The 461,373-nt window shown below is 71.2% G+C and carries 378 protein-coding genes, 1 tRNA gene, 5 pseudogenes, 3 CRISPR repeat arrays and 1 riboswitch (1 of these 388 running past the window's edge); of the genes and pseudogenes, 204 read left to right on the forward strand and 180 right to left on the reverse strand.

Annotation, left to right across the window (positions count from 1 at the left end; genetic code table 11):
* The first annotated feature begins 432 nt into the window (after nucleotides 1-432).
* From O7632_RS17480 to O7632_RS17530, 11 genes are all read left to right on the forward strand, one after another.
* Nucleotides 433-2,406, forward strand: coding sequence for an AfsR/SARP family transcriptional regulator (locus tag O7632_RS17480; RefSeq protein ID WP_278115661.1), 1,974 nt, complete (start codon nucleotides 433-435; stop codon nucleotides 2,404-2,406).
* A gap of 189 nt (nucleotides 2,407-2,595) precedes the next feature.
* Nucleotides 2,596-4,443, forward strand: a complete 1,848-nt coding sequence (locus O7632_RS17485) for a glycosyltransferase (protein ID WP_278115662.1) — start codon at nucleotides 2,596-2,598, stop codon at nucleotides 4,441-4,443.
* A gap of 76 nt (nucleotides 4,444-4,519) precedes the next feature.
* Nucleotides 4,520-5,830: an aminotransferase class III-fold pyridoxal phosphate-dependent enzyme gene (locus O7632_RS17490; RefSeq protein WP_278120135.1), complete on the forward strand. Its 1,311-nt coding sequence runs from the start codon at nucleotides 4,520-4,522 to the stop codon at nucleotides 5,828-5,830.
* Nucleotides 5,824-6,858 (forward strand): NAD-dependent epimerase/dehydratase family protein, encoded by a 1,035-nt coding sequence (locus tag O7632_RS17495; protein WP_278115664.1) that lies wholly within the window; start codon nucleotides 5,824-5,826, stop codon nucleotides 6,856-6,858. The genes O7632_RS17490 and O7632_RS17495 overlap by 7 nt, the downstream gene beginning before the upstream one ends.
* Nucleotides 6,779-7,714 carry a UbiA prenyltransferase family protein gene (locus tag O7632_RS17500; protein ID WP_278115666.1) on the forward strand — a complete coding sequence of 312 codons (936 nt, stop codon included), beginning with the start codon at nucleotides 6,779-6,781 and terminating at the stop codon, nucleotides 7,712-7,714. Before O7632_RS17495 ends, O7632_RS17500 begins: the two co-directional genes overlap by 80 nt.
* On the forward strand, nucleotides 7,707-8,708 hold the full coding sequence (locus O7632_RS17505; protein ID WP_278115668.1) for a glycosyltransferase family 2 protein: 1,002 nt from the start codon (nucleotides 7,707-7,709) through the stop codon (nucleotides 8,706-8,708). The genes O7632_RS17500 and O7632_RS17505 overlap by 8 nt, the downstream gene beginning before the upstream one ends.
* A complete protein-coding gene (locus tag O7632_RS17510) occupies nucleotides 8,705-9,910 on the forward strand; it encodes an endonuclease/exonuclease/phosphatase family protein (RefSeq protein WP_278115669.1) in 1,206 nt (401 codons plus the stop codon). The genes O7632_RS17505 and O7632_RS17510 overlap by 4 nt, the downstream gene beginning before the upstream one ends.
* Before the next feature lie 118 nt (nucleotides 9,911-10,028).
* The gene (locus O7632_RS17515; RefSeq protein ID WP_278115671.1) at nucleotides 10,029-10,520 is read left to right on the forward strand and encodes a GTPase; all 492 of its coding nucleotides are present in this window, start codon (nucleotides 10,029-10,031) and stop codon (nucleotides 10,518-10,520) included.
* Between the two features lie 112 nt (nucleotides 10,521-10,632).
* Nucleotides 10,633-10,794 (forward strand): hypothetical protein, encoded by a 162-nt coding sequence (locus tag O7632_RS17520; RefSeq protein ID WP_278115673.1) that lies wholly within the window; start codon nucleotides 10,633-10,635, stop codon nucleotides 10,792-10,794.
* Nucleotides 10,791-10,991 carry a hypothetical protein gene (locus O7632_RS17525; protein ID WP_278115675.1) on the forward strand — a complete coding sequence of 67 codons (201 nt, stop codon included), beginning with the start codon at nucleotides 10,791-10,793 and terminating at the stop codon, nucleotides 10,989-10,991. Before O7632_RS17520 ends, O7632_RS17525 begins: the two co-directional genes overlap by 4 nt.
* Nucleotides 10,992-11,021: 30 nt before the next feature.
* Nucleotides 11,022-12,713, forward strand: coding sequence for a CHAT domain-containing protein (locus tag O7632_RS17530; RefSeq protein WP_278115676.1), 1,692 nt, complete (start codon nucleotides 11,022-11,024; stop codon nucleotides 12,711-12,713).
* 125 nt (nucleotides 12,714-12,838) lie between these two features.
* On the opposite strand, the gene O7632_RS17535 is transcribed toward O7632_RS17530, so the two are convergent.
* On the reverse strand, nucleotides 12,839-14,092 hold the full coding sequence (locus O7632_RS17535; protein WP_278115678.1) for a GTPase: 1,254 nt from the start codon (nucleotides 14,090-14,092) through the stop codon (nucleotides 12,839-12,841).
* 710 nt (nucleotides 14,093-14,802) lie between these two features.
* Between O7632_RS17535 and O7632_RS17540 the strand changes: the two genes are divergently transcribed.
* The 4 genes from O7632_RS17540 (at nucleotide 14,803) to O7632_RS17555 (ending at nucleotide 20,863) form a co-directional block, all read left to right on the forward strand.
* The gene (locus O7632_RS17540; protein ID WP_278115680.1) at nucleotides 14,803-15,342 is read left to right on the forward strand and encodes a hypothetical protein; all 540 of its coding nucleotides are present in this window, start codon (nucleotides 14,803-14,805) and stop codon (nucleotides 15,340-15,342) included.
* A 130-nt stretch (nucleotides 15,343-15,472) separates the two neighbouring features.
* Nucleotides 15,473-19,054 (forward strand): choice-of-anchor M domain-containing protein, encoded by a 3,582-nt coding sequence (locus O7632_RS17545; protein WP_278115682.1) that lies wholly within the window; start codon nucleotides 15,473-15,475, stop codon nucleotides 19,052-19,054.
* A gap of 52 nt (nucleotides 19,055-19,106) precedes the next feature.
* Entirely contained in the window at nucleotides 19,107-19,826 is a 720-nt protein-coding gene (locus tag O7632_RS17550) for a class I SAM-dependent methyltransferase (RefSeq protein ID WP_278115683.1), read from the forward strand.
* A 137-nt stretch (nucleotides 19,827-19,963) separates the two neighbouring features.
* Entirely contained in the window at nucleotides 19,964-20,863 is a 900-nt protein-coding gene (locus tag O7632_RS17555; RefSeq protein ID WP_278115684.1) for a class I SAM-dependent methyltransferase, read from the forward strand.
* On the opposite strand, the gene O7632_RS17560 is transcribed toward O7632_RS17555, so the two are convergent.
* Nucleotides 20,836-21,597 carry a class I SAM-dependent methyltransferase gene (locus O7632_RS17560; RefSeq protein WP_278115696.1) on the reverse strand — a complete coding sequence of 254 codons (762 nt, stop codon included), beginning with the start codon at nucleotides 21,595-21,597 and terminating at the stop codon, nucleotides 20,836-20,838. The two genes, O7632_RS17555 and O7632_RS17560, sit on opposite strands and share 28 nt — an antisense overlap.
* Nucleotides 21,598-21,851: 254 nt before the next feature.
* Here O7632_RS17560 and O7632_RS17565 point away from each other — a divergent pair, with 254 nt between their 5' ends.
* Together O7632_RS17565 and O7632_RS17570 are read left to right on the forward strand one after the other, a co-directional pair.
* A complete protein-coding gene (locus O7632_RS17565; protein ID WP_278115698.1) occupies nucleotides 21,852-22,559 on the forward strand; it encodes a class I SAM-dependent methyltransferase in 708 nt (235 codons plus the stop codon).
* A gap of 19 nt (nucleotides 22,560-22,578) precedes the next feature.
* The gene (locus tag O7632_RS17570) at nucleotides 22,579-22,728 is read left to right on the forward strand and encodes a hypothetical protein (RefSeq protein WP_278115700.1); all 150 of its coding nucleotides are present in this window, start codon (nucleotides 22,579-22,581) and stop codon (nucleotides 22,726-22,728) included.
* Here the strand turns inward: O7632_RS17570 and O7632_RS17575 are convergent.
* The gene (locus O7632_RS17575; RefSeq protein WP_278115702.1) at nucleotides 22,712-23,419 is read right to left on the reverse strand and encodes a TetR/AcrR family transcriptional regulator; all 708 of its coding nucleotides are present in this window, start codon (nucleotides 23,417-23,419) and stop codon (nucleotides 22,712-22,714) included. The two genes, O7632_RS17570 and O7632_RS17575, sit on opposite strands and share 17 nt — an antisense overlap.
* Before the next feature lie 152 nt (nucleotides 23,420-23,571).
* Here O7632_RS17575 and O7632_RS17580 point away from each other — a divergent pair, with 152 nt between their 5' ends.
* The 6 genes from O7632_RS17580 to O7632_RS17605 are packed head-to-tail and all read left to right on the forward strand — an operon-like array spanning nucleotide 23,572 to nucleotide 30,597.
* The gene (locus O7632_RS17580; RefSeq protein WP_278115703.1) at nucleotides 23,572-25,359 is read left to right on the forward strand and encodes an ABC transporter ATP-binding protein; all 1,788 of its coding nucleotides are present in this window, start codon (nucleotides 23,572-23,574) and stop codon (nucleotides 25,357-25,359) included.
* Entirely contained in the window at nucleotides 25,356-27,089 is a 1,734-nt protein-coding gene (locus O7632_RS17585; RefSeq protein WP_278115705.1) for an ABC transporter ATP-binding protein, read from the forward strand. The genes O7632_RS17580 and O7632_RS17585 overlap by 4 nt, the downstream gene beginning before the upstream one ends.
* 31 nt (nucleotides 27,090-27,120) lie before the next feature.
* A complete protein-coding gene (locus O7632_RS17590; RefSeq protein ID WP_278115706.1) occupies nucleotides 27,121-27,753 on the forward strand; it encodes an MptD family putative ECF transporter S component in 633 nt (210 codons plus the stop codon).
* 21 nt (nucleotides 27,754-27,774) lie between these two features.
* A complete protein-coding gene (locus tag O7632_RS17595) occupies nucleotides 27,775-28,380 on the forward strand; it encodes an MptD family putative ECF transporter S component (RefSeq protein WP_278115708.1) in 606 nt (201 codons plus the stop codon).
* The gene (locus O7632_RS17600) at nucleotides 28,358-29,110 is read left to right on the forward strand and encodes an energy-coupling factor transporter transmembrane component T (RefSeq protein ID WP_278115710.1); all 753 of its coding nucleotides are present in this window, start codon (nucleotides 28,358-28,360) and stop codon (nucleotides 29,108-29,110) included. The genes O7632_RS17595 and O7632_RS17600 overlap by 23 nt, the downstream gene beginning before the upstream one ends.
* Nucleotides 29,107-30,597: an ABC transporter ATP-binding protein gene (locus tag O7632_RS17605; RefSeq protein ID WP_278115712.1), complete on the forward strand. Its 1,491-nt coding sequence runs from the start codon at nucleotides 29,107-29,109 to the stop codon at nucleotides 30,595-30,597. Before O7632_RS17600 ends, O7632_RS17605 begins: the two co-directional genes overlap by 4 nt.
* Before the next feature lie 125 nt (nucleotides 30,598-30,722).
* Here O7632_RS17605 and O7632_RS17610 read toward each other — a convergent pair whose 3' ends face one another.
* The 4 genes from O7632_RS17610 to O7632_RS17625 all read right to left on the reverse strand — a co-directional run bounded on the left by O7632_RS17610 (nucleotide 30,723) and on the right by O7632_RS17625 (nucleotide 32,949).
* Nucleotides 30,723-30,899, reverse strand: coding sequence for a hypothetical protein (locus tag O7632_RS17610; RefSeq protein ID WP_278115714.1), 177 nt, complete (start codon nucleotides 30,897-30,899; stop codon nucleotides 30,723-30,725).
* A 502-nt stretch (nucleotides 30,900-31,401) separates the two neighbouring features.
* Nucleotides 31,402-31,485 (reverse strand) — tRNA-Leu (locus tag O7632_RS17615).
* A 229-nt stretch (nucleotides 31,486-31,714) separates the two neighbouring features.
* Nucleotides 31,715-31,837 (reverse strand): hypothetical protein, encoded by a 123-nt coding sequence (locus O7632_RS17620; protein WP_278115716.1) that lies wholly within the window; start codon nucleotides 31,835-31,837, stop codon nucleotides 31,715-31,717.
* 119 nt (nucleotides 31,838-31,956) lie between these two features.
* Entirely contained in the window at nucleotides 31,957-32,949 is a 993-nt protein-coding gene (locus O7632_RS17625; protein WP_278115717.1) for a helix-turn-helix domain-containing protein, read from the reverse strand.
* A gap of 262 nt (nucleotides 32,950-33,211) precedes the next feature.
* On the opposite strand from O7632_RS17625, the gene O7632_RS17630 reads away from it, so the two are divergent.
* The 3 genes from O7632_RS17630 (at nucleotide 33,212) to O7632_RS17640 (ending at nucleotide 37,768) form a co-directional block, all read left to right on the forward strand.
* Nucleotides 33,212-35,596 (forward strand): phosphoketolase family protein, encoded by a 2,385-nt coding sequence (locus tag O7632_RS17630; RefSeq protein ID WP_278120137.1) that lies wholly within the window; start codon nucleotides 33,212-33,214, stop codon nucleotides 35,594-35,596.
* Between the two features lie 134 nt (nucleotides 35,597-35,730).
* Nucleotides 35,731-36,108, forward strand: a complete 378-nt coding sequence (locus tag O7632_RS17635; RefSeq protein ID WP_278115719.1) for a CATRA system-associated protein — start codon at nucleotides 35,731-35,733, stop codon at nucleotides 36,106-36,108.
* Nucleotides 36,086-37,768 (forward strand): CATRA conflict system CASPASE/TPR repeat-associated protein, encoded by a 1,683-nt coding sequence (locus tag O7632_RS17640; protein ID WP_278115720.1) that lies wholly within the window; start codon nucleotides 36,086-36,088, stop codon nucleotides 37,766-37,768. Before O7632_RS17635 ends, O7632_RS17640 begins: the two co-directional genes overlap by 23 nt.
* 106 nt (nucleotides 37,769-37,874) lie before the next feature.
* Here the strand turns inward: O7632_RS17640 and O7632_RS17645 are convergent, their stop codons facing one another.
* Nucleotides 37,875-39,206, reverse strand: coding sequence for a macro domain-containing protein (locus O7632_RS17645; protein ID WP_278115721.1), 1,332 nt, complete (start codon nucleotides 39,204-39,206; stop codon nucleotides 37,875-37,877).
* Nucleotides 39,207-39,463: 257 nt separating this feature from the next.
* On the opposite strand from O7632_RS17645, the gene O7632_RS17650 reads away from it, so the two are divergent.
* From O7632_RS17650 to O7632_RS17665, 4 genes are all read left to right on the forward strand, one after another.
* The gene (locus O7632_RS17650) at nucleotides 39,464-42,907 is read left to right on the forward strand and encodes a CHAT domain-containing protein (protein WP_278115723.1); all 3,444 of its coding nucleotides are present in this window, start codon (nucleotides 39,464-39,466) and stop codon (nucleotides 42,905-42,907) included.
* A 10-nt stretch (nucleotides 42,908-42,917) separates the two neighbouring features.
* Nucleotides 42,918-43,244, forward strand: coding sequence for an antibiotic biosynthesis monooxygenase (locus O7632_RS17655; protein ID WP_278115725.1), 327 nt, complete (start codon nucleotides 42,918-42,920; stop codon nucleotides 43,242-43,244).
* A 36-nt stretch (nucleotides 43,245-43,280) separates the two neighbouring features.
* Nucleotides 43,281-44,408: a potassium channel family protein gene (locus O7632_RS17660; protein ID WP_278115727.1), complete on the forward strand. Its 1,128-nt coding sequence runs from the start codon at nucleotides 43,281-43,283 to the stop codon at nucleotides 44,406-44,408.
* A gap of 160 nt (nucleotides 44,409-44,568) precedes the next feature.
* Nucleotides 44,569-45,708 (forward strand): mechanosensitive ion channel family protein, encoded by a 1,140-nt coding sequence (locus O7632_RS17665; RefSeq protein WP_278120139.1) that lies wholly within the window; start codon nucleotides 44,569-44,571, stop codon nucleotides 45,706-45,708.
* A gap of 53 nt (nucleotides 45,709-45,761) precedes the next feature.
* Here the strand turns inward: O7632_RS17665 and O7632_RS32255 are convergent, their stop codons facing one another.
* Together O7632_RS32255 and O7632_RS17675 are read right to left on the reverse strand one after the other, a co-directional pair.
* On the reverse strand, nucleotides 45,762-46,814 hold the full coding sequence (locus O7632_RS32255) for a hypothetical protein (RefSeq protein WP_347403580.1): 1,053 nt from the start codon (nucleotides 46,812-46,814) through the stop codon (nucleotides 45,762-45,764).
* Nucleotides 46,801-47,157 (reverse strand): hypothetical protein, encoded by a 357-nt coding sequence (locus O7632_RS17675; RefSeq protein ID WP_278115729.1) that lies wholly within the window; start codon nucleotides 47,155-47,157, stop codon nucleotides 46,801-46,803. The genes O7632_RS32255 and O7632_RS17675 overlap by 14 nt, the downstream gene beginning before the upstream one ends.
* 248 nt (nucleotides 47,158-47,405) lie before the next feature.
* On the opposite strand from O7632_RS17675, the gene O7632_RS17680 reads away from it, so the two are divergent.
* Nucleotides 47,406-48,752 carry an AbfB domain-containing protein gene (locus tag O7632_RS17680; RefSeq protein WP_278115731.1) on the forward strand — a complete coding sequence of 449 codons (1,347 nt, stop codon included), beginning with the start codon at nucleotides 47,406-47,408 and terminating at the stop codon, nucleotides 48,750-48,752.
* Here O7632_RS17680 and O7632_RS17685 read toward each other — a convergent pair.
* Nucleotides 48,730-49,437, reverse strand: a complete 708-nt coding sequence (locus O7632_RS17685; protein ID WP_278115733.1) for a hypothetical protein — start codon at nucleotides 49,435-49,437, stop codon at nucleotides 48,730-48,732. The two genes, O7632_RS17680 and O7632_RS17685, sit on opposite strands and share 23 nt — an antisense overlap.
* Complete coding sequence (locus O7632_RS17690; protein ID WP_278115735.1) at nucleotides 49,434-49,766, reverse strand: hypothetical protein; 333 nt, start codon at nucleotides 49,764-49,766, stop codon at nucleotides 49,434-49,436. The genes O7632_RS17685 and O7632_RS17690 overlap by 4 nt, the downstream gene beginning before the upstream one ends.
* Before the next feature lie 464 nt (nucleotides 49,767-50,230).
* Between O7632_RS17690 and O7632_RS17695 the strand changes: the two genes are divergently transcribed.
* Both O7632_RS17695 and O7632_RS17700 read left to right on the forward strand, forming a co-directional pair.
* Nucleotides 50,231-51,181 carry a helix-turn-helix transcriptional regulator gene (locus tag O7632_RS17695; RefSeq protein ID WP_278115736.1) on the forward strand — a complete coding sequence of 317 codons (951 nt, stop codon included), beginning with the start codon at nucleotides 50,231-50,233 and terminating at the stop codon, nucleotides 51,179-51,181.
* Entirely contained in the window at nucleotides 51,165-51,353 is a 189-nt protein-coding gene (locus O7632_RS17700) for a DUF397 domain-containing protein (RefSeq protein ID WP_278115738.1), read from the forward strand. The genes O7632_RS17695 and O7632_RS17700 overlap by 17 nt, the downstream gene beginning before the upstream one ends.
* Nucleotides 51,354-51,490: 137 nt before the next feature.
* A CRISPR array of direct repeats spans nucleotides 51,491-58,301; the repeat unit is 29 nt; unit sequence CTGCTCCCCGCGCACGCGGGGATGGTCCC.
* A gap of 39 nt (nucleotides 58,302-58,340) precedes the next feature.
* Here the strand turns inward: O7632_RS17700 and O7632_RS17705 are convergent.
* Nucleotides 58,341-59,015 (reverse strand): hypothetical protein, encoded by a 675-nt coding sequence (locus O7632_RS17705; protein WP_278115740.1) that lies wholly within the window; start codon nucleotides 59,013-59,015, stop codon nucleotides 58,341-58,343.
* Nucleotides 59,016-59,136: 121 nt separating this feature from the next.
* Nucleotides 59,137-61,992, reverse strand: a complete 2,856-nt coding sequence (gene cas3 / locus O7632_RS17710) for a CRISPR-associated helicase Cas3' (RefSeq protein ID WP_278115742.1) — start codon at nucleotides 61,990-61,992, stop codon at nucleotides 59,137-59,139.
* A 302-nt stretch (nucleotides 61,993-62,294) separates the two neighbouring features.
* On the opposite strand from cas3, the gene casA reads away from it, so the two are divergent.
* From casA to cas2e, 7 genes are read left to right on the forward strand one after another with little or no spacing between them, the layout of a single operon-like run.
* Complete coding sequence (gene casA, locus O7632_RS17715) at nucleotides 62,295-63,944, forward strand: type I-E CRISPR-associated protein Cse1/CasA (protein WP_278115744.1); 1,650 nt, start codon at nucleotides 62,295-62,297, stop codon at nucleotides 63,942-63,944.
* Entirely contained in the window at nucleotides 63,941-64,573 is a 633-nt protein-coding gene (gene casB, locus O7632_RS17720; RefSeq protein ID WP_278115746.1) for a type I-E CRISPR-associated protein Cse2/CasB, read from the forward strand. Before casA ends, casB begins: the two co-directional genes overlap by 4 nt.
* Nucleotides 64,570-65,712: a type I-E CRISPR-associated protein Cas7/Cse4/CasC gene (gene cas7e, locus O7632_RS17725; RefSeq protein WP_278115748.1), complete on the forward strand. Its 1,143-nt coding sequence runs from the start codon at nucleotides 64,570-64,572 to the stop codon at nucleotides 65,710-65,712. Before casB ends, cas7e begins: the two co-directional genes overlap by 4 nt.
* Nucleotides 65,712-66,407 (forward strand): type I-E CRISPR-associated protein Cas5/CasD, encoded by a 696-nt coding sequence (cas5e, locus tag O7632_RS17730; protein WP_278115750.1) that lies wholly within the window; start codon nucleotides 65,712-65,714, stop codon nucleotides 66,405-66,407. Before cas7e ends, cas5e begins: the two co-directional genes overlap by 1 nt.
* A gap of 7 nt (nucleotides 66,408-66,414) precedes the next feature.
* Nucleotides 66,415-67,095, forward strand: coding sequence for a type I-E CRISPR-associated protein Cas6/Cse3/CasE (cas6e, locus tag O7632_RS17735; RefSeq protein WP_278115752.1), 681 nt, complete (start codon nucleotides 66,415-66,417; stop codon nucleotides 67,093-67,095).
* The gene (gene cas1e, locus O7632_RS17740; RefSeq protein ID WP_278115753.1) at nucleotides 67,092-68,057 is read left to right on the forward strand and encodes a type I-E CRISPR-associated endonuclease Cas1e; all 966 of its coding nucleotides are present in this window, start codon (nucleotides 67,092-67,094) and stop codon (nucleotides 68,055-68,057) included. The genes cas6e and cas1e overlap by 4 nt, the downstream gene beginning before the upstream one ends.
* On the forward strand, nucleotides 68,057-68,458 hold the full coding sequence (cas2e, locus tag O7632_RS17745; RefSeq protein ID WP_278115755.1) for a type I-E CRISPR-associated endoribonuclease Cas2e: 402 nt from the start codon (nucleotides 68,057-68,059) through the stop codon (nucleotides 68,456-68,458). Before cas1e ends, cas2e begins: the two co-directional genes overlap by 1 nt.
* Before the next feature lie 40 nt (nucleotides 68,459-68,498).
* A CRISPR array of direct repeats spans nucleotides 68,499-69,625; the repeat unit is 29 nt; unit sequence CTGCTCCCCGCGTACGCGGGGATGGTCCC.
* 39 nt (nucleotides 69,626-69,664) lie between these two features.
* On the opposite strand, the gene O7632_RS17750 is transcribed toward cas2e, so the two are convergent.
* The 5 genes from O7632_RS17750 to O7632_RS17770 form a co-directional block, all read right to left on the reverse strand.
* The gene (locus O7632_RS17750) at nucleotides 69,665-70,870 is read right to left on the reverse strand and encodes an IS110 family transposase (protein WP_278115430.1); all 1,206 of its coding nucleotides are present in this window, start codon (nucleotides 70,868-70,870) and stop codon (nucleotides 69,665-69,667) included.
* Nucleotides 70,871-71,142: 272 nt separating this feature from the next.
* Nucleotides 71,143-71,778, reverse strand: coding sequence for a class I SAM-dependent methyltransferase family protein (locus O7632_RS17755; protein ID WP_278111929.1), 636 nt, complete (start codon nucleotides 71,776-71,778; stop codon nucleotides 71,143-71,145).
* 20 nt (nucleotides 71,779-71,798) lie between these two features.
* Complete coding sequence (locus tag O7632_RS17760) at nucleotides 71,799-73,040, reverse strand: IS110 family transposase (protein WP_278111931.1); 1,242 nt, start codon at nucleotides 73,038-73,040, stop codon at nucleotides 71,799-71,801.
* A 433-nt stretch (nucleotides 73,041-73,473) separates the two neighbouring features.
* Nucleotides 73,474-81,617: direct repeats of the CRISPR family, unit length 29 nt; unit sequence CTGCTCCCCGCGTACGCGGGGATGGTCCC.
* A 14-nt stretch (nucleotides 81,618-81,631) separates the two neighbouring features.
* Complete coding sequence (locus O7632_RS17765) at nucleotides 81,632-81,757, reverse strand: hypothetical protein (RefSeq protein WP_278115757.1); 126 nt, start codon at nucleotides 81,755-81,757, stop codon at nucleotides 81,632-81,634.
* A 76-nt stretch (nucleotides 81,758-81,833) separates the two neighbouring features.
* Nucleotides 81,834-82,856 (reverse strand): PaaX family transcriptional regulator C-terminal domain-containing protein, encoded by a 1,023-nt coding sequence (locus O7632_RS17770; protein WP_278115759.1) that lies wholly within the window; start codon nucleotides 82,854-82,856, stop codon nucleotides 81,834-81,836.
* A gap of 330 nt (nucleotides 82,857-83,186) precedes the next feature.
* Here O7632_RS17770 and O7632_RS17775 point away from each other — a divergent pair, with 330 nt between their 5' ends.
* Nucleotides 83,187-84,545 carry a PHB depolymerase family esterase gene (locus O7632_RS17775; protein ID WP_278115761.1) on the forward strand — a complete coding sequence of 453 codons (1,359 nt, stop codon included), beginning with the start codon at nucleotides 83,187-83,189 and terminating at the stop codon, nucleotides 84,543-84,545.
* 90 nt (nucleotides 84,546-84,635) lie between these two features.
* Here O7632_RS17775 and O7632_RS17780 read toward each other — a convergent pair.
* The 6 genes from O7632_RS17780 to O7632_RS17805 all read right to left on the reverse strand — a co-directional run bounded on the left by O7632_RS17780 (nucleotide 84,636) and on the right by O7632_RS17805 (nucleotide 91,808).
* Nucleotides 84,636-85,459, reverse strand: a protein-coding gene (locus O7632_RS17780) for an IS5 family transposase (RefSeq protein WP_278120141.1) whose coding sequence is annotated in 2 segments (ribosomal slippage) — nucleotides 84,636-85,120 and nucleotides 85,120-85,459 — 825 coding nt in all. Because the reading frame shifts where the segments join, the coding sequence is not laid out codon by codon here.
* A gap of 61 nt (nucleotides 85,460-85,520) precedes the next feature.
* Nucleotides 85,521-86,849, reverse strand: coding sequence for a cytochrome P450 (locus tag O7632_RS17785; RefSeq protein WP_278115763.1), 1,329 nt, complete (start codon nucleotides 86,847-86,849; stop codon nucleotides 85,521-85,523).
* A gap of 359 nt (nucleotides 86,850-87,208) precedes the next feature.
* Nucleotides 87,209-88,420, reverse strand: a complete 1,212-nt coding sequence (locus tag O7632_RS17790) for a cytochrome P450 (protein WP_278115765.1) — start codon at nucleotides 88,418-88,420, stop codon at nucleotides 87,209-87,211.
* 3 nt (nucleotides 88,421-88,423) lie between these two features.
* On the reverse strand, nucleotides 88,424-88,990 hold the full coding sequence (locus O7632_RS17795; RefSeq protein ID WP_278115766.1) for a DUF5825 family protein: 567 nt from the start codon (nucleotides 88,988-88,990) through the stop codon (nucleotides 88,424-88,426).
* A 2-nt stretch (nucleotides 88,991-88,992) separates the two neighbouring features.
* Nucleotides 88,993-90,855, reverse strand: coding sequence for a RiPP maturation radical SAM C-methyltransferase (locus O7632_RS17800; protein ID WP_278115768.1), 1,863 nt, complete (start codon nucleotides 90,853-90,855; stop codon nucleotides 88,993-88,995).
* Nucleotides 90,856-91,055: 200 nt separating this feature from the next.
* On the reverse strand, nucleotides 91,056-91,808 hold the full coding sequence (locus O7632_RS17805) for a ferritin-like domain-containing protein (protein WP_278115770.1): 753 nt from the start codon (nucleotides 91,806-91,808) through the stop codon (nucleotides 91,056-91,058).
* A gap of 56 nt (nucleotides 91,809-91,864) precedes the next feature.
* Between O7632_RS17805 and O7632_RS17810 the strand changes: the two genes are divergently transcribed.
* The 5 genes from O7632_RS17810 to O7632_RS17830 all read left to right on the forward strand — a co-directional run bounded on the left by O7632_RS17810 (nucleotide 91,865) and on the right by O7632_RS17830 (nucleotide 97,046).
* Nucleotides 91,865-92,050, forward strand: coding sequence for a hypothetical protein (locus O7632_RS17810; protein WP_278115772.1), 186 nt, complete (start codon nucleotides 91,865-91,867; stop codon nucleotides 92,048-92,050).
* Nucleotides 92,051-92,141: 91 nt separating this feature from the next.
* A complete protein-coding gene (locus O7632_RS17815; protein ID WP_278115774.1) occupies nucleotides 92,142-93,416 on the forward strand; it encodes an MFS transporter in 1,275 nt (424 codons plus the stop codon).
* Nucleotides 93,417-93,589: 173 nt separating this feature from the next.
* On the forward strand, nucleotides 93,590-94,681 hold the full coding sequence (locus tag O7632_RS17820) for a thiamine pyrophosphate-dependent dehydrogenase E1 component subunit alpha (protein ID WP_278115776.1): 1,092 nt from the start codon (nucleotides 93,590-93,592) through the stop codon (nucleotides 94,679-94,681).
* The gene (locus tag O7632_RS17825; protein ID WP_278115777.1) at nucleotides 94,678-95,709 is read left to right on the forward strand and encodes a transketolase C-terminal domain-containing protein; all 1,032 of its coding nucleotides are present in this window, start codon (nucleotides 94,678-94,680) and stop codon (nucleotides 95,707-95,709) included. The genes O7632_RS17820 and O7632_RS17825 overlap by 4 nt, the downstream gene beginning before the upstream one ends.
* Nucleotides 95,706-97,046, forward strand: a complete 1,341-nt coding sequence (locus O7632_RS17830; RefSeq protein ID WP_278115779.1) for an aminotransferase class III-fold pyridoxal phosphate-dependent enzyme — start codon at nucleotides 95,706-95,708, stop codon at nucleotides 97,044-97,046. Before O7632_RS17825 ends, O7632_RS17830 begins: the two co-directional genes overlap by 4 nt.
* Before the next feature lie 44 nt (nucleotides 97,047-97,090).
* On the opposite strand, the gene O7632_RS17835 is transcribed toward O7632_RS17830, so the two are convergent.
* The 3 genes from O7632_RS17835 to O7632_RS17845 all read right to left on the reverse strand — a co-directional run bounded on the left by O7632_RS17835 (nucleotide 97,091) and on the right by O7632_RS17845 (nucleotide 100,010).
* On the reverse strand, nucleotides 97,091-97,780 hold the full coding sequence (locus O7632_RS17835; RefSeq protein ID WP_278115781.1) for a hypothetical protein: 690 nt from the start codon (nucleotides 97,778-97,780) through the stop codon (nucleotides 97,091-97,093).
* Between the two features lie 2 nt (nucleotides 97,781-97,782).
* On the reverse strand, nucleotides 97,783-98,160 hold the full coding sequence (locus O7632_RS17840) for a PadR family transcriptional regulator (RefSeq protein ID WP_278115783.1): 378 nt from the start codon (nucleotides 98,158-98,160) through the stop codon (nucleotides 97,783-97,785).
* Between the two features lie 158 nt (nucleotides 98,161-98,318).
* The gene (locus tag O7632_RS17845; RefSeq protein WP_278115785.1) at nucleotides 98,319-100,010 is read right to left on the reverse strand and encodes a S8 family serine peptidase; all 1,692 of its coding nucleotides are present in this window, start codon (nucleotides 100,008-100,010) and stop codon (nucleotides 98,319-98,321) included.
* 460 nt (nucleotides 100,011-100,470) lie between these two features.
* On the opposite strand from O7632_RS17845, the gene O7632_RS17850 reads away from it, so the two are divergent.
* Nucleotides 100,471-103,284, forward strand: a complete 2,814-nt coding sequence (locus tag O7632_RS17850) for a hypothetical protein (RefSeq protein ID WP_278115787.1) — start codon at nucleotides 100,471-100,473, stop codon at nucleotides 103,282-103,284.
* Between the two features lie 4 nt (nucleotides 103,285-103,288).
* On the opposite strand, the gene O7632_RS17855 is transcribed toward O7632_RS17850, so the two are convergent.
* The 5 genes from O7632_RS17855 to O7632_RS17875 form a co-directional block, all read right to left on the reverse strand.
* A complete protein-coding gene (locus O7632_RS17855) occupies nucleotides 103,289-104,923 on the reverse strand; it encodes a sugar ABC transporter permease (RefSeq protein WP_278115788.1) in 1,635 nt (544 codons plus the stop codon).
* 248 nt (nucleotides 104,924-105,171) lie between these two features.
* Entirely contained in the window at nucleotides 105,172-106,845 is a 1,674-nt protein-coding gene (locus O7632_RS17860; protein ID WP_278115790.1) for an amidase, read from the reverse strand.
* Between the two features lie 11 nt (nucleotides 106,846-106,856).
* Nucleotides 106,857-107,162: a hypothetical protein gene (locus tag O7632_RS17865; RefSeq protein ID WP_278115792.1), complete on the reverse strand. Its 306-nt coding sequence runs from the start codon at nucleotides 107,160-107,162 to the stop codon at nucleotides 106,857-106,859.
* A 115-nt stretch (nucleotides 107,163-107,277) separates the two neighbouring features.
* The gene (locus O7632_RS17870; RefSeq protein WP_278115794.1) at nucleotides 107,278-108,150 is read right to left on the reverse strand and encodes a TetR/AcrR family transcriptional regulator; all 873 of its coding nucleotides are present in this window, start codon (nucleotides 108,148-108,150) and stop codon (nucleotides 107,278-107,280) included.
* A gap of 75 nt (nucleotides 108,151-108,225) precedes the next feature.
* A complete protein-coding gene (locus tag O7632_RS17875; RefSeq protein ID WP_278115796.1) occupies nucleotides 108,226-110,919 on the reverse strand; it encodes a hypothetical protein in 2,694 nt (897 codons plus the stop codon).
* A 165-nt stretch (nucleotides 110,920-111,084) separates the two neighbouring features.
* On the opposite strand from O7632_RS17875, the gene O7632_RS17880 reads away from it, so the two are divergent.
* Nucleotides 111,085-112,179, forward strand: coding sequence for an LCP family protein (locus O7632_RS17880; RefSeq protein ID WP_278115798.1), 1,095 nt, complete (start codon nucleotides 111,085-111,087; stop codon nucleotides 112,177-112,179).
* 93 nt (nucleotides 112,180-112,272) lie between these two features.
* On the forward strand, nucleotides 112,273-113,883 hold the full coding sequence (locus O7632_RS17885) for a sugar transferase (protein WP_278115800.1): 1,611 nt from the start codon (nucleotides 112,273-112,275) through the stop codon (nucleotides 113,881-113,883).
* A 19-nt stretch (nucleotides 113,884-113,902) separates the two neighbouring features.
* Here the strand turns inward: O7632_RS17885 and O7632_RS17890 are convergent, their stop codons facing one another.
* Both O7632_RS17890 and O7632_RS17895 read right to left on the reverse strand, forming a co-directional pair.
* The gene (locus O7632_RS17890) at nucleotides 113,903-115,189 is read right to left on the reverse strand and encodes a DUF1501 domain-containing protein (RefSeq protein ID WP_278115801.1); all 1,287 of its coding nucleotides are present in this window, start codon (nucleotides 115,187-115,189) and stop codon (nucleotides 113,903-113,905) included.
* Nucleotides 115,190-115,192: 3 nt separating this feature from the next.
* Nucleotides 115,193-116,461 carry a DUF1800 domain-containing protein gene (locus O7632_RS17895; protein WP_278115803.1) on the reverse strand — a complete coding sequence of 423 codons (1,269 nt, stop codon included), beginning with the start codon at nucleotides 116,459-116,461 and terminating at the stop codon, nucleotides 115,193-115,195.
* Between the two features lie 162 nt (nucleotides 116,462-116,623).
* Between O7632_RS17895 and O7632_RS17900 the strand changes: the two genes are divergently transcribed.
* The 5 genes from O7632_RS17900 to O7632_RS17920 are packed head-to-tail and all read left to right on the forward strand — an operon-like array spanning nucleotide 116,624 to nucleotide 124,022.
* Nucleotides 116,624-117,712 (forward strand): glycosyltransferase, encoded by a 1,089-nt coding sequence (locus O7632_RS17900; protein WP_278115805.1) that lies wholly within the window; start codon nucleotides 116,624-116,626, stop codon nucleotides 117,710-117,712.
* Nucleotides 117,699-118,898, forward strand: a complete 1,200-nt coding sequence (locus O7632_RS17905) for a glycosyltransferase (protein ID WP_278115807.1) — start codon at nucleotides 117,699-117,701, stop codon at nucleotides 118,896-118,898. The genes O7632_RS17900 and O7632_RS17905 overlap by 14 nt, the downstream gene beginning before the upstream one ends.
* Complete coding sequence (locus O7632_RS17910; protein WP_278115809.1) at nucleotides 118,895-120,091, forward strand: glycosyltransferase; 1,197 nt, start codon at nucleotides 118,895-118,897, stop codon at nucleotides 120,089-120,091. Before O7632_RS17905 ends, O7632_RS17910 begins: the two co-directional genes overlap by 4 nt.
* Nucleotides 120,082-121,290: a glycosyltransferase gene (locus O7632_RS17915; RefSeq protein WP_278115811.1), complete on the forward strand. Its 1,209-nt coding sequence runs from the start codon at nucleotides 120,082-120,084 to the stop codon at nucleotides 121,288-121,290. Before O7632_RS17910 ends, O7632_RS17915 begins: the two co-directional genes overlap by 10 nt.
* Entirely contained in the window at nucleotides 121,290-124,022 is a 2,733-nt protein-coding gene (locus tag O7632_RS17920; RefSeq protein WP_278115812.1) for an O-antigen ligase family protein, read from the forward strand. The genes O7632_RS17915 and O7632_RS17920 overlap by 1 nt, the downstream gene beginning before the upstream one ends.
* On the opposite strand, the gene O7632_RS17925 is transcribed toward O7632_RS17920, so the two are convergent.
* The 5 genes from O7632_RS17925 to O7632_RS17945 all read right to left on the reverse strand — a co-directional run bounded on the left by O7632_RS17925 (nucleotide 123,995) and on the right by O7632_RS17945 (nucleotide 131,067).
* On the reverse strand, nucleotides 123,995-125,488 hold the full coding sequence (locus O7632_RS17925) for a hypothetical protein (RefSeq protein WP_278115813.1): 1,494 nt from the start codon (nucleotides 125,486-125,488) through the stop codon (nucleotides 123,995-123,997). The genes O7632_RS17920 and O7632_RS17925 overlap by 28 nt on opposite strands.
* Nucleotides 125,489-125,626: 138 nt before the next feature.
* Nucleotides 125,627-126,319: a hypothetical protein gene (locus O7632_RS17930; protein ID WP_278115815.1), complete on the reverse strand. Its 693-nt coding sequence runs from the start codon at nucleotides 126,317-126,319 to the stop codon at nucleotides 125,627-125,629.
* Nucleotides 126,309-127,424 (reverse strand): adenosine deaminase, encoded by a 1,116-nt coding sequence (locus O7632_RS17935; protein WP_278115817.1) that lies wholly within the window; start codon nucleotides 127,422-127,424, stop codon nucleotides 126,309-126,311. Before O7632_RS17935 ends, O7632_RS17930 begins: the two co-directional genes overlap by 11 nt.
* Nucleotides 127,425-127,441: 17 nt before the next feature.
* Nucleotides 127,442-130,246 (reverse strand): molybdopterin cofactor-binding domain-containing protein, encoded by a 2,805-nt coding sequence (locus O7632_RS17940; RefSeq protein ID WP_278115819.1) that lies wholly within the window; start codon nucleotides 130,244-130,246, stop codon nucleotides 127,442-127,444.
* Complete coding sequence (locus O7632_RS17945) at nucleotides 130,243-131,067, reverse strand: FAD binding domain-containing protein (RefSeq protein WP_278115821.1); 825 nt, start codon at nucleotides 131,065-131,067, stop codon at nucleotides 130,243-130,245. Before O7632_RS17945 ends, O7632_RS17940 begins: the two co-directional genes overlap by 4 nt.
* A gap of 110 nt (nucleotides 131,068-131,177) precedes the next feature.
* On the opposite strand from O7632_RS17945, the gene O7632_RS17950 reads away from it, so the two are divergent.
* Both O7632_RS17950 and O7632_RS17955 read left to right on the forward strand, forming a co-directional pair.
* Nucleotides 131,178-131,816 carry a nucleotidyltransferase family protein gene (locus O7632_RS17950; RefSeq protein ID WP_278120161.1) on the forward strand — a complete coding sequence of 213 codons (639 nt, stop codon included), beginning with the start codon at nucleotides 131,178-131,180 and terminating at the stop codon, nucleotides 131,814-131,816.
* The gene (locus O7632_RS17955) at nucleotides 131,813-133,141 is read left to right on the forward strand and encodes an XdhC/CoxI family protein (protein WP_278115823.1); all 1,329 of its coding nucleotides are present in this window, start codon (nucleotides 131,813-131,815) and stop codon (nucleotides 133,139-133,141) included. The genes O7632_RS17950 and O7632_RS17955 overlap by 4 nt, the downstream gene beginning before the upstream one ends.
* Here O7632_RS17955 and O7632_RS17960 read toward each other — a convergent pair.
* Nucleotides 133,121-134,674: a PucR family transcriptional regulator gene (locus O7632_RS17960; RefSeq protein WP_278115824.1), complete on the reverse strand. Its 1,554-nt coding sequence runs from the start codon at nucleotides 134,672-134,674 to the stop codon at nucleotides 133,121-133,123. The two genes, O7632_RS17955 and O7632_RS17960, sit on opposite strands and share 21 nt — an antisense overlap.
* 135 nt (nucleotides 134,675-134,809) lie before the next feature.
* Between O7632_RS17960 and uraH the strand changes: the two genes are divergently transcribed.
* From uraH to alc, 7 genes are read left to right on the forward strand one after another with little or no spacing between them, the layout of a single operon-like run.
* A complete protein-coding gene (uraH, locus tag O7632_RS17965) occupies nucleotides 134,810-135,775 on the forward strand; it encodes a hydroxyisourate hydrolase (protein WP_278115826.1) in 966 nt (321 codons plus the stop codon).
* Between the two features lie 3 nt (nucleotides 135,776-135,778).
* A complete protein-coding gene (gene pucL / locus O7632_RS17970) occupies nucleotides 135,779-136,642 on the forward strand; it encodes a factor-independent urate hydroxylase (protein ID WP_278115828.1) in 864 nt (287 codons plus the stop codon).
* Nucleotides 136,642-138,147, forward strand: a complete 1,506-nt coding sequence (locus O7632_RS17975) for an 8-oxoguanine deaminase (protein ID WP_278115830.1) — start codon at nucleotides 136,642-136,644, stop codon at nucleotides 138,145-138,147. The genes pucL and O7632_RS17975 overlap by 1 nt, the downstream gene beginning before the upstream one ends.
* Before the next feature lie 16 nt (nucleotides 138,148-138,163).
* A complete protein-coding gene (gene aceB, locus O7632_RS17980; protein ID WP_278115832.1) occupies nucleotides 138,164-139,756 on the forward strand; it encodes a malate synthase A in 1,593 nt (530 codons plus the stop codon).
* On the forward strand, nucleotides 139,756-140,967 hold the full coding sequence (locus tag O7632_RS17985; protein ID WP_278115834.1) for an aldolase/citrate lyase family protein: 1,212 nt from the start codon (nucleotides 139,756-139,758) through the stop codon (nucleotides 140,965-140,967). Before aceB ends, O7632_RS17985 begins: the two co-directional genes overlap by 1 nt.
* A 1-nt stretch (nucleotide 140,968) precedes the next feature.
* Nucleotides 140,969-142,285, forward strand: coding sequence for an allantoinase AllB (allB, locus tag O7632_RS17990; RefSeq protein ID WP_278115836.1), 1,317 nt, complete (start codon nucleotides 140,969-140,971; stop codon nucleotides 142,283-142,285).
* The gene (alc, locus tag O7632_RS17995) at nucleotides 142,282-143,346 is read left to right on the forward strand and encodes an allantoicase (protein WP_278115838.1); all 1,065 of its coding nucleotides are present in this window, start codon (nucleotides 142,282-142,284) and stop codon (nucleotides 143,344-143,346) included. Before allB ends, alc begins: the two co-directional genes overlap by 4 nt.
* Here alc and O7632_RS18000 read toward each other — a convergent pair.
* The 4 genes from O7632_RS18000 to O7632_RS18015 form a co-directional block, all read right to left on the reverse strand.
* On the reverse strand, nucleotides 143,266-144,345 hold the full coding sequence (locus O7632_RS18000) for a glycosyltransferase family 2 protein (RefSeq protein WP_347403633.1): 1,080 nt from the start codon (nucleotides 144,343-144,345) through the stop codon (nucleotides 143,266-143,268). The two genes, alc and O7632_RS18000, sit on opposite strands and share 81 nt — an antisense overlap.
* Nucleotides 144,346-144,427: 82 nt before the next feature.
* On the reverse strand, nucleotides 144,428-146,176 hold the full coding sequence (locus O7632_RS18005; RefSeq protein ID WP_278115841.1) for a hypothetical protein: 1,749 nt from the start codon (nucleotides 146,174-146,176) through the stop codon (nucleotides 144,428-144,430).
* A 135-nt stretch (nucleotides 146,177-146,311) separates the two neighbouring features.
* On the reverse strand, nucleotides 146,312-146,920 hold the full coding sequence (locus O7632_RS18010; RefSeq protein ID WP_278115842.1) for a DUF3558 family protein: 609 nt from the start codon (nucleotides 146,918-146,920) through the stop codon (nucleotides 146,312-146,314).
* 68 nt (nucleotides 146,921-146,988) lie between these two features.
* Entirely contained in the window at nucleotides 146,989-149,736 is a 2,748-nt protein-coding gene (locus O7632_RS18015) for a LuxR family transcriptional regulator (RefSeq protein WP_278115843.1), read from the reverse strand.
* Nucleotides 149,737-149,920: 184 nt separating this feature from the next.
* Between O7632_RS18015 and O7632_RS18020 the strand changes: the two genes are divergently transcribed.
* Genes O7632_RS18020 through O7632_RS18030 form a run of 3 tightly spaced genes read left to right on the forward strand, consistent with a single transcriptional unit; the run spans nucleotide 149,921 to nucleotide 153,791 of the window.
* Nucleotides 149,921-150,265 (forward strand): hypothetical protein, encoded by a 345-nt coding sequence (locus O7632_RS18020; protein ID WP_278115845.1) that lies wholly within the window; start codon nucleotides 149,921-149,923, stop codon nucleotides 150,263-150,265.
* Nucleotides 150,266-150,289: 24 nt separating this feature from the next.
* The gene (locus tag O7632_RS18025) at nucleotides 150,290-150,697 is read left to right on the forward strand and encodes a hypothetical protein (RefSeq protein ID WP_278115846.1); all 408 of its coding nucleotides are present in this window, start codon (nucleotides 150,290-150,292) and stop codon (nucleotides 150,695-150,697) included.
* Between the two features lie 52 nt (nucleotides 150,698-150,749).
* Nucleotides 150,750-153,791 carry a hypothetical protein gene (locus tag O7632_RS18030; RefSeq protein WP_278115847.1) on the forward strand — a complete coding sequence of 1,014 codons (3,042 nt, stop codon included), beginning with the start codon at nucleotides 150,750-150,752 and terminating at the stop codon, nucleotides 153,789-153,791.
* Between the two features lie 105 nt (nucleotides 153,792-153,896).
* Here the strand turns inward: O7632_RS18030 and eccB are convergent, their stop codons facing one another.
* Both eccB and eccD read right to left on the reverse strand, forming a co-directional pair.
* Nucleotides 153,897-155,336 carry a type VII secretion protein EccB gene (gene eccB, locus O7632_RS18035; RefSeq protein WP_278115849.1) on the reverse strand — a complete coding sequence of 480 codons (1,440 nt, stop codon included), beginning with the start codon at nucleotides 155,334-155,336 and terminating at the stop codon, nucleotides 153,897-153,899.
* A gap of 3 nt (nucleotides 155,337-155,339) precedes the next feature.
* Nucleotides 155,340-156,695: a type VII secretion integral membrane protein EccD gene (eccD, locus tag O7632_RS18040; RefSeq protein ID WP_278115850.1), complete on the reverse strand. Its 1,356-nt coding sequence runs from the start codon at nucleotides 156,693-156,695 to the stop codon at nucleotides 155,340-155,342.
* Between the two features lie 214 nt (nucleotides 156,696-156,909).
* Between eccD and eccCa the strand changes: the two genes are divergently transcribed.
* A complete protein-coding gene (gene eccCa, locus O7632_RS18045) occupies nucleotides 156,910-160,842 on the forward strand; it encodes a type VII secretion protein EccCa (protein ID WP_347403634.1) in 3,933 nt (1,310 codons plus the stop codon).
* A gap of 85 nt (nucleotides 160,843-160,927) precedes the next feature.
* Here the strand turns inward: eccCa and O7632_RS18050 are convergent, their stop codons facing one another.
* Nucleotides 160,928-164,218, reverse strand: coding sequence for a right-handed parallel beta-helix repeat-containing protein (locus tag O7632_RS18050; protein ID WP_278115853.1), 3,291 nt, complete (start codon nucleotides 164,216-164,218; stop codon nucleotides 160,928-160,930).
* A gap of 318 nt (nucleotides 164,219-164,536) precedes the next feature.
* Here O7632_RS18050 and O7632_RS18055 point away from each other — a divergent pair, with 318 nt between their 5' ends.
* The 4 genes from O7632_RS18055 to O7632_RS18070 are packed head-to-tail and all read left to right on the forward strand — an operon-like array spanning nucleotide 164,537 to nucleotide 175,391.
* A complete protein-coding gene (locus O7632_RS18055; protein WP_278115855.1) occupies nucleotides 164,537-164,830 on the forward strand; it encodes a hypothetical protein in 294 nt (97 codons plus the stop codon).
* A complete protein-coding gene (locus O7632_RS18060; protein ID WP_278115857.1) occupies nucleotides 164,830-165,231 on the forward strand; it encodes a YbaB/EbfC family nucleoid-associated protein in 402 nt (133 codons plus the stop codon). Before O7632_RS18055 ends, O7632_RS18060 begins: the two co-directional genes overlap by 1 nt.
* A 56-nt stretch (nucleotides 165,232-165,287) precedes the next feature.
* The gene (locus O7632_RS18065) at nucleotides 165,288-165,599 is read left to right on the forward strand and encodes a hypothetical protein (protein ID WP_278115859.1); all 312 of its coding nucleotides are present in this window, start codon (nucleotides 165,288-165,290) and stop codon (nucleotides 165,597-165,599) included.
* An 18-nt stretch (nucleotides 165,600-165,617) separates the two neighbouring features.
* Nucleotides 165,618-175,391, forward strand: a complete 9,774-nt coding sequence (locus tag O7632_RS18070; RefSeq protein WP_278115861.1) for a hypothetical protein — start codon at nucleotides 165,618-165,620, stop codon at nucleotides 175,389-175,391.
* 14 nt (nucleotides 175,392-175,405) lie between these two features.
* Here the strand turns inward: O7632_RS18070 and O7632_RS18075 are convergent, their stop codons facing one another.
* Nucleotides 175,406-178,039, reverse strand: coding sequence for a hypothetical protein (locus tag O7632_RS18075; RefSeq protein WP_278115862.1), 2,634 nt, complete (start codon nucleotides 178,037-178,039; stop codon nucleotides 175,406-175,408).
* A gap of 188 nt (nucleotides 178,040-178,227) precedes the next feature.
* Nucleotides 178,228-179,436 (reverse strand): transposase, encoded by a 1,209-nt coding sequence (locus O7632_RS18080; protein ID WP_278115863.1) that lies wholly within the window; start codon nucleotides 179,434-179,436, stop codon nucleotides 178,228-178,230.
* A gap of 156 nt (nucleotides 179,437-179,592) precedes the next feature.
* Between O7632_RS18080 and O7632_RS18085 the strand changes: the two genes are divergently transcribed.
* The gene (locus tag O7632_RS18085) at nucleotides 179,593-180,180 is read left to right on the forward strand and encodes a sigma-70 family RNA polymerase sigma factor (protein WP_278115865.1); all 588 of its coding nucleotides are present in this window, start codon (nucleotides 179,593-179,595) and stop codon (nucleotides 180,178-180,180) included.
* On the opposite strand, the gene O7632_RS18090 is transcribed toward O7632_RS18085, so the two are convergent.
* Nucleotides 180,131-181,648 carry a hypothetical protein gene (locus O7632_RS18090; RefSeq protein ID WP_278115866.1) on the reverse strand — a complete coding sequence of 506 codons (1,518 nt, stop codon included), beginning with the start codon at nucleotides 181,646-181,648 and terminating at the stop codon, nucleotides 180,131-180,133. The two genes, O7632_RS18085 and O7632_RS18090, sit on opposite strands and share 50 nt — an antisense overlap.
* A gap of 188 nt (nucleotides 181,649-181,836) precedes the next feature.
* Here O7632_RS18090 and O7632_RS18095 point away from each other — a divergent pair, with 188 nt between their 5' ends.
* Nucleotides 181,837-183,684: a S8 family serine peptidase gene (locus tag O7632_RS18095; protein WP_278115868.1), complete on the forward strand. Its 1,848-nt coding sequence runs from the start codon at nucleotides 181,837-181,839 to the stop codon at nucleotides 183,682-183,684.
* 88 nt (nucleotides 183,685-183,772) lie between these two features.
* Here O7632_RS18095 and O7632_RS18100 read toward each other — a convergent pair whose 3' ends face one another.
* Nucleotides 183,773-185,422 carry a ricin-type beta-trefoil lectin domain protein gene (locus tag O7632_RS18100; protein ID WP_278115870.1) on the reverse strand — a complete coding sequence of 550 codons (1,650 nt, stop codon included), beginning with the start codon at nucleotides 185,420-185,422 and terminating at the stop codon, nucleotides 183,773-183,775.
* A 171-nt stretch (nucleotides 185,423-185,593) separates the two neighbouring features.
* Here O7632_RS18100 and O7632_RS18105 point away from each other — a divergent pair, with 171 nt between their 5' ends.
* Both O7632_RS18105 and O7632_RS18110 read left to right on the forward strand, forming a co-directional pair.
* Nucleotides 185,594-187,084: a S8 family serine peptidase gene (locus O7632_RS18105; RefSeq protein ID WP_347403581.1), complete on the forward strand. Its 1,491-nt coding sequence runs from the start codon at nucleotides 185,594-185,596 to the stop codon at nucleotides 187,082-187,084.
* A 525-nt stretch (nucleotides 187,085-187,609) separates the two neighbouring features.
* Complete coding sequence (locus tag O7632_RS18110; RefSeq protein WP_278115872.1) at nucleotides 187,610-187,855, forward strand: hypothetical protein; 246 nt, start codon at nucleotides 187,610-187,612, stop codon at nucleotides 187,853-187,855.
* A gap of 113 nt (nucleotides 187,856-187,968) precedes the next feature.
* On the opposite strand, the gene O7632_RS18115 is transcribed toward O7632_RS18110, so the two are convergent.
* Nucleotides 187,969-188,154: a DUF397 domain-containing protein gene (locus O7632_RS18115; RefSeq protein ID WP_278115873.1), complete on the reverse strand. Its 186-nt coding sequence runs from the start codon at nucleotides 188,152-188,154 to the stop codon at nucleotides 187,969-187,971.
* Nucleotides 188,145-188,879, reverse strand: a complete 735-nt coding sequence (locus O7632_RS18120; protein WP_278115875.1) for a DUF5753 domain-containing protein — start codon at nucleotides 188,877-188,879, stop codon at nucleotides 188,145-188,147. Before O7632_RS18120 ends, O7632_RS18115 begins: the two co-directional genes overlap by 10 nt.
* 402 nt (nucleotides 188,880-189,281) lie before the next feature.
* Between O7632_RS18120 and O7632_RS18125 the strand changes: the two genes are divergently transcribed.
* The 4 genes from O7632_RS18125 to O7632_RS18140 all read left to right on the forward strand — a co-directional run bounded on the left by O7632_RS18125 (nucleotide 189,282) and on the right by O7632_RS18140 (nucleotide 191,360).
* Nucleotides 189,282-189,608 (forward strand): hypothetical protein, encoded by a 327-nt coding sequence (locus O7632_RS18125; protein ID WP_278115876.1) that lies wholly within the window; start codon nucleotides 189,282-189,284, stop codon nucleotides 189,606-189,608.
* Nucleotides 189,601-189,870: a hypothetical protein gene (locus O7632_RS18130; protein ID WP_278115878.1), complete on the forward strand. Its 270-nt coding sequence runs from the start codon at nucleotides 189,601-189,603 to the stop codon at nucleotides 189,868-189,870. Before O7632_RS18125 ends, O7632_RS18130 begins: the two co-directional genes overlap by 8 nt.
* A gap of 202 nt (nucleotides 189,871-190,072) precedes the next feature.
* Nucleotides 190,073-190,885: a MerR family transcriptional regulator gene (locus O7632_RS18135; protein ID WP_278115880.1), complete on the forward strand. Its 813-nt coding sequence runs from the start codon at nucleotides 190,073-190,075 to the stop codon at nucleotides 190,883-190,885.
* A gap of 109 nt (nucleotides 190,886-190,994) precedes the next feature.
* Complete coding sequence (locus O7632_RS18140; protein ID WP_278115882.1) at nucleotides 190,995-191,360, forward strand: nuclear transport factor 2 family protein; 366 nt, start codon at nucleotides 190,995-190,997, stop codon at nucleotides 191,358-191,360.
* A gap of 118 nt (nucleotides 191,361-191,478) precedes the next feature.
* Here the strand turns inward: O7632_RS18140 and O7632_RS18145 are convergent, their stop codons facing one another.
* The 7 genes from O7632_RS18145 to O7632_RS18175 form a co-directional block, all read right to left on the reverse strand.
* Nucleotides 191,479-192,210, reverse strand: a complete 732-nt coding sequence (locus tag O7632_RS18145; RefSeq protein WP_278115884.1) for a hypothetical protein — start codon at nucleotides 192,208-192,210, stop codon at nucleotides 191,479-191,481.
* 147 nt (nucleotides 192,211-192,357) lie between these two features.
* Complete coding sequence (locus O7632_RS18150) at nucleotides 192,358-192,543, reverse strand: hypothetical protein (RefSeq protein ID WP_278115885.1); 186 nt, start codon at nucleotides 192,541-192,543, stop codon at nucleotides 192,358-192,360.
* 46 nt (nucleotides 192,544-192,589) lie between these two features.
* Nucleotides 192,590-194,023: an Nramp family divalent metal transporter gene (locus tag O7632_RS18155; RefSeq protein WP_278115887.1), complete on the reverse strand. Its 1,434-nt coding sequence runs from the start codon at nucleotides 194,021-194,023 to the stop codon at nucleotides 192,590-192,592.
* Nucleotides 194,024-194,233: 210 nt separating this feature from the next.
* Nucleotides 194,234-195,628 carry an adenylosuccinate synthetase gene (locus O7632_RS18160; protein ID WP_278120163.1) on the reverse strand — a complete coding sequence of 465 codons (1,395 nt, stop codon included), beginning with the start codon at nucleotides 195,626-195,628 and terminating at the stop codon, nucleotides 194,234-194,236.
* Between the two features lie 44 nt (nucleotides 195,629-195,672).
* Entirely contained in the window at nucleotides 195,673-196,641 is a 969-nt protein-coding gene (locus O7632_RS18165; RefSeq protein WP_278115889.1) for a hypothetical protein, read from the reverse strand.
* A 26-nt stretch (nucleotides 196,642-196,667) separates the two neighbouring features.
* A complete protein-coding gene (locus O7632_RS18170) occupies nucleotides 196,668-197,795 on the reverse strand; it encodes a serine/threonine protein kinase (RefSeq protein ID WP_278115890.1) in 1,128 nt (375 codons plus the stop codon).
* A complete protein-coding gene (locus O7632_RS18175; protein ID WP_278115892.1) occupies nucleotides 197,792-198,628 on the reverse strand; it encodes an NUDIX domain-containing protein in 837 nt (278 codons plus the stop codon). Before O7632_RS18175 ends, O7632_RS18170 begins: the two co-directional genes overlap by 4 nt.
* A gap of 281 nt (nucleotides 198,629-198,909) precedes the next feature.
* Here O7632_RS18175 and O7632_RS18180 point away from each other — a divergent pair, with 281 nt between their 5' ends.
* The 8 genes from O7632_RS18180 (at nucleotide 198,910) to O7632_RS18215 (ending at nucleotide 211,914) form a co-directional block, all read left to right on the forward strand.
* A complete protein-coding gene (locus tag O7632_RS18180) occupies nucleotides 198,910-200,721 on the forward strand; it encodes an ABC transporter ATP-binding protein (protein WP_278115894.1) in 1,812 nt (603 codons plus the stop codon).
* The gene (locus O7632_RS18185; RefSeq protein WP_278115896.1) at nucleotides 200,718-202,514 is read left to right on the forward strand and encodes an ABC transporter ATP-binding protein; all 1,797 of its coding nucleotides are present in this window, start codon (nucleotides 200,718-200,720) and stop codon (nucleotides 202,512-202,514) included. The genes O7632_RS18180 and O7632_RS18185 overlap by 4 nt, the downstream gene beginning before the upstream one ends.
* A 102-nt stretch (nucleotides 202,515-202,616) precedes the next feature.
* Nucleotides 202,617-203,993 carry a cellulase family glycosylhydrolase gene (locus O7632_RS18190; protein WP_278120164.1) on the forward strand — a complete coding sequence of 459 codons (1,377 nt, stop codon included), beginning with the start codon at nucleotides 202,617-202,619 and terminating at the stop codon, nucleotides 203,991-203,993.
* A 249-nt stretch (nucleotides 203,994-204,242) separates the two neighbouring features.
* The gene (locus O7632_RS18195; protein ID WP_278115897.1) at nucleotides 204,243-208,010 is read left to right on the forward strand and encodes a non-ribosomal peptide synthetase; all 3,768 of its coding nucleotides are present in this window, start codon (nucleotides 204,243-204,245) and stop codon (nucleotides 208,008-208,010) included.
* An 82-nt stretch (nucleotides 208,011-208,092) separates the two neighbouring features.
* Entirely contained in the window at nucleotides 208,093-209,076 is a 984-nt protein-coding gene (locus O7632_RS18200; RefSeq protein ID WP_278115899.1) for an aldo/keto reductase, read from the forward strand.
* Nucleotides 209,073-209,828 carry a hypothetical protein gene (locus O7632_RS18205; protein WP_278115901.1) on the forward strand — a complete coding sequence of 252 codons (756 nt, stop codon included), beginning with the start codon at nucleotides 209,073-209,075 and terminating at the stop codon, nucleotides 209,826-209,828. The genes O7632_RS18200 and O7632_RS18205 overlap by 4 nt, the downstream gene beginning before the upstream one ends.
* A 20-nt stretch (nucleotides 209,829-209,848) precedes the next feature.
* Nucleotides 209,849-210,733: a family 3 encapsulin nanocompartment shell protein gene (locus O7632_RS18210; RefSeq protein WP_278115902.1), complete on the forward strand. Its 885-nt coding sequence runs from the start codon at nucleotides 209,849-209,851 to the stop codon at nucleotides 210,731-210,733.
* Entirely contained in the window at nucleotides 210,733-211,914 is a 1,182-nt protein-coding gene (locus O7632_RS18215) for an MFS transporter (protein ID WP_278115904.1), read from the forward strand. The genes O7632_RS18210 and O7632_RS18215 overlap by 1 nt, the downstream gene beginning before the upstream one ends.
* Nucleotides 211,915-211,989: 75 nt before the next feature.
* Here the strand turns inward: O7632_RS18215 and O7632_RS18220 are convergent, their stop codons facing one another.
* Nucleotides 211,990-213,123: an FAD-dependent oxidoreductase gene (locus O7632_RS18220; protein ID WP_278115906.1), complete on the reverse strand. Its 1,134-nt coding sequence runs from the start codon at nucleotides 213,121-213,123 to the stop codon at nucleotides 211,990-211,992.
* Between the two features lie 51 nt (nucleotides 213,124-213,174).
* On the opposite strand from O7632_RS18220, the gene O7632_RS18225 reads away from it, so the two are divergent.
* The gene (locus O7632_RS18225) at nucleotides 213,175-214,512 is read left to right on the forward strand and encodes a hypothetical protein (protein ID WP_278115907.1); all 1,338 of its coding nucleotides are present in this window, start codon (nucleotides 213,175-213,177) and stop codon (nucleotides 214,510-214,512) included.
* 28 nt (nucleotides 214,513-214,540) lie between these two features.
* Here O7632_RS18225 and O7632_RS18230 read toward each other — a convergent pair whose 3' ends face one another.
* Nucleotides 214,541-215,572, reverse strand: coding sequence for an XRE family transcriptional regulator (locus O7632_RS18230; protein ID WP_278115908.1), 1,032 nt, complete (start codon nucleotides 215,570-215,572; stop codon nucleotides 214,541-214,543).
* Nucleotides 215,573-216,123: 551 nt separating this feature from the next.
* Here O7632_RS18230 and O7632_RS18235 point away from each other — a divergent pair.
* Complete coding sequence (locus O7632_RS18235) at nucleotides 216,124-216,945, forward strand: metallophosphoesterase (protein ID WP_278120167.1); 822 nt, start codon at nucleotides 216,124-216,126, stop codon at nucleotides 216,943-216,945.
* Here the strand turns inward: O7632_RS18235 and meaB are convergent.
* The 8 genes from meaB to O7632_RS18275 all read right to left on the reverse strand — a co-directional run bounded on the left by meaB (nucleotide 216,942) and on the right by O7632_RS18275 (nucleotide 227,814).
* Nucleotides 216,942-217,961, reverse strand: coding sequence for a methylmalonyl Co-A mutase-associated GTPase MeaB (meaB, locus tag O7632_RS18240; RefSeq protein WP_278115909.1), 1,020 nt, complete (start codon nucleotides 217,959-217,961; stop codon nucleotides 216,942-216,944). The genes O7632_RS18235 and meaB overlap by 4 nt on opposite strands.
* Nucleotides 217,958-220,267, reverse strand: a complete 2,310-nt coding sequence (scpA, locus tag O7632_RS18245) for a methylmalonyl-CoA mutase (protein ID WP_278115911.1) — start codon at nucleotides 220,265-220,267, stop codon at nucleotides 217,958-217,960. Before scpA ends, meaB begins: the two co-directional genes overlap by 4 nt.
* Complete coding sequence (locus O7632_RS18250; protein WP_278115912.1) at nucleotides 220,264-222,186, reverse strand: methylmalonyl-CoA mutase subunit beta; 1,923 nt, start codon at nucleotides 222,184-222,186, stop codon at nucleotides 220,264-220,266. The genes scpA and O7632_RS18250 overlap by 4 nt, the downstream gene beginning before the upstream one ends.
* Nucleotides 222,187-222,318: 132 nt before the next feature.
* On the reverse strand, nucleotides 222,319-223,167 hold the full coding sequence (locus O7632_RS18255) for an oxygenase MpaB family protein (protein ID WP_278115913.1): 849 nt from the start codon (nucleotides 223,165-223,167) through the stop codon (nucleotides 222,319-222,321).
* A gap of 61 nt (nucleotides 223,168-223,228) precedes the next feature.
* On the reverse strand, nucleotides 223,229-224,425 hold the full coding sequence (locus O7632_RS18260) for an MAB_1171c family putative transporter (RefSeq protein ID WP_278115915.1): 1,197 nt from the start codon (nucleotides 224,423-224,425) through the stop codon (nucleotides 223,229-223,231).
* 5 nt (nucleotides 224,426-224,430) lie between these two features.
* A complete protein-coding gene (locus O7632_RS18265; RefSeq protein WP_278115917.1) occupies nucleotides 224,431-225,003 on the reverse strand; it encodes a hypothetical protein in 573 nt (190 codons plus the stop codon).
* Nucleotides 225,004-225,038: 35 nt separating this feature from the next.
* On the reverse strand, nucleotides 225,039-225,515 hold the full coding sequence (locus tag O7632_RS18270; protein ID WP_278115918.1) for a helix-turn-helix domain-containing protein: 477 nt from the start codon (nucleotides 225,513-225,515) through the stop codon (nucleotides 225,039-225,041).
* 472 nt (nucleotides 225,516-225,987) lie between these two features.
* Nucleotides 225,988-227,814, reverse strand: a complete 1,827-nt coding sequence (locus O7632_RS18275; RefSeq protein WP_278115920.1) for a metallophosphoesterase — start codon at nucleotides 227,812-227,814, stop codon at nucleotides 225,988-225,990.
* Between the two features lie 224 nt (nucleotides 227,815-228,038).
* On the opposite strand from O7632_RS18275, the gene yidD reads away from it, so the two are divergent.
* The gene (gene yidD / locus O7632_RS18280) at nucleotides 228,039-228,431 is read left to right on the forward strand and encodes a membrane protein insertion efficiency factor YidD (protein WP_278115921.1); all 393 of its coding nucleotides are present in this window, start codon (nucleotides 228,039-228,041) and stop codon (nucleotides 228,429-228,431) included.
* Between the two features lie 82 nt (nucleotides 228,432-228,513).
* Here the strand turns inward: yidD and ptsP are convergent, their stop codons facing one another.
* From ptsP to O7632_RS18320, 8 genes are all read right to left on the reverse strand, one after another.
* Nucleotides 228,514-230,163: a phosphoenolpyruvate--protein phosphotransferase gene (gene ptsP / locus O7632_RS18285; protein ID WP_278115923.1), complete on the reverse strand. Its 1,650-nt coding sequence runs from the start codon at nucleotides 230,161-230,163 to the stop codon at nucleotides 228,514-228,516.
* Nucleotides 230,156-230,509, reverse strand: coding sequence for an HPr family phosphocarrier protein (locus O7632_RS18290; RefSeq protein ID WP_278115924.1), 354 nt, complete (start codon nucleotides 230,507-230,509; stop codon nucleotides 230,156-230,158). Before O7632_RS18290 ends, ptsP begins: the two co-directional genes overlap by 8 nt.
* 26 nt (nucleotides 230,510-230,535) lie before the next feature.
* Entirely contained in the window at nucleotides 230,536-231,576 is a 1,041-nt protein-coding gene (locus O7632_RS18295) for a zinc-dependent dehydrogenase (RefSeq protein WP_278115926.1), read from the reverse strand.
* On the reverse strand, nucleotides 231,573-232,040 hold the full coding sequence (locus tag O7632_RS18300) for a PTS sugar transporter subunit IIA (protein WP_278115928.1): 468 nt from the start codon (nucleotides 232,038-232,040) through the stop codon (nucleotides 231,573-231,575). The genes O7632_RS18295 and O7632_RS18300 overlap by 4 nt, the downstream gene beginning before the upstream one ends.
* Nucleotides 232,033-232,341, reverse strand: coding sequence for a PTS lactose transporter subunit IIB (locus O7632_RS18305; protein ID WP_278115930.1), 309 nt, complete (start codon nucleotides 232,339-232,341; stop codon nucleotides 232,033-232,035). The genes O7632_RS18300 and O7632_RS18305 overlap by 8 nt, the downstream gene beginning before the upstream one ends.
* Nucleotides 232,342-232,382: 41 nt before the next feature.
* The gene (locus tag O7632_RS18310; protein ID WP_278115932.1) at nucleotides 232,383-233,540 is read right to left on the reverse strand and encodes a PTS mannitol transporter subunit IICB; all 1,158 of its coding nucleotides are present in this window, start codon (nucleotides 233,538-233,540) and stop codon (nucleotides 232,383-232,385) included.
* A gap of 68 nt (nucleotides 233,541-233,608) precedes the next feature.
* Nucleotides 233,609-234,553, reverse strand: a complete 945-nt coding sequence (pfkB, locus tag O7632_RS18315; RefSeq protein WP_278115934.1) for a 1-phosphofructokinase — start codon at nucleotides 234,551-234,553, stop codon at nucleotides 233,609-233,611.
* A complete protein-coding gene (locus O7632_RS18320) occupies nucleotides 234,550-235,311 on the reverse strand; it encodes a DeoR/GlpR family DNA-binding transcription regulator (protein WP_278115936.1) in 762 nt (253 codons plus the stop codon). Before O7632_RS18320 ends, pfkB begins: the two co-directional genes overlap by 4 nt.
* A gap of 514 nt (nucleotides 235,312-235,825) precedes the next feature.
* Here O7632_RS18320 and O7632_RS18325 point away from each other — a divergent pair.
* The gene (locus O7632_RS18325) at nucleotides 235,826-236,626 is read left to right on the forward strand and encodes a sugar transferase (RefSeq protein WP_278115938.1); all 801 of its coding nucleotides are present in this window, start codon (nucleotides 235,826-235,828) and stop codon (nucleotides 236,624-236,626) included.
* On the opposite strand, the gene O7632_RS18330 is transcribed toward O7632_RS18325, so the two are convergent.
* Nucleotides 236,517-237,308 (reverse strand): alpha/beta hydrolase, encoded by a 792-nt coding sequence (locus tag O7632_RS18330; RefSeq protein WP_278115940.1) that lies wholly within the window; start codon nucleotides 237,306-237,308, stop codon nucleotides 236,517-236,519. The genes O7632_RS18325 and O7632_RS18330 overlap by 110 nt on opposite strands.
* A gap of 231 nt (nucleotides 237,309-237,539) precedes the next feature.
* Here O7632_RS18330 and O7632_RS18335 point away from each other — a divergent pair, with 231 nt between their 5' ends.
* The 4 genes from O7632_RS18335 (at nucleotide 237,540) to O7632_RS18350 (ending at nucleotide 243,313) form a co-directional block, all read left to right on the forward strand.
* On the forward strand, nucleotides 237,540-240,020 hold the full coding sequence (locus O7632_RS18335; RefSeq protein ID WP_278115941.1) for a glycogen debranching N-terminal domain-containing protein: 2,481 nt from the start codon (nucleotides 237,540-237,542) through the stop codon (nucleotides 240,018-240,020).
* Nucleotides 240,017-241,339: a D-arabinono-1,4-lactone oxidase gene (locus O7632_RS18340; RefSeq protein WP_278115943.1), complete on the forward strand. Its 1,323-nt coding sequence runs from the start codon at nucleotides 240,017-240,019 to the stop codon at nucleotides 241,337-241,339. Before O7632_RS18335 ends, O7632_RS18340 begins: the two co-directional genes overlap by 4 nt.
* Before the next feature lie 62 nt (nucleotides 241,340-241,401).
* A complete protein-coding gene (locus O7632_RS18345) occupies nucleotides 241,402-242,388 on the forward strand; it encodes an alpha/beta hydrolase (RefSeq protein WP_278115944.1) in 987 nt (328 codons plus the stop codon).
* A 106-nt stretch (nucleotides 242,389-242,494) separates the two neighbouring features.
* Nucleotides 242,495-243,313, forward strand: coding sequence for a hypothetical protein (locus O7632_RS18350; protein ID WP_278115946.1), 819 nt, complete (start codon nucleotides 242,495-242,497; stop codon nucleotides 243,311-243,313).
* Between the two features lie 80 nt (nucleotides 243,314-243,393).
* Here O7632_RS18350 and O7632_RS18355 read toward each other — a convergent pair whose 3' ends face one another.
* A complete protein-coding gene (locus O7632_RS18355) occupies nucleotides 243,394-243,849 on the reverse strand; it encodes a roadblock/LC7 domain-containing protein (protein ID WP_278115948.1) in 456 nt (151 codons plus the stop codon).
* A gap of 60 nt (nucleotides 243,850-243,909) precedes the next feature.
* On the reverse strand, nucleotides 243,910-244,812 hold the full coding sequence (locus tag O7632_RS18360) for an ABC transporter ATP-binding protein (RefSeq protein WP_278115950.1): 903 nt from the start codon (nucleotides 244,810-244,812) through the stop codon (nucleotides 243,910-243,912).
* 328 nt (nucleotides 244,813-245,140) lie between these two features.
* Between O7632_RS18360 and O7632_RS18365 the strand changes: the two genes are divergently transcribed.
* The 8 genes from O7632_RS18365 to O7632_RS18400 all read left to right on the forward strand — a co-directional run bounded on the left by O7632_RS18365 (nucleotide 245,141) and on the right by O7632_RS18400 (nucleotide 255,251).
* A complete protein-coding gene (locus O7632_RS18365; RefSeq protein WP_278115952.1) occupies nucleotides 245,141-246,103 on the forward strand; it encodes an ABC transporter substrate-binding protein in 963 nt (320 codons plus the stop codon).
* Nucleotides 246,100-246,975 carry an ABC transporter ATP-binding protein gene (locus tag O7632_RS18370; RefSeq protein ID WP_278115954.1) on the forward strand — a complete coding sequence of 292 codons (876 nt, stop codon included), beginning with the start codon at nucleotides 246,100-246,102 and terminating at the stop codon, nucleotides 246,973-246,975. Before O7632_RS18365 ends, O7632_RS18370 begins: the two co-directional genes overlap by 4 nt.
* A gap of 1 nt (nucleotide 246,976) precedes the next feature.
* Nucleotides 246,977-247,804 carry an ABC transporter permease gene (locus O7632_RS18375; protein WP_278115955.1) on the forward strand — a complete coding sequence of 276 codons (828 nt, stop codon included), beginning with the start codon at nucleotides 246,977-246,979 and terminating at the stop codon, nucleotides 247,802-247,804.
* Between the two features lie 116 nt (nucleotides 247,805-247,920).
* Complete coding sequence (locus tag O7632_RS18380) at nucleotides 247,921-249,945, forward strand: hydantoinase/oxoprolinase family protein (RefSeq protein WP_278115956.1); 2,025 nt, start codon at nucleotides 247,921-247,923, stop codon at nucleotides 249,943-249,945.
* On the forward strand, nucleotides 249,942-251,498 hold the full coding sequence (locus O7632_RS18385) for a class I adenylate-forming enzyme family protein (protein ID WP_278115957.1): 1,557 nt from the start codon (nucleotides 249,942-249,944) through the stop codon (nucleotides 251,496-251,498). The genes O7632_RS18380 and O7632_RS18385 overlap by 4 nt, the downstream gene beginning before the upstream one ends.
* Nucleotides 251,495-252,856 carry an adenylosuccinate lyase gene (gene purB / locus O7632_RS18390; protein WP_278115959.1) on the forward strand — a complete coding sequence of 454 codons (1,362 nt, stop codon included), beginning with the start codon at nucleotides 251,495-251,497 and terminating at the stop codon, nucleotides 252,854-252,856. The genes O7632_RS18385 and purB overlap by 4 nt, the downstream gene beginning before the upstream one ends.
* Nucleotides 252,853-253,596 carry an enoyl-CoA hydratase/isomerase family protein gene (locus O7632_RS18395; RefSeq protein ID WP_278115960.1) on the forward strand — a complete coding sequence of 248 codons (744 nt, stop codon included), beginning with the start codon at nucleotides 252,853-252,855 and terminating at the stop codon, nucleotides 253,594-253,596. The genes purB and O7632_RS18395 overlap by 4 nt, the downstream gene beginning before the upstream one ends.
* Nucleotides 253,593-255,251 carry a thiamine pyrophosphate-binding protein gene (locus tag O7632_RS18400; protein ID WP_278115962.1) on the forward strand — a complete coding sequence of 553 codons (1,659 nt, stop codon included), beginning with the start codon at nucleotides 253,593-253,595 and terminating at the stop codon, nucleotides 255,249-255,251. Before O7632_RS18395 ends, O7632_RS18400 begins: the two co-directional genes overlap by 4 nt.
* A gap of 52 nt (nucleotides 255,252-255,303) precedes the next feature.
* Here the strand turns inward: O7632_RS18400 and O7632_RS18405 are convergent, their stop codons facing one another.
* Entirely contained in the window at nucleotides 255,304-256,110 is an 807-nt protein-coding gene (locus O7632_RS18405) for an IclR family transcriptional regulator (RefSeq protein ID WP_278115963.1), read from the reverse strand.
* A 108-nt stretch (nucleotides 256,111-256,218) separates the two neighbouring features.
* Here O7632_RS18405 and O7632_RS18410 point away from each other — a divergent pair, with 108 nt between their 5' ends.
* The 14 genes from O7632_RS18410 (at nucleotide 256,219) to O7632_RS18475 (ending at nucleotide 269,024) form a co-directional block, all read left to right on the forward strand.
* Nucleotides 256,219-258,246 (forward strand): hydantoinase B/oxoprolinase family protein, encoded by a 2,028-nt coding sequence (locus O7632_RS18410; protein ID WP_278115964.1) that lies wholly within the window; start codon nucleotides 256,219-256,221, stop codon nucleotides 258,244-258,246.
* Nucleotides 258,243-259,244 (forward strand): tRNA U-34 5-methylaminomethyl-2-thiouridine biosynthesis protein, encoded by a 1,002-nt coding sequence (locus tag O7632_RS18415; protein ID WP_278115965.1) that lies wholly within the window; start codon nucleotides 258,243-258,245, stop codon nucleotides 259,242-259,244. The genes O7632_RS18410 and O7632_RS18415 overlap by 4 nt, the downstream gene beginning before the upstream one ends.
* The gene (locus O7632_RS18420) at nucleotides 259,237-260,064 is read left to right on the forward strand and encodes a 2-amino-5-chlorophenol 1,6-dioxygenase subunit alpha (protein ID WP_278115967.1); all 828 of its coding nucleotides are present in this window, start codon (nucleotides 259,237-259,239) and stop codon (nucleotides 260,062-260,064) included. Before O7632_RS18415 ends, O7632_RS18420 begins: the two co-directional genes overlap by 8 nt.
* 87 nt (nucleotides 260,065-260,151) lie before the next feature.
* Nucleotides 260,152-260,445, forward strand: coding sequence for a BMC domain-containing protein (locus tag O7632_RS18425; protein WP_278115969.1), 294 nt, complete (start codon nucleotides 260,152-260,154; stop codon nucleotides 260,443-260,445).
* A 17-nt stretch (nucleotides 260,446-260,462) separates the two neighbouring features.
* Nucleotides 260,463-260,789, forward strand: a complete 327-nt coding sequence (locus O7632_RS18430) for a BMC domain-containing protein (RefSeq protein ID WP_278115971.1) — start codon at nucleotides 260,463-260,465, stop codon at nucleotides 260,787-260,789.
* Complete coding sequence (locus O7632_RS18435; RefSeq protein WP_278115973.1) at nucleotides 260,789-261,049, forward strand: EutN/CcmL family microcompartment protein; 261 nt, start codon at nucleotides 260,789-260,791, stop codon at nucleotides 261,047-261,049. Before O7632_RS18430 ends, O7632_RS18435 begins: the two co-directional genes overlap by 1 nt.
* 93 nt (nucleotides 261,050-261,142) lie before the next feature.
* Nucleotides 261,143-262,630 carry a 2-hydroxymuconic semialdehyde dehydrogenase gene (locus O7632_RS18440; protein WP_278120169.1) on the forward strand — a complete coding sequence of 496 codons (1,488 nt, stop codon included), beginning with the start codon at nucleotides 261,143-261,145 and terminating at the stop codon, nucleotides 262,628-262,630.
* Entirely contained in the window at nucleotides 262,627-263,460 is an 834-nt protein-coding gene (locus O7632_RS18445; RefSeq protein ID WP_278115975.1) for a fumarylacetoacetate hydrolase family protein, read from the forward strand. Before O7632_RS18440 ends, O7632_RS18445 begins: the two co-directional genes overlap by 4 nt.
* Nucleotides 263,460-264,386 carry an acetaldehyde dehydrogenase (acetylating) gene (locus O7632_RS18450; RefSeq protein WP_278115977.1) on the forward strand — a complete coding sequence of 309 codons (927 nt, stop codon included), beginning with the start codon at nucleotides 263,460-263,462 and terminating at the stop codon, nucleotides 264,384-264,386. Before O7632_RS18445 ends, O7632_RS18450 begins: the two co-directional genes overlap by 1 nt.
* Nucleotides 264,383-265,414: a 4-hydroxy-2-oxovalerate aldolase gene (gene dmpG, locus O7632_RS18455; RefSeq protein ID WP_278115979.1), complete on the forward strand. Its 1,032-nt coding sequence runs from the start codon at nucleotides 264,383-264,385 to the stop codon at nucleotides 265,412-265,414. Before O7632_RS18450 ends, dmpG begins: the two co-directional genes overlap by 4 nt.
* Nucleotides 265,411-266,196, forward strand: a complete 786-nt coding sequence (locus tag O7632_RS18460; RefSeq protein ID WP_278115981.1) for a fumarylacetoacetate hydrolase family protein — start codon at nucleotides 265,411-265,413, stop codon at nucleotides 266,194-266,196. The genes dmpG and O7632_RS18460 overlap by 4 nt, the downstream gene beginning before the upstream one ends.
* Nucleotides 266,193-266,603: a RidA family protein gene (locus O7632_RS18465; RefSeq protein WP_278115982.1), complete on the forward strand. Its 411-nt coding sequence runs from the start codon at nucleotides 266,193-266,195 to the stop codon at nucleotides 266,601-266,603. The genes O7632_RS18460 and O7632_RS18465 overlap by 4 nt, the downstream gene beginning before the upstream one ends.
* A gap of 148 nt (nucleotides 266,604-266,751) precedes the next feature.
* Nucleotides 266,752-267,912: an alanine racemase gene (locus O7632_RS18470; protein WP_278115984.1), complete on the forward strand. Its 1,161-nt coding sequence runs from the start codon at nucleotides 266,752-266,754 to the stop codon at nucleotides 267,910-267,912.
* Nucleotides 267,913-268,196: 284 nt separating this feature from the next.
* Nucleotides 268,197-269,024, forward strand: a complete 828-nt coding sequence (locus tag O7632_RS18475; protein WP_278120171.1) for a DUF72 domain-containing protein — start codon at nucleotides 268,197-268,199, stop codon at nucleotides 269,022-269,024.
* Between the two features lie 75 nt (nucleotides 269,025-269,099).
* On the opposite strand, the gene O7632_RS18480 is transcribed toward O7632_RS18475, so the two are convergent.
* Nucleotides 269,100-271,010: a nucleoside-diphosphate sugar epimerase/dehydratase gene (locus O7632_RS18480; protein ID WP_278115986.1), complete on the reverse strand. Its 1,911-nt coding sequence runs from the start codon at nucleotides 271,008-271,010 to the stop codon at nucleotides 269,100-269,102.
* Between the two features lie 172 nt (nucleotides 271,011-271,182).
* On the opposite strand from O7632_RS18480, the gene O7632_RS18485 reads away from it, so the two are divergent.
* Nucleotides 271,183-272,682 carry a polysaccharide biosynthesis tyrosine autokinase gene (locus O7632_RS18485; RefSeq protein WP_278115988.1) on the forward strand — a complete coding sequence of 500 codons (1,500 nt, stop codon included), beginning with the start codon at nucleotides 271,183-271,185 and terminating at the stop codon, nucleotides 272,680-272,682.
* Here the strand turns inward: O7632_RS18485 and O7632_RS18490 are convergent.
* Complete coding sequence (locus tag O7632_RS18490; protein WP_278115990.1) at nucleotides 272,669-273,310, reverse strand: low molecular weight phosphatase family protein; 642 nt, start codon at nucleotides 273,308-273,310, stop codon at nucleotides 272,669-272,671. The genes O7632_RS18485 and O7632_RS18490 overlap by 14 nt on opposite strands.
* Nucleotides 273,311-273,412: 102 nt before the next feature.
* Between O7632_RS18490 and O7632_RS18495 the strand changes: the two genes are divergently transcribed.
* The 5 genes from O7632_RS18495 to O7632_RS18515 all read left to right on the forward strand — a co-directional run bounded on the left by O7632_RS18495 (nucleotide 273,413) and on the right by O7632_RS18515 (nucleotide 278,949).
* Complete coding sequence (locus tag O7632_RS18495; RefSeq protein ID WP_278115992.1) at nucleotides 273,413-274,567, forward strand: aminotransferase class I/II-fold pyridoxal phosphate-dependent enzyme; 1,155 nt, start codon at nucleotides 273,413-273,415, stop codon at nucleotides 274,565-274,567.
* The gene (locus tag O7632_RS18500; protein WP_278115993.1) at nucleotides 274,564-275,214 is read left to right on the forward strand and encodes a NeuD/PglB/VioB family sugar acetyltransferase; all 651 of its coding nucleotides are present in this window, start codon (nucleotides 274,564-274,566) and stop codon (nucleotides 275,212-275,214) included. The genes O7632_RS18495 and O7632_RS18500 overlap by 4 nt, the downstream gene beginning before the upstream one ends.
* A gap of 7 nt (nucleotides 275,215-275,221) precedes the next feature.
* Nucleotides 275,222-276,448, forward strand: a complete 1,227-nt coding sequence (locus O7632_RS18505) for a glycosyltransferase (RefSeq protein WP_278115995.1) — start codon at nucleotides 275,222-275,224, stop codon at nucleotides 276,446-276,448.
* A 106-nt stretch (nucleotides 276,449-276,554) separates the two neighbouring features.
* On the forward strand, nucleotides 276,555-277,805 hold the full coding sequence (locus O7632_RS18510) for a glycosyltransferase family 4 protein (protein ID WP_278115997.1): 1,251 nt from the start codon (nucleotides 276,555-276,557) through the stop codon (nucleotides 277,803-277,805).
* Between the two features lie 94 nt (nucleotides 277,806-277,899).
* A complete protein-coding gene (locus tag O7632_RS18515; protein WP_278115999.1) occupies nucleotides 277,900-278,949 on the forward strand; it encodes an NAD-dependent epimerase/dehydratase family protein in 1,050 nt (349 codons plus the stop codon).
* Between the two features lie 22 nt (nucleotides 278,950-278,971).
* On the opposite strand, the gene O7632_RS18520 is transcribed toward O7632_RS18515, so the two are convergent.
* Entirely contained in the window at nucleotides 278,972-280,231 is a 1,260-nt protein-coding gene (locus O7632_RS18520; RefSeq protein WP_278116002.1) for a nucleotide sugar dehydrogenase, read from the reverse strand.
* Between the two features lie 146 nt (nucleotides 280,232-280,377).
* Here O7632_RS18520 and O7632_RS18525 point away from each other — a divergent pair, with 146 nt between their 5' ends.
* On the forward strand, nucleotides 280,378-281,406 hold the full coding sequence (locus tag O7632_RS18525) for a GNAT family N-acetyltransferase (protein ID WP_278116003.1): 1,029 nt from the start codon (nucleotides 280,378-280,380) through the stop codon (nucleotides 281,404-281,406).
* On the opposite strand, the gene O7632_RS18530 is transcribed toward O7632_RS18525, so the two are convergent.
* The gene (locus tag O7632_RS18530; protein WP_278116004.1) at nucleotides 281,333-283,126 is read right to left on the reverse strand and encodes a hypothetical protein; all 1,794 of its coding nucleotides are present in this window, start codon (nucleotides 283,124-283,126) and stop codon (nucleotides 281,333-281,335) included. The genes O7632_RS18525 and O7632_RS18530 overlap by 74 nt on opposite strands.
* A gap of 185 nt (nucleotides 283,127-283,311) precedes the next feature.
* Between O7632_RS18530 and O7632_RS18535 the strand changes: the two genes are divergently transcribed.
* Nucleotides 283,312-283,764 (forward strand): DUF1707 domain-containing protein, encoded by a 453-nt coding sequence (locus O7632_RS18535; RefSeq protein ID WP_278116006.1) that lies wholly within the window; start codon nucleotides 283,312-283,314, stop codon nucleotides 283,762-283,764.
* A gap of 115 nt (nucleotides 283,765-283,879) precedes the next feature.
* Nucleotides 283,880-284,236 carry a hypothetical protein gene (locus tag O7632_RS18540; RefSeq protein WP_278116008.1) on the forward strand — a complete coding sequence of 119 codons (357 nt, stop codon included), beginning with the start codon at nucleotides 283,880-283,882 and terminating at the stop codon, nucleotides 284,234-284,236.
* Between the two features lie 2 nt (nucleotides 284,237-284,238).
* Here the strand turns inward: O7632_RS18540 and O7632_RS18545 are convergent, their stop codons facing one another.
* The gene (locus tag O7632_RS18545) at nucleotides 284,239-284,805 is read right to left on the reverse strand and encodes a hypothetical protein (protein WP_278116010.1); all 567 of its coding nucleotides are present in this window, start codon (nucleotides 284,803-284,805) and stop codon (nucleotides 284,239-284,241) included.
* Between the two features lie 1,324 nt (nucleotides 284,806-286,129).
* On the opposite strand from O7632_RS18545, the gene O7632_RS18550 reads away from it, so the two are divergent.
* Nucleotides 286,130-286,336 (forward strand): hypothetical protein, encoded by a 207-nt coding sequence (locus tag O7632_RS18550; RefSeq protein WP_278116011.1) that lies wholly within the window; start codon nucleotides 286,130-286,132, stop codon nucleotides 286,334-286,336.
* A gap of 121 nt (nucleotides 286,337-286,457) precedes the next feature.
* Here O7632_RS18550 and O7632_RS18555 read toward each other — a convergent pair whose 3' ends face one another.
* From O7632_RS18555 to O7632_RS18585, 7 genes are all read right to left on the reverse strand, one after another.
* Nucleotides 286,458-286,613, reverse strand: a complete 156-nt coding sequence (locus O7632_RS18555) for a DUF6131 family protein (RefSeq protein WP_278116013.1) — start codon at nucleotides 286,611-286,613, stop codon at nucleotides 286,458-286,460.
* A 376-nt stretch (nucleotides 286,614-286,989) separates the two neighbouring features.
* Nucleotides 286,990-287,589, reverse strand: coding sequence for a TetR family transcriptional regulator (locus O7632_RS18560; protein ID WP_278116015.1), 600 nt, complete (start codon nucleotides 287,587-287,589; stop codon nucleotides 286,990-286,992).
* A 251-nt stretch (nucleotides 287,590-287,840) separates the two neighbouring features.
* Nucleotides 287,841-288,116, reverse strand: coding sequence for a helix-turn-helix domain-containing protein (locus tag O7632_RS18565; protein WP_278116016.1), 276 nt, complete (start codon nucleotides 288,114-288,116; stop codon nucleotides 287,841-287,843).
* 189 nt (nucleotides 288,117-288,305) lie between these two features.
* On the reverse strand, nucleotides 288,306-289,598 hold the full coding sequence (locus tag O7632_RS18570) for a hypothetical protein (RefSeq protein ID WP_278116017.1): 1,293 nt from the start codon (nucleotides 289,596-289,598) through the stop codon (nucleotides 288,306-288,308).
* A gap of 137 nt (nucleotides 289,599-289,735) precedes the next feature.
* The gene (locus O7632_RS18575; RefSeq protein WP_278116018.1) at nucleotides 289,736-291,376 is read right to left on the reverse strand and encodes an alkaline phosphatase D family protein; all 1,641 of its coding nucleotides are present in this window, start codon (nucleotides 291,374-291,376) and stop codon (nucleotides 289,736-289,738) included.
* Between the two features lie 11 nt (nucleotides 291,377-291,387).
* Nucleotides 291,388-292,041: a copper resistance CopC family protein gene (locus O7632_RS18580; protein ID WP_278116019.1), complete on the reverse strand. Its 654-nt coding sequence runs from the start codon at nucleotides 292,039-292,041 to the stop codon at nucleotides 291,388-291,390.
* Nucleotide 292,042: 1 nt separating this feature from the next.
* Complete coding sequence (locus O7632_RS18585) at nucleotides 292,043-292,639, reverse strand: hypothetical protein (RefSeq protein ID WP_278116020.1); 597 nt, start codon at nucleotides 292,637-292,639, stop codon at nucleotides 292,043-292,045.
* Nucleotides 292,640-292,893: 254 nt separating this feature from the next.
* Between O7632_RS18585 and O7632_RS18590 the strand changes: the two genes are divergently transcribed.
* The 3 genes from O7632_RS18590 to O7632_RS18600 all read left to right on the forward strand — a co-directional run bounded on the left by O7632_RS18590 (nucleotide 292,894) and on the right by O7632_RS18600 (nucleotide 295,754).
* Complete coding sequence (locus tag O7632_RS18590) at nucleotides 292,894-294,213, forward strand: hypothetical protein (RefSeq protein ID WP_278116021.1); 1,320 nt, start codon at nucleotides 292,894-292,896, stop codon at nucleotides 294,211-294,213.
* Nucleotides 294,214-294,388: 175 nt separating this feature from the next.
* On the forward strand, nucleotides 294,389-294,994 hold the full coding sequence (locus tag O7632_RS18595) for a response regulator transcription factor (RefSeq protein ID WP_278116022.1): 606 nt from the start codon (nucleotides 294,389-294,391) through the stop codon (nucleotides 294,992-294,994).
* Nucleotides 294,995-295,148: 154 nt separating this feature from the next.
* Nucleotides 295,149-295,754, forward strand: coding sequence for a response regulator transcription factor (locus O7632_RS18600; protein ID WP_278116023.1), 606 nt, complete (start codon nucleotides 295,149-295,151; stop codon nucleotides 295,752-295,754).
* Here O7632_RS18600 and O7632_RS18605 read toward each other — a convergent pair.
* The 5 genes from O7632_RS18605 to O7632_RS18625 form a co-directional block, all read right to left on the reverse strand.
* Nucleotides 295,747-297,621, reverse strand: coding sequence for an ABC transporter ATP-binding protein (locus O7632_RS18605; RefSeq protein WP_278116024.1), 1,875 nt, complete (start codon nucleotides 297,619-297,621; stop codon nucleotides 295,747-295,749). The two genes, O7632_RS18600 and O7632_RS18605, sit on opposite strands and share 8 nt — an antisense overlap.
* Complete coding sequence (locus O7632_RS18610) at nucleotides 297,618-299,348, reverse strand: ABC transporter ATP-binding protein (protein WP_278116025.1); 1,731 nt, start codon at nucleotides 299,346-299,348, stop codon at nucleotides 297,618-297,620. The genes O7632_RS18605 and O7632_RS18610 overlap by 4 nt, the downstream gene beginning before the upstream one ends.
* Nucleotides 299,349-299,480: 132 nt before the next feature.
* Nucleotides 299,481-299,582 (reverse strand): SapB/AmfS family lanthipeptide, encoded by a 102-nt coding sequence (locus tag O7632_RS18615; protein WP_278116026.1) that lies wholly within the window; start codon nucleotides 299,580-299,582, stop codon nucleotides 299,481-299,483.
* A complete protein-coding gene (lanKC, locus tag O7632_RS18620; protein WP_278116027.1) occupies nucleotides 299,539-302,352 on the reverse strand; it encodes a class III lanthionine synthetase LanKC in 2,814 nt (937 codons plus the stop codon). Before lanKC ends, O7632_RS18615 begins: the two co-directional genes overlap by 44 nt.
* Before the next feature lie 343 nt (nucleotides 302,353-302,695).
* Nucleotides 302,696-303,469 (reverse strand): zf-HC2 domain-containing protein, encoded by a 774-nt coding sequence (locus tag O7632_RS18625; protein WP_278116028.1) that lies wholly within the window; start codon nucleotides 303,467-303,469, stop codon nucleotides 302,696-302,698.
* Nucleotides 303,470-303,553: 84 nt separating this feature from the next.
* Between O7632_RS18625 and O7632_RS18630 the strand changes: the two genes are divergently transcribed.
* Nucleotides 303,554-304,159 carry a sigma-70 family RNA polymerase sigma factor gene (locus O7632_RS18630; protein ID WP_278116029.1) on the forward strand — a complete coding sequence of 202 codons (606 nt, stop codon included), beginning with the start codon at nucleotides 303,554-303,556 and terminating at the stop codon, nucleotides 304,157-304,159.
* Between the two features lie 73 nt (nucleotides 304,160-304,232).
* On the opposite strand, the pseudogene O7632_RS18635 reads toward O7632_RS18630, so the two are convergent.
* Nucleotides 304,233-304,460 (reverse strand): annotated as a pseudogene (locus O7632_RS18635) (MBL fold metallo-hydrolase); the annotation flags it as partial.
* Between the two features lie 86 nt (nucleotides 304,461-304,546).
* Here O7632_RS18635 and O7632_RS18640 point away from each other — a divergent pair.
* Nucleotides 304,547-305,335 carry an enoyl-CoA hydratase gene (locus tag O7632_RS18640; RefSeq protein ID WP_278116030.1) on the forward strand — a complete coding sequence of 263 codons (789 nt, stop codon included), beginning with the start codon at nucleotides 304,547-304,549 and terminating at the stop codon, nucleotides 305,333-305,335.
* A gap of 7 nt (nucleotides 305,336-305,342) precedes the next feature.
* Here O7632_RS18640 and O7632_RS18645 read toward each other — a convergent pair whose 3' ends face one another.
* The 3 genes from O7632_RS18645 to O7632_RS18655 are packed head-to-tail and all read right to left on the reverse strand — an operon-like array spanning nucleotide 305,343 to nucleotide 310,174.
* A complete protein-coding gene (locus tag O7632_RS18645; RefSeq protein ID WP_278116031.1) occupies nucleotides 305,343-306,533 on the reverse strand; it encodes an osmoprotectant NAGGN system M42 family peptidase in 1,191 nt (396 codons plus the stop codon).
* 22 nt (nucleotides 306,534-306,555) lie between these two features.
* Nucleotides 306,556-308,403 carry an N-acetylglutaminylglutamine synthetase gene (gene ngg, locus O7632_RS18650; RefSeq protein ID WP_278116032.1) on the reverse strand — a complete coding sequence of 616 codons (1,848 nt, stop codon included), beginning with the start codon at nucleotides 308,401-308,403 and terminating at the stop codon, nucleotides 306,556-306,558.
* Nucleotides 308,390-310,174, reverse strand: coding sequence for an N-acetylglutaminylglutamine amidotransferase (locus O7632_RS18655; RefSeq protein ID WP_278116033.1), 1,785 nt, complete (start codon nucleotides 310,172-310,174; stop codon nucleotides 308,390-308,392). The genes ngg and O7632_RS18655 overlap by 14 nt, the downstream gene beginning before the upstream one ends.
* A 353-nt stretch (nucleotides 310,175-310,527) precedes the next feature.
* Between O7632_RS18655 and O7632_RS18660 the strand changes: the two genes are divergently transcribed.
* Nucleotides 310,528-311,082 (forward strand): hypothetical protein, encoded by a 555-nt coding sequence (locus O7632_RS18660; protein WP_278116034.1) that lies wholly within the window; start codon nucleotides 310,528-310,530, stop codon nucleotides 311,080-311,082.
* Between the two features lie 27 nt (nucleotides 311,083-311,109).
* Here the strand turns inward: O7632_RS18660 and O7632_RS18665 are convergent, their stop codons facing one another.
* Nucleotides 311,110-311,451, reverse strand: a complete 342-nt coding sequence (locus O7632_RS18665; protein WP_278116035.1) for an STAS domain-containing protein — start codon at nucleotides 311,449-311,451, stop codon at nucleotides 311,110-311,112.
* A 398-nt stretch (nucleotides 311,452-311,849) separates the two neighbouring features.
* A complete protein-coding gene (locus O7632_RS18670) occupies nucleotides 311,850-312,524 on the reverse strand; it encodes a DUF4142 domain-containing protein (RefSeq protein ID WP_278116036.1) in 675 nt (224 codons plus the stop codon).
* Between the two features lie 229 nt (nucleotides 312,525-312,753).
* Here O7632_RS18670 and O7632_RS18675 point away from each other — a divergent pair, with 229 nt between their 5' ends.
* The 3 genes from O7632_RS18675 to O7632_RS18685 all read left to right on the forward strand — a co-directional run bounded on the left by O7632_RS18675 (nucleotide 312,754) and on the right by O7632_RS18685 (nucleotide 314,411).
* On the forward strand, nucleotides 312,754-312,966 hold the full coding sequence (locus tag O7632_RS18675) for a hypothetical protein (RefSeq protein ID WP_278116037.1): 213 nt from the start codon (nucleotides 312,754-312,756) through the stop codon (nucleotides 312,964-312,966).
* Between the two features lie 23 nt (nucleotides 312,967-312,989).
* A complete protein-coding gene (locus tag O7632_RS18680; RefSeq protein WP_278116038.1) occupies nucleotides 312,990-313,493 on the forward strand; it encodes an MSMEG_6728 family protein in 504 nt (167 codons plus the stop codon).
* A 90-nt stretch (nucleotides 313,494-313,583) separates the two neighbouring features.
* The gene (locus O7632_RS18685; RefSeq protein WP_278116039.1) at nucleotides 313,584-314,411 is read left to right on the forward strand and encodes a DUF1775 domain-containing protein; all 828 of its coding nucleotides are present in this window, start codon (nucleotides 313,584-313,586) and stop codon (nucleotides 314,409-314,411) included.
* Between the two features lie 77 nt (nucleotides 314,412-314,488).
* Here the strand turns inward: O7632_RS18685 and O7632_RS18690 are convergent, their stop codons facing one another.
* Together O7632_RS18690 and O7632_RS18695 are read right to left on the reverse strand one after the other, a co-directional pair.
* Nucleotides 314,489-316,099 (reverse strand): copper resistance protein CopC, encoded by a 1,611-nt coding sequence (locus O7632_RS18690; protein WP_347403582.1) that lies wholly within the window; start codon nucleotides 316,097-316,099, stop codon nucleotides 314,489-314,491.
* A 398-nt stretch (nucleotides 316,100-316,497) separates the two neighbouring features.
* Entirely contained in the window at nucleotides 316,498-317,055 is a 558-nt protein-coding gene (locus O7632_RS18695) for a hypothetical protein (protein ID WP_278116040.1), read from the reverse strand.
* 137 nt (nucleotides 317,056-317,192) lie between these two features.
* Between O7632_RS18695 and O7632_RS18700 the strand changes: the two genes are divergently transcribed.
* From O7632_RS18700 to O7632_RS18760, 13 genes are all read left to right on the forward strand, one after another.
* Nucleotides 317,193-317,573, forward strand: a complete 381-nt coding sequence (locus O7632_RS18700) for a hypothetical protein (protein ID WP_278116041.1) — start codon at nucleotides 317,193-317,195, stop codon at nucleotides 317,571-317,573.
* Nucleotides 317,574-317,716: 143 nt separating this feature from the next.
* Nucleotides 317,717-318,343, forward strand: coding sequence for a CDP-alcohol phosphatidyltransferase family protein (locus O7632_RS18705; RefSeq protein WP_278116042.1), 627 nt, complete (start codon nucleotides 317,717-317,719; stop codon nucleotides 318,341-318,343).
* Nucleotides 318,340-319,230: a DUF881 domain-containing protein gene (locus O7632_RS18710; RefSeq protein WP_278116043.1), complete on the forward strand. Its 891-nt coding sequence runs from the start codon at nucleotides 318,340-318,342 to the stop codon at nucleotides 319,228-319,230. Before O7632_RS18705 ends, O7632_RS18710 begins: the two co-directional genes overlap by 4 nt.
* On the forward strand, nucleotides 319,227-319,559 hold the full coding sequence (locus O7632_RS18715) for a small basic family protein (protein WP_278116044.1): 333 nt from the start codon (nucleotides 319,227-319,229) through the stop codon (nucleotides 319,557-319,559). The genes O7632_RS18710 and O7632_RS18715 overlap by 4 nt, the downstream gene beginning before the upstream one ends.
* 14 nt (nucleotides 319,560-319,573) lie before the next feature.
* The gene (locus O7632_RS18720; protein WP_278120174.1) at nucleotides 319,574-320,461 is read left to right on the forward strand and encodes a DUF881 domain-containing protein; all 888 of its coding nucleotides are present in this window, start codon (nucleotides 319,574-319,576) and stop codon (nucleotides 320,459-320,461) included.
* A gap of 75 nt (nucleotides 320,462-320,536) precedes the next feature.
* Nucleotides 320,537-320,917 carry a glycine cleavage system protein GcvH gene (gcvH, locus tag O7632_RS18725; RefSeq protein ID WP_278116045.1) on the forward strand — a complete coding sequence of 127 codons (381 nt, stop codon included), beginning with the start codon at nucleotides 320,537-320,539 and terminating at the stop codon, nucleotides 320,915-320,917.
* Between the two features lie 226 nt (nucleotides 320,918-321,143).
* On the forward strand, nucleotides 321,144-321,596 hold the full coding sequence (locus O7632_RS18730) for an FHA domain-containing protein (protein ID WP_278116046.1): 453 nt from the start codon (nucleotides 321,144-321,146) through the stop codon (nucleotides 321,594-321,596).
* A gap of 123 nt (nucleotides 321,597-321,719) precedes the next feature.
* A complete protein-coding gene (locus O7632_RS18735) occupies nucleotides 321,720-322,403 on the forward strand; it encodes a MerR family transcriptional regulator (protein WP_278120175.1) in 684 nt (227 codons plus the stop codon).
* A 93-nt stretch (nucleotides 322,404-322,496) separates the two neighbouring features.
* On the forward strand, nucleotides 322,497-322,961 hold the full coding sequence (locus tag O7632_RS18740) for a bifunctional nuclease family protein (RefSeq protein WP_278120177.1): 465 nt from the start codon (nucleotides 322,497-322,499) through the stop codon (nucleotides 322,959-322,961).
* 176 nt (nucleotides 322,962-323,137) lie between these two features.
* Nucleotides 323,138-323,731 carry a MerR family transcriptional regulator gene (locus tag O7632_RS18745; protein ID WP_278116047.1) on the forward strand — a complete coding sequence of 198 codons (594 nt, stop codon included), beginning with the start codon at nucleotides 323,138-323,140 and terminating at the stop codon, nucleotides 323,729-323,731.
* Nucleotides 323,732-323,862: 131 nt separating this feature from the next.
* A riboswitch (glycine riboswitch) is annotated at nucleotides 323,863-323,958 on the forward strand.
* 68 nt (nucleotides 323,959-324,026) lie between these two features.
* Nucleotides 324,027-326,843 carry an aminomethyl-transferring glycine dehydrogenase gene (gene gcvP / locus O7632_RS18750; RefSeq protein ID WP_278116048.1) on the forward strand — a complete coding sequence of 939 codons (2,817 nt, stop codon included), beginning with the start codon at nucleotides 324,027-324,029 and terminating at the stop codon, nucleotides 326,841-326,843.
* Complete coding sequence (locus O7632_RS18755) at nucleotides 326,840-327,052, forward strand: NmrA family NAD(P)-binding protein (RefSeq protein ID WP_278116049.1); 213 nt, start codon at nucleotides 326,840-326,842, stop codon at nucleotides 327,050-327,052. Before gcvP ends, O7632_RS18755 begins: the two co-directional genes overlap by 4 nt.
* An 11-nt stretch (nucleotides 327,053-327,063) precedes the next feature.
* Nucleotides 327,064-327,621, forward strand: coding sequence for a dihydrofolate reductase family protein (locus O7632_RS18760; protein ID WP_278116050.1), 558 nt, complete (start codon nucleotides 327,064-327,066; stop codon nucleotides 327,619-327,621).
* 374 nt (nucleotides 327,622-327,995) lie between these two features.
* Here the strand turns inward: O7632_RS18760 and O7632_RS18765 are convergent, their stop codons facing one another.
* Nucleotides 327,996-328,196: a DUF5999 family protein gene (locus tag O7632_RS18765; RefSeq protein ID WP_278116051.1), complete on the reverse strand. Its 201-nt coding sequence runs from the start codon at nucleotides 328,194-328,196 to the stop codon at nucleotides 327,996-327,998.
* A 242-nt stretch (nucleotides 328,197-328,438) separates the two neighbouring features.
* Between O7632_RS18765 and O7632_RS18770 the strand changes: the two genes are divergently transcribed.
* Entirely contained in the window at nucleotides 328,439-328,966 is a 528-nt protein-coding gene (locus tag O7632_RS18770; RefSeq protein WP_278116052.1) for a peptide deformylase, read from the forward strand.
* Nucleotides 328,967-329,018: 52 nt separating this feature from the next.
* Here O7632_RS18770 and O7632_RS18775 read toward each other — a convergent pair whose 3' ends face one another.
* The 3 genes from O7632_RS18775 to O7632_RS18785 are packed head-to-tail and all read right to left on the reverse strand — an operon-like array spanning nucleotide 329,019 to nucleotide 333,579.
* Nucleotides 329,019-330,185 carry an alanine racemase gene (locus O7632_RS18775; RefSeq protein WP_278116053.1) on the reverse strand — a complete coding sequence of 389 codons (1,167 nt, stop codon included), beginning with the start codon at nucleotides 330,183-330,185 and terminating at the stop codon, nucleotides 329,019-329,021.
* 11 nt (nucleotides 330,186-330,196) lie between these two features.
* Nucleotides 330,197-331,957 (reverse strand): IucA/IucC family protein, encoded by a 1,761-nt coding sequence (locus tag O7632_RS18780; RefSeq protein WP_278116054.1) that lies wholly within the window; start codon nucleotides 331,955-331,957, stop codon nucleotides 330,197-330,199.
* On the reverse strand, nucleotides 331,954-333,579 hold the full coding sequence (locus tag O7632_RS18785; RefSeq protein WP_278116055.1) for an IucA/IucC family protein: 1,626 nt from the start codon (nucleotides 333,577-333,579) through the stop codon (nucleotides 331,954-331,956). Before O7632_RS18785 ends, O7632_RS18780 begins: the two co-directional genes overlap by 4 nt.
* A gap of 144 nt (nucleotides 333,580-333,723) precedes the next feature.
* Here O7632_RS18785 and O7632_RS18790 point away from each other — a divergent pair, with 144 nt between their 5' ends.
* Nucleotides 333,724-334,557, forward strand: a complete 834-nt coding sequence (locus tag O7632_RS18790) for an endonuclease/exonuclease/phosphatase family protein (protein ID WP_278116056.1) — start codon at nucleotides 333,724-333,726, stop codon at nucleotides 334,555-334,557.
* Here O7632_RS18790 and O7632_RS18795 read toward each other — a convergent pair.
* Together O7632_RS18795 and O7632_RS18800 are read right to left on the reverse strand one after the other, a co-directional pair.
* Complete coding sequence (locus tag O7632_RS18795; RefSeq protein WP_278116057.1) at nucleotides 334,521-335,507, reverse strand: tyrosine-type recombinase/integrase; 987 nt, start codon at nucleotides 335,505-335,507, stop codon at nucleotides 334,521-334,523. The genes O7632_RS18790 and O7632_RS18795 overlap by 37 nt on opposite strands.
* A 399-nt stretch (nucleotides 335,508-335,906) precedes the next feature.
* The gene (locus O7632_RS18800) at nucleotides 335,907-336,635 is read right to left on the reverse strand and encodes an SDR family oxidoreductase (RefSeq protein WP_278116058.1); all 729 of its coding nucleotides are present in this window, start codon (nucleotides 336,633-336,635) and stop codon (nucleotides 335,907-335,909) included.
* Nucleotides 336,636-336,735: 100 nt separating this feature from the next.
* Here O7632_RS18800 and O7632_RS18805 point away from each other — a divergent pair, with 100 nt between their 5' ends.
* Together O7632_RS18805 and O7632_RS18810 are read left to right on the forward strand one after the other, a co-directional pair.
* Complete coding sequence (locus O7632_RS18805) at nucleotides 336,736-337,599, forward strand: patatin-like phospholipase family protein (RefSeq protein WP_278116060.1); 864 nt, start codon at nucleotides 336,736-336,738, stop codon at nucleotides 337,597-337,599.
* An 87-nt stretch (nucleotides 337,600-337,686) separates the two neighbouring features.
* Entirely contained in the window at nucleotides 337,687-338,433 is a 747-nt protein-coding gene (locus O7632_RS18810) for a hypothetical protein (RefSeq protein WP_278116062.1), read from the forward strand.
* Nucleotides 338,434-338,560: 127 nt separating this feature from the next.
* On the opposite strand, the gene cydB is transcribed toward O7632_RS18810, so the two are convergent.
* Nucleotides 338,561-339,559, reverse strand: coding sequence for a cytochrome d ubiquinol oxidase subunit II (gene cydB, locus O7632_RS18815; RefSeq protein WP_278116065.1), 999 nt, complete (start codon nucleotides 339,557-339,559; stop codon nucleotides 338,561-338,563).
* A 17-nt stretch (nucleotides 339,560-339,576) separates the two neighbouring features.
* Complete coding sequence (locus tag O7632_RS18820) at nucleotides 339,577-341,001, reverse strand: cytochrome ubiquinol oxidase subunit I (protein WP_278116066.1); 1,425 nt, start codon at nucleotides 340,999-341,001, stop codon at nucleotides 339,577-339,579.
* 172 nt (nucleotides 341,002-341,173) lie between these two features.
* Here O7632_RS18820 and O7632_RS18825 point away from each other — a divergent pair, with 172 nt between their 5' ends.
* A complete protein-coding gene (locus tag O7632_RS18825) occupies nucleotides 341,174-342,070 on the forward strand; it encodes a lysophospholipid acyltransferase family protein (protein ID WP_278116068.1) in 897 nt (298 codons plus the stop codon).
* On the opposite strand, the gene O7632_RS18830 is transcribed toward O7632_RS18825, so the two are convergent.
* The gene (locus tag O7632_RS18830) at nucleotides 342,047-342,583 is read right to left on the reverse strand and encodes a LuxR family transcriptional regulator (protein WP_278116070.1); all 537 of its coding nucleotides are present in this window, start codon (nucleotides 342,581-342,583) and stop codon (nucleotides 342,047-342,049) included. The two genes, O7632_RS18825 and O7632_RS18830, sit on opposite strands and share 24 nt — an antisense overlap.
* Nucleotides 342,580-345,315 (reverse strand): LuxR C-terminal-related transcriptional regulator, encoded by a 2,736-nt coding sequence (locus O7632_RS18835; protein WP_278116072.1) that lies wholly within the window; start codon nucleotides 345,313-345,315, stop codon nucleotides 342,580-342,582. Before O7632_RS18835 ends, O7632_RS18830 begins: the two co-directional genes overlap by 4 nt.
* A gap of 204 nt (nucleotides 345,316-345,519) precedes the next feature.
* On the opposite strand from O7632_RS18835, the gene O7632_RS18840 reads away from it, so the two are divergent.
* From O7632_RS18840 to O7632_RS18850, 3 genes are read left to right on the forward strand one after another with little or no spacing between them, the layout of a single operon-like run.
* A complete protein-coding gene (locus tag O7632_RS18840; RefSeq protein ID WP_278116074.1) occupies nucleotides 345,520-347,124 on the forward strand; it encodes a dynamin family protein in 1,605 nt (534 codons plus the stop codon).
* Entirely contained in the window at nucleotides 347,121-348,986 is a 1,866-nt protein-coding gene (locus tag O7632_RS18845) for a dynamin family protein (protein WP_278116076.1), read from the forward strand. The genes O7632_RS18840 and O7632_RS18845 overlap by 4 nt, the downstream gene beginning before the upstream one ends.
* Nucleotides 348,983-349,711, forward strand: coding sequence for a hypothetical protein (locus tag O7632_RS18850; RefSeq protein WP_278116078.1), 729 nt, complete (start codon nucleotides 348,983-348,985; stop codon nucleotides 349,709-349,711). Before O7632_RS18845 ends, O7632_RS18850 begins: the two co-directional genes overlap by 4 nt.
* A 16-nt stretch (nucleotides 349,712-349,727) precedes the next feature.
* Here the strand turns inward: O7632_RS18850 and O7632_RS18855 are convergent, their stop codons facing one another.
* Nucleotides 349,728-350,135 (reverse strand): DCC1-like thiol-disulfide oxidoreductase family protein, encoded by a 408-nt coding sequence (locus O7632_RS18855; protein WP_278116080.1) that lies wholly within the window; start codon nucleotides 350,133-350,135, stop codon nucleotides 349,728-349,730.
* Nucleotides 350,136-350,193: 58 nt separating this feature from the next.
* On the reverse strand, nucleotides 350,194-351,828 hold the full coding sequence (locus O7632_RS18860; protein WP_278116082.1) for a hsp70 family protein: 1,635 nt from the start codon (nucleotides 351,826-351,828) through the stop codon (nucleotides 350,194-350,196).
* A 149-nt stretch (nucleotides 351,829-351,977) separates the two neighbouring features.
* On the opposite strand from O7632_RS18860, the gene O7632_RS18865 reads away from it, so the two are divergent.
* The 3 genes from O7632_RS18865 to O7632_RS18875 all read left to right on the forward strand — a co-directional run bounded on the left by O7632_RS18865 (nucleotide 351,978) and on the right by O7632_RS18875 (nucleotide 355,688).
* On the forward strand, nucleotides 351,978-352,784 hold the full coding sequence (locus O7632_RS18865; RefSeq protein WP_278116084.1) for a glycerophosphodiester phosphodiesterase: 807 nt from the start codon (nucleotides 351,978-351,980) through the stop codon (nucleotides 352,782-352,784).
* Nucleotides 352,785-353,030: 246 nt separating this feature from the next.
* Complete coding sequence (locus O7632_RS18870; protein ID WP_278115430.1) at nucleotides 353,031-354,236, forward strand: IS110 family transposase; 1,206 nt, start codon at nucleotides 353,031-353,033, stop codon at nucleotides 354,234-354,236.
* 45 nt (nucleotides 354,237-354,281) lie between these two features.
* Nucleotides 354,282-355,688: an MFS transporter gene (locus tag O7632_RS18875; RefSeq protein ID WP_278116086.1), complete on the forward strand. Its 1,407-nt coding sequence runs from the start codon at nucleotides 354,282-354,284 to the stop codon at nucleotides 355,686-355,688.
* 49 nt (nucleotides 355,689-355,737) lie between these two features.
* On the opposite strand, the gene O7632_RS18880 is transcribed toward O7632_RS18875, so the two are convergent.
* Together O7632_RS18880 and O7632_RS18885 are read right to left on the reverse strand one after the other, a co-directional pair.
* The gene (locus O7632_RS18880; protein ID WP_278116088.1) at nucleotides 355,738-356,562 is read right to left on the reverse strand and encodes a poly-gamma-glutamate hydrolase family protein; all 825 of its coding nucleotides are present in this window, start codon (nucleotides 356,560-356,562) and stop codon (nucleotides 355,738-355,740) included.
* A gap of 242 nt (nucleotides 356,563-356,804) precedes the next feature.
* Nucleotides 356,805-357,194, reverse strand: a complete 390-nt coding sequence (locus O7632_RS18885) for a DUF1304 domain-containing protein (RefSeq protein ID WP_278116089.1) — start codon at nucleotides 357,192-357,194, stop codon at nucleotides 356,805-356,807.
* Nucleotides 357,195-357,323: 129 nt separating this feature from the next.
* On the opposite strand from O7632_RS18885, the gene O7632_RS18890 reads away from it, so the two are divergent.
* The 3 genes and pseudogenes from O7632_RS18890 to O7632_RS18900 form a co-directional block, all read left to right on the forward strand.
* Nucleotides 357,324-357,722: a hypothetical protein gene (locus tag O7632_RS18890; protein ID WP_278116091.1), complete on the forward strand. Its 399-nt coding sequence runs from the start codon at nucleotides 357,324-357,326 to the stop codon at nucleotides 357,720-357,722.
* Complete coding sequence (locus tag O7632_RS18895; protein WP_278116093.1) at nucleotides 357,710-358,540, forward strand: PP2C family protein-serine/threonine phosphatase; 831 nt, start codon at nucleotides 357,710-357,712, stop codon at nucleotides 358,538-358,540. Before O7632_RS18890 ends, O7632_RS18895 begins: the two co-directional genes overlap by 13 nt.
* Before the next feature lie 758 nt (nucleotides 358,541-359,298).
* A pseudogene (locus O7632_RS18900) lies at nucleotides 359,299-359,685 on the forward strand (pentapeptide repeat-containing protein); the annotation flags it as partial.
* A gap of 27 nt (nucleotides 359,686-359,712) precedes the next feature.
* Here the strand turns inward: O7632_RS18900 and O7632_RS18905 are convergent.
* Nucleotides 359,713-360,541, reverse strand: a protein-coding gene (locus tag O7632_RS18905) for an IS5 family transposase (protein ID WP_278114776.1) whose coding sequence is annotated in 2 segments (ribosomal slippage) — nucleotides 359,713-360,199 and nucleotides 360,198-360,541 — 831 coding nt in all. Because the reading frame shifts where the segments join, the coding sequence is not laid out codon by codon here.
* A gap of 67 nt (nucleotides 360,542-360,608) precedes the next feature.
* Here O7632_RS18905 and O7632_RS18910 point away from each other — a divergent pair.
* From O7632_RS18910 to O7632_RS18920, 3 genes and pseudogenes are all read left to right on the forward strand, one after another.
* Nucleotides 360,609-360,833 (forward strand): annotated as a pseudogene (locus tag O7632_RS18910) (hypothetical protein); the annotation flags it as partial.
* Nucleotides 360,834-360,988: 155 nt separating this feature from the next.
* Entirely contained in the window at nucleotides 360,989-361,414 is a 426-nt protein-coding gene (locus tag O7632_RS18915; RefSeq protein ID WP_278116095.1) for a hypothetical protein, read from the forward strand.
* Complete coding sequence (locus O7632_RS18920) at nucleotides 361,411-364,185, forward strand: tetratricopeptide repeat protein (protein WP_278116097.1); 2,775 nt, start codon at nucleotides 361,411-361,413, stop codon at nucleotides 364,183-364,185. The genes O7632_RS18915 and O7632_RS18920 overlap by 4 nt, the downstream gene beginning before the upstream one ends.
* Before the next feature lie 87 nt (nucleotides 364,186-364,272).
* Here the strand turns inward: O7632_RS18920 and O7632_RS18925 are convergent, their stop codons facing one another.
* Nucleotides 364,273-364,554: a flavin reductase gene (locus tag O7632_RS18925; RefSeq protein ID WP_278116099.1), complete on the reverse strand. Its 282-nt coding sequence runs from the start codon at nucleotides 364,552-364,554 to the stop codon at nucleotides 364,273-364,275.
* A 456-nt stretch (nucleotides 364,555-365,010) separates the two neighbouring features.
* On the opposite strand from O7632_RS18925, the gene O7632_RS18930 reads away from it, so the two are divergent.
* The 6 genes from O7632_RS18930 to O7632_RS18955 all read left to right on the forward strand — a co-directional run bounded on the left by O7632_RS18930 (nucleotide 365,011) and on the right by O7632_RS18955 (nucleotide 369,360).
* The gene (locus O7632_RS18930) at nucleotides 365,011-365,898 is read left to right on the forward strand and encodes a helix-turn-helix transcriptional regulator (RefSeq protein ID WP_278116102.1); all 888 of its coding nucleotides are present in this window, start codon (nucleotides 365,011-365,013) and stop codon (nucleotides 365,896-365,898) included.
* Nucleotides 365,888-366,070, forward strand: a complete 183-nt coding sequence (locus O7632_RS18935) for a DUF397 domain-containing protein (protein ID WP_278116104.1) — start codon at nucleotides 365,888-365,890, stop codon at nucleotides 366,068-366,070. The genes O7632_RS18930 and O7632_RS18935 overlap by 11 nt, the downstream gene beginning before the upstream one ends.
* Nucleotides 366,071-366,208: 138 nt before the next feature.
* Nucleotides 366,209-366,754: an NUDIX hydrolase gene (locus tag O7632_RS18940; protein WP_278116106.1), complete on the forward strand. Its 546-nt coding sequence runs from the start codon at nucleotides 366,209-366,211 to the stop codon at nucleotides 366,752-366,754.
* Nucleotides 366,755-366,855: 101 nt separating this feature from the next.
* Entirely contained in the window at nucleotides 366,856-367,674 is an 819-nt protein-coding gene (locus tag O7632_RS18945) for a phosphotransferase (RefSeq protein ID WP_278116109.1), read from the forward strand.
* A gap of 226 nt (nucleotides 367,675-367,900) precedes the next feature.
* The gene (locus O7632_RS18950) at nucleotides 367,901-368,644 is read left to right on the forward strand and encodes a D-Ala-D-Ala carboxypeptidase family metallohydrolase (RefSeq protein ID WP_278116110.1); all 744 of its coding nucleotides are present in this window, start codon (nucleotides 367,901-367,903) and stop codon (nucleotides 368,642-368,644) included.
* Nucleotides 368,645-368,877: 233 nt separating this feature from the next.
* On the forward strand, nucleotides 368,878-369,360 hold the full coding sequence (locus O7632_RS18955; RefSeq protein WP_278116112.1) for a GNAT family N-acetyltransferase: 483 nt from the start codon (nucleotides 368,878-368,880) through the stop codon (nucleotides 369,358-369,360).
* Between the two features lie 140 nt (nucleotides 369,361-369,500).
* Here O7632_RS18955 and O7632_RS18960 read toward each other — a convergent pair.
* Together O7632_RS18960 and O7632_RS32260 are read right to left on the reverse strand one after the other, a co-directional pair.
* Nucleotides 369,501-370,079: pseudogene (locus O7632_RS18960) on the reverse strand (dihydrofolate reductase family protein); the annotation flags it as partial.
* A 199-nt stretch (nucleotides 370,080-370,278) separates the two neighbouring features.
* Nucleotides 370,279-370,929: pseudogene (locus O7632_RS32260) on the reverse strand (DUF6597 domain-containing transcriptional factor); the annotation flags it as partial.
* A gap of 62 nt (nucleotides 370,930-370,991) precedes the next feature.
* On the opposite strand from O7632_RS32260, the gene pip reads away from it, so the two are divergent.
* From pip to O7632_RS18980, 3 genes are all read left to right on the forward strand, one after another.
* Nucleotides 370,992-371,975, forward strand: coding sequence for a prolyl aminopeptidase (gene pip, locus O7632_RS18970; RefSeq protein ID WP_278116114.1), 984 nt, complete (start codon nucleotides 370,992-370,994; stop codon nucleotides 371,973-371,975).
* A 112-nt stretch (nucleotides 371,976-372,087) separates the two neighbouring features.
* Nucleotides 372,088-372,459, forward strand: coding sequence for a phosphotransferase (locus O7632_RS18975; RefSeq protein ID WP_278116116.1), 372 nt, complete (start codon nucleotides 372,088-372,090; stop codon nucleotides 372,457-372,459).
* 4 nt (nucleotides 372,460-372,463) lie between these two features.
* Complete coding sequence (locus O7632_RS18980) at nucleotides 372,464-373,372, forward strand: MerR family transcriptional regulator (RefSeq protein WP_278116118.1); 909 nt, start codon at nucleotides 372,464-372,466, stop codon at nucleotides 373,370-373,372.
* 106 nt (nucleotides 373,373-373,478) lie between these two features.
* On the opposite strand, the gene O7632_RS18985 is transcribed toward O7632_RS18980, so the two are convergent.
* The 5 genes from O7632_RS18985 to O7632_RS19005 all read right to left on the reverse strand — a co-directional run bounded on the left by O7632_RS18985 (nucleotide 373,479) and on the right by O7632_RS19005 (nucleotide 377,137).
* On the reverse strand, nucleotides 373,479-374,141 hold the full coding sequence (locus tag O7632_RS18985) for a nucleotidyl transferase AbiEii/AbiGii toxin family protein (protein WP_278116120.1): 663 nt from the start codon (nucleotides 374,139-374,141) through the stop codon (nucleotides 373,479-373,481).
* Nucleotides 374,138-374,458, reverse strand: a complete 321-nt coding sequence (locus tag O7632_RS18990; protein WP_278120179.1) for a hypothetical protein — start codon at nucleotides 374,456-374,458, stop codon at nucleotides 374,138-374,140. Before O7632_RS18990 ends, O7632_RS18985 begins: the two co-directional genes overlap by 4 nt.
* 46 nt (nucleotides 374,459-374,504) lie before the next feature.
* A complete protein-coding gene (locus tag O7632_RS18995) occupies nucleotides 374,505-375,959 on the reverse strand; it encodes an ATP-binding protein (RefSeq protein WP_278116122.1) in 1,455 nt (484 codons plus the stop codon).
* Nucleotides 375,960-376,102: 143 nt separating this feature from the next.
* A complete protein-coding gene (locus O7632_RS19000) occupies nucleotides 376,103-376,462 on the reverse strand; it encodes a hypothetical protein (RefSeq protein ID WP_278116124.1) in 360 nt (119 codons plus the stop codon).
* A 195-nt stretch (nucleotides 376,463-376,657) separates the two neighbouring features.
* Nucleotides 376,658-377,137 carry a metalloregulator ArsR/SmtB family transcription factor gene (locus O7632_RS19005; RefSeq protein WP_278116126.1) on the reverse strand — a complete coding sequence of 160 codons (480 nt, stop codon included), beginning with the start codon at nucleotides 377,135-377,137 and terminating at the stop codon, nucleotides 376,658-376,660.
* Nucleotides 377,138-377,176: 39 nt separating this feature from the next.
* Here O7632_RS19005 and O7632_RS19010 point away from each other — a divergent pair, with 39 nt between their 5' ends.
* Complete coding sequence (locus O7632_RS19010) at nucleotides 377,177-378,148, forward strand: cation diffusion facilitator family transporter (protein WP_278116128.1); 972 nt, start codon at nucleotides 377,177-377,179, stop codon at nucleotides 378,146-378,148.
* Between the two features lie 40 nt (nucleotides 378,149-378,188).
* On the opposite strand, the gene O7632_RS19015 is transcribed toward O7632_RS19010, so the two are convergent.
* Nucleotides 378,189-379,559: a threonine/serine dehydratase gene (locus tag O7632_RS19015; protein WP_278116130.1), complete on the reverse strand. Its 1,371-nt coding sequence runs from the start codon at nucleotides 379,557-379,559 to the stop codon at nucleotides 378,189-378,191.
* Nucleotides 379,560-379,840: 281 nt separating this feature from the next.
* Here O7632_RS19015 and O7632_RS19020 point away from each other — a divergent pair, with 281 nt between their 5' ends.
* Complete coding sequence (locus tag O7632_RS19020; RefSeq protein ID WP_278116131.1) at nucleotides 379,841-380,890, forward strand: S1 family peptidase; 1,050 nt, start codon at nucleotides 379,841-379,843, stop codon at nucleotides 380,888-380,890.
* A gap of 13 nt (nucleotides 380,891-380,903) precedes the next feature.
* On the opposite strand, the gene O7632_RS19025 is transcribed toward O7632_RS19020, so the two are convergent.
* Both O7632_RS19025 and O7632_RS19030 read right to left on the reverse strand, forming a co-directional pair.
* Nucleotides 380,904-383,786: an Hsp70 family protein gene (locus O7632_RS19025; protein ID WP_278116133.1), complete on the reverse strand. Its 2,883-nt coding sequence runs from the start codon at nucleotides 383,784-383,786 to the stop codon at nucleotides 380,904-380,906.
* 39 nt (nucleotides 383,787-383,825) lie between these two features.
* On the reverse strand, nucleotides 383,826-384,236 hold the full coding sequence (locus O7632_RS19030) for a hypothetical protein (RefSeq protein ID WP_278116135.1): 411 nt from the start codon (nucleotides 384,234-384,236) through the stop codon (nucleotides 383,826-383,828).
* A gap of 187 nt (nucleotides 384,237-384,423) precedes the next feature.
* Between O7632_RS19030 and O7632_RS19035 the strand changes: the two genes are divergently transcribed.
* Entirely contained in the window at nucleotides 384,424-385,107 is a 684-nt protein-coding gene (locus O7632_RS19035; protein WP_278120181.1) for a thymidine kinase, read from the forward strand.
* Between the two features lie 58 nt (nucleotides 385,108-385,165).
* Here the strand turns inward: O7632_RS19035 and O7632_RS19040 are convergent, their stop codons facing one another.
* Nucleotides 385,166-386,164: an NAD-dependent epimerase/dehydratase family protein gene (locus O7632_RS19040; RefSeq protein ID WP_278116137.1), complete on the reverse strand. Its 999-nt coding sequence runs from the start codon at nucleotides 386,162-386,164 to the stop codon at nucleotides 385,166-385,168.
* A gap of 111 nt (nucleotides 386,165-386,275) precedes the next feature.
* Here O7632_RS19040 and O7632_RS19045 point away from each other — a divergent pair, with 111 nt between their 5' ends.
* Together O7632_RS19045 and O7632_RS19050 are read left to right on the forward strand one after the other, a co-directional pair.
* Nucleotides 386,276-387,991, forward strand: a complete 1,716-nt coding sequence (locus O7632_RS19045) for an acyl-CoA dehydrogenase family protein (RefSeq protein ID WP_278116139.1) — start codon at nucleotides 386,276-386,278, stop codon at nucleotides 387,989-387,991.
* 123 nt (nucleotides 387,992-388,114) lie between these two features.
* Entirely contained in the window at nucleotides 388,115-389,122 is a 1,008-nt protein-coding gene (locus tag O7632_RS19050) for a TerC family protein (protein WP_278116140.1), read from the forward strand.
* Between the two features lie 53 nt (nucleotides 389,123-389,175).
* On the opposite strand, the gene O7632_RS19055 is transcribed toward O7632_RS19050, so the two are convergent.
* The 3 genes from O7632_RS19055 to O7632_RS19065 form a co-directional block, all read right to left on the reverse strand.
* Nucleotides 389,176-390,183 (reverse strand): tyrosine-type recombinase/integrase, encoded by a 1,008-nt coding sequence (locus O7632_RS19055; RefSeq protein WP_278116142.1) that lies wholly within the window; start codon nucleotides 390,181-390,183, stop codon nucleotides 389,176-389,178.
* Nucleotides 390,184-390,282: 99 nt separating this feature from the next.
* The gene (locus O7632_RS19060; protein WP_278116144.1) at nucleotides 390,283-391,107 is read right to left on the reverse strand and encodes an SDR family oxidoreductase; all 825 of its coding nucleotides are present in this window, start codon (nucleotides 391,105-391,107) and stop codon (nucleotides 390,283-390,285) included.
* Between the two features lie 169 nt (nucleotides 391,108-391,276).
* Complete coding sequence (locus O7632_RS19065; protein ID WP_278116147.1) at nucleotides 391,277-391,702, reverse strand: Hsp20/alpha crystallin family protein; 426 nt, start codon at nucleotides 391,700-391,702, stop codon at nucleotides 391,277-391,279.
* 180 nt (nucleotides 391,703-391,882) lie between these two features.
* On the opposite strand from O7632_RS19065, the gene O7632_RS19070 reads away from it, so the two are divergent.
* Nucleotides 391,883-392,701, forward strand: a complete 819-nt coding sequence (locus tag O7632_RS19070) for an aminoglycoside phosphotransferase family protein (protein WP_278116148.1) — start codon at nucleotides 391,883-391,885, stop codon at nucleotides 392,699-392,701.
* Here the strand turns inward: O7632_RS19070 and O7632_RS19075 are convergent.
* The 5 genes from O7632_RS19075 to O7632_RS19095 form a co-directional block, all read right to left on the reverse strand.
* Entirely contained in the window at nucleotides 392,690-393,487 is a 798-nt protein-coding gene (locus tag O7632_RS19075; RefSeq protein WP_278116150.1) for a Clp protease N-terminal domain-containing protein, read from the reverse strand. The genes O7632_RS19070 and O7632_RS19075 overlap by 12 nt on opposite strands.
* A 100-nt stretch (nucleotides 393,488-393,587) precedes the next feature.
* Entirely contained in the window at nucleotides 393,588-394,550 is a 963-nt protein-coding gene (locus O7632_RS19080) for a TerC family protein (RefSeq protein ID WP_278116152.1), read from the reverse strand.
* A gap of 198 nt (nucleotides 394,551-394,748) precedes the next feature.
* Complete coding sequence (locus O7632_RS19085; protein WP_278116155.1) at nucleotides 394,749-395,033, reverse strand: MerR family transcriptional regulator; 285 nt, start codon at nucleotides 395,031-395,033, stop codon at nucleotides 394,749-394,751.
* Between the two features lie 413 nt (nucleotides 395,034-395,446).
* The gene (locus O7632_RS19090; RefSeq protein ID WP_278116156.1) at nucleotides 395,447-396,196 is read right to left on the reverse strand and encodes a methyltransferase domain-containing protein; all 750 of its coding nucleotides are present in this window, start codon (nucleotides 396,194-396,196) and stop codon (nucleotides 395,447-395,449) included.
* Nucleotides 396,193-396,333: a hypothetical protein gene (locus O7632_RS19095; RefSeq protein WP_278116158.1), complete on the reverse strand. Its 141-nt coding sequence runs from the start codon at nucleotides 396,331-396,333 to the stop codon at nucleotides 396,193-396,195. The genes O7632_RS19090 and O7632_RS19095 overlap by 4 nt, the downstream gene beginning before the upstream one ends.
* Before the next feature lie 16 nt (nucleotides 396,334-396,349).
* Between O7632_RS19095 and O7632_RS19100 the strand changes: the two genes are divergently transcribed.
* Nucleotides 396,350-397,645, forward strand: coding sequence for a CehA/McbA family metallohydrolase (locus O7632_RS19100; RefSeq protein ID WP_278116159.1), 1,296 nt, complete (start codon nucleotides 396,350-396,352; stop codon nucleotides 397,643-397,645).
* 88 nt (nucleotides 397,646-397,733) lie between these two features.
* Here O7632_RS19100 and O7632_RS19105 read toward each other — a convergent pair whose 3' ends face one another.
* Complete coding sequence (locus O7632_RS19105) at nucleotides 397,734-398,180, reverse strand: endonuclease domain-containing protein (protein ID WP_278116162.1); 447 nt, start codon at nucleotides 398,178-398,180, stop codon at nucleotides 397,734-397,736.
* Nucleotides 398,181-398,452: 272 nt separating this feature from the next.
* Here O7632_RS19105 and O7632_RS19110 point away from each other — a divergent pair, with 272 nt between their 5' ends.
* Both O7632_RS19110 and O7632_RS19115 read left to right on the forward strand, forming a co-directional pair.
* Nucleotides 398,453-399,616: a hypothetical protein gene (locus O7632_RS19110; protein ID WP_278116163.1), complete on the forward strand. Its 1,164-nt coding sequence runs from the start codon at nucleotides 398,453-398,455 to the stop codon at nucleotides 399,614-399,616.
* Nucleotides 399,617-399,834: 218 nt separating this feature from the next.
* A complete protein-coding gene (locus O7632_RS19115) occupies nucleotides 399,835-400,176 on the forward strand; it encodes an RNA polymerase-binding protein RbpA (RefSeq protein WP_123601539.1) in 342 nt (113 codons plus the stop codon).
* Nucleotides 400,177-400,345: 169 nt separating this feature from the next.
* Here the strand turns inward: O7632_RS19115 and O7632_RS19120 are convergent, their stop codons facing one another.
* From O7632_RS19120 to O7632_RS19160, 9 genes are all read right to left on the reverse strand, one after another.
* A complete protein-coding gene (locus O7632_RS19120) occupies nucleotides 400,346-400,876 on the reverse strand; it encodes an FxsA family protein (RefSeq protein WP_278116165.1) in 531 nt (176 codons plus the stop codon).
* Nucleotides 400,877-400,934: 58 nt separating this feature from the next.
* Nucleotides 400,935-401,735, reverse strand: a complete 801-nt coding sequence (locus O7632_RS19125; protein ID WP_278116167.1) for a polyprenol monophosphomannose synthase — start codon at nucleotides 401,733-401,735, stop codon at nucleotides 400,935-400,937.
* Nucleotides 401,732-403,252 (reverse strand): apolipoprotein N-acyltransferase, encoded by a 1,521-nt coding sequence (gene lnt / locus O7632_RS19130; protein WP_278120183.1) that lies wholly within the window; start codon nucleotides 403,250-403,252, stop codon nucleotides 401,732-401,734. The genes O7632_RS19125 and lnt overlap by 4 nt, the downstream gene beginning before the upstream one ends.
* Before the next feature lie 733 nt (nucleotides 403,253-403,985).
* Entirely contained in the window at nucleotides 403,986-405,344 is a 1,359-nt protein-coding gene (locus O7632_RS19135) for a glutamate mutase L (RefSeq protein WP_278116169.1), read from the reverse strand.
* Entirely contained in the window at nucleotides 405,341-405,739 is a 399-nt protein-coding gene (locus O7632_RS19140; RefSeq protein ID WP_278116171.1) for a hotdog domain-containing protein, read from the reverse strand. The genes O7632_RS19135 and O7632_RS19140 overlap by 4 nt, the downstream gene beginning before the upstream one ends.
* Complete coding sequence (locus tag O7632_RS19145) at nucleotides 405,736-406,494, reverse strand: OAM dimerization domain-containing protein (RefSeq protein WP_278116173.1); 759 nt, start codon at nucleotides 406,492-406,494, stop codon at nucleotides 405,736-405,738. Before O7632_RS19145 ends, O7632_RS19140 begins: the two co-directional genes overlap by 4 nt.
* Entirely contained in the window at nucleotides 406,487-408,079 is a 1,593-nt protein-coding gene (locus O7632_RS19150; RefSeq protein ID WP_278116175.1) for a lysine 5,6-aminomutase subunit alpha, read from the reverse strand. The genes O7632_RS19145 and O7632_RS19150 overlap by 8 nt, the downstream gene beginning before the upstream one ends.
* The gene (locus O7632_RS19155; RefSeq protein WP_278116177.1) at nucleotides 408,079-409,734 is read right to left on the reverse strand and encodes an amidohydrolase family protein; all 1,656 of its coding nucleotides are present in this window, start codon (nucleotides 409,732-409,734) and stop codon (nucleotides 408,079-408,081) included. The genes O7632_RS19150 and O7632_RS19155 overlap by 1 nt, the downstream gene beginning before the upstream one ends.
* A gap of 5 nt (nucleotides 409,735-409,739) precedes the next feature.
* The gene (locus O7632_RS19160) at nucleotides 409,740-410,777 is read right to left on the reverse strand and encodes a zinc-binding alcohol dehydrogenase (RefSeq protein ID WP_278120185.1); all 1,038 of its coding nucleotides are present in this window, start codon (nucleotides 410,775-410,777) and stop codon (nucleotides 409,740-409,742) included.
* Between the two features lie 213 nt (nucleotides 410,778-410,990).
* Between O7632_RS19160 and O7632_RS19165 the strand changes: the two genes are divergently transcribed.
* Complete coding sequence (locus tag O7632_RS19165; protein ID WP_278116179.1) at nucleotides 410,991-412,394, forward strand: lysine 2,3-aminomutase; 1,404 nt, start codon at nucleotides 410,991-410,993, stop codon at nucleotides 412,392-412,394.
* Nucleotides 412,395-412,516: 122 nt separating this feature from the next.
* On the opposite strand, the gene O7632_RS19170 is transcribed toward O7632_RS19165, so the two are convergent.
* The 4 genes from O7632_RS19170 to O7632_RS19185 all read right to left on the reverse strand — a co-directional run bounded on the left by O7632_RS19170 (nucleotide 412,517) and on the right by O7632_RS19185 (nucleotide 415,795).
* A complete protein-coding gene (locus O7632_RS19170; RefSeq protein ID WP_278116181.1) occupies nucleotides 412,517-412,711 on the reverse strand; it encodes a CsbD family protein in 195 nt (64 codons plus the stop codon).
* Between the two features lie 217 nt (nucleotides 412,712-412,928).
* Entirely contained in the window at nucleotides 412,929-413,372 is a 444-nt protein-coding gene (locus tag O7632_RS19175; RefSeq protein WP_278116183.1) for an Lrp/AsnC family transcriptional regulator, read from the reverse strand.
* A 79-nt stretch (nucleotides 413,373-413,451) separates the two neighbouring features.
* The gene (locus O7632_RS19180; protein WP_278116184.1) at nucleotides 413,452-414,594 is read right to left on the reverse strand and encodes an acyl-CoA dehydrogenase family protein; all 1,143 of its coding nucleotides are present in this window, start codon (nucleotides 414,592-414,594) and stop codon (nucleotides 413,452-413,454) included.
* Between the two features lie 97 nt (nucleotides 414,595-414,691).
* Nucleotides 414,692-415,795 carry a DUF4037 domain-containing protein gene (locus tag O7632_RS19185; protein WP_278116186.1) on the reverse strand — a complete coding sequence of 368 codons (1,104 nt, stop codon included), beginning with the start codon at nucleotides 415,793-415,795 and terminating at the stop codon, nucleotides 414,692-414,694.
* Nucleotides 415,796-415,978: 183 nt separating this feature from the next.
* On the opposite strand from O7632_RS19185, the gene O7632_RS19190 reads away from it, so the two are divergent.
* Nucleotides 415,979-416,938 carry a 5'-3' exonuclease gene (locus tag O7632_RS19190; RefSeq protein WP_278116188.1) on the forward strand — a complete coding sequence of 320 codons (960 nt, stop codon included), beginning with the start codon at nucleotides 415,979-415,981 and terminating at the stop codon, nucleotides 416,936-416,938.
* A 64-nt stretch (nucleotides 416,939-417,002) separates the two neighbouring features.
* Here the strand turns inward: O7632_RS19190 and O7632_RS19195 are convergent, their stop codons facing one another.
* Together O7632_RS19195 and O7632_RS19200 are read right to left on the reverse strand one after the other, a co-directional pair.
* Nucleotides 417,003-417,908, reverse strand: coding sequence for an MHYT domain-containing protein (locus O7632_RS19195; RefSeq protein WP_278116190.1), 906 nt, complete (start codon nucleotides 417,906-417,908; stop codon nucleotides 417,003-417,005).
* Between the two features lie 168 nt (nucleotides 417,909-418,076).
* Nucleotides 418,077-420,857: a DEAD/DEAH box helicase gene (locus O7632_RS19200; protein ID WP_278116192.1), complete on the reverse strand. Its 2,781-nt coding sequence runs from the start codon at nucleotides 420,855-420,857 to the stop codon at nucleotides 418,077-418,079.
* 86 nt (nucleotides 420,858-420,943) lie between these two features.
* Between O7632_RS19200 and O7632_RS19205 the strand changes: the two genes are divergently transcribed.
* Nucleotides 420,944-421,723: an HAD-IA family hydrolase gene (locus O7632_RS19205; protein WP_278116194.1), complete on the forward strand. Its 780-nt coding sequence runs from the start codon at nucleotides 420,944-420,946 to the stop codon at nucleotides 421,721-421,723.
* A 49-nt stretch (nucleotides 421,724-421,772) separates the two neighbouring features.
* Here the strand turns inward: O7632_RS19205 and O7632_RS19210 are convergent, their stop codons facing one another.
* The 6 genes from O7632_RS19210 to O7632_RS19235 all read right to left on the reverse strand — a co-directional run bounded on the left by O7632_RS19210 (nucleotide 421,773) and on the right by O7632_RS19235 (nucleotide 426,533).
* Nucleotides 421,773-422,690: a diacylglycerol kinase family protein gene (locus tag O7632_RS19210; protein WP_278116195.1), complete on the reverse strand. Its 918-nt coding sequence runs from the start codon at nucleotides 422,688-422,690 to the stop codon at nucleotides 421,773-421,775.
* Complete coding sequence (gene tatC / locus O7632_RS19215; RefSeq protein WP_278116197.1) at nucleotides 422,687-423,646, reverse strand: twin-arginine translocase subunit TatC; 960 nt, start codon at nucleotides 423,644-423,646, stop codon at nucleotides 422,687-422,689. The genes O7632_RS19210 and tatC overlap by 4 nt, the downstream gene beginning before the upstream one ends.
* Nucleotides 423,647-423,664: 18 nt before the next feature.
* Nucleotides 423,665-423,958, reverse strand: coding sequence for a Sec-independent protein translocase subunit TatA (gene tatA, locus O7632_RS19220; RefSeq protein ID WP_278116199.1), 294 nt, complete (start codon nucleotides 423,956-423,958; stop codon nucleotides 423,665-423,667).
* A 203-nt stretch (nucleotides 423,959-424,161) separates the two neighbouring features.
* On the reverse strand, nucleotides 424,162-424,434 hold the full coding sequence (locus tag O7632_RS19225) for a hypothetical protein (RefSeq protein ID WP_278116201.1): 273 nt from the start codon (nucleotides 424,432-424,434) through the stop codon (nucleotides 424,162-424,164).
* A gap of 9 nt (nucleotides 424,435-424,443) precedes the next feature.
* On the reverse strand, nucleotides 424,444-425,451 hold the full coding sequence (locus O7632_RS19230) for a YafY family protein (RefSeq protein ID WP_278116202.1): 1,008 nt from the start codon (nucleotides 425,449-425,451) through the stop codon (nucleotides 424,444-424,446).
* Nucleotides 425,448-426,533, reverse strand: coding sequence for a WYL domain-containing protein (locus tag O7632_RS19235; RefSeq protein WP_278116204.1), 1,086 nt, complete (start codon nucleotides 426,531-426,533; stop codon nucleotides 425,448-425,450). The genes O7632_RS19230 and O7632_RS19235 overlap by 4 nt, the downstream gene beginning before the upstream one ends.
* A 198-nt stretch (nucleotides 426,534-426,731) precedes the next feature.
* Here O7632_RS19235 and O7632_RS19240 point away from each other — a divergent pair, with 198 nt between their 5' ends.
* Nucleotides 426,732-427,826, forward strand: a complete 1,095-nt coding sequence (locus O7632_RS19240) for a DUF3866 family protein (RefSeq protein ID WP_278116206.1) — start codon at nucleotides 426,732-426,734, stop codon at nucleotides 427,824-427,826.
* An 82-nt stretch (nucleotides 427,827-427,908) separates the two neighbouring features.
* Here O7632_RS19240 and O7632_RS19245 read toward each other — a convergent pair whose 3' ends face one another.
* The 4 genes from O7632_RS19245 to rfbA form a co-directional block, all read right to left on the reverse strand.
* Nucleotides 427,909-428,112, reverse strand: coding sequence for a hypothetical protein (locus O7632_RS19245; protein WP_278120186.1), 204 nt, complete (start codon nucleotides 428,110-428,112; stop codon nucleotides 427,909-427,911).
* Nucleotides 428,113-428,261: 149 nt separating this feature from the next.
* Entirely contained in the window at nucleotides 428,262-429,620 is a 1,359-nt protein-coding gene (gene pafA, locus O7632_RS19250; protein WP_278116208.1) for a Pup--protein ligase, read from the reverse strand.
* A 90-nt stretch (nucleotides 429,621-429,710) separates the two neighbouring features.
* Nucleotides 429,711-430,334, reverse strand: coding sequence for a dTDP-4-dehydrorhamnose 3,5-epimerase family protein (locus O7632_RS19255; RefSeq protein ID WP_278116210.1), 624 nt, complete (start codon nucleotides 430,332-430,334; stop codon nucleotides 429,711-429,713).
* A complete protein-coding gene (gene rfbA, locus O7632_RS19260) occupies nucleotides 430,331-431,242 on the reverse strand; it encodes a glucose-1-phosphate thymidylyltransferase RfbA (RefSeq protein WP_278116212.1) in 912 nt (303 codons plus the stop codon). The genes O7632_RS19255 and rfbA overlap by 4 nt, the downstream gene beginning before the upstream one ends.
* 65 nt (nucleotides 431,243-431,307) lie before the next feature.
* Between rfbA and O7632_RS19265 the strand changes: the two genes are divergently transcribed.
* From O7632_RS19265 to O7632_RS19280, 4 genes are all read left to right on the forward strand, one after another.
* A complete protein-coding gene (locus tag O7632_RS19265) occupies nucleotides 431,308-431,994 on the forward strand; it encodes a class I SAM-dependent methyltransferase (protein WP_278116213.1) in 687 nt (228 codons plus the stop codon).
* A gap of 12 nt (nucleotides 431,995-432,006) precedes the next feature.
* Entirely contained in the window at nucleotides 432,007-432,993 is a 987-nt protein-coding gene (gene rfbB / locus O7632_RS19270) for a dTDP-glucose 4,6-dehydratase (RefSeq protein WP_278116216.1), read from the forward strand.
* A 5-nt stretch (nucleotides 432,994-432,998) separates the two neighbouring features.
* Nucleotides 432,999-433,880, forward strand: a complete 882-nt coding sequence (gene rfbD / locus O7632_RS19275; protein WP_278120188.1) for a dTDP-4-dehydrorhamnose reductase — start codon at nucleotides 432,999-433,001, stop codon at nucleotides 433,878-433,880.
* A 73-nt stretch (nucleotides 433,881-433,953) separates the two neighbouring features.
* Nucleotides 433,954-434,994, forward strand: coding sequence for a glycosyltransferase family 2 protein (locus tag O7632_RS19280; protein WP_278116218.1), 1,041 nt, complete (start codon nucleotides 433,954-433,956; stop codon nucleotides 434,992-434,994).
* An 11-nt stretch (nucleotides 434,995-435,005) separates the two neighbouring features.
* Here the strand turns inward: O7632_RS19280 and prcA are convergent, their stop codons facing one another.
* From prcA to arc, 5 genes are all read right to left on the reverse strand, one after another.
* Entirely contained in the window at nucleotides 435,006-435,857 is an 852-nt protein-coding gene (gene prcA / locus O7632_RS19285; protein WP_278116220.1) for a proteasome subunit alpha, read from the reverse strand.
* A gap of 91 nt (nucleotides 435,858-435,948) precedes the next feature.
* Nucleotides 435,949-436,788 (reverse strand): proteasome subunit beta, encoded by an 840-nt coding sequence (gene prcB / locus O7632_RS19290; RefSeq protein ID WP_278116222.1) that lies wholly within the window; start codon nucleotides 436,786-436,788, stop codon nucleotides 435,949-435,951.
* 139 nt (nucleotides 436,789-436,927) lie between these two features.
* The gene (locus O7632_RS19295) at nucleotides 436,928-437,143 is read right to left on the reverse strand and encodes a ubiquitin-like protein Pup (RefSeq protein WP_278116224.1); all 216 of its coding nucleotides are present in this window, start codon (nucleotides 437,141-437,143) and stop codon (nucleotides 436,928-436,930) included.
* Nucleotides 437,144-437,261: 118 nt separating this feature from the next.
* Nucleotides 437,262-438,779 (reverse strand): depupylase/deamidase Dop, encoded by a 1,518-nt coding sequence (gene dop, locus O7632_RS19300; protein ID WP_347403583.1) that lies wholly within the window; start codon nucleotides 438,777-438,779, stop codon nucleotides 437,262-437,264.
* 260 nt (nucleotides 438,780-439,039) lie between these two features.
* On the reverse strand, nucleotides 439,040-440,821 hold the full coding sequence (arc, locus tag O7632_RS19305) for a proteasome ATPase (RefSeq protein ID WP_278116226.1): 1,782 nt from the start codon (nucleotides 440,819-440,821) through the stop codon (nucleotides 439,040-439,042).
* Between the two features lie 301 nt (nucleotides 440,822-441,122).
* Here arc and O7632_RS19310 point away from each other — a divergent pair, with 301 nt between their 5' ends.
* On the forward strand, nucleotides 441,123-441,455 hold the full coding sequence (locus O7632_RS19310) for a ferredoxin (RefSeq protein WP_278116228.1): 333 nt from the start codon (nucleotides 441,123-441,125) through the stop codon (nucleotides 441,453-441,455).
* 87 nt (nucleotides 441,456-441,542) lie between these two features.
* On the opposite strand, the gene O7632_RS19315 is transcribed toward O7632_RS19310, so the two are convergent.
* The 3 genes from O7632_RS19315 to O7632_RS19325 are packed head-to-tail and all read right to left on the reverse strand — an operon-like array spanning nucleotide 441,543 to nucleotide 444,249.
* On the reverse strand, nucleotides 441,543-442,112 hold the full coding sequence (locus O7632_RS19315; protein ID WP_278116230.1) for a hypothetical protein: 570 nt from the start codon (nucleotides 442,110-442,112) through the stop codon (nucleotides 441,543-441,545).
* Nucleotides 442,109-443,149, reverse strand: a complete 1,041-nt coding sequence (locus tag O7632_RS19320; protein WP_278116232.1) for a tRNA (adenine-N1)-methyltransferase — start codon at nucleotides 443,147-443,149, stop codon at nucleotides 442,109-442,111. Before O7632_RS19320 ends, O7632_RS19315 begins: the two co-directional genes overlap by 4 nt.
* Nucleotides 443,146-444,249, reverse strand: a complete 1,104-nt coding sequence (locus O7632_RS19325) for a site-2 protease family protein (RefSeq protein WP_278120191.1) — start codon at nucleotides 444,247-444,249, stop codon at nucleotides 443,146-443,148. Before O7632_RS19325 ends, O7632_RS19320 begins: the two co-directional genes overlap by 4 nt.
* 183 nt (nucleotides 444,250-444,432) lie before the next feature.
* Here O7632_RS19325 and O7632_RS19330 point away from each other — a divergent pair, with 183 nt between their 5' ends.
* The 7 genes from O7632_RS19330 to O7632_RS19360 all read left to right on the forward strand — a co-directional run bounded on the left by O7632_RS19330 (nucleotide 444,433) and on the right by O7632_RS19360 (nucleotide 454,592).
* Complete coding sequence (locus O7632_RS19330; RefSeq protein ID WP_278116233.1) at nucleotides 444,433-445,434, forward strand: PD-(D/E)XK nuclease family protein; 1,002 nt, start codon at nucleotides 444,433-444,435, stop codon at nucleotides 445,432-445,434.
* Between the two features lie 48 nt (nucleotides 445,435-445,482).
* Nucleotides 445,483-446,754 carry a sensor histidine kinase gene (locus O7632_RS19335; protein WP_278116235.1) on the forward strand — a complete coding sequence of 424 codons (1,272 nt, stop codon included), beginning with the start codon at nucleotides 445,483-445,485 and terminating at the stop codon, nucleotides 446,752-446,754.
* A complete protein-coding gene (locus tag O7632_RS19340; protein WP_278116237.1) occupies nucleotides 446,751-447,449 on the forward strand; it encodes a response regulator transcription factor in 699 nt (232 codons plus the stop codon). The genes O7632_RS19335 and O7632_RS19340 overlap by 4 nt, the downstream gene beginning before the upstream one ends.
* 189 nt (nucleotides 447,450-447,638) lie before the next feature.
* The gene (locus O7632_RS19345; RefSeq protein WP_278120192.1) at nucleotides 447,639-448,424 is read left to right on the forward strand and encodes an ABC transporter ATP-binding protein; all 786 of its coding nucleotides are present in this window, start codon (nucleotides 447,639-447,641) and stop codon (nucleotides 448,422-448,424) included.
* A complete protein-coding gene (locus tag O7632_RS19350) occupies nucleotides 448,424-450,973 on the forward strand; it encodes an ABC transporter permease (RefSeq protein ID WP_278116239.1) in 2,550 nt (849 codons plus the stop codon). Before O7632_RS19345 ends, O7632_RS19350 begins: the two co-directional genes overlap by 1 nt.
* 299 nt (nucleotides 450,974-451,272) lie before the next feature.
* Nucleotides 451,273-452,043 carry an ABC transporter ATP-binding protein gene (locus O7632_RS19355; protein ID WP_278116242.1) on the forward strand — a complete coding sequence of 257 codons (771 nt, stop codon included), beginning with the start codon at nucleotides 451,273-451,275 and terminating at the stop codon, nucleotides 452,041-452,043.
* Nucleotides 452,043-454,592, forward strand: coding sequence for an FtsX-like permease family protein (locus tag O7632_RS19360; protein ID WP_278116244.1), 2,550 nt, complete (start codon nucleotides 452,043-452,045; stop codon nucleotides 454,590-454,592). The genes O7632_RS19355 and O7632_RS19360 overlap by 1 nt, the downstream gene beginning before the upstream one ends.
* 108 nt (nucleotides 454,593-454,700) lie before the next feature.
* On the opposite strand, the gene O7632_RS19365 is transcribed toward O7632_RS19360, so the two are convergent.
* From O7632_RS19365 to O7632_RS19375, 3 genes are all read right to left on the reverse strand, one after another.
* Nucleotides 454,701-455,414 (reverse strand): HAD family phosphatase, encoded by a 714-nt coding sequence (locus O7632_RS19365; RefSeq protein WP_278116246.1) that lies wholly within the window; start codon nucleotides 455,412-455,414, stop codon nucleotides 454,701-454,703.
* Nucleotides 455,415-455,576: 162 nt separating this feature from the next.
* Entirely contained in the window at nucleotides 455,577-456,500 is a 924-nt protein-coding gene (locus tag O7632_RS19370; protein WP_278116248.1) for a hypothetical protein, read from the reverse strand.
* 171 nt (nucleotides 456,501-456,671) lie between these two features.
* Nucleotides 456,672-457,433, reverse strand: coding sequence for a neutral zinc metallopeptidase (locus tag O7632_RS19375; protein WP_278116249.1), 762 nt, complete (start codon nucleotides 457,431-457,433; stop codon nucleotides 456,672-456,674).
* A gap of 302 nt (nucleotides 457,434-457,735) precedes the next feature.
* On the opposite strand from O7632_RS19375, the gene O7632_RS19380 reads away from it, so the two are divergent.
* From O7632_RS19380 to O7632_RS19395, 4 genes are all read left to right on the forward strand, one after another.
* Nucleotides 457,736-458,605 (forward strand): PAC2 family protein, encoded by an 870-nt coding sequence (locus O7632_RS19380; protein ID WP_278116250.1) that lies wholly within the window; start codon nucleotides 457,736-457,738, stop codon nucleotides 458,603-458,605.
* A gap of 84 nt (nucleotides 458,606-458,689) precedes the next feature.
* Nucleotides 458,690-459,712 carry a methyltransferase gene (locus O7632_RS19385; RefSeq protein WP_278116252.1) on the forward strand — a complete coding sequence of 341 codons (1,023 nt, stop codon included), beginning with the start codon at nucleotides 458,690-458,692 and terminating at the stop codon, nucleotides 459,710-459,712.
* A 189-nt stretch (nucleotides 459,713-459,901) separates the two neighbouring features.
* On the forward strand, nucleotides 459,902-460,693 hold the full coding sequence (locus O7632_RS19390; RefSeq protein WP_278116254.1) for a GntR family transcriptional regulator: 792 nt from the start codon (nucleotides 459,902-459,904) through the stop codon (nucleotides 460,691-460,693).
* 207 nt (nucleotides 460,694-460,900) lie between these two features.
* Nucleotides 460,901-461,373, forward strand: partial view of a lytic polysaccharide monooxygenase gene (locus tag O7632_RS19395; RefSeq protein ID WP_278116256.1) — the 5' portion only. The gene runs 664 nt beyond the window's last position; 473 of the gene's 1,137 nt are visible here — the first part of the coding sequence; the start codon lies at nucleotides 460,901-460,903; its stop codon lies beyond the right edge, outside the window.

A 461,373-nucleotide genomic window follows, 5' to 3' on the forward strand; every position in this document is an offset into this window, starting at 1 on the left:
GCTGATTTCTGGTCTTGCTGATTTCTGGTCTTGCAGATTTCGCGAATCCGTGAGGTCGAAAAGATCATTTATCGAGAATTGGCAGCGCTTATCTACCCACTGGTGGTCGTCGCGCGCTGTCGGACGCAGTGCTGGATACCACACTCTCGGTCGCGATCACGCTATGGATGCGCCCAATCGCAGATGATAGACTTCTGTGAATCTGTTAATATTGCTTTCTATCTTCCTTTCGTGATGACAGGCGGGTGATCGTCTGGTGGCCGTCGAGGGTAATCGTCTTGAACCGTACTGATGGATGCCGTGCGAATGACGTCGTCGAACCCCGGAGTGACTACCGGAGGGATTATCGTGCACGTACAGATCCTGGGGCCCCTTCGCGTCGGCTACGGTGGGCAGCAATTCCGCTTACCGGGCCGCCGCAGCCACGTGATCATGGCGCTTCTGGCGCTGGAGGCCAACCGCGTCGTACCGATGGAACGGCTCATCGACGCGGTGTGGGAGGACGCGCCTCCCTCGACCGCGCGCGGACAGGTGCAGATCTGCCTGTCTTCCCTGCGTCGTACCTTCACCGGCCGCGACCTCGACAGCCCGTTCGAAACCCACCACTCCGGATACCTGCTCCGGGTCGCCGACGGTCAACTCGACGTCGACGTGTTCGGCCGGCTCATCGCCGAGGCTCGCTCCATCGCCGCCAGCGGTGACCTGGCTGCCGCCGCCGAGCGGCTGCGCGCGGCCTTGGCATTGTGGGGCGGTCCGGCCCTGGCCGGCTTGCCGGGGCGGATCGTCGACGCGGGCCGCAAGAGGCTGGAGGAGCTCCGGACCGCCGCGATCGAGGAACGGATCCGTCTCGATCTGGCGTTGGGCCATCACGAAGAGGTGATCGGCGAGCTGATCTGGCTCATCGAACGCGATCGGCTCCGCGAGCGGTTGTACGCGCTGCTGATGGTGGCGTTGTACCGCTCGGGTCGGCAGGCGGAGGCACTGGAGATCTACCACGCCGCGCGGACCGCCTTCGTCGACACGCTCGGCATCGAACCGAGCGACGAGCTGCGTCGGCTCGAACAGGGCATCCTCCTCGGCGATCCAGAGCTGGACCTTTCCACGCACCGTGCCCCCACGCACCGTGCCCCCACGCACCGTGTCTACCGGCCGGCGGCGTCGCGCCCCGCGCCGCACCAGCTGCCGTCCGACACGGCCGATTTCATCGGCCGAGCCGACGACGTCGCCGCCGCCTGCGCCGCACTGGCCCCGGGTCGAGTCGACGTACGGGCCGTGCCGGTGGTCTGCGTCACCGGCCGGGCCGGCATCGGCAAGTCCGCCCTGGCCATTCACGTGGCACATCGGATGCTCGCGGGTTATCCGGACGGACAGCTTTACGCGTCGCTCGACGCGACGCCTGGTCTGACGCAACAGGTGCTGCGACGCTTCCTTCGCGACCTCGGTGTCGACCGGGCCGAGATTCCCGGGGGCATCGACGAGCAGGCCCACCTGTACCGGAGTCGACTAGCGGGTCGACGTGTCCTTGTCGTCCTCGACGGCGTCATCGACGAGTCGCAGGTGCAACCGTTGTTGCCGGGCAGCGGCAGCTGCGGAGTGCTCGTCACGAGCCGGTCCGCGTTGGTGGCCCTGCCCGGCGCGCACCATATCCGGCCCCGGCTGCTCGGCTCGGCCGACGGGCTGCGCCTACTCGGCAGGATCATCGGTCGCCAGCGCGTCGACGCCGAGGCAAGCACCGCAGCCGGGCTCGTCGCCCTCTGCGGTGGGCTGCCCCTCGCCCTACGGATCGCCGGTGCCCGGCTGACCGCCCGGGAGCACTGGGGGATAGGTCAGCTCTTGGCGCGCATGCGCGACGACAGACGACTGCTTGACGAACTGGAACACGGCTCGCTCAGTGTTCGGCTGAGTTTGGCCGGTAGCTACCGAGCTCTGCCTGACGGCACCCGACGTCTGCTGCGGCGGCTCGCGCTGCTGGACTGCGTCCAGCTTCCCGCCTGGGTGGCGGCGGCGGTGCTGGACACCGAGCCGGCCGTCGCGGAGGACCTGCTCGAACAGTTGGCCGACGCGCAGCTGGTGGAGGCGGACCGCGCGCCAGGCGGCGGTCAGCCGCTGTACCGGCTGCCGGCGCTGGTGCGCGTGTTCGCCCTGGAACGTGCCGAGGTCGAGGACACCGCCGCGGTGCGCGAGCAGTCACTGCGTCGGGTCTGGGCCACCTGCCTGTACCTGACCGGTACGGCGAGCCGGCACGCGGACGGCGCCGGTGGCGACGTGCCCTCCCCGATGGTGGTCGACGCGGCCGTCGATCGGCTGCGTGCTGATCCGGTCAGCTGGCTGACCGCTGAACTGCCCACCCTGATGGCGGCGGTGCACCAAGCCGCCCGGCTCGGCTGGCCGGACCCGACCGGATAGGTCGCAGCCACCTGGGTCGTGGCGGCGAAGACCGGACGGACGCACGTCGCTTCCTCCGGCGGCGCCTTATGCGATCGCTATCAATTCTGTATCGACCGATTTCGCTGTGTCGTCTGGTGGCCGGGCGTTCTCCGAACCCGACGGTGCGGCGATATCCCATCGAAGCTCCTGACTGCTTCGCTGGATCGCATGGCCCTCACCGTTTCCGTGGTCATCCCCAACCACAACTACGCCAGGACCCTCGACGCCTGCCTGAGTTCGGTATACGGGCAGACGTACCCGCCGCACGAGGTGATCGTCGTCGACGACCACAGCACGGACGGCTCGCCGGAGATCGCCCGGCGGTTCCCGTGCCGGATCGTGGTACACCCGGAAAACCGGGGCGTCTCCGCCGCCCGCAACACCGGAGCCGCCCTCGCCTCCGGTGACGTGCTGTTCTTCCTCGACTCCGACGAGGCGCTGGAGCCGGACGCCATCGCCAACGCGGTAGCGATCCTGCGCGACACCCCGGACGTCGGCTGCGTGCACGGAGTCATCGCGCCAGAGCCGCTCATCGACGACGGGCCGGTCGAGTGGTACCGCACGCTCCACGCGTACTGGTGGCGTCGGCGTCACGTCGGCGTGGTCCAGACCGCCTTCTTCGCGCAGACGGCGATCCGCCGCTCGGTGTTCGAGGAGACCGGCCCCTTCGACGAACAGCTGCGCGACTCCGAGGACCTGGAATACAGCGACCGCCTCGCCCCGCGTACCCGGATCGTGCTCAGCGAGCGCGTCGTCGCCCGGCACGACGAGGTCTCCCGGCTCGGCCCGCTGCTGTCCGAGCAGTTCCGCCGATCCCAGCTGCTCGCCCGAACCGTACTCGCCGCCCGCCGCGAGGGCCGCGCCAGCCTGACCGCGAACCGCCCCGCCGGGATCCTCGCCGTGGCGGGGGCCCTGGGCATGCTTCCGCTAACCCTGATCCATCCGGCGTTCGCCCTCGCCTCCGCGCTGCTGGTCGCCGTCTTCGCGGTCTGCGACATCGGGCTGCTGCGGTTCGTCGCCCGTCACCGGGGTCCCCGGTTCCTGCCCTTCTTCCTCGGCGTGCATCTGCTGCTGCACGTCGCGCTGGTCGCCGGGGCGGTGCTGGGCTGCGTACGGCTGCTGCTCGGTCCCCGGCCGACGCGCTGGCTCACCCCGCTGGTGCTGGTCGCCGCCGTGGTCGCGCTCGGGTTCACCGTACGCGCCGCCGGCACCGCGCCGCTGGTGGCGCTGAGCCGCCCGGCCGGCCTGCCGCTGCTGCTGGCGGCGACCGCCGCCAACCTGACCGGGCTGTTGATCGGGATGGTGGCCTGGCGGGTCCTGGTCCCGGTCCGTGGGCTCGCGGCGGCCCGGATCTTCTTCCTCGGCCAGCTCGGCAAGTACCTGCCCGGGCGGGTGTGGGGAGTGGTCACCCACGTGGACCTGGGCCGGCAGGCCGGCGCGCCCGCCGAACGCATGATCACCGCCTACCTGGTCAGCATCGGACTCACGATCCTCGCCGGGGCCGGGGTGGGACTGCTCGCCGCGCCGGGTCCCTGGATCCTGGTGCCCCTGGTCGGCTTCGTCGCCCTGCTGCGCCGTCCGGCGCTGCTCGACCGACCCATCGCCCTGGTCGCCCGGCTGGTCCGGCGCCCGGCCACCCCGCTGCCCACGAGGGCGGTCCGCGCCGCGCTGGCGTTGGCGCTGCTCTCCTGGGTCGTCTCCGGCCTGCACCTGTGGGCGCTGGTGGTGGCGCTCGGCGCGCCGGCCGACCGTTCGGCGGCGGTCGCCGTCGGCGCGTTCGCACTGGCCACCGTCGCCGGCAGCCTGTCGATCGTCGCACCCGACGGCTGGGGTGTCCGCGAGTTCGCACTCGCCGCCGCCCTGGCCACCGTCCTGCCGTGGGGAGTGGCCGGCACCGCCGCCCTCGCCAGCCGGCTGATCTGCGTCGTCGTCGAGATCGGCACCTCCCTCGCCGTACTCGGCATCTTTCGTTTCCTGCACCGAGGAGAGTCACATGTCCGAATTGCTCACCCTTGACGACGCCGAGCGACTCGGCGTGGGCGAGATCCACGACCTGTACCGACGACACGTCAACGCCTCGCAGGTGTCGCTGATGACTTCATTCGGCTTCGGCCGGGAACTGGTCGACCGTGCCGAAGGCGCCTACCTCTACCAACGGGACGGCCGCCGGATCCTCGACATCACCGGCGGGGTCGGCGTGCTCAACCACGGCCACAACCACCCACGGGTCCTGGCCGCCCGACGGCGCTACGCCGACCGGCACCGGATGGAGGTGCACAAGACCTACTTTTCCCCGTACCTGGCGGCGCTGTCCCACAACCTCGCCCAGGCGCTGCCGGGCGATCTGAACATGTCGTTCCTGCCGAACTCCGGCGCGGAAGCGGTGGAGGGGGCGGTCAAGCTGGCGTACAAGTACCACGACGGGCGGCGCACAACGGTGCTGCGCGCCGACATCAGCTTCCACGGCAAGCTCCTCGGTTCCGGTGGCCTCACCGGGCAGAACCAGTACGCCTTCCCGACCATCCCCGGCATCGACACGTTCACCTACGGCGATCTGGAGTCGGTACGCGCCGCCGTCGCCCGCCACCGCGGCGACGTCTACGCCATCCTCATCGAACCGTTCAGCGCGTCGACGATCCGCTGGTGCTCCGCAGAGTTCCTCTACGGGCTGCGCCGGCTCTGCTCCGAGCAGGACATCGTCCTGATCTTCGACGAGATCTACACCGGCTGGGGCAAGACCGGCAGCCTTTTCTACTTCATGCGCCACGACGGGCTGATCCCCGACGTACTGACCACGTCGAAATCGTTCGGCGGCGGCAAGTCCTCGATCTCCGCGTTCGTGGCCCGGGAACCGCTGTACCGCAAGGCCTACGACAACCTCGGCGACGCCCTGCTGCAGAGTACCAGCACCACCTACTACGGCTTCGGCGAGGAGTGCGCCACCGCTCTGGAAGCGGTCAACGTCGCGATCGGCGATGACTACCCGGCCCTGGCCCGTGACCTGGAACGGGTCCTGCGCCCTGGCCTGAGCCGCATCGCCAAGCAGTACCCGGACATCGTCAGCCATGTGGCGGGTGCCGGTGCGCTCTGGGGGATCTTCATCGACGGAGGACCACGGATTCTCGACCTCGTCGCCAAGCTGGCACCCGGCGGCATGGCCAAGGACCCACGGTTCAAGACCAAGCTCGTCACCTGCGCGGTGATCAACGCGCTTTACCACGACCACGACGTGTTCGCCTACTACACCCTCAACGGACGCAACCCGTTGATCTTCGCACCGAGTCTGGTGACCGTGCCGGCGGACGTCGAACGCGCCGTGGACAGCCTGGACCGCACCCTCGCCCACGGGCTCGGACGGCTGGTCACCCGGTTCGTCCGCGAGAAAGTGAGCACGCTGTGGTGAGCCGGACCATCGTCGTCACCGGAGCCGCCGGCATGCTCGGCTCCCACCTCGCCGCCCGGCTGCGCGCCGACGGCCACCACGTACGCGGCGTCGATCTACGCCCCGGTGTCGACGTCGAGGTCACCGGCGACGTGCGGGACCCGGCCGCCATGTCCCGGGCGGTTGCCGGCGCCGACTCCGTCGTGCACTGCGCGTCGGCGCTGCCCAGCTACCCGGCCGCCGAAATCCGGTCGATCATCGTCGATGGCACGCGAACCGTGCTGACCGCAGCGGTCCGGGCCGGGGTGGCCCGGGTGGTGCACATCTCGTCGACCGCCGTCTACGGCCTGCCTCGCACCGTACCCACCACCGAGGAACACCCCCGGGAGCCGGTCGACCCCTACAGCGCAGCGAAGACAGCCGCCGAGGAGTACGCAGAACGGCTGCGCGCCGACGGTGCCTGTCTGCCGATCGTGCGGCCCAAGACGTTTCTCGGCCCCGGCCGGATGGGGCTGTTCTCCATGCTGTTCGAATGGGCCGAGGAAGGCCGTAACTTCCCGGTCATCGGCCGTGGCGACGTGCGGATCCAGATGCTCGCCCTGTCCGACCTCGCCGACGCGGTGACCACCGTGCTGGACGCACCCGACCCGGTGGCCAACGACACCTACAACATCGGCGCGGCCTCCTTCGGCACCCTGCGCGAGGACTTCCAGGCCGTACTCGACGCCGCCGGCCACGGCGGGCGGGTGGTGTCGGTGCCGAGCCGCCCGGCGCTCGCGCTGCTCGGCACGCTCGAACGGCTGCGACTGTCCCCGGTGTACGGGCGCCTGCTGCACAAACTCACCGCCGACTCGTACGTCTGCATAGACAAGGCCCGGGACCGGCTCGGATTCACCCCGCGTATGTCCAACCAGGACGCCATCCTCGACACCTACGCCTGGTGGCGTGACCAGCGCAAGGAGCCCCGTGATGCTGCCCAGAACACCGGACGTACCAGCCGCGATCCGTGGAGACAGGGCGCTCTCGCCGCCGCCAAGGTCTTCTTCTGATCGTCCGGGCCGCACCGGCCTCGCCCGCGACCTGCTCGTCCTCCTGCGGCCCGGACAGTGGCCGAAGAACCTGGTCGTCCTGCTCGCGCTGCTGGACCCCGCGCTGATGGAGTGGTCTGCCGTCGGCCGGCTCGGCGTCGCGGTCGGTGCGTTCGTCCTCGCCGCCGGTGCCGTCTACGTGCTCAACGACATCGCCGACCGCGAACGGGACCGGGCCAGCCTGACCAAACAACACCGGCCCGTCGCCGCCGGTCGGGTCACACCCAGGGCGGCGGCGCTGCTCGGAGTGCTGCTGCTGGCCGTCCTCGCGGTGATCGTCGGCGACGCGGTGACCACCTGGTGGCCGCTGCTGGTATACCTTCCGCTGAACCTCGCGTACAGCTTCGGGCTCAAGCACGTACCGCTGGTGGACCTGTTCGTCGTCGCCGCCGGCTTCGTGCTGCGGCTGGTGCAGGGCTACACGACGGTCGGGGCACGTCCGCCCGGCTGGCTGGTCCTGTGTGTGCTGTCGGTGTGCCTGCTGCTCGTCCTCGGCAAACGCCGCCACGAGCTGCTCGCCGGCGAGACGGCCCACCGGCCGTCGTTGGCCGGCTACAACCAGCACCTCGTCGATCAACTGCTGGTGCTCACCGCCGCCGCCACCCTCGTCACCTACCTGGCGTACGCCGCGACAGTCAGCACCACCGGGCTGCTGACCGTCCCGTGCGCGTTGTTCGCCCTCTTTCGCTACCTGCAGGTCGTGTTCGTCGACTCGGGTGGCGGCAACCCGGTCTCGGTGCTGCTGCGCGACCGGGTCCTGCTCGTCAACGCCGCACTGTGGCTGTTGCTGCTGGAAGGGAGCCTGTTACATGGATGAGCCGAAGGTGTCGGTCGTCGTCCCGATGTACAACGACAGCCGGACCATCGACCTGTGCCTGGCGTCGGTCGCGACCCAGACCTACCCCGCGCACGAGATCATCGTGGTCGACGACGCCAGTACCGACGACAGCGCCGTACGCGCCGCCCGGCACGCCTGCACCCTCGTCCGGGCCGACCGCAACGGCGGACCCGGCGCCGCCCGCAACCTCGGCGTCCGGCACGCCAAGGGCGACGTCGTCTTCTTCATCGACGCGGACATGATCATGTATCCGGACGCGATCGAGAACGCGGTCGCGCTGCTGTCCGGCCCGCAGGGGTACGGCGCGGTCTTCGGCGTACCGGACAAGGTACCGCTGTTCCCCGAAGGTCCGGTCGGGCAGTACCGCATCCTCCAGTACCACTACTGGCGGGTCAGTGCGCAGGGCGAGGTCAGCGGCGGCTTCTACGCGCTCGGGGCGGTGACCCGCGCGGCGTTCGACGCCGCCGGCTGGTTCAACCCGGCGCTGCGCCAGACCGAGGAGATCGACCACGCGGAGCGGCTGTCCCAGCGGTACCCGATGCTGCTCACCGCCCGCGTCAGCGGCCGGCTCTCCGACGAGAGCCGCCTGGTGCCCCTGCTGCGCAAGGCGTTTCGCCGCAGTCGGCTGCGGGTGCCGTTCTATCTGCGACGCGGCCGGGCCATGCAGGGCATGGAGACCGGTGGCCGGGCCGCCGCCTCGGTCCTGGCACTGCTCACCCTGCTCAGCGCGCCAACGGCGGTGCTTCACCCGCCGGTGCTGGTCGGCACCGCGCTGCTGCTGGCCGCGTTCGTCACCGTCGACGCCGGCCAGTACGCGTTCGTCCGCCGCGAGCGGGGCTGGTCCTTCCTTGCCTTCTTCACCGCGGTACACCTGCTGGTCAACGCCACCGTCGCCAGTGGGCTTGCCGTCGGCGTCCTCACCTGGCTCGCCAGCCCACGGTTTCGTCGCATGTACGAAAGGACCGCGCCGTGACGCTCCACGACATCGCCGCGTCCCCCGCACCGCCCCCGGCCCCGCCGGCCACCGGTCCGACCGGTCCACGATGGCGGCGCGCGGCCCGCGCCCTGCGCCGGTGGTACGGCTGGTTGCTGATCGCGACGGCCGCGCTGTGGCTGGTCTACAACGTCGTACGCCGGGCCACCACCGGCCGATGGCACTGGTCCATCCTGCTCGACGCGGTGCCACCGGTGTTACTCGTCGCCGTGCCGCTGCTGCTGCTCGGGCTCGGCGCCGCCGCGTGCGGCCGGCGCCGTCGGTGGGCCGTTGCCCTGGCCCTGGCCGGCCTGCTGCCCGGCATCGACCAGACCGGCGTCAACCTCCACGCGCTGCGCCCCGGTGACCGGCCCGTCCCCGCCGACGCGATCCACGTGGTGAGCTGGAACACCAACTACTGGGGCATGAGCAACGAGGATCCGCAGGCGCAGATCAGGTTCCTGCGGCGGCAGGACGCCGACGTTTACCTGCTGCAGGAGCACGTCATCTGGGTGCCCGGCACCGGCGAGGTCGGCTACTTCCCGATCCCCGACGACGCCAGGTTGCGGGCCGAGTTCCCCGGCTACCACATCGTGCGCCGCAGCGAACTCGTCACCATCTCCCGCTTCCCGGTCGTGGCCACGCCGATGTTCGGTCCTGCCGCGCACCTGCCCCCGGACGCACCGTTCAACGAGGTGTTCAGCCGGGACAAGGTGCTCCGCACCGACCTGCGCGTGGGCGACACCGTCGTGTCGGTCTACAACGTACACGTCACCGTGCCCACCGCCATCGACCTGAGTGTCCTGCGGCCACAGGTCGACCCGGACTCGTACTTTCGCCGCAAGTTCGACTGGCGCCAGGCCGAGGTGCGGGGCCTCGTCGAGGACCTGAAAACCAATCCCCATCCGTCGATCATCTCCGGTGACTTCAACGCCACGTCGTCGATGGGGACACTCGACCCGCTGCGGGAGGTGGCCGAGGACGCGACCGCGGCGAGTCGCCAACCGCTGCCCATGAGCTGGCGGTTCGACGCCCCGATGACCTTCCGGTGGGACAGCCCACTGGCAGGTCTGCCGCTGCCGTTCTGGCGGATCGACTGGACGTTCACCAGAGGACCGGTCACGGCGCACCGGTACGAACTGGCGTCCGCCGAGCACCTGTCCGACCACCGGCCGCAACACCTGTGGTTCTCGATAGCTTGACGCCCAGGCGGGCAGTGTGGGTGCCCGGCGCGGAGCGCACCTCCGCGCCGGGGCCGAGGTGCCCGTCGGCCACAGGTGGCCGACCTGTCCGTCAGATGTGCGTGTGAGACGAGGAAGGTTGAGTGCCGAAGAGGCAGGGAAGCTGAGGCGGGCGTGGGAATCCGAACTCGCCCGCAAGCCACCGACGATCGGTGTGGTGGGTGTGTCCGGGGTGGGGAAGAGCTCCACGATCAACACGATGTTCCGGACCGGTCTCCCGATCAGTCACACCGCGGCATGCACCAAAGAGTTCACCGAGGTCCCGCTGCGGGTCGCGCCCAGCAGCGGCCCAGGCGCCGGCGACCAGGTGCGGCTCGTCGTCGTCGACGCATCCGGGCTCGGCGAGGACGTACGGCGGGACCCGCACTACCTGGAGATGTACGAGCGTCATCTCCCCGAGTGCGACGTGGTGCTGTGGGTCACCGCGGCCCGTAACCGTGCCGTCGCCCTCGAACAGCAGTATCTACGACGATGTCCCGCCGGAGACGCACAAGCCCGGTGGGCTGTTCGGGCGCTTGCGGCAGCGCCCTGCGGAACAGGCCAGCGCATGCGGAAGCGGCGGACACCGTAGGCAGTTTGGCGGACAAGGCAGCAGGGGCGGGGTCATCCCGGACAGCATCATCGCGCTTCTCTTCGAGCTTCTCCGCGAGTTTCGCGACTGGAGTCGCTCCGCCGCCGGAAGCGTGCGGCAGCACAACGACATCAGCCTGGCGTTGCGCGAGGTCTTCGGCCATGACGAACTCATACTGCGCGACCCCACCGAGCAGGAACTGGACGTCCTGGAGCGGTACCTGAACGACGCGCGCGTCCAACGCAACCGACGTGATCTGGAGAACGACCGGTGACAACGAGCGGCAGCCTCAGCGACGACGACCTCGACCGGATGGAACGGTACGTCCGCGACATGCGCCGCAAGCGCGCCCTTGGCCAGGCGCTCTCGCGGGACGACTTCGTCGAGTGGGCCCGGCATGCAGCCGCGTGGCTGCTGGACCGGATCGACGATGCCTGGAACTGGGTTCGGCGACAGCTCGGCCTGAACTGACCGAGCTCGGACAGAGAACACGACACGGACGTGACCAAGCGCCGCGACAGAGATATGGCCCAAAGCCTGGTACGGGCGGCAATCGACCACAACCAGGCTGGACGGCCGGGGGACGCCCTAGCCGCGTACCGGGAAGCGCTGCGGCTCGACCCGGACAACAGCCTGGCAGCCAACGGCATCGCACTGCTGATGTCGGCGTTCGCCAGCGAGCCCGCGCACCTCGACGAGGCACTGCGGGTGGCCGAGGGTGCCATTCTCGCGGCCAAGGACCCAGTGACGAAGGCGCTGTTGGTGAGCACCCTGGCGGAGGTCCGGCTTCGTCGTGGAGAACTACAGCAGGCGATTCAGGACTCGGTCGCCTGCCTGCGGATGCTCGGGGCGAAGGCGTCGCCGATGACCAAGGCGACCGTGTTTCGGCGGATCGGCACCGCTCACCAGTTCCTGGGCAACACAGATTGGGCGATGCAGGCGTTCCGGCTGGCCGTCGCCGCGAACCCCGCCGACGTCAACTGCCGGATGTCGCTGGCCCGGCTGGCCAACGACCGGCGCGACCACGCCACGGCGATCGCCGAATACACCAGCGCGATCTCGACTGTGGCCGGCGCGCGCGACCAGTTCGCCAAGCCCGATCAGCTGCTCTCAACGCTGCTGAACGACCGAGGATGCGTGTACCTTGCGGTCGGTGACTACGGCAGATCGCAGGCCGACTTCCACCTCGCGGCCCAGGTGGATCCGCAGCAGCCCTACCCGTACGTCAACATCGCGTTCGACGCCGGCCGGCACGGCGACCGCGCGGGGATGCGCCAGCACCTCGACACCGGGCTGCGGCTGGCCGGCCGGGGCGACTTCCACCTCATGAACATGCTCCTGACCGAGGTGGCCGTCGGCCTCAATGGCGACGTGATCCTCGAAGCGCTGTTCGCCAACGGCCGGATCACCGAGCAGCTCTACCAGAAACACCGGGAGGGGCTCCGAATGCGCGGCTGGCAGGCACATCCTCAACCGGTCAACGCGCTGCCGATCGGTACCCCGTGGGCTGCGGGAGCCGACGCCGACCCGATGGCTGGAGGACGGCCGAAGGCCCGCATCGTGGTGTTCGCGGCCAATCCGTTGACCAGCGACCGGCTCGCCCTCGACGAGGAGATCCGGGAGATTGTCGCCGCCCTGCGGGCGACCACGCGACGGGACGCGTTCGAACTGGTGCCCTGCCTGGCCGCCCGCGCCAACGATCTGCTGCAATACCTCAACCAGTACACGCCGCACATCGTCCATTTCAGCGCCCACGGCAGCCAGACAGGGGAGATCGTGTTGGTCGCTGACGGCACCTTCACGCAGAGCCGCGAAATCACTCCGGCGAGCGGATACCCGACCCTGTATCGGGCCGGTGAGCACGCCGTCAGCGCCGCCGCCCTCGGCGAACTGTTCCGGGTCATGAAGGACAACGTCCAGGTCGTCGTCCTCAACGCCTGCTATTCGGTCACACAAGCCAAGGCGATCAGCGAACACATCGACTACGTGGTAGGGATGCGCCGGTCGATCCGCGACGACGCCGCCACCGTCTTCGCCGCCGCGTTCTATTCGGCACTCGGCGAGAACCGCGCCATCGTAGACGCCTTCGACCAAGGGCGCGTGGCGCTGCTCGTCAATGGTATTCCGGAACAGGACGTACCCGAGTTGCTCGTCCGGCCAGGTGCGTCACCGAAACTCGTCTTCGGCGCCTGACGTTGTAAGCAGCAGGGGGTGTCGCAGACCCTCCCATCCCGCTGCGTACGAATTGCCATAGGCCAGCGCTTGGCTACCTGATCAGGTCTTGTACCCAAGCGCTGGACTGACATGGTTGCTGACCGTCACTCGGCTCGCTGTTTGTCGAAGTCACGTTTCACGTCGTCCATCTGCCGTCTTTCGATGTAGAAGGCGGACGCTGCGGTCCCGATCGCGGTTGTGCCTGCGACCGCGATACCAGCTGATACCACGCTGCCAGCCACCGGCAGGAGCTTCACCAGCGCGCGGGCGACCTCGCGCAGAGCCATTCCGCCCACGAAGTTCAGCCCGAGCCCGACAAAGAACTTACCCACCGATTCCTTGGACAGGCGTTCGCCGCTGATATAGGCGATCACCAGAACCAACGTCGCCTGGATGGTCGTGATGATCGGGAGGTCTGCGACGGGGATCGGTTCAGCGGCCACGAGGCCCGATGCGCCAGCGCAGATGAAAGTGACGTTCTTTGCAATATTCCTCTGAACGCGGCGAAACCTCGCAAGTCGGACGAACGCGAGCTGTGCCTCGTTGGGCAGGTTCTCGGAGATCCTCAGAGCGAGCAGTTCGATGTTCCACCGGTAGTCGCGCGAAGGGATGATCTCGCCGCTCTCGCGGTCATAGAACGCGAGCGCGCTGACCGGTATGATCTCGGGGATCAGGTGCTCGCGGAGCGTCGGGCGGGTCGCCAAGTGTCGCGCGAGTACGGCTATGGCGGCGTCGATCGTCTCCTGCTTTTCTGGGTCTTGGTCCGTCTCCGATAGGCGAACATCTATGGGCTGGAGCTTGTCGCACTGGTTGAGTACGGGCAGGATCTTTAGCGTGGTTCCGTAGAGGCGCAGGACTTCGGCCTGGACGGCCTCCAGGGCGAGGAGGTCACCCTCGATCGCCGAGTCGACATCTTCCGCCTTGACGACGAAAACGATCACATCCGGACATGTCTTGCGTATCGCCAACAGCAAGGACTCCTCAGCGGAAGCCGCCGAGTCCTCTTCGGTTGGGCGCGACCCCTCTTGTACTCCGCGGGTGTCGAGTAGATCCATCTTTCGTCCCGCGTAGTTGCACGTCACCCACCGTGCTGCACCGGTCGTGGCGTTGACCGCACCGGTCTTCTGAACGAACGAGCCGAACAGCGCGTTGATCACCGAGGATTTCCCTGAGCCTCGGCGGCCCATGATCATCACGCGGGGGTTGCGACTGTCCTTCACCATGTCGATCAGCGGCTGGATCTTATCTATCAGCTGCGAGCGCAACATCGACGGGATGCGCTCGGTGTGCGCGAGGAGTTCGTCGAGAACTTCCCCGACGCGCCTTATCTCGTCGTCTGGGCTCCGATTGGCTGCCATGTTTTGATCGTATGACCACAGTGTAGCGAGGGCCATCGGCCTAACAGATGACGAGATACCTGGCGCCCATCAAGCGCGAACCCGTCGGCATAGACGCGCTGCGCTTCCGGGGAGGTCGGGTCGTACAAAACCGGCCTGCTTCTATTCGGAGGGTATCTTCGGCAAGCCTACGCCTTCCAAGATCTGCTGATGGGGGTGCTGGCGATTGTCCGGTCGTCGCGCTGCGGCATCGGGGTGCCGAGGGCCTGTTGTCCGTTTGAGCGTCGACGGACCGGTACGAACCCGGGCCGGTGTCGACCTTTCGAGGGCGTCCGCGTGACCCTGCGAGAGGCTCGGGCCGGGGACAAGAGCCTGGCGGTGCGAGGGGCGCGACCGTGGGCCGCTGTGTGGCGGCGCGTGCCCTGACTGATCCTGCGGTTTCGACTAGATGGTCTTGACAGGACGGTGGTTGGTCCCCTTGGATGAAGATGGAACTCATTTTCATCAGGCCCCGGAACGTGGAGCACGGGAAGGGGCGTTCCGCGTCGACCACGTACTCACCAGCGGCTTCAACCCAGCTAGCGAGAGGCGACCGAGACATGACTGCTGTCCAGACACCGAGGAGAGCCCACCTCCTGCGTGGAGCGAGGCGGCGTGTACTCGCCACACTCGCTGCTGGCACCTGCGGATTTCTGCTGGCCGTAGCGGCGGGGTCGCCTGCCCATGCGGGCGTGTACGCCACGAACGACATCGACGCCGGCCACATCGACATCGTCAACATCGAATGCCCGTCCAGCCCGACGCTCGCGCTGACCACGAAGATCGGCTCGGGTACGCCGATCAACCCGGTGGACATGCACAACTACGCGTTCGTCTACGACGATTCCAGCACTGCGGTGACCTGGATGCCCACCACCGGGACCGCCGGCTACTGGAGCATCGACATCGGCTCGGCCACGCAGTCGTCCGCTCCCTGGGTCGGATTCAACTTCGAGGGATCCTGCCCCGGCAGTGGCGCGGTGTGGATGAGCGCGGCTGGCGCGAACGCGGGTGACGTCCGCCTGTTCAACGCGGCCGGCTCGCAGGTGCTGGGTACCGGGTCGGGGACCTATCCGCTCGGCTCGGGGGCACACACCCACTTCGAGTGGCGCTTCTACGCCCCGTCGAAGGCGACTACGCCGCAGATCTACAACCTGTACTTCGGATTCTCCGCCTCCGCGCCGCTGTCTACCCAGAACTGGCTGGCCGCGAAGTTCGTCATCATCCCCTGAGCTGTGGCACGAGCTGGGGCCGCCGCGATCGCGGCGACCCCAGCTCTGGGCGGACAGGGCCGTAGCGTTCGAAGGGAATCCCGTGGAGTCTGGTGGTCGGTGTCGGCGGACACCCAGGTCGAGGTACGCGGTGCTGGCGGCGGCTGTCGTCGTAGCCGCGCTGATCTCTGCTCCGTCACCGGCTGTCGCGACCGCGTCGCCGGAGGTCTCCGCAGGTGAGTACGAGCTGACCTCGTATCCCGTCGAAGGCGGTCGGATGGTCATCGGTGTCGCCGACCGGGGGGAGATCACCGAGGTAACGGGCGGCGTCCTCCGGTTCCGGCTCCCGGAGCAGGCGTCCTATCCGGTGCCTGACGCCGAGGCGTACGCCTGGCTCGGCGCGGCGGGGTCACCTGGCTACGCGACCGAGGGTTGGCTGACCGGCTCGCCAGCGGTCAAGCTGTCGCTGTCCACCCGGGGCGTCGCCGGCTACGACTACTACGACCACCTGCTCGCCGACGGCGGCCGCATCTCCGTCGCCTTCTCGGAGGTGACAGGTCCGGGCGACTTCGCCTTCTACCAGCTTCCCGACCTGCCGTTCCTGTCCCCGGAGCCGAACGCACCGGCCGGCGCGCGGTTCGGCACCGGTGTCCAGCGCGACGGCGCCCCTCAGGGGGCGACCCCGATCGAGCTGGCGCCCCGTACGACGATCAACGACCGCTTTCGCTTCTCAACGGTCGGGATGTACTGCCTGACCGTGACGACGAGCGCGCCGCTGTCGGACGGCACCACCGCGAGTGCCACTGTGCGGCTGCGGGTCGCGGTGGGCGACGAGATCACCTCCGACGCCGGGTGCGGTGACAGCCCTGGCAACACCGACCCTGGTGATCCGACCGATCCGACCGATCCGACGGACCCAGGTGACCCGACCGATCCCGGTGATCCGGGGGTCGCCGACTGGGTGATCCGCGACGGCCACATCGACGCCGTCGCGGCACGGATCGACCCGGTCGACGGTGTCGACAGGTTGTCGCTACAGGCCAGGTACGACGTACCCGGCGAGTTCCGGACCGAATGGATCGAGTACGACGACCTGGTCGTGGTCGTTCCCGACTCCGTCAAACTGACGACTCCAGCCGCGTACGGCCGTGGTGACGACTGGTCCTTCATCGCCCCGCCGGCCACGTCGTACTGGAACCTGCCGCTGGGTCAACAGGCCGGCGCGCCGTGGGCCGGACTCAGCACCGAATCACCGACCCTGGCCGGGCTGGGACAGGACCGGGTGCTGTGGCGGGTCGACGCCGTCACCGGGCCGGGCGACCAGACAGCCCCCGGCGACGTCGTCCTGTGGGAGGGCCATCCCCAGCGGGCCGGCGTCGGAATGGAGCGCATCGACCTGCCGGTGTTCAGCACCAAACTCGGCCTACCCGCGGCGCGCTGGGTTCCGTTGCACACCCACGCCCACTTCAACTGGTCGATCACCCGGCCCGGTGTCTACTGCATCGCGATGACCCTCGAAGCGCAGACCGCGCAGGGACAGCGGGTCTCGGCCGCACGGCAGCTCACCCTCGCCGTCGGCGACGACGTCGACGCGTCCACCGTCACGCCGTGCGGGCGGACCCGGGACTACCCCGAGCGCGGCGCCGCCGCGCCGGCACCGGACCCGGTGTCGACGCCGTTCGTGCTCGGCCCTGCCGCGTCCTCCCTGGTCAGCACGATCGCTGACGGAGACCTGGCGACCCAGCTCGCGGCCCTCGACCCGACGCTGTCAGCGCCCGGCACCGTCCACGACCCGGAAAGCGTGATCTTCCACCGTCCGGCGGCGTTGTTCCGGGCCGGCACCGGGAACGTACCCGGCTTCGACACCGGCGTGTACGGCAACTCCATGCAGGTCATTCGCTGGGACACCACCGGAATCCGGCCCGAGCAACTCCACGGTGACCTGCGATGGTCGCTGCACTCGGTGGCGGGTCCGGGAAACGTGGCGCTGTCGCACGGCCCCACCCAGACCGGGCCGTTCGTGTTCAACACCGCCACCGGCCAGAGCGAGCCCCACCGATTGTGGCCGGGCGCCGGTGGTGGTGAGACGAACAGCGCCGTCCTGTGGTCCTTCAGCCGGCCGGGGAAGTACTGCCTGACTCTGGAGTGGGCGGCAGACCTGCCCAGCGGCCACGAAGCGGTGGATCGTCGGACGCTCACCTTCGTCGTGGACGGCCCACTCGACCCCACCGTCCGCGCCAATCCGGACGGCACCTACCCGGGTACGGCCTTCACCCACGACGCCGAGACGCTGACGAAGACCTGTGCCGACGGGGGACGACCTACCCGACCGGATGAGGTGCCCGTCCCCGGCGGTGAACCTGACCCGGTCGACGACCCGTGGAACGTGCCGAACTGGTCCCGGACCGCATCCGGCGCGGTCATCCTCAACCGGGGGCACGTCGACGTCGCCTCGACCCTCGACGACGGCGGGCTCCGTACCCGGGTGAAGGACACCACCACCGAGGGGATGTCCCAGTCACCCGCCGGCAGCGCCGCGTACTGGCATGAGACGTCGGACGTGGTGCTGCAGTTGCTTCCGGAGTCCGCGACAACCGTGCCGGATGACGCGTACGGCTTCCTCGGGCCGGTCGGAAGCCGGATCTGGAACCTGCCGCAGACCGAGCAGCCAGGACTACTCTGGCCGGGCTGGTCGGCGGAGACGATCCGCCCGGTCGACCTCTTCGGAGGCGGTCTGGACTGGACTCTCACCGCGGCCCGTGGACCCGGCGACGTGTTCGTCCATCAGACCGGCCCGCTCGGTGCTCCGGTGCACGTCTTCGACTCCGCCGACGGGTTGCCGGACACGACCCGGATCGGCGCCGGCTCGCACGTACACGCCAACTGGACGTTCACGGCACAGGGCAGCTACTGCCTCGCGTTCGCCCGTACCGGCAGCCGGCCCGACGGCACCGCGCTGTCGGACGCCTTCACCCTGGCGGTCGTCGTCGGTGAGGTCGACCCGACCGGAGCCGACCCGCAGGCCTGCGCTGACCTGCTACCCGGCACCGATCCGGACCCGGGGAACGAGCCGTGGAACGTGCCGAACTGGTCCCGGACCGCATCTGGTGCGGTCATCCTGAACCGTGGATACGTCGACATCGCCTCGGTCCTCGACGACGACGGCCTGCGCACCACGGTGCGGGACCTGACCGTCGAAGGGCTCGCACACTCCCCGCAGAGCAACGCCGCGTACCCGCACGAGACCTCGGACGTGGTGCTCCAGCTGGTGCCGGCGGCCCGGACGACGGTGCCGAGCGAGACGTACTCCTTCATCGGACCGGTGGGCAGCCACGCCTGGGGTCTGCCGCAGGCCGAACAGGCGGGCTTGCTCTGGCTGGGCTGGTCAGCGAAGACCATCGGCCCGGCCGACCTCGCCGGGCACGGGCTGACCTGGTCGTTGACCGCCGCCGACGGACCCGGCGACGTGTTCGTCCATCAGACCGGCCCGCTCGGTGCTCCGGTGCACGTCTTCGACTCCGCCGACGGGTTGCCGGACACGACCCGGATCGGCGCCGGCTCGCACGTACACGCCAACTGGACGTTCACGGCACAGGGCAGCTACTGCCTCGCGTTCGCCCGTACCGGCAGCCGGCCCGACGGCACCGCGCTGTCGGACGCCTTCACCCTGGCGGTTGTCGTCGGTGAGGTCGACCCGACCGGCGTCGACCCACGCGACTGCTACGGTTCGTAACTATATGGCTCCCATCGCCGATCTCGGCGGCGGGACCGGAAGGGATAGTCCATTGCTCGATCAATATCAGGACTCCGGCGAGTTTCTCGACCTGCTGAGTATCGACGCCTGGCTGGCGCTGCGGGCACCGGTCCAACAGGCCCTCACCGGTGCCCACCCGGATGCGCCCGCTGTGGACCTGGGCGCGGGTAGCGGGCGCGGCGTTCGAATCCTGGCCGAAGCCATACCAGGATGCGACATCATCGCGGTCGAGCCGTCGCCGGTGCAGCGAGCGGCCCTGCACGCGCGGATCGTCGACGATCCTGATCTCGCTTCCCGTACGAGCGTGGTCGCCGCGACCGCGGAGCAGGTCGATCTGCCGGAGACGATCGGTGCGGCGCTGGCGATGAACATGATCGGACATCTGTCGGTAGCGGACCGCCGGGTGCTCTGGCAGCGGCTGGCCGGTCGGCTGCCGGCCGGTGCCCCGCTGGTGGTGAACCTGCAGCCGCCGTCGGAAGCGGTCGCGGTCGCCGAAGCCGAATTCACCACGGTACGAGTCGGCCGGTTGCGCTACCAAGGCAGCGGATCCGCGCAACCGGCCGGACCCGATCAGGTCACGTGGCGGATGCGCTACCGGGTGCTCGACGACGAGGATCGGCCGGTACGTGAGGTCTCGGCCGAGTACCCCTGGCAGGTGATGTCACAGGGTCAGCTGCTCGACGAACTGTCAGCTGCCGGGTTCACCACCGAGATCGGCCAACTCGGCGTCGTACGAGCGGTTCGGGCCTGAACGAAGCCCTCGGCGGCAGTGGTGGTCACCGGCTGGTCGCCGGTCGGCAAGAGGCGCGCCGGAGGCAGGTGGGATGGATGCCGTCGTGAGCGAGGGGCCAACGACCTTTGGAGCGCAGCCACGATGAAGGTCAGCAGATGAGCACCGGAATGCCCGTCGACTGGTCCAGTCTGGCGTCGCAGCTGGTCGACGCGGCCCGGCGGGACCGGCCCTGGTATCTGGCGCGTGCCCGTGAGCTGGTCGGTTCCGCCGACCGGCTCGCCGTCGACATCGGCTGCGGCGCCGGCGGGATGACCCTGGCCATCGCCCGGACCATGACCTGCGGCCGGATCGTCGCCGTGGACGCGAGCCAGGACATCCTCGACGCCGCCCGCGACCACATCAGCGACGAATGGTCCGACCCCCGGGTAAGTGTGGAACTGTCACGGGTCGACATCCCCGCCGGAACCGCGACTTTGCGGCAGACGCTCGGCGGACCAGCCGACCTGGTCTGGGCATCAGCTGCGGTGCACCACGTCGGTGACCAGCAGGCTGCGGTCACCGCTCTCGCCGGGCTGCTCGCACCTGGCGGACGACTCGCTCTTGCCGAGGGTGGTCTGCCGGAGCAACACCTTCCCTGGGACGTCGGCCTGGGTGAACCCGGTCTGGAAGGCCGGCTTCACGCGGCCCAGGACCGCTGGTTCGCCCAGATGCGGGCGGCGCTGCCCGACAGCCGTCGGATGCCGTACGGGTGGACCGAGACGCTTCGGCGTGCCGGGCTGTCGTCAGTGACGACCAGCAGCACCTTGCTCGAACGGCCAGCACCGCTGACCGACGCCGACCGGGGAGTGGTACTTGCCAACCTTGCACATCGGGTCGGCTGGTTGAGGCCCACCGGCCTGGTCGCAACCGACGACCTCGACGCCTGGGACCGCCTTCTCGACCCTGCGGACGAACACTGGCTGGGTCTCCGCCTCGACCTGTTTCGGCTATCCGTCCGCAGCGTGCACCTCGGAGTGCGCCACGCGGGTCAGGCAGGAGCCAACCCGGATCTCTGACGTGGAACCGGGTCTGCCGGCGACGGCCGGAACGCCATCAGGGTTTGGTCTGCCTGCCGGTGGAGCACCGTCGCTTCGCCGAACCCGGCTTGTCGGGCAGTCGCACGGTGCCAGTCGACCGGAGCGACGAACTCGGCGCAGGCGATTCCGCTCATCGCCACCGCTCGCTCGCTCAGCAGCGACGCCATCGCTGGCTCGCGGCCGAGGCTGGTCCACCAGGCGGTCCACGGGGCGTCCCCACCGTTCGAGGGCCGTGTCGGGGCAGTGGCATCCGGCATGACGTCGCCGACGAGAAGCACCCCGCCGGGTCGTAGCAGTTGTCGGGCCTCGGCGTACCAGGTCCGAACCCGGTCCTGGCTGAGGTAATGCACGGTCATCAGGGCCAACACCAGGTCATAGGGCCCGTCTGCGCACGAGATCCAGCCAGGGGAGTTGATGTCGGCGCGGATGGTGTGTAGCTGCGTCACCGCGGTGTCTGCCAGTGCGAGCAGCGCCGGGTCGATGTCCAGCACGGTGACATGCGCGTCGGGCCACCGGCCCAGGATCGCTTCGGCGGTGGTGCCCGGGCCGCCTCCGATGTCGAGAACCCGATCGGGTGTCCGCCCGTGGACCTGTTCGGCGGCGGCGAGGCCGGCGATGAGCTGTTCGGCGCGGCCGGGTTGGTAGCGGTGCATCATCGTCTCCCAGTCGCCGCGCCACCGGGAGACGCGGTCCGGGTCGAGGGCGGCCGCCATCGTCGGTCAGGAATCGGGCCGGGGTTGCCAGATGATCGACCGCGACATCTTCTGCTTCGTCGGGGCCACGGCATCTCCGATCGTGAGACGGCTGAGCGTCAGCTTACCAGTACTGGTTATCGTTTGCATCAGCGTCGTCGTCTGGCCGGTCGTGTCCCCTGGCGGGTGCTGCAGGTGCAGCCTGCACGGCGGGCGCCGAGCCGAAGGTCTTGTCACACTCGGTAACCAATGAAATTCGGAAGGACAAGAACGCGATGACATATTCGGAGGATGCCCAGGCGGTTGTCACGGAGTACTGGAGCAAAGCAGGGGAGGCCTACGACGTACATCCGACCAGCGTGCTGCACGCCGGTGCGGCGGCCGAGCTTTGGCGAGGCCTCTGGGCCTCTCGGCTGCCGAATCCGCCGGCCGATGTGCTCGACGTAGGCACCGGCACCGGGCTGGTGGCGATGGAGCTGTGGCGACTCGGCCATCGTGTGACCGGCGTCGACCTCGCCGAGGGCATGCTCGACTTCGCCCGTGCCAAAGCACGTCAAGTACAGAACGCGCCTGTCTTCGTGGTCGGCGACGCCGTCTCGCCACCCTTCCCGGAGGGCGGCTTCGACGCGATCACGGCGCGTTACGTGCTCTGGACTTTGCGCGAACCCGAACGGGCGCTGAGCAACTGGCGACGTCTCCTGCGCCCCGGCGGTCGCATCGCCATCGTAGATGGTACTTGGGGCGATATGTACACGAGCACCTACGATCAGGACACCGCAGCTGCCCTGACTTTGGCTAGCGCGACCTCCGCCGGGGAATACGCGACCGCGATCGAAGTCGCCGGTTTCCATGATGTCGCTGTACAAGAACTCACCGAACTCTACGAGATCGAGCTTCGGCACAGCGTCGAAAACGAAGACGTCGATTCGTCCAAGGTTCGCTTGCAGTATCTGATCACTGCGGCCAGAGGAGATGCGGCGTAAGTACGAGGTGCTCCTGGACGTGAACGACGTGACCCTCGGCTACGGGGTCCGGATGCGGGTGGACCGACAAGGACTCGATGACGCCGTGGTGCGCTGCACCAGCGAACGCCAGGCGCACCTGGTACGTCAGGCGATCGAGGACAGGTGGGGCACTACCCCGCGGTGCTGACTCCTGCCCGCCCGATGGTGGCGTCAAGTCCGGCGATCGTGATGTCCACCACGAACCGGTAATAGTCCCAGCGCATCTTCATCGCGATTTCGCCACCCTCCGCAAACGGGCGGATGACCTCCTGACCCATCGCTCGTACCCCGGCTGACGAGGTGGGCATCTGCTCGAACTCGGCCATCATCGAGGCGTGGTCGCGTGGGCCGTCACCCTCGTGTTGGAGCCGATCGTCGCCCATCGACACCGTGAGCATGGCGTTGTTGAGCAGCGCTGCGTAGGCCATACCTGACCGGGTGCTGAAGCCCGCGCCGTGGAGAACGGCCATGCCGGCCTCGAGAACGGGCAGTGCCGCAGGAAGCGTCGGGCCGTGCATGAGCATCCACTTCGCCGCCCCGGGATACTCTGCGGCTCGCGGGCCGGCGGTGTAGAGGAGGGCGCGGAACCACTCCTGCCAGGGCAGGTCTGACCCAGGTGGCTCGATCCGTTCAAGCATCCGCTCGACGACCCTCCGGCACAGGAGATCCTTCCCGCCGACGTGGTGGTAGATCACGGACGCGGCTACACCGAGCCGCCCTGCGAGGTCACGGATAGACCAACTCATCAGATGCGTCTCCCGGGTCAGCTCCGTCGCCGCGTCGACGACGCGCTGTGGGGTGAGGCCGACATGGAACCGCTCGGGGTTCGTCGTGGTCACAGTGGCTCCTCCGGCTCGACGCGCGTCGACTCATTATGCGCGACCGGCTGTTGAGGTAAGGCTTGCCTTACTGTACCTTCGCGGCTAGATTAGAACACTGTTCAGTCGGGTATGGTAATCGTTGTCAACACCAGCTGGAGGAGAGTGTGCGCGTGGCCGAGGAGCGGACCGGGACCTTGGGGAGGCAGTCGACGGGGGAGTCGTTCTTCGCGCCGGTGCGCGGCAGTCTCGCCGGGATCGTCTCGTTGAGCGTGCTCGGGGCAGTCAGCGGCGTGATCCCCTTCGTCGCGATCGTCGAGCTGGCACGTGCGCTCCTGCCCGCGCTGTCCGGTGGCGAGATCGACGCCGTCCGGGTGTGGATCATCGTCGCGGTCGCTGTGGCGGCCCTGTTCGTGAGCTTCGGGGCGGCGTTCCTATCAGGGCTGGTGAGTCACTTCGCTGACGCGGAACTGCAGCTGTCACTGCGTAAGCGCATCGTGCGGCATCTGCAGCGGTTGCCGTTGGGCTGGTTCGACCGGCGCACATCCGGTACGGTGCGCAAGCTCGTCGAGAACGACGTCGTCGCGCTACATCAGTTGGTCGCTCACGCGATTCACGACGTCGTCACCGCGGTCACGGTACCCGTGGTCAGTCTCGTCTACCTGTTCGTCGTGCAGTGGCAACTTGCGTTGGCTGCGCTCGTGCCGCTCGTCGCCACGGCGATCATGTATCCGCTGCTGATGCGCGGAGGCGCGGAGAAGTATCGGCAGTACGACGATTCCACCGCCGCGCTGTCAGGGGCGACGGTTGAGTTCGTGCATGGCATCGCGGTGGTGAAGCGGTTCGGGCAGCTCGGACGCAGTCACCGACGGTACCGGGACGAGACGAGGAAGTACGTCCGGTTCGTCGCTGAATGGACCCGCGAGACCGCGGCGATGTTCACCGTCATCGAGATCATCACATCCCCGGTGGTCGTCTTGGTATGGCTTCTCGCCGTCGGCTCCTGGCTCGTGAACGCCGGGGCCGCGGATCCGATCGAGGTGCTGCCCGGCCTGCTGCTCGGGCTCGGCCTGACCAGCCCGCTGATGAAGCTCGGGGCATCGGCGCAGTTTCTGCGCAATGCCACGAAGGCGCGGCAATCACTCGCCGAGTTTCTGGACCTGCCCTCCATTCCGGACCCGGACCTCCCGCGTAGTCCTGAGGGGCACGACGTCGCGTTCGACGGTCTCTCGTTCGGCTACGACCGCGACCACCGGGTGTTGCATGAGATCACCGCAGCGTGTGCACCCGGCACCGTCACCGCACTGGTCGGTGCCTCCGGGTCCGGAAAATCGACGCTCGCCAAGCTCGTGCCCCGCTTCTATGACGCCCAGGAGGGCCGGGTGGCGATCGGCTCCGCCGACGTGCGACATGTCGGCTCGGCCGAGCTGTACAGGTCGGCCGGGTTCGTGTTCCAGGACGTGCAACTGCTGCGGGCGAGCTTGCGCGACAACATTCGGCTCACCCGTCCTGAAGCGACGGACGAGGAGGTGGAGACGGCGGCGCGCGCCGCGCAGATCCACGACCGGATTCTCCGGTTCGAGCGTGGCTATGATGCCGTGGTCGGTGAGGACGCCAACCTCTCTGGAGGCGAGGCGCAGCGCGTGACGATCGCCCGCGCTCTGCTCGCTGATACACCGGTGCTTGTGCTGGATGAGGCGACCGCGTTCGCTGATCCCGACTCTGAATCGGCGATCCAGCGGGCGCTGTCGACGCTCGCCGCGGACAGGACCGTGTTGGTGATCGCACACCGCCTGCACACCATCACCGGTGCCGATCAGATCCTCGTGCTCGACGACGGTCGGATCGTTGAGCGGGGGACGCATGCGCAGCTCGTCACCGACAATGGCCGGTTCGCCCGCATGTGGGCCGACTACCAGGCGAACCATGCCCGCACTCTTCCCGAAGGGGCCCAGCGATGATCCGCCGGCTGCTGCACTATTCGTCCCCTGACGCCCGGCGACTGCTCATCGCCGAGCTGGTGTTCATCGTCACCACCGCCGTTCTGCAGGGCATCGCGTTCCTTCTGCTTGTGCCGCTGCTGCGCGCCCTGTTCGCTGCCGACACCGCTGCGGCGGGGACCTGGCTGATCGCCGTGACCGTCGTCGGGGTCGGATACATGCTGACGACATGGTTCGCCAGTCAGATCGGGATGAAGGCCAGCAGCGCGCTACTCGACTCCCTGCTGACCCGGCTCGGCGACCGGCTGGTCGAACTTCCGGTGGCCTGGTTCGGCGCTGACCGCTCCGGGCTCATCGCCGGTATCGCCACCCAGGGGGCGATGTTCGTTTCCACCCTGCCGTACGCGATCCTGCGGCAGATCATCATCGGGTTCGTCACGCCCGGCACGGTGCTGGTCGGAATGTACTTCTTCGACTGGCGCCTCGCACTGGCGATGACCGTCATGGTGCCCGTCCTGCTCATCGGCTACCGGTGGCTGCGCGCCGCGATCGGCCGCAGCGACGCAGTGCACGCCGAGGCCGTGACGGACGCGTCGAACCGGGTCATCGAGTTCGCCCGGGTCCAGCCTGCGCTGCGGACCGCAGGCGAGGGGTCGGTGGCGGACCGGCTGGTCGAAGACGCACTCCAGAACCAGCACCGCGCATACCGGGGCATGCTCGTCACCGGCGGCGCGGGCATCGCGACCTTCGCAGGCCTCGTACAACTCTCCCTGACGCTGCTGCTCGTCGTCGGCGCGTATCTTGCCGTCGGCGGTACCGTGGACATCGCCACGCTCATCGCGCTGCTCGTGCTCGGCGTGCGCTTCAACGAGCCCATCGTCGCCGCCGGAGACCTCGGGGGCGGCGTCGCCGTCGCCCGCACCACCCTCGACCAGCTCGACCGCCTCGCCGCTGTCGCCGCGCTGCCTGAGCCGGAGACCGCCGCGTCGCCCACAGACTGGAGCATCGAGTTCGACGACGTTACCTTCGGCTACGGACACGCGCCGGTACTGCGGAACATCTCCTTCGTCGCGCCCTCAGGAGCGATGACGGCCATCGTCGGACCGTCCGGCTCCGGCAAGACGACGATCACGAAACTCATCGCCCGCCTCTACGACCCTGAGTCCGGCACCGTCTCCCTCGGCGGCGTGCCCCTGCCCGAACTCGGCACTGCCGTCGTCGAGGCCGCGGTGGCTCCCGTGTTCCAGGACGTGTACCTGTTCGATGACACGATCCTGAACAATGTGTGGATCGGGAACCCCGACCTGCCCCGGGAGGAGGTCATCGCCGCCGCAACGCGCGCGCGGGTCGATGAGATCGCCGACCGACTTCCGGGGGGATGGGACGCCCGGGTCGGCGAAGGCGGAACCAATCTTTCCGGCGGCGAGCGCCAGCGCGTTTCCATCGCCCGCGCTCTGCTGAAAGACGCGCCTGTCGTGCTGCTGGACGAGGCCACCGCGGCTCTGGACATCGGTAATGAGATCGCGATCGGCGAGGCGCTGGACGCCATCCGCGCCGACCGGACTCTGATCGTGGTCGCTCACCGGCTCCAGACGATTGTGACGGCCGATCGGATCATCATGCTCGACGGCGACGGCGGCATCCGCGAAACCGGAAGCCACGCCGAGCTGCTCGCCGTTGGCGGCGTCTACGCGGGTTACTGGCACGAACGTGTCGAGTCTGCCGGCTGGCAGCTGGCCCCACACAACTGACCCGACCCCAATCCTGTGCAGAGGACCCGATATGACCGATGAGACCCTCGCCGCGCCCGCCGTCGAACGGCAGCGCTTCTCGATCAAGCTCAGTGCGCGCGATCTGCTGAACGTGGCGATCTTCGCCGTCATCTACTTCGTGATCATCTTTGCCGTCGCAATGATCGGCATCATCAGTCCAGTCCTGATGCTCATCACGCTGCCGCTGGGGCCGATCGCGGCCGGCATCCCGTACATGCTCTTCCTCACGCGAATCCGTCATCCCGGCATGGTCTCGCTGTTCGGCGTCGTCGTCGCACTCCTCTACCTCATGATGGGACACCCCTGGCAGAGCGCCGTCGTCACCATCATGCTTTCCGTGGTGGCGGAACTAGTGCTCTGGGCCGGAAAGTACCGCTCGAAATGGGCCGCGATCTGGACGTACGTCGTGTTCTCCGCCTGGTTCGTCGGCCCTTGGATTCCGTTCTTCCTGGATCCCGCCGGCTATCTGGAGTCATCCGGGAGCCAGGCGATGGGCGAGGCGTACATGCGCGACTTCGAGCAGGTCGTCACCGTCACCACCGTCAGCATCATGGTCGCGGCCACCCTGGTGTGCGGATTCCTCGGAGCGCTACTGGGCACCGCGTTGCTAGGCAAGCACTTCCGGAGAGCGGGCCTGGCATGAGCATCGACACCAGCCCAACCGGTGCCGACCCAGCCACGGTTCTCGCTGCGGTTCCCAGCACGAGACCTCGTCAACGTAGCGATCTTCGCCAGCGTCTTCATCGTCGCCACCTACGCGATCGGCATGGTCGGCCTCATCTCCCCGCTGACCTGGCTGCTCGTGGTGCCTGCCTCGATCATCGTCAACGGGATCCCGTTCATGCTCTTCCTGACCCGGGTGAAGCATGCCGGTACGGTGGCCCTCTTCGGTGTGATCGTCGGGCTGTTCTATCTCCTCACCGGGAACACACTGGTCAGCACGATGGCCATCGTGCTACTCGGGATGGCCGCCGAACTCATTCTGCTCGCCGCCCACTACCGGTCGAGGTGGGCCGCCATCTGGGCGTACACAGTGTTCAGCCTGGGCTTCTTCTCTCCGTTCCTGCCGTTGTTGTACGACCGCGAGGGCTACTTCGCGACCGCCGGTTGGACCCGGATGGGCGACGACTACGTGCGGGCGTCCGACGAGATGCACTCTGCCCCGGTGCTCGGCCTGCTCGCGCTGGGCATCCTCATCGCTGGATTCCTGGGAGGGCTGCTGGGCTCGGCGGTCCTAGGCAAGCACTTTGTCCGCGCCGGCCTTGCCTGACATCGACGCTCAGGTCGAGGTAGTGAATCGGACCCGGCCGGGCCTCGACCCCCGTACCAAGATCATCCTTGTCGTCCTCGTCAGCGCGGTCGTGATGAGCCCGGGAGGGCTGCGCTTCGTACCGGTCGGGCTGCTGCTGGCCATGGCGCTGGCCGTGTGGGAACGTGCGTGGCTGCGTGCGGTCGGCCTGCCGGTGGCGGCTGGGGCGACGTGGATGCTCGGGTGGCTGCTGCCGCTGGGGTGGGAGAACGCTTTCACCGCGATCGTGTCGATCGCGTGCGTATACCTGATCAGGTTCGTCGTCGCGATCGGCACCGGCATGCACCTGATCGTCACCACCTCGCCCACGCAGCTATCTGCGGCCTGCCGCGCCTGGAGAATCCCGCGCGCCATTTCGGTGACTCTCGCGGTGATGCTCCGATTCTTCCCCGTGGTCGCCTCGGAAGCCGTCGCCGTGCTCGACGCGATGCGGCTGCGTGGCCTGACCGGCCCGACCGGATTCCTACGCCACCCCATCCTGAGCCTCGAGCGTTTCACCGTACCGATGATCGCCGCGAGCCTGAACGCCAGCGACGACCTATCCGCCTCCGCGATCCTCCGCGGCCTAGGCTCCCGTCGCACGCCCACCTCGATGAATCCGCCGCGCTTCGCCATGCCCGACCTGATCCTGCTCCTGACCGTCCTGGTGTTGGCTGCCTGGGCGCTCCGCACACCGTCGCCGCTGACATGATCCGACTCGACAACGTCACCTGGACCTACCCGCACGCCGACGCCCCGAGCCTGCGGAGTGTCGACCTGCACATCACGTCGGGCGAGTTCGTCATCCTGTGCGGCGCGTCGGGATCCGGCAAGTCCACCGCGCTGCGGCTGATGAACGGCCTCATCCCGCACTTCCACGACGAAGGCGCCCTCACCGGCACCGTCACCGTGAACGGGACCATCACCAGGAAAGCAGAGCTGGACGAGATCGGACTGGTTACCGGCACCGTACTGCAGCATCCCCGCCGTCAGTTCTTCACCGACAGTGCCGCCGAGGAGCTCGCGTTCGCGATGGAGAACTTCGGATTCGAACCTCGGCGCATGCTCGCCCGCGTCACCCGTGGCCTGTCCGCCCTCGCCGTCGGCGTCCCCGTCCAACAGCGTCTGTCCGAGCTCTCCGGAGGCCAGCAGCAGCAGGTTGCCATCGCCGCCGCCACGGCACACGACCCCAGGGTGCTGCTGCTCGACGAGCCAAGCTCCAATCTCTCCGCCGACGCCGTCGACCGTCTCGTCCGTACCCTCACTGACCTCAAGGCAAGCGGTATCACCATCGTCGTTGCCGAGCACCGGCTGCGCTACCTGCAGGATCTCGTTGACCGGGTGATCGTCATGCGGGACGGAACGATCGACCTCGAATGGGACGCCGCGACGTTCCGGGCAGTGTCCGACGATGAGCTCGCCCGTGAAGGGCTGCGCGGGAGGATTCGCCCCGCCGCGCTGCCCCCGTTGGCCGCAGCCGGCGGGAGTATCGCCGGTCCCGCCCAGGTCGGCGAGGTACGCCCCGGCTCCCTGGAGCTGTCCGGCATTCGTTGTCGGATCAGCGGGCGCACGATCCTCGACATCGAGCGGGTCGTCTTCACCGCTGGCGAAGTCACCGCGATCCGCGGTGTCAACGGTGCCGGCAAGTCGACCCTCGCCCGCGTCGTCACCGGGCTGCAGCGGTGCGCTGGGAGTGTACGGCTGGACGGGCGCGCGCTGAGCCGCCGGGCCAGGCAGCGGGTGAGTGCGATCGTTATGCAGGACGTACAACGGCAACTGTTCACCGACAGCGTCGAGGCCGAGATCGATCTAGCCGGTGCCGACGCCGCTGATTCCCGCCACACGTCCGCAGTGCTCGATGCGCTGGGCCTCGAAGGGCTCGCCGAACGGCATCCGCTGTCGCTGTCCGGCGGCCAGCAGCAGCGGCTCGTCGTCGCAGCCGTCCGCGTCGCGGGTCGCCGCATCGTGATCTTCGACGAGCCCAGCTCCGGCGTCGACCGGCGCCACCTCAAGTCGATCTCCGACCAGATCCGGCAGGTCGCTGCCGACGGCGCGGTCGTGCTCCTGATCAGCCACGACGACGATCTGCTCAGTCTTGCCGCCGACCGGCAACTCACCCTGGTCCCGATAGGTAGCGGCTCACGCCCGCCCACCCCGGCCGGAACGAATGAAGGAGCCGATGCTCGACAACTTCGGTAGTCGCTTCGGCGTGTCCACAGTGCATGTAGAGCTAGAGACGCGGATGAGCTCCTCGTCGGAGGTGTCGGCCGGGTCGCAGCACAGGTAGTAGGCCACCTTGGTGGGCTCCGTGATGCTGTGACGGCTCAGCAGCCAGCGGCGGTAGCCGTGCTCGGCGGTGCCGGTGTCGGGACGCCATGATCCAGTCGTTGTTGCAGCGCGGGCCGGAAATTGCCGCTCTTGCCGTACGCCTCGTCGGCGGCGGCTCGGGCCTGCCGGGCGGATTCGCCGCCGGTCCAACGGTAGAACCCGGAGCGGGACACCGCCAGGCTCCGGCACAGCCGCTTGACGCCGAAGCGGCGCGGTGGGTGGAGATGAAACCCGGAAGTGGCTCGTCACCGATCCATCTCCTTCGCGAACAGACGGCCGCCTTGCGGAGAATCCTTCTCCTGCCGCAGCTCGGTCACCTCGCGCCGGAGACGGGCGATCTCGGCGTCTTTGTCCGCCACCGCCACCGCCACCGCGTCGCCGGAGGCCGCCGGTCCGTCGCGGCCCGCCGCAGCTGCTTACGGACCCAGTTCCGCAGGGTCTCGTGACTCATCCCCCGCTCAGGGGCGACCTGGTTGATCGGTCGCCCCGACGAGCGGACCAGATCGACCGCGTCGCGCTGGAACTCTTCCGTGTACTTCGAGGGACGCCCCAACGGGACACCCCTTCCTCTGGACCAACGTCCAGTCTCAGGATGTCCACATCTCAGGGGGAGGCCCAGTGTTCAAAGACGCTTGAACATGAGCGCGTGAATCTGTGCGTAGCTGCGGGAACCTGTGTCCGAGGGGGGACTTGAACCCCCACGCCCTATACGGGCACTAGCACCTCAAGCTAGCGCGTCTGCCATTCCGCCACCCGGACTTGCATGGACCACTCTACCGTCCCATCCGGCAGGTCGACACCGCAGGGGCCGGCGGCTGAGGGCCGCACGGGGCAAGACTGTACACGAACGGGTCGGACGGTGCACAACCCTCCTGGCGGTGGTGAACCCGGGTCGGTTCACCTGGCCTTTCATGGGGACTGGCGGCCCCCGTGTGGGTGCGGTTCCGCCGCCGAAACCTGATCCGCGGTCGCACCCGATCGGTCTCGGCTAGCCGGGCAGGAACGCCTGGATGGTCCCGGCCACGGTGGTCACCGCGTCGAGCACGGTTTCCGTCAACCGGCAGACAGCCACGCCCAGCAGCAGCCAGAGGCTCCGGCCGAGTGGCTCCACCCTGACCGTGAGCCGCACCTCAACCGGCCGGCGTGCGTGCGACTCTGGGCCATTCTCGCCGGCTTCGGTGGCTCGGCGGGGCCTGTGTCGCCGCCGCCGATCGGCCGGTGCCGTGCCGCTCACGGTCGTTCCCGATCGCCAGCCGGCCGTCGCCGGACCGACTGACGCGTCTCGGTGGCCGACATGCCGAACAGCTGCCGGAAGTCCCGGGCGAACTGGTCCGGACGCGCGTAGCCGTGCGCGAAGACGATGTCGTTCACGGTGGTCGACAGAAGGGCCGGATTCTGTAGGCTGCGCCGGCATTCCTCCAGCCGTAGCCGTTTGACGAGTTGCATAGGTGTCGTCTCGGCATCTTCGAACACCTTGAACAAATAGCGTGGTGAAATCCCGACGGCCCGAGCGATCCGATCCACGTCGAGGAACGGATCGGCGAGGTGCCGTCGTATCACCGCGCGGACATGGGAGCGGAGTAGAAGCCGACGGGTGCCTGGACTGATCCCGTACCGCTCATCGATGCGCTGCCGAAGAATCCCGGTGACGCACTCCGAGAGCGCCTCGCCGAGCTCTGGGTTCGTCGCCGGGTCCGCGTCTTGGGCGATGCCGGTCAGGAACGCCGCGACGAGATCCCGGCCCGGCATCCGTCTCGGTATCGTCATGCCGACGATCGGCCGTACGGCTGTCTCGCGCAGTGGCACCAGCGTTCGCGGGACGGTGACCATGGCGAGCCGCAGGGGCGTCCGCCCGGGCACATGCCGAGCGTCCCACTCGCGTGACGTGTCGTAGAGCCCGATGTCACGTGGACGCAGCCGTCCCCGACTTCCGTTCTGCTCGACCCACAGCTCCCCGCTGATCGGCACACAGATCCGGTAACATTCGGGATCACTGGTACGGATCATTTTCTTCGTTCGGAGGGCGACTCCTTCGGTGTCACAGATCCAGCTCGTCGCTTCGATCTCGAATCGACCAATCTGAGCGACACTCATCGCGGCGGTGAGGGATACCGACGATCGGCCGCGGATTTCCACCGGCGCGACCTCGGCCGTAGCCCCGGTTCGGTAGTACTCGTAGCGGTCCAGTGCGGGGACATCACCGGTGTCGTAGAGGATATGCACCGCAGATCACTTCCTCCTCGTACCTCTGCTGACAAGAGAAGTGTGCGGCACCGCGGACCGGTCGGAGTTGGCTGTGGACGCACAGGACCGTCGGTCCTGGTCTGTCAAGGGGCGGAGTTCCCCTCCCAGACAGGTACTGGAGCCGCGAAAACCCACGGTCGACGCCACTACGATCGAAGCCGACGGTGTTACCCGATGAGGGAGGAATCCGCTCGTGACTGCCCTGACCGAACCGCGCACGCACGCCGTACCGGGTGAGGAGCTGCTGCGCGTCCTCGCCGCGCCCGACGACGTCGAGCTGGCGCAGCTGGACGCGTGGTGGCGAGCCAACAACTACCTGACCGTGGGGCAGATCTATCTGCGCGGCAACCCGCTGCTGCGCGAGCCGCTGACGCCTGAGCACATCAAGCCCCGGCTGCTCGGCCACTGGGGCACCAGCCCCGGCCTGTCGCTGATCTACGCCCACGTGTCCCGACTGATCCGGCACACCGGACAGCAGACGATCTACCTCACCGGTCCCGGTCACGGCGGCCCGGCGCTGGTCGCCGCCGGCTACCTGGAAGGAACCTACAGCGAGATCTACCCGGACGTCACCCAGGACGAGGCCGGCATGCTGCGGTTGTTCCGCCAGTTTTCCAGCCCGGGTGGCATCCCCAGCCACGTCTCGGTCACCACGCCCGGCTCCATCCATGAGGGCGGCGAACTCGGCTACGTCCTGGTGCACGCCTACGGCGCGGTGATGGACAACCCGGACCTGCTGGCGATCGCCGTGGTCGGTGACGGCGAAGCCGAGACCGGACCGCTGGAAGGCTCCTGGAAAGGCGTGTCGTTCATCAACCCGGCCCACGACGGCGCCGTACTGCCGATCCTGCACCTCAACGGCGCGAAGATCGCCGGCCCGACGGTGCTGGCCCGCAAGGAGCGCGGCGAGGTCCGTTCGCTGCTGGAAGGCCACGGGTACGAGGTCATCGAGGTCGAAGGTGACGACCTGCCCGGGATGCACTACCGGTTCGCCGCCGCCCTCGCCGACGCCTGGGGCAAGATCCGGGCGATCCAGTCGGCGGCCCGCTCCGGCGACTGGGACGGCTCCCGCCCCCGCTGGCCGCTGATCGTCCTGCGGTCGCCGAAGGGCTGGACCGGCCCCGAACAGGTCGACGGCATCACCGTCACCGGCACCTGGCGGTCGCACCAGGTGCCGCTGTCCGGTGTCCGCGACAACGCCGACCACCTGGCGATCCTGGAGACGTGGCTGCGTTCGTACCGGCCGGAGGAGCTGTTCGACGCGAACGGCGCACCGACCGCGACGGTGACCGGCGTCAACCCCGACGGTGGTCTGCGGATGAGCGCCAGCCCGCACGCCAACGGCGGCCTGCTCACCCGCGACCTGGACATGCCCGACTTCCGGGAGTACGCCGTCGACGTGCCGCAGCCGGCCCGGCTGCGCGCCGAGTCGACCCGCAAACTCGGCGAACTGATGCGCGACATCTACACCCGCAACCCGGACCGGTTCCGGCTGTTCTGCCCGGACGAGACCAACAGCAACCGCCTCGGCGCCGTCTTCGAGGTCTCCGACCGGGGCTTCATGGAGCAGGTCTACCCGTCGGACACGGCGATCAGCCGCAACGGCCGGGTGATGGAGGTGCTCTCGGAGCACAACTGCCACGGCTGGCTGGAGGGCTACAACCTGACCGGCCGGTACGGCATGTTCGCCACCTACGAGGCGTTCGCCATGGTCAGTGCTTCGCAGACGGTGCAGCACGGCAAGTGGCTGCAGGAGGCGGCGCACCTGCCGTGGCGGGCCAAGGTGCCCAGCCTCAACATCCTGCTGACGTCGACCGCCTGGCGTAACGACCACAACGGCTTCTCCCACCAGGGTCCCGGTCTGATCCAGGTGGTGCTCAACCAGCGGGGCACCGTCTCCCGGGTCTACCTGCCGCCGGACGCCAACTGCCTGCTGTCGGTCGCCGACCACTGCCTGCGGTCCAAGTCCTACGTCAACCTGGTCGTCATCGACAAGCAGCCGCAGCTGCAGTGGCTGACGATGGAGCAGGCCATCGAGCACTGCGCCAAGGGTGCCGACATCTGGGAGTGGGCCGGCACCGACGACGGCGCGACTGACCCGGACATCGTGCTCGCCTGCGCCGGCGACGTGGTCACGATGGAAACGGTGGCCGCCGCGCAGATCCTGCGGGAACGCCTGCCCGGCCTGAAGGTACGGGTGGTCAACGTCGTCAACCTGATGACGCTGCCCCGGCCCAAGGACCACCCGCACGGGATGACCGAGACGATGTTCACCGAGCTGTTCACCGACTCGGTCGACGTGGTGTTCGCCTTCCACGGCTACCCGGGCGCGATCCACCAGTTGGTGCACGGCCGTCCGGACGCCGACCGGTTCCGGGTGCGCGGCTTCATCGAGCAGGGCACCACGACCACCCCGTTCGACATGACGGTGCGCAACCGGGCGTCGCGGTACCACCTGGTGATGGACGCGATCAACAACGCCCGGCGGCTGCCGCGCGGCGCCGCCGACCTCAAGGCGTGGTGCGAGGCCAAGCTCGCCGAGCACGAGGCGTACGTGGTGGAACACCTGGAGGACATGCCCGAGGTACGGGACTGGTCGCTGGGGGACTGGGCCAAGCAGGGCTGACCGGTCGGTCGCGGCGGGGCCGCCCCGGGGGATGGGTGACATCGCCCCGGCGGTCCCGCCGCGACCGTTCCGTCGGCAGGCCGACAGTCCGCCAGGCGGAGGCCCCTGCTGGCCAGCGACTACCATCGGCGGGCATGGCGACGCACACCGCAGCGGGTACGGACGCGGCCGGCCCGATCCCCGCCGCGCTGACCACGGAGGCGGTCCTGCTCCTGCGGGACGTGTATCGATGGCAGCACGCGGATGCCCAGTGGGCGGAGGTCGACGACCTGCTGGCCACGTTGGACCGCGCGTTCGTCGTCGGCGACGCCGCCGGGTTCCGGCAGGCGCTGGTGGATGTCGAGTTCGTCCAGGACCGTGTCTCGCCGGTCACCGGTCGGCCCCGGACCGCGCCGCCACCTCGGACCAGGGATCGGCTCAACCAGCTGGTGCACGCGTTGGCGCCGCCCGGCACCCACACCGACACCGCCGGCGGGACCGAGGGACGACATGACCGCCCCGGAGATCGTTGACCAGCAGCTGGTGATTCACCAGTATTTCCCGCTCGACGGGCCGGCTGCCGCCGCCGCTGTCGACGAGGTCGAACTGATGTGGGCGTACTGCCGGCAGGTGTTCGGCATGACCGACCCGATCGCCGGCACCGGTCTGTCCGACCACCTACCGACGGGTTGGGCGGATGTGTCCGTGCCGCCGGGGGACGAGTCGGCGCTCGCCGCGCAGCAGCACCCGGTCGGCGGGTTCCAGTCGCTGCTGCGCCGCCATCATGACGTGGTGAACCTGTCGGTGGCGCTCGCACCGGGCATGGCGTTCGCACCGGGCATGGCGTCTGACGCCGACACCGATGCCGACACCGGTGCCGGCGCTGAAGCCGGTACCGGCACCGGCGAGGGTGGCTCGACCTGGCTGACTCTGGAACGACGCTGGCGTGACGTGCTTCGACTCACCGCCGCCGAGGCCGGGTCCGGCACCGGTACGGCGTCCGATGCCACCACCTCCGCCTTTGGCCAGGACCGGCTGTTCGTCGCCCTTCTCGGATCTCCGGAGCCGACCTCGACCGCCCGGCTCGGCCGGCTCCTGGCGCGGGCCCTGCCGGTCGTCGAGACCGCTGACTCCTGGTGGGAGCAGGGCGTCGAGATCGATCCGGCATTCGCGGTCTGGGAGCTGACTCCTCGGCGGGACTCGCGGGCGTACCGGCATCTGGTCGTCGCGGCCGGTTCCCGCCACGACGCGGACCTGAGCGACTGGCTGTGGTCCGACGGAGGCGTGGCGATCCCGCCGCTGGCCCGCTACCTGCTGCACACCGCCAAGCTGCGCTACCAGTTGAGGGTCTGGGAGCGCGATCGATCGGCGAGTATGACGGGCACGTCCGGTACGGCTGCGGCCCGACGAGCCGTGATGTTGCGGATGCGCCGCACGGTGGAGATCGCCCGGTCGAACATGGCCGCTGTCGTTGACGGCGCACCGACCACCGGCGCCGGCCCGTTCGCTGACGACCGTGCGATGGCGGACTGGTTCACCCGGCAGCTCGGCGACGACGCCGCCTACCAGGAGCTGCAGGTCCACGTCGACGACAGTCCGGCACGGTCGCCGGCCGACGACCCGCCGCCGCGCCCGGCGGACCATGACGCCAGCCGGGGCGTCTTCGTGGTACATGGCCGCGATGGAGTGGTCCGGGATCGGATGTTCGACTTCCTGCGTTCCCTGGACCTACGCCCGCTGGAGTGGGAGTCCCTCGTCGCGGCCTCCGGCAGCGCCGCGCCGTACCTCGCAGACGTGGTCGGACGTGCGGTACGGCTGGCCCAGGCAGCCGTGGTCCTGCTGACTCCCGACGACGAGGTGAGTCTGCATCCGAGCTTGCGGACACCGGCGGACTCCGACGCGGAGTTCCACCGGGGCATGCAGGCCCGACCCAACGTGCTGCTGGAGCTGGGGATGGCGCTGGCGACGTACCCGACGCGTACCGTGGTCATCCAGGTCGGTGAGCTGCGACCGGTGGCCGACCTCGGTGGTCTCAACTTCATCCGGCTCGACGACGGACCCGAATGCCGCCGCAAGATCGCCGTACGGCTCAAGGAAGCCGGTTGCCCGGTCGACGACCGGGGCTCGGACTGGCTGGCACCGGGGCGGTTCGCCGACCTCGCCGCCTACCGACGCCGGCCCGGATCGCGCTGACGACGCCGGCCCGGATCGCGCTGACGACGCCGGCCCGGATCGCGCTGACCACTGCGAGAACCGAGCCGACGTCAAGACCATCTGACGGCGGCCGATCTGCCACAGGTCACAACGCTCGTACCGCCGCCGTCACCGCGAGCAGGTCGATCTGTCCGACGTCGCCGGGCCGTAGCACGATCCGCAACTCAGGGGTGACGAACTCGCGACGGGAGTGCGCGACGAACGACCGCGCGATCGTGGTCAGCAGGTCCCCTCGGCTCATCGAGTCGATCCGGGCCAGCCCGGTGCCGATCAGCGGCATGGCCACCACACCCAGTTGACCGTGGCGGCCCACCGCCGACCAGAGTCGATCGAGGCTGCGCCGCAGGTCGTCGGGGGTCGAGCGGGCGATCAGATCGTTGCCCATCTGGCTGTACGCGATGGCGAAGATCCGCCGCCCGTCCTGGTTGAGCACGGCGACCGTGCCGATCGGGTAGCGGGTGAGTTTGCCCCGCCGCTTCGTCGCCCGGGTCTCACCGCCCGCCTTGGGCGCGTGCTGCAGCGCGGTCCGCAGCTCCCGGTCGAGCAACCCCCGGTCGCCGCCGTACCGGCGGTGGAGCAGCTGGCCCTGCACACTGCCGCTGTTGATCACGACATCCTGGCTGGTGGCGGTGTCGAAGGTGTCGGTGAAGCCGACCACCAGGTGGGCGTCGTCCTGCGCGAACAGGTCACCGGTGAGCACGGTGAGCCGTACCCGTGGCGAGCCGACGTCGTGCCGCAGGATGCTGCGGGGCTGCTGGTCGGCCACCTCGCGCAGCGCGCCGACGATCGCGGCCAACTCGGCGTCGTCGGGATGTCGGGCCGTGAGCGTCCGACCCTCGTCGAGCGCCTTGTCGATCATCCCGATATCCCGGTACGCCAGCAGCAGGGCCCGGTTGGCGGCCGCCCGCATCGCGTGCAGCCGCCGGGCGGTCTGCTCGGCGTACGGATGCCCGGCGACGTCGAGCAGGGGCCGGCCACGCCACAGCCGTCGCGCGGTCTCCAGCATCTCGATCGTCTGCGGTGCGTCGGCGAGCTGTGCCCGGCTGACCAGGTCTTGGAACCGCCAGATGTCGACCTGGTCGGGGTCGAGCAGAAGCTGGTACGCCGAGGTGCGGCCACGATCGGTACGCAGCACCTCGGAATTGTCGCCGGGCCGGTCCGGATCGAGGATCCGACGCAGATCCATGATCCGCTTCTGGACGCTAATCCGGTCCTCCCGACGGACCAGGCTGTCGCGGGAGAGCCAGACGTCGCGGAACAACTCGTCCACAGTGACGAGTTCTCCCTCGGCGAGGACCAGCCGGGTCAGCACGGCGGCTGCGGTCGGGGTCATCCGGCTCACCACGCCGTCACGCTCCACCGTGGCGCGACCGAAAAGCTGCACCCGCAGCGCCACCAGCCGACCCCTCCCGGACAACGCACCCTCCGCGTTGTCCGAGCCTACCGACGGCTACCGAGCGCCAGCAATCCGGCAGCAACGCGGAAGCGGTCCGGAAGCGGACAGTCACTGGAAGCGGACAAGTCACGCGGGCCGGGCTCCCTCCCCGAGGGTTCGCGGCGGACGGGTCCGCCGTTCGTACGGCACGACGCTCCGGCCGGCGTGCTCCGGCCAACGTGCTGCGGGTCCGTCAGATCCGACGGACCGAGTGATCAGACGGCCGCGAAAGACCCAGAATGACCACCGACCGCACGGCCGCCCCTGACCGGCACACCGCCACCGGTCACCGCCTCGACACCACCGGAAAGGCCCGCGACATGCTCGACGCCCACCACATCGCGCAACGCTGGGACCAGTGGTGCGAGCTGCCCGACGAGGACCCCGAAGCCGACGGGATCCTCGCCGAACTCGTCGGACACGCCGACGCCTGGGCCACGATGCCACCGGGTGACGACCGCGACATCGTCGCCTACTGCGTCGGGCTCGCACTGGTCGAGACCGGCGGCGACGACAACCTGCGGGCCGCCGTCGCCCCGCTCGCCTCGGTGGTCTGGCTACCCGAAGCCGACCCCGAGTCCCTGGTGCCCGCCGCGATGCGGCTGGTGTACGCGATCGTCGTCACCGGGGAACCGACCGGCGGCCCGGACCTGCGGGCCACCGTGCACCGCGCCGCCGACCTGGTCACGCCCGCCGACCGCTGGCAGGTCTGGCTGACCGCCACCACGATGTGCCAGCAGCAGCACAGCGTCGACGCCCGCCGCGAGCTGCGCGACGCCGCGCTGGAGTTCAGCACCACCGGGCTCGCCGAATCACCACCGGACGAGGACGTCCAGATCGAACTGCAGTTCCGCCGGCTGACGACGGCGCTGTCCGCCGCCGATCACGCCGAACGCGTCCTGGCCCGGCCGGCGATCCTCACCGAGGCGTACCAGCTGTGGCGGACCACGGCACCCGGCCCGGCCCGCGACCAACTCGCTGCCGTTCTCGCGATGGCCGCGCACGTCGTCGCCGACTCCGGATGGCGTCCCATCCCACCGCCGGTGCTGCGCGACCTGCACGACGCCGGCGAGCGGGCACCCGGGCTGCCGCCCTCGGTACGGCTGTACCTGACCGGCACCCGTGGCCTGCTCGAAGCCATGGGCACCATCCCGGCCGGTCCGTCGCCGTACGCCGCACCGCAGGACCTGCGGCGCGCCCTGACCGAAACCGACGCGACCGCGTCCCACGAGGCGGCGGCCGAGGCAGCCGGGGCCGAGACAGCCGGGTCCGACACGGCGAGGGTCGACGCGGCCGGAACCGAGGGAGCCGAAACCGACGCGGCCGACGCGGCCGGTGCCCTCGACGCCAGCACCGCGAGCATGGCCGCCCTCGGCGAGCAGGCGATCCCGGCACTGCTGATGGCCAAGGCGCATCAGACCGGCGACCTCGGCGCGGTCGAGTCCGCCCTGGGAACGCTGGCCACCGGCGGTGCCGACCCCGGGGTCCGCCGACTCGCCGAACTGCTCCGCTCGGTCGATCCGGACGTCGCGGACGCCCGGCACGTCCACGCGCTGATCGACGCGATCGACACGCTCGCCACCAGCACCGACGACCCCCGGACCCGGGAGCTGTTCGGCATGGCGCTGCCGGCGGTGACCGCCCTGCGTACCGGGGACGTGCCGGCACCGGCCAGCGGCGGCAGCGGACCGCTGCCGCCGCCGCTGCGGCTGATGACCCAGCTCATGCCGGCGGTCGCCGCGCAGCGTGACAGCGAAACCGACGAACGGACCCTGCGTCGGCTGATCGCCGACACCGGTCAGGTCGCGGCCGCGCCGGCCGCCGGCACGCAGATCCACGGGTACGCCGCCGAGCTGCTCGCCGAGCTGTGGCGCGCACTGGCCGACGCGACCCACCGACGCGACGACCTGGACCAGGCGGTACAGGCCGCGCGGACAGCCGCCGAAGCGGCTGGCGGACCGGCGAACATCCACTGGCGGGCGGCGACCCGCCGACTCGCCGCGCTGCTGCGGACCCGCGACGGCGGCCGGGGCGCGGATCGGCGGCAGGCACGAGAATTGCACCTGGCCAGCCTGCGCGGCGACGCCTGGCAAGTGATGCTGCAGTCCGGCAGCGCGCACGCCGTACGGGCAGCTGGCTCGGCGGCCGCCGCCGCGACCCGGACCGCCGCGCTGTGCGTCCGGGACCGCGCCTTCGATGACGCCGTACGGGCGTTGGACGCCGGCCGGGGCCTGGTGGTGTACGCCGCGACCGCCGGCCGGTCGGTGCCGGATCAGCTACGCGCCGCCGGCCGAGCCGACCTGGCCGACGAGTGGCAGGCCGCCGGGGGCCCGGCCGCCGGACTCGCCGCCGGTGGCCCGGCTACCGAAACCGCAACGGCCGTCGGCGGCGATGTACCGGCCGGCGACGGCAACGGCTCCGGCGACGACGGACTGTCGTTGGACGACCTGCGACACCGGGTGCTGGACGTACTCTCCGCCCCGGCCGACACCCGGCAGCGGCTGCTGGACCCGCCGAGACCGGCGGAGATCCAGGCCACCCTCGACCACGCCGACCTGGACGCGATCGCCTACCTGCTGCCCGGTGCGCCGACCACCGGCGGCGTGATCCTGCTGGTCGGCGTCGGCCGGCAGACCGAGGTGGTGCGGTGCCCCGGCCTGATCGAGCATCCGCTGATCGCCGCCTACCGGCAGGCGGCGCACCACCGGCAGCGACCCGACCGCGCGGCGGACGCGATCAGACAATGGCGGACCGCGCTCGGCGCACTCTGCGACTGGGCCGGGCCGGCCGGCATGCGGCCACTCGTCCAGCACCTCGCCGGCTGGGACCTGGGCCGGCCGGCGCGGGTCGCGCTCGCCCCGATGGGACCCCTGGGCGTGGTGCCCTGGCACGCCGCCCGCGACCCGGCCACCGGCCGGTACGCCGTACAGGATCTGCAGGTCTCCTACCTGCCGTCGGCGCGGCTGCTGGCCAGCGTCACCCATCCGGACGGTGCCGATCCGGCCACCTCTGCCACCTCTGCCGACCCGGCCACCGGGCCCACCGGTGAGGTGCTGATCGTCGGCGACCCGGACGGTTCACTGTCGGCGGCCGCAGACGAAGCCGCCCTGATCCGCGCCACCTTCTACCCGTACGGCCGGCACCTGGCCGCCGACGCCACCACCGAACGACTACGGCGGTGGCTGACCGCCGACACCGGCCGATCCGTGCTGCATCTGAGCTGCCACGGCTTCGCCCACACCGACCAGCCGTGGCGGTCGCGGGTCGTCCTCGCCGACGGACAGGAGCTGACGGCCGGTGACCTGCTGGACATCGGTCGCCGGCAACGGCAGCTGGTCGACCTGGTGCTGTTGGCGGCCTGCGAGACCGGGGTGCCCGGCGACGACCACGACGAGGTGTTCAGCCTCGCCACCGCGTTCCTCGCCGCCGGTGCGCGATCGGTGATCGCCACGATGTGGCGGGTACCTGACCGGCCGACCGCGATGCTGACCTTCATGGTGCACCACTTCCTGCGTGAGGAAGGCCTGACTCCGGCCGCCGCGTTACGCGCCGCCCAGCTCTGGATGCTCGACCCGCACCGGCTGCCACCGGCCACGATGCCCGCCCCGCTGCGGGACCGGGTGGGCAGCGCCACCCTGGACGACCCGGCGAGCTGGGCGAGCTTCACCCACGCCGGCCGCTAGGCTGACGCACATGGCAGTCGTGAAGATCAACGCGATCGAGGTGCCGGACGGTGCCGGCGAGGAACTCGAACGGCGGTTCGCCGCCCGGCTCGGCGCCGTGGAGAACGCGCCCGGTTTCCTCGGATTCGAACTGCTGCGGCCGGTGTGCGGGGACAACCGCTACTTCGTCTACACCCGGTGGGACAGCGAAGAGGCCTACCAGGCGTGGGCCAACGGTCCGGCCCGGCAGGCGCACGCCGGCACCGGAGGCGGCGACGGCGAACGGCCGCGTCCACCGGTCGCCACCGGGGCCAGTCTGCTGGAGTTCGAGGTGGTGCAGTCCGTCCACCGCGGCTGACCATACGCGCGCCCGCGACGGGGTATAGGCCAGCCCATGACGTACCTGTGGGTGACGCTCGGCGTCGCGCTGATCGCGGCCGTGGTGATCGACATCTGGCTGACGATCCTGCATCCGGATGCCGAAGGAGCCATCGCCGGCGCGGTCCGCCGTCTGGTCTGGCGGGCCTCGTCGATCATCGCCGGCCGGCGTCGCGAACCACACCGTACGCCGTTGGTGTGGGCCGGTCCGGTGCTGGTCACCGGCACCTTCCTGGCCTGGATCGCGCCGCTGGTGCTCGGTGTCGCACTCGTCGTCTGGCCCTACATCGACGGCTATCATCGGATCGCCGGCTACGGCCCGGCCGGCTTCGACGACGCGCTGTACTTCGCCGCCGGCACCCTGACCGTCCTCGGCTTCGGTGACCTCACCCCGGACACCCCGGCGCAGAAGCTGTTCACCGTCTGCGTCGGCGCGCTGGGCTTCGCCCTGTTCGCGGCCCTCGCCACCTACTTGATCGAGCTGATCACCGGCCTGTCCGTCCGCAACGGCTTCGCGCTCGCCGTACACGATCAGGTCCGGGGCACCGACGGCGTCGGCCTGCTGGCGCGCAGCCTGACCGACGAAGGCCTCGACGCGGCCCGGCAGCGCTGCGCCGCATGGGCGGAAAGCCTGCGGGCGATCGACGACACCGTACGCCGGTATCCGCTGGTCGCCCTGACCTACCGGCCGCGTCGACCCGACTACGACATCGAACCGGCCCTGGAACAGGTCACCGAGGCGACCGTCGCGGCGCTGCTCGCCGCCCGCTGTGACGCGTGGCGCGGCCTCGGCCCGCGCGCCGAGGAGTTGGCGTACGCCCTGCTGCGTACCCAGGACACGATCGCCCGCCGCTACCTGGGCGGTACGGTGCCCGACGGCGTGGCCGTTCGCCCCACGGACCTGTCTGCGGACACGTCTGCGGACCTGTCTTCGGACGCCGAGCAGGCGTTGCGGCGCCTGCACCGCCGACTCGCCGACGAGCTGGACAGCCAACCGGGCGACGAGCCGGGCGGCGGATTCGACCAGCCGGTGCCGACCGACGGGCTGGCCATGGAGGTGCTGTCCCGGTCGTTGACCTTCCTTGACGGGTTGCGCGGCTGGTCCGCGCCAGCGGTCCGGTTACGTCACCCCGACCGGTCCTGACGCCCCGGAAGCTGACCGGCCCTGACGCCTCGCCGCCGACCGCCGACCGCCGGGCGTCGCCGCCCCGCCGGACATCGACACCTTGTCGGTCGCCGGTGTCGATGTGGTTAGCTGACCGCTGCCGTGCTGTCGCTGGAAGGAGCGGTCGGACGTGTCCGACATCCTGGTAAGCATCGCGATCATTGTCGGAGCGGCGCTCGGGGCGGCGTTGGCCGTCACCGTCGTCTACCGGATCCTGCGGATCGCCGGACGCAAGTCGACCCTGCTGGCCGAGGCCGCGCGACGGGCCTACTGGCCGAGCGCGATCATCGCCGCGTTGCTCGCCGTCCGGTTCGCCATCCCGGTCGCCACCAGCAACGGCTGGCACGAACCCGTCCTGCACACGATCATGCTGGCCAGCGTCGCCACCGGCGGCTGGCTGGTCGCGACCCTGATCGGCCTGGCTGCCGACACGGCGCTGCGGCGTTACCCCATCGATGTCAACGACAACCTGGCCGCCCGGCGCGTACACACCCAGATCACCGTGATCCGCCGGGTCAGCTTCGCTGTCGTCGCCGTACTCACCGTCGGCGCGATGCTGGTCACCTTCCCGGCGGCCCGGGCCGCCGGCGCCAGCGTGCTCGCCTCCGCCGGTCTGGTCGGCGTGGTCGCCGCGCTGGCCGCGCAGAGCACCCTGGGCAACCTCTTCGCCGGACTGCAGCTGGCCTTCGGTGACGCGTTGCGCCTCGACGACGTGGTGGTCGTCGAGGGGGAGTGGGGTCGTATCGAGGAGATGACCCTCGGGTACGTGGTGGTGAAGATCTGGGACGAGCGGCGGCTGATCCTGCCGTCGTCGTACTTCACCACGACCCCGTTCCAGAACTGGACCCGTACGGGCGCGTCGGTGCTGGGCACCGTCGAGGTCGACGTCGACTGGACCCTGCCGGTCGAGTCGATGCGTGCCGAGTTGCGCCGGCTCGTCGAGTCCGAGGCCGCCGCCGGGCTGTGGGACGGCCGGGTCTGCGTCCTGCAGGTCACTGATGCCACCGGCGGCAACGTCCGTACCCGTTCCCTGGTCAGTGCCGGGAATTCGTCCGCTTTGTGGGATTTGCGGTGTCTGGTGCGGGAGCAGCTCGTCAGTTGGGTCCAGGAACAGCACCCGCAGTCGCGGCCCCGGGTCCGCGCCGAGGTCGGCGAACCGTCCGGCGGTACCCCTGCGCCGCCGCCCAGCCAACGCACCACCGAGACCACCCCCGGAGTCGGGGACAACGACGGCAGCTCGCCCGGCCGCGACAACAACAGCGCGGTGCAGCACCGGTAACAACTGCCCACGCCCGGTAGCGGTAGCGCCTGGATCCCGGCGCCGGCAGAGCCTCAGTCGGTGCCGGACCGGCTACGCAGCAGCGCCACCGCCTCGTCGAGCCGACCCTGCCGGGTCAACAGGGTCAGCAGCAGCCCCACCCCACGCCAGTCGTCGTCGGCGACCCCGGCCTGCAGCAACGCGATCGCCTCGCCGGGCTCGCCCCGCTCGGCGAGCACGGTCGCCAACTCGGTCCGCGCGCTCGGCTCACCCTGATCGGCGGCGATCCGCCAAAAATGCTCGGCCTCGGCGGCCTCGCCCTGCTGGTGCAGCAGCGCCGCCAGCCTCGACGCCGCGTGCCAGTCACCGCGCTGCGCCAACGTCCGCAACTCGTCGACGTGGCCCCGGTCGGCCAGCAGGTCGGCGAGGATCCGCCCGGCGGGGGACTCGCCCGCCTCGGCCAAGCCCCGCAGATAGCCGGTCGGGTCCGGCACCGGAGACATGCCGGCGGACTCCGCGTCAAAGAACCGACTGCCGCCGAACTCCTGCCGCAGCAGGTCGTCGAGGTCGTCGGCCAACTTCTTCATCGCCTTGATGGCGAACAGCAGATGTGTCGGCTGGAAATCGACCCCCAGCACCGGGATCGACGCCCACACCGTGTCACCGGTGCAATAGATCCGACCCGCCGGCATCGTGTTGGTCAACTCCGACAACCGGCGATACAGCATCTCGGTCGGCTGCACCACGGTCAGCAGCGGCGAGAAGACGTCCACCAGCGGCGGATCCTCCTGCGCCCGTACGAGGATGATCGCGGAACCGGCGCGGATGCCGATGTCACCGTCGGAGTCCAGCCGCAGCTGGTCCACAGTAGTGTCCAGCAGCCCGGCGACGACCAGCTTGACCTGCCCGGTCAGCTTGTCGCCGACGACGCCGTGGCCGAGCCTGCGGGTCACCCCGACCACGCCCGATCCGGTGGGGGCGGTCCCCGATCGGGCGACGACCGGGCGGGCCGCCAGGGCTGCGGCCAGCCGGGTCGTGGCCGGCAACGGTACGGACGCGGTGGTGGCGGCCGGTCGGGCGGCCAACGCGGCGATCAGCCGGGAGAAGAGTCCGTCACTGCTCGTCATCGCCCCGCTCCCGTCCGGGCACCGGCTGCTTCGGTGGCTGGTCGACCACCCGGACCTGGTCGAACATCTTGGCGATGAACAGTGGCGCGACGACCCCGAAGGTGAAGGTGGCGAAGGCGGTGGTCGCCAGGCCGCCGGCGGCCGCCGCCGCAGCCAGGCCGGTGCCGGCGATCGCCCGCAACATCACCGCGAAGATGATGATGGGCCGGTCGCGTTTGCTCCGCCAGGGCCACTGCCAGCGACCTTTGGACTCGGTGGTCGGTCGCATCATTCCGTAGAGGTTCAACGCTTCGGCAACGATGCTGCCGACCAGTCCCCACGTCGCTGCGATCCATAGAGACACAGACCTCACTCTACTGATCGTGGTCGCCCGTTCACGTCACGGGGACCGCCCGGCGGAACAACCTCCGCTCGGAGCGGTCGGCCACTTCAGCAACGGTAGCCCAGCGCCGCAATCGCGCTGCCAGGCGAAGTGGTCAACTTCTAGGGTGTGGGGTACTGGCGGAGCCTGGTGCGGGAATGAGAAGGTATGCGCCGCATGGCAATGAGATGTCCGGGGCGCCGTGCGGCCGGCACGCGGGAGGTCCATCGATGTCCGATGAGGACGACGTCCAGCAGCTTCCGCTGCGGATCGGTGGATGGCTGCCCGCCCCGGACGGCACGCTCAAGCCCGCCCCTGACAACCCGGCCAAACCCGACGACCAGGCCAAGCCCGGTAAACGGACCAAACCCGACAGTCGGGGTGCGCCTGCCGGCCGGCACAGCGCGAACCCGCCGCCCAGCCGACCCGGCCAACGCCCGACCACCAGACAGGGCAAAGGAACCCCCGGCCGCCTCGGCAACGTCGCCTGGTCCGTCTCACCCACCCCGGTCAGCGACTCCGCCGGCGACTGGCCCACCGCCGACCAGCCGACCGTCAGCACCTCGACACCCGGCCGGCCGTCCGGCACCACCAACGCCGCCGCGCCCGGCAGCACCGGCAGTCAGAGCAGCCAGGGCGGTCAGACCAGCCCCGGCAAAATGGACGGACCGCCCGCGCCGGACCGTCTCGCCGGCCGTACCCTCCCGCCCCGCCGCACCATGCTCGGCGCCGCCGCGCTCCTCACCCTGACGATCCTCGTCACCGCCAGCCTCACCAACCGGGGCGGCAGCCAGGAACCCATCCGGGGCGAGTTCGTCGCCGGCGCGTCCAGCGGTGCCAGCAACGCACCCGCGTTCCCCGACCCGACCGGCGACCCCGGCTCACCCGCCGCCCGGACACCCGACCCGGACGCCACCCCCACCCCCACCCCCACCCCCACCCCCACCCCCACCCCCGACGCCACGCCCAGCCCGGCCGCCGACCCCACCGTGGACACCCCGGCCGGGCCGCCCGCCGCCGGCGGCGACAACCCCACCAGCCCGGACCCGGCCCCGCCGACCCCCGGCTCCGGCGCGAACCCGCCACCGGCCAACCCCCCGCCGGCGCCGGCACCCACCACCAAGCCCCCCGCGACGCTCACCCCCGGAGCCCGGATCGGCCTGGAAGTCGCCGCCCTGCCCGGCCACCGGATCCGGCACCGCGACGGCATCGCCGTCGTCGAACCCGCCAGCGCCGGCAGCACCACCAGCGTCAAAGCGTCCGCGACGTTCATCGTCCGCGCCGGCCTGGCCAGCAGCGGCTGCGTCTCGTTCGAGTCGGTCAGCCTGCCCGGACAATACCTGCGGCACTACGAGTTCCGGATCTTCCTCGACCGGCCCGACGGCAGCGACCTGTTCCGCGCCGACGCCACCTTCTGCCCGGTCAACGGCATCGGCGGCGCACACACCTCGCTCCGGTCGCACAACTACCCGGACCGCTACCTGCGCCACGACACCCACAAACAGATGCGGATCTCACCGATCGGCGACGGCGCGTCCGCCGCGACCGCCACGTTCATCGTCCGCCACCCGCTCTGACCCGCGCAGTCGGTGACCCCGACGACCCCGGCTGTGGCGACCCCGACGACGCCGGGTCGCGGCGCAGCGACCACAACGCCGGCCCGGCGGGGGAGAGGTGCCGGGGACCGGGCGTACGGTATCCGCGCCGGACCAGCAGATCCCGCACGTACTCCTCGTCGGTGACGGCGTGCCCGACGATCCCGGCGGCGTCCAGCACCCGGTGCCGGTCGTCGAGCAACGCCGCACCGATCGACCGCCGCCGCAACCACGGTGCCGCCGCCAGATAGACCAGCTCCTGACCGACCGGATGCCGGTCCGCCGACCGGTCCAGGCCCGGTGTCGGCAACCGCAACGCGGCGGTACGGTGCTCGTCGCGCGCCGCCCGCAGATCGGCGAAGCGCGGCCAGTGGACGCCGGCCGCGCCGAGCAGCCGACGTTCGTGTTCGGTCACGGCCTCCAACGCCAGCGGGTACGGCTGCCACACGGCGACCCCTTCGCAGTCGCCGGCCACCTGCACGAACCCGTGCGCCAGGGCATGTTCCAGCTCGACGCCGAACACCCGCAGGAACGTCACGTAGCGGCTGGAGACGTCGCTGATCAGCCAGGACGCCACCGGGTTGGTCAGGAACGCCTCGGCCAGCAGCGAGGCCAGCCGGTCGACCTCAGCGGGCCGGGCGGAACGGACGACGATGTCGGGTGTCACGAAGGATCCTCCGCAGGGGTCGACGAGGCAGGGGACAGGCGCTGGTCAGCGGCGCGCCGATGCGCGTCGCGCGCCCAGGTCAGGAAGCGGGGGAACAGCTGCGCGGGCGTCAGTTCGGGCAGGTCGGCGGCGGCGTCGGCGAGCTGCAGCGCGGCGTACAGGCACAGACCGATCCGGTCGAAGTCGGCGACGAGCTGGTCCTTGGCCGGCGGACACGGCCACGGTTCGCCGCACGCCCGGCAGCACCACGACGGACGCCGCGCCACATGCTCGACCCGGCCGCCGACGTCGCCACCGCTGGTCGCGCCGAGCACCTTCGGGGCGGTCATCGGCCCACCGCGCCGGGCAGCCACCGCCGACGCGGCACATTCCTGATCTTGTAGGTCCGGAATTGTCGGGAACCGCATTCCGGACAACGCAGCGTGTGCCCGCAGGACGGGCACCACCGCCGCCGCAGACGGCACAGCAGCAGACCCGGCGGAATCCCCAACACGAAACCGACGACAATGAACGCGAACGCGTCGAGCATTGTTCTTTTCCTCTCGGGCAAAGATCAAGAGCCACGCGAGCAGGAGTACGCCTGGACCGGCCCCGCCGCAGCCGGTTACGGGGGCTCACGGCTGCGGCGGGTGACTATGGACAGCGCCGGCATGAGTTATCTAACGTGGACGCCATGCAAAAGACAAGGCGTCCTGCGCCACCATCCGCATAATATTCGCCAGTTGAGGAGCAACCTATTTATGGAGAGCGCCTTCACGGCTGTGAATGCGCTAGTCAGTTGATTGTTCGCCACGTGGGTGACTACACTCGCCACAAGGATGAAGGGGGCAGCTACTTGTCCGGCTCGATCGGCACAACCCTGCTTCGCCGACACATCGGCCGCTGGCTCACCGTGCTCCGGGAGTCCGCCGGCATCAGCCAGGACGCCGCCGCGCGGGCGCTGCAACGCGGCTCGTCGACCATCTGGCGCATCGAGGCAGGTGACGAACGGGTCCGCTTCCGCGACATCGACGTCACCGCCATGTGCGACCTTTACCAGGTCTCGCCGGAAACCCGGGCACGCCTGCTCGACCTGACCCGCGAGACCCGCGACGCCCCCAAGAAGGCGTGGTGGCACGACTACACCTCGTCCGCCCTGCCCGCCTGGTTCGGCCTCTACGTCTCCCTCGAAGACAGTGCCGACACCATACGCCAGTACGAGTCGGAGCTCGTGCCAGGACTGCTTCAAACCCGCCGGTACGCCGAGGCGGTCAATCGTGTGCTGCTCGGCTATGTCACCGAGGAGGACATCGACCGTCGAGTCACGGTCCGGATGGAGCGACAGGCGTTACTCAGGGCACCCCGACCGCCGCATCTTCGCGTGATCCTCAACGAAGCGGTGCTACGCCGGCAGGTTGGCGGACGTGAAGCGATGGCAGAGCAATTGCGCCACCTGCTGGACGTCATCCAGCGCTACTCGGTCTCCATCAGGATCCTGCCCTACTCTGCGGGGGTTCATGGCGGGATGACCGCCACCTTCACCATCCTGAACTTCCCGAACGCTCCGCTGAGCAGAGATCCAGTGGAGCCGCCACTGGCCTACGTGGATACTCTTACCGGCGCACTCTACCTGAACAAGGCTGATGAGATCCGAGCCTACGAGATGGTCTGGAGTGACATGGAGAGCCGTGTCCTTGACGAGGAATCGTCGAGACACATGATCAGCGACGCATTGGAGGCACTAGCCGGTGACCAGCCTGACTAACGCCGAGTGGCGCACGAGCACCCGCAGTGGTGCAGGGGGCAATTGTGTCGAGGTGGCGACGAACGTGCCCGACGTGGTCGCCGTACGGGACAGCAAGGACACGACCGGCCCGGTCCTCACCTTCGCCCCCGCCCAGTGGGCCACCTTCATCACCAACCCGCCCACACGTTGACATCGGTGGTGGGTGCAGCCAGGTACCCTGCCTGCACCCACCACCCACAGCCGCGCACGTCGACCAAGGGGAGTAGCCTCCAAATGAAAGTGAACGAAAACTGGCTGGTAACCTCCTAAACTCCCTGGTCAGCAAGTCTGCTCCCCGCGCACGCGGGGATGGTCCCTGCTACACCTCCCGCCGCCACTGCTGGAAGAACTGCTCCCCGCGCACGCGGGGATGGTCCCCCGGCCACGACCGCCAGCTGCGCGTCGATGTCCTGCTCCCCGCGCACGCGGGGATGGTCCCGTGGTCGTAAGACAGGACCCGACGCAGGTCCTCTGCTCCCCGCGCACGCGGGGATGGTCCCAACACGAACTCGCGGCCGCCGAGCCGATAGCGCTGCTCCCCGCGCACGCGGGGATGGTCCCACCACCAGCGTGACGATCACCGGAACCGCGTACTGCTCCCCGCGCACGCGGGGATGGTCCCTCCATCCGCCCACCGACAGCCCCGCACTCGTTCTGCTCCCCGCGCACGCGGGGATGGTCCCACAGCGCTCCTCGATGAGGCCGAGGCCCGCTACTGCTCCCCGCGCACGCGGGGATGGTCCCTGTACGGCAGGCGCACCGCGAACCATGCCGCTCTGCTCCCCGCGCACGCGGGGATGGTCCCTCCATCCGCCCACCGACAGCCCCGCACTCGTTCTGCTCCCCGCGCACGCGGGGATGGTCCTGAGGACTCCGGTGATCCGGAGTACACCGCGAACTGCTCCCCGCGCACGCGGGGATGGTCCCTCCCGATTCCCGCCACGGCTGGTCTGCTGCTCCTGCTCCCCGCGCACGCGGGGATGGTCCCAGGAACACGAGCACGGCCATGTAGACCACCAGCTGCTCCCCGCGCACGCGGGGATGGTCCCAGCAGGAACTCAGCGCTGACGCGGTCGTCGGCCTGCTCCCCGCGCACGCGGGGATGGTCCCGGAATCGCAAGACGAATCGATGCCTTGTACGTCTGCTCCCCGCGCACGCGGGGATGGTCCCGAACCCCGCGAGTTCATCGCCCCCGACCCGCCCTGCTCCCCGCGCACGCGGGGATGGTCCCTGGGAAGCCGCGACCGCTCCGGGCCGGTCCATCTGCTCCCCGCGCACGCGGGGATGGTCCCGTCCTGCAGCGAGACAGCGGGTCCGGCTGGCACTGCTCCCCGCGCACGCGGGGATGGTCCCGTGATGCAGACCGCTCCGGACGACGTGGGTCGCTGCTCCCCGCGCACGCGGGGATGGTCCCGCGGCTGCGCTCGCCTCGGCAGACTTGAAGCCCTGCTCCCCGCGCACGCGGGGATGGTCCCCAGAACGCGGCGGCAACTTTCAAGCTCAAGCTCTGCTCCCCGCGCACGCGGGGATGGTCCCGTCTTACTGATCGCTTTGGTGCCCCGTTCGACCTGCTCCCCGCGCACGCGGGGATGGTCCCGGTGGCTCCGGATCGGGCCCGTAGTGCTTCCACTGCTCCCCGCGCACGCGGGGATGGTCCCGAGAATCGACCCGACGAAGGTGAGCCTGACTTCTGCTCCCCGCGCACGCGGGGATGGTCCCGCGACCAGGCCGAGACCTGCCGCAGCGGCGATCTGCTCCCCGCGCACGCGGGGATGGTCCCGCGATCGCGCCGGCCAGGATGCCCAGACCGGTCTGCTCCCCGCGCACGCGGGGATGGTCCCGGGCACGCACTCTGGTGCGACCCGGCTAGTTGCTGCTCCCCGCGCACGCGGGGATGGTCCCGGGCCGCCTCGCTCGTCGCCGCAGCGCGAGCACTGCTCCCCGCGCACGCGGGGATGGTCCCCCAACATGAAAAGCCGTGGGGTTTTGCTCACCCTGCTCCCCGCGCACGCGGGGATGGTCCCGTATCTGACATTGCCCGTTCCGGCCCGTACGGCTGCTCCCCGCGCACGCGGGGATGGTCCCTGGGGAACGTCGTCCTCCAATCTCCTCGGACCCTGCTCCCCGCGCACGCGGGGATGGTCCCGAATGGCAGCCTTGACGAGCGCATGCGGGCCGCTGCTCCCCGCGCACGCGGGGATGGTCCCGCATTGCAGAAACGTAGGCTCGCCTTCGATCCCTGCTCCCCGCGCACGCGGGGATGGTCCCGGCTCGCTGCCACTCATTCGGCTACTCCGTAGCTGCTCCCCGCGCACGCGGGGATGGTCCTCCAGCAACACCTTGCCGAACACGCGCCGGAGGCTGCTCCCCGCGCACGCGGGGATGGTCCCGGCTCATCCTGCGCGGATGTGCCGCGATGGCCCTGCTCCCCGCGCACGCGGGGATGGTCCCAACCCGGCGAGATGAGCCGCCCGTGAGGTGACCTGCTCCCCGCGCACGCGGGGATGGTCCCCGTGTGGGCTCGGACGGCCCGAAGAGAAAGCACTGCTCCCCGCGCACGCGGGGATGGTCCCCGCATCTTTTCGGGCTGCTGTTCTTCGGACACCTGCTCCCCGCGCACGCGGGGATGGTCCCGACCTGGTTCCAGGACCTGTGGGACGTGGTCTCTGCTCCCCGCGCACGCGGGGATGGTCCCGTCGTCGCCTGTCGCGCGGTCATGTCGGGGAACTGCTCCCCGCGCACGCGGGGATGGTCCCCGAGATGTGTTCGGGCTGAAATTCGCCCCGTGCTGCTCCCCGCGCACGCGGGGATGGTCCCTGGTGACCCGCCTCGGTCTGCAGCCGGATCAGCTGCTCCCCGCGCACGCGGGGATGGTCCCGGTGACGTTCGGCGGCGAGCTCGCCTACGAGCCTGCTCCCCGCGCACGCGGGGATGGTCCCAAACAGCTGCAGGCAGACCCGGTCGTCGGCCCCTGCTCCCCGCGCACGCGGGGATGGTCCCGCGCTCTACGAGGGCACCGCGCCGCTGCACTACTGCTCCCCGCGCACGCGGGGATGGTCCCAGTACCACCGAGAGATCACGACGCCTGACGCTCTGCTCCCCGCGCACGCGGGGATGGTCCCTGCAGGCCGCCTACGCCCGGCTCAAGGCCAAGCTGCTCCCCGCGCACGCGGGGATGGTCCCCTGTGGCCGCCGAAGCTGTCACCGGCCGCACCCTGCTCCCCGCGCACGCGGGGATGGTCCCCGGCACCGCCACGCTGGGTGTGGCCCGCCTGGCTGCTCCCCGCGCACGCGGGGATGGTCCCGAGATCAACGGCAAGCACCGAAAGCTGATGAACTGCTCCCCGCGCACGCGGGGATGGTCCTGGTGGTCAGCGCTGTGCTGGCCGCTGTGTTGGCTGCTCCCCGCGCACGCGGGGATGGTCCCTGCGGGCGCAGGTCGCCCGCCTGAGCCGGCAGCTGCTCCCCGCGCACGCGGGGATGGTCCCGTGAGACAACGCCCCTGGCGGCCGTCGTGTGGCTGCTCCCCGCGCACGCGGGGATGGTCCCTCGGCCAGGGCGTCGAGCGACTCGGCGCGGCCCTGCTCCCCGCGCACGCGGGGATGGTCCCTTGGTGGTGCCGCTCGCGGCCCTCAGCTTCTCCTGCTCCCCGCGCACGCGGGGATGGTCCCGCGATCGCGCCGGCCAGGATGCCCAGACCGGTCTGCTCCCCGCGCACGCGGGGATGGTCCCCAGATGGCGACGGTCATGAACGGCCTGCCGGCCTGCTCCCCGCGCACGCGGGGATGGTCCCGGATCCTTGCCCGTCCCCTTGGCGCCCCTCTTCTGCTCCCCGCGCACGCGGGGATGGTCCCCGGGCCGCCGCCACCATGTCCATGGCTCCGGCCTGCTCCCCGCGCACGCGGGGATGGTCCCGCCGGCACGATCCGCTCATAGGCGGCCCGCAACTGCTCCCCGCGCACGCGGGGATGGTCCCCGCGCGTTCAGCCCGGAGGAGCAGGGCCAGTGCTGCTCCCCGCGCACGCGGGGATGGTCCACACACCCCCACCCACGCCGGAGCCGCCGGTGAGCTGCTCCCCGCGCACGCGGGGATGGTCCGGTCCGAACGCGTTCGACTGCTCTGGACTGGTGCAATACGTCTGCTCCCCGCGCACGCGGGGATGGTCCCCCGCCGCCCGTCGTCCCCGGCCCACCCGCACCCTGCTCCCCGCGCACGCGGGGATGGTCCCGAAGCCGAGTTCGATCGGCTGGTGGCGCGGCTCTGCTCCCCGCGCACGCGGGGATGGTCCTACGTCGCCATCGTCGACGACCCGCCCGCCGACCTGCTCCCCGCGCACGCGGGGATGGTCCCCGGCCGACGACCTGCGGGAGGTCCGCAACCGCCTGCTCCCCGCGCACGCGGGGATGGTCCCGGGCAGCCGCCGGCGTGGCACGGGCTGGACGGCTGCTCCCCGCGCACGCGGGGATGGTCCCCGCGAGATCCCGATCGGTCGGGCCGGGCGTGCCTGCTCCCCGCGCACGCGGGGATGGTCCTCCGTACCGCCGTGACGGATTTCGTCAGTCGGTCTGCTCCCCGCGCACGCGGGGATGGTCCCCGCTGATCGACCAGATGCACCCGGCACCGGCACTGCTCCCCGCGCACGCGGGGATGGTCCCTTGATCCGCCCGGCTGCGTGTCGCCGTCTGGGCTGCTCCCCGCGCACGCGGGGATGGTCCCTGTCCCGAAGGGACAGCCACCGAGCGTAGCGACTGCTCCCCGCGTACGCGGGGATGGTCCCTGGGCAGCGCGCGGACTGCCCGGACTACTTGACTGCTCCCCGCGCACGCGGGGATGGTCCCATTTCCGGTGGTCGAGTAGCCGTATCTGACCGCTGCTCCCCGCGCACGCGGGGATGGTCCCCACGGGTGTTCGCGGTTCGGCGCGATGTCGTCCTGCTCCCTGCGCACGCGGGGATGGTCCGTACAAGCTCAAGATCGACGGGATCGTGGGGCCCTGCTCCCCGCGCACGCGGGGATGGTCCCGATCACGACACGCCGAGAGGACACGTCATGACCTGCTCCCCGCGCACGCGGGGATGGTCCCTGGGAGACGGCGTTGCGCAGGTTCAACGGCAGCTGCTCCCCGCGCACGCGGGGATGGTCCCGGATCGGCGCAGCTTGTCGACGTCCACAGTTGCTGCTCCCCGCGCACGCGGGGATGGTCCCGAAGACAAGCCCGGCGCGGCCGCGTTCGTCGGCTGCTCCCTGCGCACGCGGGGATGGTCCCCTGCCAGTTGAGCTCGGACCGGACCGGGTTCACTGCTCCCCGCGTACGCGGGGATGGTCCCGCTTGGCCCGCGCCAGCTGGATGACCCGCTCACTGCTCCCCGCGCACGCGGGGATGGTCCCGTCAAGACCTCGGACCTTCGGAAGTGCGTGCCCTGCTCCCCGCGCACGCGGGGATGGTCCCGCGCGGTCCTGTTCGCCGTGCTGGAACTGGCGCTGCTCCCCGCGCACGCGGGGATGGTCCCTGTCCCTCGAGTGAGGTGCCGTGGAGATCGAGCTGCTCCCCGCGCACGCGGGGATGGTCCCCCGCTCGGCGACCCGCTGGCCGTGTCGATCACCTGCTCCCCGCGCACGCGGGGATGGTCCCATGATGATCCAGTCCCTGTGTCGTCTCATCGACCTGCTCCCCGCGCACGCGGGGATGGTCCCGTTCCGCCGGTTTCGCGGCCCTGTTCGTAGGCCTGCTCCCCGCGCACGCGGGGATGGTCCCGCGAGTGAGGCGTCACGTTAGCGGTAGCGGGCCTGCTCCCCGCGCACGCGGGGATGGTCCCACTGTGCCGACGAGGTACTCCATGTACAGCTCCTGCTCCCCGCGCACGCGGGGATGGCCCCTCGATGTCGGCGCCGCACGTCTGGCAGCGGCCCTGCTCCCCGCGCACGCGGGGATGGTCCCTGGCCGAACTGCTGCCCCGGGGCAACCCTGACCTGCTCCCCGCGCACGCGGGGATGGTCCCACCTCCCGTGGCCGCCGGAGCGTCCAGCGGCCCTGCTCCCCGCGCACGCGGGGATGGTCCCGCTGACCGTCGTCCGCCGCAAAACTCAAGATCCTGCTCCCCGCGCACGCGGGGATGGTCCCGGCCGCGTCCGCGCCCCCGCGACGGCCAGCTCCTGCTCCCCGCGCACGCGAGGATGGTCCCTCCAGGGAGTCACACGTCAGCGTCGGGCTTCCCTGCTCCCCGCGCACGCGGGGATGGTCCCTGATCGCGGAGCTTGACGCGTCGGCAACGATGCTGCTCCCCGCGCACGCGGGGATGGTCCCCCCCGTTGACTCCGGAACTGATCGCGGAGCTTCTGCTCCCCGCGCACGCGGGGATGGTCCCTTCCGGTCCGCCTCGGTCTCTGGCTTCCCGTCCTGCTCCCCGCGCACGCGGGGATGGTCCCGGGCCGCGTACCTGCGCGGCTACGAAACGGGCCTGCTCCTCGCGCACGCGGGGAAGGTCCCGGAGACCCCAATGGACGTAACGATCCCCGCAGCTGCTCCCCGCGCACGCGGGGATGGTCCGCAAGCCGCGTCGGCGACCGGTCAGAGTGTGCTCTGCTCCCCGCGCACGCGGGGATGGTCCCCGCGCTGCGGCACTCGGCGGTGTGGGCATGCCCTGCTCCCCGCGCACGCGGGGATGGTCCCGCCCCTGATCCGATGGACCCTCGCGCAACCCTCTGCTCCCCGCGCACGCGGGGATGGTCCCGCCCTGGCAAAGCCGCGAGCCTCGGCGTCGGCCTGCTCCCCGCGCACGCGGGGATGGTCCCCGCCACCGTCGCCTGTCGTCAATCGGTCACGCCTGCTCCCCGCGCACGCGGGGGTGGTCCCGACCGGGTCCGACGCCTCGTAGGCGTCTCCGGCTGCTCCCCGCGCACGCGGGGATGGTCCCTGATCGAGGGTGCCGGCGAGCAACTGCGCCCCCTGCTCCCCGCGCACGCGGGGGATAGTCCCAGCCAGCCGGTCAGCCGGATGACGCAGCTTGACTGCTCCCCGCGCACGCGGGGATGGTCCCCGCCCGGCGACCTCTCGGTCGTTGTGGACATACTGCTCCCTGCGTACGCGGGGATGTTTCCGCTCGTACCCAGCTGGCCGCCGTCGATGATCGCTTGTACCTACTGCTGCGGTAGCAGTTGCAGGAAGCAGTAGCCATCCGAGTACTGCGTTCCTGCGTACGTGCCGATCACCCGGATGCAGTGGTCGCGCTGCCAGAGGTCCACGTCGCCGGTGCTGAGGACGAAGCGGTGCTTGGCCCAACCTCGGGCCTGATCGCGCACCACGCCGGTGTCCTGAGCCTTGATTCCGTCATGACGCCAGCCCGGCGCGAGGATCTCACTGCCCGAGTCGTACATGCTGACCTCGGTGATGGTCTGTCCCACCGCGCAGTAATAGATCATCGTCCAAAAGGTGTAGAGCGGGTCGCCGGCCGCCGAACTCCGCGAGTCCCAGCCTCTGGCGTACCAGCAGCCGTCAACGAGCGTGCCGAAGCGGTCGGGGCTGCGGCCGGCGTCGGCGTTGGCCCGCGCGACGGCGTCCGCCGCGACGACCTCGACGGAGACGGCGGACTCCGTCGGGAGCATCCGCCGGTCGAACACCGCCCGGTCTGCTGCCGACAAGCTGCGGTACGCCGCCGCCGGGTCTTCGGCGTCCAGCACCCGCGCCACGACGCTGCCGGAGAAACCGCCGGTGGGTGCGCCGGACGCTGGATGTGCGGTGCAAAGTGTCAACGTGACAACGGCAAGAGCCGCGATGACGGAACTTCGACCAGCGGTCAGACTCCTGATGCTCATCGACGCCTCTCCTCTACCGATAGTGGGGGAGCGGCGCATCTGTGAGTCCCGGTAGCGCCAATCCTGCGCCGCAGACCATTCCACGCTACGTCCCATCCGACCCGTCCACAATGGGCCGCACTCAGGGATTCGTCAGCTGATCCACCTTGGTGACGGTCAGGCCGTTGTCGTTGTCGTAGTGCAGGTCGAAGCCGGCGATCCGGGTGCGCCCGGTGTCGTCGATGTCGAGCACGAGCTGTTCCGAAAGCCAGTGCGACTGCTCCCAGGCGCGGAAGTAGTTGCGGGCTTCGAGTTCGTCGATCACCGTGTCGATGCTGCCCGTCATCGCCTTCGGCATGGCCAGGGTGCAGCGGGCGATCGTGCGGGCCAGCCGGCCGTCCGGAACCATCTCGGTCGGCACCTCCCGGCCTTGGTCATCCGGCAGCCAACCCGGGATGTGCAGCCGGCCGTCTCGGCGTACCAGGAGAATCACCTCCAGGCTCTCGGCGGAGTCGGCGCGGACGTGACCACGGCCGCGTGCGTCGTTACCGCCCGCGTCGGCGTCGCCGATGTGCGCGTTGAGCCAGCCGAGCAGGGAATCGCCGTTGGCCGCCACCGGACTGATTCGGAAGGTGTCGGCCTTCGCCTGGTGCTGTTGGCGCTTCTTCTCGGCGGCTTCGTCAGCCTCCCGTAGCGCGGGATGCCACTCGGCCGGCCCGACCAGCGCGGGAGCGTAGGCGGTCTGCACCAGCGTCGGGATGTCCTCCGGCAGACGTACCGGCACGTCACCGTCCAGATGCGGCCACAGCACCCCGGCGGCCCGCCACAACGCGGACCGGCCGTAGACGATCCGGGACCCCTGCACCGGCTCCGGCGGGCTGGTCGACCAGTCGGCACCGGTGACGAAGCAGCGCGCCGCGTTCAGATGCGCCGGACGGGTCCGGTGATGCCGGTGCAGCCGGCCCATCCGCTGCAGCAGCAGGTCGACCGGGGCAAGGTCGGTAACCAAAAGGTCGAAGTCGATGTCCAGGGAGACCTCCACGACCTGGCTGGCGACCACGACGTACCGCTGCGGCCGGTCGGCCGCCCGGCTCGGCGGACCGAACGTGTCCAGCAGCCACCGGTCCTTCGCCGCCCGATCCGGAGCCAGGAAGCGGGAATGCGCCACGAACACCGGAATGTCGCCGCCGAAGCGTTGCCGCAGTGCCGCCGCCGTCTCCTGGACCCGCCGTACGGTGTTGCGGACCACCAGCGCGCAGCCACCCGGCCGGATCTCCGCGTCGAGCAGATCCGCCAGATGATCGACATCGTCGTCGAGTCGGCTCACCCGCACCGACACCGCCCGGCCCGAGGACGCCGTCGTCGTCACCACCGGAACGCGGTCCGCGCCGGACGCGCTGATCACCGGGTAGCCGATGTCACCGGCCAGGCACGCGTACGGATCTGGTCCGGTGGGTTGCGGGGGGCGCGGACGTCCGCGTTTGGTCGGTTGCGCGAGCCGGCCGTCGTCGTAGGCCTGCATCATCTCCCGCCGTCGCTGGGCCGGCAGCGTCGCGGACAGCACGATCACCGGCACCCGGTACGCCGCCAGCCACTGCAACGCCCGGTCCAGGAACTGACTCATGTGCACGTCGTAGGCGTGCGCCTCGTCGATGACGACGACCTTGCCGGCCAGGCCGAGATGGCGCAGCACGATGTAGCGCGCCTTCAACGCCATGAACAGCAGCTGGTCGATGGTGCCGATCACGAAGTCGGACAGCAGGATCTTCTTCCGGGACGCCAACCACCGGTGGACGGCCAGATCGACGCCCGCTTCGTCCATCCCGATCGAGCTGGGACGTCGGTTCATCCGCAGAGCACCGTACTCGTCGTTGAAGCTCGACTTGCCGTGCGCGAGCGCGACTCCGTACGCGCCCCGTCCGGTGTCAACATCCGGTAGCCGCTCCAGCCAGGACAGGCCGCGCGACAGCATCGCGTCGCTGGTCGCCCGGGTCGGCAGGGCGATGAAGCAGCCCGACGCGCCGAACCGGGCGGCGAGGATCTCCACGGCGGCCAGCGCGGCCTCGGTCTTGCCGTCACCCATCGGCGCCTCGACGATCATCAGACCCGGTGTCGTCATCTGCCGGGCCCGCGCGATGACGGCCTGTTGCACCGGGTACGCCGACGCGCCGGCCGGCAGACCGAACCGTGTCGCGATCATCTCGTCGGGGGAGTGGGTGGTCTCGGTGGGACGCCACGGCGACGGCAGATCGAGTTCGTCCCAGGCCCGGCTGACCCGGTCGACGTCGGCGGCGTAGGTCGTCGGGAACCACTCCTGGTTGCTGGCGATCCAGTCGGCGACCACGACGATGCCGGTCAGCAGCGCCTGCACCGGCTGCGGCAGTGCCACGTACCGCCAGGCGGTCAACCGGTCTCGGGCATCGAGCCGGTCGGTCATCCAGTCCAGCAGCTCCCGCTGCACCTGCGGCCACGTCCCGGTGCCGAGCAGGAACGGCCGGCGGCGGGCATCGTCGAGATCACTGTTCGACGGCGGTACGCCGTGATGGCCACCGACGACGATGGCGAAGGTGCTCGCCGCGTTCGGTGCCCAGCCGAAGGTGTCGACGAGCCAGTCCTGCAGCAGGATGTGTCCGGCGAGCGCGTGCGGAGCGCATTGCCGATCCGCCTTGACCCGGGCGTCGAAGGTCAGCCCGTGTCGCTTCATCCGGTCGGCGAGTCGGGGCACCTGGCAGGCGAACGCGGGTGTGCACTTGCCGATGTCATGCAGGCCGGCCAGCCAGGCGACCAGCAGCCGTCCGTCGGTGTCGCCGCCCGGAAGCGCGGAGCTGATCCGCCGCCGTACGGCGTCGTTGAGCCAGTGGTCCCACAACAGTTCGGCTACCGCCGCCGCGTCGGCGAGGTGCCGCCACAGCGGCAGCCACCCCGGACCGTGCTCGCTGGTCTTGCCCCAAGCCGACGACGCGGCGTCGCTCAACTCGACTGTCCGAGATGTAGTCACGGCCGTTCATTAAAGCAGCGGTACGACGACCCGCTGTCGCCGATGTCGACGGGAGAACTCCACCGATCGGCCGACCAGCTGTCGGACAAGCGACCATTTTGTGCGCCCTGCTGTCCTGAATCGCTTTCACGACGAGTGGAGATTAGCAATCTAATCGATGAATGTTCCCTGCTCAGGGGCTTTGGCTGCCTCCAATGCGACGGCGACTCGCATTTAGAAGATCAAGTTCAACTTGTCGGAGGCGGGAAGTATGGTCCCGATCCATGTCGGCACGTGGTGCCGGACGACGATGGGAACCCCCAATGTCCTTTGATCTTGTGCATCGGCCGTGGCTGCTGGTGCAGCAGCTCGACGGTCGGGTAGTGGAAGTGTCGCTGGCCGACGCCTTCCGGCAGGCGCACACCCTGCGGCGGATCGCCGGCGACGTGCCCACACAGGAGTTTGCCCTGCTGCGGCTGCTGCTTGCCGTACTGCACTGTGCCATCGACGGGCCGGACACCGACCGGTGGGCCGAGCTGTGGCAGGCCCCCGAGCTGCCCGCCGACGACATCGTCCGCTACCTCGACACCCGCCGTGACCGGTTCGACCTGCTGCACCCGACGACCCCGTTCTACCAAGTCGCCGACCTGCGAACCAGCAAGGACGAGGTCTTCGGCCTGGAACGGCTGATCGCCGACGTGCCGAGCGGATCACCGCTGTTCACCGCGCGATCCGGTGCCGCGCTACGCCGGATCACCCCCGCCGAAGCCGCCCGCTGGCTGGTGCACGCCCACGCGTACGACGTCTCCGGCATCAAGTCCGGGGCGGCCGGTGACAACCGCGTCAAAGGCGGAAAGGTGTATCCACTCGGGATAGGATTCGCCGGCTCCCTCGGTGGCGTCTTCGTCGAAGGTGACACCCTGCGCGAAACGCTGCTGCTCAACCTGGTGTCGTACGACCTGCCCGCCCTGCGCGTCGACGCCGATGACGCGCCCGCCTGGGAGCTGGACCCACTCGGACCCGCCGAACAGGACGATCTTCGGCCACGGGGACTGCTGCGCCTCTACACCTGGCAGTCCCGGCGCATCCGCCTCTTCGGCGACGCGGACGGCATCACCGGTGTCGTGCTGGCCTACGGCGACCGGCTCAGCCCGCGTGACCTGCACCAACGTGAGCCGCTGACGGCCTGGCGACGCAGCCCCGCCCAAGAAAAGCTGCACAAGACCGTACCCGTGTATCTGCCCAGCACGCACACCCCCGGCCGCGCCATCTGGCGCGGACTCGGCGCGATGCTGCCCGGCACCGCCGGCCGAGGCCGAGGCGGCGAACCGGCGGCCAACCTCGACCCCATGATCCTGGAATGGATCAGCGCCGCCGCCAACCAGCGGCTGCTCGACCGCCGACACATTCGGCTCCGCGCGATCGGAGCCGTCTACGGCACCCAACAGTCAGTCATCGACGACATCGTCGACGACGCGGTAACCATGCCGGTGCGGGCCATCACCGAGCCGGAAGCCGCCGCCGAGGTGCAGGCCGCCGCACACGACGCCGACCAGGGCGTACGGGCGCTCGTCGCACTCGCCCGCGACCTGCTGCGCGCCGCCGGTGTCCGCGACGACAGACGGACCGACGGTGTCCGCGACGAAACGACCGCCGAGGCGTACGGCGCCCTCGACCAGCGGTTCCGCGACTGGCTCCGGGACCTCACCGACGGCGTCGACCTGGCCGCTGCCCGAACCGCCTGGCAGACGCAGGTCGCCACCACGCTGCGGCGACTCGCAGAGCGGATGGTCGCCGACGCCGGACCTGCCGCCTGGGCCGGACGCGACATCGACGGCACCCTGCTCAACAGCTCCCGAGCCGAGGTCTGGTTCCGGATCCAGCTGGCGAAAGCGCTGCCGCTGGCCAACCAGACCCGGCAGAGCACAGCCGGATCCACCAACCCGACGCAGGAGGAAGCGGCCCTGACATGAGCCAGACCAGTACACCCACCCGGGCTTCCGCCCGACTACGCACCCCCTTCGGTAACGACGTTGCCGCGACAGTCGTTCGACTCCAGACCGGTTACCTCAAGGAGTTGCCCGCCGCCATCGCCTCCCTCGCCCGGCTCCGCGCCGCCGCCGGCACCCTCGCCGGATCCCGGCTCGACATCCTCAGCGACACCGCCGTGGACACCAAGTTCTTGTCGCCGCGCGTCGAAGACGACCCGGAGCCGGTCGAGCACGCCAAACACGCCGCCCTCACCCTCTACGCCGTGCACCAGCAGTCCAACCGCGAGCGTGGCATGCACCGCGACGGGTTCGGGTTCGGCCAGGCGGTGGCGCTGCTCGCCAAAGAAAGCAGCAGCCCGGACGCCGTACGTCGCCGATTCGTCGCCGTGGGCACGGCCGTGACGTTCACCGAAGCGCTGCACCACTGCCGAGGCCTGGTGCGGCTGCTGCGCGACAAACGCATCGCCCTCGACTACGGCCTGTTCGCCGACGACCTCCGCACCTTCCAGACGCCCGGCGGGCCGGACACGGTCCGCTCCCGATGGGGCCGCGAATACCACCGCATCCACACCGACAAAGCAGACAGCAACCTCTCGGAGGACCAGCCATGACCCGCACCCTGATCGACATCCACATCCTGCAGACCGTCCCGCCGAGCAACCTCAACCGGGACGACACCGGATCCCCCAAGACCGCCATCTACGGCGGGAAGCGCCGCGCCCGGGTCTCCAGCCAGGCGTGGAAGCGCGCCACCCGCAACGAGTTCGACAAGCTGCTCGACCGCGCCGAACTGGGGGAGCGGACCAAGCGGCTCGGTGAATCACTCGGCGAACTGATCGCCGCACAGGCACCGGACCTCGCCGAGCAAAAGCTCGACCTCGCCACCAAGGCGCTGACCGCGCTCGGACTGGTCAAGGCCGGCAAAGCCAAGGCGGGTAAGAGCAAGAGCGACGACGGCACTATCCCCGCCGCCGAGTCCGACTACCTCGTGTTCCTCAGCCACCGGCAACTCGACGCGATCGCCGCCCACGCTGTCGCCGCCCACCGCGACGGCAAAGAACCAGACGGCAAGACGCTCAAGAAGCTGGCGAACCAAGAGCACTCCATCGACATCGCGCTGTTCGGCCGGATGCTCGCCGACCTGTCCGATGTCAACGTCGACGCCGCCGTCCAGGTCGCCCACGCCATCAGCGTGCACGCCGTCAACAACGAGTTCGACTACTACACGGCGGTCGACGACCGCAAAGACGACGCCAACGAACAGGGTGCCGGCATGATCGGCACCGTCGAATTCAACTCGTCCACCCTCTACCGGTACGCCACCCTCGACGTCGACCGGCTCAACGACAACCTCGGCGACCAGACCGCCACCAGGCGAGCCGTCGACGCCTTCCTCACCGCGTTCGCCAAGAGCATGCCGACCGGCAAACAGAACACCTTCGCCAACCGGACCCTGCCCGACGCCGTGATCGTCCGCCTCCGCGACACCCAGCCGATCAACTTCGTCGGCGCGTACGAGAAGGTTGTCGAGTACGACGCAGCCACCGGACGCGTCAGCGAAGCCGCAGAGCGGCTCGCCGATTACGCCGCAGCCGTCGAAGACACCTACGGCGAGCAGCCGATCCGGGCCTGGGTCAGCCGCGTCGGCGACCACACCAAGGCCCTCGACACCCTCGGCGACGTCGTGCCCTTCGCCGACCTCGTGACCGCCGTCGCCGACGAGGTCGCCGTCCGGCTCGGCAAAGAATGATGGACACGCTACTGCTGCGGCTCGCCGGACCACTGCAAGCGTGGGGAGCCAGCAGCCGATTCGTCCACCGAGGCACCGAGATCGCCCCCACCAAGAGCGGCGTCATCGGCATGCTCGCCGCAGCCAAAGGAATCCGGCGCACCGAACCACTGACCGAACTGCTCGGCCTCAGCTTCGCCGTACGCCTTGACCAGCCCGGCACCGTCGTCCGCGACTTCCAGACCGCACGCCGCCTCGACGGCCAAGCCCTGCCCCTGTCGTACCGCAACTACCTCAGCGACGCCGCCTTCGTCGCGGCCGTCGGCGGCGACGCTGACCTGGTCACCGGGCTGCACGACGCGCTCCGCCGGCCACAGTTCCCGCTTTACCTCGGCCGGCGGTCCTGCCCACCCGTGCTGCCGGTCAGCCTCGGCGTCCACCCCGGCACCCCGGTCGACGTCCTACGGCAACACAGGTGGGAAGCGTCCGACTGGCACCGCAAGTCCCACCGGGCGGCCACCGTACGGCTGGAGATTCTCCGCGACGCCGACCCCGCCGACCCGGTCACCGAGACGCTGCGCGACGAACCGGTCAGCTTCGACCCCACCTACCGCCAGCACGGCTGGCGCCTCGTCGTCCGGGAACACGTCGAGCTGCCGCACCCCGACCTCGGGGCGGCTCGCATCCCCAGCCACGACCCCATTGCAATCCTGTGAGGCTGACATGTACCTGACCCGATTTCGCTTCAACCGGGCACGCCGTGACAGCCGACGACTCCTCGGCTCGCCGCAGGTCATGCACGCGGCAGTCATGGCCAGCTTCCCGCAGCACACCGACCACACCCGCGACCACGCCCGCGCCCTGTGGCGACTCGACACCACCGACAACCAGCCGGTGCTCTACATCGTCAGCCCCGGCCGACCAGACCTCACCCACCTCGTCGAGCAGGCCGGCTGGCCCACCACCGACGAGAAATGGCTGACCCGACCGTACGGTGGCTTCCTCGACCAGCTCGCACCCGGCCAGCAATGGGCGTTCCGCCTCACCGCCAACCCGGTCCACAACGGCCGGCCCAAAGACCCCACGGCCGACACCAAGCGGTACGGGCACGTCACCGTGGCACAGCAGACGCAGTGGCTGCTGCAACGAGCGGAACGTCACGGATTCGCGGTCGTGGCCGGAGCCAGCGGAGAACCCAACCTCATGCTGCACCACCAGAGCACCCACAGCTTCGGCCGACGCGGGGGAGACCGCCCCGTCACCCTGCGGACCGCCACCTACGACGGCGTACTCGAAGTGGTCGACCCCGACGCGCTGCGGCGCATGCTGACCGCCGGAATCGGACACGCCAAGGCGTACGGCTGCGGGTTGATGACCCTCGCCCCCGCCAACGCCGCCCGATGAAGATCCCCGGCGTACCGCCACCGGAGCTGCCCGACCTGGTCCGCGCGCAGGACCGGATCAGCTTCCTCTACCGCGACCGGTGCGTCATCCACCGCGACAGCAACGCGATCACCGCCACCGACGCCAAGGGGACGGTGCACATTCCCGCCGCCAGCCTCGGAGTCCTGCTACTCGGGCCGGGTACCTCGGTCAGTCACCAGGCGATAGCGCTGCTCGCCGACAACGGTGCCACCGTGGTCTGGGTCGGCGAGCACGGCGTCCGCTACTACGCCCACGGCCGGTCGCTGGCCCGATCCAGCCGGCTGCTCATCGCGCAGGCCGCCGCCGTCTCCCACCGGGACCGGCGGCTCGCCGTCGCCCGCGCCATGTACGACATGCGCTTCCCCGACGAGGACACCGGCAAGCTGACCATGCAACAGCTGCGGGGGAGGGAAGGGGCGAGAGTCCGGCGGACCTACCGCGAGCATGCCCGGCGGACCAAGGTGACCTGGACCCACCGGGACTACGACCCGGACAACTTCACCGGCTCCGACCCGATCAATCAGGCGCTGTCCGCCGCGCACGTCTGCCTGTACGGCGTCGTCCACGCCGTCATCGTCGCGCTCGGCGCGGCACCCGGCCTCGGCTTCATCCACACCGGGCACGAGCGATCGTTCGTCTACGACATCGCCGACCTGTACAAAGCCGAGATCACCATCCCGACCGCGTTCGACGTCGTCGCCAATGGATCCGTCGACGTCCCCGGCGACACCCGGCGAGCCGTCCGGGACAAGATCTTCGAACTCGATCTTCTCGACCGGTGCGCGGGAGACATTCGTAGGCTGCTCCTACCCAGATCAGAGGTTGACGGCGACGGTTGGGGACATGACTTCGCCGACGACGTCGTCAACCTGTGGGACGAGTCCGGAGCGGAAATGCCGAGCGGGATCAACTACGCGGACGAGTACGAGGTCGACTTCTGATGGTCGTCATCGTCCTCACCGCCTGCCCTGCCGGTCTACGTGGGCACCTCACACAGTGGCTGCTGGAGATATCGGCCGGGGTGTACGTCGGACACGTCACCGCGCGGGTCCGTGACCGACTCTGGGGCAGAGTCGTCGAACTCGCCGGACCAGGCAGGGCACTGATGGTCTATCAGGTACGTGGCGAGCAGCGGCTCTCCTTCAAGGTGCACGACCATCACTGGCAACCGGTCGACTTCGACGGCATCATGCTCATGCGTCGACCGGCGGACCCAGCTGCCGTGTCCGTCGGGCCGCCGCCCTCAGGCTGGAGCAAGGCGTCCAAGCGGCGACGGTTCGGCCGACGCGGCTCCACCCCGTCGTCGCAACCGACCGGCCAGGAGCAGAACCAAAGTGAATGAAAACCGCGCTGTGAGCCCGTAAATCCGCAGGTCAACAAGTCTGCTCCCCGCGTACGCGGGGATGGTCCCCCGGAACGGACCGCCCGTGAGGACCGTATCGCCTGCTCCCCGCGTACGCGGGGATGGTCCCGGGACCCGGCAGGGTGATGTATCCGAACTCGACTGCTCCCCGCGTACGCGGGGATGGTCCCGCGCGGCTGAGCAGGACCGGCGGGACAAGGTCCTGCTCCCCGCGTACGCGGGGATGGTCCCTCGAACGCGAAGTTCTTCAAGGACGAGGGACACTGCTCCCCGCGTACGCGGGGATGGTCCCAGTCCGCCTGGGCGGACGACCACCTCGTTGTCCTGCTCCCCGCGTACGCGGGGATGGTCCTGGTTCCAACGCCAGGACGTCGTGATCGACGTCCTGCTCCCCGCGTACGCGGGGATGGTCCCAGGGCCATCGCGTCCGCCTCCGACCCGTCGTTCTGCTCCCCGCGTACGCGGGGATGGTCCCTGGTGGCCCGGCGACGACGTCGGGTACGACCTCTGCTCCCCGCGTACGCGGGGATGGTCCCTCGTGAACGACGTACGGTGTGTCGGGGCCGAGCTGCTCCCCGCGTACGCGGGGATGGTCCCTCGTCGACGCCCGGCAGATGCTGGCCGCGACCCTGCTCCCCGCGTACGCGGGGATGGTCCCGAAACGACGCTGGTCGACGGTCTGGACTACACCTGCTCCCCGCGTACGCGGGGATGGTCCCCGGCCGTGCCGGCCGGCGCGATCCGGATCGCGCTGCTCCCCGCGTACGCGGGGATGGTCCCGTGCTGCAGCGGGACACCGGGTCTGTGTGGCACTGCTCCCCGCGTACGCGGGGATGGTCCCTCGTCCTCACGGTCGAACTTGATGTCGAACATCTGCTCCCCGCGTACGCGGGGATGGTCCCTCGTGAACGACGTACGGTGTGTCGGGGCCGAGCTGCTCCCCGCGTACGCGGGGATGGTCCCGCCGTCTCGATCCGGCGTTTGAACTGGTCGACCTGCTCCCCGCGTACGCGGGGATGGTCCCGGCAGCGGGGCGGTCGCCGTGCCGAGGTCCAGCTGCTCCCCGCGTACGCGGGGATGGTCCCAGCGCGGGACAGACCGTCGACCTGGCGACGTTCTGCTCCCCGCGTACGCGGGGATGGTCCCAAGTTGACTTAGGGCCGGGGGGTGTCCCTATGGGTTCTGTCAAGCAGCGAGGCGGGGTTCGTCCGCCGGTTTGGGCTGGTATGGCCGTTGGGTGCGGAGCATGGCGTGGAGGACGTCGACGCGGCGGCGGGCGAGGCAGATGAGGGCGGCGTTGTGTTTCTTGCCCTCAGCGCGTTTGCGGTCGTAGTAGGCGCGGCTGAGCGGGTCGGCGAGAGCGGCGAACGCGGACAGGAAGAACGCGCGTTTCAGCTGCTTGTTGCCGCCCTTGGGTGGGTGTTCGCCACGGATGCTGGTGCCGGAGCGGCGGGTGACCGGGGCCAGGCCGGCGTAGGCGGCCAGGTGGCCGGGGGTGGGGAACGAGGTGCCGTCGCCGACTTCGAGCAGGATGCGGGCCGCGGTCCTGACGCCGATGCCGGGCATCGAGGTCAGGACCGGGGCAAGAGGGTGCGCATCAAGCATCCCTTCGACCTGTTCGGCGACCTGGTCGCGTTGGCGCAGCAGGTCACGCAGGTTGTCGGCGAGTCGGGGAAGGACGGTCTCGGCGGCGGTGGTGCCGGGAACCACGACGGTCTGCGCGTCGAGCGCGGTGAAGATCTGGTCGACCAGGCGGGCGCCCATGCGTGGCGCGCGGGCCTTGACGATCTCGGTGAGTTTCGCCCGGCCTGCCTTGCGGATGCCGGTGGGTCCGCCGCACCGCGAGATGGCTTCCAGGACGGCGGGGTGCTGCAGTTTCGGGCCGAGGACGCGTTCCAGGGGTGGGTGGATCTGGGTGAGCAGGCCCCGGATGCGGTTGGCGACGCGGGTGACCTCGCCGGCGAGGTCGTCGTCGTAGCCGACCATCACCTCCAGCTCGGCCAGGGCGTCGTCGCCGGTGTCGACCCGGCGCAGGGTGTGGGGCAGGGTGCGGGCGGCGTCGGCGATGACGTAGGCGTCGCGGGCGTCGGTCTTCGCGGTGCCGGGGTGCAGGTCGGCCAGGCGGCGCATGACCAGACCGGGCAGGTAGGCGACCTGGTGGCCGCAGGCGCGGGCGACCGCGACGGGCAGCGCGCCGATCGAGGCGGGCTGGTCGACCACGGCCAGGATCTGGCCGTGCCGGGCGAGTTTGTCGAACAGTTTCCGCAGCCCGGTTTCGGTGTTGGGCAGCGTCGCGTCGTGCAGCCGCTTGCCGTCGCGGTTCAACGCGACCGCGTGGTGTCCTTCCTTGCCGACGTCGAGTCCGATGAAGACGCCGAACCCGTCGTGCACAGCTTGCCTCCTCACGGCGATGGCCTGGCTCGGCCGCTGGTCATAGCGTCGGACTGCCGGCATCCACGTTACGGAGAGACCTACCCCACGACGGGGTGGCCGGGTCCCTATCAGCGGTCCGCCGACGCCACCCGGCTCGGCGACAACACCCCCCGGATCATGCGTACGACAGGGGCATTCAGTCATACCGAGCCGGGCGACCGAGCAGTCCCCGGCTGGGGACGATCAAAAAGACCTCCGATCTCCGGAAGCGTCAAGTCGTCGGTTCGCCGTCAGGTGATGAACTGGAAGATCTTGCCGGTCTCCAGCGGCTGTGGGGTGCCGGTGAAGCGGTGAACGCCGACGGAGAACAGCACGTCGTCGGGTGCGGTGAAAGCCTGTTCGGCGAACCCTGCGTCGGCCAGCCACCTTCGGACCGCCGGTGTCAGGTCGGGTGCTCGTCGTGTCCTGGTCCAGATCACTGTGGCGTCGGCAGCGCAGATCTGCGGCAGCGCGTGAATGGTGGTGTGGGCGTCGGCGTCGCTGATGTTGCCCAGGACGCCTGCCATGATGACCAGGTCGGCGGGCACCGCCTGCCGGTATGAGGCGAGGTCACCGGCGTCGGCCTGCCCGACGGTCACCGTGTCGAGGCCTTCGGCGATTGCTCGGGTCCGGGCCGCGGCGACGTTGCGCGGTTCGTACTCGAGCAGCGTGGCGCTGACTCGCACGGCGTCCTGGCGCGACGCCAGCACGGTGAGAATGTCGTGACCTTGGCCGGCGCACATGCTGAGCACGGACACCGGTTCGCCAGGTCGCTCATCGAGCCACGCGGCGATGTGCTGCTGGACCAGCTTCAGTCGGCGTGCCAGGGGCGAGCCGGGGTCGGTGTAAGGGCTGTGCCAGGCGTACCAGTCCTTGCCGTCGTTCATGGGCGCCGAGTTTGCCAGTGTCACTGCGCAGCGGCGGGTGCGGGCATGCCGATCGTGGGGAAGGCCTTGCCGGGGTGGTAGAGCTGTCCTGTTGCGAGGCAGTGGTGCAGGCAGCCGAGGAGCCGGTTGAACAGGTGGCGTAGTGCGGCGGGATGTCGGTCGCCGTGGTCGCGGCGGCGCTGGTAGTGCTGTTTGGCGGGTTCGGCGTGGGTAGCGGCGACGAAGGCCCACAGATATCCGGCGGCGGCGAGCCGATCGTTCTTCACCTTGCGGTGGGTGATGGAGATGCTGCGCCCGGACGCGCGGGTGACCGGGGCCGCGCCGGCGTAGGCCTTCAGAGCGCGGGCATCGGCGAACCGGGCGCGGTCGTCGCCGATCTCGGCCAGAACGCGGGCACCGGTCACGTCGGCCAGACCGGGGAAGCTTGTCACGATCGCGTGGTCCGGGTGCTGGCGGAACGCTTCGCTGGCGGCCTCGGCAAGCGAATCAACACTGGCGCATTCGACGTTCAGCGTCGCGAGCAGTGCCAGCGCCTGGATGCCCATGGCTTCCTCCACGACGTCCGGCTGACGCAGTTGCGGACGGCGCAGCGCCTGCTGCAGCTCGGCGGCCAGGTCCTCGACGCCACGCCGTCGGCCGCCGCGGCGTAGGGCGGCGGCGATCCGAGTTGTGGACAGCTTCGCCGCAGCTGCGGGCGTGGATGCGGCGGCCAGCACCGCACGGGCGTCCGCGCTGGTCAGGTTGCCCTTCCTGCCGTTGAACGCGGCGAGGAACGTGGGGAAGTACTCCCGCAGCAGTGACCGCAGCTCGTTCGAGGCCCGGGTTCGCCGCCAGGTGGCGTCCTGGTGGGCCCGGGCCAGCACCGCGACCGCCTGAACCAGTTCGCTGTCGTGCGGCAGCGGCCGGTGAGCGTGGGCGTCGGTGCGCAGGATGTTGGCCAGCACCACCGCGTCGGCGTGGTCGGACTTCTTGCGTGACACCGAGTGCCGCTCCCGGTAGCGGGCCACCGCCATCGGGTTGATCGAGTACACCCGCCGCCCACTTACGCGCAGCGCCGCGACCAGCAGGCCACGCGGGGTCTCGATCGCCACCGGGATCGGCTCCTCGGCGCTGTCACCGGCGGCGGCCAGCATCTCGACCAGCGTGGTGAATCCGTCCACGTCGTCGCCGATGCGACCCTTGGCAACCAGGCGACCGTGCTCGTCGACCAGGGCAATATCGTGATGCCGTTCTGACCAGTCGATGCCGCAGTACACCGCCAACTCCTACTCCTCCCTCGCCTGCCCATCGGGCATGCAACCCTGGCGGAAACGCGCGGCGCCCTAATGACGAGGCTCTGTGGCCTACCCTCCGATGAGCCGTTCGCGATCCCAGCGACCCGCACGGTCCCGGTCTTCGCAGTAAGAGCTCGTCGGCTCCCGGTATGCGAGGTGTTCGCCGTGCGGGCGGGCTGCAACCACGATCAACATCCTGCCCAAGGTCACGAGGTGGTCCGGCACCGCCGAGATCCGCCGGTCTTGCACGAGACCTGACACGGTCCAGAGGTGTGCAGGCGTGAACTCAGCGAGCCGGACCACCACACGAACGACTCGCCGAGCCCACGCTGCCGATCTTTTTGGAGACCTCAAGGGCCGGGTAACGGGCAGGCATCCCGTGGTCCACGGCGGGCCGTTCGGGATTCATTAGGTAACGGGGCTGCTCCCCGCGTACGCGGGGATGGTCCGACCGGGCGACCGACCAGACCACGGGGGAGTACTGCTCCCCGCGTACGCGGGGATGGTCCCCCCAGGCCGCCGAGCGCCAGACAGGTGAGGTCCTGCTCCCCGCGTACGCGGGGATGGTCCCCGGGCAGCGGCGAACAGCAGGAACGGCGCCACCTGCTCCCCGCGTACGCGGGGATGGTCCCTCGTCGATCGGGTTCGGGTAGCGATGCCACACCTGCTCCCCGCGTACGCGGGGATGGTCCCCGGTCCATGCCGTCGCCGGCCCGGTCCGCCATCTGCTCCCCGCGTACGCGGGGATGGTCCCGCGGCCGTCGAAGACATCTGCGCGAAGTCGCCCTGCTCCCCGCGTACGCGGGGATGGTCCCATGCTGACCGCGCGCGCGACCGCCGAGGTGTGCTGCTCCCCGCGTACGCGGGGATGGTCCCGACCCCGACCCGACAACACGGGCGGTGATCTGCTGCTCCCCGCGTACGCGGGGATGGTCCCCGCCGCTCCAGGCCGCGCTCCAACTCCTCGGCCTGCTCCCCGCGTACGCGGGGATGGTCCCTCGACGTACGCCAGCCGGGGCGCGCCCGCCAACTGCTCCCCGCGTACGCGGGGATGGTCCCGGGCAGCTGCGGGAGACGCGGGCGTGGACGGACTGCTCCCCGCGTACGCGGGGATGGTCCCCGGGACAAGGCCAGCGACGGGACGATCGGCGACTGCTCCCCGCGTACGCGGGGATGGTCCCGGCCGACAGGTCGTCGACCTCGATGTACGGCACTGCTCCCCGCGTACGCGGGGATGGTCCCACGGCCGACGCGGCGGAGGTCCTGACGGTCCGCTGCTCCCCGCGTACGCGGGGATGGTCCCTGGTGCTGGTCGACCGCGACCGCTGGGACACCCTGCTCCCCGCGTACGCGGGGATGGTCCCGGGGGCAGGGTGCGCGTGTGGGATCGGGCCGACTGCTCCCCGCGTACGCGGGGATGGTCCCGAGATCGGCGCCTACTCGGGCAAACGCTGGATCTGCTCCCCGCGTACGCGGGGATGGTCCCCCGAACGGGCGGCGGTCGTCGTCGCCGCGCGGCTGCTCCCCGCGTACGCGGGGATGGTCCCGGGGCGCGACTGATCCTCGCGGATCTGGTCGACTGCTCCCCGCGTACGCGGGGATGGTCCCCGCCCGAGCGGCGCGGCGGTCGGCGCGACGAACTGCTCCCCGCGTACGCGGGGATGGTCCCCTCCATGGCCCGTACTGATGGCCGAGGTGGTACTGCTCCCCGCGTACGCGGGGATGGTCCCATGGCCGCTTCCGGCTCAAGCCGCAATTGGTTCTGCTCCCCGCGTACGCGGGGATGGTCCCACGGCGACCAGGCCGACCAGCGCCAGAATGACCTGCTCCCCGCGTACGCGGGGATGGTCCCGAAGATGACGGTACGTCCCTGGGCTGTGACTCCTGCTCCCCGCGTACGCGGGGATGGTCCCAGCCGGATCTACCTTCCGGTGGCCGGGTTCTGCTGCTCCCCGCGTACGCGGGGATGGTCCCCCGATGCCGGCGCACGTACGCGGCCGCCTCGTCTGCTCCCCGCGTACGCGGGGATGGTCCCGCGAACAGGTCGCCGCCGCGAAGAAGAAGGAACTGCTCCCCGCGTACGCGGGGATGGTCCCCGGTCCCCGCGCGGGGACGGCGAACCTCAGACCTGCTCCCCGCGTACGCGGGGATGGTCCGGCGTCGACGTACCAGTCGACCATGGTCACTCCCTGCTCCCCGCGTACGCGGGGATGGTCCCCGGCAGACCTGCGACCGCTTCGAGACCGTCACCTGCTCCCCGCGTACGCGGGGATGGTCCCATCATCGACGAGGCGCTGTTTTACACGCCTGACTGCTCCCCGCGTACGCGGGGATGGTCCCGGCTGGTTGGCTACCGAGCCGGCCTACCCCGGCTGCTCCCCGCGTACGCGGGGATGGTCCCCAGCATCATCACCACCCCGGCAGCGGCACCGTCTGCTCCCCGCGTACGCGGGGATGGTCCTCCACCAACCGCATCACACTCGCCGATTTCGTTCTGCTCCCCGCGTACGCGGGGATGGTCCCTGGGCGACCGGGTCGGCCCTGTCGAGCAGGGCCTGCTCCCCGCGTACGCGGGGATGGTCCCGATCCACAGGGTGTCGTCGTTGGGCTTCACGCCTGCTCCCCGCGTACGCGGGGATGGTCCCTCGTCGGCCATCCCCAGATGCAGCGTCTTGCCCTGCTCCCCGCGTACGCGGGGATGGTCCCGTGGAGAGCCGCAGCGCGCATCTGCTGGTGTACTGCTCCCCGCGTACGCGGGGATGGTCCCGGGACCCGGTGGCCACCGGTGGCGGCCGCCCCCTGCTCCCCGCGTACGCGGGGATGGTCCCAGGACGTCGACGAGCTGACCATCGACACGAACCTGCTCCCCGCGTACGCGGGGATGGTCCCCCGCTGTACGCGCTGGCGATCAAGGCGCTCGGCTGCTCCCCGCGTACGCGGGGATGGTCCCGGGCTGGCGTCGCCGGTCAGCGACGGCAGGAACTGCTCCCCGCGTACGCGGGGATGGTCCCGACAGGTTGTTCCAGCCGGAGATGACCCGGTTCTGCTCCCCGCGTACGCGGGGATGGTCCCCCAATATCGGGATAACGTCCCGCTGAGCGGGTCTGCTCCCCGCGTACGCGGGGATGGTCCCTGCGACTCCTCCGGAGCCACCTGGATCGTCTTCTGCTCCCCGCGTACGCGGGGATGGTCCCCGGCCGCCGGACATGTCACCAGCGGCGCACGCCTGCTCCCCGCGTACGCGGGGATGGTCCCCCCCAGCCAGGAGGCGACCATGGCGGCAATCCCTGCTCCCCGCGTACGCGGGGATGGTCCCTGGTCGGCGTCTTGGATGCCGTCTCCGCCCTCCTGCTCCCCGCGTACGCGGGGATGGTCCCGTACCGCACCTCCACAGAATCACGCCACACGACTGCTCCCCGCGTACGCGGGGATGGTCCCGATCTCCTTCTGCCTGCCCCGGCGTGTTCGCTCTGCTCCCCGCGTACGCGGGGATGGTCCCCCCGGCCCGGCCGGCCACCCGGCGACCGCCCGCTGCTCCCCGCGTACGCGGGGATGGTCCCTCGCGGGACATCTCCGCGAGGCGCAGGAACCCCTGCTCCCCGCGTACGCGGGGATGGTCCGTCGGCCGGGCAGGCCAAGTGGGACATCGTCGGCTGCTCCCCGCGTACGCGGGGATGGTCCCTCCTCGGGAGCGGGTTCGCCGCCGGCGCCGTCCTGCTCCCCGCGTACGCGGGGATGGTCCCTTCAGCGGGAACGCCAACCGCAGCGAGGCCGCCTGCTCCCCGCGTACGCGGGGATGGTCCCACGGCGGCGATCCTGAGCGCGGGTCGCGGCCGCTGCTCCCCGCGTACGCGGGGATGGTCCCTCTCGGCGGCCAGCACCAAGTGCCGGGCGGGACTGCTCCCCGCGTACGCGGGGATGGTCCCCACCCAAGCGGCGACCACAAGAGACCACGACGCTGCTCCCCGCGTACGCGGGGATGGTCCCACGTGCAATCTGTCAGTGCCGAGGGCGTTCGTCTGCTCCCCGCGTACGCGGGGATGGTCCCCGGAGGACGACATGCCGCTCAGCAGCACCGAGCTGCTCCCCGCGTACGCGGGGATGGTCCCGCGCTCTCCCGGTAGGCGTCGATCCACTGCGACTGCTCCCCGCGTACGCGGGGATGGTCCCGAGCGTTGGAGCAGGCGATCGACGACGCCAAGCTGCTCCCCGCGTACGCGGGGATGGTCCCCAGTAGGTCGTGGCGCTGCTGCGGTTGGGGTACTGCTCCCCGCGTACGCGGGGATGGTCCCCACCGGGCCAGCGTGTACACGCCGAACCGGTACTGCTCCCCGCGTACGCGGGGATGGTCCCGCGGGCAAGATCGGCCTGATGGCGTCGGCGGACTGCTTCCCGCGTACGCGGGGATGGTCCTGCTTCGCCGTGGTCGATCGCGGAGATACGGCCCTGCTCCCCGCGTACGCGGGGATGGTCCCTACAGCAGCAGCCGGCATCGGTTCCCCTGCAGCTGCTCCCCGCGTACGCGGGGATGGTCCCGTCTTGCTGGCGATAAGAACGCCCGTATCGTCCTGCTCCCCGCGTACGCGGGGATGGTCCCAGTTCGGCTGGATGGATCCCAACGACACCGACCTGCTCCCCGCGTAGCGGGGATGGTCCCAGCCGGTGCCGGACCTGCCGATGAGACGAGAGCTGCTCCCCGCGTACGCGGGGATGGTCCTCCAGGACTTCCACATGGACACGCGGGGGTGGTCTGCTCCCCGCGTACGCGGGGATGGTCCCGGTGGCTGCGGCTGTTTCGGGGTCATCACCGACTGCTCCCCGCGTACGCGGGGATGGTCCTCCAGGACTTCCACATGGACACGCGGGGGTGGTCTGCTCCCCGCGTACGCGGGGATGGTCCCGGTGGCTGCGGCTGTTTCGGGGTCATCACCGACTGCTCCCCGCGTACGCGGGGATGGTCCCGTGGGAATGCAGCAGCTTACCGAGTATTGGCACTGCTCCCCGCGTACGCGGGGATGGTCCCTCGCTGGCCCCGGCGGCGGTGCACTCGGTCGGCTGCTCCCCGCGTACGCGGGGATGGTCCCAGGTCGCCATCCCTGACGGACTGGAAGGGCACCTGCTCCCCGCGTACGCGGGGATGGTCCCGCGGGCAGGCCGGTGTCCGCGCCCACGTCGGTCTGCTCCCCGCGTACGCGGGGATGGTCCCGGCGGGTCGTCAATCAAGGACCAGGTCAGCCGCTGCTCCCCGCGTACGCGGGGATGGTCCCGAGCCCGGAGTGGGCCTGTTCCATTGCGTGGGCTGCTCCCCGCGTACGCGGGGATGGTCCCCTGCGCGGGCGGAACCTGGGCGACGTCACCGCCTGCTCCCCGCGTACGCGGGGATGGTCCCTACGCCGGCGGGCGGGCGGGCAGCCGGTACGCCTGCTCCCCGCGTACGCGGGGATGGTCCCCGGGTCGCGAGACTGGCGCACCTTGACGTCGGCTGCTCCCCGCGTACGCGGGGATGGTCCCTGTCGAAGCGGGGCGTCGACCTGGGCGACCACCTGCTCCCCGCGTACGCGGGGATGGTCCCTGGCCCGGCCGTGGGACGCCAGCTCGGGGTTCCTGCTCCCCGCGTACGCGGGGATGGTCCCTCGTCTCGCGCCGGCCGGGCCACCCGGCCGGCCTGCTCCCCGCGTACGCGGGGATGGTCCCGGCGACCCGGTCGGCGGCGATCTCCCACCCGGCTGCTCCCCGCGTACGCGGGGATGGTCCCGTCACCATGGTCCGGCCCGGCTCGACCTGGTGCTGCTCCCCGCGTACGCGGGGATGGTCCCCGTCATCTCCCGAATTGCGCGCTCCAGCGGATCTGCTCCCCGCGTACGCGGGGATGGTCCCTCGACCGCGCCCCGCTTCTTCCCGAAGGAGTGCTGCTCCCCGCGTACGCGGGGATGGTCCGCCGGCCGCCACGAAGGTCGCCGACGAGGTGATCTGCTCCCCGCGTACGCGGGGATGGTCCCCCCAGAGTGGTCTTGCCGCAATCGGTGGGTCCGAGCACTGCTCCCCGCGTACGCGGGGATGGTCCCACAGGAACGCCTGCTGCAGGATCCCGGTGAACCTGCTCCCCGCGTACGCGGGGATGGTCCCACCTGCCGCAGATGCGGATCGTCGATGTCGGGCTGCTCCCCGCGTACGCGGGGATGGTCCCCGGTCCCGCCGATGGTTCCGGAAACGTTGAACCTGCTCCCCGCGTACGCGGGGATGGTCCAGGAGCGATCATTATGAACACGGAACCGCGCGCTGCTCCCCGTGTACGCGGGGATGGTCCCAACCCCTGCGACATGGCGGGCTGCGACCGCACCTGCTCCCCGCGTACGCGGGGATGGTCCCTGGGACAGGTACTGTGTCACGCCATCCGCCGCCTGCTCCCCGCGTACGCGGGGATGGTCCTCGCTGGGTATGCCGGCTCGACAGCCAGCCAGCCTGCTCCCCGCGTACGCGGGGATGGTCCCGTCGGAGCGACTCGCTGCTCCCAGTCGACGAACTGCTCCCCGCGTACGCGGGGATGGTCCCTCGTCTCCGCCCACGCGCCCCACGTGGCTCACCTGCTCCCCGCGTACGCGGGGATGGTCCCAGCCTCCGCCCTGTCGGCACTCGCCGCACCTCCTGCTCCCCGCGTACGCGGGGATGGTCCCTGGCCGCGCGCTCCGGAGTTGTGAAGCAGGTCCTGCTCCCCGCGTACGCGGGGATGGTCCACTCTTGGCCGGCCTGTCCGCCGAACTGGTCGACCTGCTCCCCGCGTACGCGGGGATGGTCCCGCGGCGACGTCTACGGGCACGCCCAGTTCGACCTGCTCCCCGCGTACGCGGGGATGGTCCCGTCAACGGCCGGGTCACGCCGCCCCGCCTGTCCTGCTCCCCGCGTACGCGGGGATGGTCCCGCGCCCGCCTCCGCCTCGCAGCAGCCCGCGAACTGCTCCCCGCGTACGCGGGGATGGTCCCGCGCCCGCCTCCGCCTCGCAGCAGCCCGCGAACTGCTCCCCGCGTACGCGGGGATGGTCCCGTGCCGGGGTCACCCTGCCCGGTCTCGACGTACTGCTCCCCGCGTACGCGGGGATGGTCCCGGAATTCTGGAAGTCGGAAGCAATCGCCATACTGCTCCCCGCGTACGCGGGGATGGTCCCCACACCAGGCCCCGGTCGGGGTCGTAGTCCCGCTGCTCCCCGCGTACGCGGGGATGGTCCCGCAGCTGGTGTGGGACCGGGACCCGGCCACATCTGCTCCCCGCGTACGCGGGGATGGTCCCTGCTGCGCGGCGGCGAGCCGGTCGATTCTGGCCTGCTCCCCGCGTACGCGGGGATGGTCCCTGGGCGGCTCCGACGCGCCCCCGGAGGCGGTGCTGCTCCCCGCGTACGCGGGGATGGTCCCTACGGCGCCGCCACGACCAGCTCGTCGACGACCTGCTCCCCGCGTACGCGGGGATGGTCCCGCACGGCGTAGCGTCGCGTAGGAGCCGCCCGCCTGCTCCCCGCGTACGCGGGGATGGTCCCGCACGGCGTAGCGTCGCGTAGGAGCCGCCCGCCTGCTCCCCGCGTACGCGGGGATGGTCCCAGGTGCGATGCCTGACTGTACGCCCATAGTGGCTGCTCCCCGCGTACGCGGGGATGGTCCCGAGCGGTCGTACCCCGACGTCGACTACCACGTCTGCTCCCCGCGTACGCGGGGATGGTCCCGCCGGCACGGGGTCCGCCGTCACTACGCCGCCCTGCTCCCCGCGTACGCGGGGATGGTCCCTACGGCCGATCGCCGATCGCGGAGGGCTGGCGCTGCTCCCCGCGTACGCGGGGATGGTCCCGCCACCGCCACCAGCCGGGAATCCCGCTCGGTCTGCTCCCCGCGTACGCGGGGATGGTCCCAGGGCGATACGCGCCCCGAGCGGAAGTTGGTCCTGCTCCCCGCGTACGCGGGGATGGTCCCGCATGCGCCTAGCTGACTGGGCGAGGTACGAGCTGCTCCCCGCGTACGCGGGGATGGTCCCGCCACCGCCACCAGCCGGGAATCCCGCTCGGTCTGCTCCCCGCGTACGCGGGGATGGTCCCAACGGCGAGGGTCGTGGGAGTGCAGGGTGGGGCTGCTCCCCGCGTACGCGGGGATGGTCCCCCGGCCACCTGCACCACGACGGTCCCCAACTGCTGCTCCCCGCGTACGCGGGGATGGTCCCGGGATGTCGACCTCGGCGGGCCGACCCGAGCGCTGCTCCCCGCGTACGCGTGGATGGTCCCCGACCACCCCGACCACCCGCCGCTGTCCACTCCTGCTCCCCGCGTACGCGGGGATGGTCCTGAACTGGTCTGGACACAGACAGCGGTGACCAACTGCTTCCCGCGTACGCGGGGATGGTCCCTTGTACGGCGACGTGCTGGACATCGGCCGGGACTGCTCCCCGCGTACGCGGGGATGGTCCCTCGCGGTAGGTGAGGGCGGGGCGGAGCCGGGACTGCTCCCCGCGTAGGCGGGGGTGGTCCGGTTGCGATCCTTACCGGATCCGGGGACCCGGTTTGCTCCCCGCGTACGCGGGGATGTCCCAGGCCGTACGGCTGGTCAGTTGGACCAGGTGAAGCCGGCGACGGTCCAGACAGTCTGGGCCTGGGCGAGGTTGACCACGACTGCCACGGCGACGGCGGCGAGGAGCGCGGTGGCGGCTCTGGCCATGCTTCGCAGGTTCATGACGGACTCCTGTCCGGACGATGATTGCTCTGTAGTGGACAGCGTACGCCGCGTCGTCGGCGCGGTCACCGGTTCGTCACGCGGTCGCCGTACCGATGGTGTCCGGGATGTCGTCGCCGTCCGGTGACGTGCCGGAGCGGGTGGTGTTCCGTACGCCGGCGAGCAGGTCGGCGGTGAGGTGGGCCTGGACGCCGGGTTGCGCGTTGCCGTCGAATCGGGCGATGACCGCTTTGACGTGTTCCTCCGCGATCCGGGCGAGGCCGTCGTAGACGGCGGCGAACACTTGCCGGGCGGGTTCCCGCAGCCAGCCCGCCGGCAGCAGCGACAACGGCAGCTGCGGGTCGAGGGTGGGGAAGCGGCGGTAGGTGTCCATGACCTCGGTGCGGGCCCGGACCGCTTCCGTGCCGCTGACCTGCCCGGACCGAATCCGGTCCAGGAGCGGGCTCCATCGTTGGAGGAAGTCCTCGTACTGTTTGCCGATGGCGGCGATGTCCCAGGCGTCGATCGGGTCGCGGCTGCTGATGGCGTCGAATTCGACCCGGTGGCCACGGAACACGGTGACGGTGCCGAGGGTGAGTTGGGTCAGGTGCGCCCGGACCAGCGGTGCCAGTTCGTACGGTGAGATCCACAGTCCGTCGTACAGCGGTGCGTAGCCGAGCCAGCGGAGTCGGCCGCGTAGCGCGCGGCGCTGGGCGCTGCGTTCCTGCGGCAGGGAGAAGGCGATCAGGGTCCAGCGTTCGTCCCACGACGGTGTCGTGGCGGTCGAGGCGACGATCCAGCTGCCGCCGACGGACAGGCTGTGGGCGGCCTGCTGGCTGAGCCGGTAGGAGCTGTTGCGTCCGTGTCGGCTGCCGTCGAGGATGCCGCGTCGGGCGAGTCGGCTGATCGCCGTACGGGCGCCGGTGGGGCTGACGTCGGCTTCGGCAAGCAGCGCGACGATCGCCGCCGACGGGACCGAGGCGCGGGATCGCAGGGTGTAGTCGGCGAGCAGGGTGACCGCGAGCCCTTGTGGTGAGTTCCCGTTTTGTCGTCGGGGCAGCCGTACGGCGTTCTCCTCGTCGTCGGGGTAGATCTCCTCGATGGTGAACGGGTGTGGCACAAGGGCTCCCGGGCTCGGCTCGGGGGAGGGCGGTACCGACTGTAGACGGCGTCCTCGCGGCCCGGATCGGGTGCGCTCCCGCCACCACCCGCATCATAGAACAATCTCGATTGACACTTGTCGGACCGAGGGGAACACTATGTGCCATACATTGCCGCGCGGGCAGGGCATGGGCACGACGAGCGGACAGCACATCCGGGCCGGGCAGCCCAGACACCGCACCGCAATCCGTAGTGGGCACGGCGTGACCGACGTGGGGATCCGGGCAGCCCCGCGCCGGCACGCACGCGGCCGACTTCGCCCGCGAGGGCGAGTGAAGGAGTCTTCCGGATGAGAATCAGACGCAAACTGCTGGCCGGCATGGCCGTGTCACTGGTGACGGCCGGCCTCGTCATCCCCGCGTTGCAACCGGCGTACGCGGCGTCGTTGGTCGAGGTGACCAACTTCGGCAACAACCCGGGCAACATGAGGATGCACATCTACGTGCCGGACAATCGTCCGGCCAACCCGGCGATCGTGGTGGCCATGCACGGCTGCGGCGGCACCGGTCCCGCCTTCTACTCGGGCAGCGAGTTCGCCTCCCAGGCCGACCGGTACGGGTTCATCGTCATCTACCCGAGCGCGACCCAGCAGGCCGGTTTCGGCAACTGCTTCGACACCTGGTCGGACGCGGCCAAGCGGCGCGGCGGCGGCAGCGACCCGGTCTCGATCGTGTCGATGGTCAACTACGCCCAGCAGCAGTACCGGGGTGACCCCAACCGGGTCTACGCCACCGGCAGTTCGTCCGGCGGCATGATGACCAACCACATGCTGGCCGTCTACCCGGACGTGTTCAAGGCCGGCGCGGCGTTCATGGGTGTGCCCTACAACTGTTTCGCCAACGCCGCCGACTACCCACCGGGCAGCAGCCAGTGCACCGGCGGCAACATGAACCGGATCCCGCAGCAGTGGGGTGACGCGGTCCGTCAGCAGGCGTACCCGGGTTACTCCGGCACCCGGCCCCGGGTGCAGCTGTGGCACGGCACCAACGACACCCTGGTGCCGTACAACCTGCTGCAGGAGAGCATCGAGCAATGGACCAACGTGTTCGGGCTGAGCCAGACACCGACCTCCACCGACACGCCGCAGCCCGGCTGGAACCGCCGCCGCTACGCCGACAACAGCGGCACCGTCCAGGTGGAGGCGTACGCCATCCAGGGTGCGGGGCACAGCCTGCCCAGCGGTGGCATGGCCGCCGCCGCCGTGCAGTTCTTCGGCCTGACCAGCCAGCCCAGCCCGACGACGGCACCGCCGACCACGGCACCGCCCACCACGGCGCCGCCCACGACCGCGCCACCCACGACCGCGCCGCCGACCACACCGCCGCCGTCCGGTGCGTGCCGGGTCTCGGTCGCCCTCGACGCGTGGAACAACGGGCTGGTCACCAACCTCACCGTCACCAACACCGGCTCCAGCACCATCAACGGTTGGTCGCTGGTCTTCACCCTGCCGGGCGGCCAGAACATCATCTCGGGCTGGAACGCCGCCTACTCGCCGTCGTCCGGGCAGGTGACGGCCAGGAACGCTTTCTACAACGGCACCATCCCGCCCGGTGGTACGACGTCGCTCGGCTTCCAGGCCACCCACACCGGCAATTCCGCCAGGCCGACCTCGTACACCCTCAACGGCGCGGCCTGCACGATCGCCTGACCGACAGCGGTCGCCCGATCGGCAGCTGATCCGGTCGACATGCGACCTCGTCGACCATCGTGCGCCCCGGTGGCTGGTTTAGACCGTGTGTCAGTAGGGGTTGTTGCTGGTCAACAGGTTAAGTCGGTCGGCGCGGCGGTAGCAGATCAGAGCGCATGCCAGGTGGAGGAATCCGAGGTAGTGGGAAGCCTTGCGGTCGTAGCGGCGGACCAGCCGTCGGAACCGGGTCATCCATTCGAGGCAGCGTTCGATGACGTAGCGGTGCCGGCCCAGCCGCTTCGACGACTCGATGCCCTTGCGCGCGATCCGTGCGACGATGCCGCGTTCGCGCAGGAGGTCGCGGCATTCGGGGTAGTCGTAGCCCTTGTCGCCGTGGAGTTTGCCCGGTCGTCTACGCGGCCGGCCGACCGGTTGACGCACTGGTGTGACGCCGTCGACCATGTCCTCGAGCATCCGGTGGTCGTTGAGGTTCGCGGCGGAGACGCCCACGTGCAGCGGCAACCCGCCCCGGTCGCTCATGGCGTGGATCTTGGAGCCGGGCTTGCCCCGGTCCACCGGGCTGGGCCCGGTCAGGTCCCCCTTTTCACCGCGCGTACGTGCATGCTGTCGACACTCACCCTCGACCAGTCGATCCGCCCGGCCGCGCCGAGGACATCGAGCGTCGCCCGGTGCAGGGCGGTCATCACCCCGGCCTCGACCCATTCGGCGAACCGGCGGTGCGCGGTTCGCCAGTGGACCGGGAACGAGGCGGGCAGCTTGCGCCACGAGCAGCCGGACTCCAGTACGTACAGGATCGCCGCGAGCATCGCCCGGTCATCGGTCCGCCGCCGGCCGCCGCCCTGGTGCCTTTCCGGGTGCGGCGGCAGCAACGGCAGCGCGAGGTGCCACAACGCGTCGGGGCAGTACTTCTCCACGTCATCCACACCACGTCAACGAATGACCTTGAACTTCAACAACCCCAAACGACACACGGTCTTAGCCGCCGGGGCGCACCCGTCGCTGCACCGGTCGGAACCGGGCGCGCAGGCCGGCGGGGGCGAGCCGGCCGGCGAACACCGGTACGGCCGAGTCGGCGTTCGGCGAGTCGATGGTGAAGCGTTGCGCCAGGCGCGCGGTGACGAGGGTCAGCTGCCGCATCGTCGACGCCGATCCCAGACAGACCCGTGGGCCGGCGCCGAACGGCAGGTACGTCCGGCCCGGTGCCGGCCGCCCGGACAGCCAGCGGTCGGGGTCGAATTCGTCTGGCCGGTCCGGCCACCATCGGGGATCGCGGTGGATCAGATAGACGTTGAGGAGCACCTCGTCACCGGGGTGCACCGTCCACGGGCCGAGAGCGGTGGTGCTCCGGGCGGTGCGGGTCATCAGCCAGGCCGGCGGATGCAGTCGCAGCACCTCCGAGACGACGGCCTCGGCCAACGGCTGCCGGGCCGCCGGACGACCGTCGTCGTCAGCCGCCGCGTCCGCCTCGTCGCGCAGGTCGGAGGCGAGCCGGGGCCGGCGGGCGAGTTCGCGCACCATCGAGGCGAGCGCGGCCGCCGGTACGCCGTGCCCGCCGACCAGGACGGCGCGCAGCGTCGACACCACGGCCCGGTCGGGCATCGCCGGGTCGGCGGCGAGCAGGTGGTCCAGCAGGTCGCCGCCGGGTGTGCGGGGTCCGGCGGCACGTCGCCGTCGGACGAGTTCGGTCAGGGCGTCGACGGTCCGCCGGTGGACGCGGAAGAAGCGGCGGTGGCGGGGCAGCGGCAGCCAGGCGGGCAGCGCGTACGTGGTCGTCTCGAACGCCGCGGTGGCGTCGATGCCGTCGGCGAGCAGCCCCGGCACGTCGGAGTCCGTGGTGTCCTCGGGGCCGAAGCAGTAGTCGGCGATCAGCCGGGCGGTGAACCGGCGCATCGTGTCGAGGACGTCGATCTCGTCGCCGCCGGCGGCGACGAGCACTCGGTCCAGGATTTCGACGGTACGGGTGTCGGCGGCCGCCGCGGCGTGCCGGTTGAGCCCCGGCCACACCGTACGGCGGGCCGTCATCCAGTCGCCGGCCCGCGCGGCGGCCCGGTCGAGGTCAGGGTTGGCGTCGAACGGGGCCTGCTCGGTGAGGAAGTCGTGATCGGTGCGGGTCAGGACGTCGTGGGCCAGGTCGGGGTCGATGACGCACACCGTACGGTCGTCGAAGGAGAACACGTCGCCGTGTTCGTGGTGGCAGCGGCGCAGGAACCCGATCCGGTCGGTTTCGTAGGCGCGGGTGTTGCCGGTCAGCCAGTGTCCGCGCGGACCGGGCGGCCGTCGACCGTTCCCGCCGCGACCCGCCACACCGCGACCCGCCACACCGCGACCCGCCACACCGCGACCTGCCACACCGCCACCCGCCATGCCGTGACCCGCCATCCTGGCCTCCAAACGCATCACAGGATCCCGTGGTCGGGATCCTGTGATCCGAGTCGGTCCACTGTCATCGGTGGACGTCGTCGCTGGTGTCGGTGTCGGTCTACTCGTAGTGGTAGGGCCAGTAGATGTAGCGTCCACTGACGCGCTTCTTGCCCACCAGACGAGCTGCCAGGTGTCGGAGCGTCCGCATGGCGATCACCTCTTTCATCGGTCGAGGCGAATACTTCTCATGATCGTGGCACGTCGTTCATCTTTACGCAATGCCATGAAGTCGGCACTTCTGGTTACAACACTGTGTCGTCCGACCAGTGCACCGGCAATGCCAGTGGGCCGCGCACGATCGTGCCGGTGCGCCACCGCACCCCGTCCGGGTCGAGCAGCCGCAGACCCGGCACCCGCGCCGTCAGCGTGCCGATCACCTCTTCGAGTTCCATCGTGGACAGCCACGCGCCCAGGCAGCGGTGCGGACCGTGGCCGAAGGCCAGATGCCGGGCGGCCGGCCGCCGATCCGGATCGAACGTGTCCGGATCCGGGTACACCGTCGCGTCACGATTGGCCGACACCGCCGAGGTGAACACCGCCTCACCGGCCCGGATGGTGACCCCACCCAGTTCGACGTCCTCGGTCGCCACCCGAGGCAGGCCGCTGCCGCCGTTGAGCGGCACGAACCGCAGCAGCTCCCGCACCACGTCCGGGACACGCTGCGGCGACCGGCACAGCAGATCCCAGAACCGCCGGTGCCGCAGCAGCAGATATGTCGAGCTGGCCAGATGGCTGGCGGTGGTCTCGAACCCGGCCGCGAGCAGGGTCACGCCGAACGAGACCAGTTCCCGTTCGGTCATCGTCGCGCCGTCGTCGGTGGCCCGCACCAGCACACCGAGCAGGTCGTCGGTGGCGCTCCGGCGGCGGTGGGCGATGAGTTCGCCGAGGTAGTCCTCCAGTTGGGCGGCGATCGCCCGGAACCGGTCGGCCGGCATCGCGCCGGGGGCGAGCAGCGCCTCGGTCCACACCCGGAACCGGTCGCGGTCGGCCAGCGGCACCCCGAGCACGTGGCAGAGCACGGTCATCGGCACCGGCAGGGCGACCGTGGTGCACAGGTCCGCCGGGGTCGGCCCGGCGAGCAGCGCGTCGACGCGTTCGGCGGCCACCTGCCGGACGTACGGGCGCAGCAGCTCCACCCGCCACTGGGCGAACGCGGTGGCGGCGATCCGCCGCAGCCGGCTGTGTTCGGGGCGGTCCAAGTCCAGGATGGTGGTGGCGACCGGCGGTGCCTCGGTCTGTCGTGGCACGTCCGGCCGGCAGGCGGCGGCCCGGCTGAACCGGGGATCGGCCAGCACCGTCGTCACGTCGGCGTAGCGGGTGGCCAGCCAGGCGTCGCCGCCGTACGGCAGCCGGACCCGCGACACCGGGCACTGCGCCCGCAGCCGCGCCAGCCGGGGGTCGAGCCCCAGTTCGTCGAAGTCCCGGAACGGGTAGGGCGGCGGCGGGTCGGTCACGGCTCACACCGCCACGTACGGCACCGGCCAGTGCCGCATCCGGTACGGCAGGATCAGGACGGCGTCGCCGGCCGCGACGGCGAGTCCTGCCTCGACCGCGACCGCCGCCGCTTCGGCGTCGCCGGTGACCGGGCCGCTGGTGGAAAGGCCGCCTGCGGGCAGGTCCCCGGCGAGGCGCAGGAACGCGTCGAAGCCGTCGGTGATCACCATCCGGCTCTGCTCCACTCCCGGTCGGACATCCTTGACCACCACCAGAGAAGGTCCGCGCCGGTAGTAGAAGCTGCCGTAGCGGTACGCCAGCCCCCACTCGGCGGCGTACGCCCGGCTGCGCTGGTCGGCCGCGTCCGACGGCGCGACCAGATGGACGTGGGTCTCCAACGGGAACAGCGGCCGGCCGCGCAGCGTCCACCGCAGCCGTACGGCGTGGCTGGTGACCTCGCGCAGGAATCGCAGCTGGGCCAGATCTTGCTCGGGGGATTCGCCGAACTCCAGCGGCTCGGGCAGGGTGACGGTCCGCAGCGACCAGGCGGGCAGGTCGAGGCGGTCGATCGGAGTCGTCGCCGTGGTCATCTTCAGGCCACCTTGATCGGTTCGACGGCGGTCGCCAGGGTGATCCAGCGCCCGTTTTCCTCGAAGACCAGGCCGGCGGCGTCGAGTTCGGCCAGCCACTCGGTGATCCGCCCGGTGAGCCAGGAGGCGCGCCGGTCGGCTGTGCGCGGTGTCGCGTCGTCGGTGAGCCGGCCGACCAGCGCCGACACCGTACGACCGGGTTGCAGCTCGGCGTAGGCGCGGCGCAGCAGCGGGTCGGTGATCCGGTGTTCGCGCTGCGGCCAGCCGACCCGCCGGTCCTCGATCACGATCTCGTCGGCGGTCAGGCCGGTGACCAGCTCCAACGCGCTGGCCGGGTAGCTGTCGGCCCAGCGTTTGAGCAGTTCGTTGAGGGGTTCGGCGTCCTGGTCGCTCAGCCCGGCGGGGTCGGTGTCGAACAGGTAGACCATGTCTTGGACGGCCGCCTCGGGCAGGTCGTAGACGTGCTGGTAGAGCCGGGCCGGCCGGCGCTGCGGGAAGCCGAGCGCCGGGTTCTCGAAGTACGGGCTGAACCGTTCGAGCAGGATCCGGGACGCCCCGGCGGGTGGCTGCAGGTGCGCCAGCCGGGGGAGTTGACGCAGCACCGCCTCGTAGTCGGCGAGGCGTTCACCGGGGAAGCCGTACAGCCAGTTCCAGGACACCGTCAGGCTGGCCGATTCGCAGTCGCGCAGCGTACGGACGTTGTGGATGCCGGAAACGCCTTTGTCCATCAGTTTGAGCACCGGGGAGACCAGCGACTCGATGCCTGGTTGCACGTGGGCGACGCCGGCCGACCGCAGCGCGGTGATCTCGGCGGGCCGCAGGTTGGACTTGACCTCGTAGTGCAGCCGCAGGTCCAGGTCGAGCGCCGCGATCCGGGGCAGGAAGTCGCTGTAGTACCGGTTGTCGATGATGTTGTCCACCATGATCACGTCGAGGGTCTGGTGGCGGCCGATCAGATCGGTCAGCTCGTCGACCACTCGCGCCGGGGACTTGGCCCGGAACGTCATCGCGGTGCCGTTGAGGCCGCAGAAGGTGCAGTGGTGCTTCTCGCCCCACCAGCAGCCCCGGGCGCTCTCCAGGACCAGCTTCGGTTCGATGTAGCCGTCGATGGTGGACTCGGCGAACTGGGCGAACCAGTCGTCGAACAGCGGGGTGGGGATGTGCGCGGGGGCCAGCAGCGAGCCTTGCGGGTTGTGCCGGGCCTCGCCGTCGTGTCGCCAGGACAGCCCGGGGACGCTGGCGAAGTCGGTCCGGCCGTCGAGGGCGTCGAGCAGCCGGGGGAAGGCGACCTCGCCTTCGCCTCGGACGACGAAGTCGACGAACGGGTAGTTGCGGTGCAGGGCTATGCCCATCGCGCCGTCGCAGTTGCCGCCGCCGAAGGCGATCCGTACGTCGGGGGCGAGCTGGCGGATCCGGCGGGCCACCGCGAGGCTCGGCACGTTCTGCATGAACGTGGTGGTGAAGCCGACCAGGGTCGGTCCGGTGGCGAGGATCTCGTCGGCGGCCAGCCGGACGAAGGCGTCGGCGTACCGGCGCATCGCCGTCGGCGTGGCGATGCCGGTGCCGTACTCGGCGGCGTAGCGGCGCAGCGTGTCGACGCCGAACTCGGGGTCGTCGTGCAGCACTCCGGCGAACACCCAGTCACCGAGACCGTCGAAGAGGCCGACCTCGGCGACCTCGGTGTAGTCGGCGGGCGTCAGTTCCCCGTCGCTGTGTTCCATCAGGAACTCCGCCCAGCGCAGGCTGCCGTGGTAGGCCGCCGGTTCGGGGCGGCCGGCCGCGCGGGTGGCGGCCTTGAGCAGCCCGATCGGCAGCGACGGTGACTCGATGGCCTGCCAGGGCATCGCGACCAGACACACCGACATCGGAGGCCTCCAAAGCGGTACGGGTTGTTCCACGCCGGTACGGGTGGTGTGGCGCATCACGGACGCCGGGGAGGAAGCGCCGGATGGGGCTGACACCCCACCCGGCACCTGTCACTTCTCGGCCTTGCGGGTCGGAACCAGGTACTTGCAGGTGCCGTGCGTCGGCTTCTTCAGGCCGACCTTCTTGATCGTCACGTCGTTCACCTCCCTTCCACGTCGACTCCGCCGGCCCGCAGGCGGGCCCGGTGGCGGCGGAGGAACCAGTGCCGGACCCGGTCGGGCTCGCGGCCGGTCAGTTCGGCCAGGGAGACCGAGATCGTGTCCAGGTAGGTCAACCGCATGCCGATCTCGTGCCACTGCGGCCCGTACTCGTGCCACAGCTCGCGCCCCCGGCCCTTGGTGGCCTCCCGGGCCAGGTAGTTGAGTCCGATCGCGACGTGCTGGATCTCGTCGCGGCGGACGTGGTGGTAGAGCCGGCCGAGCGGGTCGCCGGCGAAGACCTCGCGCAGCAGGATGAACTCGTCGGCGGCGAAGCCTTCCAGCATCGTGTGCACCAGCGCCCGACCCATGTGCGGCAGCCTTGTCAGCGCCTGGTCCAGCGGCTCCATCAACTCGGCGGCCTCCGGTTCCGGCTCGCCGCCGACCAGCTTGGCGTACTGGTAGAAGGCGTCGGCGTGGCGGGCCTCATCGGCGGTGGCCAGCGCCAGACTGAACCGCAGCGGGGCGTCCTCGGTCTGCGCGGCGAGGGTGGCCGCCGCGACCAGGCCGGCCTGTTCGGCGTAGTAGCCGCGTGAGGCCATCCGCCAGGCCATCTCGGCCCGGTCCCAGCCCGGGTTCGCCGGCCCACGGCCGATGATGTCCGCAGCGCGCCACGGGGTCTTGTCCCGGGTCACCCCGAAGACGCGGTACGCCAATTCGTCCCGATCAAGATCGTCGGCATCGATGAGAGTCATGGTGAACTCCCCAATGGTGCTCGTCGTCCGCAATCATTCGCGGGGCCGGAGGAGGGGTGAGTGCGGATCGCCTGTTGCTCATCACGGCGATCGTCCGTTGCTCATCCATCGATCGCCCGTTGCTCATCGCAGCGCTGGCCGCGCCGTCGCGCGGTGACAATGTCACGATGGTAAATGACCTCCGGCGGCAGGGCAAGCATTTCCGGTGGTGTTCGATCCCGTGGCCGGCGGCGATGAAGTAGGCCAAGCGCATTTACCGTAGTCGACGTCGCTTCCGTCGAGAGTCGGCCTGTGGGAAGGTGACTCGACCCCGACGAGCCGAGGAGTGATGCCGTGCGCGGCCGTTTCGCCACGTCGATCGCGGTGGACCGGGCGCTGCGTCCGGCCGTGGCCGCCCAGGCGGCCAGCGTCGTCGGCACCCACGTCGCCGCGCTGGCCCTGCCGACCGTGGCCGTACTCGTCCTGCACGCCTCGCCGGTCGCGGCGGCCACCCTGTTCGCCCTGGAGTACGGCGCCCAGGCGATCGCCGCGCCCCTGCTCGGCGTGGTGGTCGACCGGGTCACCGACCGGCGGCGGCTGCTGGTCCTCGCCAGCGCCGGTACGGCTGTCGCGGTGCTCGCCGTACCCGTCGCCCACCTGGCCGGGGTCCTTTCCCTGCCGCTGCTCTACGCCGTCGCCGCCCTGTCCGGGATCCTCGGCGGGCTGGTCACCATCGGGGTGCAGGCGACCGTGCCGCAACTGGTCGCACCCGAGCGCCTCGTCGGCGCCAACGCCGCCCTGGCTGGAGCCCAGTCGGCCGGGCAGATCGCCGGTCCGGCGCTGGCCGGCTGGCTGGTGCAGACCCTCGGCGGGGCCCTGGCGATGTCGGCCAACGCGGTTGGCCAGGCGTTGGCCGCGCTCGGTTTCGCCGCGTTGCGCCCCCGGCCGGTGGCCCCGTCCGCGACGCCGGCGGGGGCGACGCGGCAGCGTCCGTTGCGCGACCTGCGCGACGGTGTCGCTGCCCTGCGCGGCCGGCCCGTGCTGGTCCGGATCGCGGTCACGGCGGCGGCGCTCAACCTCGGCGGCTCGGCGATCGGCGGCCTGTACGTGCTGTACGCGTACCGGATCCTGCAGGTCTCGCCGTGGCTGCTCGGCCTCACGTTCGCGGTCAACAGCGTGGCCGCCGTGGTGGCGGTGCTGACCGCCGGCCGGGTGGTCGCCCGGCTGGGTCACACCCGGGTGGTGCCGGTTTTCGCGCCGGCCGCCGGTGCCGCGCTGATGCTGATCCCGCTGGCGTCGGTGACCCCGCCGGTGGTGACGCTGATCTGCTACGAGGCGGTCTTCGGCTACTGCGCGACGGTCTGGCTGATCGCCTCGGTGTCTCTGCAGCAGTCGCTCGTCCCGGCGCGTCTGCTGGGCCGGGTGCTCGCGCTCAGCCGGTCGTTGGCGGTGATCGCGGTGCCGGTCGGCGCACTCGCGGCCGGTGTCCTGGCGCAGGTCTGGGGGGTGTTGCCGGCGCTGACCGGGTTCGCCGCCGTCGCTTTCCTGGGTACGGTCGCAGCGGTCTCCCGTACAGTGGCGGCACCCCGGGCCGATCAGCCGGAAGCTTCAGATCAAACACTTCCGTAGCATCGATTGACTTCGACGCCAATTTCTGCTATTTCCCGGGGTCTCGTCCTCGGGATCATCCTTTTACTAGCTGTTCACACAACGGCGGTCGGCGTAATTATAATGACGGCATTCGGGTGGCCCGGCCGCCCGGCTAATGGCGACGGCTGCCTGAGGGGGCGGGACCGCGAAGAATGGACCTGTCGAGCGCGTACCGAGAGATGGTCCGGATCAGGATGTTCGAGGAACGGGTCCTGGAGTGCGCCGCCGCCGGGCTGGTCCCGGGTTCGGTGCACCCCTACACCGGGCAGGAGGCGGTCGCCGTCGGGGTGCTGGCCGCCCGGCGGCCCGACGAGTGGGTGGCCAGCTTCTACCGCTGCCACGGACACGCGTTGGCCGCCGGGGTGTCCGCGACCGGTCTGCTGCGCGAGATCCTCGGCCGGGCCGGCGGAGTCTGCGGCGGCAAGGCCGGATCGATGCACATCGCCGACCGTTCCCGGCATCTGCTGGGTGCCAGTTCCATCGTGGCCGCGCAGCTGCCGATCGCGGCCGGCGCGGCGATGGCGGAGAAGGCCGCCGGGGCCGGACGGGCGGTCATCGCGTTCTGCGGCGACGGCGCGTTCGGCGCCGGGGTCACCTACGAGACGCTCACCGTGGCCGCCCTGCACGGACTGCCGCTGCTGCTGGTCTGCGAGGAGAACGGCTGGCAGGACCACACCCGCAGCGACCTGGTCCGACACCGCACGCCCGCGTTGATCGCCCAGGGCCTGGGCCTGGACTGCGCCGAGGTCGACGGCAACGACGTGACCGCCGTGCACGACGCCGCCGACACGGCGCTGCGCCGCTGCCGGGCCGGGGTGCCGCAGGTCGTGGTCGCCCACACCTACCTGCGGCACTTCCACGCCCAACTCGGATCGCAGCCACCGGCGGAGTACCGGCCGGCGGACGAACGGGACCACTGGTTCGCCCGGGATCCGCTGGTCCTGGCCGAGTCGGCGCTGGCTGACTCGGTCCTGGCCGAGTCGGCGCTGGCCGCGTCCGGGCCCGCCGACCCGACTGTGGCCGCGTCCGGGCCCGCCGACCCGACTCGCGGCGCGGCGGCGGCGATCCGCGCCGACGTCGCGCGGGAGATGGCCGACGTGTTCGCCGACGCGCTCGGCGCCGACCCGCCCGACCCGGCGACCGCCACGACAGCCGTCACCACGGTGGCGTGGCCCGAGCACGCCGTCCGGCCGGAACCCGGCGGATCGCCACAGCGGGCCGCGTCGCCGGAGCCGGTCGGATGAGCCGGCGGCACCCCTCGGTCGCGGCCGTACGCGGCGCGCTCGCCGACCAACCCGAGCTCAGCATGTTCTGCACCTACCAGCAGCCCGACCTGATCGAACTCTTCGGTGCCGAGCGGATGGTCCGCCTGCCGATCGCCGAGAACGCGATGCTCGGCATGGCGGTCGGGATGGCGCTGCTCGGCCGGCGGGTCCTGGTCAGCATCGCCCGGGCCGCGTTCCTGTTCAGCGCCTTCGACCAGCTGATCAACGAAGCCACCAAATGGCGGTACATGTCCGACGGACAGTTCACCGTACCGATCGTCATCCGTGGCCTGACCCAGGGCGGCGAACACCTGGGCGCCCAGCACGAACACGCCGCGCACGGCATGCTCAGCCAGATTCCCGGGCTGGTGGTCGCCGTACCCGGGTCACCCAACGCCGCCGCCGGACTGCTGCGTACCGCGCTGGTCCACCCCGACCCGGTCGTCGTGCTGGAATCGCCCCGGCTGTACGGCCCCGACTGGGCGGAGCTGCCCGAGCCGGAGCCGAACGCCGACCCGCTGCCGTTCGGCGTCGCCGGACAGGCCCGACCCGGTGGCGGCCTCACCCTGGTCGGCATCGGCAACACCGTCGCCACCTGCCTGCGGGCCGCCGCCACCCTGGACCGGGACGGGCTGCGCGTCCAGGTGGTGGACCTGCGTACCGCCGCACCGCTGGACCTCGACGGGGTCGCCGGCCTGGTCGACGGCGCGGGCCCGGTCGTGCTGGTCGACGAGGCACCGGCCGGTGCCAGCGTGATGTCCGCGCTCGGCCTGCACCTGGTCCGTGCCGGCGTGGTCGCGCCGGACCGCCTCGACGTCCTCGCCGGCGCGCCGGTACCGGCGCCGGTGAGTCCACCGCTGGTCGCCGCTCTGCTTCCGGACGAGCGGCGGGTCGTCACCGCCGCCCGCGCGCTGCTGGACCGGCACCGACCAGGGCGGGTCGCGGCCGGTGCGGGTGCCGGCACCGCACCGGCCACCGTGAACCCCGCCACCGAGGAGCCGAGATGATCGATCCGTCCACATACCACGCCTGGCACGGCATCGTCCCGATGGGGGAGTTCCTGGCCGAGTCCGACCCGGGCATGTTCCTGGTCGGTGGTGAAGGCAGCCACGTGATCGACCGGGCCGGCCGGCGCTACCTGGACGCCCGGTCCTCGATGTGGAACGTCACGCTCGGCTACTCCTGCGAGCCGGTCAAGGCAGCCATCCGCCGGCAGCTCGGCGACCTGCCCTCCGGCACGGTGATGCGCTACGAACACCCGCCGCAGATCACCGTCGACTACGCGGCCGCGCTCGCCGCCTGGCTCCCGCCGACGCTGCGGCACATCCGGTTCGGCAACACCGGCAGCCAGATGACCGAGGCGGCGGCGATGCTGTCCCGCTTCCACCGCCGGATGACCGGGGAGACCGGCCGCGAGTACGTCGTCGCCGTACACGGCAGCTACCACGGCACCGGGCCGCTGGCGACCGCGCTGACCGGGGAACAGATCCTGCACGAGTGGTCGGCCCCGCTCGACGACCGTACGGTGCACGTCGCGGCGGCACCGGCCGACGGCTGCGACGACAGCTGCGGCGGCCGCCGTGACGACGACTGCGTACGGCCGCTCGCGGAGGTCGTCGACCGGCTCGGACCCCAGCGGGTGACCGCTGTCATCGTCGAGCCGGTGATGGGCAACTACCTCCACGCCGCCAGCACCCACCAGTTGGAGTCGTTGATCCGCTACTGCCGGGGGCACGGCGTCCACGTCATCGTCGACGAGGTCACCACCGGAGCCGGCCGGGTGGCTGCGATGACGGTGAGCGGCCGGCTGGCGCTGGAACCGGACATGATCGTGCTGGGCAAGGGGCTGAGCGCCGGCTACTTCCCGTTGACCGCGCTCGCGGTGGCCGATCCGATCTTCGACGCGTTGGCCACGCCGCCGGTCCGGCTCGGCTTCCCCAACGGCTCCACCACCGACGGCCATCCGCTCGGCGCGGCCGCCGGGCTGGCCGTCCTGGAGATCCTGACCGCCGACGGCTTCCTCGACGGGGTCCGCGAGCGCGGCCGCCAGCTGCGCGACACGCTCCTGGACACCCTCGCCGACGATCCGCACGTCGGCGACGTCCGTGGCGAGGGGATGCTGCTCGGTCTGGAGTTGCGCTACCGCGACGGTACGCCGTGGACGCTGCGCGACGTCTACCGGCTGCGGCTGGCCTGCCGGGACAACGGGCTGCTCGTCAGCTACGCGGACGGGGTGATGCCGTTGCTGCCACCGTTGACGATCAGTGTCGACGAGTGCGCCGAACTGGCCACGGTCCTCGGCAAGACGATCACCGCGTACGCCGCCGAGCATCTGACGAGCTAGCCTGTCGCGCTAGCCTGTCGCGCCGGCCTGTCGCGCCGGCCGGGTCAGCCGTCGCGCCGACCGGTCTTGGTGTCGACAAGCGGCACCCGTGCCGGCTCGTCGATCGCCCAGCGGCGGGCCAGCGCGGTGGCGCCGACGACGGCGGCGACGACGAGTCCGATCTCGACGGCGACGATGGCGGGCACCAGGCTGTACCCGGTCGACCAGGCGAAGGCGATGGTGATCGGGGTGACCCCGACGCCGGCGAGCGGCATGAGGATCAGCATCCGGTTGGCGGTGGTGCGGACCCTCGGCAGGTGGCGTAGCCGGGTCCGTACGGCGATGACCGCGCCGGCGACCAGCAGCGCGGCGGGGATTCCGTAGTACACGACGATCGCCAGGAGCAGTGGCACCGCGAACGTACGCGGCAGGTCGACCAGGTGTACCGCCACGGGGTAGATGACCATCATCGCCAGGTAGCCGGCGACGGCGCCGACCACGGAACCGGCGAGCGCGGTGCGCACGACGCGGCCGTACTCGGCCGGGAGCCGGACGACACCGGCCTCGTCGGCCAGGCGTCGGGCGAATCCGGCGACGTCGGCGCCGAGCAGCTGGGCCGGGGTGATGCCGTCGACGGCCGCCGACTCCAGATCCAGTCGCAGGTCGGCGGCGAGCGTCGCCCGGTCGGCGCGGGTCACGCCGTACGCCCGCCAGGCGGAATCGGCGGCGGCGATCGTGTCGTCGATGGTGTCCACGGTCAACTCCTCGGGCGGTCGTGGGCGGCATCGGTGAGGGTGGCGTCGACGATGCCGACGAACTGGGTCCACTGTCGTCGCCAGGCCAGCAGCCGCTGGTGGCCGGTCTCGGTGAGCGCGTAGACCTTGCGGGCCGGACCGCTGGGGCTGGGCTGCAGCTCGTCGACGACCAGGCCGAGTCGGCGCATCCGGGTCAGCAGGGGATAGATAGTGCCGTAGCCAACGTCGGGGAAGCCGGCGGCGGCGAATCGGCGGACAAGTTCGTACCCGTGGGCGGACTCCTTGGCCAGCAGGGCGAGTAGGCACATGTCGAGAGCGCCACGCAGCAGCTGGGTCCGCCGATCGCTCTCCTCCGCCGGGTCCAGCCCTTTCACTATCATGCGTCACATGATAGTGCGGCAATCAGGTCACGTCAACTACTAGGCGACGCCGAATAGCAGCCTGCCCCGGAGCCACCGGAAACGAACGGGGGTGGCCGGTCGGCCACCCCCGTGACGACGCGCCGCCGGGACCGCAGGCCCCGGCGGCGCGCGATGGTTCAGCGTCGCATCGGCGTGGTGACCGCCGCGTACGCGTCGACGATGCCGAACCCGTAGAAGCCGTTGAATCCGCTACCGCCCACGCAGTAGGCGTCCCACTCGGGGGAGCGGCCCTCGTTGGCGTACGACACCAGCCGTGGCTCCGGGCAGGCCTGCTTGGCGGCCGTCCGGTACAGCTGCGCCTCCACCTTGTTCGGATCCATGGTCAACCCGCCGCGTCGGCGGTCCGGCTTGCCGTACTTGCTGACGATCAGCGCGGCCACCCCGGAGACGTGCGGCGACGCCATCGAGGTGCCCTGGAGATAGGTGTAGTAGGCGCAGACACCGGCCGACGTGCACTCCTTGGCGACGAACGCCTCCGCGCCCGGCACGATGTTGCCGTCGGCGTCGACCGCGCCCTCCTCCTGCAGCACGTGCAGCGGGTACGCCGACAGGATGGTGTTGTCGTAGGTCCGGTGGGTCGGGGTGCCGAACCCGTCGCGGAACCAGCCACCCGGCGCCGCCACCGAGATCTGCTCGGTGCCGTAGTTGGAGTAGTCGGCCTTGGCCTTCGACGGGCCCAGAGCCGACACACCGATCACGTGCGGGCCCTCCACCGGCAGATCCCAGCAGGTGGCGTTGTCGATCGGACGCAGCCGCGGCGTACCGCCGTAGTTGGGGCTCGACGCGTCGTCGCGCGGCGCGCCCAGGTCCTCGTGGTTGTTGCCCAACGAGCCGATCAGGGTGACGTCGCGCCGGTGCGCGTAGCGCAGCGCCCGGTTCATCGCGACGATCGTGGCCCGCTGCGACGCCTGCTCCTCCGCGGAGTCGGCCGGGTTGTTCAGGCAGTTGTAGAGCCACGGGTCGACGTAGAAGGACATGTTGACCACGTCCAGACCGGCGTCACCGGCGTAGACCAGGGCGTTGACGACCGAGTCGAGGAAGAAGTAGCCGGAGTCCTGGCCGCCCTTGAGCGCCACCAGCGTGACCTTGGGGGCGACACCGGACAGTCCGAAACCGTCGGCGGCGGCGGCGATCGTGCCGGCGACGTGCGTGCCGTGTCCGCTGTCGTCGCGGTCCACCGGGTCGAGGCAGCCGGCCACCTCGCACGGACCGTCGATGTCTTCGATGTCGGGGGCGAAGTTGCGCGACAACGAGTAGCTGAAGTTGGCCGCCAGGTCCGGGTGCTGGCCGTCGATGCCGGTGTCCAGCACACCGACGCTGACCCGCCGGTCGCCCGGCTCGACCGAGCGGGACTGGTCGGCCCGCATCATCGTCAGGCCCCACAGTTTGGTGTCGAGCGGATCCATCGCGGTGCCGCGCGCGCCGGCCGCGCCGGCGGACCGACCGCCGACGATCCGGTGTTCCTGCTCGACGGCGTCGAACCGGGCCCGGGGCGCGTAGCCGATGGCCCGCTTCTCGGCGGCACCGAGCAGCTCGGCCGCCTCGGCGACCCGGGCGGCGAAGTCCGCCTGGTCACTGACGACCTGGAACATGCCGACACTGGCGGTGCTGTCGACCACCGTGCCGCCTGCGGCCTCGATCGCGGCGACGGCGGCGACCGTACTGGTGCCCTCCTCGGCGACCACTGTGAACTCGGTGCTGTCGGCGGAGGCGTCGGGGGCGGCCATGGCCGGTCCGGCCGGTACGGCGCCCAACAGGGCCAGCGCCGTCGCGGTCGCGACGGCTCCGGCGGTGAAGCGTCTGCTCACCACATCATCCCTTCAAGGCATGGGTACGTCGTGCGGGGATTCGGCGCCACTGTGCTCAGCGGCGTCCGGGGTAATCTACCGCCGCGAATCCCGGATGTGGGTCCATCGTGAGCGGGGAATTGATCACGCGCGTGGCGGGCGGTCCGCCGAGGTGCCGGTCCCACCGCGTCCCCGTGCTCCTCCCCTCGGGTAAGACATCAAGCAATGGCGATATTTGCTGGTCCCTGCATTTCTCGATGCGGATTCAGTGGCATTGGCTCTGATGGGTACGCTGTCCCGGTAGGTCTCGATGGTGCGAAAAAATACATCGTGGACTTCGTCGTACGTGTGATGTGGCGATCCTGGTCGGACATCGATTCGGCACACATGTGAGGTGGGATCCGGTGGACTCGCTGCGGTGGTTGGCGGGCGCGACGGCGGCTGTCGGCGGCTGCGTCAACTGTGGCAGCAGCACCGCCCGATGAGCGGCGTCCCTCGCGACCCGGTGGAACTGGCGTCGACGTCGCCGACGACCGAGGTACGCGACACCGGGCACGCGACCGCCAACGGTGCGGGATCCAACGCCAACAGCGGTACGCAGATCACTAACACCACCACTAACACCACCACGACCAAGACCACCAAGACCGTCAGTCTGGTGGCGGTCGTACAGGCCTCCGGGCCGGATCATTTCGATCCCCGTGATCCCCTCGACCGGACCGCCGATCGCCTGGCGCGCGCCGTCGACGCCGCGTTGAAAGACGAGCAGCTGACCAATTCGATGCCGGTGTGGCTCCGCGCGGCGCACGACCCGGATGCCGCCACCCATCACCGGTATGTCTACGGATCGGACGATGTCGCGCAACGCTGGGCGCGAGGTTTCAGCTCGGATGACCTCGACGCCCTGTGCGCAGAGTTCGAGCAATTGCCGAAACGCCGGCTCGTGCTGCTCGGCGGGGCGGGAGCGGGCAAGACCTCGGTGCTGGTGAAGCTCGCCTACGTGCTTCTGCGGCGGCGGGCCGAGTCGGGCCAGACCCTGCCGTCGCCACCTGTCCCGGTGCTTTTTCCGCTGAGCGTCCGCGACCTCGACCACGGTGATCTCGCCGAGTGGCTGGCGCGGGACCTGGTCAGGCGCTACGGGTCGGCGCTGGCGCGACGGGGGCGCGACGGCCTACGGATCGCCCGGGACCTGATCCGTTCCGGCCGGGTCCTGCCGATGCTGGACGCTCTGGACGCGCTCGACGAATCCGCGTCAGCCGTGGTGGACCACCTCAACCGCACCAACCTGGCGGTCGTCATCTCGGCACGATCCGAAGAGTTCCGCTCGGCGGTCACCGGGACCAAGGGCGAGGGCTGGAACCGCAAGCCCGTCGACGGCGCGGCGGTGCTCGAACTGGAGCCGGTCTCGCCCGGTACGGCAATCGAGTTCGTCCGCCAGGCCACGCCGAACGCCCAGTACCACAAGTGGGACGCCGTCGCCGCCCACCTGGACGCCTGTCCGGACGGGCCGCTGGCCAGAGCGCTTTCCGCCCCGTACGCGGTCCTGCTGGCCCGGCAGGGCTACGCCGACCGCGACGCCGATCCCGGCGAGTTGCTGGACGTCGACCGGTTCCCTGACGCGGACAGCGTCTTCCAGCACCTGCTCGGTGCCCTGCTGACGCAGAGCCCGTTCGGCCGCTACGACCCGAAGCGGACCGCACGATACTGGTCTCATTTCGAGTTCCTCGCGGCCCACAACGAACGGCTCGGCACCGACCGGCTGGCCTGGTGGACCCTGATCACGACCACGCCGCGCCTGGTCGTCGTCGCCGTGTTCGGCGGTGCCGGATTCCTGGTGACCGTGCTGGCGGTGGTGCTCGGCGCGGCCGTCGCCGGTGCATGGGAAGGGTTCTCGGCGCGCGATTCGCAGCAGTTCCTGGAGCGGGCCGGCTGGGCGGCGGCGGATGTCGTACCGGCGGGGATGACGCTCGGTGTGGTCGTCGGTGCCGTCACGGCGGCCCTGGGCGGGATAGCCGTTCGGAAACCGGCCGTGCCGATGCCGTCCCGGCTCGCTCTGCGCTTTCCGGGGGTGGCGTCGATCCGGTCGATCGCCGCCGGCGCGGGGATCGGAACGGCGGCGGCCACCATCTTCGTCGTCATCGCGGTGATCCTGTTCGGGTACGGCACCGCGCGCGATCTCGCCGCCGCGGTCTATTCCGTGGCGGGAGCCGCGATGCTGGCCCTGTTGCCCCGACTCCACACGGTGACCGACACGACGCAGGCCATCCTTCCGTCCAAGGTGCTCCACACCGACCGTTTGGCTGCCTTGTGGAACATGTCCATCAGCGCTGTGCTGACCGGCGTCGCGGCGGCGCTCACCGTCGATCTCGCGATCCGTCCCGATGACCATCCGCCGACCGTCGCGGTGGCGTTGACCTTCGGGCTCGGCGCCGTCGTCGCCCGGGGCGCCGGCACCGCCTGGCTCCAGTCCCTGGTCGCCCGGACCTGGCTGGTGATCACCGGGCGACTGCCGTGGCGGCTGATGACGTTCCTCGACCGGGCGTACCGGCCGAAGGGGCGAGTGCACCGGGTCGACCCCGCCGACTCGATCGTCCTGCGCAGGGTCGGCGGCGTGTACCGGTTCACGCACACGCTGTTGCAGGACTTCCTCGCCGCTCGCTACCGTGCTCGGTCCGCCTCGGTCCGACCCCGCAGCTGGCTGCCGTGGGGTGCCGCCGCCCTGTTCGTCGCCGGGTGCATCGTCGCCGCCGTACTACCAGGCGTGGTCGCGATGCGCGAGCCGCGTACGGTGGTCTGCGACCCGCCGTCGACGGCAGCGGCGCGGTCGTCACCCCCGGACGTCGGTGCGCCGGCCGAACCGGACCTCGGGGGATCGGTCGAGCTGGCCCGGACCGGTTGCGTGCTGCGGGAGTCGACCGATGTCTTCCGCAACCACCTCGACAAGATCGACCTCGACACGGGTGAACCGGGGCGCGGCGGTAGCGCCATCCTGCTCGGTCCCGCCCGCAGCGGCGGGACGGCCGACACCATCATCGAGTACCAGCGGATCCGTACGGTGGTCGACGGGCAGGCGTTCGTGCACATCGACGCCGGCACTCCCGTCGACCACCGGTACTGCCGGGCCGCGCTCGGGCAGCCGCACCGACGGGTCACCAGCGTCCGACACGAGATGCTGAAGCCGGGGGACACCCTCTGCGTCGTCACCGATCAGGACCGGATCGCGATGATCCGCGTCGTCGATCCGCCCGCCGGATCCCGCCCACGGCTCGTCTTCGACTTCACCCTGTGGCACTGACGTCTCACCCTGTGGCGCTGACGTCGGACTCCTGGCCGACCCGGATGGCGAGGCGGTCCAGGTAGGTCAGTTGCAGTGCGACGAACGCCGCCAGGAACAGCAGCAGGAGCGGCACCGGTAGGAGCAGACCGAAGCCGAGGCCGTCTGCCTCGGCCCGTGCGCCGCTGAACAGCCGGAAGACACTGACCGTGGCCGGCATGCCGCTCGGACCCTGGGCCACCAGCCACGGCCAGAGCAGCTGACCGGCGTTGAACAGCCAGGTCAGCAGACCCGCCAGGGCGAGCATCGGCAGTGCCGGCAGCAGCATCGTGCGGGTGAATCCGCCGCCGGCCTGCCAACGGGCGTGTTGACCGCGACCGAGCAGGGCGAACGCGACAAGCGTCGGAATCGACACCCAGCCCGGCGGGATCAGACTGATCATGCTGTCCAGCAGGCCGAGGTCGCGCGCCCGGACATAGGATTCGATCGCCAGCGGGCCGGTGCCGACGAACAACCACGGTGCGAACGGCAGCAGCAGGAGTTCGCTGTGGCGACCGAGTGGGCGCAGCCCGCCGATGGCGAATCCGGCGAGCGCGGCGATCCCCACCGAGACGACGGACGCCACCAACGTCGGCAGCCATGTCGCGATCACGGTCTCTGCCGGGCTCCCCCCGCCGAACGGGCCGTCGGACTGGAACTGGAAGATCCGGCGCAGCCAGGGGAAGGCGATCCAGACGCCGGCGGCGACCAGGACGGTCAGTGCGACGGCCAGCCCGATGCGGGCCGGTACCCGGCCGGCGGCCCGCTGGGTGGTGTCGACGGCCTGCCGGGTGGGATCGACCTCGATCCGGGCCCGGGTGATCAGCAGCAGCCCGACCGCTGCGACGCCGAGCAGCATCAACGGGGCGAGCAGCAGCACCACGGAAGCCGAGCCCCGGCCGATCTCGAACCGCATCAAGCTGAGCGTGACGATCTCGGTCAACGGAGTCCAGGAGCCGTCCCGGCGGGCGCCCAGGACCACCGCGGCGTCGAAGATCTGCAGTACGGTCGCCAGGATGCCGATCGCCAGCACCCCGGCGACGGTCAGCGCGGCGGACAGTCTGGCCCGCCAGGGCGAGCCGCCCCGCAGCGCGGCCAGGAACAGGGTGGTGGCGACCGCGACGACCAGTCCGGCACTGGTGACCGCCGTCAGCCAGAACATGGTGGCGTACGGGTGCTCGACGACCGTGGCGACGTCGAGTCGGTCCGTCCGCCAGCCGATGAGGAGCCCGACCGGTGCGTAGCAGGCCACCGGTAGCACCAGCAGTACCCGGGTGGCCGACCGGGCGGCCCGGCCGGCCCGGTCGGCGAGCAGGGCCAGCAGCGGGGCGACGACCAGCCCGACCAGCAGCGGCACCAGGGCGAGCAACGCGGTGAGCCACAGCGAGCCGACGAATCCGTCGTCGAACGCGGCCTGGTAGTTGTCGAGACCGACACCCTCGGCCGGCCCGATCAGGTTGTCGCGGGTCGTCGACCGGTACACGGCCAGCGCCGACGGCAGCACATAGGACCCGAGCAGGGCGAGTACGGCGGGCAGGAGCAGTCCGATGCCGAGTCCGATCCGCAGACCTCGATCGAGCCCGGTTCCGGTGGTCGGCGCGGGTGGGATCGTACTGGCCATGGTGGGCTCCTCGGGCATCGACGCCACACGTTGTCGACGCCGACGATAGACCGTGCACTCCACCCGGTCCGCCCCGATGTGTCCGCGCCGCACACCGTGTCGGATCGCGGCGGCGGCCGGCCGGACCGATCGATCCGGCCGCCGACCGGTGACTCGATCCGGCCGACCACCGGTGACGCCGTGGGCCGGCCCGGCCGACCACCGGTGGGGTGGCCGGGCCGGGCCGGCATCGGTACGGCGGGCGACGGCTACTGGGTCAGGTCGGCGACCTCCTCGGCGGTGAGCCTGCCGCGCGAAGCGGTCGCCGTGGCGGCGCGGGCGGCGGCGCTCGGCGCGGCCGTCGGCGGATTCGGCGGCCGCTGCCAGTGCCAGTCGCTGACCGCCTGGTAGGCGGCGACCACCGACAACAGCCGGTCCTCGGCGTACGGCAGGCCACCGAGGATGGTGCCGATCGGTACGCCGCCGCCGGTGAAGCCGATCGGGAAGGCGATCTCCGGCAGTCCGACGATGTCGAACGGCACCGGGCTGGTCTGCACCACCACGTCGCACGAGCCGAAGATCTGGTCGAGGACGCGCTCCAGCAGCAGCAGCTTGGCCCGCTGGCCGGTGACCCAGCCGTTGGCGCCCAGCAGCGCCCCCTGCAGCCAGCTGGTCACCGACACGCCGAAGCCCCGCAGGTCGGAGCGCAGGTACGGCATGAACGGCTCACTGCGTTCGGGCAGCCGTACGTTGTTGAACGAGCCGCCGGTGAGCAGGTTCCACTCCTCGGGGAACGGCACCTCGACGAGCGTGCACTCGGGGATCTCCGCCATCGCGGCGAGGAACGCCCGCCGCGCCACCGCCGTTTCCGAGGAGCCGTCGGCGTAGCCGGGCAGCACGCCGATCCGGGTTTTCCACCGCATCCGCAAGGTGCCGCCGTCGTAACGGGGGGTGGCCGCGTTGATCAGGTTCGGCACCGGGGGCAGGCCCTGGCTGCGGGGGTCGGCCGGGTCGGGGCCGGCCATCGCCATCAGCATGATGGCCGCGTCCTTGGCGTCGCGGGCCAGCGGACCGGGATGGTCCCGGGTGTAGGTGAGCGGGATGATCCCGGCCAGCGACACCCGGCCCATCGTCGGCTTGATCCCGGTGAGGTTCTGCGCGTTGGACGGCGCGGTGATCGATCCGCCGGTCTGGGTGCCGATGCCGGAGGTGGCCATCCGGCCGGCGACCGCGGTGGCCGTACCGGTCGACGATCCGCCCGGGTTGGTAGACGGGTTCGTCGGGGTCCAGGCGTTGACCGTGGTGACCTGCCCGTTGGGCAACGTGGCCCGGGTGGTCGCCAGCGGACCCATCTGGGTCTTGCCGAGCACGATGCCGCCCTGGACGGTGAGCTTGGCGACGGACGTGGCGTCGTACGGCGGGACGAAGTCCTGGAACAGGTACGAGTTGGCGGTGGTCGGCACACCCTCGGTGAAGTAGTTGTCCTTGATCGCCAGCGGGATGCCGTGCAGCGGTCCCCGGTACGGCCGGTTCGCCCACTGCCGGGCGGCCTTGACCGCCTGTTCGGCGAGGACCACGTTGAACGCCTGGTACGTCGAGTCGTAGGCGGCGATCCGGTCCAGGTAGGCCTGGAGCAGTTCGACCGGGGCGATCTTGTTGTGCCGGATCATCCAGGCCGCTTCGGAGATCGTCCACTCCGTCGGGTCGGCCATCGCCGATTCGCGCGGCTTGGTGTAGGCGCCACCCCGGTCGAGTTCCGGGTTGAACTTGACCGCCGGCGCGCTGATCGGGCTGGGTGCGGCCGACGCGGTTCCGGCGAGGCCGGGCAGGGCCATGGTGCCGACGGTGGCGGTCGCGGCGAGTGCGGCCGTACGGGCTAGGAAGGCGCGGCGGTCGATCATCCGGTCCAGCGGCTGCTGGAGGTCGGTGGAGGTGTCTGTCACGGCGTCCTCTGTCATTGGGGCTTGCGCCATTCGGTGCTGATGGACGGGTAGAGGATCGGCGCGGGCTGCTGCGACAGCGCCATCGCGGTCGCCGGGTCGGCCGCCCCAGGGGTGGGCATCTGGTACGCGGCCAGGGCGGGGACGGTGCTGCGCATGAAGGAGCGCAGCGAGGCGAGCACGGAGTCGCGGCCCGGGCTGCCGGTGACCGGGTCGGCGGTGGTGCCCGCCGGTAGTTGATCGAGATCGATGCCGAGTGAGGCGAGCTGCGCGACGATCAACGTGTTCAGCTCGTCGTCGGTCGGGGGAGTGGGGGCCATGAACAACCTCCTGGCTGCGAAGCGATGGCCCACAATTTCCGGTCGGTTCGTGTCGACGGCGTGTCGCGACGATCACGTGATCATGAATCTGCCCAGGTCACAGCCGGTTTTGCGGTCATTCTGTCGGCAGTGATCCGGATTTCCGCTCGGTGGCGTCGCGCAGCGCGTCATGGCTTTGGTCGACGGTGACCTGGATTCCGGCGAGCAACACGTCTAGTCCGTTTTGGAATGTCTCGCGGGCTTCCTGCTCCAGGTACGGCACGGACTCGTCGTCGACCTGGAACGCACCCGCACGTTCCAGCCGGGTGAGCGTCGGGAAGTGGTCGGCGAAGTCCGGAGCGACCTCGGTGAGCATCGCCGACCGGGCGAGCCACCACTCGTCGTCGGTGCTGCCGGTGACCTGCCGGGCGAGTCGGCTCTGCGAGACGGTCAGCGCCACGCCGCGTACGAAGTGGATCACCGTACCGATGGTGCGCCACAGCACCCTCGCCGGCAGGCCGGTCGGACCGAGGATCCGCGCGGCCGTCTCCAGCAGCGCGTACTCGTGCGGACCGAGCACCGGCCGGGCCGACGACACCTGCAACACCCACGGGTGCCGCAGGTAACAAGCCCAGAGGTCATCGGCCCAGGCGGTCAACGCCGCACGCCACCCGTCGACCGTCGGGTAGTCGGTGGGTAGCTCGGCGTGCACCTGGTCGTACATCAGATCGAGCAGTTCGCTCTTGCCCGGCACGTACGTGTACAGCGCCATGCCGCTGCGTCCGAGCCGCTGGCCGACCGCGCGCATCGACAGCGCGCCGATCCCCTCGGCGTCGGCCAGGGCGATCGCCGCCTCCACGATCGCCTCGACGCTCAGACCGGGTCGCGGGCCGGGCCGGTTACCTGACCCTGCGTCGCCCTCGTCCGCCGTGGACCGGCCCGCCGTGGACCGACGCCACAACAGCTCCATCGACCGGCGCGGGTCGCCCTGAGCAGCGAAAACCACCACCTCTGCAGCTCCTCGCGGCGTGCCGTGCCCTGCTTTCCGTCGGGTGAGACTACCTGGTGATCCCGGACATTTCCGCTAGCGGAGCCGGGACTCCACCTGATGACACCCGGGTGGGTCGTCCGGCCGCGCCCGACCGCAGAAGAAGATCTCCTGCGGCTCCTGGTCGACCTCCGGCACGCTCGGCACGTACATCAGGGACAGCCGTTTCTCCACCGGCTCACCGGTGTCGGCCGAAAACCGCACCGGCCCGGTCACCCCGGGGTACGGGGCACCGGCGTTCTGCCGCAGCACCTCGGTGAAGACCGCCACCGGGCTCACCGCGCGCGGATCCCACGGCCGCGCCGCGATGCTCAACCGCGCCGCCAACTGCTCCAGCGCGCCGATCAACATCATCGACGCGTCGTACGCCAGCGCCACCCGCTCGCCGACCGGCGGACCGGACCCGTCGACGCACCGCCGCTCGACGAGCAGATCGGGCTTGCGGACCAGATCCAGGAACCGGCGCCGGGACTCGTCGTCGACCGCGTCGGCCACCAGCCGGGTGCACATCGCCAACGCCGCCTTCGACACGTACGTCACCGGCAGGTTGCCCGGTGCGTTCGCCCGCAACTGGTGATTGGCCAGGTAACGGTTGACCGAGTCGTCGGCGACCAGGTGCAGCGGCGGGTTGTTCTGGCAACCCCGCAACGCCTCCAGAAACTCGTCGAACTCGGAGTAGCGGCCGGCGAAGAAGAGCATCCCGGCGTACCCGCACTCGTGGCTGAGGGAGTCCCCGGCCCGGAACTGACGCGCGGTCGCCCGGTCGCCCAACTGACCGGCCACCCCGGTGACCAGGGTGTTGACATACAGATCGTCGGCGAGCGGACTGTTGTCACCGGTGGTGTAGTAGACGTGCGCCTCGTCGACACCCAACACGTCCGTGGCGTACGACGACACCAGTTTCGCCTGGTCGGCGTTTGGTGCCACCATCTGCAGATACAGCCGCGAGTTGCGGTGCAGCCCGTCGGCCGACAGGGTAGGGGCGATCGCCGGCAGGCCCACCTCGTTGAGTCGTCGCAGCGCCCGCGCCGTGGTGGTCCGACTCTCCACCAGCCCGATCACGCCGACCACCGTCGGATCCCGACGGGCCAGATCGGCCAGCAGTTCGACGGTGTCCTCCGCGCGGTGCATCTGCTTGCCGCCGTTGGCGACCACGATCCGCAGCAGGGCCTGCCCGTCGGTGCTCGCCGACGCCTTCATCCGGGCGTACTGGGCGACCGCCATGCCCTCCAGCTCCTCCCGCTCCGACACGTAGGAGACCTCCCGCGGACCGGTCCGCTGCCCGGTCATGATCCCCAGGTAGACCAGGGTCATCAGCGGTCGACGCCGGTGGCTGCTCTCCCAGACCTGCGTCACCTCGCGGTTCTGCCGGAAGATGCGCTCCTGGACCGCGCGCAGCGCCACCTGACCGGGATCCTGGTTGAACACGTACGCCAGGTCGTCGCTGTAGCCTATGCACTCGCCGCCGATCAGCCGCAGCGCGATCTCGCCCTGCCCGGGGCGTGGCCAACAGCCCGGACCCCAGCGGCCACTGGCCCAGAAGCCGACGCCGGCGAGCAGCGCCAGGACCACCGCGGCGGCGACCGTCCGGCGCGCCCACCACGGCGGGGCCGGCGGCTCCAGATCCGGTACGGCCGGATGCCCGTACCGTTCCTGGTGTTCCGGTCCGGCCTCCAGCGGCAGGAACCAGGCGTCGGCGCGTCGCAGCCGGCGCTGCTCGGGCAGGGCGTCGAGCCACTCGTCGAGCCCGATGCTCGCCTCGGCCAGCCGAAACGTCGGACCTGCCGGATCGGCCGGATCGGCCACCGGGTGAGCGGGCGCGGCGCGGGCCACGACCAGCAGCGGATCCCATCTGCCGGTCTCGTTGCGGACGTCGTTGACCAGCCGCAGCAGCGCGTGGCCGGCGTTGCCTACCCCGACGTTGTCCAGCAGCAGGACCGGGTAGGCGGTCCGGCGCCAGCCGATGGGTGACCAGACGCGCCGGGCGTACGTCGCCCGCAGGTCCTCCAGGAACGCGTGCACCAGCAGCTTGCGGACCTGCTCGGGCTGTTCGCCGGTGCGCCGGTCGGTGGTCAGCCGTTCGGCGAACCCGGTGAACGTGCCGCTTTGCCGGGGCGCCAGGTACTGCTGGCGCATGAACCAGCGGTAGCGGCTGCCGACCACCGGCAGTCGACCCGACAGCGCGACCCGGAACACCACGTCCGGCACGGCGCGCAGCACCAGCCAGAGCACGAAGCGGTACGCCGCGGCGAAGGCTGTCTCCGCGTCCGTGGCACCCCGGCCGCTGTCGGCCGCCGGCCGCCGCCGTTGTTCCCGCAGCATGTCGGTGATCCGGGACCGCCGGTCGGCGACCTCCACGTCGGTCAGCCGTTGATCCATCAGCCAGCGGGCCAGCGGGTAGTGACGGAAGACGAACGGCTGCCCGCCGAAGGCGTCGAGGGCGAGCTGGTGGTGCATCGCGTCGAGCAGCGGCCGGATTCCCTGCTGATCGGGGAAGGCCGCCGCGTCGAGGTCGATGTGCGGGACCCGTCGGCGGGTCGGCCGGCGCAATCGTCGCAGCAGGCCGTCCCGGACGTCGGTGTCGACATCACCGACCGAGATGATCAACGGAAGCTGGTGTTCGCCGCGTCGGGGCCGGCGCAGCAACCGGCCGACGACACCCAGCAGCTCGGCCATCCCTCGGGAGGCGAACCGGTCCCGTGCCCGGTTCGGCCCGGAACCATCCGTCACCGCGTCACCCCGATCGCCATGTCGTACCCCGCTTCCCGCGCCGCCGTCACGATGTCGTCACAGTGTCGTTCATGCTCGCCACAGTGGAGGCCATGATCAGCGACCGGTCCGGTGCCGCTCGGCGCGGGACACGATCCGGAAATGTCTGTCAGTACTATCTCTGGCATGTCACGTCGACCGCAGGTCGCGGAGCACGCGTCCACCCAGGAGATCGACCGTTCAGACCCGAACGGGACTCGCCTCGACGCCGATCAGGGCCCGGCCGCCAGGACCACGGGTCGCCGTCGACGCGCGTTGCGGATCGTACTGGCCGTCGTCGTCGTGTTCGCCGTCCTGGCCGGCGGTGGCCTGCTCGCCGGTGGCTTCTACCTGCGCTCCATCGAGTCGGACATCGAGCGGGTACAGGCGTTCGACGCGGTACCGGAGGAGTCCCGTCCGGAGAAGGTCACCACGGCGACCAACATCCTCATCCTCGGTAGCGATTCCCGGGATCCGGACAGTTCGTCGGGCTCCCGCAGTGACACGATCATCCTGGCGCACCTCGCGGCCGACCGGCAGAGCGCCCAGCTTGTCTCCATCCCCCGGGACACCTGGGTCTTCGTCCCACCGAACCGCGACGGCAGCCTCGGCGGCCGGGAGGCGAAGATCAACGCCGCGTACGCCTGGGGCGGCATCCCGCTGATGGTGCAGACCGTCGAGGAGTTCACCGGCGTACGGATCGACAACGTGGCACTTGTCGACTTCGCCGGCTTCCGGGCGATCATCGACGCGCTGGGCGGCGTCGAGATCGACGTGGAACAGGCGTTCACCTCCACGCACTCGCTCAACCCCGACGGACGACGGTCGTTCGCGGCCGGGCCGCAGACCATGGACGGCGCGGCGGCACTGGACTACGCCCGGGAACGGTACGCGTTCGCCGACGGCGACTTCGCCCGGATCCGCCACCAGCAGCAGGTCATCAAGGCGATCCTGGAAAAGGCCGCGTCCGGTGGGGTGTTGACCAACCCGGCCACCCTCAACTCGTTCATCCGGGCCACCGCCGACGCGGTGGCCGTCGACGAGACGCTGTCCCTGTTCGACACGGGGGCGGAACTGCGCCACCTGCGCGGTGACGACCTCACCTTCGTGACCAGCCCGACCACGGGTACCGGCCGGGTGGGTGACGAAAGCGTCGTCTTCGCCGACACCGAGGCCGCCGCCACCTTCTACGACGCGGTCCGTCGCGACGCCGTGACGGAGATCCTCGCCGCCGCCGGGTGACCTCGGCCACGTGACGACAGTCGAGTGAACGCGGCGGCGGGTACCACGACCACATCCGGATCCAGCTCCGACTCACAAGGCCAGGGAGAGGCCGTGGACACGTCGCCGTCGTCGGCGGCCGGCCGGGAGGCGACCGTCGAGTTACCGCTGCTCGGCCCGGCCGAGCCGGCCGACTCAGCCGGTCCGGGCGCGGTCGATCCGGTGACGTCGTTCGTCCCGCGACCCCGGACGGTGCGCCCGCCGCCTTCCGAGACCGCCACGAGCGCCGACCCGGCGGGACCCCCGCGCGGCGCAGACGTCGCCGTCCCCGAGTTCGACCAGCACACCGGCCCCACCACGGTGTTGCCGTACGCTGGCTCCCGGGCGTCGACCCGTACCCGACCGTTGCGGGCCTGGATGATCACCGCGCCGGCGGACGTGCTGGCCCTGCTCGCCCCGCTGGCGGTGTCGACCGATCAGTGGCCGGGCACCCTGGCCATGGCCGTCCTGACCGTCACCGTGTTCGCCTTCGGCGGCCTCTACCAGCCACGCCGGCACGTCAGCATCCTCGACGAACTGCCGGTTCTGGCCGGTCGGCTGCTCGCCTGCGCCGGCGTCGTGGCGATCGTCGCCGGGGCACGGCACGATTCGGTCGCCCACGTCGCCGACCTGACCCGCGCGATCGCCATCTCGGCCGTATTGCTGATCCTCGGTCGGGCCGTCACCCGCACAGTCGTCGTCTTCGCCCGCCGGCGCCGGTGGGTCGAACACAACGCGGTCGTTCTCGGCAGCGGCCCGGTGGCCGTCGAACTCGGCCGGCTGATGCGCCGCCATCCCAGTTACGGCCTGCGCTTCGCCGGCTGCGTTGACTCTCCGGCCCGGCGGGGCTCCGGCACCTCGGCGCCGTTGCTGGGCACCTTCGACGACCTCGACACGGTGATCGACCTGGTCGACTGCGACGTGCTGATCATCGCCGAACCGGACTGTCCGGAGGCCGAGCTGATGGAACTGCTGCGCCGGCCGGCGTGCGCCAGCCGCGACCTGTGGGCCGTCGCCCGGCTCTGGGGCTCCCGCTCGCCGGGCCGCCCACACGATCACATCGGTGCCATCCCGCTCGTCCACGTGCCGCACGTCAGCCTCTCCGGGCCACGGTGGGCCCTCAAACGTGCCTCCGACGTCGTGTTCGCCTCCGTCGCGTTGCTGCTACTCAGTCCGGTCCTGCTGCTGTGCGCGCTGGCGACTCTCGCCGACGGCGGTCGGGGCGTCTTCTTCCGCCAGGAACGCATCGGCCAGTTCGGCAGACGATTCGACGTCATCAAGTTCCGCACCATGCGGCCCGCCAACGACCAGGAGTCCAGGACGCTCTGGTCCATCGCCGACGACCACCGGGTCAGCCTGATCGGTCGGTTCATGCGGCGGACCTCACTGGACGAACTGCCCCAGCTGTGGAACATCCTGCGAGGCGACATGACGGTGGTCGGGCCCCGCCCGGAACGGCCCTACTTCGTGGAGAAGTTCTCCGCCGAGCACCCCGACTACGCCATGCGGCACCGCGTCCCGGTCGGCCTGACCGGGCTCGCCCAGGTCAGCGGATCGCGCGGCGACACACCGATCTCCGACCGGGCCAGATTCGACAACTACTACATCGAGAACTGGTCGCTGTGGCTCGACGTCAAGGTGGTGCTGCGAACCGTCGCGGAGGTCTTCCGCGGCAGCGGCCGATAGCTGACCGACGCCATCCCCGTCAGGCCGGGCGCAGCAGCGGCAGCATCGTCGGCTGGTAGCCGTCGAGGTAGGCGGCCGGATCCGCGCCCAGCACCTCGCCGAGCAGGGTGCCGAACACGTCACGGAAATCAACAGTGGCCTTCAGGTCACCGTCGTCGAGGTCGGTCAGCGACGGCTGCTCGCCGTACCGGCCGCCGGCGACCCGGTGCCCCAGCAGCAGGACCGGCCCGGCGGTGCCGTGATCGGTGCCGTCCGAGGCGTTTGCCCGGACCCGGCGGCCGAACTCGCTGTAGACCACGACGGTGACCCGGCGACCGGCGGGGGTGCGCGACATCGCGTCGACGAATCCGGTGAGCGCCCGGTCCAGCTGCCGCAGTAGCATCTCCTGCCCGGCGCGTTCCCGCGCGTGGGTGTCGAACCCGCCCAGGCTCACCGAGTAGACCCGCGTCGCGACGCCCAGCGTGACGCACCGCGCGACCAGACTGAGCTGGGTCGCCAACGCACTGGCGCCGCCGGTGCCGGTGGCGGCGAGCACCGCCGGGTCGTCGTCGGTGCCGGCGGCCGCGAGCGGGTCGGTCAACTCCTGGGCCGAACGGACCGTCGCCGCCATGTCGACCAGATCCTGGTACGCCGCCGCCGCCCGGGCCTGCATCGGCGGCTCCCCGGGCTCGCCCGCCCCGAGCGTGGCGACCACCCGGGGATCGATCCAGTCCGGCACGTCGAGGCCCCGGTAGCTGACACAGGCGCCGATCCGGTTGCGCCCGACGAGCAGCGGCGGCAGCACCGGTTCGAAACTGACCGCCGTGTTCACCGGCGCGTCGGTGCCGTCCAACCAGCGACCCACCCAACCGGTGGTGGCCGGCCGCGTCGGCGACGCGGTCTGCCAGATGTCCATCGAGCGGAAATGACTGCGGTCCGGTCGGGGATAGCCCACGCCCAGAACGAGCGCCAGCCGCTGACGACGCCACAGCTGGTGCAGTCCGGTCAGCATCGGGTTGAGGCCGAGCTCGGCGTCGAGCGGTAGCACCGACTCGGGGGAGTAGGCCAGCTCCGGCCGGGCCGAGTGATAGGCCCGATCGGCGTACGGCACCACGGTGTTGAGTCCGTCGTTGCCACCGTAGAGCGTGACCAGCACCAGGACGTCACCGTGGCCGGTGTCGGCGGCGCCACCGCCACCGCCTCCGGGGGCGGGCCCGGCGCCGCGCAGCAGGTCGGCCAGGGCGATCCCGCCGGCACCGGCGGCCAGCGCGCTCGCCCCGGTCACCCCGGAGGCGACCAGGAACCGGCGTCGGGTCAGCGCGTCCATCGCTCAGGTCACCAGGTATTCCGGGCTGGCCAGACCGAGGGTCAGCAGCATTCGGGCGTTGCGGACATCGCGCAGCACCGCGTACGTACGGTCGGTCCACCCGTCGACGCACAGCAGGTAGGCCACATCCGCCGGACTCAGCGGTCCGGGTTCGATCAGGCTGACCATCTTGCCGGCGAGACTCAGCCGGACCTGGGCCGCCGCCGAGGTCAACCAGGCCGCGCCGGCCGGCCAACCGCCGACGCTGGGCGGGTTGAACGGCCGCTGACCGAGCCCGCTGAGGCCGTTGAGGATCTCCGGCAGCATGTCGGGGGGAATCGCCGCCGGCCGGACACCGAGCTGACGCAGCCCGCCGACGAACCACTCGATGGGCTGCTTGACCAGGCTGCCCCGGGTGGCGGTGAACGCCTCGTCGGTGAACAGGGCACCCAGCATCGCCATCGGATCCGGGAAGGCGTCGGCCATCCGTTCCCGGGTCGCCTCCGGGACCGGTTCCTGCGACGACGCGTACCGGAACCACAGCCGGGACGCGACGAACCGAGGGCACGCCGGACGACTCAGCAGCAGATCGACCAGACCGGCCGCGCCGAACGGCCCGGTCACCCCCAGGATCGTCTTGTCGCCGCCGTCGTGGCGCGGCGGGTCGAACGCGGTGGTCCGGGCGGCCAGGTCGATCCGCCACCCGGTCAACGCCCGACCGGCCTGCTTGACGTCGGCCTCGGTGTACTGCCCGATGCCGAGCAGGAACAGCTCGAACAGCTCGCGGGCGAGGTTCTCGTTGGGCGCTTCGCGGGTGTTGAGCTGCCCGTCGAGCCAATGCACCAGCGCCGGGTCGCGCACCATTCGTCGGGACAGGTCGGCGATGTCGCGAGCCGCCCGGATCGTCTGGTGCTGGGTCAGCATCAACTGCGGACTCTTCACCTTGGTCACGGCGGTCGCCCAGTGCCCGTGCCAGAAGAAGATCAGCTTCTCGACGGCCTGATGCCGGGCCACCGCCATCCGGTCCAGCCACCACCGGCTGAGCCGCTCCAGCTGCGCCTGCCGCCGCTGGTCGGCCTCGCGGCGCTGGTCGTCGCTGGGGTTCGACCACTCGGCGTACGGGTCCGAGCCCAGATCCGGCACGGGAGCGCTGGTCGCTCCGATGTCGGGACCGGTCGGTGCCAACACGGTGGACACCGTCGCCTGGTAGCCGGCCTGCCGTGCCGAGGTCAGCTCGGCGGCGGTCGGACCGAACCCGACCCGGCGCAGCAGGAGCGCGACGTCGCCGGTCATGCTCGTCACCCTATCGAACCTGGGCGATCACGTCGGAGTCCGCGATCTCGGCGCAGGTGCGCATCGTCGCCGGCCGCGGTCCACACCGGAAACGACGGTGCGGTAGCATCGCTCGCCGGCAGGCCCGCCGGGCAGGTGAGTTTCGCGGGAGACACACTCCAGATGACACAGCTGGCGGACCGTCGGGTCGCGCTCGTACACGAGTGGGTCGGTGCCACCGGCGGCTCCGAACAGGTGTTCCGGCACATCGCCGCCGCCCTGCCGCACGCCGACCGCTTCGTACTCTGGAAAGACCCTGACGTCACCGACGCGGGCCTCCGGGAGTCGTGGCTGGCCCGGACCCCACTGCGGCACAGCAAGACCCTCGCGCTGCCGGTCATGCCGCTGGTCTGGCGCACCCTGACCCGGCGACGCTACGACGTGGTCGTGTCGTCCAGCCACGCGTTCGCGCACACCGTACGGCTTGGCGCGGCCGGACACACCCGGCATCTCAGCTACGTCCACTCGCCGGCCCGTTACGTCTGGAGCCCCGACTTCGACGGCCGTGGCTCCGGGCCGCTGCTCGCCCTGCCCCGGCGCGCGCTGCGGACCGCCGACGTACGGCTCAGCCGCCACGTGGACAGCTACGCGGCGAACTCTCACGAGGTACGGGCCCGGATCCGGCGGTTCTGGCGGCGCGACGCGGTGGTCATCCACCCGCCGGTCGACGTCGATTATTTCGCGGCGGCCCCACCCGCCGACACCGGGCAGTCCCGTGACTACCTGCTCGGGGTGGGACGGTGGATTCCGTACAAGAGGTTTGATCTGATCATCTCGATCGCCGCCGCCGCCGGACTACCGGTGATCATCGCCGGCTCCGGTCCCGAGGAGCACCACCTGCGCCGCCACGCCGACCGGGTCGGTGCCCGGGTCACCTTCGAGGTCCGCCCCGACCGCGAACGGCTGCGCCAGCTCTACTGGGGAGCGCGGGCCCTGCTCTTCCCGGTGCACGAAGACTTCGGCATCATCCCGGTCGAAGCCCAGGCCTGCGGTACGCCGGTCCTCGGGCTGGCGCGCGGCGGGCTGCTGGAGACGGTCGTCGACACCGAGACCGGCTTCCTCGTCGACTCCACCGGGCCCGAGGACTACCTGCCGGCGCTGCACCGGATCGGCCAGCTCGACCAGGGCCGGATCCAGGCACACGCGAAGGCGTTCTCCGCTGCCGAGTTCACCGCCAAGCTCGGCGCCTGGATCGACGATGCGTGCCCCTGACCGGCCAGCCACCCTGCGGGTGCTGCACGTCGACCACACCGCCCACCCCGGTGGTGCCGAACTCGCCCTGCTCCGGTTGCTGTCGCGGCCCCACGACTGGCAGGCGTCGCTGATCGTGCCACGGCCCGGCGGCGCCTTCGCCGACCTCGACGACCTCGACGATCCCGACCACCAGATACGGGTCGACCGCAGCCTGCCCGGTCTGCCGACCGGCGGCACCCGCAGCCGCAGCCCGCTACTGGTCGCGCGCTACCTGGCGGCGCTCCGCGCCGGAGCACGGCGACTCCGGGACAGCCCGTCGTGGGCCGAAGCCGACGTGGTGCACGCCAACACCGCCGCCGCCGCCATCATGTGCGCGCTCGCCGATCCGCGTCGCCGGATCCCCCTCGTCGTGCACCTGCGGGACCTGGTCACCCCGGACAGCCTGGGCCGGTTCGGCTACACCGCGTTCCGTCCCGTGTTGCGCCGCGCAGACGGCGTCATCGCCAACTCGCGGACCACGCTGCGTTCCGCCGCCGGCCTGTATCCCGGCCAGGCCCTCAGCGCCGTGCTGCAAAGCCCGATCGGCATCACGGCCCGGCGGACCGCACCCCATGTCGCGCCGACCGTCACCACCGTCGGGATGATCGGGCGACTGCAACGCTGGAAGGGCCAACACGTCTTCCTCACCGCATTCGCCCGCGCCTTCGCCGGCACCGGGGTACGGGCGCACCTCGCCGGGGCACCGCTGTTCGACGAGGCCGGGTACGCCGACGAACTCCGTCGACTCGCCCACACCCTGGGCATCGCCGACCAGGTCAGCTTCCTCGGCCACGTCGACGACGTCCCCGGATTCCTCGACTCGGTCGACATCCTGGTCCACGCCTCCACCCGTCCGGAGCCGCTGGGCCAGTCCGTCGTCCAAGCCCTGGCCCACGCCACACCGGTGGTCGCCACCGCCGGCGGCGGCCCCGGGGAATGGATCCGGCCCGGGATCAACGGCGAACTGGTCCCGCCGGGGGACGCCGAAGCGCTCGCCGGAGCACTGCGTACGCTGGCCGAATCGGCCGACCGCCGGCGGACCATCGCCACCGGGGCGGCCCGCACCCCCGGCGTCGCCACCGACGACGAGTGCGTCCACGCTCACGGCGACTTCTTCGCACAGGTACGGCGGGCCCGGTCCGACCGGGGAAGGCGGAACGGATGAGCGAAGCCCCTCGGCCACTACGGGTGGCGTACGTGCTGCTCGCCCCACCCCACTACAGCGAAACCTTCATCACCTGCGAGATCGCCGCGGTACGGGCCGCCGGGGCGCGGGTCGGTGTCTTCGCCGCCCGGCGCGGCGACGGTGGTCGCCGCGCCGACGTCGCCGACGTCGCCGTCACCGCGCTGCGCCGACCGGCCCGGCTGGTTCGGCACACCCACCGGCTCGGACTGTCCTACGGTGCCCGCGCGGTGCTGGCCGCCAGCTACGCCGACCGGCTGCGTCGCGACGTGGCCGCCTTCGCGCCGGACGTCGTGCACGCCCACTTCGTCAACCTGCCGACCGCGGTGGCGACCCTGCTCGCCCGTGACCTGGGCCGGCCGGTGACCGCCACCGCGCACGCCGCCGACTTCCTGCTGGAACGCAACCGGTTGGCGCTGCGCCGCCGCCTGACCCGGCTGGATCACCTCTTCGTCGTCTCCGCCGCCGCCGCCCGGCAGATCGGCGCGCGCGGGGTGAACATGTCGTCGGTCCCGCACAGCGTGGTCCGGGCCGCGTTCGACGGCCAGCTGCTCGACCCGCCACCCCGGCGCACCGAGCCGCCCTTCCGGATCGTGACCGTGGCCCGGCTGGTGGCCAAGAAAGGCATCCGGCTCTGTCTTGACGCCGTGGCCCGGCTGATCGACTCCGGTCTGCCGGTCCGGTACGACATCTACGGCGACGGCCCGCTGCGCGCCGAGCTGACCCAGTACGCCGCGCACCTGCGGCTCACCGACGTGGTCACCTTCCACGGAGCGGTGTCCCACCAGACCGCCACCGGGGCGCTGGCCGGAGCCGACGTCGCCGTACTCGCGTGCCGGCCCGGACCGGACGGCGACCTCGACGGCATCCCGGTGTTCCTGATGGAAGCCGGCAGCCGGGGAGTTCCGGTGGTCAGCACCCTGATCTCCGGTATCCCGGAGCTCGTCGGCGACGACGGTGGCTGGCTGGTGGCCCCGGACGACGCGCATGCTCTCGCCACCGCCGTCCGGCAGGTCGTCGACGACCCGGCCGACGCCGCCCACCGGGTCAAGGCCCTGCGGGACCGGATCGACCGCGAGTTCAGCCCCACGTTGCAGGCCCGACGGCTGCTGACCACCTGGCACCACCTCGCCGGACGGACCGACCGACCGGAGGCCACCGGCCGATGGGACTGACCGTCGTCTCGACCTACTTCCCGCTGCCGGCCGACCGGGGCGACCCGGTCCGGGTCATGATGATCCTGCGGGCGATCGCCCGGGTCCAGCCGTACACGCTGCGGGTGGTCCGCCGCGTCGACACCACCGACGAGCGGGTCGACCAGCTGCGACGACTACTACCCCGGGTACGGGTGATCGACTACCGGGCCACCCCGTACCGGTTCGGCCGGCTCGGCCCGCTCGGCCGCTACCCGGAGGCGTTCGCCGCCGGGCTGCCGCCCTGGATCCGGACCCGCTACAGCCGGCCGCTGCACGACGACCTCGCCGCCGAGCCGGTCGCCGTCCCCGGCTCGGCGATCGCCATCGGCGAGGCCGCCGGCGCCTACCTGGCCGGCACCCGACTGCGCTGGCATTGGGACAAAGCCAACGTGCTGGCCGCCAGCAGCCGGCAGGACGTCACCGAGGCACCCGGGCTCGCGCACCGGCTCCGGGCCCGCTACCTGGCCGACGTCTCCACCCGGTTCGAGGCCCGGGCCCTGGCACGGTGCGCCACCGTCTCGGTCACCAGCGCCGAGGAAGCCGACCGGCTACACCACCACCATCGGCGGTCCGCCGACTTCACTCTGGCCAGCTGCGTACCGCTGCCGGCCGACCACCAGCCGGCGCCGCGACCCCGGCAGCTGGTGTGGCTGAGCAGCTTCGCGTACCGGCCCAACCTGCTCGGTCTGCGCCGGTTCCTGCGCGAGGGCTGGGGGCGGCTGCACCAGGCCGGCTACCGGCTGACCCTGGTCGGCTCGGGCCTGACCGACCAGCTCCGACGCGAACTCGCCGCGTGGCCCGGCATCGAGGTGCTCGGCTACGTCGACGACCTGCGGCCCGTACTCGCCCCGGCCCGGGCGGCGGTGGTCCCGGTGTGGAGCGGCGCCGGGGTCAAACTCAAGACGTTGACCCTGCTGGCCCACGGCCTGCCGGTGTTCAGCACACCGGTCGGCGCCGAGGGGATACCGCCCACCGAGGCGGTACGGCTGGCCCGGACGCCGGCGGAGATCGCCAAAGCGGTGGCGACGACCAGCCCACAGCGGATGGACCGGATGGCCGCCGAGGCCCTCGCCCTGGTGGACCGCCGGTTCTCGGCCCGGCACTTCGAGACCCACCTGATCACGTCGTTGCGCCGTACCGGTCACCTCGACGTGACGGTGCCCGACGGGGCCGGCTGATGTCGACGCGCCGGCTGATGTCGGCGTCCGCCGCCAACCTGGTGATCCCGCTCAGCGGACTGCTGATCAGCCCGTTCCTGTCGCGCGAACTCGGCCCGGACGGTCGTGGGCTGTACGCCGCGTTGACCCTGCCGATCGTGGTCTGCGGCTGGATCGGCACCTTCGGGCTGCAGGACGCCCTCAGCTTCCACCTGCGCAAGAACCTGCTGACCAGCCGGCAGGCGGTCCGGGTCAGCCTGATCGCGGTGCTCCCTCTCGGCCTGCTGGGGGTGGCGCTGCTCGGCGTCCTCGGCGCCGTCGTGTTCGCCGCCGACCCGACCCGTCAGGGACAGTTCCTGACGCTGGCCGTGCTGGCACCGCTGCACATCCTGGCCAATCTGGTCATCGGCGCGCTGACCGGCACCGCCGACGTTCGTGGCGTCAACCTGGTCAAGGTCGTGCCGGCGCTGGTCCGTACCGTGGTGGTGATCTTCGCGTGTGTCGCGTTCGACCTGAGCGCGTTCGTCGCCGGCCTGGTGTTCCTGCTGTCGGTGATCGCCGGCGTGGCGATCGGGCTGGTGCGGATGCGCTCACCCGCCGCTGCGCCCGTGTCGTCGGCATCTGTGTCTGTCGCGTCGGGCGCCGGTCCGGACGCGGCGGAGCCGGTCCGGATACCGTCGCGGTCGCTGGTCGCCTACTCGCTGACCTGCCTGCCCGGGGTGTTGGCGGCGATCTCCAGCGCGCGGCTGGACCAGATCATCGGGCTACCGGTGATCGGGGCCCGCGAGCTCGGCTACTACGCCGTGGCGGTCAGCGTCGCGGAGATCCCGATGGTGATCGCGACCGCCGCCCGTACCGTCCTGATGGGACGGGCGGCGACCACCGATCCCCGGGCGGCGACCCAGGTCGCCCGCCTCGCGGTGCTGGTGTCGGTGGCGGCCTGCGGTCTGCTCGCGGTCATCGCCGGCGTCGCGGTGCCGTTCGTCTTCGGGTCGGCGTTCGCCCCGTCGGTCCTGCCGGCCGTGATCCTCTGCGCCGGCACCGTTCTCTACACCGCGATGACGATCTTCAGCGCGGTGCTGTTGGTCGGCGACCGACCCGGCTGGTCGTCGGCGGCCCTGGTCGGCGGGTCGGTCAGCGGGCTGGTACTCCTGTTCGTCCTGGCCGGGTTCGGGGCCGCCGGTGCCGCAGTCGCCAGTCTCGGCGGCTACGGCGTCTCCGTGCTGGTCGCGGCGATCCTGGTGCGCCGGATCGACGGGCCCTCGCTGAGAATGCTGACCGTGCCCTATCCGGAGGACATTCGCATGATCATCGACCGATCGCGGGAGATCGCCCGGTCCGCCCCGGTGGCCCGGACGGTCGCCCTGGTCCAGCGGATCGGTCCCGGCACGATCGGTGCCGGACTGCTGATCGGGCTGGCCTGGCTCCGGGTGATCGGCACCCACCTGCTGTCCGTCGCGACCGCCGGACGTCCCGAGTTCAACAGCCGGGGCGGGGTGTCCGCGTCCATCGTCGACCTGACCGGTGAACTCCTGGGGCTGGCGTTCCTCGGGGTGGCCGCCACGATGATCGGGTACGGCCTGTGGCGGCGACCGCGACTGGCGAACCCGCGCTGGCTGCTCGCCGTCCTCGCCCCGATCGTCGCGTTGACCGTCGCCGACACCCTCGGCGGGCGCCCGCCGGGTCTGATGGACCTGGCCCTGCCGGTGGCGGCGCTGGCCATCTGGGCCCTGCCGCCGCGCCCGGTGGTGCTGCAGCTGCTGGGTGTCCTCGGTGGGGTCACCGCCGCCGTCTCGATCACGCTCGCCGCGTTCCGGCCCGATCTCGGGATGCTCTCCGGTGATCTGGCCGGAGCCAAGGACGGCTTTCTCGGTGGGCTGCTCGCCGGGCCGTTGTCGCATCCGAACGTCCTGGGCATCAGCCTGGCGCTGAGTGTCCCGTTCGCGCTGACCATCGCCCACCGATGGGTACGGTGGCCGACCCTGGCGGTGACGCTCTTCGCGCTCTACTGGACCGGGTCGCGGACCAGTCAGCTCGCCACCGTCATGGTGGTCGGCGGCTACCTGCTCGTCCGGGTGCTGTCCGCACCGCGTCGCCCGTACCCGCTGCCCTGGCTGCTGTCGGTGCCACGTCGCCGGCACCTGCTGCCTTGGCTGCTGTCGGTGCCGGCGCTGGGCGCGGTCGCGCTGACCGTCGTGGTGCCGTTGGTGACCACCGATCCGGAGGCGTTCACGGCTCGCGGCCGGATCTGGTCGTCGGTTCTAAGCCACTGGAGCGACAAGCCGCTCTGGGGCTGGGGACTTGCCTACTTCGACCGGCCGGAGCTCGCCGACGAGCTGGGCAGCCGCTACACGCACGCCCACAACGTGATGGTGCATCTGCTCGTCGTCGGGGGACTGGTGTCGACCGTCCTGTTCGGGCTGCTCTGCGTGTTGGCCTGGCGACAGGCGCTGCGGCTGGCCGCCCTCGGTGTACCGGCAGCCGGGCTTTTTCTGATCTCGTTCGGCTACCTGGCCTGGCTGGAAGCCTCCCAGCTGCCGACCACCCTGGGCGGCTACGCCGTCTGGCTGCCGCTGATGTTGATCGTGCGACTCGGGTGCGGCTGGCCCGGCGACGCGACGTCGGCCGCCGCCGACCCGGCCGGGGCTGACCCGGCTGCCGCCGACCTAGCCGCCGCCGACCCGTCGTCGGCGTCCGTGGTCGCGTCAGACCTGGTCGCGGCGGATCACAGCAGCAGCGAGTCACGCAGATAGCTGGCGATCCGGCGTAGCTGTCCGGCACCGTCCACCGGCGCGGTCATCCGGAACACCAACTGCCGATCCAGGACGCCGTCCACACCGCTTCGCCAGTAGCCGACGATGACCAGCGCGTACCGGGGCTGGCCGTCGATCTGCAGCCCGCTCGATTCGGCGTACGTGCTGGTCTGGCCCGCCCGTACCCACTGCAGCCCCCATGCCTCCTCGGCTTGACGCATCGCCGTGCGCCGGCTCTCCGAGCACCCGTCGGGACACGGCCGGACCAGCAGCTCGCCGCCGATGCGCTGACCGTCACCCAGGGTGGACCCGCACTGGAAGCTCCCGTCCTGTGCGTTTCGGCTGCCGGTCACACATTCCCAGTCCCGTGGCACCTTGACGGTGAAGCCCAGCTCGGCCAGATCCAGATAGGTCCGTACGGTGTCTGTTGGGAGGAACCGGGGCCATTCGGTCGGCCACGCGCCGTCCGTCGGCGGTTCGAGTCCGGGTTCGAGCGGGATCGCGGTCGGCAGTCCCGGCGGCTCGTCACCCGTCGTCGCCGGCTCGTCTGACGGCCCGGCGACGGGTGGTGCCGGCTCGTCCGAGCCGTTCGGCCACCAGATGATCGCCGCGCTCACGCCGAGAACCACGGCGAGGACGAGCGCGCCAGCCACGATCCACCGGGCTGGCCGCCGTTTCGGCGGCGGGGTCGGGGGGAACCTCGGCACCGGCGGATACTCCGGCTGGTGCGACGCTGGTCCGGCTGGCGGAAACGGGCCGTCCGTCGGTGTCTGGGGCGCGCCGGAGGTCGGGTGGCTGGGCGGCTGCGGCGCGCCGGAGGTCGGATAGGTCGCGTGCGGCTGCGGCACGCCGGAGGTCGGATAGGTCGCGTGCGGCTGCGGCGCGCCGGAGGTCGGATAGGTCGACGGTGTCTGTGCTGCGCCGGACGTCGGCTGGCCGGCGGCCGCCGGCGGGGTCCGCTGTGGGCCGCCGCTCCACGGGTTCCCACCGGGACTGGTCGGTCCGAGCGCGGCGATCCGCTGGGTGGCGTCGGCGTCCACGCCGGATCGGGCCGGCTCGGATGTCAGGCCCGAGGGCTGGACCTGCGTCGCGTCCGGGTCCCGGACTCCCGCCGGATCCGGTGCCGGGTCCGGGCCTGCCCGCAAGTCCGGCGGCAGCGCCTGGTAGTCCTGGCCGAGAGCGGTGAACACCCGCTCCGCGCCCAGTTCGGGCCTGGTGCCGCAGGCCACCCAGGGAGTGGCCGCCGTGAAGTCGGCGTACCGGAAGGCCGGCTCGCCCGGCCGGCCGCCACGCAGCGAGTTCGCCGCTGCCGTGAACGCCTCGCGCCACCGTGGATCCTCGGCGACGGCCGCGTCGAGGATCGCCACCGTCAAGCCCTCACCGCCCGGCTCCACCGCCGACCAGACACTGCCGACCTGGCACGAGCCCAGCATCTCGATGAGCTGGTACGGACCGTCCGGTTGCATGGTGACCTCCCGTGCGTCTGCCGGGGATCATAGCGAGCCGGACGTGACCCTCCCGGCTCACCGGGTGATCGTCGCCGCGTCGCGGTCAGGTCGTGCCGTGATGCCGTCAGGCGGTGCCGCGATCGGGCCGTGCCGTGATCAGGCCGCCTCGCGTACCCAGGCTTCGGCATGTGGTCCCGCGCCGACGATCCGTAGTAGCTGGACCGACTCGGCCGGATCGTCCACTGTCACGAAGTAGGAGTTGCCCCGGCGCAGGTGCTGGCGGACCGACAAACCGAGCGCGTCGCCTGCGGCGGCCAGCGCGGCCAGGGCGCCGGGATCGGGTACGCGTACCCGGATCTGGGTACGCCGCTGCGCGCCGCTGGCCACCAGCAGAGCGGCCCGCCACATCGTCCGGGCGGTGGGGATCCGCTGCTCCGGCCGGGCGTGCGAGCCGACCTGGGTCGTCGCGGCCTGCCAGAGCCGGTCCAGCCAGCCGGCGACCTCGGCGGCCTGGGGCGTGGGCACCAGCACGTCGAAGCGCTGCCGGCCGTCGCGGCCCCGTACGGGTTCGGTGGTGGCCACCCGTACCCCGGTGAACTCGCCGTGGATGACGGTGGCGATCCGTTGCGCCAGCGCGGGGTAGCTGGTGCTGGCCATGCTGACCAGCCCGCTGCGTCGCTGCCACGGCACCGGCCGCAGCAGGTGGGTCACGGTCGCTGTCTCGACTCTCGGTAGCCGGTCGACCGGCACCGCGGCGGCGACGGCGTCCAATAGTCGGCGGTGCGGGATCGCTCCCCAGCGGGGGGCCGACGGCCGCGCGCAGGTACGCGTCGGGGCATCAACCGACATGACCGACCTCCGCTGTGTCGGCGAGCTCGGCGAGCTTCGCGTAGCCCGGCTTGATGACGTCGTCGATGATCTCCAACCGCTCATCGAACGGAATGAACGCACTCTTCATCGCATTAACCGTCAACCACCGCAACTCCGACCACCCCCACCCAAACGCCTCCACCAACAACCACATCTCCCGCGACATCGACGTCCCACTCATCAACCGATTATCCGTATTCACCGTCACCCGAAACCGCAAATCACGCAACAACCCGATCGGATGCTCACCAATCGAACCCACCGCACCCGTCTGCACATTCGACGACGGACACAACTCCAACGGAATCCGCTTATCCCGCACATACGCCGCCAACCGCCCCAACCGCACCCCACCATCCGCACCCACCTCCACATCATCCACAATCCGCACCCCATGCCCCAACCGATCCGCCCCACACCACTGAATCGCCTGCCAAATCGACGGCAACCCAAAAGCCTCACCCGCATGAATCGTAAAATGAAAATTCTCCCGCTGCAAAAACTCAAAAGCATCCAAATGCCGAGTCGGCGGAAAACCCGCCTCCGCCCCCGCGATATCAAACCCCACCACCCCCGCATCCCGATACCGCACCGCCAACTCCGCGATCTCCTGCGACCGCGCCGCATGCCGCATCGCCGTCAACAACGTCCCCACCCGCACCACCCGACCCGCCCCCGCCGCCCGCGCACACCCATCCGCGAACCCCGCCAACACCGCCTCCACCACCGCACCCAACCCCAACCCCCGCTCAAGATGCTGCTCCGGCGCGAACCGCACCTCCGCGTACACCACCCCGTCCGCCGCCAGATCCACCGCACACTCCGACGCCACCCGAAACAACGCCGACTCCGTCTGCATCACCGCCACCGTGTGCGCGAACGTCTCCAGATACCGCTCCAACGACCCCGAATCCGCCGCCGACACGAACCACCGACCCAACCCCACCGGATCCGCCACCGGCAACACATGACCCACCTCATCGGCCAACTCCACCACCGACTCCGGACGCAACCCCCCATCCAGATGGTCATGCAACAACGCCTTCGGCGCCCGGACGATCTCCTCAAACGACAGCACAGTCATGCGACTACTCTTCCTCACTATCGATCAGCGGCAGGCCGGGCCTGCCGTAGGTGTGCCCAGACCCGATCACGGGTGAACGGCAGGTCGGTGAACCGGACACCGGTCGCGTCACGCAGCGCGTTGGCGAGTGCGGCGGCCACCGGATTGAACGGACTCTCGCTCATCGACTTCGCCCCGGCCGGCCCCAGCGGGTCACTGGTGCGGGCGAAAAGGACCTCGGTCGACGGCACGTCGGCGTACGTCGGCAGATGGTAGGAACGCAGGTCGGTCGTGGTCACCCGACCCTGCTCGTCGATGTCGACGTGTTCGGCCAGGGTCGCGCCGAGCGCCTGGGCGACGCCACCCTCGATCTGACCCCGACACTGCATCGGATTGAGAACCGTGCCGGCGTCGGCGCTGTGCACGCTGCGCAGGATCCGGATCTCCCCGCTGTCCGGATCGACGGCGATCCGGAACCAGTGCACGTTGAACGCCACCGAACGATGCACCCCGTCGGCGTGCCCCGTCGCGGCGAGCCCGGCGCCGTCGCCGCTGGTCGCCGCGTACACCTCGGCCAGGGTCACCGTACGTCCGGCGCCCCGGACCGTGACACCGTCGAGCTCGCAGTCCTGCGGGCCGGCGCCGACCAGCCGGGCCGCGACGTCCAGGATCGCCGTACGCAGCGCGACCGCTGCCCGCAGGGCGGCGGTACCGGCCACCACCGTGCCGGTCGAGGCGAAGGCGCCCGTGTCGTGTCCGACCAGGGCGGTGTCCGACTGACGAATGCGGATCCGGTCGATCGTGGTGCCCAGGGCGTCGGCGACGAGTTGCCGGTGCACCGTGGTAGACCCGTTGCCGAACTCGGCCATACCGATGTCGAGGTGATAGTTCCCAGTGGCGCCGAGGGTGATCCGGGCCCGGCCGTGGTGGCCGCCGGGCGGACCGGTGGCGATCATCGCGGCGGCCAGGCCCTCGCCGACGAGCCAACCCGTGTCCCCGCCACCGTCACCCGAGGTCGTCGTGACCTGGGGCGGCTCGTGGGGCGGCTCGACCCGGGGGGCCTCGACCCGGGGGGCCTCGGTCCGGGGGGCCTCGGTCCGGACCTGCCGGACCAGGTCCAGGCACTGGTCCAGACCGTAGCTGCGCACCCCGACGGTCTCGTCGTGCCCCACCGGGGTGACCAGCGGATCGTCGGGTCCGATCACGTTATGGGCGCGGAACTCCAGCGGGTCGTGGCCGAGCCGGCGGGCCAACTCGTCCACCGCCGACTCGACCGCGAACGACACCTGACCGAGCCCGTAGCCGCGAAACGCCCCGGCCGGCACCGTGTTGGTGTAGACCGACCAGCCGTCCACCTGCTTGTTGGGACACCGGTACATCGCCAGGGACTCGCTGCAGCCGTGCGCCAGCACCGCCGGGCCGTGGTTGCCGTACGCGCCGGTGTTCGCCACCACCCGCAGCCGCAACGCGGTCAACGTCCCGTCGCGGCGACCGGCGGCGGTGATCGCCACCTCGAACGGATGCCGGGTGGTGGCCGCGACGAACTGTTCCGACCGGGTGTACTCCAGTTTCACCGGTCGACCGGTCCGCAGCGCGGCCAGCACCACGATGTCCTCGACCAGCATCTCCTGCTTGCCGCCGAAACCGCCGCCGACCCGGCCGGCGACCACCCGGACGCGGTCGGGCGGCAGGTCGAACACGGCCGCCAGGGCCCGCCGGGTCAGAAACGGCGTCTGCGTGCTCGACCGCACCATCAGGCTGCCGTCCGGCTCCGTCCACGCCACCGCCCCGTGGGTCTCCAGATGCGCGTGCTGCACCCGCTGGGTACGGAACGTCTCCTCGTACACCACGTCGGCTTCGGCGATCGCGCGTGCCACGTCACCGACCTCGCCGTGCACCTCGCCGGCCACGTTGGACATCGGGCGGGCGATCCCGCTGCCCGCCGGGTCCTTGTCGTGCAGCACCGGCGCGCCCGGAGCCATCGCCGCCTGCGGGTCGAACACCGCCTCCAGCGGCTCGTACCGCACCCGGACCAGCCCGACGGCGGCCTCCGCCGCCGCCTCCGTCTCGGCAACCACCGCCGCCACCCGCTGACCGACGTAGCGGACCACGTCGTCGAGCACCCGGGTGTCGGCCGGATCCTCCTGCGGATGCTCGTGTTGCGCGGTGGAGAACAACCGGTCGGGCGAGTCGCGGTGGGTGAGCACCGCCAGCACGCCGGGCACCCGCAGCGCGTCGGTGGCGTCGATGTCGACGACCCGGGCGTGCGGTACGGGGGAGCGGACCAGCTTGAGGTGCGTCAACCCGGGTACGGCCACGTCGAAGGTGAACCGGGCGGTGCCGGTGACGATCTGCGGGCCGGCCGGGGCCGGCACGTCGCGGCCGACCGCTGCACCGGCGTCCGGCGCGGCGGCGTGGCAGACGCCGGCGATCGCGTCGCCGATCGCCCGGTAGCCGGTGCACCGGCACAGGTTGCCCTTCAGCGCGCGGGGCAGGTCCGCGCGTTGCTCGTCGTCGAGGGCGGCGACGGTCATCAGCATCCCGGCGGTGCAGAACCCGCACTGGAAGCCCTGCGCGTCGAGGAACCGCTGCTGCACCGGGTGCAGGCGGTCACCGTCGGCGAGCCCTTCGACCGTCGTCACCTGCCGGCCCCGGGCGCGTACGGCCGGATAGACACAGCTGTGCACCGGCACCCCGTCCACGTGGACGGTGCACGCCCCGCAGTCGCCCGCGTCGCAGCCCTTCTTCACGCCGTACCAGCCCTGCTCGCGCAGGTAGCCGCGCAGGCACTGGCCGGCTGCCGGCTCGCCGCCGGCGGCGGTGCCGTTGACGGTGACGCTCACCGGCCGCTCCCGACGGCGGCCAGCTCGGCCCGGACCCGGGCGGCCATCCGCAACGTCCGGTGCCGTCGCCAGGCCGGCAGGCCGTGCACGTCGTCGACCCAGCCGGCCTGCGCGCAGGCCGTGTCGACCAGCTCCAGCAGGTCCTGTTCGGACGGCGGCTGCGGCATCGTCAGCCGTACCGGTCGCCGGGTGGCGGCGGTCACCGACACCGCCCAGGCGTCGGTGTGCGGATCGTGCCGACCGACGACCAGTGCCGCCGAGCGGCCGTGCGGGAACAGCGACGCCCGGCGGACCGCGAACCGCGCGCCGATCGCCGGTGCCGCGAGCCGGACGGCCCGCAGGTACTCCCCGGACCGCAGGGCGTTGACCTCGACGTCGCGGACGAACTCCGCCACCGGCATCCGACGCCGCGTACCCGCCAGATCGGTGATCAGGGCGTCCGCGTCGACCGCAACGGCCAGCGAGGTCATCGGCCCGGCGGGCAGCGCGGCGCAGATGTTGCCGCCGACCGTCGCCACGTTCCAGATCTTGTGCGACGCGAGGAACGCGTCGCAGCATTGGTCGATCAACCCGGCCAGCCCGGCCCACGACCGTGGTGGGCGAAACCGGGCGAGCTCGGCGATCGTGCAGGTCGCGGCGATCTCCACCCCGTCGTCGTCGATCCGCAGCGGCGGCCAGGACATCTGGGTGAGGTCGCGCAGGCGGCGGGTGTCGGGCTGCGGCTGGGAGTAGAGGTAACTCCCACCGGCGAGCCAGCGGTCACCCGGACGCCAGGCGTCGGCGTCGGCGGCGATCACGTCGGAGACGGTGTGCAGATCCACGCTCCGCATCGTCGCGTCGCGGTGAGGTGGGCGACAATGCCGGTGGGACACAATCCGAACCCGCTGATCAGCGCCGTGGTTGGACGAATCTACAAGCCGTCCACCGGCCCATTGACCCGGCGGTCAGCGCCGCGCATGGTGGGCGGGTGCTTGCCGGACTCGTGCTCGCCGCCGGCGCCGGCCGCCGCTTCGGCGGGCCCAAAGCGTTGGTACGCCGCGACGGCGTACTCCTGGTCGACCAGGCCCTCGCGACCCTGCGGGCCGCCGGCTGCCAGCCGTCGCTGGTGGTCCTCGGCGCCCAGGCCGACCAGGTGCGGGCTGCCGCCGACCTCGGTGGCGCCGTGGTGCTGGACAATCCGTCGTGGCCGACCGGGATGGGTTCGTCGCTGCGTCGCGGGCTGGCCGCGCTCGCCACCAGCCGGGCCGACGCGGTGGTCGTCCTGCTCGTCGACATGCCGGGCATCGGGGCGGCGGCGGTACGCCGGGTAGCCGCTGGGGCCGGTCCGGACACCCTGGCGGCGGCCAGCTATCGGCCCGGCCGGCCGGGTCATCCGGTCGTCCTCGGCCGGGCACACTGGCCGGGCGTCGCCGCTTCGGCCGACGGGGACGTGGGGGCGCGGCCCTACCTGCGCCGCCACGGCGACCAGGTGCGGCTGGTGCCCTGCGCGGACGTCGCCGACCCGGCCGACCTCGATCGTCCAGCCGACCTCGATCGCCTGGAACCGGGGACCATCGAGGTGTCGTCGTGATCGATCACCTGCTCGGCGAGGCGTTGCGGTGGTGGTACGCCGGGGAGGCGGTCGCCCTGGCCACCGTCACCGCCACCACGGGCAGCGCGCCCCGGCCCCCGGGGGCCGGCATGCTGCTCGCCCCCGACGGCACGGTGACCGGTAGCGTGTCGGCCGGCTGCGTCGAGGCGAGCGTCCACGCGCTGTGCCAGGAGGTGCTGGCCACCGGCGAGGCGCGGCTCGCCCGGTTCGGCGACACCGGCGACGAGGTGTTCGAACCCAGGCTGACCTGTGGTGGGACCGTCGAGGTCTACGTCGAACGGGTCGACCGCGCGAGCTTCGCCGACCTGGCCCGGGTCGGCTCCGCCGTCGCTGCGGGAACGCCGATCGCGGTGGTGACCGGTGTGGACGGGCCGGTCGGATGGCGTGGCCGGCACCTGCTGGTCGGCGCCGATGGTGTGATCGGCTCCGACGCCGGCCGGGACGCGCCCGGCTCCGGTGCGAACCCCGGTGCGACGGCCGGTGCGACGGCCGACACGGCGACTGACACGGCGGCCGATTCGCCGGCCGTCGCCGCCGCCCGGCGGATGCTCGCCGACGGACGAACCGGCCTGGTCCGGCCGCGTCCCGGGGCGCTCCTGCTGGTCCGGACCTTCCCGCCGCCACCCCGGATGATCATCTGCGGTACGGCGGACTTCGCCGCCGCGCTCGCCCGGCAGGGTCGGTTTCTCGGCTACCGGGTGACCGTCTGCGACGCCCGGGCGGTGTTCACCACCGCCGCTCGGTTTCCGGACGCGGACGACGTGGTCGTCGACTGGCCGCACCGCTACCTCGCGGCCGAGGCCGAGGCCGGCCGGATCGACGGCCGGACCGTGCTCTGCGTCCTCACCCACGACGCCAAGTTCGACGTACCGCTGTTGCGGGTCGCCGTCGACCTGCCGCTGGCCTACATCGGTGCGATGGGGTCGCGGCGCAGCACCGCCGACCGGTCGGCCCGGCTCCGGGCGGCCGGGGTGAGCGAGACGGCGCTGACCCGGATCTGCGCCCCGACCGGCCTCGACATCGGCGCGCGGACCCCGGAGGAGACGGCGGTCAGCATCGCGGCCGAGATCGTCGCGGCACGGGCGGGTCGGCCGGGCGGGCGGTTGACCATGGCCGCCGGCCCGATCCACGACGCACCCGCCGTCGTCGACGGCGCCGACCGTCCGGTGTCGCCGCCGCCGCATCTGCCTCCGCCTCCTCCGCCTCCGCCGCCGCCGCCTCCTCCTCCGACGGGACGGATCAGGCTCGAGCGGCCGCCGGCGGCCCGCGACGCGGTACGGTCGTCAGCGGCTGGCGAGCCGTAGCGCGAGGAAGAAGTCCACCCGGTCCTCGAACCGGCCCAGATCCCGGCCGGTCAACTGCTCGATCCGGCTGATCCGGTACCGCAACGTGTTGACGTGTACGTGCAGCTGCTCGGCGCAGCGACTCCACGACCCGCCGGATTCCAGAAACGCCGACAAGGTGCGCAGCAGATCGGCGTGGTGCGCGCGGTCGTAGTCCTGCACCGGCCCGAGCAGCCGGTCCCGGAAACCCTGCCGGGTGCCGACCGGTACGCCGGCGAGCAGCAGCGAGTGCGAGGCGAGTTCCCCGGCGGCCACCACGCTGACCGGGCCGGGTCCGGTCCCGGTCGCCGCCCGGTGGGCGTGGTGTGCCTCCTCGACGGCGCCGCCGAGCCCGGTGGCACCGGTCGTCGGCGCGCTCACCCCCAGGGTCAGCCGACCACCACGCAGACCGGGAGCCAGCCGGTCCGCTGCCGCCACCAGCGCCGTACCGATCGACGCGGCGACCGGCGGGGGCACCGCCAGCACCGCGAGCGCGCCGGACGGCAGTTCCGGATCGAGCGCGGCGACCGCCCGGTCCGGGGTCAACCGGCTGAGGAACTCGTCCACCACGGCGACGGTGAGCGTCGCTGGTGCCCGCATCCCGTCCAAGGTCGCGACCAGCGCCACGAAGGTGGCTTCCGGATCGAGCCGGGTCGCCAGCAGCGCGGCCCGCAGCCCGGCCAGGTCACCGGGTACGCCGAGCGCGTCGCGCAACTGGCCCGCCAGCCGGGCCTCCACCCGGTTGGCCTCGTCGAGGTGAGCCCGTTCCAGGGCCACCACGCTGGTCAGCTCGTCGATGGTGCCGGGCAGCGTGTCCAGGGCACCCCGGCAGGCCACCAGCCAGGCGGCCAGCCGGTGCTCGGCCCGACCCGGAACGCCGAAGACCGAGAAGTGTTCACTGTCGAAGGTGACGGTGGCCGGTAGTCGCGGTGCGGTCAGAAACGCTCGGCTCAACGCCGCCGCGACCGGGTCGGGCAGGCCCGTCGTGCCGGCCACCACCCGGCCGCTGCTCGACAGCGCCCAGCAGTCCCGGCCGAGCGCCCCGGCGACCGTCGGCAGCAGGTCGGTCAGCCGGGCACCGGCGGCCATCGCCGCGACCAGACCACGTTGGCGTCCCAGCACCGCCGCCAGCGCGCTCGCCCGCTGCGCCCACAGGGCGGGGTGCACGTCGTCGATGATGTCCCGGAACGAGACGTCGGCCGGCACCTCGAACAGCGGCAACCGGTGTCGGCGACAGGCCGCGACCAGGTCCACCGGGACGCTTCCGTGCAGCGCCTCCCCGGCACCCAGCGCGGTCACCCCGGCCGCCGCCAGTGCCGCGACGAACACCTCCGAGTCGGCCGGCCCCCGATGCCACATCAGGCCGGTCAGCACCAGATCGGCGGCGGCCACGTACCGGCCCGGGTCGGGCAGGTCGATCACGTTGACCCGGCCGATCGTGCGATCCCGTCCCTCGTCACCGGTGAGCGGGACGAGCTTGAGGTGGGGCTTGTCGAACACGTCGGCCAGCAACACGGTCGCCTCCGGTGCCAGTGATTGGATGAACCTCCAAAAACCGTACGGTGACCATGTTTCGTCTTTGGTTCCCGTGGCGCTACCGGCCCGCTCACCCGTACTGCTTGACTGCAGCGCAGGGAAAGGGGGCCGGGAGTGGATCGTCGACTCGACGCGTTCAACGGACTGCCGGTCGAGCGGGCTCACGAGCAGCTGCTCAGCTGCTGTGCCGCCGACGGTTGGGTGCGGGCGATGGTCGCCGGGCGGCCCTATCCGGATCGGGCGGCGTTGGCGGCGGCGGCCGAGGCGCGGGTACGGTCCCTGCCCTGGCCGGAGGTCCTCGACGCGGTCGCCGCGCACCCCCGGATCGGTCGACCACCCGCCGGGGACAGCCGGGAGGCGCGCTGGTCGCGTCGGGAACAAGCGGCCGCCACCGGCGACGACGCCGGCACCACGGCGGTCACCTCGACCTCGACCTCGACCTCGACCACGGTGACGGTGACGGCGGCGGCCAGTTCGGCGGCCGGGCCACCGATCGCGGTCGCGGCCACGTCGGCGTCCGCCGCCGCCGCCGAACTCGCGGCACTCAACGACGCCTACGAGCGGCGGTTCGGCTATCGGTTCCTGATCTTCGCCAACGGTCGCGGCGCCGACGAGATCGCCACCGCCGCCCGGGCCCGTCTGCACCACGACGACGACACCGAACAGGCGATCGTGCGTACCGAACTGGGTCGGATCGCCGCCCTGCGCGTCGGACGGCTGGTCGACGACCTGGATCCAGGTCCGGCCGGCCACGCGGCGCTGTCCACCCACGTCCTGGACACCACCACCGGCACCCCCGTGGCCGACCTGCCGGTCCGACTCGACCGGCACGGATCCGACGGATGGCGCACCGTCGCCACCGGGCGTACCGACGCCGACGGCCGGCTGCGCGAATGGGCGCCGGCCGGCGAGTGGGACACCGGGGCGTACCGGCTCACGTTCGACGTGGCGGGGCGACTCGGCACCGACGGCTTCTACACCGAGATTCCGGTCGCCTTCACCGTGCACGACCCCGACCGGCACCACCACGTGCCGCTGCTGCTCAGTCCGTACGGCTACACCACCTATCGAGGGAGCTGATTGATGGGGATCGTTCTCGGGTCGAACCGCTACGGCAAGGCCGAGACCCGGGTGGTCCGCGTCGACCGCGACGGCGACCGGCACACCCTGCGCGACCTCAACGTCAGCGTGGCGCTCGGCGGGGACCTGGCCGCCACCCACCTCACCGGCGACAACGGCACGGTGCTGCCGACCGACACCCAGAAGAACACCGTGTACGCGTTCGCCCGCCGGTACGGCATCGCCACCGCCGAGGAGTTCGGTCTGCTGCTCGCCCGGCACTTCGTCGACAGTCAGCCCAGCATCACCCGGTCCCGGATCGACATCGAGCAGTACGCCTGGCAGCGCCTCGGCGGGCACTCCTTCCAGCGCGACGGTGCCGAGTCCCGTACCGCCACGATCCGCTACGGCGGTACGGGCGTCGAGGTGTGCGCCGGGCTGACCGGCCTGGTGCTGCTCAACTCGACCGACTCGGAGTTCCGTGGCTACCTGACCGACGCCTACACCACGTTGCCGGAGACCGACGACCGGATCCTGGCCACCGCCGTCGACGCCCACTGGCGCTACGCCACCGCCGAGCCGCCCGCCGACGGCTTCGACGCCGCCTACGAGGCGGTCCGCGACGCCCTGGTCGCCGCGTTCGTCGGCACCTACAGCCGATCCCTGCAGCAGACCCTCTACGCGATGGGTCAGCGGGTGCTCACCGTCCGGCCGGACGTGGTCGAGATCCGGCTGGCCCTGCCCAACAAGCACCATCTGCTGGTTGATCTGACACCGTTCGGGCTCGACAACCCCAACTCGGTCTTCGTCGCCGCCGACCGACCGTACGGGCTGATCGAGGGAACCGTCACCCGCGACGACGCCGCGCCGGCCCTCGGACAGTGGTGATGATCGTCGTCACCGGAGCGGCGATCGCCACCGTCGACGCCGCCGGCACCGAACACCGCGACGGTCACCTGGTCATCGGCGACGACGGGCGGATCGCGGCGGTCGGTCCCGGCGACGTGCCCGCCGGCCTGATCGACGCGCTCGCCGCCCGTCCAGCCGGCGGTGCCGAACCCGCCGGTGCCGAACCCGCCGGAGCCGAACCCGCCGGACCCGCCGGACCCGCCGGACCCGGCGGGCCGGGTGCGTCGGTGCGTCACGTCGACGGCCGGGGCTGCCTGGCCACTCCCGGCCTGGTCAACACCCACCACCATCTGTACCAATGGGCCACCCGTGGACTGGCCCAGCAGGACACCCTGTTCGGCTGGTTGACCACGCTCTACCCGATCTGGTCGCGGATCGACGCGGAGATGGTGCAGACCGTGGCCGCCGCCAACCTCGGCTGGCTGGCGCTGTCCGGCTGCACCACCAGCACCGACCACCACTACGTCTTCCCGCGCGACGGCGGCGACCAGTTCGCCGCCGAGATCGCCGCCGCCCGGCGGATCGGACTACGCTTCCACCCCTGCCGGGGATCGATGGACCTGGGCCAGTCCGCCGGTGGCCTGCCACCGGACTCCACCGTGGAAGACACCGACGCGGCGCTGGCCGCCACCGAGGCCGCCATCGACCGCTGGCACGACCCGGCGCCGGAGTCGATGCTGCGGGTCGCGGTCGCCCCCTGCTCGCCCTTCTCGGTCACCCCACGCCTGATGCGCGAGTCAGCGGAGCTGGCCCGCCGCCGGGGCGTACGGCTGCACACCCACCTGGCCGAGACCGTCGAAGAGGAGCAGTACTGCCAGGCCCACCACGGCTGCACGCCGGTGCAGTACGCCGAAGACCTGGGCTGGCTCGGTGACGACGTGTGGCTGGCGCACGGCGTACACCTCGACGACGCCTCGGTGGCCCGGCTGGCCGCGACCGGCACCGGCGTCGCCCACTGTCCCAGCTCCAACGCCCGCCTCGGCGCGGGCACCGCCCGGGTCGCCGACCTGCTCGCCGCCGGTGTCCCGGTCGGCCTCGGCGTCGACGGCGCCGCCAGCCAGGAAGTCGGCCATCTCGGCGCGGAACTGCGCCAGGCCCTGTACGCCGCCCGGCTGCGCGGCGGCCCGGCCGCGCTCACCGCGCGTGACGTCCTGGCGTTGGGCACCATCGGCGGTGCCCGCTGTCTCGGCCGCGACGCCGAGATCGGCTCCCTGGAGGTCGGCAAGCTCGCCGACGTCGCGCTGTGGCGGGTCGACGGGCTCGGCCACGCCGGTATCGACGACCCGGTGGCGGCACTGGTACTCGGCCCGCCGGCCCCGGTGGACCTGCTGCTGGTCGGCGGTCAGGTGGTGGTCGAGCGGGCTGAGTTGCGCACCGCCGACGCCGCCGACCTGGCCCGGCAGGCCGCCCGCACCCACCGCACCCTGCTCGACCGCACCCACCGCACCCTGCTCGACCGCGCCGACCACGCCCCGCCCCACTGAAACAGGAGTGAGTCAGATGCCCCCAACCCAGGCCGAACCGGCGCCGGCCGTGGATCACGTCGGCGAGGTGCTCACCGCCGACGCGATCGCGTTCCTTACCGACCTGCACCAGCGGTTCGCGGCCCGGCGCGCGGACCTGCTCGCCGCCCGGGGCCGCCGCCGGGCGGAGATCGCCCGCACCGGACGGCTGGACTTCCGGGCCGACACCGCCGACATCCGTACCGGCGACTGGACCGTGCCGCCGCCACCGCCGGACCTGACCGACCGGCGGGTCGAGATCACCGGACCGACCGACCGGAAGATGACCATCAACGCGCTCAACTCCGGGGCCAAGGTGTGGCTGGCCGACCTGGAGGACGCCAACACCCCGCACTGGGCGAACGTGATCGGCGGCCAACGCAACCTGTACGAGGCGGTCCGGCGCACCATCGAACTGCCCACCGACGCCAAGACCTACCGGCTCGGCCCGGGACCGTACCCGACCATCGTGGTCCGCCCCCGTGGCTGGCACCTCGACGAACGGCACCTGACCGTCGACGGCCAGCCGGCGGTCGGCGCGCTTGTCGACGCCGGTCTGCACCTGTTCCACAACGCCGCCGAGCTGCTGCGCCGGGGCAGCGGGCCCTACCTCTACCTGCCGAAGCTGGAAAGCCACGAGGAAGCGGCGCTGTGGCACGACGTGTTCGTCCACATCGAGCAGACCCTCGGCCTGCCGACCGGTGCCATCCGGGTCACCGTCCTGATCGAGACGATCACCGCCGCGTTCGAGATGGACGAGATCCTGTGGGCGCTGCGCCCGTACGCCACCGGACTCAACGCCGGCCGCTGGGACTACCTGTTCAGCATCATCAAGAACTTCCGCGACGCCGGCGGGTCGTATGTCCTGCCGGACCGTTCGGCGGTGACCATGACGGCACCGTTCATGCGGGCGTACACCGAACTGCTCGTCGCCACCTGCCACCGGCGCGGCGCGATGGCGATCGGCGGAATGTCGGCCTTCATCCCCAACCGGCGCGACGCCGACGTCACCGCCCGCGCCATCGACCAGGTCCGGGCCGACAAACAGCGGGAAGCCGGCGACGGCTTCGACGGGTCCTGGGTGGCCCACCCCGGCCTGGTGCCGGTCTGCCGCGAGGTGTTCGACGAGGTCCTCGGCGACCGGCCGCACCAACTCGACCGGCGACGCCCGGAGGTGGCCGTCACCAGCGACCAGCTGCTCGACGTCGCCGCCACCGGCGGCACCGTCACCGAAGCCGGGCTCCGTGGCAACGTCTCGGTCGCGCTGCGCTACCTGGAGGCGTGGCTGCGCGGTAACGGCGCGGTCGCGATCGACAACCTGATGGAGGACGCGGCGACCGCCGAGATCTCCCGCTCGCAGATCTGGCAGTGGATCCACAACGGTGTCCGACTGCCCGACGGCACCCCGGTCACCGCCGACCTGGTCCGCCGGATCGGCGAGACCGAGCTGGCCCGGATCCGCGACGGCATGGCGGCGGCACAGTGGCCGGCCAGCCGGTTCCCCGAGGCCCGGGAACTGTTCGAACAGGTCGCCCTCGGCGACGACTTCGTCGACTTCCTCACCCTGCCGGCGTACCGGCTGATCGACTGATGGCCCGCCTGACCTCGGCGGACCACGCGGCGATCGACGCCCGCCTGGCCCCGGTCGACGCCGAACTGCGCGACCGGTACCCCGGCGACCGCCCCGACCGCCAGCCCGTGCACACCGTCTACGTGCCCGCCGACCGGGTCACCGTCGACCTGGTGCCGGCCTGGGGGGCGGCCGCGCTGGCCGCGCTGCGCGATCACCCGCCGGCACCGTACCCGCCGGAGCTGGATCAGCGGGTCCGCGCCAAACTCGCCCGCGAGCCGATCGAGGACCTGCGGATCGACGTCGAGGACGGGTACGGCGTCCGCGACGACGCAGGCGAGGACGCCGACCTGCGGGCAGCGGCGCACGCGGTGACCACCGCCCGGGCCGCCGGCGCGGCCCCGCCCTGGGTGGGCCTGCGGATCAAATGCCTCGAAGCGGCGACCCGCCGCCGCGCCATCCGCAGCCTCGACCTGTTCCTCGACGCCTGCGGCGGACCGCCGGCCGGCTTCGTCGTCACCCTGCCCAAGGTCAGCCACCCGGCCCAGGTCGCCGCGATGGCCGACATCTGCGACCGGCTCGAACAGGCGTACGGGCTGGCCGATCAAACGCTGCGGTTCGAGATCCAGATCGAGACCCCGGCCGCGGTACTCGCCGCCGACGGCAGTGCGACCGTCGCCCGACTCATCGGCGCGTCCGCCGGCCGCTGCACCGGACTGCACTTCGGCACCTACGACTACGGAACCGCGTGCGGGGTCGCCGCCGATTACCTGAGTATGGATCACCCCTCGTCGGATCACGCGAAAGCCGTCATGCAGGTCGCCGCCGCCGGCACCGGCGTACGACTCAGTGACGGCTCCACCAACGTCCTGCCGGTCGGTGCCGCCGACGCCGTACGGGCCGCCTGGCGCCGGCACGCCGACCTGGTACGCCGATCGCTGCGCAACGGCTTCTACCAGGGCTGGGACCTGCACCCCGCGCAGTTGCCGACCCGGTTCGCCGCCACCTACGGCTTCTATCGCGACGGCCGGGAACAGGCCGTCGCCCGGCTCGGGGCCTACCTGGCCCGCCGGGCCGGCGGCATCCTCGACGAACCGGCGACCGCCCGGGCGCTGGCCCGGTTCCTGCTGCGCGGGCTCGACTGCGGCGCCCTCGACCCACCCGAAACCGGCTTCGCCAGGGCCGAACTCGTCGCCCTGGCCAGCCCTTTCCCGGCTCACCAGGAGGCCTGAGATGCCAGTTGACCTGGTGCTGCGCTCCCGACGGACGGTGTTCCCCGACGGTGAACGACCGGCCGCCGTGGCGGTCGCCGACGGGCGGATCATCACGATCGCCGGCTACCGGGACGCTCTGCCGGCCACCGTCGACAACGATCTCGGCGACGTCGCACTGCTGCCGGGCCTGGTCGACACCCACGTGCACGTCAACGAACCCGGCCGCACCGAGTGGGAAGGCTTCCGCACCGCCACCCTGGGGGCCGCCGCCGGGGGCGTCACCACCATCGTCGACATGCCGCTGAACAGCCTGCCGCCGACCGTCGACGTGGCGGCGCTGCGGGCCAAGCAGGCGGCGGCGGCCGGCCAGTGCCACGTCGACGTCGGGTTCTGGGGTGGCGCCGTACCGGGCAACCGTGACCACCAGGCGGAGCTGCACGCGGCCGGGGTGTTCGGGTTCAAGGCGTTCCTGGCCGACTCCGGCGTACCGGAGTTCCCACCGTTGGACCCGGCCGGCCTCGCCGACGCGCTGACGGCGGTCCCCGCGCTGTTCGTGGTGCACGCCGAAGCGCCGGACCGGCTGCGGCCCGCGCCGTCGTCCACCCGCTACCGGGACTTCCTGGCCAGTCGTCCGCCGGCCGCCGAGATCGACGCCATCGCGGCCGCGATCGACGCCGCCCGCCGGACCGGTGCCCGGCTGCACATCCTGCACCTGTCCGCCGCCGGGGCGCTGCCGCTGATCGCCGAAGCCCGCGCCGACGGTCTGCCGGTCACCGCGGAGACCTGTCCGCACTATCTGACCCTCGCCGCCGACGAGGTGCCCGACGGCGCGACCGAGTTCAAGTGCTGCCCGCCGATCCGCGACCGCGACAACCAGGACGCCCTGTGGGCGGGTCTCGCCAACGGCACGATCGCCTGCGTCGTCTCCGACCACTCGCCCTGCCCGCCGGAACTGAAGACCCCGGACACCGGAGACTTCGCCACCGCCTGGGGCGGTATCGCCTCGGTGCAGCTCGGTCTGCCGGCCGTCTGGACCGAAGGCCGGCGACGGGGCGTCACCCTGGCCGACATCGTGCGGTGGATGGCGCAGACCCCGGCCGAGCTGGCCGGACTGCGGGCCAAGGGACGGTTGGCCGTCGGTGCCGACGCCGACCTGGTCGCCTTCGACACCGACGCCAGCTACGACGTCGACCCGGCCCGGCTGCGGCACCGACATCCGGTATCCCCGTACGTCGGACGACGCCTGACCGGCATCGTCCGGGCGACCTGGCTGCGCGGCGCACCGGTGACCCTGGAAACGCCGCGCGGTCGCCTGCTGACCAGAGGAGAAGCGTGAGTACGGCCCAGCAATCGGAGACCACCGCCGGTCCGCCCGACGACGTGGACCTCACCTGGCTGCCCGATCTCGCCTCGCGGGCACTCGGCGGCGGCGTCGTGACCGCCAACGACGAGTTCTTCGCCGCCGCCGACAACCTGCTCAACCCGTTTCCGCCGACGTTCGCGCCGCAGACCTTCGGAGCCAAGGGACAGGTGTACGACGGGTGGGAGACCCGGCGACGTCGCCAACCCGGATCCGACCACGTGATCATCCGGCTGGGCGTGCCCGGAGTGGTCCGCGCGGTGCTGATCGACACCGCGTTCTTCACCGGCAACTATCCGCCGTACGCCCAGGTCGACGGCGCCGACCTGGGCGGACATCCGGGGCCCGAGCAGCTGGCCGAGGCGCGCTGGACGCCGCTGGTGCCCCGGACGGCGCTGGCCGGTGACGCGCGGGTCGTCGTCCCGGTCGACGTGCCGGGCCGGCAGACCCACGTACGGTTGACGATTTTCCCCGACGGCGGGGTCGCGCGGTTGCGGGTGCACGGTGAACCGGTGCCGGATCCGCGGTTGCTGACCGAGGTGCTGGACCTGGCCGCGGTGGAACACGGCGGCCGGATCGAAGCGTGCAGCGACCGGTTCTACGGGTCGCCGCAGCATCTGTTGCTGCCTGGTCCGGCGCGGGTGATGGGGGAGGGCTGGGAGACGGCGCGCCGTCGCGACGACGGCAACGACTGGGTACGGGTGAAGCTCTGCGCCGCCGGGGTGATCGACCTCGTCGAGCTGGACACCAGCCACTTCAAGGGCAACGCGCCGGCGGCGGCCCGGTTGATCGGGGTCGACGCGACGACCGACGACCCGGCCGATCCGGCGCGGTGGCGGGACCTGCTGCCGGTCACCGAACTACGGCCGGACACCCGACACCGGTTCCGCCTCGACCGGCCGTCGACCGTCACCCACGTACGGTTGGACGTCTATCCCGACGGCGGGATGGCCCGGCTACGGCTGTTCGGCCGGCTCACCGAGGCCGGCGCGGCCGATCTGGCCGACCGGTTCCGGCGTACCACGAACCCGGCGTGACGGCCCTGGCCGTCCCGGCTCACCGGGAGGCGGTACGGCTCCGTACTGCCGGGGAACCGGCGACGCGGCGGCCGGCGGCACCGCCTCGGACTCCTTGACCAGGTAGTGCGGGCGGCGTTTCGTCTCGTAGTAGATCCGACCGATGTATTCGCCGATCACGCCGAGGATCATCATCTGGATGCCGCCGAGGCCGATCACGCTGACGATGATGGTGGTGTAACCGGGGGCGTCGATGCCCCGGATCAGCGCCGTCGCCACCACCCACACCGCGTACGCCACGGCGACGAACGTCAACCCCATCCCGGCGTAGATCGCCGACCGCAGCGGCCGGTCGTTGAACGACAGCAGGCCGTCGAGGGCGTAGTTGAGCAGGGACCGCAACGTCCACCGGCTGCCGCCACCGGCCCGGGACTCGTTGGGGTAGGCGAACACGACGGTGTGGAAGCCGATCCACGAGTACAGGCCCTTGGAGAACCGGTTGGACTCCGGCATCGCCCGCAGTGCGTCGACCGCACGGCGCGACAGCAGTCGGAAATCGCCGGCACCGTCGAGTAGCTGCACGTCGACCCACCGGTTCATCACCCGGTAGAAGGCCCGGGAGGCCACCGTACGGACGAACCGGTCACCCCGCCGGTCCCGGCAGGCGATCACCTGGTCGTAGCCCTGACGGAACAGGGCGATCATGTCCGGCAGCAGCCGTGGCGGGTGCTGCAGGTCGGCGTCCATCATGATGATCGCGTCGCCGGTGGCGTGGTCGAGCCCGGCCAGCATGGCCGACTCCTTGCCGAAGTTGCGGCTCAGCGCGACGTACCGGACACCCGGGTGGGCGGCGGCCAGCTGCCGCAACCTCTCCAGCGTGCCGTCCGTGCTGCCGTCGTCGACGTAGACGAACTCGACGTCCACCTCGGGTACGGCCGCGACGGCGGTCACCACCGCCTCGTGCAACCGGGTGACCGAGTCCTCCTCGTTGAAGCAGGGGACGACCACGGACAACCGCAGCGGTACGGGCTCCGACGACTCCGGCTCCCGGGCGGGGTCGGCCGACGGCGTCGGCTCCCGGGCGGGGTCGGCCGTGGAGCGGTCAGTCGAGCCGGTAGACGAGTACACCGGCCACCTCCTCGCGGGTGATGCCCAGACCGTCGACGGGACGTTGGGCCACCCCGTCCCACGGTGTCCCGGCCAGGCGATCCGGCATCACCAGCACGGTCCGGACCCCGAGCTGACGAAGGTAGTCGACACTGCCGGGGTCAGGGAAGGTGGTGGTGATCGACCGGGTGCGCTCCTGGCTGACCGGTACGAATCCGGCCAGTCCATTGGCCACCTCGGGGAAACCCTCGGTCGACCATAGCATCACGTTCAGTTCGAAAGCGCCCGCGTCGCTCGGCAGCACCAGGACCGGGCCGGCGACGTTCTCCCAGGCCGCCGGCGGGGTGGGCACGACCGGGTGCGCCGTCCGGTTGACCCCTTCCACCAGCACCAGGGCCAGCGGGACCAGCAGCACCGCGCGGACCGCCCGACGGGGCCACGGCTGCCAGCCACGGGTGCCCCGGCGCAGCGCGGCGGCGGCGGCGGTCAGCGTACCGGCGGCCAACAGCGCGAGCAGCAGGCTGGTCCAGATCATCATCCGGCCCGGGGTGCGCAGCGCGTCCCAGCCGGGCAGGTGCTTGGACAGGGTCAGGTATCCCGGGTCGCCGTCGGCACCGAGGTTGGAACCCAGCGCCAGCAGCGCGGTGCCGAGCACTCCGATCGCGAGGACCACCCGGTGGCGCACCCGTAGCGTCGAGACGAACAGCCCGGCCACGGCCAGGGCGATCAGGGTCACGCCGGGCAGCAGGGCCATCTCCGGTGGCCAGACCAGTTGCTCGCGGGCCGCCGCGTGGCGGTCGCCCCACAGCCAGGACTCCCCGGGAGCGGTGAACAGCCCCCGGACCGGTGGGGAGAACAGCTCCGTCCAGGCCAGTGACCGTTCGGCCTGCGGGTTGAGGTCGACGACCTGGAAGTACGCCCAGGCGATGCCGAGGGTGACCGCGCCGAAGACCGCCCCGCCGGCGAGGTCGGCGGCGAGCAGCCGGCCGCCGAACGCCGGCCGCTGTCGACGCCGCCACCATGACCAGCCGTACGCCCCGGCACCGACCAGGCCCGCCCCGAGGAGGAAGTACACCAGCGGCAGGCCGATACCGAACCCGAGGCTGATCTGCCAGGCGGCGACCAGCCAGCCGGCAAAGGCCCACCAGGGGCGACGCCGATCGGGGCGGTAACCGTGCCGAAGGGACCAGCCGTGGCCCCGGGCCAGCATGGCCAGGCACAGGGCGATGCCGCCGGTCGACAGGATGTTCATGTGCCCGGAGTGGGCCAGCCGCCACGGGGCGAAGGCCCAGGCCACGCCGGCCACCGTCGCCCCGATCCGGCCCGCGCCCAGCTGGCGGACCAGGGCGTACGCCCCGATGAAGGCCAAGGCGTAGAGCAGGACGTAGAGGATGTTGTACCGCACCAGGGCGGCCTCGAACCCGGATCCGATCATCCCGGCCGGGGCGTACCCGAGCAGCGTGTCGCTGTATGCGTAGGTGAACAGCTCCGGAAAGAAGGTGTTGGAGTGCCAGAGCCGACCGGGTTCGGTCAGTAGGACGTGCCCACCCCAGGCCACCTGCCAGGCCTGCAGGGTGGGGTCGGCGATGTCACCGGGGATGGTGGTCGCCGGGTGCCGCAGGGTCGGCCAGGTGAGGACCACCGCGAGCAGGATCCCGCCGAGGACGGCGAGGGTCCATTCGTGCTGTAGCCAGCGCCAGCGCGTCGACTGTTTGACGGGTTCGGGTTGCTGCTCGCTGTCCACGACGATCGATGATTCCAAATTGGCGCCCGGCCTGTCGAGGCGGGTGGCCTTCCCGCCGGTGTCGTCCGGGAATCCCGACGACCGGAGTGGCTGATCAGGACGGGCTGATCAGGACGGGCTGATCATAAGGGCCGATCAGAGCCGGCCGGCCACCGTACGGGCGACCGTCTCCAACGGGGCTCTGTTCTCCGCCGGATCGTTGAGCCGGACCAGCCGCACCGCGACCCACCTGCCGTCGACGTTGACGAAGACGGTCGACTCGCCGACGTACGTCTCGTCGCCCACTCCGGGCAGGGGATCCAGCTGGTGTTCGAGCTGGCGTTCGATGTCCAGGAACTTCGCGGCGCCGTCACCGACGTAGACCTCCACCTGCGCGGTGGGGCCGGTGACCGGTCCGGTGTACGTGCACGTCTGCTGGACCGCTCGGGCGTCGTCGAGTGGGGTACCGGCCAGGGTCTCGGCTTCGTCCTTGGTCACCAGCGCGCAGGGATCGACGTCCGCAGGCGGGTCGGCCGGTTCGCCGGTCGACGGCTGCCCGGTGTCGTCGCCGGACGCCGGGCCGGGATCGGCCTGGTCGGATCCGGTGGCGGTGCTGGTGGACTCGTCTGGGTCCGTGCCGGTGGCGCATCCGCCCAGCGCCAGCGCCACGACGACGAACGTGGTGGCCACGGCCCGCAGCCGGGCACGGCGCGGTTTCACGGCACGGCGCGGCGACTCGGTGGCGGTGACCGGTGATCGGGACATGCCACGACGGTAGCGACGGGGCGACGGCCGGCAATCAGGCGTTTCCCTATCGATCAGCCGGTTGCGCCCTACCGGTCAGCCGGCTGCGGCCGATCGACCATCGCCGCGCCCAGCTCCGCCCGACTCGATATGCCGAGTTTGCGGTAGACACGTGCCAGATTGGCCTCGACGGTCTTCGGGCTGACGAAGAGCCGGTCGGCGATCACCCGGTTGGTGCATCCCGTCGCGGCCAGTTGCGCCACCTGCTGTTCGGTGCCGGTCAGCTGCCGGGGTGCGGCCGGCCGGCCGCCGACCCGGGCGAGTTCGGTGCCGGCCCGGGCCGCGAACGCCGCCGCGCCCAGCGCGGTGAACTCGCCGAGCGCGGTCTCCAACGCGAGCCGGGCCGGCCGCTTGCGCCGCGTACGGCGCAGCACCGTGCCGGCGACGAGCAGGCAGCGTGCCCGGTCCAGTGGAAGGATCTCGGGTGGCGTCGCGTCTCGGGCGGCGGTCAGCTCGCGCAGCGCCGGATCCGGATCGTCGCCGCGCGCCGCCGCGATCAGCGCTCGGCTGCGGGCCAGCCCCAGCCGGGTCCACGGCCGGGACAGCCGGTGATCGCGTTCGGCCAGTCGATCGAACACCTGCCGGGCACCGATCAGGTCGCCGGCGCCGACGCAGGCCTCGATCCAGTCCGGCTCGAAGCGGGTGGACAACGGCTCCACCAGCCCGACGGCGTCGACGGTGGCGGCCAAGCCGCGATAGTGGGCGGCGGCTTCGGCCATCCGTCCGGCGGACAGGGCCACGAATCCGGCCAGCAGCTGGTGGATCCGCCGGCACCACGGGTCGTCGATCTCGTCGGCCCGCCGCAGCCCGGACCGGGCGACCTCGCCGGCGTCGACGAGTCGGCCACGGTGCGCGTCGAGCAGACCGGCGAGCCAGCTTTCGCCGACCTGGCTGGTGCCGAGCTGCTGACCCAGTTCCCGGGCGGCGGCGATGTGGTCGGCCGCGGCCGACCACCTGCCGGCCAGCAGTTCGGTTTCGCCGAGGTGGGCGAGCAGGTCGTGCTGCAGGGGCTCGTCGCCGCGACCCACCGCCCAGTCGAGCAGTTGCCGGAGCCGGTCGCGGGCCCGGTCGTGCTCGTCGATCGCCGTCCACCACACCGCCGGTACGGTGGCCGCCAGCCACGACGGTTCGTCGCCTTCCAGGTGCAACGCCTCGTCGAGCAGGTCGGTGCGGGGTGGTAGCCCGCCCCGTACCTCGTGGAAGAAGAGCTGCAGCAGCGCCGCCGACCGCAGACCCCGGTCGGTGGCGCTGCCCTCGAGCAGGGTGATCGCGGCGTGGGCGTGCTGCTGGCTGCGCGCCGGCTGGTCGACGAAGAGGCTGAGGTGGGCGTGGACACGCCCGGCGAGCGGGGTGCCGGGCGTGGTCGCCGCCAACCCGCGCGTCGCGGCGGTCACCGCCGCCGCCAGGTCGTCGGCGGACCAACTGATGACCGCGCGCAGCAGCAGCGCCTCGGCCCGGAGGTCACCGGTCGTCAGCGCGGCGGCCGCCTCGGCGGCCTCGGTCGCCGCCGGGTAGTCCCCGGCGGCGAACCGGCACCGGGCGGCGGCCAACCGTTGGGCGTGTCGCCGGGTGGTGAACCGTTCCGGGGTCAGTTCGGCGGCGCGGTCGTAGAGTCCCGCCGCCAGCTCCGGCGCTCCCCGGGCCTGTTGGCGGCCGGCCGCCGCCGTCAGTTCGTCGGCGATCGCGAGGTCGGGTGTGGTGGTCGCTACCGCGAGGTGCCGGGCGCGTTCGTCCGGGTCGGCGACCACCAGCGCCAGGTGCTGACGCAGCCGTGACCGGATTCCGGGCGGGATGCTGGAGCGCACCGCGCTGGCGTACACCGGATGGGGGAAGGTGACCGTGTCCTCGGTCACCGCCACCAGCCCGGCCTCCTCGGCCGGTTCGAAGTCCGTCGCCGACACTCCGGCGGCGGCCAGGGTCGCCACCGTCGGTACGGTCAGCAGCGCGGCCAGCCGGACGGCCTCCCGGCTCGCCGCCGGCAGGGCCGCCAGGGTCCGCGTCACCAGGGGGTGCGTCGAGGCGACGACCGGAAGGTCGGCGCCGGGGGAGGGCAGCCGGGGCAAACGCAGTACGGCGCGGGCGAGCTCGATGGCGAGCAGCGGGTTGCCGCCGCTATCGCGGGCGATCCGGTTGAGCAGGGGGCGGGGCAGGGCGGTGCCGAGTCGGGCCCGCAGCAGCTGACGCAGGTCGGCGACGTCGAGCGGGCCGAGTTCGACCCGGGCCGGTCCCGGCCGGTCCGGGCCGTGGTCGAGCCCGAGTGGCGCCGGCCCGGGGCCGCTGCCGGTGTCCCGGCAGGACACCAGTACGGCCACGGTCGGCGACACCCGTCGGAGGGCGTACCGCAGGGCTCGTTCGCTGGGCGGGTCCAACCAGTGGGCGTCGTCGATCGCGACCAGCACGCGGTGGTCCGCGCACACGCGGTCGATCAGCACCCGGGTGGCCGCCGCGATCGCCCGGTCGTCGACCGGACCGGTCGGGTCGGCGCGCAGCAGCACCACCTCGGCGGCGGCCCGCTGCGGGCCGGGTAGTGCGGACACCTGGTCGGCGAGCGGGCTCAGCAGGTCGGCGAGCGCGGTGTACGCCACCGTCGTCTCGGCTTCGGTCGGCGCGCACCGCAGGACCAGCCAGCCGTCCCGGGCAGCCCACCGCAGCAGAGCGGTCCAGCAGGTGGTCTTGCCGATGCCGGTCGGGCCGTCGAGGATCACCGTCTCGCGCGCGGCCAGGTGTCGGCGTACCTCGTCGAGGATCATGCCCCGGCCGACCACCGTGTCGTCCACGCAAGCGATCGTGGCACGCGGCCGCCACCAGCGGAATCGGCGTTTCTAGGGATTCCGCTATTGCCCCGGCGCGGCGGCTGGGGAACCGTTGGGCCGTGGCGATGCCGGGTCGCCGCGTCGTCGTGTCGCGAGGTGTCGCCGGGGTCAGCGACCACGGTGCCACCGCGGAGAAGGGTGGCTGTCGATGAGCACTGGCTTCTTCAACAAAGAGGACGCTGGCTTCCAGACCGCGATCGCGGCGCTGGACGATCACGTGACCAACATGATCAACGCCGGCCGGACCGCCTACCGGATCCAGAGTGAGATCCGTGGCTCGTACCAGGCCGGGTCCAGCTCGGTCTTCCAGGCGAAGCTCGACGAGTGGATCAACGCGTACAACACTGTGATGATCAAGTTCCAGGACCTGGGGGAGAAGACCGGCTTCGTGGGCCAGGTCATCGACTCGGGTGAGCAGGATGCCGGCGTTACCGGAGCCAGCTGGGACACCAACGACGGGATCTACGACATCCTGGCGCCAGCCGGCCGCTGAGTGGCTGAAACCGGGGGGTGAACCGTGGCTGACGAAACCTTCACCGTCACCGATCGCTATCTGAACGGCACCATCCGTACGCGCTTCGAGGACTTCCTCGCCGAAGCGACGGAGAACCAGTACGTGCGCAAGCTGCTCGCGTACACCGGCGAGCCGCCCGCGCCCGCCGACGACACGCCGTTCACCATCCTGCTCGCCGGCAACGAGGAGGTCATGTCCGAGGTCGGCCAGCTCGAAAGTAACTTCGCCACCATGGCGTTGAGTGCCCAGGGCAACGTCAAGAGCTTGTTCGACCTGATCGAGACCCTGCGGGACGATTTCCTGGACGCGAAGCAGACCCTCGATGTCGGCACGGACGAAGCGCTGACCACCGCGCAACTGCTCGACCTGGTCCGGGACGTGTGGCAACCGACCCCGAACCTCGGGCTGTAGCCGCCGACGTCCGACAGAGCGCGGCCGCCGGCAGGCGAGCGAAGGAGGGTGGGTGGCGCCGTCGAGCGGGCCGGACGGACGTGGCGACTGGGAGCTGGCCAACTGGCTGTTCCTACCGACCGACGCCGACGTGGCCGACCGGTCCGACGTGGCAGGCGAGAAGTCGCCGCCCTGGGTCACCGAAGGCGACGCGATCGTCCTGACCTATCCGCCACCGGATTCGTCGCCGCTGATCCGTTACAAGGACTTCGACGTCTTCGTCGTCTTCTCGGTGGCCGGGACCGGGTACGGCGATCCGTACACCTTCGGACCCCAGCAAGGGGTCTGGCAGTGGTACCGGGACTACGACCCGGACAAGTGGGTCGTCGCCGGGATCAAGGTCGACCGGGGCTTCATGTGGGACAACGACGACCGCCCGCCCAAGCGGTTCGAAGCGCTCAACCCCGCGCTGCAACCACTCGTCCGCTACAACCCGGCGGCCAACGACGTCGCCTCGCGCCGGACGTTCTGGAACGACGAGAGCGTCATCGTGGGGGTCGGCCGGTGGGCCGAGCACTGGGCCAACGAGTTCCGCCGCTACGCCGCCGAACTGAAGACCGACGCCAGCGCATGGGAGGGCTCGGCCGCCGGCCAGTTCGCGGCCCTGTTGCGCGAATTCGAAAAACGGCTGCGTGAAGTCCACCGCGAGATCAACCCGAGTGGGGCGACGTCCGTCCCCCGTGGAATCGGCGACGCCGTCCTGGCAATGGAGAAAGCCCTCAACGAACTGGTCGACGGGCACAACGCATTCTTCGCCGATCCGTACGTGTACTCGCCGCATTACCATCTCTTCACCGCGATGCACAAACACTACGAGGGTGTGTCGAACGTCGTCCGGGTGGAAAGCAGAAACCCGGTCTTCACCGACGAGAAGTACGATCCGCGCAGCGCGGTGATGCGCGACGCGGTCGAGGCGGCGGCGAAGAAGAGCTGGCTCGACCAGGTGGTCAAGGTCCTCGACCCGGTCGGCAAGAAGGTCATCGCCGACATCCGCCGGGAGTATCGCGACTCCGCCGAGGTCTTCGCGAGCGCGAAGTTCACCGAGGAGGTCCGGCTGGTGCCGCCCACCAGCAGAGGCGACGGCTCGGGTGGTGGTGCCAACAGCGAGGTGGAGCGGCTCCGGGAGCAGTACGAGGAGGAGATCGAGAAGCTCAAGGACTCGTACGACGAGGCCATCGACAAGCTGATCGACAAGTACGACAAGATCATCGAAAATCTCGAACAGGATCTCCGTGACCAGCAGGACGAATTCAAGGAGATCCTGGCGCAGAACCGGGACGACAACCGGGACGCCATGAAGTCTATGGAGGACGAATACCAACGGATAATCACCGACCTCCAGGACGACATGCGTGCCCAGAAGGAAAATTACGACGAGGTACTGAAGAATGCCGGCGCGGACAATCGGGACGCCATCACCGACCTCAAAAACGAGTACGAGCGGATCATCGACGGGCTCAAGGACGACCTGACCTCCCAGAAGGAGGATTACGAGAGTCTGCTCCGCGGTGGTGACCCGAACTCCCCGGCGACCTTGCTGCCCGCCAGCCTGCTCCAGACCCAGTTCCGGGGGCTGGGCGACGAACGCGACCCACCGCCGTTGCGCGACCAACTGAACTACCCGCCGGGGACCGTGCTCGATCCGGCCGGCCGGCCGATGCTCCACTCCGACGGCACGCCGGTGGTGCTGCCGCCCGGCTCGCGGATCGCCCCGGACGGCACCGTACTCGGCCCCGACGGACAACCGGTCCGCGACACCGACGGCAGCCCGGTGGTGTTGCCCCCGGGATCGAGCATCTCCGACGGTGGACGCACCACCAACCCGCAGCTCGGACGGTACGAGCCGCCGGCGGGCAGCGACAATCCGCCGTCCGACTGGCAGACCCAGTTCGACCTGGCCCGAGACCGCGACCCGATGTGGCTCACCCCGGACAGCGACGGCGGCCTTGACCTGATCGGCCGGGACGGCACCCGCCAGGACCTGGACGGACTGCGCCTGGAGCCGAACGGCTCCGGTGGCTACGACCTGGTCACCGACGGCGGCACCCGCACCCCGTTGACCGGCTTCGACCTGACCCCCGACAGCACGCAAGGCGTACGTCTGCTGCCCAACGCCGACGGCGGCATCGACCTCGTCGCCCCGGACGGCACCCGACGCACGATCGACGGTGTGCGCCTCGAACCAGACGGCAACGGGGGCTACGACCTGGTCACCGACGGCGGCAGCCGTACGTCGCTGGACGAACTGCGCGGCGTCGACCGGTCGATCCCGGACCTGATCGACCCGAGCCGACCGGGCACCCGTGACGGCGTGGTGCAGCGGCCCGACCTGGTGGGCGGCCGGGACGACTTCGGACTCGACCCACCGGACTCCCGTCCCGGCACCCTGCTCCCGCCGGCGGTCCCAGGTGACCTGGTCGACGGCATCCCCCGGCAGGTCCCGGTCCCGGTCGGCGGCACCTACCAGCCGCCCGACCTGGGTGACCTCGGCGACCGGCGGCTGCCCCCGGGCCAGCTCCTGCCCCGAGGCGGGATCGGCGAGGGCGTCGACCCCGGCGGCGTCGACGTCAGCCGCTCCGTCGACACCCGCGACGCGGCGCTGACCGGTGGCCTCACCCCGCAGTCCACGGGCGAGAGCGGCTACCCGCCGTACGTGCCGCCGCCGGCCGGTGGTGGTGCGGGCGGCGGCGGCCAGGACCAGCCCCGTAACCGGACGCCGTATCCCCTGCGCGAGGAGATCGACCAGGCCCGCAGCCGGGCGGCCCGCCGCAAGCAGGGCGAGCCGCGCGGACTGCCCTGGGACCTCACCGACGGCAACGACGACGAACCGCCGGTCACGCCCGACACCATCCTGGACGTCCTCGCCGGAGCGCCGAACCGCAACCGGCCGACACCCCAACCGGTCCGGGACGCACAGAGCAACCTGCCGGTCGGCGACGCCCGCGAGTCCGGCGTCGCCGCACCCAAGGTGCCCACCGTGGAGGACACCATCCGGGGGGAGGACAACACCTGGGGTGCCGACACCGCGCCGGGCGGAACCGACGGCGGTCGCTGACCCGACGCCGGCCGGACGAGCCCCGGCCGATGGCCCGCCGGTGTCCGGCCTCCTGGTGTCCGGCCTCCTGGTGTCCGGCCCGCTGGTGTCCGGCGGACGGCGGGGTCAGTCGCACTCCGGGCGCGGCGCAGCCGCGCCGCTGCCACCGGGCCGGTAGGCCTCCGGGTCGAGGACCGGGCCAGTCGGCAACAATTCGACCAGCGCCTCCGGCAGCCGGGCCGCCGGCTGGCCACGGTAACCCAGCTCCGGCGCCGGCCCGTCCTCACCCAGCGGATACCGGGCACCGGTGTCGGCCACCAGATACCAGGTGGCGGTCGGCGTGGTCCGCAGCAGCACCCCGGTGTCACCGGCCACCACGACCTGATCGACCTGCCCGCAGCCGGGCACCAGACCGGCGGCGAGCGTCGGCCCGCTGGCGGGCGCACCGGCCAGCGGTGCGCCGACCGGGGCCGCGGTGACCAGGGTCAGCACCGGCTGGTCCTGATCGGCCGAGACGCTGGCGCACAGATCGTCCCCGGCCGGGTCGGTCAGCGGCGGTGGGACCGACGGCAGCGCGTCGACCCGGATTTCCGGCGGCCGGGTCGACCGGTGCTCGGCGACGTCGCGCGCCCCGATCGGCACCAGCTGTGGAGTCGCCCCGCCGTACGCCAGGTCCTGGGTGCGCGGGTCGCCGATCAGCAGCGCCAGCACCGTCGGGGTGATCGACACCAGGCCGTCGCCGGTCAGCAGGTACGCCGCGCCACCCGGGCCGCTGAACACCTGACCGAGCCGGGTCGCCGTACCGGCCAGGATCGGTCCGTTGTCACCGCGCCGAGACACCTCCGGCGGGCTCAGGTCCGGTCCGGCCGGTAACAGCCGCAGGAACTCGGCCGGTACCGGGCGGACCGGCGCGGTGCCGTACCCGAGGGCCTCCCGGGCCCCGCCGTCTGCGTCGAACAGATGCCGGGTCTCGCCCACGAGCAGATGGACGCTGCCGTCCGGGGCGCTGACCAGCGTGCCCTCGGCACCCAGCGGCTGGACCGGGCGGTCGGTGGCGACCTCCAGCACGAACCTCGGCACCGCGTCGGCTCCTCGGCCGGCCACTGCGGCGCACGCCAGCCAGGGCGCCCGGCTCAGCCCGCCCGGGTCCGGGAGCCGTTCCGGCGCGCCGACGACCCCCACCGGGGCACCCCGGGGCGTCCCGACCAGGGCCGCCCGTTCCACCGTGACCACCGATGGTTCGCCACCCAGGATCAGCCGGAGGCTGGTCAGGTTCGCCACCGGATGCAGGACGCCGTCGGCGTACAGGTAGCGGGCTCCGGAGCTGACGTCGACCACGACCGCCCCGTTGACCCGCCAGTTGACCTCGCGGGCCGGCGGGAACAACACGCTGACGATGGTCACCAGCACGGCCACGATGAACGCGAGAGCCAGCCCGCCGAGGATCCCGCGCAGCGACCGGCCGGTCGGCTGGTCGGGGTGGTCCGGTGCCGAGCGCAGCATCGCCGCCGACAACCGGCTCATGGTGAACATGTGCGCCTGGACCTGGTCGCGCCGAGACTGCACCGGCTATCCCATGAATCCGCGAATGAAGCCGTACAGGCCCAGCACCTGCAGCATCAGCGGCACCGCCACGGCCGCCGCGAGGGTGTGCGCGAGATCGGCCGCCCGCCCCCAGTACGGCACGAACCGACGGCCCGGTACGTAGTGGGCCGCCGCGACCAGTCCGGCGACCCCGGCGACCAGTGCCCCGGCGACGACCAGATCGCCGACCGGTCCGAACCGGAGCGTCAGGTGCGCCAGCACCAACACCACACCGACGCTGCCGGGCACCGCCGCCGCCAGCCGCTGCCAGCGGGCCCGCAACACCAGCGCGTGCAGCAGCAGCCGCAGCGTCAACACGACGGTCAACGCGAACGTCCACCAGTCCCGGCTGCCGGCGAGGACCACCAGACATCCGCCTTCGACCACCCCGGCCGCCAGGTAGAGCCAGTTGAGGAACACGTCGGCGCGGGCCACCCGGTCGCGGACCCCGGCGTCCGGCAGCGGGTCGACGTCCTCGGCCAGTTGGCCAGCATGGGTGGGCAGCATCGGCATCCGCAACCCGGCCAGCCGGAACGCCGTGGCCGGCAGCAGCGAGTTGGTCACCACCGTGGTCACCGCCACGATCGCGGCGGCCCCGGCCGCCGCGGTGCCGGCGAGCAGCGCCGCCCCGCCGACGGCGGCCAGCGTTCCACCCAGACAGGCGGCGCTGAACACCGGCGCGGACCGTCCGCCGACCGCCGGGACGGCGATCAGGCTGGCCGCCACCACGGTCAGAGCGGCCAGCAGCACCGCGCCGGCCGGGTCGGGCGCGAACCAGGTCACCCCGGTGCCGGCGGCGGCGCAGCCGGCGACCGCCAGCACCGCGGCGGCCCCCGGGTGCACCGGAGCGCGGGCCACGCCGGCCGCCGCGCCCAGCAACACCACGCCGGTGACCAGCAGTCCGACGCCGCCGGCCGGCCCGGTGCCGGCGAGCATCACCAGCAGGCCGACGAGCGCGACCCCGGCCCAGCTCAGCAGCAGGGCTCTGGTCCACTCCGGCCGCCAAGTGTCGGTGCGGTCGGCCATCGTGGTGACGACGCCGTCGACCATGTCGTCGAAGTGCACCGTCGGGATCTCGGCGTAGTAGGGCCGCAGATGCAGCTGCTCGCCGTCGAGTACTCCGGCGTCGCGCAGGGTCTGCTCACCGTCGAGCCGGGTCCCGTCGAGGCGTTGCAACACCCATCCGCCGTGCGGCAGTCCCGCCTCGGCCAGATCCGCGCCGCCGAGGCGTACGACTGTCGGCAGCAGCTCGGCGATCTCGACGTCGGTCGGTACCGCGAGCTCGATCCGCCCGGCGGGCACCTGTACGGTCAGCCGGCACAGGGTGTCGACGTCTGCCACCAGGGGTACGCCTTTCCATGGACCGTGCCGCCACCACACTGGATAGTGCGCTGCTCGTGGTCCTGTCCACTTCGCGGCAGGGAGACTGGGTGAAACCCCAGACAATCGTCGCTTCCTGGCCCGCCGGCCGCCGGCCGGCCAGGATGGCGCGGTGAGTACGCTGCTGATCCGCCGGCAGCCACGGCCGGCCGGTCCGGAGGCCGTCCAGGGCGACATGACCCTCCAGGAACCGCCGGAGCTGCCCGAACCGGTGAGCGGGCTGGCGCAGATGCTGACGTACCTGCCGATGGCGCTCGCCTCCCTCGGCATGGTGATCATCTTCCTGCGGCCGGTCGGGCACGGCGGCGGTGGCCTCACCGTGTTCGCCATCGGACTGATGCTGATCGCGGCCCTGGCCATGGTCCTCAGCCAGGTGGTGCGCACAGCCGGCGACCGCAAGCGGCAGCTGCGCGGAGAACGCCGTGACTACCTCGGCTACCTGGGCCGGGTCCGACGTCAGGTACGGGCGGCGGTGGCCAGCCACCACCGGGCGCAGGCCTGGCGGCACCCGGACCCGTCGGCGCTGCCCGGCTTCATCGGCACCTCCCGGATGTGGGAACGCCGACCCGGCCACGACGACTTCGCCGAGGTCCGGATCGCCACCGGGGTGCAGGAACTCGGGCTGCGTTTCCACCCGTTGCACACCAAACCGGTGGAGAACCTGGAGCCGTTGTCGGCGCACGCGCTGCGCCGGTTCGTCGAGGCGTACCGCACCGTCCCGGACCAGCCGATCGCCGTACCGCTGAACCGGTACGCGCGGGTCCTGCTGCACGGTGACCGGTCGGTCGCGGTCGGCCTGGTCCGCGCGGTCCTCGCCGAACTCGCGGTGTTCCACGCCCCGGACGAGCTGCGGATCGTCGTGGTCGCCGCCGGTGCCGTGCGACAGCGCTGGGAATGGGTCAAGTGGCTGCCGCACGCCCTGCATCCCACCGACGACGACGGCGCCGGACCGGTTCGGCTGTTCACCGACCACGTCGCCGACCTGGAACGGTTGCTCGGCGACGAACTGGCCACCCGGCCGGGATTCACCCCGGCGGCGACCGCGACGGCCGAGGAGCCGTACACCGTGGTGCTGCTCGACGGTGTCGAGGTTCCCGACACCAGCCGGATCCTGCTGGACGGCTACCGGGGGGTCACCGTGCTGGACCTGGCCGGCGCGCTGCCCTGGCGTACCTCGACGCAGACGCTGTGGCTGCGGATCTCCGCCGACCAGGTGGAGACGGTCACCGCCGCGCCGGACCAGTCGGAACGGGTGACCGTCCTGGGCCGGCCGGTGCGGCTGGGCTCGGTCGTCGCCCGTACGGTGGCGACCGGTTTGGCGCCGCTGCGTCTCGGCGGCGGAGCGGAAGCCGGCGAGGCGCTGACCGCCGACGTCGAACTGACCGCCATGCTCGGCATCGCCGACCTCAACCGGCACGCCCCGGCCGACCTGTGGCACCGCTGGCCGGCGGACCGACAGCTGCGGGTGCCGCTGGGTGTGTCGGCCGACGGGCGCACCGTCGAACTCGACATCAAGGAGTCGGCGCGCGGCGGCATGGGCCCGCACGGGTTGCTGATCGGTGCCACCGGCTCCGGCAAGTCGGAGCTGCTGCGCACCCTGGTGCTGGCGTTGGCGCTGACCCATTCGTCGGAGTCGCTCAACCTGATCCTGGTCGACTTCAAGGGCGGTGCCACCTTCCTCGGCCTGGACCAGCTGCCGCACACCTCGGCGGTGATCACCAACCTGGCCGACGAGGAGGCGCTCGTCGGCCGGATGGAGGACGCGCTCAACGGCGAGATCGTCCGCCGTCAGGAGCTGCTGCGCCGGGTGGGGGTCAGCTCGGCCGCCGAGTACGCCGCCCGCCGGGCCCGGACCGAACCCGACCTGGATCCGCTGCCCAGCCTGTTCGTGGTGGTCGACGAGTTCAGCGAGTTGCTGGCCGCGCACCGCGACTTCATCGACTTGTTCGTGATGATCGGACGGCTGGGCCGCAGCCTCGGGGTGCATCTGCTGCTCGCCTCGCAGCGTCTCGACGAGGGCCGGGTGCACCAACTGGAGTCGCACCTGTCGTACCGGATCGGGTTGCGGACGTTCTCGGCGATGGAGAGTCGTGGCGTGCTGGGCGTGCCGGACGCCTACGAACTGCCGTCGCAGCCCGGCAACGGTTTCCTGAAGACCGACGTGACGACGATGGTGCGGTTCAAGGCCGCGTACGTCTCCGGCCGGTACCGCCCGGCCCGCCGGGCCGGCGTCGGCACCGGACCGACGACCCGGATCGTCGCGTACGGCAGCGGCTGGATCGAGCCCCCGGCTGGCGCCCGGCTGGCGGTGGCCGAGCCGACCGACACCGACACCGATGTCCGCGACGGTGACGCCGACGCGCCGTCGTTGTTGGAGATCGCGCTCGCCCGGCTGCGCGACAGCGGCCCACCGGCGCACCAGGTCTGGCTGCCGCCGCTGGGGGACCCGCCGGACCTCGACGACCTGCTGCCGCCGATCGCCGTCGATCCGCGCCGGGGGCTGACCTGGCGGCACCGGTTCGACCCGGCGCGGCTGGGGGCGCCGATCGGGATGGTGGACCGGCCGTTCGACCAGCGCCGTGACCTGCTCGACGTGGACCTGTCCGGGGCGGGCGGGCACGTCGGGGTCGCCGGTGGCCCGCAGAGCGGCAAAAGCACCCTGCTGCGTACGTTGATCATGAGCATGGCGCTGTCGTACACCCCGGCCGAGGTGCAGTTCTACTGTCTGGACTTCGGCGGTGGTCTGCTGTCCGCGGTGGCCCGGCTGCCGCACGTCGGCGGGGTGGCCGGCCGGCTGGACGGGGAACGGATCACCCGTACGCTCGCCGAGGTGCTGGAGGTGATGAGCCGCCGGGAACGGTTCTTCGCCACCGAAGGCATCGGCTCCATGGTCGACTTCCGCCGCCGCCGGGCCGCCGGGGAGTTCCCCGACGAAGCGCACGGCGACGTGTTCCTGGTCGTCGACGGGTGGGCCACCGTACGGCAGGATCTGATCGACTTGATGCCGGCTTTCAGCAGCATCGTGTCCCGGGGGCTGAGCTACGGCGTGCACCTGGTGGTGGCCGCCACCCGCTGGGGGGAGATCTCCACCAACCTGCGGGACCTGCTCGGCACCCGGTTGGAGCTGCGGCTCGGCGACGCGGTCGACTCGATGATCAACATGCGGATCGCGGAGACCGTCCCGAAGATCCCCGGCCGGGGCATCACCGAGACGAAACTGCATTTTCTGACCGCGCTGCCCCGCCTGTCACACCTGGTCACCGACCGTGCCGATCCCGGCGACGCGGTGTCCGGCACCGTCGACGCGGTGGTGGCGGCCTGGCCCGGCCAACGGGCCCCGACGGTACGGATGCTGCCCGTGGTGCTCGCCGCCGACCGGCTGCCACCCGCCGACGGCACACTGCGGGTGCCGCTGGGCTGGGAGGGGCAGACACTCGGCGTGCAGTGGCACGACTTCGAGGAGACGCCGCACCTGGTCGTCGCCGGCGACGCGGAGACCGGCAAGACCAACCTGCTCAAGCTGGTCATCGCGGCGGTCACCGCCCGCTACACCCCGGACGAGGCGCGGATCATGGCCGTCGACGTACGCCGTGGCCTGTACGACGCGATCCCCACCGACCATCAACTCGGGTACGGGGTCTCCGCCTCGGCGATCAAACAGATGGTCGAGTCGGTGGCCCGGGCGATGCGCCAACGGCTGCCGGACTCCACCATCACCCCGGCCCAGTTGCGCCGCCGCGACTGGTGGCAGGGCCCCGAGCTGTACCTGGTGATCGACGACTACGACATGGTCTCGGGCGCGAGCGGGCCCAGCCCGTTCGCCCCGTTGCTGGAGTTCCTCGCCCAGGGCACCGAACTGGGCCTGCACCTGGTGGTGTCGCGCAGCGCGAACGGGTTGTCCCGGGCGTTGATGGATCCGCTGCTGCGGACCCTGCTGGAGGTGAACAGCCCGGCGCTGCTGCTGTCCTGCCCGCCGTCGGAAGGGGTGCTGTTCAACAACGTCCGGCCCCGGGTGCTGCCCACCGGCCGGGCCCAGCACATCACCCGTCGGCGACTGACGGAGGTACAGACCGCCCTGATCGAGCCGGATACCGCCGCGCTGCCGTAGCGCCGTCGGTCAGCTGCCGTGCGCTGTCCGGCTGCCGTGCGCTGTCCGGCTGCCGTGCGCTGTCCGGCTGCCGTGCGCTGTCCGGTCAGGCGACCCCGACCCGCTGTGGCAGGTCGTCGGGGAGCAGCAGCCGCATCTCGGCGACCCCGGCGGCGGGCTGGCCGAGCAGCCGGCCGGCCTGCCGGGTGACCATCGCCTGCAGCACGGTACGCGCGTACCGGGCGTTGCCGAACGTCTCGGTACGGGGCACGGCGGCGAAGTGCGACCGCAACGCCTCCCGGGTCCGCGGGTGGCATTCGTAGCCGTCCTCGGCCGCCGCCCGCTCCACGATCGTCACCAGTTCGTCGTCGGAATAGCTGTCGAAGGTGATGGTACGGCTGAACCGGGACGCCAGACCCGGGTTGGAGGCCAGGAACAGCCGCATCTGTCCGGTGTAGCCGGCGACGATCACCACGGTGTCGTCGCGGTGGTCCTCCATCAACTTCAGCAGGGTGTCCACCGCCTCCTGCCCGAAGTCGTTGGTGGCACCGCCGGACGGGGTCAACGTGTACGCCTCGTCGACGAACAGCACCCCACCCCGGGCCCGTTCGAACGCCTCCTGGGTCAGCTGCGCGGTCTGCCCGACGTAGCGACCGACGATGTCCGCCCGGGCCACCTCCACCAGCTGACCGGTGCGCAGCAGGCCCAACGACGCCAGCAACTCCCCGTATAGCCGGGCCACGGTCGTCTTGCCGGTGCCCGGCGGCCCGGCGAACACCAGGTGGTTGTCGATCGACATGGCCGGCAGCCCGGCGGCCCGGCGCATCCGCGCGGCGGCCAGCAGGTTGACCAGGTCCTCCACCGCGTCCTTGACGCCCTGCAGGCCGATCATCCCGCGTAGCCGCTCCACCGGCCCCGGCCCGTCGCCCGGCGCACCCGCCCGGTCGCCCGGCCCGCCGACGACTCCGTCCGCGACGTCGGCCGGCAGCAGCGTGGTCAACTCCTCGCCGTCGACGTCGGGCTGGGCGGCGAGCCGGCCGGCCTGCCGGTCCACCATCTCCTCGAAGGTACGCCGGGCGGTCCGCCCGTTGCCGAAGGTCCGGTCCCGGGGCATCCGGTCGAAGTGGCCGGTGAGCGCTTCGGCGGTACCCGGGCCGAGCTGGTAGCGGTGGGCGGCGGCGAGCCGGGCCACGATCGTCACCATCTCCTCGGACGTGTAGTCGTCGAACTCGATTGTCCGGCTGAACCGCGACGCCAGGCCGGGGTTGGACGCCGCGAACCGGCGCATGTCGTCGGAGTAGCCGGCGGCGATCACCACGACGTCGTCGCGGTGGTCCTCCATCAACTTCACCAGGGTGTCCACCGCCTCCCGGCCGAAGTCGTGGCCACCGGACACCTGGGCGGTCAGGGTGTATGCCTCGTCGATGAACAACACCCCGCCGAGCGCCGAGGTGAACACCTCGGTGGTCTTGATGGCCGTCCCGCCGATCACCTGGGCCACCAGGTCACCCCGGCCGACCTCGACCAGGTGCCCGCTGCGCAGCACCCCTAGTTCGGCGAGGATCCCGCCGTACAGCCGGGCCACAGTGGTCTTGCCGGTGCCCGGCGGCCCGGCGAAGATCGCGTGCCGACTCATCGGCGGCACCGGCAGCCCGGCGGCCCGCCGCCGCTGCGCCATCCGGTTGAGGTCGACCAGACTGGTCAACTGCCGCTTCACGGTCGGCAGCCCGACCATCGTCTGGAGCTGCCGCAGCGGGCTGTCGTCCGAAGCCGGGTCGACGTCGGAGCCGACGTCGGCACCGTCGGCCGCCAGCGCCGAATCGTTGTCCCGGTCCACCGTGTTGTCCGACGACACCCGGGCCGCCAGGTCGGACCGCCGCAGCCCGGCACCCCGGTTGCCGGTGAGCTGGCAGTCGGTCAACGTCACCGGTTCGGCGCTGTCCACCCGGATCCCGTCGCCGTGGTTGCCGTCGACCACACAGCCGGTGAGCGAAGCGCGGGCATGGTTGCCGACCTGCACGCCGTGCCGGCGGTTACGCAGCGAACGGGATCGGTCGGCGACCAAGTGCCCGTACTCCTCGGCCAGCAGGCCGTGGCCGCCCGAATCGCTCACCTCGCAGTCGGTGGCGGTCACCCGGGCCCGGCCACCGATCGAGATGCCGTGCTGGGCGGCGTCGCGGACCACCAGCGCGCTGACGCGCGGATGCGCGCCGCCGGCCACCCGTACGCCGTCCGTGCCGCTGCCCACGATCTCGCCCCCTTCGAACCGGCCCTGTCCGCCGCCGTCGACCAGCAGACCGTGCCCGCCGGCGGCGGTGATCCGGCAGTCGCGCAGCAGCGGATTTGCCGAGTCGTCCACCCGTACTCCGACGCCGACGCTGCCGTCGACGGTGAGCCGGTGCAGCTGCGGGTTGGCCCGTTCGGTGAGCGCCACCGCAGCGGCCCCGGCCCGGCGGACCGTCAGGTCGGTCAGCACCGGCCCGGCGGCCCCCTTCACCAGCAGTCCGTCCAGGTGCGGCTCGGTGATCTCGCATCCGCTGAAGGTGCCTCGGGCCTGCTCGACGACGCAGATGCCGTAGCCGCCGGCGCGGTCCACCCGTACCCCGTCGAGGTGCGGATCGGTCACGTCGCCCAGGACGACACCGTGGCTGCGGGTGTCGCTGACCTGGCAGTCGGTCAGGGTCACCCGGGACTTGCTGGTCACGTAGACGCCGACCGTGGTGTCTCGCACGGCGGTACGCCGGATCCGGGTCGTCGCCTGCTGCTCCAGGGCGATCGCCGGTTTGTCGGTGGCGGACACCTCGCAGTCCTCGATCAGCCCGCGTCCCTGGCCGTTGACGCAGACGCCGTTGCCGCGCGCGTCGCGCAGCACGCATCTGCGGACCGTCGGATCGCCGCGCTCGGCGATGACCAGGGCGGAGGTGCCGATGTGCTCGATGACGCAGTCTTCCAGGACACTGCCGGCTCCGGAGGTGTCGACCACGCCGGCGCCTTCGGGGTTGACCACCCGGCAGCCCCGCATGGCCACGGCACCGCGATCGGCGGCGAGTACGGCGGTCCAGCCGGCCCCGGTGACCTCGCAGTCGTCGGTCTCGGCCTGCCCGCGCAGCACCTCCAGGGTCGGGCGGTCCCGGTCCTGGCCGAGCAGGATCAGCCCGGAGAGTTTGACCGCCTCGCCGAGTACCCGGACGACGGACCCGGTCGGGGTGCTGAGCCGCACCGAGCCCCGGCCGTCGGCCGCGACGATGGTGACCACGGTGGTGATGGTGAGGCGCTCGTCGTACTGGCCGGGCGCGACGGTGATCAGGGCACCGGGGCGGGCGGCGCGAAGGGCCTCGGCGATCGTCCGGTGGCTTGCGGGGCGGGACGGGTCGACCGTCAGCACCTGGCGCGTCACGCGGGCATCGTCCATCCCGTCGAATTGTCGTCATGGCCTGCGCGTGGGCCCGCGCGTGGTAGCCCGGCCTCGGGCTGGCCCGAGGGGGGCATGGCCGTCAGCTGAGCCATTGCGAGTTCACAGAGTACCGGCGGCGTCCGTCGGCACCGCCGCCGCGCTGACAAACCTGGGGTAGTCACTAGAATTAGCCGGCACGGCACGGCGTGGCCCTGGTTCTTTCGCGGGACCGGCCGTAGCGTCGCGACGAGGCGGGCTCCGCCCCGCCCGGCTTTCCAACTCACCCCGGCTCGGCGCGGGGTCCTGGGCGAAGGAGCGGCCATGGCTGACATCCACGTCAACCACTCCGGTGTGAGTCAGGCGATCACGGACATGCAACAGGCCACCGTGCAGATGCAGAACGCCATGCAGCAGCTGCTGCAGGGCCTCACCCCGTTCGAGCGCACGTTCGAGGCCGATGGCTCCCGCCCGGAGTGGGACGCCTTCAAGCTCGCCGTGTCGCAGGCCGACGAGCGCATGCAGAGCACCTTTGGCAGAGGTGCTCTCGCGCTGGGTGACATGCAGCAGATCCACATCGACTCGGACCGCCGCAGCACCAACATCCTGGGCGGCTGATGAGCTCCGCCTGGGAGTCGCAGATCCAGCAGGGCCTGGCCGAGGTCCGTCGCTACCAGGAGGATCTCCACCGGATGCAGCGCTCCCTGCAGGAGCGCAGCGCTTCGGTGACCACCCCCGACCGGGCGATGACCGTGGTGGTCGGAGCCCAGGGCGAACTCAACGAGATCGTCTTCCAGGGGCAGGCCTACCGGTCGATGGCCGCCGCCGATCTCGCCAAGGCGATCGTCGGTGCCTACCAGCAGGCCCGCTCCCAGATGGCGGCGGAAACCGAGGAGGCGGTGCAGGCGTTCGTCGAGCGCGGCACCCGGATCCGTACCGGGATGACTGGCGGTAACCCGCTGGAGGACCTGCTCGCACCGATCCGTGACGCGGCCCGCCAGGCCGGCCGCGTCGACTGAGGACAAGACAGGTACCGACCAGACAGGTACCTTCGAGGATCGCCGGGGAGGCATCCATGTCGGAGTTGTCGGTACCGAGCGATCTGCGACTTCGGTTCTCCCGGTTCGGGCAGGCCGAACAGGTGCTCGCACGCCTGGACGACGCGATCGACCAGATCCACGAACTCAACCTGGCCGGTGCCGGCGACACGTCCGACGAGATCGCCCAGGTCTACCGCTCGAAGGTGGACGGCCCGACGGCAAATCTCAAGACCCTGGTCGGTACGGTACGGGCGGTCCTGCTGATGACCGACGACAACGGCCAGCAGGCGGACAACACGTTCGATCAGGGCGAGTCGGACGCGGGTAACCGGGGACGCCGTTGGTGAGCCACTGCGGGGTGAGCCGTGGCGATCATCGTCCCTGACGAGGTCAACAACCTGTTCATGGTGTTGACCGGCTCCAAGATGCCGGACATCGACGAAGACATCCTGCGTACCGTCGAAGACCTTTATCTCGCCGTCTCCGGCGACCTCGCAGAACTTCAGAGCCACGTCGTGTCCCTGGTCGCCGGGGTGCGACGGTCGTTCGAAGGCCAGGCCGCCGAGGCGTTCGCCGCCAAGATGGAACAGTTCGTCTCCGGAGACGTGTCGATCCTCGAAGGCGCGGCCGAACAGGCGGAGGCGCTCGCGGCGTTCGCGGGGGAGGTGGCGACCGAAGCCGAATACATGAAGATGATGATCATCGCCGAGCTGGTCCTGCTCCTGGTGGAGATCGCGATCGCCGTGGCGATGTCGTACTTCAGCTTCGGACTGTCGACTGCCCTGCTGCCGATCAAGTTCGCCATCACCAGGATGCTGATCCGGCTCGCGATGAACCGGCTCGTCATGCGGATCATTTCCTCACCGTTGTTCAAGACGGTGGTTAATTCGCCCTGGTTCAAGACGTTCATGTCGGGGCTGTTCATCCACGGGCCGATCTCCGCCTTCGTGGAAGGAGGAATGTCGGCCGGAGTGCAGAAGTACCAGATCGACAAAGGAAACCGCGACAAGTTCAACGACGACCACATCACCTCGTCGCTGCTGAGCGGCTACTTCTCGGGTCTGTTCCAACATCTCATCACGGACACGTTGCTCCGCAAGTTCCTGCCACCCCCGCGCCTGGGTCCGGACGGGCCGGACGGGCCGGGCGGGTTCGACCTCGGCCCTCCGCCGCCACGCGGTGGATCAGGTTTCGGCGATGGCCCACCCCCGGTCAAACGGGTCGTCGACGGCCCGCCATCGGGCGGCGGACGGCCACCCGGAACCCGGCCGGGCCCCGTGTCCAACCGTCACCTGCCGGTGATCCTCGGGGCGGTGGCTGCCGGTACGGCCGTCGGCGAGACCCTCGGCGAGGTGATCTCCGGGGCCGCCGTGTACGGCAAGGTCGACATCGACAGTGAGATGCCCGGCCTGGCCGCCACGGCGGCGGTGATCCAGACCCTGACCGAGCTCAAGCTGGCCACACCGCTGGGAAACTGGCTGGGCCAGCTCACCTTCGGCCCGCCACCGCCGCTGTCGATGGTCGACGATCCGCCGCAGGTGAGGCGGGATCCGCCGCCGGGTGGCCAAGACCCGAGACCCCAGCCGCCTCCCACGACGAACCGCTCCGGCACCGATTCCGGCGACAGCGGCGACTCCGTCGACCGTACGGTCGACCAGCGTGATGTCACGGTGCCTGATCCGATGGTTCCGCGACCGACCGAGGACCTGTCCACGCGGGACGGGCGCGGTGTGGACCTGAACGGTACGTCACCGCCCCCGATCGCCCGACCGTCGGCGGTCAGCGACGTCCCGGCCCACCTCTCGACACCGGTGACCTTGCCGTCACCGATGAACGCGCCGCCGGTCGTTCCGCCCGTCGTGCCGCCGCCGCAGGCGCTGACCTCACCGGGCAGTCCGGTGCTCAACCCACCGCCGCCGCTCCCTGTCTCGCCGACGTCGCCTCCGGGCACCCAGCACGACGGCTCGGACCCGGGTCCCCGCCACCAACCGGTCCGACCGAACACCGGTGTCGACGGGTCCGGTGTCGAGCGGGTCGGCGGGCCACCACCACTGGGGCGTCCGTCCCTGGAGACCGTCGGCCCGGCGTCCCCGGCCCCACCCGCCGGCACCCCGCCGGCTGCCCCGCCGTCCCGCCCGGCCAGTGACCCGTCGGCGATCGACACCTCGGTCCCCAGGAACCAGCGATCGGAACCCGCGCCGTCGCGCGACGACGCCGAGGCACCGCCGCGCGACGACGTCGGGGTGCCGCAGCCACGCCCGTCGGCCGGTCAACCCGGCGTGGAGTCGGTGGTGTCCCGGGACATCACCGACGTGCTCGGTGGAAACCGGGACTCGACCGACCCCACGTCGGACGGCTCCGCTCGGGACCGGCAACAGATCGACGACCACTCGGCCGTGCCGACGCACTCCGGTCCTCCGGCGGTCGACCCTTCGACGGTCGATCTTCCACCGGTCGATCTTGCCCCGACGGGCCGGACCGGGGACCCGCTGTCCGTACCGCCGGTGCCGACCACCGTCGAGAACCGACTCGACATCGAGACGCTGCCGCCGGTGTCGTCCCCGTCGGCTCCGCCGCCATCGACCCCCGCCGCCCCGCCGGCCGCCGACGACCCGGACTGGGCGGCGGCCCGCCGTGCCGCGACGGTCGGCGTGCGGGAACACGCGTGGGTCGACCCGATCACCCCGTTCGGCCCCGAAGGTCAGGACCGTCTGGTCGTGCGGTCCGGCTTCGACGCGCGCCGGGTCGAGTTCGGCGGCGAGGTCTACACCGACCTGGAGGTACGGGTCTGGATCGACGGCGGCGACGTCGCCGGACCGGCCGACGTCGATCGGATGTACGGCGACCTGACAGCCGGCGTGCACAGCCAGCTGAACCTGCCCGGATACCAGGTCGACGGTAGTCGGCTGCACGTGACGGTCGTCCGGGCGTCGTCACCTGAAGCGGCGCACCTCGCGGTGAACGTGGTCGACCGTGACAAGCCGATGAACCAGTACTCGTGGTGGCCGGACGCGAGCAGCCTGCACTACGTACACGAACTCGCCCACCAGCTCGGCCTGCGCGACGACCGGTCGGGTGACGGTGAGGTGCCGGGCAGTCTGCTGGGCGACTTCACGAAGCCGAAGCCGGACGGATCGGGCGTCGCCACCGCCGAGGACGGGTGGAACACCTGGCTCGAGGCAGGTCTGCGGCCACGCCACCTGAGCTTGCTCAGCAGGGTCATCGGGCCGGTCGACGAGACAGGTGGCTATCGGGGCGCCGACCGGCCGCTCCGGCCGGGCCCGAACGAGTTCGCACCCCGGGCACCGGGTCAGCCGTCCGATGATCCGTCGCACCCGGTGACGACGTCGCAGGACCCGCCCCCGGGCGACCCGCAGGGCGGGATCGAGCTGTCTGACCTGCCGGCCCGTCCCGGACCGGAGCGGGTGACCGGGGAAGGCCCGTCGAGCCTGCCGGGTGTTCTGCCGCCAGCTGTGGTGCCGCCGGTGGTGTCGCCGGCGACACCGGGCCCGGGGCTGACCGATGATGTCGCGGGTGATCTTAGGTTGGGGAGGTTTGGTGAGGTCGCGATCGAGCCTTCTCCGGTGGAGCCCTCTACGGTCGTAACGCCTCCGCCTCCGCCTGGTGCGGTGTCATCTACCGTTGCTCCACCGCAACAGCCACCGCGAGTACCGACCACCAACGATTTCCCGGATGACCTGGGGCTCGAGACTCTTTTCGCTGAGGAGCCGGCGGAGTCTGGTCGAGGGGTTGCGCCTCCACCTCCTCCTCCGCCTCCGCCTCCTCCTCCGCCTCCGCCGCCTCCTCCGGTGGTGCCGCAGCCGGTGGGGTTGTCCGGGTTGCCGGATGATGTGTTGGACGATCTGGGGTTCGGGGAGTTGTTCGATGAGGGGCCGGTGGCTCCGCCGCCTCCGCCTCCGCCTCCGCCGCCTCCGCCTCCGCCGCCTCCTCCGGTGGTGCCGCAGCCGGTGGGGTTGTCCGGGTTGCCGGATGATGTGTTGGACGATCTGGGGTTCGGGGAGTTGTTCGATGAGGGGCCGGTGGCTCCGCCGCCTCCGCCTCCGCCGCCTCCTCCGGTGGTGCCGCAGCCGGTGGGGTTGTCCGGGTTGCCGGATGATGTGTTGGACGATCTGGGGTTCGGGGAGTTGTTCGACGAGGGGCCGGTGGCTCCGCCTCCGCCTCCGCCGCCGCCTCCACCGACCGTCGAAATGCCGTGGTACGTCGGTCACGGCGGCGCGAACGGACAGATGTACGCCTATTCGGCCGGTGGCCGTGGGGCGGGTCTGACACAGATGATCGACCGCCTCATGACGGGACTCACCCTCGTCACCCCACCCGGCGCTACGTCGTCGTCCGGTCCGGCCGGTCTTGTGTTGACCACAGCCGAGCACGACGCCATCCGAGCCGAGATCCGCCGGCAGTTGCGGGAACTCTACGCGGCACCGAACGTGGATCAAAGTGACGACGACAGCACGCCCGACCGGTTCCTGGACCCCGAATACAGCGACTTTCTGGAGAAGTGGGACGCCGTACTGGTCCAGGGAATCACCGTACGGGTCGGCAAGCGCATACTGTGGATCCGACCGACCGTCGGCAGAGGCACCGAACACGTCCGTACCCGGGGTGGCGCCAAGCCGTACAAGGTGGTCTTCGGATCCAGTTCGGGCGGCTCGTCGCACGACACCGAGTCCAAGCGGACCGTACCGCTGCCCCTCGAGTTGATGTTGGTCGGCCTGCCCGGGTTCGCCGGACGGGTCAGCCGTCTCGTCTTCAATTTCCCGTTCAAGATGGAAGGTTCGTTCAGTCAGCCAGGGTCGGAAAGTCGGACCGTGGTGTCCGGTCGGCAGATGTTCGTCAAGGGCACGAAGTTGCTCGACGCAGAGCTCGGGTTCGACATCTTCGTCGACGGGGAACGCTACGGGTCGACGGCGAGCGATCCACCTGGTGCCAGCGGCCTCGTCGTGGTCGTGCCGCAGCAGTACACGAATCCGGCGAACGGCCGGCCGGCACCGGCCGGTCCGTCGGTGCCCAGCCAGAGTGCCCAGCCGGGGCCGTCCGGGACACAGCAGTTGTCCAAGGCACGCCCGGTCGTCAACGCGATCGGCCTGACGCCGCTGATCACCGCGTGGCATCGGCAACTGGCCGCCAGCCGTCTGACCATCGAGCAGAAGGTCGGGATCGCGCAGGCGGGTGTCAAGCAGCTGGTCAACGAGCGGAGTCTGATCAACCGGAGCACCCATTTGTTGACGAACGGTGCCCGTACGGACGCGTTGTCCTTCGGAGACCTCAAGGGCAGCCTGATTCTGAAGGTGAAGCCGGTCCGGGTCGAGTTCATCGGGTCAGCGCCCGACGTCGAGGTCCGCGACGACATGAGTATCGTGGTCAGCGAATCCGAGGGTGAGGCGTCCAGCAGCGGTGCGGGGTTCGATTTTTCCCTCAACGCGATCAGTCTGGTCCACAAGGCGACCGAGCTGATCGGCTCGACCGGCCAGCGGGCCACCGGCTCGCTCGGCTTCGAGCTGAAGCTGGGCTCCACCCAGAGCTACTCGCTCGACCTCTCCGGTGACGTGTCCAACCACACGGTGCTGGTCCGGAAGTCTCCGCAGGCGCGCTATCTCGTCCACTACGCGGCCACCTTGCACACCAAGTTGGAGGGTGGTCCGCGGATCGCCGACGTAACCTCCAACGAGGTGCCTGTCGAGCTCGGGGTCCCGCTGCCGCAGCGATCGGAATTCGAGACGAAGTTGACTGGCGGCGACCTCACTCGTGGCGTACCGCAACCGGCGTTGGCCAAGCGTCCGATGCCGCCGCGGATCGACGGCGGCGCGGTGGGGCACCTCGACCGCCGGCTCCAACCGTTGCCGACCGGTCGCGGTACGTCCGCTCCGCCGCCGGCCCCCCAGCCAGCCCCCCAGCCGGCAGTCCTGCCGGTCGTCCCGCCGGGCATCCTGCCGGCCCCCGCCGCACCGATCGCCGTCCCGCCGGCCCTCCAGCCACAGATGGCCCTCCCACCGGTGGCACCTCCGGTCCCGGCCGGTCGATCGACGGCGACGCCGCAGCACCGAGGGTTCCTCATCACGGCACCCGTCGCCCAGGAGTCGCTGCCGTTGGCCACCCGGCGCGGCACCGGCTGGGGCGTAGCCGTCTCGCTCCCCGATGCCGAACTCATCGCCCCGGTGGCGGAGCAGGGTCTGCGCACCGTCAGCGGCGTCTCGCGCCTCGACAGCGCGACGGAGCAGGTGATCAACGATCGGCTGGGCGAATCGGCGATCAAGGCCGACCCCGAGCGGTTGATCGCCGGTGACCCCTTCACCGTCACGATCAACGGACATGACTACGACGTCCTGGTCACCGCTTATCTGGAGGAGCATCAGGAAAGTGATCAGTACGGGATGTCCGTCAACACCCGGACGATCACCTCGGGCGGCGCGGCGGGTTCCCGCAGTGTCGTGCACAGCGTGGCGTTCGGCCTCAACGGAGGCCCGGCGATTCCGGTGCACAAGCAGGGCCGGCTGGCACCGCTGAGCTTGAGCGGCGAGCGGAAGTGGTCGGGTGGGTCGGGTGACAAAAGTTCCGCGAAGGTGCAGTCGTATCGCCGGACCGAGACCACGACGGACGTGATCGAGCACACCTACGCGGTCGTGTACGAGATCGTCATCCGAGAAGCGGCCGAGTCTGCGCAGCGGCAGACGTGGACACTTGATGCCCAGGGCAGCATCTCCACTTCCATCGAACACGTTCCGCGGAGTCAATTGACAATCGATCAAGCCCGACGCGCCAATTCGATCGTGAGTGGCAAGCGCGTGCAGCGAGAATGGGATGCTCTCGCTACCGATCCGGCATCTCGGGACTTCGTGCGATTCGACCTGTTCGGCGTCAACGCGGTCGAGAGTTCGTTCGTGGTCATGCCGGAGCTCGTGGCGCTCGCTGCCAGCCTCTACCGAGGCGTCAACGGCAAGGGCGAGTCCTGGTTCGACGAGCCACTGAACTGGCCGAAGGAGCTGTGGAAGCTCGGTGTCCCGAGTGAACTGAACGCCAACTTCGGGGCGCTCGGCGACAAGCGCGGTTGGGTCATCATGCTGCCGTCCGGCGTCTTCGCGCACCAGGCATTGATCGTCCGCCAGCGAACGGTGTCGTCGGGTCCCGGTCGCATCGCCTCGGGCGTGGAGATCGAGCACTACCTGAAAGGGCAATCGAACCGCGAACTCGCCAGCGAGTCCGGTACCGACGACAAGTTTGGTTGGACGCTCACCGGGAGCTATCTCGCGATCAACCCGAACGGGGACGACGAAGCAGCCCAGGGCCGGATCGACGTCGAGACGTCGCCGGCCCATGTCTCCTCCGTCGGCCACGATTCGAGCCACGACACCGGTGGTGCCGACATCACCCGAGCGACGTACGGTGGCGACACCAGCATTCACCAGGGCGACGTGCTGTTCGAGATCCGGCTCGTGCAGTGGAACGACATCAAGGACGTCTTCAGCTGGGATCGCCTGTTCGACCCTCAGGCGGAGGTCACCACCGCCTATCTCAAGGTGCCGTCCGGGCTCGAATTCATGATGCCGGTCGAGATCGCCGAGGAGTTCGGCCTGAATCCACCGGACGGTGCCGACGAAACCGCCGACGAGACCCGGGATGAATCCGGTGAACCGTCGACCGGAGACGACATCGGCGAGTCGTCGACGGTTCCGAGGGCCGTCGATCCGCCGGCCGACCCCACGTCGACACCGTCGACGGTGTACGTCGATCCGGATCTTGCCCGTGCGGCCGGTCATCCCGAACGGCTGGAGGCCGACGATGTGCTGGTCGAGATCGAGACGGTACTGACCGACAAGGGCTTGATCGGTAAAGGGGAGCGGCAGAACCTGCTCCGCCGAGCGGTGGCCCTGCAGTTCTCCTCGTCCTCTTTGGAAAGCCAGTGGTTCGCGTTGACCAGTTCCGGGGCGCGCGGCATCTTTCCGGTGTCCAGCCCGTTCGGCAACCTGCGGTTGCTGATGATCAAGGTCAAGGGCAGCATGGCGGGGAGCCCGACGCACGAGCGGGACCGCAGCGACGTGGCGCTGCTGATGAGGAGCGAGGCGCTGGACGGCTCCGCCGAATCGGACAGCAACGGCAGTGAGTGGACCTTCCAGATCTTCAAGATCAAAGGGTACGGAAAACCAGATGTCGAGTCCGACGCGGGCGGGAGCTTCGGGGTTTCCTACTCGACGGGCAAAGACCAGGAGAAAGGCAAGTCGTCCGACGTCAAGGACATCTATCGAGTCGGTGTCAAAGGAGGAGCGGGTCAGTTTCGACAGCCGATGACCTTCGACGTCACGATTCGATTGACCAATGAGAAGCCACAGCTGGGTGTGCTGATGTCGCAGTTCCTACGCGAGACCTTCTTCCTCGCCAGCGCGGCCAGCGGGCACGAGCAATGGGCACACGATCTCTGGTACAATTCCCGCCCGATCAACTGGGACTGGAATCACCAGAGCCCAGCCCCACTTCCGGGAACCGTGAAACTGCTCGTTCCGAAGTACCTGACCGAGTCGTCCACTAAGCCAGGCAGTTGGCAGCCGGCTAGCGCCCCCGTGCCGACCGGGTACCCGCACACCCCCGGCGCTCGGTGGGGCAGCCCGCCGGCAGCTCCGGCGACGCTCAACCAGCGATTGCTCGGCGACCAGACACTGTACCCGTGGTCCATGGTGAAGATCGCCGAACAGGTCGAACAACTGGCGGGATTCACCGTGTTGCCGAAACAGCTCCCACCGACGGCCTGGGTCGATGGACAGGTGCCGGGACTGCTCTGGCACAGCGACACGATGCTCTCGCTGTTCGACAACGCCACCGACCCGAAACTGCGAACCAGAGTCAAGGATCTCCTCCGACACGGCTATAAGATTCCCGGCACCCCGATCACCGTCAGCCTCGATGTCCAGGCCGTGCAGAGGTATCACGACGTCGACAACCAGACGTTGCTGAAGGATCAGAAGGTCCGGGCGTACCAGCAGGCTGAGCAGGCACCGAGTGGTGGGCAGAGTTCGAGCTCCAAGGTGAACATCACCGCCGGCCCATCCGGCCGTCGGGACGTGGCAACCGGCGTCCGCCTGGGGGGCGACGCGCCGTTCGCCGTCGAATTCCCCAGCGAGTCCGGTGGTGAGCGGTCCATCGCCGACGTGTCGGAACGCAACGTCGAGTCCACCCGGGGGATGTTCCAGTACCGCTACGACGTCACCGTCTACATCACCGGACCGGCCGGGACGCTCATCGTCGACGTACCCGCTGGTTTTCTCGCCATGTCGGCGGTCCCGCCACCGGAACCGGTGTACGTTCCCCTGCCCGCCGACGACGCCTCGGTCTGGTTGGTGCAGACCGACCTGTCCGCGCGGTCGTCCACGGCCGAGCCGACCGGAGAGACGACGACCGGAGAGACGACGACCGGACAGACCGCCACGGATCCAGGAGCGTCGACGGGTCCACCGGACCAGTCCTTGTTCCTGATCCAGGACGATGACTCCGAAACGGATTCGATCTACGATCCACCGATCGACCGGTCAGGCCCTCGCCCGGAGCATCCCCTCGCGCTTCCGACACCGCCTGACCAGTCCGAGGCGTCCACCTCCTCGGTCGATGAACCATCTCGTGTCTCGCACACGCCCGAGACCTCGGGGTCCGCGGGGCAGCCGCTGACGAACGATTCGTTCCAGGCGATTCTGCGGTCGGTGCAGCGACGGCGGGCTGCGGCAGCGGCCAAGGCGGCATTGGCCGCGGTGGAAGCCAAGGTCCTGTCGGAGCCGCTGGAAACCCAGGCCGGTCCCGTGCGGACCATGTCCGGCGGGACCGGCGATCCCCTGGACCCGTTGCCACAACTGCCCGCCGAGGACCCCATCTACGCGATCCTCACCCCGACCAGCACAGCCCCGCCACTGGTCCCCCCGCCACTGGTCCCCGCGCCGGTGGAGCCGCCGCCGCTGGTCCCCCCGCCGCTGGTGCCTCCGCCGGTGGTGCCGGAACAGCTTGATCCCGTCGCCGAGACCGGGGACGACGTCACCATCGGGCCACCCCCGCCACCACGGCGGGCCGGCGGTTCCAGGCCGGAGTCCCCGGTCGATCCACGCGGCGCCGAGCGGACCGGCGAGGGCGCCACCGGCAGCTGACCGTCGCCGGCCGTTCAGCCGGTCCGCACCGAACCGTCGGTGCCGGCGCCTGGGTCGGTCCCGATGATCAGCGTCGACAGCGGGAACGCGACCCGCCCCGCCCGCAGCCGCCACCGGCCGTTCTCCGTGCCGTACACCCTGGTGACGGCGACCCGGTCGTACGCGCGAGGAGGCAACAGCACCTCTACACCGGCGGCGTTGAGCTCCACCAACCGGGACCTGACCGCCGCCAGTACGGCCATCCGTGCCGCACTGGCGGTCACGTCGATCGCCTGTCCGGGCTCCACCCGGACCTGCACCAGCCGCGCCGCCGCGTCCGCCGCCGGCCGCTGCGGATGGAGCGCGACGACATCGTCGACCGGCTCGCCGGCCGGCGGCAGCAGCGCGTACGCCGTGACGGCACGCCGGCCGGCCGGCCACCGGACCACCTCGTTGGGCAGACCGGCCGCGCCGTGGCGGGCACCGGCGCAGCGCAGCCGTAGCGCAGCCGTGACCAGATCGGTCTGCGACCGCCATTCACCCGGCCCGGTCGGCGTCCAGTAGCCGGTCACCCGTACCCGGTCGAGCCATCCGGCCGGCAGCAGATAGCTGTCGACGCCACGAAGCAGGTGCCGAACCTCGGCCGGGGCGATGTCGCTGACCTCGGTCGCCGCGACCGCCCCTCCCGGTCCGACGGTCAACCGCACCGCCGGTGTCCCGGGATGGGTGTCCCGTAGCCGGTCGGCGTCGAGCTGACCGACGACGAACAGTTCGGCGGTCGGTAGACCGCTGGCCGTCACCGTGTCGGCGGGTACGGTCGTCGCGACGTACAGGTGGAACGGCTCCGCGTTGACCATCGGCCGGTGCGGCAGCCAACCGACTCCGGGTCCGACGCTGCCGCGTGCCGCCCTGACCGGCAGTGGCCGGCGGCCCGGCGGCGGGACATCGACCGGTTCCGGTCCCGGCCGGTCGTCAGCGTCGGTGTCGGTGTCGGTGTCCGTACGGTCGCCGGGCCACAGGTCCGGACCGTCGGCCGACTCGCCGTCCGGCGGTCCGGCCACCGACGCCGGTCCGGACCCGGTCGAGGCGATCGGCGGCCCAGCCCGGGCGCTCGGGCCGGCCTGCGGCGGTACGACCGACGGCACCAGCCATCCGTCGTGGCTGCGCCACCGCCCCGACACGGTGACCAGATCGTTGGCGTGGGGCGGGGCGGGCACCAGTCGACACCACCGCCCCGGCTCGTCGGTGGCCTTTGACGCCGCGAGTGCTCGGGGCTGGTCCTGGTCGAGAGCGGTCCGGTCACCCGGTGCGGGCGACCAGACCTCGGCGTCGAGCCGGTCGGCCAGGGCCGACACGTGCGCGCGTAATCCGGCGAACCGCTCCGGTGCGACCCGGCCGAGCAGCGTGATGTCGTGCCCGTCCCAACCGGCTCTGCGCAGTAACGCCCGGAACTCGGCCGGGCCGAGAGCGAGCAACTCACCGTCGCCGTGGCGGGCACCGAGCCGGCCGTCGTCGAGGACGGCGAACTCGGCGCGGAACAGGCCTGGTCGTGGCCGTACCGACGCCCACCGTTCGACCACTGACGCTCTGACGTCGGTCGCGACGCTGACCAGTTCGACTCCGGATCCCGCCGCGTCCATCGTGCCGCCTACCGGGGTCAGCCGGCCGTCACGGTCGGACCAGAACCGGTCGGGCCGGTCCGGCCCTGCCGGCCGAAAGGCCCGCCAGCCACGGGACCGGCCGTCCCGGTCGCGTACCACGAGATCCCGTACGCCATCGAGGAGCAGCGCGCGACTGCCCGGCGGTGGAGCCCATACCGTCGCCCCGGTGGCCTCGGCCAGGTCCGACAGGTGCGCTGTTAGCCGGTCGTCGACCTCAGCACCGAGTTCGGCGTGCACGACCCGGTCGGCGGGATCGAGCCGGTGCCGGACCGGGCCGTCGTCGACCGTCAGGTCGCCGATCTGCGGCCAGACTCGCAGGTCACCGCCGTACAGCGGGATGGTGGACAGCGCGGCGGCGAGGTCGGTGCCGCTGGCTTCGACGGCGTCGCCGCCGTAGCCGTACAGGATCGGCACGCCGTCACGTACCGCTATCGCCAGGGTGGCCAGCGCGCGATGATGCGTCCCGAGACTGGCGGCAGCGGCCCGTGCCAAGGGAAAGGCAGACCTGGTGGTGAAGGCCAACCCACGAGGTACCGGCAAGGTGACTCGTCCGGAGCGGGGCAGCACCCGGCCCTCGTCGAGCTCGAACCATCCCGGCAGCGCGGTGGCGAGAGCGGGAGGCTGGATCAGCAGCCAGTCGACCGTACGCCCGGACGTGCGGTCGATCGGCATCGCGTCCGGCCTCGACCCGGCAGGACCCGGCGGGTGAGACAGATCGGCCCCGGCCGGCACGACCAGGACGTCCCGACCCAGTTGGTCGGCGACCGCGCGGAGCAGCGCGGTGTGCTGGGCCCCGTCCGGCACCAGGACCTGAATGTCGCGGCCCCCGCCGCCACGTCGGACGATCAGGTCGGCCAGCTCACGGGCGCTCAACGCGGACCCGGGTGCACCCGGATCTGCTAATCCGCCGCTGGTCGTCGCGACCAGGGCGATCCGGTGTGGTCCCCGCGAATCCGTCGGGCCGGTGGTTCCGGACCGTTGATCGACCGTCGTCGGCGCGGTGTTCATCCGGAACCGCCGATACCATATCGGCCTGTCCTGAGACCGCCGCAGCTCATTAAGGTTTCATGTCTAGATTGGATCCGGACCGCGACGGCTGAGGCGTCCGACACGTTCACTTTGCCATCCACCGACTTGCACCATACCTTCGCCTGGGGTGCTGGATTCGGGGGTGAGGATAGACAATCCTCCCCGCCCTAAAGGACGGGAATTCCCTGGGTCGCCCCAGGGGGTTCCTGCTTCGCCGACGACCGCCCCGTCCGAGAGGAGGACTCCCGGTGAGGTCTTACACCGCCTCCACAGGCAATCACGGAGAGCCCCTCCGCGAGGATGTTGCGGGCCGCGTTGACGTCCCGGTCGTGGGTCCGCCCGCACCGGCAGGTCCACGACCGGACCGCCAACGGCATCCGGTCAGCGATGGTGCCGCAGGCGGAGCACCGTCGGGTCGACGGGAACCAGCGGTCGACGGCCACCAGGTCCCGGCCGTACCAGTCGGTCTTGTAGGCCAGCATGGTGCGGAACTGCCGCCAACCCGCGTCCGAGATCGCGCGGGCCAGCGAGTGATTGGCCACCATGTTGCGGACGGTCAGGTCCTCGATCACGGTCGTTTGGGTGTCACGAACGAGCCGAGTGGTCAGCTTGTGCGGGTGGTCGCGGCGGCGGTCGGTGATCCGGGCATGGACGCGGGCCACCGCCAGTCGGGCTTTGGCCCGGTTCGCCGAACCTCGGGCTTTCCGGGCGAGGTTGCGTTGGGCGCGGGTCAGCCGCTGGCGGTCGCGGCGTTCGTGCCTCGGGTTGGCGATCTTCTCCCCGGTGGACAGGGTGAACAGGCTGTCGAGGCCGGCGTCGACCCCGACCGCACCCGACGCCGGCACGTGCTCGATCCGGTCGTCGCAGAGCAGGGAGACGTACCAGCGGCCCGCCGGGTCCTGCGACACGGTCACCGTCGACGGCGACACACCGGCCGGCAACGGCCGGGACCAGACGATGTCCAACGGTGCGGTCATCTTCGCCAGGGTGAGGCGGCCGTCGCGCCACCGGAACGCGCTGGCGGTGTACTCCGCCGACCGCCGCGACCGTTTCCTCGACTTGAACGTCGGATACCGGGTCCGTTTCGCCCAGAAGTTGGTGGACGCGGTCTGCAGGTGCCGCAGCGTCTGCTGCAACGGCACCGACGACACCTCGCCGAGGAACGCCAGCTCGTCGGTCTTCTTCCACGCGGTGAGCATCGCCGACGTGGCGTGGTAGGTGACCCGTTCCCGACGCAATGTCCAGGCCTCGGTGCGGGCGGCCAGGGCCTTGTTGTAGACCAGCCGGAGACAGCCGAATGTCCGGGCGAGCTCGGCGGCTTGCTCCGGGGTGGGGTGGAAGCGGTACTTGAACGCCCGCTTCACGGTCCTGGACACAGTCCACAGTCTAAGGAACCGGTCGTGAGCCCAGGGGGGTGGCGGGTGAGTGGACGCCGATCCGCCCTGGCGGCGGATCGGCTTTCCCTGTCCTGCTTCGCAGGGGTTCCGTTTCCTCCCCGGCCGCAACGCCGGAGTATCCACGGAAGGAATCCGATGACCGTGGCCGTTCGTGGTGCCGGTACGGATGCGACGCCGGACGACGCCGAACCGGACCTGCGCGCGCTGTACGAAAGCCAGGCTCCAGGTCTGTTGCGCTACCTGATCCGGCTGACCAACGGCGACCGGCATCAGGCCGAGGATCTGTTGCAGGAGACACTGCTGCGAGCCTGGCGGCATCCGGAGGCGCGAACCGACGACGGTGGTTGGCGTCGGCCATGGCTCTACACCGTCGCCCGCAACATCGCCATCGACGACCTGCGGACCACCCGCCCGGTGGAACTCACCGGTGACCTTCTCGACGAGCAGCCCGACGATGAGGATCGCATCGAACGGATGCTCGACGCCGGGGTGGTCCGGTCGGCGTTGGAATCCCTGCCGGAGCGGCTGCGCGTCGTCCTGGTCGAGGTCTACCTGCGGGAACGCTCCGGGCAGGAGACGGCGCAGCTGCTGGGGGTGCCGGTCGGGACGGTGAAGTCGCGTACCTTCTACGCCTTGCAGGCGCTGCGCGAGCGACTCACGTCCATGCCGGAAGCTAGTCATCGCCCATCCGCAGGGTCCACCGCGCCGCTGGACCAGCGCTGACCACGACCGGCACCGTCGGCCAGTCCGGACGGCTGGCCAGCGCGTGGACATCGGCCAGTGCTTCGGGACCCGGGTCAGCGAACACGGTCACCGCAGCGGTCCCGAGGTCGGGCTCGGCCGTGTCGGTGACGGACATCCGACGGCAGCCGGCCGGGAGCGGATCGATCGCGGTGCCGACCACGCTGACACTGGAACCGGCGGCCAACAGCCGATCGAGGAGCAACCGCGCGGCTCGTTCGCGGGGGCCGACGGGTCCGGTGATCACGAGCACGTCGGGTGCCTGCCGCAAGTCGATCCAGAGTCGTCCGTCTGCGCCGTCACCGATGGGGACGAGCGTGCCCGAGGCGGCGCCGACCGGGGGCTGCGGTCCGGCCATCCACCGGTACGGTGGTCCGCCGCGCGCCTGCCGTGCCCCGATCAGCCGCAGCACCGCCGGATCGTCACCGACCCGGATCGCCGCTGTCAGGTGGAGCGGCGTCTGGCCGTCCGACGTGTCCGCCTCGGGAGTCGCGTCGCCGGTCGCCGGTGCGCTGTCGGCCTGAGGCGGCTCGGCGTTGCCGGGGGTGGTCACCACCAGCGGCGCGGCACCGCTCGGGTGCATGATGGTGTCACCCGGGCGCGGCACGGCGTCGCCCGGTCGTACGGCGCCACCCGGGCGCATGATGGTGTCGCGCGGGCGCGTGGCCGTGTCGGCCGGGCGCGCGGCCGCCATGGCAGTGGCTGCCGCCGCCGACGCGGGGCGCGGCGGCACCGCTGGCCGCTGTGCCGCCGCCGGCCGGGGCCGGGACTCGGGCTGAGTCCGGGCCGGTGTCGCCGGCAGCCGGGCCGGGGCGGTGGTCCTGCCACGGCGCAACACCAGTACGGCGAGCGCGAACAGACCGATCGCGGCCATCGCGGCACCACCACGGATCAGCAGCTCCGAGCGTCGGTCTGGTGCGGCGACGGCGGTGTCGCGGGGTTCCCGGGGCGACACGTCGGGCACCGGAGTGGGCAGCGGTCCGTACCGGACGCCCGCGCCCCGCGCGTCGTCTGGCAGCCGCAGCACCCATCCCGGCTCCACCCGCGTCGGGTCGGTCAACTCACCTCCGTCGGGCTGCACCCGGCCCACGTTGAGGTCGAATATCTCCCGATAACGGCGACCGTCACCGAGCGTACGGGCGGCGATGGCGAACAGGAAGTCCCGTTCTCCGCCCGGCAGTTCCTCGACGACGTAGTACCGCACGTTCGCGCCGGATTCCCCGTCGGACGGTGTCGTGGCGTCCGTGGTCGCCGACCGGGCCGGCGTGGGCCCGCTGGGCTCGGTGGGCCCGCCGGGCGCGACCGCCAACGGCTCCACCAGAGACACCAACCGCTCGTACGGTGACTGTGGAGCGGTCCCGGCAGCGCCGGTGATGACGGTCATCGGGCCGAGCAGAGCCAACCCGGCCAGGGCCGGCACCATCTGCCAGGCCCACCAACGCTGCCGCATGTCCACTCCCGCTGCCGCGCGGGACCACCCCGCCGGCCGTACCGATCCTGTCAAGCTGGAACGAAGCAGCATATGCCCAGGTTCACGGCGGACTTCCCTAGCTGTCGTGAACCTAGGGCACCGCGCTGTCGTCCTTGCCGTAGCGGATCGCCGGCTCACCGGCACCCGACACGAGGAGGAACGTGCGCATGAGGACGCGGGTGGGACGTGCGATGGCCGTACTCGGCCTGTTGCTTGTCGTCGTGACCGCCGGTCAGATCGGCGTCGGTTCGCTCAGCCCCGGGGCCGCGACCGCCGGCGCACCGGAGCCCGGCCCGTCGGGCAGCTACCAGCTGTACTACGTGGTCGCCGCCAGCCACGAAGGACGTCCGGAGAACCTGTGGCTGATTGCGAGCCGACTGCTCGGCGACGCTGACCGGGCCACGGAGATTTTCGATCTCAACGCGGGCCGCCCACAGCCGACCGGTGGCGCTCTGGTCGATCCGAGCGTGCTGCGTCCCGGCTGGGAACTCCTGCTGCCCTGGGACGCGGTCGGCGACGGGGTCCGGTACGGCCATCTGTCGCCGGTGGGCCCGCCGTCGACGCCGACGCCTCGGCCGTCCGGCGACCCCTCGGGCGGCCAGCCGACGCCGAGGCCGCCGGCCGCCGACCCGAACGCCGGTCAGCCCGGCGCGGGATCCCCACCCCGGTCACCCGGCGCGGGCTCGTCGCCGTCGGCGTCACCCGGCCCGTCGGCGTCCCTGTCACCGACGCCGTCGGTGGCGGCGGCTCCGACCCGGCCGGCGGGAGGCGGGGTCGCCTCGGGTGCGCTGCCCTGGTCGACGTCGGGATGTCAGGCCAGCCTGGCGGACTGGGGGCAGCCGTGGCCGGCGCTGGACGAGGCGTGGTCGCGCAGTCGTGGCTCCGGGGTCACCGTCGCCGTCGTCGATTCGGGTGTGGACGCCACGCTGCCGGAACTCACCGGCCGGGTCACCGCTGGCGCGGACATCGTGACCGGAGCCGGCCGGGCCGGCACCGACTGCCTGGGCACCGGTACGGCGATCGCGGGCATCGTGGCCGCCGACGCCAGCGCGGGAGCCCGCAGCGGGGTGGCACCGGAGGCCAGTGTGCTGCCGATCCGGTTGGTCGACACCACGCCGCAGGCACGCCTGGTCGACCAGGTCACCGCGATCGAGGTGGCCCTGTCCACCGGAGCCCGGGTGCTGGTGCTCGGCAACTACCTCGACCTGTCCGATCCGCAGGTCAACCAGGCGATCGCCGCTTCGGCCGAGCACGACGTCGTGGTCGTCGTACCGGCCCGTCTCGACGCCGCGGCGGAGTCGGTACCCGGACCGCCGGGATCGGTGCTGCGGGTCGGAGCCGTCGACGAGCAGGGCCGGCCGGTGGCCGAGTATCCGGTCGGTGAGGTGGACGTCGTGGCGGCGTCTGTCACCGGCGCCGATCCGGCGGCCGCCACGATGTACGCGACCGCGTACGTCGCCGGAGTCGCCGCCCTGATCCGCGCCGCGGATCCGGACCTGTCCGCCGAGCAGGTGGTGCAGCAGGTCAGCGAGACGTCGCGGTTGTCCAGTACGGCCGGTCGCGACGATGTGCTCGGCTGGGGGAGTGTCGACCCGGTCGCGGCGGTGAGCACGGTGAGTGGTGCCTCGGCCGGGCGGGAGGCATCGGAGGGGGATCGCGACGGCGACTCGGCGGGGTGGCCCTTGGCTGTCGCGTCGGTCGTTCTGGTGATCCTGGGCGCCCTCTTCTGGGCCCGCCGCAAGCTCGCGGCCGACGCGTCGGCTGACGCGACAGCCGACGAGCCGGCCGACGCGACGGTCCAGCCCGACGACGGTGCGGTGTCCTTCACCAGCGACACCGGGTGGCGCGACGACGATCGGACGCTGCCCGGTGCGGAGACGGACGGTGTCGGCGCTGGCGTGTCGCCGGGGCCAGGACGGCCGGGCGCGTTCGCCGGGCCCACGTCCGGCATGCCCGCCGAGCGGTCAGCAGTGGCCGAACGGCCCTCTGCTCCGGGCGCGGTCGCCGAGAAGTAGGTATCGCTCCGGGCGCGGTTGCCGAATAGACACCACTCCTGGCCGACCGGGGGACGACGATGGCGTCCCCCGGCCGGGGCGCGGTACCTCAGCGGCGGCTCCAGCTCTGGTTGGGCTGGCCCATGCACGGCCAGAGGACCAGCCGGGTGCCGTCGGCGGTCTGTCCGTCGTAGACGTCCACGCACATCAGCTTCCCGTGGCGTTCGGATGCCTTGAGGGAGGTCAGGTCGTCGGCGCCGTTGAGGTAGAAGTGTTGCGCGGTGGTGCCGTTGCACTTCGCGGTGCCGATCCTGATGCCCTCGTCGGTGCGGCCGTTCTCCAGGTCCATGCACATGCCCTGCGCGCGGATCGTCTTGTCCGACTTGAACTCCCACAGCTGGTTGGCCGCCCCGGTGCAGGTGGCGATGGTCAACGCGACGTTGCCGGTGGCGTCGGGCCGGGCGTGCTGGGTCAGGCACTTGTTGGACTTGTGGTTGACGATCAGCCAACTTGTCTTCGGTGCCGGTGTGCTCGGTTTCGGCTTCGCCACAGCGGTGGTCGGCGCCGGGTCGGGGGCCGGGGACTTCGGCGCGGCCGGCGGGCCGGTGGTGGCGGGCGCGGCTGCCGGCGGCGGCGTGCCGGCCGGGCTGACGGTCGGGCTCGGTTCCGGTGATCCGGCGACCGCGAGTCGCCGGTCGTCGGCGTAGAACGTCTCGTGTTCGCGGACCAGTTGGGTGAAGCCGGCCAGGCCGGCGGAGTCCTCGACGTCCCCGGCGGTCTGGATGGTGCCGGCACCCCAGTGGAACGCCGCCAGCGCCAGCGGATACGGGTCGTCGCTGACCGGCGTCAGTTCTTCCACGAGGCGGCACATGGTGCGTCCGAGCGCGGGGATCGCGACCTGCGCGTCCCACGGGGTGGCCGTACCGGCGGCCTGCACGTACTGCACCCACACCTGTGGCAGGAACTGGGCGATGCCCTGGCCGCCGGTCGGGCCGAGCAGGTTGGGGTCGAATCCGGACTGTGCCATGATCTGCGCGGCGATCCGGGCCGGAGTGATGGTGGGGCAGACGTTCCCGGCGGCGAGGACCGCCTCCAGGTAGACGTCGGGCACGGCGATCGCGGCGGTGCGTTCGACCGGCGACGGCGTCGCGACGACCTGGTACGGGGCCCGGCCGGTGGGGTCGACGCGGGCGCCGCCGAAGGCCGGATCGAGGGCGTACCACTGGGCGTATCGTTCGACGGTGGCCACGTAGTCGTCGGCGGCCACCGGGATGCCGGCGGCGGCCTGGACCGCCGGTACGCCCAGCTGGTGTGCGGCGAGTGCGAGTCGCCACGGGTCGCCGGGGACCTGGGCGATCCGGAGCTGTCCGACCAGTTGGCACATGTGTCGGGCGAGGGCGTGGATGCTGGCACCCCGGTCGGTGAGTCTGGCCTGCGGCCAGGGGGCCCAGCGTCGCCACACCGGGTCGGTGAGGCCGGCGACGCCCTTGCCGCCGGTGGCGGTGATCGCCTGCACCGGTTCGGACTTGAACTGCGACGCGGTCATCAGTTGGCCGGCCAGCCGGGCCGGGGTCAACGCCGGGCAGGACCGGGCGGCGGCCACGATGACCTGCTGGTCGGCGGCGGGCACGTCGGAGCCTTGCAGCATGCCGGCTGCTTCGGCGGCGGTGAACTGCACCGACGCGGCCATGGTGCACATCGCGGCGGCGGACAACACCACGCCGGCGATCACCCGGCGGGCACTGGTCGTCAGTCTCACGTCGACTCCTCGTCAGCGGCTGGCATCACCGCAAGGACGATCGACGGTGGGGCGAGGTTCACGCCGTACGCCCGGTCTCGGGTTTTTCCCGACGGCGCTGTCGCCGTTCGCGAGCAGGAGGTGGCGTAGATCCGCCTGACGTCCTGTACAGACGTCCATCGGGGAGGTTTGGTGACACGATCCAGAAGACTGGCGGCGGCCGGCACGGCCGCCGTGCTCGTGCCGGGGCTCGGCCAGCCCGCGGCCGGGCTGGCACCGACCGGCGGGGATTCCGCTGATGGCGGCGGTGTCGCGGCCGGGAGCCGGCAGCCGCTCGGCGAGCGCACCACGGTCACACTGATCACCGGTGACCGGGTCGTCGTGACCGGTGCCGCATCGGCGGCGATCCAGCCGGCTGCCGGCCGCGCAGACATGCAGTTCCGCAGCTACCGCGTCAAGGGGGACCTGCACGTCGTACCCCGGGACGCGATGCCCCTGATCCAGGCCGGCACGCTGGACCGACGGCTGTTCGACCTCACCAAGCTCATCGAGTACGGCTACCACGACGCGGCGCGCGCCGACCTGCCGCTGATCCTGACCCGTCCCGACGGCGCGGCGGCACGCGGCGCGGCCCAGCCGGACGGCGTCGAGGCGCGGCGGGACCTGCCGGCGATCGACGGCGCGGCGGTCACCGCCGACAAGGCGACCATCGCCGACCTGTGGTCCACGGTGGCCGGCGGTGTCGCGGCCCGCGCGCAGGTCACCGGCATCGAACGGATCTGGCTGGACGGCCGGCGGGAGATGCTGATGGACCGCAGCGTCGCGCAGATCGGTGCGCCGGCGGCGTACGACGCCGGGTTCACCGGCGAAGGCGTCACCGTCGGCGTCATGGACAGCGGCGTCGACGTCGAGCACCCTGACCTGGCCGACGTGGTCATCGAGACCCGCAACTTCACCGACGCGCCGGAAGACGGCGACATCGCCGGCCACGGCACCCACGTCGCCTCGATCATCGCCGGCAGCGGAGCTGCCTCCGGGGGTAAGTACCGGGGCGTCGCCCCGGACGCGAAGATCATCTCCGCGAAGGTCTGCCCCGGTTCCTTCTGCGACGACTCCGCCATGATCGACGCGATGCACTGGCTCGCGGTGGAGAAGCAGGCCACGGTCGTCAACATCAGCATCGGCGGCGGCGACGGACCCGAGATCGACCCCCTCGAGGAAGCGGTCAACACCCTCACCGCGCAGACCGGCACCTTGTTCGTCATCTCCGCCGGCAACGCCGGTGCCGACCGTACGATCGGCTCGCCGGGCAGCGCCGACGCCGCGCTGACCGTCGGCGCGGTCGACCGCGACGACTCCCTCGCCGACTTCTCCAGCCGGGGCCCCCGGGTCGGTGACGACGCCGTCAAGCCCGACATCACCGCCCCCGGCGTCGACATCGTCGCCGCCCGCGCACAGGGCACCACACTGGACATCCCGATCGACGAACACTACGTCTCCGCGCCGGGTACGTCGATGTCCGCGCCGCACGTCACCGGCGCCGTCGCGCTGCTCGCCCAGCAGCAGCCGGGCTGGACCGCGCAGCAGTTCAAGTCGACCCTGCGTTCCTGCTTCTCGACATCATCGATACCCGGACTCCGCGCCAAGGTGCTGTCGTCCGCGACAACCTCCTGGGCGGCCTGATCGTCTGCCTCGCGGTCGGAACCAGTGTCGCCACCCTGGTCGGATTTGCCGGATATCCGACGGTTGGACATCCAGGATCGATGATCGCTGGCATCGCTGCGGGAGCCGCCGGGGGTTTCACCCTGGGGTTCACCACTGGGCCCTCGGGGGGCTCGTCGGCTCCCGCTATCTGTTGCTACTGACATTGAGCCGGCGCCGCAGCGGACACTGGCTGCCGTGGCGGTTGAAACGCTTTCTGGATCTCTGTTATAGAGCGGGACTGCTTCGCATCGCCGGGCTGGGCTACCAGTTTCGTCACCGGGAGCTGCAGGACTATCTCGCGGCGAACCCCGCGCCCCGAGCTCCTGACTAGCGCCGGATCAGACGAGGCGTGCACCAGCATCGTGGCGGTGGACACGCACGATCTCGAGGCCAGCGAGATCCTCAGCCTTTGTCGTCGCCGTGGCTGCCGCATCGACGCCACGCTGGCGGCCGTGGTAACGGCTGGATCACCGGGAGCAGGCCTGAGCGCTCGCCACCCTGATCGTGGCCCGTGAGCAGGAGGACGGTTGGGAGGCCGAGCGGCTGGTGCCGCTGGCCGCCGGTCTGCGTGAGGTGCTGCCGCGGGTGAAGCAGTGGCACAGCGAGTTCGACCCTGCGTGGAGTGCGTCGCCGGCTGACATCTACGCCGGCTTCCTCGACGAGACCACCAACCGGCTGCACCTGACCGACGAGGCGTTGACCTCCTGGCGTCCGCCGAAGGCGACCCGGGGCCGCAAAGCGAAGGTGTGACGCTGCGGCGATAGGTAGCGATGGGCTGCCGAAGACTCAGGAGCCCCGCCCGGCGTTGCCGCTAGGCGGGGCTCCGATGTGTCTGGGCCGGTCGGTCGAGGTGGCCGGCGCGTTCAGCGGGTGGTGGTCACCTCGGTGATGAACGACCGCCAGGCGGCCGGCGCGAAAGCGAGAGTGCCGCCGTCGCGGTCCTTGGTGTCCCGGACGAACACCCGACCGGGCAGGTTCTCGGCGACCTCGATGCAGCCCTGGGTGTCGCTGTGCGTGCTCTTGTGCCAGCGTGCGCCGGTCATGTCCATTTTTCAGCCGTCCTCATGATCAGTTCTAGGCTCTGATGGCTCGGCAGAGCGTACCCCCGGATCGCTTCCCAGGTCTGCTCAAGCTCTGCGGTGTCGCCGGGCGCTTCGACCACCTTGCCGCGCAGGTGACCTTCCACGTAGCCGACCGTCCGGCCTTCCACGGTGGCGAGAACGAATCCGCCGTCCACACCAGGGTAGGCACCGGTCGACAGCGGGATCACGTGTATCTGGATGTTGGGGCGTTCGGCCGCCTCAGCGAGCGCGGTGAGCTGCTGGTGCATGACCTCCGGCCCGCCGACACCACGCTGCAACAACGCCTCGTCGATGACGGCGACCAGGTGGCACGGGTTCGACTCGCGGTTGACAATCTCTTGCCGTCCGATCCGAGTGGAGATCGCGGTTTCCATGGCCTCGCCGTGAATGCCGTAGGTCGTGAGGACCGCTCGCGCGTACGCCTCGGTCTGCACCAGTCCGGGAACGACCAGCGGTTGGAAGGCGCGGAGCAGGCTCGCCTGGCGCTCGTACGCGATGAACGGTTTGAACCAGACGGGTGCGTGTTCGCCGATGACGAACTGGCGGTAGAACTTCATGAAGGTGGTGCCGAAGACCTTGTCCACCATGCCCAGGTAGTTGGGGAGGGCGGGGCGTTCGCCGCGTTCGATGGAGCCGACGTGGTTCGCGGAGAAGTGGATACGTTCGCCCCAGGACTCCTGGGTGAGACTCATCGACTCGCGCACTCAGCGGAGTTCGGATATCAGATATTCGCTGCCGCTCACAAGTCCTCGCATCCCTCGGATTCTCGTACGCCGGCGGCCGAGGTGTCGCCGCAGGCGTCCCCGATGTGGGTGGTCGGCGTTCATGTTCCACCACGGCAGACCAGGAGTCCAGGGTGGAATTGTGATGCGTCGGGCGGCTTCATGATCGAGTCGAGGAATTGATCTTCGTGTTTTTATCAGAGGCGCGCATCCGTGCGCAAGACTTTCACATCCCTCAGCTTCTCTCGCGGTGACCGCATCCGTGGAAACAGCCACCCGGCGTACACATGGTCGACGATCAGGGTTACGTCGACCGCGATGATGAGTCCAGGGTGGAGGTATCGACCGAACGGCAATCCGAGGAGGATCTTGGTGTTACCCAGAAACGACGGGATCGGCGGGACGCCCCGACTGGCCCGCAACACGTCGATCGGGCCGCCACGGCGTACCGATGCGACGCCCCACCGGCCGCCGCTGCCGCGCCGGACCCCGGGGGAGACGGACATCGGCCGCGACCCGCGTTTCCGGCTGACCGCCGCCGGTGCGGTCGCCCCCGCTCCCTGCCGGCCGCTCCTGCGGCCGTTGACCATCCTCGACCGCTGGGACCCGGGCAAGGCCCGCCGGATGCGGGCGATGCTGCGGCTGTCCGGCCTGCTGCCGGCCGTCCGCCCACACCGGGAGGACGACGACCATGTCTGACGAGCTGCTGCGGGTCGGCGAGACGTTGCACCTGGGCAAGGCAGACTGGGTGTACGGCGACCGTTCGATGCGGGTACGCGTTTCCGACATCCGCTACGGCCACGACAGCGACGAGTCGCCGGTGATCGGCATCCTCGCCACGATCATCGGCGGTGGACGCGACGGCCGGATGGTGGCGATCTCGATCTACAAGGAGTCGCTGACCCGGCCCGGGGTGCGGGAAGCATCGCGGGCCGTCAACGGGACCGACCCGTACCCGTGAAAGGTCGGCTGCGGCCGGCGCGGCAGGCACCGCCATCGGTGCCTGTCGTACGGGCCGCAGGTTCTGGTCGACGACGTCCGACCTGGCCCGCTGCCGTCGTCCTCCAGCGGGTTGGGCGTCGTCCGAGCCGGAAACGATCGGCGACGCGCCCGCGTGACGACCGCTGCCCGGGCTCCGTGGTGCGGGAAGGGACACTGCGATGATGCGTACGGGTCTGACCATCGGCGAGTTCGCCACCGTGACGCACCTCAGCGTGCGGACCCTGCGGCGCTATCACGAGTCCGGTCTGCTGGTGCCGGCAAAGGTGGACCCGGACACGAACTATCGGTACTACCTGCCCGAACAGATCGCGACCGCGCAGGTCATCCATCGACTCCGCGAGCTCGACGTGCCGTTGACCGAGGTCAAGTCGATCATCGCGACTGACGATCCGCACCACCGCGCCGCGCTCGTAGCGGGTCACCTGCACCGGCTCGAAGCCGCACTCGACCGTACGCGGGCGGCGGTGGTCTCACTGCGGCAACTCCTGCAACCCGACGCTGTGGCACTCGACGTCGAACTGCGGTCCGTCCCCGCCCGGACCGTGGCCGCCATCAGCGCGAAGGTCCGGATCGAGGAATCCGTCGCCTGGTTCAGCCGGGCCATGGACGAGCTGGACGCGGCCTTCGCGCCGGCAGTACGCTGCGGGCCGCCCGGTGGCCGGTACGCGAACGAACTGTTCACCGGCGGGGCCGGTGCCATGACCGTCTTCCGACCGGTACGCGGCCCGCGTGGCGATGGCCGGATCGAGGTCGTCGACCTACCGGCGGCCGAGCTGGCCGTGGCCGTCCATCCGGGCCCACACGACGACATCGACGTCACCTACGGCCGTCTGGGCACCTGGGTGGCGTCGCACGCGCTGGGTGTGGATGGACCCGTTCACGAGACGTACCTGGTGGGTCCCCGCGATACTGGGGACGCCCGGCGGTGGCGGACCGAGATCGGCTGGCCGGTCTTCCGGCTGACCCCGGGCTGAAAGCCAGCGTGGTCGATCCGGCCATGGGTGCGAGGTCGTGGACGGCCGGATCGAGGCGCCGCGTCAGCACACTTGACCCTCTCCCCGGGGGAGGCTCGATCGTTGGGGCATGGACATGAAGCAGCACCACGGAACCGCTGTCAGCTGGGACGAGTTGCCGGCCGCCATCGCGGCGTACCTGCCCGCGCATCAGGCTCACGACGCCGAGACCGCCATCCGTGCGTTCGCCGCGAACGCCGAGGTGACAGACGAAGGCCGGACCTACCGAGGCCTGGACGAGATCAGGACATGGCTGCTCAACGGGGGCAGCGAGTACACGTACACCACGGACTTCGTCAGTGCTCACCGCATCGGTGATACCCACGTCGACGTCGTGCAGCATCTGGAGGGGAACTTCCCCGGCGGCTCAGCGGACCTGCACTACCGGTTCGACCTGGATGGTGCCGTCATCACCCGACTCGTCATCGCACCGTAGCTGCGGCGTCTCCCTCGGGGTCGTCAGGGAACGCGCCGCGAGCTGACCGGGCGCTGCGCCGTGCCGCGCGACGGCCAGCGCGGTGTCCTGCATCGATGGCCGCCGCCGACGCCCGCGATCAGGCCGAGGTGTCCCGCATGACGTCGGCGAGCCGGGCCAGAGTGTGCAGATTCGGCATTGTGACGTCCGGTGCCTGGAACCAGGTCTGCCCGGTGTCGTCCGGGTCGTCCTGGTCGCGCGCCTCGATCACCGCCTGCCCGGTGAAGATCGCGCCGGTGGTCCAGGACTGGCGAGGACGGGCGCTGAGCGGGATCACGTATTCGACGCTGGCGACCTTCGGCCACGGCAGCACCTGCCCGTCCGGTGCGTGCAGGCCGTCGGCGGCGGCGGTCACCGGGCCGAACCGGACCTGCTCGCCGGATCGGGCGGCCTCGACAGCGGCCGGCAGCTGGGTGTCGGCGACGCGTCCGGCGAGGTCCTCGTAGAGCGCGCCCTGGGGTTGTTCGCCCAGGTCGCGCGGTCCGCGACGGAAGAAGTCGCTGGCCAACGTACGGGTCAACGGTGCCCACAGCTGCATGGTGAGTCGGCCGGGCAGCCGAAGCCGCAGTGTCCAGGACATCTGGTGGGCGACGCTGCCCAGTTCGACCTCGTGGTCGTAGCGGAAGGTCAACGCTGTCGACAACTCGCGTACCTGGGACCAGCGGTGTCTGCGGTCGCGTCCCATCCGGCGGGTCACGACGAAACCTGTCTCGTACGCCTCCAGTCGTCGCCAGCGGGTCAGTGGGTAGCGCCAGAGCAGGTCGCCGAACGCGTCATCCGCTGCGGTCGATCCCACACGGTCATCGAGCATGTACTGATCGTAGATGGCGCCTCGCGTTGCCCTCTACTTTGCGTTGACTAACCGCTACAATCCGACACTTTCAGGGTTGTCCCGAACGTCGCTGACAGCCGCCACGTGGCGTGCGGTGAGCCAGGCACCCACCTGCTTGGCCGGCGGTCACGACGGTGCGGGCGGGAACAGCTTGTGCACCTCGGGGTCGACCTTCAACCCCAGGTCGGGCTGGCCGAGCCAATCCAGCCGTACGGCGGCGGCGTGCGCCCGCTGGGTCAGCTCCAGCCGTACGGCGTACGTGGCCAGCAGGATCGCCTGCAGCGAGTCCACCCCGAAAGCGGCGCCGACCACGTCGTCACCCAGCCCGTCGATCTAGCGACGCCGTGACGCCGTGACGTCAAGCGCCGATGGTCACGCCGATCAGACTGAGCAGGTAGACGAGGGCGAAGAGGCCGAAGAAGACACCGGCGGAGCCGAGCCCGACCTGGCTCGCCAGGGACGGCCGTACCTCGGCGGGCAGCCGTCGGTTGACGTACAGGGTCAGTCCGACGACGACCGGGGTGTGCGCGGCGGCGATGATCCCACCGACGGACAGGATGTCCACCGGATCGCGGACCAGCAGGAACAGCCCCAGCGGCGCGATGGTCATCGCCCCGGCGACGTACGCCAGGTAGAGCCTGCGCCGGTTGGCCACCAGCCGACCGAACCAGCCGCCGCTGCCGTCTCGTCCGGCCCGCCGCTGCTCGCCGGACCCGGATCGAGCCTGCTCGCCACCGGCCAACAGTCCAGTGGCGTCGGCATAGGTACGCGCCCAGCCGTCCTGATTGGCGAAGACCGTGCCCCAGAGCGCGACCACCACACACACCAGCAGCAGGATCTCGCCGAAAGTCCCCCACAACTCGGCCAACAGCGCGGTCAGGTCGCGGGCGACGTCGATCCCGTCTGGCACCCGGCCCTCGGGCGCCAGCAGTTCGGCACCGAGGACGAGGAACGAGACGATCACCAGGCCGCCGCCGACGACCCCGACAGCGGCGGTACGGCTCATCAGCGTCGTCCAGGACCGTACCCGCTGGATGCGGTGTGCCCGGTCCCCGCCGTCGCTGTCGCTGGCGTTGCGATCGCCTGACCCGCCGGCTTGCCCGCCGGTCGGGCCACCGAAGCCACGCGCCGCGACCCAGTAGGAGAACCACATGATTCCGACCGCGCCGGCCAGGATGAACCCGATCCACGGCAGGACGAAGTACGGGTCGAGATCGTCGGGCACCGTCGGTACCAGCCCGTCGACGACGTCGGTGCTGACCACGCTGGCCGCCGCCGTGATCGCCGCGCCGACCAGGATCAGCCCCATCACGGTGGTGACGCGTTCGACTCCCCGGTAGCGGCCGGCCAGCACCAGCGCGCCGGAGCCCAGGATGACGACGCTGGCGTAGATCGCCTGCCCGCCGGGCAGTGCCACCATGAGGGCACTGCCGACCAGGGCGGCGATGCCGGCGATGGTGACCACCCCGGCGACGACCTGCGGCGCGAAGATCACCCAGACCGCCCAGCCGGTCGGCCCTGGCACGTCCCGGAAGCCGTCGAGAAGCGTACGTCCGGTAGCGACGCTGTATCGCCCGGCCTCGCGGATCATGATCCACATGAGGCCGGTCACGATCAGCGCCAACCACATGAGTTCGTAGCCGTAGCGGGCGCCGACGCGCGGCGTGAACAGCACCGATCCCGATCCGACCGAGGAGACCATCCATAGCAGACCTGGGCCGTACCAGCGGAGCTGGGCGCGGCCGGACGGGGCGGGACGGGACTGGGTACGCAGCGGTGAGACGGTCGTCACAAGATGCTCCTCCGTCGGCGAGCGGGTCGGCTGTCCTTTGAGTCGCTACCCGGTCCGCGCACCGCTACGCCGTTGATCTGCTCGTCTGTGTCCTGCGCCACCAGCTGCGGTCCGCCGCGCCGCTGGTTCGGAGTCGACGTCCCCGGGTTCTTACCCATCGGCGGGTATGCATGCGGTGATGACGAGATCGCGTGAAGTGTGAGAACGTGGTCACCCGAGACGTGATGGGCTTCGACGACTTCGGCAGCAAGTACTGGGAGTGGGGGGCGCAGGGGATTTCGACAGCGCCACCCCGTTGGCCGTGACGTACTTCGGCACCGTCTCGGTCGACCTGCGGTAACGCGACGGCACGGCCTTGTCGTCGGCGGTCGGGCCGTGCGAGGTGAGCCGTACCGGCACACCGAGCGCGGCCTCGACCGCCGCGACCCAGGCGGCCGGATCCCGTCCCGGCCCGCCGGCCGCGTAGCGCGGCCGGCTGGCCAACAGCCGCTCGGTCAACGCCGCCTGCCGGTCCAGGTCACCGGGCGGGCCGGTCGGCAGCCGGTCGGTCCAGTCGTAGGCCGCGCACAGCCGCAGCGGATGCCGGCCGACCAGGTCCAGATGGGTCAGCGCGAGAGCGTCGACGCCACCGGCGACGTCCAGGGCGTACCGGTGGGCCACGGCGTCGAAGTGGCCGAACCGGAACCGGCCCTGCCACGGGTTGGCGCCGTTGTGCCGCTCCGCCGGCCGCAACGTCGGATCCTCGGTGACCAACGGACCGGGCCCGTGCCGGGGCGTCACCACCCGGAGCACCCCGAGGCGGGTCACCGCGCCCGGCAGCCTCGCCTCGGCGAGCAGCGTGTCGACGTTGCCGAACGTCGTGGTGCTCCAGGTGGTGTACGGGTGGAAGCCGTGCCACTCGTCGAGCAGCACCCCCTGCGCCCCTTCGAAGACGACCGTACCGGCCCGGAGCAGCCGGCTCGTCTCGGAGCCGTCCACGATCGACACCCGACCGGCGAAGGCGACGTAGGCGGCGACCGTGTCGGCCACCGGGGGAGCGTCCAGCGGTCCCAGTTCGCGGGTCAACCGGTCCCGCAGCAGCGTCAGCCGCTGCCGCAGCAGCCCCGGGTCGGCGCAGTCGCCGACCCGGGGCGCCGTGTCGGGGTGGGCGAGCGCGTAGGACATGCTCTCGCCCACCCCCATCCCGCAGGAGCCGTGCCGGTCGGCCCCACGGGCGATCTCCCGGGCCTGGTTGGCGGCCCGGTGGTACGGGGTGGCCAGCAGCGCGTCGCCGTCGACGGTCAACCGGTCCAGCGCGTCGGGTACGCCGAGCGCGGCCAGGTGGGTCGCCTCGCCGGCCAGCGCCAGCGGGTCGACGACCATGAACCGCGACAGGTGGGTGCGCACGCCGGGGTGGAAGGTCCCGGCTCCGAACTGGGCGAACGTGTGCGTCCGACCGTCGGGCAGGACGACGTTGTGCGCCGCCTGCCCGCCCCCGTTGAAGCGGATCACCGCCTCGATCGGTCGGGTCGCGCAGATCCAGTCGACGACCGTGCCCTTGCCGGCGTCGCCGTAGCCGAGGTCGACCACGGCGACGTGACCGCCCGCCGTACCGTCGTCCGGCATTCCGTCGGCGCGATTCCGTTGCGCGTCGCCGCCGGCCACCCTGGTCACAGCCGGGTCACCTGGTCGGCGTGGCCCGAGCCGCCGGGCAGCGATCCGCGTACCGCCGGGCTGCGGTCGGCGCCGATGCGGGCCAGTGCCCGCGACACGGTGCCGGCGGCGTCGCCGGCACCGACGTCGTGCAGGTCGGCCAGGGCGGTGTCGAGGTCGCAGGCCTGCTCACCGAGGGCCACCGTGGTGGCGATGGTTTCGCAGACGGCGGCGAGGTCGTCGAGGGCGACCGCCTGCTGGCCGAGCAGGTCGCGCCAGAAGTCCAGGATGCGGCGGTTGCCGGCGTAGTGGCTGCCGGCCGGCAGCAGGTAGTAGGTGTCCCACCGGCGGCGTACCTCGTCGAGGATGCCCCGCAGCGGGATGTCCTCGTCGAGTCGGTCGCCGATCACGTCGCGGACCTCGCGGGCCTTGACCTTCGGGTACGCCATCTCGTCGCCGATGATGAACAGGTAGCCGCGCTTGCCGCGCCGCTCGTAGCAGTCGATGGTGGTGTGTCGGGCCATGAAGTACATGGCGAGTTCGTACGACTCCATCATCTGCCCGCCGCCACCGCCTTCGAGCAGGATGTTGCCGAGGTGGTCGTCCATCCGGTTGTCCGACTCGAACTGGCCGATCTGCAGCGGCGCCCGGTCGCAGGTGGCGTCGCCGATCGCGCCGAACAGGATCTGCGGGTCTGTGGCGTAGCCCTTGCGTAGCAGCAGGCCGAGCAGCTGCGGCAGCTTCTCCTGCAGGGTCCGGGGCACCGTCCCCATCGAGCCGGTGACGTCGAACAGGACGGTGATGGCCAGCGACTGCGGGTGTTCGGTCGAGTCGCGGCTCTCCCGGGCGGTCACCCCGCGCGGGTCGAGGGTCGGGTGGACCTTACGGGCGCCGCTGTCGCTGTAGGCGAAGGCGCTGGTGCCGCTGGCCTTGCGGTAGGCGCTGGCGGCGCGGTAGACGTCGGTTGACCAGGCTCCACTGCCCATGTCGGGCTCCTTCGTTGATGGTGGATTTATCGGGGACTGGGGTCGGGCATCGTGAACGGCCGGAACCGGCGGGGTCCGTAGAGCCGTTCGAGCAGGTCGTCGAATTCGCCCAGCAGCCGCCAGGCGTCGTCGGGTCGTTGGCGCAGCGCCGCGAGCCGGCACCCGTCGGTGAATCGGCGCATCGGCTCCGGTGCCTGTTCACCGGTGAGCCACGCCAGGCAGTGGGCGGCCATCGCCAGGTCGGTGCCGGGGCCGGGGGAGCGGCGGCGACGGACCTCGTCGGGATACCAGTCGGCGTACGCCGGGACCAGCGCCGGCACCGGTTCGCCGCCGGAACTGGCGTAGCACCAGTCGACCAGCACCACACCGTGGTCGTCGGGCTGGATCAGCACGTGGTCGGGCAGCACCGCGCCGTGCACCACCCCGGCCCGGTGCGCGAAACCGAGCGCGACCAGCAGCCGCCGCCACATCCAGGCGGCGTCGCGGGCGTCGACCCCGTCCGGGTACGCCCGACGTACTTCGGCCAGGCTGCGCAGCCCGGTGGCGGTGCCCAGCACGGTGACCCGCCGGGTGGCTCCGGTGCCGGGTTCGGTGTGCCGGAAGGCGTCCACCAACCGGGGCACGTACGGCAGGTAGCGGGCGTCGCCGTGGTCGGCGAGCTGGCGAAGCGCTCGCGCCTCCCGCGCGATCAGGTCGTTGTTGGCCGGATCCCGGGGTATCTTCACCAGCTGGTCGTCGCCGTGCCGGTAGAGGTCGGCGAGGTCGCCGATATAGCGGGGGCGGCGCGGTACGACGTACCGGTGCCGTCCGGTGTCGATGGTGACGGTGTCGGTGCCGCCGGCACCAGCGGCGGTGTCGTCGGCGGTGCCGGCGGTGTCGTCGGCGGTGGCGGTGTCGTCGGCGGTGGCGGTGTCGTCGGCGGTGCCGGCGGTGGCGGTGGCGCTGTCGCGTCCGGCGTCGAGATGCTGACGCCACAGGTCGGCGAGCCGGACGAAGGCGATCGTGGCCTGGTCGGCCGGTGCGGTGGCGTCGGCGGTGTCCGGGTGCAGCAGCCGGGCCAGTTGGCGGTAACGCCGGGCCGGCGCGGCGGTGTCGAACAGGTCGGCGGGTCCGCGCGCGGTCGTGACCAGCCGGATGGCGTCGTCGACGGTCACCGGATCGCCTCCTCCCGCGCGGGGCGCAGCAGCGCCGGGTGCAGCAGTCGGGCGTCGCCGGCCCGGTAGATCCGGGCGCGCGGTCCGCCGCGCGGTCCGCCGCGTTCGGTGGTCGCGCCGACGCTGTCCAGAAAGCCCGGTACGGACAGCACCTTGCGGTGGAAGTTGCCGGCGTGCAGTTCGACGCCCCACACGGTCTCGTAGACGCCGCGCAGTTCGCTGATGGTGAACTCCTCGCCGACGAAGCGGGTGGCCAGCGGGGTGTATTCGAGCTTGGCGCGGGCCCGGTCGAGTCCGTCGGCGAGGATCGTGGCGTGGTCGAAGGCGAGTCGTCGGCTCGTGCCGGGACGTTGGCGTACCGGCCGGTCGGGTGTCACCGCCTCGGGAAGACCGAGGGCGGCGACCGGTACCCAGGCCGCTGCGGCGGCGTCGCTGCCGGCGGCCGGATCGGGCAGTTCGGGGGCGAACGCCAGGTAGGCCACGGAGACGACCCGCATCCGGGGGTCCCGGTCCGGGCCGCCGTAGCTGGCGAGCTGTTCCAGGTGGACGCGACGCAGCGCGCGTCCGGGGGTGTCCCGGGTGCCGGGTCCGGTCCGGGCGTCCAGGCCGGTCTCCTCGGCGAGTTCGCGGGCGGCGGCGGTGGGCAGGTCCTCGTCGGGCTGGACGAACCCGCCGGGTAGTGCCCAGGCGCCTTCGTACGGTGCCGCGCCTCGCCGGACGAGCAGCACGTGCAGTTGCGCGTCGCGGATGGTCAACGCGACCACGTCGACGGTCACCGCGACCGGCGGGTAGGCCTGTGGGTCGTAGCTGGCCAGGAACTCCGCCTCTGACATGCCGATCCTCTCCGTCCGTCGCCCGGCTCGCGCCGGGATCGCCCCTCCTCGGGGATGTTGCCCCACTAGAACTTCTCTAGCTGAGAAAGACTTTACCTGAGTCCATCTGTACTTGAGAAGTACTCGGTGCGAGAAATTCTCGGCGGCGGGGTGTCCGGTGCCCCTGCGGCCGATGGACCACCCTCGACGAAGTTAGGCTAGCCTCAGTTAAGGCCCGCCAGCGTTCCCGGTGTGGCACCGACGAATCCCGGTCGAGTGGTCGAGTGGTCGATGGAGAGCCCGTGCCCGCACCAGATCCACCCCGGCAGACCGCTGCCCGGTTGTTGCGGCGCGCGGTGTCGCGCCACCGGCGTCGCATCGCCGCCGGCCTGGCGTTGCTCAGCCTGCACCAGGTCGCCGAGGCGGCCGTACCGGTGGCCATCGGCCTCATCGTGGAACACGCCGTGGCGACCGGCGACTGGACCGCGCTGGTCGTCTCGGTCCTCGGGCTGGTCTTGCTCTTCACCGTCCTGACCCTGGCCTGGCGCTTCGGCGCCCGACACACCGAGTCGGCCATCGAACGGGAGGCGCACCTGCTGCGCGTGGAAGTCGCCGCCCGCGCACTCGACCCGCGCGGGCACCGTACCGGGCTACGTTCCGGCGAACTGCTCGCCATCGCGTCGGCCGACACCGAACGCGCCGCGCTGGCGATCCGCGCCGGATCGGTGGCCACCGCCGCGTTCGCCGCGCTCGCCGTCTCCGCGATCGTGCTGCTCGCCATCGACGTTCCGCTGGGGCTCGGGGTGCTGGTCGGCGTGCCGGTGGTGGTGCTCGCCCTGCAGGCGCTCGCGCCGATGGTCACCCGGCGGGTCGGCGCCCAGCAGGCCGCGGCGGCGGCCACCACCGCACTGGCCACCGACCTGGTCGACGGACTCCGCGCCCTGCGTGGCATCGGCGCCCAGCACAACGCCGCCCTGCGCTACCGCGACTCCAGCCAGCGGACCCTCGCGGTGACCCTGCGGGCGACCACCCTCACAGGGGTCTACCAAGGCGTCACCGCCGGTGCCGGCGGGCTGTTCCTGGCGGCGGTCGCCGGGGTCGCCGGCGCGATGGCGGTCGACGGCCGGCTCGGCGTCGGGGAGTTCATCACAGTGGTCGGGCTGGCGCAGTTCCTCGCCGAGCCGGTACGCGCCCTCGGCTTCTGCGGCCAACTCGGGGCCAGCGCGTGGGCCTCCGCCGACCGGGTCGCCACGGTGCTCGCCGCGCCGCCGGTGGTGATCCCCGGACCACGCCGGGCACCGTCGCCTGCCCCGGTCCGGCTCACCCTGGCCGGCGTCTCCTACCGCACCCTGCGCGACGTCGACCTGCGGCTGGCCGCCGGTGAACTACTCGGTGTGGTGGCGCACGATCCCCGGGACGCCGCCGCCCTGCTCGACCTGCTGCGCGGCGCCGTGCCGACCGACCAGTACGCCGGGACGCTGAGTCTCGACGGCGTACCGGCCCAGGAATTCACCCTCGACGCCCGCCGTGAACTGCTGCTGGTCGAGCAGCACGACGTCGACCTGTTCGAAGGGACCCTGCGCGGCAACCTGCTGATCCGCGCCGCAGGCAGGGGCGACGACGGCGCGGTCGCGCCGCTGGCCGAGGCGCTTGCCGCCGCCAGCGCCGACGACATCGTCGCCGGACACCCCGCCGGTCTCGATCATCAGGTCACCGATCGGGGGGCCAGCCTTTCCGGCGGCCAGCGGCAACGGCTCGGCCTCGCCCGGGCGTTGCTGGCGAACCCGCCGATCCTGGTGCTGCACGATCCGACCACCGCCGTCGACGCGGCGACCGAGCAGCGCCTCGCCGTGGGTCTCGCCGCGTCGCGCCGTGCGGCCGCCGCCGGTGCTTCGGCCGCTGACACGTCCGCCGGTGCTTCGGCCGCTGACACGTCCGCCGGTGCTTCGGCCGCCGCTGGCGCGCCGGCCACCCTGATCATCACCAGCAGTCCGGTCCTGCTCGCGCAGGCCGACCGGGTGCTGGTCCTCGACGGCGGCCGGATCGTCAACGAGGGACACCATCGGGACCTCGCCCGCACCGACGCGACCTACCAGGAGGTGGTGCTGCGGTGAGTGGCACGGATCCGGGCCCGGTACGGCTGCCGATCGCCTCGGCGGGGCGTACCTGGGCGGTGCTGGGCACCGAGTTTCGCCGGCTGCCCGGCCTGAGCCTGTCCGCGCTGCTGGTCGTCCTCGCCGCCAGCGCCGCCGGGCTGGTGGCACCCTGGGTCCTCGGTGAACTGGTCGACGACATCCGGGCCGGTGCCGGAACCGATCGGGTGGTCCGCGCGGTGGTGCTGGTCACCGTCGCGGCCACGGTGGGGGCGGTGCTGACCGGGCTGGGCGCGGCGCTGGTCGCCCGCAGCGGCGAAACCGTACTCGCCCGCCTCCGGGAACGGGTGCTGGACCGCGCTCTGCACCTGCCGTCGGGAACGCTGGAGCGGATCGGCACCGGCGACCTGCTCGCCCGGGTCGGCGACGACGTCTCGGTGGTCACCCGGGTCATCACCGAGACCGCCCCGGTGCTGGTGTCCGCGTTGCTGACCGTGGTGCTCACCGTCGGCGGGCTGTTCGCCCTCGACTGGCGGCTCGGGCTGGCCGGCCTGGTGGCGGTGCCGATGTACCTGCTCGCTCTGCGCTGGTACCTGCCCCGATCCGGGCCGTACTACGCCCGGCAACGCGCGGCCAACGGCGACCGCGCCCAAGCGGTGGTCGGGGCGCTGCGGGGAGCCGCCACGGTCCGGGCGTACCGGCTGGAGGACGTGCACACCGAGCTGATCGCGCGCCGGTCGGCGGTGGCCCGGGACCTGGCCATCACGGTGCTGTACCTGTTCACCCGGTTCGGGGCGCGGCTCAACCGGGCCGAGTGTGTCGGCTTGAGCGCCGTACTGGTGGTGGGTTTCCTGCTGGTCCGTGCCGACGCGACCACCGTCGGCGCGACCACCGCCGCCGCGCTGTACTTTCACCGGCTGTTCAACCCGCTGGGTGCCCTGGTCGCCGAGTTCGACCAGGTCCAGCAGGCGGGCGCGAGCCTGGCGCGGCTGGTCGGAGTGGCCGATCTGCCACCGCCGCCGGTGACCGTACCGCCCGCTCCGGTCGACACCTCGATCGAACTCGACGGTGTCGGCCACCGCTACGACGGCGGCCCGGCGGTGCTGCGGGACATCACCCTGCGGATCGACCCGGGTGAGCGGGTGGCGGTCGTCGGCGCCAGCGGCGCGGGCAAGAGCACCCTAGCGGCGGTGGCCGCCGGCCTGATCCGGCCGGTCGTCGGCACGGTCCGGCTCGGTACGGTCGACCTGGCCGCGCCGGCGGCGGCCGGACTGGTCGACCGGATCGCTCTGATCAGTCAGGACGTGCACGTGTTCGCCGGCCCGCTGACCGCCGACGTCCGACTGGCCCGGGCCGACGCCGGCACCGCCGAGATCGTCGACGCGTTGCGGACCGTCGGTGCGCTCGGCTGGGCGCGGGCCCTGCCGGACGGTCTGGACACCGTGGTGGGTGAGGGCGGGCATCCGTTGAGCCCGGCCCAGGCGCAGCAGCTGGCGCTGGCCCGGTTGGTGCTCGCCGATCCGGACGTGGCGATCCTCGACGAGGCCACCGCGGAAGCCGGCAGCGCCGGTGCGCGGGAGCTCGAACGGGCCGCGTTGGCCGCCACCGCCCGGCGGACCACGCTGATCGTCGCGCACCGGCTGACCCAGGCCCGCGCGGCGGACCGGATCGTGGTGCTGGACGCCGGCCGGATCGTGCAGATCGGCACCCACGACGAGCTGGTCGCCGCCGACGGCCCGTACCAACGGTTGTGGGACAGCTGGACCGGCGCGGAGACCGGGCCTCAGGTTGACCTCACTGGAAATCTTGTTTAATGTCGCACGTCGATATGTTGGCCCGGATTCCCGAGGGAGATCGCCGTGCGCAGCTGGAGATTCGTCGTCGCGGGAGGCCTCGCGGCTGTCGTGGTCGGGGTGATGGCGCTCCTGGCTCCAACAGCCAATGCGGCGACCGCCGCATTTGTAAAAGTCAATGACTGGGGGAGCGGCTACGAAGGCCGCTTCACGGTCACCAACGACACCTCTGCCACAATCACCTCCTGGCGGGTCAGCTTCGACCTGCCGGCCGGCTCCCGGATCAGCTCGGCGTGGAACGCGCGGATGAGTGTCGCCGGCAACCGGCACACCTTCGACAACGCCGCCTGGAACGGCACGGTCGCCGCCGGCGCGAGCACGACGTTCGGCTTCATCGTCGCCGGCAGTGGCGTTCCGGGTACCTGCACCGTCAACGGCGTCGCCTGCGCCGGCGGCCCGGCTCCGACCACGCCGCCGGCTCCGACCACGCCGCCGACGACGCCACCGCCGAGCCCCAGTCCGTCGGCCAGTCCGTCGCCGTCGCCGACCGGCCCCCCGGGCACGACGCCGGTCGCCATCAACGGGCAGTTGCGGGTCTGCGGAGTCAACCTGTGCAACCAGTACGGACATCCGATCCAACTGCGCGGCATGAGCACCCACGGCCTGCAGTGGTACGCCCAGTGTGTCAACGACGCCTCGCTCGACGCCCTGGCCACCGACTGGCGGGCCGACGTGCTGCGGATCTCGATGTACGTCCAGGAGGACGGTTACGAGACCGACCCGCGTGGCTTCACCAACCGGGTCCACGACCTGATCGAGAAGGCCACCGCCCGGGGCATGTACGCGATCGTGGACTGGCACATCCTCACCCCGGGCGATCCCCACTACAACCTGGACCGGGCACGGACCTTCTTCGACGAGATCGCCCGCCGGCACGCCGGCAAGCCGAACGTGCTCTACGAGATCGCCAACGAGCCCAACGGCGTCAGCTGGGCGAGTATCAAGAGCTACGCCGAGCAGGTCATTCCGGTGATCCGGGCGGCCGACCCGGACGGCATCGTGCTGGTCGGCACCCGGGCCTGGTCCTCGCTCGGGGTGTCGGAGGGCGGCAACGAGGCTGAGGTGATCAACAACCCGATCGCCGCTGGTAACGTCATGTACGCCTTCCACTTCTACGCCGGCTCGCACCACGAGTCCTACCGCTCGGCGCTCAGCCGGGCCGCCGACCGGCTGCCGATGTTCGTCACCGAGTTCGGGACCCAGACCTACACCGGAGACGGCGCCAACGACTTCGTCAGTGGCCAGCAGTGGCTCGACCTGCTCGGCGCACGCAAGATCAGCTGGGTGAACTGGAACTATTCCGACGACTTCCGGTCCGGGGCGGTGTTCCGCACCGGTGTCTGCGGTGGTGGCTCGTACGCCGGAACGGCACCGTTGAAGGAGGCGGGGGTGTGGATCCGGGAGCGGATCCGTAGTGCGGACAACTTCCCGACGCACTGACGACACCCGACCGTGCGGGCACCGGAGTCACTGACCAGTCAGGACTCCGGTGCCCGTATGTTTTCCGTCTTATACTTTATAAGGCGATGAAAGAGGTTTTTTCGGTTGAGTGTCAAATGCCCGGAAATCTCGGTCACAGAAAGTTAGATATTTCCACTGATCAATTCTTGGCCTAACCTCTCTGGGTAGCGGCATGATCGCTTTCTGTTCTTAGTCGTGGTGGTCGAGATTGCCCTGGGGGACACGGCGATGACATCGGAACTCGTCCGGCCCACCGACGGCCCAGCGTCGCCGCCGGCGGTGTCGACCTACCGCACCGGCCGACCCGCCACCCTGGCGACGCACGGGCCTCGGGCGGTCGTGCTCGCCGCACTCGCCGCCGCCGAGACCGTGACCCGGCTCGGCCGGACGATCGCGATCCACAGTGCCGCCGGTGCGCTGGTGCTCGACCTACCCGAGGCAGCGCCGACCGAATTGCGTGACCTCGCCGGCCCCGCCGCCCGGACCTGGTTGCGCCGGCGAGTTCGACCCGCCGACGCGGTAGTCGAGGACATCGGCGACGCCCTGCGGGTGGTCGGCGCGCCGGGCGTACCGGCGAGGACCGTCACACCGGACACCGTACGGATCGACTGGACCTGCGTCGGGGACCAGCTGATCGTCGTCGTCCGCTGCGTCAGCGACGACCCGTGGCGTCGCTGTTCGACCGCCGTGGCCGAACTCTTTGCCGAGGTGCTGCGGGAACTCGCCGCCGATCCGGCGCAGGCGGCCGGGCGTACCGCCGGACTCGGCACCGCGTCGCGGCGGCTGCTGCTAACCCACCACGCCGGCCGATCCGTCGACGACGGACCGTTCCGCGCGATTCCCCACCTGGTCGAAGACACGGCGGACCGCTGGCCGAACCGCGTCGCAGTCAGCGGGCCCGGCCGGTCGCTGACCTACCGGCAACTCGACGAGGCCGCCAACGGGCTCGCCACGGTGCTGGCCACGGCCAAGGTTCGCCGCGGCGACCTGGTGCCGGTGCTACTCGCCGACGGACTCGAACTGCCGGTTGCCTACCTGGCCGTACTCAAACTCGGCGCGGCCTTCGTGCCGATCGATCCACGCTGGCCCGCCGAGCGGCTGCGGGCGGTGTGCGACCTGGTGACCGACACACCCCTGCTGAGCGCCGACCCGGGACCGATCCCCGCACCCCACACCGCCCGGGCACTGGTCGTGGATTACGACAGCCTCACGCCGACGACCCGTCGCCCCGACGTCGTCATCGGAGCGGACGACCCGATCTACGGCATCTTCACCTCCGGTACGACCGGCGTGCCCCGATGCGCCGTCAACCGCCACGGCGGCCTGACCAACCGCTTCCGGTTCATGACCCGTTTCTTCCAGGCCACCGGTGACGAGGTGGTGCTGCAGAACAGCCGGCACACCTTCGACTCGGCGGTCTGGCAACTGTTCTGGCCGCTGACCACCGGCGCACGGGTGGTGCTGCCGGCGGCCGGGGAGTTCCTCGACCTGTCCGCCACCGCCGCCACCATCGCCGCCGAGCGGGTGACGATGACCGACTTCGTGCCGAGCGTCCTCAACGCCCTGGTACCGATGGCCGAACGGGACCCCGCGTTCGCCGACCAGCTGCGCTCCCTGCGCCACCTGATCGTCGGCGGTGAGGAGATCAACCCGGCCGTCATCGGCCGGCTGCGCCACCAGTTGCCCGCGCTGGAGGTGACCAACGGGTACGGGCCGACGGAAACGTCGATCGGGATGGTCTTCCACCGGGTCACCGACGCCGACGCCGACGCCATCCCGCTGGGACGCCCGATCGACAACTGCTACGCCGTGGTCGTCGACGACCGGCTGCGGCCACTGCCGCCGGGCGCCACCGGCGAGATCCTCATCGGTGGCAGCTGCGTCGGTGCCGGCTACCACCGCGCGCCGACCCGGACGGCCGAGGTCTTCGTCGCCAACCCGCTGCCCGGGATTCCCGGCGACCGGCTGTATCGCAGCGGGGACCTCGGCTGGTTCGACGAGCAGGGCCGGTTGCGGTTCGCCGGCCGGCGAGACTTCCAGGTCAAGGTCAACGGGGTACGGGTCGAACTCGGCGAGGTGGAACAGGCCGCGCAGCGGATGCCGGGCGTGCACCACGCCCTGGCCCTGGTCACCGACGAGCCGACCGCGGCGCTCGCCTTGTTCGTCGCCGCCGACTCCACGGTCACCCAGGCCGCGCTGCGCGACCATCTCCGTCGGCAGTTGCCCCGGACCAGCGTGCCGCGACATCTCATGGTGTTACCGAGCCTGCCCGTCACCGCCCACGGCAAGGTCGACCGGCGCCGACTCGCCGGGCTGCTGCACCAGCGGCTCGCTCGGGTCACCCCCGGCGAGTCCCCGACCGGACCCGCACCGACCGGGCAGGCGGGCACCCCGACGCCGCGCTCCGATTCGCCGTCGCCGTCGCCGTCTCGGCCGACGGTGACCCCGCCGGCCGCCGGCACCACCGCCGACCTCGCCAGCCAGACCCTGACCGTGTTCCGGTCGGTGCTCGGCCAGCCCGACCTGCCGCACGAGGCGGACTTCTTCACCGCCGGCGGTGACTCGCTGCAGGCACTCACCGTGGTCACACAGCTGACCGAGCTGACCGGGCGACCGGTGGACGTCGCCCGGCTGTTCGGCCACCCGAGCGCCGGCGCGCTCGCCGCCGACCTGTCCGCAGCGGACCACCCACGCGACGAGCCGGAGCTCGAGCTGATCCGACGGGACCTGCGGCCAGCCACACCGAGCGATGTCGGACCGGCCGATCCGGGCCGGCGACCCCGGATCGTCCTGCTGACCGGGGCCACCGGATTCGTCGGCAGCCGGCTCGCGTACGAGCTGCTGATCCGGACCGACCTGCAGGTCTGGTGCGCGGTGCGCGCCGCGTCCGACACCGCCGCGACCGCCCGGGTCCGGCAGGCGCTGCGCCAGCGAGGGCTGTGGCAGCCGGCGTTCGCCCAGCGGTGCCGGGGGTACGCCATGGACCTGGCACGGCCCAGACTGGGCCTGTCCGCCGGAACGTGGGCGCGGCTGGCCGCCGACGTGGACCTGATCGTGCACAACGGGGCGCTGGTCAACTTCGTGTTCGACTACCGGGCGCACCGACCCGCCAACGTCGCCGGCACGGCGGCGTTGCTCGAGCTCGCCATGGCGAATCGGCCGAAGCCACTGCACTACATCTCGACGTTGGGGGTGTTGCAGACGGCTGCGGCCTGCGACGCCGCGCCAGTGGCCGAAGACCGTCCGCTCACCGTGGACACCCTGCCGGTCAGCGGCTACAGCCGATCGAAGTGGGTGGCCGAACGCCACCTCGACCACGCCCGCCGACGCGGCGCCACCGTCACCGTGCTGCGGCTCGGCGAGGTGCTGCCGAGCGCCGTCGGTGCCCACCCGCACCGACGGGCACTGACGCACCTGCTGCTCACCGCCTTCCACCGGCTCGGCGTACGCCCGGACGTCGTCGTCCGCTCCGACTACACGCCGGTGGACTACGTCGCGCGCCGGGTCGTCGCCAGCGTCACCGACACCCTGGCCTGGGGCCGTACGCTGCACGTCTTCCATCCACAGAGCGTCTGCCTGGGCGACGTGTTGTCCGCCGCCGGTGATCCGATCCAGCGGGTCGGTTGCGCGCGGTTCCTGGACCGGCTGGAAGCGGCCGCCAGGTCCGGGGATCCGGAACTGGCGTTGCTGCGTCGCCTGCTGCCGCTGGGTGAGGTCGCAGCACCGGTCGCCAGCTGGCCGGCCGGTGACGACCGCCCGACCGACGCGCGCGGGCTCGGTCGATCCGTCGACGCCGCTCCGTTCGACGAGTCCCATCTGGCTCGGGTGTTCAGCTCGCTGCTCAGCGACAATCCGCGACTGTTCCGCAAGGACGTCTGCCAGTGGTTCGAACGCCGCTGGGGGTTGGTCGACCAGCCGTTACGGAAACCGGTCGAGGCGTACCGGAACTGGCTTGGTCACGACCTGCGGCCGCCGGTGCCGGCAGGTGCGACGTGACCCGCCGTCCGCGCCCGCGTGCGCACCCGCCGGCCTCGCCGATGCGACGCCGGGCACGTTCGACGAAAGGAGCACGACGCCGATGAGATATCGCCGGATGGGCCGCCTGGGCTGGCAGGTCAGCGAGGTCGGGTACGGCATGTGGGGGATCGGCGGCGGACCCGGCGGATTCACCGGCTGGGACTACGACACCGCGCCGGCCTGTCTCGACCTCGCCGTCGAGCTGGGCTGCACCTTCTTCGACACCGCCTGGGTGTACGGGCGCGGCGTCAGCGAGCAGATGCTCGGCGCGCTGCTGCGTCGCCACCCCGACCGGCGGCTCTACGTCGCCACCAAGATCCCGCCCAAGAATCGGGCCTGGCCGCCGGGGCCGGCCGACACCCTGGACGACGTGTTCCCCGTCGACCACATCCGTGACTACACCCGACGCAGTCTGGACAACCTCGGGGTCGGGCGGATCGACCTGGTGCAGTTCCACGTCTGGGAGGACCGCTGGGCCAAGGATCCCCGGTGGCAGGAGACGATCACGGCGCTCAAGGAGGAAGGCCTGATCGACGGCGTCGGGATCAGCGTCAACCGCTGGGAGCCGACCAACTGCGTGGCCGCGCTGGACACCGGCCTGGTCGACGTCATCCAGGTCATCTACAACATCTTCGACCAGGCCCCGGAGGACGACCTGTTCGCCCGGGCCCAACGGGACGACATCGGCATCATCGCCCGGGTGCCGTTCGACGAGGGCTCGTTGACCGGCACCCTGACCGCCGACAGTAGTTGGCCCGCCGACGACTGGCGCAGCACCTACTTCGGACCGGAGAACCTGCCGCCTACCGTCTCCCGTACCGAGGCGTTGGCCGCCGACGTACCGGCCGGGATGACCATGCCGGAACTCGCCCTGCGGTTCATCCTCGACCATCCGGCGGTCGCGACCGTCATCCCCGGGATGCGCCGGACGGCTCACGTACGGGCCAACCTGGCGGTCAGCGACGGCACGCCGCTGGACCCGGCGGTGCGCTCCCGGCTGCGCCGGCACCGCTGGGACCGGACCCCGACCTGGTGGTCGCAGTGACGGTGGACGCCGGGCCGGACCGGGGTACGGCCGCGCCGGTGATCGTGATGTGGGCGCACCCTCGGGCCGTGTCCACCGCGTTCCTGCGCATGATGATCGCGCGCGGGGACATCACCGTCGTCCACGAACCGATGGTGACGCTGACCGACCTCGGCGCGGTCGCGGTACCCGACGGTGCCGACGGCACCGTCACCGTCACCTCGGCGGCGCGGCTGTACGCCCACCTGACCGTCCTGGCCCGGCGGCGCCCCGTGTTCGTCAAGGACACCGTCGAGTACCGCTACCGGCATCTGTTCGACCATCCGCGCGACGCCGCCGGCCTGGTGCACACCTTCATCGTGCGGCATCCGGAGCGGACCATCAGCTCACACTTCGCCATGAACCCCAAGGTGACCTGCGCCGAGATCGGCTACGAACACCAGTGGGAACTGTTCTGCCTGGCCCGTGAGGTCACCGGCCGGGTGCCGACGGTGATCTCCGCCGAGCGGCTGGTCCGCGAACCGCACCGGGTCGTCGCCGCCTACTGCGCCGCCGTCGGGCTGCCCTACCTGCCGCACGCCTTGCGCTGGCCGGCGCAGGACCGTACCGAGTGGTCCCGGACCCGTCGCTGGCATCTCGACGTGATCGGCAGCACCGGCTTCGCCGAGCCGGCCCGCGACTATCCGGTGACCGCGTCGAACGACCCCGTTCTCCGGACGTACTTCGACCACCACTATCCGTTCTACCAGCGATTCGCCGAGCACTTCATCTGACGGGAGGCACTGTCTTGACCATGGCCGCCGAATCCCCCCGTACCGCCGCGCAGGCCGGCGCGACCGCCGCGTCCGACGGCGACGTGCCCTCGCCCGGGCAGCTGTTCGCCGCCGCTTACCTGGCCGATCCGCACCACGCCGAGGTCCGCTTCGACTACACCATCACCGAGGCGTTCCAGCCGACGGCGCAGCGCCCCCGGATCACCGTCCGGAACCTGCTGCGCAGCCAGCCGGTCACCACCGACACCGTCCGGATCTGGTCGGAGTCGCGCGGTGAGTATCCGGACCGGGTCCACGAGTCGCGGCTCCGGCGGGAGGCGGCGTTCCGGTTCGGCACCACCGAGGCCCGGGTCCGGCCGATCCGGGCCTGGGTGCAGGTACCCGACGAACTCGCCGCCGATCCGCAGGCACTGGCCGTCTTCATCGATCACCGGCTGCTCGTCCGGCTGGCCACCGCCGAAAACCAGGCCCTCACCATCGGGGAGTACGGCCTGCTGCGCAACCGGCAGATCGCCCGGCTGCCGTACCGGGGCGACTACGTCACCGGCCTGCTCACCGCCTGCGACGAGATCGAACAGACCGGCGCCACCGCGCACGGCATGATCGTCAACCCGCAGGACTACTACTTCCACCTGGTGGGCCGGGGCGTGCTCGCCGATCTGACGAGCAACGGCGTGCGGATCAGTCGGACCCGGATGGTGCCCCCCGGCACGGCGCTGGTCGGTGACTTCGCGATGGCCGCCCGGTTGCTCGACGCCGGACGCTCGGCGATCCGGGTCGACGATCCGCCGCCGGGTACCTTCGCCACCGACGGCCGGGCCGTCTGCGCCGAGGTCCACGAGGGACTCGCGGTGCACCTGCCGACCCACTTCTTCCTGGTCGTACCGGCCGGGCAGGAATCCTGATGGGACGCTGGTCGGACGCCGTCGGCTTCTATCGGCCGATGGTGCCGCTGTTCGGTGCGATCCTGTGCTGCATGCTCGCGGTCGGCGCGTCCCTGGCGGTGCTGCCGTTCCTCGTGCGGGACGAGATCGGCGGCGGAACCGTCGCCGTCGGCGTGGTCGTCGGTGCCATCGCCGTCGCGGCGGTCCTCGCCCGGCCGGTCGCCGGCCGACTCGCCGACCGGTACGGCTACCGCCAGGTGATGCTGGTCGGCGCGGCCGTCAGCGCGCTGGGCGGGGTCGGTTACCTGCTGGCGGACTCAGTGCCGGCACTGGTCGCGGTGCGGATCGTGCACGGGGTGGGGGAGGGCGCGGTCTACACCGCCGGTGCCGCCTGGCTGGTGTCGCTGTCCCCACCGGAGCGTCGGGGCCGGGTGGTCGGCCTGTACGGGATCTACATGTGGATCGGCATCACCGTCGGCGCGCTGCTCGGCACGGTGGCGATGCGTGCCGGTGGGTACCCGGCAGCGTGGATCCTCTGCGTCGTCTCGATCCTGGCCGGTCTGGCGCTGGTCGCCAGCATGCCCCCCGCCGCGCGGGCCACCGCCGCCGGGCGGGCGGCGATCTTCCCGACCAGCGCGCTCACGCCCGGGGTCGCGTTGTCCCTGGCCGCGCTCGGGTACGCGGCCCTCGCCGGCTTCGTCGCGCTACACATGGCCGAGCGGGGGGTGGCCAACGGGATCGCCGCGTTCAACGCCTTCGGCTTCACCTACATCGGGGTCCGGCTGCTCGCCGGGCACTGGCCGGACCGCCTCGGTGCCCGGCGGGTCGCCATCTGGTCGGCGATGGTGGAGGCGGTCGGCCTGTCGCTGGTGGCGGTCGCGCCCAACCTGCTGGTGGCGGTCGTCGGTGGACTCGTGATGGGCGCCGGCCTGTCGCTGCTCTTCCCCGCCCTGGCGTTGTTGGTGATCAACCGGACCGAACCGGCGCACCAGGGCGCCGCGCTCGGGATGTTCACCTCGTTCTGGGATGTCGGCCTGGTCGTCGGTGGCCCGCTCACCGGGCTGATCGTCGGGTTGGCCGGCTACCGGGTGGCGTTTCTGGCGATGCTCGGGTTCGCGGTCGTCTCCGGTGCGGTCGCGGCCGTCGGGATCCGCGCCGCACCCCGATCGGCGGTGGTCGCCGAGCGTCCGGCCGCCGGTTGACCGCTTCCCGGCCGCCGGCTTCCCGGCCGCCGGCTGACTGGCCGGTTGCGGTGGTCTGCCGGCGGGCTCCGGTGGTCAACCAGCCGGTTGCGGTGGTCGGCGGAATCGGGCCGGCGAGAGCGCTGCGGCCACGGTGGCCAGTTCACCGGTGGCCGGCACGCCACCGACCGCCGCCGCGACCAGTTGACCGAGGGCCGGCGCGGTCTGCACGCCGTACCCGCTGAGCCCGGCCAGCCAGACGAACCCGTCAAGACACGGGTCAACGCCGACCACGGGAGTGTCGTCGGCGGTCGCGGTGCGGTGCCCGGCCCAGGCGTGCCGGACCCGCCGGATCGGCACGGTGGTCGCCGCCTCGACCCGGGCGATGCCCAGGGCCACGTCCAGGTCGTCCGGGCGGGCGTCACCCGGCGGATCCGGCTGGGCGTCCATCGGCGAGATCAGCAGCCCACCTGATTCGGGTTTGAGGTAGAACGTCGCGGTCACGTCGGTCACCATCGGCCAGCCCTGCGGCCGCAGGTCGGCCGGGACGTCGACGACGCAGGCGGTACGGCGCAACGGTACGCAACCGACGGGCGCGGCGCCGGCGGCCACCGCGACCTGGTCCGCCCACGCGCCGGCGGCGTCGACCACGACCGGGGCGCGGTGTGACCCGTCGCGCGTGTGGATCCGCCATCCGTCGCCCTCGGGTCGTATCGAGTCGACCCGCGCGTCGCGTAGGACCGTGCCCCCGGCGGCCCGGATGCGGCGCAGCATTCCCTGATGGAGGGAGTCGACGTCGATGTCCCAGGTGTCCGGCTTGAGCATGGCCCGGGTGTACCAGCCGGGTCGGACCGCCGGACAGAGCGCGGCCGCCTCCACCGGGTCGATCTCCCGAGCCGGTACGGTGGCCGTCTGTCCCTCGGCGAGCGTGGCGGTGAACTGCTCCTCGGCTCCCGGCGGGCACAGCGCGAGCACCCCGCGCGGGGTGAGCAGCGGATGCTCGGTGAACCCGGCCGGCGGCCGGGCCAGGAAATCCCGGCTGGCCCGGGTCAGCGCGCGTACCACCGGGTTGCCGTAGTAGGGGGAGTAGAGCGCGGCCGAGCGTCCGGTGGAATGCGTTCCCGGGTGGGCGGCCATCTCGATCACCAGGACGGTGCCCCGCGACGACAGGTGGAACCCGGCGCTGGCACCGGCGATGCCGCCACCGATCACCATGAAATCGACGTCCATGATTCAGTCTAGCCAGTCGGACATCGGCTGCGTACTGCGTACAATGGACCGATGGTTGGCATGGCGTCGCTCGGGCCCGGCCGTCGTCGACGTCGGTCCGCCGCGGCCGCACCCCGGATGGCGTCGCGTCCCGGGCCGCGACGCGCCCTGCCGCTGGTCGCCGTGCTGGTCGCTGTGCTGGTCGTCGGCGCGTGCCAGGCGGAGACCACCTCGGAACCGCCGCCCGGCCCGTCGACCGCGCCGCCGCTGACCGTCCGTTGGGAACCGGTGTCGTTGCCCGACCCGCCGCCGGGCACGGCCAGAGTCGTCGTGCGTGAGCTCACCTGGTGCGCCGGGCACTGGTACGCCGTCGGCGCCGACGTTGCCGCCGACGCGACCACCAGTCCGGCGGCCTGGCACAGCGCCGACTCCTCGCGCTGGCGGCGGGTGCCGACCGAGGCCCGGTCGCACTACGGTCGGCTCAACATCCTGTCCTCCGCCGCCTGCCGGGACGGTCGACTGGCAGCGGTCGGCGCGATGAGCGGCGGAGCGCACGGCAACCCGCGTACCAGCAGTTGGCGGCAGCGACCGGACGGCACCCTGGTGGAGGTCGAGGCCGGCTTCGAACTGTTCGGCGGCCCGGCGGCGGTCAACGTCGGCCGGATCGTCGCCGCGCCGGGTAGCCCCGCCGACCCGGCCGCCACCTCACCACGGCCGCCGGCCCCTACCACCGGTACGGGCGGCGGCGGACCCACCTGGCTGATCGTCGGCAACCGGATCAGCGGAGCGGCGGTCTGGACCTCCGACGACGCCGCCGCGTTCGACATCGTCGAGGCCCGACCCGGCCTGGCCAGCGACGACCAGGGACGGACCTGGGCCTACGACGCGCTCGCCGACGGCGACGGCTGGCTGCTGGCCGGAGCGCTGACCCGACCCGGACGCATCGACCGTGATCCGTTGTTGTGGCATTCCACGGATGGCCAGCGGTGGCAGCGCACGACCGTCGACGGCGGCCCCGACAACGAAGAACTGCAGCGGCTGGTGAACGTCGACGGCGCGCCGGTGGCCGCCGGGCTACACGGGGACTGGTTCGCCGCCTGGCGCGACGACGGCGACGGCTGGCGGACCGTCGGCACCTTCGGCAGCACCGACGGCAGCGGCGTACCTCAGGTCCGATCGCTGACCGCCAGCGGTGCCGCGATGGTCGCGGTGACGACGACCGGTGCCGACCATCGGCTCTGGTTCTCACCGGACGCCGGGCGGACCTGGCGGGAACTGGTACCACCGGCACCCCTGCCGGCCGGTGCCGACCGGGTGGCGGCCGTGGCGGCCGGGGATGGTCACCTGCTGCTCGGTGTGGACGACGGTGTGGCGGTCACCTTCTGGACCTGGCCGATCGGCGCCGGTTGACGACCCCGTCGCGGGGACGGTCGCCGCGTCAGCCGGCACCTTCGCGGACCCGTCCCCGGAAACAAGCCGTCTGAGCACTCGCGCCGTCCGGATTTTCCGGCATGTCGATCCGCACCTCGGCCTGCACACAGTCGCGGGTGCTGTGCAACACGTTGCCGAAGGTCCCGGTACCGGCGTATTCGGCTATGAATTCCGCCCGCGCGCCGTCGGCCGGCCGCACGACGTCGACGTGCAGCCGGGTCCCGTACGGGATGCGCTCGACGGCGTACGGCAGAAACCTCGGCCAGGCCACTCCACACATCGGGGAGTAACGTAGTTCGATCACTCCCAGCGCCTGCCGACCGAGACTGGTTTCGACCTGGTCGACGCTCACCACGTCCGGGTCCAGCGCGCAACCGCTGTCCTTGGGGTCGGCTCCGTCGGCGACCGCGCTGACCGGGGCGACGACGGTCGGTTCCCCGTCTGGGGGTGCCGGGGTCTGCGGTCGGGTCATCGTCGCGCCGAGCAGGGCGATCGCCCCGACGCCGACCGCCACGCTGGCGAGCCAGGACACCGTACGGCGTCGGCGTGTCGGGCGGCGCGCGGTGACGGCCACCTGGCGCTCGGTCGGCTGGTGCCCAGGCGACTGGTCTTCGGCCGGCTGGTGCCCGGCCACCTGGTCTTCGGTCGGCTGGTGTCGGGTCGGCTCGGCCGTGTCGACCTGATCTGTCGCGGTGTCGCCGGCGCCGGTGCCCGTGTCCTCGGTCTGGCGATGGCCGCCGAGCGGTTCCGTACCGGATGGTGCGGTGCTGCCGTTGACCTGGTTCGCGGTCTGCTGCCAGCGGACGCGCCAGTATTCCAGGTCACCGTCGCACCCTTCGACGAACGCGGCGACCGTCTCCCAGGTGGGAAACCTTCGCCCGCCAGCGGCTTCGGACAGTGCCGTCTGCGATCGACCTGTTCGGCGTGACAGCGCCGCGTACTTTGGACGCCCGGCGCAATCGCGCAGTGCCCGCAGTTCCGCCGCGAACGCTGGTATCGGACCGGCGCTGTCATTGAGCTGACGCTCTGGACGCCCCAAGGTGGACCCCTTCCCGACCCGGTTGTTTGTCCAGGTTGATTGTTGCCTCAGTACGTCGACCGGACAACTCCTGTGCCGGGTGGAAATGAGCGGCCGTCCTGATCGTGTGGATCGACGATTCGGATGTCATCAGAATGGGACTATCCAATTGGGTGATGAGCCTCTCGATAGCGGATTTATCGCCCTTTGTCGAGTCTGACGTTCCACGGCACCCAGCGGCATCGCGACGCTGTCAGGGGATGGCGCGCAATATCGTGAAACCCGGTCGTCAGCGGCGGACCACGGTGCAGATGGCGAAGGGCGCACCGGTGTGGTGTCGGGTAGGCGACAGCTCCCGGCCGGCCAAACCGGAGTGATCTCGTCGGTGGATCTACCGGATATGCCCGCAGTGACGCATCATCGGACAGGTGGCGGACGGGACGTGGGACAGCACGACGGCAGGTGGCGGCGATCCGGTCAGCGGTGGGCTGGCCGGTGCGCGGGTATCGGGAGGTCCGCCGGCATCCGGCGTCGGCCGGGACCCGGTCGGGCGCGACGGGCCGCAGCCGACCCTGTGGGGGATCAGCGACCTGCACATCGCGTACGCCGAGAACCGCCAGATCGTGGCCGACCTGCGGGCGCCGTCGCCGCAGGACTGGCTGATCGTCGCCGGCGACGTCGCGGAGACGATCGCCAACGTCGAATGGGCGCTCGGCCTGCTGCGGGAGCGGTTCGCCGAGGTCATCTGGGTGCCCGGTAACCACGAGCTGTGGACCACGGCGCACGATCCGGTCCGGCTGCGGGGGGTGGAACGCTACGCCCACCTGGTGGAGCGTTGCCGGGCGCTCGGGGTCCGTACCCCGGAGGATCCCTATCTGGTGTGGACCGGCGGCGGCGGGCCGGCCACGGTGGCCCCGCTGTTCACTCTGTACGACTACAGCTTTCTGCCACCGGGCACCCGCGACAAGGCCGAAGGGCTGGCGTACGCGCAGGGCACCGGGATCGTCTGCACCGACGAGATGATGCTGCACCCGGACCCGTATCCCAGCCGCGAGCAATGGTGCTGGCAACGCCTGGCGTTCACCGAGCAACGACTGGCCGAGACCGATCCGCAGCTGCCGACCGTACTGATCAACCACTACTCGTTGGTCCGCGATCCGATGAACGTGCTGCGCTACCCGGAATTCGCCATGTGGTGCGGCACCGATCGGACAGCCGACTGGCATCGGCGGTTCCGCGCCACGGTCATGGTCTACGGGCACCTGCACATCCCCCGCACCACGTACTACGACGGGGTACGGTTCGAGGAGGTGTCGGTCGGCTACCCACGGGAGTGGCGGCACCGGTCCGCACCCCCCGGTCAGCTGCGCCGGATCCTTCCCGCCGTCGGCTAGGACCGGGTACGGCCGTCGTGCCCGCCGGTGAAGGCGCCCAGCAACTCGGCTGCCGCCTGCGCCGCCGTGCTGTCGCCGGCGAGCACCCGGGCCTCGACCTGTGGACCGAGCGCGACCACCGCCGGATGAGTCCGCAACCGGTCGAGCAGGGTGTCGTGGACGATCGACCACATCCACCGGATCTGTTGGCGCTGCCGCCGTCGGGCGAGTTCGCCGCTGGTGCGCAGGTGGTCCTGATGGGCGGTGACCCGCTGCCAGACCTCGTCGAGCCCGCTGCCGTCGCGTCCACTGGCGGTCAGCACCGGCGTGGTCCATCCCTCGGCGGCGCCACCGAGCATCCGTAGCGCGGTGGCCAACTCCCGGGCGGCAGACCGGGCCGCGTCGGCATGCGTCCCGTCGGCCTTGTTGACCACGATCACGTCGGCGAGCTCCAGCACCCCTTTCTTGATGCCCTGCAACTGGTCGCCGGTGCGGGCCAGGGTCAGCAGCAGGAAGGTGTCCACCATTTCGGCGACCGCCGTTTCCGACTGTCCGACACCGACGGTCTCCACCAGCACCACGTCGTAGCCGGCGGCCTCGACGACCACCATCGCCTCGCGGGTCGCCCGGGCCACCCCGCCGAGCGTGCCAGCGGTGGGGGAGGGCCGGACGAACGCCGCCGTCGACGCCGCCAACCGCGCCATCCTGGTCTTGTCGCCCAGGATGCTCCCGCCGGTCCGGGTCGATGACGGATCCACCGCGAGGACCGCGACCCGATGACCGGCGGCGATGAGCCGGCTGCCGAGCTCGTCGATAAAGGTCGACTTGCCGACGCCGGGCACGCCGGTCACCCCGACCCGGCTGGCCCGCCCGGCGTCCGGGGCCAGCGCCACCAGCAGCTCCTGCGCCCGGGCGCGGTGGTCGGGCCGGGTCGACTCGACGAGGGTGATCGCCCGGGCGATCCACGCTGGCGTACCGGCCCGTACACCGGCGACGTAGTCGGCGACCGCCGGGGATGGTCGGGGCGATCCGGTCATCCGGCCCCGGCTTCCGTCGGTGCCGGCCCGCCGGGCGGCGGGCCGGCGAGACCCGGATGCCCGAGCCGCCGGGACAGCTCGCCGAGCAGGTCGAGCGCGGCATCGGCCAGCACCGTACCGGGTGGGAAGATCGCCGCCGCTCCGGCGGCGCGCAACGCGTCGAAGTCCTGCGGCGGGACCACACCCCCCACGATGATCATGATGTCGTCGCGGCCCAGCGCGGCGAGCTCGTCGCGCAGCGCCGGTACCAGGGTGAGGTGCCCGGCGGCCAGGGAGTTGACCCCGACCAAGTGCACGTCTGCCTCGACCGCCTGCCGCGCCACCTCCGCCGGGGTCTGGAACAGCGGACCGACGTCAACGTCGAACCCCAGGTCAGCGAAGGCGGACGCGACGACCTTCTGCCCCCGGTCGTGGCCGTCCTGGCCCATCTTGGCGACCAGGATGCGGGGTCGGCGCCCCTCCGCCTCGGCGAAGTCGGCGGCCGCCGTCCGGGCCTGCTCGATCGCGGCCACCGCTCCCGCCTCCCGCCGGTACACCCCGGTGATGGTACGGATCTGCGCGGCGTGCCGGCCGTACACCCGCTCCAGCGCCGTGGAGATCTCGCCGACGGTGGCCCGGGCCCGCGCCGCCCGGACCGCCAGCGTCAGCAGGTTGCCGTCGAGATCGTCGTCGCCCGGCGAGGTCGGTCGGCCGGCGGCCCGGGTCAGCGCGTCGAGCGCGGCGGCACAGTCCGCCTCGTCGCGTTCGGCGCGCAGCTGACGCAACTTCGCCAGCTGCGCCGCCCGTACCGCCGTGTTGTCGACCTTGAGCACCTCGACCGGCTCGTCCGCCTCCGGCCGGAAGCGGTTGACCCCGATCACCGGCTGCCGGCCGGAGTCGATCCGCGCCTGGGTCCGCGCGGCGGCCTCCTCGATCCGCAGCTTGGGCAGCCCGTCGTCGATGGCTCGGGCCATCCCTCCGGCCGCCTCCACCTCCGTGATGTGCTCCCAGGCCCGCCGGGCCAGATCATGGGTGAGCCGTTCCAGGTAGAAGCTGCCGCCCCACGGATCGATCACCCGTGTGGTGCCGGATTCGTGGGCGAGCAACAGCTGGGTGTTGCGGGCGATCCGGGCGGAGAAGTCGGTGGGCAGCGCGAGAGCCTCGTCCAGGGCGTTGGTGTGCAGCGACTGGGTGTGTCCCTGGGTCGCGGCCATCGCCTCGACGCAGGTACGAATGACGTTGGTGTAGACGTCCTGCGCGGTCAGCGACCAGCCGGAGGTCTGGCAGTGGGTCCGCAGACTCAACGACTTGGCGTTGGTCGCGCCAGCCTGGCGGACCAGCTTGGCCCAGAGCAGCCGGGCCGCCCGAAGCTTGGCGACCTCCATGAAGAAGTTCATCCCCATCGCCCAGAAGAACGACAACCGGGGGGCGAACACATCGATGTCCAACCCGGCGGCCCGCCCGGCCCGCAGATACTCCGCACCGTCGGCCAGCGTGTACGCCAGTTCCAGGTCAGCGGTGGCCCCGGCCTCCTGAATGTGGTAACCGGAAATCGAGATCGAGTTGAATTTCGGCATCCGCGCCGACGTGTAGGCGAAGATGTCGGAGATGATCCGCATCGACGGCCCGGGCGGATAGATATAGGTGTTGCGGACCATGAACTCCTTGAGGATGTCGTTCTGGATGGTCCCGGTCAGCCGCTCCGGCGCCACCCCCTGTTCCTCGGCCGCGACGATGTAGAGCGCCAGCACCGGCAGGACCGCGCCGTTCATGGTCATCGACACGCTCATCTTCTCCAGCGGGATCCCGTCGAAGAGCTGCCGCATGTCGAGGATCGAGTCGATCGCCACCCCGGCCATGCCGACGTCGCCGGCCACCCGAGGATGATCGGAGTCGTAGCCGCGATGGGTGGCCAGGTCGAACGCGATCGACAGGCCCTTCTGGCCGGCGGCGAGGTTGCGCCGGTAGAAGGCGTTGGACTCCTCGGCGGTGGAGAATCCGGCGTACTGGCGGATCGTCCACGGCTGGGTGGTGTACATCGTCGGGTACGGCCCCCGCAGGTACGGCGGGATGCCGGGCCAGGTGTCCAGGAACTCCAGCCCCGCCAGGTCCTCGGCGGTGTACAGCGGAGCCACCCGGATCCCCTCCGGGGTGTCCCAGGCCAGCTCCCGTGGGTCCCGGCCGGTGTGCTCCCGCACCGCTGCCGTCCAAGCCCTTGCGCCTGCTTCGTCCAGCTCGGCGGTTGGGTGCGAAGCGGGTGTGGCCGGCTCGGCGTCCGGGTCGGCGTCCGGGTCGACGAGCCGCGCGTCGCGGAAGTCCGGAATCATCGTGCCACCCCCAGGTCGTCCAGCGTGGTCTCCAGTACGGCCAGAGCGTCGCAGCCGGTGTACAGATAGCCGTCGACGTGGTCGATCCCGGCTGGCCGCCCGGCCAGCCACACGCGCTTGGCACCCGCCGCCGTGAGCGCGGCGGCCAGCGGCGCGGCGCGCTCGCCGTACGCCTGGTCGGTGCCGCACACGCAGGCGACAATCGTCGGGTCGGCGGCGAACGCGGCGGCGATGGCGGCCGGGTCGTCGTCCGGTGCCCCGGCCCGGGAGGTGGCGATACCGCCGGCCGCGAAGAGGTTCGTGGCGAAGCCGACCCGGGCGCCGTGCGCCGCCAGCGGACCGAGCGTGGCGAGGAAGACCGATGGTCGGGTGCCGGTGGCGGCCAGGTGGTCGTCGGCGCGGTCCCGGCAGGCTTCGAAGTCCTGCGCGTAGAACCGGCGAGGCAGCGCGCCATTCTGCGCCGGCCGATCCGCTGTGCCGCTCTGCGCCGGCCGGGCCGAGGCGTCGCGCGGCGGGCCCTCGGCCAGGTCGGGAAACTCGCTGACCCCGGTGATCGGATCCCGCCGGTGCGCCAGGTTGGCCGCCCGTTCGGCCCAGGTGGCCTCGATCTCCTCCGCGACGAGGCCCGTGGCCAGGGCCGTGGCGATGCCGCCGGCCCGCTCGATCCGGGTGAACCACTCCCAGGCGACCGTGGCCAGGTCGGCGGTGAGCCGCTCGACGTACCAGGAACCGCCGGCCGGATCGAGCACCCGGCCGAGATGCGCCTCGGCCAGCAGCACCGACTGGGTGTTGCGGGCGATCCGTCGGGCGAAGCCGTCGGGCGGCCCGTACCGCGCGTCGAACGGGGTCACGGTGACCGCGTCGGCCCCGCCGACTCCGGCGGCGAAGCAGGCGACCGTGGTCCGCAGCATGTTGACCCACGGGTCCCGGGCGGTCATCGCCGCCAGAGACGTCACCGCGTGTTGACGTTGCCGACCGGCGTCCGGTACGCCACACAGCTGCGCCACCCGGGACCACATCCGTCGGGCGGCGCGCAGCTTGGCGATGGTCAGGAACTGGTCGGTGGTCGCGGCGTACCGGAACTCCAGCTCGGCGAAGGCGGCCGACACGTCGAGTCCGGCCGCCGTCAGGGCCCGCAGGTACGCCACCCCGGTGGCCAGAGCGCAACCGAGCTCCTGCGCGTCGCTACCGCCGGCCTCGTGATAGCTGGTGGCGTCGACACAGACCGACCGCAGCCGGGGATAGCGGTCGGCGTGGCGGCCCACCAGATCGGTCAGCCCGGACAGGTCGGCCGGCTCGCCGGTCCGGGCCTGCCAGCCCACCGGGTCGAGACCGAGGTTGCCGGTCAGCTCGGCGGGGTCGGTACGGCGACTGGCGGCCAGCGCCAGGAACGCCTCGACCGCCGGGAGCCCGCGTCCGCCGGAGTCGAGGACGACACCGGCCAGATCGAGGTGCACCCCGTCGAGGGCGTCGCCGAGGTCGGCCGGCTCCAGCCCGCCGGAGCTCAGGTCCAGCCAGACGGAGGTGACCCCGTTGGCGAGATCGGTCAGCACCGCCTCCCGGGTGGCCTTCGGATCCGGGTCGGCGTACCGGGCCCGCACGTCCCACCCGGCGACCGTGTCGGCCGGCGTGGTGCCGCCCGCGCCGCCGCCGTCGCGCAGCAGCTGGGCACCACGGACGAACGGTGCCGCCCCGGGTGTCCCGATCGCCGGCGGCGTCGCCGGGCGGGTGTGCAGCGCGGCGACGCGGATCCCGTCGTAGGTCGTCGTGGCGAGGAGATCGTCGACGCCGTCGATGGGCGTGTCCGGGCCGGCGGCACCGGATTTACGCAGTACGCCGAGCACCAGCCGCCGCCACTGCTGCGGCGCGGTCGGTGGGAAGTCCCCGGCCGGGCCCAGGTTCTCGGATGGCACTGTCATGAACGAATGCTAAGGCCTCGCCGGCTGGATCGGGCATGGCCGAGGGCGCTGTGACCACGTCCACCGGCGTGGATAGACCCGACAGTGGTCGATCATTGACCGGCGGGACCGATCATTGACCGGCGGGACCGATCATTGACCGGCGGGACCAAGATCGGAGATCCGATATCCGTCCGGATAGGTCGGGGTACGGATGCCGTCGGCGAACAGCGGCTGGCGGCGGGGTCGGGCGGCCCACCTCAAAAGGCCCGCCCGTAGCCTCAGCCCGACGTGCAGGCCGACACGGACCGCCACCGGTGCGGCGGTGAGCCCGGTGGCGGCTCGTAGTCGATCGTCGTACATGGCGGTGACCAGCGCGTCGCCGACCGGGGCGAGCGGGCGGGGCAGGCGGCCGCGCAACAGTGCCCGGGTGGCTTGTTCGATCCGCGCCGCCTGCGGGCTGAACCGCAACTGGGCCGCGTCGTACGCGTCGAACCAGGCGGCGAACTCGTCGTAGGAGCCGGGAATGTCATCGATCCCCATCCGCCGCCCCAGCTGCCGGTAGTAGTGGTAGGCGGCGGCGCGTTCGTGGCAGCAGGGCGCCCGCCAGCCGTACCGTCCCAGCCAGCGGATCGGCACCACCACCAGGCAGCCGAGGACGTAGCGGTAGTCCTCGTCGGCGATGTCGTACCGGTGGTGGATCTGGTTGATCCGGCGGACCGACTCCCGGCCCCGGGGGTGGTCGAAGCCGTGCAGCAGCATTTCGTACATCAGCAGGCCGGTGTCGTCGACGCGTTTGCGGGTGTGCCGCAGCAGCTCGCCGGTCGCCACGTGCAGCGCGGCGACGCGCGGGAGGGAGAAGGACCGGTTGAACGCCAGGTTGAGCCCGAGCTTGCTGTCCCACGGGAACTCCCGGCGCACCATTGTCTGATAGATCTCCAGGTAGTCCCGCTCGGGGTCCTGGGTGCGGATCCGTCGCAGGTTGGCGTACCGGTCCTTCATCGCCGTGGGTCCTCCATCAGCGTCAGCTTCTCTTTTGTCGCCGCCGTGCCGCCGGTACGGGTCACTCGGCTGGCCGGTCCACGATCCGCGCGCGGTCGACCAGCGCGGAGCGTCCGTACCACCGGGCCACCTGGCTCAGCCAGGCGATCTCGCCCGGATAGCCGTCGGGTGGGTCGTACGGGTCGGACAGGTCGGGCCGCGACACCGGCGCGCCGGCCTCCGCTTGGCGGACACCGGCGGCGATCATGGCGGCCTCGACCAGCGCCGAGCGGCTTTCGTCGTCGAGGCCGGCGTCGTCGGCCAGTCGACCGGCGGCCCGCGCGATCCGCTGGTCGATGTACGGCCGCAGCGCCAACCGGCCATCGCGGATCTCGGTGATCCGCCGGTGTAGCGCGTAGTCGATGTCGCGCAGCGCGACGGTCGTCCGGTGTGCGCGCTCGTCGAGGACGAGTTGAGGTGCGGCGCTGGTCACCGCCCGCCACAACGGGGCGAGTTGCCGCCAGGAGCGTTGCCGCCGCGTCCAGATCCGCCCGGTGTCCACCGCCGGGCCCCAGGTGGGCAGGGTCAGTCCGACGAGCATCGCCAACGCGCCGATGGTCACCAGGACGGCGGCGATCTGCGACTCGCCGGCGGGCGTCGCGCCCAGCCGGTACGCCACCAGATATCCGGCCTTACTGACGCAGTAGATCAGCGCGGCGGCCGCGCCGAACGCGGTGATCCGCAGCCCGCGCCGGAGCCATCGACGCGGCGTGGCCCGGGCGAACCGCCAGCAGAGCCGGGCCAGGTCGCCGGCGTAGACGACGAAGACACCGAGGTAGACGAGCAGGTAGCCGGCGACGGCTGGGTGCGCGGCGTCCTCGACGACCAGCCGGACCGGGGGGTCGGCGGTGAGGGTGACCAGCCACAGCCCGGCGAGCAGGGCGAAGGCGCAGGTCGAGGCGACGATCCGTCGCCGGGCGCGATGGCTGGCGGTGGCTGGCGGCAGGGCCAGGAACAGCAGCAGGATCTCGGAGTTGGCCGCTACTGCCATGACGCCCGCGTGGGCGAGCAGCTTGGCCAGGTTGGGCAGTCCGGTGGCCTGTTCCACGGCCTGGGCGATCGCGGGGATCGCGAAGGTGATCCCGGTGGAGAAGGCGCAGAACGCGTACACCATGGCCCGCAGGACCTGGTTGTCGCGGTCGCGCCGTAAGTCGCGCAGCTTGTAGCCGAAGGCGAGCCAGCCGGCGGCGGCGCACACCGGATAGAGAAGGGTGTCCATCGTGGTCAGCGGGGAGGTGGTTCGAGTCCGTGTCGGAGCCGGGCTTCCAGGTCCGCGTCGGCCGGTCCGGCGAGCCGTACGTCGGCCGGGGCAGGTGCGGCGACCGACGGGTCCCGGCCGGCCAGCTCCAGCAGGATGGTCGCCAACATTTCGGCTTCCTGCTCCTCGCCCCGGCTGTAGACGCCGGTACGGTTGAGCACCCGGTGCACCAGGGTGGGCCGCAGCGCCGGCATCAGTAGCTGGCTCGCCTGCCGGCCGTCGATCGCCAGGGTGCGATGGTCGAGCAGGATGTGGCTGATCTCGTGGGCGATGATGTGGTCGCGGTGCACCCGACTGGTGCGTTGTTCGTAGGCGACGATGTGTCCGGCGTCGGTGAAGAAGGTGAGCCCGAACGGCGCTCCGGTCGGCATGGGGACACCGACCAGGGTGATTCCCTGGCCGAGCACGTCGCCGACCCGTCGGCACAGTTCGTCGGCGTCGAACGGGCTCGGCAGCCGCAGACCCCGCTCCTGGAGCTGGCGCAGCCTGGTCAGGCAGGTCTGTCGCAGCGACCGGGTCGACTTCATGTCCGTGGTCACCTCAGCTTCGTCCGCCCGTTGCCACTGCATGACGATCACGGGGTGGGCCGTTCGTCGGTCGGTGGACCCGCCGTACCGCCTCGTTGGGTCTGCAACGCCTGCATGACCCGGTCGAGGATGTCGCCGACGGCGTCGAGTTGCTCGTCGGGTAGCGCGCTGAGCCGGGTGGCCACCGCGCGTACCTTCAGGTTGCGCATGGCGTGCAGGGCGTGCAGGTCGCGTTCGATCTCGCCGGAGCGCCGTCGGTCGAAGAAGTAGGCCGGGTCGACGTCGAAGAAGTCGGCGAGGGCTTCGAGATGTTCCTTGGTGGGGTTGGTCCGTCGGCCGGTGCGCAGCTGCCAGATGTAGACGTCGGAGATGGAGCCGCCGCGACCGCGGATGGCGTCGGCGACCTCCCGTGAGGTGTACGGGTCCCGGCCCGCCGGGTGCACTGTCTCGAACAGCAGGTTGAGCTTGTCGGCCAGGGTCGACCGATCGGATCCGGCTGGGGGAGCAACGCCGCCGCCCGTCACGGCCACCTCCATCGGATGTGCAGCTAGAGTTAGTGGTGACCGCGATCTCTGTTAATGCTAGTTGACGGCGGTACGCGCGGTCAGTATACGATCACCACCTGGCGTTTGACCAACCCTCGGCACGCCGGATCTCCGCCGGACCTGGCGTACCGATCCGTGGTGGCGCCGGTGGGTTTTCGAGACCGCTGGTGCGGTGCGGGGCGCGGAACGGGGGCGCCCCGCCCCGCACCAGCTCCGAAGCCCGCCGTCAGAGCGTCCCGGCTGGAGACGACGATCCCGGCCCGGCGGAGCACCGCCAGCTACTGGGACAGGTTCGACGCCTCGACGTCGATCTCGGCGAGCAGTTCGCGGATCTGGCGGGGTCGCTCGCCGAGCAGTTCGAGGACCCGGATCCGGACCGCATACGTCTGGGCCGGCAACTGACCTGGCTGGTCCCGCCACCGGAGGTACCCGATGGCGGGACCATGGACGCTCAGCCGCCGAGCGGGAAGCGGTCCAGTACGGTCGGCGTGACCTCCGGGGTCCGCATGTCGTACACGTAGCTGGTCACTTCACCGGTGCCGGTGTCCAAGACACTGAACACCGAATAGTCGTTGCTCTGCACGAACGGCAGCGGCGTACCGGCCGGGTCGGTCAGTGGCGCGACCGTCGGGAGCTGCGGTTCCAGCCCGCCCGGGTTGCCCTGGGCGAGGTAGTTGTCCGGGTTCCACGGCGCTGGCGGAATGGGCCGGGACCGGCCGGACAGCGGGTGGTACGCACCGTACGAGTTGCCCACGTTGGACGTTTCCAGGTAGTGGGTGCCGGCGTCGGCGGTGAACCGGTTCCACAGGTGTGAGTGGCCGTTGAGGACCAGGTCGACCCCGGCGGACTCCAGCAGCGGCGCGACGTCGCGGGTCAGGTAGTTGGCCTCACGCGGGTAGTCGTAGCGGATCGACAGGTTGCCGGCGGCGTCGGTCTGCTCGGTACGGACCGGATCGGTGAACGCCGGAGCGACATTGTCGCCGAGCCCGTGTGGACCCTCGTGCAGCATCACCACGGTGTACCGCGCGTCGCGGAACTTCTTGCTCGACACCTCGCGGCGCAACCACTCGTACTGCTTGCTGCCGACCCCGATCTCCTCGAAGATGTGCGAGCCCCAGCCCTGGGCCAGCGGATTCCCATGGGACGCCGGCGACTCGGTGTAGCGGGTCCGCTGCCAGTTGGCCGGATCGGCGGCGATCCCGGTGCCGCGCCAGATCCGGGTCGCGAACAGCGAGATCAGCCGTACGTCCCCGACGGTCGTCGCGTAGTAGCGTTCGCCGCCGGCACCGCTGGTCGGCAGGCTGAAGATTTCCTCGTACGTCTCGGTGTTGAACGAGTTCTCCAGGATCCAGCGTTCCTTGATCTTGCGGTTGTTGCGCGGGTTGACCTGCTTGGCGACCTTCCGGTACGCGGCCTCGGCCACCTCACGCGGCACCGGCGCGTTGAACGACTCGTTCAGCGTCGGCAGCCCGCTGCGGCCCTGCACCTCGTGGTTGCCGATCGCCGGATAGATCGGTGCGTTCTGCAGGATCTCACCACCGGAGTAGGTGACGCCGTTGACCGTTCGCGCGGCGCGGCCCTGCAACGCCGGGAAGAACGCGCCGCCCCGCTGGTCGTCGAACCACTCCGACGCGCGGTCCGGGATGTTCACCAGGTCACCGGCGAGGAAGACGGCGTCGATCCGGCCGACCGTCTCGACCGCCTTCTGCAGGTTGGCCGGAGTGTTCGGCATCGACTGGTGGTCGCTCGTGAGCAGGATCTTCTGGGCCTGACCGGACGCGGCCGCCGGAGCCAGGGTGTAGGTGTCGGAGGCAACCATCGCGCCGGTGTCGATCGACACCACCCGGTACGGCGTACGGCTGCCGACCCCGAGCCCGCGCACGGTCGCTTCGTGCCGCCAGATGTGCCGGCGGGTGATCTGCGCCGGCGGGTTCGGGATCTGCGAGGCCGCGTCCTCGGCGGTGCGGGACAGTTCCCCGGTACGGGCGGCGAACACCCGTACGCCACGGATCTTGCCGCCGGTGGCGGCGGCCCGCAGTTCGGCCCGGTTGAGCTCGTCGGCGCGCTCGCCGACCACGACGACGTGGTGCCGGCCGTGGAACTCGGTGAGCCAGACGACCCGTACCGAGTTCTTCTCCGGCGACTGCAGGAACGGTTCGGTGAGTAGCGCCAGCGTCGAGCCACCGGCGCCGGCGCTCGCGCCGACCGGTGCGACGGTGCCCAGGAGCAGGGCGAGTATCGAGACCATGACGGTCGTTTGCCAGAGCGGTCTGGTCACAGGTGACCTCCGGGTCGCAAGGATCGGATCAGGCGGAGCATCGCCGTCGCAGGTGAACACCACCGTCGGCCGAGGCTGACCGGCGGGTGAACGCCGGGCATGAGTCGGCTGGTCAGCGGTGGTGTGAGCACCGTCAGGGTCTCGACGGTGGTGGGGCCCGCCCGGGGGCCAGCGGACGGCCCCCCGCGACCATCGGCTTGCGGGCGTCGTCGATCATCGACGCCATGATCAAGAAATCCTGGGTGACCGCGTGGGAGAACCGCCGGCGGCGCCGCCGGACGAGCCGGTCCCGATTCGACGGCTGCTGCGACTGCGACTGCTGCGACCTGGGACTGTTTTCCTCGTTGCTCGCCGTCGGCGCGCCGGCGGCGACCGCGACCCGGGCACCCGCGCTGGACCGGATGGGCGTGGCGGCGATCCGCGGCTACCGGCGCTGGCTGTCGCCGTACTGGCCGGGTCGGTGCCGGTACACCCCCAGCTGCAGCGCCTACGGGCTGGCGGCGGTCCAGGACCACGGGCTCGGCGCGGGTGGCCGGATGGCGGCGACCCGGCTGCGCCGCTGCCGGCCCGACGTGCCGCGCGGCACCCACGACCCGGTCCACCCAAGTTCGACCTGAGCCCCGCGCGGCCATCGGCCGATCAACCGCCCCGCCCGGACGAGGCGATCAGCTCGGCCGTCCCCCCGGCCGCGATGATCGATCAGCCAGCGGCGACGTGCGCGGACCCCGCCGCTCGCGCGCCGACCGCGTCCGGCGCGGCCAGCGCGGCCCGGGCCAGCCGCTGGCAGTCGTCGAGAGTGTGCGCGGCGAGCGCCGCCCGTACCGCCGGCACCGACCGGGCCGACATGGACAGGCTGGACACTCCCAGGCCGACCAGCACCACGGCCAGGGCCGGGTCGGCCGCCGCCTCGCCGCAGACCCCGACCGGTTTGCCGACCGCCGTGCCGGCCCGCGCGCAGGTGGCGATGAGCTCCAGCAGCACAGGCTGCCACGGGTCCAGCAGGTCGGCGAGGTCGCCGCAGAGCCGGTCGGCGGCGAACGCGTACTGGCTCAGGTCGTTGGTGCCGATGCTGAGGAAGTCGACCTGGCGCAGCAGCGCCTCGGCGCGCAGCGCGGCGGCCGGCACCTCCACCATCGCGCCCACGATGGGTAGCCCGACCGCCCTGACCTGTTCGGCGAAGTCGGCCGCCTCGGCCGCGGTGGTCACCATCGGCGCCATCACCCACACGTGGGCGCCGGTCGCACCGGCGGCCTGGGCGATCGCCGTCAACTGGGTGCGGAGCACCTCCGGGCGGCGTCGGGCGGTGCGCAGGCCCCGTACCCCGAGCGCCGGGTTGGGCTCTTCTCCGGCGTGCAGGAACGGCAGCGGCTTGTCCGCGCCGGCGTCGAGCGTGCGCAGCACCACCTTGCGGCCGCCTGCGGCGGCGAAGACCTCGGCGTACGCCGAGACCTGCTCGTCCAACCCCGGCGGCTCGGTACGGTCCAGGTAGAGCAGTTCGGTGCGGAACAGCCCGACCCCTTCGACGTCGTCGACGAGATCGCCCGCCGACCCGACGTTGGCCAGCAGCGCCACCGGATGGCCGTCGGCGGTACGCCCGGGACCGGTGGTGGCGGCCAGCCGCTCGCGGCGGTACCGCTCGCGCCGACGGGTCCCGCTGACGGCCACGGCGTCCACTCCGACGGTGACCTCGCCGGTGGTGCCGTCCACGGTGACCAGGGTGGCGTCCGGCACGTCGAGGATGCCGGGACAGCGCACCACGGCCGGCAGTCCGAGCGACCGGGCCACGATCGTGGTGTGGCTGGTCGGTCCACCGGCGGCGGTGACCAGCGCGAGAACCCGGGAGGGGTCGAGACCGGCGGTGTCCGCCGGGGCCAGGTCGGCGGCCGCGAGGACGAACGGTTCCCCCGGATCCGGGATGCCGGGCATCGGCTGCCCCAGGCAGACCGCTACCGCCCGGTCCCGCAGGTCGTCCAGGTCGGCGACGCGCTCGGCGAGGTAGCCGCCGGCGGCGGCGAACATCGCCCGGTGTTCGGCGAGCGCGTCGGCGATGGCGTGTGGGGCGTCCGTGCCGGCCTTCACCCGTTCGGTGACGGCGTCGTGCAGCACCGGGTCCTCGGCCATCAACACCTGGGCGCGCAGGATCTCGGCGGCGGTCGGGTCGCTGGCGGCCCCGGCCCGGCGGGCCAGCTCGGCGGCGACCGAGGTCAACGCGGCGACGGCCCGTTCGGCCTCGGCCGCCGGATCGTCGACCGGTGCCGTGGCGGGCAGCCGTGGCGCGGCGGCCATCCGGTGGACCGGCCCGGCGGCCAGACCGGCGCTGACCCCGAGTCCGGTCAGCCGCTCAGTCATGGCCGGCGGCGGTCGGTGCGGCACCGGCGTTGGTGTCGGTCGCCGGCCGGTCGGCCGGCTCGGCCGTCGACTGGTCCGGCTCGGCGTCCAGGTCACGGGCCAGCAGGTCGGCCAGTTCGTCGAGCACCGCGTCGGCGCCGTCGCCCTCGGCGGCCAGGGTGACCTCGGTGCCCCGCTTCGCGCCGAGGGACAGCACGGAGAGCATGCTGCGGGCCGGTACGGCCGGCCGGTCGGCGGTGCCGATGGTGACCGGTACGGGCGCGGTGGCGGCGGCCGCGACGAACAGCGCGGCGGGCCGGGCGTGCAGTCCGCTGGCGGAGCCGACGGTGACGGTACGGGTGGGCATGGCTGCCTCCTTTGTCCCTGGTGGGGTCAGGGCTCGATGGTGACTTTGATGGCTTCGCCCCTGGCGACCACGTCGAACGCCTCGAGTGCCCGATCCAGCGGAAGCCGGTGGGTGATCAGGTCGGCGACCGGTACCGCTCCACTGGCGATCAGCGCGAGCGCTTCGGCGTTGTGCGCCGGGCTGGAGCCGTTGGCGCCGACGATCGTCAGCTCCCGGTAGTGCACCAGGTTGGAGTCGCAGGCGATGATCGGCTTGTCCTTCGGCAGGCCGCCGAAGAAGCTGATCCGGCCTTGCCGGGCGGCCATCTGCAGGGCCTGTTCCTGGGCGACGCCGGCGGCGGTGGCGGTGATCACCACGTCCGCGCCGCGCCCGTCGGTGAGCTTGCGGACCTCGTCGATCACGTCGGTCTCGGCCCCGCAGATGGTGGCGTCCGGATGGACCAGAGCGGCGGCGAGGTCGAGCCGCTCCCGGTTGACGTCGACCAGGAACACCCGGGCCGCGCCGCGCGAGCGGGCCAGCCGTACGTGCAGGCAGCCGATCGGGCCGGAACCCATGATCACCACGTCGTCGCCCGTACCGACCTGGGCCAGGTTCTGTCCGTTGAGGACGCAGGCCAGCGGTTCGGCGACCGACGCTTCGGCGTAGCTGACCCCGTCCGGGATCCGGTTGAGCCCGTCGACCGCGAGGACCTTGGCCGGCACCACCATGTGTTCGGCGAATCCGCCGTCGTAGTGGTAGCCCATCGACTCCTGGTTGGGGCAGACCGTCATCCGGCCGCGCCGGCACTCCCCGCAGGTGCCGCAGGGGATCGCGGCGATCACCTGGACCCGGTCGCCGGCCTGCCAGCCGGTGACGTCGGCACCGACCTCGGCGATCTCGCCGGCGATCTCGTGGCCCATCACCCGGGGTGGGGCGATGTGGTGGTGACCGAAGTTGCGGATCTTGACGTCGGTGCCGCAGGTCGAGCAGGCCCGGACGCGGATCAGCACGTCAGCGGGGCCGGGCTGCGGCCGCGGTGCCTCCTCGATGCGGACGTCGCCGGGGGAGTGGAACCGGACGACCTTCATGTGGAGCTCTCCTCTCGCACCGGCGCCAGCAGCCGGAGTACGTCGTCGATGTCGGTGGCCTCGCGCAGCGCGCGGGCGGAGTCGGGGTCGAGCAGGATCTGCGCCAGCGCGGCGAGCAACTCGACGTGTCCGTCACCTCGGGCGGCGATGGCCACGCAGACCGTCACCGGGAAGCCGTCCCAGTCCACCGCCTCGGAGAACCGCAGCACGGCGAGCGCGTCCCGGCGTACCGCCTCCTTGCTGGCCAGGGTGCCGTGCGGGATCGCCACACCTTCCCCGACGTAGGTGGAGACGGAGCGCTCACGCTGCAGCATCGCGGCGACGTACTCCTCGGTCACCGCGCCGATCTCCACCAGGGTCTCGCCGCACCGGCGAATCGCGGCGTCCCGGTCGGCGGCGTGTTCGGTGAGCCGGATGGCCCGGCGCTCGAGCAGAGCGCCTGGGTCCGGTTGGTGGTCAGCCATCGAGCCGGCCACCCTGCGCCACGGCGGCCACCAGCCGGGCCACGGCGGGGTCGCCGATGAAGATCTGCACCGGGACGATCACCGTGTCAGGTGCGCTGCCCCGGGCCCGGTCGGCCAGGCCCTGGTGGCAGACGACGACGTCGGCGTCGGCGGGGATCGCGTTGACCGGGGTGTGCTCCACGGTCACCTGGTGCTTCTTGAGCTGCTTGCGCAGCTGGCTGGCGAGCATGACGCTGCTGCCCATGCCGGCGTCGCAGGCGACGACGACCTTGCGGATGTCCTGCGCGTTGATCGATGCCATGGGCTTCGTGCCTCCGTGGTCGCGGTGTGGGGTGGGTCGGATCAGTAGCTGCTCGGGGTGGACCGGTAGGCGTGCGCACCGGCGGGGTCGCCGGCCGGGGTGTCCAGGGTGGCTGCCTGGGGGCCGGTGTTCTCCTCGACCGGCTCTTTGCCCTCGCCGCGACCGAAGCCGAGCAGGACGGAGGCGACGGCGAAGGTGACCGCCGCCGAGAGGACCACGCCGAGCAGGACCGGGAACCAGCCGCCTCGGGGGGTGACGGCCAGGTAGGCGAAGATGCTGCCCGGCGACGGGGTGGCGACCAGGCCGGCACCGGTGATCATGAAGGTCCAGACCCCGGTCGCGCCACCGGCGATCATCGCGAGGATCAGTCGGGGCTTCATCAGCACGTACGGGAAGTAGATCTCGTGGATGCCGCCGAGGAAGTGGATGATGATCGCCGCCGGGGTGCTGGCCCGCAGCAGGCGGGGGCCGAAGAGCAGGAACGCGACCAGCAGGCCGAGGCCGGGGCCGGGGTTCGACTCGATCATGAACAGGATGGACTTGCCGTCGGTCGCGGCTTCGGCGACGCCCAGCGGACCGAACACCCCGTGGTTGATCGCGTTGTTGAGGAACAGCACCTTGGCCGGTTCGACCAGGATCGACACGAACGGCAGCAGGCTGTGGCCGACCATCCAGTCGACGGCGGAACCGGCGGCGTCGGTGGCGGCGCGGACCACCGGGCCGATCGCCAGCACACCGACGAGCGCCATCGCGCCGCCGATGATGCCGGACGAGAAGTTGTTGATCAGCATCTCGAAGCCGGCCGGGACCTTGTCCTCGATCAGGTCGTCGAAGAGCTTCAGCAGGTACGCCGTCAGCGGGCCGATGAGCATCGCGCCGAGGAACATCGGCACGTCCGACCCGACGATGATGCCGACCGTGGCGACCGCGCCGACGACCGCGCCGCGCTGACCGTGCACCAGCCGACCGCCGGTGTAGCCGATCAGGATCGGCAGCAGGCTGGCGATCATCGGGCCGACCAGTCCGCCGAGGGTCTCGTTCGGGAAGTAGCCGGTGGGGATGAACAACGCGGTGATCAGACCCCAGGCGATGAACGCCCCGATGTTGGGCATCACCATGCCGGCGAGGTGTCCACCGAATCGCTGGACGGCGGCCTTGACCCCGGTGCCCTGCACCTGGGGTGTGTAGTCGGTGGCCATGTCTGCGGCTCCTTTATCTGCGGGGGTTGGGGGTAGGCGATCGGTTGGTGGTCATCGAGGGAACGAGCTCATCGCCGGGCGACGAGGTGCGGCAGGTCGTCCGGTCGGGGCCGCAGGCGTACGGCGTGGCGGCGCAGGTCGGCCGGACCCGGCATCCGGCTGCCCGGCAGGCTGACCGCCGCCGCACCCCAGGCGAGCCCTTCGGCGAGCGCGTCGGGGCCGGCGGCACCGGCGGCGAGGAAACCGGCCAGCAGCGCGTCTCCCGCGCCGACGGTGCTGCGCGGCTGCTCGACCGGGGAGTCGCCGATGTGCACCCCGGCGGCGTCGACCAGCACCGCGCCCTGCGCGCCGAGGCTGGCCAGGACGGTGCCGGCCCCCCACGTACGGACCTGCCCGGCGGCGCCGATCACGTCGTCGAGGGTGGGCAGCGGGCGTCCGACGGACTCGGCCAGCTCTTCGCGGTTGGGTTTGACCAGGGTCGCGCCGGCGGACGCCGCTGCCCGAAGTGGTGGTCCGCTGGTGTCCACGGCCAGCCGTAGTCCCGCGTCGACGAGGCGCCGACAGAGCTGGGCGAACGCGTCGACCGGCAGGCCGGGCGGCAGGCTGCCGCAGATCACGACCCAGTCGGCCCGGCCCGCCGTGTCCAGCAGCCGCGCGCTGACCGCCTCGAACTCGGTCGGGTGCAGGCACGGCCCCGGTTCGTTGACCTTCGTGACCGTGCCGTCCGGCTCGGCCAGGGTGATGTTGGACCGGGTACGGCCGGCGATCGGTACGGCGATCACCTCGACGCCTTCGTCGGCGAGCAGCCGGACGAGCTGACCGCCCTCGTCGCCGCCGCAGGGCAGTACGGCGACCGACGGAACCCCGTTCGCCAGCAGGGCGCGGGAGACGTTGACGCCCTTGCCGCCGGGGTCGAGTCGCGTACCGGTGGCCCGGATGACCTCGCCTCGGACCAGATCGTCGATCTCGACGGCCCGGTCGAGGCTGGGGTTGAGGGTGAGGGTGAGGATCATGCCCGCACCACCCGGGGACCGGCGGTTTCGACCTCGGCGACCAGGTCCTCGTTGAGTCCGGTGTCGGTGATCAGCAGATCGACGTCGGCGAGGGTGCCGAACCGGGCGAGGTAATCGTTGCCGATCTTGGTGTGGTCGGCCAGGACGATGGACCGCCGGGCGGCACCGATCATGGCCCGCTTGACGGCGGCCTCCGCCGGGTCCGGCGTGGTGAGCCCACGTTCGACCGAACACCCGTTGGTGCCGAGGAACGCGACGTCGACGTAGAGGTCGGCGAGGGGGCGCAGCGCCCAGTCGTCGACTGTGGCCATTGTCTTGCCCCGGACCCGGCCACCGAGCAGCAGCACGTTCAGGTTGGTGCGGATGCCCAGCGTCGTGGCCAGCGCGGGGGAGTTGACCACGACGGTCAGCTCGCGGTCGGTGGGAAGGACCTGGGCGAGTCGGGCGGTGGTGGTGCCCGCGTCCAGGATGATCGCGCCCTCCTGCGGCAGTTCGGCGAGCGCCGCCTTGGCGATGCGTTCCTTCTCCGTGGTGAGGACGGTATCCCGGGTGGCCAGTGCGGGCTCGAAGCCGATCCGTTCGACCGGGATCGCTCCGCCGTGCACCCGGCGCAGCACCCCGGCGCGTTCGAGGGTGGTGAGGTCGCGCCGGATGGTTTCGGCGGTCACGTTGAGCGTTTCGGCCAGGGTGGTCACGTCGACCCGTCCGTCGGCTCGGGCGAGTCGGACGATCTCCTGCTGCCGCTCTTCGGCGTACATGTGGTTTCACCACCGTTTCGATTTGCTTCACGTTTGTTTACGCCCGACTCTGTGGGTTGTCAAGGGTGCGCGGCGGACGAATTGTGATCTTGGCCGCTCGGCTGACCTGCGGGTCCTGCCCCCGGACCGACCGAGGCCATCGGCCGGGGGGATCCGCTGGCGAGGTCGGGCAGTGGATGTCGGGGCCTACCGTGACCTCGCCGGTGCCTCCGGCCCATGATCCGAAGGAGAGTTCGATGCGAGGCAGATCGATCTCGGCGGCGCTCGCCGCAGTGGCGACGACGGCGGCGACGGTCCTGCTGGGTCCGGTCACGGTGGCCTCGGCGCAGGAAGACCGCGTTGGGCCGGTGCTACACCGGCGAGCGACCGCAACACGCGGACCCGTTCACCTGGTGGGGCGTCATGTAGGCGTTGCCGCCGGACGGCCCATCGCCAGATCAGTGAAAACACCTTCTTATCCAGATTTAGCCTGATAAAACCTTTTTGTACGGCAGTCAGGAGATCTGGAGGACCCATGACCACGCTGGACGCGCCCGCCCGGCACCGCCGGGCGGCCCCCGTCACCGATCCTCGGCGCTACGACACCCTCAAACGGGTGCTCGACGTCGTCGGGGCGGGCCTCGCGCTCCTGGTGGCGACACCGGTGATGGCGGCGGTCGCGGCGCTCATCCTGGTCACGCTCGGCCGGCCCGTGCTGTTCCGGCAGGTCCGGCCGGGCCGCGACGGCGACCTGTTCGAGCTGGTGAAGTTCCGGACCATGCTGCCGGTACGGCCCGACCGTGGCTGGGTCACCGACGCCGAGCGGATGACCCGGATCGGGCGCTGGCTGCGGGCCACCAGCCTGGACGAGCTGCCCGAGCTGTGGAACGTGCTGCGCGGGCAGATGAGCCTGGTCGGCCCCCGCCCGCATCTGGTGAAATATCTCGACATCTACACGCCGTGGCAGGCCCGTCGACACGAGGTGCGGCCCGGCATCACCGGGCTGGCCCAGGTACGCGGGCGCAACGAACTGTCCTGGGAGGACAAGTTCGCCTACGACATCGAGTACGTCGACAACCGTTGTCTCCGGTTGGACCTGCGGATTCTGGCCGAGACGGTCCGGGTGGTGTTGCGCCGGGAGGGAATCTCCGCGCCGGGCGCGGCCACCTGGCACGAGTTCACCGGCACCCCGGCCACCGGGTCCGAGGCGGTCGGCCGGCCGGCGGTCACCACGACGCCGGCCCGAACAACCGTAGGTAGCGATCGATCATCGCGTTGGTCTGCCGAGGCACCTCGAACTGGAAGAAGTGCCCTGACCCGACCACCTGCCCGATGACCGACTCGGGGACCAGTTCGCGCAGTCGGGTGTAGTCGGCGAAGGGCGCCGGACCGCCGATGTACAGCAGTCGTCGTCCCCACTCGGTGAGCGCGGCGTCGCCGCCCGCCTCGACGAAGCCGGCCAGGCCGTCCAGGGTCGCGGCGGCGACCTCGTCGGTCGGCCGCAGCATCTGCTCGATCGCCCAGTCCACCAGTCTGGGATCGGACTCGGGTACGAAGAAGGACCGGATGATGTCGATCCGTGCCTGCCGGGGATCGTCGCCCCGGATGGATTCCGCGAGTGCGGCGACCTGTTCCGACGTGCCGGGCGGTACGGCGACCGAGGAATCGAGCAGGATCAGGGTGGCGACCCGGTCCGGCACCTGGACCGCCCCGGCCAGGGACCACACCCCGCCCATGCTGTGACCGATCACCACCACGTCACGCATGTCGAGCTCGACCATCAGATCCCGCAGGTCGGTGCCGAGTTCGGCGACGGTGAAGCCGCGGTCGCCGGCCGGACTCTTGCCGTGGCCCCGCATGTCCACCGAGATGATCCGGCGTCGCCAGCCGGCCAGATGCGCGGCGATGGGTTTCATGAACCGGTGGTTGCAGCACCAGCCGTGTACGAGCAGTACGTCCTGTCGGCCTCGGCCAGTCTGCCAGTAGCGCATCCCGGCGGCCGTGCGGTTGTCGGTCAACGTGGCCTCCCTGATGTCGGTGCGACGCCGCGTCGATACGGCCTGTAATTATTGTGCCTCACGTGATTACTTTCCGCACGGGTGCGGTCTGGCGGCCAGCGCCAGATCCGGGTCAAGCTCAGATCGCCCACCGGGGGTGATGTGCCGCTGCGGCCGGCCACGCCATGCTGCTTCGAGCGGTCTTCCTTAGTCGGAAGATCACTCAGGGTGACGCGGGAGGTGGGATGCGGAATGACCGATGCCATCGGTCGGTTCTTCGACTCCCTTGCCGTGTCCGGGGCCGACCGGGTGCCGCCGACGACGCGCGGAACCCTTCGGTTCGACCTGCGCCGGGACGGCCGGACCAGGAGCTGGTCGCTGACCTACCAGGACGGCGCGGTGGCGGTCGACCGGCGGCCCGGCGAAGCCGACTGCACTGTCGACGCCCCGGAGGAGATTTTCGAGCGGCTGCTGGACGGCCGGGACAACGTCGTTCCGCTGCTGCTGCGCAACGGCGTGTCCGTCCGTGGCGAACTGCAGCTGCTGCTCGCCTTCCGGCGGCTGCTGCCGGTGCCGGCCGACAGCGCCGGGCCGGCGTCGCGGGCCCGGCCGCTCGACGCCGCACCGCGCCCGAGTACGGCGACCTCCCGCCCGGTGAGCATCCTCTACGGCAACCTGTTCATGGTCACCGACCGTCGTGGTGACGTCGAAGCCACCCCGTTCGCCCCGTTCGGCTTGTTCTTCTACGACACCCGTTTCCTGTCCCGATGGCGGCTGACCGTCGACGACCAGCGTCTGCACACCCTGTCCATCGACGATCTGCAGTATTTCGAGACCCGGTTCTTCCAGGTGCCCGGCGAGCCGACACACTACGTCGACGCCGACGTGTCGGTGTTTCGTCATCGCTGGATCGGTGACGCCTTCACCGAGCAGATCACCGTGTTCAACCATCGTGAGAAGCCGGTACGGCTGCGGCTGCGGCTGGAGGTGGCCGCCGACTTCGCCGAGGTGCTGGAGGCCAAGGACGGCTGGCACACCGATCGGGACATCGCGACGACCGTCGAACCGGAGGCGCTGCGGTTTCGGTACGAACGCGACACCTACTTCCGGGAGACCATCGTCTCGTCCTCGGTGCCCGCCGCGCTCGACCCCGACGGGATGTCCTTCGACGTGGAACTCGCCGGCCAGCAGAGCTGGTGCACCGACGTGACGGTGAAAACCTTCGTCCGGGGAGCCGGCAACCGCGATCTGCGGGAGAGCCTGCGCAGCTACGCCGAACGGCCCAAACCGCAAGTGCACGCGGAACTCGACCAGTGGGTGGCCCGGGCACCGAAGTTGACCTGCGACTACAAGCCGCTGTGGGAGGCGTACCGGCAGAGCGTCGTCGACCTGGGAGCGCTGCGCTACAAAGGGGTCAACTTCCGCGAGCTGCTGCCGGCTGCCGGAATGCCCTGGTTCATGACCTACTTCGGCCGGGACAGCCTGATCAGCTGTCTGCAGGCGGTGCCGTTCGTGGCGGGTACCACCGTACCGGCGCTGCGGATCATGGCGTTGGCGCAGGGCACCCGCGAGGATCCGTTCCGGGCCGAACAGCCCGGCAAGATCCCGCAGGAGAGCCGCTACGGCGAGTCCGCGCTGTTCAACGAGGTTCCGCTGGCGGCTGACTTCTCCGCGGCCGACACCACCGCGTTGTTCGTCGTGCTGCTGGACGAGTACGAGCGGTGGACCGGCGACAACGCCCTGGTACGGGCGATGGAGTTCGAGACCCGCGCCGCGTTGCGCTGGATCGACGAGCACGCCGACCTGATGGGCGACGGCTACCTCTGGTACGGCCCCCGGGACAGTCGCGCCGGGGTGCTCAACCAGAGCTGGAAGTGCTCACCCGGGGCGATCACCTTCCACGACGGCGAGGTGGCGACGTTCCCGCAGGCCGTCTGCGAGATCCAGGGCTACGTGTACGACGCGAAGCTGCGCGGGGCGCGGCTGGCCCGCAGGTGCTGGGATGATCCCGACTTCGCCGACCAGCTGGAGCGACAGGCCGCCGAGTTGCGGGCGCGGTTCAACCGCGACTTCTGGCTGCCCGACCGGGGCTACTTCGCGCACGCGCTGCAAGCCGACGGCCGGCGGGTCGACGCACTCACGTCCAACATCGGACACCTGTTGTGGAGCGGCATCGTCGACCCCGACAAGGCACGTGCGGTGGTGCACCATCTGATGGGTCCGGCGCTCTTCTCCGGCTGGGGCATCCGCACCCTGGCCGACACCGAGCGGCGGTTCAATCCGGTGGGCTACCACACCGGTACGGTGTGGCCGTTCGACAATTCCCTCATCGCCTGGGGGCTGCGTCGCTACGGCTACCGCGAGGAGGCCGCCCGGGTGGCGCGGGCCGTTCTGGAGGCCTCGCAATACTTCGGTGCTCGGCTGCCGGAGTCCTTCGCGGGATACGACCGGTCGCTGACCAAGTATCCGGTGCCGTACGCGGCGGCGGGCAGCCCACACGCCACCTCCGCCGGAGCGCCCCTGCTGCTGCTCCGGGTGCTGCTCGGGCTGGAACCGTACGAGGGGGAACTGATCGTGGACCCGGCGGTGCCGGAGGACATGGGCCACATCGAGTTGCACGACATCCCCGGTCCGTGGGGGCTGCTGGACGCACTCGGCCGTGGCCGGCGGGAACTGAGCCGGCCTCGTCGCCGTCGCCGCCGGCCGGGTGACCCTTTGCGGGCGGCGTTGTGAGCCGCGACGACACGCCGCCTGCGCCGACGCCGCCGACGGGCACCGGGCCCGGGTCGCTCGGCACCGCAGCGGCGGCGGGGCCCGGCCCGGCGCCACGGTCCGGACCGGCGGTAGCCACCGTCGAGGTGCCACCGAGCTGGCGCAACTGGTCGGGTGGGCTGTGCTTCCAGCCCGCCGGGATCGCCCGTCCCGACTCGGTCGACCAGCTGTGCCGGATCGTCCGGCAGACGGCCGCGCGCGGTGGCTGCGTGCGTCCGGTCGGTGCCGGGCACTCGTCCGCGCCGCTGGTGCGGACCGACGATCTGCTGCTGTCGGTGGACCGGCTCCCGTCCGGGGTGCTCGGCACACCAGCCGACGGGCAGGCCTGGGTCGGCGCGGGCACCCGGTTGCACGAACTGGGGGACCTGCTGCGTCGGCATGGTCTGGCCATGCCCAATCTCGGTGACGTGGACACCCAGGCGATCGCCGGCGCGATCGGCACCGGTACCCACGGCAGCGGCCGGGGCCTGTCGAACCTGTCCGCGATGGTGACCGGGGTGCGGTTGGTGACCGCCGCCGGTCAGGTGATCGAGATCGACGGGGAGCGGGAACCCGATGTGTTGCGGGCCGTTCAACTGTCGCTGGGCGTCCTCGGTGTGCTCACGGCGGTACGGACCCGGGTGGTGCCGGCGTTCCAGGCCCGCCGCCGGGAGTGGGGGCTGCCGACCGACGAGTGCCTGGCGGTCTTCGACGCCCTGCTGGACGCCAACCGCAACGTCGACTTCTACTGGTATCCGCGCCGTGACGACGCGCACCTGCGGACGGTGAACCCGGTGGACGACGATCCGGGACCGGCGCGGTTGCCGGCGACCGACTGCACCGAGGACCGGGTCGGCTGGAGCGGGTCGGCGCTGACCAAGCGCCGGTCGTTGCGGTTCCACGAGATCGAGTACGCGGTGCCGGCCGCCGCCGGGCCGGCCTGTTTCCAGGAACTGCGGCACCGGATCCGGATCCGGCATCGTCAGCACGCCGCGTGGCGGGTGCTCTACCGGTACGTGGCCGCCGACCATGCCTACCTCAGCCCGGCGTACGGACGCGACAGTGTCACCATCTCGGTGCACCAGAACGAGACGTCGCCGTACCAGGAGTTCTTCGCCGACGTCGAACCGATCTTCCACGCGTACGGTGGCCGTCCGCACTGGGCGAAGATCCACCACCTGGAGGGTCGCGATCTGCTGTCCCGCTACCCCGAGGCTGATCGTTTCCTGACCGTACGGCATCGACTGGACCCGGACGGTGTGTTCCTCAGCGACTACCTGCGGCGCCTGCTCGCCCTGTGATTCACCCGCCCGCGCCGCCCTTGACCGCATCCCCCGACCGCTTCCGAGTCGGAAGGATCATCATGGCGCAGTCCGTGACCACGGTCGTGCTGGAGCCGGCGGCCCGCGAGGTCGTCGCGATGACGTCGAACGCGCCGTCGCCGCACGAGCTCGGTCCCGAACAGGGCCGGGCGAAGCTGGTGGAGCTGCAGAGCACCGACGTGGCCCGCCCGCCCGCGCGGATCGAGGACCTGATGGTTCCCGGTGGCCCGGACGGCGACGTGCCGATCCGGATCGTCCGGCCGGACGACGCCACCGACCCCCTGCCCGCCGTGCTCTACCTGCACGGCGCGGGGTGGGTGTTCGGTGACGCCACCACCCACGACCGGCTGATCCGCGAGATCGCCGTGCGCAGCGGGTCGGCGGTGGTGTTCCCGCAATACCGCCGGTCACCCGAGGCGCGGTATCCGCTGGCCCTCCAGGAGTGCTTCGCGGTCGCCGGATGGCTGGTCGCCGACGGTGCGGGCAACGGCATCGACGGCTCCCGACTCGTGGTGGCCGGCGACTCCGTCGGCGGCAACATGGCGACCGCGCTGACGATCCTCGCCCAGCGGCGCGGCGGCCCCCGGTTCCGCCACCAGGTGCTGTGCTACCCGGTGACGGACGCGGCGATGGACACCGCCTCCTACCGGGAGTTCGGCACCGGCTTCTATCTGACCCGCGAGGCGATGGCCTGGTACTGGGACCAGTACCTGCCGGATCCGGCGCAGCGCGGCGACCCGCTGGTGTCCCCGCTGCGCGCCAGCATGAACGAATTGAGCGAGTTGCCACCGGCGTTGATCGTCACCGGCGAGGCGGACGTGCTCCGCGACGAAGGCGAGGCGTACGCGGCGAAGCTGCGCCAGGCCGGGGTGTCCGTCACCGAGGTTCGCTATCAGGGCATGATCCACGACTTCCTGATGCTCGACGCGCTCGCTGGCACGAACGCGGCGCGGGCCGCGCTGGCGCAGGTGGCGATGACGGTGCGACAGGCCCTGCGGGGCGATGGGGATCCGATCGCCGGCCTATGATTGCCCGGTTCCGCCCGTGGGTAGGAGCGCAACCGCACCGGGCGTCGACGTTCCCGTACCTCCGGTGCGGATGGATCAGTTCTCGGGGACACGGAATGGGGACGTCGTGTCGCGCAATGCCGTCAGTGAGCCGTCGTCGACAGGTGCGCCGGCACCGACACCACCGGGGTCGTCGAGCGGACCGGGCGGGCTGTCCCGCCGATCGTGGCTCGTCATCGGGCTGGTCGCCGCCCTGCTGGTGGCAGCTACTATCGTCGCGGTGGTGGTGGAGGCCGTGGGCCGGGACCGGGGTCCGGCGGGCGATCCGGCGATCGCCTGGACCGTGCAGGCGCCGCTGGCGGACCGGACCGAGGTGGCGCTGGAGGTGCTCGACGGGGCGACTGACATCCGGGTCGTCGTCGAGGACGTGCAGGACGACCTGTTGCGGGCGCGAACGCCGCAGGGCGGCGCGGTCGCACCTCGGATCAGTGACGATGGCGACTTGGTCCAGGTCGGGCTCGACGACACCGGAAACGGTGGTGCCGGTGTGGTGGAGATCGCGCTGCACCCCGACGTGCTGTGGTCGATCCGCGTCCTCGGTGGCGCGACGACACAGCAGGTGGACCTGTCGGGCGCGCGTGTCTCCGCAGTGGAGCTGGCCGGTGGTGCGAGCACGATGGATCTGATGCTGCCGCAGCCGCAGGGCACGGTCACCGTGCGGATGACCGGCGGGGTGAGTACCTGGCGGATCGAACTGCCGGCGCGGGTGCCGGTCCAGGTACGGGTGGGTTCCGGCGCCGGCAGTGTCAGCGTGGACGGTGAGCGGCGTGACGGTATCGGCGGTGGCGAGACGATCAGCTCACCTGACTGGGCCGAGGCCACCGACCGCTACGACGTCGACGCCGCAGCCGGCTTCTCCGATCTGACCGTGACCAGAGCGGATTGACGTGCCGGCGGATGCGGTTCCGCTGGCATCGCCACGGCGATCCGCACTACTTGTGGTAGCGGTCGGCGGGCAAGGCCACGTCACCCGCTGTGCGCACCGCCCGCGACGGCCTGACGGTGTGCCGGCACCGGTGTCTCCTCCGGTGCCGGAAACGCCGGTAGGTGCCGGTCGGCCCGACCGGCGAAGAGCGCCACCTCGTACGCCACGGCGTCCATGTCGGAGCCGGCGGCGAAGACCGCCGCGATGATGGCCCCGCCGGGAGTGGCGGCGATGAACAGGAACACCTCGCCCATCTGCACGACGATCTGCCGTACCCGGCCGGTGTCGGCGTGCTGACCCACTGCCACGGCCAGGGCGCGTAGGCCGGCGACCACACCGGACAGTTGTTCGGCCAACTCGTGGTCGACCCCTTTGGAGCAGGCGAGTAGCAGGCCGTCGGGGGAGAGCGCGACGGCCTGTCGTGCCTCCGGGACCCGCTCGACCAGGTCGTCCAGCAGCCGGGAGACGTCACCAGTGGTGACCACGGGGTGAACCATGAAGGGGTCTCTCTTTCGGTCGGTGCCGTTCCGGGCAAACAGTACCCCCGACCGGTGCTTTCAGCGTGTTGCGGCGCGACTCACCGCAGTAGATTTCTGTTCCATCGTGGATCGGCGTGCGGCTCCACCCGCCAGTGGCACGACGAGCGGCGTACCGCTGGCCGGATCCTCGATCACCATGACCCGGAGTCCGAACACCTCCTCGACCAGTTCCGGCGTCAGGACCTGGCCGGGCGGGCCACTGGCCATCACCTGGCCGTCCTTCATCGCGATCAGGTGACGGGCGTACCGCGCGGCCAGATTGAGGTCGTGCAGCACCATGACGACGGTACGGCCGCGATCACGATGCAACCGGTCGACCAGGTCGAGTACGTCGATCTGGTGCGCCAGGTCGAGGTAGGTGGTGGGTTCGTCCAACAGCAGGATGTCGGTGCCCTGCGCCAGGGCCATCGAGATCCAGGCCCGCTGGCGCTGGCCGCCGGAGAGCGTGTCGACCGGATGGTCGGCGAACTCCGCCAGGCCGGTCCAGGCGAGCGCCTGGGCCACCACCGCCTCGTCGGCGCGCGACCATTGCCGTAGCCAGCCCTGGTGTGGCTGGCGTCCCCGCCCCACCAGGTCGGCGACGGTCAGCCCGTCGGGTGCGCTCGGTGCCTGCGGCAGGATGCCCAGTCGGCGGGCCACCTCACGGGTCGGCAACTGCTGGATCCGATGTCCGTCGAGCAGCACCTCGCCCCCGGCCGGGCGCAACAGTCGGCCCAGCGCTCGCAGCAGCGTCGACTTGCCGCACCCGTTCGGCCCGACGATGGCGGTGACCGACTCGTCGACGATGTCCAGGTCGAGGTGGGGCACGACGACCCGAGGGCCGTAGCCCAGGCGCAACGCGCGGGCGCGAAGCCGGGCGTCCGTGTCGCCCGCCGCCCGGCCGAGGGTCGCCGAAGGGCCTGGAGCGATGAGTCCGGTCATGGGTTCCTCTCCGTCCCCGACGTTGTGATGAAGGCTAGCCTTACCAAACCGCTGGGTCCACCGCTGGTGCCCCCATGCGTCCTCGTTGTCGGTCGTCGCGGTCGGTGGCTTGTACGCTGAGTAGCGAAGCGGCCTCACTGGTCCAAGAAATCCCTGCTCGGAATCGAGCGTCGGCTCGGCCGAGAACCACGCTCCGTCATCGAAATGGGTCGCGGTCGGCCGCCCCGCGATCTGGTCGCACCCTTGACTACTCCTCATGGCGCTGAGTAGCGTCCCATCATAAGAACCTAGAATCACAATATGGGCCAGTGATGAACTGAGGTTAGCGATGAGTTTGCGCGCGTTGCGGGTAGCTGGAGCTGCCCTGCTGGTCACCACCGTCGTGGCGGCCTGCTCCGACAACCAGGAACCAGGTACGGAATCCGCACCACCACCACCCGAAACGTCCGTCATCGACTTCGGGGTCGGAGTAGACCCCGCCTACTCGCCGATCTACCTCGCCGACCAGCAGGACATGTTCAGCGAGGCCGGGCTCGACGTCACCGTCACCCAGTACCAGGAGGGCACCGGCGGCCTCGACGCGATCCTGGCCAGGGAGGGTCAGGTGACCGCCAGCACCGAGTCGAGCCTGCTCAACCGGGCCACCCGGGGCGACGTCAAGGGCGTCGCCGTCTTCTCCCAGTCTCCCGATTTCATCAAGTTGGTCGTCCGGGACGAGGTCGCCGAGGTCGCCGACATCACCCGCTACGGCGTGGTGCCCGGCACGGTGAACGAGTACGCCACCAACAAGGTTCTCGACGCGAACGGAATCAGCCGTGACGCGGTCGAGTTCGTCAACGCCTCGCCGGCCGAGATGCCGGCCCTGCTGCAGCGCGGCGACGTCGACGGATACATCATGTGGGAGCCGTGGCCGTCCCGGGGCGTCGCCGGCGGCGGCAAGATCCTGCTCACCAGCGGCGACGTCGGATACGTCTACAACCTGATCATCGGGGTCGACGGTGCCTGGTACGAGGCCAACCAGGAGGCCGTACAAACGCTGGTCGCCACCATCGGCGACGCGTGCGAGCAGATCACCGCCGACCCCTCGGTCGCCGGCACCGCGACGGAGACCGCCATCCAGGTCCCGGCCGCCGAAGCCGTCGAACTGCTGTCCGGCGTGCAGTGCCAGGTCCGGGACTTCACCGACGACGACCTGCAGCGCTATGCCGAGATCGCCCAGTTCCAGCAGGACTCCGGCATCGTGACCGAACCCGCCGACCCGACGTCGGTGATGATCCGGGGCGTGGCGTGACCCGGCCGGCCACGTCCCCGCCGGTGCGGGGGTCGGCGTCCGACCCCCGCACCGGCGGGGCGGCCGGCGGATCGCGGGTCCAGGTCGTCGACGTCGACATCCGCTTCGACGACTTCTGCGCCGTCGAGGGCGCCAGCCTGGATATCGCCGCCGGCGAGTTCGTCTGCCTGCTCGGGCCCAGCGGATGCGGCAAGTCGACCCTGCTCAACGCGATAGCCGGATTCGTTCGTCCGGCCGCCGGCCAGGTCACCTGCGCCGACGCGCCGGTGACCGGTCCCGACGTGGACCGCGGCGTGGTGTTCCAGAGCGCCGAAGCACTGTTTCCGTGGCTGACCGTGCGGCAGAACGTCGCCTTCGGCCCGAAGATGCGCGGCGTGTCCCGTACCCACCGGGCGCAGATCGCCGACCGTTACCTGACGATGGTCGGACTGAGCCACAGCGGTGACCGGTTTCCCGGGCAACTCTCCGGCGGCATGCGCCAGCGTGCCCAACTGGCCCGGGTCCTGGCCAACGAACCGTCCGTCGTGCTGATGGACGAGCCGTTCGGTGCCCTGGACGCCCAGACCCGGCTGGTGATGCAGACCGAGCTCGACCGGATCTGGCGGGCCACCCGGTCGACCATCCTGTTCGTCACCCACGACATCGGCGAGGCCATCCTGCTCGCCGACCGGATCGTGACGATGACCGCCGGACCCGCCGCCCGGATCAAGCAGGTATACCCGGTCGACCTGCCCCGTCCGCGCGACCTGACCGACCCGGCGGCCGCCGGGCTGTTCCGGCGGCTGCGGGCCGACATCGGCGCCGAGGTCGCGCGGACCCTGCGGGCACAGGGCCTCGACGACGGACACGGACTCAGCGGAGGCGGCGACTGACATGGCCATCGACGTACGACGCCCACCGGCGGCCCGGTCGAACCCGGTCGTACGGCGACGCTGGTTCGGCGGCCGACAGCGACAGCTACGGGTCGCGCTGTCCGTGCTGTCGGTCCTGCTCGGGGTACTCGTCTGGGATCTGGTGAGCCGCAACTACACCGCGTTCTTCCTGCCCTCACCCCGGCTGACCCTGACCGGTGCGCTGGAACTGGCCGGCAACGGCACCCTGTGGGACTCGGTCCGCGCGTCGGGCCAACGAATCCTCAGCGGCTGGGGCCTCGGTGTGCTGATCGGTGTCCCGGTCGGCCTGCTGATGGGCTGCAGCCAGTGGCTGCGGCTGATGCTCGACCCGTACATCCAGTTCTTTCGGTTCGTCCCGCCGATCGCCTTCGTCACCCTGGCGATCATCTGGCTCGGACCGGGTGAGGCGTCGAAGGTCGCCCTGATCTTCTACACCACGGTCTTCATCGTCGCGTTGAACACCCTCGCCGGGGTGCTCGCCGTCGACGAACTGAAGCTGCGCGCCGCCCGGGCGCTCGGCGCCGGCCCGGCCCGAACCCTGGTGTCGGTGATCCTGCCGGCCACCGTCCCGTACGCGGTCACCGGCGCGCGGCTGGCGATGGGCAACTCGTTCCTGACGATCGTCTCGGCGGAGATCGTCGCGGCGCAGAGCGGCCTCGGGTCGCTGATCTGGACCGCCCGCAACTATGCCAAGACCGAGTGGGTCTTCGTCGGCATCATCGCTCTCGGCCTGCTCGGCTACCTCTTCGACTGGGTGCTGCGCGTCGTCGCCCGAGCGACGCTGCGCCGATACGGCGTCACCTTCTAGACCCGCGCCGATACGCCGTCACCTGCTAGACCTTCCGGCCCGGACGTCACCGGCGGCGGGCCGGCGTTCACCGCCGGCCCGACCCGGCACCCCCTCATCATCGCGAAAGGCCCGACATGCTCTGCATCGGCGTCGACATCGGCGGCACCTTCACCGACGTCATCGTCCACCAGCCGCGGACCGCGCGGCTGGCCGAGGCGAAGACGCTTTCCACCCCGGCCGATCCGGCCGCGGCGATCCTGGACGGGCTGGCGAAGCTCGGGGTGTCGCTGGCGGGCGTCGACCGCTTCGTGCACGGCACCACCCGGGTCACCAACGCCCTGCTGGAAGGGGCCGGCGAACCGGTCGCCGTGATCACCACCGAGGGGTTCCGCGACGTGTTGGAGATGGGTCTCGGGCACCGGCCCCGGCTGTACAGCGTCAAGGAAGCCGCCCGGCCCGCGCTCGCCCCACGCCGGATGCGGCACACCATCCGGGAACGCACCGCCGCCGACGGCACCATCGCCGTACCCCTCGACGTCGACGACCTCGACCAGGTGATGATCGAGATCTCGGCGGGCCCGGCCCGCGCCGTCGCCGTCTGCTTCCTGCACTCCTACCGCAACCCGGACCACGAACGGGCCGCCGCCGAGTGGATCGGCAAACGGTATCCGGCGCTCACCTGCAGCGTCTCTTCCGACGTGGTACCGGAACACGGCGAGTACGAACGATTCGCCACCACCGTACTCAACGCGAGCGTCCGTGGGCCGATCAGTGACTACCTGTCCGGACTCGGCGACACCCTCGCCGCCAACGGCTACCGCGAGTCGTTGGCGATCATGACCAGCAGCGGCGGGGTGGTCTCCACCGGGCAGGCCGGTCGGCTGCCGATCAACCTCGCCCTGTCCGGCCCGGCCGGCGGGGTGGCGGCCAGCGCCTACGTCGCCGGGCTCGCCGGCTTCGACAACGTGATCACCTGCGACATCGGTGGCACCAGTACGGACGTGTGCCTGATCAAGGACGGCATGCCGTTGATGACCAATCACGGCACCATCGCTGGTCACCCGAACCGCACCTTCCAGATCGAGATCAACACCATCGGTGCCGGTGGCGGGTCGATCGCCTGGCGTGACGTCGGCGGTGAGCTGCGGGTCGGCCCGCGCAGCGCCGGTTCGACCCCCGGTCCGGCCTGCTACGGCCGGGGCGGCCAGGAACCCACCACCACCGACGCACACCTGCTGGTCGGACACCTCGATCCGGACGGCCCGCTCGGCGGCGAGGTGACCCCCCGACTCGCACCCGCCCGGGCGGCGGTGGCGGCGCTCGCCGCGCGGCTCGACGGGGACCTGGCCGACGTCGCGCTCGCCCACGGCATCCTGCGGTTGGCGACGGTCAAGATGACCAGCGCCATCAAGGAGATCTCGGTGGCCCGAGGCCACGATCCCCGCGACTTCGTCCTCATGCCCTTCGGCGGTGCCGGTCCGATGCACGCCACCGCGCTCGCCGACGAGCTGGGCATCGTCCGGATCCTCGTCCCACCGGTACCCGGCAACTTCTCGGCCCTCGGCTTCGTCACCGCCCAGGCCCGTCACGACTACGTCCGCACCGTGCTGGTCGACGCCGACGCCGACGGCCTGCGCACCGTACGGACGCTCGTCGAGGACCTGCGCGACGTCGCGCGGGACCAGCTCACGTCCGACGACGGCGTCGAGCCCGACCAGGTCACTTTCCGGCTGACCGTCGGTATGCGCTTCCGAGGACAGAGCTTCGACCTTCCGGTACCCGTCGACGACCTGCCCGACGAACCCGCCGACCTGGTAGCCGCGTTCCACACCGCCTACGCGCAGCGGTACGCCTACCTGCGCACGGACCACCCGGTCGAGATCGTCAACTGCCGGCTGACGGCGTTCGGGCCACAACCCGAGGTGAGGTTCGCCGCCCCACCGGACGGCCCGGCGCCCGTCCCGACCACGACCAGGATCTACGGCGCGGCGGGCTGGACCGAGGCGACGGTGTGGCAACGCTCCACGTTGACAGCCGGCGTCGAGATCACCGGCCCGGCCGTGGTACGGGAAACCGGCAGCACCACGGTGATCGGCCCCGGCTGGCGCGGCCGGGTCGACGGGCACGGCAACCTGCTGCTGGAGCGGAGCCGACGATGACGGCACCCGCCCCGGGCGCCTTCGACGCCGCCCTGCTCGACCAGGCGGCCCGGCAGCCCCACCGGCCGTTGTTCACCTTCGCCGGGCACGACACCGTCGACCGCGCCGAGTACGCCGAACTCGCCGGGCGGGCCGCCGCCGTGCTGGCCGCCGTCGGCGTCGGCCGGGGAGACCGGATCGCGGTGTGGGCCGAGAACAGCCTGGCCTGGTTGCTGCTGCTGGCCGCCGCCGCGTGGCGGGGCGCCACCCTGATCACCCTGCACCCCGGACTGACCGAGCCCGAGGTCACCGCCGCACTGCGCCGCAGCGGCGCGCGCCGGGTGTTCGCCGCCGACCGGATCCGCGACCGGGACGCATACCAGATCGCGGTACGGGCCGCCGCGGTGCCGGTGACCCGGCTGGCCGGCGATCTCGGGCGTGGCGCGCTCGCGGCCGAACCCGGCTGGTCGGATCCGCCTCCCGCCCCGGCGGCCCGCCCCGACGAACCGCTCAACGTCCAGTTCACCTCCGGCTCGACCGGCCTTCCGAAACTCGTCGTCCTCACCGGGCGCAACCTGACCGCGAACGCGGCCTGGACCGCGCAGGCCGCCGGCCTCGTCGCCGACGACCGGATCGCCGGCCCGCTGCCGTTCGCGCACGCGGCCGGTCTGAGCAGCGGCGCGGTCCTGGCCGTCGTCACCGGCGCCCAGCTGGTCTCGGCTCCCCGGTTCCAACCCGACGTGGTGTTCGACGGGATCCAGCGGCACCGCTGCACCGTCATCCAGTTCGTGCCGACCATGGCGACGATGCTGATCGACCGGCTTGCCGAGCGACCCGGTCGGTGGGACGTCAGCAGCCTGCGTCGGGGATTCCTCGGCGGTGCCACCTGCCCGCCGGCGCTGCGCGACCGGGTCAAGCGGGAACTCGGCCTGCGTCGGCTGGTGGTGGTCTACGGCCAGACCGAAGCCGGACCGACGATCAGCGTCGATCCCGACGACGACACCTGCCGACCCGCCGGAACCACCGTCGGGCGGGTGCTCCCACAGTTGCGGGCCCGAGTGGTCACGCCGGGCGGCGGTCTGCCAGTGCCCGCTGGAGCCGAGGGCGAACTGCAGGTACGCGGTGAATCGGTGACCGTCGGCTATCTCGACGACGAGGTCGCCACTCGGGAGGCGATCAACCCCGACGGCTGGTTGCGGACCGGCGATCTCGCCCGGTTGGCGACGGACGGCACCGTCACCCTGACCGGCCGGGTACGCGAGCTGATCATCCGGGGTGGCGAGAACGTCAGCCCGGCCGAGGTGGAGTCCGTACTGCTGGAGCAGGCCGGGGTCAGCCAGGCCTGCGTGGTGGGGGTGGCGTCGCCACGTTGGGGCGAGGAAGTCGGCGCGGCGCTGGTCGCGGCGGCCGGCGCGGAACTGTCCACCGACCAGCTGGCCGAAGCCGCCGCCGCCAGGCTGACCCGCTACAAGACCCCCACCCGGTGGCGGGTCGTCGACCGGCTGCCACTGCTGCCGTCCGGCAAAGTCGACCGGCTCGCCGTGGCGAGCCTGCTCGCCGGGGAGTCCGGATGAATCCGCTGAACTCGTGCTTCCTCGATTCGCTCACCGTGACCAGCTTCTTCGGCAACGCCGAGATGCGGGCGGTCTTCAACGACCGGCAGCTGATGCAGTCCTGGCTCGACGTCGAGGCGACGCTGGCCCAGGCCCAGGCGGAGCTGGGGATCATCCCGAGCGTCGCCGCCGAGACGATCACCGAAGCGGCCCGGGTCGAGCGTCTGGATTTGGCGGCGGTGTCGGCCGACGCCGCCGACACCGTCCATCCCCTGGTGCCGTTGATCCGGGCGTTGACCAGGGCCGCCGGTACGGACGCCGGCCGGTACGTCCACCTCGGCGCCACCACCCAGGACGTGATGGACACCGGGTTCGTCCTGCGTGCCCGCGCCGGGCTGGACATCGTCGGCGGACAACTCGACGAACTCGTCCGGGTGCTGCGCAGGCACGCCCTGCGGCACCGCGACACGGTGATGGCCGCCCGTACCCACGGCCAGCAGGCGCTGCCGACCACGTTCGGGCTGCGCGCCGCCGTGTGGCAGACCGAACTGCAGCGGCACCGGGAACGGCTCGCCCAGCTCAGACCACGACTGCTGGTGACAAGCATGGGCGGGGCCGCCGGCACCATGGCCGGCTACGGGCCCCGTGCCTTCGAGCTGGAACGGGCGGTCGCCGCGCGGCTGGGCCTCGGCGTGGCACCGACTCCCTGGCACGCGACCCCCGACCGCCTCGTCGAATGCCTGACCCTGCTCGGCCTGATCGCCGCCAGCGCGGAGAAGCTCGCCCGCGAGGTGTACTTCCTCGGCCGTACCGAGATCGGCGAGGCGCACGAACCCCAGCGCGACAGCCAGGTCGGCAGCAGCACCATGCCGCACAAACGCAATCCGATCCGATGCGAGGCCGTCATCGCCGCGGCGAGCACCTTGCGGGCCCAGGTGCCGTTGGCGATCCAGACCATGGTCGCCCAGGACGACCGGGACATGGGGGTCGGGATGACCCTGTGGAAGCTGCTGCCGGAGTGCTTCATCCTGATCGGCGGTGCGCTGCAGCGGCTCACCGAGGTCTTCACCGGCCTGCGCGTCGACCCGGCCCGGATGCGCGCCAACCTCGCGGCGACCGGCGGCCTGGTGCTGTCCGAAGCCGTGATGCTGCGACTGGCCGGCCCGCTGGGTCGCGAGCCGGCCCACCACCTGGTGATGGGCATCGTGCGGGACAGCCTCGACACCGGCCGCTCCTTCGGCGACCTGCTGCGCGCCGACCGGCAGGTGACGGCGGTGCTGTCCCACGCCGAACTGGACAACCTGCTGGATCCGCTGAGCTACGTCGGCCATGCCGCGGCGCTGGTGGACCGTGCCCTGCTGACCTCGGAGGCGACTTGACCCCCTCGGTGACCTTGCACCGCGACGGCCGACTGGCCACCGTCACCCTGCGTCGACCCGACCGGCGCAACAGCTTCGACCTGGCCATGCTCGCCCGCTTCGAGGAGGTGCTGCATCTGCTCGGCCAGGACACCGACACCGACGTGGTGGTCCTCACCGGCGCGGGCAGCGCGTTCTGCGCCGGGACCGACCTGGACGAACTGGCCACCCTGGACGTCGCCACCACGATGGCGGTGCAGCGTCGGACGGCCGACCTGGTGGAGCGGTGGTACCGGCTGGAGCAGACCACCGTGACCGTGTTCAACGGACCCGCGATCGGTTCCGGCGCGGTCCTCGGCCTCGCCAGTGACCTGCGGGTCGCCGCCGACAGCTGCTTCTTCAGCTTTCCGGAGGTGACCTTCGGGATTCCGTTGACGTGGAGCGGGATGGCCATCCTGGCCGACCTGGTCGGCGCGGACCGGGCCAAACGGTGGCTGCTGCTCGGGGAGCGGATCGAACCGGCGCGGCTGCGCGCGCTCGAACTGGTGACCGACGTGGTCCCGGTCGACCAGCTCGACGCCGCCCGGGCCGCGTTGTCGGACCGGCTGCTGTCGGTGTCGCCGGTGGGCCGGTCGATGACCAAACGCGCGGCTCGGCTGGCCGGGCCCCGGTTCGAAGCGGCCGCCGCCGACTCCTACCTGGGAGCGCTCAGCGTCGCGCTGCGCCCACCCGGCGACTATCCGAAGGGGACAGCCCGGTGAAGGTCTACCAGGCGATCGCCGATGCGCTGGTCGAGCAGGGTGTCGACACCGTGTTCGGGCTGCTCGGCGACGCCAACATGTTCCTGGTCGCCGACCTGGTGCGGCGACACGGCGTACGGTTCGTCGCGGCCCGCGACGAGAACGCCGCCGTGATGATGGCCGACGGCTGGGCCCGGGCCACCGGCCGCTGCGCCGTCGCCACGGTCACCCAGGGGCCCGGACTGGCGGTGGCCGGCCCGGCGTTGACCATCGCCCGGCAGGCCGGGACACCGCTGGTCCTGCTCGCCGGGGACACCCCGACGGCCGACCCGCTGCATGTGCAGAACTTCGAGCAGCAGCCGTTCGCGCTCGCGACCGCCGGTACGTTCGTGCCGGTCCGCTCGCCGGCCACCGTCAGCCGCGACGTGACCATCGCCTTTCGGGACGCGAACCGGCTGCCCGGCCCGGTGGTGCTCAACGCCGCGATGGACCTGCAGGACCTCGACGCCGGGCCGGCTGACGCCGGAGACGTCAGCCGGCCCGGCGTCGACCAGCTGGGTGCCGTCGTACCGCCCCGGCCGCCGGCTGCCGTCGCGCCCGATCCGGACGCGCTGGCGGCCTTGGCCGACCGGATCCGCGCCGCCCGCCGTCCGGTGCTGCTGGCCGGACGCGGTGCCGAGCACGCCGCCGCCGAGCTGGTCGAACTGGCTGACCGCGCCGGCGCCGTGCTGACCACCAGCCTGATGGCGGCCGGCCTGTTCACGGGCCACCCGTACTACCTGGGGGTGGCCGGTGGCCTGGCTCGCCCGCTGACCCGGCGACTGCTCGGTCGGGCCGATCTGGTGCTGACCGTCGGCGCCGGCCTCAATCGGTGGACCACCGACCACGGACGGCTGTTTCCCCTGGCCGAGGTGTACAGCGTCGATCAGGACGGCGCGGCGATCGGTGCCCGGTGGCCGGTGGCCGGTGGGGTGGTCGGCGACGCCCGGATCGCGGCGGCCGCGCTCACCTCGTTACTACCGGCCGAGCCGCCGGCCCGCGACGACTGGCGGTCACCGCGCCTGGCCACGGCGATCCGCGAGGCGGATCCGTTCGACCGACTACCACCGGCGCGGGCCGGTGCCGACGGCGTCGACCCCCGACGGCTGATGGCGATCTGCGCCCGCCGGCTGCCCCCGGCACGCACCACCGTGGTCGGCGTCGGCCACTTCGGGGGGTGGCCGAACCTCTACCTGGATTCCCCGGCCGTGGACCGGGCGCTGATCGCCCCGTGGGAGTTCGGCAGCATCGGCGTCGGGCTGCCGTACGCGATCGGCGCGGCAGTCGGCCGTCCCGAACGACCGGTCGTCGCCTTCGAAGGTGACGGCAGCCTGCTGACCGCGCTCGGTGAGCTGGACACGCTGGCACGACTGGCGGTACCGGTCCTGGTGATGATCCTGGACGATTCGGCGTACGGCGCGGAGGTGCGCAAACTACGTCCGCGCGGCGCGGACGTGCGACTGGCGCGGTTCCCGTCGCGGGATCTGGCCGCTGTGGCCACCGCGTTGGGGGTGCCGGCGCTGCGGGCCCGGGACGAGGCGGAGGTCGAGGCGGCACTCGACCAACTGCTGCCGGTGACCGGGCCGGCTCTGGTGCAGGTGAGGATCGATCCGGATGTCGTACAGACGCATTTCTGAGCGGGTGCCGCTGGTGCTCCCGGCGCGTGCCACCGGTGCGCACCGCGAACGGCTAGCTGCCCCAGATGTCGCCGACGCCGTAGCCGAGTTGCCGGGACAGTTCGTCAGCGGTGCGTACGGCGGCGGCGGCGAGTTCGGCCACCTGTGCGTCGTCGGTGAGCCGGAAGATCGGCCCGGACACGCTGATCGAGGCGGTGACCACACCGAGCCGGTCCCGCACCGGCGCGGCGACCACCCGCAGACCTTCCTCGCTCTCCTCGTCGTTGAGGGCCCAGCCGCGCCGACGGACCTCGGCCAGGTCGGCGAGGAAGGTGTCGATGTCGGTGATGGTGTGTGGGGTCAGCGGAGTCCAGCGCGCGTCGGCGAGCAGCTCGCGGACCTGCTCGTCGTCCAGGTCGATCAGCAGTGCCTTGCCGGCGGCGCTGCACCAGAGCGGGATCCGCCGGCCGAGCCGGGAGACGAGTTGCAGGCTGTGCGACCCGGTGATCAGGTCGATCGAGATGGCGTCGAGGCCGTCCCGGATCGCCAGGTTGACCGACTCGCCCTGCTCGTCGGCGAGTTGTCGCAGCAACGGTCGGGCGACGGCGTGCATGTCGAGCCCGGCCAGGAATCGGGCACCCAGGTCGAACACGGTGACGCCGAGCCGGTACGTGCCGGTCTCCTCGTTGCGCTGCAGGAATCCGGCGTCGGCCAGGGCGCGGAACAGTCGGCTGGCGGTCGACTTGTGCAGACCCAGCTCGCGACTGACGTCACTGACCTTGCGTTCGGGGGCGTCGCGCCGGAAGGCGAGCAGCACGCTGAGAGCGCGGTCGAGCGCCTGGGTGCCCGACTCCCGGCCGGGCTCGGTGACAGATGCCATCTTGCTTCCCACCTCTACGGTTGCTAGGTTCATAATATAACACTAGACCCATATTCTGGTCCACAGCTGCCTGACGCCCGCCCCGGAACCCGTTGCGAGGTCTACCGCATGACCCTGAACCCCATCGATCTGGAGATCGTCACCGAAGGATTGATCTCGATCGTCCGGGAGATGCGCCAGACGATCTTCCGGACCGCGCACTCCCCGGTCATCGCCGACGCGCAGGACTTCTCCTGCGCGCTGTTCAACGCCGACGCGGAGATGGTCGCCCAGGGACGGGACATGCCAGGACACGTCATCGCGATGCCCGCCTCCGTCGCGGAGATCTTCACCGACTACCGGGACGAGTTCCGCCCCGGCGATCTCTACGTCGTCAACGACCCCTACCGGGGCGGCAGCCACCTCAACGACGTGACCCTCATCAGCCCGGTCTTCGTCGACGACGAACTGTTCCTCTTCCCGTGCGTACGGATGCACTGGGCCGACATCGGCGGAATGACCCCCGGCAGCGTCTCCGGCCAGGCGACCGAGATCCTGCAGGAAGGCCTGCGGATCCCACCGATCCGGCTCATCGACGCCGGGCGGGACAACGTCGCGGCCATGCGCGTCCTGTTCGCCAACGTCCGGATGGCCGACGAACGCCGCGGCGACCTCGAATCCAGCATCGCCGCCTGCCACACCGCACAGCGCCGACTGCACGAACTCGTCGACCGCCACGGCAAAGACCTCATCGACGCGTGCGTGGCCGCCAACATGGACCGCACCGAACGGCGGCTGCGCGACCGAATCCGCGACCTGCCGGACGGCACCTACCACTACGAGGACTACCTCGACCTCTACACCGACGGCGACTACGACCCCGCCATGGTGCGGTGCGCGCTGACCGTCGCCGACACCCAGATCCTCGCCGACTTCCGTGGCTCCTCACCGCAGGTCGCCGCCGTGGTCAACTCGTCGCTGGCGATGACCACCGCCGGGGTGTTCATCGCCGTCAAATCCGCGCTCGACCCCGGCGGACTGGTCAACCACGGCGCATTCCGGCCCCTGACCGTACACACCGACCCCGGCACCGTCGTGCACGTCACCTACCCCGCCCCGGCCAACGCCCACAGCGAAGTCCGCAAACGAGTCATCTCCGCGGTCATGGCGGCACTCAGCCAGGTGGCACCCACCCTGATCGCCGCCGACCAGTTCGGCACCACCTTCCAGAACCTGATCGGCGGCGTCGACGACCACACCGGACGTCCGTACCTCTACTACGACTACCCGGCCGGCGGCAACGGCGGCTTCCTGGAAGCCGACGGACCCAGCGCGATGAACCCGGTCGACCTCGGCGACATCTCCACCATCCAATCCGTCGAACGCCTGGAGACCGAGATCCCGATCCGAGTCGAGGCCTGCGAACTACGCCCCGGATCCTGCGGCGACGGCCAACGGCGCGGCGGCTTCGGCACCCGACGCGCCACCCGACTGCTCGCCAGCCACGGCGCCTACTCCGTCCAGACCGACCGCACCACCGTCGCGCCGTACGGGCTGTCACTCGGCGCTCCCGGCGCCCCGACCTCGACCTACCTCGACCGCGACGGGCAACGGATCGACTTCGACACCCCCGGCAAGGTCGCCGGATACCGGATGCGCGAAGGCGACATCCTGGTGATGGAATCCGCCGGCGGCGGCGGATGGCGCGACCCGCTGACCCGCGACCCCGACCAGGTCGCCAACGACATCGGCGACGACTACCTCACCGCCGAACAGGCCCGCGACCGGTACGGCGTACTCGTCGACCCGACCGGCCAGGTCGACGAATCAGCGACCACAGCCACCCGGGAACGCCTTCGCGCGAACCGCCGCTGGCTGCGGGTCACGACCACCGACCTGCCCAGCCACACCGGCGTCCGGGGCCGCCAGCGGATCGTCTACAGCCACCCCGACGGACCGCCGGACGGCGCGCTGATCGAACTGCACGGCAACCACCCCGCCCCGTTACGCGCCTGGATCCGCCACGACCCGTCCCTCGCCGCCGACCAGGTCGCGCTCGACCCCGACGGCCTGCGGATCCTCGGCACCGACCCGGGCGACCGATCCTTCGTCCGCGTCCTGGCCGACCCCCGAACACCGACCGGAGGCCCGCGATGAGCAACGTGTTCCGGCTCCCCGCCGCGCCGAGCGCCACCCGACGAACGGCACGCGGCGGCCATAGCGCGACCGGCACACCGAACCCCGCCGGTACGGCGACCTCGGCCCGGCGACCCGGCATCGTCGCCGGCTACCTCAGCCCACACCCACCACACCTGATCTACGGCGAGAACCCACCCCAGAACGAACCCCGGTCCCAGGGCGGCTGGGAGGTGCTGCGCTGGGCGTACGACCGACTCCGCCGCCGGATCCGCGACGTGCACCGACCCGACGTGCTGATCGTGCACGCACCACACTGGATCACGATGGTCGGCCACCACGTCAACTGCGTGCCCAACCCGCGCGGAGTCTCCGTCGAACCGATCTTCCCGCACCTGTTCCGCTACCACTACGACTTCCAGACCGACGTGCCGCTCGCCGAGGCGATCGCCGACGCCGCCGCCGACTTAGGCCTGGTCACCAGCAAGATGCGTGACCCCGGGGTACGGGTCGACTACGCCACCATCGGCGCCCTGCACATGGTCAACCCGGCCTGGGACATCCCCGTGGTGTCCCTGTCGGCCAACAACAACCCCTACTTCTACTCCGACGCGTCCCTCGGAGAAATGGAGATCCTCGGCGAAGCCACCCGACGCGCGGTCGAACACACCGGACGCCGCGCCGTCCTGCTCGGCTCCAACTCCCTGTCCCACCTGCACTGGCACGAGGAACCCGAACTACCCGAGGACATGGAACGCGAACACCCGTACAACAACCACCAGTACCGGTGGGACATGAAACTGCTGGAAACCATCCGTCAGGGCCCGACCAGCCGCCTGCGCGAACTGATCCCCGAACACATCGAAGCCACCGCCTCGGAGACCAAGGCCGGGAGCCTCACCTGGCTGCTGTCCGCGATGGGCTGGCCTGAGGTGCCCGGCGACGTTCTCGGCTACGGAACGATCATCGGCACCGGCAACGCGGTCGTCGAGTGGACCCCGGAGGGCGACCATGGCTGACCACGGCATTCACGCCGGTGTGCTGCTCCCCGGCATGCCCCACCTGCTCGCCGAGAAGCCGGCGACCAGCTGGAACGAGCTGGCCACCGCCGCCCGCGACGTCGGCGAACGGCTCCGCCGACTCGCCCCCGACGTGGTGCTGCTGCTGTCCACCCAATGGTTCACCGTGCTCGGCCACCAGTTCCAGTGCGACCCCAACCCACGGGGCCGGCACACCGACGAGAACTGGTACGCCTACGACTACGGTCACCTCGACTACGACCTGCGGTTCGACGTCGACTTCACCGAACGCTGGGCCGCCCAGGTCGACGCCTGCGGCATGCAGGCCCGACGGACCCGCTACGACGGGTTTCCCATCGACACCGGCGCCATCGTCACGTCCGCCCTGCTCGATCCGGAACGCACGCTGCGCTGGGCGCAGGTCTCCTGCAACCTGTACGCCGACGCCGACACCCTGGCCCGGGTCGGTCGGGCCGGGGCCCAGGCCGCCCGGGACGCCGGCCGCACCGCCGCCGTGGTCGTCGTCTCCGGCCTTTCCTCCGGGCTGATCCAACAGTGGATCGAACCGGACCAGGACCATGTCGCCGACCCGGCGCACGACCGATGGAACAACCGGATGCTGCACCTGCTCACCGCCGGTCAGACCGAGGAGGCGCTGGCGATCCGGGAGGACTTCGCCCGCCAGGCCCAGGCGGACAGCCAGTTCCGAGCCCTCGCCTTCCTCGCCGGTACCGGCGCGGCAGCCGGACCCGCCACCCTGCACTCGTACGGACCGCTCTGGGGCACCGGCGCCGCCGTCGTCTCCTGGAACCTGCCGTGACCAAGAGCTTCACCGTGACCGCCGTTGCCGCGGTGACCATCGCGGCCGCCGTGACCGATTCGAACCGACAAACCAGGAGGAACCCTGATGCGTAACGTCGCTGCGGGATTCGTCGAAGCAGAAGGGTTCATCCCGATCTTCGACGCCGTCGACGCAATGGTGAAAGCGACCGAGGTGGAAGTCACCGGAGTGGTCCGGCTGGGCGGCGGAATCGTCGCCGTGGCCGTACGCGGTGACCTCGCCACTGTCGAAGAAGCAGTCGACATCGGCGAGGAGACCGCCCGGGCCAAGACCGGTCGGCCGGTCCGCTCGATCGTGTTCGCCAGCCCCTGTGACGCGGTGACAGCGTTGGCAGTGGACCCCCGAATCGTCGGCAACTGAGCCGGAAGGAGCGACACATGTCGTCGGACAAGGCCATCGGCATCGTGGAAACCCGCGGCGTCGTAGCACTTTCAGCAGGCATCGAAGCGATGATCAAGACTGCCGACGTGCAGTGCATCGCCGTCGAGCGAGTCACCAGTGGCTACCTGGCCGCCGCCGTCCAGGGCACTCTGGCAGCCGTACGCCAGGCGGTGTCCGCCGGCGAGGCAGCCATCCGCCAGCACGGTGATCTGCGCAGCTCACAGATCTACCCGAAGCCCCACCCAGCCACCGCCGCGCTGCTGGAGGAGGACGAACCCACCCGGATCCGCACCGTCATGGCGTCACTACGGAGCGACGTCTGATGATTCTCGCGGAAGTGGTTGGCAAGATCTGGCCCGACCATATCGTCACCTCGTTGCAGGGCCGCCGACTGGTCCTCGTCAGAGAACATCCGGACGGCCCGGACCGCGTCGCCGTCGATCTGATGAACGCCGGCACCGGCAGCACCGTGCTGGTGGCCACCGACGAGGCGGCTGCTGCTGCCACCGGCGAACCAACCGTCGACGCCGTCATCGTCGCGTTGGTGGCCGATCGGCCTGGGGACGCCCCCAGCACCGACTGACCTGCACCCGCACCGGGCCATCGCCGGGCAATCGCCGAAATGAGGTACCACGTGAGCACCGATTCGCCGTCCAGCCCACTGTGGCATCCCGATCTGCTCGTCGGCCGGCCGGCGGCGGGCGGTCCCGGCCTGCTGCGCAGCTTCGTGGATGGTCGGTTCGTCGACGTCGGGAAGCGGTTTGCGAAGGTGTCGCCGGTGACGGGGGAGACGGTGTTCGAGGTCGGGGAGGCCGACTTGTCGATGGTGGACGCGGCGGTGGCGGCGGCGCGGTCGGCGGTGCGTGGTCCGTGGGGGGTGATGGGCGAGCGGGACCGCTCGGCGGTGCTGCGGGCGGTCGCTGACGAGTTGGACCGCCGCTTCGATGACCTGGTCGCCGCCGAGGTCGCCGACACCGGCAAACCGGTCAGCCAGGCCCGGGCCCTGGACATCCCGCGCGGGGCGGCGAATTTCCGGGCGTTCGCGGAGATCGCCGCGACCGCGCCGACGGAGTCGTTCACGACGGTCACCCCGACCGGTGGTCGGGCGCTGAACTACGTGGTCCGCAAACCTGTCGGCGTCGTGGCGGTCATCGTGCCGTGGAATCTGCCGTTGCTGCTGCTGACCTGGAAGGTGGCTCCCGCGCTGGCCTGCGGCAACGCTGTGGTGGTGAAGCCGAGTGAGGAGACTCCGGCGTCGGCGACGTTGCTGGCCGAGGTGATGGCGGCGGTGGGTGTGCCGGACGGGGTTTTCAATGTGGTGCACGGGTTCGGGCCGGGGGCGGCGGGGGAGTGGTTGACGCGGCATCCGGGGGTGGACGCGGTCACGTTCACGGGTGAGTCGGCGACGGGGTCGGCGATCATGCGGGCGGCGGCTGACGGGGTGAAGGCGGTGTCGTTCGAGTTGGGCGGGAAGAACGCCGGTCTGGTGTTCGCCGACGCGGATCTGGACGCGGCGGTCGCGGGTTCGGTGCGGTCGTCGTTCACCAACGGCGGTCAGGTGTGTCTGTGTACGGAGCGGTTGTATGTGCAGCGGCCGGTGTTCGACGAGTTCGTGGACCGGTTGGCGGCTGCCGCCCGCGACGTTCGGTGGGGTTGGCCGGCTGACGAGTCGATTGCGACGATGCCGTTGATCTCGCGGGGGCATCGGGACAAGGTGCTCGGCTTCTACGACCTGGCCCGCGTCGAAGGCGCTGACGTACGAGCTGGTGGTGGTGTGCCGGTGTTCGGTGACGCCCGTGACGGTGGCGCGTACGTGGAGCCGACCGTGTTGACCGGGTTGGGGCAGTCTGCGCGGGTGGTGCGGGAGGAGGTGTTCGGCCCGGTCTGTCATGTCGCCCCGTTCGATTCGGAGGAGGAGGCGTTCGCGTTGGCCAACGACTCCGACTACGGGTTGGCGGCGACGGTGTGGACCCGGGATGTGGGGCGGGCGCACCGGGCCGGATCGCGTCTGGACGTCGGGATCGTGTGGGTGAACACCTGGTTCCTGCGGGACCTGCGCACCCCGTTCGGTGGGGTGAAGGCCTCCGGGGTGGGTCGGGAGGGTGGCGTGCACTCGCTGGGCTTCTACTCCGAACTGACCAACGTCTGTGTGGACATGTCATGACCGTTGATGTTGAGGCCGCTGTCGCGGCGTTGACCGGGGCGTACGACTCGGGGGTGCCGTGTGCGCCGCTGCGGGACCGGCTGTTGCCGGCGGGTGATGTGGCGGCGGCGTACGCGGTGCAACGGGCGACGGTGGCCGGCTGGACAGGCGCGGGCCGCCGCCGGGTGGGGGCGAAGATCGGCCTGACGGCGCCGGCGGTGCAGGCCGCGTTCGGCGTCTACCAGCCCGACTTCGGGGTGCTCTTCGCCGACATGGCGGTGGCGGATGGTGACGAGGTCGACCTGGCCGGGCTGATCCAGCCCAGGGTGGAGGCGGAGGTGGCGTTCGTGCTCGGCGCGGATCTGCCGGACGGCCCGGCGACCGTGGTCGACGTGCTGCGGGCCACCGATTTCCTGCTGCCGGCGGTCGAGATCGTCGACTCCCGGATCACCGGGTGGGACATCTCGATCGTGGACACCGTGGCGGACAACGCGTCGTCGGGGTTGTTCGTGCTCGGCGACCGGCCGGTGCCGCCGGCCTCGGTGGACCTGCGCGAGTGCGGCATGGTGCTCGAATCGGCGGGTGAACCGGTGTCGGTGGGTGCCGGTGCGGCCTGCCTCGGCCATCCGGTGCACGCCGTCGCCTGGCTGGCCTCGACCATGGCCGCCGCCGGGGATCCGCTGCGGGCCGGTGACCTGGTGCTGTCCGGTGCGCTCGGCCCGATGGTGCCGGTCACCCCGGGGGCGGCCTTTGAGGCGCGGATCGGCGGGCTCGGTTCGGTGCGGACCAGATTCAGTGCGAAGCCGGCCGACCGGTCGGCCGGTAGCGAGTCGCCAGGGGAGGGGTCGTAGTGGGTGTCGGGGTGGCGGTGGTCGGGTCGGGCAACATCGGCACCGATCTGATGATCAAGGTGTTGCGGTTGTCGGAGTCGCTGGAGATGGTGGCGATGGTCGGTATCGACCCGGAATCCGACGGGCTGGCCCGCGCCCGCCGGCTCGGCGTGGCGACCACGAGTGAGGGGGTCGACGGCCTGGTGGCGTTGCCCGAGTTCGCCGACGTCGGGTTGGTGTTCGACGCCACGTCGGCGGGTGCGCACCGGCGCAACGACGAGGTCCTGCGAGCTTACGGCCGGTCGGTGGTGGATCTGACCCCGGCGGCGGTCGGCCCGTACGTGGTGCCGTCGGTGAATCTGGACGCGCACCTGGGCGAGCCGAACGTCAACATGGTCACCTGTGGTGGGCAGGCCACCGTTCCGGTCGTCGCCGCCGTCGCGGCGGTGGCGCCGGTGGCGTACGCGGAGATCGTCGCCTCGATCGCGTCGCGGTCGGCGGGTCCGGGCACCCGGGCGAACATCGACGAGTTCACCCAGACCACCGCCCGCGCCCTGGAGGTCGTCGGCGGTGCCGGTACGGGTAAGGCGATCATCGTGTTGAACCCGGCGGATCCGCCGCTGTTGATGCGTGACACCGTCTACTGCCTGGTCCCGGCCGGCGTCGACACCGGCCGGGTGGCCGACTCCGTCGAGGCGATGGTCGGGTCGGTCGCCGGCTATGTGCCCGGCTACCGACTCAAACAGGCGGTGCAGTTCGACCCGGTCGACGCGTACGTTCCGGCGTTGGGCGGCCACTTCGTCGGCACCCAGGTGTCGGTGTTCCTGGAGGTCTCCGGTGCCGGGCACTACCTGCCCGCGTACGCCGGCAACCTCGACATCATGACCTCGGCCGCTTTGCGCACAGCGGAACGTCTGGTCGCTGTCCGAGCGGAGGCACGGTCATGACCCGGCTGTACGTCCAGGACGTCACGTTGCGCGACGGCATGCACGCCATCAGGCACCGCTACACCGTCGGGCAGGTCCGGGCGATCGCGGCGGCGTTGGACGCGGCCGGGGTGGACGCGATCGAGGTCGCCCACGGCGACGGCCTGGCCGGCTCCAGCGTCACCTACGGCCACGGCGCGGCGTCGGACGCCGACTGGATCCGTGCTGCCGCCGACGTGGTCGACCGGGCGACGTTGACCACGTTGCTGCTGCCCGGCATCGGCACCATCGACGACCTGAAAGCGGCCCGCGACCTCGGGGTGACCAGTGTGCGGATCGCCACCCACTGCACCGAGGCCGACGTCGCCGCCCAACACATCGGCTGGGCCCGCGACCACGGTATGGACGTCGCCGGGTTCCTGATGATGGCGCACATGAACACCCCGGAAGGGCTCGCCGGGCAGGCCAAACTGATGGAGTCGTACGGGGCGCACTGCGTCTACGTCACCGACTCCGGCGGCCGGCTGCTGATGACCGACGTCGCCCAGCGGGTCGACGCCTACCGGCAGGTCCTCGACCCGCACACGCAGATCGGTATCCACGCCCACCACAACCTGTCGCTGGGCGTGGCCAACAGCGTGATCGCCGTCGAGCATGGCACCACCCGGGTCGACGCCTCCCTCGCCGGCATGGGCGCCGGGGCCGGCAACGCCCCCCTGGAAGTGTTCACCGCCGTCGCCGACCTGCACGGCTGGGAACACGGCTGCGACACGTTCGCGCTGATGGACGCCGCCGAGGACCTGGTCCGGCCGTTGCAGGACCGGCCGGTCCGCGTCGACCGGGAAACCCTGTCGCTGGGCTACGCCGGCGTCTACTCCAGCTTCCTGCGCCACGCCGAACGCGCCGCCGACCGCTACAACCTGGACGTGCGGTCCATCCTGATCGAACTCGGCCGCCGACGGATGGTCGGCGGCCAGGAAGACATGATCACCGACGTCGCCCTCGACCTCGCCGACACCCCCCGCACCGCCCACGGAGGTGTGCAGTGACCAGCACAGACGTCGACCTCGCCGGGTTGGCCGCCCGCCTCGACGACGCCGCCCGGACAGCAGCGCCGATTCCGCAGCTCGCCGACACCCACCGGATCGACATCGACACCGCCTACGCGGTGCAGCAGGCGCTGATCGCCCGCCGCACCGGCCGGGGCGAACACGTCGTCGGCGTCAAGATGGGCCTGACCAGCCGGGCGAAAATGGTCCAGGTCGGCGTCGACTCCCCGATCCTCGGCCACCTCACCGACACCACCCAGGTCGCAGACGGCGCCGCCGTGGACATCACCGGACTGATCCACCCCCGCGTCGAACCGGAGATCGCCTTCCTCCTCGACCGGCCACCCACACCCGGGATGCCGTTCACCGACGCCGTCCGCGCCGTCGCCCCCGCCCTGGAAGTCATCGACTCCCGCTACGCCGACTTCACCTTCTCCCTGCCCGACGTCATCGCCGACAACACCTCCGCCGCCCTGTACGTCGTCGGACAATGGCAGCCCGTCCCCGACGAAGTGGACAACCTCGGCGTCCTCCTCGACATCGACGGACACACCGTGCAGACCGGATCCACCGCCGCGATCCTCGGCGACCCCCGCCGCGCCCTCACCGCCGGTGTCGCCCTCGCCGACCGACACGGCCCGGCCCTCCAACCAGGCTGGATCTTCCTCGCCGGCGCGGCCACCGCCGCCGTCCCCCTCCCACGCGGCGTCCACGTCCGGGCCACCGTCCACGGCCTCGGCACCGCCGCCTTCACCACCACCACCGCAGGAAACACGCGATGACCGCGCACCTGGTCCCCGGCAAAGCCACCCCACGCGGCAGGTTCCCACACGTCAAAACAGCCGGCGGGTTCATCTTCGTCTCCGGCACCTCCAGCCGCCGCCCCGACAACACCATCGCCGGCGCCACCGTCGACGCCTACGGCACCACCCAACTCGACATCCGCGAACAGACCCGCGCCGTCATCGCCAACATCGCCGACCTGCTCGCCGCCGTCGGTGCCAGCCTCACCGACCTGGTCTCCGTCACCACCTACCTGGTCAACATGAACGACTTCGGCGGCTACAACCAGATCTGGGCCGAACACTTCGACCACACCGGACCCACCCGCACCACCGTCGCCGTCCACCAACTACCCCACCCACACCTACTCATCGAGATCCAGGCCATCGCCGTGGCACCGAGCTGACCAATCCATCGGCGGGGCGGAGCCGGTGTGTCGGGCGGTAGGGCAGGATGGGCAGGGTTCGATTGCAGGGTCGCTGATCGGCATCTGCCGGCGGTCAGCGCCGAGCCTGACGAGACGTCCGTAGCCGCCATCTACCGGAGAGATCATCGTGACCGTCGACGTTCACCCGCAGAGTTCGCCACTGGACACCTTCGTCGTGCCACCCGGCCTGGAGACGCCGAACCTGTTGCTCGACCTGGACATCCTGGAACGCAATCTCGACGAGATGGCCGGGTTGTGTCAGCGGCATCGGGTGTCGTTACGGCCGCATGCCAAGACCCACCGGGTGGCGCGGATCGCCCAGCTGCAGCTGGAGCACGGGGCGGATGGGATCTGCGTGGCCAAACTCGGCGAGGCGGAGGCACTCGTCGCGGCGGGGGTGTCCCGGATGACAGTGGCCTATCCGCTGGTCGGCGCGGACAAGGCGCGGCGGGCGGTGGCCTTGGCGCAGCGCTGCGAGTTGACCGTCGCGGCGGACAGCGTCATCGGGGCGCGTAGCCTCGGAGAGGCGTTCGCCGCCGAGGGGCGGCTGGTTGACCTGCTTCTCATCGTGGACAGCGGCCTTGGTCGGTGCGGAGTCGCTCCGTCGGACGCCGTCCGGGTCGCCTGGGACGTCGCCGAGCTGCCGGGAGTGCGGCTGACCGGGGTGATGACCCACGAAGGCTCGGTCTACGCGGCGGCTGACCAGTCGGACCTGGTCGCCCGGTCGAAGGCCGCTGCCGCGTCGATGGTGTCGGTCGCCGAGGCGATCCGTTCGGCTGGGTTGACCCTGTCGACAGTGTCCCTGGGGTCCTCGGCGTCGGCCCGGACCGTGGTGGCCGAGCCGGGCGTGACGGAGATCCGACCCGGCATCTACGCTTTCAACGACTTGGGCCAGATCGCGTTGGGTAACGCCACCGCGGCGACGTGCGCGGTGCGGGTGTTGAGCACCGTGGTCAGTCGTCCGGAGCCGCATCGGGCCTGTATCGACGCCGGGTCGAAGTCGTTGAGCCAGGATCGCCTGCCGGCGTCGGCGTACGTCGACGAGCTTTCCGGCTATGGCCACCTGGTCGGCCTGCCGGGGTGGCGGATCGAGCGGCTTTCCGAGGAGCATGGCTGGTTGCGGTGGGTCGGCGCGGGTGACCCGACGCCGTTGACGATCGGGCAGCGGGTCCAGGTGATCCCCAACCACGTCTGCACGGTGTTCTCCAGCCTCAACGAGGTCACGGCGCTTCGCGGTGGTGAGATCGAGGCGATCTGGTCGACGATCGGTCCGGGTGCTTCCCGCTGAGTGCGCCGTGGTGACTCCGGTCACGGGCAGGCCCACCGACCGGAATTGAGTCGGTCCGGGTGGCGGGCGTGCACGCTTTTTCCGAGCCACGGCGGCGTAGGACATCGGTGCACATCGGCACCCGACGACCGGTTCGGCAGCGTCGTCGAGGCGACGATACGGTGTTCCGGGACGCGGGACCGGCATGCCCGCGACGACGGGGCTGCCGCCGTTCGGTGCGGGTGAGCCGCCGGCACGGTCGACGCGGGAAAGGGTCGGGTATGCGGCTGCACGTGGGCTGCGCGATGTGGACGCACACGTCGTGGCAGGGTCGTCTGCTGACCCATCCGCTGCCCGGCCACGAGCGGCTGCGGCATTACGCCAGCTGGTGCGACGCGGTCGAGGCGAACACGACCTTCTACGCCACCCCGACTCGGGAGACGGTGGCCTCCTGGGCGCGACAGACCCACCCCGACTTCCGGTTCGTGATCAAGCTGCCGAAGTCGATCACCCATGACCGTCGCCTCACTGACGTCGACGAGGCGCTTGGTACCCTCCTGGACGCCGTCGAGCCGCTGGGGTCCCGCGCTCATGCCCTCTGGATCCAGCTGCCGGGTTCGTTCGGACCCGCCGACGTCGCCGTACTCGCTCGTTTCCTGCGTCGGCTTCCGGCCTCGCACCGGTACGCCGTCGAAGTCCGCCACCGGGCGTTCTTCGACGATCCGTCGGCGACGCGGCTGCTCGAAGGGGTACTCGCCAGGGTGGACGCCGAGTGGATCCCGTTCGACACCACCGGGTTCTTCGACAGCCCGCCCACGAGTGACGCGGAACGCGACGCCTGGACCAAGAAGCCGCGCATGCCGCTGCGGTGCCACGCGCTGACCCGCCACCCGATCGTGCGGTACCTCGGCCGCGACGACGCCGCCCGTACGGTCGACGGCTGGCGACGGTGGGTCGACGTCGTCGTCGGTTGGCTGCGGGAGGGGCGGTCGCCGACGGTGTTCGTCCACACCCCGGACAACGCCGACGCACCCACCCTGGCCCGGCGGTTCCACACCGACGTACGCCGAAGGATTCCCGAGCTGGCGGCCCTGCCCGACCCGATTCCGGTCGCCGCGCCGACGCTGTTCTGATGGGTGCGGCGACGCGCGCTGTTCTGATGAGTGCGCCGTGCGCTCGCTGCTCGCCGCGTCGCTCGCTTCCTCTGGCTACGTCGGGTCGCCGGATCCGTTGTTGGTGGAGATCGCCACGTTGGCGGGCCCCCGGGTGGACACCGCGCGCTGGGTACCCGCGCCGAACAGCGGGCGTTGCGGCTGACACAGCGCGGCGAGGTCGTCGGTCAGGTCGTCGGGTCGGCGGTACGGGTCGAGTAGGTGGACGTGTACGGGGTCCAGTGCCGGAACCGGAACCTGGGAGATGAGCGGATGGAGTGGGCGGGCGTCGCGTTCGCCGGTGCCGAGCAGATCCTCGTGCAGCTTCTCGCCGGGCCGCAGCCCGGTGTAAATGATTTTGACTGGATTGTCCGACTGTTCGGCGATGCTCCTGGCCACGTCGGCGATCCGTACCGGCTTGCCCATGTCGAGCACGAGCGCCTCGGCGTCGCGGCCGATCGCCGCCGCCTGGATGACCAACTGCACGGCTTCCTGGATGGTCATGAAGTATCGAGTGACCTCCGGGTCGGTGACGGTGATCGGCTTGCCGGCACCGGCCTGGGCGACGAAGGCGTGCAGGACCGATCCGCGACTGCCGAGCACGTTTCCGAATCGGACGCTGAGGAACGTACCCGGATTGGCGGTGGCGGCGAACGCGGTCAGCCGCTCGGTGATCCGTTTGGAGTAGCCGAGAACGCTGGTCGGGTCGGCGGCCTTGTCGGTCGAGATGTTGACGAACTTCTCCACCCCTGCGGCCGCTTCGAGCAGCGTCTGGGTGCCCCACACGTTGGTCTTCACCGCTTCGCCCGGATGACGCTCCAGCAGCGTCAGGTGTTTGAGCGCGGCGGCGTGGAACACCACCTCGGGTCGCCGGGTCCGCATGATCTCGCGGATCGCTTCGCTGTCGCGCAGGTCGGCCAGGATCAGATCCGGGCTGTCCAGCAGCGCTTGGCCGCGCAGCGACAGCTGCACCGCGTGCAGGGCCGACTCGTCGCGGTCGAGCATCATCAGTTCGCCGGGCTGGAACCGCTGGATCTGCCGGCACAGCTCGGAGCCGATCGATCCGCCGGCACCGGTGACCAGCACCCGCTTGCCGGTCAGGTATCCGGCGATCGAGTCGAGGTCGGTTTCGATCTGGTGCCGGCCGAGCAGGTCGCGCAAGTCCGGGTCCCGCAGGTCGGTGACGGCGGGCTCGTTGTCCAGCAGTTCGCTCACCGACGGCACCACCTTGAACCGGGTGCCGGCCTGGTGTGCGAGCTGCCGGACCTCGCGGATCAGTCCGGCGTCGGCGTTGGCCACGGCCGAGACGACGGTCGTGGCGCCGGTCCGGGCGACGACTGCGGGGATGTCGTGGCGTCCGCCGAGTACCGGTACGCCGTGGAGGCGCAGCTGACGTTTTGCCGGGTCGTCGTCGAGGAGCCCGACTGGCGCGTACCGGCCGTGCGGTTCGTCGAGCATGGCCCGCAGCAGGGACTGACCGGCCGCTCCGGCACCGAACAACAGGACCCGCTGGGTGTGGCGTCCGGTTGGCCGTCGCCGCCGTTCGTGGCGTAGCCGTCGCAGGTAGCGCACGCCGAGCATCTGGGTCAGGGCCAGGCATCCGCCGACCAGGGGGGCGCTCGCCGGCACGGGGCGTTGCGGGGCGGCGAGGTCGAGCAGCAGCAGGACGCCCATGACGGTCAGGACGCACCGGGACACCGCCCAGACCTCGTCGAAGCTGCCGAGCCGGTAGCGGTCCCGGTAGAGGTAGCTCAGGTGGGCGACCACGGTGTGCAGCACGACCGCGGCGAGTACGGCCAGCACCAGTCCGTTGAGGTGGGCTCCGGCGAGCGCGAACTCGTACCGGGTCCAGATGGCGACGACCAGCCCGGTGCACCAGGCACCGAGATCGGCCAGCCACAGCGGTGCCACCAGTTGCTCGCGCGGGCGACGCGCGGTGCTGCCTGGCGGTCGAGTCGATAGCTCCATTCCAGCCCCGTTCGGTCTTCCTGTGTTCGGCCCGGCCGGTGGTCCGCCCGGACCCTGCCTTGTCCACTGGCTACGGACACGGTCACCGGCCGCCAGCGCCAATGCTGCTATTTGACCAGAAAACGCACCTACCTAGTGCAGATTGGTACAAGATAGGTCTGACCGTTACTTTATGGGAGCTTTGGAGGCCGTACCGATGGAACTGCGTGACTACTTCGACGCGGTGCGGAAACGGTGGCTGTGGGTCGTGGCGGCCGTGGTGGTCGCGGTCGGGTTGGCCGTCCTGGTCAACGCCCGAGCCATCCCCCAGTACGCGACCTCGGTCACCTTCTTCGTCTCGAGCCCCAGCGGCACGCAAGGAATGAACAACGCCTACCAGGGCAGCCTGTTCTCCCAGCAACGGGTGAAGTCCTACAGCGGGCTACTGACCAGCGACCGCTTGGCCGAGACGGTGGTCAGCCGGCACAGCCTCGGACTCACCGCCGGGCAGGTGCAGTCGCGGATCAGCGCCCGGCCGGTGCCGGACACCGTCCTACTGCAGGCGGTCGTCACCGACAGCTCGCCGACCCGGTCGGAGCAGATCGCCCGGGGCGTCGCCAAGGAGTTCGTCACACTGGTGCAGCACCTGGAGACCTCTCCGGGTGCCGAGGGCCCAGCGATCGAGGTCGAGGTCATCGCCGGTCCCCGGCTCGACCCGCGACCGGTCTCGCCGCAGCCGGTGCGCAACCTCGGTCTCGGCCTTTTCCTCGGTCTCCTGGCCGGCGTCGGCCTGGCTCTGCTACGTGGTCTGCTGGACACGACGGTCCGTACCGTGGAGCAGGTCCAGTCGGTGACCTCGGCGGCCGTACTGGGCTCGATCCCGCTCGACCCTGCGGCCCGCCACGATCCGTTGATCATCGGTCGGCAGACCCACTCTCCCCGGGCGGAGGCCTTCCGCCAACTGCGCACCAACCTGCAGTTCGCCGACGTGGACAAGCCGGTCCGTAGCCTCGCGGTGACCAGCGCGATGCCGGACGAGGGCAAGACCACCACCGCCACCAACCTGGCGCTGGCCTTCGCCGAGGCCGGCAGCTCGGTCGTCCTCGTCGAGGCCGACTTGCGCCGCCCACAGGCGACCGCCTACCTCGACATGGAAGGCGCGGTCGGCCTCACCAACGTGCTCGCCGGCCAGGCCGACCTTTCGGACGTGCTGCAGGCCTGGGGCGACACCGGGCTCACCCTGCTGCCCAGCGGCTTCATCCCGCCGAACCCGAGCGAACTGCTCGGCTCCCAGCAGATGGCCGACCTGCTGGCCACCCTGCGGGAGCGGTTCGACGTGGTCATCGTGGACACCGCGCCGCTCGTACCGGTCACCGACGCGGCACCGGTCGCGGCCCAGGTCGACGGGACGATACTGGTCGGACGCTGCGCCAAGACCACCGAGGCGCATCTGCAGTCCGCTGTCGCCGCGTTGCAGGCCGTCGACGCCAGACTCCTCGGCTGTGTGCTGAACATGACTCCGAGCCGCGGCGGCGTCTACAGCTACTACTACCACGAGCGTGGCCGCCGCCGCCGTACGTCGCGGCGGGCGGTGCCCACGCCGGCTCGGCAGCGGGAGGTGCCGGCGCTGGCCGCCACGAGCGGTGGTGGTGGCGGCGACCAGCCGGAGAACGTCGCGGTCACGACTTCGTGATGATGTCCAGCAGGGTGTCCAGTGTCTGGCGGACCTGCCGGGCGCAGTCGCGGAAGGCGCCGATCGGCCGCAGTACCGGGTCGGCCAGGTCGTCCTGTTCGGCGGAGACCGGCTGCACCCTGCTGCGGGCCGCCGCGGCGGCGACCACCAGGGACCGGGCCCGCGCCAGCGGTTCAGCAGCTTGGTCCGGTCCGTCCGTCCTCGGGTCGGCTCGAGTGTCGGGGCCGATACCCACCGTCGTACGGGTGGCGGCCACGGCGGCGGCGAGCCGGCCGAACTGGCGGATGGTGAAGGTGTGCGACACCGAGCGCGGCGCCAACGTCACGCAGTGCGCCCGATGGCGTCGACTGGCCGTGAGTACCAGGTCGGCGGTGGTGACCATGGCGGGGTCCACCAGTCGGCTGAGGAAACCGTCGGGGTCGGCGTGGTTCTCGCCCAGCACACGTGCGGTGTACGGATGCATCGCCTGGTCCGGTACCGCGTGTGTGCCCGCGCTGTGCACCTCGAACGCGTCGGCCAGCGGCCCGAGCCGCTCCCACAACGCTCGCCGGGCCAGCCGTTCCGCCATCGGCGACCGGCAGACGTTGGCGTGGCACACGAACAGGACGGTGAATCGATCCGTGATCATCGACGTTGCCAGCCATTCTGCTACGGACCCCGCCCGGGGTGCCGGGCGGTTCGGACCGGCCCAGAGTAGCGTCCGTTTGACGGCTTTAGTCGGAGCCGCGCGATGACCGAACAGATCTACCTCTCGTCACCTGATGTCGGGGCGCTCGAAGAGGAGTACCTGGTCACCGCCATCCGGTCGGGGTGGGTGGCACCGTCGGGACCCGACGTCGACGCGTTCGAACGCGAACTCGCCGCCCGGACCGGGGTCGACCACGCGGTCGCGCTGAACTCCGCCACCGCCGGACTGCACCTGGCGTTGTTGGCGCTCGGCGTCGGCCCGGGCCAGTCGGTGGTCGTGCCCACGTTGACCTTCGTCGCCACCGCGAACGCGGTCGCCTACACCGGGGCGGAGCCGGTCTTCGTCGACTGCGACGAGCGGACCGGCAACATCGACGTCGACCTGCTGGCCGCGCTGTTGGCCCGGACCGACCGGCGGTGGCCGCCGGTGCGGGCGGTGATCCCGGTCGACATGTTCGGCCGCTGCGCCGACTACCACACCCTGCTGCCCGTGTGCGCCGCGTACGGGATCCCGGTGGTCGAGGACGCCGCCGAAGCGTTGGGGGCCTCGCTGGCCGGTCGACCCGCCGGGTCGTTCGGCCACGTCGGGGTGTTCTCCTTCAACGGCAACAAGATCATGACCACCTCCGGTGGCGGGATGGTGGTCACCGACGACGAGAATCTGGCCAGCCGCTGCCGACACCTCGCCGCCCAGGCCCGGCAGCCGGTGGCGCACTACGAGCACGCCGAGGTCGGATACAACTACCGGCTCAGCAACCTGCTCGCCGCCCTCGGCCGGGCCCAGCTGCGGCGCCTCGATTCGATGGTGGCGCGGCGCCGGGAGCTACGGGCCCGCTACGCCAAGGCGTTCGCCGGGGTTCCCGGGGTACGGCTGCTCGGTGACGACGGTGACGCCGCCGACCTCGGCGGCAACTGCTGGCTCACCGTCATCGTGGTGGATCCGGCGCGCAGTGGCTGGACCGCGGCGGCCCTCGGCGACTACCTCACCCGCCGACACATCGAGACCCGACCGGTCTGGAAGCCGATGCACCGTCAGCCGGTATTCGCCACCGCGCACCGGATGCTCACCGGCGCCGCCGACCGGCTGTTCGCCAACGGACTGGCACTGCCCAGCGGATCGGCGCTGGGTGACGAGCAGATGTCGCGGGTGCTGGCCGCGATCCACCGGTTCGTCGACGGCGATCGGGCCCTGCGGTGACACCCCGGGACATCGTGATCATCGGCTGCGGCGGACACGGCCGGGAGGTGCTCGGCATCGTCACCGCGATCAACCACGCGGCGGCGGTCCCACCCTGGCGGGTGGTCGGCTTCCTCGACGACGACCCGAGTCCGAGCCACAAGGAGCGCGTCGATCGACTCGGCGTACCACTGCTCGGCGCGGTGAGCTGGCTGACCACGGCGGTCGACCCGCCGGACTACGTGATCGGCATCGGTGTACCGGCCTACCGGCGAGCGGTCGCCGAACGCCTCGACACCGCTGGTACCCCCGCCCCCGTGACCCTGATCCACCCCGCCGCGAGTGTCGGAGCGGACAGCGCGATCGGGGCCGGATCGGTGCTGTTCGCCGGTGCCCGGGTGACCACCAACGTGACCATCGGACGGCACGTGCATCTCAACCAGAACTGCACCGTCGGGCATGACACCGAGATCGGGGACTACTCGTCGGTCAATCCCCTGGCAGCGGTCTCCGGCGGCGTCCACCTGGGTGCCGCGGTCCTGGTGGGAACGACCGCCGCGGTCCTGCAGGGACTGCGGATCGGGGCGGGTGCCACGGTCGGCGCCGGTGCCTGCGTCGTCCGCGACGTCGCGCCCGGCGTGGTGGTCAAAGGAGTGCCGGCGCGATGAGACCGGAATGGCCATCCAGCGACAGAAGGGGACGCTTGTGCGGATCGTGGTGATGCTGAAGACGCCCGAGGGCGGCCGGTGGATCGTGCCGCAGGTCAAGGAGATGCGCCGACGAGGCGACGAGGTGAGCGTCGTGCTGCCGGCCGGCGAAGGCCGGCTACGGGAGGAGCTGCGCCGCGCGGGGGTGCCGATGGTGGACTCGCCGTTCCGCTTCCGATTCCGCCTCGCGCCGTCGACGATCGTCGAACTCTGGCGACTGCGCCGGCTGCTGCGTCGCCTGCGACCGGACGTGGTGCAGTACCACCACTACCACGCCGCGCTGGCTGCTCGGATCTGTGCTCTGGGCTCCGGCGCCGCACAGGTGTTCATGGTGCCCGGACCGCTGTTTCTCGAGTCGTCGTTGATCCGTCGGGCCGAGCGGTTCCTGGCCAGGTTGGACGATGTGGTGATCGCCGGCAGCGCGCACACCGCCGACCTGTATCGCGCGCTCGGGATGCCGGACCACCGGGTGAGGACCGTGCCGTACGGCGTGGACACCAGCGTCTTCGTCCCGGCTGATCAGGGTGCCCGCCGTGCGGCCCGGCGGCAGCTCGGGCTGACCGAGGACACCTTCGTCGTGATCATGGTGGCCTACGTGTACGCACCCAAGTCCCTGGTCCATCGAGGTCTCGGCATCAAGGGCCACGACGTGCTCCTCGAGGCGTGGCGGACCTTCCACGGCGAACACCCCCGATCCCGACTGTTGCTGGTCGGCGGGGGCTGGGACGCGGCGGGGGAGCGGCATCGGCAGGACCTGATCGGCCGGTTCCACGTCGCCGCCGACGACAGCGTCGACTGGTTCTCCGGCGTGATCGACGTCAGACGCTACTACGCGGCGGCCGACGTCAGCGTCAGTCCGTCGCTGTCGGAGAACCACGGCGCCGCGCTGGAAGCCGGTGCCTGCGGCATCCCGTCGATTGTCTCCGACGCCGGCGGACTGCCGGAGACCGTCGACGCGAGCTGCGGCTGGGTGATCCGGGCAGGTCAGGCAGACGAGCTGGTAGCGGCGCTGCGGTCGGCCGAGGCCGAGTTTCGTCGCGGGGCGCTGTCGCGACGGGGCCCGCTGGTCCGGGAACGCACCGAGCGGCTCTTCGACAACCGCGAGTGCGCCCGCGCGGTGGCCGACATCGTCACCACGGCCGGCGGTCGTACTCCCACGCAGCGCCGGCGGCTGGCCGACGCGCGGTCGAGTTGAACCTCCGCCCCGGTCGGCCAGATCCCCCGAGATCTGACTCGTCCCTCTGATAGCGTCATTTCGCTTATAACCGTCTTTACTATCTCCAATAGGAGCGAGGAGTGCCGTGGAGAGGCTGCCAGGATCCGCGACCGGTGTGGTCGCGGTCACCACGGAAAACCGACTTCAGCGGACTCCGGACGGCGCGGTGTGGACGGTGGCCGGCCCGGCCCACTCGTTCTGGACCCGCTATCTGTCCGCCTTCGAACGGGTCCGGCTGCTCGCCCGAGTGGCGGACGTGTCCACCCCGCCCGCCGGGGCGTCCCGAGTGGACGGCCTGGGCGTACAGGTGTGGCCGCTGCCCTCCGACGTCGGTCCGACCCGCTACCTGCCGCGACGCCGAGCCCTGCGCCGAGCGGTGCGCGACGCCGTCGACGACGTCGAAGCGGTCGTCCTGCGGGTCCCGTCGCCGATCGCCGCCGTGACGATCGCGATCCTGCGTCGCCAGCAACGCGGATACGCGGTCGAGGTGATCGGGGATCCGTACGACATCGCGGCACCCGGGACGGCCGACCATCCGCTGCGACCCCTGTCGCGCCGCCGGGCGGTCCGCAAGCTGCGCGAACAGTGCCACTACGCCACCGGCGCCGCCTACGTCACCGAGACCCACCTGCAGAACAGGTACCCGCCCGGCCCGCACACGGTGACTGTCTGGTATCCCAGCGTCGACCTGCGGCCGGACGCCTTCGCCACGCGACCGCGACCGGCTCCGACACCGGGCGATCCGGTCACCCTGATCTGCGTCGCCGCGCTGGACGAGCCGGACATGGGCCTCGACGTCGCGCTGGTGGCCGTACGGCGGCTGGTCGACACCGGCACCGACGTCCGTCTGGTACACGTGGGTGACGGCCGGTTCCGGCCCCGGCTGGAGCGCATGACCCTGCAACAGGGTCTCAGCGACCGGGTCACCTTCACGGGCAACCTTCCCGCGACCGAGGTCCGGGCCGAACTCGACGCCGCCGACCTGTTCGTCCTGCCCTCCCGTACCGATGATCTGTCCCGCGCGCTGATCGAGGCGATGGCCCGCGGCCTCCCCGCGATCGCGACACCCGTGAGCGGAATGCCCGAACTGTTGAGCCCGGACTGTCTGGTGCCGCCGGGTGACCCGGTGGCGCTGGCCGACGCGATCCGGCGGCTGCTGGACGAACCCGCGCTGCTGGCCACCGCCGCCGAACGCAACCTGGCCCGCTCGCGTGACTACCGGGCCGAGATCCTGGCCCCCCGCCGCGCGGCCTTCTACCGGACCGTCCGGCTCGCCTGCCGGCCAGCGGCGGTCGAACCGGCGTCGCCGGTACGGGAACACGCCTCCGCGAACTGACGCGACCTGAACACCACAGGAAAGGACCGACGATGAACCGCTCCAGTGCCACCGACGGTGGCCCGCCGGCAGACGCCCGGTCGGTGACCCGATCGTGAGCGTCCGGCTGCTGATCACCGGCGGCGCCGGATTCATCGGTGCCAACCTGGCCCGGTCGGCGCTGTCCGCGCCCGGCATCGCGCACGTCCGCGTCCTCGACGACCTGTCGACCGGAACCCGCGAGGCGCTACGGGGAGTCGACGTGGAGTTCGTACTCGGCTCGCTCCTCGACGACACGGCGCTACGGCGGGCCGTACGGGACCGTGACGCCGTCATCCACCTGGGCGCGCTGCCCAGCGTGCCCAGGTCGGTACGGGATCCGGTGGCCTCGCACCACGCCAACGCGACCGGAACCCTGCTGCTGCTGCAGGCCGCCCGCCGAGCCGACGTGGGGCATGTCGTCGTCGCCTCGTCGTCCTCGGTGTACGGCGCGAATCCGGCGTTGCCCAAGGACGAACTCGACTGGACCCGCCCGCTGAGTCCGTACGCGGTGAGCAAGCTGGCCACCGAGGCGTACGCGTTGGCGTTCGCCAGCACGTACCAGCTCGCCACGCTGGCGTTCCGGTTCTTCAACGTGTACGGGCCAGGACAGCGGCACGACCACGCCTACGCCGCGGTGATTCCCCGGTTCGTGTACGCCGCGCTGCGCGGTGAGCCGGTGGTCTATCAGGGCGACGGACGGCAGTCCCGGGACTTCACCTATGTGGACACGGTCTGCTCGGTGCTCCTGGACGCGGTGCGCCGTCGGGTCACCCACGCCCATCCGGTGAACCTGGCACTCGGCAGTCGGGTCGATCTGGTGACCGTCGTCGGCGAACTGGAGCGGATCCTCGATCGGCCGATCACCGTACGGCACGAGACACCACGGCCGGGCGACGTACGGCACTCGGAAGCCTCCGGTGTGCTGCTACGGCAGCTGTTCCCCGAGGTACGGGCCGTGCCGATCGCCGACGGGCTGGTGGCCACGGTGGACTGGTTCCAGACCTTCGTCACCGGTCCGGCGGGATCCGCCGTGGCCGTCGACCGGGTCCCGGCCGCACCGGTCGAGGTCGTCGACCAGGTCGGTACGGTGCGGCGGACCGTGGCCCGTACCCGGTCCTGTTGACCTGGGGTATCGGCCGTCGCGGTCAGAGCATCTCCACGGTGGCGGCGGTGACCCGCCGGCGGGTGTCGAGTACCAGCGGCGCGGTGGCGAGCAGGTCGTAGTCGAGGTCGTCGTGGTCGGTGAGGACGACCACGGCGTCGGCCGCCCGCACCTGTCGGTCGGTGAGCGGGACCGGCACCACGAAGGGCGGCATCTGTTCCGGGCGCAGGTGCGGATCGACCGCGTGCACGGTGGCTCCGCCCAGGTGCAGCAGTTCGGCGACCCGCACCGCCGGCGACTCCCGGCAGTCGCCGCTGTTCTTCTTGTAGGCGAGCCCGATCAGCAGGACGGTGGCGCCGTTGATCGCCCGGCTGCGCTTGTTCATCGCGCTGGTCAGCCGTTCCACCACGTACGCCGGCATGTAGTTGTTGACGTCGTTGGCCAGCTCCACGAACCGGAAGTTGCGGCCGAGCGCGCGCTTGACCTCCCACGACAGATAGGACGGATCGACCGGTAGACAGTGGCCGCCGACACCCGGGCCGGGACTGAACCGCATGAAGCCGAACGGCTTGGTGGCGGCGGCGTCGATCGCTTCCCAGATGTCGATGCCGAGCATGTGCGCGTACATCGCCAGCTCGTTGACCAGCGCGATGTTGACGTGTCGGAAGGTGTTCTCCAGCAGTTTGGTGGTCTCCGCCTCGCGGGTGCCGCCGACGGGCACGGTCCGCTCGATCAGTCCGTCGTAGAAGTCCTTGACGGCGCGCAGCGAGTCGGGGTCGATCCCGGAGACGACCTTCGGCGTGTTGACGAAGGTCCACTCACGGTTGCCCGGATCGATGCGCTCCGGGCTGTAGCCCAGGTGGAAGTCGATGCCGGCCTGCAGCCCACTGCCCTTCTCCAGCAACGGCCGCAGCAGCTCGTCGGTGGTGCCAGGGTAGGTGGTGGACTCCAGCACGACGGTCGCTCCGGGAGTCAGCAGCGGAGCCAACCGGCGCGCGGCGTCCTCGATGAACCGCAGGTCCGGGGCACCGTCGTGTAACGGGGTGGGAACGGTGATCACGGCGGTGCGGAAGCCGGTGGCGTCGTCGTAGTCAGTGGAGGGCCGGTACCGGCCGCTGGCCAGCGCCGATCGGAGGACGGTGTCCGGCACGTCCTCGACGTAGGAGGTGCCGGCCCGTAGCATGGCGATCCGTCGCGCGTCGGTGTCCAGCCCGACGACATGGTGGCCGACCTCGACCGCGCGCATCGCCACGGGTAGGCCGACGTAGCCCTGACCGACGATCACAACCGGTGCGTCCGACATAGCCTCACTCCACGCTTCTGACCAGAAATCTAGGTGTAAGTAATCTAAGGTCGGCTTGATACGTTTCGTGGTGCTTATTGGGATATCTGCCGACCTGGCGCTGAAATCGCTCGCACCCAGGCCGGTCCGCCAATCACAATCGCCCCATGCCCTCGACCTCGCCCTACACCGAGCCGCCGCCGCTGCCGGCGGGACACACCCGGTCACGTCCCGTCCGGGCCGACGTTTCGGAGATCTTCGCGCTGATGTCGGCCTGCAACACCGCGGTCATCGGCCACCCCGACTACACCGAGGACGAAGTCGCCGACGAGCTCGCCGAACCGGACTTCGATCCCGCCCGGGACGGCTGGCTGGTCCGCGACCCGGGCGGACATCTCGTCGGCTGGGGGTGGGCCTGCCGCAAGGGCACCAGCGAGACGGTCGACGTCGACGTCTATCACCTGCCCACGGAACCCGCCGTCGGTGCCTGGCTCTGGCACTTCGTGCAACGTCGCGCCGTCGAGTTGGCGGCCGGACTGGGACACCCCCGAGCCGTGGTGGACGCCGCGTGTTACAGCGAGGACACCGACCGGGCGGGTCGGCTCTCCGGCTTCGGTTTCGCGGTCGCCACCGTGTTCTACCGCCTGTTCATCGCCCACGATCCGCACCGGCCCCGCCCGATGCCGGCCCCGCCACCGAACATCGACCTGCGGTCCACCAGCAACGGCCCTGAGGTCCGTCGCGACGCGTGGGCGGTGCACCAGACGGCCTTCGCCGACCATTTCGGATTCGTCGCCAAGTCCTACTCCGACTGGCTGCGCCACCTGGAGGCGCACAGTACGCACGACTGGTCACTCGGCGAGGTCGCGTACGTCGACGACCGTCCGGCGGGTCTGGTGTTACGGTCGAACGCGTTCCTGCCCGACGAGGCGTCCGGTTACGTGGCCCTGCTCGCCGTGCACCCCGACAAGCAGGGCCGCGGCCTCGGCCGGCTGCTGCTGCGTCGGGCCTTGGCCGCCGACGCGGCGGACCTGCGCAGAGGAACGTTCCTGCACGTCGACACGGATCCGTCCCGCCCCGCGCTCAATCTCTATCTAGGCGAAGGGATGCGGCCGGTCCAGATCATCGATGCGTGGCGGCGGATCGTCCCGACAGCTCGTCCAGCGCCGCCACGGTACGATCCAGCGCCTCGGTGAGGAGCCACTCGTCCATCTGCGTCAGCGTCACGGTCATGGTGACCAGCACCAGCGTCGTGCCGGCCCGGACCAGCACCAGTGCCGTCGTGGCGGTGACCCGGCCGGCGCCGCTGCCCAGGGTCTGGGTCAGGTCCACCCGCCACGACCGGTCACCCAGCGGCGGCGCGGGGCGGACCAGCGCTTGGACCCGAAGGCCCGACGAGGCGTCGAAGTGGTCGCGGCAGACCGAGGTGGCGCGTTCGGCGGCGACGACCACGTGATCGACCGGGTGGTGGTAGGACACCACGTCGATCTGCATGATCACCCGATGCAGGCTGTCGGTTCCCGGTGCCGGTAGGCTGGCGTACCGGGCCACGCCATGGCCGGCCCGGTGCGGCCGGACGCCGCGTAGGTAGCCGTCGAGCATCCGGGGATGGCATATGGTCCGCCGGCCGGTCCCGGACCCGATGACGGGCAGCGGATCGGCCCGCCAGCGTGCGCCGAGCAGCACCTCCACGGCGCGGGCGGCCCGGTTTGCCGCTGCCGTGCCGAGCGGCGCGGCCGGCCGGGACACGGGGCCGGGACCGGCGGCGGGTTTCGTCGGACTCGGCCCGACGGTGGGTACGCCCGCCGGCGGGCCACCGGTGGCCGCTGTCAACGGGATCGAGGTACGGGTCGAGACGGTGGGAACGACCGGAAAGGCCGTCAGCCCGGTGGCCAGGCCGACCACCGCCCCGAGGACGAGGGCGCCTCGACGCGGTCGCGGCCCGGACCGGTCGGGCCGACGCCTGCCGGCCACGGCCAACAGCGTGCCGGCCAACACCACGCCGGCCAGCAGTGCGGTCGGTACGACCAACGATGCTCCGTCCGACGCCGGTGCCAGATGCCAGCCGGTTACCAGCGCGGTGACCGCCACGGCGCCGACGGCCGTACCGCTGACCATCCCGGCGACCCAGCCGGCCGGCCGCGTCCGCCCGCGCGCCTGAGCGAGCCACCGTGCCCCGCAGACGATGCCGGTGACGAGGACCCCCTGCAGCGCGATCCGGGCTCCGGTGTCCCAGGACCCCGCGAACGCGGGGACGGCCGACGCCGTCGTGCCGATCAGCCCCACCGTGGCCGGCCAGACCAGCCACGGTAGCCCGCGTAGGGTGCCGGACCAGGCCAGTGCCCCACGGTCGATCCGGTCGAGCTCGCCCCGTACCGCCGGATCGAACTCGCTCGGTCGCAACGGCGGATCGACGACCGATCTCGGCAGCACGATGGTCGCCGGCCAACCGGGCAGGGACGTACTGGCGACCCGACGTCCGCCGATGCGCAGCGTGGGCTGCGGGGGACCGGTCAGCCGATGCTGGCGGCAGAGTTCGACGAACCGGGCCTGGACGGCGGGGTGCGGGCGCTGGCTGCCGGCCAGTCGGGCTCGGTCCCACAACGGCACCAGCAGGACCAGGCCGACACCGGTGCCGAGCGCGAACGCGGCTCCGACCAGCATCAGCAGCCCAACCGGCTGGGTCGCGGGCCGCAGACAATCGGCGGCCGAGTCGGTGGCGGGGCAGAGCGCCACCGCGTTCGCGTACGCCAGACCGGTCGGCCGGTACGACACGGCCGACAACCAGCCCGCGGTGGCACCGAACGCGACCAGCGTGGATCCGACGACCAGCGGAGTCCAGACCCGGCCGGGTCCGATCGCCGGCACCGGGCCGTGGTCGATCGTGCCACGGTGGCCGAGCCGGGAAGTCGGCATGCCTCCCCCTCCAGTCGATTGCCTATAGTAATGATTTGATTACTCCGCGCTAGCTATGATGCGGCATGCCGGCCGATCGGTCCACCCCCGCCCGGTCGTCCTGACCCATATCCCTGCCCGGTCGTGACCCGGCCGGGCGACCTACCTGCGGTAGCCTCGGCGACACGGGAAGGATGCGGCGGCGGATGAACGTTCGGGTTGGCAACCAACAGCGCGACCAGGTCGTCGCGCTGCTCAACGAGGCGCTCGGCGAGGGCTACCTGGACCTGGCCGAGTACGAACGCCGGCTGACGACCGTGGTGTCGGCCCGCACCGCCGGCGAGTTGGTCGACCAGTTGTCGGACCTGCCACCCCGATTCCACTGGGATGCCAGCGGCCCGGTCCCCGCCATCTCGCCCACGACGGATCCGGCCGTCGCCACCCGTACCACCGTGGCGTTGGTTTTGGCCATCGTGGCGTTGCCGATCGCCGCCTGCTACGGACTGGGAGCTCTGGGCAGCGTCGTCGCCATCGGGCTGAGTCGGTCCGGTCGGGCGTCGGCCGACCAACGCGGCAAGGCGATGATGGCGACCCTACTGGGCCTGTGCGGTGTCGTCTTGTCGGTCGTGGCGCTGATTCTCCTGATCGTGGTCGGTTGACAATCGCTCACCGCCGATCGATCAGCGTGTTCGTCGGGCCGTGGACATCCCAGGAAGATGCCATGTCGCTGGCGCCCTGGGGAATCGCCCGGCGAATGGTGTCACCGTGTCGGGCATGCGCCTGCCCCGAATCGTCGCCGCGGCACTTGTCCCGGCCTTGTTGCTACCGTTGTCCGCCTGCACCACGACCAGCGCCAAGTGTCGCAACGACACGTGTACGGTGGCCGTCAAGACCAACGGTTCGGCGAGCACCGAGATCCTCGACCAGCAGGTCACCTTCCGGGATCTCGTCGCCGGATCGGTGACCGTCGTCCACGCCGACGACACTCGGACGATCGACCTCGGCCAGACAGCGGTGGTCGGGCCGATGACGGTCACCGTCACCGCCGCCGAGCCTGGTCGAGCGGAGTTGACCATCAGCGCCGAGCGGCGCGGTGACGGAAGCGGTCGATCTCGTTCGGCCCGCGACTGACGTCAACTCCGCACCCAGAGCCGGACGCCCCGGTGGTCCAGCACGCTCATCACCGCCTCGTGCAACACCAGGCCGGCGGCTCGGGCCAGCAGAAGATCGAACCGACTGATGCTGCCGTCGGGCAGCCGGAGGTGGATGGTGCCGGTCCGCCGGTCCACCGCGCAGACGACACCGATCTCGGTCGGTACGCCGTTCGCGCCGCGGGTGACGACTCGGAACTCGGTGAGGTGGGTCGCCGGGCCGGGCCGCGCAGCGGCGATCTCGGCCCCGCTGGGCGGTGCGCCGCCTGGTCGGCCGCCCGGCCGGGCTGGTGATCGGTCCCTCGCTGGTCCCGGCGGCGAGGTGGTGCGATCTCGGGACGGCGGGGGAGCGCCTTCTCCGGCCGACGTGCTGCTTTCGCCGGCCGGTCGACCGGGTGCCGTCGGCCGTCGGCCGTGGTCGCTGTTGGCGGGGCGTGCCGGCCGACCGGCCGGCCAGGGTTCGGCCGGCGGAACCGGTCCGCTCCGTGGCACGAGCTCCGGTCGGCCGAGTACCAGCGTGTCCACTCCGGTGCCCACGGAACCGGTCACCCGATAACGGACGGTGACCGCTGTGGGGGAGAGGCCCAGCACCTCGCCGGGTCGCCAGGCGCCTGACCGGTGCACCCACACCGGGTCTCCCGGGTGGTAGAGCGGCGCGGGTCCAGCCCTGCCGTCAGGTGAGCGCGGGCTGGCGCCCATCGCCGCTCACCCGTCGGACGTACCGCATTGTGTGAGATCTGCCTCTGGTCGCTGGGACAGGTCCTGATACCGCCTCGCCGACGATACTTCTCCGTGGCCGGGGACGGCAGAGGTAAATGCCAGGTGCTGATTCGGATATTGCGGACCTGAGCCCGGTTCGATCCGCCCATGCACTGACGTACGTCAATATTATTGTCACCCTGTCACGGGGTGCGTGCCACGGCTGGGGCAGGTTCGGGGCGGGCCGCCCGGCCTGCCGCGAGATCTCGCTTGTGGCCTATCCGACCCTCGGTGTGGTGACTGGGCGTACAGGCCGATTCCCAAGAAATCGGCAAGCGACTTTGCCGTCACGAGGTGTGCGTCGCTTCTGACGTGCGCCGTCTCTGAAGTCGCGTTTCGGCGGTCGGTCCGATGGAGGCATTTCCCGCATCGACCTCGCGGGATTATGGTGACTGTTGGTGATCGCATGGTCGACCCGACGTGGGTCTGCGGGTGCGGTGTCGGGTGCTGATGTGTCCCGAGATCGGGCCGGTGGTTCCAGGGGAGAGGAGCGACCCTGGAACCACCGGCCCGATCGGGTTCTGACGCGGCGGCGGGGACCGGCGGCGCGGACGGTGTCGCCACCGTCGCCAATCCGACGGTCGAGGTGGTGTCCCGCGAGCCCGGGTGGCGTGGGCTACCAGGCCCCGCGCTTGGGTAGCTGACCCAGCCCGCCAATATTTTGATCTTGGCGTGGGGATGGTGATCGATCTTCCGTGATGTACGGGGTGTCGCTGCTTCGTTACGGTGACTGCATGAGCGACTCGGCTGACCAGAAGCAGCGACGTAAGGCTGCACTGGAGGCGGGCCGGATCCGACAGCTGCTCCGGCGGCACGGTGGCGCGAGTACGACGCCTCCCGCGAGGACGACCATTACGAAGGCGGATTCGAGATCGAGGTCGCGAGAGGCGGCCGGCCTCGAACCGCGCCGCGTCGTCACCTGTCAGACCCAGCTGGCGAACCAGGTAGTCCACCGCCGCCGGCGGGACCTCCCCGACATGCCGGGGGAACCGGCCCTCGATCTCGAAGAACTTCAACATACGCGCAGCTCAGCCGGCCCCGGCCGTGCAGCTGCGACAACACCTCCTGATCCGCGTCGACCAACGTCCACGACGCGATCATCTACGACGAGACCATGGAACGCGTGTCCGTCGACGAACGCGCCGCCACCCGCGCCGTCACCATCGCCGAGTACCGCGAATGGCCCGACCGCCTCGACTGGGACGAAGGCCCCGACGTCCTGCGCTACCCCGACCTCCACGACCCACCCGGTGACGAGACCGACGACGAAGACGACGACCTCGAACCCCTCCAACTCCACGACCACGACACTGCGGGCTGACCCTCACGCCCTCCCGACAACCGGCCCGGGTAGCAAGGTCCTTGCCCCCGGGCCGGTCCACATCCAACCCACAACAAGATCAACTATTTGGCGGGCTGGGTCAGCTACCCAAGCGCGGGGCCTACCAGTAGTGCTTTCGTCCGCCCACCGGCCGGCCGACCGCGCCGAGGATGAACAGGACCGCGCCGACCAGCAGCAGGATTACTCCCAGGGTGTAGAGGATGGAGATGTTCAGTACCAGTCCGAGGACGAGCAGGATCAAGCCGAGTAGCAACATGGTGGCGCTCCTAACCGCAGGTTGTTCGAGGTGGTCCACTCGTACCCGGGAGCGCGTCCGGTCAATCCCCGAGTATCGACAAGCGTGGCGTGCTGAGGGCCCGGTCAGGACACCTCGGTAGCCCTTCCGATGGTCGTACCAGTTCGCCGGACCCTTCCGACCAGACACCTAGCGTCCTAGGATGCTCTAGACGACGTGCGCCGCCACCTACCGGAGATCCATTTCGTACCAAGCGATTCGACAGTCCCTAAAGGACCTAGTGAGAAGCGCTGACCGTACGGACGGCCCGGGTGCGCGAGGCGTCAGGTCAGGAGTCGCAGCTCAACCAACCAGATGGACGCCGGAAACTCGCAAACGGCGAGCCGGGCGCGAAACCCTAGCGACGAGGAGTGATCCCGTCCAGGAAGACGGTCGTGCAGTCGTTGACGAGACGGTGGAGGGGGTATTTGGTGCTGGGCTTGAACCATCGGACGGTGAGCCATACCGCGTCTCGGGTGAGCCGGTAGAAGGTTTTCGGATCCACGTCGGTGCGGAACGATCCGTCCAGCCGGCCGGTATCGATGACACCGAGCCAGATCTGCTCGATGTCGCGACCCGCTGTCCGGAGGTATCCGAAACGGTGCAAGCTGCGCAGATAGTTGGCGTCGTTCTGGTAGATCTCGCACGCGTACGGGTGGGCCGCCGCGCTTTCCAAGGTGGCCCGGATCAGGTTGCGCAGCTGCGTCGCGGGCCCGTCGGCTCCCTCCAGAGCCGCGTGGTATCGGTCGCGCAGATCGTTGAGATAGCCGGCGAGAATCTCATCGACCATCGCCTCCTTGGACTCGAAATGGTGGTAAAGGCTGCCGGACAGGATCCCGACCTCGTCGGCGATCTCTCGTACCGTGGTTCCGGCGACGCCCTTGCTGGCGAAGAGCGCACCGGCCCGGTGGAGTATGTGGTCCCGGCGGCTGCGGGAAGTCCCCATCGTCTCCCTCATCATGTATTGATAGAACGAGCATTTGCTTGGCACCTTCCGTGTCGAACCACCACTGAGCTGGCCTTGGCCGGAGTCGGCAATCAACCATCGTGGCTATCTGACCTATGTGAGCGGTGACTGGTTCGGCGTCCCCGCCGATCGCGGGCGGAAGGTACGCCGCCAGTGTAGGACCTGCTTGGACAGCCCGCCGGTGGTGTATTCGCCCTGTCGTCCAGTGTGGCTGGTAGCGGTGCGACGGACTGTCCGGCCGATCAGTCGACGTAGTCGTCGTCCGATCCGTCGACACCAGCGGCTCCGCCACGATCCGCGCACCCGGCGGGTGAATCCGTCGTGGACCGGCCGTCGGAGCGGGCCCCCCGCCCCCCGCCACGGCTGCGGATGGCGATACCTGAGTAGTGCAGCCGGCGGTGCACGTAGCTGTACGAGACGCCCAGATCAGCGGCGATTCGTCGGATCGGCTGGCCGGACAGGTACCGGGCGACGATCTCCGCGTTCGTCGGACGTTGGTCGGGATGGTCGGCGCGCATGGCGAGCTCCGATGCCTAGACGGACTACCGGAGCCGGGCGGGGTGCCGGACCGGCACCCGGTACGTCGCGCGGCCGATGCCGCTGGTTGACACGACGTGGTGTCGGATCAACGGCAGGAGCCGGATCGACGACGACTGCCCCGAGGATCGCTCGATCTTCGGGGCAGTCGTCCGGCCACGTCCGTGGCGTCAGCCCACGCTCACCCGCGTCGTGGTGCCACTGGTCAGGTCGTGTACGAACACGTCCCGGGCCGAGTTGGTGTCGCCGGGCACCAGATCGGTGGCGTCGGAGGCGAACGTCACGTAATGTCCGTTGGCGCTGAGGACCGCCCACCGAGAAGACCCGGTGCCGGGACCGCCCAGGGTCGAGCGGCTCACCAGGTACGTCCGGGCGGCCTCCCGGTCCCGCACGTACACCTGTGTCGGGCCGGCGACGGACCCGACGGTCAGGTTGGTCGAACTCGATTCGAAGGCCACGTAGCGACCGGTGGCGCTGAGGTTTCCGCCGCTGGCACCGAGGTCGGCCTCGCCACCGCCGTCGGCCAGACTCACCCGCGAGGTCCGGCCGTTGTGCGTGTTGTGTACGAACACGTCGGTGGCGCCGTTGGTGTCGTCGGGAGCCAGATTCGTCGCGGCCGAGTCCATCAGCACGAACTGCCCGTTGCGGCTGATCGACCGAAGGTGCGTCGACGCGTCGGCCGGCATGCCGGTGGTGGCGGTGCTGACAGCGGTCACCGCCGCGCTGGGAACATGGTGCCGGTAGCTAACCCAGCCGGACTGTGCCGAGCGCAGGTCGTAGCCGAGATGGTCACCGTCGGCGCTGGTGACCGGGCTCCACCCCGGTGCCAGGGAGTCGGCCGGTATCGGCCCGATCAGGCTGGTGCTGCCGACCGACCGGTCCCGCAGGTAGAGGTGACGTGTCCCGGTCGGGGTGCCACCGGACACCAGGTTCGTCGCGCTGGATTGGAAGATCACGTACCGCCCGTCGGCGCTGACTCCCGCCGGCACCGACCAGTCGTTGGCAGCGGTGCCGTCGCTGGCGACGCTGACCAGTTCGGTGTGCCCTTGACGGAGATCGCGGAGGAAGGCGTCGGTGACGCCGTTGAGGTCGTTGCCGACCAGTCCGTCCGCGTTGCTGCCGAAGACGGCGTATCGGCCGTACAGGCTCAGCTGTGCCGGGCCGGTCACCGGGGCCGTCGGTACGTCTCCGGCGGTGGTGACGTCGACGAGTTCGGTCGTGGCCTGTTCCACGTCGCGCAGGTAGAGGTGCCACGCGCCGCGACCACCATCGACCAGGTTGGTGGCCGTCGAGGTGAACAGGGCGTAGCGTCCGTCCGCGCTGATCCCGACCGGGGTCGAGTAGCTGTCCGCCTGGACCTCGCCCGGGAAGGTCGCCCCGTGGGCTGGTGTCGCACCGGGGGCGAGCAGGAGAATCCCGGGTAGAAGTCCCGCGGTCAGCCGTCGCAGGGCCGACGAGGCCATACATCCTCCAGATGGGATCGAGGAGAGGGTACGGCCCGGGTGGGGCCGCTCGCGGGACACTACCGTACGTCACTTCCGGCTCTCTGTCCGTTTGGTGACATGGCGTCGGGTGACCGGACCGGTCGCACCGCCTACGTTCAACCCAGGTAGGACTGTGACGGTGCGTACTCGCGCCGCAGCGCCGCCGTACCGGCTTCGACGGACCACCCGGCGACCCAGCTGCTGCCGCTGGCGGGGTCCGTCCGGTCGGCCAGGTGGTACCAGTCCATCCGGCACCGCTGCGTGGTGACGGTGACCACGCCGTATCCATGTCCGTCCAGCTCGGTCCACCGTACGTGCGGGTTGGTGGCGCGCAGCAGTCCGGCGGCGAGGGCGCTGAGAGCGTTGCCGGCGGGCAGGCCGAGGAAGTCGTCGACGTTGTCGCTCGTCACCGACGGCACGACGAACTCCACGGCGGCGGGTCGGTTCGGCCCGGTCGACCTGGTGGTGATCTCGTTCGCCCACGAGGTGTGGATGTCGCCGGTGAGGAAGACGACATCGGTGGTGCCGGCCCGCTGGAGCTCGTCGACCAGCGCGTTGCGGTCGGCGTTGTAGCCATCCCACTGGTCGACGTTGAGGATCAACCCGTTCTCCGGGATCCCCAGTAGCCGTCCGAGCGGGCCGAGCAACCAGGCCGGTAGCGAACCGACGTCCAGCCGGGCGATCATCACCGGGTTGCCGACCAGCTTCCACCGGGCGTCGGAGTCGACCAGCCCGGTACGCAGCCACCGCATCTGGTCTGCGCCGGTGATGGTCCGGGTCGGGTCGTCGACGGCGACGCCGGAGGCCTGCTCGGACCGGTGGGTCCGCAGATCCAGCAGGGACAGCTCGGCGAGCCGACCGAAGCGCAGCCGCCGGTAGATGTGGCCGTCCGATCCGACGCGGACGGGCATCCACTCGAAGTAGGCCTGCCGGGCGGCGGCCAGCCGCCGCCCCCAGTCACCTTCGACGCCGGGCGTGTGGTTCTCGGCGCCGCCGGACCACTGGTCGTTGGCGACCTCGTGGTCGTCCCAGGTGATCGCCCACGGAACGGCCGCGTGCAGGGCCTGCAGGTCCGGGTCGCTTTTGTACAGTGCGTGCCGGACGCGGTAGTCGGCGAGGCTGAGGGTCTCGTGTGCCGGCCGCACCGGCCGGACCACCCGGTCGCCGGCGGCGAACTCGCCTGTACCGTATTCGTACAGGTAGTCACCGAGGTGGACGACGAGGTCGAGGTCCGTACGCCGGGCCAGGTGGCGGTAGGCGGCGAAGTGCCCGGCCTCCCAGTTGGCGCAGGACACGACACCGACGCGCAGCTCGTCGACATCCGCGGTGGCGGCCGGGGCGGTAGTCGTACGGCCGACCGGCGACCACTGGCCCTGGTAGCCGAAGCGATACCAGTAGGTGGTGCCGGGAGCCAGGCCGACGCAGTCGACCTTCACGGTGTGGTCGCGCGATGCTCCGGTGGCGATGGTGCCAGCGGCGGCCAGGACGGTGAAGTCGGGGTCGGTGGCCACCTGCCAGGTGAGAGTCACGTCAGGTCCGTCGCCCGATCCGGGGGTGGCGTCGTCGGTGGGGGTGACCCTGGTCCACAGCAGGACGCCGTCGGGTGTCGGGTCGCCGGAGGCGACGCCGTGGCGGAACGCTGCGTCCGCCGCGTGGGCGGGATCGGCCGAGTGGAGCACCGCGCCGGCCAGGACAGCGGTGCCGGCCGAGGTTCCGGCGATCCGCAACAAGGTACGCCGGTCGATGGAGGTCGTCATGACCTTTGTGTCTAGTCGGTCCGGTGCGGATCCTGATCCTGTCGTCCGAGGATTTCGTCGAGTCTTCGTCTCTCGTTCCGGCGGCGCTCGGTCTGCCACGGTGTGACGTAGCGGGCGACGCCGGGGCGTTCCGGTCGGCGCAGCATCAGTAGGGCGCAGATGCCGGCGACGAGGAGAGCGTTCGCCGCCAGCAGGATGCCGCTGAGCGGATCGATGTTGTGTACGTGGCCGGCTTCGGCCAGCAGCGCGTCGACGTCGGGTTGCGCACTGGCCGGGGGGCGACCGGTGCCGACGCTGAACCGGAGGACGCCCCGTGCCTCGCCGCCGTCGGTGAATTCGACGTGGTAGGCCACGGTGAGGTCGCCGGTGACGTCACCCAGCCGTACGGGTTGGCGCAGCTGGTGGTCGGGGCCGGGGCGCAGCGGTCCGGCGTTGTGTACGGTGCCCGCGTCGTCGGCGACCGCCACGTGTGAGTCGGCCAGCCGCACTTCAGCGGAGAAGGCGAGTTCGACGGCTTCCGGGGCGTGCGGCAGGCTGGCCTGATCAGGTGGATTGGCGGTGGTGATGCTGGCCGGCTGGGTACCGCTGGTCCCGCCGGCGCAGGCGGCGGGGACGAGCAGCGTGAGGCCGGCCAGCACCATGCCCAGCGGGCGGCCGAGCGGCATGTCAGGCCGTGGCCGTGGCCGAGGGGGAGGACGTCGGCAGGTTCCTGGCCGGCTTGTGGACGCAGCTGCACGACGAGGCGTCGAGCTCGGCCTGGTTGGGGCGCAGGTGCAGGTACATCGCGACGAGCATCGGAAGGAACACGACCGAGTTGTAGAACAGGTGGAGCTCGACGCGGGCGATCACCAGTTGGACGATGCTGGTCGGCACGGCCGCGCCGAACAGGTTGGCGCCGACCTGGACCTGGATGAGCAGCAGCAGGTGCTCGATGTGGTGCCAGAACTGAATCACCAGGGCGATCGTCCACCACGTCTTGGCTCTGCCGACGAAGCCGGGTCGGAGCAGGAACAGGCCGATGAGCATGATGATCGCGTACGCGTAGTGCAGCCATTCCTCGGTGACCAGCCAGGGAAAGTAGTGGCCGAGTACGCCTCGCGACTGTGGGCGGGGCATGCCGAGTACCCAGATCTGGTAGGCCTGCACGAGGTGCTCGGCCCAGTGGGCGATGACGATCAAGAGGTAGATGTTGAGGGCACTGCGGTGGTGCCGTCCGTTGAGCTGGGCGAGGAATCCGGCACGGGCGGGACGGGCGGTGGCCATAGGGGACCTCTTCCTCGGGGCAGGGTGGTCCGTCACCCAGGAGTATATGAGCGTGGCGTGCGCGGGCGGTTCTTCAAATATGCGGGCCTAGGGCTTTTCGAACGTACGGGCCGGCGCGCTGCCGGGTGTGGTCGAGGCATGCCGTCGGCCGGCTGTCCAGCTGTTGTCGGCAAGCCGATAGCGCGACGTCGGGTGCGGCGCGGAGTCGGCTGTGGCGTTATGGTCGTGCGGGCGTCTACACAGGAGTGGGCAGGATGCGGCGAGGATGGCGGGTGCGAGGCTTCGGGCGTGACCGTGACCGTGACCGCGCCACGTCGGCCGTCTGGGCGGTACGGTGCGCCGTGTTCGCGGCGGGACTGGGCGGCACCTACCTCGCGTTGATGGTGGCTGCTGGCCCGGTGGCCGCCGATCGGTCCGGTCCGGTCGTCCCGGACGCGCTCGCCGGCGCCGAGGTGCCCACCGTCGTCGGCGCGGTCGCCCCGTCGGTCCTCGCTGCGATCGATCGGCCGGATCGGCTGGAACAGCCGATCGGGTCGTCGTCGCCGGTGGTCGGACTGTTGACGTCGGGTGAGCGGCCGGCGACGGACGGGGCTCGCGGGGTCGATGGCGTCCGTCGCCCGGACCGGGGTGCTCCTCGTCGGGGTGCCCGTCCGGCCGATCCTGCCGCGCCGTCGACGGTGGCCGGTTCCGGCCGGGGCGCCGTCGACGGCGGCCGGGCCGGGCGCGGTGATCGGCTCGACCGGCGTGCCGGCGGCGAGAACGGTGGTCCGGCTGCCGGCGAGACTGGCGGTCCGGCCGGCGGCGACCCGGTCGTCGGCCGCGCGGACCGGGAACCGCCCGCTGTCGATACCGGGCGTCCGGCTACACCGGATTCGCCAGTGCTGTCCGGTGTGGCCGCCGTGCCCGGCCGGCCAGGCGCGCCGGCCGGTGCTGATCGTGTGCGGGACCACCTCGACGTCACACCGGGCGGCGAGATCCTCCGGATCGTGGCGCTGGTCGATCACCTTCGCCGTGTCGGTGGTGCCGTGTGGGACACCGCCGCCACGGCCGTGGCGATCGTCGGTGCGACGGTGCGGGACCGGATCGGCTGGTCGCCCTCGCCACGGCCGTCGGCTCCTGGCCCGCCGGACACGCCGTGGCCCGCCCGGTCCGGTGTCGCCGGCCCGGTCCAGATGCTTCCGGCCGTACCCCCTGTCGGGCCGTCGGCCGGTGTTCGTTCGTCTCCCGTCGCGTCCGCTTCGCTCGCCGGCGCCGAGCCGGCCGGACGAACCGAGGGTACGGCCGGGCTCTTCGCTTCTGCGCTGGTCGCCGCGTCGGCGGGCACCATCGGAGCCGCGACGACCAACGTCGGTGTCGGTTCCCTTCCCCTCCGGCGTCCGGCTCCGTCCGAGCCGGGCACCGGATCCCAACCCGCCGGTCCCGCGACGGCCGGCTCCTCCTCGACTGTCGATCCGCCGACCGCTGTGGGCGGCGTCCGGGGCGTCCGGCCGCCGGCCGGCCGGCCCTTGGTCGTGTCCGCGACGGATCACCACGGCGACGGCCGATCTTCCGCTCCCGCCGAGTCACCTGGCTGACCGCTGGTCCGCGGCGGCCACGCCGACCAGCGTCCCTTGCTGGTCGGTCCGACCCTGGGCCGGTGGTACCGGGCCGGGTAGCCCGCCGTTGTGCTGTCCAGGCGCCGGTCGTCGGCGGGGTGGCCGCCGGTCGATCGGCGTATTCGCCAGATGGGATCCACAGCGGAGACATACGTTGATCGAGATCATGATCGTGGAAGCGGTCGGCTTGTTACGCGGCGCGCTGGACGCCGTATTGTCCAGTCAGGATGACCTGCGAGTGGTTGCTGGCGTCGCGGACGTCGGCCGGCTCGCGCAGGAGGTTCGTCGGGTTCGCCCGGACGTGGTGGTGATCGGCACCAAGCGGTTCGGGCCGGAGTTGGCCGGGGTCGCGGCCGAGGTGAGCGCGACGTCGCCGACGAGCCGTCTGTTGGTGTTGTGCGCCGAGCGCAGCCCGGAATCGTTGGCGGCGGCGCTGCGGGCCGGGGTGCGCGGGTTCGTCGACGCGGACATCGCGCCGGCCGACCTGATGGACCTGGTCCGCCGGGTCAGCGCCGGTGAACGCGTCGTGGACGGCGCGATGGCGGTCGCGGCGCTACGACCCTCCGCCAACCCGTTGACCAGCCGGGAACGGCAGGTGCTGTGGGCGGTGGCGGACGGTCTCCCGTTGCGGGAGATCGGCCGTGATCAGCATCTCGCGTACGGCACGGTGCGAAACCACCTGTCCCGGATTCTGCGGAAGACCGGTGCCCGCAACCGGCTGGAGGCCGTTCGTCGGGCGCAGGAGGAAGGGTGGATCTGACCTGATCGACCGGCGGACCGGACATCGATCGATTGCGATCATCGTTTGGTGTGCGGTCCGCCGGCCTCGGCCATCGAGCGCACCGTACGGTGGTGTGTTTGAATCGTTACTGTTGGTGGTCCATCGTGTTTCGTGGGTGTCGAGAGGGGCATGGATGATCCGGGTGCTGCTTGCGCTGGACGGGGCACTGATGCGCGGCTCGCTGGCGTTCGTACTGTCCGCTGAGCCGGACATCGAGGTGGTCGCCGAGGTGCGAACCGCGGATCGGATCGGCCCGGCCGTCTACGCGGTGCGGCCCGATGTCGCTGTCGTCGACCTCGCGGTGTACGGAGCGGATGGTCCACCGCAGTGCGCCGGGCCCTGTGAACTGCCCGCCCCGGTGCTGGTCCTCGCCGCCGCGCGACGGGTCGCGCAGTTACGCAGAGCGCTGGTCCAGCAGACCAGCACCGTCGGGTTCCTCAGCGACGACGTGGCACCGGAGCGGGTCGTCGACGGCATCCGGCGGCTGGCCCGCGACGAGCCGGTCGCCGACGCGGATCTGGTGGTCGAGGCACTCACCACTCGGATTCCGTTCACCGCCCGCGAGCTGCAGGTGCTGGAGATCGCGGCCGAGGGTCATCCGGTCGTGGAGATCGCAGCCCGGCTAGCGTTGTCGCCGGGGACGGTCCGTAACCACTTGTCGCGGGTGACCACCAAGGCCGGCGCGCGGACCCGGATCGAAGCGGTTCGGATCGCCCGGGACGCCGGCTGGATCAGCTGACGGTCCGGCTCCGGTCGGCCGGGTCAGTTGACTGTCCGGGTCCGGTCGGCCGGGACCAGTGCCCGACAAGGGACCGGTAGGTGTCGGACATCTCCAGCTGTTCCTCGTGTCGTCCGAGGACAGCCGGGCCACCGTCGATGAGGAGCACCCGGTCGGCCCGCAGCGCGGAACTGATCCGGTGCGCGATCACGATCAGCGTCCCGGGTCGGGCCATGAACGCCTGTTCCACCCGGGCTTCGACGACTGGGTCCAGGTGGCTGGTCGCCTCGTCGAGGATGACCAGCGGCGCGGGGGACAGGTAGGCCCGGGCCGTCGCCAGCAGCTGTCGTTCGCCGGCGGACAGCGCGGCCGGTCGGACGACGGCGGCCGGCCCGCCGATCCGGTCGATCAGGCCACTTAGTCCGAACACGTCGACGACCCGCCGCAGGTCGTCATCGGTGGCGTCGGGGCGCAGATGGCGCAGGTTGTCGGCGAGCGTGGCGGTGAAGACGTAGGCCTCCTGCGGCACGACGACCCGCAGGGCAGCGAGCGCCGTCGGGTCGAGCCCGGTGACCGGCTGCCCGGCCAGCCGTACCTCGCCCTGTGCGGCGGGCCGCAGCCCGGCCACGACGGCGGCGAACGTCGACTTGCCCGCACCGCTCGGACCGACGACCCCGAGATGTTCACCTGCCGACAGCCGCAGCGTCAGGTTCTCCAGAACCGGTCGCGCGGCCGGTCCGTACCGGAACGTCACATCGCGCAACTGCACCGCCGCCGGCGGCGACGTACCGGTGCCGTCGGCGCGGACGGCGGCCCCGGTACCCACCGGCCTTGACGGCCCGACCACGCCGGTCGACCCGGTCAGCCCGGGCGGCCTTGACGGCGCCGCCCGCCCGCCCGGCCGCCCGCCCGGCGTCGTGCCGGCGTCGTGCCGGCCGGACTCACCGAGAAGCCGGTCGAGGGTGACCACGTAGCGCAGCCCACCACCGGCGACCGTCTGGACCAGGCTCTGCAGCGCTGGCTGCAACGCGGTGGTGACGTAGACCAAGGCTCCGAGGACCGCGCCCGCCGTCAGCCCGCGCCGGACCAGCCACGGCGCGGCGAGCAGGACCGCCACCAGCGGCAACCAGCCACCGATGGCCAGGATCAGGCCGCGGGTCGCCGCGATCCGGGCCAGCCGGCGTTCGGCGACCAGCTGACTGTCGACCCGGCGGCCGACTTCTCCGGTGGCCCACTGGTACGCCCCGCAGGCGGTGATGTCGCGGTGCCCGGTGATCACGTCACTCGCCCGACTGCCGAGCAGCTCACCGGCGTGAACGTAGTCACGGTGGCGCGCCACCATGGTCGGCAGCGCCGCGAGGAACGCCGCCAGGGCGGCGATCAGGGGAACGGTGACCAGGGCGGCGATCGGGGGAGCGAGCGTCACCAACCCGACCAGAGCCGCGGTCGCGGTCACCAGGAATCCACGAACCACCATGAGCAGGCCGGCGAAGGTGTCCCGAACGATCTCCACCTGGTGGGTCAGCCGGGGAACGACCGTGGCCGGCACCGGATCCAGGTCGGCGACCGCGCGGGTGAGCGTGCTGGTCACCACCAGTCTGGTCAGCTGGTCACGGACCGGTTCGACGATCCGGGCCAGGCAGCGGTACGTGTGGTCGGTGCCCACCGCGCCGATCAGGACCACGACGGCGATGCCGCTCAGCCAGAGCATTCCGGTCCCCGGCCGGCCGGCCAGGAAACCGTCGTCGACCGCACGGGCGGTCGCGGCGCCGCCGACCAGGGCAGGTAGCGCCTCCACAAGCGACCACGCGCCGAGGCGACCCAGCTCCGCCGGGTGACGGGTGAGGGCCTGTCGGGTGAACCGGGCCACCGGTGACCGGATCGTCATCGATGCTCTCCGAGGTCCGCGAGCGGTGGAGTCGTTCGGGCCGGGGCAGTCGTCGCGAACACCGCCCGGTAGTCGTCCAGGTACCACAGGTCGCGGTGGTGGCCGACCGCTCGGATCCGTCCGGCGTCGAGCCAGACCACGAGGTCGGCGGCGGCGGCGACCGCGACCCGGTGGGTGACCACGAGCCGGGTGCGGCCGTCGGCCGCACCGGCGACCGCCGCGGAGATCCGGTGCTCGGTCAACGTGTCGAGGCTCGACGTCGCGTCGTCGAGGACCAGCAGCCGGTCCGCCCGCAGCGCCCGCGCCAGCCCGAGCCGTTGCGCTTCGCCGCCGGACATCGGTGCCTGGGCGAGCGGCGTACGGTAGCCGTCCGGTAGGCGCGCCACGAAGTCGTCGATCGCGGCGGCCCGGGCCAGCCGCCGCGCCTCGGCGACCGGAAACGGGTCGCGGCCGAGCCCGATCACCTCGCCGATCGTGTCGCCGGTCAGGATCGGACGTTCGAACCCGATTCCGATCGCCCGGCGTACCGTGTCGCGGTCCAACTCGGTCAGGGGTGTCCCGTCCAGCCGTACCTGACCGTGGTCCGGGTCCCGCAGCCGTCCGGCGAGCGCCGCCAACGTGGACTTGCCGGCACCGGAGGCTCCGACGACGGCCACCGTCCGTCCGCCGTCGACGCGCAGGTTCACCCGGTCGAGGATCGTGCGGCCGTCGGGTGCGGTCACACACACCTCGTCGAACACGAGTTCACCCGGCCCGGCGGGCAGGTGGGCGGTGCCGTGGCGCATCGCCGGCTCGGCGAGGATCTCGGCCGCGCGCCGGGCTCCGGACCGGGCCCGGACCAGCTGGTTGAGGCTGGACACCACGGCGCCCAGCCCGGCGCCGAGCGCGGCGTACTGCATCGCGGCGAACAGCTGTCCCGGGGTGAGCCGGCCGGCCGCGACCCCGAACCCGGCCACCGCGACCACGGCCAGCTGCAGCACCGGCGCCAGCGCGGCGGTACGCCCCGACGCGCGGGCCAGCACGAGCCACGTCCGCCGGCCATGGCCGTGCAGTACCGGCAATGGTGCCAACACCCGGTCCGCCTCGGCGGCGGTCGTCCCGGCGGCGGCGATGGTCCGCGCTCCGCTCAACGCCTCCACCAGGTGGCCGGCGATCAGGCCCTGGGTGCGCAGGTATCCGTCCATGGCGGAGCCGGCGTCGGTGACGAACGACCGCAACAGCAGCGTGAGCAGGGTCAGACCGGCGACGAACGTGACACCGAGCCACAGGTCCAGCAGAGCGAGAGCGACGACGCTGCCGAGCATCGGTACGACCGCGGTCACGCCGAGGACCAGGGCGGTGCCGGCGTGGCCGGCGTCGGCGGCCTGTCCGACGAGCCGGGTCACCAGGTCACCGGCCGGATGCCGGGCGGCGGTGCCGGGGGCGAGCCCGACGATGTGTCGGATCAGCCGGCCCCGCAGCCGTGCGGTGGCGCGGGCGACGCCGTAGCCGCCGGCCAGGCCGCCCACCGTGTCGGTGCAGACGATCACACCGACGAGTGCGGCCGCTGCGGCCAGCCAACCGGCTCCGGCCCCGGTGATCGCGGCGTCGAGTGCCCGGCCGAGTGCCGCCGGCAGCAGCACCTCGGCCGTGCCTCCGAGCAGGGCGGTCAGGCCGAGAAGGACGGTCCAACCGCCGCTGTCGCGGATCGGTCGGATCCGCCGGCGGTCGAGTTCGGTCGCATCCATCACGCCCTCCGGAGCCCGTCTCGGGTGCCCCGGCGGGCGGGTGGGCTCGGCGGCCCTGACGCCGTGGCCCGGAGCACAAGGTGCGCGCCCTGGGCGGGTGTCGTGCGACCCGCCCAGGGCGCGCGGCCAGACCTAGTTGCAGGTCGTCACGGACAGCGAGCTGTCGCCGCAGAGCAGCAGGCTCGCCCGGCTACCGCCGGTGCCGCCGGTACGCTCGGCCGCCGGCAGCTCCATGCCCTGAAGATCCAGGAGCGCCATGTTCTTCACCTCCTTCCGATGCTGGTCGGGGTGTTGCCCCCGCGAGCGCGGGGAGTACGTGGGCGCCGGTGATCGGCGCGAGGAACGGCAGGCCGACCGGTTGGTCGTCGCGCAACGCGGTGGCGGCGGCCAGCAGTACCCCCGCTGTCCCGGTCGCCAGATCCATCGACAGGCGGAGCAGTTGTTCGCCGGGGAAGGCGAGGGCACCCTGGTAGGGCATCGCGTGCCAGGCCAGCCGGCGGAGTTGGGCCGCACACTCGGCGCGGTCGTCGTCGGCCGACCGCTGACCGTCGGTGTCGCGTGTGCGGGCGGCCAGGTAGGCGATGATTCCGGCGCGACCGGCGAACAGGCCGGACTGGGCGTAGAACGGTGACCGGGCGGCCCGCCTGATCGCCGTGGCGGCGTCGGCGAGGTCAGCGGTGGCGCGGTGCCGGAGGTACTGGTCGACGACGATGCCGATGCCGACGCTGCCGTGCGCCAGGTACGGCATGGTGCGCCAACCCTCGTTGACCTCCAGCGCGCCGTCGTCGCGGACCACGCACCGGCGCAGGTCCCAGCGCAGCGCGGCTTCGGCGCGGTCCAGCAGGCCGGTGTCGCCGGTCAGTTCGTAGGCGCGCAGGAACATCAGGGCCGGGCCGCTGCGGCCCCGGGTCAGTCCGGCGTACGGGTGCCGGCCGCCGCTGACCGCGCCGTCGCCGTCCGGCGGGGCCGTCCGGTCGTCGGCGTCGAGTCGGTCGGCGACCAGCCGCACCGCCTGCCAGGCCGCGTCGCCCAGCGCGGTGTCGCCGGTACGGGCCGCGAAGTGCAGCAGGTTCAGCGCGATTCCGGACAGCCCGCCGAACAGGTCCGGTCCGAGCTGCTGCCAGGGCTCGTCGAGACAGACTCCGAGCAGGTCGCGTGCGGGAGCGTGGTGGCCGAGCCGGTCCAGCGCGAAGGCGACGCCGTGCAGCCCGTCGTAGAAGCCGTACCGGCTGCCCGACGGCGGGTTCGACGCCCGCCGGATGAGCCAGTCCTGCTGGTCCGGGTCCGGGTCGCCGCCGGATTCGGCCAGCGCCCACAGCACTCCGGCGGCACCGTTGGCGAGGTTCAGACCGCCGGAGCGGAACTGGGCGATGTCGCCGGGGTGGAGCCGGTCGTCGCGGTGGGGTGTGGCGCTGGCGGCGATCGCGTCGGTCATCTGTCGCCGCAGCACCGCCCAGTCGGTCGGGTCGAGTGCCGCTGTCGGCGGTGTGCTCGCGACTGGCGGTGTGCTCGCGGTCGGCGCGCCGGTCGGGTGGAGTGCCGGTCGGGCGGCGGTCGTCGCGGGGTGCGCCGGTCCGGTGCCGGTCGGCGGGACCGGGGTCGCGGTGATCTCCGCGACGGCGTCGTCGAGGAAGGCCGATGGGACCGGGAAGTGGGCGCGGATGACGTCGGCGAGGTCGGTGGCCTTGGCCGGCACCAGCCGCACCAGCTGGGTCAGTGGTAGGAACAGCGCCAGCTTCAGGCAAGCCAGCGCGTACCGGTCGACGGCCGGGCCGATCCGGTCGCGCGGGGCGGCGAACCCCTGGTTGCGCAGCGCGGGTCGGGTGGTGGCGTCGAGGGGTTGGGCGACTTCGAAGTCGACCAGCGCGACGGTGTCGTCGTCGCGCACCATCACGTTGAACAGGTGCAGGTCGCCGTAGACGACTCCCCGGGCGTGGATGTCGTCGATCGCTCGCCGTACCTGGTCGTACACGCGCAGCGCCCAGGCGGTGTAGGTGGCGAAGCGTTCCGCCGGAGCGTCGGCGTCGATCAGCGGGTAGCGGCGGACGAGGATCCGGTTCAGCGGTTGGCCGTCGATGAACTCCAGGGCGACGAAGCGATGCTCGCCGAGGGCGAATTCGTCGAGGACCTCGGGTACGTGGGGGATCCCGGCGAGTTGTCGTAATGTCTGCGCCTCGTGGCGCAGCCGGGCCACGGCGTCGGCGCCGGTGCCGTCCAGCCCGGCGTGGGGACGGGCCTCCTTGAGTACGACCTGACGGTCGGTGCGGGTGTCCCGGGCGGCGTAGATGCCGCCTCCGTTAGAAAAGTGGATCACCCGGTCGACCCGGTACGGCAGGTCGGTCGTGCTGGTGGCGTTGCGGGCCGCCAGGTGCGGGGTGAGGAAGTCCGGCAGGGTAACCCAGTCCGGCAACCGGAACACCGGATCCCGACGGTCCGGGACGAGGGTGCCGTCGGGGGCGGCGATGGCCGCGACGACCTGACCGTCGTCGGACAGGCAGTACCGGGCGGCGAATCCACCGTACCGTACGTGCACCGGGCCGGCGCCGTAGCGCAGGTCGCTCAGGATGTGTGGACCCGGTTCGCCGTCGAGGGCGTCGGCGAGTTCCTTGCAGGCGAGTTCGAATTCCGCGTCGTCGTGCGGGTATATGGTGACGAACTTACCGCTCGATCCGCGCGGGGCATATTTCGCGTTGCGCATCAGGAGCATTCGCGGACCACGGAGGCATTTGAACGGCAGCCCTCGGTCCAGGCAGTATTCACGAACCGTCCGCAGGACGTCCTCGGCGTTGTCCAGTGTCGCTGAAATATGGATCTTCCAGCCCTGGTCAGGGAGTTTGTCGCCGGTCGGGCCGAAGATCAGCCAGTCGTCCTTCGGTTCTCGTCGCCACTGTTCCGGCAGTTCGTAGCCGGCGGAAACGAATTCGGCGGCGGGTGCCGACGCTGTGGCGAGCGAGTCGTAGAAAAGTGGGTCGACTGCGCAGTACGCGTCGTATCCCTCGTCCATGTCTCGCACCTCCGCAGCTGGTCACCGGGGCACCCCGTAACAACTTGCTGCCTCGATTCTGTGCGAGGTCGAAGAGGTGTTCCAGTGCTTCTGGTAATTGGCGTCGGTGATTGCTGCACGAGGCGGTGTGACAATCCTCAGGGACACCCCGTGTGACCAGCGGTGCCGGTCGAGGGCCGGTCGAGGGCAGGTGTGGGCGCGCACCGGGCGACCCGCGCACCGACGGGTTGCGTCGCGGTGCGCGGGTCGCCCGGTGCGCGATCGTCCGGTCCTGGGCTGTCGAGCCGACCGCAGATGCGGTGCGGTTCCGCTGGTTCAGGCTGCCTGGTTCACGGCCGCTGGTTCAGGCTGCCTGGTCGTCGCGCGACCGCGCCGAGATCCCACCGCCGGTGATGAGCCGTAGCCGCTGCGTCGGCGCCGGTGCCGGTGCCGGCCGGGGCTCCTCGTCGAAGTCGACCCGCCATCGGGACCGACGCTGGCGACCGGTACCCGGGGGGGAGTCCAGGTCGGTGACCCGCCGGCTCAACCCGATCAGCAGCAGGTAGCCGAGCACGACGAAGCCGTGGCTCAACAACCGGCCGTTGTCCACCCGTCCGACGAGCAGGTCGTTGACCGACAACAGGGCCAGCGCAGCCACGAACGCGGTCAACGTCGGCAGGATGCCCGACGGGCGGGTCCTTCGCAGGGCGATCCAGACGAATCCGGCGCCGAGCGCCACGTTCCAGGCGGCCGACTCGTGCCACAGATGGTTCGGCGCGCTCCCACCGACCGGGTCGGCCACGTGCAGGTGGCCGTCGGCCACCCCGCCGATCTGCGCCGCGCCGAGCAGGAACTGGGCCACTCCGAGCAGACCGAGAGTCCAGCGCAGGATCATGGTGACCCGGGCGGCGGTCAACCGGCGCCGGGTGGGCAGCGCGTCCAGCACCGCCGGATCCACCCGTACGGCCGGCACCGGGCCGCCGGCGTTGACGAGCGCGGTGAGCTGTCCGGCGGCGGCGTACCAGCTCCGACACCCGGCACAGCCGGACAGGTGCTCCTCGGCCGCTACCCGTTGCGCCGCCGTTGCCTCGCCGTCGAGCTCAGCCGACAGCAGTTCGCGAAAGTCTGCGCACCCCACATGTCAATAGTCGGTCGTGCCGTCCGGACGGTTCCCGGCGGGGCGAGGTTCCCGTGATCGGGCCTGGGCGGATACGCTTGCCTCATGCCGCACGCCGGACCAGACGAGCGGGGACCACGCGACGCCGACATCACCCGTTGGGCGCTCGCCGCCCGTGACGGCGACCGGGACTCCGCCACCGCGTTCATCGCGGGCACCCAGCATCACGTGCAGCGGTTTCTGACCCACGTGGTCGGCGCGGCCGAGGCCGAGGACCTCACCCAGGAAACCTACCTGCGGGCCATGCGGGCGCTGCCGCGTTTCGCCGCCCGGTCCACCGCCCGTACCTGGCTGCTGGCGATCGCCCGACGGGTTGCCGTGGACCACATCCGGGCGGCGGTCGTCCGTCCCCGGGTCGCCGACCTGGACGACTGGCAGGCGGTGGCGGAGACGGTCACCGCCACCAGCGCCCCCCGCTTCGACGGCGCCGTGGTGTTGCGTCAGCTGCTCCGGGATCTGCCCGCCGACCGTCGGGAGGCGTTCGTCGCCACCCAGGTGCTCGGGTTGAGCTACGCCGAGGCGGCCGAGGTCTGCGACTGCCCGATCGGCACGATCCGCTCACGGGTCGCGCGTGCCCGGGAGGACCTCGTCGCGGCGATGGCCGCCGACGGCGACCGGTCCACCGGCCGCCACCTGCGGGCCATCGGCTGACCGACCGGACCTGCCTCGGCCTGACCGGCCCTGGTTCCCGCTCCGCCTCGCCGACGGCCCCGCCCCGACGCCGTCAGTGACCTCGGGCGATCCATTCGGACAGCTGCGGGCCTCCGCCCCGATCGTGGTGCTGCCGCCGTGCCCGGGTGTGCACCACCGTGCCGGACGGCAGGGCGAGCAGCCGGGTCTCGATCGAGGTGATGATGGTGCCGAAGTCACTGTAGGAACGGCCGGTGGCGCCGGGTCCCCCGGCGAACAGGGTGTCGCCGGTGAACACCACCGCCAGGCCGGCGGCGTACAGGCAGTACGCCTAGCCTGGTGTCGGCACCCCACGGCCGTGGGCGCCGACCCGACGTCGTGATCGTGGACCGCAGGAGGTATCGCATCATGCAGACCGTCACGGTACGTACCGGTGAGCATCCCGGCGTACGGCTGCTGACCCTCGACGATCCCGAACGTCGCAACGCCATCGGCACCGTCATGAAGCGGGAGCTCGCCGAGGCGGTGGCGGGGGTGGCCGCCGACCGGGACGCCCGGGTGCTGGTCGTCACGGGGGCGGGCAGTGCCTTCTGCGCCGGTGCCCACCTGGACGAGATCTTCGGCGGACCGGAACGCGACGTCAACGAGACCCGCCGTGAGCTGGAGGATATCTACCGCAGCTTCCTGTCGGTACGCCAGCTGGATCTGCTGACCATCGCCGCGGTGCACGGGCCCGCCGTGGGCGCCGGGCTCAACCTGGCCTTCTGCTGCGATCTGCGGATCGCTGGTCCGCAGGCTCGGTTCGGTGCCACGTTCACCCGGATGGGTCTGCACCCGGGCGGGGGCTGCACCTACTTCCTCGTCGACGCGCTCGGTGCGCAGCGCGCGACGCAGATCCTGCTCGACGGCGCCATGCTCGACGCCACGCAGGCCCGTGACCTGGGCCTGGTGCTCTCCATCGCCGAGGATCCCCTCGCGGCGGCGGTGAGCGCGGCGAACCGTTACGCCGACCTCGATCCGCATCTGGTGCGGCACATCACGCAGAGCGTCCGGGTCGCGGCGTCCGCCGGACTCGACGCCTCGCTGCAGTACGAGGCGTGGGCCCAGGCCGCGTCCGCCAGCGACCCGGCGGTACGGGCCGCGCTGCTGGCCGGCCGCCGCCGTGCTACCACCGCCGAGCCGGCGACGTCGAGCTGAGCCGGCGTCACACCACTCCGATCGGGCCTTCCTGGGGGCCGGATTCCTGCGCCGGCTGCACCGCCAGGGACGGGAAATCGGCCAGGTCGCCGTCGGGTTCGGCGTCCCACTCCGGGAACACCAGGTCACTCTGCAGGTAGAGGCAGAGCAGCTGGGCCAGGTGGCGCAGCCCGTCGAGGTGAGTGCGTTCGTGACCGTGGGTGGCGTCCACACCGAAGCCGAGCAGCGCCACCCGGGCGTGCGCGCCGGCCTCCACGGCGGCGGCCACATCGGAACGGTAGTAGTCGAACACGTCCCGGACGAGGTCGATGTCGTGTTCGGCGGCCAGCCCGGCCAGCTTGCGGGTCAGGTGGTAGTCGAACGGTCCGACCCCGTCACCCATGGCCACCGTGGCGGCGTTCTCCCGCGACTGCTGACCCGGGGCGACGACGGCCGCGTCCACCGACACGATCTCGGCGACGTCGGGATCGAGGCCGTGGCTGGCACCGTGCCCGACCTCCTCGGTGCAGGTGATCAGCAGATGCGCGGTGACCGGCGGTTGCAGGCCCGCGTCGACCATGGCCTTGACCGCGGTCAACACGGCAGCCACCCCCGCCTTGTCGTCGAGGTGGCGGGACTTGACGAAGCCGCTGGCGGTGATGGTCGGGGCGGGCAGGATCGCCGCGAAGTCACCGACGTCGACGCCGAGGGCGCGCAGCCCGGCGACGTCGGTGACCGGTTCGTCGACCCGCACCTCGACCTGCTCCCAGCCGACGCCCTGCAGGTCGACGTCGTCGTTGTAGCGGTGCCCGCTGGCCTTGAGCGGCAGCACCTGACCGGTGATCACCCGGTCCAGCTCGTCGGTGAAGATCCGCACGTGGGCGCCTTCGGCGAACCGGGCGCTGTGCGTACCGATGGGCTTGAGCTCCAGCCGCCCGTTCTCCTTGAGCCGCTTGACCATCCCCCCGATCGTGTCGGTGTGCACCACGATGGCCCGGTCGGCACCGGTGGTACGGGGACCGGACAGCGACGCGTTGAGGGCGCCCCGCCGGGTCACCGTGAACGGGATGCCAAGAGCGGACAGCCGTTCACCCACGTACTGCTGGACGTGGTCGGTACGGCCGGACGGGCTGGGGATGTCCAGCAGCTCCAGCATCACCTGCCGCAGGTAGTCCAGGTCCAGTTTCAGCGGGGCGGGGGTCTTCGGATCGGCCGGCATGCGAAGACCGTACCGTCGCCGTTCACGAGCCCGCGTTCGCCCCGCCGGCACCGGCCGGACTCCACCGCCGCTGCGGCGCGCTGGTACCCGGGAACAGCAGGTCGATGAAGCGTTCCGCGGTCGGTTGCGGTTCGTGGTTGGCCAGCCCGGGTCGTTCGTTGGCCTCGATGAACACGTGATCGGGCTGATCCGGAGCGGTCACCAGCAGGTCGAGTCCGGTGACCGGGATGGCCAGCGCCCGGCTCGCCGCCACGCAGGCCGCGGCCAAGTCGGGGTGCAGCCGGTCGGAGACGTCGTGGATGGTGCCGCCGGTGTGCAGGTTCGCCGTCCGTCGTACGGTCAGCACCTGCCCGCTCGGCAGCACGTCGTCCATCCCGTACCCGGCCTCGGCGATCACCTCCCGGGTGACGTCGTCGACGGGGATCGTCGACTCACCGCCGGTCGCCGCTGCCCGCCGTCGGCTCTGCCGGCGGATCAGTTCGGTGACGGTGTGGACGCCGTCGCCGGTGACCGCCGCGGGTCGCCGTACCGCCGCCGCCACCACCTCGTGGTCGATGACCAGCACCCGCAGGTCCTCACCGTGGTGCAACTGTTCGATCAGCACCTCGGGACAGTGTCGGCGGGCCAACGCGACCGCTTCCCGCAGCGCCGCCGGGTCGCGGACACCGACGGTGATGCCGGTGCCCTGCTCGCCCCGGGCGGGTTTCACCACCACCTCGCCGATCTCGGCGAGGAACGCCTCGTCGGCGTCGTCGCCGGTGGCGGTGCGTCCCCGGGGCACGGACAGTCCGGCGTCGAGAAGTACCCGACGGGTGACCCGCTTGTCGTCGCAGCGGCTCATCGCCACCGCCGAGGTCAGTTCGGACAACGATTCGCGGGTGACGATGCTGCGCGCGCCGTTGGTCAGCCGCAGTTCTCCCCAGCCGGCGTCGATCACCTCGACCCGGATGCCCCGGCGCATCGCCTCGTCGGCGACGATCCGGGCGTACGGGTTCAGGTCGTCGTAGCCGTCGGGCAGGCTGGCCAGGAAGAGCCGCTCGTTGATCGGGTTCTTACGTTTGACGCACAGGGTCGGGGTGCGGTGGAAACCGAGTCGTTCGTAGAGCCGGATCGCGCCGTCGTTCTCGGCGAGCACGGACAGGTCGATGAAGACCCGTCCCCGGTCGGCGAGTCGGCCGGCGAGGTCGAGCAGCAACGCCTGTCCGGTGCCGGGTGGCGCGGCCAACGGGTCGACGGTCAGACACCACAGGCTGGACCCGTTGTCCGGGTCGTCGAAGACCGCGACGTGGTCGACTCCGGTGATGGTGCCGACGACCTGTCCGGTGACGGATTCGGCGACCAGGTGGACGAACCGGTCGGTCGCGGCGTTGGCGACCAGGATGTCCACCGGCGCGGTGACCATCCCGTTGTGGGCGTAGATCCGGTTGACGGCGTCGGCGTCGGCGTCGTCGCGCAACGGACGGATCCGCAGCCCGGGCTCGGTCTGCTGGGGTGGGTCGACCGTGGACAGGTCCAGCCGGAACGTCAGTGACGGGTCGATGAACAACTCGTCGGGCAGCCGCGACACCAGCACGTGTGGATCAGGTAGGTAGATGCAGATGTCGCGGGATCCGGCGGCTTCCGAGCGCAGCACGTCGGCCACGTCCGAGGGGTCGGTGAACGTCTGGCCGAAGACCAGCCGACCCCAACCGCATTCGAGCACCACGTCGGCGCTGTCGGTCCGGGTCGAGGACGTTTCGCTGTCACCGTTACCGTCGCCGCTGGTCGCGGCTCCGGCGACGATCGGATCGCCACCTGGTCCGATGCGTTCTCGTCGCAGTGGCGGCGTGGTCGGTGGGCGGTGGGTGTCCGTGTCGTCAGTCGATGCCATGACTCTGCAGCCACATCTCCAGCAGTCCCAGTTGCCACAGCTTGTTGCCGCCGAGCGGGGTGAGTTCGGCGTTCGGTTCCCGCAGCAGGGTGTCGACGTATCCGTCGCGGAACAGCCCGCGTCGGCGGGCCGACGGCGCGTGCAGGGCGTCGCGGACCCGGTCGAGCAGTTTCCCTTCGAGGTGGGTCAGGCCGGGCACGGGGAAGTAGCCCTTCGGCCGGTCGATGACCTCCCACGGCAGTACCCGGCGGCCGATCTCCTTGAGGACTCCCTTGCCGCCCTGCGCCAGTTTGAGCTCGGGCGGGCAGGTCGCGGCGAGTTCCACGAACTCGTGGTCGAGGAACGGGACACGTGCCTCCAGGCCGTGGGCCATGGTCATGTTGTCGACGCGTTTGACCGGATCGTCGACCAGCATGACGTTGGTGTCGATCCGTAGCCCGGCGTCGACGGCGTCCTGCGCGCCGGGTCGGGCCAGGTGCGCGGCGACGAAGTCCCGAGCCGGGTCACCGGCGGGCAGGTGCTCGGGGCTGAGGACCTGGGCCAGACCGGCGGCGTCGCGGTCGAAGAACGCCGCCGCGTAGGTGTCCAGCGCCTGGTCGCGGCCGACTTGGGCGAGCGGCGGATACCAGTGGTAGCCGCCGAGGATCTCGTCCGCGCCCTGGCCGGACTGCACCACCTTGACGTGCTCGGCGACGACCTGACTGAGCAGGTAGAAGGCGACGCAGTCGTGGCTGACCATCGGTTCGCTCATGGCGGCGACCGCGGCTTCCAGCGGCGGCACGAGGTCGCCGGCGGCGACCTTGATCTGGTGGTGGTCGGTGTCGAACCGCCGCGCCACGAGGTCGGAGTAGACGAATTCGTCGCCCTGGCGGCCGCCGACGGCGTCGAAGCCGATGGAGAACGTCGCCAGCCCGCGTTGACCCTCGTTGGCCAGCAGGGCGACCACCAGGCTGGAGTCGAGCCCGCCGGAGAGCAGCACGCCGACCGGTACGTCGGCGACCATCCGTCGCCGTACGGCGGTGGTCAACGATTCGAGTAGCGCGTCCTGCCAGTCCTGTTCGGACCAGTCGGCGCGGGCGGGGTCGCGGACGAAGGGCGGATCCCAGTACACGCGCTCGTCGACCGATCCGTCCGGTTGGTACACCCGTACGGTCGCCGGGGGCAGTTTGCGGACACCGTTCAGGATGGTCCGGGGTGCCGGTACGACGCTGTGGAAACCCAGGTAGTGCGCGAGCGCCACCTGGTCGATGCTGGTGTCCACGCCGCCGCCGGCCAGCAGCGCCGGCAGGGTGCTCGCGAAGCGCACCACACCGGGCACTTCGGCGAGGTAGAGCGGTTTGATGCCGAGTCGGTCGCGGGCCAGGACGAGGCGGCCGCTGTCGCGCTCGCTGATCGCGACGGCGAACATGCCGACGAGGTGATCGACGAAGTCGGTGCCCCATTGGGCGTACGCCTTGACGACGACCTCGCTGTCGCCCTGGGAGAAGAACCGGTGTCCGTACGTCTGGAGTTCGTCACGCAACTGTCGGTAGTTGTAGATGCAGCCGTTGAAGACCGCGCTCAGACCGGCCGCCGAATCGACGATCGGCTGGTTGCTCGCGGCCGACAGGTCGATGATCTTGAGTCGTCGGTGGCCGAACGCCACATTGCCGTGTGACCAGGAGCCGCCGTCGTCGGGTCCGCGGTCACTCATCGTCGCCGCCATCCGTTCCACCGCGCCGATGTCGGCGCGGGAACCGTCGCGGCGTAGCTCTCCCGCAAGTCCGCACATGCGTACCCATCCTGCCAGACCAGGCCGGATTCGCCCAGTTGACGGCTGGGCGGCCCGGCCCGGCGGGCCCTCGACCGCCGCGCCGCGATGGTGTCTCGGCCGGCGTGTCCGACCGGCGTCCGCTGGGCGGAACGGCGGTCCGCGACGGGTCGTCGATCTCGTACGCTGGCCGGCGGATCATGGCAGCTGGTTGATCAATCAGTTGGTTGGATCCGCCGCCGCCCCGGCGTTACGCCGGTTATCCGACATCGGGTACGGTTTCGGAGCTTTCATCAGTGGATGGTGGAGAACCGACCACTGTCCGGCGTGGGTACCCGCCTCGCGGCGGGAGGTCGACCGAGGAGGGCACCGGTGTGCTGACCACGCTTGAGGGCTACCACTTGCGAGCCTCGGTCCTCGGCCACTCCTGGTTCACCCGACACCTGGAACGCAAGGGCGCCGGCCGGGATCCGGCCGCCCTGTTCGGCGTGGTCGAAGGCGCGTACGTCACCGTACTGGACCAGTTGGCCCGCAGCGACTTCCAGCTCGGCACGGAGCTGCGGTGCTTCGCGGGCGCGGCGGCCCGGCTCACCTCGGCCGGTCGGGACCCGGTGACCAGCGACGAGGTCGTCCGGATCGTCCGGTACGGCTTCGGCGAGCCCGTCGGGGTGGCCGACATCGAGGCCCGCCGGGCCGTACCGGTACGCCGAGCGGTCGTCGGCACGGCGGTACGGCGGTTGCGGTTGTCGTTGCACGACGTGGACAACCTGCTGCGGCGGGCGGAGAACCTGGCCGCCCAGTGGGGGTTCGCCGCGACCAGCTACCACCCGGGCCTGATCACCGTGGCCTACCTTCGGGTGGTGGAGGCCCGGTGGTCGGCCCGGCAGTCGCGACGCAGCCGGCACACCGAGTTGGGACAGGTGCTGTGATCGCCCGGCGCGGCCCGGTACCGGCGGTCAGCGGGGGACGGGTTCGTCGGCCCGCGCCGCCGGGAAACCGAAGAGCCCCAGCAGCCCGGTGGCCCACAACTGCCGCCGCGCGAAAGGGCTGAGGTTTTCCAGGTCGAGCCGGCTCCCACTGACGGTGGCCGCCTGATGGCAGGCGACCAGGCTGCCGATTCCGGTCGAATCGATGAAGGTGACCAGCCGTAGATCGAGCACGATCCGGGCCGGCGACGACCGGGCCAGCAAGGCGGTGACGGCGTCGCGGACCTCGCCGGCGGTGGCGAGGTCGAGTTCGCCGTGCAGGGCCAGCCGGACCGTCGGTCCCTGGTCGCTGCGGGTGATCAGAAAATCCACGTCGAAGCCTCCGGTCGGATGGCGACGGGTACGGGAGGAGATGGAGCGTCAGTCCACGCGGATCGATATCCGCTGCTGTGGGCGGTGTGTGAGGCGTCACATTACGGTATGTCCACTCGATGTACCAGCCCCGTTTCGGACTGTGCGGACAACCGTTCCGATCACCCTGAGCGATCCGATCGCCACGGATCCGTCGGTGGTTCGGCGGCGGGGCCGGCCTCGTCGGATTCCCGCCGCCGGTGGACGACCTCCGTCGGGCGCGACTGCCCGGTGGACGTCGGCTCGGCCGACGTCCACCGGCGTCTCGTCGCGGTCCGGCTGATCGACTCAGCACGGCCGTGCGGTCTCGTCGTCGTCCGGGCCCGCTCCGGCGTCCCGCGTCGACGCGGGACGCCGCGTCAGCTCTGCGCCGGCAGCGGGGTCTGCGGGCTGGAAGTCGGCGCGGGAACGGTCGGACTGACCGGCGGGGCCGGCGTCGCGCTGCCGGGCGCGGTCGGTGTCCCGGTGCCCGGCGCGGTCGGGCTCACCCCGGGACTCGGCGACGTGGGCAGCCCCAGCTGCGCGGCCAGGTTCTGCAGCGCGGTGTAGAGCTCGTTGAGCACCGGCGCCGCCTCCTGGGCCAGGTTCGTGACCCGTTCGTCCGAACCCTGGGCGATCTCGGCGTTGTTCAGCTCGATGACCTGCGCGTAGCCGAGGAGTTGGCTCTCCACGAAGGCGGCGTCGAACTCGCCACCCTCCAGCCCGTCGAGTTGACCGACGAGGTCCTGCTGCTGCTGGGTCGGGTCGGCCGGCAGGTCGACGTTCACTTCACCGGCGACCCGGTTCACCTCTTCATCCAGTTGGGTATGGTTTGTCACCATGTCCGCCCCCACGTCCCGTACGCCTTGCGCGGCGTCGGGAGTGTCCTGCGCCAACTGGCCGATCTGGATCGCGCCGAGGTTGACCTGGTGGATCGCCTGCAGATACTGCGTGTCCTGCTCGGACGGCGCTGCGGCGTGAGCGGCCGCGGGTAGCAGCGCGACCGCTGCCATCGCGGCCAGCACACCCAGCCGGGTGGTTGCGGACCTTTTCATGTTTCCCCCTCGGGTTGACTCGTCGGGGCACCGAGGTACCCGGGGCCGCTGGCGGCATGCGGGCCGATCCGGGTGAGCCGCCGATGGTCGTCCCGGGTGAGCGGGGCCGGGGAACAGAGCTAGTCCTCGGCCCGCTGGTCCGATTCGCGGCCGCCGTCCGGTGTGGCGGCACCGGCCACGGGTACCCCGATGCGGACAGCGCCCCACGCGAACCGACCGGGAGGCCGCCGTGACCAACATCCAGCAACCCGAGATGCGCCGCAGCGGACAGAATCCGCTGGTGCAGGAGAGCAAGGGACCGGACGGTGCCGCACGTCGACCGGGCCGACGGGGGCACCGGGGTCGGTCCGTACCAGCCGGGCAGACGTCGCCGTACGGGCCGCGAGGCGACGTCGCGGCCGACGACAGCGTGGAATCCGGCGACGACTCCGACACCCGCTGAGTGGGTCGTGCCGGGCGGGCCAGATGCAGACCTTCCTGCCGTACCCCGATTTCGCCGCCAGCGCCGCCGTTCTCGACCCGTTGCGCCTGGGCAAGCAGCGGGTCGAGGCGTTGCAGGTGCTGCGCGGGTTGACCGTGCCCGGGTACGGCTGGCGGCATCATCCCGCCGTACGGATGTGGAGCGGCTACGAAGAGGCACTGGTCTGTTACGGTCTGGAGGTGTGCGGTCGATGGACACGTGCCGGCCGGGCGGACACCGTCGCCGCGTCCCTGCGCCGTGAACTGACCGCGACGCGCGGCGTCGAGCGGGTGCGACGCCAGGCCGACCTGGCCGGCGGGGACGCGTTGCCGCCGTGGCTGGGCCGGGCTGATCTGCACCTGAGTCACCGCAGCGCCCTGCTGCACAAGGATCCCGCCTTCTACCGCCCGCTCTTCGGCGATCTGCCGGCGGTGCCGTACGTGTGGCCGGCCGCGCCGCCCGCCGCGCCCCGGGTCGGCCCCGGCCGGCCGGCGGAAGAAATATCGTGATCAGATTGAACCGTTCGGCCCCTGCCCGCCGAACCACCTATCGGTGAATCAGGTTCGGCGGCTGCCGCCGCGCTACGGGAGGGCGACGCGATGGTCAGGGGTCTGCGCGCAAGCATCGACAGGATCGGCGCCCTCGTCGCCGGTGCGGTGGCCGGCGGCGTGTTGCTGGCCGCCCCGGCGGTCGCCGCGGCCGACGTGACGCTGCGACCACAGCAGGCCCCTCGCGGCGCCGGCGTCATGGTGACGTTCGTGGTCCCGCAGGAGCGGCCCGGTGCCCACACCACCGAGATACGTCTCGATCTGCCCGTCGACCTGCCGATCGCCGAGGTGTATCCAATGTCGGTGCAGGACTGGGCACCCCGGATCACCAACCGGCGACTGGCCGAGCCGCTGCCCGGCCTGCACGGTGGCCAGACGATCGAGGTCACCGAGAGCATCGTGTGGCTGCGGGTGACGAGTCCGCCGGTGCGGCCGGAGCCGATCGAGCTGGTCATTTCGATCGGCCCGCTGCCCGACACCGACCGGGTCGACTTCGCGGTGACGCAGACCTACTCCGACGGCACCGAGGTCCGCTGGGGCGGACCGGGCGCCACCCGACCGGCCCCGGCGTTGACGTTGGTCGCCGCCGATCCCGCCGCCGTCGCCGGTCACGGCGGCCACGCCGGTGCCACCGGCGCGGACCCGTCGGCGCCGGCCACCGCCGCACCGGAGTCCGCCGCCGACGGCGGCACCACCGCCGCGTTGCTGCTGACCGGCCTCGCCGGTGGGGCCGCGTTCGGGGCGGTGGCCGTCTGGTGGTTCAGCCGCCGCCGCAGCACGACCGTGGCCGCCGAGGGTGACGACGGCCCGGCCGACTCGTCGCTGGTCGCGGCGGGATCCGCCGGCGAGGGTGGCCGCTGGCGGCTACCGCAGACGTGAACCCGGAGCCGGCAGACGTGAACCCGGAGCCGTTCGCCGCGAGTCCGCTCCGTGCCGGATGGCGGCACCCCGGACGGTCACCGCACGGGCACGGTCGTCGTCACCGTGGCCTGGTCGATGTCGGAGATCCGGATGGTGAACCGGACCTGCCAGTCGCCCGGGACCGGGAACGCGACGGCGCCGACGGCGTGGTTGCCCTGCAACCCGAGTAGCGGCGTGCTGACCGGCTCGACACCCTGCGCTGGCAACGCCGTGGTCATCGTCCACTCCTCCACGTCGAGTGGCGCGCCCTGCGGGGTGTACACGTAGGCGTGCACCGTGTTGTGTTCGCCGAGTTGTACGGGATAAATGTCGAACTGCAAGGTGTACAGCGAACTGGTCAGGGTCTGCGCGAAGCTGTCCTGTCCCAGCGCCTGCGCCTCGGCGACGGCGGTCCGCGCCGGTGTCGTCTGGACCAGCACGGCGCTGGCGGCGAGCGCCGTCACGGCCACCGCGACCTCGATGGCGACGACCCCGGTCAGCCGGCGGTGGTCGATCGGGTCCGGGCGGCGGACCAGCCGGCGAGCGTAGCCGGCGGCGATCAGCAGACCAGCGACCAGACCGACCTTGAGCAGGATCAAGCGGCCGTACCGGGTGGTCAGCAGGGCCGACACGGTCCCGGTCTCCAGCACGGCCTGGACCACCCCGGCCAGCAGCAGCCAGCAGACCGCGACCGTCGCCCAGGCCGACCAGACCGGCAGGATCCGGCCCATCAGACGGGGGTGGGCGCGGCGAAGCAGGACGCCGCCGAGAGCCACCAGGCCGCCGAGCCAGACGGCGACCGCGGCGATGTGGATCGTGTCGGCCACGACGCTGGCGGCGGGCACCGGCGCCGCCAGCGCGTGTCCGGTCAGCGGCCAGGTCGCCAACCCGGTTACGGCCAGCGCGAGCAGGGCGACCCGCCGGACGGTCCCGCCGCCGCCGGTCAGTGCCGGCGTGAGCAGCGCCGCGAGTACGGCGAGGATGCCTAGCCGGGCCAGTACCGTCAGCCCGTACCCGCTGGTCAGAACGGCGGCGAGGTCGGCGGTCGACACGTCGAACAGGGCACTGCCGCTGATGTACGGTGCGCGCACCCACAGCCCCGCGACGGTGGCCACGGCGATCAGCGTCAGTCCGGTACGGACCAGGCGGAGCCCGGGTCGGCGGGGCAGTCGCGGCGGCCAGAGCGCGACCAGCAGCAGCGCCGGTCCGACGGCGAGTACGACGCCGAGGTAGCCGACGAACGTGGTGGCGGCGACGGCGGCGGTCACCGAGGTGCGCTGGCCGTCGGGGTCGACCTGCGGCACCGTCGCCGACGGTGCCCCGACCGAGTAGGTGTAGCCGCCTCCGACGGGGTGCCCGTCCGCGGAGATGATCCGGTAACTGACGAGGTAGGTGCCGAGGGGCTGGTCGGGGATGCGGATTCCGGCTGTGATGGTGGCGCCGTCGACCCGGGGCTCGCCGTCGTTGATTCGCTTGCCGTCCGGCGCCAGGATCTGCAGTCGGCCGTCGATCAGCCGGACCGGCTCGGTGAAGGTCAGGACGACGACCCTGGGGGAGGTGCCGAGCACGGAGCCGGGAACCGGATCGGCGGTCACCAGCACGGCGTGCGCCGCCGCTGGTGTGGCGGGTGCGGCCAGCACTCCCAGGCCGGCGAGCAGCAGTCCCAACAGGAGCGCCCGGACGCGTCGGATCGGCCGGCGCGTCGGGACGGCCGACCGGGGGCGGTACCACCGTCCGGATTCCGCGTGTTCCACCTCAGGTAGTTCGGTTGGGCGGGGCGATCGGTTCAGCACGCGGGGACACTCCGGCCAGGTGGGGATGTGCCGGTGCGGCCGGCACGGACGACTGCCGCACGGAATGGTGCGCGATGCGGTCGCGGGGAGGCAAACGGCCGCGCCCGGCGGGGTGAAGCCGAGACATGGGTGTGGTGGCGCGACTCATTCCATCCTAGGACGCTATAGGGGATGTGACCCCTCCACCCACTCATGTCGACACCCGAAAACGAACTGCCGCCGACCCCCATCACCGGGGGTCGGCGGCAGTCCTGACTACCGGGTCTGCGGGTTCAGTCCTCCGACTGCGCGGAGTCCTGGCCGGCGTGCGAGAACAACACAGGCGTCACCGGTCGGGCGGGGGCGGTACGGGTGGCCATGGCGGGGGGCTGGTCACCGCGCTCCTGACCGGCCGGGGTGTGCTCGCCGGTCAGGACAAGCAGCTGGTAGGCGCGTTCGGCCGGCAGTCGGCCGGTGACGATCGCGATGCGCAGGGGGACGGGCGGTGTGCCGGCGACGACGGCGACGGGCAGGTCGAGCACCCGGGGATCGACCTGCTGGCTGGCGAGATGGCCGGCGGCGGCCGGTGGCAGGTCGCGCCACGGGCGGACGGTGTCCTCGGTGAAGCCGTGGCTGGCCCATTGTTCGGCTTCGGCGGAGACCCGCTCGGCGACGTGTGATGGGACGACGTCGCGTCCGCCGAGGTCGTCGCTGAGCAGCGCGCGGGCGAGTGGACTGAGCTCGGTGAGGGGGCACCAGCGGGTACGCGACGTGCTCCGGCGGGAGGTGCCGGTGGGGTGGGCACCGGCTGGCCGGTCGCGCCGGGCGGCTGGGTCGAGGTGGGCCGGCATGCCACCATCCAAGCATGATCGATTGCGGTTTGGCGGCAAGGGGTCCAGCTCGCGGCGGTCGCCGGCACTGATCGTAACCGCGTGGTGACGGGGCACCGGCGCGGTTTGCCCGCCGTGCCCCGGGGTAGCCGCGTCCGGTGGCAGCGGATGATCATCGAGGGGAGTCGTCGTCGGGTCAGGGCGCGTCCACGACGGAGCGCTGGGCGTACGGGTATCTGTACTTCGTGCAGACCGTCGGACCGGCTGACGGGGAGCGGTCACCGTCGGCGGGGCCGACGGTGACGGTGATCGCCGACGGCGCCGGACATCGCTGCGCGGTGCTGACCGGGCGGCGGTTGGAGGTTCTCGACGAGTTGGGCGCGCAGGGTTGGATCGTGACGGACGGGTTGTGGAATCCGGAGCAGGTGCGGTGGCTGGCGGAGGTGGTGGGCTCGGTCGAGGGGGTGGATCGGATGGTGGGCTATTGGCAGTCGTTCATGCGGCGGCGGGTGGTCGACGAGGGTGGGGGCGGCGGGTGAGTCGGCAGGTGAGGTGGGAAAGGCGGGTTATAGTGGCGCTCGCCAGGTGACAGGGCCCCTTGGGGGACCGCCGGGCTCGCTCGCCGCCGTGGTGTCGTCGGTCCGGTGGGACAGACCGGTCGGGGCGGGGAGAGGGAGTGTCGGTGTCGCATCCGTCTGCGCGGACCGGGTCGGCGCGGGCCGATGTGGTGACCCGAGTCGTGACAGTGCCGAATATTATCAGTTTTGTCCGTTTATTGGGTGTGCCGCTGTTCCTTTACCTTTTTCTGGTCCAGCGGGCCGACGTGGCGGCGATGGTGGTGCTGGCCGTCGGCGGCACGACCGACTGGGTGGACGGATTCGTGGCCCGGCGGATGCACCAGGTGTCGCGGCTGGGTGAGTTGTTGGATCCGCTGGCGGACCGCCTGTACATCCTGGCGACGTTGGTCGCGTTCACCGCCCGCGAGGTGATGCCGTGGCAGTTCACGGTGGCGTTGCTGAGTCGTGAGGTGCTGTTGGGTGGTTGTCTGCTGGTGCTGCGACGGTTCGGCTACGGCCCGCCACAGGTGCACTATGTAGGCAAGACAGCTACTTTTGTGCTGTTGGCGGCGTTCCCGGTGTTGTTGCTCTCCGCTGTGCTCGGCTTCGGTCCGGCAGCGACGGCGGCCGCCGCCATCGGGTGGGGCCTGGCCTGGTGGGGCCTGGTGTTGTACTGGCTGGCGGGTGTGCTGTACGGGTGGCAGACCGCGGTGTTGGTACGGTCCGCCGGGGCGAGGACGGAGCGGGCATGAGCGACGAGGGCCGGGACGGTCCGGCCGTACGGCGGGAGTACGCGCCGGATTTCCTCATCGAGTTGTTCCGCAGCCCGTTGGATCCGGGTTACGCCGACGCGGCGGCGCGCCGGGCGGTGCGGGGTCCTCGGCGGGGTTGGCGGGCGCTGGTGCCGAGGGTCGCGATGGCGTTGTCGATGGCGGCGGTGGGTTTCCTGTTCGTGTTGGCGTACCAGAAAACCGTGGCGGAGGAACCGAGCCGGTCGCAGGCGCGGTCGGGTCTGGTGGCGCAGGTGACGCAACGCCAGTCGGAGACCGACGAGTTGCAGCGTCGGGCGGACGAGTTGCGGGACGCCGTGGCCCGCGAGCGGGACGCCGCGTTGAGTGGTTCACAGGCGGCGGGCCTGCGGGATCTGGAGGCGGCGGCGGGGCTGGCCCGGGTGCGCGGCGACGGCGTGATAGTACGGTTGACCGACGCGCCGGAGTCGGTGGATCCGGTGACCGGCGTGGGGGCGAACGATTTGGGTCGGGTGTTGGACCGGGATCTGCAGGATGTCGCGAACGCGTTGTGGAGCGCTGGTGCGGAGGCGGTGTCGATCAATGGTCAGCGGTTGACCGCGACGTCGACGATCCGGGCGGCGGGTAACGCGATCCTGGTGGACTTCCGGCCGGTGACCGGGCCGTACGAGGTGTCGGCGATCGGTCCGGGGAGGTTGGACGAGGATTTCGCCGACAGTCAGGCGGCGGCGTTGTTGCGGCTGGTGTCCGACGAGCACGGGTTGTCGTTCGAGGTGCGGTCGGCTGATGATCTGATGTTGCCGGCCGCAGGTGAACCTCGGTTGCGCTATGCCAGTCCGGCGTCGCCGGCACCGGGTCCGTCTGTCGCCGCCTCGGGAGGAACGCGATGATCGCCGTGCTGGCGTTGCTCGTCGGAATGCTGTTGGGCGTCTATTTCGATCCGGTGGTGCCGGCGGTGTTGCAGCCGTATCTGCCGATCGCGGTGGTCGCGGCGTTGGACGCGGTGTTCGGTGGGGTGCGGGCGAAGCTGGACGGGATCTTCGATGACAAGCAGTTCGTGATCTCGTTCATTTCGAACGTGCTGGTGGCGGGTGTGATCGTGTACCTGGGTGACCAGTTGGGGGTGGGTGGCCAGTTGTCGACCGGTGTGGTCGTGGTGTTGGGGGTGCGGATCTTCGGTAACGTCGCGGCGATCCGTCGGCATCTGTTCCGGGCGTGAGGATCTTCGAGGCGATGGCGGTACGTAGGCAGACGGGTACGGGGTGGCCGGAGGCGGCTGATCGGTCGCCTCGGCCGACTGGCGTCGGGTCAGCGACCGGCGCGTCCGAGCCGGCCGAGACCGGCGCGACGTCAGTCGGGTCGGCGTCGCCGCCGGCCGGTCCGGTGGGCGATCCGCCGCCGGCTGGTTCCGGTGGGCGGCGGGGCGGGCCGCGACTGTCGTCGGCCGGTCTGATCATCGTGGTGTTGCTGGTGTTGCTGGGTTTCACGTTCGTGGCGCAGGTGCGCAGCACGGCCACGGATCCGACGTTGACCGCTGCCCGACAGGAGGACCTGGTCCGGATCTTGTCCGATCTGGAGGCGCGTGAGGAGCGTCTGCGGCAGGACATCGCCGAGTTGGAGGAGAGTCAGCGGCAGTTGACCTCGGGCGCGCAGGGGCGTGAGGCGGCGTTGGCGGAGGCGTCGCGGCGGGCGGACGAGTTGGGTGTTCTGGGTGGCAGTCTGCCGGCGGTGGGGCCGGGTCTGCGGGTGCGTTTCACGGCGGGTGCCGAGCCGTTGCGGGCGGCGGCGTTGTTGGACGCGGTGCAGGAGTTGCGGGGTGCGGGCGCGGAGGCGATGCAGATCAGCGGTGGTAGTGGCCGGTCGGTGCGGCTGGTGGCGAGTAGTTATTTCCTGGACGTCGACGGGGGAGTGGAGGTCGATGGTCAGCGGTTGACGGGGCCGTACGAGATCCTGGTGATCGGTGAGGCGACGACGATGCGGACGGCGTTGAACATTCCGGGTGGGGTGGTCGCGTCGGTCTCGGGTGACGGCGGTACGGTGATCGTCGAGGAACGTGAGGTGGTCGAGGTGTCGACTCTGAGCGAGCCGAGGGTGTTGCGTTACGCGCGTCCGGTCTCCTGATCGGCGGGTGCTCGGGTCGGTTCGCCGGCGCGGGGCGGTTGTCAGTGGTGAGTGTCGAGGACCGAGGGACCGGGCGTGATTCCAGACGATCTGCGGTACACCGCGGAGCATGAGTGGGTGGCGGGTGACGGCACCGGGCCGGTGCGGGTCGGTATCACCCATTTCGCGCAGGACGCGTTGGGTGACATCGTGTTCGTCGAGTTGCCGCAGGTCGGTGCGCAGCTGTCGGCCGGTGCGGTGTGCGGTGAGATCGAGTCGACCAAGAGTGTGTCGGAGATTTACGCCCCGGTGAGCGGCACGGTGGTGGCGCGTAACGAGGTCTTGGTCGACGCGCCGGAGACGGTGAACTCGGATCCGTACGGTGCCGGGTGGTTGTTGCAGGTGGAGCCGGTGGACGCGGGTGCGATCGAGGGGTTGCTCGACGCGGCGGCGTATCGGGAACTCACCGAACGCTGAGGTGTGACCGTCCGCAAGGTATGTTGTGCCCGCGAGTCTTGTTGACCCTTGTTTTCGGCGCTGGCTAGGCTCGCCCAGTCGACCGAGAAGCTAACAACAGTTGAGCGTTGTGGGAAATGTGCCGTACGGCACTGGGGAGCCCGCGCACCGGCCCTGTTCGCGGGTCCGGGGTTGTGGGTGACCCGGAGAGCCCCGACGCCGACCGAACAGATCCGTGAGGTGGTCCATGACGCGCCCAGACGACGAGTTCCCCCCGCTCGACGTCACGTCGACGTTGAACCTTGGTTCGCTCGACGAAGTGCTGGAGGGGCCGGACACCGATGTGGTGCCGAGTCGGATGTCTGGTTCGTTGCCGCCGGGAATGGCGTTGCTGGTGGTGCGGCGTGGTCCGAACGCGGGGGCGAGGTTCCTGCTGGATCATGACGTGACGACCAGTGGCCGGCATCCGGACAGCGACATTTTCCTTGACGATGTGACGGTGTCGCGGCGGCACGCGGAGTTCCACCGTGATGGCGGTACCTTCACGGTGCGCGATGTGGGTAGCCTGAACGGCACCTATGTCAATCGTGAGCGGGTGGAGGCGGCGACCCTGAGCAACGGTGACGAGGTCCAGATCGGGAAGTTCCGGTTGGTCTTCATCGCCGGTCCGCGGCCGGACGAGGAGGTTGGCCGCGGTTGAGGTTCGGGGCGCGGACGGAGCTGGCTTCGTGCGCGGTACGTGGCTGACGCCGGCTGGTGAGCCGGGGGTGTCGTGGTGACTGAGCAGGCGGCGGCCCGGGACGGCGCGGTCGCGGCTGCGCTGATGAGTATCGGTGAGGTGCTGGCGCAGTTGCGTCCGGAGTTCCCGGACACCACCATCTCGAAGCTGCGGTTCCTGGAGGCCGAAGGGCTGGTGGAGCCGCGGCGGACGCCGTCGGGCTACCGGAAGTACAGCTGGGACGATGTGGCGCGGCTGCGGTTCGTGTTGACGGCGCAGCGGGATCAGTACCTGCCGTTGCGGGTGATCCGGGAGCAGTTGGCGCAGCGGGACGAGCCGGCGTCGCGGGCGCGGCCGACGTTGGTGGCGGTGAGCCCGTCTGGTGAGGTGCCGTCGCGGCCGGTGGCGGAGCCGGTGGATTCCCGGTTGAGTCGGGCGGATCTGCTGGGGCGTAGTGGGTTGGAGCCGGCGGTGTTGGCCGAGGTGGAGCGGCTGGGTCTGGTGGTGGCGGTGGCGCCGGGCTGGTACGACGCGGACGGGTTGGCGGTCGCTGTCGCGGTGGCCGGGTTGTTGCGGCACGGGTTGGAGGTGCGTCACCTTCGGGCGGTGCGGGCGGCGGCGGATCGGGAGGTCGGGTTGTTCGCCCAGTTGGTGGCGCCGTTGGCGCGGCAGAGTGATCCGGCCGCGCGCGCTCGGGCGGCGGAGACGGCTCGGGAGTTGATCGGGTTGTCTCAGCAGTTGCATGCCGCGTTGGTGCGGGCTGGTCTGCGTGAGACGCTCGGCCGGTGAGGTGCTCGGCGCGACCAGACGGCTGTCTGTTCGTCCGTGTACCGTGCAGGGAGGGGCGGGAGCGGGATGGACGACGACGACACGGAGGCGGCGGTGCGTGAGCTGAGCGTGGTCGGGGTTCGGGTGGAGTTGCCCACCAACCAGCCGATCGTGCTGCTGCGGGAGGTCGACGGGGACCGTTACCTGCCGATCTGGATCGGTGCGGTGGAGGCTACCGCGATCGCCTATGAGCAGCAGGGTGTGAAGCCGGCCCGGCCGTTGACCCATGATCTGTTGCGGGACATCCTGGCGGCGTTGCGGGCGCCGTTGCGGGCGGTGGAGATCACCGAGTTGAAGGACAACGTGTTCTACGCCGATCTGTTGATCGGGGACAGTGTGCGGGTGTCGGCTCGGCCGAGCGATTCGATCGCGTTGGCGTTGCGGGTCGGGGCTCCGATTCGTTGTGCTGAGCAGGTGCTCTCGGAGGCGGGCATCGTCATTCCGGACGAGCAGGAGGACGAGGTCGAGAAGTTCCGGGAGTTCCTGGATCAGGTGCGGCCGGAGGACTTCGCGGGGTGACCGGGCGGCCCGGTGTGGTTGCCGTGGTCGCCTTCGCGTACGCGCGCCGTTGCCGCCCGTACGCGGCGTGTCGCGCCTCGCGTTCCTGGTTCGGGTGGTGTCTGGCGTTAGGGTGGCCATGTCGATGGGCTCATGTTCCGTCCGGGTGTGGGCCGCACTGACGGGGAGGTTGCCGTATGCCCGAGCAGCGAGAGCCTGACCCGGGATCGTCTGATCATCCGGGCTCGTCCGAGGGTTCGTCGGGCGGCGGGCTGGACGACGACCTGGTTGGCTACCGGGGAGTCACCGCGTGTCACGCGGTCGGGATCAGTTACCGACAGTTGGACTATTGGGCGCGGACGTCGCTGGTGGTGCCGAGTGTGCGGGACGCGGCGGGTTCGGGATCGCAGCGGCTGTACTCGTTTCGTGACCTGGTGGTGTTGAAGGTCGTGAAGCGGCTGCTCGACGCCGGGGTGTCGTTGCAGAACATCCGTAAGGCGATCGAGACGTTGCGGTCGCGCGGGGTAGCCGATCTGGCCGGGATCACGTTGATCTCCGATGGCACGACGGTGTACGAGTGCCGCTCTCCGGAAGAGGTCGTCGATCTGTTGCAGGGCGGCCAAGGGGTGTTCGGGATCGCGATCGGTGGGGCGTTCAAGGAGATCCAGGGTTCGTTGTCGCAGTTGCCGGCGGAGCCGGCGGTGGCCGAGTCGGTTTCGGCTGATCCGTCGGCGGTGGTGGACGTCAGCGACGAGTTGGCGGCCCGGCGTGCCCGGCGGCGCGCCGGCTGACCCAGCGCCGGCCGCGGTCGTCGGCCGTGTCGGCCGGGCGTCGCCCCTGTGGTGTGGTCGGGCCGGCGGGTCACGGTGATCGACGTCACCGCAGCGCGGTGGCCGGGCAGCCGGTAGCGTGGACGTCGCCGCGTACCTGCGTGGGAGAGACCGTCGCTGTCCGGTGACGGCGCCGAAGGGGCAAATCCTCCCCGGAACCTCTCAGGCAAAAGGACCACCCGGGTTGGCGACTCTGAAGGCGACGGCGCCGACAGAGGGGGAGGTTGCCCGTCGACCTCACCCCGGGAGCCGCCTGGTGTCCACGTCGTCTTCGTTCGCCGACCGTCACATCGGCCCTGATCAGGCAGCCGCGCGCCGCATGCTCGACGTCGTCGGTTTCGCCAGCGTCGACGACCTGATGGACGCCGCGATTCCCGAGGTGATCCGCTGGCGGGACCGGCTCGATCTGCCGGAGCCGATGGACGAGCCGCAGGTGACGGCGGCGCTGCGGGAACTCGCCGCCGCCAACACGCCCGCCGTGTCGATGATCGGCCTGGGTTATCACGGCACCCACACCCCGGCGGTGATCCGCCGTAACGTGTTGGAGAATCCGGCCTGGTACACCGCCTACACCCCGTACCAGCCGGAGATCAGTCAGGGCCGGCTGGAGGCGCTGCTGACGTTCCAGACGATGGTGGCGGACCTGACCGGGCTGGCGACGGCGAACGCGTCGATGTTGGACGAGGCGACCGCCGCGGCGGAGGCGATGGCGTTGGCGCGGCGGGTGTCGGCGTCGACCAGCGCCGTGTACGTCGTCGACGCCGGCGCGTTGCCGCAGACGGTCGCGGTGCTGCGCAGCCGCGCCGAGCCGCTCGGTGTCGACGTGCGGGTGTGTGACGTCTCCGGTGACCTGCCGGGGGAGTACTTCGGGATGCATCTGCAGTTCCCGACGGCGTCGGGTCTGCTGCGCGACGACCGGGCGGTGGTCGCGGCGGCGCACGCCGTCGGGGCGGTGGTGACCGTCGCCGCGGATCTGTTGGCGTTGACGCTGCTGCGTCCGCCGTCGGCGATCGGCGCGGACATCGCGGTAGGCACCAGCCAACGGTTCGGGGTGCCGATGGGTTTCGGGGGGCCGCACGCCGGTTACCTGGCGGTGCGCGCCGGCTTGGAACGGATGCTGCCGGGCCGGCTGGTCGGGGTGTCACGGGACGCCGACGGCCGGCGCGCCTACCGGCTGGCGTTGCAGACCCGGGAGCAGCACATCCGCCGGGAGAAGGCGACCAGCAACATCTGCACCGCGCAGGTGCTGCTGGCGGTGCTGGCCGCGATGTACGCCGTCTACCACGGGCCGCAGGGGCTGCGGGCGATCGCGGAACGCACCCATGGCATGGCGGCGCGGTTGCGGGCCGGGTTGCGGGCCGGTGGGGTGTCCGTCGGCGACGGGCCGCTGTTCGACACGGTGACGGCGACCGTGCCCGGCGGCGCCGGGCGGGTGGTGGCGGCCGCGGCGGCGCGGCGGGTCAACCTGCGGCTGGTCGACGCGGACACGGTCGCGGTCACCTGTGACGAAACGACCACCGAGGCGCATCTGGCGGCGGTGTGGGCGGCGTTCGGGGTGGCGCCGTACGTCGGTGACGTCGACGAGCCGATCCCGGCCGGGTGGCGGCGCGACGACGACATCCTGGCCCATCCGGTGTTCCACGACCACCGCAGCGAGACGGCGATGCTGCGGTACCTGCGTCGGCTCGCCGGGGTCGACTACGCCCTGGACCGGGGGATGATTCCGCTGGGTTCGTGCACGATGAAGCTGAACGCGGCGGTGCAGATGGAGCCGATCAGCTGGCCGGGGTTCGCCGATGTGCATCCGCTGGCGCCGGCGGAGCAGACCGTCGGCTACCGGCGGCTGATCGGTGAGCTGGAGACCTGGCTGGCGGAGGTGACCGGCTTTGACGCGGTCAGCGTGCAGCCCAACGCCGGTTCGCAGGGGGAGTTGGCGGGGTTGCTGGCGATCCGCGGCTACCACCGGCAGCGGGGGCAGGCCGGTCGGGACGTGTGTCTGATCCCGTCGTCGGCGCACGGCACCAACGCGGCGAGCGCGGTGATGGCCGGGATGCGGGTGGTGGTGGTCGGCTGCGACGCCGACGGCAACGTCGACGTGGCCGACGCGCAACGGTTGATCGACGCCCACCGTGACACCCTCGCGGCGATCATGGTGACGTATCCGTCGACGCACGGCGTCTACGAGGAAGGCATCGCGGATCTGTGCGCCCGGGTGCACGACGCCGGCGGGCAGGTGTACGTCGACGGGGCGAACCTCAACGCGCTGCTCGGCTACGCCCGGCCAGGCCGGTTCGGTGCCGACGTGTCGCATCTGAACCTGCACAAGACGTTCTGCATTCCGCACGGCGGCGGCGGCCCGGGGGTGGGGCCGGTGGCGGTCCGCGCCCATCTGGCTCCGTTCCTGCCGGCGGATCCGATGGGCGGCGGCACCGGCCCGGTGATTTCGGCCGCCCGGTACGGGTCGGCGGGCATCCTGCCGATTCCGTGGGCGTACCTGCGGTTGATGGGCACCGATGGTCTGGTGCGGGCGACCGGGGCGGCGGTGTTGGCCGCCAACTACGTCGCGGCCCGGCTGCGCGGGCACTACCCGGTGTTGTACAGCGGCAACAAGGGGCTGGTCGCTCACGAGTGTGTGCTGGATCTGCGGTCGTTGACGAAGGCGACCGGCGTCACCGTGGAGGACGTGGCGAAACGGCTGATCGACTACGGTTTCCACGCCCCGACGATGTCGTTTCCGGTGGCGGGCACGTTGATGGTGGAGCCGACCGAGAGTGAGGACCTGGCCGAACTGGACCGGTTCTGCGCGGCGATGATCGCGATCCGGGCCGAGATCGACCAGGTGGCGCAGGGGGTGTGGTCGGTGGCGGACAGTCCGCTGCGGCAGGCACCGCACACCGCGGCGCTGGTCACCGCCGACGACTGGCCGTACCGGTATCCGCGGTCGGTGGCCGCGTATCCGGTGCCGGCGCTGCGGGCGGACAAGTACTGGCCGCCGGTGCGGCGGGTCGAGGGCGCCTACGGGGACCGGAACCTGGTGTGTGCGTGTCCGCCGCCGGAGGCGTTCGCCCAGTGAGTCAGCACCTCATGCCGCGGCCCGGCAGCGACCTCGTCGGCGTCACCGGAGCCACCGGGCGTCTCGGCGGGCGCGTCGCACACCGCTTGGCCGCTGCCGGCGCCGCTCAACGTCTGCTGGTGCGCGACCCGGCTCGTGCCCCCGAACTGCCCGACGCCTGCGCCGTACGGGCCGACTTCCCGGGCCGCGATGTCGCAGCGGGTCGTTAGAGTCGCCAGCCATGGGACTCCTGACCTTCAGCCTCAACGTCACCCTGGACGGTTGCGTCGACCACCGGGAGGGGATCGCCGACGACGAGACACGCGCCCTGTTCACCCGCCTCATGGACGCCAGCGGGGCGATGCTGTGGGGCCGGGTCACCTACGAGATGATGGAGAGCCACTGGCCGGCCGTCGCCCGCGGTGACGGGCAGGCGCCGCCGGCCGTCCGCGACTGGGCGGTCAAGCTGGAGGCCAGACCCAAATATGTGGTGTCGTCGACACGCAGCGACTTCCCCTGGGCCAACAGCCACCACATCGGCGGCGATCTGCGTGAGGGCGTGCGCAAGCTCAAGGACGCGACCCCGGCCGGGGTCCTCCTCGGCAGCGGCACGCTGGCGACCGCGCTCGACCGGCTGGACCTGATCGACGAATACCAGCTGCTCGTCCACCCGAGGATCGCCGGCCACGGCCCGACCCTGCACCAGGGCGGACTGCCCGGCACCCGCCGGCTCGAACTGCTCTCGGCACAACCGCTGCGCAACGGCGCCGTGGTCATGCACTATCGCCGCGCCCGCTGAACCACCGGGAACGCGTCGCCGTGAGTCGACCGGTGGCGTCGCGTCGCGCTCTTCGGGACATGTCCTCGTCGTCGAGGCGTCCGTCGGCGCCGCGCGGCGAGCGCGAGGTGGCCGCGCCGATCGAGGCGGTCGGTCATCGACGAATCGTCGGGCGACACGCCGAGGACCGGCCGGGGTGCGGCCGGTGCGGGTGGCGGTGGATCGGCGGCTCGACGGTGAGCCAACGGTGCGCGGAGGCGGCACCGGATGCGACGGGACATCGGTGGCTCCACCCGGGTGGAGTGCTTCCCCTGTGGTGTGGCGTCGCGGGGGAGACGGTGTGGCCGGGGGGCGGGTCCGGGGCGGCGCCATCGCCGCCCGGGGGCGCTACGCGGTCAGGCAGCCAGGGCGTGCCGGGCGGGGCCGCGGTGCGGTGCGATGCTGCTGCCGTCGGGCAGAAGCTCGCCGGTGTCCTCGAAGACGATCACCCCGTTGCAGAGCAGACTCCAGCCCTGCTCGGGGAAGCAGGCGATCACCCGCGCGGCTTCCCGGTCGGTGGCCTCAGCTGAGGGACAGTGTGGTTGATGCTGGCACATCGGGTTCTCCGGACTGTGGGGGGTGCTGTGTCATGGTTCACATGACCAGTGATGAACGTTACCAAGCCGAACGACGCGCTTCCGAGCAAGTAACGGTCGGAACGCCGCGAAATCCTCCCTTCGGATGAGGCACATCGACCCGGTCGGCGTGGAAACGCTCCCAGATGATGATGGTACGCCCCGACCGCATCCCGGCCCCGCCCCACGACACCCCCGGCGCACGCGCCACTAGCATCACCGTCATGACGATGCGTGCCATCCGCGTCCTCGGCGACCCCGTCCTGCGTACCCCCGCCGAACCGGTCACCCACTTCGACGCCGCCCTGCGCGCCCTCGTCACCGACCTGATGGACACCCTGCTCGGCGCCCCCGGACGCGCCGGGGTCGCCGCCCCCCAGATCGGCGTCAGCGCCCACGTGTTCGTCTACGACGCCGACGGCCACCGCGGCCACGTCGTCAACCCCGCCATCGACCTGCACGGCGTCGACCCCGCCACCGACCCGGACAGCGACGACGTCGACACCGACGACGAAGGCTGCCTGTCCATCCCCGGCCTGTACTTCCCGACCCCCCGCGCCCGCCGCGCCACCGTCCGCGGCGTCGACCAGCACGGCGAACCCGTCACCGTCACCGGCACCGGGTTCCTCGCCCGCGCCCTGCAACACGAAACCGACCACCTGGACGGCCGCCTCTACGTCGACACCCTGCGCGGCGACACCCGCCGCCGGGCGTTGCGCGAGATCCGCTCAGCCGCCTGGGCCCGCCGCTGACCCGCCGTGTCCGCCGCTCACCACAGCCGGCCACAACCGGCCCGGACGACGCTCACAACACCACCATCCGGGGATGGGGATGGCGCAGGAAGTCGTGGTGCGAGATGTCCCAGCCGTACGCTCCGGCCCGACCGAACACCACCACGTCACCGGCCCGCACCCGCGCCACCGGCTGATCCCGACACAACACGTCCCGAGGCGTACACAACTCACCCACCGCGTCCACCGCCACCCCCGCCGCCTCCGGACGCGGAAACGCCCACCCGTCCCGATCCACCGGCACCACCGCGAACGGATGGCTGTACCCCCACGCCGCCGGCAACCGGAAATGGTGCGTCCCGCCCCGCACCACCACGAACCACCGACCGTGGGTGCGTTTCACATCCACCACCTCGGCCGCGTACCACCCCGCGTCGGACACCAACAACCGACCCGGCTCGAACACCAACCGCACCCCCGCCGGCACCGCCACCCCCGCCAACCCGGCCCGCAACACCTCCAGGTCGAACCGCCCCGAACCCACATGATCCACCCCGAACCCGCCGCCCACGTTCACGTACTCCAACGCCACCCCGAACCGCCGCGCCGCCGCGACCGCCCACCGCACCGACCCGTCCACGAACCGCACATGCGCCGCCGCGTCCAGATTGTTCGACACCGCGTGCAGGCTGAATCCCACCACCCGTACCCCCGCCGACCCCGACGCCACCGCCAGCACCTCACCCAACTGCTCCTCGTCCACCCCGAACGGCGTCGGCACCCCCGCCATCCGATGACTACCCGCCACCCCGCCACCACGCCGGTTCACCCGCACCCCCACCTGCGCCACCACGCCCGCCGCCCGCGCCACCGCGTCCAGCCGCCGCAACTCCCAACCGCTCTCCACATTCACCGTCGCGCCCGCCGCCACCGCCGCCCGCAACAGCTCATCGGTCTTCGCCGGCCCACCACACACCACCTGACGGGCCCCCGCCGCCACCGCCACCGCCAACTCACCCCCCGACGCCACCTCCACCCCGTCGGTCACCCGCGCCAACTCCGCCACCACCTCCGGATGGCCGTTGGCCTTCATCGCGTACAGCAGCACCGCGCCCGCCGGCAACGCCGCCCGCACCGCAGCCGCCGCCGCCCGCACCGCAGCCCGGTCGTACACGTACGCGCACACCGGATCCGGCTCGGCCGCCAACCCCCGCACCGCCGCGACCACCCGATCTGGCACCACCACCACCATCACCACCGCCTCACACCCGACGACGGCGACGCCCCCGTGAACCCGCCGTCGGCGATCGGATTACGCACCGGCACGTACACGTCACCCGACCCCGCCAACCGCATCCGCACCAACGCCTTGTGCGCCACCATCGGCGCCGTCAACGCCGCGTGATCCTCCGCCGCCCACCCCGCACACCCCGGATCCGAGCGCAACCCGTCGTACACCTCGTCCACCACCGCCCGCACCGCCCGCCACCCCGCCGCCTCGTCCAACCCGTGCGACCCCACCAACCCCACCACCACCTCACCCACATGCGCCTGCAACGCCGTGTACCCCACCTTCGCCCGCATCACCCGCGGATCGTCCGTGACCACCACCGACCCCGGCGCCAACTCCACCACCACCCCCGCCGCCGCCAACCGCGACCGCAACAACCGCAACCCCGCGAAATCCCGCACCACCAACCGGTACGGCACCCCACCCCGAAACGTCGGCAGACAGTTCTGCAGATGCGCCTCCAACGCCACCCCGAACCGCGTCGCCAACCGCAACAACGGCGGCAACACCACCCCCGCGTACGCCCCCACGAACGCCAACGCCGCCGCCGGACGATCCGCCAACCCCCGCACCCGCGCGAACTCGTCCACCCGCGCCGACAACACCCCCGCCGTCGCCAACGCCACCCCCGACACCGGCACCTCACCCGCCCCCACCACCCCCGCCAACCCGTCCCGCACGATCACCGACACGTCCCGACCCGACCCCACCCGCACCGCCGCGCCCGCCACCTCCGGCAACAACACCAACCGCGCCGCCGCCACCTCGTCACCGGCCACCAACCCCGCCAACACCCGCGACAACACCGGCCCGTTGCGCGTCGACGCCACCGAGATCGTCCGCCGCGTCGACGTCACCTGAATGTCCAACGACACCTTCAGATACCGCCGCCGCCCATCCGCACCCGCCGGCAACAACACCGTCCGCACCGCCGCCGTCGGCACCGCCGGCAACACCTGCGGCAACACCCGCATCACGCCCGCCCGGACCAGATCCGCGTACCGGTCCCGCAGCACCGCCGCCCACTGCCACACATGCACCGGCCGCACCACCCATCCCGGCGGCGCCACCGGCACCTGCGGATACCACCGGGCCAACAGCCCCGACACGTCGTCACCGACGCACAGATCGGCCCGCACCGCCACGAACCCCACCCCCGTGCCCGGCGACTCGACATCGTGGGCCAACACGTCCGCCACCGACCACCCCAACCGGGTACGGCCACAGGGATGCAGATTGTGCCCCCGCAACGCCGCCGCCCGCTCCACGCCCGCCACCCACCCGTCCACCTCGCCGACCGCGGCCGTCGACCACCCGGCGACCGGCACCGGAGGGCGCGCCGCCGCCACCGCCAGGTTCACCACGGCGTTGGTCAACTCCGCCGCCAACGCCCAACCCCGCCGATCCCACACCGACACCGGCAACACATCCACCGGATCGTCCCCACTCCACCCATAAGCTGCGAAACGGTCGAAACCATGCCAACGGCCCGACGAAAACCGGTCCCGCGCCCCCGAAACGTCCTCCCGACACAACGCGTCCACCAACCGACCCCCCACCACCCGCGCCGCCCACGGCACCGCCGCCCGGAACCCCGCCACCAACTCCGGCGCCACCCGACCCAACTGCCCGGCCGCCGCCTCCACCGCCACCGGCAACCGCCCCGCACCCGCCCCACACCCACACCACCGACCCGCCGCCACCACCGACACCCCGCTCACCCCAACCCCGCCAACGGATTGTCCACCCACGCCCACCGCACCGCCAACGGATCCGCCGCCAACCGCATCGACAACGTCGCCTTCACCGGCCACCGCCCCCCGAACACCTCCCGCGCCACCACCCGGCGCACCGACACCGGTAACCCCGCCACCACCTGCCGCACCCGCCCCGCCACCGCCGCCCACAACCGGGCCGGCTCCACCCCGAACTCCCGCGCAAGCACCGCCACCACCTCACCCAACGCCACCCCCACCGCCGCCCACGCCGTCACCCGCACCTCCACCGGATCGACACACTCCACATCGCCCGCCAGACGCGGCACCACACCCCACACCGCTGCCAACCGCGACACATCCACCCGAACCCCACCCACATCCCGATACCACACACCCACCAACCGGCCACCCCGCACCACCACCAACACGTTCTGCCCATGCGCCTCCAACCCCACCCCCCACCCCGCCATCGTCACCACCGGCCCACACAACACCCCCGCCAGATCCGCCACGAACCCCACCGGATCCCCGCCGTACCCCGCCCGTACCAACCCCGCCACCACCGACGGCCCACCCGGCACCCCCAGCGGCGCCGCCAACGCCGCCACCGGCAACACCTGCGACCCCGCCCGCACCCGCGGCACCCGCCGCCACACCACCGCCAACGACCGGCACCAGCCCCCGTCGACCACCACCGCACCCGCCGCCACCTCCGGCAACACCCGCAAACCCGACATCCGCCCCGCCAACCCCGTCAACAACCCCGTCACCACCGGACCATTACGCACCGCCGCCGGCGACACCGTCCGCACCGCACTCGTCATCTGCACGTCCACCGCCGTCTTCACCTGCCACGACCCGTCACCCACCGACACCGTCCGCAACGACATCAACGGCCGCCCCCGCACCACCCGCCCCGTACGCCGCAACCCCGCCACCCCCGACACCACATGCTCGGCCTGCCACGGATGCACCGGCAACACCGGCGGCAACCGCACCCCCGTACTCACCCACCGATCCACCGGCACCGCCACCAACTCCAGACCCACCACCCGCCCGTGCTCCGGCCCGTACCGCAACACCTCCGCCGTCGACATACCCACCCGCGTCCGGCACCCCGGATGCAACGGATGCCCGTCCACCACCACCTGCTCCCACTCCACCGCCGACCGCACCACACCACCATCACCACGCCCCGCCGCCGCCGTCCGCCCCGCCCGAGCCAACGCCAGGTTCGCCACACTGTTGGCCACCTCACCGGCCACCACGTCCGCACCCGACACCCCCAACGCCGCCACCACCTCCGCCGGATCCGCACACTCCCGCCCCTGCACCGACACCCGCAGACCCGCACCCACCACCGCGAACGGCTCCGCCGCCGCCACCGGCCCCACCACCCGCCGGCCATCCACCAACTCCACCACCAACCGATCCGACACCACCCGCCGCGACACCACCGGCGGCAGCGGCTCCCGGGCCACCGCCCCCCACACCCGCGCCAACACCGCCGCCCGCGCCCCCGGAACCGCCGCCACCAACTCCGCCACCAACTCCGGCCGATCCCGACCCACCGCCGCCACCGTCGCCGCGACATCCGGACACACCACACCCGCCACCGGCCGCATCACACCCTCCTTTCGACAACCGAAGACCGCCACCAGCATTGTCGACCACCACCGGCACCCGCAGGACCCGACCCACCCCGCCCGCTACCAGCCACCCGCAGGACCCGACACCCCCACCCGGCCACCACCCCGTAGGGTGCTCACGTGCGCATGGCCACCTTCAACCTGCTGCACGGACGCTCACCACACGACGGCCGCGTCGACGCCGACCGGCTCACCGCCGCCGTCACCACCCTCGACGCCGACATCCTCGCCGTCCAGGAAGCCGACCGCGCCCAACCCCGCAGCGGCCACCTCGACCTCACCGCCCTGGCCGCCACCGCCCTGGCCGCCCCCCACCACCGCTTCGCCGCCGCCATCGTCGGCACCCCCGGCGAACAGTTCCGCACCCCCGACCACGACCACGACGGACGACACGAACCCTGCTACGGCATCGGCCTCATCAGCCGCTACCCGGCCCGACACTGGCAGATCACCCGGCTCGACCCCGCCCCGCTGCGCTCACCCGTACTCACCGCCGACCCCGACCCCCGACTCATCCTGCTCCGCGACGAACCCCGCGTCCTGCTCACCGCCGTACTCGACACCCCCCACGGACCGCTCACCGTCGCCACCACCCACCTGTCGTTCGTCCCCGGCTGGAACCTGCGCCAGCTCCGCACCGTCGTCCGCACCCTCCGGCTGCTGCCACCCCCACGGATCCTGCTCGGCGATCTCAACATGCCCGCCGCTGTCGCGGCCACCATCACCGGCTGGCGGCCCCTCGCCCGGCGCCCCACCTACCCGGCCGTCCGACCCCGCGTCCAACTCGACCACATCCTGCTCGACCCGCGCGGCGCCCCGCCGGCCCTCGGCACCGTCACCGCCGTCGACACACCGCCCCTGGACGTCTCCGACCACCGGGCGCTCCTCGTCACCGTCGCCACCCCCACGCCGCCGGCTCAGTCACCGCCGCCCACCACCCGCCGCAACGACTGATTCGTCCGGTTCGACCGCACCGCCGCCCGTTGCTGACCAGCCGTCACCTCGATGTAATTCTGACTCGACGTCAGACTCCCGTGACCCAGCAGCCGCATGATCTCCGCCGCGCTCGCCCCGTCCTCGGCCAACCGGGTCGCGAACGTGTGCCGCAACGCGTGCAACTGGGCGCCACGCGGCACCCGCTCGGTGATCCCGGCCCGCCGGAAACACGACCGGACCAGATACTGCAGCGCGCCGCGCCGCATCGCTGCTCCGGCCCGGTCCACCAGCAGCATGTCCTGGTCGCGCACCGACCGGCCGCCGAACCGCCGCCGCCGGCTCGCCAGATACGCCCGCACCACCGCGTCCAGCTCCGGCTCGATCGGCACCGTCCGCAGCCGCCCGCCCTTGCCCGTCACCTCGATCCGGCGTTCACCGCTGCGTCCGGCCAGGGAACCGACCCGCAGGGCGAGCAGTTCCCCCAACCGCAGGCCGGCGCACAACGCCAACGCAATCACCAGCAGATCCCGCTCCGGCCACGGATCGCGCTGCCGTTCGTCGCCACGGGCCGCGGCCGCGAGCAGCGTCTCCGGTGTCTCCTCGCCACGGAGCGGTTTCGGCAGCGGCAGGGGAGCGCGCGGGCGACCCACCGCCGGCATCGGGTTACCGGCGACCACGCCCTCGGCGACCAGGAACGTGAAGAACGAATTCCAGGTCGACCAGGCGCGGTGGACCGACGCGGGGGCGCGGGGCGCGGCGAACCGGGCGAAAGCCCCCCGCAGCGTACGGGCGTCCAGGGCGTCGAGCGGCAGGTCGGCCCAGGCCAGGGGAGCGGGGGACCAGGTGTCGGCGATCAGCCGCAGCACCGAGGTCAGGTCCCGGCGGTAGGCCTGCAGGGTGTGTGGGGAGGGTTTCCGGGAGGCGCGGTCGGCCAGGAACTCGTCGACCCAACTCGCTGCGGACAACATCGCAAAATGGTGCATAACGGATATTATGCACCATTCTTCACGGTCGCGGATAGTGGGCGGCCGCCGGAGAAGGGGAGCGCCGCGCCGGTGGGGGGTGACGCGACACCCGGGTCGCGTCGCACCGACGCGACCGCGCGCACGACAGCCGCGCCGCCGGCACCGGGCGCGTCCGACGTCGCGGGCCGCGCGATGACGGCGTGCGACACCGAGCCGTACGGAGCCCGGGCCGGCGAGGCCGCCGGGCGAAGTTCCGACCGGGCAGGTAAGTCGTGGCGTTCGTCGGCGACCGCCCGTGTTCGCCTCGCTCCGGACACGGCCCGGCGCCCGCTTAGTTGACATAATGTATATTATCGGACCAGTAAGAACAGCAGCACTCAGCAGCATGATCAGCGGAGACGGTCACAGGCCGCCGGCGACCCGGATCACCGTACCGGTGGTGTAGGACGCCTCCGGACCGAGCAGCCAGGCGATCGCGCCGGCGATCTCGTCCGGCTGGCCGGCGCGCCGCAGCGGCACCATCGGCGCGATCCGGGCCGGTCGCCCCGGTTCGCCCGACTGGGCGTGGATGTCGGTCCACACCGTGCCGGGCGCGACGCCGTTGACCCGGATGCCCCGCGGCCCGAGCTCCTTGGCCAGTCCGACGGTGAGGGTGTCGGCGGCGGCCTTGACCGCCGCGTAGTGGACGTACTCGCCGGGGCTGCCGAGCGTCGCAGCGGCCGAGGAGACGTTGACGATCACCCCGCCGCTGGTCATCCGCCGGGCGGCCTGTTGGGCGCAGAGGACGTAGCCGACGAGGTTGACGTCGACGACCCGGCGCAGGTCGTCCAGGGTGAGGTCGACGAAGGGGCCGATGCGGCTGGTGACGCCGGCGTTGTTGACCAGTCCGGTGAGGGCGCCGAGCTCGGCGGCGGCGTCGAACAGCGCGGCGACGGCGTCGGGGTCGGTGGTGTCGACCGGTACGGCGACGGCCCGGCGTCCGGCATTCCGTACGGCGTCGCGGACGGCGTGGGCGGCGGCGGCGTCCCGGCGGTAGCCGATGGCGAGGTCGTGTCCGGCGGTGGCCAGGCGGCGTACGGTGGCGGCGCCGATTCCCCGGCTTCCGCCGGTGACCACGGTGACCAGTGCCATCGGTGCTCCTCTCCCCTGTTCCCCTGTGGGGTGTCGCCGGGTCCGGTTCTTTTCCGGTGGGGTGACGTTACCGCCGTCCCGGCTGGGCAATGACAGACCCATGGCGCACACGCGGGTGTTGGTGCTGGGCAGCGGCGGGGTGACCGGGGTGGCCTGGCAGGTCGGGGTGCTGTCCGGGTTGGCTGAGGCCGGGGTGGACGTCACCGACGCGGATCTGGTGATCGGCACGTCGGCGGGTGCGGTGGTGGGCGCGCAGGTGTGCGCGGGGGCCGACGTCGCGGCGTTGTACGCGGGACAGGTGGCGCCCGGGGTGTCGTCGTCGGAGCGGATGGGGGTGCGGGCGGTGTCGGCGCTGGCGTGGGCGGCGGTGTGCAGCCGGGACGGGCGGCGGGCGCGGGCCCGGATCGGCCGCTACGCGGTGGCGGCGGCGACGATGCCGGAGGCGGCGCGGCGACCGGTGTTCGAGGCGGCGTTGCCGGCGTCGGCGTGGCCGGATCGTCCGTTGTGGGTGACGGCGGTGGACGCGGTGACCGGCGAGTTCGTGGTGTTCGACGGTGGTCCGGTGGATGGCGGCCCGGTGGACCTGGTGGACGCGGTGGGGGCGAGTTGCGCGGTGCCCGGTGTGTGGCCGCCGGTGACGATCGGTGGTCGGCGGTTCATGGACGGCGGGATGCGGTCGGCGGCGAACGCGGATCTGGCGGCCGGGTTCTCGTCGGTGGTGGTGCTGGCGCCGATCACGTGGGGCCTGGGGTGGTTGCCGCCGGTGTCGCGGCAGGTGGCGGGGTTGTGCTCGGGTGCGGTGGCGGTGGTGACGCCGGATCGGTCAGCGCGGCGGGTGATCGGGCGTCGGTTGCTGGATCCGGCGCGGCGGCCGGGTGCGGCGCGGGCCGGTCGTCGGCAGGGTCTGGCGGTGGCCGACGTGGTGCGGCGGGTGTGGAAGGCTGCGGGCCGGTCGTCGGGCTGATCGGTCGGGGGTCGCTTCGAGGGTGTCGGCGGCGGCTGGTAGTAAGGCAGGAATCAAACAGGTGTACGGAAGAGGTCGAGGGTGCTGATGGCTGCTGCCGCGCGTACCGGTGCTGGTGGGTTGACGGGTGAGGAGTTGGAGGTGATCCGGGAGTCGGTGGCTGCTGGTCGTCGGCCGAAGGTGATGTTCACCGAGGCGGCGGGGCAGATCGCCGGGCAGACGGGTCAGGTGGTGGGGTTGCTCGATCCGGCGGTGTCGGATGAGTGGGTGGTGGTGCGGTTCGGCCGTGACGAGTTGCCCTTCTCCCCCGCTGATCTGATGGTGGCGCCGCGTGGTGCGGGGCGTCGGGCGGAGCCGGTGCGGGAGGGGTCGCCGAAGGAGGATTCTCCGCCGGTGGTGGAGCCGGAGTTCAAGTTGGGTGAGCCGCCGCTGGTGGCGTCGTCGCCGGCGCGGCGTGAGTCGAGTGGTCAGCAGCGGGTTCGCGGGGAACAGGAGTCGGTGGTGGACGTGGACGCAGTGGACAAGCCGGCGCGGCGGGCGTCGAAGGCGGCGCGGCCGAAGGCGCCGGCGGGGTTGACGGTGACGTTGGCGTACGCCGAGGGCGAGTGGACGGTGGCGGCGACGCAGGGCAGCAAGGCGTTGGCGAAGCCGTACGTGATTCGGCCGGCGGAGGCGTTGCGGATGGTGGCGTTGGTGGATGTGCCGGGGGTGCAGGAGGCGGTGGAGCAGATCCTGTCGGCGGAGCGGGCGGAGGCGGAGCAGCAGGCGGAGAAGCTGCGTTCGGAGTTGGCGGAGATCGAGGCGCGGTTGGCGGAGTTGCGTGACGTGGGGTGAGCGGTGGTGGTCGGGTCGGTTCGGCCCGGCTGGTGGGTCGGTGTGACGTCGGATGCCCCGGGTGGTTGCCCGGGGCATCCGACGTGTGCGGGTGTGGTGGCGCTGGTCGGTGGGGTGGTCTCGCCGGTCAGTGGGTGGGGAGGTCGGTGACGCTGACGCGGCGGCGGAAGACCCAGTAGGTCCAGCCCTGGTAGAGCAGGACGACGGGGGTGAGCAGGGCGGCGACCCAGGTCATGATCGTGAGGGTGTAGGTGGTGGAGGCCGCGTTGGTGGTGGTGAGGGTGCCGGCGGGGTCGCTGGTGGAGGGTAGGACGGTCGGGAACAGGGCGGTGAACAGGGCGGCGACGGCGAGGCCGATGGCGGTGGCGGTGCCGGTGAAGGCCCAGCCTTCGCGGCGTACCCGGTTGGCGGCCAGGGCGGCGACGAGGGCGAGTGCGGCGGCGACGGCGAGGCCGACGGCGGTGGGGTTGGCGCGGATGGTGAGGGTCCAGGTGAGGAACGCGACGGCGAGGGCGGCGGCGCCGATGCCGGTCCAGCCGGCGACGGTGTTGGCGCGGCCGCGGATGTCGCCGGTGGTTTTGAGGGCGAGGAACACGGCGCCGTGGGTGACGAACAGGGCGGTGGTGGTGGTGCCGCCGAGCAGGGCGTACGGGTTGAGCAGGGTGAGCAGGGTGCCGGTGTATTCGTGGTCGGCGTCGAGGGGTACGCCGCGCACGATGTTGGCGAAGGCGACGCCCCAGAGGATGGCGGGCAGCAGTGAGCCGATGAAGATGGCGTTGTCCCAGCGGTTGCGCCAGTGGGGTTCGTCTCGTTTGTCGCGGTATTCGAAGGCGACGCCGCGCAGGATGAGGGCGACGAGGATGAGCAGCAGGGGCAGGTAGAAGCCGGAGAAGAGGGTGGCGTACCACTCGGGGAAGGCGGCGAACATGGCGCCGCCGGCGGTGAGGAGCCAGACTTCGTTGCCGTCCCAGACGGGGCCGATGGTGGCGATGGCGGCGCGGCGTTCGGGTTCGGTGCGGCCGATGAGGCGGGCGAGGACGCCGACGCCGAAGTCGAAGCCTTCGAGGATGAAGTAGCCGGTGAACAGGACGGCGATGAGCCCGAACCAGACGGTGGTGAGTTCCACGAGGGGTCTCCGGTGGGTCAGTGGGTGGCGGCGAGGGGCCGGGCTGAGTTGGCGTCGGTGTCGTCGCGGTCGTCTGGTGGGGGCTGGGGTGTGGTGTCGGGGAGGCCGGCTTTGGCGTAGCGGATGAGGAGTTTGACTTCGATGGCGGCGAGGGTGGCGTAGATGAGGGTGAAGGCGGTGAAGCTGGTGAGGACTTCGGTGAGGGAGACGCTGCGGCTGACGCCGTCGCGGGTGAGCATTTCACCGAAGACGATCCAGGGTTGGCGGCCCATTTCGGTGAAGATCCAGCCGAAGCTGTTGGCCAGCAGTGGCAGGACGGGCAGGATGAGGCCGGCGCGCAGCAGCCAGCGGCCGGTGGGGGTGCGGCCGCGGCGGGTGGTCCACAGGGCCCAGAGGGCGATGGCGGCGGCGGCGAGGCCGAATCCGATCATGAAGCGGAAGCTCCAGTAGGTGACGGGGATGATCGGGGTGTAGCTGCCGGGTCCGTACTGGGCGGCGTATTGGGCTTGGAGGTCGGTGATGCCGTGGACTTCGCCGGTGGGGTCGCCGGTGGCCAGCCAGGAGAGCAGGTACGGGATTTTGAAGGCCCAGATTTCGCGGCTGCCGTCGAGGGTGCCGACGGTGACGACGGAGAACGAGGCGGGGCTTTCGGTGGTGTAGAGGGCTTCGGCGGCGGCCATTTTCATGGGTTGGACCTGGGTCATGATTTTGCCTTGGATGTCGCCGGTGCCGATGACGGCGGCGGTGGCGACGATGGTGGTCCAGGCGCCGAGTTTGGTGGCGGTGCGGAAGGCCGCGGTGTCGGGGCCGTCGGGGTGGCGGATGAGGTGCCAGAGCGCGACGGCGAGGATGAGGGCGCCGGCGACCATGAAGCAGCCGGCGAGGGTGTGGGGGAAGGTGATGAGGGTGACTTTGTTGGTGAGGACGGCGATGAAGTCGGTGAGTTCGGCGCGGCCGGTGTCGGGGTTGATGCGGTAGCCGACGGGGTTCTGCATCCAGGAGTTGGCGGCGAGGATGAACCAGGCGCTGATGATGCTGCCGAACGAGGCGAGCCAGATGGTGGCGAGGTGGAGTGCTTTGGGGAGTCTCCCCCAGCCGAATATCCAGAGTCCGAGGAAGGTGGATTCGAGGAAGAAGGCGAGGAGGGCTTCGATGGCGAGGGGTACGCCGAAGATGTCGCCGACGAAGCGGGAGTAGTCGCTCCAGTTCATGCCGAATTGGAATTCCTGCACGATGCCGGTGACGATGCCCATGGCGAAGTTGATGAGGAATAGTTTTCCGTAGAATTTGGTGAGTTTGAGGTAGCGGTCGTCGCCGGTGCGGTGCCAGGCGGTTTGCAGGATGGCGACGAGCAGGGACAGCCCGATGGTGAGGGGGACGAACAGGAAGTGGTAGACGGTGGTGACACCGAACTGCCAGCGGGCTATGTCGAGCGCGTCCACGCGGGCTCCCCAACTAGATACTACGAGACGTAGTACATACTACAACGCGTCGTGGACAGGGCCAGGGTCGGCGATCCCCTCTCCCCCGGGTCCTGCGACCCGACCCACGCCGGAACCCTCGGCCGACCGGCGGCGGTACCGTCGCCGCGCCCTGTGGGACCATCGACGGCTGATGAACACCTCCGTCGACCCATCACCCCGGCCCTGGCGGGCACCGCTGCTGTGGCGGGCCATGCAGGTCGCCGCCCGGCTCGTCGTCGCGTTGCTCGCCCGGCTGCGGGTCACCGGTGACGTGCCGGACGAGTGCCGGCACGGCCCGCTGATCCTGGCCGCCAACCACATCAGCCCGTTCGACCCGGTCGCCCTGGCCGCCGCCTGCCGGGTACGGCGGGTCGCCCCACGGTTCCTGGCCACCGGCGGCCTGTTCCGCGCTCCGGTCGTCGGCGCGGCGATGCGCCGCGCCGGACACATCCGGGTCGACCGGCGGACCACCGCCGTGGCGAACGCCCTGCCCGACGCGGCGGCGGCGGTGCGAGCCGGCTCGGTGGTGCTGGTCTATCCGGAGGGGCGGATCGGTCTGGATCCGGGGATGTGGCCGGAGCGCGGCAAGACCGGCACGGCGCGGCTGGCGTTGGCCACCGGGGCGGTGGTGGTCCCGGTCGCCCAGTGGGGGGCGCACGCGGTGTTGCCGTACGCGGCGCCTCGTGGGTTGCTCCCGGCGGTGTTGCGGGCTTTGCTGCGCCGGCCGGTGATCCGGGTGCACTTCGGTGACCCGGTGGACCTGGCCGGGATCGACGTCGGGCGGCCGGGTGCGGCGCAACGCGCCACCGGGCGGATCATCGACGCGGTCACCGACGCGCTGGCGGGGGTGCGGCCCGACGAACCGGAGGGTCCCCGTCACGTCGACCCCACCCGTCCGGTGGACCCGACCCGGCGACACCGCCGTCACCGGGCGGACACGACCGGCGCAGGGTCGGACGGGCTGGCGCCGGGCGAGCCGACGGCGCGACGCGAACAGGTGAGCGCGTCGGACGAGGTCGACGGGTCAGGGCCTGGGCCGCTGCCGTAGGTAGGCGATGACCGCCTCACGGGTGGTGCGGACCCCGAACACGTCGCGGGCCTGGGCGATACGGCGGTTCGCGGTCCGCAGCGACAGGAACTCGGCGGCGGCCGCCGCCGCGATCGTCTCGCCGTTGGCGAGCCGTTCCAGCAGGGCCCGCTGTTCGGGGACCAGGGCGACCGGGTCGTCGCCGGAGTCGGGTCGGCCCTGCTCGTGCGGTTCGGCGTCCCGGTGCACCACGCCGAGTCGGCTCAGGTCGTCGACCAGGGCGCGGCCGAGGTCGCCGTACGGATCGCAGATGGCGACGACGGCGGCGCCCCGGGCGGCGGCGAGCACCGCGAGCGCGGCGGTGTCGGCGTCGGGAACCCGGCCGTAGAGGGCCAGGCGGATACCGGTGACGTCCCAGGTGGCGTCGGGTAGGGCGAACCCTTCCCGGGTGTTCCAGCCGGCTCTGGCCAGGCGGCGCAGCACACCGGTCGCGTCGGCGGCCGAGTCGAGGACGTAGTGCGGTGCGTCGGTCACCGGAGGTCCTCCCCGGCGGTGGCCAAGGCGGCCGCTTCGGTGCGGGTACGGGCGCCGAGCTTACGCATCCCGGCCCGTACGTGGGTTTCCACTGTTTCGGCGGAGATGCCCAGCTGGTTGGCGATGCGGCGGGTGGGTTCGCCCTGGGCGACGAGCCGCAGGACGTCGCGTTCCCGGCCGGTCAGCTGTTCGCCGCTGCGCGGGCCGCGTTCGTCGCGACGGACGGCGTGGCGGCGCAGGGCGCGGCGGGTGCGGCCGAGGAGCACGACCAGTCCGGCGTGCGCGGCGAGGGATTCGGCGGCGAGCAGCGCCGGTACGGCCCGTCGCGGGTCCGGTTCGTGGAGTCCGTGGGCGAGCAGGCAGCGGACCTGTTCCCGCACGGCGGTGTCGCGCCAGCCGTGTGCGGCCTGGCTGAACCGTTGCGGGTCGGTGTGGTCCCAGGCGGCGAGGGTGTCGGCGACCGCCGGTAGCTGCCGTTCGGCGGCCGGCGGGGGGTCGGGGGGTGCGGGGGCACCGTCGTAGCCGGCCCACCGGGCGGTGATCCGGCGCAGGCCGTCGAGCAGCGGCGGCGCGCCGGACGGGGTGTCGCCGGCGGCGCTCGCCTTGTCGGGTTGGCCGTCGAGCCAGGCGGCTTCCCGGGCGACCCAGTCGAGGAGGGCGGTGACGGCGGCGGGGGCCGGTGCGCGGGTGGCCAGGCGGGCGCGGGCGGGGGCGAGGAGTCCGCTGTCGGCCTGGACGAGGCTGGCGGCGGCGACGGCGTAGCCGTGCGCGGCGGCCGGCAGGGCGCGGTCGGTGAGGTCGGTGGCGGCCCGGACCAGCGGGTCACCGCCGGCCGGCCCGGGCCCGTCGACGGGGGCCGCGGCGGCGGGGTTCGGTCCGCCGGGGTCGCGGGTGTCCGCGTCGGCGGGCGGGGCGGGGTCGCCGCGCAGGGCCAGGCACCACAGTCGGGCGGCGACGAACCGGGTCTGCCAGCTGTAGGCCAGGTCGGCGGCGCAGGCGTCGCCGGCGGCCAGCGCGGTGTGGGCGGCTTCGGTGAGTCGTCCGTCGGCGGTCAGGGTCTCCACCAGCTGCCAGGCGCTCCACCGGGCGGTCAGCAGGTCGCCGGCGGCACCGGCGGCGGCGGCTGTGGTGGCCAGGGCGTATTCCCAGCCGGGGGCGCGGTCGGCGGCGAGCGCGGCGGCGAGCGCGGCGCGCAGGCCGAGATGCTGGGGGCTGGTGCCGTGGCGGGCGGTGACGGCGGCGGCGCGGACCGGCGCGGCGGCCGGGTCGGTGGCGAGGTCGGCCAGTAGGAGGACCCGGTCGCGGGCGGCGACGACGTCGGGTGCGGCGTCGTCGGGCACGGGTGTGGCGGCGGCGCGGGCGGCGGCCGGGTCACCGGCGTGCAGCAGGGCTTCGGCGCGTAGGACGGCGGCGTCGACGCCGAGCAGGCCGGCGGCGGTGAGGACTTGGACGGCGCGGCCGGGGCGGCCGGCGGCCAGGGCGGCGCGGGCGGCGGCCAGCCGGGTGTCGGCGGTGGCGGCGGGCTGGTCGCCGGCGAACAGCAGCAGGTCGGCGCGGGCGCCGCTGGTGGTGGCGGTGGCGGCGGCGGTGACGGCGCGCTGGTAGGCGGCGGTGGCGTCGCCGGCGGCGGCGAGGTGCCGGACGGCCTGGGTGTCGTCGGTGACGAGGTCGGCGAGGCGGCGGTGCAGGGCGCGGCGGCTGGTGTCGTCGAGCAGGCCGGCGGCGACGTCGGCCTGGTACGGCGACACGGGGGCGGCCAGGCCGTCGGGGTCGACGGTGACGATGGTCGCGTCGACGAGTTCGGTGACGCCGGGGCCGAGTAGCGCGGCGGGTGCGGGGCGGCCGAGCAGGCCGAGCGCGGCCAGGGCGGTGCGGGCCGGGCGGGTCAGGTCGGCGAGGGCGGCGGCGACCGCGTAGGTGACCTGGTCGAGGTCGTCGCCGACGGGTGGGGTGGGCGCGGCCGGGCCGCCGGTGGCGGTTGCGGTGCCGTGGGTGCGGGCGGCGTGTCGGGCCAGGGCGTGCGCGGCCAGCGGGTTGCCGCCGGCGCGGCGGGTCAACGTCGCGGTGGTGGTGTCGTCGATGGCGGGGGCGAGGCGGCGGATCAGGGCGGCGATGGTCGGCGGGGGCAGGGCCGGCACCGGCAGCCAGGTGGCGTCGTCGGCGCGTAGCGGGGCCAGCGCGGCCGGGGGCAGGTGGTGCGGGGTGCGCAGGGCGACGACGACGCGGCAGTGGCGGGCCAGGGCCGGCAGGGCGGCGATGGTCAGCGGGTCGGCCCAGTGCAGGTCGTCGAGGACGAGGAGGCCGTGGCGCAGCCGGGACCGGACCGCTTCGGCCAGCAGGTGCGGGTCGTGGGTGGGTAGCCGGACCCGTACGGCGCGGCTCAGCGGCAGGGCGGGGACGTGCCGGAGCGCGGACAGGCCGCCGCCGGTGTGCGTCGGGCCGGGGAAGGCGGCGCGGACGCGCCGCAGCAGGGTGCTGCGGCCGCAGCCGGGCGGGCCGGTGACGACGACCAGGCCGGGGCGGGTCAGTCTTTGGGTGACGGCGGTGACGGCGGTGTCGAACGGGTCGGCCGGCCTGGCTCGCCGGCCGGTGTCGGTGCCGCCGGAGGCAGCGGTGGAGGTGGGGCCGGCGGTCGTGGCGGATCGGGCGGGGTGGTCGGCGTCGCCCGCCACGGTGGGTTCGCCGTGGCGTGGCGGGCGGGCGGCGTGGCCGCCGCCGGCTGGGTGCCGCACTCGTCCTCCCGCAACAGCTCGTCGCCCCGACCGGCGAAGGTGGCACGAACATGGGATCCTGCGCCGGCAGGATATTCGTAGTGTGGATGTCGGCGGTGGGCGCACCGCCCATGCCCTGGTGTCGGGAGGACGACCAGCGAGATGAGTGTGAACCACCGCCCGACGTCTGTCATTGTCGCCGACCGCGTGGGTGGGTGACCAATCGTGGGCGCTGGTCCGTTGAGTAGCCGGGTAGCGGCGTTGTGTGACGAGGTGGGGCCGCGGGTCGGTCCGCGCACCGCTGGTGAGGTGCTGCGGGTGCGTCGCCGGCTCGACGAGCCGTTGCGGGTGGCGATCGCCGGGCGCCTGAAGGCGGGAAAGTCGACGCTGGTCAACGCGTTGATCGGGCGGCGGGTGGCGCCGACGGAGGTCGGTGAGTGCACCCGCATCGTGACCCAGTTCCGGTACGGCACCGCCGACCGGGTGGACGTGGTGCGCCGGGACGGGTCCCGGTCGAGTCTGCCGTTGGACGCCGCCGGGATGATCCCGCAGCGGCTGGGGGTGCCGAGGGCGCAGATCGCGTTCGTCGACGTCACGTTGACCAGTGACCATCTGCGGGAGTTGACGGTGATCGACACTCCCGGTCTGTCGTCGACCAGCGCCGGGGTCAGTGAGTCGGCGCAGCGGTTCCTGTTCGCCGCCGGTGGCGGGTCCGGTCCGGGCGGTGACGGTGGCGGTGACGCGGACGGGGTGGACGCCGGGGTCGACGCCACGGCGCCGTTCGACGCCGGTATAGACGACGACTCGGTGGGCGCGGTGTCCGGCGCCGAGGCGATCATCTACGTGTTCACCCAGTCGGTGCGCGACGACGACGTACGGGCGTTGGAGGCGTTCCGGTCGGTGTCGGCGCGGCTGTCGAGCAATCCGATCAACTCGCTGGGGTTGTTCAACAAGGTCGACAAGTTGGTGGCCGGTACGGCCGACCCGTGGCCGGTGGCGGGGCCGTTGGCGGCCGATCAGACGCGGGTGCTGCGGCGGGTGGTGTCCGACGTGGTGCCGGTGGTGGGGTTGCTGGCCGAGACGACCGAGGCCGGCCGGTTGACCGCCGCCGACTGTGAGGCGCTGCGGACGTTGGCCGGGTTGCCGTCGGCGCAGCGGATGGTGTTGTTGGCGTCGGTGGACCTGTTCGTGTCGCGGGACTGCCCGGTCCCCCGCCCGCAGCGGGAGCGGCTGCTGCGGCTGCTGGACCTGTACGGCATCGGGTTCGCCGTGGCGCAGTTGAGCGCGGCGCCGCAGTTGGCCTCCGGTGACCTGGTGCGCACGTTGTTCGCCGCGTCCGGGTTTCCCCGGCTGCGGCACACCCTGGACGAGGCGTTCCGGTGGCGGACCGACGCGATCAAGGCCGGCTGGGGTCTGTCCAGCTTGGAGAAGGTGGCGAGTCACACCGCGCACCCCGCCGACCGGGAGACGTTGCGGGACGCGATCGAGCGGCTGCTGCACCAGCCGGAGTACCACCGGCTGCGGTTGCTGGAGGTGGCGCAGTTGGTGACCACGGGCAGCGTGGAGTTGCCGGAGTCTATGGAGCAGGAACTGACCCGGCTGGCGTTGTCGACCGACCCGCGGTGGGTGTTGGACCTGCCGAGCGCCGGGGTGGATCAGCTGGTGGCGGCGGCGGTGGAGGCGGCCACCCGGTGGCGGGTGTTCGCGGTGGCCGGGGCGTCTCCGGCGCAGTCGCGGGTGGCGCTGGTGGCGCACCGTGGATTCCACCTGCTGTCGCAGCAGGTGAGGACGCAGTCCGCGCAGACCGGTCCGGGGGTGGGGGGCCGATGAGCGGCGGGCCGTCTCCGGCGGCGTTGGGCGGGTTGCTGTCCGGCGCGGTCGACACCTGTCTGGGGTTCGTCCGGGGGCTCGACCCGGACGCCGCCGTGGAGATCGACGCGCTACGGCGCCGGGAGGTGACCCGGCCGTCGATCGTGGTGGTCGGGGAAACGAAACGCGGCAAGAGTTCGCTGGTCAACGCGTTGATCGGGGTGACGGATCTGTCGCCGGTGGACGCGGCGGTGGCGACGTCGGCGTACCTGGAGTTCGCGCACGGGCCCCGGCCGGCGGCGCGGGCGTTCGTGCCGGGCCGTGAGGATCCGGTGCCGGTGCCGGTGGATCGGCTGCGGGACTGGGGCACCGTGCTGGGGCGGCTGCCGGACGGGACCCGTCCGCCCCGGCGCATCGAGGTGGACCATCCGGCGCCGCTGCTGCAATACCTGTCGCTGGTGGACACCCCGGGTACCGGTGGTCTCGATCCGGCGCACACCGAGATCGCGTTGGCCGCCGTGGAGCGGGCCGCCGCGTTGCTGTTCGTGGTCGACGCGTCGACGCCGTTCACCCGGCCGGAGATGGACTTCCTGATCGAGGCGAGCAAACGGGTCAACGTGGTGGTGTTCGCCCTGACCAAGGTCGACGCCTATCCGGGGTGGCGCACGATCCTGGCCGACAACCAGGCCCAGTTGCAGGCGCACGCTCCCCGGTTCGCCGCCGCCGGCTGGTTCCCGGTGTCGGCGCGGCTGGCGGAGTTGGCGTTGACGGTGCCGCCGGAGGCCGCCACCGAACTGGTCGGCGAGTCGCGGGTGGCGCCGCTGCAGCACGCGTTGGTCGAGTTGGCCGGCAAGGGGCATCTGTTGGCGCAGGCCAACGTGCTGCGGACGATCCGCAGTGAACTGGTGCGCCTCGACCTGGCGGCCGGGCAGCGGATCGCCGCCTGCGATCCGGATCCGTCGGAGGTGGCGCGGGCCCGGGAGGAACGCGCGGCGGTGGCCGCCCGCAAGCGGACCGAGTCGCGGCAGTGGTCGTTGGCGTTGAACACCGAGACGCAGCGGGCCCGGGTCGAGGCCACGGGTCGGCTGCGGACCGCGATCGGCGGCCTGCAGGAGCATTTCCTGACCCGGATCGAGGCCGCCCGTGGGGAGACGTTGAAGAACCTGCCGGGTGAGGTGGACCAGGCGTTGCACGCGTTGTCGCTGAGGTTCTCCCACGATCTGGAGTTCCGGTTCCGTAAGGTCGCCGAACGCACGTTGGCGCAGGTGTTCGGGCCGCAGGAGTTGCAGTTCGTGCTGCAGCGGATCAACGGCACGTTGCGGCACGCCCTGGCGACCCGGCCCCGGCGCGAAGGCGGTGGCGCCGACAACATGATGATCGCGTTGTCGGCCGGGGGGATGGCGTTCATGGCGGGTCGGGGCGCGGCGGCGGGGGCGTCGGCGTTGGGCGCCGGGGCGCTGGTCGGCGGCGGCCTGCTGATCCCGGTCGCCGGGCTCGGTCTGGGGTTGGCCGCCGGAGCGTTCATCCTCTACCGGCGGCGGGTGGCCAGCGACCGGCAGCAGGCCCGGGTGTGGCTGCGGGAGGTGCTCGGTGAGGCCCGTGCGGCGCTGGCCGACGAGGTGGTGCAGCGGTTCACCGACCTGCAGTACGCGTTGACGTTGGCCTTGGACGACGCGATCGAACGGCGGTTGGCGCAGCTCGACGCGCACATCGCCGAGATCGACAAGGCGTTGGCGCAGGACAAGGCCAGCCGGGCCAAGCGGCGGGCGGCGTTGCAGAGCCGCCGGGACACGATCCGGGCCCGGGTCAAGCAGGTCGACGAGGTGCTCAGCCGCGCCCGGACGCTGTCTCCGGCGCCGACGTCAGGGACGGCGACACGATGAGCGGTCAGTTCAGTGACTGGACCGGCGACGACGATCCGTCCGCCGACGACGGCTACGGCCCGGATGGTCACGGCCCGGACGGCTACGGCGACGCGGACACCGCCGAGCTGAACGCGCCGCTCGACGGCTACCCGTCGGCGTACGGCGACGTCGCGGGTTTCGGCGACGCCGACGACGAGCCGCCCGCTGAGGAGGGTTTCGGGTCGGCGTACGGCGACGAGGTCGACGACGCCGGTGACACCCCCGGCGGATCGGGCGGGGCGCTCGGGTACGGCGACGACCTGTCCCCCGGCGACGGCGGTCCGGCCGGACCGTACGCCGACACGGACCCGGAGGCGGAGTCCGGGTTCGGCGACGCCGACCCGGTGGCGCAGGAGCTCGGGCCGGCCGAGGTGCCGCCTGGTGCCGATCCGGACGTGCCGGCCGGGGCCGACGAGTGGCCGGAGGCGGATTTCCCGCCGCCGCTGGACCCGGCCGGGGTGCCGACGCCGGTGGACGGCTGGCCGTGGGCCGACCCGGACCTGCTCGGTGACTGGTCGGTCGACGACGTCCCACTGTCCGGGGCCGACGACGGCGCCGACGACGCCGGCGCGGTGACGGCGGCCGAGTTGGCCGGGTACGCCGCCACCGAGGCCGCCGGTGACGACACGAACGCCTGGGCGGCGCTGATCGCCTCCGACGACCCGGCCACCAGCACCCTGGCCCGGTTCTGGTCGGCAGACTGACCGCAGCCGCCGCTGATCAGGTCGGGGTCGGATCCTGTGGTACGGCGCAGGCGGCGGTGCCACCGGGCAACCGGTGCCGGTTGCGGGCGATCCACCGGTACACCGGCCAGGCCAGGGCGGTCACCGGACGCAGCCCGAGGACGGTGCCGGCGGCCCGCCACGGCAGGTTGCTGGTGCGCAGCAGCGCGGCGACCGCGACGGGGCCGGCGCCGGCGGAACCGACCGTGCCGGTCGGCACCCACTGGACCGCTGTGCCGCCCTGCTCACGGGTGAGCCCGAGGGTGGGCAGGTCGGCCCACTGCCACGGCACGACCGTGGCGGTGGTCGGTATCCGACGCTCGATGAACCGTACGCACATGGTGCAGAACGCGCAGTCGCCGTCGTAGACGAAGGTGCCGGCGGGTTCCCGGGTAGCGGTGGTCACCCGACCATTGTCCTGCGGCGGGACCGGCACCGCCAGCGAGGTCACCGCATCGGCGCGATCATGACTGCATCAGCGCGATCATCAGCACGATCAGCGCGATGAACACCATGAACCCCAGCGCCAGCATCCACACCAGGCCGGTCTCCTCGTACCAGGCACGGCGGGGGGTGCCGGCCGGCGGGCGCTGCTGCGGGGTCGGCGTCGGTGCCGCCCGGTACGGCGTCGTGGACGGTACGGGCGGTCCGGGGTTGGGCGTCTGGCCGGGCCGGGGCGACAGCTGGCCTGCTCCGGGCGGCGGCATCGGCTGCTGCGTGGCCGGGCCGAACCCGGCCGGTGGGCGGGCCGCCGCCGGAGGCCCGACCGGGTTGACCGGGGCGACCGGTCCGGCGACCGGTCCGGCGGGCGACGCCGGCACCGGCAGCCGGGGTACGGCCGTCGGCGCAGCCGGCGGGGCCGAGGTCATCGCGGGCCGACCGGCCGGGTTCGGCCCGACCGGCGGGCGGTGCGGGGTCGCCGCCGGTCGGGGCGCCAGCACCGGTGGACGGGGTCCGGCGACCGGCCGGGCCGGCGCGGGCACCGCGCGAGGCGTACCGGACAGACCGGGCCCGGCCGCTCCCGCGACACCGGGCCGGGCCGGGAAGCCCAGGCACAGCGCGCCTTCGGCGACCACCGTCTCCGGCTGCTCCAGGGTCGTCGGCGCCACCCCCAGTTCGGTGTGGATCAGGTTGGCCGCCAGCGGGATCCGGCTTGAACCGCCGACCAGGAAGATGCCGACCAGGTCACCGGGGGCCAGGCCGGCGCCGGCGATCGTCTGCGCCAGGCAGGTCACCGTACGGGCCAGATGGCCCCGGATCAGCGACTCCAACTCCTCCCGGGTGACGTGCGCGGCGATATCGAGCGCCGGCAGGTGCACGTCGGCGCTGGTGGTGCGCGACAGCATCTCCTTGGCGCCGCGTACGTCGTCGTAGAGCAGCGCGCGGGCCCGGCGCTGCCCGGTGTCGGCCGGGGCGACCAACCCGTTCCACAACGTGGTGCGGGTGTCGGAGTAGGTCTGGCCGAGGTGCTCGACCAGCGCCTGGTCGAAGTCGAGGCCGCCGAGTTCGGCCAGACCCTGCTCGGCGAGGACGTCGAAGCCGGTGGCACTACGGCGGACGACGGTCGCGTCGAACGTGCCGCCACCGAGGTCGTAGATGGCCAGCGACCGGCCCGGCGGCACCGCGCTGCCCAGCACCGCCGTGTAGTAGGAGGCGGCGGCGACCGGCTCGGCGACCAGCATCGGTTTCGGCAGCCCGGCGGCGTGCGCGGCCTGGATCAGCACGAGGCGGCGGCGTTCGGCCCACTGCGCCGGGTGGGTGAGCCGGACCTCGTCGACGCCGCCGAGTTGGCGGCGGGCCTCGGCGGCGACGTGGCGCAGCACCGCGGCGATGACCTGCGGCACCGGCAGTTCGACGTCGCCGAGCAGCACCACGCCGTCGTCGACGCGGCGTTTCGGGTTGGGTTCGAACCCGGACGGGGCGATGCGGGCGCGGCGTTCGGCGTCACGGCCGACGATCAGCCGCCCGTCGGGTTCCCGGTACACCCCGGACGGCAGCAGCGGCGCGCCGTCGAACAGCAGCGGCCGGGTCCGCCGGTCGGCGCCGCGCACCATGGCCACCGTGTTCGAGGTGCCGAAGTCGATGCCGAGTGCCCGCATGGCGCACACCCTACTGCGGGGCGTCACCGGGGGCCGTCGGGTGGCGGACCGGCGCGCGGCGCGACGGTGGCCGGGTGTGCGGCCGTTCGTCGGCACGTCGCCATCCGCCGTACGGCCGCCGGTCGCCTCGACCAGGCATACTGCGCTGCGTGTCGCACCGGTACGCCTACCTGGACTCCCCCACGCCGATCGCGTTCGCCCACCGGGGCGGGGCGGCCCGGGGGGACGAGAACACCGCCGAGGCGTTCGGCCGGGCCGTCGACCTCGGCTACCGGTACGTGGAGACCGACGTGCACGCGACCGCCGACGGGGTGGCGGTGGTGTTCCACGACGCCACCCTGGACCGGGTCGCCGGGACGACCGGCAGCATCGCGGCGATGCGGTGGGCCGACCTGGCGACGGTACGGGTCGGCGGGGCGGCGGCCGTACCCCGGCTCGACGAGGTCCTCGACGCGTGGCCGCGGGTGCGGTTCAACATCGACGTCAAGGCCGACGGCGGCGTACGGCCGACCGTCGACACGGTCGACCGGTGCGGCGCGGGTGACCGGGTGCTGCTGGCGTCGTTCTCGGATCGGCGGCTGCACCGGCTGCGGTCGTTGACGCACGGGCGGGTCGCCACGTCGATGGGGATGCGGGCGGTGGCGCGGCTGCGGATCGCGTCGATCGTCGGCGGCCGGCTGCGGCTGCCGACGTCGGTGGTGGCCGCGCAGGTCCCGGTCCGGTTCAACCGGGTACGGGTGGTCGACGCCCGGTTCGTGGCGTACTGCCACCGGTTGGGGTTGCAGGTGCACGTCTGGACGATCGACGAACCTGCCGAAATGAACGAGTTACTGGACCTCGGGGTGGATGGCATCATGACCGATCACGTCGAGGTGTTGCGCGACGTGTATCGAAGCCGTGGCTTCTGGCCGCCGGACCGTCGGGTCGACGCGGACGGAGCCGCGCACCCCCGCTGACGTCGCCCGTTACCTTTTTGATCGTCCCCAGCCGGGGACTGCTCGGTCGCCCGGCTCGGTATGACTGAATGCCCCTGTCGTACGCATGATCCGGGGGGTGTTGTCGCCGAGCCGGGTGGCGTCGGCGGACCGCTGATAGGGACCCGGCCACCCCGTCGTGGGGTAGGTCTCTCCGTAACGTGGATGCCGGCAGTCCGACGCTATGACCAGCGGCCGAGCCAGGCCATCGCCGTGAGGAGGCAAGCTGTGCACGACGGGTTCGGCGTCTTCATCGGACTCGACGTCGGCAAGGAAGGACACCACGCGGTCGCGTTGAACCGCGACGGCAAGCGGCTGCACGACGCGACGCTGCCCAACACCGAAACCGGGCTGCGGAAACTGTTCGACAAACTCGCCCGGCACGGCCAGATCCTGGCCGTGGTCGACCAGCCCGCCTCGATCGGCGCGCTGCCCGTCGCGGTCGCCCGCGCCTGCGGCCACCAGGTCGCCTACCTGCCCGGTCTGGTCATGCGCCGCCTGGCCGACCTGCACCCCGGCACCGCGAAGACCGACGCCCGCGACGCCTACGTCATCGCCGACGCCGCCCGCACCCTGCCCCACACCCTGCGCCGGGTCGACACCGGCGACGACGCCCTGGCCGAGCTGGAGGTGATGGTCGGCTACGACGACGACCTCGCCGGCGAGGTCACCCGCGTCGCCAACCGCATCCGGGGCCTGCTCACCCAGATCCACCCACCCCTGGAACGCGTCCTCGGCCCGAAACTGCAGCACCCCGCCGTCCTGGAAGCCATCTCGCGGTGCGGCGGACCCACCGGCATCCGCAAGGCAGGCCGGGCGAAACTCACCGAGATCGTCAAGGCCCGCGCGCCACGCATGGGCGCCCGCCTGGTCGACCAGATCTTCACCGCGCTCGACGCGCAGACCGTCGTGGTTCCCGGCACCACCGCCGCCGAGACCGTCCTTCCCCGACTCGCCGACAACCTGCGTGACCTGCTGCGCCAACGCGACCAGGTCGCCGAACAGGTCGAAGGGATGCTTGATGCGCACCCTCTTGCCCCGGTCCTGACCTCGATGCCCGGCATCGGCGTCAGGACCGCGGCCCGCATCCTGCTCGAAGTCGGCGACGGCACCTCGTTCCCCACCCCCGGCCACCTGGCCGCCTACGCCGGCCTGGCCCCGGTCACCCGCCGCTCCGGCACCAGCATCCGTGGCGAACACCCACCCAAGGGCGGCAACAAGCAGCTGAAACGCGCGTTCTTCCTGTCCGCGTTCGCCGCTCTCGCCGACCCGCTCAGCCGCGCCTACTACGACCGCAAACGCGCTGAGGGCAAGAAACACAACGCCGCCCTCATCTGCCTCGCCCGCCGCCGCGTCGACGTCCTCCACGCCATGCTCCGCACCCAACGGCCATACCAGCCCAAACCGGCGGACGAACCCCGCCTCGCTGCTTGACAGAACCCATAGGGACACCCCCCGCCCATCGCAGAGAAGGACCCGATGTCCGACCTCACCCCGCCGCCCGCTGCCGTCGTACCCGCACCCACTGCCGACGTGCCGTCGCCGAGCACCCGGCGGGAACGGACCGGCTGGTATTTCTACGACTGGGCGATGTCGGCGTTCTCCACCACCGTGATCACGGTGTTCCTGGGGCCGTTCCTGACCAGCGTCACCAAGCAGGCGGCCGGCTGCGCGATCGACGCCGACGAGTGTGTGGCGTACGTGTACCCGCTGGGTGTGAAGGTCGCCGCCGGGTCGTACTTTCCGTACCTGGTGTCGCTGTCGGTGGCGTTGACGGTGCTGGTGCTGCCGGTCATGGGGGCGATCGCCGACCGGACGATGCACAAGAAGCGGCTGCTGGCGGTGTCGGCGTTCCTCGGTGCGGGGGCGACGATCGCGATGGTGTTCGTCACCGGCGACCGCTATCTGCTCGGCGGTGGGCTGTTCGTCCTGGCCAACATCGCGTTCGGGGCCAGCGTGGTGGTGTACAACTCGTTCCTGCCACGGCTCGGCGGGCCCGACGACCGGGACCGGATCTCCAGCCGGGGCTGGGCGCTGGGCTACCTCGGCGGCGGTCTGCTGCTGGCGGTCAACCTGGTGGTGGTGCAGTCGTTCAGCATCGACGGCGACCCGCAACGCACCCTGGACCTGGCCCGCTGGTCGATCGTGTCGGCCGGGGTGTGGTGGGCGGTGTTCACCCTGGTGCCCCTGGCGTGGCTGCGGGAACGTCCGGCGGTCGACGCCCGGCCGGGCGGCAACGTGCTCACCGACGGGTTCAAGCAGTTGGGCCGTACGGTGCGCGGGCTCAAGACGTACCCGTTGACGTTGTTCTTCCTGCTGGCGTTCCTGGTCTACAACGACGGCATCCAGACGGTGATCGCCCTGGCGAGCCAGTACGGCACCGAGGAGCTGCGGCTGGGCCAGTCGACGTTGATCGTGACGATCCTGCTGGTGCAGTTCCTGGCGTTCGGTGGCGCGTTGGCGTTGGGGGCGGTCGCGCAGCGGATCGGGGCGTGGAAGACGGTGTTGGCCAGCCTGGTGCTGTGGACGGCGGTGATCCTGGCGGCGTTCCGGCTGCCGGCTGAGGCGCCCGCCCAGTTCATGGCGCTCGGCGCGGCGATCGGTCTGGTGCTGGGCGGGTCGCAGGCGTTGAGCCGGTCGCTGTTCAGCCAGCTCATCCCGGCCGGCAAGGAAGGCGAGTACTACGGGTTCTACGAGATCAGCGACAAGGGCACCAGCTGGCTGGGACCCCTCGCGTTCGGCATCGTGTTCCAGTTGACGAACTCGTACCGGGTGGGCCTGGTCTCGTTGTTGATCTTCTTCGTGGTCGGGTTCGTGCTGCTGCTGGCGGTGCCGATGCGCCGGGCGATCGTCGCCGCCGGCAACACCCCGCCCCGGGTGCTGTGACCCGGGGCGGGGCGCTGACCCGCGACCGGTGTCACGGGACCGGCCGGTGTCACGGGATCGGCTGGGTCGCCTCGATCTGCGCGATCGCCGTGCGGGTGGCGGCCACGAAGTTCCAGAACACCGTGTTGGTGGTGTTGCGGCGCTGCGCGACGGTGTTGGTGCCGAACATCGCCGACCGCAACGGGCTGGTGATTTCCAGCTGGGCGCCCATGCCGAGCAGCGTCCGGTTGACGATGTTGTCGATGGCGGTGCCGGCGATCGCCGAGATGCCGGTGGCGTCGAACGCGGTGAACCCGACCGTGGTGAAGGCCGTGATCAGCGCCGCGCGGAACGCCGCGTTGCGGCCGCCGACGGCGACGGCCTGCGCGTTCGACGGCAGCCCGGCGGTGCCGGGGGTGCAGCCGTGCAGGGCGACGACGTTGAGCGCGCAGGCCGCCACCGACAACGCCGGGGTGTCGTCGCAGTGGCTGGCGGTGACGTGCAGCTCACCGTTGCCCGACGAACGGATGCCTTCGAACATCCAGTAGTCGTGGACCGGGCCGGCCGGCGGGGTCGCGGCCAGGGTCGCCGGGTGGTAGCCGGCGATCGCCAGGCACAGCTCCGACGTGCCACCCTCGATGCCGCCGCCGTGCGGGGCGATGATCGCGGTACGGGGGAACGCGACGGTGCCGGCGTTGGCGTTGTCGAGCAGCGGATGCCGGCGGAACCGGCGGGCGTAGTCGACGCCTTCGGTGAGGTTCGGGTCGGCGTACAGGTCGGTGTTGGAGTCGTAGAGGTCGGCGGCGAGTGCCGGCGCGGCCGGCAACGTCGCCAGGGGTCCGGCGACCGCCGCGGTGGCGAGCAGGCCGAGGACCGTACGTCTGGTGGTGCTCATGAGTGTGGTTCCTCCGATCGGTGCGGTTGCCCGGGGTGCCGGGCGACGCACACCGTGTCACGCCCGCTCGCATGGTCGCCAACGATTTCCGTCGCCGCAACGGCCAGCGACCGCCGATATCGGCAGCAAACCGCGCCGGTACGGGGTGAATTCGCACCGATGCCCGTCGGATCGACGACAGGTGACGTGTTACCGAGCCGACACTCCCGTCCGGGGCGGCTCCGGTGCGACCCAGGCGGGGATCAGGCCGCCAGACCGGCCGCGAGGGCGGCGACGCCGAGCAGCGGCACCAACCCCTGGATCAGCGCGGCGCGCACCATCGCCGGCCGGGAAACCACCAGGACCAGGCTGGCGGCGACCATCGACCCGGCGCCGGTGAACACCAGGGTCGCGCCGACGGCGGTGCCGCCGGCGACGGTCACGACGATGCCGAGCCCGACCGCGACCGCCAGGAACAGGTTGTAGAAGCCCTGGTTGAAGGCGAGAACCCGGGTGGTCAGGGCGTCCTGCTCGCTGCGGACGCCGAACACGGCACGGGTGCGCGGCGCGGTCCAGACCACCGACTCCAGATAGAAGATGTAGACGTGGATCAGCGCCGCCACGCCAGCGAAGACCAGTCCTGCGACGACCATGCCAGTCCCCCGGTTGTTCGTACGGCTCGTGCCCAGATTGTGCCCGACCCGCCCCGGGCGTACGGGCGGCGGGCGGCCGTACCGGCGACCGCCCGGTGTGGGTGACCGGCACCGCCGTATGGTGGCGGCGTGGACCGGACGGTGGAACGGCTCTGGCTGGACGCGCTCAGCGACGTACTGAGCCGTTCCCACCTGTTCCAACCCGACGAGCTGGCACCCGAGTTCGACGAGGTGATGGCCCAGCTGGGGGTGCGTACCACGATCTACCTGGTCGACGAGGAACAGCAGTCGCTGCGGCCCGTACCGCATCCCGGGCGGGCCGACCCGCCACCGCAACCGGTCGAAGGATCCCTCGCCGGACGGGCCTTCACCCTGGTCGAGTCGATCCCGGCGCTGAACGAACCGGCCTGGTGGATCCCGATGATCGACGGCACCGACCGGCTCGGTGTCATCGATTCGCCTTCGCCGACCCGGCCGACGCCGCCGACCCGCACACCCGACGCCGCTGCGAAACCATGGCCGGGCTGATCGGCCACCTGATCACCGTCACCGCCCCGAAAGGTGACTTCCTGCTGCGGGTCGGCCGGTCCCGGTCGGCGACTGTCGCCGCCGAACTGATGGCGCAGGTGCTGCCGCCGCTGACCGCCGCCACCCGCCGGATCACCGTCAGCGCGATCCTGGAACCGAGCTACGACATCGGCGGCGACGGATTCGACTACGCCATCGACGGCCACCACGCCCAGTTGGCGATCTTCGACGCCGTCGGGCACAGCATGAAAGCCGGCCTGACCTGCAGCGCCGTCATCGCCGCGATCCGGGCCGCCCGCCGCTGCGGCGGCGACCTGGTCGCGCAGGCCGAAGCCGCCGACGCCGCCGTGCTGGACCAGTTCACCGACGCCCGGTTCGTCACCGCGATCCTCGCCGACCTCGACCTGGACAGCGGGCTGCTGCGGTACGTCAACGCCGGGCATCCCCGGCCGATGCTGCTGCGCGGCGGCAAAATGGTCCGCGAGCTGCGCGACGGCCGGCGGCTGCCGCTGGGCATCCGGCACCCGGTCCGCGCGATCGGCGAGGAGCCGCTCGAGCCCGGCGACCAGCTGCTGATGTTCACCGACGGGGTGGTCGAGGCCCGGGGCAGCGACGACGGCGGCGAGTTCGGCCTGAGCCGCCTCGCCGACCTCGCCGAACGCCAGGCCGGCACCGGTCTGCCGGCTCCCGAGGCGCTACGCCGACTGGCCCGCGCCGTCGCCGACTTCCGGGGCGGCCCACCCAGCGACGACGCCACCCTGCTGCTGGCCGACTGGTCCCCGGCCGCCGCCGAACGCACCGTCATCACCCCGCTGTAACGCATCCGACAGCGCGGCGGTCTGACCCGTTGGCGGTGCCGGTCTACTGTGTTTGCCCACGGCGGATGGCTTTCGGCGGACGGCAGGACACTCGGGTGATCGCGCATTGGAAGGCGGCGACGCCGGCAATAGCGGGCGCGGCGGCACTGCTCGCTGCCGCCGTTCTGCTACTGCCGGGTCGGCTGTGGCCGACGCTGGGTCGGCTGATTGTCGACCACTGGCCGGTGCTGCTGCTCGCCGTGGCCGGCGTGACCGGGCTGGCCGTCGGCGGGGTGCGGTGGCGGCGGGCGCGGCCGGCGGGCGAGTCGTCGGCGGCACCCGTACCGCCGCAGCGTCCGCTGCGTCCGTTGCCGACCTGGATCATCCCGGTCGGCGCGTTGGTCGTCGCCGGCATCACCTGGGCGGCGGTGTGGGCGCTGCAGGCCACCGTCCCGGGCGGTGTCGGGACGCCGCTGGAGCGGGCGCAACTGCGGGTGGAGACGATCCGCACCGGCCTGTCGGTCGGCGCGGGTGTCGGTGCAGCCGCCGCGCTGCTGCTGGCGTTACGCCGCCAGCAGGTCACCGAACGGACCCAGCAGGCCACCGAGTACGACGCGGGCGAGAAACGGGTCACCGAGCTGTATGTCAAGGCCGCCGACCAGCTCGGCTCCGACAAGGCACCGGTACGCCTGGCCGGCCTGTACGCGCTAGAACGCCTCGCCCAGGACAACCCGGTGCACCGCCAGAGCATCGTCGAAGTCTTCTGCGCCTATCTGCGCATGCCGTACACGCTACCGGCCGAGGAGCAGGCAGATCAGAACACCGCCGAACCCGACACCGGCCAGGAACCGGATGCGCCGCCGCAACCTGACCCCCGAGAGGAGCGCCAGGTACGGCTGGCCGCGCAGCGCATCCTCGCCCGCCACCTGAGGCCGACGACGCCGGACGGCACGCCGCTTCCGACGTGCTGGAGCGGAGTGACCGTCGACCTGACTGAGGCCACCCTCCTCGATGCGGACTTCAGCAACTGCGTCCTTGAGGACGCCCGTTTCGGCGGGGCCCAGTTCACCGGCACCACCAGATTCGCCGGGGCCACGTTCGCTGGCGACGCCCGGTTCGTCGCAGCGACGTTCACCGGCCTAGCCCGGTTCTCCGACGCGACGTTCACTGGCGATGCCTTAGACCGCATCTCGCTAGGGGTTGTTGCTGGTCAGCAGGTTCAGCTTGACGGCCCGACGGTAGCAGATCACGGCGCAGGCCAGGGAAAGGAATCCGGCAAAGTGGGAAGCCTTGCGTTCGTAGCGGCGGGCCAGGCGCCTGAACCGGGTGACCCACTCCAAGCAGCGTTCGATGACGTAGCGGTACCGGCCCAGCCGCGTCGACGACTCGATGCCCTTCCGGGCGATCCGGGCGGTGATGTTGCGCCGTTTCAGCGTCTCCCGGCAGGACCGGTGGTCGTAGCCCTTGTCGCCGTGCGGCTTGCCCGGCCGCTTACGGGGGCGCCCGACTGGCTGCCGGACCGGTCGTACCGCGTCAAGCGCATCGTCGAGAACCTTGTGATCGTTGACGTTTGCGGCGGACACCACCACGGCCAACGGCAGACCCCGCCGGTCGGACACCGCGTGGATCTTGGAGCCGGGCTTGCCCCGGTCTACCGGGCTGGGCCGGTCAGGTCCCCCCTTTCACCGCCCGCACGTGCATACCGTCAACACTCGCCCTAGACCAGTCGATCTGCCCAGCCAGGCCGAGCACGTCGAGCATCGCCCGGTGCAGGGCGTCGAACACCCCGAGTGCGGTCCACTCGGTGAACCGGCGGTGCGCCGTCGGCCGGGAGATCGGGAACGACGCCGGCAGAGCCGCCCACGCACAGCCGCTGCGCAGCACGTACAGGATCGCGGCGAGCGCGACCCGGTCATCGGTACGCGGGCGGCCACCGCCCTGATGGCGTTTCGGGTGTTCGGGCAGCAACGGTTGCGCGAGCTGCCACAACGAATCCGGACAGTACTTCTCGACATCACTCACACAGGTACAACGAACGACCCAGCCAACCAACAACCCCTAACGAGATGCGGTCTTATTCGACAATGTCACTTTTGTCGGCAGCACCGCCTTCATGGGGGTGACGTTCACCGGCGATGCCAGCTTCGATGAGGCGACGTTCAAGCGCCGTGCGGTGTTGAACGGCGCTTGTGTCGGAGGCGGTGATCGTGTCGGTGATCTGTGGCCGGCAGGGTGGCGGGTCGATCTCGACACTCGGCGGCTGGTGCGCGTAGCAGTGGAGACGAAGCCGGATGGGGACGTGGAGTCGGAGTGACGGCCGGTGTTGCCACTCCGGCGAGATACTACGGTGGCCCGACGTCCGGTTTCGATACCACGCAGTGTTGTAAGGCATCCGACATCGCGGCGGTCCGACTCACTGGCGGTGCCGGTCTACTGTGGTTGCCACCTCGGACGGACGGAGTGGCGGACATGGTGGACATCGACCCGATCGCGGCAGCGACCGGTGCCGCGTTGATCCAGGCGATCGCGACCGACGCGTGGGAGAAGGCCCGCGACGGGGCGGTCGCGCTGTGGCGGCGGGTACGCCCGCAGCAGGCCGACACCATCGGCGCCGAGCTGGCCGAGGTACGCGACGAGGTCCTGACCGCCCGCCGCGACGGCGACACCGACGCCGAACAGGGCCTGGTCGACGACTGGCAGCGCAAACTGCAACGGCTGATCCGCCAGGATCCGGCGTTCGCCGCCGAACTGCGTCGCCTCCTCGACGACACCCTCGCTCCCCTGCTGCCGCCGGCCGACCAGCAGCAGGTCGGCAGCATCACGATGACCGCCACCGCGCGGGACAACGCCCGCATCATTCAGGCCGGACGCGACCAGCGCATCAACGAGCGGTGAGGCGACAGCCGGACGTGGACCTGCGCGGTGAGGCCAGCGGCCACGGGCAGGTGATCCAGGCCGCCGGTGACCAGCACATCACCATCTACGAGCAGCGGCCGGCGTACCGGGTGGAACAGTGGCAGCCGCAGCGGCCGCCGGACCCGCGTACGTTGGTCGACCAGCCGAGCATGCTGCTCGCCGCCACCAACCAGGTGGTGCCGTTCACCGCCCTACGGGACGACGACCGTGCCGAGTTGGCCGCCTGGCGCGACGACCCGGCGCGCGGGTTGGCGGTGCGGCTGTTGCACGGTCCGGGTGGGCAGGGCAAGACCCGGCTGGCGGCCCAGTTCGGCGCGGACAGCATCGCCGCCGGCTGGGCAGTCGCGGTCGCCCGCCACCGCAGCCAGCTCGCCGCCGACGACCCGCCCGAGGCCACCGAGGCAACTGGGCGTGGTCTGCTGGTGATCGTCGACTACGCCGAACGCTGGCCCGCCGAAGACCTGCGGGACTTGTTCAAGGACCAGCTGCTACGCCAGGGCGTGCCGACCCGGCTGCTGCTGCTCGCGCGCCCCGAGTCGACGCTGTGGCAGCACCAGCACGACCTGACGACGCTCGGGTACGCGGCCGACGTCACGGCGCTGCCCCCGGCCGCCGACAGCCCCGCGAACCGGCGGCGGATCTTCGCCGAGGCGGCCGACCGGTTCGGTTATGCGTACGGCATCGACACAGGCTCGATCCAGCCGCCAGCTGATCTGGCTGCTGGGTTGGCGTACCGGCAGATCCTTGTGATTCACATGGCGGCGCTGGTCACGGTCGACGCTGCCGCGCGCCAGCGGACAGCACCGACCGGCGATCGGGACCTGTCGGCCTACCTGCTACGCCGGGAGGTCGACCACTGGCACAAGCTGCACGAACAGCAGACCAGCTTCGTCACGACCCCGCAGGTGCTGAGCCGTACGGTCTGCACAGCGACGTTGACCCGGCCGCTCGACTACGACGACGGCCTGGCCGCGTTGACGGTGGCGGGAGTGTGCGCGCCGGACGCCGCCGACCAGGTCCTGACCGACCATGCGGTCTGTTATCCGCCGGCTGAGCCGGACAAGGTGCTGGAGCCGCTGTATCCGGACCGGCTCGGCGAGGATTTCATCGCGCTACGGCTTCCCGGTCACCATGTCGCCGGCGCTCCCACCGATCCGTGGACCGGCGGTGTGATCGCCCGGCTAATCACCGGCGCCGCCCGTGCCGCTGCCGGTCAGCCGGTCTGGTCGGCAGCGGCGTTGACGGTGCTGGTGGAGACCGCGATCCGCTGGCCGCACGTGGCACGGCGGACGCTGTCTCCGATGCTGCGCGAATATCCGGAACTGGCGGTCGCTGCCGGCGGCACCGTTCTGACCCGGATCGCTGGCATCGACGCGCTCGACATCAGCGCGCTCGAGGCGATTGAGCCGCATCTGCCGCAGGAACTGCATGTCGGCTTGGCCGTCGCCAAAGCAGCTATCACCAGACGCCTCACAACGCACCGGCTCGCTACCGCCGATGAGCCGACTACGGCACGTCTGCTCGGATCGCTCGGGAATCGGCTGTCGGAGGCGGGACGTTGGGAGGAGGCCTTGGACGCCACCGTCGGAGCCGTCACGATCCGCCGGCGGCTGGCTCAAGCTAACCCCGCTCACGAACCCAACCTCGCTAAATCCCTGAACAACCTCGGCATCCGGCTGTCGAACCTGGGCCGACAGAAGGGGGCCCTGAACGCCACCGTCGAAGCCGTCACGATCCGCCGGCGGCTGGCTCAAGCTAACCCCGCTCACGAACCCAACCTCGCTAAATCCCTGAACAACCTCGGCGTCCGGCTGTCGGACCTGGGCCGCCGGGAGGAGGCCATGGACGCCACCGTCGAAGCCGTCGGCATCTACCGCCGACTCGCTCAAGCCAACCCCGCCGCGCACGAACCCGACCTCGCCATGTCGCTGAACAACCTCGGCGTCCGGCTGTCGGACCTGGGCCGCCGGGAGGAGGCCATGGACGCCACCGTCGAAGCCGTCGGCATCTACCGCGGACTTGCTGAACTCAACCCTGCCGTTCACGAACCCGACCTCGCCATGTCGCTGAACAACCTCGGCGTCCGGCTGTCGGACCTGAGGCGGTATTGGGAGGCCATGAACGCCACCACCGAAGCCGTCAGGATCCACCGCAGACTTGCTGAACTCAACCCTGCCGTTCACGAACCCGACCTCGCCGCGTCGCTGAACAACCTCGGCATCCAGCTGTCGGGCCTGTGGCGGCAGAAGGGTGCCCTGAACGCTACCGTCGAAGCCGTCACGATCCGTCGGCGGCTGACTCAAGCCAACCCCGCCGCGCACGAACCCGACCTCGCTAAATCCCTGAACAACCTCGGCGTCCGGCTGTCGGACCTGAGGCGGCATGGGGAGGCCATGGACGCCACCGTCGAAGCCGTCGGCATCTACCGCCGACTCGCTCAAGCCAACCCTGCCGTTCACGAACCCGACCTCGTCATGTCGCTGAACAACCTCTCGGCGATTCTGTGGAACCTGGGCCGGCAGAAGGAGGCCCTGGATGCCGCCGTCGAAGCCGTCACGATCTACCGACAGCTCACCAAACGCCGCTGGACCTGGACCTGGCCGGGTGGGCCGCGCCGAACCCGGACTCCGCTACTCAACCCTGCCTCAGAAACCCTGAATGCCCCCGTCGAGGCCATCGAGGTCCAACACCGACACGCTCGAGCCAACCTCGCAAGCTCACTGTTGGCACAAAGAGGGGAATCGGGGTAGCGCCCGTCCACCTGAGACCTGGTCAGGGCACTGGGACGTTGGCGGACGTACTCGACGGGCTCGGTCGCGGGGACGAGGCAACAGCGGTCAGGGCTCGCCGGGACGCGCTGACAGGCGAGCAATAGCTTCGGATTCGGCGATCTGGTCGGGCCAGCGGAGGAACCGGCGGTACAGGTCCGGCGGGCTGAGCTGCTCGGCGTCGCATTCCAGCAGGTCGTCGATCGCCTCGTACATCAGGGTGGCGAGGTAGACGCACATCCCGATACGGTCGTTGGCCCAGTCGGCGGTGATCTCGATCTTGGCGCTTTCGCACGGCCATTCCGTACCGCACTCGCGGCAATTCCAGTGGGGGCGGGACGCGATGTGCATCAGTGCGCCCCGTTCACTCGGGCGCGCTGTCCGCGCGTCAACAGGCCGGCGACCCACACGTACTCGGTGGGGTGGTTCCATCGGGGGCCGCGATCCCACTGCGGCGACTGGTTCGGCGGCCGATCCGTCGGCTTCGGACGCGGGGCCGGCGTGTTGTGCAGGTACGGCGCGATGGTCGACGACAGGCACCTGTCGGGGCAGGGCCAGCGTATTCCGCAGCGGCAGTACCGGCCGAGTCGCCGCCAGTTGCGGGCGTGTCGTGGCGCGAACCGTATCGCGCCGTCGCGTGTGGACCTCAACCCCATTTGTCAACCCTTCTTACAACACATTTCCCATGATCACTGAACTCTTCCTTCACATCATGCTTATTCGCCACCTGGCTCAGCGCAATCTCGCACCGGTAGGTTCGAACCCAACATCCACCCACCATTACGCGACACGAGAGGACGGGGTTTCGTGGACGACGCCGGCAGCACTGTCCCGCGCAGGCAACTGGGTCGATATCTGAGAGAGCTTCGTGAAGACGCTCATGTCACGGTTGCCGCAGCGGCCAAGGCACTCGAATGGTCGCCACCGCGCATCTGGCGTTACGAGGGCGGCCAGGTGCCGATCCACCCGAACGACGCCGAGGCGATGTGCCGGCTCTACGGCGCGCCCCCGGAAACGATCACAACGATGCGCGACCTGGCCCGCGAGACCAAGTCACGCGGCTGGTACCACAGCTACGACCACGCCATCAAAGAATGGTTCAAGCTGTACGTCGGCCTCGAAGCCGCCGCTTCGACGATCCGCAAGTACGAGCCGAACGTCATCCCCGGCCTGCTCCAGTCCCTGGAGTACATGACCGAGATCATCACCACCGGAAACCCCGACCTCAGCCCGGCCGACCACCAGGCAAAGATCGAAGTCCGGTCAAAGCGACAGAAGCTGCTCGCCCGCGTCGTCCCACAGGCACCCGACCTCGACGTGGTGATCGGCGAGGCTGCCCTGCTCCGCCCGATGAAAGATCGGGCCGCGATGGCCCGCCAACTGCGACACCTCGCCGCCGTCGCCACCCAACGGCACAACGTCACCGTCCGGGTCCTCACCTTCGCCGCCGGGCTCCCCAGCAGACCAGCAGTCGCACCCTTCTCTATCCTGACCTTCCCCAAGGTCAGCGTCCGCCCACCCGAGCCGACCACCGTCTACTCCGACGGCCCGTGCGGTGCCGTCTACCTCGACAAACCCACCGAGATCGAGGTGTACGAGGGCATCTGGTCGTCGATCAAGCAGCATTGCCTCACCCCGCTAGAATCGACCGAGTTCATCACCCGGATCGCCAAGGAGTACGACGATGAAGGCTGACGGCGTCTGGCGTAAGTCCACCCGATCCGATGCCGAGGGCGACTGTGTCGAGGTAGCCGGCCACCCGTACCGCGTCGCCGTACGCGACAGCAAGGACCAGACCGGCCCGGTCCTCACCTTCGACACCGCCGCCTGGCAGCACTTCGTCGACACGGTGAAGACCCCACACTGACCCCGCACCACTCCCGACCAACGACGAAGCCCTGGTCCGCCGGCTATGACGCAGCGGCGGACCAGGGCTTCGCTCCGTCCAGATCAACCCGCTAGCCCTGGCTGGCCCACTCCAACCCTCCGGGGGGGGGGTACACCGATGATCGACGCCGACCACATCGCCGCGACCGTCACCGTCTATCTGGACCGCCACCCCGACGAGGTCGGCCGGCTCGCTCCGCTGACCGCCGCCCTGCGCGAGCCCGGCGACCTGACCTCCCGCGCGACGTTCACCGGGCACGTCACCTGCTCGGCGCTCGTCCTCGACGCGGACCGGCGGGTGCTGCACATCCGCCACAACGCGCTCAACACCTGGCTGCGCCCCGGCGGGCACCTCGAATCCGACGACACCACCCTGGTCGGGGCCGCGCTACGCGAGGTCGCCGAGGAAACCGGCATCAGCAGCACGGCGCTGACTCTGCTCGACGAGACGCCGATCGACATCGACGTCCACCCGATTCCGGCCAACCCGGCCAAGGGCGAACCCGACCACCAGCACTTCGACCTGCGCTACGCGTTCACCACCACCGCCCGGGATGTGACGTTGCAGGCCGAAGAGGTTCACGACTTCGCGTGGCTGCCCGCCACCGAGATCACCCCCGCCGTTCTGGCCGAGCGGATCGCCGCAGTCGACAACCCGTACTGATCGAGCGAATCCCGCCGTGCCCGGCCTGTCGTGCAGGCCGGGCACGGCGGCATCTGGCAAACTCCTTCGCGGCTCGATGATCGAAGACCGCGAGGGCGACAATGCAGCGAACCGATTGGGACCACCTGACGGCCCTGGTTCGCGCGGCGATCGAGCACCGCACCGGCACCGTCCGCGCCGCGCGTACCGCTGAGGCTGGCAAGAACTCCGCCATCGCCATCCTGCTGAGCACCAGTGATGGGCCCATCTTCGTCAAGGGCCTGCGCACCGAAGACCCCCGGGTCGCCAGCCAGGAGCGCGAAGCAGCGGTCAGCAGATACGTCAGCCCGCTCTCCCCCGAACTGCTGTGGCAGACCGAGGTGGACGGCTGGAACCTGCTCGGCTTCCAGGCCGCTCCCGGTCGACACGCCGACTACGCACCCGGCTCCCCCGACCTGCCGAAGGTCGTCGACACGATGCAGCGCCTGGCGCTGCTCTGGTGTCCCGACCTCCCCCAGCTCAAACGGGCCGAGCGGCGATGGGCGGCGTACGTCAAGCCGGCCGATCTGCCCCTGCTACGCGGCGACACCCTGCTGCACACCGACTACAGCCCGGACAACGTGCTCATCCACGGAAACGCGGCCCGCCTGATCGACTGGGCATGGCCGACGCTCGGCGCTGGGTTCATCGACCCGAGCTGTCTGATCGTGCGTCTGGTCTTCGCCGGGCACACCCCGGAGCAGGCCGAAGCGTGCGTAAGCCCAGCTTCGGCCTGGACCAGCGCCCCGACCAGGGCCGTCGATGTCTTCGCGTCCGCCCTCGCCCGGATGTGGACGCAGATCGCCGCCGCCGACCCGAACCCCTGGAAGAACGGCATGGCCGAGGCCGCCCGGGCGTGGGAAGCGCACCGGCGAGCCACGCCGGCCGCCGCGTCAAGTTGAGGAGCTGCCGCGCGACGGCGTGTTAGCCAGTCAGCGCGGCGGATGTTGGCGAGAGGATTCCCATGGCGCTTTCGTGTCCCGGACGTTACGTCGGCAGGCCACCATACTCGTCGCCGGATGCGCATACCACACAGGACATACAGCGGAAAGTAATGGCTCTTGACCACTGAGTGATCGACGGGTGATGATCTCGAAGTTGATCGTCAACTGTCGATTGGAATGACCGATGAGGACTGCTCTCCACCGGGCCGGCCGGATGCTCGTCGCCTGCGCCGTCGTCGCCGCCACCGCCCTCGCGGGCGTCGTCGCCACCGGTAGTGCCGCCCACGCCGACGGCTGCTACACCTGGGGGCGCACCCTGTCCCAGGGAATGTCCGGAAACGATGTCAAGCAGCTGCAGATCCGCGTCTCCGGCTACCCGGGCTACGGCGCGGTGCTCGCCCTCGACGGGGTCTACGGTCCCGCCACCCGGTCCGCGGTGATCCGCTTCCAGCAGGCCTACGGTCTGGCCGCCGACGGCGTCGCCGGCTCGCAGACCTTCAACAAGATCTACCAGCTCCAGGACAACGACTGCACGCCGGTCAACTTCAGCTACGCCGAGATGAACAAGTGCAACAGCAGCTGGTCCGGTGGCGCGGTGTCCGCCAGCACCGCCAAGTTCAACGCCCTCGTATCCATGTGGAAGCTCCAGGCCATGCGGCGCGCTCTCGGCAACGTACCGCTCTATGTCAGCAGCGGTTTCCGCAGCTACTCCTGCAACAGCGCGGTCGGCGGCGCCTCCAACAGCCGACACCTGTACGGCGACGGCGTCGACCTGGTCGGCTCGCCCTCGTTCTGCCGGCTCGCCCAGCAGGCTCGCAACCACGGCTTCAGCAACATCCTCGGCCCCGGCTACCCCGGCCACAACGACCACACCCACCTGGGTGCCACCCCGAGCCGGTCCTGGTCCGCGCCGAGCTGCGGCATCTGAGCGTCGTTACCCGGTGCCCGGCGGTTGCGACCGCCGGGCACCGGGGACATCGTTTCGCAGCACCGCGTAGCGAAAACGGTTGCAGCGCCCCGTACGATTCCGAACATGAGTTGCTTCGCCGCTTGGCGTACCCGCCGCTGAAGGTCGGCCCGCCGCCGATTGTGGCCGCTGGCTGACCCGTCTGATGCCTATTTTGTCGGCTTTCAGCACTTCAGCTTGAGAGGCACACTCACATGCGTATCCGCTCGTTCCTTCAGCATGACCTCGCCCGGCTCACCGAACTGACCATCGATACGTTCGGGCCGTTCTACGAGGGCTCCTTCCGGCCCCTCGTAGGTGAGGTGGTTTTCGCCAACCAGCACGGCAGGTGGCGCGACGACTACGTCAAGCAGGTTGCCGGGCTCCACGACCCCGCCCAGCACAGGTTCATCGCGGTCGCGGAGATCGAGGGTGCCATAGCCGGCTACGTGGCCTGGGCCGTAGATCCAGCGCGGAGAAACGCCAGCGTCACGATCATCGCCGTGTCTGCGGAGCACCGCCGGCACGGCGTGGGTGCCGCGCTGTGCGAGCACGCGTTCGGCGCGATGCGGGAACTCGGTGCCCAGGTCGTCGAGATCGGCACAGGCGGGGACGAGTTCCACGCGCCCGCCCGAGCCCTCTACGAAGCACTGGGCTGCACCCCACTGCCAGTCGCCGTCTACTACCGGGAACTCTGATCGATCCGGGGCGGGTCGCGGTGACGCATCCGCCCCGGTCACAGCCCACCTGCTGCCGTACCGCCGATTTCGGCCTCGATCAGGTCGGCGGCCCGGTCGGCGCAGCGGCCCGCAGCTGCGGCAGCATTCAGGCCGATTTGGCGGCGCACCCGGTAGCGCAGGTGGAGCACCCGGTTGCCCGGGATCGTCACGTCAGGATCCGCCAGGAGGTGCTGCGTGTCGACCGACCCGAAGAAGCGTTTGCCGGAGCCGAACACGACGGGTACGACGTCCATGCGTACCTCGTCGACCAGACCGGCGGCGAGCACCTGGCCGCCGACGTCGCCGGCGGCGACCTCGACGAGGCGGTCGCCGGCGAGCTCCTGCGCCCTGGCCACGGCCGCCTCGACGCCGTCGACGAAGTGAAACGGCGCCTCCGGGTCCCAGCCATCGGGCGCCGCCCGGTGCGTCACTACGACCATGTGGTCGACCCCGGCCGGCGGGGTGCCGCCCCAGCCGTCCGTCATGTCGAAAACGTGGCGGCCGACGATCGTCACCCCGATCTGATCCCAGTACGGCCGGACGTAGTCGTAGGAGGTCCGCGACACCGTCAGCTCGCCGCTGTCGTCCAACGGGACATCGCCGTTGGTCAGCCAGTCGAACAGCGGTCCGGGCTGGTCCTTCACATCGGCGATGAAGCCGTCCACCGACACCGAGCCGTACATGACCACTATGCCCACGAGGCTCCCCCTCTACGTCTGGAGGCATCAACGTAGCGCGCCGTGAGCTGGCGTTCTTGTAGAAAATCAAACCGCCGGCAGCGGCCAACTGTTCAGCACATGGTCGGGATGTTTCGCGTAGGAACCGCCGCCGGACCTCGACGTAACGGGTCGGCGTGAGGCCGGTGAACGCCCGGAACTCGTGGCCGAAGTGCGCCTGGTCGAAGTAGCCAGCGCCGCTGGCGAGCTCGGCCCAGTCGACCGGTCCGGCGGGGTCGATCGCGAACACGGAGGCGGCGAAACGGGAGATGCGGGCCAGCCGTTTCGGCGTGACGCCGACGAGCTCCTTGAACCGTTGTGCCAGATGGGTGCTGCTGACACCGGCCGCCGTGGTCAGGTCACCGATCGCCACCGCCCCGCGGGTCGCCGTGATGACACCGCTGATGTGACGGACCAGTCCCAGGCCGACGGTCGCGCGCAGCCGTCGCGTCAGCTCCTCCTCGAGCACCGTCAGCATCTCCTGCGGTGTGTCCGCTGAGGCTAGCCGGTCGCACAGCTCGGCCGCCGGCATCGGCACCAACGGCGCCAACCCCCACGGCTTGACGTGCACGCCGACCGACCGGGTCCGGACCGGGTAGCCGAAGTCGTACGCGCGGGTGGGCATGGTGACCACGCAGCCGTCGCCGTACTCGGCCGTCTCGATATCGGTGCCGGCACGGATGCGCAACGGTGCCCCGAGGTTGACGATGAGCAACGCTGCCGGCGTGGGCGGCAGCGTCAACCGAGCGTACGGCGGCGTACCCTCCAGGTAGTAGAGGTCGTCGATCAGCCCGTCCAGCGGCGGTCGCGGCACTCTGGACACGTACTCCATGACCACAGCATCGCCGACGTGGTGGCCGTCGCCCCCGCCGGCACCCGAGAAGGAGTACGCGAATGACCGAGCCGTACGACACCGGGATGCTCGACGTCGGCGACGGCCACCAGGTCTACTGGGAGGTCTGCGGCAACCCCGACGGCGTACCCGTCGTGGTGCTGCACGGCGGGCCCGGCAGCGGATGCACGCCCCGGCACCGCGACGCGCTCGACCCCGACCGGTTCCGCCTCGTCCTGTTCGACCAGCGCAACTGCGGCCGCAGCACCCCGTCGGCCGCCGACCCGGCCACCGACCTGAGCGCCAACACCACCGCCCACCTCGTCGCCGACATCGAACGGCTCCGCGCCCACCTCGGCATCGACCGCTGGATCGTGTACGGCGGCTCCTGGGGTGCGACGCTCGCCCTCGCGTACGCGACCCACCACCCCGACCGGGTACGCGGCATGATCCTCGTCGCGGTCACCATGACCCGCCGGTCCGAGGTCGACTGGCTGTACCGGGGCTCCGGCCGGTTCTTCCCCGAAGCGTGGCAGCGGTTCATCGCCCACGCCGGCCTGCCCGGCTACCGGCTGCCGACCGACACCGCGCCCCCGATCGAACCGGTGCTGCTGCGCTACGGCCAACTGCTCGCCGACCCCGACCCGGCGGTACGGCAGCGCGCCGCCGACGAGTGGTGCGCCTGGGAGGACGCGCTGATCTCCGAGGAGCACAACGGCAACCCGGGCGCGTACTCAGCCGGTGAGCTGCGCCAGCGGCTCACGATGACCCGGATCTGCGCGCACTACTTCGGCAACGGCGCGTTCCTCGCCGACGGCGAGATCCTGCGTAACGTGCCGAAGCTGGCCGGCATCCCGGGGGTGCTGGTGCACGGACGTACCGACGTCAGCGGGCCGGCGATCACCCCGTGGGAGATCGCCCACGCCTGGCCCGACGCGCGACTGCACGTCATCGGCGACGCCGGACACACCGGCACCGCCACGACCCGCCGCGTCCTGGCCGACGCCGCCGACACCATGGCCCGGCACACCGGGGCGGTGGCGTGAGCGACGTCCCGCAGCTCGGTCCCCCGCCGCAACGCGTCACCGTCGACGCGGACCAGGTGCGTCGGCTCGTCGCCGACCAGTCCCGCACCTGGCGCACCACCCGATCACGCCGGTGGCCAACGGCGGCTGGGACAACTGGACCTTCCACCTCGGCCCCGACCTGCTGGTACGGCTGCCCAGCGCCGCCGAGTACGCCCTGGCGGTCGACAAGGAACACCGGTGGCTCCCGGTTCTCGCCGCCCGGCTGCCGCTGCCCGTCCCCACCCCGGTGGCGAAAGGCAAGCCGACCGCGACGTGGGCACGCGGACGCGGCTGGGCACTCTGGAAAACGCTCGCCACCTGCGCCTACACCTACGGTGCCCGGAACGCGCGCGGAGTTCGCGAGCGCGCGCCGCGTCCTCGCCGAGATCGTCTCCGAGTACGCCGCCGAGAATTTCCCGTACCGTCCGGCTTGAGTCTCCACCGGCTGGAAGGTGCACGCTGAAGCCATGAACGACCGCACCGAGCTGATCACCATCGGTCAGCTCGCCCGCCGTACCGGCCTGTCGGTACGCACCATCCGGTTCTGGTCCGACCAGGACGTGATCACCCCGGCCGGTCGGAGCGCCGCCGGCTACCGGCTCTACGACGTGGCGGCGGTGGCCCGGCTGGACCTGGTGCACACCCTGCGACAGCTGGGTCTGGATCTGGACACCGTACGGCAGGTGCTGCGCCGGCAGACCAGCGTCGCCGACGTCGCCAAGGTGCACGCGGCGGCGCTGGACACGGAGATCCGGGCGCTGCAGGTACGGCGGGCGGTGCTGCGGTCGATCGCCGAACGGGACAGTACGACAGAGGAGCTGAGACTCATGCACAAACTCGCCAACCTGACCGCGCAGCAGCGGCAGCGGCTGATCGACGACTTCGTCACCCAGACCTTCGACGGAGTCGATCCGCAGGCACCCGGCGCGCGGATCGCCACGATGATGCGGCAACTGCCGGCCGAGTTGCCGACCGACCCCAGCCGCGAGCAGATCGACGCCTGGGTGGAGCTGGCCGAACTGGTCAGCGACGAACAGTTCCAGCAGCGGGTCCGCGAAATGGCGGTTACCGGCGCGCGGCAGCCGGCGGAGCAGCCGTTCGACCCGGCCCGGGTCGCCGAGGAAGCCGGCGCGGCGCTGCGGGCCGGCATCGCACCGGAATCCGCCGACGCCCGGCAGATCCTCGACCGGATCGTCGACGCCGACCTGCCCGGACCGGAGCGGCTGCGCCTCGCCGCGCAGACCGAGACGTTCACCGACCGGCGGGTGGAACGCTACTGGCAGCTGCTGGGCGTCCTCAACGGCTGGCCGGCCGCCCCACCGCAGGTGCCGGCGATGGAATGGTTCATCGCCGCGCTGCGCGCCCACGCCGACTGACGACGAATCGGCCGGGTCGCCACGGCGGCAACGTCGTGGTGACCCCGGCACCCCGCTCGACATCGATCTGGTCACCTGGCTTGACGGGCTCACCTGGCGGCGGCCGTCACGTCGCAGATCTCGGCCAGGCGGCAAAGCGGTGACGAACCTCGTTGATTTGCGCTGCCGTCAGCCCGTAGACCTCGCGGAAGACGGAATCGTCCATCCGGTCCAGCCGCTGCATGGCGTCGGTGAAGTCCTCGTCGGTCAACCCGGAGTCGGCCTGCCGGGCCAGACCGATCAGCCGGTCGCGGGAGTAACGGGTGAGCGCGGCAGCAGTGTCGATGTAGTCACGAGGGGCGGCCCGGGTGGCCAACGCCGCCACCTTGGTGCCGAGTACGTCGTCGAGGTGCAGCACCGGCCCGATCCGCATCATCACCGGCTGGCGGTGCCGGTCGAACCGCACCAGCTGCAGCCGTACCACCTGGTGTTCGTTGCTGACCTCGCACTCGACCAGGTCGTGCTCGAAGCCGTCGAACACGCCGCCGACATCGTCCGCGTCACCGACGGTTTGGACGTGCAGGCCAGTCTGGCTCAGGGCTGACATCACCAGGTCGGCGGCAGCCGCGACCCCACCGGCCTGGTCCGTGAACAGGTCAACGTCCTCGGTCGGCCGGTCCACCACCCCGTGCGCGATCAGGGCGTGCCCGCCGGCCAACGCGAAACCGTGCCGCCGGGCGACCGCGAGCGCCAGCCGCGCCACCTCGGCCTGGAACTCCTCCGGCGTCACGCGGCGGCGGGCTGGTGGGCTATGCGCAGCTGCGGGTGCCGGTCTTCCCACGCCTGTCGGACGCCACGCGGGACCCACAGGTCGGGCCAGAGTCGGACCAGGGTCGGGCCGTGCAGCCAGGTCGTCAGCTCGACCGCGGCGACGGCTTCGACCAGCACGGTCTCGTACATCCACCGCAACAGCGCGGGATTGTTCAGGTCGACCCGGCGGTCTGGCTGCCAGTGCAGCCGGTGCGGCAGCTCGACGACCCCGCTGACCGGTCCGCGCAGCTCGGCGAGATCAGCGGCGACGACCGCGCGGCGGCCTGGCCTGGCCATGTACCGTGCCTGGCTGCGCCCGTCGGTCTCGCTGCGTCCCACACTTTCAGGGTAATGGGTAGAGGTCGTCGAGTCCGACCGTACGGACGGGTTCGACGCTGTCGGTCAGGCCCGCGTCGAACCCGGCCCCGCTGAAGCAGGCCAGTACGGTGTCCCGGGTGTCGTAGCCACGGGCGGCGAGCAGATCACGGGCCCGGCGCAGCCGGTCGACGTGGCGTGCCCCCATCACCTCACCCCACTTCGCCTCGCCCAGGCCGAGCAGGCGGCGCTGCTCACCCGGGACCGCCGGGGCGAACACGGCGACGTCCACCTCGATCTGCCGACGCCGCTGCGGGTCGGTGACAACTCCCGCGCCGACCTCACCAGGCAGCGCGCCGAACAGTTCCGCCGGCGCGGTCAGGGCGTACGCCCGGCACAGCCGTTCGAAGTGCGGGCCGATCACCTGCGCGGCGAACCGGGGGCGGGCGTCGCGCCACACCAACTCGGCCCGGCCACTCTCCAGCAGCCCCCACTGCGGTCGCATGATCACCTGATAGAACGTGATCAACGGTTCCGCGATCCGGTAGACCGTCCGGCCGGAGCGGAACACGTCCGGTTCCCGTACCAGCAGGTGGCTGTCCTCCAGGACGTTGAGGTGGTGGCCGATGTCGGCCGCCTTGCGGCCGATGTAGCCGGCGATCCCGCCCCTGGTGTTGTTGCCGGCGGCGACGGCGGCCAGCACCGAGTGGTACAGCGCGGTGTCCCGGACGTCGGCCTCCTCCTCCAACAGGTACCGCGCCTCCCGGAACAGCGGGGTGGCCGGGCTGAGCACGGTACGGACCAGCCAGTCGTCGAAGTCGCCGATGTCGCGCGGCGCGTCGTCACCGACGAACCGCCGGTACGCCGGGGTGCCGCCGACCACCGCGTGGTGCGCCACGGCGAGCTTCGGGTCGGTCAGCCCCCAGAACTCGGCGGTGAGCACATGATCGAACGGCTGGACGACGAGCTCCAGGCTGGCCCGTCCACGCAGCGGGGCGGACCCGGCGAGCAGCCCGCCCATCACCGACATCGCCGACCCGCACAGCAGCAGCGACAGCGACCGGTCGTCCGACACGGCCCGGTCGATCTCCCGCTGCAGGATCGACGGCAGCGCCGGCTCGACCTTGCTGAGGTAGGGAAACTCGTCCAGGACGACAGGGCCGGGCCGGTCGGGCAGAGCGCACAGATAGCTGACGGCGGCGTCCCAGCTGTCGAACCGGATCGGGGCCGAGACGCCCAGCCAGCTGTTCAGCGCCTGGGTGAACAGGCGCAACGACTCGGCCGATGTCGCCTGGGTGGCACCGAAGTAGAGCCCACCGGTCTGCCGGGTCAGGGCTTCCAACAGGTACGTCTTGCCCTGCCGGCGTCGGCCGCTGACCACCCCCAGCTGCGGACCTGATCGGGCGAGGAACGCGGTGAGCTGCCGCCACTCGAAGTCCCGGTCGAAGATCCGGGCCGGTTTCGCGATCAGGACGACCTCCAAAAACGAGGAGTACGTTTCGTCGAAGTGTACTCCTCGTTTTGTCACTGACGCGGGGACCAGCGGTGGTCGGTCGCGCCGGCTACGGGCGGCCGTCGAGGAACATCCGCAGCCGGGTCAGGGTCTGCCGGGCGGCGGCCACCAGGTCACCGGCGAACCGCTCGGCGTACGGGGTCAGGTAGGCGTCGCGGAACGGCGTGGTGTCGCAGGTCGTCGTGCTGCAGCAGCTCCGGCAGCCCGTACCCCGCGAGTTCGGGGCACAGGCCGGCCACCGTCGGCCCCGCGTCGCGGAAACGCGGTTCGGCGCCGACGGCGTCGACGATCCGTTCGTACGCCTGCGGCAGGGTGGCCAGCCGCCGGTCGGGCACCCCGAGGGCGAGCAGTTCGTCGACGTCGCCGGCCGAGTCGAGCTGCACGTCGGCGTAGAGCGGCAGGACGGCGTACCACCGGTCCAGGCCGCGCTCACGCTGGCTCACCACCCGCAGCGTCTCCCCGGCTCCAGCCATCAGCATCCAGCCGGCGGCGGTGTCGACGGCCAGCGTCGGCGGCCTCGTGGCGCAGCGCCTCGGCGTCGGCGGCGGTGTTGTCGCTGCTCGGTCGGTCGGCGTGGTGGCTGCCGAGGTGGCTCGAGCGGGTCCTGCCCGACGTCGACGTCGAAGGCGTACGCCGGCATCTGATCCCGACCACGACTGATCCGGGGATCAGTCGTGGTCGGGGGCGCCGGTCAGGTGGTGGTCGGCGGCGTGCAGGGCCTCGGTGACCAGGCGGCGGACGTGGCCGCCGCGCGCCCGGTAGAGCACGCGGCGGCCGTCGCGGCGGCTGGTGACCAGGCCGGCGAGCAGCAGTTTCGCCAGATGCTGCGACACGGCCGGCCGGGCGGCGCCGACCGACGCGGCGAGGGTGCCGACGTCGTGTTCGCCGTCACGCAGGTGCCACAGCAGACGCAGCCGGGTCGGGTCGGCAAGCATCCGCAACGCGGTCACCGCCGCGTCTACCTGCGCCCCGGTCGGTGGCTGCTGCCCTACTGTGGCACCTGCAGCGTTGTCGCGTGCGTACATGAGCACATATTCTGCCGGGCGGGTGGCCGACACCGCCACCCGCCCGGCGACGGCGAGCAGAGGTGACCCGGCATGGCCCACGACCACCACCACGATCATCCGCACCACCACGATCACCCGCACCGCCATCAGCGTCCGACGCCGCGAAGCTGGTGGCGGCGGGTGCTGCACCAGGTCACCCCGCACACCCACGACACCGCCGGCAAGGTCGACGACTCCCTCGAATCGTCCCGCGCCGGACTCCGCGCCCTCTGGATCTCCCTGGCGATCCTCGCCGCCACCGCCGCCGCCCAGGCCGTCATCGTCGCCGCCTCCGGCTCGGTGGCGCTACTCGGCGACACCCTGCACAACGTCGCCGACGCCCTCACCGCCGTACCCCTGGCCGTCGCGTTCCTGGTCGGCCGCCGCGCCGCCACCCGCGCCTACACCTACGGGTACGGCCGCGCCGAAGACATCGCCGGCATCGTCATCGTGGCCGTCATCGCCGGATCGGCGATCGCCGCCGGCTGGACCGCCGTCGACCGGTTGCTGCACCCGCAGCCGATGACCCACGTGCCGTGGGTCGCCGCCGCCGGCGTCGTCGGCTTCGCCGGCAACGAACTCGTCGCCCGCTACCGGATCCGCGTCGGCCGGCGCATCGGCTCCGCCGCGCTGGTCGCCGACGGCCTGCACGCCCGTACCGACGGGTTCACCTCGCTGGCCGTCGTCGCCGCCGCCGGTGGCGCGGCGGCCGGCTGGCAGTGGGCCGACCCGCTCGTCGGCCTCGCCATCACCGTCGCGATTCTGTACGTGCTGCGCGACGCCGCCCGCGAGGTCTACCGGCGACTGATGGACGCCGTCGACCCCAAACTGGTCGACACCGCCGAAACGACCCTGCGCGCGGTGCCCGGCGTCCGCGACGTCACCGCCGTACGGCTGCGCTGGATCGGCCACCGGCTGCACGCCGAAGCCGACCTCGTCGTCGACGCCGACCTGACCCTGATCGCCGCGCACGAGGTGGCCGCCGACGCCGAACACCAACTCACCCACGCCGTACCGAGACTGAGGTCGGCGAGCGTGCACACCGACCCGGCCGGACACGCCGGCGCCCACCACCACGTCACGCTGTCCCACCGCCGCCGCGCCGCCCGCTGACCGGCACCAGCCGCAGACCGGCTCGCCGGGTCGGCGGCGCTCACCGTAGGTCGAACCGGGCCGCCCAGCCGGTCACGTCCGCGACGGTCGAGTTGCCGCCACAGACCACCAGACCGATCCGGGTCTGCGGACCGACCCGGTCGATCACCTGACGGGCCGCCGGCAGCAGACACCCGGCCGCCGGCTCCGCCCACACCTTGCCGTGCTCGGCCAACTCCAGGGTGCCGCGTACGGCCTCGGCGTCGGAGACCACCAGCACCTCGGACACCAGCTCGGTGACGTGGTCGTACGTCAGCGCCGACACCATCGGCGCGCTCAACGTCAACACGATCGACGACAACTCCACCGGCACCGGCCCGCCCGCCGCCCGGGCCCGCGACATCGCCTGCGCGCCGACGGTCTCCACCCCCCAGATCCGCACCTGCGGCCGGCGGGCCCGCAACGCGGCGGCGACCCCGGAGATCAACGCGCCGCCGCCGATGCTGACCAGCACATCGGTCAGCTCGGGGGCGTCGTCGGCGAGTTCCAGACCGACCGTGCCCTGCCCGGCCACCACGACCGGGTCATCGAACGGATGCACCAGCGTCAACCCGTCGGCGCGCAACTGGTCCATCAACGCGAACGCCGCCGACATGTCGTCGGTCAGCCGCAGGGTCGCCCCGGCGGCGGTGCAGATCTCCGCCGCCCGCGCCGGCGCGGACCGCGGCATCACCACCGTCGCCTTCACGTCCAGGGCGCGGGCCATCACCGCCACCGCGATCGCGTGGTTGCCGCCACTGACCGCCACCACACCGGCCGCCCGCTGCGCGTCGTCGAGACTCAGCAGCTTCGCCGTCGCGCCCCGCGCCTTGAACGACCCGGTCCGCTGCAGCAGCTCCAGCTTCACCGTCACCGGTACGCCGAGCAGATCCGACAGCCCTGGGCTCGGCACGGTCGGCGTACGCACCAGATGGTCGGCGATCAGCCCTGCCGCCGCCTCGATCCGCGCCAGCTCGATCATCGCCGCTCCCCCATGCCGTCGACTCCTCAGCCCGCCAGCGTCCAGCGGGTGTACCGCACTGATCGTACGGGCCACCACGTCCGGCACCCGCTCGATGGTGATCAACGCCGCGGCGGACACACCGTCGGTCAGGCAGATGTCGGTACCCGCCGGCAGCCCGTACAGGCCGTTGATGGTGCCGTCCCAGGAGCCGGCCGGTGCGTCGAGACAACGGCGTACGGTGTGCTCACAGATCCCAGCCCGGCAGATTTCGCCGCCGACCTGCCCGCCTGGCCCGTCCGGAGTGTCCGACCCGGCCTGGCCGGTCCGGGCGGTCGGTGTCGTCGTGACCCGCGCCGACGCCGACCACACGCCCACGCCTGCACGGCCGGTGCCGCCACCCCCGAGGAACAGCGCCAGCGCCCCGTCCACTGATCGTCCTGGTCAAGGCCCTGCGCGGCCAGGAACGCCGCCAGGCCGACCAGTGCGGCGACCGCGGCGCCGAGCGCGGCGACCGGGCCGGCGCCGGGGCCGCGAGTCACCACGCCTCATCACCACACTCCTCAGTGCCCCCGGCGGATTCGGCGACAAGATCCACCCGGACGGTCCACGTTCACTGGGCGTTGGGCCTCCTGTGCCGGCCGGGACCTGGGGTGATGATGGTGATCGTCCTTACCGGACACGATCATGACCACCCCCCGCAGGAGGACTGTGTGAGGTCCATACCCGTGTCGGTCCGCGCCATCGGCGCGACCCTGACCACTGCCGCCGTACTCGTCGGAGGTCTGCTCGCCAGCCCGTCCTCGGCCGCGCCGCGCCCCGCCACCGAACTCGGCGGCGAGGCGGCGCTCGCCCTGGTCGAACGGCTCGGCGACCGCTCCGCCGGCACCTACCGCGACACGACCACCGGCCGCATGGTCGTCACCGTCACCGACAACACCGCCGCCTGGACGGTCCGGGCCGCCGGCGGCGTCGCGCGCGTCGTGCGACGCGGCGCCGCCGACCTCGACCGGGTCACGGCCGCGTTGACCCGCCAGGCCGCCACGGTCACCGGCACCGCCTGGTACGCCGACCCGGTCACCAACCAGGTCGTCGTCTCGGTCGACGCCACCGTCACCGGTGCCCGGCTGGCCCGCGTCGAAGCGGTCGCCGCCCGCTACGGCGACGCCGTCCGCGTCGAACGCCTCCCCGGCGTCCTGGAGACCACCGCCGCCGGCGGCGACCCGATCTACTCCAACGGACGCTGCTCCCTCGGCTTCAACGTCGTCGACGCCACCAACCAGCCGATGTTCCTCACCGCCGGGCACTGCACCACCACCCGGACACACTGGACCATCGACGGGGTCGCCAACGCCGGCACCACCATCGCCACCAGCTACCCCGGTAACGACTACGGCCTGGTCCGCTGGAACGACGCCAACGCCAACCGGCCCGGCGTCGTCAACATGTACGACGGCACGACCCGCGACATCACCGGCGCCGGCAACCCGTACGTCGGACAGATCGTCAGCAAGAGCGGCAGCACCACCGGCGTCACCACCGGCCCGGTGGTCGCCGTCAACGTCACCGTCGCCTACTCCGCCGGCCTGGTGACCGGTCTGTTCCAGACCAGCATGTGCACCGCCAACGGCGACAGCGGCGGCGCGGTGTTCGCCGGAACCACCGCCCTCGGCCTGCACTCGGGCAGCAACCAGGCCGCGTGCAAGGCGTTCCACCAGCCGGTCACCGAGGCGTTGGCCGCCTACGGCCTGGCCGTCTACTGACGACCCGGCCGATTCAGGCCGGGCCGGTGACGGACAGCAGGCGTACCTGATGGTCGGCGGTGACCACGACGATCGTGTCACCGCCGACCAGCACCTGCTCCACCCGGCCGGCGGTGACGTCGGTGCCGACGTCGACCGACCCGGTGTGCCGGCCGGTCGCCACCTCCCAGACCGCCAACTGCGGAACACTGCTGCCCGACGACTGGTCGTAGCGGTAACTCAGCACCGCCGCCCGCGCGCCGGACACCGCCACCGCCGACACGAAATCCTCGGCGGCAGCGGTCTGCCCGCCGGCGAAATCCAGCAGGACGAACTCGTCGACACTGGTGAACGTCTGATCACCGAAGAGGATCCCGTCCGCCACGGCATACCAGTTGTCCTCGGTGCCGGACTCGGTGGGCCGCGACCACACCTCGGCGCCGGTGGCCGTGTTCACCGCCACCGTCCGGTACGTGCCGCCGTCGACCGCCACGCACACCAGCTGCGGCCCGCACGCCTTGACCAACTCGATGGTGTCGGTGCCGGCCAACGGCAGTTCCCACTTCTTGGCGAAACCGTCCAGGTCGTAGGCGGCCAGCACGTCCCGCCCCGGTGAGGCGTCGTCGGAAAGCCTGCCGATCGCCAGCCCGTCGTAGACGGTCCACCTGTCGTGGTCCAGCGGCAGGTCACCACTGACGGCCGGTTTCCCGGTGGCGGTGTCCAGGACAACCCCCCGGCCGCCGCCTTCGCTGAGTTCGACGATTCGGTCCGCCGCCGCGTGCCGGTTGTCGCGCAGCCCGTGCGCGGCGGGCAGCACACCGGTACCGTCCGGCGTGACGCCATCGACGCTCCAGCCGGTCACGGCCCGGATCCGCTCCGAGTCGACGATCAGCAGGTCGTCCTCGGGCGCCTCCCGCCGCCACCGCTCGTCACCGCTGATCAGGTCGACCCGGGCCACCGCGTTGTCGTAGATGCCGTCCCTGATCTCCACGATCACGTCGGTGCCGAGATAGACCACATCGGTGCGGTTGTTCCAGCCGCCCTTCCACTTGACGGTGCCGTCGGTGACGTCCAGGACGACCCGCATGTCGTCGCCGTCGTCGGTGGCCGAGTCGACGGCGTCGACGACGAGCAGCCCGTCGACGGCGGTCAGCGTCAACCGGGCCGGTTCGACGTCCAGCTCGGCGGTCCAGGTCGGGGCACCACCGGCGACCGGCAGGGCGGTGACGGCGGTCGCGCCGATGCTGACCGCCGCGTACACGGCCAGGTCACCGGCGATGGTGCCCGCCGACCGGGTGGTGCCGACCGGCAGCGTCACCTGATGGGTTTCGGCCAGCCCGCCGGCGGTGTCGCCGCCACCGCCTTGATCGCCACCGAAGCCGAACAGCGACGTACCCGTGCCGTCACCGGCGTCGCCACCGTCGCGGATCCGGTCCAGCAGCCGACCGCTGGTCAACCCGATGCTGGCGACGACGGTCAGCACCACGGCGGCGGCGACCGTCGCGACCACCCGGCCGGTGCGCCTGCGCCGCCGACCCGACACGGGCGGCGGCCCGACCACGGCCGGGGGGTCGACCTTTCCCGGCGGTCCCGGCCATCCGGAACCGGGCGCCGGTGGCGGTTGGTAGCCCGTTTCCGCCGACGGGCTGTGACCCGCCGGCGGCCGGGCCGACGGATACGCCGGCCCGCCGGACGTGGGCGGCGGATAGCCCGGCGGTGGCGGATAGCCCGGCGGTGGCGGATAGCCCGGCGGTGGCGGGTAGCCGGCGTACGACGGCGGCGCGGCCGGGGACAGCGGGGTGGCGGTCGACGGGGCCGCACCGGCCGCCGCCGGATCGTGATGCAGCGCGCCGTAGGCGACCGGCAGTTCGGGCTGCTCCGGAACGGCCGGGGCGACGCCCAGCCGGGCGTGCAGGCGGCTGGCGACCAGCGGCATCCGGCTCGCCCCGCCGACCAGCAGCAGCCCGGCCAGCCGGGCCGGGTCGACCCCGGCGAGCTGCAGCACCCGGCGGGTCTCGTCCACCGCCCGGTCGATCAGCGGCCCGGCGATCCGGTCCAGTTCCTCCCGGGTCAGGTGCATCGGGTCGTCGCGGCCGGGCACCGTCACCGGCGCCACCGACGTACGCGACAACATCTCCTTGGCCGCCCGTACCTCGGTCCAGAAGGCGTGCCGGTCCCGCCGGTCGGCGGCGGTCACCGGCTGGTCCAACCGCGACCACAACCGCGGATCCCGCATCGCGACGAGTTGGCCCAGGTGGGCGACCAGGGCGTTGTCGACGTCCAGGCCGCCGAGGTCGTCCAGGCCGCCGGTGGCCAGCACCCGCAGTCCGCCGGTCGGGCGGCCGGCGGCTGCCTCGTGGCGGACCACCGCCACGTCCAGGGTGCCGCCGCCGAAGTCGAACACCGCCAGCGCGCCGCCCGGCGGAATCCGGCGGCCCAGCACCCGCACGCAGTAGGTGGCGGCGGCGATCGGCTCGTCGAGCAGCAGCACCGGACCCAGCCCGGCCCGCTGGGCGGCCGCCCGCAGCAGGTCCCGACGCGGGGTGCCCCAGTCCGCCGGGCAGGTCAGCACCGTCGCGTCGTGCGGACGTACCCCGGCCATCGCGGCCTCGCCGGCCACCCGGCGCAGGCTGGCGGCCAGCAGGTCGGCCACCGGCAGGTCCCGGTCACCGAGCAGCACCGTGCCGTCGTCGATGTGCCGTTTCGGGTACGGCTCGAAACGGTGCGGTTCACCGGCGGCCAGCCGCTGCGCGTCGCGGCCGGTGTGCACGGTGCCGACCGCGTCGACGAACACCCCGGAGGTCAGCAGCGGTGAGCCGTCGAACAGCAGCGGCCGGGGCGGTTCGTCGCCCCGGCGTACCACGGCGACGGTGTGGGTGGTCCCCAGGTCGACGGCGAGCCGTACCGGTCCGTTCACGGTCTGCGTTGTCCTTTCCCGAAGCACCGGCGGTGCATGCTATCCGCCGGCCGCCACCACGACGTCGGCACCGAGCTGTTTCAGCACCCGGGTACGCAGGGTCTCGTACTGCTCGCGGCAGCGGGTCGGCGGCCCGGCCGGACGGGTGACCACCACACCGGCGGTGATCCGCTCGTGCGGGCCGAACTGGTCCCGGGTCAGGTCGACCTCGACCACACCGAGCCGGTTCCACCAGTGCGAGCCGGTGCGGTCGCCGTCGACGCGGACCTCGCCGAGCAGCAGGTCACCACCGAGAAGGTCGTGCACCACCAGGGCGGTGACCCCGCACTGACCCCGGCTGGGGTTGCCCGGATGCCAGTCGGCGAGGTCCACCGGGTCACAGGTGTCGGCGGCCCAGGCGGAGCGGATGACACGTTCGATGTGGGTCAGGGTCCAGGTGCGGGGGAACATGGCGGCAGATCCTGCCACAGTGGTCCGACACCGTCGGACACCGTCGCTCGTCGTGTCGGTCGACGCGCCACGGCGGTGATCCGTCACCCGGAAACGACGGTGATCCGTCACCCACCACGGCGGTGAACGGCAGCCGTCCGGGTAACGGCTAGTAAGCTGCCCGGTCGTGACCGACGACAGTGCGCGGATGGCATCCGGGCCGGCCGGCGCGGACCAGTCCGCGCTGGCCACCGCCTGTCTGGCCGCCGGCGACGGGCGGCTGCGCCACGGCGCGGCGTTGAAGTTCTTCTGGGGGCCGATGGACTGCGGCAAGTCGACCCTGGCCCTGCAGATGGACCACAACCACGCCCGGCAGGGCCGACGTGGTCTGGTCCTGACCCGCAACGACCGGTCGATGGGCCCGCAGGTCACCACCCGGATCGGGTTGGCGCACGCGGCGATCGAGGTCACCGACGACCTCGATCTGGTGGCGCTGGTCCGGGGCCGCTGGGCCGACGGCACCCGCGTCGACTACCTGATCTGCGACGAGGCCTGCTTCTACACGGTGTCGCAAGTGGAGCAGATGGCCGACCTGGTCGACGGCTACGACGTCGACGTGTTCGCGTTCGGCCTGGCCAGTGACTTCCGGTCGGCGCTGTTCCCGGCCGCGCGGCGACTGTTCGAACTCGCCGACGAGGTGTGCCGCATCCAGGTCGAGGTGCTGTGCTGGTGCGGGCGGCAAGGGCTGCTCAACGCCCGGGTCGTCGACGGAGTGGTGGCCCGGCACGGCGAACAGGTCGTCATCGGTGACACCGTCGACCACGCCGAGGTGCGCTATCAGGTGCTGTGCCGTCGGCACCACCGCGCCGGCGACCTCGGGCCCGCCGCGTAGCCCGCCACGGGGGTGGCCGGCCAGGCGGCGGGTACGCGCGGCGGGGCCGGCGCGTCGATCAGCTGTCGCCGAGCCGGGCCAGCAGGTCGGCTTCCCGCCTCGGGTCGAGCCCGACCGGCGGCAGGTCGGCCCGCAGTGGTGCCGGGCCGTCGAGGCCGCGCAGCCAGGCCCAGGTGTCGGCGACCGTCTCGGCCACCGGCCGGCAGCGCAGGCCGGTGGCGACCGCCCGGGACACGTCACCACGGTGCAGCGCGTCGTACAGCTCACCCGGCGGCAACCAGACCGGCAGCTCCGTCCAGGGCGCGATGCCGGCGTCCGCGATGGTCTGCGGGTCGGCCCAGCGCAGCCGGGCGTCCGCCCCGGTGACCCGTACGCAGGTGTCCAGCAGCTCCCCCATCGTGGTGTGGCCGAGCGGGCTGACCACGTTGTACGGTCCGGACAGCCCGGCGGCGGCCGCGTCGAGCGCCCAGACGGCCAGGTCCCGGGCGTCGACGTACTGCAACGGCAGGTCACGCGGCCCGGGGGCGAGCACGTCACCGCCGCGCGCCATCCGGGTCAGCCACCACGGCAGCCGGCCGACGTCCTCGTACGGGCCGAGGATCAACCCGGCGCGGGCCAGCAGCGCACGGTCCCCGAAGGCATCGACGGCGGCCAGTTCACCGCCGCGTTTGGCCCGGGCGTAGTCGACGTCCGCGCCGTCGTCGGCGGACGCGTCGACCACCTCGGCGTCCTCGTCCGCGTCCGCCGGTGGCGCGAACACGTACACCGACCGGCTCGACACGTACGTGAGGTGGCCGACCCGGTCGCGCAGCAGCCGGGCCGCGTCGCGGACCGTCGACGGCGCCCCCGACCAGGTGTCGACGGCCAGGTCCCATTCCCCGGTACGCAGCCCGGCCAGACCGTCGGCGGCGCTCCGGTCGACGACGACCACCCGCGCGCCGGCGGGTGCCGGTCGACGGCCCCGGTGCGCCACGGTCACCGCCCAGCCACGGGCCAGCGCCGCCTCGACGACGCAGCGGCCCACGAACCCGGTGCCGCCCAACATCAGCAGTCGCATACCAGCCACTGTGCCCGCCGTCGGCACGCGGCGGAAGGCGTCACGCTCTCCGCGCAATCCCAGCGGGTTACTGTCGGGTAGTAGACGCCGTGCGTGACGAGGAGGATCATCGTGGATCGATACGTCCAACCCGTACCCGCGCCCGGGGACCCGTACCGCACTGACTGGCTGCTCGACGCCTGGCTGCGCCGTCACCTGTCGGCGGCCGAGCTGGCCGCCGCCGACACCCGGCTCACCGCCCTCGCCGCCGACGTCAACGGGCCGCTGCGGGCCGCGCACACCGACGCCGAAGCCCACCCGCCCCACCTGGTCCGTTACGGGCCGTGGGGTGAGCGCGTCGACCGGATCCGGACCGCCGACGGCTGGCGGCGGCTACGGGACGCCGCCGCCCGACACGCCCTGGTCGCCCTGCCCTACCAGGCGCCGACCCGCGCCACCTGGGGCGCGGCCACCCGGATCGTGCAGCACGCCCTGCTGCACCTGTACGCCCCCGAGTCGGCCACCTTCTCCTGCCCGGTCGCGATGGCCGACGGCGCGGCGGCCCTGCTGTCCCGGCCGGACGTCGACGCGGCCGTCCGCGACTCCTGGCTGCCCCGACTCACCAGCACCGACCCGGCCACGGCGGTGACCAGCGGACAGTGGATGACCGAGGCGCGGGGCGGCTCGGACCTGTCCGGGTCGACCACCACCGCCGACCCGGCCGGTGACGGCAGTTGGCGGCTCACCGGCGAGAAGTGGTTCTGCTCGGCGATCGACGCACCGGTCGCGGTGGCGTTGGCCCGGCCGGCCGGCGCCGGGCCGGGCAGCCGGCACCTCGCCCCGTTCCTGGTACCCCGCTACGCCGCCGACTCCCCGCTGGCCGACGCCGACGCCGACCCGGACGCGCCTGCCCCCGGGATACGGGTGCACCGACTCAAGGACAAGCTCGGCACCCGGGCGTTGCCGACCGCCGAGGTGGGGTTGCGTCAGGCGTACGCGCTGCCGCTGGGTGACCCGGCCCGACCCGGCCTGTCCAGGGCGATGACCCTGGTCGTGGTGACCCGGCTGCACAACGCGTCGGCGGCGGCCGGCGGCATGCGCCGGGGGCTGGCGTACGCGCACGCCTACGCCACCGCCCGGGACGTCGCCGGCGGTCGGCTCGTCGATTCGCCGGCGCACCGCGCCGTGCTCGGCACCCTGGCCGTCGACGCCGCCGGCGCGTTCGTCCTCGCCGGTGACGCGTTCGCCCTGCTGGGCCGGGTCGAGGTCGGTGGCGATCCGGCCTCGGCCGCGCTGCTGCGCCTGGTCGCCCCGATGGCCAAGCTCGCCACCGGCCGGTTGGCGGTCGCCGCCGCCAGCGAGTACGTCGAGTGTTTCGGCGGCGCCGGGTACGTGGAGGACACCGGTGTGCCCCGGCTGCTGCGCGACGCGCAGGTACTGCCGATCTGGGAGGGCACCACGACGGTGTTGGCCCTCGACGTACTGCGGGCGGTGGTCCGCGAGGACGCCGCGCCGCCGCTGCTGGCCCGGCTCGACCGGGCCGCCGACGCCGCCCGGGGCTTCGCCCCGTCGGTGGCCGACACCCTCGCCGAGACCGTCGGCGAACTACGGTCCGCCGTCGCGGCGGTCACCGTCGACCCGGGCGGGCCGGCGACGCTGGCCGCCGTACGGCCGTTGGCGCTGCGGATGGCGTACGCCCTGGCCGGCGCGCTGCTCGTCGAACAGGCCGTGGCCGGCGGGCAGGAGGCCGCCGAGGTCGCCGCCCGGTTGTGGGCCCGACGGTGGTTACGCCGCGACGACGTCTCGGTCGATGCCCACCAGCACCTGGAGCTGCTCAGCCGGCCGTGACGGCGGCGACGCGGGAGCGGCCGCGTTCCCGACTCGGTGACGCACGGCGTCGCGGAGATCACCAGAACGGAAAAGTGGTGTGTCGGCGGGCGCGCCGCCGCTGGTGGGTGCACGATCTTCACCATGGGTTCGTTGGAGGTAGGCCCCGGCGTCTGGGCCGTCACGATCGTGGTCATCGTCGGTCTGCTCGCCTTGGACCTGGCGGTGGCGGCCATCCGCCCGCACGCCGTCGGTTTCCGGGAGGCGACCGCCTGGTCGGTGTTCTACGTCGCGGTCGCGATCGTCTTCGGCCTGGTCTTCATGGCCTGGGCCGGCGGCACCTACGGCACCGAGTACTTCGCCGGCTACCTGGTGGAGAAGAGCCTGTCGGTCGACAACCTCTTCGTCTTCGTGATCATCATCAGCACGTTCGCCGTACCGGAGAAACACCAACACAAGGTGTTGACCTTCGGCATCATCGCGGCGCTGGTCATGCGGGCGATCTTCATCGCCGCCGGTGCCGCGCTGCTGAACCTGTTCTCGTTCATGTTCCTGGTCTTCGGCCTGCTGCTGATCTTCACCGCGATCCAACTGTTCCGCCACCGCGACGAGGATCCGCAGGTCGACGACAACGTCCTGGTCCGCGCCACCCGCCGGGTGCTGCCGGTGTCCACCGACTACGTCGACGGACGGCTGGTCACCCGGATCGACGGACGGCGGGTGGTCACCCCGCTGTTCATCGTCCTGATCGCGATCGGCAGCACCGATCTGCTGTTCGCCCTCGACTCGATCCCCGCCGTGTTCGGCATCACCCAGGAGCCGTACATCGTCTTCGTCGCCAACGCCTTCGCGCTGATCGGCCTGCGGGCGTTGTTCTTCCTCGTCAAGGGGCTGCTGGACCGTCTGGTCTACCTGTCCACCGGGTTGGCGTTGATCCTGGCCCTGATCGGCGTCAAGCTGATCCTGCACTGGGGGCACACCCTCGACGACCGGGTGCCCGAGGTGCAGACCCTGGTGTCGCTGGGCCTGATCGTGGTCATCCTGGCCGTGACGATCGTCGCCAGCCTGGTCAAGGTCCGCCGCGACCCGACCGCCCGCGCCCACGCGGGTTCGCTGCGCGCCCACGACGACCAGCGCGCCGACAACGGCTGACCGCGGGCGCCGCCGCCCGACGCCCCGCCGCCACGGCGGGGGCGCGGTGGTGGTCAGCCGCCGGCGGCGCGGGCGGCCCGCGCCGCCGCGATCCGGTAGGCCGGATCCCGGTCCAGGTTGTGCCGGTCCCGGTCGTAGCGGCGGGTGGTGCGCGGATCGGCGTGCCCCATCGCGTCCTGCACGTCCTCCAGCGGCACGCCTTCGGCGCGGGCCGTGGTGGCGAACGCGTGCCGCAGCGAGTGCGGCGACAACCGGTCCCAGGCCGGCAGCCCGGCGTCGCGGGCCAGCCGGCGGATCATCCGGAACACGGCGTGCCGGTCCAACCGGGCCCCGGTCGCGGTCACCAGCAGCGGGCCGGTGAGTTCCTCGACCGGCACCCGCTGGTCGCGGGCCCGTACCGCCAGGTAGTGATCGACGACGGCGGCGGTGTCCGGGGCCAACGCCCGCCGCCGCGCCCGGCCGCCCTTGCCGGTGAACCGCACGCTGCGGTGAGCGCGTTCGTGGCCGAGGTCGGCGACGTCGAGCGACACCAACTCGCCGACCCGCAGGCCGAGGTCGGCCAGCAGGGCGAGGACCGCGACCGTACGCGGCGCGCTCGGCTTACGGTCGGCGTGCGCGGCGGTGAACAACGCGTCGACCTGGTCCGGGGTCAGGCCGAGGGTGGCCGAGTGGTCCCGGTTGACCCGGGGCCGGTCGGCGTCGGTGACCGGATTGGCCGGCACCGCCCGCAGCCGCACCAGGAACGCGTACCAACTGGACAGCGCCGACAGCTTGCGGGCCACGGTGGCGGGGGTCAACAACCGGCCGGTACGCGGATCCACGCTGGCCTCCAACGCCCGGGCGAAGCCGTTGACGTCGAGGAACGTCGCCCGCAGTGGGTCGAGGTCCGCGCCGGAACACCAGGTGAGCCAGCCGGCGATGTCCCGCCGGTACGCGGCCCGGGTGTGTTCGGACAGCCGACGGTTACGCAGCCACGCCTCGGTGAAGTCGACGGGCGCGGCCGGTGTGAGGCCACGGGCGGAGGTACGGGCGACGACGCTGGGCGCGGTGCTGCGGCGCATCGCAGCAGGATGCCAAAGTGGTCGACCGAAACGCCGCCGAAACGCCGCGCGGAGATCAATTGCTCGTATCAGGTCATCGTCGTATCAGGTCTTGTGGTCTCAGGTCATCCGGACGACCTGACCGGTGACGTAGCGGGACTGATGGGCGGCGAGCAGGACGACCACCTCGGCGACGTCCTCGGGTCGGGCGACGCGACGCGGCGGGCTGGACCCGGCGAACGCCTCCGCGACCTCCGGGGTCACCCAGCCGGTGTCGGTGACCGGCGGGTGGACCGTGTTGGCGGTCACCCCGTACGGTCCGAGCTCGGCGGCGGCCGACAGGGTGTAGTTCTCCTGGGCCGCCTTGGCCGCACCGTAGGAGACCTCCTGCGGGAAGCCGTGCGGACCACCGGAGGTGAGTCCGATGATCCGACCCCAGGTGGCCTTGCGGGCCACGTGCCGGCGGGCGAACTCGGCGATCATCAGCGCCGGGGCGCGGGCGTCCACGGCGAACTGCCGGTCGACGGTGTGCGCGTCGACGGCCGTCAACGGGCGGCCGAACCGGTCTCGGCTGTCGGGGCGGAACGTGTCGGCGAACCAGCCGCTGGCGTTGTTGACCAGGATGTCGACCGGACCGAAGGAGGCGGCCGCCTCGTCGAACAGTCGGGCCGGCACGGCCGGATCGGCCAGGTCCGCCTCGACGGCGACGGCCTTGCCGCCGGCGGCGACGATCCGGTCGACGACGCTGTCCGCGCTCTGGGCGCGCAGCCGGCCGTACTGGGCGGGAAACGACGGGTCGTCGGTGCGGGCGGCCGGGTCCATCCGCAGGTACGTGGCGAGCACCGACACGCCCTGGGTGGCCAACGCGACCGCGATGGCGGCACCGATGCCCTGGTTGGCGCCGGTGACGACGGCGACGTGGCCGGTCAACCGGGGATCGATCATGGCCGGTCCGGCTCCTCGCGGTCGGGGTACGGTGCTGCCGGTCCAGGATGCCGCCTCGGCGGCACCGCCGCGACCCGTTTACCGGCTTTGTCCCCGCTCGCCACGGCTGCCCGCGCGCCCCGTGTGTGCGTCCCCCCGCCGGGCGGGGGGACGCACACACGGGGTTCTCTCAGTTGGCGAGCTGCCGGCGGCCGGTGTCTGCGACGCTGATCGAGACCCGGCGCGGCTTGGCCCGCTCGGCCACCGGGATCCGCAGGGTCAGCACGCCGGCCTCGTAGCCGGCTTCCAGCTTGTCGGTGTCGAGGGTGTCGCCGAGGAACAGCTGACGGGTGAAGGTGCCCATCGGGCGCTCGGCGGCGACCAGTTCGACCGTGTCGCCGGTGGGACGCTTGCGCTCGGCGCGGACGGTCAGCACGTTGCGTTCCACCGTGCACTCGATGCTGTCCGGGTCGACGCCGGGCAGGTCGAACGCCGCGTAGAACCAGTCACCGTCACGGTAGGCGTCCATGTGCATCACGGCCGGACGCGCGGTGGTGCCGAAGAACTGCTCGGCGATCCGGTCGATCTCACGGAACGGGTCGGTGCGCATCAACATCGTCGGACCTCCTCACGGGTGCGAGCTCGCTCGCGGTTGTACCTTCTCGCGATCTAAGTTGAGCCTGTCGGACTCAACTTAGATATAGCTATAGCGCGCAACTCCGCCGGGCGTCAAGTTGTCCCGTACCCGGGACAAACCTGTCGACTCCGCACCCCGGCCGGCGGCAGGATCACCCGCGTGCCCACCGACCACGACGACACCGCCCGGCAGGCGTACCCCGGCGGAGACGCCGCCACGGAACAGCCACTGACCGGCGGGAACGTCGCCGCCGCCGTGGTCCGCGTCGGCGACACCGTACGCCGTCCCGCCGGTGAGTGGACCCCGGCCGTGCACGCCTACCTCACCCACCTGCACGACGTCGGCTTCGACGGCGCGCCCCGCCCGTTGGGCATCGACGACGCCGGCCGCGAGGTGCTGACCTACGTACCGGGGACGGTGCCCTGGCCGGACCGGTTCGACCTGCTCGGCTCCGACGCCGCGGTGCGCCGGGTCGGTCGACTTCTCCGGGACCTGCACGACGCGGCGGCCGGCTTCACCCCGCCGCCGAACGCCCGGTGGCGGCGGCTCGTCCCACCCGACGGCACCGACCTGGTCGTCCACCACGACCCGGCCGCGTGGAACCTGGTCGTCGGCGACCGGTGGGCGTTCATCGACTGGGACACCGCCGCCCCCGGCACCCGGCTGTGGGACCTGGCGTACACGGCCAAGAGCGTCGTCCCGCTGACCGCCGACCCGGCCTGGCAGCCGACCGACCCCGGTCGGCGACTACGCGTCCTGGCCGACGGGTACGGGCTCGACGAGCGGCAGCGTCGGGCACTGGTCCCGCTGCTGACCCGCCGAGCCCGGTCAATGTACGAGTTCCTCGCCGCGCGGGCCGCCGTCGGCGCGGCACCGTGGACCCGGCTGTGGCGCGAAGGCCACGGCGCCGTCTGGCGCGACGACGCCGCCTACATCCGGGCCCGCGAACACCGCTGGGCCGGCGCACTACTCGGCTGACGTCTCGACCCGCTGCTCCAACCGCCGCAGCCGGGCGAGGACCGGCACCAGCTCGCGGCGGACCAGGGCCGTGACCGCGGCCAGGGCGTCCGCCCCAGCCGGCGGGACACCCGCGCTAGGCCCGGCGGCGACCGCGCCGTCGTCGTCGGACCCGCCGGCGGTCTGGGCGCGCAGGTGCGCGTAGCCGACGAGGGCCGCCGCGACCGCCCGGCGGGTCGCCCGCAGGTCGGCACCGGATTCCCGCAGCACCCGACCGGCGGTACCGTCCGGCTCGGCGACCAGTCCGAGCAGCAGGTGTTCGCAGCCGACGTAGTTGTGCCCGAGCGCGGTCGCCTCGGTGACGGCCAGTTCCAGCGCGCCTGCCCCGGTGGCCGACCACCGCGTCGCCGCGTCCACCGGCGCCTCGTCCCCGGTCACGCTGTCCGTCGCCATCCGGGCCGCCAGTGCGGCCGGCGACACGTCGAGCGTCCGTAGCACCCGTACGCCCAGGTTGTCGCCCTCGTCGAGCAGCGCCGCCAGCAGACGCCCGGTCCCGACCTCGGCCGCGCCGGCGGTCCGGGCCTGGTCCCGGGCCCGCAGCAGCACGTCGCGCAGCCGGGCGGTCAGATTCGGCAGTGATGCCGCCAACCGCTCGGCGTCGAGGTCGGCCAGGGGGATCGCCCGGACCGCGGTGACCCGCCGGACGGCCTGTTCGAGCGCCTGCTGACAGACCGCCGACACCGGGATTCCGGTGTCGCGTACCGCGTCGGCGAGGTCATCGGGCAGGTAGACGTTGATCTTGGGCATGGCGGGATCGCCTCTTCTCCGGGTCGGAGCCATCAGCACTCCCGAAAGCATAACCCCGAAGGGGTTACTGATGGGGTTATATTTTCGGTACCGAGTCGGGTCAGCCGACCTGACCGGAACGGTCGTCGACCGGGGCGACCGACCGACCCGCGCCGCGCGTACTGCGCAGACTCCACACGATCGACACGGTGATCGTGACGACGATGACGCCCAAAGTCACCGGGATCGGCAGCTTGCCGACCGGCGTCTCCGACAGGATCAGCTTCACCCCGGCGAAGGCGAGCAGGACGGCCAGGCCGTAGTGCAGGTGCACGAAGCGGCGCAGTAGCCCGGCGAGGCAGAAGTAGAGGCTGCGCAGGCCGAGGATGGCGAAGGCGTTGGCGGTCCAGACGATGAACGTGTCGGTGGTGATCGCCAGGATCGCCGCCACCGAGTCGATGGCGAAGATCAGGTCGGTGGCCTCGACCGCGACGAGGACCACGAACAGCAGGGTGGCGACGCGTTTGCCGTTGACCCGGGTGAGGAATTCGTCGCCGTGGTACGCCGGGTCGGTCGGAATGACCCGACGCACGAGGCGGACGACGGGGTTACGGTCCGGTGGGGTCTGCTCGCTGTGGCGGAACGCCATCGTGTAGCCGGTGTAGATGAGGAACGCGCCGAACAGGTACGCCGTCCAGAAGAACGTCTCGAGCAGTTCGGCGCCGACGAAGATGAACACGAGCCGGAACACCAAGGCCCCGATGACCCCCCAGAACAGCACCTTGTGCTGGTAGGCGGCCGGCACCGCGAAGTACGTGAAGATCAAGGCGAAAACGAAGACGTTGTCCACCGACAGCGCCTTCTCGATCAGGTACCCGGCGTAGTAGGTGCCGGCGACGTCGCCGCCCTGCCACACCCACAGCAGCACCCCGAACAGCAGACCGGCGACGATCCAGATCCCCGACCAGGTCAGGGCCTCACGGAACTCGATGACATGGTTGTCGCGGTGCAGGTAGAGGTCGATCGCCAACATCGCGGCGACCCCGACCATGACGGCGGCCCACACCCACCAGGAAACAGTCAACGCAGGACCTTTCGGCCGGCCGTACCCGCTACCCGGGTCGGCGCCACTGGTCGACGGTCTCCCCGGGGCACCGCCCACCGGGCGGTGACCGCGCCACCGGGGTCCGGATCCGCCGGACCCGTACTGACGACAGCGCGTCTGATGCCGGGTACTCCCCCTCGAACTACGTTTCACTATTCACGAAGAGTCGTTCGCCTGTCAAGCGCCGGGCGGGTCGGCCGCCGCCCGGTCCCGCAGGTAGGCGTCCAATTCGGCCGCCCCGGCCAGCATCGCCCGGCCCCGCGCCGACAACCGGTCGCGCCACCCCCGCAGCGTCGACTCCAACGGGGCGACCCCGCAGGCGGAACGATCCTGGGTGATCAACGGGGCGATCTGCGCCAGCAGATGACCGCCCCGACGCAACTGATGCACCAGCAGCACGTCCCGCACGTCGTGCGCGTCGTACACGCGGTACCCGGTCCGCCGGTCCCGGCGCGGTCTCACCAGCCCGGCCCGACACTTCGTCGGCGAGCTCGGCGAACTGCGCAACGAGATCTTCCGTCACCTGGTCACCCACGAGGGCTACTGCCCTGCACCCGCGAGACCCTCGACGCGCTACTCGGAGCCGACGACCGCTGGTCGGACGAGGCCACCGTCCGGGACCCGGGCCGGTCGATCGGCCGTACCGCCGACGCCCGCCGGCTCCGGCTGATCACCGACGACCTGCTGGCACTGCTCGACACCCAACTGCCGCGGCTGGACCCCGCGCACCGCGAAAGGCACAGCTGTACGGGCGTACCGCCGCCGGTCTGCCGCGCTACCACCACGCGATGGCCGAGCCGTCCCCGGCCCGACTGTCCCGACTGGCCGGACTCCGCGATGCCATGATGGCCGCCCGACCGGACGTCGGTTGACGGTCACCGCCGGCGGGCCAGGACCAGGACCCGCCGAGAGTGGGCGACGAACACCCCGTCGGTGACGATCCGCCGGTGCAGCGCCGCCAACTCGTCCCGGTAACGCTCGACGGTGAACCCCGGCACCGTCCACACGACCTTCCGCAGGAACACGACCACCGCGGCGACGTCGAAGAACTCCATCCGCGGCGACTCCATCCGCAGGTCCACCACGTCCAACCCGGCCGCCGTCGCGGCGGCGCGGATCCGGTCCGGACGCTGATCGCGGCGCGGCCGCACCGACACCCCCAACGCCGCCCGCAGCTCCCCGACCGAGTTTGGACCGATCTGCTGCGACAGGTACGTTCCGCCGCGCTCCAGCACCCGCGCCACCTCGGGCCAGCGCACCACCGTCGGATGCCGGCTCACCACCAGGTCGAACACGCCGTCCCGAAACGGCAGCCCCGCGTCCTCGGCGGCGCGCACGACAGCCGCGCCCAGCGGTCTGAGCCGCTCGCGGGCCAGCGCCACGTTCGGCGGCCACCCCTCGGTGGCCACCAGCACCGGCGGCGGCGACGCCACCGTGGCCAGCACCTCCCCGCCTCCGGTCTGCAGGTCGACCGCCCGGCGGGCGGTGGCCATCGACGCGCTCAACAGACCGGAGTAGCCCCACGACGGGCGCCGCTCGGTCGCCCGGCCGGCGAACCACGAGAAGTCCCAGCCGGCCACCGGCACCGCCGACCCTTCCGCCACGAGCTCGTCGAAGGTGGTCACATCGGCGATTCTGGCCGTACGCCGGCCGGCGGGTCCACCACGTTCCGGCCGGCCGCCGTACGGCGGGCCTCTCCCCGGATGCCAGCGGGTGTTCGCTTACCGGACAGCTCCACGCAGCACGGCGGAAAGACTGACATCGATCTAATGATGCGCATGAGTGAACCTCATCGCCACCACTGCCACCACCACGGACACGACGACCACGAATCGGACCGGATCCCGTACGGGCAGGTCGGCCTCGCCGCCCACACCGTCGGCGGTGTCGGACGTCGGTCGATGCTCGCCGCCGCCGGCGGCATGTTGATGCTCGCCGCGGTCCCCGGCACCGCGCGGGCCGCCACCGCCATCACCGCCGGCGCGCCGGCGGTGACCGCCCCCGGCGCCTCCCGGGCGTCGCGGATCAGCCAGGGAACCACGCTGGTCCACGCCGACCTGCACAACCACACCGTCATGTCCGACGGGGACGGCAGCGCCGACCAGGCGTTCGCCTCGATGCGCGAGGCCGGTCTCGACGTCGCCGCGCTCACCGACCACGCGACGATGTTCGCCATCAGCGGGCTCAGCCAGTCGGAGTGGCGGACCACCGGTGAGCTCGCCAACGCGGCCGACGACCCCGGCCGGTTCACCGCGATCCGCGGTTTCGAGTGGTCGCACCCGCTCCAGGGTCACATCAACGTGTGGAACACTTCCGACTTCGCCGACCTGCTGCGCGCCGGCAGCCCCGGCAGCCTCTACCGGTGGCTGACCGGACGGCCGGGCGGGCTGGCCAGCTTCAACCACCCCGGCCGGGAGATCGGCCGGTTCGACGACTTCTCCTACGACGCGGCGGCCCGCCCGCAGCTCGTCGGCCTGGAGATGTTCAACCGGACCGACGACTACCTGTTCGAAGGCTGGTCGTCCCGGACGACCTCGCCGCTGGTGGCCTGCCTCAACGCCGGCTGGCGGCCCGGCCTGACCGGGGTCACCGACGAACACGGCACCACCTGGGGCTTCCACGAGGGCAAAGGTCGCAGCGGCCTGTGGGTCACCGAGAACACCCGTACGGCGGTGTTCGAGGCGATGGCCGCCCGCCGCTGCTTCGCCACCCGCGTCTCCGGCCTGCGGCTCGACGCGACCGCCAACGGCGTACGGATGGGCGGCGTCATCAGCCTGACCTCCGGTGACGTCCGGTTCCGGGTGGACCTGGACCGGGGCGCGGTCTGGGACGGCAAGCCGCTACGCGTACAGGTGCTACGGCCCGGTACGTCGGTGCCGACCGTCGTCGACGTGGTCGACACCGTCGCCGGGTCGGTCGCCGATTTCACCGTGCCGCTCGACGTCGCCGACGGCGACTGGGTCGTGCTGCGGATCTCCGACCCGGAGCTGGCCAACCCGACGCCGGGACCGGCCGGGCATCCGTGCAACGACTTCGGCGTCGCCTACAGCAGCCCCTGGTGGCTGCGGCCCTGAGCCGTCGCCGCGGGTCGTCACCGGTGCGACCCGCCCGACCCCGTCCGGCGCCCCGGGACGAGCTCTCGGCGCCGGACGGGGTCGGGCGTCATCCGGCACGCCGCGCGTGAGCGTCCAGGTATGCCCGTACCTCGTCCAGCAGGGCCGGGTTCTCTCCGACCGCCCACGTCACCAGGTTGCAGCGGTGGCAGAGCAACTGACGGACGACGCCGCTGCGGTGGTCGTGATCCACCGCCAAGCGCCGTGGTGTCCCACCGCGTCCGCGTGCGGTCTCGAGCTGGCCGCAGATCGCGCACCGCCCCTTCTGGTCGGCCAGCATCTGCTCGTACTGCGCGGACGTGAGGTTGTACTTTTCGCGCAGCACCTGCGCGTGAGAGACGCGGTCACCGTCTCCGGCCGCGTAGCGAGCGCGCTTGTCCGTCAGGATGCAGGCCTTGCACGGTCTGCGGGGCAACGTCGAGTGCGGCTGGTCGTAGAAGGCGACACGGGGCTTTGTCTCCCCGCATTTCCTGCAGAACACCTCGTCAGGACCCATCACTACACCATAGTGGTCGTGTGTTGTAACCGCATAACTGTCATGGTGTTGTCATGTCGCCACACGACGCCGGCGGGCACTAATTATCGGATTGCCGATAACGGCAATCCGATAATTAGTGGAGGGGTTGGACCGGGAACCCGCGAAAGGCGACCGGCCGGGTCCGTACCTGCCGCGGCGTACCCGGGCGGCCTGACCCGGCGCGGCAGAGCCGTCGTGCGGGGCACCGCCGCGGCCGGCCGGATCAGGCCGACAACTACACTTCGGCGGCGATGGACACCCCACCGCCGGACACCGAGACCACCAGCCGGCCCTGCGCGCACTGCGGCGCACCCGTACCGCAACGGGCCGCCGCCGGCCGACCCTTCCGGTACTGCCGCGACAACGACGGGGCCTGCCAACGCGCCTCGCGCGCCAACCGGATGCGCCGCCGCGACGCGCCGGGCCTGGCCGGACAGGTCGCCCGTAGTTGGGAACTGGTCGACCGACTCGACCAAATGGTCGGCACCCTGACCGAGACGCTGCACGCCGAGCTGTCCCCCGCCGGAGTGGAACGACAGATCGCGCAGATCCGCGCCGAGGCCGCCACGGTCTGCGCAGCCGCCCACGCCGAACGCGACGACGCCCGCCGCGCCGCCGACACGGCCGCCGACGCCGCCGCCCGGGCCCGACAGGCCGCCGACACCGCCGACCAGGCCGCCACGGCGGCCCACGCCCACGCCGCCACGGCCACCACCGAAGCGGAACAGGCAAGACACGCCCTGGCTGCCGCGAACACCGCCCGCGACGAGGCTCGCCGCCAGGCCACCGCCGACGCCGCACTACGCCGGCAGTCCGACGCCGATCGCGACGCCGCCCGCGACGAGCTGCGCACCGCCCGCGCCAGACACGACGCCGACCAGCGCACCATCGACACCCTCACCCGAGAACGGGACACCGCCCGCGACGCCGCCGACCGCGCGACCCGGGCCGCCGCCGACACCGCCGCCCACATCGACCAGCTGCGGGCCGAGATCCAGCGGTCCGGCGAGCAGACCCGACGCGACCGCGCCGACCTCGACCGGGTCCGCGCCGACGCCGCCCACTGGCAGCGGCAGGCGCGCCAGGCAGCGCGGGATCGCGACACCGCGCTCGCGGACGTCACCGCCGCCCGGGCCGCCGCCGAACAAGCCCGGCGTCAGCTCGCCGACAGCGAAAGCCGCGCCGCCGAGCTCGCGGACCGCCTCGCCACCGCGCACACCCAACGCGACAACGCGCAAGCCCGGTCCGACGAACTGCTGCGCCAGGTCACCGACCTCGCGGCGACACTCGCCGCGCTGAGCTCGTCACGCCAGCCAGCGGGTGGCGAGCGGACGGCGAGCGGGACGGCCGACTCGACCCGGCAACCTGATACCACCCTCGGCCCACCTTCAGGCGGTGACCCACATCGCACGTGACCGGCGGACGGTGTGGGAAACTCTGTTAACGGGATGTTTCATCAGGCGTGGCGGAGGTGCCACCGGACCGAGACACGGCCGGGCACGCGCCAGGGCCGGATACGCTCGCACGGGCACGTCCCGCCGGCCACGCCACGAAGTTAGGCGGCGGGAATCGCCTGACCTGGACACATCGTTACACCAGAAGACCAGCACCACGACCGAGGGGATAGCCGATCATGGGCGAGCGCATGCTGCGCGGAAGCCGTCTGGGAGCAGTCAGCTACGAGTCCGACCGCAACACGGAGCTCGCGCCACGCCAGACCCGCGAGTACCTCTGCGCCAAAGGCCACCAGTTCGAGGTGCCGTTCGCTGTCGACGCGGAGGTCCCGGTGACCTGGGAATGCAAGTTCGACGGCAGTGTCGCCCGGCTGGTCGACGGCAGCGAACCCGAACAGAAGAAGGCCAAGCCGCCACGTACGCACTGGGACATGCTGCTGGAGCGTCGGTCCATCGCCGAACTCGAAGACATCCTGGCCGAGCGGCTCCAGGAAGTCCGTAACCGGCGCGGCGGCGTCTGACCGACCCGCACCGAGCAAGCGATGCCTCCCGTCCGCCGGCCACCCGGCGGACGGGAGGCATCGCCGTCAGGACCCCCGAGACGCCGGTCAGGACCGACCGGACGAACGCCCGTCAGGACCGACACCTGACCTTGTGGCCGGAAACGTTGGCGTCACCGGCCGGCGACCCTCAGCGCCGACCCGGATCAATGATCTCGCCCTCGACGGTGGGACCCGGATCAGCCGGCGACGACGGACCATCGGCGGCACCCGCCGGAGACGGCCCCGACGGCGTACCCGGATAGACTCGCACCCGACGGGGCCCGAACATGTCACCAGCCGCCGCCGACGACAGCCGCCGTTCCGCCGCCACCTGAATCCGGCGGCGGACCAGACGCCGCACCGGCGGCACCGCGAGCACCGTGCCGAACGCCCCACTGACCAGACCGGGCGCCGCCAGCAACAGTCCCGCCGCCAACCCCAGCAGCCCGTCACTGACCTGCTCACCAGGAGGCTGGCCGGCCTGGGCCGCCGCCCGGAAGCTCCGCCAGGCCCGCGTCCCCTCCCGCCGCAGCAACACCATGCCGGCCACCGACGCCACCAACGTCAACAGCAACGCCCACAGATAGCCGATCCACTGCGCCAGCAGCACGAAGACGACGATCTCCAGCACCAGACCGGCGGCCAACGCCACCGGAACCACCTTCAACCCTCGGCGCATGTCACCTCCCGCGCGATCCGGTCATGGCGTCACCCGTCCAGCATGACACGGCCCACGGTCACGGCCACCGCGCCGCCGACGTGTCGCGCCGCCCGGCCAACCCGTCCCGCCGCGCCCGCACCCCCCACATCGTCACCCGCCACAACGCCTCACGCACGATCGACGCGCTCATCTTGCTGGCGCCCTGCTCCCGCTCGGCGAACGTGATGGGCACCTCCACCACCCGGAACCCTTCCCGGTAGGCCCGCCACGTCAACTCCACCTGGAACGCGTAACCCTGCGACGCCACACTCGTGTAGTCGATCTTGTCCAGGACCGGCAGCCGGTAGACCCGGTACCCACCCGTCGCGTCCCGCACCGGCATCCCCAACGCCAACCGCGTGTACAGGTTCGCGCCCTGCGACAACACCCAACGGTGCCGGGGCCAGTTCAACACCTCACCACCGGGCACCCACCGCGAGCCGATGACCACATCAGCCGAACGGGCCGCGTCCAACAACGACGGCAACTGCTCCGGCGCGTGCGAACCATCGGCGTCCATCTCCACGACGGCGTCGTAGCCGTGCTCGCGCGCCCACCCGAACCCCGCCACGTACGCCGCGCCCAGGCCCTGCTTGCCCGGCCGGTGCAGCACGTGCACCTGCCCGTCGGCGGCCGCCAGCTCGTCGGCCACCGCCCCGGTGCCGTCCGGCGAGTTGTCGTCGGCGACCAGCACGTCGACCGCCGGCACCGCGGCCCGGACCCGGTCGACGATCACCCGTACGTTCGCCGCCTCGTTGTACGTGGGAATGACCACCAGCACACGACCCACGCCGGGATACCCCTGCGCACCGCCAGCCGCCGACGCCGCTCCGCTCACCGTGCCTCCGAATCCGATTCGACCGCCCGCCGCCGCGACCACCCCGCCGCGACCATGACCGCGCCGGCGAGAACCACCAGCACCATCTCAGGCCAGAAACCCAACCGAGTCGCCAGCGTACGCGTCGCGCCCACGTCCATCTCACTGACCACAGCCGCCGCCGTGTTGAACCGCGTCGCCTGCGACACCCGCCCATTGTGATCGACAAACGCCGATACACCAACGGTCGAGGCCATCAAACCCGCGCGACCGTGCTCCACCGCCCGCACCCGCACCATCGCCAACTGCTGGCCGGCCTCGGCCGCGTCGAACGTCGCGTTGTTCGTCTGCACCACCACCAACTGGGCACCGCCGGTCACCGTGTCCCGCACCAACCCGTCGTACGCCACCTCGAAACAGATGACCCCGCTGACCGACACCGGACCCACCCGCAACACACCCGGACGGTCACCGGCCACGAAATCCGACCGAACCCGGTCGACCTCCTCGCTGACCATCCGCGCCACCCGCCGCAACGGCACGTACTCCGCGAACGGCACCGGATGCCGCTTCACGTACACCTGCTCGACGTCCGGACCCGCCCCCGGCTCCCACACCAGGCTCACGTTACGCACCTCACCCGGCTGCGGACCATGCAGCAACGCGCCCACCAGGATCGGCACCCCGATCGCCTCCGCCGCCTCGTCGATCGACGCCCGCGCCGCCGCGTCCCGCAACGGATCGACATCACTGGCGTTCTCCGGCCACACCACCAGATCCGGCGCCGGCACCTCACCCGCCGCCACCCGCCGCGCCAACCCGACCGTACCCGCCACATGGTTGTCCAGCACCGCGCGCCGCTGCGCGTTGAAGTCCAACCCCATCCGCGGCACGTTGCCCTGCACGATCGCCACCGTCACCGTGCCCGCCGACCCACCGCCCGTCGGCACCAGCAACCCCACCACGGACACCAACCCGGCCACGGACACCAACCCGGCCACCGACACCAAACCACGACCCCACCGCCAACGCCGCCACACCGCCGCCGCCAGCGCACCACCCGACACCGCCACCAAAAACGTCACCAACGGCGCCCCACCCACCGACGCCACCGCCAACACCGGCGCGTCACCCTGGCTGAACGCCAACCGACCCCACGGGAAACCACCGAACGGCGTACGCCCCCGCAACGCCTCCTGCCCCACCCACAACAGCCCCGTCACCACCGGCCACACCACCCAGCGCGCCCGGTCCACCAACCCCGACACCCACGCCGCCGCCGACCCCAACACCGCCAGATACGCCGCCTGCAAACCCGACAACAACACCCACGGCAGATTCCCGGTATGCAGATTGGTCCAACTCAACAGGGGCGCGAAGAACACCACCCCCGCCAGGAAACCCAACCCCGCCCCCGCGCGCAGCCGCCGACGGTGCACCGCCACCGCCAACGCCGCCACCCCCACCGGCGCCAACCACCACCACCCGTACGGCGGAAAAGCCCCCAGCAACGCCAGACCGGCCACCACCGACGCCATGACCGCCCACGGCAACGGCAACGGCCGCCGACCGCCACCGACGACGTCGACCACCCGACCCCGCCGCGGCACCTCGGCCACGTCCACCATCGTCACGTTCCGTCCCCAACCCGTACCCGAACAGCATCCGGACACCCCGGATCCATTCGACGAAGGCTACCGGCCCCGGCCACACCACCGCGAAGACGCACAGCCTGCCGAGACAAAATCGGGGCGCGACCGGTTGGCCGCGCCCCGTGCTCCCAGGCCCCTCCCCCGCCGGTGCGGCAGACGACCCGCACGGCGACCTTCGGACCGACCAGCCGGGGACTGGCTGCCCCCGGCGGACCGTTGTCTACTGGCCCCGCGCGACCCTCTGCCCGAACACCGGAAGACGCGGCCGGTCCGCGCCGCCTCGCCGACCCTCGCCCACTGGACCTGGCCGATGCGAACCACCACCGTGGCGAACCCACGAACAGCGGACCCCGCACCGCGACAAGAACGTCGCTCGGCCAGCGGACGAAGAAACGAAGCGAACAACAGCCGCTTCCCGTGGTAGGACTCAAAGACGGTACGTGCCCCACCCCCACCGCTGTCAACCCGAGACGTGGCGACACACCACACCACGGCGTGTCGCCCGGCGTGTCCCCACGCGCAGCAGACCGAACGGCAGCAGACCGAACGGCAGCGCGTCGGACCGTCCAGCGGCCGCCCGCCGCCGGCATCCCGGTGGCCACCGGGATGCCGGCGCGGCTCACCCCGGCAACAGGTACCGCTCCACCAACCCCCTGGCCGCCCGCGGATGATCCGCCGCCAACAACCCGGCCGCAGCCAACACGTACTCCCCGTCCACCACCGGCACCGCCGCCCGGGGCACCAGCCACCCACCGCCCCGATCCGCCGCCACCGACTCCAACACCCCCACCGCGTCCACCGACGCCGCCGCGCGCAACACCCCACCGGAACCCACCAACCACCGCACCCTGCGCAGATCCCGACCACTGTCCGGCACCCGCTCCTCGACCCGCGCGTGCCGCCGCACCGCCACCAGCGCCGCCAACCGCGCCAACCGCAGATCCACCGCCGACGGCGGCCCGTCACCCGCCGCCACCCGCCCCTGGCCGGCGGCCCGCGCCGCGACCGCAGCCGCCAACCCGTCCGCCTCACGTCCCGTCACCAACCGCTCCGCCACCGCCGCCGCGACCACCCCCGACGCCCCCGACCACACCCCCAGATCACCCTCCACCGTCCGCGCCCGCCCCCACCAACCAGCGACCTCCCCCACCGGCCTCGGCTCCGCCGCCCCCGGCAACGGCACCGCCTCCACCACCGAATACACATCCGTCGTCGCCCCGCCCACATCCACCACCAGCAGATCAGCGCCGGTCACCCCGGCCAACACCTCCACCCCGGCCAGGACCGCGTCCGGTGTCGCCGCCCGCACCGACGCCGCGAACCGGCCATCACGCGACAACCCCTTACCGCCGATCACCCGCCGAAGGAACACCTCCCGCACCGCCGCCCGCGCCGACCCCGGCGCCAGCACCCCGATCCGGGGCAACACATTGCCCGCCACAGCCACCGGCACCCCCGCCTCCGCCAACACCTCCGCCGCCCGCGCACCCCCGTCGGCGTTACCGGCCACCACCACCGGCACCGCCAATCCCGAACCGGCCAACCACCCGGCGTTGTGCAACAACACCTCGACGTCCCCGCCGTCCGTACCGCCCACCAACAGCAGCACCTCCGGCCGCGCCGCCCGCAACCGCGCCACCTCGACGTCGTCGAGCCACCCCGCCGACACCCGCACCACCCGGGCACCCGCCGACAACCCCACCCGCGCCCCCGCCCGCGCCGTCACCAACTCCTCGTAGCCCACCACCGCCAGACGAAGCCCACCCCCCGCCGACGAACACACCAACCACGGCACCGCGGCGACGTCGACACCGGCCCGCGCCCCCGCCCGCCACACCGCCGCCACCAACCCGTCCCACACATCCGTGGCCGCCGTCGTCGGATGCGCCGCCGTCGCCCGCAACATCCCGTCAGCCGAATCGACCACCGCCACCTTCGTGAACGTCGACCCCACATCGGCGCAGACCACCACACTCACCCGGCACCACCCGCCGCCGGCACCACCACCGTTCCCACCGCCGACACCGCCAACAACGGCGGATCGAGCACCTCCGCCGCCGACACCCCCCGGTCCGGTCGCCCCCGACACACCACCACACACTCGAACCGCACCGTCCGGCTACGGTTGCCCACCCGTACCACCGTGCCGGTCGCCGCCACCACGTCCCCAGCCCGCACCGGCGCCACGAACCGCACCTGCTCGTACCCGGCGAACAACCCCTCGTCACCGTCACCGCGCACACACAACTCCGTCGCCACGTCGCCGAACAACCCCAACACGTACGCCCCGTCCAGCAAACCACCCGCGTAATGCGCGTGCCCGTACGGCACGTACCGGCGATGCGTCGCCGCCAACCCGATCAACCCGGTCACCCCGCCACCCCCACCCGACGACTCACCACGTCCACCACCGCGTACGCCAGATAACTCGCCACCTCACGAGGCGTCGTCCCCCGACCGAAGATCCGATCCACCCCCAACTCCGCCGCCATCAACTCGTCGAACCGTGGACCACCCACCACCAACACCGGCCGCCGCGCCGCCGGCACCGCCTCCCGGAACGCCGCCGACATCTCCCGAACGTTCACCAGATGCGCGTCCCGCTGCGTCACCACCTGCGACACCAACACCGCGTCCGCCCGCTGGCGCACCGCCGCCTCCACCAACTCCGGCACGGTCACCTGCGCCCCCAGATTCGTCACCGCGAACTCCCGGTAGTACTCCAGACCCTTCTCACCCGCGATACCCTTCACATTCAAGATCGCGTCGATACCGACCGTGTGCGCATCCGTGCCGATACACGCGCCGACCACCGCCAACTTCCGCCCCAGACCCGACCGCACCGCCGCGTTCACCTCCTGGGCGCTCAACAACGGATAGTCCCGCTCCACCACCCGCACCGCCGACAGATCCACCAGATGATTCACCCGGCCATACACCACGAAAAACGTGAACCCGTCCCCGACAGCGGTCGCGTGCACCACCATCGCCGGATCGATCCCCATCTTCTGCGCCAACTGCACCGCCGCCCCCTCCGCACGCTTGTCGAACGACACCGGCAACGTGAACGACACCTGCACCATCCCGTCACCGCTGGAATCCCCGTACGGGCGCACCACCTCACCCATCGGACCTCCCCACACCACCGGACTCCAACAGATCCGCCACCGGATTCAGATAATCCGCGGCACGCGCCACCACCCCGTCACGCCCCTTCCCCCCGTCCGCCGGACGCCGCATCACCCCGAACGTCCCATCCCCGATCGCCCCCAGCAACGACCCGTCCGCGATCCGCTCCAACAGCTCCACCGCCTCCGCCAACACCCGCCCCGCCCGCCGCTGCACGAACCCACCGGGAGCCGGCGCGAAATCCTCCGCCAATCCGCCCGCCGCACCCACCACGTACCGCACGTTCTGCAGCGCGATGTCCCGGTCACTGAGCCACGGCGTCGCCACCGCCTCCGTCATCATCCCCACCAACAAGATGCTCTGCCCGGTCAACACCCCCGCCAGATTGAAAAACCCGTTCAACAAATTTCCCCGAAACACGTCACCCGTCATGTGACGCGTTGGCGGCATCCACTTCAACGGGGCATTGGGAAACAGCTCCCGCGCCAACAACGCATGCGCCAACTCCAACCGGAACGACTCCGGAACAGCCGGATCAATCTCGAACGCGTGCCCCAGACCCAACTGCCAGTCCGCCAACCCGGCCTCCACCGCGAAATACTCGTTCAACAACTGCGACACCGTCACCGTGTGCGCCGCCTCCACCGCATCGGCGGTCGTCAGATAATTATCCTCGCCCGTGTTGATGATGATGCCCGCACGCGCATGAACCTGGCGGGAAAAACGCTGATCCACGAACGTCCTGATCGGATTGATATCCCGGAACAAAATCCCGTACATCGAATCGTTCAACATCATGTCCAACCGCTCCAACCCCGCCAACACCGCCATCTCCGGCATACACAACCCCGAAGCGTAATTCGTCAAACGCACATAACGCCCCACCTCAGCGGACACCTCGTCCAACGCCGCCCGCATCAACCGAAAATTCTCCTGCGTCGCGTACGTCCCCGCGAACCCCTCCCGCGTCGCCCCCTCCGGCACGTAATCCAACAACGACTGACCCGTCGACCGAATAACCGCGATCACATCCGCGCCAGCCCGCGCCGCCGCCTTCGCCTGCACCACATCCTCATAAATGTCCCCGGTCGCCACGATCAGATAGATCCACGGCCGCCCCGGCGGATCCCCCCACCGCCCCACCAACCGCTCCCGCTCCGCCCGACACCGGTCGACCCGCGCCACCCCCGCCGCCGCCACCGCACCCGCCAACCGCCGCGCCACCCCCGCCTCGACCCCCACCGGCACCCTGAACCGCACCGCCCCCGCCGCCGCCTCCTGCGCCAACCCCGTCACCGCCGCCGAATCCACCCCCGACACCCCCGCCCGCACCAACGCGTCACACACCGGCACCGCCACCCCGTGCGCCAACCCCACCTGCCCCGCAACCACATCCACCAACCGGTTCACCCACGGAATCCCCTCCGCATCCGCCCCCACCACCCCCATCAACCGCAACACCGCCCGCTCCACCGACACCGTCGTGTGCGAACACGCCAACGCCACCACCGGCTCACCGACCCGGGCCGCCAACTCCCGCGCCCGCCCCACCACAGCGGCGTCCAACCCCAACAACCCACCCATCACCCACCCACCCCCGCCATCGGCGACCCCGCCGCCACGAAAATCTCCCGGCCACGCGACACCGTCCGCAGACACCGCGGCAACGGCGTCGGATCCGCCGGCCCCCGCAACTCCGGCTCCTCCGCCACCAACACCGGCAACCCCTGCGACACCCCCGCCGGAGCCGACCACACCGCGAACGTCGCCGCCGCACCCGGCGCCAACACACCCTCCCGCGACGTGTCCACCACCCCCGGCGCCAACGCCCGCCACCCACCCCGGGTATGCGCCGCGAACGCCGCCCGCACCCCCAACCGCGACCCCGGATGGAAATGCGACACCGCCGCCCGCACCGACCCCCACGGATCCAACGGCGTCACCGGCGCGTCCGAACCAAACGCCAACGCCACCCCCACCCCGTGCAACGCCCCGAACGGATTCGACGCCAACGCCCGCCGCACCCCCAACCGCGCCGCGTACATCTGCCCAGGACCACCCCACAACCGGTCGAACGCCGGCTGCACACTCGCCACAATCCCGTACTCCACGAACCCCGCGATCAACGCCTTGTCCACCAACTCCACGTGCTCCACCCGATGCCGACCCGCCCGCAACCGCTCCACCCCCACCTCCCGCGCCGCCAACCCGAAACCCGCCACCACCGCCGCCACCGCCGCGTCCCCGATCGCGTGAAACCCGCCCTGCACCCCCTGCCGCGCGCACTCCACCAGATGCGCCGCCACCTGCCCCGCGTCCAAAAACGCCGAACCACAACCCCCACCATCGACATACGGCTCCGACACGTACGCCGTCCGGGACCCCAACGCCCCGTCCGCGTACAGATCACCACCCGCACCCACCGCCCCCAGCTCCCGGGCCCGCGCCACCCCCATCAACTCACCCCAGTAGCCGTACACCTCCGGCAGACCATCACCGGACAACCGCAACACCCCGACGAAGTCCTCCTCCGACGACGTCCCCGGACCACCACACTCGTGCACCGCCGCGATCCCCAACCCGGCGGCGGCCGACAACGCCACCCGCTGCGCCGCCACCCGCTGCGCAGCGCTCAACGAACCCAACGCCACCGCCCGCACCGCGTGATGCGCTTCCTCCCGCAACCAACCGACCACCGCACCCGACGCACCCACACCCTCCACCCCGGTCCCCGAGCCAGCCGCCACCTGCGGCACCAACGCCAACATCTCCGACGACACCAACGCCGAATGAATCGACGCCTGCGACAGATACACCCGCCGACCACCCGCCGCCGCCGACAACCGCCCCGCGTCCGGCGGCACCGGCACCCGCCACGTCGACTCGTCCCACCCATGACCCAACACCACCGCGTCCGTCGGCAACCCCGCCGCGAACCCCGCCACCCGATCCAGCAACTCCTCCGCCGACCGCACCCCGGACAGATCCAACCCCGACAACACCAGCCCCGTATCCGTCGCGTGCACATGCGCGTCCACGAACGCCGGCGTCACCACCGCGCCATCCAGATCCACCACCACATCAGCGGGCGGCGCCTCCGCGTCCACCCCCACCCAGGAGATCACCCCGTCGCGCACCACCAACGCCGTCGCCCCCGGAACCGCCGGACAATACAGCCGCCCACCCCGGTACAGCACCACCGGCAGATCAGCCACGTCACCACGCCCACTCGTCGTCATGGTCATCAGTCTGCCGCCAGCCGAGCCTCGAACAACCCCCGCACGCCAGGCTCAGCGGCGAACAAATCCAGCGCCATCCGCGCATGACCCGGCACATAGCCGTTGCCCACCAGCATCGTCACGTCAGCCGCCAGGCCCTCCGCGCCCAGCGCCGCCGCCGCGAAACTCGTCGCCATCGAAAAGAACACCACCGTCCCGGCGTCCGCCGTCGCCAACACCGCCCCGTGCTCACAACCCGGCACATCCACACAGACCACCGTCACGTCCGCGGCCGCCCCCAACGCCTCCCGCACGGCCGCGGACACCGCCACCGGATCCCGGGCGTCCGCGACGACCACCGCCGACACCAACCCCGCCGACACCAACCGGTCACGTTCCGCCACGGTCGGCACCACCCCGACCGTACGGCCGGCACCCGCCCGCCGGGCGGCAGCCAACGCCAACGCCCCGCTCTTACCGGCACCACCCAGCACCGCCACCCGGACCCCGGCCCGCGCGTCCGCCGGCCGCTGCGCGCGGACCACCCGGTCGGTCAACGCCGGAGCCCCACACACGTCCAGGACCGCCAACGCGTACCGGTCCGGCAGGTCCGCCGGCAGCGCCGCCACCACGGTCCGCCCGAACAAGATGGCATGACCCGCACACGGCACCTGCTCGCTGAGCCCGTCCCACCCGGCGAGGTCGTCGTCGACCGCCAACGGAGTCAAGGTCAACGACACCAGGCTCGCCACCCGGTCACCCACCCGCACCGGTGCCGTCGCCGCCGGACCCACCGCCTCCACCGTGCCGATCAACATCCCGCCGGACCCGGTGACCGGATTGTGCATCTTGCCGCGCCGGCCGATGATCTCCCGTACTTCGGCCCGGACCGCCGCCCCGGCACCGGCATGCTTGTCGCGCAGCTGACGGAAGCTCGCCGCGTCCAGATTGAGACGCTCCACTCGGATCCGGAGCTCGTCGTCGGCGATGTCAGGACTGGTGTCCAGCCGCCACGCCGCCTGCGGCAACACCCCGACCGGCTCGATCACCCGATGCAGACCCACCGGCGAGGACGCGTTCCCTGCCACGCGGCGCACCTCCTCCTATCCCGGCGCCACACCATCGGGCAACCAGCAGCGATAACCACGGTCATAGTCTCATCGAACAGGAAGACTTACGGCAGACTAGTTCCTAGACAGGAGATTATCCAGTACCGTTCGGAGTGCAGCAACCATCCGACGGCACCACACCCCGCCACCGGCCACCAGGAGGTCGCCATGCCGCAGCCCATCCCGGCCGACACCAGCCGCGCCGGCATCGCACCCCCGCCACCGCACCAGCCCTACGAGTACCGCCGCCGGGAACTCACCGAACCCGACTGGCGACGCCTACCCGGATGGCGCGACGTGACCGCCGACGAGTGGCAGTCGGCCCAGTGGCAACGCGCACACTGCGTCAAGACCACCGCCCAACTACACGCTGTGCTCGGCGACCTCGTCGACGACGGGTTCTACGCCGACCTCGCGGCCGACCAGACGGGGCACGCCACCATGTCGATGCTGATCACGCCACAGATGATCAACACGATGGTGCCGGACGCCGCACCGGACACCGGCACCCTGCGAGCCGACCCCATCCGGCACTACATGCTGCCGTTGGCCTCAGACCGACGTACCGATTGGCCGTCCCACCCGTACGCCAGCCGCGACTCCCTGCACGAACACGACATGTGGGTCGCCGAGGGACTCACCCACCGTTACCCCACCAAGGTCCTCGCCGAACTGCTCGCCACCTGCCCGCAGTACTGCGGGCACTGCACCCGGATGGACCTGGTCGGCAACTCCACCCCCACCGTCGACAAGCTGCGGCTCACCCTCAAACCCGTCGCCCGCTACGACGCGCACATCGACTACCTCCGCCGACACCCCGGCGTCCGCGACGTCGTCGTGTCCGGCGGGGACGTGGCCAACCTGCCCTGGCGTCATCTCGAGGACTACCTCATGCGGCTGCTGAGCATCGACACCATCCGGGACATCAGGCTCGCCACCAAGGCGTTGATGGGTCTGCCGCAACACTGGCTGCAACACGACGTCGTGGCCGGCCTGGAACGAGTCGCCCGCACCGCCGCCCGCAACGGCGTCAACCTGGCCATCCACACCCACGTCAACCACGTACAGTCGCTCACCCCCCTGGTCGCCCGCGCCGCGCAGACAGCCCTCGACGTCGGCGTCCGCGACGTCCGCAACCAAGGGGTGCTCATGCGTGGCGTCAACGCCGACGCGTCGGCCCTGCTCGACCTCTGCTTCGCGCTCCAAGGCGAAGCCGGCATCCTGCCGTACTACTTCTACCTCTGCGACATGATCCCCAACGCCGAACACTGGCGGGTCCCGGTCTGGACGGCCCAGCGGCTGCAACACGACATGATGGGCTACCTGCCCGGCTACGCCACCCCGCGGATCGTCTGCGATGTGCCGTTCGTCGGCAAACGCTGGGTGCACATGCTCACCGAGTACGACCGGGAACACGGCATCTCGTACTGGACCAAGAACTACCGGACCTCGATCGAAACCGCCGACGACGGCGTACTCGACCGGCGTTACGCCTACTACGACCCGATCGACACGCTACCGGCGGCGGGTCAGGACTGGTGGAGCCGACAGCACCGCGCCGCCCGCGCCTGACGCCCCTGCCGGCAGCGACCTGACGCACCGCGCGCGGGCGGCACAACGGACTGCGGCCCAGACACCGCATCGGTGTCTGGGCCGCAGTCCGTTGTCGTACGCCACCGCGTCGACGGCAGCGGTCAGCCGTTCAGAGCGTCCTTCGCGTTGCGGCCGGCATCCTTGACGTGCTCGCCAGCCTGCTTGGTACGCGCCTTGCCCGCCTCGGCGGCACCTTCGGCGCGCATCTGCTCGTTGTCGGTGGCGGCGCCGTACCGCTCCTTGGCCTGGCCCTTGAGCTCCTCGGCCTTGTTCCGTGCCTTGTCAGCCATGCTCATGATCGATCACTCCTCCGGTAGCCGGCGAGGTGTCGTCGCCGCGTGCCTGTTGATATGCCCGGAGCCGCTGTCGTGAAACCGTGATGTAGGTCTTGTCGGGTGAGCTGGTGCACGATCGCTAAAGCGTCCTAGGACGATAGGCCAGATCTGGACCGCCGAGCATCCACGAGGCCGGGTCAGGGCCACGCCGACCAGCGGCGGCACGGCGGACCGTGGCTCACATCAACTTCGGCGGCCGCGACTCGTACGGCGTGGACAACACGACCGTCGTCCGAGTGGTCACGTTCGCGGCCGTACGGATGTCCTGCAGCAGCCGCTCCAGGTCAGCCGGGCTGCCCACCCGGACCAGCAGGAGGTAGAAGTCCTCCCCCGCCACCGAATAGCACGAGTCGATCGCCGCCAGATGGGACAACCGCTCCGGAGCGTCGTCCGGCTGAGACGGGTCCAGTGGCCGGATCGCCACGAACGCGCTCAGCGGCAGGCCGATCGCCTCGTGCGACACCCGGGCCGCGTACCCCTTGACCACGCCCCGTTGTTCCAGCCGGCGCACCCGTTGATGGACCGCCGACACCGACAGCCCCACCCGCTCGGCCAGGTCGGTGTACGACACCCGGCCGTCAGTGGTCAACGCGGTGACGATGGCGCGATCGGTCTCCTCCACAGCGAGAAACCTACCGGTCGGACATCGGCCGCCGCGACGCCGATACCCGTCGCCGAACGCCCGCGCGACGCGACGCCGTTCAGTCCCGCGCCAACGCACGTGAGATGATCATGCGCTGGATCTGGTTGGTGCCCTCCACGATCTGCAACACCTTCGCCTCCCGCAGATACCGCTCGACCGGATGGTCCGCCGCGTAGCCGTACCCGCCGAGCACCTGGACCGCGTCGATGGTGACCCGCATCGCCACGTCCGTGGCGAACACTTTGGCCTTGGCCGCCTCCGTCGCGTACGGCCGGCCGGCGTCGCGCAACCGCGCCGCCGACAGCGTGACCGCCCGCGCCGCCGCCACCTGGATGGACATCTCCGCCAGCAGGAATCCCAGGCCCTGGAATTCGATGATCGGCCGCCCGAACTGTTCGCGTTCGCGGGCGTAGCGCACCGCGTGGTCGACAGCCGCCTGGGCCAGCCCGACCGCGCAGGCGGCGATGCCCAGCCGGCCGGACGCGAGCGCGGCCATCGCGATGCCGAACCCCTCACCGGCCGCACCGACCAGCCGGTCCGCCGGCACCCGTACCTCGTCGAAGACGATCTGTGCCACCGGCGACGACCGCAGACCCATCGTCCGCTCGGCCGGCTGCGGCGCGATTCCCGCCGTGTCGGCGTCGACCAGCAGGCAGGAGATCCCCGCCGCGCCCGGTCCGCCGGTACGGCAGAAGACGTTGTAGAAATCGGCCACCCCGGCGTGGGTGATCCACGCCTTGGTCCCCGACACCAGGAAATCGTCGCCGTCGGCCTGGGCCCGGGTGGTCAACGCGGCGGCGTCCGAGCCGCCCTGCGGTTCGGACAGGCAGTACGCCCCGAGCAGGTCCCCGCCGAGCATCTCCGGCAATGCCTTGCGCTGTCGCGGGCTGCCATAGGCGGCCAGCGGGAAACAGGACAGGGTGTGCACGCTGACCGCCTCGGCCACCGCCAGCCACCGGCTGGCCAGCACCTCCAGGACCTGCAGATACACCTCGTAGGGCTGGCCGGAACCGCCGTCGGCCTCCGGGTACGGCAGCCCCAGCAGTCCCGCCCGCCCCAGGGTCCGGATCACCTCCCGGGGAAACCCGCCACGGGCCTCGAACTCGTCGACCCGGCCGGCGAGCTCCCGGTCGGCCAGCTCGGTGGTCAACTCGATCAGGTCGTACGCCTCAGGGGTGGGCAGGACGCGCTCGACGGTCATGGCGGTGCGCTCCAGGGTGGTGAGCGGATCAGCGCCGACGCGCGGTGACGCGGCGGCGGTGCCGGTCGGACACCCTGTTAGCTTAACGCTCGTTTGGCTACGGCCGCCGATCGTGGTCGGTCACCTCCAGCCCGGCCGCCACCATCGCCCGGACGCGGTGCACGTCGGTCAGCAGACCCGGGTGATCGAGGAACTGGTCGACCGCGCCGATCGCCGGCAGCCGGCGGACCCGCGCGTCGGTGATGGCCCGCCGCAACGCGCCGACCAGCCGATCGGCGTCCAGCACCAGAAACGGTCGGTCCTGAAACGGCCGTACCGTCGGCTCCACCGGCTCGGCGAGACCAAGCGCGTTGGTCCGGGCCGCCACCAACTCGTACGCCCGACACAGGTGCTCCTGCCGGGTCGGCCAGTCGGCGGCGTGGGCCGCCGCCCGTAACACGGCCGGCAGGCCGTCGGTGTCCGGTAGCCGGCGGAACGCCGAGCCCAGCCACTTGCCGTACGGCGGGTACCGGCGGGCCACCAGCAGACTCAGCCGCATCAGGTCCCGGATCAGCCGGGCCGAGACCACGGCGGCGCCGAGATCGTCGCCGACCTCGGCACACCGTCCGACGAACGGCTCCTCGCCGGCGACCCGGGACCACTGGCCGGCCAGCACATGGCGCCACAGGTCGTCCGGATACCAGGCCAGCCGGCTCCGTACCGCGCGCAGGCCACCGTCGGGCAGTCCGTCGTGGAACACCGCCCCACCGGTGAACTCGGCGAGCCGCTGGGTCGGGGTGGCCAACCAGTCCAGGTCACCGACACCGGCCCGAGGGTCGAACCCGAGGGCGTGCCGACAGTGCGCGCCCACCTCGACCACAGTGATCCCGTGCCGCGTCCCGTTGCGGTCAGGCACGCCCAGACTACGGCGCGCGTCCGGGGCGAACCGGGTCGGACGGCCCAGGAACGTCGCCGGCAACTCGGCGGTCACCGCCGTGGTGACCGCGCCGATGGTCGAGGGATCCACGCGATCGAGAAAGATCTGCACCCGGGGTCCCCAGTCGTGGTCGCGCGAGCGGGCGGTGTCGAAACCCAACAATTCGGACCCGGTGTCCATCCGGGCGGCGGAGTGGCGCAACCCGGGGAACCGGGCGGCGAGCACCGGTGCCACCACCGCACGGTAGAACCGTCGGCTCAGCTCCAGACCGGGAACGAAGCTCATGACGGCAGCCTGCCGCACCGTCGCCGCCGGGCGCCGGCCAACGGCCCGATGCGCGGCGGCGTCCGACCCGGGTCCGGGCGGGCTGACCGGGCGGGTGGTCCCGAACCGGTACGGGTCGCACGCGCCGGATTACTCCGCCCGGCGACGGCCGGTCACCGCCACGGTTGTGCGACCCTGAACGGCGTGAACCGACAACCCCCCTTGCTCGCGATCGACGCGCCCGGCCTCTACTTCCGGGCCTACTTCGGGGTGCCCGAGTCCGCCGGACGTACCGAGGCCGGTGAACCGGTCAACGCGATCCGCGGCTTCCTCGACATGCTCGCCACGCTGATCAACCGGCGCCGCCCCGATCGGGTGATCTGCGCGTTGGATCACGACTGGCGGCCGGACTGGCGGGTACGGCTGCTGCCCTCCTACAAAGCACACCGGGTCGCGCCCGGCGGCGGGGAGGTGGTGCCGGACACGCTCGGCCCGCAGATCCCGGTGCTGCTGGACGTGCTAACCGCACTCGGCGTCCCGGCGATCGGTGCGTCCGGGTACGAGGCCGACGACGTACTCGGCACGTTGGCGACCCACGAACCGGCACCGGTCGAGGTGGTGTCCGGTGACCGTGACCTGTTTCAGCTGGTCGACGACGCCCGGCCGGTACGGCTGCTCTACATCGGTCGCGGGGTCGCCAAGCTGGACGACTGCGACGAAGCCGCGGTCCGGGCCCGGTTCGGCGTGCCGGCGAGCGGGTACGCCGATTTCGCCGCCCTGCGGGGAGATCCCAGCGACGGCCTGCCCGGGGTGCCCGGGGTGGGCGAGAAGACCGCCGCCCGCCTGCTCGACCGGTATGGCGACCTCACCTCGCTGGTGGCGGCGCTCGACGATCCGCAGGCGGGGTTCGCCCCCGGCCTGCGGGCCAAGCTGACCGCGTCCCGCGACTACCTGGCCGTCGCGCCGACCGTGGTACGGGTGGCCCGGGACGTGCCGCTCCCGCCGGTACGGGCGGCGCTGCCGGCGCGACCGGTGGACGCCGACCGGTTGCTGGAGTTGGCCGAGCGGTGGAACCTGGCGGGGTCCTGCCGGCGGATCGTCGACGCGATGGCACAGAACGCCGAGATGGACCGCGACGCCGAGACGGTCGGGACGGACCGGTAGGCGGAGACCACGGCTGGGACGGACCGCGACGCCGGGACGGACCGGTAGGCGGCTGGTGGTGGCGTCAGCGGCCGAAGCCGTTGAAGCCACCGGACGATTCGGTGCTGCTGTTCTGATCGCCGCCGGGGCCCGAGCGTGACCCGCTGCGCAGTGGGGTAAAGCCGTTGGGCCGCGCCGGCGCGGGGCGCGGGGCGCTGAGCCGCTCGGCGATCCGGGCGTCGAGGTAGGCCGCGGCCGCCCGGTCCTCCTCGGTGGGAGCCGACAGCACGGCGTAGACCAGCCCGATCACCACCAGCAGTACCGCGACGCCGATCGGGACCAGCAGCGTGGCGGCGGTCGCGCCGGTCAGCACCCCGGTCGGCTCGTGCAGGTGTACGGACATGGCGGTCATCCCGGTGAAGTGCATGCCGTTGACCGCCACGCCCATCAGCAGGGCCGCACCGGTCATCGCCAGCGGTCGGCGTACGGTGACCGCGAGCCACAGCGCCACGGTGGCGGCGACCACCGCGATCGCCACGGAGAGGCCGACCCGGAGGGCGTCGTAGCCGATGTCGCCGTTGAGCCGCATCGCCGCCATTCCGGTGTAGTGCATCGCGGCGACCCCCAGCCCGGTGAACACCCCACCGATGAGGATCTTCACCAGCGAGGGACGACCGAACCCGACGAGGAACAGACCGGCCCCGACCGCGGCGATCGCGATCACCGCGCTGGCCGCCGTGATCGCCACGTCGTACCGGATCTGGGTCCCGACGACACCGAACCCGAGCATGGCCATGAAGTGCATGGTCCAGATAGCGGTGCCGCCGATCGCGAAGGCGGCCAGAATGAGCCACCAGGCCCGACGGCCCGGGGTGGTCGCCTCCCGTACCCGCACCGCGCAGATCAGCCCCAGAAAGGAACCGAGCACGGACAGTGCGTAGCTGAGCGTCGGAGTGATCAAGCCGTACTCGAAATGGTGAATCTCTGCCACGTCTGCCCCCTCTGGCCCGCGCCACCGGCCGCGCGCCCCCAGCAACGATCGTGAGCAGCCAAAAGGTTGTTCGCAACCGAACGATCGGTTGTTTCACGAGGCTGTGTCGACATCGTGACGTGCAACCAGCACCACAGTCACTCGGGGTGATGACACGGTCGGCATGGGTCACCCCACCGCGTGGTAGGCCAGCACCCCCCGGTTCAACGCGACGACGGCCTGGGCGGCACACCGGGCCAGATCGGGTGCGGCGCCACGGGCCTGCGCCAGCTGGCCCAACATGTCGGCCACCTGCCGCGCCCACCGCACGAAGTCGCCGGCCGGCATCTCCCCCTCCAGACCGTGTCCGCTGGCAAGCACCTTGGCCAGTGGCTCGCCGCGCGCCCAGCGGTAGATCGGCCAGACGAATCCGAGATCCGGCTCGCGGGTCGATTCCAGGCCGCCCGCCGCCTCGTCGGCTTCCAACCGGGACCAGATCGCCATTGTCGCGTCGATCGCGTCGGTCACCGCGCCCCGTGGCAACGACGCCCGCTCGTCGACGTCACGGCGGGCCTCATAGACCACCACCGACACCGCCGCGGCCAACTCCGCCGGCGCCAGCCCGTCCCAGACCCCGGCCCGCAGACATTCGGCGACCAGCAGATCCGCTTCGGTCCAAATCCTGGCCAGCATCCGACCGGCGTCGGTCACCGTCTCGTCCGGCGCCAGATAGCCACGGGCGGTGAGCAGAGCGCAGACCCGGTCGAAGGTACGGGTCAACGATCCGGTCCGCCCGGCGACCCGGCTCCGCAGCTCGTCGGTGTCCCGGGCCAGCCGACGGCGACGCTCCGCCCAGCGGGCGTGCTCCTCCCGGTCCGGACAGCCGTGACAAGGATGCCGACGCAACTCCACCCGCAGCTGGCCGATCCGGTCGTCCTCGCCGTCAGCCGACGATCGTCCCCGACGCCGGCCGACGTGCCGGTCCAGGCCGGTACCGACGACCGCCGCCGCCAGATCCCGGCGGGCCGCCGGCGACCGGTGGTTGAAGTTCTTCGGCACCCGGATCCGGGCCAGCACCTCCGCCGGCACGGTGAAGTCGCCGGCCGCCACCCGGCCGGCCCACCGGTCCTGGGTCAGCACCAACGGGCGTGGCTCGCCGAACCCGCCGGAACCCGGATCGAGCACCACCGCCAGCCCGGACCGGCGACCGGACGGCACCCGGATCACGTCGCCGACCCGCAGCCGCTGCAGCGAATCGACCGCCGCGGCGCGGCGCTGATGCTGCCCCCGGCGGGCGAGCTCACGTTCCCGCTCGCCGATCGCCACCCGTAGCCCGAAGTACTCGTCGAAGTCACCCAGATGGCAGGCGGTCTCGGCACCATAGGTCTCGATGGTGTCGACGTTGCGCTGCACCTGCCGGGCCAGGCCGACGACCGAACGGTCGGCCTGGAACTGCGCGAACGACGACTCCAGCAGTTCCCGGGCAGCCGCCGCGCCCAACGAGCCCACCAGGTTGACCGCCATGTTGTACGACGGACGGAAGCTCGACCGCAGCGGATAGGTACGGGTGGAGGCCAGCCCGGCCACGTGCCGTGGATCGACCTCCGGCGACCAGACCACGACCGCGTGACCCTCCACGTCGATCCCCCGCCGACCGGCGCGCCCGGTGAGCTGCGTGTACTCCCCCGGGGTGAGGTCGACGTGCGCCTCGCCGTTGAACTTGACCAACCGTTCCAGCACCACGCAACGGGCCGGCATGTTGATCCCGAGCGCCAGCGTCTCGGTGGCGAACACCGCCTTGATCAGCCCTCGGACGAAGAGCTCCTCGACGACCTCCTTGAACGCCGGCAGCATGCCGGCGTGATGCGCGGCGAGCCCTCGTTCCAGGCCGTCCAACCAGCCCCAGTAGCCGAGGACCGACAGATCCTCACCCGGCAGGTTCGCCAACCTGGCCTCGGCGACCGCGCGGATCTCGGCCCGCTCGTCCGGGGTGGTCAGCCGCAGCCCGGCGGCCAGACACTGCTGCACGGCGGCGTCGCAGCCGGCCCGGCTGAAGACGAACAGGATCGCCGGCAGCAGCCCTTCGCGGTCCAGCCGCTCGATGACGTCGGCGCGGGCCGGCGGTCGCCAGCGAGGGCCGCGCCCACCGGAACGACCCCAACCCGGACCGTGGGTACGTCCGTCGCCGAGTTCGAGCCGACGCAGCATCTCCCGGGTGTAGCGCAGCAGTTCCGGGTGCACGTCGTGCTTACGGGCGGCGTCCGCGTCGTGGAACAGGTCGAACATCCGCCGCCCCACCAGCATGTGCTGCCACAGCGGCACCGGGCGGTGTTCGCTGACCACCACATCGGTGTGCCCTCGGACGGTGACCAGCCAGTCGCCGAACTCCTCGGCGTTGGACACGGTCGCCGACAACGACACCAGGGTCACCGCCGACGGCAGATGGATGATCACCTCTTCCCAGACCGCGCCCCGGAACCGGTCGGCCAGGTAGTGCACCTCGTCCATCACCACGTACGCCAGGCCGTCGAGGGTCGCCGAACCGGCGTAGAGCATGTTGCGCAGCACCTCGGTGGTCATCACCACCACCGGGGCATCGCCGTTGATCGCGTTGTCGCCGGTCAACAGCCCCACCCGGGCGGCACCGTACCGGTCCACCAGATCGTGGTACTTCTGGTTGGACAGGGCCTTGATCGGAGTGGTGTAGAAGCACTTGCGCGGTGGTCCACCGGTAGCCGTCGGACCGGTGAGTGCCAGATGGACCGCGAACTCGCCGACGACGGTCTTTCCGGCCCCGGTGGGCGCGCAGACCAGCACGCCGCTGCCGCGTTCCAGCGCCTGGCACGCCTCCCGCTGGAAGTCGTCAAGATCGAAACCAAGATCGAGGGCGAACTCCGCGAGCGCGGGAAAGGCGGTGGCCTGCGCGGCCCGGCGGCGCGCCGCTGCGTACCGCTCGGCGGGGCTCGACATACCGCAAGATTAATCCCCGCGCGCCGGGACCGTACCGGTCAGGGCGTGCTCCAGACCCGATCGGTGGGCTCGATAGGGTGCACAGCGTGCCGGAGCATCCCGAACCACCCCAGCCCCTCGGCCGATCCGGACAAGCGGACAGTGAGACCGGACGTCCCCGGCGCCGGCCGGTCGAGGCGGTACTGTTCGATTTCCACGGCACCCTCGCCCAGGTCGAGGACCCGATCGACTGGGTCACCGCCGGTGCGGCCGAGTGCGGCGTCACGCTCGACCGGGGCCGGGCCACGGTGCTGGCCGACCGGTTGTTGACCGCTGGCCGGGCCGGCGGCCCGCTGCCGAACCGGGTGCCGCCCCACCTGGCGGAGGTCTGGGCCGACCGCGACCTGTATCCACCGGCGCACCGCGCCGCCTACACCGGATTGGCCGCCACCGTCGACTGCGGCGTGGACGGCCTGGCCGAGGCGCTGTACGAACGGTTGCTGCGTCCGGAGGGCTGGCTGCCGTACGCCGACACCGCCGCCACGCTGCGCACCCTGCACACCGCCGGGGTACCGGTCGCGGTGGTCAGCAACATCGGATTCGACATCCGACCGCACTTCACCGCCTGGGGACTGGCCGGGCTGATCGGCAGCTGGGCGCTTTCCTACGAGGTGGGACGCTGCAAACCCGACCCGGCGATCTTCCTCCGCGCCTGCGGGCTGCTCGGCGTCGACCCGGAACGGACCCTGATGGTCGGTGACACCCCGGCCGACGCCGGCGCGGTCCGGGCCGGCTGTGCCGCGCTCGTGCTCCCGGCCGCCGACGCCGGCCGGGCGAACGGACTCGCCGCCGTGCTCGACCTCGCGATCAGCGACCCGGTCAGCTGACGCCACCCACGTAGCGTGACGGCCGCCCATACAGCGTGATCCACCGGCGTCAGCGCAGCAGACGTACCGCGCCGGCGACAGCGGTGACGGTCAGCGGCAGCGGCCCCACCCGCTCGCCGTCGGCGTAGCCGATCACCCCGGCCGTGTCGATGGTGACCTCCCGGGCCCGATAGCTTCGGACCATCGGGTGCTGGACGTGGGTTCCCCGGTAGACCTGGGGCAGGATCCGGATCAGGGTGCCCCGGCCGACCGGGCCGGCGACCACGACGTCGAGGAGCCCGTCGGTCGGGTCAGCCGCGGGACAGATCCGCATCCCTCCGCCGTAGCTGGCGCAGTTGCCCACCGCGACCAGCACCGCGTCCATCCGCTGCGACACGCCGTCGAGGCCGACCAGGTAGCGCCGAGGTCGTAGCCGGGCCAGCTCGACCAGGACCGCCAGGTCGTAGCGACGCGGCCCGGACGGCCAGCGCATCCGATTGGCCCGCTCGTTGACGATCGCGTCAAAGCCGGCGGCCAGCACCGCCCCGTACCAGCGGTCAGTCCGATCCGGCCCGGTGACCCTGGCGAGATCGACCGGCCGGCTGCGGCCGTCGCGGATCGCCGCGCTGATCAGCCGAACGGCGGCGATCGGGTCCGGCGGGAAGCCGGTGGAGACGGCGAAGTCGTTACCGGTGCCGGCCGGGACCGGTCCGAGCGGGACGTCGGTGCCGGCGACCGCCTGCAGCGCCAGGTGCACCGTGCCGTCGCCGCCGACGGTGACCAGAGCGGCCGCTCCGTCGGCGACCGCGGCCCGACAGGTGGCGGTCGCTTCGACGGCGGTGCCGACGTCCAGCAGGCGCACCGGGCGACCAGCTGCGGCCAGCAGGTCGAGCACCGCCGGCACCAAGGCCGCGTGCCGGCGGTGGCCGGCGGTGCGGTTGGCCAGCACCACCACCGCGCCAGCCGTGGCGGTGGACCGATCGGTCACGTCATGTCGTCGTAACGACGCTCGATCGGCAACGGTGTGGGTACTGGTTGCGCCGGCACGATCGGTGTCACGGTCTCGGCCCGGTCCGCCGCGACAACCGGCTGCGGGTCGTCGTCCAGCGGCGACGCCTGGTCGTCGTCGAGTCCGGCGTACACCTCCTTGCCCCGGCCCCGGCTCTTGTCGTTGAGGAAGGCCACGCCGACCGCCACGAAGTAGAGCAGCGCCAAGCACAGCGCCAGCAGAGTCATCCCGAACGGCCCGGGATCGGGGGTGGCGATCGCGGCGAAGGCGAAGCAGACGAAGATCACCACCCGCCACCAGCTGAGCAGCCGGCGGGCGCTGACCACGCCGGTGAAGTTGAGCATCAACAACACCAGCGGGAACTCGAACGCGACGCCGAACAGCAGGATCATCCCGGTCACGAACGAGATGTACCGGGTGACCTCCAACTGGGTGGACAGGCCGGTGACGCCCGCTTCGAGCAGGAACGCCAGACCCTTGTCGACCACGAAGTAGGCCAGCGCGGCACCGGCCACGAACAGCGGCGCGGCGATCGAGACGAAGACGTACGCCCACTTGCGCTCGTGGCGGTGCAGGCCGGGCGCGATGAACGCCCAGAGCTGGAACAGCCAGACCGGAGCGCCCACGATGAGGCCGATCCAGAGCGCGAGCTTGAGCTTGAGGACGAAGCCGTCGACCGGCGACAGTTGCAGGAAATCCCGGCAGCTGCCGTCCGCGGTCGCCTCGCCGCTGCCCGGCAGCCGACAGTACGGCTGCTTGAGCAGCTCGAACGCGGGATCGGCGAGGAAGTAGCCGACGACCAGCCCGCCGACGATCGCCAACGAGGCGATGAACAGGCGGGAGCGAAGTTCGCGGAAGTGCTCGATCAGGGTCATCGAGCCGTCGGAGGCGCGGTCGAAGTTCTTCGGACCGCGCCGACGCAGGGCGAAGCCCACGGGAGCAGACCTTTCGGGTCAGTTGGCGTCGCGAACGCGCTGCGGCTGGTCGGGCGCGGGCGGCTGGTAGCCGGGCTGGTGCACGCTGGTCGGCTCGATCACCGGATCGGCCTGGTACGGCTGCCGGCCGTGCTGTGCGTCGGCCTTCTCCGCGAGGTCCTTGTCGTCGTCGGCGAGGCTCTTCGTCTCGGCCTTGATGATCCGCAAGGAGCGGCCCAGCGACCGCGCCGCGTCCGGCAGCCGCTTGGCGCCGAACAGCAAGATCAGCACAACCACGAGGACGGCGATGTGCCACGGCTTCAGGGCATGCATGGCGAAGCTCCAGTCGGTGCGTCGGGTGGTGACGAGCCCATCGTACGTGCGTTCGCTGGGTCCGCCACCTACCAGACCGGGTCATTCTGGCCTGGTCGGTGAAGTCTCGATCAGGATCAAGACGTCGTCAACCACGGTGTCCCAGCTGGCGGAGCAGATCGGCCGGCACTGACCGAACAGTCCAGGTGGCGACACACCACCGGTCAGCCGGACCGGCCCGCTCGGTCACCGGCCCGGTCCCGAACAGCGGTCGGATCCCGGGGCCGCTGGGCCTCGGCCAGGGACTGTTCCAGCCGCGCGACGGTGGCCTGCAGCCGCTCGGCCCGAGCGACGAGCGTCTCGGCTTCGGTCTGCCGGCGCTGCAGGGCCAGCAGAGCCCGACGCAGGGCGGGCAGCCGGCTCAGCACCGGACGGACCGCCACGACGAGTACGACGACGGCGGATCCGGCGACGGCGAGGATGATCCAGGTCAACACCTGAGCAGACTAACCGTCGGCGGGACCACCCGCTGGCGGCGACCCGGCGGGTAGGGCGTACGCCTGCAGTGCGGCCGTGGCGGCGGCGTGGACCTGGGCGACCAGTTCCGCGGGTGCCACGACAGTCACCTCCGAGCCGAGACCGAGCACGAATCGGCGGGCCCAGGCGAGGTCGGTGACCCGCATCGTCACCAGCCACTCGCCGCTCGGCTCGTCCCGGATCTCCTCGCACGGGTAGTACTCGGTGATCCACCGTCCGCCACGACCCACGCGTACGGTGACCAGGGGCAGGTCCGACGTCGGCTGGAAGGCGCCGTCGCGAGGTTCCGGGCGGCGGGCCCGTGGCGGCGCGGCGGCGGATTCGTCGAGTTCGACGAGCTCGTCGATCCGGTCCGCCCGGAAAAGGCGTACCGCCTCGGCGCGCCGGCACCACGCCTCGAGATAGCCCCGGCCACCGATCATCAGTACCCGGATCGGATCGACGGTCCGTTCGGTCGTCTCGTCCCGGGCTGCCGTGTAGTAGGTGATCCGAACCGCCCGGCCGCTCTGCGTCACCGTACGCAGCCGGTCCAACCGGCCGACGTCCCCGGCCAGCCGTACGGCGACCGGGGCACCGGCGAGCTCCCCGGCCGCGTCCTCGATCTTGGCCAGGGCCCGCTCGACCGCGTCGCGGCCGGACAGTCCCGGGGTCTCGGCGAGCATCCGGAGCGCGACCACGAGGGCCAGCGCCTCGTCCGGGGTGAGTCGCAGCGGCCGGTCGATCCCCGCGTCGTAGGTGATCGTCACCCGGTCGCCGTCGAACGCCATGTCGATCAGGTCACCGGGTCCGTAGCCCGGCAGCCCGCAGACCCAGAGCAGTTCCAGGTCCTCACGCAGTTGCCGGACGGTCGTGCCGAGGTCGTCTGCCGCCTGGGCGATCGACACGCCCGGTCGGGCCAGCAGGTAGGGGACCAGGTTGAGTAGTCGGGCGAGCCGGTCCGCGGAGGTGCGCGAGCCCGCCGACCGGGGGGCGCTCACGAGGGCACCGGTCCGGTGATCGGAGCGGCCGGCACCGTCGGAGCGGGTGACGGTGGCGCGGGCGGCACGATCGGGGCGGGCGGGGACGCCGCCGACCCGGAAGCGGCTGCGGGTTCGTGGGCGGCGGCGATCTCCTTGAGGCGTTGGATCACCATCTCCCGTACCTCCGGCGGGTCGACCACCCGGATGTCGGCGCCGTAGCCGGCGAGGTTCGCGGCCAGGGTCTCCGGCTCGGCGTACCGCAGGGTGAGCCGGTCGCCGTCGGGGGACGGGTCGCACGATTCCGCCCACCGGCGCAGTCCGGCGGCCCGGCCGTGGCGGGCCAGCACGGTCGCCACGCCGGTGCGCTCCACCGGTCCGGACCAGCGGGCGACATGGCTGATCAGGTCGATGTCGGTCGGCACGGAGTAGGCGCCGGGGCGGCCGGTGACCCGGACCGTGCCAACCACCCGGGACAGCCGGAAGCAGCGGGTCGCCGCGCGGTCCAGGTCGTGACCGACGACGTACCAGCGGCCCCGCCAGCAGACCACGCCCCAGGGCTGCAGCCGTCGCTGGGTGGGTCCGTCTCCGCTGGGTACCCGGTATTCGAAGACGACCACCCGCCGGTCCCGGGCCGCCGCGGTCAGCGCGGCGAACGCGGGATCGACCGTGACCACCGGCTCCACCCCGAAGGTGGCGTGCGGGTCGACGTCCACCCCGGCCGCGCGCAGCTTGGCCAGACCGGAGGACGCGGCCGCGGCGAGCCCGGCGTGCTGCCAGAGCCGGGCGGCGATGCCGACGGCCGCCGCTTCGTCGGGCTCCAACAGGATGTCCGGCAGAGCGTATTCGCGGTGCGCGATGCGGTAACCGGGCTCGGTGTCGAAGGCGCTGGCGGTCCCGGTCTCCAGCGGCACGCCGAGGTCGCGCAGTTCGGCCTTGTCGCGTTCGAACTTGCGCTGGAACGCCTCGTGGTCGCGGGCGTCGGTCGGATCGTGTTCGTAGCCGGGTACGGTCGCGGCGATCTGCGCGGCGGTCAGGAACCGCCGCGTCGAGAGCAGGCAGATCACCAGATTGACCAGGCGCTCGGTCCGGGTGCGGGACACGGCCACGACGCTAGCAGTGTCGCGGCCGTCTGCTGGTACGCGGCACCCATCCAGTCGCGGATTAGCCCGCTATGGGCAGTTAGACCGATTCATGCCGTACGACTCCGCGCCAGACCCCGCGCCCGACCCCGTCCCCGGCCGGCGGATTTCGACGGGCCACCACCGGACACCCGACCGGCATCGGTTAGCGTGCCCCGGATGGTGCGATGGCGCAGCGGTACGGTCACCGCGATCCGGCGACGGTGGACCGGAGCGGTCGAACTCGACGCGGAGGTCGACGGTTCGCCGTTCCGCGCCCTCGCCTACCCGGAACTGGTCGGCGAGCCGGCCGTCGGCGACCGGGTGCTCCTCAACGTCGGCGCGCTGGTGATGGGCCTCGGCACCGGCGGCTACGCGCTGGTGGTGGCGATCCCGGACCGGCTACCGGTGGATCCGCCGGAGGACGGCCGCGACCGTCGGTCCGGCCACGTGGTCAAGGCGCGGTACACCCCGCTGCAGGCAATCGTGCTCGGCGTCGACGAGGAAGCCTCGCCGCATCGGCCGCTGCTCGTCGACGCCGACGACCTCGGCGGGATGCCGGTCGTCACCGCCGACCTGCACTCGGCGCTGCCGGCGATCCTGGCCGGCGCGCTCGCCGACCGGCCAGGCCTGCGGATCGCGTACGTGATGACCGACGGCGGGGCGCTGCCCGCCGGCTTCTCCCGCACACTGGCCGCCCTGGCCGATCTGCTGGCCGGCACGGTCACCGTCGGCCAGAGCTTCGGTGGCGATCTGGAGGCGACCACCGTCCACAGCGGGCTGCTGGCCGCCCGGTACGTACTGCGTGCCGACCTGACCGTCGTCGCGCAGGGCCCCGGAAACCTGGGGACCGGGACCCGCTGGGGATTCTCCGGCGTGGGTACGGGCGAAGCCGTCAACGCCGCCGCCGCCCTCGGCGGACGACCGGTCGGTGCCCTGCGGATCTCCGGTGCCGACCCCCGACCCCGCCACCACGGGCTGTCCCATCACAGCGGTACGGCGTATGGCCGGGTGGCCCTGGCCGGCGCCGACCTGGTCGTACCGGATCCGCTGCCACCGGATCTGGCCGACGCGGTCGACGCCGCGCTGACCGAACTCGAGGCGGTCGCTGCCGGTCGCCATCGGGTGGTCCGCGTCCCGATCGACGGACTGGACAGCGCGCTGCGCGCCAGCCCGGTGCCGCTGCGCACGATGGGGCGTGACCTCGACGGCGACCCCGCTTACTTCCTGGCCTGCGCGGTCGCCGGCCGGCACGCCGCCGGCCTGGTGGCCTGAACCTGCCCGGCGGGCCGACCAGTGATCGGGTTCGCTGATCACGTTCGGTGATCAGCTTCAGTGGTCAGCCGAGGATCATCGGTCAGCTGAGGACGATTAGCATCGCCCACGCGGCCAGGATCAGCCCGAGCGCCAGCGCGAGCACCCAGGTGGGGACGGTGTACTCGCCCCGGCGGTTACGAGCGATCTCTTCGGCGATCTTGTTGCGGCGGCGTTCGACCCAGTTCTCCCGTCGAGGGAACGGGCTCCACGGCGAGCGAGGCGCGTCGCCGGGGCCGGACGCCACCGGATCGGTACGCGACGAGGCGCCGTCGCGCCGGCCAGCGTCCGGTTCCGGACGCCCGGGCGACCGAGCGGCCCCCGGGGCGGCATCAGCCGACGGCACCTCGGGACGAGTGGGATCAGTCATAGCGGGTCGAGCCTACCCAGGCTTCGTCACATGCTGGCGATCAGCCGCTCCACGCGTTCGTCGTAAGCCCGGAACGGGTCCTTGCACAGAACGGTCCGCTGCGCCTGGTCGTTCAACTTCAGGTGTACCCAGTCGACGGTGAAGTCGCGGCGCTTCTCCTGGGCGTGCCGGATGAACTCCCCACGTAGCCGCGCCCGGGTGGTCTGCGGCGGCGTCTCCTTGGCCTCGAAGATCTCCGGATCGGTCGCGATCCGGTCCACCTGGCCACGCCGTTCGAGCAAGGCGTACAGACCCCGACCCCGACGCAGGTCGTGGTAGGCGAGATCCATCTGGGCGATCCGGGGGTGCGACAACGGCAGATCGTGCTTGCGCTGGTACCGCTCGATCAGCTTCAACTTCGTCACCCAGTCGATCTCGCGGGCGACCGGGTCCAGATCGCCGGTCTCCACCGCCCTCAGCACCCGGCCCCACAACTCCACGACCCGCTTGGCGGTCTGGTCGCCGCCCCGGCGCTCGACGAACTCGGTCGCCCTGGCCAGGTATTCCTGCTGGATCTCCAGCGCGCTGACCTCCTTGTTGGAGGCGAGTCGGATCTTGCGGCGGCCGGTGATGTCGTGCGACACCTCACGGATCGCCCGGATCGGGTTCTCCAGCGACAGGTCCCGCATCACCACGCCCGCCTCGATCATCCGCAGCACGATGTCCGCGCTGCCGACCTTGAGCAACGTGGTGACCTCGTTCATGTTGGAGTCGCCGACGATCACGTGCAGCCGGCGGTACCGTTCGGCGTCGGCGTGCGGCTCGTCACGGGTGTTGATGATCGGCCGGGACCGGGTGGTGGCCGACGAGACCCCCTCCCAGATGTGTTCGGCCCGTTGCGACAGGCAGTAGACCGCCCCGCGGGGCGTCTGGAGGACCTTACCGGCACCGCAGATCAGCTGCCGGGTGACCAGGAACGGGATCAGCACGTCAGCCAGCCGGCCGAACTCCCCGTGCCGGGAGACCAGGTAGTTCTCGTGGCAGCCGTACGAGTTGCCCGCCGAATCGGTGTTGTTCTTGAACAGGTAGATCTCGCCGGCGATCCCCTCGTCGTGCAGCCGCTTCTCGGCGTCGACCAGCAACCCCTCCAGGATCCGTTCCCCCGCCCGGTCGTGCGCGACCAGGTCGGTCACCGAGTCGCACTCCGGGGTCGCGTACTCCGGGTGGGAACCGACGTCAAGGTAGAGCCGGGCACCGTTGCGCAGGAAGACGTTGCTGGACCGCCCCCAGGAGACCACCCGGCGGAACAGGTAACGCGCCACCTCGTCCGGGGACAGCCGCCGCTGGCCGCGGTAGGTGCAGGTGACACCGTACTCGGTTTCGAGCCCGAAAATTCGCCGTTCCATGACCAGACATTAGCTGCCCGGGGCGGTCTGTGGTCAGTCTCTTCCCCCGCGAGCTCGGCGACACCGGCCGGCGAGGTCCGGCCGGTGCGCTCAGCGCAGCGGCGGGTACGGCGACTCGCCGCTGTCCAGCCGGGCGACGAACTCCTGGCAGCGGCCGTAGTCCGGCAGCGTCCCGTCCGACAGGGCCTGCGCCAGGGTCGGGGCAGCGTCGTCGCGGGCGGACAGCTGCGGCGAGTCCACCGGCCAGTCGATCGCGAGATCGGGGTCGAGCGGATGGATGCCGTGTTCGCCGCGCGGGTTGTACGTGGTGGAGCAGAGATAGGCCAACGTGGCGTCGTCGGTCATCGAACAGAACCCGTGGCCAAGCCCTTCGCTCAGATAGACGGCCCGACGGTCCACGTCGTCGAGTCGCACCGCGGTCCACCGGCCGAAGGTCGGCGATCCGGTCCGCAGGTCCACGATCACGTCCACCACGGCACCCCGTACGCAGCTGACGTACTTGGCCTGACCCGGCGGCACATCGGCGAAGTGGATGCCGCGCACCACCCCCTGCGCGGAGACGGACAGGTTGCCCTGGGCCAGCCGCAGCGGATGGCCCACCGCCTCGGCCAGCTGATCGAAGCGGTACCACTCCATGAACAACCCGCGTGGATCGCCGTGCTGCTGCCCGGTGATCTCCCACGCCCCGGCGATGTCCAGTTCACGAATCTTCATCGGTCCTCCTCACCACGGGTGGCGCCGGCCAGCCGGTGATCCTGCCGCTCCGCCAGCAGACTCAGCAGATAGTCGCCGTAGCCGCTCTTGGTCAACGGCTCGGCGAGCGCCCGCAGCCGCGCGTCGTCGATCAGCCCCGCCCGCCAGGCGACCTCCTCGACACAGCCGATCTTCATCCCCTGACGCTCCTCGATCACCCGGACGAACTCGGCCGCCTGCATCATCGAGGTGAAGGTGCCGGTGTCCAGCCAGGCCGTACCCCGGTCCAGGACGGTCACCGACAGCTGACCCGCCGTCCGGTACGCCTCGTTGACCGCCGTGATCTCCAACTCGCCCCGGGCGCTCGGGGTCAGACCCGCCGCGATCTCGACCACCCGGTTGTCGTAGAAGTACAGGCCCGGCACGGCGTACCGGGACCGGGGCCGCAGCGGCTTCTCCTCGATGGACAGCACCCGACCGGACGCGTCGAAGTCGACGACGCCGTACTCCTGCGGGTTCGCCACCGGATAGGCGAAGATCAGTCCGCCGACCAGCTCGCCGTGGTCGGACAACTGCCGACCGAGACCGACGCCGTGGAAGATGTTGTCGCCGAGGATCAACGCCACCGACTCGTCACCGATGAAGTCGGCACCGAGCACGAACGCCTGGGCGATCCCCTCCGGTCGCGGCTGCGCCCGGTAGGTCAACCGTAGTCCGAACTGGGATCCGTCGCCGAGCAACCGCTGGAACTGCGGCTGGTCGTCCGGCGTGGTGATGACCAGGATCTCCTGGACCCCGGACATAATCAGGGTGGAGAGCGGATAGTAGATCATCGGTTTGTCGAAGACCGGCATCAACTGCTTCGACACCGCCCGGGTGATCGGCCAGAGCCGGGAACCGGTGCCACCGGCGAGTAGGATTCCACGCACGCCGGGAGCCTACCGGGCGACGCCCTGGTCCCGATCGCCGACGGGGCATCGCAGAGGGGAAGCCCGTGGGCATCGGCACCATCATCCGACACCGCCTGGGCCGGTTGGAGATCCCGGCCGCCGAACTGTACCGCGCCTGCTTCATCGATCTCGACCATCTGGGCCGACGGATCGCCGCGCTCGGCGAGCCCAAACGCATCCTGGAGATCGGCTGCGGGGACGGCGCGCTCGCCCAACGGCTGACCACGGTCCTGCCGGCCGCCGACTACCTCGGCATCGACCCGGCGCCGAGCGCCGGGCGGCTCTACCGCGGCGACCCGGACCGGGCCGAGTTCCGCAGTCAGGACACCGCCACACTGGTGACCCAGGACCCGGACCCGTTCGACCTGGTGCTGATCGTCGACGTGCTGCACCACATTCCGGCACCCCGCAGACCGGCCGTCGTACGTGACGCCGCCGCGCTCACCGCCGTCGACGGGCAACTGCTGGTCAAGGAGTGGGCCCGCGACCGGCCGGTGATCGGACGCCTGGCGTACTGGGCCGACCGGTACGTGACCGGGGACCGGGACGTGGACTTCATGACCGCGGCACAGCTGCGCGCGCTGCTGGCCGACTCGCTACCGGAGTTCGCGCTGACCGACCACTCCCCGATCCCGCCGTGGCGGGAGAACGTGCTCGTGACGGCCCGGCGGACCGGGACCTCGCGGCGGACACCCGACAGTCCGGCGGCCAACAGCCAGCCAGTCGCGTAGACTCCGGGACCCGTGAGGATCCTCGTCACCGGCGGCGCCGGCTTCATCGGTTCGGAATACGTCCGCATGCTGCTCGCCAGCCCGGGCACGCTACCCACGCCACCCACCGCGGTGACCGTGCTGGACAAGCTGACCTACTCCGGCAACCTGGCCAACCTCGACCCGGTCCGCGACGATCCACGGCTGATCTTCGTCCAGGGCGACATCTGCGACGCCGCCGTCGTCGACCAGGTCGTCGGCGGTCAGGACATGGTGGTACACTTCGCCGCCGAGTCGCACGTCGACCGTTCGATCACCGGGGCGTCCGAGTTCGTCACGACCAACGTGCTCGGCACCCAGACCCTGCTCGACGCGGCCCTACGACACGGCACCGGCCGATTCGTGCACGTCTCCACCGACGAGGTGTACGGATCCATCGACGAAGGTTCATGGACCGAGGACTGGCCGCTGTCACCCAACTCGCCGTACTCGGCCTCCAAGGCCGGCTCCGACCTGCTCGCGCTGGCATATCACCGCACCCACGGCATGGACGTGGTGGTGACCCGCTGCTCCAACAACTACGGCCCGTACCAGTTCCCGGAAAAAGTCATCCCGCTGTTCGTGACGAACCTGCTCGATGGCGGCACCGTGCCGCTCTACGGCGACGGTGGCAACATCCGGGACTGGCTGCACGTGCACGACCACTGCGTCGGCATCGAACTGGTGGCGCGGGGCGGACGCCCCGGCGAGGTCTACCACATCGGCGGCGGCACCGAGCTGACCAACAAGGAGCTCACCGGCCGGCTGCTGGACGCCTGCGGAGTGGGCTGGGACCGGGTGGTCCCGGTGGCCGACCGCAAGGGCCACGACCGCCGATACTCGCTGGACATCGGCAAGATCTCCCGGGAACTGGGGTACGCGCCGAGCGTGACCCTGGAGGACGGACTGGCCGAGACCGTCCGCTGGTACCGCGAGAACCGTGGTTGGTGGGAACCGCTCAAGAAGCCCGTCGCCCGGTGAGCGGCATCCAGCGGTGGCTGGTCACCGGTGCCGGCGGGATGCTCGGCACCGACCTGCTCGCCGTACTCGACGCGCAGCGGCCCGACGTGGACGTCACCGCACTGACCCGGGCAGAGCTGGACGTCACCGACGCCTCGGCGGTGGCCGAGGCGGTCGACGGCCACCAGGTAGTGCTCAACGCCGCCGCCTGGACCGACGTGGACGCGGCGGAGACCGCCGAGGAGGCGGCCACGGCGGTCAACGGCACCGGGGTGGCCCACCTGGCACGCGCCTGCGCCGACCGGGGCACCGTGTTGATCCACGTCTCCACCGACTACGTCTTCGCCGGTGACGGGCACGAGCCATATCCGGAGGACGCCCCCACCGCCCCGATCAACGCGTACGGCCGCAGCAAGCTCGTCGGCGAGCGGGCCATCGCCGAGCTGTTGCCGCACCACGGCTACGTGGTGCGCACCGCCTGGCTGTACGGGGCGCACGGACCCAACTTCGTCGCCACCATGCTCCGGCTGGCCGGCCAACGGGAGCACCTCGACGTCGTCGACGACCAGCGGGGGCAACCGACCTGGTCGTACGCGCTCGCCGAGCGGCTGGCCGCGTTGGCGCGCGCCGCCCTGACCGAGACCGCCCCGGCGGGGGTCTACCACGGCACCGCCAGCGGACAGACGACCTGGTGCGGCCTGGCCCAGGAAGTCTTCGCTCAACGCGGGCTCGACCCGCGGCGGGTCCGCCCGACGACCAGTGACCGTTTCCCCCGGCCCGCCGCCCGGCCGGCGTACTCGGTGCTCGGACATCGCCGTTGGGCCCTCGCCGGGCTGCCGGCCATGCCAGACTGGCGGAGCATGCTCTCCACCGCACTACACGATCCGGCCATGGCCAGCACCAGCTGAGCCGACACCGGCCTGCCTGATCCTCGGTTGTCCGGTCGTGCGTCCGGCCGCCCGTACCGCAGGAGAGACGCAGATGGCAGATGTCACCGGCCAGGGCAGCTCCGCGCCCGCACGAGTCAGCGCGGTGGTCCTGGCCTGGGGGGAAGAACCGCTGCTGCGGACCTCGGTCGAGGCGTTGCTCGCCTCCGTCAAGGTCGACGTCGACGTGGTCCTGGTCGACAACGGATGCACCACCGACGACGTCCGCGTCCTACGGGACCTACCGGGGGTGCTCGTCGTCGGCGACGGCGAGAACCTCGGCTTCTCCGCCGGCTGCAATCTGGGAGTCGCCGCGTCCCGGGGCGAGTACGTGGCCCTGATCAACGGGGACGCGGTGGTGGAACCGACCACCCTGGCCCGGCTGGTGGATGAACTGTCCGATCCGGGGGTCGGCATCGCCGCCGGCGCCGTACGGCTGGCCGACGAACCCGACCTGCTCAACTCGAGTGGCAACGAGATCCACGTCCTCGGGCTCAGCTGGGTCGGCGGGTTCCGGCAGCGGGAGACGCGGACCGCCGCGACCCAGACCGCCGGTGCCATGGGCGCGTGTCTGGTGACCCGGCGGTCCCATTGGGACCGGCTCGGCGGGTTCGACCCGCACTACTTCGCGTACCACGAGGACGCCGACCTGTCGATCCGGACCTGGCGGCTCGGGTTGCGGGTGGTGAACGTCCCGGACGCGGTCGCCCTGCACCGCTATGAGTTCAGCCGCAACGGTTTCAAGTTCTACCTGGTGGAACGGAACCGGCTGATGTTCGTCGCCACGCTGTGGGGGCGACGATCGCTGGTCCTGCTCGGACCACCGCTACTGGTGTTGGAGGCCGCCATGCTGCTGCTGGCGGCGCGGCAGGGCTGGCTGGGCGACAAGGTTCGCGGCTACCGGTGGCTGTGGAGCCACCGGCGGCACCTGCGGCGGCGTCGTGCGATGCTGCGGGCCGAGCGGGTAGTGCCGGACCGGGTATGGATGCGGGTGCTCACCGACCGGCTCGACACCCCGTTGATCGACCCACCGGGGACGGCGCTGCTGAACACCGCGATGGCCGGCTACTGGCGGGTCGTCCGCCGGTGGGTGTGACCGACTGACGGTCAGTCCTGATCGTCCGCCGAGGCACCGGCGGTGTCCTCCAGGTCGGCCGACCCCGCCGACGACGTCGGCTTGTCCGCCGGGGAATCCGGGATGCGGGGGCCAGCGGCCCGATCGTCGTCCGCCGCCGGATCGTCGGCGTCGGCGACGGGCGTGCCGGGCTCCAGCAACGCGGTCAGCGCCGCGCCGGTGATGCGGCGGAAGGTACGGCCCTTACGTCGCCGGTCCAGCACGGCGACCTCGAGCTGGTTGGCGGCGAGGCTGCGGGGGGAACCGTTTTCCCCGCCGACGGCCACCAAGGCTCGCACCGCCAGCTGGACCGCCTCGTCCAGTGGCATGTCCGCGCGGTGATCGGCGCGCAGCGTACCGGCGATCGTCTCGGCGTGGCCGCCCATCGCCATGCAGCCGGGTTCGTCGTTGACCGATCCGTCGTAGGTCAGCCGGTAGATCTCGTCGGCCGCCGGGTCGAGACCGACCTCGGCGACGCAGATCTCCACCTCGAACGGCTTGGACTGCTCGGTGAAGATCGCACCGAGGGTCTGCGCGAAGGCGTTGGCGAGGGCTCGTCCGGTCACGTCACGGCGGTCGTAGCTCAGCCCGTTGAGGTCGGCCATCCGTACCCCGGCGCGGCGCAGGTTCTCGAACTCGTTGTAGCGGCCGACCGCGGCGAAACCGATCCGGTCGTAGATCTCACTCACCTTGTGCAACGCGCTGGAGAGGTTCTCCGCGACGAAGAGGACACCGCCCTCGTAGCTGAGCACCAGTGCGCTACGGCCCCGGGCGATGCCTTTACGGGCAAGCTCGGAACGGTCCCGCATGATCTGCTCGGGCGAGGCGTAGAACTGCATTGCCACGGCGGCGGCTCTCCTTCGGCCAGATGAATCGACAACAGCGAACGGGGCGGTTGGACGGACACCGGTGAGCGGACCTCACCGGTTACGGGGTTCAGCCACCCGGGTTCTCGGTCCGCGCGGCGACGACCGCCTCGGCGATCTCACCCGATTCCGCGTCGGTGAGCCGGTGAGTGCCGGCGGCGGTCGCGGTCATCACGACCGGGAAGATCCGCCGGGTCAGGTCGGGCCCACCGGTGGCGGTGTCGTCGTCGGCGGCGTCGTAGAGGGCCTCGACCGCGAGGCGGACCGCCTCGTCGCTGCTCAGTCCGGCACGGTACCGCTTCTTGAGAGCGGCTTTGGCGAACAACGAACCGGAACCGATCGCGTCGTACCCGGTGGTCTCGTACGGGCCGCCGGTGACGTCGAAGCTGAAGATCCGGCCGGCCTTGGCCGGGTCGGTGGCGGCAAGATCGAAGCCGGCGAACAGCGGCACCACGGCCAGACCCTGCATGGCCGCACCCAGGTTGTTGCGGATCATCGAGGCGAGCCGGTTGGCCTTTCCGTCGAGGGAGAGAACCGCGCCTTCCATCTTCTCGTAGTGCTCCAGCTCCACCTGGAACAGCCGCATCAGCTCGATGCCGATCCCGGCGGTCCCGGCGATGCCGATCAGCGAGTACGCGTCGGCCGGGTGCACCTTTTCGATGTCGCGGTTGGCGATCAGGTGTCCCATCGTCGCGCGCCGGTCACCCGCCATCACCACGCCGTCGGCGGTGACCAGGGTCACGATCGTCGTCGCGTGCGGGACGAGGTCCGCCGACAGTCCCGGCGGCAGCGGGCGGCGGCCGGGCAGCAGGTCCGGTGCGGCCATGGTCAGGAACTGGGTGAACGAGGACGTCCCCGCGTTGGTGAACACATCGGGAAGGCGTCCGGATGGATCGAAGCCCGCTGCCACGTGGTCCCTCTCTGCAGTACGTGATCGCCCCGACCGGCTGGACGCGAATCCGCGAAGCCGGCCAAGGCGATCCGGTGTGGTTGAAGCAGATTAGCGCGCACACCCGCCGAACGCGATGATCGTCGGCGTGGTGCGGCGGCTACTCGCCGCCCTTCTGGACGTAGCCGCGGACGAACTCCTCGGCGTTTTCCTCCAGCACCGAATCGATCTCGTCGAGCAGGTCGTCGACGTCCTCGGTGATCTCCGCGTGCCGCTCAGCGACCTCGGGATTCGCCTCGGTCGCGGCCTCGTCGACCTCCTCGGCCCGGCGGTTCTTGCCGGTCTGGGACTGACCGCCGCTGTCACGGGTAGCCATCAGGTGCCTCCTCCACGATCGCCTGGGTGAAACTTACCTCGCGGCGGGGACAGAACTCACGATCGCCGGTCACGTTCGCGCCAAGCGAACCCCGGCCACCGCCAGCCGGTAGCGCCGATCACCCGGCGGTGATCGCCTCCAGCAGGTCCTTCGCGCTGGCACACCGATCGAACAGCGCCCCGACGTGTTTGCGGGTACCCCGCTCGGGTTCCATCATCGGCACCCGAACCAGCGACTCGCGGCCGACGTCGAAGATCACCGAGTCCCAGCTGGCGGCGACCACTTCCGAGGCGTACTGCGCCAGGCACCGGCCCCGGAAATAGGCCCTGGTGTCCTCGGGCGGCTCGACCATCGCGGCCCGGGTCGCGGCGTCGTCGAGCAGGGTCCGCATCGCACCGCGCGCCACCAGGCGGTGGTACAGGCCCTTCTCCGGGCGTACGTCGGCGTACTGCAGGTCGACCAGGTGCAGCTTCGGCGACGCCCAGGTCAGCGCCTCCCGTTCCCGATAGCCTTCCAGCAGCCGGAGCTTGGCCACCCAGTCGAGTTCCTGCGCGCAGGACATCACGTCGCGGCCCAACCGGTCAAGCACGCTCTCCCATCGGTCGAGCACGTCCGCGGTGATGTCGTCGACGTCGGCGCCGTACCGGTCGGCGACGAAGGCGTGGACCCGTTCGAAGAACGCCCACTGGACGTCGAGCGCGGTGAGCCGGCGGCCGTCGCGCAGCCGCATCAGGTGCGACAACGTCGGGTCGTGGCTGACGGCCTTGAGCTCGGCGACCGGGTCGGCGATCCCGAGATCCGCGCCGAGCGCCTTCTCCTCGATCATCGTTAGGATCAGCGCGGTGGTACCCGTCTTGAGATAGGTGGAGATCTCCGACAGGTTGGCGTCGCCGATGATGACGTGCAGCCGGCGGTACTTGTCCGCGTCGGCGTGCGGCTCGTCGCGGGTGTTGATGATCGGTCGCTTGAGCGTCGTCTCCAGACCGACCTCGACTTCGAAGAAGTCGGCCCGCTGGGAGATCTGGAACCCGGCCTGGGAACCGTCCTGCCCGATCCCGACGCGTCCCGCCCCGCAGACGATCTGCCGGGTCACGAAGAACGGGGTCAGATAGGCCACGATGTCGGCGAACGGCGTCTGCCGGCGCATCAGGTAGTTCTCGTGGGCACCGTAGCTGGCACCCTTGTTGTCGGTGTTGTTCTTGTAGAGCTGGATCCGGTGGGCACCGGGAATCGTGGCGGCCCGCCGGGCCGCTTCGGCCATCACCCGCTCCCCCGCCTTGTCCCACAGCACCACATCGCGAGGATTGGTCACCTCGGGTGTGGAGTACTCCGGGTGGGCGTGGTCGACGTAGAGCCGGGCACCGTTGGTCAGGATCACGTTGGCCAGGCCGAGGTCTTCGTCGGCGAGTGCCTCGGCCGGGTCGTAGGCGGCCCCGGTGTAGGTGAACCCGCGCGCGTCGCGCAGCGGCGACTCCTCCTCGTAGTCCCACCTGGCCCGCCCGCCGCGGTTCAACTCGGGCCGGGCACCGTAGGCGTTGACCACCTGGGATGACGTCACCATCGGGTTGGCTCCGGGCTGGCCGGGCACGGAGATGCCGTACTCCACCTCGGTGCCCATGATCCGCCGCACACTCATGCCGTTACCTCACCGCTTCCGTCGCGCCCGTCATGTTCCGTCGCGCCCGTCATGTCGAGCGTAGTCGCCGACCCGGCGGATCCGCCGCGCGGCGTGCCTGTCCGGCGACACCGTGGCACATTCCGCACCAGCCGCGTTTCCTCCTGAACGGGGACGTATCACGGGAGACCGGATCGCCCCGGGTGGGCGGCGCCGCGCGGTGGCGTGAAACGCGACCGGGCGGCGGCGTTCCCGTCGGAACGCCGCCGCCCGGACCACCGTCAGAGGTATTGACCGGTGTTGCTGGCCGTTTCGATCGACCTGCCGGCTTCGGCCCCCTTGCCGCCGGAGACGAGGGTACGGATGTAGACGATCCGCTCCCCCTTCTTGCCGGAGATCCGCGCCCAGTCGTCGGGGTTGGTGGTGTTCGGCAGGTCCTCGTTCTCCCGGAACTCGTCGACGCAGGCGTCCAGCAGGTGCTGCAGGCGCAGCCCCTTGCGTCCCGAGGTGAGGAACTCCTTGATCGCCATCTTCTTGCCCCGGTCGACGATGTTCTGGATCATCGCGCCGGAGTTGAAGTCCTTGAAGTACAGGACCTCCTTGTCGCCGTTGGCGTAGGTGACCTCGAGGAACCGGTTCTCGTCGGTCTCCGAGTACATCCGCAGCACCACGGCGTCGATCATCGCCGACACGGTGGCCTGCGGGTCGTTGCCGTGCTCGGCCAGGTCGTCCGCGTGCAGCGGCAGCCCGGTCAGGATGTACTTGGAGAAGATGTCCTTGGCCGCCTCGGCGTCCGGACGCTCGATCTTGATCTTCACGTCCAGCCGCCCGGGCCGCAGGATCGCGGGATCGATCATGTCCTCCCGGTTGGAGGCCCCGATCACGATCACGTTCTCCAGGCCCTCGACCCCGTCGATCTCGCTGAGCAGCTGCGGGACGATGGTGTTCTCCACGTCCGAGGAGACGCCGGAGCCCCGGGTCCGGAAGACCGAGTCCATCTCGTCGAAGAACACGATCACCGGTGTGCCCTCGCCGGCCTTCTCCCGGGCTCGCTGGAAGATCAGCCGGATGTGCCGCTCGGTCTCGCCGACGTACTTGTTGAGCAGCTCCGGACCCTTGATGTTGAGGAAGAAGCTGGTGTGCTTCTCCTCACCTCGCCGCTCGGCGATCTTCTTGGCCAACGAGTTGGCCACCGCCTTGGCGATCAGGGTCTTGCCGCAGCCCGGCGGCCCGTAGAGCAGGATGCCCTTCGGCGGGCGCAGTTGATGCTCGCGGAAGAGCTCCGCGTGCAGGAACGGCAGTTCGACAGCGTCACGAATCTGCTCGATCTGGGCGTGCAGGCCGCCGATGTCGGTGTAGTCGACGTCCGGCACCTCCTCCAGCACCAGCTCCTCGACCTCGCTCTTCGGGATCCGCTCGTACGCGTACGCCGAGCGTGGCTCGATCATCAGCGAGTCGCCGGCGCGCAACGCGGACCCCACCAGCGTCTCCGCCAGGTGGACCACCCGCTCCTCGTCGGCGTGCGAGATGACCAGGGCCCGGTCGCTCGGCTCACCCGTCGGATTGTCGAGAAGTTCCTTGAGCATCACCACCTCGCCGACCCGCTCGTAGCCGAACGCGTCGACCACGTTGAGCGCGTCGTTGAGCAGGACCTCCTGCCCGCGCTGGAGCTCCTCGGCGTCCAACGACGGCGAGAGGGCAACCCGAAGCTTGCGGCCACCGGTGAAGACGTCCACCGTGCCATCGGCGTGTCGGGCCAGGAAGACGCCGTACCCGCTGGGCGGTTGCGCCAGCCGGTCGATCTCCTCCTTGAGCGTGACGATCTGGGCTCGGGCCTCCTTGAGGGTGGCCACGAGCCGGTCGTTGTTCTCGGTCAGTCGGGCCAGCTGCGCCTGCGTCGCCGCGAGCCGTTCCTCGAGCTGTCGTACGTGTCGGGGGCTTTCCGTCAACTTGCGCCGCACCAGAGCGAGTTCCTCTTGAAGAAACGCGACCTGGGTGGAGAGATCGTGGGCCTCCTTCTCCCACCGTGCGGCGCGCGAATCCGCGTCGTCGCTGCGTGCCACGTCCCACCTCCCCGGGGGCTAAAACGTTCTGCCCTAACACTAGCCGTTTGCCGGACGATTCGAACCCACGCAACACAGTCGTCCCACAACGTTGATCGTCCTGTCGTGCCCCGGGCGAGGCGTCGACGGCTCCTCACCGCCCTCGTCACCGTGCCGTCGGGTACCGTCGGGTGTGCCTCGGTCGTGGCTCGCCGGTGACGGATCTCGCGCCTCGGGCCGAGTCCGGGTCACCACACGCCCGGGGCAGAACGCGCCCGGGACGAAACGCGCCCGAGTCAGAACGAGCCTGGGGAGGTGCGTCATGACGATCCAGACCGGGACCCGACCCGTCGACGGACCCGACGACGTGGCGTCCGACGACGCCGAGCTGCAGGTCTGGGTGGACCAGGACCTCTGCACCGGAGACGGGCTGTGTGTGCAGTACGCCCCCGCCGTGTTCGAGTTCGACATCGACGGCCTCGCCTACGTCAAGGGCGACGACGGCGAACTGCGGGTGGCACCGGGCAGCCGGGCTCCGGTTCCGGCGCGTCTGCGGCTGGACGTCATCGACGCGGCGAAGGACTGCCCCGGCGAGTGCATCCACGTGGTGCGCGCCGCCGACCAAGCCGAGGTCGCCGGACCCGCAGCCGAGTGACCGGACCGAGTGACCGGGCCGAGTGACCGGGCCGAGTGATCGGGCCGAGTGATCGGCCGGGCCCTCTCGGTCGAGACGTTATCTAGATCACAATAGCGGCCGCCCCACGACCGAGGCGACGACCCGGGCGAACTCCTCCAGTCGTGCGATCTGCCCCGAACCACCGTCGTCGAGAGTCTTCCCGAAACGCAGCGCGTCGTGCCGGGGACCGAGGTGCTCCTCCGGCTGGGCGGTCTCGTCCTGCGAACTGAGCAACAGATAGACGTCGACGCTGTCCACCCGGGCATGCCCGGACGGGGTCCGGGTCAGCCTGCGCCGACAACCGACCTCGGTGACGCTCGACAACGGAACCACCCGCAACGACGACGTCATCGAACCGACCGGTCCGTCACCCGGCGGTACGTCCTCGCCGTGCCAGAGGATCATCCGGCTGCCGTCGCAGACCGCGACCTCCTGCCACACCCCGTTGACCTCGTTGACGAACCGCTCCAGCGTGAACGCCAACACGTCGGCCCCGGCCAGCACCCCGCCCAACGCGTCCAGCGCGACGTCGGGGTCACGCAGATAGGCCCGGGCGGCGGCGTCCAGATCGACGTAGGGCGACCAGTCGGGAAACACCGCCGGCAGCTCCCCACCGCCGAACACCGGGCGGTTCACGACCGGTCCGGCTCGACCGACGCCGACGGCGTCACCGGTACGGCTGCCTCCGGCGACGCGGCGGCCGGCACGTCGGCCGGCACGATGTCGGCGGTGGTGGACGCCGGCGTCTCGGCCTCCGGCTGCCCACCGTCGCGGAGGCGTCGCCGCTCGGCGTACGCCTGCGCGCCTCGGCTGGGCTTGCGCCGCCGGGCGGGAGCGGTGACCCCGGGCGCCAACAGGCGGGTCGACACGAGGAAGGCGGTATGCCCGATCATCCGATGGTCCGGGCGGACCGCCAGCCCGTCGGCGTGCCAGTCGCGCACCAGCGACTCCCAGGCCCGCGGCTCGGTGAAGCCACCGTGCTCGCGCAGCGCCTCCACCAACTCGCTCAACTGGGGCGTGGTGGCCACGTACCCGATGAACACTCCGCCCGGGACCAGCGCCGCCGACACCAGGTCAAGCACCTCCCACGGGGTAAGCATGTCGAGGATGATCCGGTCGAATCCCGTGTCGCGGCAGTCGGCCACGTCGCCGACCCGCAGCCGCCACGCCGGGTGGGGGCCGCCGAAGAACGCCTCGACGTTCGCCCGCGCGACGTCGGCGAAGTCCGGGCGCACCTCGTACGAATGGACCTCGCCCTCGACCCCGACGGCGCGCAGCAACGAACAGGTCAACGCCCCGGAACCGGCGCCGGCTTCCAGCACCCGGGCCCCCGGGAAGACGTCGCCCATGGCGACGATCTGCGCCGCGTCCTTGGGGTAGATCACCTGCGCGCCCCGGGGCATGCTCAGCACGTAGTCGGCCAGCAACGGTCGTAGCGCCAGGTACGCGGTGCCACCGGCGGACGTGACCACACTGCCCTCGGCGAGCCCGATGAGCGTGTCGTGGTCCAACGCACCCCGATGGGTGTGGAAGGACCGACCCGGTGCGAGGGTGATGGTGTGCATCCGACCCTTCGGATCGGTCAGCTGCACCCGGTCGCCGGGTTGGAACGGCCCACGTCGGGTGGAGATCGGCGACGTCGTCTCGGCGACGGTGGTGGACGTAGGGGTCACGGGTTCATCTTTCGGTTCGGTTCCAGCAACTGTGCGAGATCGGCGACATGCAGTACGCCGACCAGGTCGTCACCCCGGGTCACCAGATACTGGCTGCCGGGGAATTCCTGCACTGCACGGACCACCTGCTCACCGGCGAGGTTGACCGGCAGGCGGCGCAGCCCGTCGATGCCACGGGCGACCGTGTCGACGGCCACCCACGCCCGCCGCTCCGGTGGCACCGCCGCGGCCGCCGCCCGGTCCACCAGTGCGACCAGCCGGCCGGCGGAATCCGCCACGCCCAGCGTCGGTTCGCCACGCCCGGGGCCGATACCGACGTCCGCACCCCGCCGCTGCGCCTCGGCCAACGGGGTACCACTCGGTACCGGGAAGATCGGCCGGGCCAGTGCCGCCAGATCGACGAGGGGAAACCGCCGCCCGATCCGGGCGACCCGGATCGACTGCCCGGCACCCTGCCACATCGTGAACGAGACCAGCAACATGAAGATCAGCCCGAACGGGGACAGGATCCCGAGCAGGGTCAGCAGCACCACCAGCCCGGCCGTACCGGCCGCGACCACCCGGCCCACCCATCCGGCCGCCTCGGTGCCGACGTGCCGGTCCCGGGTCACCGCCCACACCGCGGCCCGCAGGGCACGGCCGCCGTCCAACGGCAGTCCGGGCAGCGAGTTGAAGACCGCTACCAGGATGTTGGCCACCGCCAGCTGGAAGGCCAGCTGGTTGATCAACGTCTGATCCGGCAGCAACACGGCGGCCACCACGGCGACGATCCCCAGCACCAGCGACACCGCCGGACCGGCCAGTGACACCAACAGGTCCACCTTGGGTGTGGGAGCGTCGCGGTCCATCTCGGTGTAGCCGCCGAGCATCTCCAGGGTGATCCCGCGGACCCCGATGCCGTAGCGGCGAGCGGTCAACGCGTGGCCCAACTCATGCAGCAGCACCGATCCCAGCAGGCAGACCACGAAGCCGAGCCCGACGGCGTACCTGGCCGGTTGACCGACGTCCAGCTGGCCACGGACGAACTCGGCGTAGACGACGGTCACCAGGATCGCCAACAGCAGCACCGAGGCGTTGAGATGGACCGGGAACCCGAACACCCGGCCGAGACTGATCCCCGGACGCCGATCGGGTCGGCGTCCGGAGCGCGGCGTGCTGTCGTCCATCGGGTTGATGCTACGGAACCCACCGCCCCGGGCCGCGCACGGTTTCCCGCCCCGGGCCGCGCACGTTGCCCGCGCCACCCGCCGGGCACGTCGGACCCGTGCCATACCCTGCCTGGCATGACGGCGGAAACGGCACAGCGGACGACGATCGGGGCAGATGGCGAAAGCGAGGCGGAGTTCCCCCGGCACGCCACACTGTCCCCGTCCCGCGCCGCCGACTTCAAGACCTGCCCGCTGCTCTACCGGTTCCGCAGCATCGACCGGCTCCCCGAGCAGCCCACCGCGGACCAGGCCCGGGGCACCCTGGTGCACGCCGTGTTGGAGCGGCTGTTCGACCTGCCGGCCGAGCAACGGACCCCGGCAGCGGCAGCTGCCCTGGTCACCCCGGTCTGGCAACGCCTGCTCGCCGCCGAACCGGCGCTGGCCGACGTCCTGGCGGTCACACCGGCACCGGACGGACCCCCGTCGGACGCCGACGCCCCGAACGCCGACGCCCCGGACGCCGGCGCGGCGACGACCGACGGTCCCGTCCTGGTCGGCAGAGCGGCGCCCCAACCAGAGCTGGCCGATTTCCTCGGCGCCGCCCGGACCCTGCTGGACGGCTACTTCACGGTCGAAGATCCGCGCCGGCTCGAACCGGCCGAACGGGAAACCCTGGTCAGCACGGTCGTCGACGGACAACTGCTGATCCGGGGATACATCGACCGGTTGGACGTCTCACCCGCCGGCGAACTCCGGGTGGTCGACTACAAGACCGGTGGCGCCCCCCGGGAGGCGTTCGAGTCGCGCGCCCTGTTCCAGCTCAAGTTCTACGCCCTGGTCCTGTGGCGTACCCGGGGCGTGGTGCCCCGGGTGTTGCGGCTGCTCTACCTCAAGGACGCCGAGGTCTGCGACTACACCCCCGAGGCGGAGGAACTGGCGCGCTTCGAACGGACCGTGCTGGCACTGTGGCGGGCGATCACCCGGGCCACCGAGCTGCGCGACTTCCGGCCCAAGCCGAGTCGGCTCTGCGACTGGTGCAGCTACCAGGCCTACTGCCCGGTCTACGGCGGCACGCCGCCGCCGTTCCCCGGCCCGGCGGAGGAGCCGGTCTCCTCCTCAGGAAGGAGTCCGGGTTAGGGCCACGGAGGGCGGATAGGCACCCTCGGCAGCGGCTACGGTCACGGGATGGAAGCCGTGGCGCGGACTCGCGCGTCCGCCGAGCCGCGCCGCCGGTGGTGGTCGACCTGCCGCGACGCCACGCCACCGGCCACGTGGCTGAGCTGGCTGAGGCAGGACACACTGCTCGCCGGCGCCGCCGTGGTCGCGGATCTCGCCCTCACCGCCGCCGCACCCACCCAGCTCGACAGCGGCGCCACCTGGCCCGTGGTGCTCGGATGGAGCCTGGTCGCCGCGATCCCGATCGCCGTCCGCCGGATCCTGCTCTGGCCGGCGGTGCTGCTCACCGTCGGCACCGTCGGCATTCCCCTCGCCGCCGGCCATCAGCCGCTGACCATGGCGCTGGCCATCGTCGCGCTCACCTACACCGCCGCCGCGTGCTCGCGGCTGCGGGCAGCGGTGATCGCCACGACGGTCCTGTGGCTGCCGGTGCTGGTGTCCAACGCGGTGCTGCCGGCACCGGACTTCCCCGAGCTCTCCCGACCGTACGTGCTGCTCGTGAACGGGTTGACCGCACTGACCTGCTTCTTCGTCGGCCGGACCGTACACGCCCGCCGCTCGTCGACCCGGGCGCTCGTCGAACGGGCCCGGGTGGCCGAGGAGAGCCAGCGGGCCGCGGCCGAGCAGGCGGTCGCCGACGAGCGGCGGCGCATCGCCCGCGAGCTGCACGACGTCGTCGCCCACCACGTCAGCGTGATGGGGGTGTTGGCCACCGGCGCGCGGCGGGTTCTCCACCGCGACCCCGACGCGGCGGACGAAGCGTTGGGCACCATCGCCGAGACCAGCCGCACCACGTTGCGGGAGATGCGGCGGCTGCTGGACGTCCTGCGTACCGACGCGGAGCCGGCCGGCGCGGACCTGACCCCGCAGCCCGGGCTGGCCGGCATCGAAACCCTGGTGGAGCAGGTACGCGAGGCGGGTCTGCCGGTCACGATGCGGGTCGACGGCGTACCCGGCGCGCTCGATCCGGGCGTCGCGCTGACCATCTTCCGGATCGTGCAGGAGGCGTTGACCAACGCGATCAAGCACGCTGGTGACGCCACCGCAGAGGTCCGCCTCAGCTTCGGTGTCTACTGGTTGATCGTCGAGGTGTTCGACACCGGCCGTGGCCCGGCCCTCGGGGGCAAGCAGCTCGGGCACGGGCTGGTGGGCATGCGCGAGCGGGTGGCGCTGTACGGCGGCACGCTGCGGACCGGACCTCGACCGGGCGGCGGGTTCCGGATCTACGCCAAACTACCGATGGAGCAATTGGGTGGCACCGCACGTGAAGGAGTCCCGTGAACGAGACCGCGACCGGCACCGGACCGGCTGGGCGACCGGTGCGGATCCTGCTCGCCGACGACCAGCCGCTGCTGCGGACCGGCTTCCGGATGGTCCTCGGCGCCGAGGACGACCTGGACATCGTCGGTGAGGCCGGCGACGGCACCGAGGCGGTGGACCTGGCCCGCCGGCTGCTGCCGGACGTGGTGCTGATGGACATCAGGATGCCCCGGCTGGACGGAGTCGCCGCGACCAAGGCGATCGTCGACGCCCGGCTGCCCGTTCGGGTCCTCATCCTGACCACCTTCGACCTGGACGAATACGTGGTGGGCGCGTTGCGGGCCGGGGCCAGCGGCTTCCTCGCCAAGGACGTACCGGCGGAGGATCTGGTGACGGCGATCCGGACGGTCGCGGTCGGCGAAGCGGTCGTCGCCCCCCGGATCCTGCGCCGGCTGCTGGACAAGTTCGCCGTCACGCTGCCGGATCCGGACGCGGCCCCGCCGAAGACGCTCGACGTACTGACCGAGCGCGAACGGGAGGTGCTCACCCAGATGGCCCGGGGGCTGTCCAACGCGGAGATCGCCGCCGCCCTGTCGGTCAGTGAGACCACCATCAAGACCCACGTCGGACATGTGCTGACCAAGCTCGGCCTGCGGGACCGAGTCCAGGCGGTGGTGCTCGCCTACGAATCCGGGCTGGTACGGCCGAAGGGTTGAGGTGGGCGTGGTGGCACGCGGCCACCCGGATCGCCCCACCGGGTGAGCCGGGCGACCTGAGATCCTTCTCAGGTTGGAGGGACCGCCCCACCGGGACGGAGCGCCGAACCGTTCCCCGGCACGATGATCACGCCGAATCGGACCCCTACCGTTGTCCCGGAGACCACAACGGTAGGAGTGAACGTGACAGTGACGACGACGTCGGGTACGGGCACGGAGATCGCGGCCCGGGCAGTCGACGTGTGGAAGGTGTACGGCACGGGTGAGGCGCAGGTGATCGCCCTGCACGGCGTGAACGTCGACCTCGAACGCGCCCGCTTCACCGCCATCATGGGACCGTCCGGCTCCGGCAAATCCACCCTCATGCACTGCCTCGCCGGCCTCGACACCGTCACCCGCGGCACCATCACCATCGGCGACACCACCGTCACCGGCCTGCGCGACAAAGGACTCACCACCCTACGCCGCGACAAGATCGGCTTCATCTTCCAACAGTTCAACCTCCTACCCACCCTCACCGCCGAAGAGAACATCCTCCTCCCCCTGTCCATCGCCGGCCGCAAACCCGACAAAACCTGGTACGACACCGTCATCGACACCGTCGGCCTGCGCGACCGACTCCACCACCGCCCCACCCAACTCTCCGGCGGCCAACAACAACGCGTCGCCTGCGCCCGCGCCCTCGTCGCCCGACCCGAGGTCATCTTCGCCGACGAACCCACCGGCAACCTCGACTCCCACGCCAGCGCCGACGTCCTCGGCTTCCTGCGCAATTCGGTGCGCGACCACCAGCAGACCATCGTCATGGTCACCCACGACCCCGTCGCCGCCTCCTACGCCGACCGCGTCATCTTCCTCGCCGACGGACACATCGTCACCGAACTCACCGACCCCACCGCCGAGACGGTCCTCGACACGTTGAAGGACCTCGACGTCACCGGTGCCGGTGCCGGCGCAGCGGATCGGGAGGTCTGATGTTCCGCGCCACCCTCAAGAGCCTGCTGTCGCGCAAACTGCGACTGGTCCTGTCCGGGTTCGCGATCATCCTCGGCGTGCTGTTCGTGTCGAGCGCCATGGTGCTCACCGACAGCCTCGGCAACCGGTTCGAGCGGTTGTTCCAGACGGTCAACGCCGACGTGGCGGTGCAGGTCCAGGCCACCGACTCCGCCGCCGGCCAGGCCGAACCGCCGCTGCTCACCGACGCCGACATCGATCGACTGGCCGCGATCGACGCGGTGGCCCAGGTCACCGGCGAGGCCAGCGCCACCGGCGTCATCCCGTTCCGCGACGGTGACGGCAAGGCCGTACCGAGCCAGGCACCGCAGTTGGGGATCGGTCTGCGCGCCAGCGGCGGCGACAGCGACGCGCTGCTGCGGGTGGCCGACGGTCGGGCACCGGCGGCGGACGACGAGGTGGCCCTCACCCGGTTGACCGCCGAGCAGGCCGGCGTCGACGTCGGTGACCGCCTGCGGGTGTACGTGTCCAGCGCCTACGAGACCACCGAGTACGAGGTCGTCGGGGTGTTGGAGTACAGCGGCGGGCGATCGACGCTCGGCGGCGAGACCCTTGTCGCGTTCACGGTGCCCCAGGCCCAGCGGTTGTTCTACGGCCGCACCGGCGTGTTCGGCACGGCGCAGTTGCGGGCCGAGGCGGGGGTCAGCGACGAGGAACTCAAGGAAACGGTCACCGGCGCCCTGCCCGCCGGCTTCGAGGCGCTCACCGGCGAGGAGATCGCCGACGAACAGGCGTCGCAGTTCACCCAGCTGCTGACCTTCGTCAACTGGTTCTTCCTCGGCTTCGCGCTGATCGCCCTCCTGGTCGGGATGTTCCTGATCTTCAACACGTTCAGCATCCTGGTCGCCCAACGGTCCCGGGAGCTGGCCCTGTTCCGGGCGCTGGGTGCCAGCTGGGCACAGGTCACCGGCACCGTGCTGGTCGAGGCCCTGGTGGTCGGTCTGCTCGCCTCGACGCTGGGCCTGCTGGCCGGCATCGGCGCCGCCGCCGCGCTTCAGGCGGCGGCGGTGGCCACCCTGTCACTGCCCGCCGGCGGCCTGATCGTGTCACCCCTGGTGATCATCGTGTCGTACCTGGTCGGGGTGTTGATGACGGTGATCGCCGCCCTGGTGCCCGCGATCCGTGCCTCCTCGGTGCCGCCGATCGCCGCGATGCGCGACGTCCTGCGGCCGGACAAGTCGCTTACCGCGCTGACGGTCGTCGGCGGCGTGGCCACCACGCTCGGTGTGCTTCTCGTCGGGGTCGGGCTGGCCGGCGTGGCCGGACTCACCGCCATCGCCCTCGGCGGCGGCGTGCTGGCGTCGATCATCGGAGTGGCGCTGCTCTCGCCGGCGTTGACCCGCCCGGTCGCCGGCACCGTCGGCCGGCTGGTCAGCTGGGGAACGGCGACCGGGCTCGGCCGGCGCAACGCGCTGCGCAACCCGCGCCGGACGGCGGTGACCGCCGCCGCGCTGATGATCGGGGTGACCCTGGTCAGCACGATCGCGGTGATCGGGGCGTCGCTGAAGGCCACCACCACCGACCTGGTGGAGAACAGCCTCGGCGCCGAGGTCATGATCCTCACCAACGGCCAGCAGTTGCCGACCGGGCGGGAGGGATTCGACCCGCAGCGCCTCGACGAGGTCGCCCGGATCGACGGAGTGACCGGCACGGTCGCGTACCACTTCGCGATCATGACCGCCGACGGCCGACCCAACCAGTTGATCTCCGCGACGGACCTGGCCGAGGCCGAGTCGATGTTTGCCCTGGAGACCGAGCAGGGGCGGCTCGATGCCGGCGACGACGAAGCCGTGGTCGACGTCAACACCGCCGAGTCCAACGGCTGGTCGGTCGGCGACGAGGTGTCGGTCGCGACGCCGCGCGGCGGCGATCGGACGTATGAGATCGTCGGCGTCTACCGTACCGCGCTGACCGCCGGCCTGATCCTGCCCGAGTCCCAGGTGGAGTACTTCGCCGGACCGTTGGCGTACCAGGGGTTCGTCAGCGTCGCCCCCGACGCCGACGTGTCCCGGATCGTCGCCGAGGTGGAGGCGGTGATGGCCGACTACCCGCTGGTCGTGGTCGGCGACCGCAGCAGCTTCGTCGCGCAGCAGAACGCACTGGTCGACACCCTGCTCGGCATCTTCTACGTCCTGCTCGCCCTGGCCGTGCTGGTGGCCTTCCTCGGCATCGCCAACACCCTGGTGCTGAGCATCTACGAGCGCACCCGCGAGCTGGGACTGCTGCGCGCGGTCGGGATGAGCCGACGGCAGATCCGCCGGATGGTACGGGTGGAGTCGCTGCTGATGGCGGTCTTCGGCTGCCTGCTGGGGGTCGGGGTGGGAGTCGCGCTCGGGCTGGCTGCCTCGTTCGCCCTGCGCGGCCAGGACATCCTGTCGGTGGTGAGCGTGCCGTACGGGCAGTTGATCGGCTTCGTCGTCGCGGCGGCGCTGGCCGGTGTGCTGGCCGCCTGGATTCCGGCGTGGCGGGCCTCGCGACTCAACGTGCTGCAGGCCATCGCCTACGAGTGACCAGGCGGGACGTCCGGCGCGGCGCCACGCGGTACGGGGGCGGGTACGCGGGTGATCGGAACCGGTCGCCCGCGTACCCGTTTGTCTGTTGTGGCCGGTGCGTCCCGCACCGGCCGAACCCGCGCCGGTCCCCGCCTCTCAGGGACAACCCTGACCCGGCATCCGGAGCCACCCGCAGCGAAAGATCCGCGCCCGAGTCGTGCTGCGGGCCGATGGCCGACGGCCGTCGGGCACCGAGGATGGGGACACGGCCGTTCCACGGGGGCGGCCGCTGTCAGCCCTGATCCCAAGGAGGACCAGTGACCGCGACGGTAGCTGGGCACAATCGGGCCGCGGCCCGGGCAGTCGACGTGTGGAAGGTGTACGGCACGGGTGAGGCGCAGGTGATCGCCCTGCACGGCGTGAACGTCGACCTCGAACGCGCCCGCTTCACCGCCATCATGGGACCGTCCGGCTCCGGCAAATCCACCCTCATGCACTGCCTCGCCGGCCTCGACACCGTCACCCGCGGCACCATCACCATCGGCGACACCACCGTCACCGGCCTGCGCGACAAAGGACTCACCACCCTACGCCGCGACAAGATCGGCTTCATCTTCCAACAGTTCAACCTCCTACCCACCCTCACCGCCGAAGAGAACATCCTCCTCCCCCTGTCCATCGCCGGCCGCAAACCCGACAAAACCTGGTACGACACCGTCATCGACACCGTCGGCCTGCGCGACCGACTCCACCACCGCCCCACCCAACTCTCCGGCGGCCAACAACAACGCGTCGCCTGCGCCCGCGCCCTCGTCGCCCGACCCGAGGTCATCTTCGCCGACGAACCCACCGGCAACCTCGACTCCCACGCCAGCGCCGACGTCCTCGGCTTCCTGCGCGACTCGGTGCGCGACCACCAGCAGACCATCGTCATGGTCACCCACGACCCCGTCGCCGCCTCCTACGCCGACCGCGTCATCTTCCTCGCCGACGGACACATCGTCACCGAACTCACCGGACCGACCCCGGAGACGGTGCTGGACACCATGAAGAAGCTGGACACCCCGGCCGTCGAGGCGGTCGTCTGATGCTGCGCGCCACCCTCAAGAGCCTGCTGTCGCGCAAACTGCGGCTGGTCCTGTCCGGTCTGGCGGTCGTGCTCGGCGTCATGTTCGTCTCCGGATCCCTGATCCTCACCGACACCCTGGGCCGCACCTTCGACGCGGTGTTCAGCGACGCCTACGCCACCACCGACGTCTCGGTCAGCGCCGTACCCAACATCGAGATGACCGAATTCGAAGGCGAACAGGTCGCCGTACCGCTACCGGCCGACCTCGTCGACCAGGTCGCCACGGTGCCCGGGGTGGCCGAGGCCGTCGGGGTGACCATCGCCGACGGCGCCCGGGTGATCGGCGACAACGGCAAGGCCCTCACCTCGTTCGGCCCCCCGCAGCTGGGCGGCAACTGGCTCGGCGAGGACGAGCTGATCCAGCTCCGCGAGGGCCGTGGGCCCACCGCCGACGACGAGATCGCCGTCAACGCCACCGTCGCCGAGGCCGCCGGGCTGGCGGTCGGCGACCGGGTCGGGGTACTCACCCGCGAACCGAGGCAGGACTTCACCCTGGTCGGCGTCTACGGATACAGCGCAGGACGGGACAGCATCGGCGGCGTACAGGAGGTCGCCTTCACCGACGCCACCGCCGCCCGGCTGATGCTCGGCCGCGACGACGTGTACACGAACGTCGTGGTCCGGGCCGCCGAGGAAACCACCCCCGAAGCGCTCCGCGACGACATCGCCGCCGCACTCGGCACCGGCTATCAGGTCAAGACCGGCGGCGAGCTGGCCGCGGAAGCGTCCGCCGGCCTCAAGGAAGGCCTCGCCTTCTTCAACAACATCCTGCTCGGCTTCGCCGGGGTGGCCCTGTTCGTCGGCACGTTCCTGATCCTCAACACCTTCTCGATCATCGTCGCGCAGCGCACCCGGGAGCTGGCCCTGGTCCGGGCGATCGGCGGCAGCCGCCGGCAGATGATCGGCGCGGTGCTGCTCGAGGCGGTCGTCATCGGCCTGGTCGCCTCCGTACTCGGACTGGTCGCCGGCCTCGGCGTCGGCGCGCTGTTGGCATATCTGTTCGGACAGTTCGGCGGCGGCCTGGACCTGGCGACGATCGGGCTGCCCGCCAGCGCCGTGATCTCCGCGTTCGTCGTCGGCCTGCTGGTCACCGTCGTCGCCGCGGTCCTTCCGGCGGTACGGGCCTCGCGCATCCCGCCGATCGCCGCGATGCAGGACATCGCCACCCCGGACCGGCCGCTCACCCGGATCACCATCGCCGGCGCGGTGGTCAGCGCCACCGGCGCCGCCCTGCTGACGTACGGGCTGACCGGTGACGCCGGCGCCAACACCCTGTGGACCATCCTGGCCGGCGTGCTGATCGCGTTCGTCGGCATCGCGCTGCTCACCCCGTTGATCAGCAAACCGGTCGTCGCCACGATCGGACGGATCTTCTCCTGGTCGGTGCCGGGCAAGCTGGGCAGGCTGAACTCCGGGCGCAACCCCCGCCGCACCGCGATCACCGCCGCCGCGCTGATGGTCGGCGTCGCCCTGGTCACCGGCGTCACCGTCATCCTCGACTCGACCAAACAGAGCATCACCACGCTGGCCGAGGAGACCATCGCCGCCGACCTGGTCATCTCCGGACCACAGACCGGCCCGAGGATGCCGACCTTCGACCCCGCCGTGCTCGACGCCGCCGCCGACATCGACGGAGTCGCGCTGGTCGCCGGCACCTACGGCGACACCGCGCGGATCGACGACGAGCGACACTGGGTGACCGCGACCAGCGACATCGCCGCCCTCACCCGGATCTACCAGGCCGAAACCTCCGCCGGCGTCATCGACACGCTGCCCGACGACGGACTGATCGTCGACTCGGGCACCGCCGCCGACCTCGGACTGGGCGTCGGCGACCCGGTCGAGGTGCGCTACTCCCGAGGCGAACCCGTCACCTATACCCTGACCGGCGTCTACGCCGAGTCCGACCTGTTCGGCGGATTCGTCGTCCCGGTCGACGCCGCCGTCGACTTCGCCATGCCGCAGCCCAGCCAGGGGTACCTGCAGCTGACCCCGGGCACCCCGGTCGAACGGGTGCTCAGCCAGGTCGAATCCCTCCTGGCCGACTCACCCGAGGTGTCGGTCGCCGACCGGGCCGCCTTCATCGACCAGCAGACCAGCCAGATCGACACCCTCCTGACCATGATCCAGATCCTGCTCGCGCTGGCCATCCTGATCGCCGTACTCGGAATCGTGAACACCCTCGCCCTGTCGGTGCTGGAACGTACCCGGGAGCTCGGCCTGCTGCGGGCGATCGGGCTCAGCCGGGCGCAGACCATGCGGATGGTCACGGTGGAGGCGGTGGTCATCTCGGTCTTCGGCGCGTTGCTCGGCGTCACGGTCGGCACCGGGCTCGGGGCGGCCGTGGTACGGGCGCTGCGCGACCAGGGCATCACCAGCCTGGTGCTGCCCTGGGACCAGATCGCGGTGCTGCTCGCGCTGGCCGCCGTGGTCGGTGTCGTCGCCGCTGTGCTGCCGTCGATCCGGGCCGCCCGGCTCGACCTACTCGCCGCGATCGCACACGAGTAGTCCATCGCCGGTGCCGGCGTCCAGCCGGTCCCGGGACCGGTGCCAGGTCGGTCCCGGTGCCGGGTCAGGGCCGGCGAGGGGTCGGCCGTAGGTCCGCGAACCCGTGGCCTACGGCCGGCCGGCGACCAACCGCTGGTCCGGGTGCGCCACGGCCGACCGTTGACCGAGGTGTCCGGCGGACAGCGCCTCCCGGTGCACGGCGACCAAGGTCGCCGTGGTCACCCCGACGAGAGAGTCCCGTACGTGCACACCGGGCGGCACCGTCAGCGCCACCTCGGCCGGTACGGCGAGCACCGCGACCCGCGCCGCGTAGGCGCTGGCCACCCCGGCCGGCGAGTCCTCGACCGCCACGCACTCCCGGGGCGCGACGCCGAGGGCGGCGGTGGCGCTCAGGTACGGCGCCGGATCGGGCTTGGTGGCGCTGACCTCGTCGCCGCAGACCACCACGTCGAAGTTGTGCCGGCCCAACGACCGTAGGGCGATGTCCACCAACGGACGCTCGGTCGAGGTCACCAGGGCCGTCCGGAACCCGTCCGACCGCACCGCACGCAGTAGGTCCTCGGCGCCGGGTCGCCACGGCAGGCCGGCACCGAACAACTGGGCGACCCGCCGGGTCACCCAGTCGGCGCCGGTCCGTGGGTCCCGCCACGGCTGGTCAAGGTCGTCGTGCAACAGACGCATCGTGGTGGCCAGGTCCGATCCGACCATCGCCAACCGAGCGGTGGCCGACAACCGGCCGCCGTAACGCTCCGCCAACTCGCGCAGCGCCACATCCCAGAGCTTTTCGCTGTCGATCAAGGTGCCGTCCATGTCGAACAGCACCGCGGCCGGACCGGTGGTGGTCAGTGGAACCTCCCGAGGCGGTGCCGATACGTACCGCCTCGATCCTGCCCGACCAGCGCCGACGGGGCCAACCCCGCGCGGACGTGGCCGGCCACACAGGGCCCGCCGGACGGCCGGGCGCCGGGCGCCGGAGCGGCGGGATCAGTTGTACGGCATCGTCGGGAACCAGCCGACCCCGAAGATCGCCGGAACCCGCACCACCCAGTAGACGACGGTGAACACCCCCAACGCCACCAGCAACGAGCCGGTGATCGCCATAGTGCGCAGCGGATCACCGCTGAGCCAGCGCAGGAAACCACCCCGGCTGACCATGATCAGCACCGCGAACAGCGCGGTCACGATCACGATGTTGCCCAGTGACTGGAGGACGAACGCCGCCGACCCGTACAACGGGTTACCGGTGTCGACCGCCCAGTGGAACAGCTTGTTGAACAACGGGTACGGCCGGCCGATCAGGAACCCGCCGATCAGCGCGCCGAGCGTGACCACCCGGGCGACGGGACGTTCGGCGAACGGATCCGGCAGCACCCGCAGCGCGGCCAGACCAAGGTACGTCAGGGCCAGACCGATCACCCCGAAGACCACGGACGACTGGATGATCCGTACCGGCATGCCGCCGACCGTGTCGGTGGACAGCTGCGGCAACGCGTCACCGATCAGGACCCCGACGAAGCCGTACACCGCCGAGACCGACACCATGCCGAGGGTCAGCCAGCCGACCGGACGCACCAGCATCCGCAGCGTGGAGTGCTGCCGACCGCCGGCCTGACTCATCGGCCCGACCGACGCGGCCATCGCGATGTTGCAGGCCGTGAACGTGCCGGCCAGACCGGAGACGAAGGCGAACAGCAGACCGGCGGCGGTACCAGCGATCGCCGTGTCGCGGGCGTCCCGGCCAAGCAGCGCGTTGGCGACGTTGTCCCCGATCACCGCGTCGACGAAGTGGTACGACCACAGGATGGACAACAGCACACCGGCGGCCACGCTCCAACCGATGATCCGTCCGGTTCGGGGCGGCCGTACCGGCACCGATAGACGCGGCTCCGCTGTCCGTAGTTCGCTCATGACCGTTCACCTCGCGAATCCATCGCACGCCGTCGATAGGCAGTGTCACACGGACACCCACGGGATCGTTCTTCGACGATGCCGGAAGGGTTCTTCGTACGTGCGGGATCGGCGACGAGCAGCGGTCACGACCGGGCACGATCCATCGCGATCGGACCCGAGCCGGACCCGTCAGCTCAGGTCACAGCCGGCCAGGGAACCGTCGTAGCCCCGGAAGAAGGCGGCGATCCGCTGGTCGGCGGTGCCGTGCGAGCCTTCCTCGAACCACGGCTGGTTCGGATCGTCCGCGACCGCTTCGAGACCGAGTCGGAACTCCTCCAGATCGCCGTCGTCGAGCCGCAGCGCGCCGTCGCGCACCGAGTCACCCAGGTAAGCGCCGGCCAGGCAGTCGGCGGCCAGTTCACGCTGGATGCTGAAGGAGTAGTCCAGCTCCAACCGGACTTGGATGCCGTGCGCGTACTCGTGCCCGATCAGGTAGAACAGGAAGGAATCCCCCACCGCCTGGAAAACGGTGAAGGCCCAGTTGGCGTCGTAGGCGATGAACTCGGTGCCCCCCGCGAGGCAATAGACGGCATTGTTGCGGGGGATCAACTGGTCGCCGCAACTGACCTCTCCGTCGCGGTAGTAGGGAATGGTCCGGCCGATCGGCTGGAACTCGGCGCCGAACCCGGCGAACCGCTGTGACCAGTACTGATCCGCCAGCCTCTCGGCACCTTCGATGTCCTGCTCGAACTCCTCCACCGTGTCGGTGCCCTCCAGCAGGTCCTCGCCGTCGGCCCGGGTGGGCTCCGCGCCCGGCGCCGCCGGCTGGTTCGGCTCCCCCTGCTCCCCACCGGGCAGTGGCGCGACCGCGCACGCACCGGCGGCGACCACGGCGACGCAGAGTGCCGCCAGTCGGGCCGGACTCCAGCGGCGGTCACCGGGCTGGTCCATGCCATCCTCCTCGGACAACGGTGGGGACGTCACACGCGAGCGCCCCACGCGTGTCCGTGCCAGACATGCTGCCTCAGTCGCGCAACACGCATCCCGGCGGCCAGCGGATCATCGCCGCTGGGGAGCGCGGCGGAAAGGCGGACGTCGTCGTGACCGGGAACGCGGCGCGGCCACCGGGCCGAGTCGCGCCACGGCACGTAGGCTGACAGAGTGAGGCACGACAACCAGCACGCTACCGGACATCGCCCACCTGTCGGCACCACTCGGTGTGGACGACCGAGCATGCCGGGCGAGGAGACGCTGTGACCGAGTTCGACGGTCTGCCGGTGCTGCGCTCGCCGGTGGCCATCGCCGCTTTCGAGGGCTGGAACGACGCCGCGGACGCCTCGACCGCCGCGGTGGAACATCTGGAGGAGGTCTGGCAGGCCCGGGAGGTCGCCGCCCTGGACCCCGAGGAGTTCTATGACTTCCAGGTGAGCCGCCCGACGGTGACGATGGCCGGCGGGGAGACCCGCCGGATCGAGTGGCCGGGCACCCGCTTCATGGTCGCCAGCCCGGACGGCACCGACCGCGACGTCGTCCTGATCCGGGGAATCGAGCCGAGCATGCGCTGGCGCACCTTCTGCGAGCAGGTGCTGGAGCTCTGCCACAGCCTGGAGGTCAACCGGGTGGTGCTGCTCGGTGCCCTGCTGGCCGATGTGCCCTACACCCGGCCGTTGCCGATCAGCGGCACCGCGTCGGACAAGGAGGCGGCCGAGCGCTTCCAACTCGTCCCCACCCGCTACGACGGGCCGACCGGCATCGTCGGAGTGCTCCAGGACGCCTGCACCAAGGCCGAGGTGGATGCCGTGTCGTTCTGGGTCCATGTGCCGCACTACGCCAACAACCCGCCGTGCCCGAAAGCCACCCTGGCGCTGCTGCACCGGGTGGAGGAGGTGCTGGACCTGCCGGTACCGATGGCGGACATGGCCGAAGAGGCGGCCAAGTGGGAGGCCCGGGTTCGTACCGCCGCCGAGCAGGACGCCGAACTCGGCGAGTACGTCCGGGAGTTGGAGGAGCGTGTCGGTGACGCCGGCATCCAGCCGTTGACCGGAGACGAGATCGCCCAGGAATTCGAGAAGTATCTGCGACGGCGCGGTGGATCCGCAGGTCCGACGGCCGGTTCTTGGTGAGCTGCCGGACAGCCGGGCGGCATCGTTCTATCGGCTAACTGACAGCTCCGTCAGCGTCTCTCGCGGCACCAGGAAAATGTCCGGATGCTAACCCCCACCCCTCTTATGCGTCTGGTGACCGGTTTCTGGAGCTTCAAGACTCTCGCGGCCGCCGTCGAGCTGGACCTGTTCACCCGGCTGGCCGGTGGCCGAACCATCACCGTCGAACAACTCTGCACCGAGTACGGACTCGCCGAGCGGCCGGCCGACACGTTGCTCGCTGCCTGCGCGTCGCTTGAGCTGTTGGTCAAGGAGCCAGGTGCGGCCGGCTACCGTAACTCCCCGATCGCCGAGGAGTTCCTGGTGGTCGGCCGGCCGTACTACTTCGGCGGGCAGGTGCGCTACTGCGACGAACGGACCTACCTGCCGTGGCATCGCATCGGTGAGGCGCTGCGGACCGACCGGCCGCTGACCTGGAATCCGGACACTCAGGGGTCGGTGTTCTCCGACGTGGACCCGCAGATGCTCGGGCTGTTCTGGGAAGCGATGTACGCGGCCTCGATCTTCACGGCGCGCGCACTCGGGGGAGCGTACGACTTCGGCGCGCATCAGCGGCTGCTCGACGTCGGGGGTGGCTCGGGCGCGTATCCGATCGAACTCTGCCGGCGGTTCCCGGCCCTGCGGGCAAGCGTGTACGACCTGCCACACGTCGTGCCGATCGCGGCGGAAAAGGTCAAGGCGGCCGGACTGACCGAACGCATCGACACCATCGCCGGCGACTTCTTCACCGATGAAACCCTGCCGCTCGGCTACGACGTGATGCTGCTCAGCATGATCCTGCACGACTGGGACGAACCGACCAACCGGCGGTTGCTCGACCGCTGCCATGCCGCTCTCCCCTCCGGCGGGATCGTGGTGATCTCCGAGCTGCTGTTGAACCCGGACCGCACCGGACCGCCGGAGGCTGCGCTGATGGGCATGAACATGCTGGTGGAGACCGCTGGCGGCCGGAACTACTCGGAGACGGAATACGCCGACTGGCTGGCCGACGCCGGCTTCGGATCGATCCGTACGGTGATCTTCGACGCGCCAGGCGCGAACGGGGCGTTGATCGCGCGCAAACGCTGATCACAGCTGACCGCTGCGCTGGTCGTCACGACGCAGCGGTTCTCATCGGTGTGGCCGGGTCAGACCCGGTGGCATGGCTTTCTGGTGCGGTTTGTCCACGGGTGGTGGGTCGAGAGAGGGTGCCCGAAGTGGGACTGGACACGACGTCTACAACGTCCTAGGATGCTAGGTGTCATTGAAGGGGGCGGAATGCACGTCAATCCCGGCGCGGCCGAGGTGCCGCATCGACAGATCGCCGACCAGATCCGCGAACGCATCCGGCGCGGCGACTGGGGCCCGGGCGAGCGCCTGCCCTCCATCCCCGCCATCGCCCAGATGTACGGCGTCGCCAAGCAGACCGTGCAGCGTACAGTGGACCAGCTCCGGGTCGAGGGCCTGCTGATCACCAAGCCTGGCTCGGGCACCTTCGTGCGGGGCACCCGCCGCCGTCTCAACCGGCTCGCCCGCGGTCGCTACGGCCGCCACCGCGGCTACCACGCCGATCTGGCCGCCCGCTACCGCCAGCAGTTGATCGGCGTCGGCCGCGCCCCGGCCCCGGCCGAGGTGGCCGATGCCTTCGCGGTCGCGGACGGCACCGAACTCGTCGTCCGGCGACATCTGGTACGCACAGACGACTCCCCGGTCGAGGTGGGCGCTTCCTGGCTGCTGCCGGCCGACGCCGCCGGTACCAGCCTGGAACGCCTGGAGGCGTTCGGCCGCCCGCTCTATCAGGAGGTAGAGGAGATCACCGGCCGCCGGTACGCATGGGCCCGCGACGTACTGAGCGCACGGCAACCCAGCAGGGAGGAGGCACAGACGCTGCGCATCCGGCCGGACACCCCGGTCCTGCACCTGCTGCATGTGGCCTACGACGCCGACCGGCGGCCGATCGAGGTCGCCCAGGCCACCTGGCCGGGCCCGATGACGACGCTCACCGAGGAGTACCGGATCCCCGCGCCAAGCGCCGACCCGGACCCGGATCCTGGGCTGGTGCTCGGCTGACCGGGTATTTCTTTCGCCTTACTTTGTTTCCTAGGCAAACTATTGACAGATCTGATCGATAGGTGTGAATCTCATGCCGGGATCGCCGCGAGAGCCGCGCGGCAGCAACGAGAGCCACGGGTAGCTCCCGTCCCGCACCGACCCGGCGGCGACCGCCAGCGTCCCGGCGTCGCCGTCACCGCCGATCACCCTGATTGGGGGCACATCATGTCTTCCTTTCTCGCTCACCGCACACCACTGCTCCGCACACTCACGGTCGCGGCGGCCGCCGCGATGCTCCTGACGACCGCGTTGGCCGAGGTGGCAGCCGCCCACGGTTCGACGATCAATCCGCCGTCGCGCAACTACGGATGCTACGAACGATGGGCCAGCGACTTCCAGAATCCCCGGATGGCCACCGAGGATCCGATGTGCTGGCAGGCATGGCAGGCCGACTCCACCGCCATGTGGAACTGGAACAGCCTCTACATCGACGGGGTCAACGGCCAACACCAGGCACACATCCCGGACGGGCAACTGTGCAGCGCGGGCAACACCGGCGGCATCCGATACGCGTCGCTGGACGTGCCCGGCAACTGGCGAGCCGCGAACGTCGGCACCAACTTCACCGTCACTTATCACGACCAGGCATTGCACGGTGCCGACTACCACCTGGTCTACGTCACCCGCCAGGGGTTCGA

Source organism: Solwaraspora sp. WMMD406 (assembly GCF_029626025.1).
In the GTDB taxonomy this organism is placed as follows: domain Bacteria; phylum Actinomycetota; class Actinomycetes; order Mycobacteriales; family Micromonosporaceae; genus Micromonospora_E.

What these genes read in the sequence shown, in the direction of transcription:
- O7632_RS18420 (WP_278115967.1), top strand. Translation starts at nt 259,237, where the DNA reads ATGGCTGACCACGGCATTCACGCCGGTGTGCTGCTCCCCGGCATGCCC.
- O7632_RS19075 (WP_278116150.1), bottom strand. Translation starts at nt 393,487, where the DNA reads ATGCCCAAGATCAACGTCTACCTGCCCGATGACCTCGCCGACGCGGTA.
- O7632_RS18380 (WP_278115956.1), top strand. Translation starts at nt 247,921, where the DNA reads ATGCTCTGCATCGGCGTCGACATCGGCGGCACCTTCACCGACGTCATC.
- O7632_RS18020 (WP_278115845.1), top strand. Translation starts at nt 149,921, where the DNA reads ATGAGCACTGGCTTCTTCAACAAAGAGGACGCTGGCTTCCAGACCGCG.
- O7632_RS17480 (WP_278115661.1), top strand. Translation starts at nt 433, where the DNA reads ATGGCGCTTCTGGCGCTGGAGGCCAACCGCGTCGTACCGATGGAACGG.
- O7632_RS18345 (WP_278115944.1), top strand. Translation starts at nt 241,402, where the DNA reads ATGGCGCAGTCCGTGACCACGGTCGTGCTGGAGCCGGCGGCCCGCGAG.
- O7632_RS18955 (WP_278116112.1), top strand. Translation starts at nt 368,878, where the DNA reads ATGCGTATCCGCTCGTTCCTTCAGCATGACCTCGCCCGGCTCACCGAA.
- O7632_RS18375 (WP_278115955.1), top strand. Translation starts at nt 246,977, where the DNA reads ATGGCCATCGACGTACGACGCCCACCGGCGGCCCGGTCGAACCCGGTC.
- O7632_RS19330 (WP_278116233.1), top strand. Translation starts at nt 444,433, where the DNA reads ATGACGGCGGAAACGGCACAGCGGACGACGATCGGGGCAGATGGCGAA.
- dmpG (WP_278115979.1), top strand. Translation starts at nt 264,383, where the DNA reads ATGACCCGGCTGTACGTCCAGGACGTCACGTTGCGCGACGGCATGCAC.
- O7632_RS18095 (WP_278115868.1), top strand. Translation starts at nt 181,837, where the DNA reads ATGAGGACGCGGGTGGGACGTGCGATGGCCGTACTCGGCCTGTTGCTT.
- O7632_RS17765 (WP_278115757.1), bottom strand. Translation starts at nt 81,757, where the DNA reads ATGAACCTGCGAAGCATGGCCAGAGCCGCCACCGCGCTCCTCGCCGCC.
- O7632_RS19110 (WP_278116163.1), top strand. Translation starts at nt 398,453, where the DNA reads ATGGACACCCCACCGCCGGACACCGAGACCACCAGCCGGCCCTGCGCG.
- O7632_RS18990 (WP_278120179.1), bottom strand. Translation starts at nt 374,458, where the DNA reads ATGGCCAGGCCAGGCCGCCGCGCGGTCGTCGCCGCTGATCTCGCCGAG.
- O7632_RS19145 (WP_278116173.1), bottom strand. Translation starts at nt 406,494, where the DNA reads ATGGGTGAGGTGGTGCGCCCGTACGGGGATTCCAGCGGTGACGGGATG.
- meaB (WP_278115909.1), bottom strand. Translation starts at nt 217,961, where the DNA reads ATGACCGGATCGCCCCGACCATCCCCGGCGGTCGCCGACTACGTCGCC.
- O7632_RS18120 (WP_278115875.1), bottom strand. Translation starts at nt 188,879, where the DNA reads ATGAGTCTCACCCAGGAGTCCTGGGGCGAACGTATCCACTTCTCCGCG.
- O7632_RS18385 (WP_278115957.1), top strand. Translation starts at nt 249,942, where the DNA reads ATGACGGCACCCGCCCCGGGCGCCTTCGACGCCGCCCTGCTCGACCAG.
- O7632_RS19200 (WP_278116192.1), bottom strand. Translation starts at nt 420,857, where the DNA reads ATGTCGAGCCCCGCCGAGCGGTACGCAGCGGCGCGCCGCCGGGCCGCG.
- O7632_RS18695 (WP_278116040.1), bottom strand. Translation starts at nt 317,055, where the DNA reads ATGCCGGCCCACCTCGACCCAGCCGCCCGGCGCGACCGGCCAGCCGGT.
- O7632_RS17505 (WP_278115668.1), top strand. Translation starts at nt 7,707, where the DNA reads ATGGATGAGCCGAAGGTGTCGGTCGTCGTCCCGATGTACAACGACAGC.
- O7632_RS18800 (WP_278116058.1), bottom strand. Translation starts at nt 336,635, where the DNA reads ATGGCACTGGTCACCGTGGTCACCGGCGGAAGCCGGGGAATCGGCGCC.
- O7632_RS18090 (WP_278115866.1), bottom strand. Translation starts at nt 181,648, where the DNA reads ATGCGGCAGCGTTGGTGGGCCTGGCAGATGGTGCCGGCCCTGGCCGGG.
- O7632_RS17935 (WP_278115817.1), bottom strand. Translation starts at nt 127,424, where the DNA reads ATGACTGTGCTGTCGTTTGAGGAGATCGTCCGGGCGCCGAAGGCGTTG.
- O7632_RS17900 (WP_278115805.1), top strand. Translation starts at nt 116,624, where the DNA reads ATGACACAGCTGGCGGACCGTCGGGTCGCGCTCGTACACGAGTGGGTC.
- O7632_RS17840 (WP_278115783.1), bottom strand. Translation starts at nt 98,160, where the DNA reads ATGATAGTGAAAGGGCTGGACCCGGCGGAGGAGAGCGATCGGCGGACC.
- O7632_RS18255 (WP_278115913.1), bottom strand. Translation starts at nt 223,167, where the DNA reads ATGAAGGACCGGTACGCCAACCTGCGACGGATCCGCACCCAGGACCCC.
- O7632_RS18845 (WP_278116076.1), top strand. Translation starts at nt 347,121, where the DNA reads ATGAGCGGCGGGCCGTCTCCGGCGGCGTTGGGCGGGTTGCTGTCCGGC.
- O7632_RS17855 (WP_278115788.1), bottom strand. Translation starts at nt 104,923, where the DNA reads ATGGCCAGTACGATCCCACCCGCGCCGACCACCGGAACCGGGCTCGAT.
- O7632_RS19155 (WP_278116177.1), bottom strand. Translation starts at nt 409,734, where the DNA reads ATGACGACGAGTGGGCGTGGTGACGTGGCTGATCTGCCGGTGGTGCTG.
- O7632_RS18300 (WP_278115928.1), bottom strand. Translation starts at nt 232,040, where the DNA reads ATGGCTGACCACCAACCGGACCCAGGCGCTCTGCTCGAGCGCCGGGCC.
- scpA (WP_278115911.1), bottom strand. Translation starts at nt 220,267, where the DNA reads ATGATTCCGGACTTCCGCGACGCGCGGCTCGTCGACCCGGACGCCGAC.
- O7632_RS19050 (WP_278116140.1), top strand. Translation starts at nt 388,115, where the DNA reads ATGGGTTCGTTGGAGGTAGGCCCCGGCGTCTGGGCCGTCACGATCGTG.
- O7632_RS17930 (WP_278115815.1), bottom strand. Translation starts at nt 126,319, where the DNA reads ATGTCGGTTGATGCCCCGACGCGTACCTGCGCGCGGCCGTCGGCCCCC.
- tatA (WP_278116199.1), bottom strand. Translation starts at nt 423,958, where the DNA reads ATGCATGCCCTGAAGCCGTGGCACATCGCCGTCCTCGTGGTTGTGCTG.
- O7632_RS18200 (WP_278115899.1), top strand. Translation starts at nt 208,093, where the DNA reads ATGAGATATCGCCGGATGGGCCGCCTGGGCTGGCAGGTCAGCGAGGTC.
- O7632_RS19180 (WP_278116184.1), bottom strand. Translation starts at nt 414,594, where the DNA reads ATGACCGTCGAGCGCGTCCTGCCCACCCCTGAGGCGTACGACCTGATC.
- O7632_RS18365 (WP_278115952.1), top strand. Translation starts at nt 245,141, where the DNA reads ATGAGTTTGCGCGCGTTGCGGGTAGCTGGAGCTGCCCTGCTGGTCACC.
- O7632_RS17775 (WP_278115761.1), top strand. Translation starts at nt 83,187, where the DNA reads ATGAGAATCAGACGCAAACTGCTGGCCGGCATGGCCGTGTCACTGGTG.
- O7632_RS19370 (WP_278116248.1), bottom strand. Translation starts at nt 456,500, where the DNA reads ATGAGCGAACTACGGACAGCGGAGCCGCGTCTATCGGTGCCGGTACGG.
- O7632_RS18745 (WP_278116047.1), top strand. Translation starts at nt 323,138, where the DNA reads ATGCCCGAGCAGCGAGAGCCTGACCCGGGATCGTCTGATCATCCGGGC.
- O7632_RS18925 (WP_278116099.1), bottom strand. Translation starts at nt 364,554, where the DNA reads ATGCACATCGCGTCCCGCCCCCACTGGAATTGCCGCGAGTGCGGTACG.
- O7632_RS18060 (WP_278115857.1), top strand. Translation starts at nt 164,830, where the DNA reads ATGAGCTCCGCCTGGGAGTCGCAGATCCAGCAGGGCCTGGCCGAGGTC.
- O7632_RS19310 (WP_278116228.1), top strand. Translation starts at nt 441,123, where the DNA reads ATGACGATCCAGACCGGGACCCGACCCGTCGACGGACCCGACGACGTG.
- O7632_RS18885 (WP_278116089.1), bottom strand. Translation starts at nt 357,194, where the DNA reads ATGGTCGTCGCAGGACTGGTCTTCGCTGGCGTGGCGGCGCTGATCCAC.
- O7632_RS18325 (WP_278115938.1), top strand. Translation starts at nt 235,826, where the DNA reads ATGACCACGCTGGACGCGCCCGCCCGGCACCGCCGGGCGGCCCCCGTC.
- O7632_RS18795 (WP_278116057.1), bottom strand. Translation starts at nt 335,507, where the DNA reads ATGTTGTCCGCAGCGAGTTGGGTCGACGAGTTCCTGGCCGACCGCGCC.
- O7632_RS18525 (WP_278116003.1), top strand. Translation starts at nt 280,378, where the DNA reads ATGCCCTCGACCTCGCCCTACACCGAGCCGCCGCCGCTGCCGGCGGGA.
- O7632_RS19035 (WP_278120181.1), top strand. Translation starts at nt 384,424, where the DNA reads ATGGCATCCGGGCCGGCCGGCGCGGACCAGTCCGCGCTGGCCACCGCC.
- O7632_RS18505 (WP_278115995.1), top strand. Translation starts at nt 275,222, where the DNA reads ATGGCCATCCAGCGACAGAAGGGGACGCTTGTGCGGATCGTGGTGATG.
- O7632_RS18115 (WP_278115873.1), bottom strand. Translation starts at nt 188,154, where the DNA reads ATGGACATGACCGGCGCACGCTGGCACAAGAGCACGCACAGCGACACC.
- O7632_RS18600 (WP_278116023.1), top strand. Translation starts at nt 295,149, where the DNA reads ATGATCCGGGTGCTGCTTGCGCTGGACGGGGCACTGATGCGCGGCTCG.
- O7632_RS18555 (WP_278116013.1), bottom strand. Translation starts at nt 286,613, where the DNA reads ATGTTGCTACTCGGCTTGATCCTGCTCGTCCTCGGACTGGTACTGAAC.
- O7632_RS17640 (WP_278115720.1), top strand. Translation starts at nt 36,086, where the DNA reads ATGACCGCCCCGGAGATCGTTGACCAGCAGCTGGTGATTCACCAGTAT.
- O7632_RS18735 (WP_278120175.1), top strand. Translation starts at nt 321,720, where the DNA reads ATGAGTATCGGTGAGGTGCTGGCGCAGTTGCGTCCGGAGTTCCCGGAC.
- O7632_RS18145 (WP_278115884.1), bottom strand. Translation starts at nt 192,210, where the DNA reads ATGCTCGATGACCGTGTGGGATCGACCGCAGCGGATGACGCGTTCGGC.
- O7632_RS19350 (WP_278116239.1), top strand. Translation starts at nt 448,424, where the DNA reads ATGTTCCGCGCCACCCTCAAGAGCCTGCTGTCGCGCAAACTGCGACTG.
- O7632_RS19280 (WP_278116218.1), top strand. Translation starts at nt 433,954, where the DNA reads ATGGCAGATGTCACCGGCCAGGGCAGCTCCGCGCCCGCACGAGTCAGC.
- O7632_RS17660 (WP_278115727.1), top strand. Translation starts at nt 43,281, where the DNA reads ATGACGTACCTGTGGGTGACGCTCGGCGTCGCGCTGATCGCGGCCGTG.
- O7632_RS18685 (WP_278116039.1), top strand. Translation starts at nt 313,584, where the DNA reads ATGGTCAGGGGTCTGCGCGCAAGCATCGACAGGATCGGCGCCCTCGTC.
- O7632_RS17655 (WP_278115725.1), top strand. Translation starts at nt 42,918, where the DNA reads ATGGCAGTCGTGAAGATCAACGCGATCGAGGTGCCGGACGGTGCCGGC.
- O7632_RS17650 (WP_278115723.1), top strand. Translation starts at nt 39,464, where the DNA reads ATGACCACCGACCGCACGGCCGCCCCTGACCGGCACACCGCCACCGGT.
- O7632_RS18250 (WP_278115912.1), bottom strand. Translation starts at nt 222,186, where the DNA reads ATGACAGTGCCATCCGAGAACCTGGGCCCGGCCGGGGACTTCCCACCG.
- O7632_RS18175 (WP_278115892.1), bottom strand. Translation starts at nt 198,628, where the DNA reads ATGTCAGAGGCGGAGTTCCTGGCCAGCTACGACCCACAGGCCTACCCG.
- cas2e (WP_278115755.1), top strand. Translation starts at nt 68,057, where the DNA reads ATGGTCGTCATCGTCCTCACCGCCTGCCCTGCCGGTCTACGTGGGCAC.
- O7632_RS17795 (WP_278115766.1), bottom strand. Translation starts at nt 88,990, where the DNA reads ATGACCACGGCGACGACTCCGATCGACCGCCTCGACCTGCCCGCCTGG.
- O7632_RS18550 (WP_278116011.1), top strand. Translation starts at nt 286,130, where the DNA reads ATGGAACGCGTGTCCGTCGACGAACGCGCCGCCACCCGCGCCGTCACC.
- O7632_RS18135 (WP_278115880.1), top strand. Translation starts at nt 190,073, where the DNA reads ATGCGTACGGGTCTGACCATCGGCGAGTTCGCCACCGTGACGCACCTC.
- O7632_RS19185 (WP_278116186.1), bottom strand. Translation starts at nt 415,795, where the DNA reads ATGAGCTTCGTTCCCGGTCTGGAGCTGAGCCGACGGTTCTACCGTGCG.
- O7632_RS17820 (WP_278115776.1), top strand. Translation starts at nt 93,590, where the DNA reads ATGGACCTGTCGAGCGCGTACCGAGAGATGGTCCGGATCAGGATGTTC.
- allB (WP_278115836.1), top strand. Translation starts at nt 140,969, where the DNA reads ATGCCAGTTGACCTGGTGCTGCGCTCCCGACGGACGGTGTTCCCCGAC.
- O7632_RS18260 (WP_278115915.1), bottom strand. Translation starts at nt 224,425, where the DNA reads ATGGACACCCTTCTCTATCCGGTGTGCGCCGCCGCCGGCTGGCTCGCC.
- O7632_RS18825 (WP_278116068.1), top strand. Translation starts at nt 341,174, where the DNA reads ATGAACACCTCCGTCGACCCATCACCCCGGCCCTGGCGGGCACCGCTG.
- O7632_RS18935 (WP_278116104.1), top strand. Translation starts at nt 365,888, where the DNA reads ATGAAGGCTGACGGCGTCTGGCGTAAGTCCACCCGATCCGATGCCGAG.
- O7632_RS18355 (WP_278115948.1), bottom strand. Translation starts at nt 243,849, where the DNA reads ATGGTTCACCCCGTGGTCACCACTGGTGACGTCTCCCGGCTGCTGGAC.
- O7632_RS17910 (WP_278115809.1), top strand. Translation starts at nt 118,895, where the DNA reads ATGAGCGAAGCCCCTCGGCCACTACGGGTGGCGTACGTGCTGCTCGCC.
- lanKC (WP_278116027.1), bottom strand. Translation starts at nt 302,352, where the DNA reads ATGGACGAGGGATACGACGCGTACTGCGCAGTCGACCCACTTTTCTAC.
- ptsP (WP_278115923.1), bottom strand. Translation starts at nt 230,163, where the DNA reads ATGACTGAGCGGCTGACCGGACTCGGGGTCAGCGCCGGTCTGGCCGCC.
- O7632_RS18710 (WP_278116043.1), top strand. Translation starts at nt 318,340, where the DNA reads ATGAGCGACGAGGGCCGGGACGGTCCGGCCGTACGGCGGGAGTACGCG.
- pfkB (WP_278115934.1), bottom strand. Translation starts at nt 234,553, where the DNA reads ATGATCCTCACCCTCACCCTCAACCCCAGCCTCGACCGGGCCGTCGAG.
- O7632_RS18670 (WP_278116036.1), bottom strand. Translation starts at nt 312,524, where the DNA reads ATGAAAAGGTCCGCAACCACCCGGCTGGGTGTGCTGGCCGCGATGGCA.
- O7632_RS17880 (WP_278115798.1), top strand. Translation starts at nt 111,085, where the DNA reads ATGTCACGTCGACCGCAGGTCGCGGAGCACGCGTCCACCCAGGAGATC.
- O7632_RS17850 (WP_278115787.1), top strand. Translation starts at nt 100,471, where the DNA reads ATGAGCGGCGTCCCTCGCGACCCGGTGGAACTGGCGTCGACGTCGCCG.
- O7632_RS17690 (WP_278115735.1), bottom strand. Translation starts at nt 49,766, where the DNA reads ATGACCGCCCCGAAGGTGCTCGGCGCGACCAGCGGTGGCGACGTCGGC.
- O7632_RS18730 (WP_278116046.1), top strand. Translation starts at nt 321,144, where the DNA reads ATGACGCGCCCAGACGACGAGTTCCCCCCGCTCGACGTCACGTCGACG.
- pafA (WP_278116208.1), bottom strand. Translation starts at nt 429,620, where the DNA reads ATGGAACGGCGAATTTTCGGGCTCGAAACCGAGTACGGTGTCACCTGC.
- O7632_RS18475 (WP_278120171.1), top strand. Translation starts at nt 268,197, where the DNA reads ATGTGGACGCACACGTCGTGGCAGGGTCGTCTGCTGACCCATCCGCTG.
- O7632_RS17490 (WP_278120135.1), top strand. Translation starts at nt 4,520, where the DNA reads ATGACTTCATTCGGCTTCGGCCGGGAACTGGTCGACCGTGCCGAAGGC.
- O7632_RS17565 (WP_278115698.1), top strand. Translation starts at nt 21,852, where the DNA reads ATGACATATTCGGAGGATGCCCAGGCGGTTGTCACGGAGTACTGGAGC.
- O7632_RS19150 (WP_278116175.1), bottom strand. Translation starts at nt 408,079, where the DNA reads ATGGGTGGGTTGTTGGGGTTGGACGCCGCTGTGGTGGGGCGGGCGCGG.
- O7632_RS18590 (WP_278116021.1), top strand. Translation starts at nt 292,894, where the DNA reads ATGCGGCGAGGATGGCGGGTGCGAGGCTTCGGGCGTGACCGTGACCGT.
- O7632_RS18610 (WP_278116025.1), bottom strand. Translation starts at nt 299,348, where the DNA reads ATGGATGCGACCGAACTCGACCGCCGGCGGATCCGACCGATCCGCGAC.
- O7632_RS18055 (WP_278115855.1), top strand. Translation starts at nt 164,537, where the DNA reads ATGGCTGACATCCACGTCAACCACTCCGGTGTGAGTCAGGCGATCACG.
- O7632_RS18425 (WP_278115969.1), top strand. Translation starts at nt 260,152, where the DNA reads ATGCGTAACGTCGCTGCGGGATTCGTCGAAGCAGAAGGGTTCATCCCG.
- O7632_RS18945 (WP_278116109.1), top strand. Translation starts at nt 366,856, where the DNA reads ATGCAGCGAACCGATTGGGACCACCTGACGGCCCTGGTTCGCGCGGCG.
- O7632_RS18225 (WP_278115907.1), top strand. Translation starts at nt 213,175, where the DNA reads ATGGTTGGCATGGCGTCGCTCGGGCCCGGCCGTCGTCGACGTCGGTCC.
- O7632_RS17890 (WP_278115801.1), bottom strand. Translation starts at nt 115,189, where the DNA reads ATGGACGCGCTGACCCGACGCCGGTTCCTGGTCGCCTCCGGGGTGACC.
- pucL (WP_278115828.1), top strand. Translation starts at nt 135,779, where the DNA reads ATGGGGATCGTTCTCGGGTCGAACCGCTACGGCAAGGCCGAGACCCGG.
- O7632_RS17985 (WP_278115834.1), top strand. Translation starts at nt 139,756, where the DNA reads ATGGCCCGCCTGACCTCGGCGGACCACGCGGCGATCGACGCCCGCCTG.
- O7632_RS18405 (WP_278115963.1), bottom strand. Translation starts at nt 256,110, where the DNA reads ATGGCATCTGTCACCGAGCCCGGCCGGGAGTCGGGCACCCAGGCGCTC.
- O7632_RS17500 (WP_278115666.1), top strand. Translation starts at nt 6,779, where the DNA reads ATGCTGCCCAGAACACCGGACGTACCAGCCGCGATCCGTGGAGACAGG.
- O7632_RS17975 (WP_278115830.1), top strand. Translation starts at nt 136,642, where the DNA reads ATGATCGTCGTCACCGGAGCGGCGATCGCCACCGTCGACGCCGCCGGC.
- O7632_RS18360 (WP_278115950.1), bottom strand. Translation starts at nt 244,812, where the DNA reads ATGACCGGACTCATCGCTCCAGGCCCTTCGGCGACCCTCGGCCGGGCG.
- O7632_RS17755 (WP_278111929.1), bottom strand. Translation starts at nt 71,778, where the DNA reads ATGAACGACGGCAAGGACTGGTACGCCTGGCACAGCCCTTACACCGAC.
- O7632_RS19115 (WP_123601539.1), top strand. Translation starts at nt 399,835, where the DNA reads ATGGGCGAGCGCATGCTGCGCGGAAGCCGTCTGGGAGCAGTCAGCTAC.
- O7632_RS19105 (WP_278116162.1), bottom strand. Translation starts at nt 398,180, where the DNA reads ATGGGTCCTGACGAGGTGTTCTGCAGGAAATGCGGGGAGACAAAGCCC.
- O7632_RS18305 (WP_278115930.1), bottom strand. Translation starts at nt 232,341, where the DNA reads ATGGCATCGATCAACGCGCAGGACATCCGCAAGGTCGTCGTCGCCTGC.
- O7632_RS18765 (WP_278116051.1), bottom strand. Translation starts at nt 328,196, where the DNA reads ATGTGCCAGCATCAACCACACTGTCCCTCAGCTGAGGCCACCGACCGG.
- O7632_RS19000 (WP_278116124.1), bottom strand. Translation starts at nt 376,462, where the DNA reads ATGGCTGGAGCCGGGGAGACGCTGCGGGTGGTGAGCCAGCGTGAGCGC.
- O7632_RS19120 (WP_278116165.1), bottom strand. Translation starts at nt 400,876, where the DNA reads ATGCGCCGAGGGTTGAAGGTGGTTCCGGTGGCGTTGGCCGCCGGTCTG.
- O7632_RS18860 (WP_278116082.1), bottom strand. Translation starts at nt 351,828, where the DNA reads ATGCGGGCACTCGGCATCGACTTCGGCACCTCGAACACGGTGGCCATG.
- O7632_RS17830 (WP_278115779.1), top strand. Translation starts at nt 95,706, where the DNA reads ATGATCGATCCGTCCACATACCACGCCTGGCACGGCATCGTCCCGATG.
- O7632_RS18520 (WP_278116002.1), bottom strand. Translation starts at nt 280,231, where the DNA reads ATGTCGGACGCACCGGTTGTGATCGTCGGTCAGGGCTACGTCGGCCTA.
- O7632_RS19255 (WP_278116210.1), bottom strand. Translation starts at nt 430,334, where the DNA reads ATGAAGATTCGTGAACTGGACATCGCCGGGGCGTGGGAGATCACCGGG.
- O7632_RS18645 (WP_278116031.1), bottom strand. Translation starts at nt 306,533, where the DNA reads ATGCCGGCCGATCCGAAGACCCCCGCCCCGCTGAAACTGGACCTGGAC.
- O7632_RS17925 (WP_278115813.1), bottom strand. Translation starts at nt 125,488, where the DNA reads ATGCAACCGGACGGTCCGTACCAGCTCATCGAGATGCTGGGCTCGTGC.
- O7632_RS18465 (WP_278115982.1), top strand. Translation starts at nt 266,193, where the DNA reads ATGACCGCGCACCTGGTCCCCGGCAAAGCCACCCCACGCGGCAGGTTC.
- O7632_RS18630 (WP_278116029.1), top strand. Translation starts at nt 303,554, where the DNA reads ATGCCGCACGCCGGACCAGACGAGCGGGGACCACGCGACGCCGACATC.
- O7632_RS18160 (WP_278120163.1), bottom strand. Translation starts at nt 195,628, where the DNA reads ATGCCGGACGACGGTACGGCGGGCGGTCACGTCGCCGTGGTCGACCTC.
- O7632_RS18805 (WP_278116060.1), top strand. Translation starts at nt 336,736, where the DNA reads ATGGCGCACACGCGGGTGTTGGTGCTGGGCAGCGGCGGGGTGACCGGG.
- O7632_RS17590 (WP_278115706.1), top strand. Translation starts at nt 27,121, where the DNA reads ATGACCGATGAGACCCTCGCCGCGCCCGCCGTCGAACGGCAGCGCTTC.
- O7632_RS18760 (WP_278116050.1), top strand. Translation starts at nt 327,064, where the DNA reads ATGGGACTCCTGACCTTCAGCCTCAACGTCACCCTGGACGGTTGCGTC.
- O7632_RS19030 (WP_278116135.1), bottom strand. Translation starts at nt 384,236, where the DNA reads ATGTTCCCCCGCACCTGGACCCTGACCCACATCGAACGTGTCATCCGC.
- O7632_RS18895 (WP_278116093.1), top strand. Translation starts at nt 357,710, where the DNA reads ATGGCCGGGCTGATCGGCCACCTGATCACCGTCACCGCCCCGAAAGGT.
- O7632_RS18195 (WP_278115897.1), top strand. Translation starts at nt 204,243, where the DNA reads ATGACATCGGAACTCGTCCGGCCCACCGACGGCCCAGCGTCGCCGCCG.
- O7632_RS18220 (WP_278115906.1), bottom strand. Translation starts at nt 213,123, where the DNA reads ATGGACGTCGATTTCATGGTGATCGGTGGCGGCATCGCCGGTGCCAGC.
- pip (WP_278116114.1), top strand. Translation starts at nt 370,992, where the DNA reads ATGACCGAGCCGTACGACACCGGGATGCTCGACGTCGGCGACGGCCAC.
- O7632_RS18640 (WP_278116030.1), top strand. Translation starts at nt 304,547, where the DNA reads ATGCAGACCGTCACGGTACGTACCGGTGAGCATCCCGGCGTACGGCTG.
- dop (WP_347403583.1), bottom strand. Translation starts at nt 438,779, where the DNA reads ATGAGTGTGCGGCGGATCATGGGCACCGAGGTGGAGTACGGCATCTCC.
- O7632_RS18785 (WP_278116055.1), bottom strand. Translation starts at nt 333,579, where the DNA reads ATGCGGCCGGTGGCGGGTGTGGTGTGTCCGGATGTCGCGGCGACGGTG.
- purB (WP_278115959.1), top strand. Translation starts at nt 251,495, where the DNA reads ATGAATCCGCTGAACTCGTGCTTCCTCGATTCGCTCACCGTGACCAGC.
- O7632_RS18290 (WP_278115924.1), bottom strand. Translation starts at nt 230,509, where the DNA reads ATGCCCACCCGTACCGTCACCGTCGGCTCCGCCAGCGGACTGCACGCC.
- O7632_RS17895 (WP_278115803.1), bottom strand. Translation starts at nt 116,461, where the DNA reads ATGACCGGCGACGTCGCGCTCCTGCTGCGCCGGGTCGGGTTCGGTCCG.
- O7632_RS19295 (WP_278116224.1), bottom strand. Translation starts at nt 437,143, where the DNA reads ATGGCTACCCGTGACAGCGGCGGTCAGTCCCAGACCGGCAAGAACCGC.
- O7632_RS17485 (WP_278115662.1), top strand. Translation starts at nt 2,596, where the DNA reads ATGGCCCTCACCGTTTCCGTGGTCATCCCCAACCACAACTACGCCAGG.
- O7632_RS19240 (WP_278116206.1), top strand. Translation starts at nt 426,732, where the DNA reads ATGGTGCGATGGCGCAGCGGTACGGTCACCGCGATCCGGCGACGGTGG.
- O7632_RS18585 (WP_278116020.1), bottom strand. Translation starts at nt 292,639, where the DNA reads ATGGCCACCGCCCGTCCCGCCCGTGCCGGATTCCTCGCCCAGCTCAAC.
- cas1e (WP_278115753.1), top strand. Translation starts at nt 67,092, where the DNA reads ATGAAGATCCCCGGCGTACCGCCACCGGAGCTGCCCGACCTGGTCCGC.
- lnt (WP_278120183.1), bottom strand. Translation starts at nt 403,252, where the DNA reads ATGGCGTCGGTGGTGGCCGGTCTGGCGTTGCTGGGGGCTTTTCCGCCG.
- O7632_RS18295 (WP_278115926.1), bottom strand. Translation starts at nt 231,576, where the DNA reads ATGAAGGTCGTCCGGTTCCACTCCCCCGGCGACGTCCGCATCGAGGAG.
- O7632_RS18530 (WP_278116004.1), bottom strand. Translation starts at nt 283,126, where the DNA reads ATGCCGACTTCCCGGCTCGGCCACCGTGGCACGATCGACCACGGCCCG.
- O7632_RS18880 (WP_278116088.1), bottom strand. Translation starts at nt 356,562, where the DNA reads ATGAGCACCACCAGACGTACGGTCCTCGGCCTGCTCGCCACCGCGGCG.
- eccCa (WP_347403634.1), top strand. Translation starts at nt 156,910, where the DNA reads ATGACCCTCCAGGAACCGCCGGAGCTGCCCGAACCGGTGAGCGGGCTG.
- O7632_RS18770 (WP_278116052.1), top strand. Translation starts at nt 328,439, where the DNA reads ATGACGATGCGTGCCATCCGCGTCCTCGGCGACCCCGTCCTGCGTACC.
- O7632_RS18940 (WP_278116106.1), top strand. Translation starts at nt 366,209, where the DNA reads ATGATCGACGCCGACCACATCGCCGCGACCGTCACCGTCTATCTGGAC.
- O7632_RS17680 (WP_278115731.1), top strand. Translation starts at nt 47,406, where the DNA reads ATGTCCGATGAGGACGACGTCCAGCAGCTTCCGCTGCGGATCGGTGGA.
- O7632_RS18915 (WP_278116095.1), top strand. Translation starts at nt 360,989, where the DNA reads ATGGTGGACATCGACCCGATCGCGGCAGCGACCGGTGCCGCGTTGATC.
- O7632_RS18410 (WP_278115964.1), top strand. Translation starts at nt 256,219, where the DNA reads ATGACCCTGAACCCCATCGATCTGGAGATCGTCACCGAAGGATTGATC.
- O7632_RS19335 (WP_278116235.1), top strand. Translation starts at nt 445,483, where the DNA reads ATGGAAGCCGTGGCGCGGACTCGCGCGTCCGCCGAGCCGCGCCGCCGG.
- O7632_RS19095 (WP_278116158.1), bottom strand. Translation starts at nt 396,333, where the DNA reads ATGTCAGTCTTTCCGCCGTGCTGCGTGGAGCTGTCCGGTAAGCGAACA.
- O7632_RS18615 (WP_278116026.1), bottom strand. Translation starts at nt 299,582, where the DNA reads ATGGAGCTGCCGGCGGCCGAGCGTACCGGCGGCACCGGCGGTAGCCGG.
- O7632_RS18580 (WP_278116019.1), bottom strand. Translation starts at nt 292,041, where the DNA reads ATGCCGCTCGGCCGCCCGCTGGGCATGGTGCTGGCCGGCCTCACGCTG.
- O7632_RS18875 (WP_278116086.1), top strand. Translation starts at nt 354,282, where the DNA reads ATGTCCGACCTCACCCCGCCGCCCGCTGCCGTCGTACCCGCACCCACT.
- O7632_RS17915 (WP_278115811.1), top strand. Translation starts at nt 120,082, where the DNA reads ATGGGACTGACCGTCGTCTCGACCTACTTCCCGCTGCCGGCCGACCGG.
- O7632_RS17865 (WP_278115792.1), bottom strand. Translation starts at nt 107,162, where the DNA reads ATGGCCCCCACTCCCCCGACCGACGACGAGCTGAACACGTTGATCGTC.
- cas7e (WP_278115748.1), top strand. Translation starts at nt 64,570, where the DNA reads ATGACCCGCACCCTGATCGACATCCACATCCTGCAGACCGTCCCGCCG.
- O7632_RS19060 (WP_278116144.1), bottom strand. Translation starts at nt 391,107, where the DNA reads ATGATCGATCCCCGGTTGACCGGCCACGTCGCCGTCGTCACCGGCGCC.
- O7632_RS17805 (WP_278115770.1), bottom strand. Translation starts at nt 91,808, where the DNA reads ATGACTCTCATCGATGCCGACGATCTTGATCGGGACGAATTGGCGTAC.
- O7632_RS18165 (WP_278115889.1), bottom strand. Translation starts at nt 196,641, where the DNA reads ATGGGCAGTGGAGCCTGGTCAACCGACGTCTACCGCGCCGCCAGCGCC.
- O7632_RS17635 (WP_278115719.1), top strand. Translation starts at nt 35,731, where the DNA reads ATGGCGACGCACACCGCAGCGGGTACGGACGCGGCCGGCCCGATCCCC.
- O7632_RS18140 (WP_278115882.1), top strand. Translation starts at nt 190,995, where the DNA reads ATGGACATGAAGCAGCACCACGGAACCGCTGTCAGCTGGGACGAGTTG.
- O7632_RS19390 (WP_278116254.1), top strand. Translation starts at nt 459,902, where the DNA reads ATGCACGTCAATCCCGGCGCGGCCGAGGTGCCGCATCGACAGATCGCC.
- O7632_RS32255 (WP_347403580.1), bottom strand. Translation starts at nt 46,814, where the DNA reads ATGACGAGCAGTGACGGACTCTTCTCCCGGCTGATCGCCGCGTTGGCC.
- O7632_RS17920 (WP_278115812.1), top strand. Translation starts at nt 121,290, where the DNA reads ATGTCGACGCGCCGGCTGATGTCGGCGTCCGCCGCCAACCTGGTGATC.
- O7632_RS18130 (WP_278115878.1), top strand. Translation starts at nt 189,601, where the DNA reads ATGTCTGACGAGCTGCTGCGGGTCGGCGAGACGTTGCACCTGGGCAAG.
- O7632_RS18605 (WP_278116024.1), bottom strand. Translation starts at nt 297,621, where the DNA reads ATGACGATCCGGTCACCGGTGGCCCGGTTCACCCGACAGGCCCTCACC.
- O7632_RS17555 (WP_278115684.1), top strand. Translation starts at nt 19,964, where the DNA reads ATGAGCACCGGAATGCCCGTCGACTGGTCCAGTCTGGCGTCGCAGCTG.
- O7632_RS18490 (WP_278115990.1), bottom strand. Translation starts at nt 273,310, where the DNA reads ATGATCACGGATCGATTCACCGTCCTGTTCGTGTGCCACGCCAACGTC.
- O7632_RS19040 (WP_278116137.1), bottom strand. Translation starts at nt 386,164, where the DNA reads ATGCGACTGCTGATGTTGGGCGGCACCGGGTTCGTGGGCCGCTGCGTC.
- O7632_RS18215 (WP_278115904.1), top strand. Translation starts at nt 210,733, where the DNA reads ATGGGACGCTGGTCGGACGCCGTCGGCTTCTATCGGCCGATGGTGCCG.
- O7632_RS18565 (WP_278116016.1), bottom strand. Translation starts at nt 288,116, where the DNA reads ATGCGCGCCGACCATCCCGACCAACGTCCGACGAACGCGGAGATCGTC.
- cas6e (WP_278115752.1), top strand. Translation starts at nt 66,415, where the DNA reads ATGTACCTGACCCGATTTCGCTTCAACCGGGCACGCCGTGACAGCCGA.
- O7632_RS19065 (WP_278116147.1), bottom strand. Translation starts at nt 391,702, where the DNA reads ATGTTGATGCGCACCGACCCGTTCCGTGAGATCGACCGGATCGCCGAG.
- O7632_RS19385 (WP_278116252.1), top strand. Translation starts at nt 458,690, where the DNA reads ATGCTAACCCCCACCCCTCTTATGCGTCTGGTGACCGGTTTCTGGAGC.
- O7632_RS17535 (WP_278115678.1), bottom strand. Translation starts at nt 14,092, where the DNA reads ATGGCAGCCAATCGGAGCCCAGACGACGAGATAAGGCGCGTCGGGGAA.
- O7632_RS18570 (WP_278116017.1), bottom strand. Translation starts at nt 289,598, where the DNA reads ATGGCCTCGTCGGCCCTGCGACGGCTGACCGCGGGACTTCTACCCGGG.
- O7632_RS17560 (WP_278115696.1), bottom strand. Translation starts at nt 21,597, where the DNA reads ATGGCGGCCGCCCTCGACCCGGACCGCGTCTCCCGGTGGCGCGGCGAC.
- O7632_RS18720 (WP_278120174.1), top strand. Translation starts at nt 319,574, where the DNA reads ATGGCGGTACGTAGGCAGACGGGTACGGGGTGGCCGGAGGCGGCTGAT.
- O7632_RS18810 (WP_278116062.1), top strand. Translation starts at nt 337,687, where the DNA reads ATGGCTGCTGCCGCGCGTACCGGTGCTGGTGGGTTGACGGGTGAGGAG.
- O7632_RS19170 (WP_278116181.1), bottom strand. Translation starts at nt 412,711, where the DNA reads ATGAGCATGGCTGACAAGGCACGGAACAAGGCCGAGGAGCTCAAGGGC.
- O7632_RS18850 (WP_278116078.1), top strand. Translation starts at nt 348,983, where the DNA reads ATGAGCGGTCAGTTCAGTGACTGGACCGGCGACGACGATCCGTCCGCC.
- O7632_RS18075 (WP_278115862.1), bottom strand. Translation starts at nt 178,039, where the DNA reads ATGAACACCGCGCCGACGACGGTCGATCAACGGTCCGGAACCACCGGC.
- O7632_RS18445 (WP_278115975.1), top strand. Translation starts at nt 262,627, where the DNA reads ATGACCGTTGATGTTGAGGCCGCTGTCGCGGCGTTGACCGGGGCGTAC.
- O7632_RS18485 (WP_278115988.1), top strand. Translation starts at nt 271,183, where the DNA reads ATGGGAGCTTTGGAGGCCGTACCGATGGAACTGCGTGACTACTTCGAC.
- O7632_RS18415 (WP_278115965.1), top strand. Translation starts at nt 258,243, where the DNA reads ATGAGCAACGTGTTCCGGCTCCCCGCCGCGCCGAGCGCCACCCGACGA.
- O7632_RS17825 (WP_278115777.1), top strand. Translation starts at nt 94,678, where the DNA reads ATGAGCCGGCGGCACCCCTCGGTCGCGGCCGTACGCGGCGCGCTCGCC.
- O7632_RS17585 (WP_278115705.1), top strand. Translation starts at nt 25,356, where the DNA reads ATGATCCGCCGGCTGCTGCACTATTCGTCCCCTGACGCCCGGCGACTG.
- O7632_RS17605 (WP_278115712.1), top strand. Translation starts at nt 29,107, where the DNA reads ATGATCCGACTCGACAACGTCACCTGGACCTACCCGCACGCCGACGCC.
- O7632_RS18320 (WP_278115936.1), bottom strand. Translation starts at nt 235,311, where the DNA reads ATGTACGCCGAAGAGCGGCAGCAGGAGATCGTCCGACTCGCCCGAGCC.
- O7632_RS18715 (WP_278116044.1), top strand. Translation starts at nt 319,227, where the DNA reads ATGATCGCCGTGCTGGCGTTGCTCGTCGGAATGCTGTTGGGCGTCTAT.
- O7632_RS18085 (WP_278115865.1), top strand. Translation starts at nt 179,593, where the DNA reads ATGACCGTGGCCGTTCGTGGTGCCGGTACGGATGCGACGCCGGACGAC.
- yidD (WP_278115921.1), top strand. Translation starts at nt 228,039, where the DNA reads ATGATCAAGAAATCCTGGGTGACCGCGTGGGAGAACCGCCGGCGGCGC.
- O7632_RS18335 (WP_278115941.1), top strand. Translation starts at nt 237,540, where the DNA reads ATGACCGATGCCATCGGTCGGTTCTTCGACTCCCTTGCCGTGTCCGGG.
- aceB (WP_278115832.1), top strand. Translation starts at nt 138,164, where the DNA reads ATGCCCCCAACCCAGGCCGAACCGGCGCCGGCCGTGGATCACGTCGGC.
- O7632_RS18560 (WP_278116015.1), bottom strand. Translation starts at nt 287,589, where the DNA reads ATGAGGGAGACGATGGGGACTTCCCGCAGCCGCCGGGACCACATACTC.
- O7632_RS18540 (WP_278116008.1), top strand. Translation starts at nt 283,880, where the DNA reads ATGCGCCTGCCCCGAATCGTCGCCGCGGCACTTGTCCCGGCCTTGTTG.
- O7632_RS19055 (WP_278116142.1), bottom strand. Translation starts at nt 390,183, where the DNA reads ATGCGCCGCAGCACCGCGCCCAGCGTCGTCGCCCGTACCTCCGCCCGT.
- ngg (WP_278116032.1), bottom strand. Translation starts at nt 308,403, where the DNA reads ATGGCATCGACTGACGACACGGACACCCACCGCCCACCGACCACGCCG.
- O7632_RS18980 (WP_278116118.1), top strand. Translation starts at nt 372,464, where the DNA reads ATGAACGACCGCACCGAGCTGATCACCATCGGTCAGCTCGCCCGCCGT.
- O7632_RS18575 (WP_278116018.1), bottom strand. Translation starts at nt 291,376, where the DNA reads ATGACGACCTCCATCGACCGGCGTACCTTGTTGCGGATCGCCGGAACC.
- O7632_RS18435 (WP_278115973.1), top strand. Translation starts at nt 260,789, where the DNA reads ATGATTCTCGCGGAAGTGGTTGGCAAGATCTGGCCCGACCATATCGTC.
- O7632_RS19375 (WP_278116249.1), bottom strand. Translation starts at nt 457,433, where the DNA reads ATGGACCAGCCCGGTGACCGCCGCTGGAGTCCGGCCCGACTGGCGGCA.
- O7632_RS18010 (WP_278115842.1), bottom strand. Translation starts at nt 146,920, where the DNA reads ATGTCCCGATCACCGGTCACCGCCACCGAGTCGCCGCGCCGTGCCGTG.
- O7632_RS18680 (WP_278116038.1), top strand. Translation starts at nt 312,990, where the DNA reads ATGCAGACCTTCCTGCCGTACCCCGATTTCGCCGCCAGCGCCGCCGTT.
- O7632_RS18535 (WP_278116006.1), top strand. Translation starts at nt 283,312, where the DNA reads ATGAACGTTCGGGTTGGCAACCAACAGCGCGACCAGGTCGTCGCGCTG.
- O7632_RS18655 (WP_278116033.1), bottom strand. Translation starts at nt 310,174, where the DNA reads ATGTGCGGACTTGCGGGAGAGCTACGCCGCGACGGTTCCCGCGCCGAC.
- casB (WP_278115746.1), top strand. Translation starts at nt 63,941, where the DNA reads ATGAGCCAGACCAGTACACCCACCCGGGCTTCCGCCCGACTACGCACC.
- O7632_RS18480 (WP_278115986.1), bottom strand. Translation starts at nt 271,010, where the DNA reads ATGGAGCTATCGACTCGACCGCCAGGCAGCACCGCGCGTCGCCCGCGC.
- O7632_RS18210 (WP_278115902.1), top strand. Translation starts at nt 209,849, where the DNA reads ATGGCCGCCGAATCCCCCCGTACCGCCGCGCAGGCCGGCGCGACCGCC.
- O7632_RS17905 (WP_278115807.1), top strand. Translation starts at nt 117,699, where the DNA reads ATGCGTGCCCCTGACCGGCCAGCCACCCTGCGGGTGCTGCACGTCGAC.
- O7632_RS18310 (WP_278115932.1), bottom strand. Translation starts at nt 233,540, where the DNA reads ATGGCCACCGACTACACACCCCAGGTGCAGGGCACCGGGGTCAAGGCC.
- O7632_RS17800 (WP_278115768.1), bottom strand. Translation starts at nt 90,855, where the DNA reads ATGTCGGTGTGTCTGGTCGCGATGCCCTGGCAGGCCATCGAGTCACCG.
- casA (WP_278115744.1), top strand. Translation starts at nt 62,295, where the DNA reads ATGTCCTTTGATCTTGTGCATCGGCCGTGGCTGCTGGTGCAGCAGCTC.
- O7632_RS18495 (WP_278115992.1), top strand. Translation starts at nt 273,413, where the DNA reads ATGACCGAACAGATCTACCTCTCGTCACCTGATGTCGGGGCGCTCGAA.
- O7632_RS19100 (WP_278116159.1), top strand. Translation starts at nt 396,350, where the DNA reads ATGAGTGAACCTCATCGCCACCACTGCCACCACCACGGACACGACGAC.
- O7632_RS18950 (WP_278116110.1), top strand. Translation starts at nt 367,901, where the DNA reads ATGAGGACTGCTCTCCACCGGGCCGGCCGGATGCTCGTCGCCTGCGCC.
- O7632_RS18065 (WP_278115859.1), top strand. Translation starts at nt 165,288, where the DNA reads ATGTCGGAGTTGTCGGTACCGAGCGATCTGCGACTTCGGTTCTCCCGG.
- cas5e (WP_278115750.1), top strand. Translation starts at nt 65,712, where the DNA reads ATGGACACGCTACTGCTGCGGCTCGCCGGACCACTGCAAGCGTGGGGA.
- O7632_RS17705 (WP_278115740.1), bottom strand. Translation starts at nt 59,015, where the DNA reads ATGAGCATCAGGAGTCTGACCGCTGGTCGAAGTTCCGTCATCGCGGCT.
- O7632_RS19360 (WP_278116244.1), top strand. Translation starts at nt 452,043, where the DNA reads ATGCTGCGCGCCACCCTCAAGAGCCTGCTGTCGCGCAAACTGCGGCTG.
- O7632_RS19165 (WP_278116179.1), top strand. Translation starts at nt 410,991, where the DNA reads ATGCCGCAGCCCATCCCGGCCGACACCAGCCGCGCCGGCATCGCACCC.
- O7632_RS18430 (WP_278115971.1), top strand. Translation starts at nt 260,463, where the DNA reads ATGTCGTCGGACAAGGCCATCGGCATCGTGGAAACCCGCGGCGTCGTA.
- O7632_RS18190 (WP_278120164.1), top strand. Translation starts at nt 202,617, where the DNA reads ATGGCGCTCCTGGCTCCAACAGCCAATGCGGCGACCGCCGCATTTGTA.